Source organism: Ureibacillus sp. FSL K6-3587 (assembly GCF_038593165.1).
Lineage (GTDB): Bacteria > Bacillota > Bacilli > Bacillales_A > Planococcaceae > Ureibacillus > Ureibacillus suwonensis.
On the sequence record NZ_CP151969.1, the window covers coordinates 2018370 to 2479742 of the forward strand.

The following is a 461373-nucleotide window of genomic DNA, read 5'->3' on the forward strand; positions in this document are numbered from 1 at the left end:
ACAAGCTTATAAGCAGTTTTGTTCAACGATTTCTGATAATAAATTGCAAAAAATGGCGATTGAAGGTGTGGATTATAAGACGGGTTATGAAGAGTTATTGGATTTTAAAAAGAATATGATGATCCGAATCGAGCGGTCGACGAATTATGCCAATGAACATATACGGCAAAAAGATGAGGAATTGCAAGCATATATCAACCAAATCCATAACCATTTAAAAACAGTGGTAGAAGAGTTGAAACAAATTCCAAAACATACAAAAGTAAAAGAAGAGGATCAATGGAAAACGATTTATACTTTTACGATCCCTCGATGGGACGAAGAAGAAGGTAAGCAGCGGATCCGCGATTACATTGAGTGGATTATGCTTCAACTGGAGTCGGATCGTTATGTAAAAGAAAATGGCCTTCAGGATGAAACGAAAGTTCGGAATGACATTGAAATGTGGCTGCAAACCAAACAGCTTCTGCAAGTGGTGATGAAAAATGAAGGCATGAAAGTAAGTTGCCGTAAAGTGACAAACGAAAATAAAGTGTCGACAAGGTCCTATTCTTGGGAGCAGAGCAATGTATGGTCAGGCGGAGAAAAATGGAGCAAAAATATGACGTTGTTTTTGGGCTTGTTAAAATACGTCGCTGAAAAGAAACAGCATCAAAAAACAAACATGAAGCACAGCCGGGTGGTGATTTTGGACAATCCATTCGGCAAAGCATCGAGCGACCATGTGCTCAGTCCGGTTTTCTTTGTTGCGGAACAATTGGGATTTCAAATCATCGCATTGACTGCCCATGCGGAAGGGAAGTTTTTGCGAGATTATTTCCCTGTAATTTATAGCTGCAAACTCCGTGAAGCCAAACAAGCCAATAAACAAATCGTCGCAACGGAAAAATGGCTCCACCACGCATACTTCCGCGACCATGAACCGGAAGCGTTGGAAAGACTGACAGAAAAGGAACAAATGTCTTTGTTCTAGAAAACGTGGGTTTATTCAAAAAAGCGAATGAGAATGATGATTGGCTTTCTCATTCGCTCTTTTCTAATGCTTTGGCAATTTATTTTGCCAAGTTTGACTATTATCCTTGGCATTTTGGCTATTATCGAATCAACTTTGACTATTATCGCCGATTTTTGAAGTTGATTTTAATTTATTGGCTATTAAATTCATAAGTTTGACTATTATCTTCTAAAGAATGACTATTATGTTCAAAGAGTTGACTATTATCGATTATTTCGTAAACTTTTTTCGATTGATTGGCTATTATGTTCACAAATTTGACTATTAACATAAGCAGAATGACTATTATTGTGCCATCTTTGGCTAATATCCTGCTTGATTTATGCATGAATCAGCCACATCTTTTCTCTTCTCAAAGCTGTTGGATTCATGGTTGATAAAAAATAAAAATTTGCAATAACACACAATTTTACTATACTATGTATAGAAATTTCTAAACAGAAAAGGAAATGATTCATGAACGAACTAACGCCATTTCTCTATTTCGAATTTGCAAAATCGAATGGAATGATTGAGCCTATTGCTTTTCTTCATCCGGAAAAAATCATTTCTGCCAGCCAAATGCATGAAGTGTTAACTTGTCTTCAAGAAGTGCAAGAATGGGTAAAGAAAGGGTATTATGCGGCGGGGTTTTTATCTTATGAGAGCGCCCCGGCTTTCGACTCTTCATTAAAAACAAAGGCGGATTATCAGATGCCTTTGTTGTGGTTCGGCCTTTATAAAGAACCTACATATCAAGTGATGGCAAGCCAAGGTTTCCATTCATTGACGGAGTGGGAACCTGATACGAATGAATCGGAATATCGAGAAGCCATCCAATTTATTAAAAATTCCATTGCGAAGGGAATTACCTATCAAACGAATTATACAATTCGTTTACATGCACAATTTGAAGGTGATTCATTTGCATTATTCAATAAAATGAAAAAAGCTCAAGCGGCAAATTATTGCGCTTACATTCATACAGGCGAACATAGTATTCTATCAGCTTCTCCTGAATTGTTTTTCCATATTGAAGGGAACCACATTACAACTCGCCCAATGAAGGGGACAGTTAAAAGGGGAAAAACCTTTGAAGAAGATCAAGAAAAGGCAAAGTGGCTGTATCATTCCGAAAAAAACCGCGCAGAAAATGTAATGATTGTTGATTTATTGCGGAATGATTTGGGAGCCGTTGCGGAAACGGGTACGGTGAAAGTGGCCAAATTATTTGAAGTAGAACAGTATCCGACTGTTCATCAAATGACATCCACCGTAACTGCAAAGCTCAAAAAAGGCACAGAACTGGTGGATGTTCTAAGAGCCATCTTTCCATGCGGTTCCATTACAGGAGCTCCAAAAGCCAGCACAATGGAAATCATCTCAAAACTGGAAAAATCGCCTCGGGAAGTGTATTGCGGGGCTATTGGATACATCACGCCCGATCAGGAGGCCATTTTTAACGTGCCGATTCGGACGGTAATGATTGACCATAAGACAGGGAAAGCCATGTATGGTGTCGGAGGAGGCATCACTTGGGACTCCACCGCTGAAGACGAATTTCATGAAGTTCTTGCGAAATGCGCTTTTCTTAATAGGGAAGAAAAAGCGTTTCAGTTGCTGGAAAGTTTGCTGTTGGATGATGGAGAGTATTTTCTGTTAGACAAGCATCTCAACCGTTTGAAAAAATCGGCAACCTATTTTCAGTATGCTGTCAACATCGATGAAGTGGAAAAGAAGCTGAAGGAATTTGCCAACATGAATCCTTCGGGCCAATGGAAAGTGCGATTGCTTTTGGAGCAAGACGGTGCCTGTACTATTGAGGGGCAGCCGATTGTGAAAATGCAGTCTCCGAAAAAAGCGGCCCTTGCGAAAAGTCCCATCCATTCGGAACATTTGTTTTTATATCACAAAACGACGAACCGGGATATGTATGAGCAGTTCAAGCCGTCATCAGAAGGAATTTTTGATGTTCTTCTTTGGAATGAAAGAGGGGAATTGACAGAGTTCATCAACGGGAATGTCGTGTTGGAAATTGATGGGAAGCTGTGGACGCCGCCTGTCACAAGCGGGCTTCTTGCAGGCACTTTCCGTGAGCATTTGTTGAAAGCGGGGCAAATTGAGGAAAAAGTTTTAACGTTGGACGATTTGAAAAAGTGTTCGAAAATATGGTTCATCAATAGCGTAAGAAAATGGATCAAAGTGGAATTGGTGTAATGCAAATGGAGCTGTGCCGGAAAGTCGATTCAAAAGACTTTTCAGCACAGCTCTCCTATTTTCTGTCAAGTTTCACCCCAACGAGAGCTTATTCCAATCTTTAATCACTAAATCCTCTTTTGTATATTGCACCATGTTGCCGACAATCGGCATATGGATCCAGCCTTCCAGCACCGGTTTGCCGGAAGCTTCGGTCAAAGCGTGGGCATAGATCTTAGGTACGCGCTGCCAAAAGTTCTTCGCGGCCCGGGAATGTTTTATGGTCGATGATGACCCATCCGTCCGGCAGTTCAATTAAACAATCGATGACTCCTGAAGCCTTTTGATTAAGGACTGTCCGTTGACAATGATTTCTCCATCCTCTTCGCCAACCCAGACGGCCATCTGTTGCCATTTGTTCATTGAGCCAAGTTGCTTTTGAAAAATCGCGGGTTATAGTCCCGGGCACGGGTCATTCCCACATAGAGCAATCGCCCCGACTTTCCAAAACGAAAGCGGGGGATTCATTTATTCCTTCAAACTTTTCCCAAAGCCTTTCAAAAAGTGAAGGGCGAAGTGGAGGCCGCGGTTGACGTCCGAGTCGTTGAGCATTTTTAATACATCGAATACGCCGAGTTTTTCATCATTGTTCAATGCATTTTTCGCTTCATCTAAGCCATTGGTGAAACTATTCGCTAATGTTTTCGTTGCTTCCGGGTCGATGGTAGATAATGCACCAGCTGCATTCATCAAATGATTCATGAGATTTGTCGCTGGTTTTCTAGTCAGTTGGCCAAGGGCGATTTCCGCCACATCTTCCCGAGCTTCAAGGAGTTTTTCCGCTGCTTCTAGTGCACCCATTTCCTGAAGTTCATTTAAAATCGAAAAGAGTTGATGAATAGTTTCCTTATTTTCCGAAACGAGCTCTTTCAAGTTCTCCAAATTTTGTTCAACGATTTCTTCTTTTGTTACTGGCTGCTTTCGAATTGTTCGAATTGGTGAGGCCATGTTTTCCCTCCTTTTGCATTGCTTGTTTGTGATTGGACAGAACTGCTCTGCCCAATGCAATTTCCGATTGTGCAGAGCTGCTCTATTATTGCTTCTCCTAATTAGTCGTGATCGGCACGTAATCAGGGCGATTCCATTTTCGTTCCACTTCCACACCATTTTGCGGATTTCGTTTTTTCGTTCTTGGATTTGTTTTTGGAAGCGGGCGTTTTCCTTTATCTTTCAATACCTCTAGCCGCACTTTTGTTTGCTTGTAGGCAGGGGTTTTTGTGTTCACATCCGCTGCCGGACCCGTTAAGAAGTTGATGGCCGAATCTTTGCTTACAGAGTTCATTGGCAGGAAGAGTTCGTTTCCTTTCACCCGGTCTGTCACAAGGGCTTTGACTTTACATGCCCCATATGGAGATACAAGGCGCACGAACATGCCATCTTCAATGCCTCGCTCTTTTGCCAGCTCTGGCGATACTTCCACGAAGATTTCCGGCACTTTCGATTGAATGCCTGTGGATTTGTTCGTCAAATTGCCTTCGTGGAAATGTTCGAGCATCCGTCCATTATTGATGATGCAATCGAATTGTCCTTCATATTCCACTGGTTCTACCCAGTCGTCTAAAGCAAAACGGGCTTTTTTGTCCGGGAAGTTAAAGCCGTCCAAATAGAGTAAAGGCGTATCTTTACCATCGAGGCTGCCCCAGCAGAAGCTTCCCCAGCCTGCCAACACATCATAGTTGGCTTGGGAGAAGATGGGGGTGAGGCTTGCCATTTCATCAAAGATTTCACTAGGATGGCTGTAGTTCCAATCATAGCCTAAACGCTGCGCCACTAATTGAAGAATTTGCCAATCTGGTTTTGATTCCCCAAGAGGCGGCAATACTTGATACAACCGCTGCACGCGGCGTTCTGTATTCGTAAAAGTTCCTTCTTTTTCTAAGGAAGGAGAAGCCGGCAAAATGACATCCGCATATTGGGCAGTACGAGAGAAGAACACATCTTGTACGACAAAGAACTCCAATTTAGAAAGGACTTCATCTACATGATTGGCATTGCAGTCCACTAAAGTCATTTCTTCCCCGACTAAATACATTGCTTTCATTTTGCCTTCCATAATGGCATCAAGCATTTCCGGATTTGTGCGACCAGGTGTAGAAGGAATTTTGGTACCATAAACTTTTTCAAATTTTTCCCGGGCTTTTTCATCCGTTACCCTTTGATAGCCTGGCAGCATATTTGGCAATGAGCCCATATCGCAAGCCCCTTGCACATTATTGTGGCCGCGGAGAGGGAAAGCACCTGCCCCAGGACGTCGATAGTTTCCTGTTGCTAATAGAAGATTGGAAATAGCCGCAGAAGTATGGGAACCGCCTGTATTTTGGGTAACCCCCATTCCCCAAAGTACGCATGTGCCGTCTGCATCGCGAATCATTTCCGCCACTTGCATCAACGTTTCTTTCGGAATGCCTGTCACTTCTTCCGCATAGTCAAGGGTATATTTTTCAAGGAGTTGTTTATATTCCTTAAAGTTTAGGACATTTTCTTGGATAAAGGCTTCATCATGCCAACCTTGGTCAATGATGTATTTTGTGACGGCCATAATCCAAACTTGGTCTGTTCCTTGTTTCGGGCGGAGGAAAATATCTGCTCGTTCTGCCATTTCATTTTTGCGAAGATCAGCCACAATCAATTTTTGACCGTGCAATTTATGGGCGCGTTTAACTCGCGTTGCTAAAACCGGATGGCATTCTGCAGGATTAGCGCCAACGATGATGACAAGCCCTGATTTTTCGATGTCTTTGATGGTTCCAGAGTCACCGCCGAAACCTACCGTGCGGATCAGTCCGTCAGTTGCCGGCGATTGGCAATAGCGGGAGCAGTTATCCACATCGTTTGTTTGGAAAATTTGCCGAGCCATTTTTTGCACTAAGTAATTTTCTTCGTTTGTCGTTTTGGAAGAAGAGATAAAGCCGATTGAACCCGGACCATAAGTTTTGTGAATGCGGAGAAGGTTTTCTGCCACAAAGTCTAATGCTTCATCCCATGACACTTCCACAAATTCACCATTTTTCCGGACTAAAGGTTTTGTAAGCCGTTCTTTAGAGTTGACGAAATCCCAGCCGAATTTTCCTTTGATGCAAGTGGAAATGCCGTTGACTGGACCTTCAGAAGGCTGCACTTTCAAAATTTTTCGCCCTTTTGTCCATACTTCAAAGGAACAGCCGACGCCGCAGAAAGTGCAAACCGTTTTCGTTTTCTTGATGCGTTTTTTGCGCAAGGACGCTTCCATCTCGGAAATGGCGAAAATCGTGCTGTAATCCGGTTCCACTTCTTTCACTAAATCAATCATTGGATTTAAAATTTCTTTTTTCAGCCCTGTTAGAAATCCAGCTTCCCCAAGCATGGATTTTTCCATCAACGCATTGGTTGGGCAAACAGTCACACATTGTCCGCAGCTGACGCAGGAAGATTCATTGATTTTTACGCCATCATCCCAAATTACTAAAGGTCTTTCTGCTTCCCAGTTGATGGAGATTGTTTCATTTACCTGTAAGTTTTGGCAAACCTCCACACAGCGGCCACAGGCAATGCATTGGTTCGGGTCATAACGGTAGAAAGGATGGGACATATCGACTTCATCAGGATCCACTTTTGGACGATATGGATATTTTTGCGATTTGATGCCCATCATCATCGCTGTGTTGTGGAGAATACAGTCGCCATTGTTATTGTCGCAAACGGTGCAGTACAATAAGTGATTTTCAAGAATGCGGTCCATCGCTTCTTTTCGAGCAGCTCGCGCCCTATCTGAATCCAGCTTAACATTCATGCCATCTAAGGCTTTGGTGGAACAGGATCTAACAAGCTTTCCATCCACCTCCACAATGCATGTATCGCAAGTTTGAATTGGATCAACAATCGGCGCACGGCAAATTTGCGGGTGAGGGATGCTGTTTTGATTCAAAATATCCAAAATCGTTGCCCCTTCAGGAATATCATAAAGAGTGCCATTAATATTGATTTTTTCCAAATTGAGAACCCCCTTATCGTGAGCGAAAGATTTCTAGTTTTGACACCTGAAAAAATAAAAAATCCACCATGAAACGGCATGAATGTTCATGCTGCTTAGTCATGGTGGATTAAATTTTTAGCAAACTCTTACTAAAAATCCAATCTCAAACATTATCATTTGGAAAATATATTATGATTTTCATGCATAGGTTTTGACATATACATAAAAATCAAAATATATCCAATTCATCCACATTATCCTTTTTTATATCATAACGCGGAACGTTCAATTCAACAATAGAAAAGTAATTTCTTAATTTTCGAAAATATTTTCTCTTTTATTTTTCAGAATTTGTTATTATTATAATCAAACTCAACTTTCGCACACAGTAATATTTAAGCATTGCTTGATATAATTAGGTATAGTAACCAACCATTTATTCATTTGATTTTTAAAGATGTCCATGTTTAAAGAAACCTTGGATTCCGCCAAAGTTTGGAAAAGGTCAATAAGCGATTGAAGGGCAGTAATAAAATCTATGTCTTTTACATCTTCGCAAAGGATGTAAAAAAGGTTGCCAATCGTCTTAGGATCCTCCTCTTTTCGCATTTGCCAGGCAATGAGAATATATCGTGTAAAAACAATGGTTGTATGGCTAATTAACATGTCGTATGAACGACCCTGGAATTCTTTCCCTAAATTTAAAAAGGATTTATTGCATTTGAAGAAGACTTCAATGTCCCAACGCATGCCGTAAATACGAATGATCTCTTCATTTTCTAATGTTGTATCTGTGCTGAGAATAGCAAGCCATTCGCTCCGTTTATTACGGTTTCGTACAAATAGAATTTTTACTGGAATTCCATTGTCTAAAGTAGCATAAACGGATCCGAGAATGTCTTTTTTACCCATGTGCGTTTTTGCCAATTTGTAAAGTTGATTCAGTGTGAAACGTTCACCATTGTAAACGTATCGCTGCTTTAATTGCTTCACCATGCCAATGACAAATAACCCTTTGTTCGTAATCTTCTCAATTAAAGGCGCTTGTGTAAACCAGGAATCCATGAGAACATAGTCAGCTATAATCCCTTTTTCAAGCGCATGATCAAGTAAAGCTGAAGCCACGTCCGGTTTTGATTTCAGAGCTTCCTGGCGACGCTTATAGCCAGATGTTCGTTTATCAATATTGGTATTGATTTCTTGCAGGCGATTTTCCTTTTTCGGTGAACTTAGAAGAGCAAAATCAATAGGAATAAAAGTAAAACTATCGGTCCAGCCAAGGGTAAGCATTTGAAACCCTTTCAAGTACTGATGCGTAGAGTGATCAAAAACCTTAGCCAACAGTTCAACCGACTTACTACGGTTTCGTGAAAAGACAGAATCATCAATCACAAAAGCTGTGACACGATCTTTTGAAGTTAATGGTTGAAGCAGACGGATCATTTCACTGCTTAATGAAAGCAGAAACTTTCTCCAATGATAGGTTGGTGTATTTAAAAAGCGATAGACTGTATCCTTTCCGGGCAGATCCTGAGATCGTTTACTCATAAAAGCACGAAACCAGTTCTTATATTGGAAGACTAAAAGAAAAATCAGTTTGAAAACAGTAAGACAAGAATACCCGGAAAGTTTCGTAATATTCGCTTTTCTTATATGATATCCAATATTTAATTCGGAAAATCCTTGTTTAATTTCTTTTGGTAATTGCGCAAAGTAGTCTTTATTCGTTATCATAGTGGTGACACCTTTCTTTTGGATTTGGTTTCGTCACCAATATTTTACCAAAAGAATAGGTGTCTTTCTTTATGTTTTAAAAAATGTCAAATGATAATTTTGTACTTCCAAAACCCATTTACATCAAGCATTTAAACAAGATTTTGGACTGCGAAAGTTGAGTAATCAAATTATAAACGAGTTTCTAAATGTTGGAGGGTTCAACTTGTCTAAAAAGATACATGAATTTAATAATATCATCAGAAAACTGCGCAAAAATTTATTTGGAAAAGGGCCGGACCGCATTCATACGGTGTTTATTGATAATATCGTTGTATCGCTTTTATACGGTAATCTAACCCCAACAGAACGATTTATTGCCACAACGCCAGAAGGAGCCAAAATGGTGCATACCGCCCGCACAACGATGATTAAAGATTTATATGCCAAATCAACGCCGAAAGAAATGGAAGAATTGATGGGCTCTAAACTGCTCCATTTGTTTACCGACATCAAAATCGAGGAAGACTGTGCTGTTTCGGTCTTTATTTTTGAAGATCCAATTTCGGAATAAAGGAGAAAATCGATGAAAACTACGGTTACTCGGGAAATTATCCGAATTGAAAACGGCGAAAAACAACAAGTCACGGATTTAATTGTTTCGGAATATGCACTCACTGTAAAGGTCAACCAACAGGAAATCGTGACAATGGTTTGCACGCCGGAATATGTGGAAGATATGGTCATTGGTTATCTCGTTTCAGAGCGCATTCTTCATTACAAAGATATTGAGGATATTTGGCATCAGGAAGAAGAGGGCTTTGTGCATATTAAAGCAAGGAAAGTGAACCCTTTTGTCCAACAACTGCAAAATAAACGGTATTTGACTTCTTGCTGCGGGATGAGCCGGCAAGGATTTGTCTTTGCAAGCGATGCAATGGCTTCTAAAAATTTGGAAGATGTGAAACTTAGCATCGCTCCGGAAGATTGTTTTCGATTGATGAAGGAAATGCAAGATTCTGCGCAAGTTTTTAAACAGACGGGCGGCGTCCACAATGCCGCACTTTGCGATGTAAAAGGCATTGTCATCAGCCGCATGGATATCGGGCGACACAATGCCCTTGATAAAATATATGGCTATTGTTTGCGAAATAACATCTCGGTAAAAGATAAAATCATCGTTTTCAGCGGGCGCATTTCCTCCGAGATTTTAATGAAAGTGTCTAAAATCGGCTGTGCAATGGTTTTATCGAAATCCGCTCCTACAGAATTGGCCCTTAATTTAGCAGAACAGCTGGGCATCACAACGATCGGATTCATCCGCAATGAGTCGATGAATATTTACACCCATCCCGAACGAATCCGGCTAACGAAAGAAGGCGATTGACTATTACAATGCTACAAGACCAATTAAAAAGACCTTTGCGGGATTTGCGAATATCGGTGACAGACCGATGCAATTTCCGCTGCCAATATTGCATGCCTGCCGAAATTTTCGGCCCGGATTATCCTTTTTTGAAATCGGAGCAGCTGCTTACTTTTGATGAAATCGAACGGCTCGTCAAGATTTTTGTGTCGCTGGGTGTGAAAAAAATTCGGTTTACAGGGGGAGAGCCTTTGTTGCGCCCCCGTTTATCGGAATTGATAGAACGTATTGCCGCTATTAGTGGAGTGGAGGATTTGGCCCTTACAACGAACGGCAGCTTGTTGAAAAAGCATGCGGAGGATTTGGCAAAGGCGGGGCTGAAAAGAGTTTCAGTCAGCCTAGATTCGCTGGATGAAGGCCGTTTTTCGGAAATAAACGGCCATCGGGGCAGTGTGAAGGCTGTTTTAGAAGGCATTGAAAAAGCCCATGAAGCAGGCTTAAAAGTGAAAGTCAATATGGTGGTAAAAAGGGGAGCCAATGAGGAAGATATTGTCGCCATGGCAAAATTTTTCAAAGAGAGAAAGCAAATTCTCCGTTTTATTGAATATATGGATGTGGGCAACACCAATGGATGGAAATTGGATGAAGTTGTCACAAAACAAGAGATTCTTGAACAATTGAACGAGGTGTTTCCTTTAAAACCCATTAAGCCCAATTACCAAGGGGAAGTGGCAAAACGTTATCAGTATCAAGATGGAGATGGAGAAATCGGGGTCATTTCATCGGTTACAGAGCCTTTTTGCGCAACTTGTACCCGGGCTAGACTGTCGGCTGAAGGGAAATTGTATACTTGTTTATTTGCTTCAGCCGGCACGGATTTGCGGAGTTTGTTAAGGAATGGCGCGGATGATGAAACCATCCAGCATTGTGTAATTAACGTGTGGGAAAACCGGAAAGACCGCTACTCCGAAGAACGCAATCAATATACAAAGAACAAGCCGAAAGTGGAAATGTCCCATATCGGAGGATAAAAGAAAAAGCGGCATTCGCCGATTTATACATGATGAACGAACGTTCCGCTTTTTCCTCCTGATTTTTGGACAAGATAAATATCTTTAATGACCATCCTTTTATCAACAGCTTTGCACATATCGTAAAAAGTGAGGGCCGCCACACTTACAGCCGTTAACGCCTCCATTTCAACGCCGGTTTTTCCGGTGCATTTTACCGTTGCTTGGATATGCAATTCGTAGCCGCTTTCCGCTTTTGTATATTCAAATTCAAAATCAACGCCTTGCAACATGATTGGGTGACACATTGGAATAAGGTCCGGCGTTTTTTTCGCCCCCATAATGCCGGCAATTTGCGCCACTTGCAACGGGTCGCCTTTTTTGATTCCTCCCTTTTGTATGGCTTCATACAATTCATCGGATAAGGTAATTGTACCGCGTGCGATGGCTGTACGCTTTGTTACATCTTTTTCGGAAATATCGACCATTTTTGGCCGGCCTTCTTCATTCCAATGGGAAAAATTATTCATGGTTCTTCTCCTTTTTCTGAATTTCTAGTAAATCTTGTTGGGTATTGATATTGACGAATGTTGAGCAATCCTCATTAAATTCAACATAGCAAACCTTCAGTTCCATTAACAAGTCTTTCATGCTTCTTTTATGTTGTTGGATTATGGAATCGAGTATTGGCAAAGCGCTGCGCCGATAGATGGCAGCAAGGGGCTGGATTTTAGAATGTTGCTTTGGGACGATGGCTTCATAGCGGTCATCGATTTGGTTCAGCATCTTGCGGGTAAAATCTGCGTCTATAAAAGGCATATCGCTTGCCAGCACAACAAACCATTCTACATCAGGAAAATGTTGCATGACGTTTTGGAGGGCAAATAAAGGTCCTTGATGCAGTGTTGTTTCAATATGGAACACCACATTTTCTTCCGCAAAATTTGGCTGTAGTTCGGCATTGGTTGCGATGATGATAGGATGCAAAGAATTTCCTTGCAAAGCTTTTAAACTTTTTTTATATAAAGGTTCGCCTTCAAAGATTTCAAACATTTTTGGGCGGCCGAATCTCGATGATTGACCTCCTGCTAAGACAACCCCTGCCATGTTCATCGGCGGTTCAGCTCGCTCACAAAATGTTGAACCGTTGGGAGAATAAGTTTGGTCATGGCAAGCGTTACGGCATTTTGGGAGCCTGGCAATAAATAGATGGCTGTTTGATTTCTGCATCCGGCAGTAGCACGGCTAAACATCGCTTTTGGTCCGATTTCTTCATAGCTTAAGTAGCGGAACAATTCCCCAAAGCCAGTCATTTCTTTCTCCAAAAGTGGAACAATCGTTTCGTAAGTTTGGTCCCTTGGTGTAAAGCCGGTGCCCCCTGTCACGATAATGGCATTGATGCTTTCATGTTCGCACCAGTTTTGAATGTGGCTTGCGATTTCTGAAGGCTCATCTTTGACGATTTGGTAATCTGCAACGTGAAAAGAAGCCCCTTCAAGCAATGATTTGATTTTTTGCCCGCTAAAGTCATCGTCTTTTGTACGTGTGTCGCTTACCGTTAAGATAGCGGCATGGATAGGAATTTGTTTTGTAAGGTGCAATAGTAGCCCTCCTTTGGTACATTTCTATTTTTAGGAAATTATAGTTTATCATAATAGTTGAAGCAAATTTTTGTAAAGGAAAGATGCGGCATGATAAGTAATCGATATTCAAGACAACAATTATTTCGCCCCATTGGAGAAAAAGGACAGGAGATGCTGAAGCAAAAACACGTCCTGATTGTAGGCGTTGGTGCGTTGGGCAGTGCATCGGCTGAAGCCTTAGCAAGAGCCGGCGTCGGGAAACTTACCTTGGTGGACCGGGATTATGTGGAGTGGAGCAATTTGCAAAGGCAGCAATTGTATACGGAGCAGGATGCAGAGGAGAAACTGCCTAAAGCGATTGCAGCACAAAACCGGCTTCAAGCCATCAATTCAAGCATAGAAGTAAAAGGGTATGTATTTGACGCTTTCTCCGAACCATTTGCGGAACTCTTAAAAGATGTGGATGTAATTTTGGATGCAACGGATAATTTTGATGTCCGCTATTTAATCAATGACCTTTCCCAAAAATACTGCATTCCTTGGATTTATGGCTCCTGTGTGGGAAGCTATGGCGCCACTTATACCATCTTTCCTGGAAAAACCCCTTGCCTTCGCTGTTTACAAAAGGTCATTACGAATACGGGGCTCACTTGCGACACGGTTGGCATCATCAGCCCAGCGGTTCAAATCACCGCAGCCTATCAAGTGGCAGAGGCGTTGAAAATTTTAGTGGGTGATGAAGAGGCGCTGAGAAAGACGTATTTATTCTTTGATGTATGGAAAAATCAGCATTATGAAATCGATGTGGAAAAAATGCAGAATGAGGATTGTCCTTCATGCGGGATGCATCCGACGTTTCCGTTTTTATCCTATGAATCTCAGACGAAATTGGAAGTATTGTGCGGTCGGGATGCGGTGCAAATTCGTCCGGCAAGCCCAGTCGCTTATTCATTGGATGAGTTGTCGAAGCGCTTGAAAACCTTCGGAAAAGTTCAAAAAAATCCATTTTTAATTTCCTGCCAAATGGAAAATGTTCGAGTGGTCATTTTCAAAGATGGACGTGTTATGATTCATGGCATTCAAGAGATTGAAAAAGCGAAAAGCATTTATTATCGATTATTAGGGTAAAGAAGGTGTGTTGAGTTGTTGGAAAAAAGAAATCCCATTCCAGTAGGAGAAGCAGTTCGTCGGGTGATGGAATTTGCCTTTGAAGAGAAGAAAGAAGTTGTGCCTTTAACGAAAGCGCATGGCCGTTTTTTAGCGGAAGATATTGCGGCAGATATAGATGTTCCAGCCTTTGACCGCTCTCCTTATGACGGTTTTGCAATCCGTTCTATCGATAGTAAGGGTGCAAGCAGGGACAATCCCGTAATTTTTAAAGTCGTGGGGGAAATTGGTGCAGGATATGTCTTTGAGGGAACGGTGGGCAAGCAAGAAGCGGTAAGAATTATGACGGGCGCCCCAATTCCTAAAGGGTGCGATGCTGTGGTGATGCTAGAGTTGACCCAGGAATTTGAAGAAAATGGCCAAACTTTTATGTCCATTAAACGCTCTTTTGAAGCAGGAACGAATATTTCTTATCGCGGTGAGGAAGTTCGAGAGGGGGATGTACTTATCGAAAAAGGGGAGTTCATTAACCCTGGAGTGGTCGCGTTGCTTGCAACCTTTGGGGTGTCAGATGTGCCCGTTTTCCGAAAACCGGTTGTTGGCGTGATTGCAACAGGCAGCGAGCTGGTAGAGCCAGGGGAAGCCGTGCAGCCTGGAAAAATTCGCAACAGCAATGCTTATATGATGATGGCTCAAGTGGAGCGGGCAGGAGGTACGGCAAAGTATTTTGGCAAGTTGAAAGATGACCTTGAGGTATGTATTGATGCTGTTCAAAAAACGATGCAGGAAGTGGATGTATTAATCACTACTGGCGGTGTATCTGTCGGCGATTTTGACTATTTGCCTGCAATTTATGAAGCAATCGGCGCAAAAGTGTTGTTTAATAAAGTGGCGATGCGGCCGGGGAGCGTGACAACAGTGGCTGTGAAGGATGAGAAGCTATTGTTTGGGCTTTCCGGAAATCCATCCGCCTGCTACGTTGGATTTGAACTGTTCGTTCGTCCAATTCTTCGGAAAGCATTTGGCTCTAAACGCCCGCACCTAAAAAGAGCCCAGGCCATCTTAGGGGCGGACTTTCCAAAACCAAATCCTTTTACCCGTTTTGTGAGAGGAACAGCTTTTCATGAAAATGGGACATTAAAAGCCATTCCTTCCGGGTTTGATAAATCAAGTGCTGTTTCTTCTTTAGCAAAAGCCAATGCTTTCATTGTACTCCCAGGAGGTTCCCGGGGATATGAGAAGGGAATGCAGGTGGATGTATTGTTGCTTGATAATCAAGAAGGAAGTGAGTGGCCTTGGGACGATTTCGTAAAATCTTACAAATTGTAGGATATTCTGGCAGCGGAAAAACTACGTTGATAGAAAAACTGATTTTCCAAACAGCTGCTCAAGGTTTGCGCGTTGGTACTATTAAACATCACGGGCATGGCGGAATCCCAAAGGAATTCTCTAAAGACAGCGTTCGCCATGAACAAGCAGGAGCCTGTGTTGCAGCAGTGGAAGGGCAAGGCACATTGCGTTTAAGCATCCATCAGGAGAGCTGGACATTGGATGAAATGTTAGCCCTATATGATTTATTTAATCTTGACCGTATTTTGATAGAAGGCTATAAACAGGAACAATTCAGGAAAGTGGTCCTTTTGCGAAAACAAGAGGAGATGGAGCTGCTTGAAAAGTTGTCCAATATTTCATGCGTCATCCATTGGCCAACTTGTGTGATAGAGAAAAACATGGATTATCCTGTTTTCTCCATCGACGAAGAGGAGCAGTACATAAAATTTTTAATGGAAGAATGGAGGGGTAACCATGGCAACGTCATTGTTTGAAATTGTGGAACATCCCATTGATGTGGAAGCGGTCAGAAAGAAAGTGGTAGACCGCAATGCCGGCGCAATCACCTTATTTGTAGGAACGGTGCGTGAAATGACCAATGGGAAAAAGACGTTATTTTTGGAATATCAAGCCTATCCGGAAATGGCGGTAAAAATGTTTGAACAGATTGCAAAAGAAATTAAGGAACGCTGGCCAGAAGCGAAAATCGCCATTACCCATCGAGTGGGCCGGTTGGAAATTACAGAAATTGCGGTAGTCATTGCCGTATCTTCTCCTCATCGGAAAGCGGCTTATGAAGCGAATGAATATGCCATTGAGCGAATTAAACAAATTGTGCCAATCTGGAAAAAAGAGCATTGGGAAGACGGCAGCGAATGGATTGGCGATCAATTGGAAAATGTGCCATATGCGGAAGGAAAACCACTATTCTGAGAGGTGAACAAGGATGATTAAGGTATTGTTATTTGCCCATTTGCAAGAAGCCGTTGGACAATCAAAGGTCATGATAGAGTTAGATGGTTGCACAGTGCAAGAGGTAAAGAAATGGATGGAGAAGGAATATCCTCAACTTTCTTTGGAGCAAATGATGGCTGCAGTGAATGAAGAATTTGTCACAGATGATGCAGTCGTAAAAGATGGCGATACCCTTGCCTTCATTCCGCCGATTAGCGGAGGGTGAACTTGAAGCAAATAAAAAGGAGGCCTCTTAAATTTTAGAGCCTCCTTTTATTTTTCAATTGAACCACTAAAAGTAGCGCGAAGGAAAGCAGGAAGATGGATATGCACCACATCCAAGCCCAAGCCATATTGCCTGATTCGATGGCAATATAAATGGCGGTTGGGATAGTTTGCGTTTCTCCCGGAATATTTCCAGCAAACATCAACGTTGCCCCAAATTCCCCCAACGCCCGGGCAAAGCTTAATATGCTTCCGGAGATGAGCGATTTTGAAGCAAGGGGGATAGAAATATACAAGAAAATTCTCCATTCGCTTGCCCCGTCAATTCTTGCGGCATCTTCAATATCTTTGTCGATGGCTTCAAATCCTGCTTTTGCGGATTGATACATTAAAGGGAAAGCGACGACCACCGCTGCAATTACCGCTGCATACCAAGTGAAAATGACGGGCTGCTGAAATAACCACTCTAAAAATTGTCCCACTGGGCTGTTTTTCCCAAAAATCACAATAAGGAAAAAGCCGACAACGGTTGGAGGAAGCACCATCGGAAGCAGAAGAAACGTTTCTAGCAGAACTTTCCCTCTAAAATTTTTCCGCGAGAGCAACCTTCCGGCAATCGTTCCAAAGACGATTACAATCATTCCTGCAATGGCAGCCGTTTTAATAGATAGCCAAACCGGAGTCCAAAATTCTTTATTTAACAGTAAATCCATAGGCTTCAAACACCTTTATTGCATTTTCGCTTTGCAAATATTGATAAAAGGATTTGGCTGCATCATAATTTTGTGATTCCTTGATGACCCCAACAGGATACATTATTGGTGCATGGATGCTTTCATCTGCTGTTGCTGCAATTTTGACTTTATCGGAAACTAATGCATCCGTTTTATAAACAATGCCTGCATCCACATTACCTGTTTCCACATAGGACAACACTTGGCGGACATCTTTTGCATACACCAATTTGGATTCCACAGCTTCCCATAAATTCATCTGTTCAAGGGTTTCCTTTGCGTATTGGCCGGCTGGTACAGTTTCAGGCGTTCCAATGGACATTTTATGGATGTCTTCAGTTGCAAGATCTTCAAAAAGTTTTATGGAATGATTGTTAGTTGGAACAATTAATGCCAGTTCATTTCCAAGCAGGTTTGTCCCCTCTTCTATAATGCCTTTTTCAACAAGTTCGTCGTATGGCTCTATTGCCGCAGAGAAAAATAAATCTACAGGTGCCCCTTGAAGGATTTGCTGCTTAAGAGAACCAGAAGAGCCGTAATTGAAGGTTAAGGAAACATCCGGATGTTCCTTTTCGTAATGTTGTTTGATTTCCTCTAAAGCATCCTTTAAACTAGCTGCTGCGGATACCGTAAGTTTAACCTTTTCACTTTCTTGGTCGGAATTCGAACATGCTGCAAGAATGAAAGTACATAACAAAATTGCCGCGAGCATACACAATTTTTTCATCAACCATTACTCCTGTCTTTAAAAAATGCGATTTTTTGTATGGCTTTCAAAAAAGTGTAGTTTCTCTAAATCCATTGATAAGGTTAGAGGATGTCCAACTTGTATATTCGCTGTTGGTTTCAATCGGGCGGTGAAGGGCTGCCCATCCAATTCAAAGTGAACAAGAATTTCGGCACCTAAAGATTCAATGACTTCTGCTTTTGCATGGAAACTGATGCCCCTTTTTGGATTGAATGAAAAATCTTCAGGTCGAATTCCGATGATGATTTCTTGATAATTGTAATCTTCTAAAAGAGTCAATTGACTTTCTAATAGAGGAATGGAAAGGGAGCCAATTTGAATTTTTCCGTTATTTAAGATGCCATTGAAAAAGTTCATGCCTGGGGAGCCAATGAACCCTGCCACAAATACATTTTTTGGACGATTGTATACTTCCTGCGGTGTGCCGATTTGTTGGATAATTCCTTGATTCATGACGACAAGGCGCGTAGCCATCGTCATAGCTTCAGCTTGGTCATGGGTTACATAAAGGGTTGTTGTTTTTAGTTGTTGATGGAGTTGAATGAGTTCTTTTCGCATCTTAGTGCGAAGCTGAGCATCTAAGTTGGAAAGGGGTTCATCCATTAACAGCAGGTTGGCATCCCGGATGATGGCTCGTCCAATGGCAATGCGCTGCAGCTGCCCTCCTGACAGTTCTTTAGGTTTTCGTTTTAATAAATCTTCAATATGTAAAAGTTTGGCAATATTTTGGATGCGGCGTTCAATTTCCTCTTTTGGGGTTTTTCGGCTTTTTAATCCGAAGGCCAAATTGTGGTAGACGTTCATATGGGGATAAAGGGCAAAGTTTTGGAAAACGAAGGAAACATTGCGTTCTTTTGGTGAAAGATGATTGATGCACTGCCCATCCATGATAATTTGTCCGCGAGAATGCTCCTCCAACCCTGCAAGTAGTCGCAATAGAGTCGATTTACCGCAGCCAGAAGGACCAACAATCACAATAAATTCCTGATCTTGAATCTCCAAGTTGATATCCTTTATAGCATCGATTTGGTGATAGGCTTTGTGCAGATGCTCTAATTTTAACTTGACCATGTTACTCATCCTTTGGAGGTTGGAATGAATAGTTACAAAGATTGTATAATAATTAATGACGAATTTAAAGGAAAAAATTGTTAGTGTTTGTTTTATCCAAAGAAAGCGGATTTATGTAATGGTTTTTTCTGGGGCAATTTTGTTAATATAACTTTAGTAAAAAGAACGCAGGAGGAAATCCATGATTATACGGCCGAGACATTTAAACAAAGGAGATACAGTTGGAGTGATTGCCCTTAGCAATCCGATTGATGTAGAAAGTTTGCAAAATCCCTTATCGATCTTTCATGAAATGGGATTACATTACAAACTAGGACAAACCATCGGACTTTCTGGCAAGTATTTGGCAGGAACTGATGAAGAGCGAGTGCAGGATTTGCATCAAATGATTATCGATCCGGAAGTAAAGGCGATTTTTTGCGTGACAGACGGATATGGTGTTGCAAGAATTGCCGATCAAATTGACTATCCATTGCTTGCTGAGCATCCGAAAATTTTTTGGGGATGTTCAGATATCACGTTTTTACATATTGCCTTTCATAAATTTTCTAATGTGGTAACTTTCCACGGTCCTGCGCTTTCAAAGATTGCAGATGAACAATCGAAAAAAATGCTTTATCAATTATTTGCACCTTACGAAATTTTTTATGATGAAAGCCTTTCGCCGCTTGTGAGCATTGTTCCTGGCGCGGTTCGGGGAGAAATAATCGGCGGAAACTTGCGAAGAATCGTGGATACCCTTGGCACAAAGTTTGAAATTGATACGCTTGGCAAAATTTTGCTTTTGGAAGAAGCAAATTTGCAGATGGAAGAAATCGACCGTTTGCTGAATCAGTTGAGGCTTGCAGGGAAGTTAAAAGAGGCAAGCGGCTTTGCTATTGGAAGCGTTGGGAAAGAAGACATATTAGCCTTATTCAAGGAATATGTATCCCCATATAAAAAGCCAACAGTAGCGGGATTCAACATTGGGCATTCGACGCCAAACATCGGTATTCCACTAGGGGTTGAAGTGATTTTGGATGCCGATGAGAAATTGCTGCGGCTCTTGCCAGGCGTGGAATAAGCGTTAGAGGTGAGTTACATGGATTGGCTAAAAGTGCTGTCTTTAATTTGCATCGCACTCGGATTTATTATAGGTATTTACGGTTTGAAGAAAAGATCTATATGGACCATTATTTCAGGGATTTCCTTTTTACTAATTCCGATTTTCTTTTCATTTGGATGGTATGGATTTATTTTATTCTTTCCTCCGTTAGTGTTTGTTTTTTCCAATAACAAATCGAAAAAGTAGAATTGATGAGAAGGCTGGATAATCGCCAGTATCAGCCAAATAATCGCCAAAGCATAAGGGATAATCGCCACTTAGGGCAAGATAATCGCCGAACGAAAAAAATAGAGCTTTAGAAGAAATCGCCAATCGAAAAGCCTTGCCCAAATCAAAACCACCCGTGTGAACGGGTGGTTTGTTCTGCGGCTAGAAGCCTTTATTACTGGCCAACCCCTAAAGGGGCATCGAATGGTTCGCCAACTGCACTACTTTTCCAGCTGACCCTTAAAGGGTCTCTTTTATTTTTTCCTCGATTTTCTTTTTATCTCTTCACCTGTAAATGGATCAATAAATTCTTCCATACTGAGTTGATCCGCAATGATATCATCTTGTATTTGATTTCGAATATATTCTTCTATTACCTTTTTATTTCTGCCTACCGTATCCACATAAAATCCTCTACACCAAAATTTTCTGTTTCCATATCGATATTTTAAATGGGCATGTCGATCGAATATCATTAAACTACTTTTTCCTTTTAAATATCCCACGAATGATGAAACACTTAATTTCGGTGGAATACTAACCAACATATGTATGTGGTCTTTACATGCGGTAGCTTCAATAATTTCTACACCTTTTCTTTCACATAGTTGTCTTAATATTTGTCCTATATCTTTCTTTATCTTTCCATAGATTATCTGTCTTCTATATTTTGGTGCAAATACAATGTGATACTTACAATTCCATTTAGTATGTGCTAAACTATTTATGTCAGAAGACATAATAGGTCCCTCCTTGATACTAAAATTTGGTTGGCGAACCAAAATTTATTTTAGCATCAAGTGGGATCTTTTTTAATACCTCGCTATAAGCTATACGGAACCCCCTGCCTAGCAGGGGGTTTTCTTTTTTACAAAAAGAGGCTGGGACAAAACTAGCTTCTAGATAGGAAAAAGGAGAATTTGAGCCAACTCAAATTCTCCTTTTTCCATTTATCCCCATTATTTTTGGTTAGTTGATCTTTGTTGGCCGTGTATTTTCGTAAATTCACGGCCATTAAGGCAATGCCCATTTCATTTTCCACTTTCGATTTTCCTCGAACGGAAAATCGAGTGAAACGCAAATTAGCCTTCAAGAATCCAAAAACTGGTTCTACGTCTATTTTACGTTGACGGAAAATAGAACCAGCTTTTTCTTCTGAAAGCTTCGCTCTTACATATTCTTTTTGTTGTTCCCATTTTTCATTCACCATGACCTTTCGGTGATTGCCTTCCTTTGCTTTTGTGCATGATGAACGAAATGGACATCCTGAACAGTTTTCACATTCATAGATTTTCAATTCTCGTTTGAAACCAGTCTTATCTGTACGTACAGAACGATAACGGAAGGTTACTCGCTGCTGATTTGGACAAATGTAGGTATCACTTTCTTCGTCGTACATCCAATTGTCTGGATGAAATGGATTTTGTTTATATTTCTTCTTTTGTTCTTTCTCATACATGGTATATGGAATGAGTGCCTCACATTTTCGATTCGAAAGGATGTCTTCATAGTTTTGTTCACTACCATAACCAGCATCTGCGACAATATACTTTGGCAACGGAAAATAATCCTTTTCTATCTTATTCAAGAACGGAATTAATGTACGTGTATCAGTAGGATTTGGAAAGATGCTATAAGCTAGTGCGTATTGACCTTCTGTTGCGATTTGTACATTGTATCCAGCTTTCAATTGACCGTTTTTCATATAGTCGTCTTTCATTCGCATGAACGTTGCATCTTGATCTGTTTTGGAATAACTGTTCCGTTCCCCCAAGATGTCCAAGTCTTTTTGGTATTTTTGTTTTCGTAGAATGAAGTCTATTAATTGTTTGTACGCTTGTTTTGGATATTTTCGTTCGCTTCTTAATGCTTTTCGTTCTGTGGCATCGGGCGATGTTTCTATCTTTTGGTCATATTCCTTAATGACTTCATCGACTTGTTGCACCATTTGAGCGAGTTCTTCAACGGACAGTTCTCCCTCATTTTCCCGCTCCATTTCAGGGATGATTTCTTTTTCTAATAGTTCGTTGTATAACTGATTGGACTTTTCAATTAAGTTTTGGTTGTATTTTTCAATGGATTTCTTCCATACGAAAGTAAATTTATTGGCATTCGCTTCAATCTTCGTACCATCGATAAAAATGGCTTCTTGATCGATTAACTTTTCTTCCACCAGTTGGCAACGGAATTGGACAAAACATTGACGAATTAATTCTTTTACTTCCGGATGCACACGAAAACGATTGATCGTCCGATAACTTGGTTCATATCCTTGTGCCAACCACATCATTCGTATACTGTCCTTTAATAGCGCTTCAATTTTTCGACCTGAAAAGACAGACTGCGAATAGGCACACAAAATAATTTTTAGCATCATGCGTGGATGATAAGCAGGACAACCTGTATTTCGAAGAAACGGCTGGAAGGCTTCATCTGGAATACTTTCAACTAAATGGTGAATGTGGAAGGCAATATCATTTTCTTGTAATTTTATTTCTAAATCTAGAGGCAAAACTAATTGATTCATGTTATAATATTTGAACATAAGGACCCTTCTTTCTGTTAGGTTTTGTCTGCTAACTTAATTTTAACAGAAGAGGTCCTTATTTTTTATTGAAAAAATGAAAAACAGCCCATGAAATTTCATTCCAAAATTTCATGGGCTGTTTCCATTTTAGAGGGGGTTTTGTCCCAGCCTCATTGTTATAACGGCTGCACCAAAAAAAACTAGGTATCTTGTTTGACTTCCTTTGCGTTAGTTGGTCATTGGTTAAAAGTAATCAAGTGACCGGTCAACGGTAATCGGTTTACCAACTATCGATTCAAACACCATTGCAGCCGTTACACCCCGGGGAGGACTCTCACCGCCCCGAGGCATTAGAAATATTTAGAATCATCAAATTCAATATGAATTTCATAGTTTTTCGCGTTGATTAAATTTGAAAGGCGATGAGCTTCTTTTTCAAGCTGGATGGCCCGTTCCCGGTATTCTCGAGGTTCATACGTTGCAATTTGATAAAGCACCGTTCCTTCGCCAGTCGTTGTATAAATTTTTTCTTTCTCTGTATTCCCTAAATCTTTATACAAACTTGATTCTGCTCTCAGTTGTTTCGCCAATTCAATGGCCTCTACAATTGGCATTTTTTCCCCTTTGAACTCAATCGCATGGTCAATGTTTGCCCGATAGATGAGTCTATCCAATGTCCGCACATCTTTCCGTATTTCTGCGAGTTCCGCTTCAATTTCCGATAAAGTTCTGCCGGATTGTTTTGGAGTTTCTCCTTTTTCTACAATCACATGGGCGTTGTTGTGCATCTCATACACCAATTCTTGAATTTTTTTCGTTAAAATGGTTTTTAATTTAATGCCCTCTGCTAATGGAATCGTCTTCATTGTTTCACCTCAAATCGTAATGTTTGGATGTTCCTTGGTTAATACGGCAATGGTATAGTCGCCGCCTGCCACTTGGATAAACATTTTGCCGCAAGCATTAAGCAGTTCACGGCATTCTTTTTCCTCTATAGAAGGGCATAGATAAAAAATTTGCAATGCTTCCGTCGTTTCTTCCGTCACGCTAGTGCGGACCGAATCCACAAATGGGCTTCCAAAAGCTCCATGGTCATCTTTACTATATAAAATATTTTTTAATTTGTTATACCGGCCATTTAACCCTTCATATCCCGTGTCTTCCGTTCCTAAAGCAATTTCCACATCCCCTTGAAGGTGTTTTACATCATATATGCCGATGGGGATTTCATATTGCAATGAAAAGAAATTATTTAAATCCACGGCTAAATGAACAGGCGATAAATAGTTTTGCTTTGCTACTCGGCGCATTAAACTCTCTGCAGAATGGCGATAACGGTTCGGATCCGCACCAAAAGCTTTCCAAATACTTCGCCACTCTTTAATGCCAGGCCGTTCAGTGACAGGCGTTTCCTGCAGTTCAAAATATAAATTTTCCTGAAATAATTGGAAACGTCCTTTGATCATTTGAGGCGATGGTGAGACAACAATTTTGGTATAATGAATAATGCCGATTTTCAGATTCGGAATTTTAGAAAAGAGTCCTTGATTCACAGTAAGCTTCAACAACATTCACCTGCCAACAATTTGTAACCTTATTGTACCATAAATGTTTGAGGAAAGTAGTCGGATGTGTAATGGAGGGAGGTGCAAAATTGCGGCTCTTCCGGGCGGCAGTTTCGAGATGAACATTGAACAGTTAAAAAGTGATTTAATCGAATATGCGAAATCCATTGGGGTGGATAAAATCGGCTTTACCACTGCTTCTCCTTTTGAGGAAATGAAAAATCGGTTGATAAGGCAGCAGGCATTGAATTACCAGTCCGGTTTTGAAGAACGGGATGTTGAGAAGCGGACGGATCCAAAAAAGCTGTTGCCGGAAGGGGAAAGCATTATTGCCATTGCCCTCGCTTATCCATCCAAAATGAAAAATCCGCCGGCAGGGAAAAAAGGGGAACGGAGAGGCATCTTCGCCAGAGCTTCATGGGGATTGGATTATCATGTGGCGGTAAAAGAACGGCTCGATTTGATGGAACAATGGCTGCGGGAAAGAGTGCCGGATGTCTCCGTGAAATCGATGGTGGATACGGGGGAATTGGTTGACCGGGCAGTTGCGGAACGGGCAGGGATTGGTTGGAGCGGGAAAAACTGCTCAATCATCACGCCGGAGTTCGGTTCATATGTCTACTTGGGCGAAATGATTACCAATATTCCTTTTCCGCCGGATGCACCGATTGAAAATGAATGCGGTGATTGCCGGTTGTGCCTGGATATTTGCCCGACTGGCGCATTGGTGGAGGCAGGACGGTTAAATTCAAAGCGATGCATCGCCTTTCTTACGCAGACGAAAGATTATTTGCCGGATGAATTTCGCAGAGAAATCGGAAACCGGGTTTACGGCTGCGACACGTGCCAAACGGTTTGTCCAAAAAATAAAGGAAAGGCGAATTGGATTCATGAAGAATTTATGCCGGATCCTGAATTAGCAAAGCCGCTTCTTGTGCCGCTATTGAACCTTTCGAATAAAGAGTTCAAAAGGAAATTCGGCACGATGGCGGGCTCTTGGCGCGGGAAAAAGCCGATCCAGCGCAATGCCATTCTCGCCCTTGCCCATTTTAAGGAGCAATCGGCGGTTCCGGAATTGATTGAATTGTTGAAGAATGATGAACGGCCGGTGATTCGCGGAACTTCCGCATGGGCTCTTGGCGTCATTGGAGGGGAGCAGGCGAAAGAAGCATTGCTTGAAGCCCTTCAGCAGGAAAAGGATGAAGAGGTGCTCCGTGAAATCGGAAAGGGACTGGAATTATTGGGACGAGGCTAGTCCCTATGATTTAGTGAAGTATAATAGAAGGAAGTGTCTAGTTTTGCCACTACATATCGTATTATATCAACCAGAAATTCCAGCAAATACCGGAAACATTGCACGCACTTGTGCCGCAACGAACACAACGTTGCATTTAATTCGGCCGCTTGGTTTTTCGACGGAGGATAAAATGTTGAAACGGGCAGGGTTGGATTATTGGAAGCATGTGAATATCGTGTATCACGATTCCTTGGAAGATTTTCTTGAATATATGAAAGATGGAGAACTTTATTTGATTGAAACTTATAGCGATCGCCCTTATTCCGATTTTGATTTCAGCGACAAAGAGAAGGATATTTATTTCATGTTCGGAAAAGAAACGACCGGATTGCCAAAAGATTTTGCATATGAACACATCGACCGGGTGCTTCGAATTCCGCAAACGGATAAAGTGCGTTCCCTTAATTTATCGAATTCCGCGGCTATTATTATTTATGAAGCGCTGCGTCAACAAAATTTCCCGGGAATGGAATGAAAAATGGCGAAATGGGAGAACTGATGATTTTCCCATTTCGCTTTTTCTATGATGGGGTGTTTATTTTGCGGGGGTGTTGACTTGAGCGTATGTAGTGTCAGCTTGCCTGGAGTGGTAACTTGTACGGATGGGGTGTGATCTTGCTCGGATAGAGTGGGACTTGTGCGGATGGGGTGTTGACTTGCTCGGATAGAGTGGTGACTTGTACGGATAGAGTGGTGACTTGTGCGGATGGGGTGTGATCTTGCTCGGATAGAGAGTCAACTTGCTCGGATAAGGAGTTAGCTTGCTCGGATAGAGTGGTCACTTGCTCGGATAAGGAGTTAGCTTGCTCGGATAGAGTGGTCACTTGCTCGGATAAGGAGTTAGCTTGCTCGGATAGAGTGGTCACTTGCTCGGATAAGGAGTTAGCTTGCTCGGATAGAGTGGTCACTTGCTCGGATAAGGTGTGCCCTTGCTCAGATAAGGCTTCAACTTGCGCGTATATGCATCAAATAGTGGATATGGTGACTCCTTTAGTGCTCATAGGATATCATTTGGAGCGGATACCTCCTCCTTTAGTGCATATAGAGCAATAATTGGAGCGGATGGTGCCACTATTAGTGCGTATAGAGCAACAATTGGAGCGGATGGTGCCACTTTTAGTGCGTATAGAGCAACAATTGGAGCGGATACCTCCTCCTTTAGTGCATATAGAGCAACAATTGGAGCGGATGGTGCCACTTTTAGTGCGTATAGAGCAATAATTGGAGCGGATGGTGCCACTTTTAGTGCGTATAGAGCAATAATTGGAGCGGATGGTGCCACTTTTAGTGCGTATAGAGCAACAATTGGAGCGGATACCTCCTCCTTTAGTGCGTATAGAGCAATAATTGGAGCGGATGGTGCCACTTTTAGTGCGTATAGAGCAACAATTGGAGCGGATACCTCCTCCTTTAGTGCATATAGAGCAACAATTGGAGCGGAAGCAACTCCCTTTAGTGCATATAGATCAACAATTGGAGCGGAAGCAACTCCCTTTAGTGCGTATAGAGCAACAATTGGAGCGGATACCTCCTCCTTTAGTGCGTATAGAGCAATAATTGGAGCGGATGGTGCCACTTTTAGTGCGTATAGAGCAACAATTGGAGCGGATACCTCCTCCTTTAGTGCGTATAGAGCAACAATTGGAGCGGATGGTGCCACTTTTAGTGCGTATAGAGCAATAATTGGAGCGGATGGTGCCACTTTTAGTGCGTATAGAGCAATAATTGGAGCGGATACAGCTCCCTTTAGTGCATATAGAGCAACATTAGGAGCGAATACAACACCCTTTAGTGCGAATAGAACAACATTAGGAGCAGATGCCCTCTCCTTTAGTGCATATAGAGCAACAATTGGAGCGGAAGCAACTCCCTTTCGTGCATTTAGAGCAACAATTGGAGCGGATGATACCACTTTTAGTGCATATAAAGCAACATTAGAAGCGGATGCCCCCAACTTTCGTGCGTATAGTGCAACCATTACCTTCTTTGCACATCCCACCTTAATTAAAGTGAATCCCCTGCAAATATCTCTCCAAAAAACTCCATCCTTCATGAAAAAAAGTTCTATTCCTACGAATAGAACCCCATAAACATAATATCCATTTATTCCCCATCCAATGTAAAAACAATTCGAATGCCGGAAGGATCAACAGTGGAAAATGCCTGGCTTCCACCAAATTTCGGAGCCTCTTCAAATATCTCCACTACATGCCCCAGCTCTTTCAAATTCTTTTTCACTAACTCTGCTTTTTCCTCATTATCCATCACCAATGTATAGGACTTCAATCCAACACTGTTTTCCGGAGCAGGGGAGCCTCCCAAGCTTTCCCAAGTATTCAAACCGATATGATGATGATATTTTCCGGTTGAGATGAAAAGTGCCCGGCTTCCGTATCTTGTCACCACTTCAAACCCTAAAGCCTTCGTATAAAATGCTTCCGTTTTCCGCAAATCAGCGACGGATAAATGAATATGCCCCATCACCGTTCCTTCAGGCAATCCATTCCAAGTGCCATCTGCTATTGCTAGAAGAGAACGGAAATTCATCGGTTCCGTCGTCATATAAACCGTATTCCCATTCCAAATCCATTCCTCTTCCGGCCGGTCCGCATACACTTCAATGCCGTTTCCATCCGGATCGTACAAATAAATCGCTTCACTTACATGGTGGTCGCCTGCACCAATCGGAACATTCAGTTCGGAAATATGCTGGATGAAATTCCCTAAATCTTTCCGGGTAGGAAGCAGAATCGCAAAGTGGTAAAGGCCGGTTTGCCCCCTTTGCAAAGGCAATGCATCCTTCACTTCTTCGATGGATAAAATGCTCGTTTTTCCATCCGTTGTAAAGGCGGCCGTATGATCCGTCTGCCCCAAAACTTGAAATCCGATGACATTTTTATAATACTCCACGGAACGCTCCAAATTGGACACTTTTATTTGAACATGAGAAACATACGTGTTCGGTTTTTTATGAAAATGTGTTGTCATTTCCTATCTCCTACAGTTAATTATTTTCACAAACTTACTTTATGTAACTAAGTTTATTTTGATAAGCTGAAAATGTCAAGAAAATAAAAAGGCAATCCCGATTAATCAGGATTGCCTTTTTATGATAGCTCTAATAAGTAAGAGATTATTCTTCTTTATAATCTCCTTCACGGCCTGCTGTTAAAATCGCTGTGATAAATGATAGACATACAATAAGAATTAAAACAGTACCCATGGAAGTATACCTCCTAAGTAATTGATATCTCTAATTTAGTATAGCTGAATTAAATTAAGTTTACTATATCATTTTTTTTAACGTTTTGTTCACAATATCTAGTATCAACATAAGGAGGGATCATTGTGGAAAATCGGAATGAAATGCCTGAAAGCGGACATATGACAAATAATATGGAAGACTGCATCTGGTTGGGAAAACAGATGGATCGATTGAGGGACGGGGAGCAGCTGGAGGAGGATAATCGCATTCCGGATCCGATCCAATCGGATGTGGTCGACCATCCAAATAAAGATGAAAGATTGAAAAGGAGAAACTGAAAAAATTCAGAGGATGTCCACAAAGCATCGACTTTATGAACATCCTCTTCAATCCTTTACGCTTGCACTTTATAATCTTTTAATTCTTCGCGCAGTTTCGCTTTCAGGAATTTGCCGACTGAAGTTTTCGGAATTTCTTTTAAGAAGACCACATCATCCGGAATCCACCATTTTGCAAATTGGCCGCGCAAGTAATCAAGCAGTTCTTCTTTGGTCGCCTGTTTTCCTTCTTTTAAAACGACACATGCCAGTGGACGTTCCTGCCATTTTTCATGAGGAATGGCAATCACCGCCGCTTCCAACACCGCTTCATGGGTCATGAGGGCATTTTCCAAATCGACGGAAGATATCCATTCGCCGCCGCTCTTGATCAAATCTTTCGTACGGTCCGTAATTTTGATATAGCCTTCCGGTGTCACAACCGCGATGTCTCCTGTATAGAGCCAACCGTCGCGGAACGCTTCTTTTGTTCGTTCATCTTTGTAATATTCATGGGCAATCCAAGGACCACGAATGCGAAGTTCTCCCATCGTTTTTCCATCCCAAGGAACAACACCTTCATCATTGACAACTTCCGTATCAAGCAACGGAACAGTGAGCCCTTGCGTTGCGCGTATATCCAATTTTTGCTCCCTTGTCCAATCTTCCATTGCGGAAGTATAGTGGGAAAGGGATACAATCGGTGATGTTTCCGTCATACCGTAGCCGACGATGAACGGAACATTATATTTGTCTTCAAAGGCTTGAATGAGCCCTTTTGGTGAAGCGGAACCGCCGGAAACTATGCCTCTTAAAGAAGAAAGATCCCGAGGGTTTTTCTCCTGCTCCTGGAGAACGCCGAGCCAAATCGTTGGCACCCCTGCAGTCAATGTCACTTTTTCCTGTTCGATTAAATCAAGCAGTAAACTTGGGGTAAAATGTGGACCAGGCAAAACTTGTGTTGTACCGTAATTCACTGCGGCAAATGGCATTCCCCATGCATTCACATGGAACATTGGCACAACCGGCATGATGACATCTTTTTCACATATGCCCATGCTGTCCGCCAACCCGAGAATCAAACTATGAAGCACCAACCCGCGGTGCGTATACACAACCCCTTTTGGCATTCCGGTCGTTGCACTTGTATAACAAATGCCTGCCGGGGAATTTTCGTCTAAATTTTCAGGAAATTCAAATTCGTCCGCTTCCTCGATCAATTGCTCATACGAGTGCACATTAGGGAAAGAGGATTCAGGAACCGTTTTATCATCCTGCATGACGACAATATGTTTCACTGTCTTCAAATACGGAATGGCTTTCTCAAATAATGGGAACAGGTCCCCATCAACCAATAAAATTTCATCTTCGGCATGATTGATTACATAAATGATATGTTCCGGTGAAAGGCGGATGTTGATCATATGCAAGACGGCGCCAGCGCAAGGTACTGCAAAGTATGCTTCCAAATGACGGTGATGGTTCCATGCGAAAGAACCGACTTTCGTACCAGGTTTCATGCCCAGCTTTGTAAGAGCGCTTGCAAGTTTCCTCGTGCGTTTGACATATTCTTTGTAAGGAATACGGTGAATTGTGTCCGGGGCTGTACGGGAAATGATCAATTTCTCCGGATAGTAGCGCTCAGCCCGTTTTAAAAAACTTGTCAATAATAAAGGTGTGTCCATCATATAAACATACTCCCCCCTTTGTTTGATCCCTCTCAATTTATATATTTTGAGAAAGAAGATTTTATAACTTAAATTTACTACTTATTAAAGAATATTTTAACTTAAAAGAGAAAATATTGCTATTTTTTTTACGACATTTTCTATGATAAAAGATTCATATACTAATTCTAATAATTTCGATTGAAACGATATGATTTATTTCTTGAAAATTTTCAGTTTATAATAGTGTTAATGAATGTTGAAGGAGTGATTTTATGGCAATACCGACAAAAACATTGGCCAATGGGGTTGAGATGCCTTATTTGGGGTTGGGTGTTTATAAAATGGAAGACCGGGAAGAAGCGTTGAATGCGATTTCTAAAGCGTTGGAGCTGGGGTATCGGGCGATTGATACTGCCGCACTCTACAACAATGAAAGGGAAGTGGGGGAAGCCATCCGTGAAAGTGGCATTCCGCGGGAGGAAATTTTCGTGACAACGAAAGTATGGAATAGCGATCAAGGTTATGATGAAACCCTCCGCGCCTTTGAAACATCTTTGAAAAAATTGGGGTTGGATTATGTGGATCTTTATTTGACCCACTGGCCGGTGGAGGACAAATTTGTGGATACTTTCCGTGCCATCGAGCGGCTGTATGAGGAAAAGTTGATCCGCGTGCCAGGGGTATCCAACCACCATCAGCATCATTTGGAAAAACTCTTTGCATACGCGAATGTGAAGCCGATGGTGAATCAAGTGGAATGCCATCCATATTTGCAGCAGGATGAATTGAGAGCGTTTTGCGCAGAGCACAATATTGCGGTCACAGCATGGGCGCCGATTGGCAAAGGCCGCATTTTAAATGATGAAACGTTGGTGAAACTGGCGAATAAACACGGAAAAACTCCTGCACAAATTGTGTTGCGCTGGCACTATCAAAACGATACAATCACCATTCCAAAATCCGTAACGCCAAGCCGCATTGCGGAAAACATGCAAATATTCGATTTTGAACTATCGGATGAAGAGATGGCGGAAATTAAAGCGATGAATAAAAATGAACGCTTTGGCCAAAATCCGGACAATTTCCATTTTGATTTTTAGGCAAATTTTCGGCATTCTTGAAAGCAGAAGTACATCACGATCATTTGGTGATGTACTTTTTATTTAAAGGTACTGAAATGAACGGGATGGGATTCATGAAAGGGAAATTATTTAAGGGGATATTTTTTGGTTTTCTGATTGCCGGCTTATTGATTTGGATGGCCGTATCTACTTATCAGATTTAGAAGTATAGCTAATGATGAGGATTCTTCCCTTGATTTGGAGACGATAGAGGAACATTATTCCGTCATGCTGGATTTGAGCGATCCGGAAAGCAATATAGGAAAAGTTTTATATGATGATGGGGATCATCAAATTTATGTTTCTGGGGTTATTGTGGACAATCCCCTTCAAGAAAAAAAGGGATAAGAATCAAGCCTGACCCAAAAGGACAAATTGGTCAGGCCCTTTTTATGTTATTGCAGGGAACCAGCAGCGCCTTCCTGATCTTTTACAAGGATTTTTTTATTTAAAAACGGATGCTCAAATTCCAATTGAATGGCGTGAAGCTTGTAATTGCCCGTTTTCGATTTCCGGGCTCCATATAAAGTGTCCCCCACAATCGGGTGGCCGATATGCGCCATGTGCACCCGGATTTGATGGGTGCGTCCCGTCTCCAACTGCAAATGAACAATCGTTGAATGTGCTTTTCTCTCGACTACCTTAAAGTGAGTTACTGCATGTTGCCCGGATTTGGAAACGATTCGGCGGGTCGGATGATGCCGGTCTCTTCCGATGGGGGCATTGATGGTGCCGCTTTTTTCTTTGATTACCCCTTGAACTTCCGCTTCATAAGTCCGGATAATGGATTTTTCTTCAATCATGCGATCAAAAACGGATTTGGCAATCGGGTGCTTTGCTACAATGAGAAGCCCTTCTGTTCCTTGGTCAAGCCGATGAACATGCTCTGCATACACCACCCCCTTTTTCTTCATATAAGCCATGACATGATTCATGCAAGTATCTTTATCTTTTTCCCCATTCGGATGGGTGCTCATCCCTTTAGGTTTGGAAACAATCAAAATATGTTCGTCTTCGTACCGGATATTTACATTGCATTCCTTGGCAGGCGGATAATCCGATTTAGAAACATCCAATGAAAAATGGAGAATGGTCCCTTTGGCTAAAGGTTCGTTCCATTTCACCGATTCTCCGCCCGCATTTTTCACCGCTTTCGCCATCCTTAGTTCATGAACCAGTTTTTTGCCCAGCCGCCATTTTTCCCTCAACAGCGATTCTACCGTCAAACCATCTTGCGGAATTTCATATTGAAACTGCATTTCATTTCCTCCATAGAAAAATCGTGTCCGATAAGAACACGATTTCCAAATTCTTTATTTTAATACCACTTCTTTAAAGAATTGGCGAATGTTTTCATCAGGGTGTGCCCCCACCATACGGTTCACTTCTTTTCCATCTTTAAAGAAAATCAATGTCGGTGTTGCTTCCACATGATACTCGTCCCAACCTTCTTCATACTCCAAAATGTTTAGTTGGTCGATATGAACACCCATTTCCTCTGCAATCGGCATGAGCCGCGGCGTCATTTCTTTGCAGTGCGGACATTCAGGACTGAACAAGTAGGCAACAACCGGTTCACCTGATGCAATTTTTTCTCTTAAATCATCCGGTAAGATAATATTTTGATAATTTTCATCGTCCAATAAATCAATGGTGGATTGTCTCAAATTGTCCGTTCCGTATGGATTGTTTTCCAGCTTGCTTTTGTTTGATAAATTTGTTAAGACAATGATAATTCCGAATAAAATGACAACAACGGCAGCAATAATTCCTAGTTTTTTCAACTATTGATCCTCCTTCATCACTTTCAACATATAAAAGCTGGTGATCGCAATTAAAATAAAGGCAACCAACGCCAAAAACGGGATGGTGATAAAGCCGAGCCAGTTAATATATTCCCCTGTACATGGAACTCTTCCGCATGCTGGTGCGCTTTCAGCCAAAAAGTCCAATTTTTGGATTCCATAATGGTAAAGGGAAATCGCTCCGCCAATACAAGAAAATACGGCTGTTGTCACAGCGATGCGCGCATTTTTTTGGATATATGCCACAAGAGTAATGAGCACAATCGGATACATGAGGATCCGTTGATACCAGCAAAGTTCACATGGTTCATAACCGCGAACTTCCGAAAAATATAAAGAACCCAGTGTTGCTACCAATGATACTAACCATAAAAATAGCAAACTATTCTCCAATTTTTTTTTCATTTCAACTCTCCTACTAGATTGTTTTCCATGCAGTTTAGATTATAAATTGTTTTGACTTCGGAGTAAAATGAAATCATTTCGAATTCAAGAAAAATGAATCTCATTCAAAAGTCTGAGGGTGCAACAAATGCGAGAGAAGTAAGGGAGTGATATGATTACATTACAAAGTATTTGTCGAGGTGTGCCATGGCAGTGAATGACCATTCCAATATCACATTGTTAAAAGAGATTGCAGAATTGCTGAATGAGGAAACGGAATTAATCCCGATGCTGAGGGGTGCGCTGAGAAAGCTTTTGAACGGGACAAATTTCAGCACCGGCTGGATTTTCTTCATTGATGAAAAAGGGAAGATTGATCTTGTTGTTCATGAAAATTTGCCGGAGGGTTTGCGCCACAATAACTGCCAATATTTGAAAAAGGGCGGTTGCTGGTGCGTATCCCGATTCCGGCGTGACCAATTGAAAAAAGCGTCAAATATCATTGAATGCCAACGAATTGAAAATGCGATTGAAGCGAAGGTGGGGGATACGGCGGGAATCACCCATCACGCAACAGTGCCATTGCAATCAGGGAATGAACGGTTCGGCATATTAAATGTGGCCACTCCTTACACCGTTGAATATACCGAAGAAGAGTTGGAACTGCTGGAATCGGTGGCATTCCAAATCGGATCTGCCATCAAACGCATCTACTTGACGAAACAAGAGCAGGAAATGGCTTTGGTCCGGGAGCGGAATCGTTTGGCCCGCGATTTGCACGATTCTGTCAACCAGCTGTTGTTTTCCGTCACATTGACGGCCCGTGCAGGAGTGGAGATGACGGAGGATGAAGATATAAAAGAAACATTTAAAGAAATCCAGAATTTGACCCAATCCGCCTTGACGGAAATGCGGGCGCTCATTTGGCAATTGAGGCCACAAGGTTTGGAAAGCGGTTTGATTGATGCCATCAAAGCTTACGCGGAAATGTTAAAAATAAAGTTGACCATCAATGTTTCGGGCGTGATTCAATTTCCTTCGAGGGTGGAAGAAACGCTTTTCCGCATTGCCCAGGAAGCTTTGAATAATATCCGGAAACATGCAGGAGTGCAGGAAGCGACCATTTATCTGACGGTGACCAAAACGGACATCTTGCTGGTGATCAAAGATGAAGGCAGAGGTTTTAAAATCGATCAGGATGCCAAAATCCCTTCGATGGGTCTCCAATCGATACGGGATCGGGCCACTGCGCTTGGCGGAACGGCTGAATGGGTATCAGAAATCGGCAAAGGAACGGAATTGTTTGTCCGGTTGCCTTATTGAGGAGGGAAGTAGATGATACGTGTATTAATTGCGGATGACCATCATGTGGTCCGCAGGGGATTGCAGTTTTTCTTAAAAACCCAAAAAGATATTGAAGTCGTGGGGGAAGCGAAAAACGGGGTGGAAGCGGTTCAGCTCGTGGAACAATTGAAACCGGATATCGTTTTGATGGATTTGGTCATGCCGGAGATGGACGGAATCGAAGCGACGAAAAAAATCAAAGCCAGATGGCCGGAAGTGCAAATATTGATGTTGACAAGCTTCTCCGATAAAGATCACGTCGTTCCGGCCATTGAAGCGGGAGCGGCGGGATATCAATTGAAGGATATTGAACCGGATGATTTGGTCAATTCCATCCGGCAAGTGATGCGCGGGGAAAGCATCATGCATCCGGTGGCGACGACGCAGCTGGAGGAAACGTTGAAGGAAGAAGAAAATTTGCCGCACATCAAAAATCCGTTGACACCAAGGGAGAAAGATGTGCTGGCTGAACTGACGAAAGGCAAAAGCAATCGGGAAATTGCCGCATCCCTTTATGTGACCGAAAAGACGGTAAAAACCCATATTTCCAATATTTTCACAAAGCTGGAAGTGCAAGATCGGACGCAAGCCGCCTTGTATGCCGTTAAACATGGATTGACTGAAGGAAGCGGGAAGTAGTTTAGTGAAAAAAGAGCAAAATTAGGAACGATTTGGTTTCTAGTTTTGTTCTTTTTTTGTAAACAATGGGGGTAAACGCACGAAACAATGCAGTATCCGCACCAAATGGGGAGGTAACCGCACGAAAGGGAGCAGTATCCGCACCAAATGGGGAGGTAAACGTACGAAAGGGGGCAGTATCCGCACGAAAGGGAGTAGTATCCGCACCAAATGAGGAGGTAACCGTACGAAATAGAGCAGTATCCGCACGAAATGAGGAGGTAACCGTACGAAATAGAGCAGTATCCGCACGAAATGAGGGAGCAACCGCACGAAAGGGAGCAGTATCCGCACGAAATGAGGGAGCAACCGCACGAAAGGGAGCAGTATCCGCACCAAATGGGGAGGTAACCGCACGAAAGGGAGCAGTATCCGCACGAAATGAGGGAGCAACCGCACGAAATGGAGTAGTATCCGCACCAAATGGGGAGGTAACCGCACGAAAGGGAGCAGTATCCGCACCAAATGGGGAGGTAAACGTACGAAAGGGGGCAGTATCCGCACGAAATGGAGTAGTATCCGCACCAAATGGGGAGGTAACCGCACGAAAGGGAGCAGTATCCGCACCAAATGAGGAGGCAACCGCACGAAATGGAGTAGTATCCGCACCAAATGAGGAGGTAACCGTACGAAATAGAGCAGTATCCGCACGAAATGAGGGAGCAACCGCACGAAAGGGAGCAGTATCCGCACCAAATGAGGAGGCAACCGCACGAAATGGAGTAGTATCCGCACCAAATGAGGAGGCAACCGCACGAAATGGAGTAGTATCCGCACCAAATGAGGAGGCAACCGCACGAAAGGGAGTAGTATCCGCACCAAATGAGGAGGCAACCGCACGAAATGAGAAAGCAAACGCTCCAAACTTGGTTGTATCCATACTAAATGAAGGAGTAACCGGCCCCAAAAAAGTTTATATTTACACAAAAGGATATAAAAAGGTTGTTTAAAAACCGCAAGTATCGGCTTTAAACAACCTACTGCATCTTCTATTTTTTCTCATGAGGTTCAATATGTACAAGAACTGTACAATTAATATCAAATTTTTTAACTGTTTCTTCAATTTTTTCTGTAATGTGGTGGCTTTCCCATACATTCAAGTAAGGATTTACCGTAACAGTTACTTCGATGAATGTTGCATTTCCGTGCGTTCTTCCTTTGATATCCACTAAACTAATAACTCCATCCACATTTTTTATCAAGGTAGACAATGTTTCAATATCTTCTGTATCAAAGGCATCGGTCAAAGTTTGCACAGATTCCCAAAAGATTTCAACAGCGGTTTTTATAATTATAATTCCAATGATGAGGGCGGTAATCGTATCAAGGATTGAAAAACCGATGATTGCTGCGAAAATCCCGATGGCTGTTCCAACACTCACCAAGGCATCAGAACGATTATCAAAGGCGGCAGCTTTAAGTGCAGAACTCTTAATTTTTTTGGCAAGCGCTAAATTGTAACGGTAGACTACATACATGACAGAAGCGCAACCTAGGGCAACATAGATGGTTAAAGTGGATGGTGTTTCACGAACAGGGTTAAAAATGTTCATGATAGAATTAAAGATTACTTCTAAACCAACTGCCATCATAATGAAAGATGCGATTAAGGATGCAACCGTTTCTGCACGCAAATGACCGTATTGATGATTTTTATCCGGGGGGCGCTGGGAAATTTTCAGGCCAATTAAAATGGCAATCGATGAAATGATATCCGTTGAATTATTCAGTCCATCCGCTATTAGGGCTTCTGAATTTCCAACATATCCAATTATAAGTTTTGCCGCGCTAAGAAAAATGTATGTTCCAATGGAAAGCCAGGCGCCTTTTTCCCCTGCCCGTAAATTTGTATAAAGCTCCACTTTTTTTCCTCCCTGCAAAAGTTCCGAACATGACAAAACGACTTTCTTTTGCAAGAAAGTCGTTTTGATATCATCACGTTATTCGGCAATTGAATATAAATCTGTTTGTTGTTCTTCTGGCAATTTGATGACCTCAATGTATAAAATATGGTGACCATCCAATTCTTTGATTTTGAATTCGTAGCCATCATAAACAAAGCTGTCACCTTCAACGGCATCGTAGCGTTGAGTCCAGAACCAACCACCGATTGTATCAATATCTTCATCATCAATATGAATATTTAACATTTCATTGACGTCTTCAATTAGCATTTTTGCATCTATAATGTAATGGCCATCGCTGATTACTTGTACTTCAGGAATTTCATCTTCGTCGAATTCGTCTTGGATATCTCCGACGATTTCTTCGATGATGTCTTCGATGGTTACCAATCCGGAAGTACCTCCGTATTCATCCATTAAAATCGCCATGTGTATACGATCATGTTGCATTTTCAATAACAGGTCGCTGATTGGGACCGTTTCAATTACCCGAATGATTGGCTGCATATAATCCATAATGGGTTTGTCTGCATTTTTTGGATCTTTGATATATGCAGTTAATAGATGTTTCAAGTTCACTAATCCAAGCACGTGGTCTTTGTCGCCATCAATGACCGGATAGCGGGTGTATTGTTCCACTTCCATTACTTCGAATACTTCTTTTAAAGTTACGTCCTTTTCGATCGCTGTTATTTCTGTTCGCGGCACCATAATTTCTTTGGCTGTGCGGTCTGAGAATTCGAAAATACTGTTCATATATTCAAATTCCGAATATTTGATTTCACCGCTTTTGAAGCTGTCAGCCATGATCATACGAAGCTCTTCTTCCGTATGGGCCGAGTCGCTTTCATTGAAAGATTTCACGCCGAATAATCTTGCCAAACCACGGGCAGACATATTTAACAAGTGAATGAATGGGTACATCACTTTATAAAATGTATACAGCGCTCCTGAAAAATTAAGTGTCACCCATTCGGCCTTTGTAATCGCTAACGTTTTTGGCGCCAACTCACCGGCAACCACATGGAGATACGTTACGATACTGAAGGCGATAATGAATGATACAAACTCGGTTATAGGTCCTGATACGCCAATCCATTGGAATAATGGATGCAATAACATTTGTACGGTAGGTTCCCCTAACCAACCTAAACCTAATGAAGTAATGGTAATCCCTAATTGACATGCCGACAAATATTCATCGAGGTTGTCGAGCAACTTTTTCGCCTTGATGGCTTTTTTGTCGCCTTCTTCAACCAATTGATCGATACGTGTTGCCCGAACTTTGACAATCGCAAATTCGGTGGCAACGAAAAATCCTGAAAGTAAAATTAATAAGACAAAAATTGCTAACTTTATGGTCAGCCCTACTATGTCTCCGTCCAAATACTTTCCTCTTTCAACGCCCGAATGAGGGGTGAAACGAGGAGTACACCTCCTACAAAAAAATTGATTTCAATAAAATAATAATAGCGTATTTTTGTTGAAAATACAAATTATCGTCTCTGAAATTTTCAGAAGATTGTGAGCGATACTATTTATTATATTATGCGATTTTCTGCGGAATTTTAAATCCTCTGATGAAAGAATAATTTATCCTTATTATGGACCGATGTTTGAAAGGGCCTGAATGAAACAATATTGAATAATGATCGTATTAAACAGTATGGGCTAATATTTTTGTCCAAAAGTGGCATCTGCTATAATGAGAAATCATAGTTTGAAGAAAAGAGGATTTTAATGGAAGCAGTATTAGTCATACTATTCATGGCAATTGTCGGCGCAATCATCGGGAGTGCGACAAATTTTCTGGCAATCAAAATGATTTTTAGACCTTATAAACCAATGTATATCGGAAAATGGAAGTTGCCCTTCACGCCCGGCTTGATTCCGAAACGCAGGGGGGAACTTGCAAGGCAAATCGGAATCACGGTCAACGATTATTTATTGACGCCGGATGTCATCAAAAACAAATTGTTCTCTCCGGAAATCCGGTTTGCGATTTTGCAGTTTGCCCAAACCAAAGCGGAAGAAGCGATTTTTTTAAACAACAAAACATTGAAGGACTGGCTGGAACTGGCCGGATTCAAAGATGTGCCTGAAAAAGTCGAAGGGCGAGTGGATGAATTTATTGAAAAACAATTTGTTGCATTAAAACAAACCTTGTCCACAAAACCGATCGAAGAAATCGTGCCGGAAGACATCATGAAAACGGTGGATAAAAAAGTTCCGGAATTGGTGGATACTTTGCTGCTTAAAGGGGAAGATTATATTTTATCTTCCAGCGGAGAAATTACCATTAAAAATTTATTGAATGATTTTCTCGCATCCAAAGGAACGCTCGGCGGCATTTTCCAAATGTTTCTCAGCGATTCATCTTCCATTGTGGCAAAGATCCAGCATGAGCTTGTACGCATTCTCCGTTCATCGGAAACAAAACATTCAATTGTGAATATCATGAATGATGAATGGGAAAAAGTTAAAAAACGTCCTATCATGAATTACTTAAATGAGATACAATTAGAACCAATACTAATGAATATCCAATCCTACGCCAAAAAAGAATTGGCCATTGACGAGCGGTTGAATAAAACGATTCATTACTACTTCCCAAATGGACACGAATGGGTCAAGTATGAGATAATGCCTAAAGTTGTCGATAAAGCATTGGAAATCGCCGAATCCCACCTTGAAGATGTGCTGAAGCGATTAGATATAAAAGAAGTTGTCCGCGAACAGGTGGATTCTTTCCCAATCGAAAAATTGGAAGAGATTGTAGTGGGCATTGCAAGCCGCGAGTTGATGATGATCACCTTTTTAGGCGGATTTTTGGGTGGGTTGATTGGTATCGTGCAAGGCTTGATTGTACAATTGTTAAATTAAAATGAATAGGAATGATAAAATGAGCAATTTTTTGGAAACAATCCAACAGGTAGAAGCTTCCATCAGTCAAACGGAAGAATTTCAACAATTAAAAGGGGCGGTTGAAGTCGTTCGTAATGACGATGAAGCAAGAACAATTTTCACACAGTTCCGTGATGCCCAATTAAAATTGCAACAAATGCAAATGCAGGGGGAAGAATTGCAAGAGGAAGAATTATTCTATTTGCAAAAAGTGTTCCAACTTGCGGAAGCAAATCCTAAAATTACAGCGTTATTTGAAGCTGAAATGGCATTAAGCCGCCTGATTGATGAATTGAATCGTTCTTTAATCAAACCGATCCAATCCATTTACGAAGGGCTATAAGAAAGAACAGAATGGACCGCACGGAAAGGTGTGGTCTTTTTTATTGCCATAAAAAAACAGAAGTGAATGGATGGTCAATCAGGACGTTCACTGATAAAATTAAGTTCATCTGAGAGACAACATTAAAGGAAGAGGTATGGATGAAAAAAATTTTGGTTCATGAACGTTTTAAGCAAGATTGGATTCAAGTATTGACGCATATCGCGAACCTATTTTTCGAAGATAGTAAACTCTATGAATCGATAGAGGATCCGGATCTATCTGTTCATTTTCAATATAAACAGGAAAATAATTGTTATTCCACGGCGTGCCAATTAGAAGTGGACGGAAAAACGTTTTACAGTACATATTCCAAGCAATATGACAATGATGGAAATGACCGGGAGCAAAACATCCGCATGAAGCGGGCGTTGTCCCATGTATTGTTGGACGTTTTGGAGCAATATACGGGAATCACGCAACAGTGGGGGATTCTAACCGGCGTTCGGCCAACGAAACTTTATCATAAATTGAGAAAACAAGGCCTTGCCCGTGATGACATTAATGAAGTGCTCAAAAAAGATTTTCGCGTATCCGACGAAAAAATTTCTTTATTAAATTCCATAGTGGAGCGGCAACTTACAACCATTCCGGATTTGGATGAAATCGGAAAAGAAGTTTCTGTTTACATCGGCGTTCCTTTCTGCCCGACAAAATGCGCTTATTGCACCTTCCCTGCCTATGCCATCGCACCGAACCGGAAGACGGGAAGGGTGGCTTCTTTCCTTGATGCATTGCACATCGAGATGCGGGAAATTGGAAAATGGCTGAAGGAACATGATATGAAAGTGACTTCGATCTATTGGGGTGGCGGCACGCCGACATCCATTGAAGCGGAGGAGATGGATGCCCTTTACCAAACGATGTATGAATCCTTTCCGAATCCGGAAAACATCCGGGAAATTACGGTGGAAGCGGGCCGTCCTGATACGATTACGCCGGAGAAATTGGCCGTATTGAAAAAGTGGGGAATTGACCGCATTTCCGTCAATCCGCAAAGTTATACGGATGAAACATTGAAAGCGATCGGCCGCCATCATACAGTGCAGGAGACCATCGATAAATTTTGGCTCGCCCGCAATTCAGGCATGAACAATATCAATATGGATTTGATCATCGGGTTGCCAAATGAAGGGATAGAAGAATTCCGGCATTCCTTGAATGAAACGGAGAAGCTGATGCCGGAATCGTTGACGGTACATACTTTATCCTTTAAACGGGCTTCCGAAATGACAAAAAATAAGGATAAGTACAAAGTGGCGGACCGGGCGACGGTGGCACGGATGATGGAGATGGCCCAAGAGTGGACCCGCGCAAACGGCTACCATCCGTATTATTTGTACCGGCAGAAAAATATTTTAGGGAATTTGGAGAATGTCGGCTATTCAAAGCCTGGAGAGGAAAGCATCTACAATATCGTCATTATGGAAGAAGTGCAAACGATTGTGGGAATCGGATGCGGCGCCGCCTCCAAATTCGTTAATCCGGAAACCGGAGCAATTACCCAATACTACAATCCAAAGGAACCTTTCCAATATATTGCTTCTTTTGAAGGGGCTATCGAGAAAAAAATTGAGATGTTGGATCAGTTGTATGGGGTGGATTTGAAAAAATAACAGTTTGGCGATTAAGTTAATCCCTTTGGCGATAATGCAATGGGGAGTGGCGATTAACTGCCTGCTACTTGCGATTATCGCTATAATCAAGGGATGAAATTTCACGATTGGCGAATATGTTCACAATTTTGGCGATTAAAATTCCGAATCCGGCGATAATAGTCAACATTTTGGCAAATATCATTTTCACGACAATAAAATAAAATGGCTGGCAGAAATACGTTTAGCCAGCCATTTTTCTTTTTCAGTGCGGGAAAAGAATCTTAATGAGGAAATCACTCTATTTCCTTTACAACCGTTCCGGCAAAACGGTCCTGGGCAAGTCTCGAGCCGTCTTCCCCTTCGTAAGCTTCCCGGTCTTTCAAATAGGCAAAAGGTCCAAGCGTATCGCGATAAGCGCAGCGCTTTAGAATTTGTTTGCATGTCGGTGTTGAGCCGTCTTCACTTTCAAGCTTCAATCCCATCATTTTATAGCCGATCGTCTGGCCGCCGCATTTGAATTGGGCGTATTCCAATCCCCAAAATACGGCAGTCGGTGTCACCACATTATGTACAAATTCACTTTTCACCTTTTTCCGTAAAAAGTATTCAATGGTCAAGGAAAGGGCTGTGGAGATTCCCAAATCAATCGCGCAGGCTTTTAACCGTTTTTTTGTCAATTCTTTCATCATGCCACCTCATTTTTAGTTTCTGAAAATGTCCGCCATCTTCCAAAATGCCAAATAACGCCCACCAATTATCCGCGGGCGTTATTCACTTATGGATTAATTGTTGATAAACAATTCAAAGACGCTGCCATAGTCGTCATATGCATATTTTTTATTCATATTGGTCAACCAATCATTCGTAAATTCGGCGATCGCTTTGAAGGATTCTGCCGGAGAACCTTGCGCCATTCCGTGGGAAATGCTTTTTTGCGCATATTCCAAACTGTCTTGGGCAAATTTCATATATTTATCATTGGATTTCATGATGCGTTCCATTTCAACAAGCGCTTTGTACAAATCTTTGACCTTGTCCAATTCGTTTTTGCTGATATCGATGCTGAATGGTGTATTCCCAATTGTAAATTTGATCTCCACATCCAAATCGATGGTTCCTGCTGTTTCCAAAGAGACGTTGCTGATTGGGTTCCATTTGTATTCGTATCTTTTTAACGTGCGTTTTTTGCTGACAGCCGAATCGCCGTCCACATGAATCAACGCCAAATTCGTAAAGCAATATTCATCCGCTTTTGTTTTGATGAGAAAGTATATTTTTTCCCCGATTTCGTGCAACACATAATCATCTGAATCCGTTTTATCATAATCTTGCGGTTCGATCACTTTTCCGATATCGGATAACCCCAACGCGTCCGATGCGAATTTTTTTAACATGTAAATGGACTCCTTTCAAAAACAGTATTTGATATTAATACGAAAAGGGTTTCATAAAGTTTCATTTGATTTACTCACTGGATAGAATTGAAATATATGTTAGAATAGAAAATGTGACAAAAAACTAATAGGGGAAGTTGGAAATGGCAATTACTACAATCGTATTTGATTTAGATGACACGTTGCTTTGGGATAAAAAAAGCATCAAAACAGCTTTTGAAAAAACATGTGAATATGCCGCGACAAAATACGAACTCGATCCGGAACAATTGGAAGAAGCGGTTCGCGCAGAAGCAAGAAAGCTGTATGAATCCTATGAAATTTACGATTATACGGTATTGATTGGAATCAACCCTTTTGAAGGATTATGGGGGACATTTGACGATCCGACTGAATCTTTCCAAAAAATGAAAAACATTGTGCCGAACTATCGAAAAGATGCATGGACAAACGGTTTGAAGGCATTGGGCATCGATGATGAAGCCCTTGGTGCAGAGCTTGGAGAACGTTTTGTCGAAGAACGGAAGAAACATCCTTTTGTTTATGAGGATACTTATAAAGTGCTTGATGCGTTAAAAGGAAAATACCAATTGGTGCTTCTTACAAACGGTGCGCCAAGTTTGCAAAATCTGAAATTGACATTGACTCCGGAAATCCGCCCTTATTTTGACCATGTGATCATCTCCGGCGATTTCGGAAAAGGGAAACCGGATCCATCATTATTTGAATACATGATGAAAAAAGCGGGAATTACACCGGATGAAGGCATTATGGTTGGAGATAATTTGAATACGGACATTTTAGGTTCTTCCAGAGTAGGAATGAGAAATGTTTGGATCAACCGTGAAAATAAACCGAAAAATCCGGATATCGTGCCGACATACGAAGTGACTTCTTTGACGGAATTTTTGCAATTGCTCGAAAAAATCTCATAATGATTGAAAACAATGCGAGACGGAATTGGTCTCGCATTGTTTTATTCCAAATAATCGTATTTGCTTGCTTCTTCAATTTCACGTTTTGACATTGGGAAAGGAATTTCATCCTTCAGGGAAACATGGAAGGATTGAGGTTCATCGTTGTTGGCATATTCCTCGGGATCATCGTACAGTTCGTTGATATCTTCCGTATCCCCTTCCAAATCCGATGGGGTTTCCGAAGTTCCGTATTTCGCCACGATTTGGAAAGTATCCTCAAAATCTTGAATGTTCCCATCAGGCTCCCTTTCCACAAAGGAATTGTCCACTGGCGGAATCAGCAAGTCTTCTTCCACAGGCCGATCTGCCGGCACTTCTTTCGCCTCGGCATGTTCAATGCAGAAGGATGTATATGGAATAGCTGCCAGACGGTCATATGGAATAGGTTCTTTGCACACTTCACAAACTCCATATGTACCATTTTCGATTTTTTCCAAAGCAGCATTGATTTTCGATAATTCATCTTCCTGGTGGATTTTTAAGGAAAGGTCCTTTTCTCTTTCGAATAATTCCGTTGCCAGGTCGGCAGGATGGTTGTCGACGGTGGATAATTCATCCACAGAATCCCGGATGCCGCCGTTATCAAAAGGTTTTTCGTCGGCGGACAAATTTTTCGTTAATGCCTCTTTTTCTTCAATCAGCTGCTTTTTTAATTTGGCGATTTGTTTTTCCGTTAAAATGTTCATCACATCCTTTCGTTCATCCATAGTATGAGCAGAAAAATGAAAATTAAAGGGCGGGGAAAGTTTTCTTTGGACAATGAAACCGGGATGGCGGATGAGAGCATCAAGTAGTCAAGTCAACGAAAAAAGCAGGCAAAGGAACATGTCCTTTGCCTGCTCATAAAATATCAGGGCTTATAGAGTGATTGCTTTTACTTCATCAATATTTTCTAATGTTGCAACATATGCCAAATCTTCTGATGTCACTTCATTATCGATGGCAAGAATCATGACAGCGGAACCGCCGACACGTTCGCGTCCCACTTGCATTGTTGCGATGTTGATGTCTTTTTCGGCAAGTTTAGTGGCAACGCGGCCGATTGCCCCTGGTTTGTCGATGTTTTTGATGTATAATAAGTGGCCTTCAGGAACAACGTCCACTACAAAGTTTTCCACTTTTACGATACGGGCGCCAAGGCCATTTAACAATGTACCAGCCACAGAATGTGTTTCGTTTGCTGTTTTTACTTCAACTGTAATTAAGTTTGTGAAACCTTTGGCTGTTGTTGTTTTATTTTCGTTAATTTTCACGCCGACGCGTTCAGTCAAATAACGGGCATTGACGTCGTTCACGTTTTCGCCGTGAGTTTTCTTCAAGTAGCCTTTCAATGTATTCGCTGTTAATGGGCGTACATCGAAATTGGCGATTTCTCCAGCATAGTATAGGTTAATTTCTTTCAATGGCTCAGTTGTTACTTGAGATAAGAAAGAACCAAGTTTTTCAGCTAATTCAAAGAATGGTTCCACTTCAGCAAGCAATTCTTTTGGAATGGATGGCATGTTAACAGGGTTTGTCACAGTGCCAGTTTTGAAGTATTTGATAATGTCTTTTGATACGTCGATGGCAACAGATTCTTGCGCTTCTACTGTAGATGCACCCAAGTGTGGAGTTGCAATCACTTGAGGCAATGTGAGCAATTTATGGTCTGTTGCAGGTTCTTCAACGAATACGTCAAGTGCGGCACCTGCCACTTTTCCTTCCACGATGGCATCATATAAATCATCTTCGTTGATGATTCCACCGCGGGCGCAGTTGATGATGCGCACACCTGGTTTCATTAATGCGAATTTTTCTTTATTAATCAGATTTTTTGTTTCAGGCAATAGTGGTGTGTGCACTGTAATGAAGTCGGCTTCTTTGCAAATTTCATCGACAGTCGCTTTTGTAACGCCAAGTTCTTTTGCGCGTTCTTCAGTCAAGAATGGGTCATAGGCCATGACATTCATTCTTTGTCCTTTTGCTCTGAACGCCACTTCTGTTCCGATACGGCCAAAACCGATAACACCCAAAGTTTTGTTTTTCAATTCAACCCCAACATAAGACTTGCGGTCCCATTTACCATTTTTTAATGATAAATACGCTTGAGGGATATGGCGAGCAAGAGATGTCATCATCGCAATCGTATGTTCAGCGGCAGAGTTTGTATTTCCGTCTGGCGCGTTGACAACGATGATTCCGCGTTCAGTGGCAGCTTGCAAGTCGATGTTGTCCACCCCTACCCCTGCGCGGCCGATCAATTTTAATTTATCTGCAGCTTCAATCACTTCACGAGTCACTTTTGTCGCACTGCGCACGATCAAGGCATCCACGCCTTTGATTTTTTGGATCAATTCTTCTTGGGAGTTGCCAGTGTCAATGATGATTTCCAAGTTCAAATCTTTTTCTTCGCGCAATGGGAAAATACCGTCTTCGCTTAATGGGTCTGCAATAAACACTTTAATGACATCTGTAGCTGTTGTTTCTTTTGTTACCATTTGAAAAACTCCTTTTTTAATAATTATTTTCGAATGATGGGTGTAAATACAACGTCAAAATATCGAAAAATTAGAGGCAATTGAGTTAATAGTTTTCGATAAAAATACTCCTTTCATTCCGAAGTATATTAAAAAAAGCCTTCCACCCCCTACAAAGTAAGGGGCGAAAAGCTGGTTATCAACTTCACGCGGTACCACCCTTTTTCATTGCCGAAAATTGCAAAGATTCCGACAATCTCAAGTGATGCGTAACGTGCATAATCCGGAGATGACTTACTGAATTTCAGCCATTCTATTCAGGAGTGGAACTACTGACGCCAGAAACGCTGATTTGCACCGACCATCAGCTCTCTGAGGATTCTGAACGCAAGAGCATGTCTCCGTCATAATATTTTGACTCTTATTTCAATGTGTCTACATAATAAACTGAATTGTTCACTTTTGTCAACTCATTTCCTTAACAAAATGAAATATTTTTAATGAAAACGCTTTAATTTTACGTTTTTTAACGAACATTAATTAAAAAAATAAAAAATATTATTCGTGTTTTTGTTATTCCACATGTTTTTTCAAATATTCTTTGATTTGAGTTTCATGAAAGGAATTTTTTCCTTCAAGTAGAAGTTAATAGTGTATGAGAAAAATAAAGGGGTGGAGAAATTGGCTTACGAAACAATTGAATTGTCGGTAAATGACCGGTATGCGGTGCTCACTTTAAAGCGTCCGGAAGCGTTGAATGCCATGAATGAAGTGATGTTGAATGAGTTGGCAGACTGCTTTGAACGGCTTCAAGGGGAAAAAGGGATTCAAGTGTTGGTGATCAAAGGGGATGGACGTGCATTTTCATCCGGCGGCGACATCAAAATGATGCTGCAAAAGGATAAAATAGAGGATTTCCATGAAATCATGGATATCATTTCAAGAATGGCGACCGCTTATTATCAATTGCCGATGATTACGGTTGCCCAGGTGCATGGTGCTGCAGCAGGGCTCGGCTTCAGTCTTGCCATAGCATCCGATATTGTCATTGCGGAACAAAACAGCAAATTGGCAATGAATTTCATAGGAATCGGGTTGATCCCGGATGGCGGCGGTCATTTCTTCATGCAGGAACGCGTAGGTGTACCAAAGGCAAAGCAAATTATTTGGGAAGGCAAAATCATGAACGGGGAAGAAGCGCAGCAACTTGGACTCGTGGATGTCGTGGTGAAGGAAGGGGAGTCCGAACAATACGTTCAAGGTTTTGTGAAAAAGTTGCTATCCGCTCCAATTTTGGCGATGCTGGAGACGAAGCAAATTTATCATTCTGAACGGGTGGAAGAACTGAAAAAAGTGCTGTCAAAAGAATTGGTGGCACAAACAAAGATGAGACAAACGAAAGATCATCTGGAAGGCATCAAAGCTTTTGTAGAAAAACGAAGCCCGCAATTTATTGGCCAATAATGAAGAGAGGTTGACTCATGGTCAACCTCCTGCTTTATTATACATGGAATAAAATCACTTTTCCTTGGGAGTTTACGAGCCGATGGGTTTTATCTTGAACCCCTTTTTCCTCAATGCGTTTTTGCCCCTCGATTTTCGCTTGCTGTTCATTTTCGAATTCCCATACTTCATTGAATAAAATTTCCCCTGTTTTTTCAAAAGCCGTGAAATAAAAATTTGCCATTCTCATCCCATCCTTTATAGAATAGTCAATTTTATTATACAACATATGGAAAGAATGTCAGTAGATTCAGAATGAAGATTCAATCATCGAATCCCTTTGAAACAAATGGTACAATAAAGAAGGAACGATTGTTTCGAACGAATGAAAAGGGGATGTCTCTTATGCCAGGAATTACTCAACTTCAGCCTGGAGATGAAGTGAATCAATTTTTATTGATCAAACAAGCGACCAAAGGAATCACTACCGTCGGGAAGCCGTTCATGACCCTCATTCTCCAAGATAAAAGCGGCGATATCGAAGCGAAACTTTGGGATACGAATGAAGAACATGAAAAATTGTACCAGCCGCAAACCATTGTCAAAATCGGTGGGGAAATCCATGAATATCGGGGGAAAAACCAGCTTCGCATCAAGCAGATTCGCCCGGCCAGACCGGAAGACGGTGTTCAGATAAAAGATTTAATGCCTTCCGCCGCAACCCCAAAGGAAGAATTGTTTGAAGAATTGACCCAATATTTCTTTGAAATAAAAAATCCGAAAATTTCAAGAATCACCCGCTACTTGATGAAGAAATACCAATTGGAAATGTCGGTTTATCCTGCCGCCACCAAAAACCACCACGACTATGTTTCAGGGCTATTGGACCATGTGGTGCATATGTTGAGGCTGGGGAAAGCCCTTTGCGAACTATATCCGACTTTAAATAAAGATCTGATTTATGCGGGAATTATATTGCATGATTTGGGAAAAGTGAAGGAATTATCGGGCCCTGTTTCCACAACGTATACGGTTGAAGGGAATTTGTTGGGGCATATTACGATCATGGTCGATGAAATTGGGCAGGCAGCAAAAGAACTGGGGATTGAAGGAGAAGAAGTGATGGTATTGCAGCACATCGTGTTGGCCCATCACGGCAAGGAAGAATGGGGAAGTCCGAAAAAACCGATGATCCAAGAAGCGGAAATGTTGCATTATATTGATAATATTGATGCAAAAATGAATATGTTGACGAGAGCTTTGGGCAAAACGAAGCCCGGGGAATTTACGGAGCGCATTTTTGCATTGGATAATCGTTCCTTCTATAAGCCCAAATTTGAAGACTCTTGAGTATAAAAAGAGCGAACTTGGAAACAAAAGGTATTCCAATTCGCTTTTTCTTTTGGGCCGATTTGCATGCGGTTTTTCCGGCCATGGGTTCAAATTCTTCAGCGCAGTCGGTGAAGCATTGAAAGATTTGGCTTTAGGCAATCCGACAAAATGGATTTGTCGCCTTTCTCTTTACGACGGTTTATTTGAATATCGGAATTGCCTTCATATGGAGAGGAATCCGGTTACCGTGATTGGCAATCCCTTATAGGGGAAAGGTGTTGCGGCCAAAGAAATATTGCCACCACAAAAAAATGGTGCCGGTGTAATTACCGGCACCATTTTCAGCTGTCACAGCCTGTCCATCATATCCCGTTCTTATTTATCTTTTTCTTTGTCTTTGCTGTCTTTGTCGCTGTCAGTTCCTAAAATTTGAGAGAATGCGGATTTTAAATCTTCATCTTTGATATCGATATCCGCATCTTTGATTAATTCCTCTAATTTGGCATTGACGCCGCCTTTCATTTTGATTAAGTTTTGGCGGATTTCATCTTTTTTCTCTTCGTAAGTGCCATAGTTTTTCACTTCACGTTTATCCAATAATTGAATGATATGGTATCCGAACTCTGTTTTCACCGGTTCGCTGATTTCATTTACATCCAATGCATAAGCGGCATCGTTGAATTCTGTCACCATTGTGCCGACAGTAAACCAGCCTAAATCGCCGCCGTCTTGTGCGTTACCTGTATCCAATGAATATTCTTTCGCCAATTTTGCGAAGTCTTCACCTTTTTTGAGTTTATTAAGAACTTCTTTAGCAGTTTTTTCGTCTTCCACTAAAATATGGCGGGCATGTAATTCATATTTGCCTTGTTCATAATATTTTTTCATTTCTTCTTCTGAAATTTTGATGTCGTTTTCAGCTTTTTCTTGCACTAAAGTGTAGCGGATATTGGTTTTGAATTGTTCTTCCGTCATGTTTTGTTGTTTCAAGAAGTCATCGAAAGAGTCTCCGAGTTGGTCTTTATATTGTTTTAAACGTTCTTCCACTTCTTCATCCGACACTTTATATTTATTTTCCAGGATGTGTTCGACGACTACTTGTTCCAACAGCATGCTGCCTGCCATGTCTTTGATATCATTATAAAATTCATCTTTTGTAATATCGCCGTATTTTGTAGAAACAACGACTTCATCGTCTGAATTGCAAGCAGACAATGCAAAAACGGATGTGGCTAATGCGATTGCTAAAAATGTTTTTTTCATAAACTCACTTTCTCTCCCTGTATTTAATTTCCATTTGTAACTATAACATAAACGAATCAAAAACGAAATGGTTCCACTAATTATGTTTGCCCAGGTAACCCAACCTTGCCCGCATACTATAAGCAGTAGATAGGAAAGGAGGTGTCGTTATGGGTCAAAGCTATGGTGGTGGATATGGATATGGAGGTAGCTGGTTCGCGTTATTGGTTGTGTTGTTTATTTTATTAATCATTGTTGGTGCAGCTTTCGTGCACTAATATCAAAATTTGAGGCTGGGACATAACTAATAAAGTGAACGAGCTGCAAAAAAAATTTTTTGTAAAAAATTGATATCACAGAAAATTGATTGGAGTGACGGGGCGACTCCTGCGGGAACAGCCCGAGTCTCGAGACCCCGCAGGAGCGAAGGTTTGAGCTCCGAGGAGGCTCGAGCCGGGCCCGCGGAAAGCGTCCCCGGAACGGAAATCAATTTTCTTCAATTATCAAAAAAACACCATTTTTCTCCCGTGAGAAAATGGTGTTTTTTATCTTTTGTCCCAGCCTCTTGTTTATTTTTGCGGGAATGTATCAAAACCATCATTAAAATTTGATGGCAAAGTATACTTCAATATAAAAAGATATAAGTAAAATAGTGATTAAAATATTGATTGTGCTGAAAATCTTTGTCTGTTTTTCTTCAGGAATATCTTTTTGCATACATAATGTGTATGTCATCCGATTTATTTGAAATAAATAAAGTACCGAGAATAGCACTACAACTAACAGTAGCAAAGTTGTTCCTCCCCTCTATCACTTCACTTAAGAATATCAAAAAGTGTTGCCATTCTACAAGTAAGTTCACCATTCTTTAGCATTTAATTGTTAGAAGTTTTTGAAAAACTAGGAGGAACTAGAATTTCGTACCCCTTGGGCGTTTCCTCGATGACCGCGTTTTTTGGCGCGTTTACCAGGTGTATAAAATATAATATGTCGACCAGGCAGATGGAACAATGATATCCGAGCAATAAACACGCGTAATGGGAATAGTAAGGGAAGAGAACCGCCACGAGAATCAATATCATATTTAAAAGAACGAATGGGGTGATCAGAATAAACATATATCTATTTTTCGGTATCATTTTTTTAATTCGAAGGTGAACGATGGGAACAACTTTCAACTCAAGTTTCCATTTCAGTTTTACCGATTTTCGGTAGGAAAAGAGCGAATAGTAATGGATGAGTTTATGCAATGGATAAAGCAATAAAAGGACCAAAAGAAATAATGGAACATAGTGATCGTCATATTTTAAAGGCCGGTTGATGCCGACAAGAATGAATGAAAAGGAAAAAACAAGGATAAACACAATAATCATGTATAATACAATTCGTGGTACACGATATTCCCTTTTGATATTGATCGTTTTCCAACAATGCATAGTGTGGCTACCTCTCCATATAATTTCAAGAAAATTGTAAAACAAGTATGGTGTTTATGCTAATGATTTTTATCCCAAAAAAAGAAAAAAGAGTGTACCTGATACACTCCCCAAATCCCCAATTGCTTATTTGTTCACCATAATTTCATTCTTGAATACCACTTGATCTTTATCTTTTTCTTCAATGGATTCTTTAAAGTTTTTAAAGGATCTTTCAAATATTTCGATAAAATCTTCTCCGTAAATATTTCGGATGATGGCCATAACGTCTAAAAATTCTGGAAATCTTCCATACAATTCTTTTAATGCTAGAGAGCCTTCCAATATAGAGTGCTCTGTATCCAAGTAATGGTCATACATTTTGATGACAAGCTCTGCGCCTTTTGGAGTCAATTCAACGTACGTATTGCGTTTGTCATCATCGCGTTTCGAAAATTTAAGAAGCCCACGCTCTTCCAATTTCTTTGAGAAGTTGAAGGCCGTTGATACGTGCATGACCCCGAATCTGGCAACATCTGAAATGGAAGCGCCTTGTAAATGATAAGCAATCCATAAAATGTGATGCTCGTTAATGTTTAAATTGAACGGTTTGATCCATTGTTGCCAGTCTTTCTCAACTGCTTTCCACAAGGCTTTGGACAGTTGAGCGATTCGCTGACTATAAATCATGGCCTCTTTTAATGTGTAGGATTCCACAGTCATCGATTCACCTTCTTTTTGTAAGTTTTTAAAATATTATAGCAATAAAAGAAAAAAGTTTAAAGTTAAAAAAAATACATAAATGAAAAGTGATTAATAAATGTTATTTTTTGATAAAAATAATAAATAAATGAAATAAAAATTTGCGTTTTTGGTAAAAAAGAACTAAAAATCGGTTTTTTGAAATGATTTTATTCTTTTTTGAGTTGTGAAAATTTATTCTCGATTTCGTTGATGCTATTCTGTAACTTTTCTATTTCTTCTTTCAATTTTTCGGCATCCGGTTTGATTTCTTCACTGTAATTGGAAACGGAGGTTTTTAAGTCAAATAATATTTTTGGAATAGTAATTTTCGCTTCGTTGGATAATTTAGAGACCGCATTTTTCAAGTCATTGATTTGATAATTTAATTCGCTGATGGTCGTTTTTACATTCTTTGCCGCATATTTCATGTTTGCTCTCAATTGATTTCCGTTTTGTGGAGCAGTGAAAATGGCTGCAGTCAGTCCAGCGATCATTCCGGCGGACAGTCCGATGAAAAATGGTTTAGCACGCATGGTGAATCTCTCCTTCATTTTGTATTCAATAGTATGTAAAGAAAATGGTTGGATTATAAATTAATGTACTTAACCATATTAAACCAAAATCAAAGGAAATAAAAAAGCTATCTAAGTAAAACTTAGATAGCAAAGTTTTCATTATTTATTATGCTTGTGTAACGGAAGTTTCGAATTTGGAACGTTTTAACAGACCTGCCAATATCGGATAGATGATGCAGAACGCAACGATATTTGCGATTGTTGCAGGAATTACACCAGTAACAAACATGATTCCAAAGGCTGCCGGCATTTCTCCGACCAACAATAGAAGCATGGACAAGAAAACGGTTCCTGACAACAAAGTTCCTAATCCAATCAAAATGGCGTAAACAACAACGTTTTTCGCAAATTTATTGACCAAATAGAGTACGGCCAAGAAAACAAAACCTGTTACAACTTTATCGATCAGATTTGGAATGAGTGAACCCGGAATGGATGAGAATAATCCGGATAGAACTCCGGTAACGACTGTAAGAATAAATGTATCCCGGATGCTAGGGAATAAAATAATCCCCACAAACATCATCGTCAACATCATATCCGGCTTGATTCCACCGCCGATCGGAATAGGCGGCATCACCAAATAAAGAACAGTTCCAATACCAACTAAAAGAGCCATTAATACCAAATTTTTTGTTTTCATACACTTCTCTCCTCTGCTAAGCTGTGCTCAACTTCCCAACAGTCTCTATGCTGTCAGCGAAATCGTATAGTACGATTATTGTAATCTTAAAAGAAATAATTTTCAAGTATTTTTATAGGATGATTGTAATATTAAAAAAGACCGACTCGGGAGATGAGTCAGTCTGCCGGATTATTCATTTAAATTCGTTTTGATTTCTTCCGCAATCGCTTTTAATTGTTCAGGAGTGAACTCGCCGTTTTTTGCTTCCCATCTCACTTTTAAGCCGTCACTGTCATCATAGCGGGGGATGAAGTGCAAATGATAATGGAACACGGATTGTCCGGCAAAGGCGCCATTATTATTGATCGTGTTTAGACCTTGCGGATTGAAAGCTTTTTTAATGGCATTCGCGATTTTTGGTGCAGCCGCATATAAGTTTCTTGCCACATCTTCCGGCATTTCATACAGATCTTTTACGTGTTGTTTTGGGATAAGCAATGTATGTCCTTTTGTCAATGGGGCTACGTCCATGAAAGCCAATACATGTTCATCTTCATATACTTTATTGGATGGAATGGATCCATCAATGATTTTGCAGAAAATGCAGTCGCTCATTTCACCCAATCCTTTCTTACAAAATTTATCTACATTTTAACATATTTCATGAGATGAATACATTTTCTAATTTTGATACACTGTAGGAAGAATAGGAGTGTTGGCTATGTTGGAATTAAAGGATGTAACAGGTGGCTATACAAGAAAACCGGTCATCAAAGATTTAAACTTTTCCATTGGACAAGGTGAATTGGTTGGATTGATTGGATTGAACGGTGCAGGAAAAAGCACAACAATCAAACACATTATCGGAACCCTTATACCGCAAAAAGGGGAAATACGCTTGAATGGCGTGACATTGCAGGAAGATATTGAAAAATACCGTTCATCTTTTTCCTACATTCCGGAAACGCCTGTATTATACGAGGAATTGACATTGAAGGAACATTTGGAATTGACCGCCATGGCATACGGCATTGATGAGAAGACATTAAAGGAACGGTCCGGAAAATTGTTGGAAGAATTCCGGATGGAGAAGCGCCTGAACTGGTTCCCATCCCATTTCTCCAAGGGGATGAAGCAAAAAGTCATGATCATGTGCGCCTTTTTGGTCAACCCTTCCTTATATATTGTGGATGAACCGTTTATAGGGCTTGATCCATTGGCCATCCAATCTTTGCTTGACCAAATGTCGGAACGGAAACAGCAGGGGGCTTCCGTGTTGATGTCCACCCATGTATTATCGACTGCCGAAAAATATTGCGACCGCATCATTTTCCTTCACGAAGGCCGTGTTCGCGCCCAGGGGACGATGGATGATTTGAGAAAGGCTTTTGGCATGCCGAATGCCACTCTGGATGATTTGTATATTGCCATGACGAAGGAGCAGCACCATGAATAATTTGGCGGATGTTTGGTCAAAGCGGTTTGAACATTATCTTACGGAAATTCAGAAATATATGCGGTTTGTGTTCACTGGGCATTTGGCGATTGTGCTGGTGTTTGCCATTGGGGCGCTCGGGTATCAATACAGCGAATGGCTGCAAGTGGTGTCACCGGAATTTCCTGCAGAATGGCTCGTTGCCGGAGTTATCGGAATCGTTGTTGCTTTTTCCCGTCCCGTGACATTGCTCAGGGAGCCGGATCAGGTGTATTTGTTGCCATTGGAGAAGGAAATGCACCTCTATTTCCGGAAAGCCTTGAATTGGACATTCTGGTCCCAGGTGTTTTTGCCTGTGATCTGCTACATTGTTTCAATCCCTTTATTAAACGCGGTCACTGATTTGCCTGCATGGCGGACATGGTTGGGGCTATTGTTCATCATTGTCCTGAAATTTGTAAACGTTCAGTCGGAATTCCATTACCGCTTTGCGAATCGGGGGAATCATGTTGTCTTTGATCGCATTGCGCGGATGGCGGTATCCATTTTGGCGATCCAAGCCATTTTGTCCGTCTCATTTTGGTGGGCATTGATCTATTTGCTTTTGCTCGTTGTGTACAAATTTTCGCTGGCAAAGCGGGCAAAGGTCCAACCGATCCCGTACGAGCATTTGGTCAAACTGGAAGAAAACCGGATGATGGCATTTTACCGGTTTGCGAATTACTTTACGGATGTCCCGCATATCCGTGGCGCAGTGAAACGGAGAGCATGGCTGGACGCAATCTATAAATTCGTTCCATATAAAAAGGAAAATACGCAAAGTTATCTGGTATTCCGCACCTTTGTCAGAACCAACGACCATTTTTATTTATGGGTGCGTTTAACGCTCATTTCGGCAATCATTGCGCTGATGATTGATATTCCGGTTGTCTTATGGATTGTGGCAGGAGCGTTAAGTTTCGCCACGGTCATCCAGTTGAAATATGCACTGTTATCTTCAACCGATTTCCGTATGGACATGCTCTATCCGGTCAAAGACAATCAACGGAAGCAAGCGGTTCAGAAGCTGTTGCGCCTCTTTATGGTGATTCAAGCCATCATTGTGATGCTTTGCGCCATTGGACAACCGCTGTTCTTTATTCCGGCGATCATCGTGATCGGAATGAACGAATTGACTTTCCGATTGTCGAAGGATCCGGCGGTGCATGTTTAAGAATGAAGAATTTGGTTTTGATTGTTGGGCGGCTTAAGTTCCCGATTTTGGGACTTAAGCCGCTTTTGCATTTCATTGGATGGCTAAAAGGAAATGCCTCCATAAATGTGTCTTGCCTTTTCTTTCCACAATTGCATGCCAATGAATGAAAAATTCGGGAATCGATCAACCGAGTCTGTGCCCATTTGGAGCCTCCTGTAATTGTTCTAATAGAATGAAAGGACCCATAATTGTCCATCCATGTTAGAAATCTTAGAATATATGTATTTTTTTAGCATAAATTTTACTAACTTCTCTACTTAACAATTCAACGGGGAGGTATCCAATGGGCGGAAAAAATGATATGACAAAAGTTTGGATTGCCAGTTTGGTAGGGAGCTCCATTGAATGGTTCGACTACTTTCTTTATGGAACGGTAGCCGGACTTGTATTCTATCAAGTGTTCTTTGTTGCGGATGATCCGACGGTGGGGTTGTTGCTGTCTTATGCTTCTTTGGCTCTCGCGTTTTTTATTCGGCCGTTTGGAGGCATCCTTTTTGGGTATATTGGCGATAAGATCGGCAGAAAACGGACGCTTGTATTAACTTTGACCATCATGGGGGTTGCGACCGTATTGATGGGGTTGTTGCCCACATATCAGGCAATCGGCGTGGCTGCACCGATTATCCTGATCATTTTGCGGTTGGTACAAGGTTTGGGAATCGGCGGTGAGTGGGGAGGGGCAGTGCTGCTTGCCGTTGAATTTTCTCCAAAAGAAAAAAGGGGATTCTACGGTGCCTTCCCGCAAATGGGAGTCACAGTCGGGATGTTTTTAGGTTCGGGCGCATTATCGTTCATCACGTCCATCGTTTCTCCTGAAAGTTTTGTGGCATGGGGATGGCGGATTCCATTCATTTTGAGTGCAATTTTAGTGATTTTTGGTCTTTGGATCCGCAAAGGGCTGGATGAAACACCTTCATTCAAAAGAATTCAGGAAACCGGGGAAGTGACGAGACTTCCTTTTGTAGACATATTTAAAACCCAATGGAAAGAAGTGCTCATTGCGGTCGGAGGAAAAGTGGTTGAAACGGCGCCGTTTTACATCTTTTCTACATTCATTGTTTCGTATGGTACGAACAACCTTGGATTCAAAAGTTCCCAAGTGTTGATTTCCATCATGGTTTCCACCATTGTGACAACGATTCTCATGCCGTTTATGGGCAGGTTATCGGATAAAATTGGCCGCAAAAAGGTGTACATTGCCGGAGTGATCGGAATGATCCTATATGCTTTTCCGTATTTCTGGCTGCTCGAACAAAGAAATTTCGCCGCGCTCCTTATTGCAACGGTTTTGGGATTGGGGATAATCTGGGCTCCGATTACGGCGGTGCTCGGTACAATGTTTTCGGAAATATTTGATGCAAAAGTGCGCTACACAGGGGTATCATTGGGCTATCAAATCGGTGCGGCCGTTGCGGGAGGAACAGCTCCTTTGATTGCAACATGGCTGTTGGTCCAATTCAATGACTCTTATGTTCCCGTTGCGCTTTATATCGTTTTGACGGCCATCATCTCACTGATTGCGGTATTCACTGTCAAAGACAAGAGCAATCAAGAGTTGGATGAATTCAAAAACACGGAAGAAAGAACTTTGCAAAGAGTATAGAAAACGGAGAGGATAGCCATTGATTCTATTAAATGAAGAACAAATCAAACGTTTTTACAAAATGGAAGATGCCTTAAAAGATGTGGAACAAATGTTGATGGCAAAGCAAAAAGACAAAGTGCTTGCCCCGATTAGAACAGTGATTGATTTTCCTGAAAAGAATGCTTCTTCCCTTTATATGCCAAGTGCCGATTTGGAAGATCAAATTGCCGCAGTAAAAGTCGTCACGATTTTCCCGGACAATCCCGGGAAAGGCTTGCCGACAACCCAGGGCATCCTGCTTCTTTCAAGCACTGAAAACGGTGAGCACTTGGCGGTGATGAACGCTTCATATCTCACAAGTCTTCGCACTGGCGCGATGACAGGGCTTGCCACGATGAAACTGGCGAACATTGATGCAAAATCGCTGACGGTGATTGGCACGGGAAGAATGGCCTTTGAGCAAGTTCTCGGGGTACTTTCGGTAAGAAAAATCGAAAGCATTTATTTGTATAATCGAACGAAAGAAAAAGCGCATCGTTTCAAGCAACAATTGATTGATCATGGTGTCACTGCATTCTTGGAAGTGGTCGATGATGTGAATGAGGCCGTCAGTTCATCAGACATTGTTTGTTGTGCGACAAATGCAAAAAGCCCCGTGTTTGATGGAAACTATTTAAAACCCGGTGCCCACGTAAACGGGGTCGGCTCTTATTTGCCCCATATGCTGGAAGTCGATCGGACAACGATAAGAAAAGCTTCGAAAATTGTGGTGGATGATGTGGAAGGCGTCAAAGAAGAAGCGGGGGAATTGATTGATGCCCACAAAAGCGGGGAGTGGTCTTTTTCCAACTTGCATGGGGAACTTGCCCAGTTGGTGAGCGGAAAAATTGCACCGAGGGAACATGAGGAAGAAATCACTTTTTTCAAATCCGTCGGGGCTTCTTATTATGATCTTGCCGTTGCAAAGGGTGTGTACAAAAAAGCGGTTGAACTTCATCTTGGCATATCATTTGAGATGTAATTGAAAAATTTGCCCCAGGGCGGATGGAGGAAATTTTATAATTTTCTCATCCGCCCTTTTCATCCTTTGCCCGGGGGACAGATCAGCTTTCATTCTCTTCCCCTTCTTTTTGTTTCGCGCCGGAGTAAGTGGAGATGTACGTTGCTGCATTAAAGATATTGTCTTTTTTTACACCCACTGAAAAGTTTTCGAGTTCCTGGGCGATTGGGTCGTATTTTTTCCATATGTCATATGAGCGTTTATCTTTCCATTGAAGGAGAATAATATAGGTTTCCGATTTTTTCGGACGAAGCAGTCGCATGGCGGTCAACCCCGTTTGATCCTTCATTCCTTTCAAACGCTGAACGATGTTTTTTTCAAATACCGGGCGTCCTTCATCAGATACCGGAATATGGTAGAAAGTGAAGTAACCTGCCTGTTGCAGTTCGTTCATCCCATCCACAACTTCATATTTTCTGGGTGTTTGAAAAACGGTCTTGCCCGCTGTTTCATGAAGCAACAGGGTTTGGTTTGCGCCATACAAAATCAACATTTTTTCATGTTCATATTTTTTATGCAATTTTTCCATAAAAGTGGGAGTTCCGGTCGTCATGTAAAAATTCATTTTTGATTCCTCCTTGAATGAAAAAGAAAACTCCTGCTCAATTTTCTTTGCCTTAATTTTGTCAAATATTCAGTAAGAAAAATAGGCTATTAAAAGAACAATTTTATGACATTTGTCAGAGAAAACTATACAATGTTAAAGGAACAGTATATATTGAAGGGTATCAGTGATTTAGTAGATTATTTACAAGGTTATAGTTATTATAATTAATTGTAGCAATTTTTAGCGATGAAATTCCTTGTAAGATTGAAATCGATTTCATTGCACTTTTCGTCAACGATTATTTTTGAGGGGAAGGTTAATTGAACATGAGGCTAATTAATGACACTTTAATCAGAGCAGCAAGAGGAGAAAGAACGGAATATACTCCAGTATGGTACATGCGGCAAGCGGGGCGTTCCCAGCCGGAGTACCGGAAAATAAAAGAGAAATATTCGTTGGAAGAAATTACGAAGCAGCCGGAACTTTGCGCTTATGTGACAAGACTTCCTGTGGAACAATATAACGTGGATGCGGCAATTCTTTACAAAGACATTGTGACGCCTTTGCCTAGCATCGGTGTTGATGTGAAAATTCAAGCCGGCATTGGACCAGTGATCTCCAATCCGATCCGACGTGTGGAAGATGTGGAAAAGTTGGGCGAATTTTATCCAAAAGAGCATACACCATACGTGCTTGAAACAATCAGACTTTTAACGGAAGAACAGTTGGATGTGCCATTGATCGGATTTACCGGCGCTCCATTTACGTTGGCCAGCTATATGATTGAAGGCGGTCCATCGAAAAATTACAGCAAAACGAAATCTTTCATGGTTTCCGATCCAAAAGCATGGTTTAAATTGATGGATAAGCTGGCAGACATGATTATTGCGGATATTACTGCACAGGTGGAAGCAGGTGCGAGTGCCATTCAAGTGTTTGACTCCTGGGTTGGCGCGTTGAATGTTGAAGATTACCGGGTGTTTATCAAACCGGTGATGACACGGATTTTTGCGGAATTGAGAAATCAAAATGTCCCTGTGATCCTATTTGGTGTTGGCGCAAGCCATTTAATTTTGGAATGGAATGACTTGCCAATTGATGTGATCGGATTAGATTGGCGCATGCCGATCCGAAAAGCCCGTGAAATGGGAATCGAAAAAGCGGTTCAAGGAAACTTGGATCCTTCCATCCTATTGGGGGATTGGTCTGTCATTGAACGAAGAGCGAAAGATATTATCGATCAAGGATTGGAAGTGCCGGGACACATTTTCAACTTGGGTCACGGAGTATTCCCTGACGTCAATCCGGATGTATTAAAACGGTTAACGGCATTAATTCATGATTATAGTCGTGAACGAATTGCAAAACTAACGAATGAGTAACAAAAAAATTGTTTGAGGTGAAAACATTGAAACCAGTACACGGTCTGTTAGTGATGGCTTATGGAACGCCATACAAAGAAGAAGACATCGAAAGATATTACACACATATTCGTCATGGGAGAAGACCTTCTCAGGAACATATAGATGATTTGAAAGCGCGTTATAAAGCGATTGGTGGAATTTCTCCTCTTGCGGAAATGACCAAAAAACAGGCGGAGGCCCTTGTCAACCGTTTAAATGAAGTCCAGGATGAAGTGGAATATCAATTGTATATCGGATTAAAACATATTGAACCATTTATTGAAGATGCCGTTGAACAAATGGTGAAAGACGGAATACAAGAAGCGGTTTCCATTGTATTGGCACCTCACTTCTCGACTTTTTCCATTCAATCCTACAATGGAAGAGCGAAAGAAGCTGCCGAAAAATTGGGCGGCACTTTGAAAATCACTTCTGTGGAAGCATGGTATGATGAACCGAAATTCATCGACTATTGGGCAAAAGCGATTCTTGCAGAATTCGATAAAATGACTGAAGAAGAACGGGAAAAAGCTTGCGTGATTGTTTCAAACCACTCATTGCCTGAAAAGATCAAAAAATTGGGCGACCCGTATGAAGAACAATTAATTGAAACTGCCCGTTTGATTCAAGAAAAAACAGGTCTTCCAAATGTCGAAATCGGATGGCAATCAGCCGGGCAAACACCGGAACCATGGCTTGGACCGGATGTGCAGGATTTGACAAGAGAACTTTATGAGAAAAAAGGATACCGTTCATTTGTATATGCTCCGGTCGGATTTGTGACAGAGCATTTGGAAGTTTTATACGATAACGATATTGAATGTAAAGCTGTGTGCGATGAATTGGGAGCAGGCTACTATCGCCCACCAATGCCGAATACTCATCCATTGTTTATTGATGCGATGATTGATGCCATTTTTAAAAAGTTAGAGAAATGATAGAAAGTGATGATGAGGGTGACGAATCGAAAAAAAATTGCTGTCATTGGCGGTGGTATTACAGGGTTGACTGCAGCGTTTTATTTAGAAAAGTGTGCACGGGATCATCATTTGCCTTTAGATGTGGTGTTGATTGAATCTTCGTTAAGATTGGGCGGCAAAATCCAAACATTGCGAAAAGATGGATTTATTATCGAACGGGGTCCGGAATCTTTTATCGATCATGAAAACAGCATGGCGGAATTAGCAAAACATTTAGGAATAGAAGAGGCAGTAGTGAACAACAAAAAAGGTCAAACTTATGTGGCTGTCGGTGGACATCTGTACCCTATTCCAAATGGTATTTTGTTTGGAGGATCACCTATTGTCCCCTCATTATTGACAACCGGGATTGTATCATTAAGTGGAAAGTTTCGCGCTGCAGGAGATTTAGTATTACCTAAAACCAGGGAAGACAAGGATGAACCGATTGGGGACTTTTTCCGACGCCGCTTTGGAAAAGAAGTGGTAGAAAATTTGGTTGAACCGCTGCTTGCAGGAACTTTTGCCGGAGATATCGACCGGTTGAGCATCCAATCGATGTTTCCGGAAATTTACGAATTGGAAAAACAATATCGAAGCTTGATTTATGGAATGAAAAAGACGCACTTTTCCTTCTTAAGTAATCATATGAAAGGTTATCAAACTTTTAAAAACGGTTTGGAAACTTTAGTGGAAAAATTGGAAGAACAATTGCCGTCCAAAACGGTGTTAAAAGGTGTAAAAGTGGAATCCATCGATAAATTGCAGGATGGTACGTTCCAAATTTATTTCAATAATATTTCCCCGATCAAATGCCACGCGGTGATCGTGACGACTTCATTGAATGAAGCGAAAAATATGTTCAACCATTATGGCATTTTCGATGAAATTCAAGATATGAATTATGCGACAATCGCTACTGTAACGATGGCGTTTGAAAAGGTAAATTGCCAAAATTATGATGATGCGATCAGCTTCTATTTTGCACGGAACAACGATATTTCCATCACGACATGCACTTGGAGCAATCATAAATGGGAGAATGTGGCGCCTGAAGGATATGATTTGCTCAGAACGTATATTGGCCGTGTGGGGGACGAGGCCATCGTGGAATTGTCGGATGCGGACATTGAAAAAACGGTGCTTCATGACCTGGAAAAATCGCTAGGAATCAATCAAAAACCGGTGTTCACCATCGTTTCCCGCTGGAAGCAATCGATGCCTCAATACACAGTGGGTCATGAAAATCGTTTGGAAAAAATGAGGGAAATACTGAAAAAAGATTTCCCGCATGTGAAATTGGCTGGAAGTTCTTATGAAGGAATCAGTGTGCCGGATTGTGTGCTGCAGGGAAGACAGGCGGCGGAAGAAATAACGGCTGAATTGTTTCAGGAACAATTGGTTTAAGGGCGTTTTGATTCTTTATAATCGCCAGTTAACAAATTCATATTTCGGATCAATAGCTGCTTTCGATGGTCAATGCCACCTTCGAAGCAGCTTTTTTCGTAAAGGATGGAATTTAGTAAGAGGAGAGTTTATCCGAGCGAGAAGAAGGGTTACCCGAGCAAGAGGGATGCGTATCCGAGCAAGCCAAATGTTTATCCGAGCAAAAAGGACCATTCCAACACATAATATTTGCTCTAAGTAATATCAAGCATTACAAAATCAATGAAAAATCCCCTAACGATGTTTAAAAATTTGAAACGATTGTCAAATTTATTTCATCGAAACTTCACACTTTTTCACTACACTATAGAATTAGGGGTGATTGCTTGAAAAAATGGACAGCATTATTATTTTTATGCATTATTTGGATCTTGCAAGGCTGTAATGATGAGCATTTCACATCGATCAATCAGCATCAATCATTTGTTGCATCCGTAAATATACTGGAGCCTTCCATCGATTTTTTTGATTCGAAAGGGGAACGGATTGCCACATGGGAGTTCGATAAAGCGTATACGGGCGCAACGTTGATTCCTTACGATCGCATCGTGCTTTACGGGCATGAATTGAACGAAGTGGATATATATGAACTGTCCACCGGAAAATTGATACAATCCATAGAAACGGGTACCGGAACAACGAACGCCTATTACGATGAAGAAGAAAATGTGCTTTTCATTACAAATAGCAAAAAGAATACTGTTGCCAGTTTTAATGAACATGGCAAAAAGCTGGGGGAAATCCGCCTGAAAGATTACCCGATGTCAATGGATAGTCACCAAGGAAAGTTATATGTCGTCAACTACAAATCCCCTGTACTATCCGTTGTTGATATAAAATCCATGGTTCTCATTGATGAATGGCCAATCGATAAATCCTCGACCGGTCTATTGGTTGTGGAGGAAACCGATACACTTTGGGTAGGAGGGCATGGTGCCGGAAGCCATCCAAATCAGAAAGTGAAAGTGCTCGATTTGCAAACTGGCCAGTTGGTTCAGGAAATCCAAGCATCACATATGCCTGTCGGGTTTACAAAAAATGGAGAGGTCGTTTATATCACCAACCATGGTTCCAATGAATTGTACGCATGCGACGTGAATGGAAACGTGTTATGGAGCAAAGAAGTGGGGGCAAACCCGTTTTCTGTCGCTGCATTTAAAGATATGATTATTGTTGCTGGATTTGACGATAATCAAATCTATTTTCTGGAAGAAGATGGGAAAGTGTTACATAATAATCCGACCAAATCCGGGCCGTTCCAGTTGCTGGTAAGGGAGGTTTGAAAATGCCAACCGTATTGATCATAGACGATGAACAAGATATGAGAAATCTAATCGAATTGATGCTTTCAAAATCCGACTTTCAAACCATTGCAGTTGAAAGCGGTGCAGAAGCTTATCCGTTCATTGAAAGAAAAGAAGTGGATATCGTCCTTTTGGATGTCATGATGCCGAAAGAAGATGGTTTTACAGTATGCGAAAAGATCCGGAAAATCTCTTCTGTTCCAATCATTTTTTTGACCGCAAGAGATGACAATGAGGACAAAGTGAAAGGGTTGACCATCGGGGGCGATGATTACATCGTAAAACCTTTCACCTCCAGTGAATTGATTGCCAGAATACAAGCCGTTCTCAGAAGAACAGGAGTCAATAAGCAACAGTTCCTTGAACGGGGAGTCATCAAACTGGATGAAGCTTCCCGCAAAGTGTATGTAAACAATCAAAAAGTCACATTGACACTCAAGGAATTCGATTTGCTTCAACTATTTATGAAAAATCCAAACACCGTTTTTTCCCGCGAGCAATTGTTGGAGAAAATTTGGGAAATGGATTATGACGGCGGCACAAGAACGGTGGACACCCACATCAAAACATTGCGGCTAAAATTGGGGAAAATTTCGAAGGAGGCAAGCGACTACATCCAAACTGTTTGGGGGATTGGTTATCGCTTTGATCAAGTATGAGAAAGCTTTCAACGAAAATATGGGTATTAATAATCGTTTATCTGGTATTGACCATTGCATTTATGTACATTTTCGCGGATTTTCTATATGAAAAATTTTATGTGGAAGATACAAAAAGCGAAATGGTGGAAATCGGCGAAAACCTCCAATCCATGTATACCGGGGGAAAAGTGACCGATGGATATGTGGAAATGGTGGAGGAATTTAATCAGTATTCCACCTACAATGTGTTTGCTGTCCGCAACCCTCGTGAACTGAGCGCATGTGTTCCTTTCGAAATCGATTACAATACATTGATTGGTCCGGATGAGCGGCGGGTTTTGTTAAATGGTGAAAACGTGACAAAAATCGGCTATGAAGAGCGGTTCAACCGTGAAGTCGTATCGGTCATTTTGCCGCTTGTGGATCAAAACCGGTTGGAAGGAATTATCTATCTTTATTATCCTTTAGCAAAAATTACTGAATTAGCTAAAACGGAAGTGGCTATATTTATAGGTGGAGGGATTCTTTTTGCCCTTGTCATCGCCGTTTTTGTTTATCAGAGCCTGAAGCGGATCATGCGCCCGCTGAACGATTTGCAAAAAGCGGTAGAACAAATGACGGAAGGGGATTATAGCACGAGGGTAAAGGTTACATCAAAAGATGAAATCGGCATGCTGTCGGAAGCGTTTAACCACATGGCCGAATCCATTCAGCAGGAAGATGAAAAGCAAAAAACCTTCCTGGCGACCGTATCCCATGAATTGCGTACGCCGATCAGCTATATCAAAGGATACAGCGAGGCGATCCAAAATCAGCTTCTTGACGGGAAAGAGCGCGAGGAAGCGTTGGAGTTGATTCATCGGGAAGCGATCCGAATGGAACGGTTAACAAATGAATTGCTGCAACTAGTCCGGAAACAACAGGAAGAAATTGAGATGCTTCCAATCGTCCTTTCGGAAACCATCCGTGAATCGGTGAAACTGTTGGAAGGACAAGCGAACAAAAAGAATATTCGCATCGTGCAAAACTTGGATGAAAATTGTATTGTCCAAGGGGATGAAGAGAAGCTGAAACAGATTTTCATTAACGTGATTGAAAATGCCATTCGCTATTCGAATGAAAACGCGAAAATCACGGTTCACAGTTATCAATCAGATCATCGTGCAATCATTGAGATACAGGATGAAGGAATTGGTATTCCTGAAGAGGATCTCCCTCATATCACCGAAAGATTTTACCGGGTCAATAAGGCGAGAAGCCGCATAGACGGTGGAGCCGGTTTGGGATTATCAATCGTGAAACAGTTGGTGAAGCAGCACGATGGGGCACTTGCAATTAAGAGTGTTGTGGGTGAAGGAACGCTTGTTACCATATCATTACCTTTAATGGAGGAAGATTAACATGAAAAAATGGATTATTTCTTTGTTGGCTGTACCCATTTTGTTGGTTGGATGCAATACAAATGAGGAACAATCGGAAGTGGATACAAATGAGGAACCAGTTGACGTTTCCGCATTGGAAGTGAAAGTGGATATTTTGACTCCTGATGAAGTGAAAGTGGGCGAACCGGTGGAACTGGCTGCCCATGTGACACAGAACAATGAAAACGTGGAAGATGCGGATTCCGTGGAATTCGAAGTATGGGAATCCGGGTTGCGCGAACAAGGAGCCATGATTAAAGCGGAACATGCGGGAGATGGCGTGTATAAAGCCGAATTTACGTTCAACCATGATGGCGTGTATTATATGTATGCCCATACAACAGCAAGAGGCTTGCACGTGATGCCGAAAAAACAAATCGTTGCAGGAAATCCGGATATGAGCAAAGTGCTTCCGGAACAAGATACATCCAAAGAAGACACGGAACAAATGCAGCATGATCACAGTCAGGATGAACATGAAGATTCCCATGAAAACCATTAAGATGAAGAATAGTTTTAACTGGTTCAGATAATAAGAAAAGGCTGGAATGATATACACATCTGAAATGAAAAAGCCTGTGAAATTTTACATTTCGTAAAAATTTCACAGGTTATCTTTTTTGGAGATAATTTATGGAATAGAACCGAAACTGCGCGACCCCATACCCATCGATTCCTTTTTCGTTACGCTTCTTGATAAATTCTATACTGAATTTGATTCTAGAAAAATAATTGATGGAAAAAATTATGTGTTAAAGGATGGTATCATTGTTTTAGATGTCAGATCTTATCTTGCAGGCAGTGGTATAGCACCATTATCAATTACTTCCCGGTATGAAACAAAACCATTTTTAGGCAGTCCGAAAATATTGTCAGAACAAGTCATTATAAATGCAGGAAAAGATAAATGATTGTCAACTTATTAAGCAGTACAGACCATAAAAGTTTGTGCTGTTTCTTTTTTGTGAAATAAACATGAATCATGAATGACTGTTAAAATCAAAAGCTGAAAAAATAAACGGCTTAAGTTCTCCAAAATTGAAAACTTAAGCCGTCAAACATTTTACTATGACAAAAAACAGTGAATAAGTTTTTATATCTGCGACAGTTTGTTGAGCGATTTAATTTAATGTTAAGCGATTTAATATTAAGTTCATTTCATAGGTCAGGAGCGCATTACTGTTATATTATGCAACGATTATGATTAATGTGTGCTGCATTTGTCACATGTATTTGTGTAGCATTCACTTTGTTCTTCAATTTTTTCGCCGCATTTAACACAGATTTTTTCAGGCAAGTTTCTGAAGAACTCAACGATATTTTCTAACATGAGGGGACCTCCTTGTGGACTAACTGTTTTATAATACCTGTTTGTATTTGTAATTGTATTATAACAGTTTGGATTCGTCAATAGGAATTTGCCCATTTATAAAAGTAACCTGTGACATTTTTGTGAAATAATATGAGGAAATTAACAAAATGGAACGGAAAGAGGGCCATTAAATGACCGTAGCCCATTTTTTGATAAAATAGAATTAGATGTTTCCGTTAGGGGGGAAGGAGATTGGAAAGTACGCGAATTTATATCATAGAAGATGATTATAAAATCGCTTCGTTACTGGCTGAAATGTTAAAAAAATATCAATATGAAGTGGAAATCGTCAAAAACTTTGATGAGATTATAGAAGAATGCCTTGCATTTTCACCGCATCTCATATTGCTTGATATAAACCTGCCTTCTTATGATGGCTATTACTGGTGCAGACAATTGAGACAATATACAAAATGTCCGATCATCTTCATTTCTGCCCGTTCCGGGGAAATGGACCAGGTTTTCGCATTGGAGAATGGCGGCGATGATTTTATTACAAAACCATTCAACTATGAAATCGTATTGGCAAAAATCAAAAGCCACTTAAGAAGAACTTACGGGGAATATTCATCAAGACAAGAAGAACGGACTGTTCAATTGGGGCAATTGACGCTTTATTTGGAACGGATGGAGCTGCATGTAAAAAATGAGGAAATTCCATTACAAAAAAAGGAGTGTGCCATTTTAAACCTGCTCATGAGGGAGTCACCGAAAGTGGTGTCCAGAGAGAAATTGCTGGAAGAGCTATGGGATGACCAGGCCTTTGTTGATGAAAACACATTAAATGTAAACATGACCCGCGTCCGGAAAAAACTTGCCGAATATGGTGTCCAATCCGCCATTGAAACGGTTCGCGGCGCCGGTTATCGATTCGTTTTACATCCGGAGGAAAAATAGGTATGGGATTAAAACTATTCTTGAAAGAAAACATCTTCTTTATCATTTTCCAGTTGCTCGTCGATCTTTTTATTTTGTCGTTGTACTGGCTGGACGGCTTCCGTAATTTGGATACGGCTGTCTATTCCATCGTGATCAGCATGGTTCTGATTGTTTCCTTTCTTGCCGTACGTTATACGCTGCGGAGAAATTTTTTAAATAAAATATCCAATTTGCCTGTTTCGATGGATGATGCCCTTCAAAAAAATGCGAAAACAGCGGAGCACCTTCAAACAGAGGCATATTTGCAGGAATTGTATCGGCATTATCAACATGAAGTGCAAAACCTTTATGCAAAACAAAACAGACAGGAAAAGTTTTTGAATCAATGGATCCACCAAATGAAAACTCCCATTTCTGTTATAGAACTGTTGCTGCAGGAAGAGGAGATCGATAAATCGAGCATCCAGGAAGAAGTCGACCGGTTGAAACGGGGCATTGAAATGGTTTTGATGAGTGCCCGGATTGAAAAATTTGAAGAGGATATGCAGATTGAGCGGGTGAACTTAAAAGAGATTGTCACTGCAACAATCAACGACAATAAGCGTTTATTTATTACAAATCATGTATTCCCGATGATCGACATTGACGAAAACATAACCGTTGCAACGGATTCCAAATGGCTGAAGTTTATGCTCGGTCAATTCATTACGAACGCCGTGAAATATACCTTTGAACCAAATAAAAAAGTAAAAATTTATGTGGAAAAAGATGGGACAAAAACGGTTTTATGTGTGCAGGATGAAGGGATCGGCATTCCAAAATCCGATTTATCCCGGGTGACCAAACCGTTCTTTACTGGTGAAAATGGCCGGAGAACGGGGGAATCCACCGGTATGGGATTGTTTTTGGCGAAGGAAATTTGCGGGAAATTGGGCCATGAACTTGTGATTGAATCGGAAGTTGGAAAAGGAACAATCGTCAAAGTGGTTTTTTCATGAATGGAAGCAAGAATGATTGGAAGATTAATTGCTAAAAAGAGGGAACTTTTATGCCAATTTTACAAGTAGTGGATGTTACAAAAGTATATGAAGGAAAGGTTACGAACCGCGCATTGAATCAGTTGAGTTTTGATGTGGAAAAAGGCGAATTTCTGGCGGTCATGGGGCCCAGCGGAAGCGGGAAAACAACTTTGCTGAATATCATTTCAACGATTGATAAGCCGACATCGGGCGAAATCATTTTTAATGGCACAAAGCCGCATCTTTTTAACAAAACGGAGCTTGCTTATTTCCGCAGAAGGGAACTTGGATTTATCTTCCAGGATTTTAACCTGCTTCCGATGTTGACGGTCGAAGAAAATATCGTATTGCCCCTTACGCTGGACAATCAGCCTGTTGCATTGATGAAAGAGCGCGTAAAAGAGCTGACAGAAAAGTTGGGATTGTCCAGTGTCCTAAATAAAAGACCGGATGAATTATCCGGCGGCCAAGCACAACGGGTGGCGATTGCAAGAGCCCTCATTCATAAACCGTCCATTATTTTGGCCGATGAACCGACAGGGAATCTTGACTCCCACAACTCAAGAGAAGTGCTTGAACTGTTAAGCAAAATCAACAAAGAAAGAAATGCAACCATCATCATGGTCACCCATGACCCGATTGCCGCAAGTTTCTGTGACCGGGTGCTTTTTATCAAAGACGGTGAATATTTTAATGAAATTTACCGGGATGACCGAAGACAAACGTTTTTCCAACGCATACTAAACGTCTTGAGCCTGTTGGGGGGAAGAGTCGGTGACCTTTCATCAATTCGCTTACCGTAACGTGATCCGCAATTTCCGGATCTATGCGGCCTTTTTTATGGCCAGTTTCTTTTCCGTCTTTGTGTTTTTCATCTATTCGATGCTGATGTTTCATCCGGAAATCGACGACGGGTATTTGGGAAAAGTGCCGATTGGCGGGTTGGTATTTGCGGAAATGATTTTGGTTCTGTTTTCATGGTTCTTTATTTTTTATTCCATGAAAGCATTTTTGGAGTCGAGGGCGAAGGAGTTTGCCATTTTGCTCCATTTGGGCATGGAGAAACGGCAGCTCAGCAAGCTGATCTTTTTGGAAACGATGATTATCGGAAGTCTGTCCATTGCTTGCGGCATCTTGTTTGGCTACGCCTTTACGAAATTTTTCTTTATGATTGTCCGGGAAATTTTGATGCTGGAACAGCTGCCCCTATATTTGAAATGGGAGCCTTTCGTTTTGACGATCGCTGTATATTTCAGCGCCTTTGTCATCATCTCCATCATCAGTGTCAACTTTTCCCCGGAGAGAAAGATTATTGATTTATTGAAATGGTATCAATCTTCCAATATTGACGATCAATATTCCAAAAAGCGTGCCATTTTGGCAATCGTGTTATTGGGAATTTCATATGTTTTGGCGTTGCTTACGAATCGGGTGAACTTTTATCCATTTGTCGTATTATTGCCGATTCTCATCACGATTGGAACTTATTTGTTCTTCACAGATGCGATCCAATGGTTCGTCCGGTTTATGAAAAGCAGAAAAAACTTTTATTGGAAAAAATCGCGAATGTTGTCCATTGCGGAACATACGGTGATTTTGAAAAACAACGGGAAAGTGTATTTTGTGGTGACGATGGTTTCGGCAGCGGCTTTTCTATGCATCGGGCTGCTTGCGGCTTTGTCTTCCTACACGTCCCAATACGACAAATTCAATCCATTGGGGTTGATATACAAAGGGCATATCGATAATCCTTATGAAAAACAGCATATTACATCCATTGTGAACGAATTGGAAGAGAAAGGGCTATCCTATCATATGGCCCGTTTTGAAGTGAAAAAACAAACCTCTTCTTTTACGAATTACGAGGTGGAAGTGTTTAAAGAATCGGATATCAACAGTTTGCTGTTTTCCTATGGGTATCCGATGGTGCAGCTGGACAGTGGGGAAGGGATGTTTATTCCTTATTCGGAAGAATCGATTAAAAAACTGTCCAGAAGAACGGTGAATACCGTATTGAAGGAAAATGACCTGCCAATTACCATCGACCAGGTGTATCCAAAATTGATTTTTCCAAGTTCCATTGTCAGTCCAAACTCGATCATTATCAGCGATGAAGATTTTTCCCGCTTGAAAAATCCGTATAACGGCTATCCGCGGGTGGAGCCGGGATATCATTTGTTCGCTTTTGATATTCCCCAATGGCTGGAAGCGCAGGATGTGGGATTGTCCATCTATCAGCAGGTGTTGAAAGAATATAGCAAAAAACAGTATCAGCTGCCTTTTTATTTTGAAAATGCGGGGTTGAATTATTCCTATGTTTTATCGATGTATTCGCTGTTCACCCTGGCAGGTTTGTTGGTTGCCGGAGTGTTTTTGCTGGCGGCCGGAAGTTTCATCTATTTTAAAATTCATACAAATTTGGACTCGGAAAAACGGAAATTCGACGTGTTGAAGCGGATGGGCATAACCGACAGCGAAATTAAGAAACTCGTGACAACCCAATTATTCCCGCAGTTTTTCTTGCCCTGGGGAGTGGCGATGGTCCATAGTTTGTTCGCTTTCTTGGCTTTGCAAAACATTTTAAAAGACATTGCCAATATCTCGATCGTAAAGGAAATTATATTCGCTTTTTCTTTCCTGATTTTATTGCAAGTGATTTATTTCTACTTGATCCGCTGGCGATTTATTGCCCATGTGAAAAATTAAGCGATGGATTGCGGCAAGTTCGGTATGGCATTGAAACAACCTGCCAACCGCACCTATTGAGATGCGTGAGGCCGAAAAAGTTTGGAAATGGCCGATTGAAGGCCGGTTTCATAGAAAAGTGACAGAATAAAGGGAAAGCAGTACAATGAATTTATTGAAAACGCTATTTGAGAAAAGAGGGAAGTACGATGAAAAAAATGAATGTGGAAAGTTTCAATTTGGATCATACAAAAGTGAGTGCGCCATATGTGCGTTTAGCGGGCGTGATTGAAGGAAAAAATGGGGATGTGGTGCGGAAATACGATCTCCGTTTTAAACAGCCGAATAAAGATCACATGGAAATGCCGGCACTCCATTCCCTTGAACATTTAATGGCTGAAAATATCCGCAATCATACAAATCAAGTGGTGGATTTAAGTCCGATGGGATGCCAAACCGGATTTTACCTCACAATGATCAATCACGATAATTATGAAGAAGTGCTGGACATTTTGGAAAAAACCCTGAACGATGTGTTGAATGCGACAGAAGTTCCCGCATGTAATGAAGTGCAATGCGGCTGGGCGGCAAACCACAGCTTGGAAGGGGCAAAACAATTGGCCAAAGAAATGTTGGAAAAACGGAATGAATGGTCAAACATTTTTCAAGAAGAATAAACATTTCGGAAGTATCATCTTTTCGGATGATACTTTTTTTAAACCTAATAAGACCAATTTCCCTCGGATTTAACTGGTAAATTTTAGTACTTTGAAGTGATTTTATAATTTACTATAATTGGATATTATTGAAATAGTTACTAATTTTTTGAAGTGAAGTGAGGCCATCGATGTGGAAGTATTTGTAGGACGGCAGCCAATTTTTAATCGGAATGAAGAGGTCGTTGCTTATGAATTATTATATAGAAATAATGATGCCAACCGTTTTGAGAAAGTGGATTCAGATAGTGCAACCATGCAAGTATTGAAAAATTCAGTGTTTTCGATTGGCATGGAAGAACTGACGAATGGATTGCCCGGATTTGTGAATTTTACGGAAAGATTATTGATGAGTGACATTTTTGATATCATCGATCCTGCCACATTTGTCATTGAAATATTGGAAAATGTTCCGATTACACAAAAATTGATCGATCGGATTATCGAGTTGAAAAAACGGGGTTTTACGATTGTATTGGATGATTTTGTTTTGCAGCAAAATATAGAAGATTATAACCTCATGTTCCCGCACATCGACATTATCAAAATTGATTTTTTAAGCACTTCAAAAAATGAAAAATCGCTGATTGAAGAACGGGTAAGAAATCACTTTCCACGCATCCGGTTGTTGGCGGAGAAAGTCGAAAACCGCAGTCAATTTGAAGAAGCGAAGGCGGCAAATTATTCATTATTCCAAGGCTATTTTTTTGAGCAGCCACAGATTATCAAAACGACGGATATCCCATTAAACACCCTGAATTTTTTCCAATTGATGTGCATTTTGAAGAAAGAGAATCCTGACATCAAAGAACTTGCCGAAAAAATTGAACAAAATGTGACACTCACATATAAGTTGCTCCGGCTGATCAACAATATTTCCGGAAAGCAATTAAAAGTGCGTTCCATTCAGGAGGCCATCACGATGTTTGGCTGGATGGAGCTTAAAAAATTTCTGTATTTATTGGCCGTTCATGAAGAGCGGCTGGAAGAGACGTCGGATGTTGAAATCGAATTGATGAGAACTTCCATATTGCGTGCAAAAGCATGTGAAATGTTGGCAAGAAAAAAGAATAAAGAAAATTATCCGGAGTATTATTTTGTCGGCATGTTTTCACTGATTGATGCCATCTTGCACAGACCGATTCAAGCCATTGTACAACAATTGTCGTTTTCGAAAAAGGTCATTGAAACGATTTGCGGAAAGGAAACGGAAATGACAATTTATTTACAATTAAGCACGGCCCTTTCGAAACTTGATTTGGATCTGGCGGCGAAATTGGCAAAAGAATTGGGCATCGGAACGAAGGAATTATGGTATATATACAGAACCGCTTTAGATTATTCGAAAAAATCTTTTTGACGAACCGTTCAAAGTTGCGCGAATAGGATTCAATTCTTTGTCCACAATATTAATTACTGAACCTTCGAAGACAATTGAATAAGACAAAAATTATATCAAAATAATTTTATTCGTTTGTGAACGGTCTTTCACAAAGAATTCACAAAGATGAAACAATTGCCGAAAGCGTTGAAAATATTGGCTTTTGCCTTGTTTTCTAAGCTTTGGTGAAAAGACCAAATGTTTCTTTCTTCAATCATTTTGATATAATGAACTTGTATTGCAAATTTTTATTACTTGGAGGGGTTCAAGAAATGAAAAAAGCATGGTTAGCACTACTATTAGGGTCCGCGCTTGTACTTGGAGCTTGTGGTGGCGGAGACGACACTGCTGACGGAGGTTCAAACGGCGACACTACTGCAGATGCAAGCAAAGGCGAAGAGCTAGTTAAGAAAAACTGTACTTCTTGCCATGGTGAAAATTTGGAAGGTATGGGCAATACGCCTGCATTAAATGACGTTGGTTCAAGATTATCTGAAGAAGAAATCTTAGATGTCATCAACAACGGTAAAAATGCCATGCCTAAAGGTTTGCTTTCAGGTGAAGATGCTGAAGTTGCTGCTGCTTGGTTGGCACAACAAAAATAATGAAAAATTAAAAGCGTTTACATTGGAAAAAATTAGGGGGCGTTGCAAGTGCGTCTCCTTTTTTATTTTGGTTAAGTATACTATAATGCTAAAATAAATACATATGAGAAAAAAGGTGGGAGAGTGGAATGGCACAAGTTACAACAAAAGATGTAATGGAAAAATTTGATTTAAAGCTTGTCAGCGGTCATGAAGGGATCGGCCGGTATATTACAACAAGCGATATTTCAAGGCCTGGATTGGAGATGGCCGGGTATTTTACCCATTATCCTGCAGACCGCGTGCAGCTGATTGGAAGAACCGAGTTATCTTTTTTTGAAATGCTCCCTCCGGATTTAAAAAGAGAACGAATGATGAAATTGTGCTCACAGGAAACGCCGGCAATCATCATTTCAAGAAATATGGAAGTGCCGCAGGAATTGATCGATGCTTCCAATCACAACAATGTGCCTGTACTTGTCACTTCCATGAAAACGACAAGATTCTCGAGCAGGCTGACAAACTTTCTGGAAAGTAAACTGGCTCCATCTACGGCCATTCATGGCGTATTGGTGGATGTTTATGGAATCGGTGTATTGATTATCGGAAAAAGCGGTGTAGGGAAAAGTGAAACCGCTCTGGAGTTAATTAAGAAGGGCCATCGTTTGGTCGCGGACGATTGTGTGGAAATACGCCAGGAAGCCGAGAATTTATTGATTGGAAGTCCGCCGCCATTATTGGAGCATTTACTGGAAATTCGGGGAATCGGCATCATCAACATCATGACTTTGTTCGGCGCAAGCGCTGTTCGTCCATATAAACGCATTACATTGATCGTGGAGCTGGAAACCTGGGATCCAAATAAAACATACGACCGTTTGGGCCTGGATGAAGAAAAAATGAAAATCATTGATACGGAAATAACAAAATTGACGATTCCGGTACGGCCAGGACGAAATGTTTCCGTAATTATTGAAGTGGCAGCGATGAACTATCGTTTGAAAAAAATCGGCATCAATCCTGCATTGGAATTTTCTAGAAGGTTGGACGAGGTCATTGCAATGCATGATGAAATAGATGAATATTAATTATGGGAGATTATGGTGTTGGAAGGAGTTCATATGGATACGATTTTGTTAGCAATTGATCCGGTTGCCATAAGCATTGGTCCACTCACTGTCCGGTGGTATGGCATTATCATTGTCACAGGCATCATCCTCGGGTATATCGTTGCCCAGGCTGAGGGGAAAAAGCGCGGATTACCTGAAGATTTTTTCGGGGATTTGTTGTTGTGGGCGGTGCCGATTTCAATCCTTTGCGCCCGCCTCTACTATGTCATCATGAAATGGGATTATTACGGTGCAAACCCTGGGAAAATCATTGAAATCTGGAATGGCGGGATTGCCATCCACGGGGCATTGATTGGTGCGATCACGACCGCGTATATTTTCTGTCGTGTGAGAAAAGTGAGCTTTTTAAAGGTTGCGGATATTGCGGCTCCAAGCATATTGATTGGCCAAATCATCGGTCGCTGGGGAAATTTCATGAATCAGGAAGCTTATGGAGGTCCTGTATCCCGTGAGTTTCTTGAAAATTTATTTTTGCCGGATTGGCTGATAGAACAAATGTACATCCATGATTTGGGTACATATGTTCATCCGACTTTCCTCTATGAATCCGCATGGAATTTTGTCGGGCTCATCATTTTACTGTTGTTCAGAAAAGCCAATTTGCAACGTGGGGAAATTTTCTTCTCCTATTTAATTTGGTATTCCATTGGCCGGTTTTTTATCGAAGCTCTGCGAACAGACAGTTTGTATTTGGTTGGGGATTTGCGCTCAGCCCAAGTCGTTTCGATCACATTGATCATCGTCGGTTTTGTTTCGATATTCTATCGCCGGTGGAAAGTTCGGCCAGTCGTTCGTTATCTAGATAAATAGAAAGGAAAATGGGAAATGTCTACGTTAAAAAAGGGGTTCGTCGCAGGCGGCCAAACCGCTTGGTCATTAAGCAAAGTCATTTTTCCGATTACATTTATTGTTACGATTTTACAATTTACACCGGTTCTGCCTTGGCTTATCCATATCATTGAACCGTTGATGGGGATACTCGGATTGAGCGGGGAGGCGGCAATTCCGCTTGTTCTTGGAAATTTCCTGAACTTGTATGCAGCCATTGCGGGGATTTTGTCCGTTGATCTTACCGTAAAAGAAGTGTTTATTCTTGCGGTGATGCTTTCCTTCTCCCACAATATGTTTATCGAAACGGGCGTCGCCTTGAAAGTGGGGGTAAAGCTTTGGGTGGTACTCGCGGTGCGCTTTGGATTGGCGATCCTTTCCGCCATTGTGATCCGTTTTGTTTGGAACGGCGGTGGAGAGATGGCCCATTATGGATTGGTTCCTACCCAAACTCCGGATCCGAACGGCTGGGGGGAAATTTTATTTTTGGGACTTGAAAAAGCGTGTTACGGAATTTTGCAATTGTTGATCATTGTAATTCCTTTGATGATCATCGTGCAATTTTTGCGCGACTATCATTTCTTGGATAAATTATCGAATGCATTGGCTCCGGTGACGAAAGTGATTGGCGTAAAGCCAAACGCTGCCATGACATTGGTTGCCGGTTTAGTCATCGGCTTGGCTTACGGGGCAGGTGTGATGATTCAATCTGTCAAAGAGGATGGCGTGAGCAAAAAGGACGCCACGTTATGCTTCATCTTCTTGGTCGCTTGCCATGCGGTGATTGAGGATACGCTCATCTTCGCGCCGTTGGGGGTACCAATTTTATATTTGTTGTTGATTCGACTGATTACAGCATTTGTTTTGACAATCATTGTGGCTTATATTTGGAATAGGGCAGATCTGAAGGCATTAAACAAGGAAGTGGCACAAACAGAATGAAAGCTTTACTATTTGATTTCGATGGAACATTATTAAATACAAATGAATTAATTATCCGGACATTTATGCATGTATTAAACGACAAATTTCCTGGGCAATATTCGCCGCAAGATTGCATCAAATTCATTGGTCCGTCATTAAAAGAGACATTTGAACAAATTACGCCAAATGAAGTCGATGAAATGATCGCGAAATATCGCGAGTGGAACCATGCCTATCACGACCAATATGTGAAAGAATTTGACGGCGTGAATGAAACGTTGGAACAATTGAAACAGGAAGGACATAAATTAGCCATCGTTTCCACGAAAAAAAAGGAAACGATTGAACGTGGTCTCAAATTGATGAAAGCGGAGCATTATTTTGATTTTTGGATCGGCTTGGAAGATGTAAGCAAGGTAAAACCGGATCCGGAGCCGGTCTTGTTGGCATTGGACCGCTTGAAAGTGCCGAAAGAAAAAGCTTTAATGATCGGGGATAATTATCACGATATTTTGGCGGGAAAAAATGCGGGTGTTAAAACTGCCGGAGTGGCTTGGTCAATCAAAGGGGAGGATTATTTGAGACAGTTCCAGCCGGATTATATGTTGCATCACATGTCCGACTTACTAACGATCGTGAAGGGGTTGTAATATGCGGAGAACTGAAAGGTACCAGGTTCAAGGAGGCGCCAACTCTTTATGGCATGTTTATAAAACCGTATCCTTTTGGAAGGTTGTCAAATGCTTTATCTTTATTCAAATCGGCCGGATCACGCCATTTATGGGATTGAAAAATTGGATTTATCGCACCTTTTTGAAAATGAAAATCGGGAAGAAAACGTCCCTTGCATTGATGGTCATGCCTGATACGATGTTCCCGGAGCGCATAACCATCGGCGACAATACCATTATTGGGTACAATACGACGATTTTGGCTCATGAGTATTTGATCGATGAGTACCGCTTGGGTGATGTGAAAATCGGGAATGAAGTGATGGTTGGTGCAAATTCAACGATTTTGCCGGGAGTGGAAATCGGTGATGGCGCGATTGTTTCGGCAGCGACTTTGGTGAATAAAGATGTTCCTGCCGGAGCAATGGTGGGAGGAAACCCGATGCGCATCATTTACACGGCGGAAGAAATGGCGGAACGGAAAAAGAAAAGACAAATGAAGGGGGATGGGGCTGTATAGAAAGAAGTGCTTTCTAAACAGCCTTTTTTCGTATATTGGATGATTTGCGGATATCCTTCTTTCGTAAAGTCTAAAGTTTGCGACTGGCGGATAAGTTTGCGAACTTGGCGGATATGGCGCTGGAAACGGCGGATTCTTACGCAAGTTTGGCGGATATCCTTCTTTCGTAAAGCCAAATTGTTAGGCTTGGCGGATAAGTTCGTGAATTTGGCGGATATTAGGTTGGATATGGCGGATTCTTGCACAAGATTGGCGGATATCCTTCTTTCGTAAAGCCAAATTGTTAGGCTTGGCGGATAAGTTCGTGAATTTGGCGGATATTAGGTTGGATATGGCGGATTCTTGCACAAGATTGGCGGATATCCTTCTTTCGTAAAGCCAAAATTTTACGATTGGCGGATAAATTCACAAACTTGGCGGATATTAGGCTGGAAATGGCGGATTCTTACGCAAGTTTGGCGGATATCCGTCTTTCGTAAAGTCTAAAGTTTACGATTGGCGGATAAGTTCGCAAATTTGGCGGATATGGCGCTGGAAATGGCGGATTCTTGCGCAAGTTTGGCGGATATTCTTCTTTCGTAAAGCCAAAATTTTACGATTGGCGGATAAATTCACAAACTTGGCGGATATGGCGCTGGAAATGGCGGATTCTTACGCAAGTTTGGCGGATATCCGTCTTTCGTAAAGTCTAAAGTTTACGATTGGCGGATAAGTTCGCAAATTTGGCGGATATTAGGTTGGATATGGCGGATTCTTACGCAAGTTTGGCGGATATTCTTCTTTCGTAAAGCCAAAATTTTACGATTGGCGGATAAATTCACAAACTTGGCGGATATGGCGCTGGAAATGGCGGATTCTTACGAAAGATTGGCGGATATCCTTCTTTCGTAAAGCCAAAGTGTTAGGTTTGGCGGATAAGTTCGCGAACTTGGCGGGTATGGGGCTGGAAACGGCGGATTCTTGCGCAAGTTTGGCGGATATCCTTCTTTCGTAAAGTCAAATTGTTAGGCTTGGCGGATAAGTTCGTGAATTTGGCGGATATTAGGTTGGATATGGCGGATTCTTACGCAAGTTTGGCGGATATCCTTCTTTCGTAAAGTCTAAAGTTTACGATTGGCGGATAAGTTCGTGAATTTGGCGGATAAGTTCGTGAATTTGGCGGATATTAGGTTGGATATGGCGGATTCTTGCGCAAGTTTGGCGGATATTCTTCTTTCGTAAAGCCAAAATTTTACGATTGGCGGATAAATTCACAAACTTGGCGGATATTAGGCTGGAAATGGCGGATTCTTACGCAAGTTTGGCGGATATCCGTCTTTCGTAAAGTCTAAAGTTTACGATTGGCGGATAAGTTCGCAAATTTGGCGGATATGGCGCTGGAAATGGCGGATTCTTGCGCAAGTTTGGCGGATATTCTTCTTTCGTAAAGCCAAAATTTTACGATTGGCGGATAAATTCACAAACTTGGCGGATATGGCGCTGGAAATGGCGGATTCTTACGCAAGTTTGGCGGATATCCGTCTTTCGTAAAGTCTAAAGTTTACGATTGGCGGATAAGTTCGCAAATTTGGCGGATATTAGGTTGGATATGGCGGATTCTTACGCAAGTTTGGCGGATATTCTTCTTTCGTAAAGCCAAAATTTTACGATTGGCGGATAAATTCACAAACTTGGCGGATATGGCGCTGGAAATGGCGGATTCTTACGAAAGATTGGCGGATATCCTTCTTTCGTAAAGCCAAAGTGTTAGGTTTGGCGGATAAGTTCGCGAACTTGGCGGGTATGGGGCTGGAAACGGCGGATTCTTGCGCAAGTTTGGCGGATATCCTTCTTTCGTAAAGTCAAATTGTTAGGCTTGGCGGATAAGTTCGTGAATTTGGCGGATATTAGGTTGGATATGGCGGATTCTTACGCAAGATTGGCGGATATCCTTCTTTCGTAAAGTCTAAAGTTTACGATTGGCGGATAAGTTCGTGAATTTGGCGGATATTAGGTTGGATATGGCGGATTCTTGCGCAAGATTGGCGGATATCCTTCTTTCGTAAAGCCAAAATTTTACAATTGGCGGATAAATTCACAAACTTGGCGGATATTAGGCTGGAAATGGCGGATTCTTACGCAAGTTTGGCGGATATCCGTCTTTCGTAAAGTCTAAAGTTTACGATTGGCGGATAAGTTCGCAAATTTGGCGGATATGGCGCTGGAAATGGCGGATTCTTACGCAAGTTTGGCGGATATCCGTCTTTCGTAAAGCCAAAATTTTACGATTGGCGGATAAATTCACAAACTTGGCGGATATGGCGCTGGAAACGGCGGATTCTTACGCAAGTTTGGCGGATATCTAACTTTGAAAGAGGAAATTTTCATTGATCCAATCAAGCGAAAGATAAAAATTTCCTAAAAGCCCCTTTTATGAATTGACTATTTTTTAATAGTTCGATACAATGCTTTCATATACTAATTCTCTAACTCTCTAATACTCTAGCATACTAAAGTAAATGTAATAGGAAGTGTGTATATATGTCATCCATCAAAAAATTTGAAAAACCCCTTGGAATGAGAGATACATTCCCTCGAATTTATGAAAAAATGGAGAGGGCAAGGCAAATCGGGCGCCAAGTCTTTCGTTCAAGGGGATTTGATTTTATCGAAACGCCTACATTGGAATATTACGATACTGTCGGAAAAGCGTCCGCCATCTCTGATTCCTTCTTATTCAAATTGGTGGACAGCCAAGGAAATACCCTTGTTTTGCGTCCGGATATGACAACGCCGATTACAAGGGTGGCCACATCCAAATTGTTGAAAGAAAAAATACCGCTACGGCTTGCCTATTCAGCCAATGTGTTCCGCGCACAGCAAATGGAAGGCGGAAGACCGGCTGAATTCGGACAAATGGGCATTGAAATTATTGGAGATAAAACGGTTTTTGCTGATGCGGAAGTGATCATAACAGCGGTACAATTAATGAAAGAGTTGGGCATCGAGTCGTTCAAATTGACGATTGGGCATGCAGGCGTACTCCATGATATTTTGGACGATTATACAGATCATGATTATCAGCGGGAAATTTTGCGGAATTTGCTTGTGGAGCGCAATTATGTCGGATTCGAAGAGGCGGTGCATGAATTTGATTTGCCGGCAACGAAAGCCAATGCGTTGCTTGAGTTTATCAATGAAGCAACAAATCTGTCTTCCATTGAAGATATGGAAAAATACGTGCGCAAAAACGACGGTATCGAATATATGAAACAACTTTCCAAATTAATTGATGCATACGATCTTTCCCAATATGTGTCATTCGATTTTACCCTCTCAAGCCATATGAGCTATTACACGGGCATGCTGTTTGAAGTATTTGCATCGGGCAGCGGTTTCCCGTTAGGCAATGGCGGCCGTTATGACGGTTTGTTGCATTTGTTTGGAAGTGACGTGGGAGCCACTGGATTCAGCATCCGCATCGATCGGCTGCTTGAAGTGTTGCCGAAAGAAGAAGTGGAAGAAGAAACCGTCTGCATTTTATTTGATGACGAAGATTTTATCAAGGCATTGGATCTTGCATCCACATTAAGGGAACAGGGAGCCCGTGTAACGGTCCAATCCAAAAAAGGGTTAATGAATAAAGAAGCATTCACGAAACTGTTTAGTCGGGTTGTTGATTTGAGCCAGGAGGAAGCACAATGAGTAGCGAATTGACGATTGCCATGCCAAAAGGGCGGATTTTCGAAGAAGCATATCAAATGTTGATTGAAGCAGGATTCAAGCTGCCGGAAGAAGTGGAAATGTCGAGAAAATTGATGATTGAGATTCCGGAAGAAAATATCCGCTTTATTTTAGCGAAACCGATGGATGTGCCGGTTTATGTGGAACATGGGGTTGCGGATATCGGCATTGCGGGGAAAGATGTGTTAATGGAACAGCAGCGGAATGTCCATGAACTGTTGGATTTAAAAATTAGCAAATGCCATATTGCATCAGCGGGATTGCCGAATACGCAAATGGATGAAATCGCCCCGCGCATCGCAACAAAATATCCCAATATCGCGATGAATTATTATAAAGGCATTGGCGAGCAAGTGGAAATCATCGAATTGAACGGTTCCATCGAACTTGCGCCGATGATCGGCCTTGCAGATCGCATCGTGGATATCGTGTCAACCGGCAGAACGTTAAGGGAAAATGGGTTGGTGGAATATGAACATATCGCCGATGTATCATCCCGCCTAATTGCCAACCCGGTAAGTTATCGGATGAAAAATGAACGCATACAAGAAATCGTATCCCGATTGAAGAAAATTGTGAAGTAAAGGGAAGGTTGCCAAATGAAGATTTCCAAGTTAACCAAAAACATTTCTTTGAAAAGAGAGCTTGAGAACGGAAATGAAGAACAATTGAAAACCGTGCGCCAAGTAATCGCGGACGTTCGGGAAAATGGGGATGCAGCGATCCGCAAATATACGGAGATGTGGGACAAAGTCGTCCTCTCTGATTTCCGGGTGACAGAAGAAGAAATCAATGAAGCCCTTCAAAACTTCGACCCGCAATTGAAAAAGGACCTGGAAGAAGCGGCGGACAATATCCGCAAATATCATGAAGCGCAAAAGCGGGAAGGCTATACATTGCCTTTGGCTGACGGTTCGTACCTTGCCCAACGGATTGTTCCGTTGGATTCGGTGGGATTATACGTGCCGGGGGGATCTGCAGCCTATCCTTCTTCTGTATTGATGAACGTGATTCCTGCCCAAGTGGCCGGGGTGAAACGGATCGTGATCACCTCCCCTTGCGGCAAAGACGGAAAACTTCCTCCTGCCGTGCTTGTTTGCGCGAGCATTTTAGGGGTGGAGGAAATCTATAAAATCGGCGGCGCCCAAGCCATTGCCGCACTCGCCTATGGAACGGAATCCATCGCCTCTGTCGATAAAATCACAGGTCCCGGAAACATTTTTGTGGCCCTTGCGAAGCGAGAAGTATTCGGCCAAGTGGCGATTGATATGATTGCCGGACCAAGTGAAATTTGCATCCTTGCCGATGACTCCGCCTACCCTGATGAAATTGCGGCGGACTTATTGAGCCAAGCGGAGCACGACACGCGGGCTTGCGCGATTTTAATCACAACGAGCGAAAATTTGGCCAATGCGGTCAGCGAACAAGTGGAAGAGCAATTAAAACAACTTCCAAGAGAGAATATTGCGCGAGCGTCCATTGAAAACTTCGGCCACATTTATATTGCGGAAACAATGGATCAGGCGGTGGATGCGGTGAACACCCTTGCTCCTGAACACTTGGAGATTGTGACAGAAAATGCGGAAGAAGTGAGCAAAGGGATCCGCCATGCAGGAGCCATCTTCCTTGGACGGTACAGTTCGGAACCGGTGGGTGATTACTTTGCCGGCCCGAACCACGTACTCCCTACAAACAGCACGGCGCGTTTTGCCAGCGGATTAAATGTGGATGACTTTATTAAAAAGACAAACATCATTTATTATTCGGAAAAAACTTGGGAAGAGAATGCGCCGAAAATTGCGAGACTTGCCCGGATGGAAGGGTTGGAAGCCCATGCGAGAGCCGTGGAATCGCGCGGTTGGAAGAAAGGAGAATAATCAATGACGCAAGCCAAAAAACGATTTGCCCAAATCGAACGGACAACGAAAGAAACCCAAATCAAAGTGGAATTTTATCTGGATGGGGAAGGAAAAGCGGAAGTTGATACCGGTGTTCCTTTTATGGACCACATGCTTGATTTATTTATGAAGCACGGCTTGTTCGACGGTAAAATTGTGGCGAATGGGGATACGCATATCGATGATCACCATACGACGGAGGATCTCGGCATCGTTTTGGGACAAGCGGTGAAAGAAGCCCTTGGGGATAAACGGGGCATCCGGCGATACGGAAACGCCTTTGTGCCGATGGATGATGCTTTGGCCCAAGTGGTGGTGGATTGTTCCAACCGCCCGCACTTGGAATACCGTGTGACGCCGGAATTGAAACCAAAAGTGGGAACATTCGATACGGAATTGGTCCATGAATTTTTATGGAAGTTTGCTTTGGAAGCGAGAATGAACGTGCATGTGGTTGTCCCTTATGGCCACAATACGCACCATATCATTGAAGCCATTTTTAAAGCCCTTGCCCGCGCAATTGATGATGCGGTACAAAGCGATCCGCGGGTCAAAGGAGTACCTTCAACGAAAGGACTACTCGCATGAAAATAGGTGTTATCGATTACGGAATGGGAAATTTATTCAGCGTGACGCAAGCGCTAAAAAAATTAAATGCAGAAGTGATTCTGTCTTCCAAACCGGAAGAATTGAGAGAAGCCGATGCGCTCATTTTGCCTGGAGTAGGCGCTTTTCCGGATGCGATGAAACGATTGCAGGAAACCGGGCTTGACGGGTTTATCCGCAACGAAGTCAAAAATAATAAGCCCCTCCTTGGCATCTGTTTGGGAATGCAGCTTTTGTTTGAAGAAAGTGAAGAAGTTGCTCCGACCAATGGCTTTGGTTTCTTTGAAGGCAAAGTTGTCCGCTTTTCCGGTATTTCAGAAAAAGGTGAAAAATACCGGGTTCCCCATATGGGATGGAATTCATTGACATTCCATTCGGTTCCCGATTGGTTGAAAGGGGAACAATTGCCGGAGGACAAGCATGTTTATTTTGTCCATTCTTATTATGCAAACACCGACTCCCCTCAAGTGGTGGCTACTGCCGATTATTTTGGCGTTCAAGTTCCCGGCATTGTTCAAAACGGCAATGTTTGCGGCATGCAGTTCCATCCTGAAAAGTCAGGGGGATTCGGCGTGTATTTATTGAAAAAGTGGCTGCAAGGGGTGAAATAAATGTTGACGAAACGGATCATACCTTGTTTGGACGTAAAAGACGGAAGGGTCGTAAAAGGCATTCAGTTCGTAGGATTAAGGGATGCTGGTGACCCGGTGGAACTTGCAAAGTATTATGATGGGCAAAGAGCCGATGAGCTCGTATTTTTGGATATTTCCGCATCCTACGAAGGCCGGCAAACGATGGTGGATGTCGTGAGAAAAACAGCTACGGAAGTATCCATTCCTTTTACGGTGGGCGGCGGCATCCGCACATTGGATGATATGAAACGGATTTTGCGGGCAGGTGCGGATAAAGTATCCGTCAACACTTCCGCCATCGAAAGACCGGAATTGATCAAAGAAGGGGCGGATTTTTTCGGCTCCCAATGCATCGTAGTCGCGATTGATGCCCGTTACAGCGATGAAGATGGCACTTGGATGGTATATACCCATGGCGGCCGGAACAAAACGGATTGGACCGCTGTGGAGTGGGCAAAAAAAGCGGTGGAGCTTGGAGCTGGTGAAATTCTGCTCACAAGTATGAACAAAGATGGCGAAAAGTCCGGGTTCGACTTGGCTTTGACGAAAGCCGTACGAGATGCGGTGACAGTGCCGGTGATTGCAAGCGGCGGAGCAGGAAACAAGGAACATTTCCGCGAAGTGTTGCAAGATGTGGATGCGGATGCAGCCCTTGCAGCTTCCATTTTCCACTATAAAGAAACAAGCGTGCCTGAAGTGAAGGCGTACTTACGAGAAAAAGGAGTCTGTGTCAGATGATTGAAATAGAAAATTTGAAATTCGATGAAAAGGGATTAATTCCCGCCGTTGTGCAAGATGCACGTTCAAAACAAGTGTTGACCGTTGCTTATATGAATAAGGAATCCCTTCAAAAAACGATCGAAACTGGGGAAACGTGGTTCTATTCCCGTTCACGCGGTGAACTTTGGCACAAAGGAGAAACAAGCGGCAATACGCAAAAGGTCATCTCCATCACAACCGATTGCGATCAGGATGCGTTGGTGGTTGAGGTTGTTCCGGCAGGTCCCGCTTGCCATAAAGGGACAACTTCCTGCTTTACGGAAACCGTTGTTGAAAACGGACATGTCGGCAGTGTCGGCATCATTCCGGAATTGGTGGAAATCATCAAGAAACGGGAAGAAGAAATGCCTGAGGGTGCCTATACAACTTACTTATTCACTGAAGGAATCGATAAAATCTGCAAAAAAGTCGGTGAAGAGGCGACAGAAGTGGTCATCGGCGCAAAAAACCGCAATCCGGAAGAAGTGAAATGGGAAGCGGCCGATTTGATTTACCACTTGCTTGTACTATTGCAAGAGCAGAAAATCAGCGTGTATGATGTATTGGATGTGTTGGTGGAGCGCCATAAGCAAAAAAGGGCCAGCACAAAAAATACAAAATAAATTCAACAATCGAATAAGCATTTGAAATGACGATTGTTGGAAATGTGATATAATAAAGTGGATTAATAAAAGGAACGTTTCTAAAACGTTCCTTATTTATTGTCTTGGAGGTTCATTTTGGAAAAGAAACAACAAAAAGAGAACAATAACATCGTTTCGTTCATTCCAGATGGAGAATATTATTTCAACAAAGCAATCAAAGCCTTGGAAAAGGACCAAATGGATCGGGCGTACAAATATATGAAAAGAGCAGCGGAATTGAGCCCGGATGATGCGCATGTGTTAATGCATTACGGGCTGTTGGAAATGAACGCTCAAAATTTTGAAAAGGCTTATGAATTAATACACACCGCATATTGCATGGAACCGGACGAACCGGAACATGTTTATTATTTGGCAGAAGTATCAGGTTATTTGGGCTTGATGAATGATGCGAAAAAATATGCGGAAAAATATTTGGAACTTGAGCCTGATGGATATTACGCATGGGAAGCAAAAGAAATCATCGATTACGTCCATTTCGAGCAAAATGAAATTGACGATTTTGATGAAGAGGATTCATTTGAACAAATCATTATGCAAGAAAAAGCCCGCCGCTTGATGGAAGAAAAGCAATTCCATGAAGCGATTGAAGTGTTGGAAAATCTTGTTGATCAATATCCGGAACTTTGGCCAGCCTATAACAATTTATCTCTCGCTTATTTTTATGTAGGGGATTTGGAACAATCGAAAGCCATCCTGAATCATGTCCTCCGGGAAAATGTCGGAAATCTGCACGCGCTATGCAATTTAACGATCATCGCTTATTACGAAAAAGATGAACCGGCGCTTCATTATTTGGTGGACGTGTTGAAAAAGGTGCATCCTTTCGATTTTGACAGCCGATATAAACTGGGTGCCACGTTGGCGCTGATTGGCGAATATGATTTGGCATACAAATGGCTCCATAGCATGTCAAAGCGGATGATGCCGAATGATCCCGGTTTTTATTTTTGGTTAAGTCAAGCCGCATACTTCTCAAATCATGTGAAAGAAGCGGAAAGAGCCTGGGAAATGCTGACCCAGCTGGATCCTTCAAAAAACGGCATGGAACCGTGGAGACACATCAAAAGAAAAGAACTGTCCGAAATTCCGACACTCGATCAAAATCGGGACTACATTATCAAGAAAATCAGCAGCAATTATTCCGCCCACCGGATGTTCGGCTTTTTCCTGCTAGGCAAATCGGCATTTAAACAGGAGATCATCTCCCATCCGAAATTAATTGATTTATCCAAATATAACGGATTGGAAAAGCTTTGTTTAGCTTATGCATTGAATCATCAATTCAATATGAACAATAAAGTGGAAAAAAATTTTATCCGCCTGATCGCCGTTGCAGAGGAACTTTTCAACAATGTTGAAGCATTGACTCTCGAAATCCAGCATCTGTTCCAAATGTGGTTCGTACTCAGCGAGAAAGCGTTCTTGAACGGTTACGAATTCAAAAATGTGAAAGCCCTGACCGCCGCAGTGGAATATATGTATTATTCAACGGTCAGTTCAAAGAAAATCACGAAAAAACAATTTGCAAAAAAATATGGCATAACGGTCTCCACATTGACAAAGTATGTAGACCAATTACTGGAGTTTTTGCCATTTAATGAAGAATAGGCAAATTAATTGAAGTTTCATTTTGGTTTCACTACATTAAAGGTAGTTGGGAGGAATAGAAATGGCAGAAGAAAAAATTTATGACGTCATTATCATCGGTGCAGGGCCTGCAGGAATGACCGCAGCGGTATACACATCCCGCGCAAACCTTTCCACTCTGATGTTGGAACGCGGAATCCCCGGCGGACAAATGGCGAATACGGAGGAAATTGAAAACTATCCAGGTTTCGAATCCATTTTAGGTCCGGAATTGTCCACAAAAATGTTTGAACATGCGAAAAAATTCGGAGCGGAATATGCTTACGGCGACGTTTCCGAAGTGATTGACGGAGAAGAATTCAAAATCGTCAAAGCAGGTTCAAAAGAATATAAAACCCGTGCCATCATCATCGCGACAGGTGCCGAATATAAAAAATTGGGCGTTCCCGGCGAAAACGAACTTGGCGGACGCGGTGTAAGCTACTGTGCGGTTTGTGACGGAGCATTTTTCAAAGGAAAAGATCTGATCGTTGTCGGCGGCGGGGACTCAGCTGTCGAAGAAGGCGTTTATTTGACGCGCTTTGCAAATAAAGTGACCATTGTGCATCGCCGGGATAAATTGCGTGCCCAAAAAATCCTGCAAGATCGTGCATTCGCCAATGAAAAAGTGGACTTTATCTGGAACCACACAGTGAAGCAAATTAATGAAAAAGATGGAAAAGTGGGAAGTGTAACGCTGGTTTCAACAGTGGACGGTTCAGAAAAAGAGGTTCCATGCGACGGAGTCTTTGTTTACATCGGCATGTCGCCATTGACTGCACCTTTTAAAAATCTCGGCATTTTAAACGAGCAAGGGTATGTTGTAACGAACGATAAAATGGAAACATCTGTGAAAGGCATTTTTGCGGCAGGGGATGTGCGTGAAAAAACGTTGCGTCAAATCGTAACAGCAACAGGGGACGGAAGCATTGCAGCCCAAACTGCGCAACAATATGTGGAAGAACTGAAAGAAAAATTAGTAAAAAACGGGTAATGAGAAATTAACTTTATTGTAACTTTTTCCACCGTAAAAATGGGGTATAATAAAAATAGAATTTAACCCCCCTTTAGTTAGTTTTTAGTTGTTTCCATTTTTGGAAACAACTTTTTTTTTGAAGATTCTACGAAAAGCCTTCTAATCATAAATTCTAAATTATAGATTGTTTATTAAGGTATTGTTTTGTAACGGAATGAACAGTCACGGTATAATAAAAGTAGGAGTAACAAAGATTTGGGGTGTGGATTATGCAGAGAATTGCCAACTTATTAGCAATACAGGATGGACAAGTTCTTCTTCTGAAAAAACCCAGAAGAGGATGGTATGTAGCTCCCGGAGGAAAAATGGAGAGCGGAGAATCCATATTAGAAGCGGCGGTAAGGGAATTTCAAGAGGAGACGAATGTTACTCCTAAAAATGCCCATTTAAAAGGGGTATATACAATTGTCATCAAAGAAGACGACCAAGTCATCGATGAATGGATGCTATTTACCTTTGTCGCAACAGGTGTTGAAGGGACTCCTGACAAGGAAAACAGGGAAGGCATTTTGGAATGGCGCCCAATCGAAGACCTTCACCATCTTCCAATGGCGGAAGGTGATCGGAAAATCCTGTTGTTTAGTGCGTTAAATAAAGGAATTCAGTACGGAACTTGCGTATATACAAAAGATTACGAATTGATAGAGGCAAAATATCAGTCTTCGATGGAATTAATCGAAGGAGATGAAATTTATGGATGATAAAGATGGAAAAGAATATGAATATGAATTAGTGATCATCACAGGAATGTCCGGTGCCGGAAAAACAGTGGCAGTGCAAAGCTTTGAAGACATGGGCTATTATTGCATTGATAACTTGCCACCCAAATTGTTGACAACTTTTTTGGCGTTGATGAAACAATCGAAAAAAAGAATTTCAAAAATTGCCGCAGTCATGGACATGCGCGGCGGGGAATTCTTCAATTCCCTCATTGATGCCCTGGATGCGTTGGAAAAAGAAAAAAGCGTAAATACGCGGGTATTATTTTTGGATGCAGACGATCAGACGCTTGTCCGAAGATATAAGGAAACGAGACGGCAACATCCGTTGGCTCCCGGTGGGCTGCCTCTTGAAGGAATCAAAAAAGAAAGGGAAATGCTCTCAGAATTAAAAGGCAGAGCCCGTTACATTTACAATACATCAAAAATGAAACCGCGGGAGCTTCGTGAACGTATTACTGAAGAATTTTCCCTTTCGTCCAGTCCGAAATTTTCAATAAATGTTGTATCTTTTGGATATAAAAACGGGATTCCTATTGATGCGGACTTGGTTTTTGATGTAAGATTCTTAAATAATCCTTATTATGTTGAAGAATTGAGAAATAAAACGGGATTGGACCAGGAAGTTTACGATTATGTTTATAACACGGCTGAAACAAAAATTTTAATCAAGAAATTGGAAGACTTATTTGATTTCATCATTCCACAATATATCAAAGAAGGGAAACCGCAATTGGTGATCGCCTTTGGCTGCACAGGCGGCCAACATCGTTCGGTTACATTAACTGAATATTTTGGAAAATATTTTAGCAAGAAATATCATACGGAAGTAACCCACCGGGATATTCGTTCTTAAAGAGAGGATTGTTTGGATGGAAAAACTGAATATTGTAGTCATCGGAGGAGGGACCGGATTATCGACCATTTTACGGGGGTTGAAACTTTATCCCTTTCATATAACCGCCATTGTCACGGTGACCGATGATGGGGGATCTTCAGGGAGACTCAGGGATGATTATGACATTCCTCCTCCCGGGGATATCCGCAATGTCATTGCCGCTTTATCTGATACGGAGCCGTTGCTGGAACAAATGTTTCAATACCGCTTTTCAAATTCCCAGGACTTGGGCGGACATTCCTTGGGAAATTTGATGCTGACCGCATTAACCGACATCACCGGTGATTTTTTTAGTGCCATCATTGAGATGAGCAAAGTATTAAATGTGCATGGAAAGGTCATTCCATCCGCAAATGCAAAAGTCAATTTGCATGCAGAGTTGTTGGACGGCCGGATTATTCAGGGTGAATCGAAAATCCCATTGTCCAACAAGCGGATTAAACGCGTTTTTTTAGTACCGGAAGATGTGAAGCCCCTTCCTGAAGCAATCAATGCAATCAACAGCGCGGATGTCATATTGATCGGTCCAGGAAGTCTTTATACGAGTATCATTCCGAATTTATTGGTGAAAGAAATCGGAGAAACCATTGTCCGATCCAAAGCAAGAAAAATTTATATTTGCAACTTGATGACTCAACAAGGGGAAACCAATCAGTTTCAGGCGGCGGATCATGTGAAAGCGATTTATGACCATGTCGGCACACCTTTTTTGGATGCCATATTAGTCAACAGCAACGATTTGCCATCCCCCATTAAAGAAAACTATAAAGAACGAAACGCAGAACCGGTCAGAGTAAATGAAGAAGAATTAAAAAAACTGGGGTTAGAAATTATTAAAAAAAATATTGCCACAATAAAAAATGGTGCTGTTCGGCATGAGGGAAAAGCCATTGCGGAATGGCTGCTCGAATATTCATGAAAAAAAGCATGGTCAAGGATGAGAGGGGGGGCTTGAATGTCATTTGCATCGGAAACGAAGAAGGAATTGACTCAAATTGAGGCAAACGATCAATGTTTAAAGGCTGAGGTCTCTGCCATTATCCGAATGAATGGCACATTATCCTTTTCAAGCAAACAGCTGATCTTGGATGTGCAAACGGAGAATGCAGCCATTGCCAGAAGAATTTATACGATTATCAAGAAACTTTATCCATATAATGTTGAACTCTTGGTCCGCAAAAAAATGCGCTTGAAAAAGAATAATGTTTACATTTGCCGCATTCGTGAAGGTGCGCGCGAGATTTTGAACGATCTTGACATATTGCAGGGAGAATTCCAGTTAAATCATTCAATTTCCAACTCCTTATTAAAAACAAGCAATCAAAAAAGGGCATACTTGAGAGGCGCTTTTTTGGCGGGAGGATCTGTCAATAACCCTGAAACCTCTTCCTATCATTTGGAAATCTATTCAATGTACAAAGAACACAGTGAAGCATTGGCACATTTGATGAATGAGTTTAACTTGAATGCCAAAACCATCGAACGGAAAAAAGGGCATATCACTTATTTGAAAGAAGCGGAGAAAATTTCCGAATTTCTTGGCTTGACCGGCGCCTTCCAAGCGATGCTGAAATTTGAAGATGTCCGGATTCTTCGCGATATGCGGAACAGCGTCAACCGGATCGTCAATTGTGAAACGGCCAATTTGAATAAAACCATTGGCGCTGCCTTAAGACAAGTGGAAAATATTAAATTTATCGATCAAACCATCGGAATCGACCAACTGCCGGAAAAATTGCGGGAGGTGGCAAGACTCCGCATTGAACATCAAGATGTGACGTTGAAAGAATTGGGTGAGATGATTTCAACGGGGACAGTCAGCAAATCCGGAATCAACCATCGCTTGAGAAAAATTGATGAAATTGCCGAAAAGTTACGCCGAGGCGAAAAAGTGATAAAATAATTCAAAAGAATCGCATTGTTCTTTTCATATAATTTCGATAAGATAAATATAAAATGAGATGAACGGTTTAGAAAGGGTGTGGAAATAGAATGGTTGAAACCACAGTGGAGGTTAAGTTGAAAAACGGCTTGCAAGCTCGGCAAGCAGCATTATTTGTTCAAGAGGCAAACCGCTATAAATCCGATGTCTTTTTGCAAAAAGATGAGAAGAAAGTGAATGCAAAATCCATCATGGGAATCATGAGCTTGGCTATTGCAAGAGGGACATCGGTAACACTGATTGCAGAGGGCAATGATGAAAACGAGGCTATTGAAGGGTTATCATCATTTATTTCAAAAGAAGATTAATTTATTCATAATTTGAAAACGCTCGCAATTTTTCGAAGACTTTTTCGAGAATTGTGAGTTTTTTTATTTTCCGGCGCTTTAGAAGGGATCCATGCCGGGAAATCCTCCATTGCCTGATCGGGATATCCGCTAATCCTGTATAAGAATTCGCCATTCTTGAGCAAAAATCCTCTGGAATGGAGTACATAACCGCCAATGGAATTTGCCAAAATATAAAAAAGAGGTATCACCCGAATGGATGATACCTCTTTTCAAAAATTATTTTTCTTCGCTGGAAGAGATGATATGGTCGATCAAACCATAATCTTTGGCTTGTTGTGCGGTCATGAAGTTATCGCGGTCTGTATCTTGCGCGATTTTTTCGATTGGTTGGCCAGTATGATCAGCCAACAATTTGTTTAATTTGTCACGCAAGAAAAGAATGCGTTTTGCAGCAATTTCAATTTCAGTAGCTTGACCTTGGGCACCGCCTAGTGGTTGGTGAATCATCACTTCCGCGTTTGGCAATGCATAACGTTTTCCTTTTGCGCCTGCTGAAAGGAGGAAAGCACCCATCGATGCCGCCATACCGATACAGATTGTTTGTACATCCGGTTTAATGTATTGCATTGTGTCGTAGATGGCCATACCTGCAGTGATGGATCCACCTGGTGAGTTGATGTACAATGAAATATCTTTATCAGGATCTTCCGCAGTTAAGAACAATAATTGTGCTACAATAGAGTTTGCAACGTTATCATCAATTGGGCTGCCAAGTAAAATAATGCGGTCTTTCAATAAGCGGGAATAGATGTCATAAGCGCGCTCACCACGGCTTGTTTGTTCAATGACTGTAGGAACTAAATTCATTTTATGTCCTCCTTAAGCAATAATTGTTATTATGTTTCTACGTACCGAAACAGAAATAGTTTCAGCTTGTATGTTTATCATACACATAATAGTCAATAATGGTCAAATATTAAGTACAGCAATTCATGGAATTTACAAATATCCAGTTTCCTTTGCAATAAATAATTATTTCGTGTTTTAATGGTTGAATTGTTTGGCAGTCCTGTGTATAATATTAGAGTCGTAAGTAATCATATAATAAAACTGTGTTGCATATGTATTATTATATGAAAAATGATTAAAATTATGCAAATAATGGCAATACGTTCAATTTTTGTTGATTAATATGCCCTCGTGGTGTAATGGATAACACTCAAGATTCCGGTTCTTGCACTGGGGGTTCGATTCCCTCCGAGGGCGCTACAAAACATTAAATTCCTTGATACGACTGCTTTTGCAGTCGTTTTTCATTTTTTCGGGGACCTGAAAAAATGTTGCCCGGTTATTTTCATAGTAGTGTCACTTCATTGCGTGTCCCGGGATTTTTTTTGTCCTTTTGTATTTGAAATCCAAGCAATCCCATGTCAGTCCCAGTTCGGAGGACGTGCACCTTGGCAATCGCAACTAAAATGATGGGTCGGGAAAATATTTTGATTTCAGGTTTTTTTGATTTCATCCATCCATTTTAACCCCATCCAAGTTCAAGGGTTTTAATTCCCCGATTTTGCATCCATTTCCCCTTTGTTCATCCCAATGATCCGTCTTTGCTCGCATCCTGGAGGCACGATATACATGTGTCTTTTCCGGATCTTCGCAGTTGAGTGGTTTTACAAGTTCCACTTTCCATTTCATTTTGCAAATCTTCCATTTTCAAAAAACAGAAACGGCAGTGGGTCATGATAGTCAACAATTTATGAAGGAAACTAATTAGTCAATATTCTTTATTTTCCAATAAATAAGGAAATTACCTAAAAAGGAAAAAACATTTAAAATGCTAAAATTCTTCATCATTTTGACGATAAGATAAAGGGCCCATTCATCGAAAAAAAGAACGAGAATAATGTCGCGACTTTTCATCAGCGGTAGTAGGTCTTATTTCGTTTGATTCCAGCGACAGCTGTGGTTCAGCAATTGGATTGATTAGATGCCATATTGAATGTATACGGAACGAGAGGTAAAAGAGCGGACTGTCCATTTTATCTTATTTTTTCGTTAAAACATTTCAAATTTATGGAAAAGCAGAATCTCAACTTTAGGAAGGTGATTCAACATGATTCTCCTTGACGATCAAATCATTTCTCCTATTCTGGTCAAATCGTTGCAAGAACTGGATGTGCCAGTTTTCAAACAAAGTAACCGCCCGGAAATGCCGGATGCGCTACAGATAATGGATGCTGAGGGTTTTTTCTCTACCATCGATGAACATCAAAAGTTATTGACAAATTCGGAAAGCTGCTTGGCATTGCTTGAATCTTATGCTCCAAACATTGTTCAAAATCGTTGGGCAAAACAATTGAAAGATAAAGGAATGTTCCGTCAACTCCTTACTAAAATGTACCCTGATTATTTTTATAAGGTGGTAAACCTGGAGGAGCTTTATAAAATTCCGGTGGAGGAAATCCCTTTTCCCGTTGTAATTAAGCCGAGCAAAGGATATTCAAGCGTTGGAGTCTATAAAGTAAAAAGCGCGGAAGAATGGCGGGAAGCCTTACATAAGTTAAGTGTGGATATGCTTTTTATAAAAAACATGTATGACAATGAAGTGATTAACGGAGAGAGTATATTAATTGAACAATGGGTATTTGGAGAAGAATATGCTGTTGACAGTTATTATGATCAAGATGGCAATCCTGTGATTTTAAATATTTTTAAGCATGTGTTCAAAGACGAATATGATACGTCGGATCGAATCTACTATACGTCCAAACAAGTGATCGAAGAAATCTATGATGACCTGTTGACTTTTATGCATAAGTTTAGAGAAATCGTTCCGTTAAAAAATTTTCCGCTTCACTTTGAAGTGAGAAAACATAATCAAACGATTATTCCGATTGAAATGAATCCGCTCAGATTTGCCGGGGCCGGAACGACGGATCTCGGCTATCATGCTTATGGCTGCAATGTGTATAAACATTATTTTCAAGGAACCAGCCCGGACTGGGAAGCGGTGCTCCGCCAGATGGACCAAAGTTTGTACGGTTTCTTCTGTGCGGAAATTCCGATGGATCTTTCACAAAATCTGATAAAATCCATTGATCATCAGTCATTCAAAGAACAATTCAACCAGATTTTGGAATACCGAGAAATCCAAGCAACCAATGACAGAATGTTTGCCGTTGTGTTTTTCAAAAACGAAAAAATGGAAGAGCTTTATCAATTACTGCAAATGGATTTACGGCCATTTATTGCATTAAAGGAAATGGAGCATTCGAGGGAGAGATAAGGAATGAGAAATATAACTCGGAAGAAATCGATAAAAACCCAATTAATTGTCAGTTTCTTATTTTCGTTTCTTATATTTTCAATGATTCTTTTCGGGTTTGTTAAATATGTATCAGATTACATTATTCAAGAACATGTGATTCCACAATTTGATGAACTGTTAAAAGAAAATGGGCAATTATTGGCACAGTCGATTGATCCGGATTTAATCAAGAATACGATGGAATCCCCGGAAAAATACGGGATGCAGCTGAAGCGGAAATTAGATTCATTTTTTGAAGGGAAAAAGGGAATCGAATATGTATATGTATTGTCCAGAAAAAATGGAAAGGATGTCATTGTCGCTTTAAATGACAGTGACGATTTTATGGTTGAGTCTCCGTTTACGGGGGATCAAAAAACATCCTTTGAAGAAAAAGAGACGGTTCTGAGTCCGATTTACAGAGATAAATGGGGCGTTCATAAATCATTTTTCCTTCCTTTAGAGGATGATGGTGTGGAAGCCATTTTCGGAATCGATATGAGCGCGAAATTTATCGACCAGTTGGAAAATCGGATATTGACGATTTCAATAATTGTAACAGCTGTGATGATTATTATTGGAATCTTATTGGCTTTATTTATTGGAAATCGGATTTCTAAACCGCTTAATAGTTTGGTGCAATATGCGAAAACCTTTTCTACCGGAGATCTTAGCCAATCGATAAATATTAATCGCCAAGATGAAATAGGAATTTTGGCAAACAGCTTTGAAGAAATGAGAAAAAATTTGAGTGACATCATAGATAATGTAAAAGAGAAATCGGAAGGAATCCATCTTACCAGTCAAACTCTATTGGAGTCCTTTGAAGAATTGGATCAGGCTTCTAAGCAGATTGCGACAAGTACAGATGAAGAGGCGAAAGGGGCCGAAGAAAGAGCCAACCATATTGAACGGATTTCCAATATGATATCGGAAATATCCTCATCGATATCCAATGTAGATGAACAAACGAAGGTGATTAAAAACCTGACGGATCAAACGAGTCAGCAAGCGGAAAAAGGAAATGTCCAAGTTGAAATCATCACCGAACAAATGAACAAAATCAAACAAAATGGCATGGTAAGTAAAGAGAACTTGTCTAATCTGGGGAAAAAATTAGAACATATTAATGAAATTATTAAGATTATCCAGGAAATTTCATCACAAATCCATCTTCTTTCTTTAAATGCATCCATTGAAGCGGCACGTGCCGGAGAGGCGGGCAAAGGATTTTCGGTGGTTGCCCAGGAAGTCCAAAAACTTGCTAATCAAACGGATGGATCGATCAAAACCATATCGAAAGCGATCGTTGAAATTAATGAACAGGCGAATCTCGTGCTGAATTTGAACCAGCAAGATTATGAAGATATTGTAAAAGGTGTTGAGATTGTCGAGGATAATGGGCGATTATTCAATTCAATCTTTGAGTCAGTGGAGCAATTGGCAAAAGGAATTGATACGATAGTGAAAAGTACGGAAGATTTGGATCAAGCATCCGACAAAATTTTAATGTCCATTCAAGAAATTTCGGCCATTTCAGAACAGGGAGTGGCTGCGACTCAGGAAATTTCCGCTTCTGCCATCCAACAAAACAGCACGATCGAGTACTTGAAAGAACAAAATGCGGATTTAAAACTGTTGGCTGACAATCTTCAAGATATGATTAAGCGATTCAAGACAAGTGAAATGGAAACAAACTAAAATGAAATTTTATCAGAGGCCATGTAGCGGTGGAGATGCGCGTACTTCTGTTTGACTGGCTTGGCGTGGGTGGCCGCCAGTGATGGACAACAATCGAAGCCGGAAAACAATAGCAGGACAAGAACAGAAAAAATACTACTGATGATGTAAAAGTATTTTGAGGATGAATTTGGGCACGACATGACATTTGCGAAAAAAACATTTGATCATTCCAACTGTAGCTGTTTTTCCAAAAGAACAGGACCATAAAGCCTACCAGTTTCTGTAAGCTTTATTGTGATTGTGCTAAAAGAAGAGGCTGGGACAAAACCCACCTCTAAACAAAAAACCGTAGACACTAAAAAATGTCTGCGGTTTTTTTAGTGCGCCTGGCATGGGTGTAATCTATAGGGTGTAAGTCCCGAACTGTGAAGGCAGAAGTAACAGTTAGCTTAACGCAAGGGTGTCCGTGGTGACGCGGAATCTGAAGGAAGCGAGCGGCAAACTTCCGGTCTGAGGAACACGAACTTCATATAAGGCTAGGTATCATTGGATGAGTTTGCTAAACAAAACAAAGTCCTTTCTGCCAAAGGTGGTACAGAGTAAATGAAGCAGATAGATGGAAGGAAAGATTACATTCTTACCCGGGGAGGTCTGGCGGATATGTGAAATACTCTTCGTAACCTACTTAGTGATCAGTAGCTGAACCGTCAGAAGTCAGCAGAGGTCATAGTATTAGTTGGTTTAGAACTACTAAGAAGGACTGAACAATTAAGAGAGAATAGCCCTTGGCATTCAGTGAGTCATGATGAACACAGAAAACGTAGTACCTCACTTGAGGAAGGAAGCGGTGAATCCCGTGGGAGACCTCTTGGAGGGTGGAGTGACCACTGGCATAAAGAGAACAGCTATTCACGGAAGTTATGAAAACTTGCGTCAATTATCTTAATTGAACCGCCGTATACGGAACTGTACGTACGGTGGTGTGAGAGGACGGGAGTTAATCGCTCCCTCCTACTCGATTGCATCAAAAAAGGACACCTTTCTGATAAAATTTAAGTATCCTACCCCAAAAATTTTAATCGAAAGAAGTGTCCTTATGAAAGGTGAAGCATTGCATATGTTGCTTGTGGACTTGCGCAAAGTTTTTTAAGAACCTAATCAATTGAATTGTTGGGAAATTCATTTTTTGATTCTCAATTATTTTCTATAAAAAATTTTTGGGAATGAACGGAACGGGAATGAATTAAAATATAAAATATACATTTCCAAGTCATCGGGCAAATTTGCCGGGGCTGAAATTTTTGGGGCTCTAAAAAATTTTTTATGGCGCCGAATGATAAAAAAGTGGGGGAGGGTCTTCCCCACTCCAAACGGGTATGATATTTTTGTGATATTTTTTATGAATATTTGGTGGCCTCATTTAACAAATAACCATTTTTATCCATAAATGTAAGCCCTTTCTTTTTGAGGGAATTTACTGAATATTATATTATTTTATCGTGTAATCAATTTATTTGTTGTATAAATATTAGACGATTTATATAATTAAACATATCAGTGTCACATAATCATTTTTTTGTTGCTGCTGATGAAACGAGATAATGACCAAAGGAGGATAACGAGATGGTAAAAAGAAATCATGTATTTTTATTAATGTTGCTGATGGCGTTTGCTTTTGTATTGGCAGCCTGTGGAGCGGGAGACGAGAAATCTTCAGGTAATTCTGATAGTGGAGAATCCGGTTTGAAAGACAAAAAAATATTGGTGGGTACAGAAGCGACTTTCGCTCCTTTCGAATATATGGATGATAAAGGAAATATTGTAGGAATCGACAAAGATATTATTGATGCCATTTTCAATGAACTCGGCATGGATTATGAAATGCGCCATGTTGGTTGGGAAGCGGTATTCCAACAAGTGCAAAACGGCGAACTTGATATGGGTGCTTCCGGAATTACGATTACCAAAGAACGGAAAGAAACTTTCGACTTTACTGAACCATATTTCGAAGCGACACAAGTGATTGTGGTTACGGAAGATTCACCGATTGAATCGGCGAAAGATTTAGAAGGTAAAAAAGTTTCTGTACAAATCAACTCTACAGGCCATCAGGCGGCGAAAAAGCTATTAGGCGAAACGAACCCAAATATTTTAGCGTATGAAAACCTTCCATTAGCCATCCAAGAAGTAATTAATGGAACGGCTCAAGCAGCAATTGGTGATAACGCGGTAGTTTATGAATATTTAAAAAATAATCCGAATGCAAAATTAAAAGTCATCGAAGACGATGCGTTTGAAAAAGAATATTATGGTTTAATGGTGAAAAAAGGCAACAAAGAATTGCTTGATTTACTAAATGAAGGCTTACAAAAAATCAAAGAAAACGGTAAGTTGGCAGAAATTACAGGACAAGAACTTGAATAACAGTTTAGGGGGTGTTTCAGATGGAAATCCTGGATTTTCGCTGGGATATAATCTGGAACTACCGTGATTATTTCATACGGGGTATTTGGGTAACGTTGGCATTGACACTTTGTGGGTTTTTCGGAGGATTCATCTTTGGAGTTTTTCTTGGTCTCGGGAAAAACTCCAAAAGAAAATGGCTTTATTGGCCATGTAAGTTGTATATCGATTTATTCCGTGGAACCCCCCTCCTTGTTCAAATATTTATTATTCACTTGGCGGTGATTCCATCCATTTTTGGACATTCACTCGGATTTATGGTTTCCGGTATCGCCGCGCTTATATTGAATTGCGCGGCCTATGTAGCCGAAATTATTCGTGCCGGGATTCAATCCATTGATAAAGGCCAAATGGAAGCGGCAAGGTCCCTCGGTTTAAATCAATTCCAAGCGATGCGGAAAGTGATTCTGCCCCAAGCCTTTCGCAGAATGATTCCCCCTCTTGGAAATGAATTTATTACTCTCTTAAAAGATTCATCCTTGGTGACGGTGATTGCCGCCAATGATATTTTGTATGCGGCGAAAGTCGTTTCGGGAACGTATTTCCGTTTCTGGGAGCCATATCTCGCTGCGGCGGCTCTTTATTTAATCCTGACATTTATTGTATCGAAAATTGTTTCATTTATCGAAAAACGGTTCAGCATCGAATACAATCCGCGCAAAAATAAAAATGACGAAGGGCGGGTTGTTGCATGATCAAAATCGAAAATCTCCATAAAAACTTCGGTAATTTGCATGTTTTGAACGGTATCGATTATGAAATTCACGAAAAAGAAGTCGTTTGTGTGATTGGTCCTTCCGGTTCCGGAAAAAGTACATTTTTGCGCTGCATCAATCTTTTGGAAGAAATCTCAGATGGCGCAATTTATATCGACGGTGTGAAAGTGAATGATCCCAAAACGGATATCAACAAAATCCGTACAGAAGTGGGAATGGTGTTTCAACAATTCAACCTATTCCCGCATATGACCGTATTGGATAATATTACGATGGCACCGATGCTCATCCGGAAAATGAACAAAAAAGAGGCGGAGGCATTGGCCTTTGAATTGCTTCAAAAAGTCGGGCTTCGTGAAAAAGCTCACAATTATCCTCAGCAATTGTCCGGCGGTCAACAGCAACGGGTGGCCATTGCAAGAGCCCTTGCGATGAAACCGAAAGTCATGCTGTTTGATGAACCGACGTCCGCCCTTGACCCGGAAATGGTCAATGAAGTGTTGGACGTTATCAAGCAACTGGCTATAGAAGGTATGACGATGGTTGTCGTAACCCATGAAATGGGGTTTGCCCGTGAAGTGGCTGATCGGGTCATCTTTATGGACGGTGGAGTCATTGTGGAAGAAGGACCACCGGAACAGGTTTTTGGAAACCCGAAACACGAACGGACAAAAGCATTTTTAAGCAAAGTTTTATAATCATGAAAAAAAGGACATCCCTTCACGCGAAGAGATGTCCTTTTTCCTGTGGTTTAAAAGACGAAACTGAGCCGGGAGAGCCCTCCGCCTGATCAGTTCGGCATATCTTTTGCTTTTTCTGCTTGGCCGTACATATTTAACATTGTTTGCATATCTTGAGTTGAAAGCTGTGGAACTTGGTAATATCCTTTTTTGTTTTGGTAAAGGGACAATTCGTATGCCATTTCAATGCAGTTTGGAACGGAGTCTTGCAATACGCGGCGCACGACAGGGTTCGTCGCTTCCAAAGCGGCAGCCGTTTTTCCTGTTGCCAACACTTTATGCTGGCTTAACAAAAAGCTGGAGATGATGCCATCATCAATTTGGTTGGAAGCTGTGATCGGTTTTTTAGGCTGGGATGGCGTCAAGCCGTATTTTGAGTCATTGCCGATTTGCATGTTGTATTTGCGCGTAGGATGGCTTGGGTCTTGGCCGGTTTTAAAAGCTTCCAACGTGATATTGTATTCATCGAGCATAAATGCATATTGTCTGTCTAAAATATTGAGCAATTCAGGGTCTTGAACATGTGGACGCAAGATGACAAACGTGTTCAACGCACCAATGGAAGAACTTAATACTTCATGAACGTCTAATACCTCATGGGCGCCGTGATTCATGGACATGGGAATGTTTTCAGAAGTTCGTTGTTGGTTGATGAATTGATTTTCCATCGAATGTGTCTCCTCCTTTAATTTATTCTGTACACTCGTACATCACTATTTTGGCTACAAAATCATTTGATTATTCAAAACAGATTTGGGATAGTGAAAACAGAGAATGAAGAAAAGGGGGAGAAAATTGAAAGTTCGTTTCTTTAGCAGACCGAATTGTGCACTCTGTGAGGAAGGATTGACTATTTTAAAACTTGTCCAAGAAGATGCCGGTTTTGAAATCGAAATCATCAACATTGAAGAAGATGACGAAATCCATGAAAAATACATGCTGATGATTCCGGTTGTGGAGAAAGACGGAGAGATTATCCAGTATGGCCAATTAGATTACGTCACTTTATATGAAGCCTTCATGAATAAATCATAATTGATTTAGAAAATCATTATATTTGAATAAAAACATTTGTCACGGGAGAAGGGTTTATAAACGCTTGTTTTGAGGCAAAATGGTTGGAAAACGGCATAATGGAGGATACAGCAATGACAATTAAATTGGCGATTAATGGGTTTGGACGTATCGGACGTTTAGTGTTTCGCGAGGCGATGAAAACGGATCGTTTTGAAGTGGTTGCCGTCAATGATTTGGCGGATGCCAGCCAATTGGCCCATCTGTTAAAGTATGATTCCGTACATGGAATTTATGAAGCGGAAGTGCATCATGAAGAAAATGGGTTAATCGTCAATGGGAATCGAATACAAGTGCTTTCCGAGAAGGACCCTGAAAAATTGCCATGGGATAAATTGAATGTAGATATCGTTCTGGAATGCACAGGGTTATTCCGCACGTTGGAGTCCGTTTCCAAACACTTGGCTGCCGGCGCGAAGAAAGCGATTTTATCCGCTCCCGAAAAAGGGGATATGCCCACTTTTGTGATGGGGGTCAATCATGATCAATATAATCCGAAACAGCATCATGTGGTATCCAATGCATCCTGCACAACGAATTGTTTGGCGCCGGTAGCGAAAGTGCTTGATGAAAAATTTGGGATTCTTCGCGGCTTGATGACCACGATCCATTCCTATACAAATGATCAACGGCTATTGGATTTGCCTCATAAAGATGCGAGACGATCCCGTGCAGCCAATCTTTCCATGATTCCAACCACAACCGGGGCGGCCACGGCCGTTGCCAAAGTATTGCCGCAACTAAGAGGAAAATTGGACGGCTTTGCCATGCGTGTGCCGACGCCAAATGTATCCTGTGTGGATTTGGTGGCGGAACTCAAAACGAATGTGACCGCCGATATGGTCAACGCCGCTTTTCAAGAAGCTGCCAATGGAGAATTGAAAGGGATTTTGGATTACAGCGATTTGCCTCTCGTTTCCATCGACTACAATGGAAATCCCCATTCAGCGATTGTTGACGGCCTTTCAACGATGGTCTTGGATGAAAAGCTGATCAAAGTCGTTGCCTGGTATGATAATGAAGTGGGCTATTCCGCCCGGTTGATCGATTTGGCTTCATTCATGGCGGAACAAGGATTGGAGCAATAATCATTGTGTCATATTTCATTTTACAAATTATAAAAAGTGTAACATAATTATGATTTTCTGGTGAAAAAGTATAGCCTAAATAATGAGAACGATTTATAATAATGTAGGGTTAAAAGGAGTGGTGGAGGTAGCCCATCGCTTCTTCTTTTTTGCTAGTATAAAAACAGAAGTATGAATTTTTTACAGAATATTGTCGCTAGGAAGAATGACGACGGTATAACATAGGAGGTTACTTCATGTTTCTGAAAAAGACGATGAACGATGTGGACGTACAAGGGAAGAGAGTTTTTGTACGTGTGGATTTTAACGTGCCGATGGAAAACGGTGTCGTAGTAGATGACACAAGAATCCGGGCAGCGATTCCGACAATCCAGCAATTATCGGAAAAAGGGGCAAAAGTGATTTTGGCATCCCACTTAGGCCGTCCAAAAGGCAAAGTGAGAGATGACATGCGCTTGACAGCTGTAGGTGAACGTCTTTCCAAACTGATCAACAAACCGGTAAAAAAATTGGATGATTCAGTGGGCGCCGCAGTTGAAAAAGCTGTAAAAGAAATGAAAAATGGGGAAATCGTTTTACTTGAAAATGTCCGTTTCCATAAAGGTGAAGAAAAGAACGATGAGGAGTTGGCAAAACAATTTGCCAAATTGGCGGATCTATATGTGAACGACGCATTCGGTGCGGCTCATCGTGCGCACGCTTCTACGGAAGGGATTGCAAAATACATTCCGGCGGTGTCCGGTTTATTAATGGAAAAAGAATTGGAAGTATTGGGGAAAGCTTTGACAAATCCTGACCGTCCGTTCACAGCCATCATCGGCGGTGCAAAAGTGAAAGATAAAATCGGTGTCATTGAAAACCTGCTCGATAAAGTGGACAACTTGATTATCGGCGGCGGTCTTTCCTTTACATTCGTAAAAGCGCAAGGGTACGAAATTGGAAAATCTTTAGTAGAAGAGGATAAAATAGAATTAGCCCGCAACTTCATTGAAAAAGCGAAAGAAAAAGGCGTGAACTTGTATATGCCGATCGATGCGGTTGTGGCGAAAGAACTTTCTCCGGAAGCGGAAGCCAAAGTGGTGGACATTGATAAAATTCCGGCAGACTATATGGGACTTGACATTGGTCCAAAAACCGCTGATAAATATGCGGAAGTGATCAAAAATTCAAAATTGATCATTTGGAACGGACCAATGGGCGTGTTCGAAATCGACCAGTTCGCAAACGGAACAAGAAAAATTGCAGAAGCAATGGCTGAAACAGAAGGTTATACTATTATTGGAGGCGGCGATTCTGCTGCAGCGGTTGAAAAATTCGGTTTGGCGGACAAAATGGATCACATTTCGACAGGCGGAGGAGCTTCACTGGAGTTGATGGAAGGCAAAAACTTGCCTGGTATTGCGGCGTTGAACGACAAATAAGGAGAGAAATTGAATGCGTAAACCAATCATAGCTGCGAATTGGAAAATGTATAAAACGTTTGATGAAGCAGTGGATTTTGTGGAAGCAATCAAAGACAAAATCCCTTCTGCGGAAAAGGTCGATGCGGTTGTATGTGCCCCTGCTTTGTATCTGCCGACGTTGGTGGACTTGGCAAAAGATACAGAATTGGCAATCGGTGCACAAAACATGCATTATGAAGAAGAAGGGGCTTTTACAGGCGAAATCAGCCCGAAAATGCTCGAAGCGATTCAAGTGGACTATGTGATTATTGGGCATTCAGAACGCCGTGAATACTTCAATGAAACCGATGAAGCGGTGAACAAAAAAGTGAAAGCGGCTTTATCCCACGGAATTGTACCGATTGTTTGCTGTGGCGAAACATTGGAAGAACGGGAAGCCGGCCACACGGAAGAAAAAGTGGCGAATCAAGTGAAAGAAGCTTTAGCTGGATTAACGGAAGAAGAAGTGCAGCATATCGTGATCGCCTATGAACCAATTTGGGCAATTGGGACCGGGAAAACGGCTACTGCGGATGATGCGAATGCGGTCTGCGGCCATATCCGGAAAGTGGTGGAAGAACTATACGGAAAAGCGGCTGCTGAAAATATTCGCATTCAATATGGCGGCAGCGTAAAACCGGAAAATATTGAAGAATTATTGTCGAAAGAGCATATCGACGGCGCACTTGTCGGCGGTGCAAGCTTGCAAGTGGAATCTTATCTTAAATTATTGGAGGCGGGGGCAAATGCCTAGAAAGCCAGTTGCGTTAATTATCTTAGATGGCTTTGCATTACGTGATGAAACCTTTGGAAATGCAGTAGCACAAAGCAAAAAACCAAATTTTGACCGTTATTGGGAAACATATCCCCATGCGACACTTACTGCCTTTGGAGAAGCAGTAGGTCTCCCAGAAGGTCAAATGGGCAATTCTGAAGTAGGACATTTAAATATCGGTGCAGGACGCATTGTTTATCAAAGTTTGACACGAATCAATAAATCCATTCGTGAAGGACAATTTTTTGAAAACGAAAAATTGTTGGCGGCAATGGAGCATGTTAAGAAACACGGCTCCAAACTCCACATTATGGGATTATTATCTGACGGTGGGGTACATAGTCACTATAATCACTTATTTGCATTGTTGAAAATGGCGAAAGAAAACGGGCTTGACGAAGTGTATGTCCATGGATTTTTGGATGGACGCGACGTAGGTCCAAAAACAGCCCTTGGATATATCGAAGAAACAGAAAAACAAATGAAGGAAATCGGCGTAGGAAAATTCGCTTCCATTCATGGACGTTACTATGCAATGGACCGCGACAAACGTTGGAATCGGGTGGAACTCTCCTACAAAGCATTGGTGGATGGAGAAGGCAAAACGGCTCCAAACGCAAAAGCGGGTGTGGAAAAATCCTACAGCAACGATGTAACCGATGAATTCGTGATTCCATTTGTCATCATGGAAGATGGACAGCCGGTGGCAACGATCGATACAAACGATGCGGTGATTCATTTCAACTTCCGTCCGGACCGGGCAATCCAGCTTTCCATGGTCTTTACAAACGATAAATTTGATGCATTTACTTTATCCGATAAACACCCTCAAAACTTAAAATTCGTCACATTTACCGAATACAGCGATGAAGTATTTGCAGATGTGGTGTTTGAAAATGAAGATTTAGTGAATACAGTGGGGGAAGTGATCTCCAAACACGGCTTGACGCAACTCCGCATTGCGGAAACCGAAAAATATCCGCATGTGACGTATTTCATGAGCGGCGGCCGTGAAGAGAAATTCCCTGGCGAAGAAAGAATTTTGATTGCATCACCAAAAGTGGCCACTTATGACTTGAAACCGGAAATGAGCGCTTATGAAGTGACAGATGCGCTACTTACAGAATTGGAAGCCGATAAATTCGATGCGATCATTTTAAACTTCGCCAATCCGGATATGGTGGGCCACAGCGGCATGCTTGAGCCGACAATCAAAGCGATTGAAGCGGTGGATGAATGCTTGGGCCGTGTTGTGGATAAAATTTTGGAACTTGGCGGAGCGGCCATCATCACAGCAGACCATGGCAATTCCGATGAAGTGCTGACTTTGGAAGGCAAACCAATGACGGCCCATACAACAAATCCAGTGCCGGTCATAGTGACAAAACAAGGAATTACATTGAGAGAAAATGGAATTTTAGCTGATTTGGCACCAACCATGTTAAAATTATTAAATATTGAACAGCCTGAAGAAATGACAGGACAACCACTATTCTAATAATGGAAAAAGCATCTTAAAAAAATTTAATATAGAGGAGAATGGATATGCCATTTATTACACAAGTATATGCACGCGAAGTATTGGACTCTCGCGGTAACCCAACAGTAGAAGTGGAAGTTTTCACTGAATCCGGTGCCTTTGGACGGGCCATCGTTCCATCCGGTGCATCCACTGGTGAATATGAAGCAGTGGAATTGCGCGATGGCGACAAATCCCGCTTCTTAGGCAAAGGGGTACTGAAAGCGGTAGAAAACGTCAATACCATCATTGCGGATGCATTGGAAGGCAACTATTCCGTGTTGGATCAAGTGGAAATCGATAACGCATTGATTGAACTTGACGGCACTGAAAATAAAGGCAAGCTTGGCGCCAACGCGATTTTAGGCGTTTCCCTTGCTTGCGCACATGCTGCAGCAAATTACTTGGATATTCCTTTATATCAGTATCTTGGCGGCGTAAACGCAAAACAATTGCCTGTTCCAATGATGAACATTTTAAACGGCGGTGCACATGCGGATAACAACGTGGACATCCAAGAATTCATGATCATGCCTGTAGGAGCAGAATCTTTCCGTCATGCATTGCGCATGGGGGCAGAAATCTTCCATAATTTAAAAGCGGTATTGAAAGAAAAAGGCTACAACACAGCTGTTGGTGACGAAGGTGGTTTCGCGCCAAACTTAAAATCCAATGAAGAAGCGATCCAAGTGATTTTGGAAGCGATCGAACGCGCTGGATACAAACCAGGCGAAGAAGTGCGGCTTGCATTGGACGTTGCATCTTCTGAACTATATAACAAAGAAGATGGCAAATATCATCTTGCTGGTGAAGGCGTAGTAAAAACTTCTGAAGAAATGGTGGATTGGTACGAAGAATTAACTTCAAAATACCCAATCATTTCTATTGAAGACGGCTTGGATGAAAACGACTGGGAAGGCCATAAATTATTGACTGAGCGCATCGGCCATCGCGTGCAGCTTGTAGGTGACGACTTGTTCGTAACAAATACAAAACGACTTGCCCGCGGTATCGAACAAGGTGTAGGCAATGCCATCTTAATTAAAGTGAACCAAATCGGTACATTAACTGAAACTCTTGATGCGATTGAAATGGCAAAACGCGCCGGCTACACAGCCATCATTTCCCATCGCTCCGGCGAATCTGAAGACTCAACAATTGCGGATATTGCCGTAGCCACAAACGCTGGCCAAATCAAAACAGGCGCTCCTTCCCGCACAGACCGCGTCGCAAAATACAACCAATTATTGCGCATTGAAGACCAACTCGGCTCAACTGCTCAATATCTTGGAATTAAGTCTTTCTATAATTTGAAATAATTGAAGATGCCCAATTCCCTACTCGTGGGGATTGGGCTTTATTTTTTGAGAAATCTTCAAGGGGAATTCGATAATGCAAAAATGAACTGCTGGGAAAGGAAGAAATCCGCCGAAATTCGAAGGAAATTCGCCATTTTGAATCAAGAATCCGCCAATGCGAAAAAATAGGTCACTGTGAAGTAAGAAATCCGCCAAAAATGAAGAGAAATCCGCCGCTCTGAATCAAAAATCCGCCAAAGCAAGGAAGAAATCCGCCAACGCGAAAAAATAAGCCACAAAGAGGGGAGAAACCCGCCAAAACTTGAGAGGAATCCGCCATACTAAGATAAAAATCCGTCAAAGCAAGGAAGAAATCCGCCAACGCGAAAAAATAAGCCACTGAGAGCGAAGAAACCCGCCAAAACCCGAGAGGAATCCGCCATACTAAGATAAAAATCCGCCAAAGCAAGGAAGAAATTCGCCAGTGAGAAAAAATAAGCCACAAAGGGGGGAGAAATCCGCCAAAACCCGAGAGGAATCCGCCATACTAAGATAAAAATCCGCCAAAGCAAGGAAGAAATCCGCCAGAGCGAAATAATAAGCCACAAAGAAGGGGGAAATCCGCCAAAACTTGAGAGGAATCCGCCATACTAATAAAAAAATCCGCCAAAGTAATGACTAAATCCGCCAGAGCGAAATAATAAGCCACAAAGAGGGAAGAAATCCGCCAAAACTCGAGAGGAATCCGCCATACTAAGATAAAAATCCGCCAAAGCAAGGAAGAAATCCGCCAACGCGAAAAAATAAGCCACAAAGGGGGGGAGAAATCCGCCAAAACCCGAGAGGAATCCGCCATACTAAGATAAAAATCCGCCAAAGCAAGGAAGAAATCCGCCAGTGAGAAAAAATAAGCCACAAAGAGGGAAGAAATTCGCCAAAACCCGAGAGGAATCCGCCATACTAAGATAAAAATCCGCCAAAGCAAGGAAGAAATCCGCCAGAGCGAAATAATAAGCCACAAAGAAGGGGGAAATCCGCCAAAACTTGAGAGGAATCCGCCATACTAATAAAAAAATCCGCCAAAGTAATGACTAAATCCGCCAGAGCGAAATAATAAGCCACAAAGAGGGAAGAAATCCGCCAAAACTCGAGAGGAATCCGCCATACTAAGATAAAAATCCGCCAAAGCAAGGAAGAAATCCGCCAACGCGAAAAAATAAGCCACAAAGGGGGGGAGAAATCCGCCAAAACCCGAGAGGAATCCGCCATACTAAGATAAAAATCCGCCAAAGCAAGGAAGAAATCCGCCAGTGAGAAAAAATAAGCCACAAAGAGGGAAGAAATTCGCCAAAACCCGAGAGGAATCCGCCATACTAAGATAAAAATCCGCCAAAGCAAGGAAGAAATCCGCCAACGCGAAAAAATAAGCAACTGAGAGCGAAGAAATCCTCCACAACAAGGGCTTAATAAAAAGAAAAGGGCATTTCTGAATTTAGAAATGCGCCTAAAAACAATTCACCTACTTAATAAATTGTCAGGAATTATATAATATCTCCCCCTGTTATTTCCGACCGCTACAAGATTAAGTCTGGTCAATATTTTTTGTGCAGCATCTCCGGAATCCACATTAAAAAACTCCCTAAACTCCCGATTCGTAATCCGCTCGCTAATCAATAACCGATAGTCATCCAGTGCCCGCAGCAACGCATCCCTGCTTTCAAATCCGCATTTAGGGCAAGTCCAAATCCCTCTGCCGTAAGTCATCGCCACAGCATAATTGCATTTCTCGCAAAGCACGCCTTTTCGAATGCGATCCACGCTGATATTCAAATCAAAATTGCGGGATACAGCCCGCGACAAAAGCTGCTTTGCCAACTTGTCCAATTGGCCCGTTGTGAGCTGACTTTCATGCCGAACCAAACATTTTTTAATGAACGATCGCAAACCGCTTGCATGAAAGATTGGTGGGGACTTTGGGACATTTCCGATAATGGTGGCGGGATTGGCCATGACAACCGCCTTCTCAATCGGCAAAGAGAACTTCCATTTCGATAAAATCCGATGAAACAATTCTTCATGGCGATGCAGCTGATCAAAAGGATTCGTCAAAGTATCTTCTGTACCTGTGGGACGGGTGCGGATCAATTGATGCTTCTGTTCGTCATAATCAATCCGCCCAGCAATGTTCTTAACCTCCAAAATCAACAGAAAGTGCTTTGTCAGCAATAAAGTGTCAATCTGATGCGAGAAGCCGAATTCATTTTCAATTTCATAATTAAAAAACAAAAAATGCTCGTTCAAATAGGGCATTTCAAACCATTCCCGGTCCACCCGATGCTCCCCTTCGTGCCCGAACTTCAGCCGGGTCAAGTAGTCTTGGAAGTAGGAAAAGTCCCGATCGTTGGAATCCAACCTGCGCAAAAGCGCTTCTAAAATCAGAATGCTTTTCGGCGTTTTTCGATCCAGCAGAAGCAACACTTCACCTCCTTCAGCCAAATAATAAAACAATTGATAAAGAATTGGAATATTTTACCTGAAAATAAAATTTTGAGCGGAAAATCGACCCGAAAATCAAAATTTAAAAACAACAACAGCACTTTTTGTAAAGGGAATGCAATAAATATGCGCCATTTTGCACAAAAATAAAAAAGGCGCAACCTCACAAGTTACGCCTTGATTTACTAGAATAAAAATCAATCACCCTGCGCCACTTTCCGCTTGCTTGCCCTCTTCGCCCAATACGTTGCCAAAATTGGGCCGGAAATATTGTGCCAGAAGCTGAAGATGGCGCTTGGCACGGCAGAAACCGGATCGAAATGGGTTGCTGCCAAACTTGCACCCAATCCTGAGTTTTGCATACCCACTTCAATGGCCACCGCCTTTTTATCTTCATAATCCAAGCGAAACACTTTCGCTGCCAAATAGCCGATTGCATAACCCAATCCGTTATGTAAAATGACGATCGCCAAAATCAATAAACCAGATTCGATAATTTTATCACGGCTACCGCTAACGACGGCTGCAACAATTAATACAATCGCAGTAACGGAAATTGTTGGCAAAATATCGATACTTTTTTCAACAACCGGTTTAAAGAAGATTTGCGCAAGAATCCCTAAAACAATCGGAATCAACACGACTTTTACCACTGAAAGGAACATGGCCATGAAAGAAACCGGCAGCCATTCGCTCGCCAAAAAGTAAATCAATGCAGGTGTCACGATTGGGGCAAGCAATGTGGTACAGGAAGTAATGGTTACGGATAACGCCGTATTCCCTTTTGCCAAGAACGTCATGACGTTTGATGCCGTTCCCCCTGGACAGCAACCGACCAAAATCACGCCAACCGCAATTTCAGGTGGAAGCTGGAAAAGTTTCGCCAAGACAAAAGCAAGGAATGGCATGATGGTAAATTGTCCGATAATGCCGATGATAACCCCTTTAGGCTGCAATAAGACCAATTTAAAATCTTCCAATTTTAATGTCATCCCCATGCCGAACATGACAATTCCAAGCAATGTTGTGATCCATGGGGAAATCCAAGTGAAATATTCGGGAATCCACATGGCGAGACCCGCAGCCAATAATACCCATAATGCAAAAGTATCGCCTGCAAATTTCCCTATTTTTTGAAACGTGTTCATCCAAATCCCTCTCTTACTACCTAAAAATGTTGAGTGAAATATATTTTATGAAAATAGTAAAACAAAATCAATAAAATTCTGAAAAAATAGAACTTTTTGATTACATACAAGGAAGCATCCGGATAAAATAATATATATAAATAATATTTCATTTTTTTTACAAAGATTGTAACGGAAATGGGTTTTTGCTATACTAAAGGAAGTTATGGTTCAGGAGGTGGGACTATTGCATACTGTATTGTTGGTATTATTAATTCTTGTATCTCTTGCTTTAATCGCCGTGGTATTATTGCAATCTGGTAAAAGTGCAGGCTTATCAGGTGCCATCTCTGGTGGAGCTGAACAACTATTCGGTAAAACGAAAGCTAGAGGAATCGATTTGATTTTACATAGAACAACCATTGTTCTTGCGGTATTGTTTTTCATTTTAACATTGTTGGTTATCAAGTTTTAATGGATAAAATAAAAGTCTAACCAAGCATGGTTAGGCTTTTTCATTTATAATGGAGAGAGAAAATTTGTATATTCACGAAAATAATGGGCACAAAAATAAATGAAGGAATGTTGACATACAATTGTTGGAGGAACTTATGAAGAAAAAAGAGCAGCAACCATTCTTTTTCCCTGCAGGAAAGCGCGCGGTGCTCCTGCTTCACGGGTTTACCGGAAGTTCCGCGGATGTTCGGATGCTCGGCCGCTTTCTTGAAAAAAAAGGCTATACAAGTTATGCGCCCCATTACCGAGGCCATGGTGTACCGCCGGAAGAACTCATCAAAACAGGGCCGAAAGAATGGTGGGAAGATGTCGTAAAAGCTTATGAAACCTTGAAGGAAAAAGGATATGAGCAAATTGCGGTTGCCGGATTGTCCCTGGGAGGCGTTTTGTCATTAAAACTTGCCATGAACGTCCCTCTGAAAGGTGTCATTACGATGTGCTCCCCAATGACGATGAGAACGACGGACATGATGTTTAAAGGCGTCATCAAATATGCCAAAGAATATAAAAAATATGAAGGGAAATCGGAACAGCAAATCACCGAAGAAATCGAAGCGATCCGCCAAAAGGGCATGCCGGGTTTGGCGGATTTACAGCAGTTCGTCCAGGAAGTCCGAAACGATCTCGACTTAGTATATGCACCGATTCTCGTCATTCAATCAAGACATGATGAAATTATTGACCCGAATTCTGCTCATATTATCTATGAGAATGTGGAATCCTTGAATAAAAAACTGGTTTGGTTTGAAGAATCGGGTCATGTCATTACTTTGGACAAAGAAAAACAACAATTGCATGAAGTGATTTACGAATTTTTGGAAAGCCTGGACTGGGAAGATCAGTGAAGGTTTGAATAAAGGAGGGATTGTGATGGCACAACATACTGAGCTTGAGCAAAGAATTTTAAATTTAATGAAGGAAGAAGATTATAAGCCGCTTAAAGTGGATGAACTGGAAGAGGTGCTCGGCATTGAAACGGCCGATGAATTCAAAGAATTGGTCAAAGCCCTTGTCCGCATGGAAGATCAGGGGTACATCGTCCGTTCCCGTTCGAACCGCTACGGCTTGCCGGAACGGATGAACCTGCTCCGGGGAAAATTTATCGGCCACTCAAAGGGCTTTGGATTTGTCACACCAGAGGAAGAAGGGTTGGATGACATTTTCATCCCGCCGCACGAAGTCAATGGCGCATTGAACGGGGACATTGTTTTAGTGCGCGTATTGAAAGAATCTTCCGGCGAGAAGCGGGAAGGCACCATCATCAAAGTGGTGGAGCGTTCCAAAACAACCTTTGTCGGCACATACCAGGCCAATCGCGGCTTCGGCTTTGTCGTGCCGGACGATAAACGGTTGAACATGGATATTTTCGTTGCCAAGGAAGATTCGCTGGGCGCTGTGGACGGCCATAAAGTGGTTGTGGAAGTGACGAACTGGCCGAGCGAAATCAAATCGGCAACAGGCGTCATCATCAAAATTTTAGGGCATAAAAACGATCCGGGTGTGGATATTTTATCCATCATTTATCAACATGATATCCCGCCGGAATTTCCGGAAGAGGTGCTGAAAGAAGCGGCAAAAGTGCCGGATGTGATTGCGGAAGAAGATTTGGTGGGACGCCGGGATTTACGAAATGAAACGATTGTGACGATTGACGGCGCAGATGCGAAAGACTTGGACGATGCGGTGACGGTGACGAAAAATGAAGATGGCACATATAAATTGGGTGTTCACATTGCCGATGTAAGTTACTATGTGAAGGAAGGATCTTTGCTCGATAAAGAAGCCTATAAACGCGGAACGAGCGTTTACTTGGCGGACCGCGTGATTCCAATGATCCCCCACCGGTTATCAAACGGAATATGCTCTTTGAATCCCCAAGTGGACCGCTTGACGATTTCCTGTGAAATGATTATCGACCAAAACGGGAACGTCATTGAGCATGAAATCTTCCCGAGCGTGATCCGGACAACGGAACGGATGACCTATTCCGATGTATATAAAATATTGGAAGAGGAAAACGAAGCGCTCATTGAACGCTATAAACCGCTTGTTCCGATGTTCAAGGAAATGAAGGAATTGGCCCTCATTTTGCGCAAAAAACGCATGAACCGCGGCGCCATCGATTTTGACTTTGAAGAAGCGAAAATCGTGGTGAATGAAGAAGGGTGGCCAATCGACGTGGTGCTAAGGGAGCGCACGATTGCCGAACGCATCATCGAGGAATTCATGCTTTGCGCCAATGAAACGGTGGCGGAACATTTCCATTGGATGGAAGTGCCATTCCTTTACCGTATCCACGAAGATCCGAAACCGGAAAAATTGCAACGCTTCTTTGAATTCATTACTAACTTTGGGTTGATTGTGAAAGGGACAGGAAATTCCGTCCATCCGAAAGCCTTGCAGGAAATTCTTGAATCCATTAAAGGGTTGCCGGAAGAACCGGTCATCTCGACAATGCTCCTTCGTTCGTTGCAACAGGCGAGATATTATCCGGAATCCATTGGCCACTTCGGGTTATCAACGGACTTTTATACCCATTTCACTTCGCCGATCCGCCGTTATCCGGACTTGATTGTGCACCGGTTGATCCGTACTTATTTATTTGAAGGCGATGTTTCGAAACAGACGATTTTCAAATGGGCGCAAGTGATGGATGAAATCGCCGACCATACGTCTGAATGTGAACGGAGAGCGGTGGATGCCGAACGGGATGTGGAATCGCTGAAGAAAGCCCAATACATGTCCGACAAAATCGGCGAAGAATTTGTGGGCATTGTTTCTTCTGTAACGAACTTCGGCATTTTCGTCGAGCTGCCGAATACAATCGAAGGGCTCGTCCACATTACGAATTTGACCGATGACTACTATCACTTCGATGAACGCCAGATGATCATGGTCGGGGAATATACCGGACGCATCTTCCGCATTGGGGATGAAGTGAAGGTCCGGGTTGCCAATGTGAATTTGGACGAATCCTCCATCGACTTTGAAATTGTGGATATGGTCAAATCCTTCCACAAAGTTCGAAGAGAAGCGCCGAAAGTGATCCAGGCGGAACGGAAGCAAAGAAAACGGAAAGATAAAGAGGAAGAAGAGCGCGGCAGAAAAGGCAAGAAGAAAGAGAAATTTTACGAAGGCGTCGCCAAAAAAGGGAAAAAGAAGAAAAGAAAGTAGTCGATGAATCGACAAACAGCTGTCGAAGAATTATACTAGAGGCTGTTGTGAAAATACTTTAAAATGGAAATAAAGTATTTCATGCAGCCTTTTATTGTGTGTTTAGAGAGGTGTAAAAGATGCCAAAAGGAACAGGAAAAGTCATTGCCCAAAACAAAAAAGCGACCCATGATTATTTTATTGAAAAGACTTTTGAAGCCGGCATGGTGTTGCAAGGAACCGAAATCAAATCCATCCGTGCTGGCCGCGTGCAATTGAAAGATTCCTTCGTATTAATCCGGAACGGGGAAGCGTGGATCCACAACATGCACATCAGCCCTTATGAACAGGGAAACCGCTTCAACCATGATCCATTAAGGGTGCGGAAACTGCTTCTACATAAAAAGGAAATTGCCGAACTGGCCGGTGCGGTAAAACGGGACGGCTATACGATTGTACCGCTGAAAATCTATATCAAAGACGGTTACGCGAAATTGTTGATCGGCCTCGGAAAAGGGAAGAAAAAATATGATAAACGCGCCGATGAGCGGAAGAAAGAAGCAAAACGCGAAATGGAACGCGCATTGAAATTGAAAAACCAATAGGATTGATTCACGTCTTAATCAAAAAAGTGATATTTATCAAAGGAATATACTAAAAACTTGTTCCGGATACTTGCAAATAGTTTAGGATTAAAGTATAATGATAATCGAAGACAGCCAGTTTGGACGTTCTCAAATGACCGTAGTCCTTTTGTAGTATACTATGAAGGGGACGTTACGGATTCGACAGGAATGGTTCAAGCTTGAGCTGCGCGTCGGAGGGCTCGTCTCCGTGATCAACGGCAGTTAAAAATAACTGGCAACAAACAATCTTACGCTTTAGCTGCTTAATTTGCTAAGGCACTCTAATCAGCCATCGCCCATGTGGCTGCATTAGGGTTCATCTTGAGTGGGCTACGGCGAGTGCCTTGCTTGGGGCACTGGCAAGAGACTCAACAAGCTAGCGTGCAGGACGCCTGTTTGTCGGCAGAATGCAACGCGAAATCCCAATAGACAAACTACACGCGTAGATGCTTAAGTGTTGGAGTTTCTGGACGCGGGTTCGACTCCCGCCGTCTCCATACTGAAAACACTGCGAAATGCAGTTCTATTAACGCTTTGAAAGACTAGGGATATTGAACGGGAGTTGGCTCTTGTTCAATATCCCTTTTTTCATCCCTATGAAAGAAATGACATATTTTAGTTTATTCAAAGACCTTCTAATTTAAAGATTAGAAAGTTTTTTTTAAGGCTAATAGAAAAAGAAAACATGGTATTTTTATGGTTAGTGGTGATATAGTTACTATTATATGCCATCAACAATACTGTAAATGTCTTTCTAAAGAATTATAAATTGTAGTTCAATTGATAATCTATTAATTATGGCGTGATTATAACTTTCTATCTAAAAATTTTTAGTTTTTTGTGATATATTTTTTAGCTCATTATAATTCTTAAATAATTGAATTAATATATTAGGCATTGCGCCTTCATCTGAGTTGTTTTTGGCAAGTAGAAACATTTATTAGGGAGGTAACGTAATAAAATGTTAGAGCATGATAAAGACATAAAAGGTGAAGATTATCGTTTATTGATTGAAATAGCTTATGAGAAATGTGATAAATTTGCTTTTGTTATAAGGAAAGACATGATGTATGATGAAAAATTGGCGATGAAATATTACAACGAATTATTAAAAGATATTAAAAGTTCATTAATTGAAGTGAAAGAGGAATCTCAATGGGCAGTAAATATACTTTTAGAAGCAACAGCGTATATTTATTATTATGAGCTAAATGAACAGACAAAGCATTTTTTACAAACGAAAAGTAATTCTTTATTTGGGTGGATTAATGGGTTACCAGAAGATTTAATGTTTTATAATGGAGATAAAATTTGGCTTGCATGCAATTCACACGAAAGTTATTTTTATATTGACGAGGAAGACTCACAATCAAAAGTATTTGAAATCCTAAAAAAATTGTAAGCTATTGAACGCACGTGGCATCGCATTTGATATTGTAGAAATAATTAAAAATTGTAATCGTCGAATGGCTTTTATAATAATAGTCAAAAAAAATTTGAAACAAAACAAGGATGTTACTATAAAAGAGACAATGAAGCCTTTCTATGTAGTACGGATCCAAAAGAAACGATAGGAATGGCTAGACCAATTAAAATTGTTCAAAAAGCATCTACGTTACAATTTGATCAAATTATTTCAGATATCTACCAATTATCCTTTATGCACATTCATTGTTTAAATAAAACACGTTTACCTGCTACTGTACATTATGCTGATTTAAGCTCAACAGCCTATCAAAGAGGGCAAATCTCTCCAAGATTAACCAATGTAACGCATTTGCTGTTTGTGTAAGGAGTTAAAGGGGAATTTTGTTTATATCTTAAATTTACGCGAGGTGACCGGTGTGTATGGCAAAATAAAAGTGCAGAGCTTTGCAAAGGAAAAATGCAGAGTCCTGCACTAAATTTTTGTGCATAAACAAAAAAAGACTTGCCAGTCACCCCAAGTCCCACTACAGTAATTGTGTCAAGCAATTGGTAGTGGAGGTAAGAAAGGATGCTAGCAATGTCTGATATTAATTGTATCAAACATTTAAGAAATAACAAAGGTTTATCTATTTCAGAAATACAAAGAACAATGGGAATTAATTGGCGAACAGCTAAGAAGTATGCGGATGAAGATCAACTCCCTAAACAGAAATCATTTAAAAAGAAAGGGATGATGTATGAGGAAAAGTGGGGAGAAATTGTTTCAGATTGGCTTTTTGAGGATTTAAAGTTAAGGAAAAAATTAAGAAGAACAAAGAAACAAATATTTGAAGAACTAAAGGAAATGGGTTTCCAAGGTTCTTATCGTACTGTTTGTTACTTTATCTCTGAATGGATGAATACTCACCAAGAAGAAAAGGATAAAGGGTATGAAAGATTAGAACATCCTCCGGGTGAAGCTCAAGTAGACTTTGGAGTAATGGAAGCTGTACAAGATGGAGAAATTGTGGATATTCATGCTTTAGTTATGACGTTTCCTCATAGTAATGCTGGATTTGCAGTACCGTTACCAGCTGAAAATCAAGAATGCTTCTTACATGGTCTCAATATTCTTTTTAAACAGGTTGGGGGAGTACCTAAAAGGATAAGAATCGATAATTTGACCCCCGCTGTGAAGAAAAAAAGGACAAAAAATGAAGAAGCACAATTAACTGATGAATTTGTTCAATTTCAGAATTATTATGGCTTTGATGTGCAGGTATGCAATCCAAGAAGTGGCCATGAAAAAGGAAATGTTGAGAATAAAGTTGGATATATACGCTATAACTTTTTTACTTCAGCTCCAATAATGGACAGCTATGAGGGTTTAACGGATCAATTATTTCATAAATTAGAGGCGGACAGAAATAGAATTCATTATGCCAAAAACGTACGTATTGAGGACTTATGGCAGGAAGAACGGGATTATCTTCTAGCATTACCGGAAAAGCCCTATCCTGTATTTAAAGAGCATCTTGTTAAAGTAAACAAATATAATGAAGTGAAAGTGGATCAGACGTTGGTTCATGTCCCTAAGGGTGGCAACTATAGTCAATTACAAATGATATTAACATGGGATCAATTAAAGATTGTTTCACCTAATGGGGAGATATTATTGGATGACTATCGGCCATATATGAAAAAGCGAAAAGCATTACTGTAACCGTCAAGTAGAATTAAACAATTTTCCACAAATAATTTTAAACAGTTTTCTACAATTAAGATTCAACAGTTTGCTAAATTAAAATAATACCTTTCTGTATTTCATACGAATGCTATCCGTTTCGTTATCGAAAGTGATAATTTCACTCCTATGTAATAAACGGTCAAGTATAGCTGTTGTTAAAGTAGGATCACCAAGAAATTTTCCCCATTCTAGATGTAGTATAGATTTATGGACACAACTTGGTTAAGTCATTAATATTAAACTAACGAAAGGTTGTGTCCGAATCATGAGTCAAAAACGGTATAATCAAGAATTTAAACAAACAGTAGTTGAGCTTTATCGCTCAGGCACTCCAGTCAGTCAACTCTCTAGCGAATATGGTGTTTAATGGATTAAGCAACTCTCTCCAATTGAATGTGAACAGGAATTAACTTTGGCTGATATAGAAGCCATTCAAAAGGAAAATCTTCGATTAAAACAGGAGATCGAAATCTTAAAAAAGGCTATGACCATATTCGCGAGAAAATAGATGAGCAAGAACTGATTGACTTGATTACAAAAGAAAGCGAACATCATCCAATCCAAATGATGTGTCGTGTTTTAAAGATGCCTAAAAGTACGTATTATCAATCGTTTCACAAGAAGCCGAATAGCTATCATGTCGCCAACGAACAACTGCTTGAACGAATTCGAGCAATCCATAAAGAAAGTAAGGGTCGTTATGGGGCCCCTAAAATCTTTGAAATACTTAAAAAAGAAGGCTATACAGGCAGTATCAATCGAGTTCAACGTTTGATGAAACAAGCAGGCATCCAATCATGTATTGTAAAAAAATTCCGCCCAACACCAACACAAAAGCCCGTAGAAGAACGAGAAAATGTATTAAATCAAGATTTCACTACAACAACAATCAACGAAAAATGGGTAGCTGATATTACATATGTCCATACGCTTCGTGATGGTTGGTGTTATCTAGCGTCCGTTCTTGATTTACATACAAAAAAAGTGGTCGGATATAAATTCTCTCGTACCATGACATCAGAAATTGTGCTGGAAGCACTTCAGAATGCGATTCAAGATCAAAAGCCCGATCTTGGTCTTATCGTGCATACAGATTTAGGAACACAATATACAAGTGAAGCCTTTCAAAAACTACTAAAAAAACATGAAATGGTTCCGTCATTTAGTCGAAAAGGATGTCCATATGACAACGCTTGTATTGAATCTTTTCATGCCATATTGAAAAAAGAAGAAGTGTATCTAACCAAATACGAAAGCTTTGAGACAGCGAGAATTGCGTTATTTCAATTCATCGAAGGTTGGTATAATCGAAAACGAATTCATGGAAGCATTGGTTATTTGACACCGGATGAATACGAAAAAATGTGCCGAATAGCAGCGTAAAACATGGGGTACAGAACACTTTCCCCCTTCACATTTTTTGGCACAACAGCCATGGGTTTATTTCTCCACGTCCCAAGTAGATTGTCAAAGGCTCTTTTCACTTTGACAATCTACTTGGGATGTGGAACAATCCATGAATGGTTGTTGTGCAAAAAAACTTAATCTTTTTGTGTCCAAAAACTTGACGTAGATCCAACTAGTTCCAAAGAGCTATAATATAAGATAGGTAATATTACTTGGAAAATATAAAGAGATTAATAGCATTGAAGGATAAATATTACAAAATATAGTGGAGTTGAAATCAAAAGTGCATGCGTTTCCAACAGAAAAAGAAATCAGACAAACAGTCCATCTTCTTATAGATAAATATAAAGTTAATTTATCAATGTTAATTAATTTTATAGGTAAAGAAAATTATAAACAGTTGACCCTTATGTTAGAAGATTTAGAAGAAGGAGAAATGGATGAATATCAACTCGCAAGAACAGTTATTGTTAATAAAGGACCTTATTTATTTGCGGGTAGTCATCAAGCTGTACGAGAATTAAGATCACATTTACTTAGACAGTTAGATGACGATACCGTAATTAATTTGTATACCCGAAATCCGATTTCGGGTAAAAATATAAAATCTCCATCATATATGTATAATTCTTTAGCAAATAAGAAATGGACAATGGGAGGACGTTGGCCAAAAGATTTTATAAAGACATTAGGATTCCCATTAGTTTTTTCTGGCATTTCTATACCAAAAGACCATTCCACGGACGCTTTTCAGGATATTGAACCAAGAAAAGTGTTACCTCCACTAGTTTCATATCAAGAAGAATTAAAGAACAAAATGCTAGAAGTCTTAAACCTAGAACAAAATAAAACTCGCTGCATGGTTACTTTACCTACAGGTGGTGGGAAAACAAGAGTAGCGGTTGAGAGTTTTATAGATTGGATGCAACCAAGATTTTCAGAAGGAAAATACTTAATTTGGATTGCACAAAGCGAAGAACTTTGCGAACAAGCAATTGCTTGTATTACTGATCTTTGGCAGAATCGAGAGTTCCCTGAAGCGCTACGTGTCTACCGATTTTTTGGTGGTAAGCAAATTAGTGTTGAAAATTTAATCGGTGGTGTAGTTGTAGCCAGTATTCAACAACTTTATATAAGAATTAAATCTAAAGATTCAGCATTAGACGAGATTTTAGAAAACTGTGGTGCAATGATTATAGACGAAGCTCACCATGCCACAACAAAAAGTTATAAATCTTTATTTAAGCGTGCAAGACAATTAGTAGGCGATGAATTATTTCCAATTTGTGGATTAACTGCAACGCCAGGAAGAAGTAATGATGAAACGATGAAGTTGGTCGATGAATTTGATGCTTACTTAATCCATCCTACACTCCCAAATATAGAAAAATATCAAAAAAATCCACTACTTTATTTTCGTGAAGAAGGTTATTTAGCTGAACCAATCTTTCTATTGAGTAAGGATGGAGAAACTGTTGAAGTACCTGATGAGTATATTGATAATGAAACAGATGATATTAATAGCGAGTATTTAAAAGTTTTAGCTGAAGATCGTGAGAGAAACTTTCATATTATTGAGTATATGCTTACCATCCCTACTGGAACATCAACACTAGTTTATGCATGTACTGTTGAGCATGCTGAGTTCTTATCGATGATGATGAATTCTTTAGGAAGAAAATCTGCAGTTATTTCAGCAGAAACGCCGAAACAAATTCGTCGGATTCATATAGCTGCATTTAAACGAGGAGAAATCGAATTTTTATTTAACTATGGCGTTTTAACTACTGGGTTTGATGCACCGAAAACTGACCACTTAATCATTTGCAGACCGACATCAAGTCAAATATTGTATGAACAAATGGTTGGGCGAGGATTAAGAGGGCCAAAATTTGGTGGCACAGAACAATGTAAAATCATAGATTTTTCCCAGAATATAACACGACATGGTAAACCGTTAGCATATGCAAGGTTTATTAAAGATTGGGAAGTTCAACAAGTAAAGAGTTTTAAGGAAGATGAGGTTATTGTATGAAACCAGGTGCTGAAAAACTTTTAAATTATTTAAAAAACAAATCAAATTATACGATGTCAGTCAATGAATGTAAAAAGATAAGTCCCCGTTGGACCGTAAATACATTGAAAAGAATTATAGCCGATTATCCAGGTGTTTTTCAACTAGCCAATGATGAGGTGAGGCTAATTATGAAAAAAACAATTGATTTAGAAGATTATAGGAAAACAAGAACTAGAATTGTAAATGACTTAGAAAAATTTTTAGTAGGCCCATTAGAAGAAGATGAAATTCTAGGTGAAAAGAAACGTCCAATGAATTTATATTTAACCGGTAAACTTGTACCATTTGGTTCTTCTTCGGATGTTGTACCTGAAGATGAATTTGATATACAGACGAATCAGCTTGCTGAAGATGAAAAGGTAGATGAATACTTATCAAAACGAGATATATTTAGAGCTTCAACAATGGGGTTCAGTTTCAAACTTAAAGAACTATGTCCCATCTATATACAAGCTAATTGGGCAATGTATGAGGGAAAAAACCACACGCGCTCTCCACATGAAGAAGTGTGGGAAATCGAATTAAAAGCAAATGAAACGAAAATTCTCGAAAATAATAAAACAGATTCAGACCCTGCTCGCGTAAAATATACTGTTTTGGAGCGGGATGGTTTATATCACGTGAGCATATTTTTATATAATTCATACGAAAGAGAAGATACTTTTCCGAAACAAGATGAAATTATGTTTCAAACAAAGCTTAAGGTTCGTTTTCCAAAATATCATTTAGCTTATTTCACATCAAAAGCCGACCGATTTAATGTACAAAATGAATTATTGTATCGAGACTTTTATGAACTAGCAATTGGTCATGGGGTCGGGGTGGATTGGAATATTGAATCAGGGCAAGTTACGATTGAATCTACATGGCTTCCTTTTTATGAACTCCCAAATGTAGAGCATCGAACAATTGAAGGACATTCGTTTTCAATGTTGGAGTTAAGTAAACAAACTGCAGAGCAATTAAATGAGACATTATCTATAATTCCAATTGAATACCGAAAATGGCTAAACGAGCAAAAAGAAGCTATTCAAGATTTAGAGTCTCCTCTTAAAAAAGAAGCGGAAAAAAACATAACAAAAGTAGAGAAAATCATTTCCAGGGTTGAAGAAGGTATCGAAATCATTTCCCAATCGGACGATGGTATTGAAAAGAAAGCATTTCAATTTGCTAACCGTTGTATGATGTTACAACGAGCTCAGACAAAGGTTGCTTTGGAATATCGTTCATCAGGAAACCGCATAAAGCCAAATTATGATGGTAAATGGCGTTTATTCCAAATTATTTTCTTACTTATGAGTATTCCAGGAATAACGAATCCACGCCATCCTGACCGAGATTTAGTGGATTTGATTTGGTTCCCAACCGGTGGTGGAAAAACTGAAGCCTACCTTGGAGTGGCTGCTTTTACGATGGCTTACCGTCGCTTATCAGCAAAAGACATTTTAAATGTAGATGAATATGCTGGTGTTACGGTATTTATGCGCTATACGTTACGTCTTTTAACAACGCAACAATTCCAGCGTGCAGCAGCTTTAGTTTGTGCTGCAGAATATATTCGTGCAGAAGAACCGTTTAATTATGGTGAAATCCCATTTAGTATAGGACTGTGGATCGGTAGTGATTCATCACCGAATACATATGAAGATGCATGTGAAAAAATAGCAGAAATCAAAGAAGGGAAAGAAATTCAGAAAGGGAACCCAATGCAACTATTACATTGTCCTTGGTGTGGAACCGAACTAACTCCAGATGATTATGAAATCACTAAGAATAGTCAAAAGATCTCCTGTCATAATCCGCAATGTGAATTTTATGGTAATGAAGGTTTGCCTGTCTATACCGTTGATGAAGCAATATACGAACATGTTCCAACAATAATAATTGGAACGGTTGATAAAATTGCACAAATTGCATGGAAAAATAATATGTATGAACTATTTGGTATGAAAAACTATTATCATCCAGAAAAAGGATTTATATATGATGAAAAGGAAAGAAAACGAGGTTGGGAGAAAATTAATCGACTACTTCCGCCAGAATTAATCATTCAAGATGAACTTCATCTAATTTCTGGACCGCTCGGTTCTTTAACAGGTTTATATGAAGTAGCGGTTGATTTGCTTTGTACAAGAGATGATGGCATTGGTCCAAAAATTATCGCATCAACGGCTACTATTAGTGGTGCTGATGAACAAATTAGAGGACTATATGGCCGTGATGTTTGTCAATTCCCACTAGCAGTACAAAAGGCAAATGACAATTTTGTCTCCTATCAAGTTAGTACGGATGAAAAACCAGGTCGTTTATACCTGGGGATATGTGCACCGGGTGTAAGTGGAAAGATTCAATCCATTCAAACGTATGCAGCTTTATTAACAGTGACAAGAACCCTACAAGATGAAAATGTCGATCCGTATTGGACAATAATAGGTTATTTTAATACGGTAAAAGAATTATCAGGTATGCTAACAACTTTCAAAGATGAAGTGCCAATAAGATTAGATGTGCTCGACCCAGATCAAAAGTTTTCTCATGAATTACACGTAGAAGAACTAACAAGTCGTAAAAAGGCAAAAGAAATTCCAGAGATTCTAGACCAAATGGAAAAAACAAAAGAAGATGCTGGTGTATTAGATGCTGTTCTTGCAACCAATATGATTTCAGTTGGAGTGGATATTGATCGTCTAGGTGTCATGGTCGTTCATGGACAGCCAAAGACAACTTCCGAATATATTCAAGCAACAAGTAGAGTTGGTCGACAATTTCCAGGGCTTGTATTAACGATTTTTAATTCAATGCGTTCACGGGATCTCTCTCATTATGAACGGTTTAAGTCTTATCATCAAACCTATTACCGAAATGTTGAGGCAACGAGTGTTACGCCTTTTTCTGTTGGTAGTCGCAAGAAAGGATTAACAGGAGCCTTTATCGGTTTTCTAAGACAATCAATACCAGAAATAAGTAATGAAAATAGTGCTAATCAATTTCAAATAACAACAGAAGTACAAAAATTAAAAGAGGAATTTCTAGAGCGAATTGCTAAAACAAATAAATGGGATATAAATGAAGCGGATCAGATTCTAACCGACTATTTAGAATGGTGGGAACAGATGGCAAATAAATATGCTGATAAATTAAGTTATCGTAAAAGCCAATATGCAAAAAATCATCTACTTAGACAATTTACTGAAAAGGCAAAAACCCCAGAAGCAAAACCAGCAATGAATACATTACGTAATGTTGAAGGTGAAATTACTGTGGAAGAGATGTGGTTAAAAGATGAGTAAAGAAATGGGAACTTTACGTCCATCACAATTAATTTATTATTATGGACCTGGTGCTATAGTTGATATGATGGACCAAAGTGTAATGATAATGGCTGCTGATTTATGGAATACTTGGAATGCACCAACAATAAAAGATCCAAGAATAAATAAGTTACTTGATGTAAAAGAGATAAAAATTTTAAATGATATGCCTGATAAAATTAAAATTAGAGCAGTTCCATTTCCAAAATGGAAAATCTGTCCCAAATGTGGTATGATGACCAATTTTGATAGTAAACATTGTTATTTTTGCAAAAAAAATGGTGAAGAAGTTGAACTATACCCAAGCCGTTTTGTTGTGGCTTGTAAAAATGGACATATATCCGATTTTCCATATATAGAATGGGTCCATCAACATAAAGAAGAAGTTTGTGAAAAACCAATATTAAAATTTATCCGTGAAGGAAGTAGTGGTTCGCTATCTGATTTATACGTGAGATGTGTAAAATGCAATGCTCGTCAATCGTTAGCCAATATTATGAAAAAAGGGATATTAAAGTCGATTCTCCCCCAATGTACAGGAGAGATGCCTTGGATTAATGAAAAAGCATCATGTACTGAAACAATGGACACATATTTACGTGGTGGCTCAAATATATATTCACCTGCTGTTGCAAGTTTTCTCAGAATACCACTGAGTGAACAAATTCAAGACCCATTAATAAAAAAAGTAAATGATAGTAAAACACTACTTCAAAAAGCTTTGGAATTAAATAATGAAGACTTTTTCACACAATCTTTAAGTATGCTCGGGATAAATGAATCTGAAAAAGAAAGAGTGAAACAAATTTTATTAGGAGATTATGGCGGAGAAGTGAGCTATGAATCAATCCGAAAGCAAGAATGGAATACGTTAATCCTTGATAAAGTTGATGATAGCCATGACACAGGTTATAAATCGACTTCAGTTGATATTCATGAAAAAATGCAATCTTATTTCTCGGCAATTCATAAAGTCGAGTCATTACCAGAAATACAGGTTTTACGTGGATTTACCCGATTGGATTATATCGATCGATTTGATACAAAACAAACAGACCATCTTGTATCAATTATGAAAGAAGATGATACTGGTTGGCTGCCAGGTGTACAAAACAATGGTGAAGGCATATTCTTTAAGTTTAATGAATTTAAGTTAAAAGATTGGGAACAAAATACGAATCATGGTGATTTTACAGATGAAGTTATTCAAAAATTTAACCATCAAAGGGAACAATTAGGGTTTTCACCGTTAGAAATTAAAAGTAGGCATATACTCTTACATACCTTTAGTCATGCAATGATTAAAGAATTAGCCGCCCATTCTGGCTATGCAACAACATCTCTTCGTGAACGAATCTATTGTAGTGATAACATGTACGGTGTACTAATTTATACGGCTTCTGGTGATTCAGAAGGAAGTCTTGGTGGGTTAATTGAATTAGCCGAACCTGATAAACTTTACCCAATTTTTATTCGAGCCATAGAAGGTATGATATATTGTTCATCTGATCCGAATTGCTCAGAAGGAAACTTTAAATATAAAACCACAGCGAATGGTGCTGCGTGTCATTCATGTTCGTTCATTTCAGAAACATCATGCGAATGGGGGAATCAGTTGTTAGATCGTCGTTTACTACTTAATATTAATCCTGGTGAAACCGTTGGATTCTTTACGATTTAAAGTTTGTTTCTGTTATTTTGATAATTATTAAAGTATATTACTATATAGATATAGTATTTGAAGAGGGGAAGTTACTAAGTTTAAACTTCAAATAGTGTAGAAAAGGATGTTTCACGTGTGGAGGGAATCGTTAAATAAAGATTTACAGGAAATGGAAAATTGGTATTATAAACTGATTATTATTTGTAAATCGGATGACACAGTTGATTTTTCATTTCCGGAAAAATCATTTAAAAAAATTAATGTCAATCTTCTAGTGAGTGAAGGGTTATTACCAGTATCTAAAGAACTATATCCTTTAGTTGTAGATGACATCTTTATGAATACATTAAATGATCGTAATTGTATTTATTATTTACAACATATCAACATTCTGTTTGATCCACAATTGAAAATTCATCCCATTCGACTGCTCGAAAACTTAAGTAAAACCTATAAATTGGTTGTTGAATGGCCTGGGATTTTTCATAATGACAAGCTTATTTATGCAAAATATGGGCACCCGGAATACTTTACGTGTTCAGACTATGAAGGGAAAATTTATTGTATTTAAAAGGAGGGGTTCACATGCTTCGTTATAAGGATTTAATTTCATTTACACCCATTAACGATGTAGTTGTGTTAAAAAGTGCAGATAAAGAAGATCAAGCCATTGACTTAGTTAAAAATTATGTCATTTCTGACCATATGGCTGATAAGTTAGTTAATGATATTTTCGAAAATCTTCAGTTTGAACGTCCAGTAAATAACAAAGGAATGTTAATCGTCGGGAACTACGGTTCTGGTAAATCCCACTTAATGGGAGTTGTCTCGACAATTGCAGAATTACCTGGTTCAAGCCAATACATACGTCATCCGCAAGTAGCTGAAAAAGCAAAAGAAATCGAAGGTAAATTTAAAGTGATTCGTGCTGAATTTGGTGCTGTAACAATGCCTTTACGTGAAATTATTTGCCGTGAATTATCAGAAGGATTAGCAAAAATAGGCATTGACTATACTTTCCCAGCAGCTGATCAAGTTACGAATAATAAAGATATGCTCTTTGAAATGATGGAACTTTTCCATGAAAAATATCCAGATCAAGGTTTGCTCCTTGTCATTGATGAGTTATTGGATTATTTAAGAGGACGCAATGAACAGGAACTTACTCTAGACCTTGGATTTTTAAGAGAAGTAGGAGAAGTATGTAACCATTCTCGTTTTCGTTTTATTTCTGGTGTCCAAGAAATGCTATTTGAAAACCCTCGATTTAATTTCGTAGCGGATTCATTACGTCGAGTTAAAGAACGGTTTAGAGAAACAAGAATTGTCCGTGAAGATATTGCTTTTGTTGTATCTGAACGCTTACTTAAGAAAGACGATGAACAAAAAGCATTGATTCGGGAACATTTAAGCAAGTTTACGAAGCTTTATAATGGCCTTACTGAAAATATGGAAACATATGTTAATATGTTCCCAATTCATCCTTCTTATTTAGAAATGTTTGAACAAGTGAATATAGGTGAAAAACGCGTTGCATTAACAACAATCAGTGATGAAATTAAAAAGCTATTAGACGAAGAAGTTCCTGAAAATGCTACTGGTATGATTTCATACGATAGCTATTGGAATTATATTGAAGCAAATTCTTCTTTCAGGTCCGATGATCGGGTAAAGCAAGTTTTAGATATTGTAAATACGTTAAGAGGAATAATACGTAATAATGTTAATCCTAGATATAAAGATATGACTAATCAAATTGTGAATGCTTTAGCTATTTATCGTTTAACAACTGATGATTTAAAAACCCCGATTGGTCTGGCTTCTGAAACATTACGTGATACATTGTTTATAAGCAATTCTAGTCTGTTAGATTTTGATGATGATGCAGCTGAATTTTTACAAACAAGAATTGATGCTGCGATGAAAAATCTACGTGAGGAAGCAAGTTTCCAATACGTTTCTTTAAATAAAGAAAACGGACAATACTATATTAATATTGATAAAACCATTAATGTTGAAGAATTAATTAATCAAAGAGGAGAAACTTTAAGTGACTCCACATTAGATAGCTATTACTTTGATATATTAAAAAAAGCAACGATGGTTTCAGACAACACGTATGTGCATGGTTACAAAATTTGGCTACACGAGCTCCCATGGTCGGATCGCCGGATTAAACGTCAAGGTTATTTATTCTTTGGTGCACCAAATGAACGTTCAACCGCTCAACCTGAAAGAGACTTTTATATTTATATACTTCAGCCATTTGATGAGCCCAAATTTACAGATGAGGAAAGACCAGATGAAGTCTTTTTCCGTTTAAAAGATAAAGATGAACAATTCGTCACACTTCTTCGACTATATGGTGGTGCAGTTGAACTATACAATGACACATCTACAAGTAAAAATTTATATCAACCTAAAATTCACGAGTATCAAAAGAAACTCGTGAAATGGTTACGTGAGCGGTTTGTTGACGCCTTTGAAGTTACTTATAAAGGCAAAAGTGAACCGGTTATCGACCATCATTTATTCCTAACACAAGAAACTGACACATTATTAGATTTAATTGACAATGTTGCGGAAGGTTTACTTTCACAGCATTTTGAAGAGAAGTATAGTGATTATCCATCGTTTAGAAAGCTTGAGCACTCTTATTTAACTAGAGAGAACCTACCGACTTATGTGAAAGATGCACTAACTTATATCAATGGTAAGGAAAATAAAACAGGGAAAGCAATTTTAGAAGGATTAGTATTACTTGATGATTCAGGGAAAGTCTCAACAAGAAAATCAGGATATGCAAAATGGGTACTAGATTTGTTAGGCACTAAGGAAAGAGGACAAGTATTAAATCAAAATGAATTAATCGAAGTAATTAATACAGTCCAGGGTTCAGAAGATATACGCTTAACAAGAGAATTTTCAATGGAGCCTGAACTATTAGTTGTCATACTTGCTGCCTTAATTCAAAATGGTGAGATTGTTGTAACTATTGAAGGTAAACAATATGAAGCGATGAATTTGCATGAATTCGTCCAATTGCCAATAGAGACCTTAACGCATTTTAGTCATATTAAAGAGCCAAGTAATTTACCTGTTAAGGAAATTCAAGCTTTAGTTGAAATGTTTGATGCTCCAAAAGTAGATTTTTCAAATCCAGATTCGATTGATTTATCAATTCGACAAATAATTTCAAAAGCAAAAGAGGCAACTGATCGAACTGTGGAAATGATTGCACGAATAAGTGATGGATTTCAAAAATGGGACGGTCCGCTATTTGACCAAGAAGAGAAAACGGAAATTCATGAAAGGCTACAAAGTTTGAATGAATTTTTACAAGGATTGCATGTATATAATACGCGGGCAAAAATGAAAAATTTGAAGAACAAATATGACTATGACCGGATCGAACAGGAACAAAATCACCTGAAACTCCTCGACAAGCTCGAGAAGTTACAAAGAAAAGTCATCGAGTTTAGAAAAGATGCGGATTACTTAATTAAAGCTAAATTAGTAGGTTCACCTAGTCCAGAATGGGCAGACTATGTCGATATGGCTTTAGAAAATTTAGGGACAGTGCTAAAAAACGATGAAAACTGTTCAGCTGAACTGGAAGAAATAAATCGCTTAAAAAGAGAATATATTGAATTTTACTTTGCCCAACATCAGAAAAATCGGTTAAACGCTACTGAAAATCGTCAAAAGACCGACTTGTTAAGAGATCCTCGTTATGAAGCTCTTAATGTGTTAACAAGTAAAATTGACCTATTTAGAAATAATGAACAATTTGAAGAATGGAAACAAAAAGTTCAATCATTAAAGGAATGTTACCATCTAACAACTGAAAAATTGGAGCATAATCCAGAATGTACGAATTGTCATTTTAATCCACGGGAAGAATTTAGTGGGAAGAAATACTCCATTAGTGAATTAGAGGAACAACTAGATGCTTTATTAACTTCATTAACGGACATCTTATTGACAAACTTTAATGATCCAGAAGTAAAAGATAGTATTATTTTACTTGATGATCAACATAAAGCCTTAATTGATGGTTTTATTACGAACAGAGAATTTCAATTACCAATTTCCTTAGAATTAATTAATGCGATTAATTTAGTGTTAAAAGGGATTCATAATGAAGTGATTGAAATCGATAAGATTGTCCAAGCTTTAGGGGATGGTAACCCAATTACAGTACAACAAGCGAAAACAAATATTGAACAACTGTTAAGGGAAATTGTCGGTAGCAATGATGCTAACCGCATTCGATTAACAGTAAAGACAAGGTAGGAGGAAATAAACATGACGGATGAAACAAAACAACTGTCATTAAATATCGAACAGCCTCAAACAGACAACGGTCCCGTTGTCTGTTTAGGCATGACTTTTAAAAATGATGACGAACGAAGAGAGTATTTTCGTAATGAACTACGTAAGAAACTTCCAGAATTAAAGAAAATTGAAGGCTTTCCAATTGCAGATGATGAAGACATTATTGCTTTATCCGATCCACCATACTATACAGCTTGTCCAAACCCTTGGATTAATGATTTTATTGAGGAATGGGAGAAGGAAAAAGTTACGAGATACGGTAGAGATTCAGAAGAAGAATATCATAGTGAGCCGTTTGCATCCGACGTAAGTGAAGGTAAAAATGATCCTATTTATAATGCTCATTTTTACCATACTAAAGTCCCATATAAAGCTATTATGAAATATATATTACACTATACAAAACCAGGTGATATTATTTTTGATGGATTTTGTGGTTCTGGCATGGCTGGAGTGGCTGCACAAATGTGTCAATATGCAGAAGAGATAATACCTGGGATTGACAAGCAAAAAGTTGGGACAAGAAATAGCATATTATCTGACTTATCTCCCTTCGCTACATTTATTGCTAAAAACAACAATATGATTGGAAAGTTTAACGAAATAAAGGACGTTATAGAAAATATTATTAAGGAAATTGAAATTGAAAGTAATCATTTACTTGAGACAAACCATAATGGTTGGGAAAGAGGAACAAAAGAGGAGGAGAAGAGAAAAAATCTCCAAAACTATAACCGTGAATTAAAAGGGAGAATTAATTATACAGTTTGGTCTGATGTTTTTATATGTGAAAATTGTGCAGAAGAATTGGTCTATTGGAAGCTTGTCTTTAACGGCCCACGCAAACCTTTAAAGAAGGAACTCATTTGTCATCATTGTGGTGCAATTCTAAATAAGAATAAAATGAAGAGAAAATATGAACAAAGATATATTTCTCAGACAAATGAAATACTTGAAGTGGCTAAACAAGTACCAGTATTAATTAATTATTCTTATAACGGTAAAAGATTTGAAAAATATCCAGATGATGAAGATTTTAAAAGAATTTCAGAATTAAAAGATAAAACATATAAATTGTCATTTGATATTAAGGAAATTCCAGAAGGATTTAATACAAATCAGCCCAAAAAATCCCATGGTCTTAAATACAATTTTCAATTTCTAAGTGATCTGAATCTATACTTTTTTAATGAATTATACTTGAAAATAAATAATTCAGGATTAGATGGTCATGATAAACACTTTATTCAGTATTTAGTAACTGCATCTTTGCAAAGAACGATTAAATTGAATCGTTATATGCCTAACCATGATCGTCATGTAGGTCCGTTGTCAGGGACGTTATATATATCACAACTAACTGCTGAAATACCACTTATTACATATATTAAGGATAAATGGAAAGAAATTGAAAAAACTGGTAGGTTAATAAATAATAGTAACAGTAATTTGGTTACAACACAAAGTTCTGGAAAATTAATACAGATTCCCGATAACTCAATAGACTATATTTTTACCGATCCCCCATTTGGTGAAAATCTCAATTATTCTGAACTGAATTTTATTTACGAGTCATTCTTAGGAGTAATAACAAATAATAATGAAGAAGCAATAATTAATGATTTTCAAAATAAAAGTTTGTATGAATATCAAAAGTTAATGGAAAAATGTTTTAAGCAAATGTATCGAATATTAAAACCAGGTCGCTGGATAACTGTTGAATTTAATAATTCTAAAAGTTCAGTTTGGAATTCTATCCAAGATGCTTTAACTAAATCTGGTTTTATCATTGCAGATGTGCGTATCTTAGACAAAGTAAAAGGTACTACAAAACAAATGTCTTATATGAATACGGCTAAACAGGATTTAGTTATATCAGCATATAAACCTTTTACAAATAATATTTTAAAAATAAAACAATCAGATTCTGTAGAATCTGCATGGCTATTCGTTGAACAACATTTACAGCAGTTACCTGTATTTGAAAAAGAGGATAACAAAGCTCAGATTATTGCTGAAAGGACACCCAGATTTTTATATGATAGGATGGTCGCTTTTCATGTTCAAAACGGTCTACCTGTACCTTTATCATCTCCAGAGTTTCAATCGGGTGTTGCAAAGCGTTTTCCTATGAGAGATGGCATGGTATTTTTAGAGAACCAAGTTGCTGAATATGATAAAAAGCGTATATCAGTTAAAGAATTCACACAATTAAGTTTATTTGTTTCAGACGAAAACAGCGCAATTGAATGGATTCGTCAGCAACTCATGAATAAACCACAAACTCGTCAAGACTTACACCCTGAATTTATGAAGCAAATTCAACATCTTGCAAAACACGAAGAACTACCTGAACTTGATGACTTATTAGAACAAAACTTCCTTCGGTACGATGGTGAAGGTCAGGTTCCAAACCAAATTCTTACTTATTTAAGAAGGAATTATAAGGATTTACGTGGCCTAGAACCAACAGATTCCAGTGTTGTAGAAAAAGCCTTGCATCGTTGGTATGTGCCTGATCCAAATAAACAATCTGATTTAGAAAAACTACGTGAAAAGGCTCTATTACGAGAATTCAATGACTATGTAAAAGAACTTGAAGGAAGTAAAAAGAAATTAAGAACGTTCCGAACTGAAGCCGTACGCGCTGGATTTAAGAATGCATATAAAGAAAAAGATTTTGAAACAATTGTAAAAGTCGGCGATCGAATACCTGAGAAAGTAATTCAAGAAGACGACAAACTCTTTATGTTTTATGAAAATGCAAAAATAAGATTAGGTTTATAAAGGTGAGCGAAATGACGAGTTGGCGGGATGTCATTTTATCAAAATTTAAAAATCAGACTGATTCGATGATATTTGTAAAAGATTTAGATTCTTTATTAAATGATGAAGTTATCTTAAATGAATTATCCAATCTTGGCTATGAAGTTGTGCGCTATGAAGATAGTGTGTTGTTCTATTATTTATATGAACAACAATATCGTCAAAAAAATGTAAAGTTACTCGTTTATGTAAATGATGATATCCCGTTTCCTTACAAATTTGAACAAAGATCATTAATCGTATCATTGAAAATTCAGACATTATTTTCGAAGTTTTCCGCGAAAATAATGAGGCAAATTGACCGTTCAGATTTCGATGGATTCTACAAATTACAATCGAATGTTGATCAAGTATTAAATGAAAAAGAAACACTGGAATTTCTTATAAAAAGATATTATAAAATTCCTTATGATATCATTGATAATGAAGCAGGATTATATCATGTCCTGCTTCAACTACATTTAAATAAACAAGAATTACCAGAAATTGTCGAAGAATTTCTTGTTAAAAAATGGGAAACATTATTTTCATTAAGTCATCTTCCAGTTGGAAAACTTGTTACGTCTACTTCCTTTTTCTTTCATCATTTGCAAGAAAAATGGACTGAATTAATCAACGAATTAACAGAAAAAACGCCACTTCAAGTCCGTGAAGTTTTAAGTGAACATCCTTTTGAACACCCAATTGTTCGAAGAATGATGGATGATTTGTTTGATGATGGTTATTTGAATAAGGTAAAAGGGGACCCAAGTAAGTTTCCATCCTGGATGCAACCAGGTATTGAAAATGAAGAAACCAAGGTTGATATCAAAGAAAGGATTTCCAATCTCCATGAACAGACAATGCTATCATTATATGAAGTGGAAAATTATAAAGATTGGATTGACTTAATAGATAAACTATCTGAATATAAAAACGAAGTAATTAAAAGTAATAAAAACAATATAGGAAAATTTAATCAACTACTAACAGATGTTAATTCCAAGTTTGAAAACTGGATGATGAAAAAATATCACGCATTAACAAGTCTTGCACCTTATCCAAAACCGAAAATGGTACATCACATCCCACACTATTTAAGTAAAGTAAGTCAAGGTAATGATAAAATCGCTTTATTAGTGTTGGATGGAATGAACTATATACAATGGCGATTTATCGCTGAATATATGGAAAATAATGGTTTTATTTTAAATGAAACTGGGATTTTTGCCTGGGTTCCTACATTAACGTCCGTGTCTAGACAAGCCATTTTTTCAGGGAAAATTCCCCTGGCCTTCAGTCAAACAATTGGAACGACAAATGCGGAAGAAAGACTTTGGAAAAAGTTTTGGGAAGAGCATGGAGTTCTTAAGCAATATGTCACTTACCAAAAAGGACTGGGCAGTGAAATATATGAAAAGAGCAATATTAAGGGACTAAACCGAAATTCTACGCGAATTTATGGTGCAGTTGTTGATATCATTGATCAATTTACACATAATGCCGTTTTAGGTGAGAAGAGTATTTATTCGAATTTGAAGATATGGTTGGATTCGGGATATTTGGTACAATTAATAACAGATTTACTAAATCATCAATATAATGTATATATTACGTCAGACCATGGAAATACCAATGCTGAGGGTATTGGCCGTGTTAATGAAGGAGTATTGGTCGACCAAAAAGGTGAACGTGTACGGATTTATAGTGAAGAAACTCTTTATAAACATTCAGCAGAGCAAATACCATCTCTGAAATGGTCAAATATTGGTTTGCCAAGTAATTATCATGTACTATTGTCGCCATATGGGAAAGCTTTTGTAACGAAAGGTAAGAAAATTGTTACTCATGGTGGGATTAGTATCGAAGAAGTGATTGTTCCTTTTGTGAAAGTAGAAAGATAAAGGAAGTCGATTGTCATGACAAAACCTGTAGGGTTTGATCAAAAACTGTTATTACATCAACTAGATTATGCAGCGATACAATCCAAACAGTATCAACGTAGTGAAATGTATGATGTTTTAGATGGTTATATGCGGAACGATATTAAAGGAGCAAAGTCACGGAAAAATGCTATAACCATGCTTATGAAAATATGGTATTTATTAGATGATGAGTTATTACTTATTAAAGATGAAATTTTAAAGGAATTTCATCAATTTACGGAAGATGAGAGATTATTTGTTCATTGGGGATTAACTTGTGTTGCATATCCATTTTTTCGTGATATAGCAAATGAGTTTGGACGTCACTTTCAATTACAAGAAGAAGTTTCTAGCAAAACTATATTAAAAAGAATTAAAGATTTATATGGCGATAAACGGCGAGTCGAAGTTGGAACAAGTGCCGTTTTAACAACGATGAAGTCATGGGGAGTAATTGTTCCAACTGAAAAAACATTTTACAAAGAAAATGACAAAATACAGATTACCAATTCCCTTTTGCAAACATTTTTAATTAAAGTCTTATTAAAATCTCTAGGAAATAAGGCGTTATATATTGATTTAGTTGAAAATCATCCGTTATTTTTCCCGTTCCAATACAATTTAAATTTATTTGAGCTAAGAGAAAGAGAAGAGTTTTCTTTTTATTATGAGGGATTGAATAATTTAGTTGTTGAGAAAGCGGAGTAAAACCTTATTCGTTTGGATAAGGTTTTTTCCTTATGGAGGTTGTGTTCGTGTTGATAAGTGGTGAAGTCGTTACAAGTTCGTATTTTCCAGAGCCCGTTGAAATCAAAAAATGTGAACCTTATGAAAACTATTATTTTCTGGAAGCGGTAGGAAAAGAGACAAATCATTATTATGAACTTATGGTTGAAAAGGATAAATTAGAATATTTTCAAAAGATAAAGAAAGAAAATGTTTTAAATGTTGAGGATGTACAAAAGTATATTCAATACGTCCTTCTACAAAACGAGTTAAAGTATTCAGAATCGAGAGCACTAGGAAACAGGCAAATACTTCCGTTACCACATCAGATTGAAGCTGTGTATAGTCGGATGCTTCAATCACCTCATGTACGCTTTCTACTGGCGGATGACCCTGGTGCTGGAAAAACCATTATGTCTGGTATGTTAATTAAGGAATTATTGCTCCGAATGGATGTTGACCGTGTACTCATTCTTGTTCCACCCCTCGTGCTGAAACAATGGCAAACGGAGCTTTCAGAAAAATTCAGTTTAGATTTTCAAATAATCAATCGCCAAACGTTAAATGAATATGGAAATAAAAATCCGTTTGTTGAAAAAAAGCTTATTTTAGCATCAATGTATTGGGTTGCTCGTGAAGATGTACAACCATTAATTAAAGAAGCTCAATTTGATTTAATAACAGTGGATGAAGCACATAAAATGGCTGCATATTCCTATGGTACAAAAAAGAAAAAAGTGCATCGTACCAAATTGTATCAACTTGGGGAAGCAATCTTACATAAGGCAAGACATGCGTTATTGCTTACTGCAACACCCCACAAAGGAGATTCTGAAAATTTTCGTCTATTATTAAAATTATTAGATGAAGATGTATTTGCAAGTAGTTCACTGAATGAAAGTTTAAAAGAAAAAGCAAATCCTTTTATGATTCGACGATTAAAGGAGAATATGATTAATTTTGACGGAACACCCATTTTTCCAAAACGGACATCAATTACTGTAAGCTTTGATTTAACTGAAGGAGAATTAGAACTTTATGAGTCTGTTACTCAATATGTAAAGGAATATTTTAATAAAGCGATGGATAAAGGTAGTCAAAGTACAGCGTTTGCGATGATGTTATTGCAAAAACGACTCAGTTCATCCATCGAAGCTATCTATCTATCTTTAAAACGAAGATATGCGCGATTAGTAAAATTATACAAACAGACCGAAAAAGAGAGACAAAAGTTCCTTCGACAAATAAAAAGACTTGAAGTAAATCATATAGAAGAGGAGTCACTGGAGGAACAAGAAAAAATTGAAAAGCAACTTGAACAGTCTGTTGCGGATCTAGATTTGAAAGAATTGAAGCGTGAAATCTTAGTCTTACAAGGTTTAATTAAAAAGGCAGAACATATACGTTTATATACTGTTGAGAAAAAGTTCCAAGAACTTGAGGAAACGTTATTCGGTTTGGATGGTATTTTGAAGAAAAACGAAAAAATTATTATATTTACAGAATTTGTCGATACATTGAATTATTTAGAAGAAAAGTTATTAAATCGTGTGCCGAAAGTCGCCAAAATAATAGGTAGTTTATCGATGGAGGAACGAAGAAAACAAGTCGAATTGTTTCGAAACGAATGCCAAATCATGTTGGCTACTGATGCAGGTGGAGAGTCTATCAACCTTCAGTTTTGTAATCAAATGATAAACTTTGATATTCCTTGGAATCCGAATAGATTGGAACAAAGAATGGGACGAATTCACCGGATTGGACAAAAAAATGAAGTATTTGTATTTAATCTCGTTGCGAAAAATACTAGGGAAGGTCATGTTTTAATTCGCCTCCTAAATAAGATGGAACAAATGCAGGAGGATTTAGGTTCGGATGCTGTTTATAACTTTGTTGGTGATGTTCTAGAAGATGAATATGATAGCCTTGCCGATCTGATGCAGCAGGTTATTGTGGAAAGAGAAAATCTTGATGATTTAATTGATAAAATGGATCAAACATTGACTGATGAACATCAAAAGTTAATTCAAATAGTTAAAGAAGAAAGTATGCAAGGTGAAGAGATTGATTTATCATCATTACGAAGAAAGAAAAACTCTATCGTATTAGAAAGAATTCCAGTTAGAGCCTATGCCGATTTTACGAATTATATTTTACGAAAGCGAAGGGTGCGAGTGTCAAAATCACAAAATAATCGAGTTATGCGTATTGAGAGTTTACCTAGGTTTATTCGAGAAGAATTACCTGAGCAAGAAGAAAAGAACAGTTTAGGGCGTTATCGGTATACTAATTCTGTGAAAATGGAGAATGAGGAAATTCCACTTTTTACTGAGAATCATCCACTTTTTCCAGTTGCTTTATCTTTAATGAAAAATGAATTCGAAGGTCAAAATTGGGAACATTACGTTGTTTCGGCCCGAATCCCTGAACAACTATACGTAGAGATATATGCCATAACAATTATAGATGGAACTGGAAAAATTCTAGAAAATCGTTATATTCATATGGCAAAAAGAGAAAATGGTGATGTAATAGAGCTTGACCATAATTGGATTTTCTTAAATGAATTTGATCACGGTCAATTTGAAGTGAAAAAGAAAAAAGAGAGTCAATTGTTTAATCATGTTGTTGAACAAGCTGTTCAATTGCGTGATGATGTTTCAAGAAAAAGAACTAAACAATTAAACAAATTACAGTCATTTATTGAAAAATCATTTAGCCAACAATACAGGGAAACATTTGAAAAGCTAAAAACATATCAAGAAGAAAATATAGATAATCGAAATAGCGCATTAATTAACCAAATGAATGCAAAACTTAATGACTTGGATATGAAACGACAAAACAGGATTCTAGGAATTGAGCGAGAGAAAAATATTGCGATGATACCTCCTAAAAAAGTCATTTCCCTTGATGTTTTACCTCAAGGAAAAACAAAACGTGTAATAGCTTCTGATTATTATGATGCTGTCCTTCAATACGAAAAAGCAAACGGCCGTTTGAATGTAAAGCAACATCAAAACTTAGGTCTGATTGACTTTTCCAGCGAACGATTTAATGGAGAAGAGCGGTTTATAATACTTGTCAATGACTTGAATGCTCTTTTCTCAGATGAAGAGCTGGAGGATTTAGAGGATATAAAAGATAAGGTTTATGTTTATTTGGTTGAGCAGAAAAAAATAAAAAATGAAGTAAAGCTAAGTTCATTAAATTAAAGAAAAGAGAGGCTGGGACAAAACTAGCTTCTAGATAGGAAAAAGGAGAATTTGAGCCAACTCAAATTCTCCTTTTTCCATTTATCCCCATTATTTTTGGTTAGTTGATCTTTGTTGGCCGTGTATTTTCGTAAATTCACGGCCATTAAGGCAATGCCCATTTCATTTTCCACTTTCGATTTTCCTCGAACGGAAAATCGAGTGAAACGCAAATTAGCCTTCAAGAATCCAAAAACTGGTTCTACGTCTATTTTACGTTGACGGAAAATAGAACCAGCTTTTTCTTCTGAAAGCTTCGCTCTTACATATTCTTTTTGTTGTTCCCATTTTTCATTCACCATGACCTTTCGGTGATTGCCTTCCTTTGCTTTTGTGCATGATGAACGAAATGGACATCCTGAACAGTTTTCACATTCATAGATTTTCAATTCTCGTTTGAAACCAGTCTTATCTGTACGTACAGAACGATAACGGAAGGTTACTCGCTGCTGATTTGGACAAATGTAGGTATCACTTTCTTCGTCGTACATCCAATTGTCTGGATGAAATGGATTTTGTTTATATTTCTTCTTTTGTTCTTTCTCATACATGGTATATGGAATAAGTGCCTCACATTTTCGATTCGAAAGGATGTCCTCATAGTTCTGTTCACTACCATAACCAGCATCTGCGACAATATATTTTGGCAATGGAAAATAATGCTTCTCAATCTCATTCAAGAACGGAATCAATGTACGTGTATCAGTAGGATTTGGAAAGATGCTATAAGCTAGTGCGTATTGACCTTCTGTTGCGATTTGTACATTGTATCCAGCTTTCAATTGACCGTTTTTCATATAGTCGTCTTTCATTCGCATGAACGTTGCATCTTGATCTGTTTTGGAATAACTGTTCCGTTCCCCCAAGATGTCCAAGTCTTTTTGGTATTTTTGTTTTCGTAGAATGAAGTCTATTAATTGTTTGTACGCTTGTTTTGGATATTTTCGTTCGCTTCTTAATGCTTTTCGTTCTGTGGCATCGGGCGATGTTTCTATCTTTTGGTCATATTCCTTAATGACTTCATCGACTTGTTGCACCATTTGAGCGAGTTCTTCAACGGACAGTTCTCCCTCATTTTCCCGCTCCATTTCAGGGATGATTTCTTTTTCTAATAGTTCGTTGTATAACTGATTGGACTTTTCAATTAAGTTTTGGTTGTATTTTTCAATGGATTTCTTCCATACAAAAGTAAATTTATTGGCATTCGCTTCAATCTTCGTACCATCGATAAAAATGGCTTCTTGATCGATTAACTTTTCTTCCACCAGTTGGCAACGGAATTGGACAAAACATTGACGAATTAATTCTTTTACTTCCGGATGCACACGAAAACGATTGATCGTCCGATAACTTGGTTCATATCCTTGTGCCAACCACATCATTCGTATACTGTCCTTTAATAGCGCTTCAATTTTTCGACCTGAAAAGACAGACTGCGAATAGGCACACAAAATAATTTTTAGCATCATGCGTGGATGATAAGCAGGACAACCTGTATTTCGAAGAAACGGCTGGAAGGCTTCATCTGGAATACTTTCAACTAAATGGTGAATGTGGAAGGCAATATCATTTTCTTGTAATTTTATTTCTAAATCTAGAGGCAAAACTAATTGATTCATGTTATAATATTTGAACATAAGGACCCTTCTTTCTGTTAGGTTTTGTCTGCTAACTTAATTTTAACAGAAGAGGTCCTTATTTTTTATTGAAAAAATGAAAAACAGCCCATGAAATTTCATTCCAAAATTTCATGGGCTGTTTCCATTTTAGAGGGGGTTTTGTCCCAGCCTCGTTTCTTACGATCAGTCAAGTATATTTTATTAATTTGTATATGTTTTTATTTTAGTTGTAGTGGTGAGGGGGTACCCCCTCACCACTACAACTAAAATTTGGCATGCCAAAAAGACCTAACGATTTTTAATTTTTTCGAAAGGTCATTTATGGTATAGTGTAGTTAATCGATTATTTAACTTAAGGCAGTTTCATAATCGTATAAAATGCCATGTGTCAGTAACTGAAACGTCACTTTTAAAAATTTATTGATACAGGCGATAATCGCAACCTTATGAGGCTTTCTCTGAGGTTGTGTTTTTAATTTATAATAGTAATCTACAAAATGATTCGGTTTATCTTTCTTCTTCATAATCATGGCACACACCATAAAATATAAAAGCTTTCGCAAGTGTTTGTTACCTCTTTTATTAATACGATCATGATACTGTGTATTCCCCGATTGATAGCGCATAATATCAATTCCCGCATAAGCATTCAATTGTTTAGCATTTTGAAAGCGACGAATATCACCCATTTCCCCAATTAATCTACAAGCAGTAGAATCACCGATACCAGGGATGGAACGTAAAACCATATACTCTTTTCGATCTTTTGATAAAGTAATCATTTGTTGGACAAGTGCTTCTTTTTTATCCTTTAATTCTGCTATTCGATTTGCGTAATCACGGACTTGTTCACATCGCACATCGGTAGATCTAATCGCTGGATAACTATTTTGAGCAGCTTCTAATAAAGCAATTGCTTTTTTCTCTGCACGTTCTAAAGAAAGGTTCTTTCTTGTATTCGCTTTTAGGCGATTCTTTATGACAGTTTTAGAGTGAGCTAAAACAAGTGTTGGGTGAGGGTATAGTTGTACTATATTTAAAAATAGTGCAGAATTTGGTGTCAGTATTTTTTCTAATTCTGGAAAACTCAATTGTAAAATGGAATGCATACGATTTTTTAATAAAATCATTTCTTCATCAATTTCATCATAATAACGTGTCAATGCACGCATCTGCTCATAATAATCATCTTGGATATAGGTTGGTTCTCTCTCCATTTTAAAATGTGTTTTTGCTAATTCATGAGCATCGCTTATATCGGTTTTATGTCGACGCATCTTCGCCATTTGTAAGTTCGCTTCAAGGGGATTCATCCGACAATATGCATAACCGTAATCTTTTAAAAATGCTTCAATCGGTTTTGAATAAACACCTGTTGCTTCAAATACAATGTCTGGTGCTTGGTCATCCAGTGATGTAATATCTACTATTCGCTTATGCAATTGTTCAAAATCTCTTCGTGTATGATTGATTTCACCTTCATATTTGCACTGACGATAACTATCATAGATCGTTACTGTACTCTTTCCTTTACTAACATCTAAACCAATAACATGTTTCATTCCATTACTCCTTCTTTGCCAATTCATAGAAGTCTTCACATGACCTTATCGATTCCACTTTCTTATACACGATCTCTATGGACCCAACATACTAAACTGATTCGCATAAGGGTGTGAAGTTAGCCAGTTTTTAATACGGATTCAAAGATCCCTGAGACTGGTCGACTTTTCTTCACTTCTACTATAAAAAATAGTAGCACAAACCTTGGCCTAGGTCTGTACTACTAATGTTAGTATGTTTTTGATGTGATTTTTTCAAATTTTAAAGAAAGTTGAATCAATTTCATAAATCGTAAGCCCGAATTCAAATGACGCATTGAAAAACTTAAAACAGGGATTAAAAAAGCGTACCTATTAGTACGCATGACAAATAGCCCTACAATCTTGAATTTTTTCAGATTGAGGGCTATTTTGCTATTGCACATGATTCACGTATATTTTTAGACCAAGGCAAGTAGCGATCGATTATTTCTGGTTGCTGATGGATTGGGAGGTTTGGGAGTTCTGTCAATACTTTGACCAAGTATTGATAGAAATCAATTCCATTAGCTTTTGTCGTTTCAGCTAAACTCAAACAAACGGCATTGGCATCAGCTCCCAATTCACTCACAGAGAAAAGCCAGTTCTTCCGACCAATCACACTCGGACGAATCGCATTTTCTGCTGGGTTATTGTCAATCGCAATTCGACCGTCATATAGAAATGCTTTTAGACCTTCGGCATGTTTCAAGGTATAGTTTGCCGCTTCCGCAAGGGCACTTTTGCCGTAAAAAGGAGATTCATCTACCCATTGTAAGAATTCTTCCACAATCGGTTTGGAATATTTTTTTCGTGCTTTTCGACGTTTGCTTGGTGAAAGTTTCTTAAACTTTCGTTCCAATTCGTAGAGTCGATTACAATATTCTACACCTTTTTCGGCGTTTTTACTGTTGGCTTTTAGCCATTTTCTACGCACATGTGCCCAACAATTGGCGAATGTGACGTTAGGTAAACCAGCGTATGCAGAATATCCGTCACAAATGATGGTTCCCTTGAACTTTTCCACGAAGTCTTTTAAAACTTCCCGACTTCGCGATAACGCACTATGAAACATGACGATGGTCGGCCCTTGAGAAGCAACGCTTCGGAATACCCAGTTATAAGCATTAGACTGAGCCGACTTTCCATCCGAACGGTTGAGTATTTGAGCGTATGTTTCATCAATATGAAGAATTGATTTTTTCATAAGGAGCTCTTTCATACGATGGTAGATTGGATGAAGCCAATCCTCCGCGATTCGAATCACCCAGTTCGATAAATTTTTATCGTTTGTAAGGAGACCATAATGGTTCCATTCCTTTACCTGGCGATATAAAGGTAAATATTGAACAAACTTATCGTAGATGATTTTTGCCAAGACCGTTGGTCCAGCAATACTTCGTTGAATCGCTGGTTGTGGTGCTTTGCCTCGTTTGATTTGTGAATTTTTGCTGAGATCTTTTTTACAATTCCTGCACTCATAAGCGTGTTCGATATGTCGAACACGCTTCACAATAGCCGGTATAAATTTTGCTTCCTCACGAACAATCGTGCTGCCGATCTCTGTCATCTGAGATTGACAACACTCGCATTGTAAGTTTTCAGGGTGATGATGAATTTCTTCAATTTCTAAACCATCCACGAAGAAATCGTTTCGTTTCTTTTTATGTATTTTACGAACAACTGTATAGGTAACAGTGTCCGTGCTTTGTTCTTCTGTGTGCTCAGGTTCGTTAAAAAAAGAGTCATCATCAAATAAAGAACATTGTCCATCTGGAGCTTGGTACTTTGATTTTTCTGATTTTGAGCCATAAAGAAGCTTTGTTAAATAGCGAACTTGTTGTGACAACGATTCAATTTGTTTCAACAGTTCTTCATTTCTCTTATTGGATTGCGCGAGTTGTTCTTCTAATAATTGAATTAATTTTTCATTCGAATCATTGCTCACATCATTCACCACATTTCCGTCCAAATTCAATAATGTCTTGATTATATCACTAGTAATCATTGGTTAAAAGACACCTTTTTTAGATTTTTGTATGGCTTTCGGTTGATGAATTGTGAGTCCTTCAAGTAACCAACGAAGTTGTTGTTGCGTGAGCCGACGAACTTCATTTTTATTTCGTGGCCATTGGAGTTTGCCATTATCCAATCGTTTATAAAGCATAGCGAAGCCATCTCCATCAAAGTATAAACATTTATAACGATCTTTCCTTCGACCGCAAAACAAGAAGATTGCCTCGCTGTATGGATCGAGTTCGAATGAATCCTGAATTAGCGTTGCTAGACCGTCGATTCCTTTTCGCATATCTGTATGACCGCAAATGATATAGATATTTTTGCATTTTGTAAAATCATGAATCATTTCGATTCAACTCCCTGATAACCGCTTGAAGTAATTGAGGTTTGACACCGGGGTAGAAGGAGATTTTACACTGATTGGATTGAATGACGCATATTGGTCTGAGTGGACCACGACTTGCTGGGGATGGAGTTGGATCAGATTTGGACTCTAATTTTACAGGCACGATATTGAGTTTTTCCGTTGTCAAAAAAAGAACACCTCCTCTGTAATTGTTACTTTCATCTTACAGGGAGGTGTCATTGATTTATAGGCGTTGTTTGATTTCGGGCTTACCATAAATCATAGTTTTTCTGAAGTATAGAGTACCCCTATACTAAAAACTTCGTTTTTTTTTTAATTATGCAACTTGGTTTTGTTGCTGTAATAAAGCATTGATTCGATCAACTGCTAGTTTGCAGGTATTATAAATTAACGTCACCAGATTGAAATGCATTTTTGCTTTCTTTTCTGTACGATGACGGACATTGTTTAATTGAAAGTATTCCTTTAAATAAGCGTTAACGCGTTCGACTGCTGTTTATGGCAAACTAAAAATGGCTCTTACGCAATTTTGGTGAAGGCCTATAATTTTACTTTTATAGTATAATAAAAGAAAAGGTGTGATGAATGATGAATCGTCAAATCCATTGGTCTTCACCGGATCCTTTCCTAGAAGTTCTGGATATTCAAGAAGAACCATCCTCCATTACCTTTATTGTTCGAAGCACTCATGAATCCTGCCCTTGTCCTCATTGCCAAGTGCCTTCCACACGTCCACACAGCCGATATACACGCATGATTCAAGATTTGCCGATTGCCGGAAAAGCTGTTTCCATCCTGCTTATCACAAGAAAATGGTTTTGCGACCAACCCAATTGCACCCAAAAAATTTTTACTGAACGGTATGATTGGATTTCCAAAAATGGACGCCGAACTTTACGGTCCGAAGAAGTATTACGTAAAATCGCGTTTTCCACCAGCTGCCTCAATGGCGAAAAAGTAGCGAAAGCCCTGTCCCTCCCTGTCAGCCATGACGTATTGCTCTCCCTTATTCGGAAAACGGAGATTCATCAAGAGGTGTCCCCCTTTTATCGGAATCGATGACTTTGCTTTTCGGAAAGGACACAGCTATGGCACGATCATTTGTGATCTGAGCACGCACAAGCCTGTTGCATTACTTCCGGAACGTTATCCGGAAACCATATCAGAATGGCTAAAAAATCATCAAAACATCCAAGTTGTCAGTCGTGATGGCTATCAGGCTTTTCGGAAAGGGATTCAGAACGCTTCGCAAAGTATTTTGCAAGTATATGACCGATGGCATTTTGTCCGGGCGGTAAAGAAGCAGATCGATGCTTGCCTCACCTCGATTCTTCCTTCCGTCATCACGTTGGAAAAAGAAGAAACGGACCAACAAACCTTTCCGCATGAAACCAAACTGCAAAGGAGACAAAAAGAAAGAGCCGAAAAGAAATGGATGATGATCAAAAGCATTCAACAGGAATACAAAAAAGGAAAGAAAAAAGTGGAGTTGGCCAGAGAATTTCATATGGATCCCCGAACCATTTCAAAATATCTCAACATAACCGAGATGCCGGTTCAAGTAAAAAGAAAGCGAAAACGGCAAACCGATGGTTTTGAGCAATACATTCAGCAACTCGAACAAGAGGGCAAGACCATCCGTGAAATTGATGCGCAACTTCGTAAATATGGATATACGGGGACACTTTCAGGTGTCCGCGTTGCAGTCGAAAGCATACGAAAAGAAAGAAAACGGCAGGGGATTAAGGAATCTTCCGTTCGAATTTCCAGACGGCAAATGATTTCATATGTTTGGAAACGAAAATCTAGACTTTTAGAAAAGGAACTGCAACTTCTTGAACAATCCTTTAAGATGTACCCATCCCTTCATTCTTTCCACCAAATGGTTCAAACATTTAGAGAAGCATTTGATGAACGGAACTATCCGGCATTTTTCAAATGGTTGGAAAAACAATTGTCTTCTCCAAACAATCATTTATATGATTGTGCACTTCGACTCCGTAGGGATTTACAGTCGATTAAGCTGGCATTTAGTACTTCCTACAGTAACGGAGTTGTGGAAGGCCATGTTCACCGATTGAAGCTGATGAAACGAATCATGTATGACCGGGCAAAGCTGGAGTTACTTGAAAAACGAGTGTTATATCATTTATAAAATGTTATTTTAAAAATTAATAAAGAGATGAAGGACTGTACATATATGGTTTCACCAAAAGAACGTAAGAGCCATTTTTAGTTTGCCATAAACAGCTGCACCTACACTTATTTCAAGGCATTTACCGTTTTCGTGATGCACTGCCACCAAAAAAAGCCCAAGGGGAATGGACATCCCCTTGAGCCTAAAAATATATTTTATCAATTTTCACCACTTCTTCTACACAAACCGGGCATCTTTACAGTTGCGCCTGGTGTACCCATTTATTCACTTGTTCATCCGTACCGTAAACAAAATGATTTGGCAATGGCTCATGCATTTTAGCTGTATCCGGTGTTTCTTCATGGACATAAGGAATTCGTTTCCGTTTTCTTTCCAAAATCGGATCTGGAAGAGGAACAGCGGATAATAATGATTTTGTATATGGATGAATTGGGTTGTTGTAAATTTCGTCTGCATCGCCCAACTCCACAATTTTTCCGCGATACATCACCGCAATCCGGTCACTGATATATTTGACCATCGATAAATCATGGGCAATAAATAAATAAGTCAAATTTCGTTCCTTTTGCAGATCTTTTAGCAAATTGACTACTTGCGCTTGAATGGAAACGTCGAGAGCGGAAATCGGCTCATCGGCGATAATGAAGCTTGGATCTAAACTTAACGCTCTAGCAATTCCGATTCGTTGTCTTTGGCCGCCGGAAAATTCATGGGGATACCGTGTCATATGTTCACGATTTAAACCGACCGCTTCCAACAACGAGATGATTTTTGCTTGGCGTTCGTTTTTATTTCTATACATGCCGTGGATATCAAATCCTTCGCTGATGATTTCACCAGCTGTCATCCGCGGGTTCAATGAAGCATATGGATCTTGGAAAATCATTTGCATTTCCCGCTTTAATTGCTTCTGATCTTTTTTTGATTTGACTTGATGAATATTTTTTCCTTTGAAAATCACTTCGCCGCCCGTTATGTCATAAAGACCGATAATGGAACGGCCTGTCGTCGATTTGCCGGAACCGGATTCACCCACAAGGCCCAACGTTTCCCCTTCAAAAATATGAAAACTGATTCCGTCCACCGCTTTGATAGGATTGGAAGGAGAGCCGAAATATTGAGACAAATTTTTTACTTCCAGTAATTTATGATTGCTATTCACCTAATTCAGCCTCCTTCTTATATCTTTCCATTCTTCTCACGATTGGTTCAGGAACATCGATTTTCGGAGCATATTCATGCAATAACCATGTTTTTGCATAATGTGTATCGGATACTTTAAACATTGGCGGTTCTTTTTCAAAATCGATGGCCAATGCATATTTGTTCCGGGGTGCAAAGGCATCTCCTATCGGCGGATTTGTCAAATCCGGCGGAGAACCTGGAATCGCATATAATTTTTCATCACTTTTGTTATTTAAATCAGGCATGGAGCCAAGCAGTCCCCATGTGTACGGATGTTTGGGGTTGTAGAAAATATCGTTGACCGTTCCGTATTCCACAATTTGCCCTGCGTACATGACCGCCACACGATCGGCGACATTTGCAACAACCCCCAAATCATGGGTGATAAAAATAATGGATGTTTTCCGTTTCTTTTGAAGTTCCTTCAACAATTCCAATATTTGCGCCTGGATGGTCACGTCAAGGGCTGTTGTCGGTTCATCGGCAATCAATAGTTTCGGATCAGCCGCAAGCGCAATGGCGATGACGACGCGCTGGCGCATTCCGCCACTGAATTCATGGGGAAATTGGTTGAAGCGTTTTTCCGGCATTGGAATACCGACTTGGCGAAGGAGCTCAATCGCTCTTTCTTGCGCCTCATGTTTTGAAACCTTTTTATGTTTTAATATCACTTCCATTATTTGTTTTCCAACACGGATTGTAGGGTTTAAAGCGGTCATTGGGTCCTGGAAAATCATCGCGATCTCATTTCCGCGGATTTTGGACATTTCTTTATCTGAAAGAGGGATCAAATCTTTTCCTTCGAATAAGATATGACCATCCGCATATATTCCCGGCGGCTGCGGAATCAATTTCATAATGGCGTTACTGGTCACACTTTTTCCCGAACCGGATTCGCCCACAATCGCCAATGTTTCGCCTTCGTATAATGTAAAATCAACGCCCCTTACTGCTTGTACAAGTCCTGCGTATGTTTTGAAGTTTATTTTTAAATTCTTTACTTCCAACAATGGTTTTTTCATTTTTCCACCCCTTTCTACTTGCGTAATTTCGGATCAAGTGCATCGCGCAAACCATCACCAATGGCATTGAAAGCAAAAATGGTCAAGGAAATGAAGAAGGCAGGGAAGAATAAACGCCAAGGGGCCACCCTTAAACCGCCCATCCCTTCAGATGCCATTGTTCCCCAGCTCGCCACCGGTTGTGTTACGCCCAAACCTAAAAAGCTTAAAAAGGATTCAGTGAAGATGGCTGTCGGAATTGTCAATGTCATTGTTACAAGAATCGCACCTAATGCGTTCGGTATGATGTGGCGCTTGATTAAATGGCTGGTGCTTGCGCCAAGGGTTCTTGAAGCCAGAACGAATTCGCGGTTTTTAATGGACAACACTTCACCGCGGACAATTCGCGCCATATTGACCCAACCTGTAATCGATAAGGCGATAATCATCGGAAGGAGACCTTGTTCCATCACAACAAGTAAAATGATGACAACCAAAAGGTAAGGAATGGCGGATAAAATATCCACAAAACGCATCATAATATCATCCACACGTCCGCCAATCAGGCCTGAAATGCTTCCCCATAAAACACCGATGATTAAATCGATGATGGCAGCCGTAATCCCGATGAATAATGAAATGCGGGCTCCATACCATACACGGACAAAAACATCCCGCCCTAAATCATCGGTGCCAAACCAATGGTCTTTTGAAGGCGCTTGATTATAAATGCCTAATTGATCGCGATAACTGTATTGTGAAAGTTCAGGGACCAATGCCGCAAACAATGCGATGATGAACAGAATGATGACCCCTGAAACCGCCAATTTGTTTTGTTTAAAGCGGAGGAATACCTCTTTCCAGAAAGATACAGACTTCTTTGTCATTTTATCGCTTTCTTCCAACCGCGGTCCGACTACTGTAAACATTTCCGGAGTTAAATTGTCAATCGTTTCATGCTGTTTTGTCATTATTTCTTTGCTCCTCCTTTCAACTTAATGCGCGGGTCAATGAAAGTGTATAAGATGTCCACTAATAACACGGCGAACATTAAAATAATTGCATAGAATACAGTTGTTCCCATGATTACGGTATAATCACGGTTTGTGATGCTTTGAACGAAATGTCTGCCCAAACCAGGAATGGCAAAAATTTGTTCAATGACAAAGCTTCCTGTTACAACACCGGCTGTCAAAGGCCCTAAATAGGTAATAACAGGCATTAACGCATTGCGCAATGTATGCTTAAAGGTGATTGTCCATTTGCCAAGCCCTTTGGCACGGGCCAACTTCACATATTCGCTATTGTTTTCTTCCAACATGCTGGAACGGACCAATTTTGCGATATACCCCGCATGTGTCAAAGCGATCGCCAACGCTGGCAGAACTGAATATTTAAAGCCGTTCCACCCGGCAACAGGGAATAGGCCCAATTTTAAAGAGATGAAGTATTGCATTAATCCGGCCATAACGAATGAGGGGATTGAAATGCCCAAAACCGCGATGGTCGTTGCAAAATAATCAATAAATTTGTTGTGGTAAAGGGCTGCAATGATACCAAGCAAAACGCCTATTCCAACCGCTAAAAACATGGCTTCAAGTCCAAGGGATAACGATACAGGGAATCCGTCCGCAATGATATCGTTTGTGGAGCGGTTTTTATATTTCATCGACTCTCCGAAATCAAATGTGAGGGTATTGAACAAATAATCCTTATATTGGATATACCAAGGATTATCGAGTCCATATTTCGCTTTTAAATTGGCTTCGATTTCAGGCGGAAAATTCCTTTCACTTGCAAAAGGATTACCAGGTGCCGCCTTCATCAAGAAAAAGGTTGCGGTGATGATGATAAATAACGCAATCAAAATATGAATGATTCTTTTGATAATGTACTTCAGCAAAGTGTTCCCTCCTTTATCTAAAAATTCTGTACACGCCCAAAAAATAGTGAAAGGCTGCTTCTGATCAATAAAATCGATTTCAGCAGCCTTTGCAACTATTTAACCTAATTTTACAGGGACAAATTAATTTTCAATATCAACATATTTCAAATAAATGTTGCCCAATTTATCCGGTTTCATGTTTTTCACATGGTCTTTTGAAACGTACAGACTAGTGTAGTAGTAAATTGGTGCAACCGGCATTTCTTCCATGATGATTGCTTCCGCTTGTTTTAACATTTCAAAACGTTTTTCTTCATCCGTTTGTTTGTTCGCTTCTCTTAAAAGTTTTGTGTATTCTGGATTTTCCCAACCTGTATCGTTGTTGCCGTTATCAGCAGAATCATATTGCTCTAAGAATGTGTAAGCATCGTTGTAGTCTGCAATCCAACCCAAACGGCCAACTTGGTAATCCAATTTTGTCAGTTTGTCCAAGTAAACTTGCCACTCGGAGTTGTCAAGTGTTGCATTGATGCCCAAGTTTTTGCGCCAATTTTCTTGAATGAATTGGGCAATGGATGCATGGGCTTCACTCGTATTAAATGAAATTGTGATGTTGATATCTTCCGGTTTGCTGATTCCTAGCTCTTTCATACCTTGTTCAAGGGCTTTTTTCGCTTCTTCCACATCATTGTCCTTGATGTAGCCGCGATCTTCTTCAAAACCTTGAATCGAAATAAACACTTTTTAATTATCTGAAAAAAACGGAAATAATAATTTTTTCTAAAAATATATTAATTTCTACTATTATAATTGTATCTATTACTATTAAATTAATAACAATTGCCAGCGTATTGAAAGATTCATCACGATATAAAGGTATTTTGGTATAATGAATAAACATGTTGATATTGGAAGTATAGGTAAAAAAAGGGAGTGTTAGGTCCTCCCATACTGAATCGGATTGGGGGAAGTTTTGAAAGGGTTGCGCAAATGGTGCGGCTGGGGCAATCTCCGGAACCCAATGGATTTGCCCCAGAACGATCATGATTACGGTTCAATAAGGCGATCGATGGCTGAGATTAATTGCTGAGGTATGCGCGTTACTTTTTTCTTTTCTAAATCAAAGAAGCAGCCTTTCTGTATGCCTTTGCAGTACAGCTTGTCCCCGCTCTTGATTTCAAATGCCATCTCCCAGCTGGAATTCCCCGATTCAACCAACCAGCATCGCCCGATTGGTTTATCAAAAATCGTGAGCGGTTTGCGGTAGTCGACTTCCGTGCGCATCAAAATCGGTGTAATGTTCGATTTCATCATTTCTGTCAAGGAATACGTCGCATTTAAAAATTCCATTCGTAAATCTTCAAACCACCGCACGTACACAAGATTACTCACAATTCCCATTGCATCAATATCATAAGCTTGTATTGGCAATTCCATTTGAATGACCAGCTTGCGATTTTGCATTTTCCATCACCTCAATATATTTGAAGAAGTTTAATAATCGTCAGCAGCTTTGAACAGAAACGTGAATCAATCAATTCTGATTAAAATAATGCCGACTAATATTTTGGTTTGATGTAATCATACCACTTTTGTTAATAAAATTCAGATACCATTTTCTATTTTCTTAAGAAATTTCAACTTCTTCAATAGGTTCCAATTTGTCAATTTGTTGACAATGAAGCCATCATTGAAAATGAAAAAAGAAGGGAGCATCATTTCCCCCCTTCTTATATATAAAATATGTGCATTATTTTTTTCTCAATAAGTAATCTCCAATCGGTAAAAGAAGAACGATAAATACAACAGACACAACAATCAAAGCTTGGATGATGCCAATACCAATTTGATCAAACATTTTTCTTTTTCCTCCTTTCAATTCCAAACCTATGTTACCTTAAATAATACTATTTTTCCAATTTTTTTGTTGGAAACCAGTTGTGTTGAAAAAACCTATTTATACTATCATAACATGTAAAAACAGCAAGAATAAAGTTGAATGTGAAATGTGGTAATAGTGGGAATAATCAAAAAAATGAATACAAAAGCAAATAAATATTAACTTATAATGGTAAATTTAGTAAAAAATCAATAATTTACCAATTTATGAATTGGTGGTAATATAAAGGTGGGAGGTGAAATTTCACTTACTATCAAACAAAGGAGGGAGTATGAGAAATTTCCAGAATCGAAAACGCGATCTTCCATCTATTAAATCAAGAGTATTTTTCCAATCTGGAAAGGGAAAAATTAAAATTTGGAATTCAACTCATTCTTTCTGAACTCTACAAAATCATCTTAATCTATTCTTTGGCTTATTTATTAGACTGCATTGTTCCTACATTGATTGCTCATATTAGCTTCTTTCTGTTAAGGCAGGTTTGTTTTGGATATCACTTCAGCAATTTGTATGTGTGCATTGGTACAAGCATCATTACATTTCCAATCGCGGTCAAATTGATTGCCAGTTATTATAATATGATTTCCGGCACTCTCTTATACATCATCTTTGGAGTTTCATTAATACTCATTTATATGCTTGCACCAAAAGGCACAGAAAAACATCCGCTTATTAATCAAAATCATAAAAAATATTTGCGGAAAAAAATGATGTTCCGCGTATTCCTAATATTCGGAATATTTTGCATTGTGAATTTTGATGTGAAGGTTTTTATTGCTTATGGGGTATTGGTGGAAACTATTATGCTAATAGCACAATCAATCAAGGGGGAATTTTATTATGAAATGGATGAGTGTTAAAAATGTATTGGCAAAAATTGCTGCATTTGTAGTGGTATTCGGAGGAATAGCGACTACAAATGGATGTACGACATTATTCCATGAGAAAAAAGTGCCAAATGAGTTATTACAAAATAATCTGTTTGCTTCAAAAAAATAATGCATTTTGTAAGAAAGTTCCGACTTCCATGATCCCGTCGGAACTTTTCTTTTATGTCAAGACAACTGTACCTTGTTACAGGTGAATTGTATTATTAAAATAAAATATAGGAATACCCATTTTATTTCCACAATACACCACGAGACAACCAACATCACTCTATTAATTAAGCTGGGAGAAAAATATGAAAATCTTGTTTATAACGATTGAGCTTTTCTTGATTTTTTGGGCAATCATGTACACAGCGCAAATCAAATTAAACTTTAAATCGATTTTCGGTTTCATTTTATTCATTTTTGGACCTACCAGCCTCGCTTTTTTATGGATGGGACAATGGCAAGGGATTGTTTATTTCATTATCAGTTCCTTCGTTTATCTTTATGTGCTTTCGAGGGATTATATAGTGCTGGTACACCTTTGCTTTTTCATCATTTTCGGCATTCTGGTGGACAATCTCACCCAATATGTTTTGCTTCCTTTTACCTTTGATTTCTTGCCGGGAGTTCTGGAACATTATTGCCTTTTCATTTTGATATATATTTTATGTATTCTGATTTACCGATATTTTTACAATAAGGTCATTGCATACGTCCCGGAAATGAAAAGCGCTTACATATTCATTCTTTTTGTGCTGATCGTAACGATGGCCACCTTTTATATAAATATTTATTTGACGGAATATTTATCAAAGGATACCATTTTGGTTTTTAATCTCATTATTCAAATTATTTACTTTGCCATCATGCTGTTTATACTTTCTTTGACGATTTTCAACATCAAAAAGCAACATTACATTAATAAAATTGAATTTGAAAATGCCCAGTTTGAGAACTATATGAAGTCGTTGGAAGTAATCAATAATGATATGCAAAAATTCCGTCATGATTACCTCAATATACTCGTTACAATGCAAGGTTACATAGAAGTCAATGATTTTGAAGGATTGAAAAAATATTTTAAAAAGCATATATTTTCGACCGAGGAGAACACGTTAAAGAGGAATCAGCTGTTGGCTTCTTTATCAAAGTTGAAAATAACCGGTATTAAAGGGCTCATTTTATCAAAAGTGATGCAGGCCGAAAATGAAAACATCTCAGTCAATATCGAAATATCGGATAAAATTGAAGATATTCATATGAATATGATTGATTTGGCGCGAATTCTGGGAATCTTTTTGGATAACGCCATTGAAGCGACTGCGGATTCCAAGTCGGAAAAAAGTATTGATATCGCTTTTTATAAAACAAACAGCGATTCCGTGATGATCATTATTGAAAATACTTTCAATGGAGATTTGGTGAATGTGGAGGAAATCTATAAAGAAGGCTTCTCCACAAAAGGGCAAAACCGCGGAAAAGGGTTAAGCAATGTAAAATGTATTTTGAATCATTATCCCAATGCCCATTTAAACACTTCCATTCATGAAAATTCCTTTACACAAGTTCTGGAAATTAAAAATCATGGATATGATTGCCCAGAGAGGAAATCAACCAGTGAGTGATACTTCAATGAATGAACCTTGATAGGCGTGAAGCCTTTCGAGGTTTTTTTGTGGGGATTTAAAAGTTTTCAGTGATTTACCGGATATCTCTGAAAATCCAACTGAACAAGAATTAGATAGCTATTATCGTGAAATATTAAAACGAGTGCAATTTGATTATGAGGGACCAGAAAACCTGATTAATCGACTCAAATTTGAAACATTTGGTAATCCCCAAGTTACGGATTCCCGCTACCAATTCAAAGAGAATTTAAATGTGTTATTTATCATTGACGCATCGGGAAGTATGGCACAAACCATCAATGGGAAAGCAAAAATGGCTTCAGCCAAAGACTCTATTTTAGCTTTTGTAGAAAAACTGCCGCAAAATGCGAAAGTTGGCATTCGAGTTTATGGCCATAAAGGAAGTGGCTCTGATTCGGATAAGAAATTATCCTGCAGCAGCAGTGAACTGATGTATTCCATTTCCAATTATAATCCTGAACAGTTCAAAGCAGCGCTTAATCAATTTTCTCCAAGCGGCTGGACGCCAATCGGACTGGCATTGCGTGAAGCCAAAAAGGATTTGGCTGCCTTTGACGGTGAAAACAATACCAATATTGTGTACTTGGTCAGTGATGGAATCGAAACATGTGAAGACGAGCCGATAGAAGCGGCCAAAGAGTTATACAACTTCAATATTACCCCTATTATAAATGTGATTGGATTTGATGTGGATAATGAAGGGCAACAACAGTTGAAACAATTGGCTTCCGAAGTGAATGGAATCTATGGCACAGTAACAAGTGAAAGTGAATTGCAAAAGGAACTGGAAAAACTGAATAATTTGGCAGAACAATGGGGGAAATGGTTGAAGCAGGGAAAACAACAATATGAAAGAAATTATATTAAAAATAACTTGGAAATTTTTGTTTATATAACGAAGGAAGAAAGTAAAGGAGTACAAGAGAGAGAAAAAATATATTTCATTTTAACAAAATTGCACGAAGAAAAAGTATTTAATAATGAAACCTACGAATATTTAATAAATAAAAATAGTAAATATCATAAATGGATTGATAATGAGATTAAAAATTTCAATAAAGAATTAAAGGCAATCAATGAACAAAATTATAAAGAAGCCCTTGAACAGTTAGAAGAAAAATATGTCACCAATACCCAAATAAGTAGATAGATGAGTGATTCAATGAGAAGTGAGTGCGAAGCAGACCACTCACAGTAGAACAATTGGAGAAAAATATCTTTCCAATGGCCAACAGTAGGAAATGAATCCGCCAAAACAGTGGAGAAATCAAGAAAAAAATGAGGCTGCCGGGAAACTTGGCAGCCTCATGGCATTATGTGGTTTTTTTGGGCCAAACCAGGCCGATGATGACCCCGACGATTGCCGGCAACATCCAGCCAAGGCCGATGTTGTAAAGCGGCAAATAATTGGAGTAGAAAGATTTGATCGAATCGAATAAGGACAAGCTTGCACCTGGCAAACTCGAAACCAATGTGCTGTATCCGTCAAAGAAACTGACGCAGAATGTGAAGACCATCGCGGAAGCATAAACGCTCCGCTTATTTCCATATAAATGGGAAAATAAAGTCAATAGTATGAGCACGATTGCCAAAGGATAAAGCAACATTAATACAGGGATGGCGAATTGAATGATGTTGTTCAATCCAAAGTTGGCGATGGTGAATGAAACAAGGCACAGAATCAATACGAACCATTTGTAACTGACTTTCGGGAACACTTGATTGAAAAACTCACTGCAAGATGTAATGAGCCCGATACTTGTTTTTAAACAAGCTAGCACAATGATGATGGCAAGCAGGATGGCCCCATAGTCGCCAAAATAATGCTGGGCGACGGCTGCAAAAATTTGACCTCCATTTTCGAAGGTACCAATGGCGGATACGCTGGATGCCCCCATATAAGTGATGAGCCCATAGATGAGCGCCATTAGCGCCATGGCAAAAACGCCGGCTTTCAAAGTGGATACGGCAATTTCCTTTTTATCGGTAATCCCCTGTCCCTTGATGGCATTGATGACAACAATTCCGAATGCCAAGGATGCGAGGAGATCCATTGTGTTATACCCTTCTTTAAAACCGGTAATAAATGCAAGGTCCCCATAATCTCCGTCAGGGTTCTGGAATGTCCCCATCGGTTTGATTATGGCGATCACAATTAAAATGAAAAGGAACAATAAAAATGCAGGGGTTAAATATTTCCCGATATAGTCCACGATTTTGGCGGGATTCAAAGAGAAATAATAAACGATCGCAAAAAACACAAAACTGAAAATACCTAAAAATAATGTGCTGTATTCAGGATTGATGTACGGTTCGAAACCTACCACAAAAGGCACTGTGGCCGTCCGTGGAATTGCAAAAAACGGCCCGATCGTCAAGTAGAGGGCGATGGCAAATGCAACGCCGAATATTGGGTGAACCCGTCCGGCCAGTTCAAGCAAACTGTTGCTTCCGGACAAACCGAATGCGACAATTCCCAAGAAAGGCAGTCCGATGGCGGTAATGAGAAATCCGATCAAAGCCGGCCAAAAGTTCGTACCGGCAAGTTGTCCCATTTGGATTGGAAAAATTAAATTCCCCGCACCAAAAAACATGCCGAACAGCATGGTACCAATGATGGCATAGGTAGTAAATGAACTTGACTTTTTCATAATCATGCTCCTTCTCAGATGAATCTCCATCATTTTATCAACTATCGAAAAAGGAATCTATGAATATTAAGAAAGTAGGAAAATAAGGAATTTTCACTCTAATAATTAAATTGTTAATTTTTTTATAAATTTAACGATATAAAAGAGTAGATATCCGCTGTTATAAAAAGATATAAAAACTAAAAATTCTGAATTATACAAATTTTATATTTACAAGAACGCTTGTTCGTGTTAATTTATTTTTGAAAATGTTGAAGAGGGGTTGTTCTTATGGAATATAAGGATGAAGATCAAAACGATTTTGAGAGCGGTTCCGGCGACGAAAACCAAAAAGAAAGGAATTCGTTCAAACCTTTTTTCTGGGGGGAACAAACAGACGTCATTTTTGAGGAATTTAGAAGCACTTATATCCGGATTGATACTTCAATCGAAACAAATCCTGAATTGCAATTGATCAACGGATGGTCAAACATCATTTCAATCAATGAAGGGGCACAAATCATCGGATATCTCCACTTCAAAATTTATAATTCGTATTTCATAAGACCGTCTGAAATGTTATCGGTCGCAAACAGTTTTTCAAGTGAAGAATATTTTATCATGTCCTCATTCATGAAACATTTTCAAAAAGAAATGAAAGAATGTTATTTAAAGCTTCTTGTAGTGAGTGAGATATCTTTGAATGATGATTATTTGAATAAAGGGCTGGAAATGAAAGTATTGATCGAGTTGATCAGTTTGTGCCGCATTTTGGAAGTGGATTATATTCTATTGAAGCCTTATTCCACATTCGAAGAAAAATTTGGCAGTGCAATAAGGAAAAATAAAAAACAGGCGGTAAAATTGGCGGTTCTTCGCAATAAACTCGTTTTTGATGTCTATTATTTTGAAGAGGATCAACCGGTGATTGTACTGGATATTCGACATATATGACATAGATGAATAATAATTTTAATACATAACCGGCATCATGTTCCCCTGGCTCAGGGAGGCATGGTGCTTTTATTTTGGGAAGTTTTTCGCACAAAATCATGGGGTAAAATTTTATCACGGAATTGGAATTTGTGATTGACAAACATTTATACAAAATATATATTTACATTGCGAATGATAATTATTATCAATAATAAAATATGGGGTGTAAAATATGAATCTTAAACGTTATCTTTCTGTTTTATCATTAACTTTCATATTTTTATTGGTCTTGGCGGGTTGTTCCGGTCAATCCGATGACAAAGATTCAAAAGAAGCTGAATCAAATGCGGAAAAAAATGAAAACCGTTCCGAATATCCAATTGTCATAAAACATGCCTTTGGTGAAACGGTGATTGAAGAGAAACCGGAACGCGTTGTAACAATTTCCTGGGCAAACCATGATGTGGCTTTGGCTTTGGGGGTTGTGCCGGTTGGATTCTCGGCCGCCAACTACGGCGTACAAGATGACAGCGGAATGCTTCCGTGGACAAAAGAGAAATTGAAAGAACTTGGTGTTGAAAATCCGAATATTTTCCAAGATACAGACGGTCTGGATTTCGAAGCGATTGCAGATGCTGAACCGGATGTAATCCTTGCCGCCTATTCCGGTATTACACAGGAAGAATATGATCTTTTAAGCCAAATCGCTCCGGTTGTGGCTTATCCGGAAACTCCATGGGTGATTTCTTGGAGAGACCAAATTTTATATAATGCCAAAGGAATGGGGATGGAAGAAGAAGGAAAGCAACTGATTAAGGACACTGAAAACTTAATTCAAGAGAAAGCGGGCGAACATCCTGAAATCAAAGGGAAAAAAGCCGCTTTTGCTTCCATCAGCGCAGCCGATTTATCCAAATTCTACATTTATACAACTCAAGACCCTCGCGGTGAATTTCTTGAGGAATTGGGAATGCAATATCCTGAAAGCTTAATCGAAACATTTGGGGATCAGGACAGTTTCTATATTGAAATGAGTGCGGAAAACGCGGATGCATTAAATGATTTGGACATCATCGTGACATACGGGGATGACAATACTTTAAAAGCGCTACAAAATGATCCGATTTTAGGCAAAGTGCCTGCCATTCAAAAAGGGGCCGTTGTAGTCATTGGCGATAATACGCCACTTGCGGCGGCGGGAAATCCGAATCCGCTATCCATTGCGTACACCATCGATGAATACTTGGGCTTACTTTCTGAAGCGGCCAAAAAGCTGAATTAATATGAAAACGACTGCCTATAAAGAGAACAAGCAAACCCTCATCCCGAAAAGATTTGCAGCATTACTCATGGTGCTCGTATTATTGCTTGGTGTTTGCATCATCGCTTCGTTGCTGTTTGGTTCAAGGGCCATCGGTTTGGCGGATATCATGGACGGGTTATTTCATTCCAATGTCGATACCCACGAAGCCAATGTTGTGCGGCAAAGGGTGGTTCGCACGATGTTCAGCATCATGTGCGGTGTGGCTCTAGGGGTTTCCGGCGCTTTGATGCAATCAGTGACCCGCAATCCGATTGCAGACCCAAGCATTCTGGGAGTGAATACGGGAGCCGCCCTTTTTGTCGTAACCGGGATTGCATTTTTCCATATCACTTCTGCCGGTCAATATATTTGGTTTGCCATTGTCGGAGCAATGATAACAGCCGTATTCGTTTATTCGGTCGGTTCGATGGGAAGCGGTGGCGCGACGCCGTTGAAACTTGTATTGGCCGGGGCCGCGACAAGTGCCGTATTGTCATCGCTTGTCTCGGCCATTATGATTCCCCGCAACAACGTCATGGATCAATTCCGTTTTTGGCAAGTAGGCAGCGTAGGATCCGGCACGTGGGATTCCATTATGATTTTTCTTCCATTTCTAATTGTAGGTCTCCTGATTGCATTGATGACAGCGCCGGCTTTAAATGCAATGCTTTTGGGGGATGAGGTTGCCAAAAGTTTGGGTGTACGGATTGGGTTTATTCGGCTCCTTGCCGCATTTGGCGGAGTGCTGTTATGTGGTGCCGCAACCGCGCTTGCAGGCCCGATCGGGTTCGTCGGCTTGCTCGCAACCCATGTCATTCGATTAATCATTGGACCGGATATGCGATATGTCATCCCGATGTCCGCCTTGACAGGAGCGATCATTTTGACATTTTCCGATGTTATCGGCAGGATCCTGGGAAGTCCGGGGGAATTGGAAGTCGGAGTGGTGACGGCCTTTATCGGTGCCCCCATTTTAATCTTTATCACAATGAAAGCGAAAGTTCGTGAAATATGATGAATGAGACATTGCAGTTAATTCGGACAGCTCGATCAAGAAGGTTTCGCCGTTTTGTGCTTTTGACATCCTTGCTTTGCCTGATCTCCTTTGCTTTGTGCGCCTTGATGCTGATGCTGGGCAACACGATTTATCCCGTCCAAGATGTCATCCGGGTGCTTCTTGGGGAACAAGTCAAGGGAGCATCTTTTGCTGTTGGAACGATCCGATTGCCACGGATGGTGGCAGGACTGTTTGCGGGGTTTGCCTTTGGAGCAGGCGGTTATGTGTTTCAAACGATGCTCCGCAACCCGCTCGCCAATCCGAATGTCATTGGGATTACAACAGGTTCGAGTGCCGCCGCCGTTTTTTGTATCGTCATCCTCCATGCGAGTTTGGCAATGACATCCGTTGCTGCCGTTATCGGCGGTTTAGGTACGGTTTTGGTGATCTATTTGTTGGCGAAAGGAAGTTCTTTTTCCATCGGACGATTGATTTTAATCGGCATTGGCATTCAGGCGATGCTCAATTCCGTCATTTCTTATTTATTGTTGATTGGAAGCCGGAATGATTTGCCAACCGCATTGCGTTGGTTGAGCGGAAGCTTAAATGGTTTAAAAATGGAAACCCTTTTTCCTTTAATCGTGACCGTTGTACTTTTTACTCCCATTCTGCTCTTATACGGCAAACAACTGGAAATGTTGGAATTGGGCGACCAAACCGCTACATCTCTAGGCGTGAACGTGAACATGACCAGAATCATGCTCATGATCAGTTCCGTTTTGATGATTGCCATCGCTACCGCAACGACAGGACCGATCGCCTTTGTGTCCTTCCTTGCGGGACCGATCGCCAATCGGATTATGGGTTCGGGCTATTCCAACATAATTCCTGCCGGGCTCGTTGGTGTCATTTTGGTGCTGGCCGGAGATTTGATTGGCCAACATGCCTTTGAAGCGAGATATCCTGTAGGGGTGATCACCGGCGTGCTTGGAGCGCCTTACTTGCTCTATTTATTAGTCCGTTTGAATCGAAAGGGTGGTTTTTAATGAATCCTGCACACGTGCTGACAGCAAAAAATTTATATGCGGGCTACGATAAAAAGACGGTTTTGCAAGATGTTACCATTACCATTCCAAGCAATAAAATCAGTGTGATTATCGGAGGGAATGGTTGCGGCAAATCCACATTGCTCAAGACGATGGCAAGGTTAATCAAGCCTGCAAGCGGCCAGGTCATGTTGGATGGGAAACCGATTCATCAAATTCCAACGAAACAATTGGCTCGTGTGTTAGGGTATTTGCCTCAATCACCCATTGTTCCTGAAGGGATCACTGTGGTTGATTTGGTAGGCCGGGGAAGATTTCCGCATCATTCGTTTTTAAAAGGCTGGACGAGCAAAGATGATGAAGCGGTCAGCGAAGCGATGGAAATCATGAACATTACGGATTTGGCGGATCGATATATCGATGAGCTGTCAGGCGGCCAAAGACAGCGGGTATGGATCGCAATGGCCCTAGCTCAACAGACGGATATCCTGTTTTTGGATGAACCAACCACCTATCTGGATATCACCTATCAGGTGGAAATATTGGATATGTTGACAGATTTGAACCGGAAACGGGGCACAACCATCGTATTGGTGCTGCATGATATCAATTTATCCGCCCGATATGCGGATCATATTTTTGCCTTCCAGCAAGGAAAGCTGGTGGCGGAAGGAACTCCGTCAGAAGTGATCAATAGCCAATTAATTAAAGATGTTTTTGGACTTGATTGCACAGTGATTCAAGATCCGGTTTCATTATCCCCATCCATTGTGCCAATTGGCAGATATCATAATCATTTGGAAAATTCCCGTTTTGAATGCCGTCTGGAAAAGTGCTGACTTTCCGGCGGCTATTTTGCCGTTTGGCGCAGGAAAATCTAATAAAGGCTTGTACCAAGTCCTTCAAAAGCGCGGCAGGTGAATCAGTCAGCAATCGTAAAAAAACACCATGTTGAAAACTCTTCATTTGATTGTCAGTTATTAGAAACACATTTTCAAAAATGTTATGTTAATAATATAAGTAGCAAATAGATGTAGGAGGTACCAATGATGGAATTTTTTGAAGCAGTAAAAAATCGCCGGTCCATTCGTGCATTGGAAGATGAAGCGGTTGTACCTGATGAAGAAGTGGTTGAAATTGTCAAATCAGCTTTGAATCATACACCGACTGCATTCAATGGGCAAGAAACCCGTGTAGCCATTTTGTTTGGAGAACATCATAAACAACTTTGGGACGACGCGGAGAAAATTGCCCGCGATAAAAATCCGGTAGATTTTGAACGGACACAACAAAGAATTCAAGGTTTCCGTAATGGTCATGGAACTGTTTTATTCTTCCAAGACCGGGAAGTCATTGAAGGTTTGCAAAATAAAATGCCCCATCTCCGTGATGCGCTTGAAGCATGGGCCCATCAAAACCAAGGCATGCTTCAATACGTCATCTGGACGGGATTAGAGGAGGTCGGTTATGCCGCATCCCTTCAACATATAGACATCGATATACGTCCAGAGTGGAACATTCCTGAAAATTGGAAGATTATTGCGCAAATGCCTGTCGGTAAACAAGCGCAGCCGGCGATCGAAAAAGAGATTATCCCGGTGGAGAAAAAACTTGTTGTCCTTAAATAAGTTCCCATCCATCAAACGGACTTCGAGGAAAAGTGAAGGATTCTTTGGATCAAGAAATGATGATGAGCTTGCGAAATAAGTCAAGGACTTGTTTTGCAAGCTTTTTTAATAATAAGGAAACCTCTTTTCTTTCTGTTTTTCAATTTCCTTTGTCAAATATTGAATTTGCCTTTCGAGTTCCTTGATTCTTTCTTCGTACGGGTTTTGGTATGGCGGTTGTGTGGGTTGTTGGGCAGGCTGTGGGGTACGTTGTTGGCGCTGAAGTTGTTCAATCTCCAGGATTGCTGAATAAGTTGAAATCAATGCCCCGATGATTTGAATAATATTGCCGAACACTGCTAATTTTGCAAGACTGATATCGGAAGAGTCATTGCTGGTGCTGTTTTGTGCTGACTGATTTTCTTGTTCAAGTTGAAAAAATGGGTAAAATTCATTGACCATCCTCCAGCTCCCCCGATCCAATTATCTTTTGTATTATATGTTTTTGATAATAAAAAAGTAACTGAATGAAAATTCACGGATGAAGATGGGGAATAGTTCCAATCCTTCTATTGGGGGAAAAAACAAGGTGTCCTGATCCAGAAGTATTGGACACCTTGTTTTATCAATTTAAATGGCCATTCTTCGGCGAATTCCTCATGCACTAATGAGATGTTTTTTAAACGTTCAACAGCTCCTGCTGTTTTTCCGTAAGCTCGATTTCAAAACCCAAGTCTTCCAGCATTTGATAGTCCTGGTTTGATTCTTGTCCTTCCGTTGTCAAATAGTCGCCGACGAAAATGCTGTTTGCCGCGTATAATCCCAACGGCTGCAAAGAACGGAGATTCACTTCTCGCCCGCCGGAAATGCGGATTTCTTTTGTCGGGTTCATGTAGCGGAATAAGGCAAGGACTTTCAGACAATAGCGCGGATTCAGCTCATTTGTCCCTTCCAGTTTCGTGCCCTCGATCGCATGCAAAAAGTTGACCGGAATGGAATCTGCATCAAGCGCCCGCAAAGCCCGGGCGATATCAATCACATCCTGTTTTGTTTCTTTCATGCCGATGATGGCGCCGGAACAAGGGGAAAGGCCGTGCTTTTTCACGATATCAATTGTATTCACCCGGTCTTGGTACGTATGGGTTGTCGTGATGAATGAGTGATGTCTTTCGGATGTATTGATATTGTGGTTGTAACGGTCCACACCCGCTTCTTTCAGCTGCTGTGCTTGTTCTTCTTTTAAGATCCCCAAACAGGCGCATACTTTTAATCCGTATTTTTCTTTGATTTCTTTCACGGCTTCACTGACCACGTTCACATCTTTCCGGGTCGGACCTCGGCCGCTTGCCACGATGCAATAGGTGCCAATTTTATTTTCGAAAGCGATTCTTGCCCCTTCCAAAATTTCCTCTTTTGTGATGAAAGGATATTTTGTGATCGGAGCAGAGGATTTCGAAGATTGGGCACAATAACCGCAATCTTCGGGGCAGTAGCCGCTTTTTGCATTCATGATCATGTTCAGTTTCACTTTTTTCCCGAAGTAGTGTTTCCGGATTGTAAATGCTCCATGCAATAATGGAAGGAGTTCATCATCCTCCGCGTTTAAAATCGCCATCGCTTCTTCATTTGAAAGTTCTTTTCCGTCAATGACTTCTTGGGCTAGAGTTTGCCAATTCATTTTGTTGCCTCCAATACATTGATTAGTCTTTTATTTAAAATGAAGTAAATCCGTCTTGCAAAAAGTCCAGTGACCATCGCCAATACAATGTCAACACCTACCGTGCTTAAAAAGGCGGTTACAAATACGGTTGATGCGCTTGTCGGCATATCAAGCCAGAAATTTAATGCCAAGTAAACGTAAGGGGCACCAATTGCGTAAATCACGAATGTGCCTGCCAAATTCGCCATGACAAATCGTAAACGGGAAGGTTCTTCTCCTCCGCGTTCAATAATGTATCCGATCACAAAAGCGCCTAAAGCAAAACCGGCCAAATATCCGAAAGTGGGCTGCAATACATATGTCAGCCCGCCCCCTTTTGTAAAGACAGGGAGTCCTGCCAAACCTACCAAGATATAAACCAATTGGCTCTGCAAACCTCTTTTGCTTCCTAAAATCGATCCTGCCAAAAATACGATGACAATTTGCAGTGTAAACGGCACAATCGGCAACGGTATCTTGATGAATGCCCCAATTGCTGTAAGCGCCGCAAATATTGCAACGAGTGTAAGGGAATAAATTTGCGAATTTCTCATCGAATTCCCACCTTTCTCTCTTTGAAAAATTCCATGATTTCCTGTTTTGCCGTTTCCACCATCCATTCAATTTCTTCTTCGGAAATGACGTATGGAGGCATGAAATATAAGATGTTGCCAAGGGGTCTGAGCAAAATTCCTTTTTTTAATGCCCTTTTGTATATTTGATAGCCAATACGCTCTTCTTCAGGGAGTGGCGCTTTTGACTTTTTATCGGCAACCAGTTCAATGGCTCCGACAAATCCCGTTTGACGATATTCCCCAACGGTTGGAAGTGAATCGAAGGCTTCATGCGCCAGTTGGTTTAATAATTTTGCTTTGTCCGCAATTTTTTCTAATACCTTCTCTTCTTCAAAGATGGCGAGGACTTCCTTGGCTGCACGCAATGCCAGGGGATTTCCCGTGTAGCTATGGGAATGTAAGAAAGCTTTCATCGTGCCGTAATCGTCATAAAAGGCGTAATAGATTTTGTTTGTCGTCAACACTGCCGAAAGAGGCAAGTAACCGCCAGTAATGCCCTTGGATAAACAGAGGAAATCCGGAGTAATGTCCGCTTGTTCGCACGCAAATAACGTGCCTGTTCTTCCAAAGCCGACCGCGATTTCATCTGCAATGAGATGCACATCATACTGGTCACACAATGCTCTTAATTTTTTTAAGAAAACAGGGGGATACATGTTCATGCCGCCTGCTATTTGGATTAACGGTTCGATGATGGCGGCGGAAAGGGTGTCCGCATGTTTTTCGAACTGTTCTTCAACAAACAGGGCACAAGGAGCATCACATGTGCCTGGATTTTCATTAAATGGACAGCGGTAACAATTCGGTCCTTCTGCACGGACGACATTCAAAAGAAGGGGTGTAAATACTTTGTTGTACAAGTCGACTGCCCCGACAGATAATGCTCCGAGTGTTTCCCCATGATAGGCATTGGTAAAAGTCAAGAACCGTTGTTTATTCGGTTGGCCGGTTTGGACTCTATATTGAAAACTCATTTTCAATGCAATTTCGATGGCGGCTGAACCGTTATCGGCGAAAAATACTTTTTCCAAGCCATCCGGTGTTTTGTCCACCAGCTTTTTTGCCACGTGGATGGCCGGTTCATGGGTAAAGTTTGCAAAGATGACATGTTCCAATTTTTTTGCCTGATCAGCGATTGCCTTGCTGATGCGCGGATTGGCATGTCCAAACAAGTTGACCCACCAGGAGGAAACCGCATCCAAATAACGGTTTCCTTGCTTATCGTACAGCCAGACTCCTTCGCCCCGCTCAATGACGATAGGAGGGAAAGATTCATAGTCTTTCATTTGGGAGCAAGGATGCCAAATATGTTTTAGATCAAGGTCTTGAAGTTCCAAGTAATTCAACCGTAATCAGCCTTTCAAAAATCGTTTCTCCGTCAAAGCTTTCAATCGTCCGGTTTCCCTCGACAATGACTATTGGCTTGTCAGGAATGAACCGGCGCAAAGTTTGGACGTTATTTTGTTCAATGGGACTATTTTTATATTGGTTGATGACGATGCCAAGCACTTCTATTCCTCTTGTATTTAGAGCATCAAGAGATAATAATGTGTGATTGATCATGCCAAGTTTTGAGGGTGTCACCAATACAACCGGCAGTTTTGAGCGTTGAATGATATCCAACAAAGTCAATGCAGTATGGGGTTGCAAAGGTACAAACAGCCCTCCAGCCCCTTCGCAAATCACAGCGTCATATTCTTTTGTTAAATGGCTTATTTTATTCAGTATTTGTGCCCCACTGATCCATTCCCCCTCCAGCTCGGCGGCATAATGGGGAGAGGCGGGAACAGGGAAAGAATATGAATTGATTGATTCGGGAGATAAAGGATGCAAACTATAATTTAAGTAAGTAGACGTATCGTAATAGTAGGTTATATCCCCCTTTTTTACCGCTCCCGTTTGTACGGGCTTATAGGGTACAACTTTTAACCCTTTTCTTTGCAAATACCGCATAATCAATGTTGTGATGAAAGTTTTCCCTACATCGGTGTCTGTTCCTGCAACCCAAAAATGGTTCAACTTATCACCTTCTTAGCTGTTGTGATTTTATGTTAACTTAGTTATTTATTAAGTTAACACATTTTCTTTTTCCAGTAAATATTTTTTTGGAATTTTGTATAAATTGAATCAATTTCATAAATCATAGTTTTTCTGAAGTATAGAGTACCCCTATACTAAAAACTTTGTTTTTTTTAAATTATGCAACTTGGTTTTGTTGCTGTAATAAAGCATTGATTCGATCAACAGCTAGTTTGCAGGTATTATAAATTAACGTCACCAGATTGAAATGCATTTTTGCTTTCTTTCCTGTACGATGACGGACATTGTTTAATTGAAAGTATTCCTTTAAATAAGCGTTAACGCGTTCGACTGCTGTACGTTCTTGATAAAGCTGTTTCCATCGTTCTGTCCCACGTGCTGGATAGGTAAATTTACGGATATCTATATCACATTTGATTTTGAAAACTTTTTGGCAAAGGGTGTCTTCTCGTAATGGGCAAGTTGCACATTCCTTTGGACGTGTGAATTTTAATGTATTGTACTTAGCGTCAAAGCTGTCATATTGGTAACTATGTTCACGCACACAGGTTGGACGAAAATGTTCATCGAATCCTATATATTCTCCTTCTCGGCGAACGTTGTAAGGAATCACGACTCGCATGGACTGTGATACGGCTTGACGGTAAATAGGTTCAACATCATAACCAGCATCAAATATAGCGATTGTAAATTGACCGTTTCCTAAGTGATGAAGTTTTTTCAATAATGGAATCGCAGCTTTACAATCACTTAAATTACCTGAGGACATCAAACGAGTGATGATATATTGACTTTTCGTCGAAACAGCTAAATGTGCTTTATAACCAAACCAGAATGTATTTTTTCCTTTACTATTCTTTTTCACACCCCATTTTGGCTCAATCGGTACATCCTTCCAAAGGGTTTCTAATGGGATATCCAGCTGTTCTTTCAGTTCTTTTTCATAGGTTGATTGATTTCCTTTTTTCTCTACTTGTTCGGCTAACCAAACAGCTCGTTCAGCTTTCGTTTTACGACCACGTTTTTTAGGAGTTTTAGGTGCTTTCTTTTCTGATGGTGTGAAAGCATCACGAGCTTCAAAGTGACTCGCATCGATGGCGACATGTTCATCATTTAGAAAGCCTTCCAACATCGCTGTTTTGATGAGTGTATCGTTCATTTTATCTAGCACATCTGATTCACTAATGACTTGAATCATGCGTGAATAAGAGCTTTCAGATGGTACGACATCAGACACAAGGAATCCACAGTCGAAACGAAATAAAGGATCATGAACCAAACGTTTGACTAAATCCTTGATAGTTGGAATACGTTCGACAATACGTATAATCAGCGATTGAATCATTGCACCATAATTCAATTCACGTGGTGCACCTTTCAATGTCTTTTTAGAAAACAATTGAAATATAGGCTGAATGTCGATAGCACTAAAAATGGCTTCATAACGATGGGAACTTTCCATTTCTAATAATTGATGGATGTCAAAAAGAGAAATTTGTTTTACAATAGTCATAGGGTACTCACCTCTTTCGTATGGTTTGTTTGGTTACCTACCATTATAACGAAATTTGGGGAGGTACCCATTTTTTATTGTCTTGAATCCCTTGAAAATCAAGGGGTGAGAATTATGAAATTAACTCAATTAGGTAATTGGTTTTGGAATGGTGAGACTATTTGGAGGATTTATTCAATGAAGGCCGATGTTGGAATTCTTTTAGTATAAAAATCAAATGTGATTTTTGTAGAGTTGTGTTAAAATTCTTTATTATTACAAAATTTGTATATTTTTTTAAGAAATAATGTTGTTCGAAGCTTGAATAGTTGATAGGAGTGTAAAACATGATTGGCACAATCGTTAATACCGTTTGTATTCTGGTGGGCAGCTTGGTAGGCAGCATATTGAAAAAGGGGATTAAAGAGGAATACCAAACGGCGTTATTTACCGCAATGGGATTTGCGGCTACAGCATTGGGCGTAAATGCCATTGTTCAAAATATGCCCAATAGTGAATACCCGGTATTATTTATCGTGAGTTTATCGATCGGCGGGTTGGTGGGAACAATCATCGATTTTGACGGGAAATTCAAAAAAGTCGTTGATCGTTTTTCAAAAACGGATTTAAGCAAGGGATTATCTACGGCAATTTTGCTGTTTTGTATTGGCACTTTATCGATATTAGGGCCTGTGGAAAGCGCGCTTCATCAAAATCATACATATTTATTTACCAATGCAACCCTGGATTTGGTGACATCAATGGCATTGGCTGCCACTTACGGCATCGGCATCGCATTTGCAGCGGTAGTATTGTTTTGCTGGCAGGGGGCTATTTATCTAAGCGCAACCTATATCGCTCCTTTTTTGACAAATGAATTGATGACGGAAGTTTCCATTGTGGGCGGCATATTGATCTTAAGTTCAGGATTGTCGATTTTGGGAATCAAGGACAGCAAGTCGTTGAACATGCTGCCGGCGCTATTTGTACCGGTGCTTTGGTTTCTCATTCTGGCGGTGTTTAAATGAAAGTTGGAGTAAAAAAGAGGAAAGATATGACCAGTTCAGGAGGATCAGGTATGGATGACCGTTTGCAAGAACAAATGCATGAACGAATGAATAGAAAGCCGATGAAGCTTGCGGCCATTTTGGGGGCATTGGGGGCTTTTGCTCCGTTGTCCATAGATATGTATTTACCGGCACTCCCGCATATTGCAAAAGAACTTCATACAAGCCAATCAATTGTGCAGTTGAGTTTAACTTTTTTCTTATTCGGACTTGTATTGGGCCAATTGATGGTGGGCCCGATCAGTGATGCAAAGGGACGGCGGAAACCGTTGTTGTTTGGGCTTTTGGTTTATGCTGTGTGTTCATTGTTGTGTATTTTTGCTCCAACCATTGAACTATTTATTGTTTTGAGATTTTTGCAGGGAGTATCTGGTGCAAGCGGTATTGTGCTGTCCCGCGCCATTTTGAGGGATGTTTTTTCCGGAAAAAAATTGACGAAGGTTTTTGCTATGCTGGCTTTGGTGCAAGGTGCTGCTCCGGTATTGGCTCCGGTGCTTGGGGGCATTATATTGCTTTTCGCTCCTTGGAAAGGGGTATTTCTATTCTTGGCGGTTGTCGGGTTGGTCATGTTCTTCATTGTTCTGTTTTATTTGCCGGAATCATTGGATGTTCGTATGCGGAGCAAGGGAAGCATTAAAGAAACGTTCATCACCTTCAAAAAATTGTTTCTGGACCGCAGCTTTATCGGATATGCATTAGTGATCGCCTTTTTGTTTACCATGATGTTTGCGTATATTTCGGGTTCTTCCTTTGTATTCCAAGAGATGTATGGACTTTCCGCGCAGCTTTATAGTTTGATTTTTGCCGTGAATGGCATTGGCATTGTTCTGTGCAGCCAATTGACCGGGCGGTTAGTGGGGATTGTGAGCGAAAAGAAGTTGTTGGTTACCGGAATCGGACTGTCCTTTGTCGGAACGGCTGTTTTATTGGTGCTGCTTCTATTGAAGGCAAAGATTTATTTCATTTTGCCGCCATTATTTTTGGCGATTGCCAGCATGGGAATGGTCAATACATCCGGACAATCATTGGCTTTGCAAAATCAGGGGAAAGTGGCCGGAAGTGCTTCCGCTTTGCTGGGAGTATTGCAATACGCGATTGCGGGATCCTTTGCGCCTCTGACAGGATTGGGAAATGATCCATCTGTATCGATGGGGATTGTAATGATGATTGGAAGTGTTTTCGCCATTCTTTCTTATCTTTTCCTGATCAGGAAGAATCAAGTGGTAACTGATAAATAGGGAAGTGGCATCCGCAGCAATATGGGGTGATTTGCACTAAATGAGTGGCCAAGTGCACCAAATGCGGGGGTATACGCACTAAATGAGTGGCCAAGTGCACCAAATGGGGAAGTATACGCACTAAATGAGTGGCCAAGTGCACCAAATGGGGAAGTATACGCACTAAATGAGTGGCCAAGTGCACCAAGTGCGGGGGTATACGCACTAAATGAGTGGCTAAGTGCACCAAATGCGGGGGTATACGCACTAAATGAGTGGCCAAGTGCACCAAATGGGGAAGTATACGCACTAAATGAGTGGCCAAGTGCACCAAATGGGGAAGTATACGCACTAAATGAGTGGCCAAGTGCACCAAGTGCGGGGGTATACGCACTAAATGAGTGGCTAAGTGCACCAAATGCGGGGGTATACGCACTAAATGAGTGGCCAAGTGCACCAAATGGGGAAGTATACGCACTAAATGAGTGGCCAAGTGCACCAAATGGGGAAGTATACGCACTAAATGAGTGGCCAAGTGCACCAAGTGCGGGGGTATACGCACTAAATGAGTGGCTAAGTGCACCAAATGCGGGGGTATACGCACTAAATGAGTGGCCAAGTGCACCAAATGGGGAAGTATACGCACTAAATGAGTGGCCAAGTGCACCAAATGGGGAAGTATACGCACTAAATGAGTGGCCAAGTGCACCAAGTGCGGGGGTATACGCACTAAATGAGTGGCTAAGTGCACCAAATGCGGGGGTATACGCACTAAATGAGTGGCCAAGTGCACCAAATGGGGAAGTATACGCACTAAATGAGTGGCCAAGTGCACCAAATGGGGAAGTATACGCACTAAATGAGTGGCCAAGTGCACCAAGTGCGGGGGTATACGCACTAAATGAGTGGCTAAGTGCACCAAATGCGGGGGTATACGCACTAAATGAGTGGCCAAGTGCACCAAATGGGGAAGTATACGCACTAAATGAGTGGCCAAGTGCACCAAATGGGGAAGTATACGCACTAAATGAGTGGCCAAGTGCACCAAGTGCGGGGGTATACGCACTAAATGAGTGGCTAAGTGCACCAAATGCGGGGGTATACGCACTAAATGAGTGGCCAAGTGCACCAAATGGGGAAGTATACGCACTAAATGAGTGGCCAAGTGCACCAAATGGGGAAGTATACGCACTAAATAGGGAAAACATCCACATCAAATAAGTCTACATACCCACTAAATGCGAACTTTGCTCTATCCATTGGAATACGATCCACCCCATAATAATCAAAAAAGCACAAACCTTGCCCTGGTTTGTGCTAAAAATTTATTCCGTTACGATGACGCTTTTAGGAAACGTTGCAAAATATGGGGAGTTTCCTTGTCTGAAGAAGACAAACAAATACGTGTCGCTTTCAACAATCTTTCCAATTTGATACGCTTCGTAGTCAAGGTTGAATGGAACGATGAGGGAATGTTTCACCAGTTCCTTTTCATTCACTTTCATTTGAACGAATTCTTCCCCTGCGATTTCCGGTGTTTCAATCAACTTTTTATTGATGGCCTTTAATTCCTCTTTTGGAATCCGCTCATCCCACCAAAGTTTCCGGGGATGGAACTGCTGTTTTGATAAGAAGTCCAGCTTCATTAAACTGTGGACAATCCCTAAGTTCACATTTGGCAAAGTGCGCAAAAATTCATCCAATCTTGTAAACAAATCTTCCAATTGATGGCCAATTCTGGACCAGCCTTTTTCTTCCCAGAACGTACCGAAATTTTGGAAGAAGTCGAAAGGTGTTTCAAAAACTTCCGTTACTAAATATTCAACCGTGCCGTCCATGCGATGGGCGTTCCAATATTTTTCCAGCACGTCTTCCGCTTGCTTGATGCGGATGATGTCATCAAAGCTCAACACGTTGTTCGATAAAATTTCATAAGGTGCAATATCCACGTATGTATACCCGAATTTTTCCGATTCAATTCGCAATCCCGTGCCCCTCAATAATTTCAGGAAGCCCAGCTGCAATTCTTCGGGACGCATCTCGAACACATCGTTGAATGTTTTGCGGAAACTTTCGTAGTCCTCTTCCGGAAGGCCGGCAATCAAATCCAAATGCTGGTCGATTTTTCCTCCTTCCTTCACCATTGTGACCGTTCTTTTCAGTTTTTCGAAGTTTTGCTTCCGTTTTACCAGCTCATTCGTTAAATCGTTCGTTGATTGAACCCCGATTTCAAAACGGAACAATCCCGCCGGTGCATGGTCGTTTAAAAATTGAATGACTTCCGGCCGCATGATGTCTGCCGTGATTTCAAATTGGAACACCACGCCAGGTACATGTTCGTCGATCAAAAATTGGAACATGTCCATCGCATAGCGGCGGCTGATATTGAACGTGCGGTCTACGAATTTGATGGTTTTTGCCCCGTTCGCCATCAAATAACGGATGTCCTCTTTGATTTTTTCCCGGTCAAAATAACGGACACCGATTTCAATGGATGATAAGCAAAATTGGCAAGAAAACGGACAGCCGCGGCTCGTTTCAATATACTGGATCCGCTTTGAAATAGAATCCCGGTCTTCTTCAAAACGGAAGGGGCTCGGCAATTCCCGCAGATCGATTTTTGGGGGCTGTGGATGGATGTTCATCTTGCCATCTTTCAAATAGGCAATGCCGGGCACTTCCTCCAAAGGAATTTCTTCATGAACATAACGAAGCAGTTGTTTGAAGGAATATTCCCCTTCGCCCATGATGATGAAATCGACAAGCCCATCCAACCGGCGCAGCCAATAATGCACGTCATAGGACACTTCCGGACCGCCCAACACAATTTTTGTTTTGGGGCTCACGGCGCGCAGCATTTGAATGACTTTGATCGTTTCTTCAATGTTCCAAATATAGCAGCTGAAACCGACCAAATCCGGTTTCCGTTGATACAACTCGGTCACAATATTCAACGCCGGTTCCTTTATCGTAAACTCGACAATCTCCGGATCAAACTCCGGCCGGGCATATGCTTTCAAATAGCGGATGGCCAAGTTCGTATGAATGTATTTGGCGTTCAATGTTGTCAGTAAAATATTCATCAGTCGAACTCCTTTAAAACGATTAATCAACACACTTCAATCTATCACATCTATTATACACATAAATCGCGGACGTTCTCCTAAGAATAAAAAGTCACGAAAAAATAATTTTGACAGGATGCTTTTCAAAATAGGATGGATCTTCCTTAGAAGAGATGTGTATTTCCATTTCCAGATCATTTTTGAATTCGGGAAATTCAATCTCATCGGCTTGCTGTATGATTAATCTTGCATTTGCGGCTTTTTGGGGGGAGATTTCCTGATGCATTTCATAGATGGTTTCATCTACCATGCGTTCATCCACCGATAATCTTTGAGCGGAGATGATGATTGCATCTTTGCGTTTATTCAGTATATCAAAAGTGATGGTGACCGTTGTCTTTGATTGATTTTTATTTTTCTTCATATTTAATACCGTTATTTTTACATGTTCATTGTCGGCCACCAGCTGCCGGATTTCTCTTTCTTTGTCCTCATCCCTTTCGTTTTTCCCCAGGTTCGATTGTGAAGGGACACCGCAGGCAAAAAGAATGAAAACAAGAAACAACAAATAAAATCGATGCAAGTTTTTCATAAATGTCACCTTTAATCATCATGAATTGGTTGAAAATAGATCAAATGTTAGTATGAAAATCTCTGTTCCCATTTATACATGACGGTTGATTCATCCAATGAATCGTTTTTTTAGAGATTATCGTGATAATGCGTTCTTAAATTGTCTGAAAAACCATGAAAATTTCCCGCAATTCTGTAGTATAATTGAATAAAATGTAAATTGTGAGAAAGATTTCAGAAAAGGTTCACCTTCTCTTGAATGGAATAAAGAGGTGTATAGATGGATAAAGTATTTGCCATTGGAGATATACATGGAAGTTATCAATTGCTTGACAAAGTATTGGATTATTGGAATCCCAATGAAGAATTGCTAATTTTCTTAGGGGACTATATTGACCGTGGGAAAGACAGTTTGCAAGTATTGCGGAAAGTGATCGAGCTGTCGAAAGAATACAAAGTGATTACGTTAAGCGGGAATCATGAACAGATTTTTTTGAATTGGTTGAAAAAGCCGAAAGTGATGTCGGAATTTTATTTTGACCAAAAAGTTGGCGGGGCAAGCACCATTGAAAGTTTCTTCTCTGCCATGCCACACCAACCATCAATGGAAGATTTGAGCGTTGAACAAATGGTGGAAATCTTAAAAACGAATTTTGCGGATGAAATCGAGTTTCTTAAAAACCTTCGTTTGTACTATTATTGGAGACCATATGTTTTTGTCCATGCGGGGATCAATGCCGGTGTCGATGATTTTTTGGAAACGGGTTCGGATGAATTTCTCTGGATCCGGGAAGAATTTACGAAAGTGCCCCACCAGGCGAAAGAAATCGTCGTCTTTGGCCATACACCCACAATCTTTTTAAATGAAGACGGCTCAAGCAAAGTTTGGATTTCCCCTTGCCGAAAAAAAATCGGCATTGATGGCGGCGGAGAGATTTATAAAGATGGAAACATCCATGGAGTTCGTTTCCAAAGAAATTCCTCAGAAATCGAAGTGTATTCCGCCAACGGAAAGGGAATTACCACAAGCCATTTTACATTGTAACAGGGAATTTTCAAAAAGTGGAATGGAACAGGATTCCAGGATTCACCTATTAGTGAATCCTTTTTTTGAATATCGATAAAAATTAATTTATTGTTAATATAAGAAGGCCCAGGAATGACCATTACGGAATGGAAGCCATACTAAGATTAATGGAGATTCAATGGAAGTGGTGAAGTGAATGAGTGCAATCAATGCGATATTGCAAATCCTGTTTGTTTCAATCATTATCTTTTTTATCAGCGGAAGGCTCATTGGTTCCAATGTGAACCTGTTTCGGAGAGTGTTGTCTGTCATCATCAGTGTCTCATTCACTACCTTTGTATTTTGGTATACGTACATAAGGGAAAATCCAAAATATGAAGATGGCGTTGTCAGCGTCGCGACTTTGTTATGGATTGGCAGCATGCTATTAATTTCCATGCTGATTTATTTGTTTTTTGAACTCTTTGATCCGATTGCACTGGATGAAAGTGCCGGACGGTATGCGGAGAAAAAGACGATTTTCAGGAAAGTGATCAATTATTGGCGATATCAAAAACGTTTGCGCACAGTGGTAAAAGCGGCGGTGACCAACGGAATCACGAGAACGGTCAAATATGCAAGAAACAGAGATACGGACAAGCAATTGGCGATTGCTTTAAGGGCAACCCTTGAAGAGAGCGGCGGCATTTTCATCAAATTCGGACAAGTGTTATCCACCCGGAAAGAATTGTTTTCCCCGGTCTTTACAGAAGAATTGAAAAAACTGCAACAAAAAGTTTCACCTATGACCTATGATGAGGTAACAGCGATTTTAAAAGAAAATTATTCCCGGGATGTGGATGAAATTTTTTCTTTTTTTGAAGAAAAGCCATTGGCGGCGGCTTCCATTGGTCAAGTCCATCGTGCCGTGCTGAGAGACACCCATGAGGAAGTGGTGGTGAAGCTTTTGCGCCCGCAAGTGAAGACCATTATGCGGGAAGATTTGGGCATTCTGTTGGAATTTGCCGATTGGATCACCGCCAAATCCCAATGGGCGGAGAGCATGGGATTCAAAGCATTGGCAGAAGGTTTTGCCAATTCAATGAAGGAAGAAACGGACTTTTCCATCGAAGCGCGCAATATGATTCAAATCCGCAATATATTGAAGAATAGCAAACTGAATGTAAAAATTCCAAGGGTTTATGAACAATACAGCAATGAAAATATTCTTGTGATGGAATATGTGAAGGGCGTAAGCATTGCTGAACTGGATAAAATAGAAGATCAATATTACATTGACCGGAGTGAGTTGGCGAGAAAACTCATTTGCTCCTATTTGGAACAGGCGCTGGTCTCCGGAATCTTCCATGCCGATCCGCATCCTGGAAATATTGCGGTGAACCCGGAAACGGGGGAACTCATTCTGATGGATTTCGGGGCGGTTTGCCGATTGTCGGGTCAACAGCTGGAGGGCTTGAAACTGTTTTTCATCGGAATTCAACAGAGCGATCCTTCCATTTTATATGATGCGATTTCACTGTTGATTAAAAATAAAGATGAGATTGATCGGCAAGAATTGGAACAGGCAATCGGCCAAATATTATTGAAAATTTCTTTTGTCAATAAAGTTCCGACAGATGAGACGATTTATTCCATTTTTACAGTAATCAGGGAAGCGGGACTGCAATTTTATTCCCAAGTCAGCCTTGCGCTAAGGGTAATTGTGACATTGGATGGAACCTTGAATATGATAGATTCCAATATCAACATTTTCGAAGAAGCGAGAGAATTTACGAACGATTACATGAAAGCTTCGATCAGAAAGCCGTTCAAAGAGCCGGTTGAAACGATGGAAAAACTGCAGGAAGAACTTGCGTTATTAATCCCGAACTTGCGAAAAATCCCAAGGCGATTTGATCAGTTGGTCCGAAAAATTGAAGATGGAAAGGTCACCTTGCACCATGACATCTTCTCGGATAAAACGAATGCCAAGTTCGTCACTCAACTGTTTTCGAAATTCGTATTATTGATGGTTGGAATTACGTTCGGCATCATTTCCACTGCGCTGCTTGCGATTTCCCAATTTATCGAAACGGTGTATGCCATTTATTTAAATACTGCGGCTTATCTCGGATTGTTTTTATGTTCCATTTTGCTTGTCCGATTGTCCATTCAAGCCATACGGGATATGAAAAAGAGGGATTGATGAATGCACTTTTCCCGGTTGTACGCGGGAAAGGTGCTTTTATTTTGGCTGCGGATTCCAATTACAGATGGCCGGCAGTTTGCTATAATGGTTGGAGTAGAAAGTGGGGATAAAGAAATGAAACTTCAACCGCATCTTTTAGTGATTGACGGAATGGCCCTATTATTCCGTTCTTTTTATGCCACAAGCGTGATGGGGCATTATCAATATTTGCCGGACGGCAGAGCTTCCAACGGTGTGCAGGGATTTGCAAGGCATGTGTTGACCGCCCAATCGATTGTAAAGCCGAGCCATCTTGCCATTTGCTGGGATATGGGGACCCAAACTTTTCGCAATGAGTTGTTTCGTGAATATAAGTCCAATCGAAGCGCTCCACCGGAAGAGATGATTCCCCAGTTTGATATGGCGAAGGAAGTTTCCGAATGGATTGGCTGGAAGAATATCGGCGAAATTGGAATGGAAGCGGATGATTGCATCGGATCCATCGTAGAGAAGTGGAAAGAAGAAGCGAAGATCACCATCATAAGCGGGGACAGGGATTTGTTGCAATTGTTGAACCCTGCCACGGAAATAGCGTTTACCAAAAAAGGCTATTCAGAGTACGATGTCTATACAGTGGAACGATTTAAATCGGAGTATGCGATAGAACCCCATCAGTTTGTGGATGTAAAAGCATTTATGGGGGATTCGAGCGACGGTTATCCGGGTGTCAAAGGAATCGGACCGAAAACGGCACTCCAACTTATCCAAAAATACGGCTCCGTTGATGGAGTTTTAAAAAATTTGGAAGAATTAAAACCAGGCCAACGAAACAAAATCGCCGAGAATATGGAAATGTTGAAACTGTCTTATCAATTGGCATCGATCAACAAAAATGTTTCGATCAAAGCGAGTTTGGATGAATTGACTGTCCCAAATTACAAAGCGGAAACCTTCGAGCATTTGGCAAGCAAAGGATTTACATCCATTGCGAAACATGCCCATTCCTTAATGCCGATTGTTTAAAATATCCATGGACACAAACGGAGGGATCAGTTTGTGTCCTGTTTTATTTTCGGTTCAATTTTCACAAAGCTGAGCACTTTGCTGTTTTTGGAATAAGGAACCTTTCGGATCTGACTATCCCGATTCACGCCACCATTGTCATGGACTATTAAAATTAATTCCCCGTCATCGATTTCGTACCCAATCAGAGGAACCCAATGATACTTGAAAGAAGGCTTTGAATTCCATTGAAAGGTGAAATATTTATCGAACTTTGCTGCTGCCGGTCTGCCTTCATCAATTTGCCGCAAAGCTTCTTTTAAAGAACATTTTTGTACAATCCATTCAGGACCCAAATATCTTTGCAAGTTTTTGATGAGCCTCCAACGAAACAGCCCGATCTTCGTTGTCCCCAGCAAGGAGTAAAGATCATTTACATTTTTGGCATAGTCTATTCCCAATAAATATTTTAAAATCACATAAATTGTTGTCGGACCACAGGCAGAGTTCCGGTAGGATGGAAGGATTTCTTTATGATACTGTGAATGGCCTTGAACATTCAGAATTCTTCTTTTCATCTAGCAACACCCGATTTCTGTTTACAAAAATTGTAGAATAATGGAGGAGAATTAGTATGAATTTCTTATTTACATAAATAGGTTAATAAGATTAAATATGGTATAATCTACTTATTTTTCTGAATCTTCTCATATTAGATGGATAAGAAAGGATGGATTATGACTGAAAATCGATGTCCTGTTTATTAGCTAGATTATTTCCACGGAAATGTTTTTGTCGAAAAAACACCAATTATGACCACAACATATGGGAGGGGACGATGTGATCCAAGCGAACTACAATACGCACAGAGTTCATAAAATCAATGTGGTATTGACGATCATTTTGGTCTTTTTGATTTGTGCATCCCATGTCAATGAAAAAGGGCTTGAAGGAAGCAAATTATATGTCATGGCAGGAACACTGATTCTGTTAGTGTCGATTCTTTTGTATTTTTTGCCGATCAATAAATATATAAAAGGTTTATTAATTTCATTAATTCCAAGTATAGTGATTATTACACTTTTTTTAATGGATGGATTTACTTTAGGAAAACATTATATCATTATTCTGTCCATTGCAATGGTCACAATGTATTTTAAAAAAGAACTGATCATTGCATTAGGTATATTTTTGGATATAGCCTATCTTTCAATCTATATTTTGTATCCGGAAAAATTGATAGGCGCAAACAATAATTTCGTCGTCATCTTTTTTGTAATGAATGCCATTGTTGTGCTGCTTTATTTATTGACTCGATGGGGCAGGCAGCTCATTGAAGATGCCTATCAAAAGGAATTTGAAGCGAAGGAACTGGTAAGCAAGTTGAAGGAAACCTTTTCATCAGTGGAACAGGCATCCGATTTGCTTGATGAACATATTACGAAGTTTTACAGCGACATTAAAAGCATTTATAAATCGAGCAAGGATATTGTGCAATCCGCTGAACAAGTTGGAACCGGCATTCAGGAAGAGGCGGGCAGCGTGTCAGTCATCAATGATTCGATGGGACAGTCGGTTGAAAAAATGGATCAGATTGTCACTGTGGCGGAAGAGATTATGAAGAAATCGGAAAACATGAACAACAAAGTGCGGGAAGGCTGGAACAAAATCAATCAAGTGACAGACTACATGGATTCTGTCGGTACAACCATCAGCAATACGACCATAACCGTCTCCGATTTGCAGGAAAGTTTGGAAAGAGTGAACACGCTCCTTGGCAGCATTAAAGAAATAGCAGATCAAACCAATCTGTTGGCGCTCAACGCAGCCATCGAGTCCGCCCGGGCAGGGGAGCATGGGAAGGGATTTGCGGTTGTGGCGGAAGAAGTGAGAAAGCTGGCCGAACAAAGCGCACGGATTACAGAAAGTATTCAAGTGGTGACGGTGGAATTGTTCACTAAATCCAAAGAAGCGCAGGAAAAATCCGCCCAAGGGGAAATGGCGATCACAGAGGGAAGAAGATTATTGAAAGAGATTGCCGTTTACTTCGATGAAATCAAGGATACTTTTACAGATATTTACGATTCATTGTTAGAGGAACGGGCAGAAATCGAACATGCCAAAAACAATTTCTTTACCATTCAAAATCAAATTGAAACTGTAACCGCCATCTCTGAGGAAAATGCGGCAGCCACTGAAGAAATCATTTCAACTTTGGAAAATGAACATGAATTGCTGGCTTCAATTAATAAGTCCATTGCCGAAATTCATGAACTGAGCAAAAAACTGAGGAAAATGACAAAAAGTTAAAAAGGATGGAAGGGGCCGTCTGAATCGTCATTTTGAGACGGCCCCTTTGCATTCCGCTGAAGTTATATCGAGTGGAAAACTTTTTATCGGCGGTCGGGGAAACAAAGAATGAGATTTTAAGAAAGGGTGTCAGCAAAGTTGGATTTTCGGACACCCTTTTTAATATGCAGGTGAAAAGGATTGGCAGGCGTTCGTTTTTTTATATTGCCTTGCAAATTCTCTCCATTCTTCTGTTGTTAGTATTGGGAAAGTAATGTGCTGATACTGAACATTCTTGCAAAATCTTAACATTTTTGAGTATATTTTTCTTTAAGGTAAAATTTCAGTTAAATATTCGTTATAATATTACACAAGTGCGTGCATCTTTTTTTCATTACACCAAGATTCTAAATATCCCCACAAAATTAATTCTCTAACAATTAGGAGGAAATCTATGAATTTTATTCGGTCAATTACTGATAAAGTTTCGACAAAAAAAGGCGCTTGGATCACGGTTGTCATCTGGCTGATCGTCATGATTGCCATCAGCGCCGGACCAAGACTCAGTGAGTATAAGACTACCAACTTCCAGGCTTTGCCGGATGATGCTCCATCCATTATCGCCCAAAATAAGTTGGACGAATATTTCCCTGACGAACAAGGGACTCCGGGAATCTATGTGTTCCATAAACCTGATGGGGAAATAACAGCCGATGAAGTCGGAAAAATTATTGATGGCATCAAAGAGGCCGATATTGATGGAATCGAAGCAATAGTTGATATCACTGCAATGCCTCCCCAAGCTTTAACGGCTTTTATGTCGGAAGATAAGACCACAATGATTGTTCCGATGAACTTGGAGAAGGATTTGGGAAGTTCCCAGTATGCGGAAATTAATGATAAAGCGACTGAAGTGGGGACGGAAATCGCGGAAGATTTAGGTGTTGAATTCTATATTACCGGACCTGCAGGGATTTCCGGGGATACAGTAAAATTGTTCGAATCTGCGGACTTAAAACTTTTATTTGCAACGATTCTTATTATCTTGGTTTTATTGATCGTGATTTATCGTTCACCGCTACTTGCGCTGATTCCTTTGCTTGCCACGGTTGTTGTGTATCAAGTGGTGAATCAGACAGTGGCGCTATTGGGTGCCGCAGGACTTGAAATCAACAACTCGACAACATCCATCATGAGCATCCTGTTGTTTGCGGCGCTGATTGACTATTCATTATTCGTATTCTCCCGCTATCGGGAAGAACTGAACCATCATGAAGATAAGTTCGAAGCAATGAAAATCGCCATGCGTTCTACTGCAACGCCGGTGTTATTTGCCGCAAGTACGGTGCTTGCCGCAATGATCATCCTGATTTTCGCCCATTTCCGCGAATATCAAAACTTTGCGCCAATCTTTGCAACGGCCATGATCATTATTATGATTGCGGCCATCACCCTTGTACCGGCTTTATTTGCGTTGTTTGGCCGCAAAGCATTCTGGCCGAAAGTTCCGAAATTCGGTGAAGCCAGTGAAGTAAAACATGGCATTTGGGGACCGATTGCGAAGTTTGTCACAACAAAACCGGTATTGGTTGGCGCGACAGTCATTTTGTTCTTGATCATCACAGGGTTGAACGTCTTTAATATTAAATACGAATTTAACATGGTCAAAAATTTCCCTGAAGACTTGCCTTCCCGTGTCGGTTTTGAAATCGTGGAAGAGAAGTTCAATAAAGGGGATTTGGCTCAAACGACCGTACTGGTGACAGGGGAAGATTTAACCTTTGAAGATGTTCAGGAAATCGCCCAGGATTTTTCCGGGAATGAAATGATCGGCTCTGCAAGGGCTTCCGGTGTAACGGATGATGGAAAGTACGGAAAAATCACCATTTCTTTAAACGAAGATCCATACAGTGTGGAAGCGATTGATTTCATTAAGGAATTCCGCGAAGAACATGCGACCTATCAATTAGCCAATGATAAAGAAGTGGAATTGGAATATGCAGGTACGACAGCCAAATTGGTTGATGAAGAAGATGTCAACAACCGGGATATCAAAGTCATCTTCAGTTTGGAAACTTTGTTGATTCTTGTCTTGCTATTGTTCCTGACACGTTCTCTCAAAATGCCGATTTATATGATGGCTACGATTCTGATTTCCTATGCCTCTGCATTAGGTTTGGGATTATTCCTTTTGGATGTGTTATTCGGATATGATGCGGTGTCTACACGGGCTCCGGTATATGCATTCATCTTCCTGGTGGCATTGGGAATCGACTACAATATCATCATGGTGAGCCGCTTCCTGGAAGAGCGGAAATTTGAATCGGTGAAAAACGCATTGGAAATCGCCGTCCGCAATACAGGCGGTGTGATTTCATCCGCCGGTGTCATCCTGGCAGCGACGTTCGCGGCGTTGACGACAATGCCGGTCATCGACTTGTTTGTATTTGGATTCATCGTGGCAGTCGGTATCATCATCGATACGTTCCTTGTTCGGGGAATGTTATTGCCGACACTCATTTTGTTCTTTGAAAAGGATAAAAAGGAAGCGTAAATATTTAGGGAGGCTGGGACATAACTAATAAAGTGAACGAGCTGCAAAAAAATTTTTTGTAAAAAATTGATATCACAGAAAATTGATTGGAGTGACGGGGCGACTCCTGCGGGAACAGCCCGAGTCTCGAGACCCCGCAGGAGCGAAGGTTTGAGCTCCGAGGAGGCTCGAGCCGGGCCCGCGGAAAGCGTCCCCGGAACGGAAATCAATTTTCTTCAATTATCAAAAAAACACCATTTTTCTCCCGTGAGAAAATGGTGTTTTTTATCTTTTGTCCCAGCCTCTTTTTTATTGAATCGGCATTTATGGCTTCCTCCCTTTTTCATAATTTCAATCCACCAACTGGCAGATTGCCCTGGTGAAAAGGGGGATGATAGACTAGCAATCTTCCATTTCGTTATTTAAATAAATTGGAAAACTATTTATAATAGAATTAACTTTAAACCATGGAGTTGTGAAAAAGGGGGATGGTTTACTTGTTCAGCAACTTGAAGTATCCGATCATTCAGGCGCCCATGGCAGGGGGGATTGCAACGGTCGATTTGGCACTCGCCGTTTCAAAGAATGGTGGCCTCGGATTTCTGGCTGCCGGTTATAAAACACCGGAAGCGATCGAAGAAGAAATCTATAAGTGCAAAGAATCCGGATTGCCATTTGGGGTGAACCTATTTGTTCCACAAAATGATCCGATTGATGAATCATTGTATTCGTATAAGGAGCGGCTCGAAGAAGATTTCCAAGTCCCATTGGCCATTCCGGAACCCAATGATGACTATTGGACGGAAAAACTGGAGTTGGTAAAGAAATATAAAGTGCCTTATGTTTCCTTTACATTCGGTTGTCCATCCAGGGAGATCATTGAACAACTCAAGGAAAATGGCAGTGCAGCAATTGTAACGGTGACGAATTTGGAAGAAGCGAAAATGGCTATGGGGAACGGAGCGGATGCCATTTGCCTACAAGGAGCGGATGCTGGAGGTCACCGGGCAACCTTCCAAAATGTGGACGAAGATTCCAATGTGCCATTAACGGAACTAATTGCCATCATTCGAAGGGAAATTCCACTCCCTATGATTGCGGCAGGCGGAATCATGAATGGGAAGGACATTCATCTGGCATTAAGTGCAGGGGCTGATGCCGTGCAACTTGGAACAGCTTTCCTATGTACGGAAGAGAGCGGAGCCAACCCGATTTATAAACAGGCGTTGAAGTCGGGCGAGTTTAAGGAAACGGCTTTAACAAGAACTTTTTCCGGAAGACTTGCGCGGGGATTGAAAAATGAATTTATGGTGAAGTATGAAAGCATTGCACCCCGCTGTTATCCCGCCGTCAATGCATTGACTCAGCCGATTCGCTCAAAAGCATTGAAAGATGGAAATCCTCAAGCCATGTCACTTTGGGCAAGCACGCGTTTTAAAGAGATTCAACAAGGCACGGTGAAGGATGTATTCGAAAAACTCATCAGGGAGCTGGAGCGGTGTCAATCGTGAACTTTTCAAACATAGGGGAAAGTGTATTTCACATATATTGTTGAAAATCTGTTATATCCAGGGGGCTGCGAATGGAAAAAGTGATGCGTTATGGTTGGAAAATTCTTTGGATCATTGGTCTTTTGATTTTGGCCATCATCAGCATTGACTTGAAACAGGAAATCGAAGAGGGCACCAACTATCGGATCGAAGGATATTTATGGTATATTTTTTTCATTCATTTTGTTTGGGGGATCTATTTGTCGTTAATCTCGATTAAACGATGGAAAATCCAATTCAACTTTCCATTGTTTATCGGCGCATTTCTTCCTTGTCTTATTGTCTCGCTAATAATCCCCATTTCTTCTATAACATCGGGGACTGTGCCCTTTGGTCCATGGTTCGTTAAAGTCCACTCTACCGGTTTAGTTGAAATGGCGGCAGGTTTCACATTGATCCTAAGCATTTTTCATGGAACGAAAGAGGAAAAACCATATTGAAAAAATGAAGGACATAACTTTGAGGGTTAAAGTTATGTCCTAAATATTGCGATTAAACGGTTTGCGCATCCAAAAATTGCGTTACATCTTCCGGAGTTTTGGCGTTTGCACTGTGAAGGTGGGCAAGTTTTTCCCCGTTTTTATAAATCAGTAAACTTGGAATTCCCAATACTTGATATTTCTCAGCCAGTTCCGGGAAATGATCGCGGTTGATTTCATACCATTCATATTGGCTGTACTTCTCAATAATTGGATCGATGAACATGTTCATGCGTGTGCAATCAGGGCACCAAGTAGCATAAAATTTTACGATGACTGGTTGATCTTTACCAATAATTTCATTAAATTGTTCTACAGACGTAATTTCTTTCACCATTTTCGCCTCCTCACCTAGTAGTTTACACATTTTGGCGAAAGTCGGAAAGAAATATGTTCCGGACAAAAATGCAAAACTATTAAAACATCAACAAATTTTTCGAAAATTAAAATAAAAGGATTGCGAAATTTCGAAAAATCATCTACACTAAATACAGGAATAGCTACTTTATGTATTTTTTTGAACTTGAAATGAATAGTCATTCATTTTGTTGTAAAATGGACATCTTTTTTCAACTTGTTGAATAAACTAAAAAGGAACAAAGGGGTATAGGAGCGCAAAATGAATGATTGTTCATTCAAAACAGAAAAAGGGGGAATTGGTTGTGACGTACAAGATTGAAAAAGTAGCAGTTATTGGATCCGGCGTCATGGGGTCCGGCATTGCAGCACATTTAGTAAATATCGGCATACCAACATATATGTTAGATATTGTCCCAAAAGAACTGACAAAAGAAGAGGAATCAAAAGGATTAACGCTTGAGCATCCGGCAGTGAGAAACCGCATTGTGAACAATGCAGTGCAAAAATTATTGAAACAAAAACCGGCACCGCTTACATCTCCTAAAAATTTGGCTTTATTGACTGTCGGGAACTTGGAAGATGATTTGGACAAGTTAAAAGAAGTGGATTGGATTATTGAAGTCGTTGTTGAAAATCTAGAAGTGAAAAGAAATCTATTTGAAAAAATCGAGCAGGTCAGAAAACCCGGAACCATCGTCAGCTCCAATACTTCCGGAATCAGCGTAAATAAAATGGTGGAAGGGCGTTCGGAAGAATTTAAGAACCATTTCTTAGGAACACACTTCTTCAACCCGCCACGCTATTTGAAATTGCTAGAAATCATTCCGACAGAACATACATCGCCGGAAGTGTTGTCTTTCATGAAAACCTTTGCGGAAGATGTTCTTGGCAAAGGTGTCGTAATCGGCAAAGATACGCCTAACTTTGTTGCCAACCGCATCGGAACATACGGGTTGCACATTACGCTCCATGAAATGTTGAAACGCGGCTATTCAGTGGGTGAGGTGGACTCTGTAACAGGTCCGCTGATTGGAAGACCGAAATCCGCCACATTCCGCACGCTAGATGTGGTCGGATTGGATACATTCATTCACGTGGCAAAAACGGTGTATGACCAAACAACCGGCGAAGAGCAAAAGGTGTTCGAAGTCCCTGAAATCATTCATAAATTGGTGGAAAGAGGGGCGCTCGGTGCAAAATCAGGTCAGGGCTTCTATGTGAAGAAAGGCAAAGAGATTTACGAAATTGATCCAAATACCCTTGAATATGTGCCGCAAAAGAAATTGCAAGCTCCTTCCATTGAACTGGCGAAACAAACAAAAGGCTTGGATAACCGCTTAAAAACATTGGTATATGCAAATGACCGCGCAGGAGAACTGTTATGGAACATCTTTGCGCCAACATTGATTTACTCTGCGGAACTGAACGGCATCATCGCGGACAATATTGTGGAAATCGATAACGCGATGAAATGGGGATTCGGTTGGAGCCAAGGACCGTTCGAAATGTGGGATGCAATCGGCGTGGAAAAATCCGTGAAGCGGATGGAAGAAGAAGGCCGTACGATTCCTTCCTTCGTGAAAAAGCTGTTGGAAAAAGGCTATGAATCTTTCTATAAAGAAATAGACGGTCAATTGGCATTCTTCAACGGCGAAGAATATGAAGTGATTCCGGTCAATGAAAAAGCGATCGACTTAAAACGTTACAAGAAAAAACACGGTGTCCTTAAATCCAATTCCGGTGCCAGCTTGATCGATATCGGTGACGGCATTTTGCTTCTTGAGTTCCATTCAAAATCCAATGCGATTGGACTCGATATCATTCAAATGATCAACTATGCGATTGATGAAGTGGAAGCGAATTACAAAGGGCTTGTCATCGGAAACCAAGGCAAGAACTTCTGTGTAGGGGCAAACCTTGGCATGATTTTAATGGAAGCCCAAGACGACAACATTTTTGAATTGGATTATGTGGTACGAGCATTCCAAAAAACGATGCGCCGCATTAAATATTCGAAAAAACCGGTTGTGGCGGCTCCATTCGGCATGACGCTCGGCGGAGGAGCGGAAGTGTGCTTGCCGGCAGCGCGCATCCAAGCTTCCATGGAAACATACATGGGACTTGTGGAAGTCGGCGTTGGACTCATTCCTGGCGGCGGAGGAAACTTGGCGCTTTATGAAAAAACGCTGGAAAATCTTCCGAATGGTGTGGAAATTGATTTACAAGCCGTTGCCAATAAAGTGTTTGAAACAATTGCGATGGCCAAAGTATCCACTTCCGCGGAAGAAGCCCGTGAAAACAATTTCTTAAACAAACAGGATGGCATTTCCGTAAATCCGGATCACTTGATTTACGATGCAAAACAAGTGGCGCTTCAATTATACGAATCCGGCTACAAACCGCCGGTGAAAAAGAAAATCAAAGTGGCAGGTGCACCTGGTTATGCAACGTTGCTACTTGCGGCACAAAACTTGCACACAGGCGGCTACATTTCCGATCACGATCTGAAAATTGCAAAGAAACTTGCATTTGTGATTGCTGGCGGCCTTGTGCCATACGGAACAGAAGTGCCTGAAGAATACTTGTTGAACTTGGAACGTCAAGCATTCCTGGAGCTCGTTGCCGATCAAAAATCACAACAACGGATGCAGCATATGCTCGTGACTGGAAAACCGTTGCGTAACTAATATAGAACGAACAAAGGGGGAGTTAACATGCGCGAAGCAGTAATCGTGTCAGGTGCGAGAACGCCAATCGGAAAAGCGAAAAAAGGATCGCTTGCCCAAATGCGACCTGATGATTTTGGCGCAATCGTTGTAAAAGAAGCAATTAAACGTGCAGGATATGAAGGAGAAATAGATGATTTAATTTTAGGTTGTGCCATGCCTGAAGCGGAGCAAGGCATGAATGTGGCAAGAAATATCGGGGCATTGGCGGGGCTTCCGGATACAACGCCGGCCATTACCATCAACCGTTTCTGTTCATCCGGACTACAATCCATTGCGTATGCGGCTGAACGGATCATGCTCGGCCACGCCAAGGCGATTGTAGCAGGCGGTGTGGAGTCCATGAGCATGGTGCCGATGATGGGGAACGTGATCCGGCCGAATCCGAAACTCGCTGAAGAGGCGCCACAATATTACATGAGCATGGGACATACGGCGGAAGAAGTGGCAAAACGCTATGGTGTGAGCCGTGAAGATCAGGATGAATTTGCAGTCCGTTCCCACGAATTGGCTTATAAAGCGATTCAGGAAGGTAAGTTCAACGATGAAATTGTCCCGATCGATGTGGTACAGCATTATGTGGACGAAAATAACACGTTGAAAGAAAAACGCTTCACGTTCTCGATGGATGAAGGGGTGCGCCCAGGAACGACGAAAGAAGTGTTGGCGAAATTGCGTCCAGCCTTCAGTGTAAATGGAACTGTGACTGCCGGCAATGCTTCCCAAACATCTGACGGGGCTGCAGCAGTTCTTGTGATGGACCGGGAAGAAGCCGAAAAACAAGGATTAAAACCAATGGCAAAATTCTTGAGTTTTGCGGTCGGGGGCGTTCCACCTGAAGTAATGGGGATCGGCCCAATTGAAGCGGTACCGAAAGCTTTGAAACTTGCGGGATTAAAACTGGAAGATATCGACTTATGGGAGCTCAATGAAGCATTTGCTTCCCAATCGATTCAGGTGATTCGCCACCTCGGTTTAGACCTGAATAAAGTGAATGTCAACGGCGGCGCGATTGCACTTGGACATCCGCTTGGCGCCACAGGAGCCGTTTTGACGTTGAAATTGATTCATGAATTAAGAAGACAAGGCAAGAAATATGGCGTTGTCACAATGTGTATCGGTGGCGGTATGGGAGCTGCCGGCGTATTTGAAGTATTATATTGATCCGTTCAATAGATTAATAAATGATAGGGAGGAATTGACATGGTTCAAACAACGGATTTTGTAAAAGGCGGAAGCTTCTTAATTGAAGATGTGGATTTAGAGAAAGTGTTCACACCGGAAGATTTTTCGGATGAACATTTAATGATCGCCAAAACGACTGAAGAATACGTAGAAAATGAAGTATTGCCGGTATTTGATAAATTGGAGAACCATGAATTTGAATATTCGGTTGAATTAATGAAAAAAGCAGGGGAACTGGGACTCCTTTCCGCAGACATCCCGGAAGAATATGGCGGCCTTGGCTTGGATAAAATCACTTCCGCGCTGATCGGTGAAAAAATGTCCCGCGCCGGCGGTTTCAGCTTGACGCACGGTGCCCATGTAGGAATCGGTTCATTGCCAATCGTTTTATTCGGAAATGAAGAGCAAAAGAAAAAATATTTGCCAAAACTTGCGACAGGCGAATGGATTGCCGCTTATGCGCTGACTGAGCCAGGTTCCGGTTCCGATGCGTTAGGGGCAAAAACAACTGCAAAATTGAACGAAGCAGGAACCCACTATATTCTGAATGGTGAAAAACAATGGATTACAAACTCCGGCTTTGCTGATGTATTCGTTGTATATGCGAAAGTGGACGGCGAACATTTCACTGCATTCATCGTTGAACGCTCATTCCCTGGAGTATCTGTTGGTCCGGAAGAAAAGAAAATGGGGATCAAATCTTCATCCACCCGCACATTGATTTTGGAAGATGTGCCGGTTCCGGTGGAAAATGTATTATTTGAAATTGGCCGAGGCCATGTCGTAGCGTTCAATATTTTGAATATCGGCCGCTATAAGTTGGGGATTGGTACGGTTGGAGCTTCCAAAAGAGCGTTGGAGCTTGCCATCCAATATACAAATCAACGGAAGCAGTTCAATACCCCAATTTCAAGCTTCAACTTGACGAAAGAAAAACTTGCGACTATGGCATCCCAGCTTTATGCTTCCGAGTCGCTCAACTACCGTACAGTCGGCTATTTCGAAGATCGTTTCAGCAAGCTTACAGAAGAGGAAACAAAAGACGGCAAAGCGGTGGCAAAAGCCGTTGCGGAATATGCGATTGAATGCTCCATCGCGAAAGTGTTCGGTTCTGAAACATTGGATTACATTGCGGATGAAGCGGTTCAATTGCATGGCGGATATGGTTTCATGTCTGAATATGAAGTGGAACGCATTTACCGCGACTCCCGCATCAACCGTATTTTCGAAGGGACGAATGAAATCAACCGCTTGATTGTGCCAGGCACATTCATGAAGAAGGCACTCAAAGGGGAACTTCCTTTATTGCAAGTGGCTCAAAACTTGCAAGAAGAGCTACTCATGCTCATGCCGGAAGAAGTGGGCGATGAACCATTGGCGCAAGAAAGATATCTTGTGAAAAATGCGAAGAAAATCGGAATCCTCGCTGCCGGTGTAGCCGCACAACGTTTCGGCACAAAACTTGAGCAAGAGCAGGAAGTGCTTGTGAACATTGCCAATATCGCCAACCTGGTATATGCAATGGAATCCACAGTGTTGCGTACAGCAAAGGCCATTGAGAAAAGCGGACTTGAAAAAGCGAAACAAAAATTATTGTATACACAAATTTTCTGCCAAGAAGCCTTTGCGGAAATTGAAAAAGAAGCAAAAGAAATCATCATCGCTTCCGTTGAAGGTGACAATGCGCGCATCACGCTTTCCGCTTTACGCAAGTTGACTCGCCACAACCCTTACAACTTGATCTTGAAAAAACGTGAAGCTGCTGATCGCCTCATCGCAGCGGAAAAATATATCGTTTAATCGATCAAAAAATGTCCGAAAGCCAATCATAACGGCATTCGGACATTTTTTTATCATCCGTGAAAGTCCGCTAGTCTGAAATGGTGTTAAATAAAGAAAAAGAGCGGAATGAGTTTGAACATTTCTCCAACCGCTCTTTTTTCATCAATTATTGGTTTTCAAAATATAAATAAAGCCCCAGAAGAATTAATAGAGTAACGATGACGGCGATTGTCACCTTAATAGGAGATACAGGGTACTTGCCGCCCACTTTGCCGGTTTGTCCGTTGACCATAAATTGATAGGTTTTGTCCCGATAACGGAAGGTGGATAGCCATAGCGGCAGCATGAGATATTTATATGTAATATCCGAATGGACGGTTGAAAATCTTAAATTTTTCACCACATCGGCATGATGTTTCCACAAAATATGGTGGGTAATTTGGGTTTCAAGATAATCGTGTATTTCTTCCTTTGCGATTTGCCATCCTTCATCAAGGCCGATGCTGTAGCGTTCGGCCGCAAACCCTTGCAAATAATCTTTATTATAGGACCTTGCCTGTTTCAATTGAAAAGGTTCCACTTTGTTTAAGATGAAAGGGTCATAACGTTTGGAAGCGAGCACGAGATGGTCGTCGATAAATTCTTGATAAAATCCCCTTGTGCGATACCAATCCGTGACGGTTTGCGGTTTCCCGTCTTTATCATAAACCGTTCTTCTTCGTCCGTAAGAGGCAGTGTATTGGGAAGCCGTTTTTGTATCAAAGGTCCAATACGGCAAGTAAATGCCCGTAAATGCTTCCGCCTTTGCCGATTTTCTTGCTTCATTCGGAGCGAACCAGCGCCCTTTGATCCACTTCTGAAAATTTTCATTGGCCTGCTCTTTCGTAATTTGAAATGGAATGATGCCATTTGGTGCAATCGTATTTTCAGAATCGATTTCCATCACATGATTGGAACCGCAATAAGGGCAGACGTTTGCGACTTCCAATGCATCGTATACCAATTCCGCGGCACAGGCGTCACAAACGACCAACTTTTTCTCTTCACCCCACTGGAAACTGCTTCTTGCTTCCGCTTCATGGAAATCCAGCTCCTGCACTTCCTCGTCCACTTGCATATCCGCATCCGGAATATGCTCTTCATGGTGGCAATACGGGCATACCAAGCTGCCGGTTCCGGGATGAAATTTGATAGAGGCTCCGCAAGATGGACATTTCGCATCATACTCATCGACTTCGATGATTCGCTTTTCCTCGTTGCTCATGCTGGTCCCCCTTATTTGCGATCATTCTCATCAATGATATCTCCACATTCCGGGCAGAACTTTGGCGTGAAGGACGGGTCTTCCGGTTGCCAGCCGCATTTGTCGCATGTCAGCTTGAAATCAGCCGGCTTCGGTGCACCGCATTCATGGCAGAACTTGCCTTTGTTTTCCGTGCCGCATTGGCAAATCCAAGTGTGGGAAGACGGCCGCTTGTTCCCGCATTCCGTGCAGAAATTTCCTTGATTTTGAGCCCCGCAAGCACATTGCCAAACCGCGTTTTGTGACTGGACATGAGCAGGTTGTTGTTTTGCCCCCATTTCCAATAAATCTTTCGAGTTTATTCCCCCTGCCTGTTGTGCCATTTGCATGCCGGCAAATCCGACGAAAGCTCCACCCTCATTTTCCGCCGCTTTTCTCATCGCTTCACTTTGGGCATCAATCATCGTCGCACCAGCCATGGATGGATTGCGGAACACGGCGCTTCTTTGCAGTTGTTTGATCATGTTTTCATCTTCTTCCGAAGCATTGACCGCATTGATGCCGAATGAAACGATTTCGATGCCCCTTTGCTTTCTCCATTTATCCGATAACACTTCATTCAGTGCTTGGGCGATCTCCATCGTGTGTTGGGGAAGTTCGCTGTAGCGTACGCCCATCGCCGAAATTTTTGCAAAGGCCGGTTGCAATGCCGTCAACAATTCCGACCGCAGCTGGCCATCGATTTCAGCCCGTTTATATTCTTCTTGCACATTTCCGGAAACGTTCGTATAAAAAAGAATCGGGTCCACAATTTTATAGGAATATTCTCCATGGCAACGAATGGAGATGTCGATATCCAGCCCGATGTTCCGGTCGATGATGCGGAAAGGAATCGGTGTAGGCGTTCCATATTTATTTCCTGTGATTTCTTTCATATTAAAGAAATAAATCCGCTGATCTTTTCCAGGTTCGCCGCCGAAACTGAAACGCTTTCCGAGGGATTCGAAACTTGCCTGGACAGATTCGTTCAAGTCCCCATAAAAAATGCTCGGTTCCGTTGAAAAATCGTATACGTATTCCCCCGGTTCAGAGCAGAATTCCACGATTTTTCCCTGGTCGACAATAATCATGCTTTGCCCTTCGTTGATGGCAATGATGGAACCGTTGCTGATGATATTGTCGCTTCCTTTTCGATTAAAGCCCCGTTTGCCTCCGCGTTTTTTTCCTTTTGTTATTAATACGTCCGCCGGGATGGAGTCGCAATAAAAATACTCTCTCCATTGATCCGCAAGCACCCCGGCCAAAGCGCCAACCCCCGCTTTCAATAAGCCCATCACATTCCCTCCAATCTACTAATTGCCATATAATTCATTCTACTTCGAATCCCATTCGAATGCATTATAATTTCATGAAAATTCTGCTTGAACACATGATTTGAATCATGCATGATAAAAATAAGAGAAGTTAGAAATATTATGAATACAAGGAGAAAAAAGAGATGACGTTGAAATTTATCCATTATCCAAAATGCACAACTTGCAAAAAAGCGCAAAAATGGTTGGACGAAAATGGAATAAACTATGAAGCCATTCATATTGTAGAACAAACTCCTACGAAGGAAGAATTAAAATCCTATTGGGAAAAAAGCGGACTGCCTCTGAAAAAGTTTTTTAACACATCCGGACAAAAGTATAGATCCCTTGGTTTAAAGGATAAACTAAATGCGATGTCCGAAGAGGAACAGCTGGAATTGCTTGCCTCTGATGGAATGTTGATCAAGCGTCCAATCGTGACGGATGGGGAAAAAGTCACTCTTGGATTCAAAGAGGAAGAGTTTGAAAAGACATGGAAGTAATCCACTGAAATGGCTTGTTTTTGCTATGGAAATATGTCAAACTGGTTAAAAGATTACATATGATGGAGGTTAAAGTATGACAGTACCTAAGGAATTACGTTATACTTCAGAGCATGAATGGGTAAAAGTGGAAGATGGTAAAGTGCGTGTTGGAATCACTGATTTCGCGCAATCTGAACTTGGCGATATTGTGTTCGTGGAACTTCCGCAAGTGGGTGACGAAATTCAAATGAACGAGCCGTTTGGAAGCGTTGAATCCGTAAAAACGGTTTCTGAATTATATGCACCGGTTTCCGGCAAAGTTGTTGAAGTGAATACTGAACTGGAAGACAGCCCGGAACTTGTGAATGAATCACCATATGAAAAAGCTTGGATGATTGTCGTTGAACCTTCAGATGCTTCCCAAATCGATCAATTATTGACTGCGGAACAATACGAAGAAATCATTTCGGAATAGTATGTGAAAAACGCCAGTGAAAGAACTGGCGTTTTTTTTAAAACAAAATATAATAAATAAACAACCTTTTTATTTTATTTTTGTTTCTTCGGTTTTTATTATAGTACTTGGGGTGATCAACATGCATTATGAAAAATGTATTATTGTTGAAGGTCGTTCGGATATGATGAAATTGGCCCCCATATTTGCGGAAGAGGTGAAAATCGTCTGTACAAATGGAACCATCAGCGAAGATGCGTTGCTGGAACTCCTTGAGCCTTATGAGGAATGCGAACTATATACATTTTTTGATGCGGATCAATCGGGCGATAAATTAAGAAAATTGATGAAGCGGATCTATTCTGAGGCTACCCATCTCAACGTTCCGAAGACTTATATGGAAGTGGCGAATGCCCCAAGAAAAGTATTGGCACAATTACTGAAGGAAGCGAAATTTTCAGTACACAAAGAATATTTAGTATAGGAAATGATCGAAATGGAAGAATGGACAATTGAAACTTGGAAAGAGAAAGCAAAAAATCATGAAGTAACGGCTTTATATTTATACACACCCTTTTGCGGAACATGCAAAGTGGCATCAAAAATGTTGGAAGTCGTCGAAGTGTTGCTGCCACAGATTCCCATTGGCAAAGCGAATATCAATTTTCTGGAGGATTTCGCTTTTGAACAGCAAATCGAAAGCGTGCCTTGTCTTTTGATTACGAAGAATGGAAAAGAGCATGAAAAAGTTTATGCCTTTGAATCCGTACAAAACTTATATGAAAAGTTGAGATTATAGTTGACATATGATAGATTACATGGTACATTGGTTCCATAATTAAATAGAAAACTCTTATTAAGAGTGGTGGAGGGAAGTGCCCTATGAAACCCGGCAACCATCATATTTTTGATATGATAAGGTGCCAAATCACGCAAAGTATTTATTACTTTGAAAGATAAGAGGAAGTTTTACAAATTCTTCTGGGTTGTTCAACTTCCCTTCTACTTATCAAAGTAGGAGGTTTTTTTATTGAAATTTCCTCTTTTTACATTGCTAAAGTAATAGAATAAAAACTGTAAAATTCACAGATGCAGTATTAAAACTTTATTGCGGTTTGTCAAAGGAGTACTCATATGATTGAAGTAAAAGATGTCACAAAAATATTTAAAACGAAAGATGGAGAATTAACCGCAGTTGATCATGTCAGTTTATCCGTTCAAAAAGGTGAAATTTTCGGAATCATCGGATATAGCGGTGCCGGAAAAAGTACATTGATCCGCCTTTTGAATGGACTTGAAAAACCAACAAGCGGTTCAGTCACTGTGAATGGTCTTGAGATATCATCGATAAAAGGAAAAGAGTTGCGCAAAGCGCGCCAAAAAATCAGTATGATTTTCCAACATTTCAATCTATTGTGGTCGAGAACGGTTGCGGAAAATATCGCATTCCCTCTGGAAATCGCCGGTGTTCCAAAGGCGCAACGGGACAAGAAAGTTCAAGAATTGATCGAACTTGTGGGGCTGGGCGGAAGAGCGGATGCTTATCCTTCCCAGCTTTCCGGGGGACAAAAGCAGCGTGTGGGGATTGCGAGAGCGTTGGCAAACAATCCGGAAGTGCTGCTCTGCGATGAAGCGACGAGCGCATTGGACCCGGAAACAACCGATTCGATTTTGAGTCTGTTGCAAGATATTAATCAGCGCCTCGGATTAACGATTGTGTTGATTACCCATGAAATGCATGTCATCCGCAAAATTTGCCATCGGGTGGCGGTAATGCAAGCCGGGCGCATAGTTGAACAAGGGGACGTACTTGAGGTGTTCCGAAATCCTCAAGCGGATATTACGAAAAACTTTGTGATGCAAGTGTCCGATTCAAGAGAATCCAAAGAAGCGATTGAGCATATTTTGAAAAATTACCCAACAGGGAAATTGGTGAAATTGATTTTTGTAGGAAATACATCCGATCAACCGGTTATTTCTTACTTGATCAAAGAATTCCAAATTGATGTTAATATCCTTTACGGCAATATATCCGAAACTGCCAATGGCCCTTATGGAACATTGATCGTCCAACTTGACGGAGATAAGGAAAAAGTGGAAAAGGCGTTGGAAAAATTGCAGACGATGAACATTAAAACGGAGGTGATTTCCAATGATTGAAACTTTATTTCCAAATGTAAAGTGGGACCTCATGTGGCAAGCTACTTATGACACGGTCTACATGACGGTTGTCTCAACGGCGGTCACCTTCGTTCTTGGATTATTGATCGGTATTTTGCTTTTTTTAACTAGTCCCCATCAATTGTGGGCGAACAAAGTGGTTCATTTCTTGACGGGATCCCTTGTCAACATCTTCCGTTCGATTCCGTTTATCATATTGATCATTTTGTTGATTCCATTTACGAAGTTTTTACTTGGAACAATCCGTGGAGTGAATGCCGCTTTGCCGGCGCTGATTATCGGTTCTGCGCCATTCTATGCCCGTCTCGTTTTAATCGCATTCAGAGAAGTGGATAAAGGGGTCATTGAAGCGGCAAGATCAATGGGCGCCAATACATTTCAGATTATTTGGAAAGTGTTGATTCCGGAATCCAAACCTGCCCTCATTTCCGGCATTACGGTAACGGCTGTTGCCCTTGTCGGCTATACGGCAATGGCGGGAATCATCGGTGCCGGCGGTCTGGGTAACTTGGCGTTTTTGGAAGGTTTCCAAAGAACCCGGGAAGATGTCACGTTAATGTCAACGATTTTTATTTTGGTCATTGTATTCATCATACAATGGATTGGCGATACTATTACTGCCAAAACGGACAAGCGTTAGTTGGGTGATTTGGCGAAAGCCGTTCACATAAAAAAATTGAAGGAGAAGGAGAAAGAGGCATGAAGAAATTATTATCATTTTTGCTTTTATCCGTTCTTGTACTCGCACTAGCAGCATGCGGTACGAAAGACGATGCAAATTCTTCGTCTGATGAAGGAACAAAAGACGACGAAACAAAAGAAAAAGTAACATTAAAAGTGGGTGCTTCCCATACACCGCATGCGGAGATTTTGAAAAAAGCCAAACCTATTTTGGAAAAAGAAGGAATTGAACTGGAAATTGAAGAATATCAAGACTATGTATTGCCAAACGAAGATTTGAACAATGGCGACCTTGATGCAAACTACTTCCAACACATTCCGTATCTTGAACAAAAAGTGGCCGAAGAAGGTTATGATCTAGTCAATGCTGGCGGTATCCACATCGAACCGATCGGCATCTACTCCAAAAAATATAAATCTTTAGATGAACTGCCTGATGGTGCGACAATCCTGATTTCAAACTCAATTCCTGACCATGGCCGCATTTTATCATTGCTTGAAGCGCAAGGTTTAATCAAATTAAAAGACGGCATTGATAAAACAAAAGCCACATTGGATGATATTGTAGAAAATCCGAAAAACTTGAAAATTGAAGCAACTGACGCTCCTGAAATGATGGTTACATATTATGAAAACGAAGAAGGAGACGCAGTTGTCATCAACTCCAACTTTGCGATTGACGCAGGCATCAACCCTGTAAAAGATTCCATCGCCATTGAAGGTTCAGAATCACCTTATGTAAACATAATTGCTGTACGTTCCGGCGATGAAAACCGCGAAGAAATCAAAAAATTGGTAGAAGTATTGCGCTCCAAAGAAATCCAAGACTTCATTCTTGAAGAATGGGGCGGCTCAGTAGTACCAGTAAGCGAATAATTTAGCGGTAAAAAACCTCCTAATCGGGATGATTAGGAGGTTTTTTCTAATTTAAAAGGCTATTGGAATTGATTCAATCTGGAGAAGAATGAATTGACGAATTTGATAAATACTTGTTCAGAAGGAGCCAATTCCCGGTTCGCCGGATAAATGATTCCTACGTTGCGTGTGATGTTTGGGTTATCAATTTTCATTTTGATCGTTAAACGCGGGGTTGAATCATAGAAGGAGCTTTCAGGAAGCAATGTGACGCCAATGCCTGCTGCCACCATCCCTTTCAAAGCGTCCATATCTTCCCCTTCCGAAGTGACTTTAGGAAGAAAACCAGCCGATTTGCATGCATCGACCACGACTTTATGTAGAATGTATCCTTCCGGGAAAAGAACAAAATTGTCATTCCGCAGTTCATCCAAATGGATTTTATCCCGTTTCGCCAGCCGATGATTGGCGGGAAGCAGGGCGCAAATATTTTCGTTGAACAAAATCATTGAATTGATGCTTTCATCTTTTCGGGGTACCGGGCCAAGAAAGGCAAGATTCAACTCCCGATTTTTCACCGCTTCGATCAAGTATCGGTAAGAACCCTGACGCAAGTGGAAATTGACATCAGGATAGTCTTTTTTAAAGGCGGAAATGACTGTCGGAAGAACGTAACTTGCTAAACTGGTAGGGAACCCGATTTTAATGGAGCCCCTTTCAGGATCCAAATATTCCTCCACTTGCTTGACCGCATAATCGATGGCATTGAGTGCGGTAATGGCATGCTCCAAAAAGATTTTGCCGATCGGTGTCAATTTCACATTCCGCCCGACCCGTTCAAAAAGTGGTGTGCCAAGCTCTTCTTCTAAATTTGCTATTTGTCTGCTCACAGCAGATTGAGCTACATGAAGGTGTTCAGCAGCGTCTGAAATATGTTCCCGCTCTGCCACTTCAACAAAATAGCGCAATTGACGTAATTCCAGAGTACTCCCTCCTAATCATCTAAAAAACAGATGAGTCTATATATGATATATATGTATTTTTTATATTAAAAGAAAATTATATAAATGTAAACGATGGAAAGTAATGATGAACCTTTAAAATGAAAGGGGCCGGAAGCGCTTATTTGAATTTTTTCTTCCTACTTTATAAATTTATTAAATAACAATTATTAAAAAAATGATTCCTATTCCTGCCATTGAAAGGATATGCAAGAAGAAAGTATATTGGAATATTTTCTTAATATTCACTCATTATTAATTGTTCTCAATTAGTCGGGGTTTATTGAAAATGAACATGCCTACTTATTACAAAAACGATCACTGAAAAAACTGAATTGGGAATTGTAAACACTAATATTGGTGAGGTTTTTGCTGATTTATGGGAATAAAAGTTTAAAACTTTTGCATGCCCCCTTGATTTAGGTTAAGATTAGAATGATAATAAATTAGTAATGGTACTGCCAACCATAACAAAAATGGAGGTATATAGATGTCAACTTTAACAATTAAAGATCTTCATGTATCAATCGAAGGAAAAGAAATTTTAAAAGGTGTAAACCTGACAATCAATACAAATGAAGTACATGCAATCATGGGGCCAAACGGTACAGGAAAATCCACATTGGCTTCAGCGATCATGGGTCATCCTAAATATGAGGTTACTCAAGGAACAATTGAAATAGATGGACAAAATGTATTGGAAATGGAAGTGGACGAGCGGGCTAAAGCGGGGCTTTTCCTTGCCATGCAGTATCCATCCGAAATTTCAGGTGTTACCAATGCCGACTTCATCCGTTCAGCCATTAATGCCCGCCGCGGGGAAGGCAATGAAATTTCAATCATGAAATTTATCCGTGAATTGGATAAAACAATGGAATTCCTGGAAATGGATCCTGAAATGGCTCAACGTTATTTGAACGAAGGTTTCTCCGGTGGGGAAAAGAAACGTAACGAAATTCTTCAAATGATGATGCTGAAACCTAAATTCGCCATTTTGGACGAAATCGACTCCGGTCTTGATATCGACGCTTTGAAAGTCGTTTCCAAAGGCGTTAACGAAATGCGTGGCGAAGATTTTGGCTGCTTGGTGATCACCCACTATCAGCGCTTATTGAACTACATCACTCCAGATTATGTTCATGTTATGATGCAAGGCAAAATCGTGAAATCCGGCGGACCTGAGCTGGCTAAGAAATTGGAAGCGGAAGGTTATGAATGGGTCAAAAAAGAGTTGGGAATTGAAGATACAGACGCAGTAACTGAAAAAGAAGCTTAATTAGGAGGACGATGAAAGATGACGGTTGAAACAAAATTGGCGTTATCAGCTAGCGAAGTCCGCTCGTTCTCTGAATCAAACAACGAACCGAAATGGTTTACTGATTTACGTGCGGCTGCCCTTGAAAAAGCTGTTGATTTACCAATGCCGAAACCAGATAAAACAAATATTGAAAAGTGGGATTTCATCAATTTCCCAAAACATACGGTGAAAAGTGAACTTTTTGCCATTGAAGAATTGCCGGAAGAAGTAAAGGAATTAATCGATGTTGAACAGCAAGAAAATCTCTATGTTCAACGAAACAACACGCCGGTCATTTTAAAACTTTCAGATGAACTTAAATCCCAAGGCGTTATATTCACAGATTTCCTGACAGCTGTGCGCGAACATGGGGATTTGGTTCAAAAATATTTTATGACGACAGCTGTCAAATTGGATGAACATAAATTATCCGCTTATCATGCGGCTTTGGTGAATGGTGGAGTGTTCTTATACGTTCCGCAAAATGTTGTCATCGAAAAACCGATTCAAGTGGTATTCCTGAACGATGATGAAGAAGCTTCATTATTTAATCATGTGTTGATCGTAGCGGATAAAAATTCGTCCGTCACATACGTGGAAAACTACTTATCGACAGTAGAAAAGGCAAAAGGCCAAGCCAACTTGATCGAAGAAGTCATCGCATTGGATAATGCACAAGTTACTTTCGGTGCAGTCGATGTCCTTGCCGATGGATTTACAACTTATGTAAACCGCCGTGCCCATTTAAACCGTGATGCAAAAATCGATTGGGCATTGGGCTTAATGAACAACTCGGATACAATTTCCGAGAACATTACCCACCTTGTTGGCGACGGCTCCCATGCGGATACAAAAACAGTAGTGGTGGGAACAGGAAGCCAAAAGCAAAACTTTACAACGGAAGTTCGCCACTGGGGCAAAAACTCGGAAGGCTTTATTTTGACTCACGGTGTAATGAAAGATGCGGCTCAAAGCATCTTTAACGGCATCGGTAAAATTGAACATGGTGCATCCAAATCCAACGCTCAGCAAGAATCCCGCGTATTAATGCTTTCAAGCAAAGCCCGCGGGGATGCCAACCCGATTTTATTAATCGATGAAAATGATGTTATGGCTGGACATGCAGCTTCTGTGGGACGGGTGGATCCGACCCAGCTTTATTACATGATGAGCCGTGGCATTTCGAAAGAAGAAGCGGAGCGCTTGATCATCCATGGTTTCCTTGCGCCGGTTGTAAACTCATTGCCAATTGAAGGAGTAAAAAATCAGTTAACGAAAGTTATTGAAGGGAAAGTTCGTAAATGAATGAATTTCGAAAAGATTTTCCTATATTGAATCAAGAAGTAAACGGGCATCCGCTCGTTTACCTTGACAGCGCCGCAACATCTCAAAAGCCTGTGCAAGTTTTGGACGTCGTTCGCAAATATTATGATTTTGACAATGCCAATGTGCACCGCGGAGTTCACACGCTTGGAAATCGTGCAACGGATGCGTATGAAGGGGCCCGGGAAAAAATCCGCAAATTCATCAATGCCAGATCAACAAAAGAAATCATTTACACAAGAGGCACAACGACTTCCTTGAATACAGTTGCGAGTGCTTATGGAAGACAAAATGTAGAGGAAGGCGATGAAATCGTCATCACTTATATGGAACACCATTCAAACTTGATTCCATGGCAGCAACTCGCAAAAGAAAAAAAGGCGGTATTAAAATATATCGATTTGGAAGAAGACGGAACGATTTCATTGGATACAGTGAGAAAAACGATCACACCGAAAACGAAAATTGTGGCAATGACAATGGCTTCCAACGTATTGGGTACCATCAACCCGGTAAAAGAAGTTGCTGCCATTGCCCATGAAAATGGTGCGATCATGGTGGTGGATGCAGCCCAGGCAGCGCCGCATATGCCGATTGACGTACAAGATATCGATTGCGACTTTTTGGCCTTTTCCGGTCATAAAATGTGCGGTCCTACAGGAATCGGTGTCCTTTACGGCAAACAAGAACTTTTGGAAAAAACGGAGCCGATTGAATTTGGCGGCGAAATGATTGATTTCGTTGATTTATATGATTCCACATGGAAAGAGCTTCCTTGGAAGTTCGAAGGCGGTACGCCAAACATCGCCGGCGCCATTGGTTTAGGGGCTGCAATCGATTATTTGACGAATATTGGAATGGAACGGATTCGACAACATGAACATGAATTGGTAGCATATGCTTTATCTGAAATGGAGAAAATTGAAGGGATCCAAATTTATGGTCCGAAAGATCCGAATAAACGTTGCGGTCTGATTACATTCAATTTAGATGGCGTGCATCCTCACGATCTTGCAACGGTTCTCGATATGAGAGGAATTGCCATCCGTGCAGGACATCACTGTGCACAACCGTTGATGAAATGGTTGAAAGTTTCTGCAACGGCACGGGCAAGCTTCTATCTCTATAACAACAAAGAAGATATCGATGCGCTCGTTGAAGGATTGCTCGCAGCGAAGGAGTATTTTAACAATGTCTTTGAATAATTTAGATCAACTATATCGTGCGGTCATCATGGAGCATTATAAAAAACCGCGAAATAAAGGCCACTTGGATGAAAATAACGTAACCGTTGATATGAATAACCCAACTTGCGGTGACCGTATCCATTTAACATTAAAAATCAACGACGGTATTGTGGAAGATGCCAAATTTGATGGCGAGGGTTGTTCCATTTCCATGTCATCCGCTTCCATGATGACGGAAATCATCAAAGGAAAAAAAGTGGAAGAAGCACTCAAACTGGCAGAGATTTTTTCAAAAATGATGCTAGGCCAGGAAATTGATGAAGAGACGTTGGAAGAAATGGGGGATATTGCTGCACTTCAAGGTGTATCCAAATTCCCTGCCCGCATTAAATGTGCGACTCTTGCCTGGAAAGCGATGGAAAAAGGAGTAAGCCAAGAGTTAAAATAATTTGAACGGAGGAGAGAACATGGCAAAAAATGTGCCTGATATTGGCGATTACAAATACGGTTTCCGTGACAAGGACGTTTCTGTATTCCGTTCAAAACGTGGATTAACCGAAGAAATCGTCCGTGAAATTTCAACAATGAAAAATGAACCTGAATGGATGCTCGAGGCCCGTTTAAAAGCCCTTGATATATTCTATTCAAAACCAATGCCGCAATGGGGTGGCGACTTATCCGAATTAAACTTCGATGAAATCACTTACTATGTAAAACCGACGGAAGCGACTCAACGTTCCTGGGATGAAGTGCCTGAAGAAATCAAAAGAACGTTCGACCGTTTAGGTATTCCGGAAGCGGAACAAAAATATTTGGCCGGCGTTTCCGCCCAATACGAATCAGAAGTGGTTTACCACAACATGAAAAAAGAACTTGAAGAAAAAGGAATCATCTTCAAAGATACAGACTCCGCTTTGAAAGAAAACGAAGAGCTGTTCAAAAAGTATTGGGGAACAGTGGTGCCGGCTTCCGACAACAAATTTGCCGCTTTGAATACAGCTGTTTGGTCCGGTGGTTCATTCATCTACGTTCCACCTGGCGTGAAAGTGGAAACTCCGCTTCAAGCATACTTCCGGATCAACTCTGAAAATATGGGGCAATTCGAACGTACGTTAATCATTGTGGACGAAGGGGCTTCCGTACATTATGTGGAAGGATGTACAGCACCTGTTTACACTACAAGCTCCCTTCACTCTGCGGTGGTTGAAATCATCGTGAAGAAAGATGCTTACTGCCGTTATACGACAATCCAAAACTGGTCCAACAACGTGTACAACCTGGTGACAAAACGTACGGTTGTGGAAGCGAACGGTACAATGGAATGGATTGACGGCAACATCGGTTCCAAACTCACAATGAAATATCCTGCATGTATTTTGAAAGGTGAAGGAGCCCGCGGTATGACGTTATCCATCGCATTGGCGGGTAAAGGTCAGCACCAAGACGCCGGTGCAAAAATGATCCACTTGGCACCGAATACGTCATCCACAATCGTGTCCAAATCCATTTCAAAACAAGGCGGTAAAGTAACATACCGCGGTATTGTCCGCTTCGGTCCGAAAGCAAGCGGCGCCCGTGCGAATATCGAGTGTGACACATTGATTTTGGATAATGAATCGACTTCCGATACAATTCCATACAACGAAATATTGAATGATAATGTGTCCCTTGAGCACGAAGCGAAAGTATCCAAAGTATCCGAAGAACAATTATTCTACTTGATGAGCCGCGGCATTTCTGAACAGGAAGCGACAGAAATGATCGTTATGGGCTTCATTGAACCATTCACTCGCGAACTTCCAATGGAATACGCAGTAGAGATGAACCGCTTGATCAAGTTCGAAATGGAAGGTTCTATCGGATAAGGCTTATTTTATAAGGGTTTTTCAGTTTAGAGGGGTACACACCCACGAACAACTACAAAAAATTCATTTTAAATACCGCTGATATAAATCCAAAGCGTCATCTTCCATTTTCTTGGTGACGTGTAGGCATATATCAGCGGTTGTTTTTTGCTTGCATGATAATTTTTCCTATTGTAATCTTGCTTGTTTGGTTATTATTTGCATTTTTTGAATGAGGCAAGTCATATCCTTACACGTCTTCCCGTTTGGAATCCAAAATTATCCACAGTACGTTTAATTAATTTAAAAAAATATCATATTTAAACAAATTGCAGGGTTCTTTTTTACTGAGGAATTATGATAATATGTAGTAATAAATGTAATAAAAGTAATGGAGTGGAAAAATGGAGAGGACACTTATCAAGTCATCAATTTATGGACTAGTGTTTGGACTGGCTTTTTCTATTCTCTTCTTCGATTATAAAGTGGTAAAAGATTTGGGCAATGGAAATTACGTGACCGAATATAAGCCTGTACTTGATTATATCATTTCAATCTTACGTTGCGGCATAATCGGGATGTTTCTGGGACTGTTCGTTGGTTGGCTGCGTGGAAAGAAAACCAATGCACAGCCGGCAAAAACGTATTATTTTCCAGTCTTTCTAGCAGTGTTTTTACTTTCAATGATTGGATTCATTATACTCAATTTATATAGATGAAATATATTGTGTATGTTTTACAAATAAAAACAGGGCAAAAGGTGCCCTGTTTTTTATATGATGGGAGTTTTCTATGAAGGTTTATGGCGGACTGAAAGCTATTTGATATATCCTTTTTCAAGTAAAAATTCAATCAATTGATTTTTGCATTCCTCAATGGAATATTTTTCGCTGTCCACGACGATTTCCGGATTGTCCGGCGCTTCATAAGGGGCGCTGATGCCCGTAAAGTTTGGAATTTCATTATTTCGGGCTTTTTTGTACAACCCTTTCGGATCTCTGCGTTCACATTCTTCAATGGAACATTGTACATACACTTCGATGAATTCATCTGCTTCCACAAGGGATCGGACTGAAGCCCGGTCTTCTTTATAAGGTGAAATGAAAGCCGTCAACACGATTTGTCCGCTTTCTACAAAGAGTTTGGATACTTCGCCAATGCGGCGGATGTTTTCCTTTCTGGATTGTTCGTCAAAGCCCAAATCTTTGTTCAGACCGTGGCGGATGTTGTCGCCATCGAGGACAAAGGCTTGATTTCCCCGGTCAAACAATTCCTTTGCCAATGCATTCGCAATGGAGGATTTTCCGGATGCGGATAATCCCGTGAACCATAGGATGAAACTGTGATGACCATTTTTCTTGCGATAATCCGCTTTTGTGATGGATGTATCATGCCATACGATGTTAGAACTCATTGTAACAACTCCTTATGAATGAACTTCTTCCCGAAGCCCGCGGATTAAGACTTCTACCACTTCTTTGCGGCTGAATGTGCTTGGCGGAACTTCCCCGTTGCGCAACATTTCGCGCACTTTCGTTCCGGATAAAATGATGCGGGTGGATGCATCGTGCGGGCATGTTTTCGTTGTGGCCATTCCGTCGCAAGCTGTGCAATAGAAGCTGTGTTCAAATTTAAGCGGCGTGATGCCGATTTCTTCCGGTTTGAATTGGTCAAAAATCTTTTGGGCGTCGTATGTGCCGTAATAGTTTCCCACACCGGCATGATCGCGGCCGACAATGAAGTGCGTGCAGCCGTAGTTTTTGCGCACCAATGCGTGGAAAATCGCTTCCCTTGGTCCGGCGTAGCGCATCGCTGCAAGGAATACGCCTAACTGCACCCGATCTTTCGGATAGTAATTTTCAAGCAATACTCCGTAGCTTTCCATGCGGATTTTTGCCGGAATATCATCCGATTTTGTTTCTCCCACTAAAGGATTGAGGAATAGCCCGTCAACGATTTCCAAAGCCACTTTTTGGATGTATTCATGGGCGCGGTGTACCGGGTTTCGTGTTTGGAAACCAACGACCGTTTTCCATCCTTTTTTCTCAAATAATTCCCGAGTTTCAACCGGGTCGTAAGTGTAGTCGGGGAATTGTTTTTTCGTTCTTTTTACAAGGGTGATTTTCCCGCCGACATACACATTTGGACGGTCAAACAATTTTTTCACGCCAGGATGGTTTAAATCATCTGTTCCATACACATTTTTGGCTTCAACGGTTTTATCCGGTTTGTAAATATCTTGAATTTCGATGATTCCGTATACTTCTCCATCAAAGACTAACTTGGCTTTGTCGCCAACTTTTAATGTGCTAGCCAATTCTTCTGTTACCGGAAGCGTAATGGGAATGCTCCAAACAATCCCGTTTGCCAAACGCATATTTTCTACTACGCTTTTATAATCTTCTTCGGATAAGAAGCCGTCGATTGGGCTATAAGCACCGACTCCGATCAACTCCAAATCACTGATCGCAATCCCATCAAGGGGAATTTCTTTTTGCAGATGTTCATAGGGCTCATTTGGGTCGTAGGCGTTCACCAATACGCCGCCATGGGGTTGAATGGTTGTCATTTTTCATTCCTCCTAATCAACATGTAATCCACATTCTGTTTTATTGAAACCTGCCCATCTGCCGGAACGCAAATCATCCAATGTATAAGCCGGTTTTGTGCAGTGGGCGCATCCGATGCTGGGGTAACCTTGGTCATGGAGCGGGTTGTAATCCAACTGATGTTTGCTTACATAACGCCACACATCTTTCCAAGTCCAATGAATCAACGGACAGATTTTAACGGATTGGAACTTATTATCTTTGTTCAGGAAGTTCACATGTTTTCTAGTTTCCGATTGTTCCCGGCGCAATCCGGAAATCCATGCTTTCGCACCGGTCAAAGTTTCCCGGAGAGGGATGATTTTCCGGATTTCGCAACACTTGTTTGGGTCTTTTTTCCAGAGTTCATCTCCATACAATTTTGCTTGTTCTTCCAATGAAATGGCTGGTTTTTTAAGTATGATGTTTAACGATGGATATCTTTTCTTCACCTTTTCAATGGTTTCATAGGTTTCTTTGAAATGAACCTCCGTATCTAAAAAGACGATTTGTGCATCAGCCTTCACCTTTGAAATCAGGTCAATGAGCACAATCCCCTCGATACCAAAACTGCATGCGTAAATAACATCTTCACCATATTGGTCATAGGCCCACCGAAGGACATTCAAAGCGCCCTTGTATGTTTCATCCACTTCGAAATCGATGGGCGGATCTTGCCAAGTTTGATAAGTCAGCATGTACTTCCTCCTTTCAATAAAAAAGGAGGCGTTTTAATGTAATAAAAAATTTCAAAAACCTTACATTAAAACGCCTCTAGTTTTCTAGTCAGCGTATGATATTAAATTGATTAAAAATAAAATGTAATTTAAAGTATACTATTTTACTTGGAGAAATCAATATTAAAATGGCAATTTATAAATATTTTAAAAACCATGTTGACTTATCGGAAAAATTTGATTATTGTATGAAACAAAGAATACGACAAGAAAGCGCAACTGATCAGACAAACTGAAGGTTGCCTGCATGCCCTCTTTGATGGGGCTTGTAGGCAGCCTTCTTTTATTTTTTAAAAAGAAAAGGAGAGATGAAAACATGAAAAAGAAAAGGAGATTACTATTATTAATTGGAATCATTTCACTTTTATTAGTATTGTCAGCTTGCGGCAGAAAAGGGGCAAGCGGCGATGAAACTTCCAATAGCGCAAGCGGAAACAACACTACCGCTTCCAAGGAACCTGTTGAACTATTAAATGTTTCCTATGACCCGACACGGGAATTATATGAAGAATTCAACAAAGCCTTTGCAGCCCATTGGAAAGAAGAAACCGGCCAGGAAGTGAAAATCCAGCAATCCCACGGCGGATCTGGAAAACAAGCGAGATCTGTCATTGATGGAATTGAAGCGGATGTTGTCACACTGGCATTGGCTTATGACATTGATGAAATTGCCTTGACACGCCAATTATTGAACGAAGATTGGCAAAAAGAGTTTGAAAACAATTCTTCGCCATACACTTCAACCATTGTCTTTTTAGTTCGCAAAGGGAATCCGAAAAATATCAAAGATTGGGATGACTTGACAAAAGAAGGTGTGTCCGTCATCACACCTAACCCGAAAACAAGCGGTGGTGCACGCTGGAATTACTTGGCGGCATGGGCATTTGCCAGCAGAAAATATAACGGCGATGAAGCAAAAATCAAACAATTTATGAAAGATTTATATAGCAATGTGGAAGTGTTGGATTCAGGCGCGCGCGGATCTACAACAACATTTGTGGAACGCGGCATTGGTGACGTGTTGATTGCATGGGAAAACGAAGCATATCTGTCTTTAAAAGAATTTGGGGAAGATGAATTTGAAATTGTCACACCTTCTTTAAGTATTTTGGCTGAACCTCCAGTGGCCATTGTGGACAAAATCGTTGATAAAAAAGGTACACGCAAAGTGGCGAAAGCATACTTGAAATATTTATACAGCGAAGAAGGCCAAGAAATTGCAGCGAAAAACTTCTATCGTCCACGCGATGAAAAAGTGTTGGAAAAATATAAAGATCAATTCCAAGATCTGGAGTTGGTCACTGTAGAAGAATTCGGCGGCTGGCAGGAAGCTCAAAAAACGCATTTTGCTGACGGCGGAACATTTGATGAAATTTATCAATAATGGCTAACTTGAACTGTTTGAATTGAACAGCTTTTCGGTTGGGATTTAATGAATCAGCATAAAGGGGGTCGACAGCGCCATTCCTTTATGCTGAATCTTCATAATGGAGTGATTTATGTGGAATTCACGTTGAAAAGGAAGAAAAGGGGCACAATCATCCCTGGATTTTCTCTGACCCTCGGATATACAATGCTCTATTTGAGCATGATTGTTTTGCTCCCATTATCAATGATTGTAATAAATACGCTTTCGATGAGTTGGAGCGAATTTTACGAAACCATCACCCATCCCCGGGCAGTGGCTTCTTATAAATTGAGTTTTGGCAGTGCTTTGGCTGCCGGGATGGTCAATGTGATTTTCGGGACGATTATTGCATGGGTGCTTACCCGATATGATTTTCCGGGAAAGAAAATCATCGATGGGCTTGTAGATTTGCCTTTTGCGTTGCCAACTGCGGTTGCAGGGATCGCGTTGACGGCACTTTATGCCCCAAGCGGATGGATTGGACAATTTTTTGATTTTAAAATTGCGTATACGCCGCTTGGCATTGTCATTGCCCTCACATTTATCGGGTTGCCATTTGTTGTCCGGACAGTTCAACCGGTCTTGCAAAATCTGAGCAGAGAGGTGGAGGAAGCATCTGCAAGCCTCGGTGCGAACCGGTTCCAAACCTTTGTGAAAGTGATTTTGCCTGAACTGTATCCGGCCATGATCACAGGATTTGCTTTGGCCTTTTCAAGAGCGATTGGTGAATATGGTTCGGTTGTATTTATTGCGGGGAATATGCCAATGAAAACGGAAATCACACCGCTCATTATCATGACAAAACTTGAACAATACGACTACGTTGGAGCTACCGCCATCGCTGTTGTCATGCTTGTCGGTTCATTTGTCGCACTACTGATCATTAATCTCATCCAATGGAGAATGAACCGGAAATTCAATTACTAGGAAGGAGGGCATTTTATGACAAAACCCTTGGATGTCAACCGGGAAATACCCATTGTGAAAAAAGCGGTGAGTCCATATCCATTGAAGGAATCGGCTATTGTGAAATGGTCGCTGATCGCCATTTCATTACTGTATATCAGCCTTTTTTTAATTCTTCCATTGATTTCGATTTTTGTGACCGCATTTGAAAAAGGCTGGGAAACTTATGTAGCTTCCATCGTCCATCCGGATGCGCTGGCAGCGATTAAATTGACCATTACAGTGGCGCTCATTGTCGTTCCATTGAACGCAATTTTTGGCATTGCCGCTGCATGGGCGATCACGAAATTTTCCTTCAAGGGAAAAAATCTTTTAATTACACTCATTGATATGCCCTTTGCCGTTTCCCCCGTCATTGCAGGGCTGATTTTTATTTTGCTATTTGGGGCGCAAGGATTGTTCGGTGATTGGCTGTTTGAACATGATATTAAAATCGTCTTTGCGTTGCCGGGGATTATCCTTGCCACATTGTTTGTCACATTCCCTTTCGTTGCAAGGGAGTTGATTCCTCTCATGCAAACACAAGGGATTACGGAAGAAGAAGCTTCCATTTCATTGGGCGCAAGCGGATGGAAAACTTTCCTCCATGTCACATTGCCGAACATTAAATGGGGATTATTGTACGGCCTGATTTTATGTAATGCCCGTGCCATCGGAGAGTTCGGCGCTGTTTCAGTCGTATCGGGGCATATTCGTGGACAGACGAATACGATGCCGTTACATATCGAAATTTTATATAACGAATACCAGTTTACCGCCGCTTTTGCCGTAGCTTCTTTAATGTCAATTTTAGCGATCATCACGATTATCATTAAAAACATCGTTTCATGGAAAGCGAAAGATATATAGGGGGATTCTTATGGGGATTCAAATCAAAAATGTATCAAAAGCCTTTGGTTCCTTTCAGGCTTTGAAAGATATTTCAATTGATATCAAATCGGGGGAATTGATTGCATTACTGGGCCCATCCGGATCCGGGAAAACGACGCTGTTGCGCATTCTTGCAGGACTGGAGGGGCTGGATGAAGGAACAATTTTATTCGATGGGGAGAACATTACCGATGTCAGCCCGAAAGAGCGGAAAGTGGGCTTTGTGTTTCAACATTACGCTTTGTTCCGGCACATGACGGTATTTGAAAATGTGGCTTACGGGTTAAAAGTCCGTCCAAGAAAGACACGTCCCTCAAAACAGGAAATCAAGAGAAAAGTCAATGAGTTGTTGAAACTGGTGAAACTGGAAAATTTCCATGATCGCTACCCTTCCCAACTTTCAGGTGGTCAACGTCAAAGAGTCGCATTGGCAAGAGCTCTTGCGGTGGAACCGAAAGTGCTATTGCTTGATGAACCGTTTGGCGCGTTGGATGCAAAGGTGCGGAAGGAGCTGCGCAGATGGCTGCGTCAGTTGCACAATGAGTTTCATGTGACAAGCATTTTTGTTACCCATGATCAGGAAGAAGCGCTGGATGTGGCGGACCGCATCATCGTGATGAACAACGGGAAAATCGAACAAATCGGCACTCCGGATGAAGTGTATGAAAATCCGAAAAGTCCGTTTGTATATGATTTCTTGGGAAATGTGAACATCTTCAGAGGCCGTTTGCACAATGGAAAGTTGAGACAAGGCCAATTTGAAATTAACGCTCCCCATTATTTGGATTCACATGATGAAGCCGTTGGATACGTTCGTCCTCACGACATCCAAATCGAGAAGGAAAAAGTGGATAATGAAACCGTTGCAGCGAAAATCACTTTTATCCACATTGTTGGACCAACCGCACGAATCGAATTGAAAAGGGAAGATAACGGAGAATATTTGGAGGCGGAATTGCCGAAGGAACAATATAAAAACTTGAATATTCAAAAAGGCGATGTTGTATATGTCCGGCCAAAACAATTGAAAGTGTTCATACCGGAAGATTTTTCTATTTAGCTTTATATCAAACCATTGAAGGAAGCGGTGAAAATGAATCGAGCAAATCAAACGATCCGAAATGAAAGAGATCAACAGTTGGTAGAGTATGCGGAACGTGTCGCCGAGCAGATTGGCGAAACTGCGGGGCAATATGATGAAACGGGGGAGTTTCCCTTTGAACATTTTGAGATTTTGAAAAAAGAAGGCTATTTGAAATTGGTCATTCCAAAAGAATATGGCGGCGATGAATTATCTTTATACGAGATATTACTCGTTCAAGAACGGTTGGCAAAAGCGTCCGGTTCCACAGCTCTTGCAGTAGGCTGGCATCTGATGACATTTTTTAGCCTGCGATATTTTAGACCGTGGAAAGAAGAAATTTTTGCTAAATTGTGCAGAGCGGCAGTGGAAGAAGGTCTGGTCTTGAATGTCTATGCCACTGAAAGGGCGGCTGGAAATATTGTCAGAGGATCAAACCCATCGACCATCGCAAGGAAGGTGCAAGGCGGATATGTCATTAATGGTAGAAAGGCATTTGCTACCCTTGCGCCGATAGTAAAACATTTTACGGTCCTGGCATATGTGGAAGAAGAAGATAAAGTCGCCGAATTTTTAATCGAAAAAAATGACTCCGTGGAAATCATTGATACGTGGAATGTTCTTGGCATGAGAGGAACCGGAAGCATGGATATCCAGTTAAATAATGTTTTTGTTCCGGATGAAGCCTTGCTTGCATATTCGGAAAAGGGAAAACCGAACCGTTTCATTGGTTATAGCAGCGCATACACATTGCAATTGCCTGCGATTTATTTGGGAATTGCAACCGCGGCAAGAGATTTCATCTTAAAATATGTCCATGAAAAATATTCTCCCAGTTTAGGGGGATATATCTTTGAAGCGCCCCATGTCCAACAAAAAATAGGGGAAATTGAAGCGCTGATTGCAGCTTCAAGGTTCATTTTATATAGTATCGCAGAAAAGTGGGACAAAAATGAGCACCTCCGGGATCAGCTAAGCAATGAAGTCGCCATCACCAAATATACGGTATGCAATCATGCCAAAAAAATAGTGGAGTTGGCCATGCAAATTGCGGGAGGACATTCATTGTCCAAAGACATTCCTCTGGAAAGATATTTCAGAGATGTTCAGTGCGGGGCCTTCAATCCGCCATTGGATGATATGGTGATCAGGCAAATTGCGAACGCAGCAATCCAGGATTACCAAAATTCAAATAAAACAAAGGAATTGGTATAAAGGAGAATGATAGATGACAAATCAAAAACGTATGCTTTTAGGATCATTTTTTCAAACCTTTCTAGGACATCATTTGGCTGCATGGCGATATCCTGAAACAAAAACGGAAGAGGTGACAAGCCTTTCTCTTTATAAGGAAATCGCAGAGCTTTCTGAAAAAGGAAAATTCGATATTATCTTTTTGGCCGATGTATTGGCGCATAATGAAGAAGATATTGCCTATACGCCTCAAATCCGGTTGGAAGCAACAACAATGATGGCTTCGCTCGCTTCAATTACAAAAAATATTGGATTAGTAGCGACATTATCCACTACGTTTACCCACCCTTTTAATGTGGCAAGACAGTTCGCTACGATTGATCATATGAGCGGCGGCCGGGCGGCATGGAACATCGTGACGACCGCCCATGATCATGAAGCGGCAAATTTCGGATTGGAAGAACAATTGGATCATTCCATTCGGTATGAACGGGCCGATGAGTTTGTCGAAGTGACGAAAAAGTTATGGGACAGTTGGGAAAAAGATACCCTTTTATTTGACCGGGAAAATGGCATTTTTTTGGATGAAAAGAAAATTCACCCAATCTATCATGAAGGAAAGTATTTTAAAGTGAGGGGTCCTATTAATATTCCAAGACCGCCGCAAGGGTATCCACTTTTGGTAACAGCCAGCGCTTCTGACAAAGGCCGGGAATTCGCCGTTAAGCATGCGGATATTTTATTTACTCTTGCACCTTCCACTGTGGAGGAAGGAAAAGCGGTTTATCGAACTATTAAACAGAAAGTGGCAGCTTACGGACGCAATCCGGAGCATTTCAAAATTATGCCGGGAATCGTTCCGTTTGTTGGAAAAACCGAGAAAGAAGCAATCGAAAAGTTCGAGCATTTCCAGGAACTGATTCTTCCACAGTTGGGGATTGGCTGGTTATCCCGGTATGTTGACCATGACTTATCCCAATATTCACCTGATGATCCGATGCCGGAATTAAAAGAGGTGGACCAGGTGAATGGGGAAAAAGGAAGATTTAAATTATTATCCGATTTGGCAAGGGAAAGAAATTATACCATTAAAGAATTGGCCCGTTATTTCGTAGCGACGCAAGGCCATTTGTTTGTAGTCGGTTCAGGGGAACAAGTTGCGGATACACTAAGCGACTGGTACTTGAATGGGGCTGCGGACGGCTTCAATATCAAATTCCCTTATTTCCCTGGAGGCATAAAAGATTTTGTGGACTATGCAATTCCGGTTTTACAAGAGCGGGGGCTCGTCCAAACGGAGTATGCGGACGGGACTTTACGGGAAAAATTGGGATTGGATTATCCGAGTCTATCAACAGTAAACGTATAAATTTTTTATAAAACCTACTATTTCTATTTAATTAGTTTAATAAGTGGGAAGGGGGTATACAGTTCGTGCAAGTATTGGAAGAAACGAAGAAACCCGATCAAATATTAGCGCCCATTAAAATTGAAGTAAAGAATGTAAATTTTGGTTATGGGGAAACAGAAATATTAAAAGATATCAATTTGCAAGTAAGAGAAGGGGAATTCATTGTATTGATGGGGCCGAGCGGTTCAGGAAAGAGCACCTTTCTGCGATTGCTTTCCAATCTCGAAAAACCGAAATCCGGTGAGATTTTAATTGATAATCAGAATTTGGCGAAAGAAATGCCTGATTTGGCGGTCGTATTCCAGGACTATTCCCTTTTCCCCTGGCTGACGGCCGAGGAAAATATTGTGCTCGCTTTAAAGAAGAAGTGGAAAGGAAAAAAATCGAAAAAAGAACTGTTTGAATTGGCGGAGCAGTATTTGGCCTTGGTTCAGTTGGGGCATGCAGCCAAGAAATATCCGGGTGAAATGTCCGGGGGGATGCGGCAGCGGGCGGCCATAGCAAGGGCATTATCCATGGGGGCGGATTTGCTGGTGATGGATGAACCTTTTGGTGCGTTGGACCCCATTACAAGAATTCAGTTGCAAGAACTTGTTTTACAAATTAACCAAACGCAAAAGAAAACTGTTATTTTTGTAACCCATGACGCGGAAGAAGCCATTATGTTGGCGGATCGGATTGTCATGTTTTCACCTGGCCCTCCAGGTAAGATTTTGGAGTGTATCGATGTTCCATTCGAAAAACCGAGAAAACGGGACGAGCTATTTGAAAGTACCGAATTTACCGAATTCCGCGATCATTTATTAAATGTAATGAATAAAGGAATCTTTGAAAAATTGAGTCAAAGTGAAGTGGTAAAGGATGGAGGAGGAATCTAAATGAAATCCCATTATAGGCAATTCCTGTTAATAGTGATAGTATTTACATTCTCAGTAATTTTGGCAGCATGCGGATCCAAACAAAATGCAAATGAAACGGAAAGCACAACAGGCAGCAAAGATGATAAACAATACCACTTAAAAGTCGGATATTTAAAAATGAATGGAGCTCCATTAGCGGACATTGCCATTCATGAAGGATTTTTTGAAGAAGAGAATTTGGAAGTTGAGCTGGTTCCATTCAATGCTTCGACAGACGGCATCAATTCATTGCAAACAAATAAAATTGATATTGGTTTAACCTTTGGAACAACGACTCCATTAGCATTTATCGCAAAAGGGGCGGACTTGAACATTATCGGAGGTCATATGGAGGGAGGACATCCCGTTTATGTACCGAAAGAAGATGCCGATCAATATAAAACGTTTGCCGATTTCAAAGGAAAAACGATTGGTACAGTCAGACTCAGCGTACCGGATATTATATTTAAAAATGCTTTATTAAATGCCGGTTTGGATATTGAAAAAGACGTGAAGTTTGTTGAATTTAAATCAAATGCCAATCTGATTGAAGCGGCAGCTGCCCGTAAAGTGGATGCGGCATTTTCACTTTCCGGATTTTTAACGCAAGCAACGGAAGCGGGTTTGGTACCTTTTGCGTGGAGCAATGATGTACAGCCTGGACATGTATGCTGCCGGGTAGTGACGCACGGGGATTACACAGAAGATCAACAAATCGCATTCAAAAAATTCTTAAAAGGATTAATCAAAGCGGAACGAGTAAAGCTGGAAAATCCGCAAATTGCCGTGGAGGCTTCCAAAGAACGCTTTAATTTGCCGGATGAACAAGTGAATGAAATTGTCAACGAAGAACACTTAATCAACTCGGCGGATCCCCATAAGCATCAGGTGGAAGAATTGTGGAAACAAATGAAAGGTCTCGGCTACATTGAAGGCGAAGCCCAAAATATCGATTTGAATAAACATTTTAATCTGAAATTCTATGAGGAAGCCTTGGAGGAATTAATCGCGGAAAATCCGGATGATGAATATTATCAACAAGTGTTGGAACGTTATAAACAACAAAATTTATGATAATGGGGTGGATTGATGAAAAGACACCTAAAACATTACTCGATTACGCTGGCCATTTTTCTGGCATTAATTTTGATATGGGTATATATGACAGGATTCAGCAATTTGCTAAATCCTGTCATATTTCCTCCAATTACAGCGATTGCGGGCGCTTTTGCGGATGCCTTTGATGAGATGGTGAAAGGATTCGCGAGCTCCATGGGGCTGTTGGTGCCCGCCCTCGCTTTGGCATTGATTTTAGGAATCGGTGGAGGAGTCTTTTTCGGACTCCGGCCCAATGCCCGGGAAATCTTTTCACCTTTCTTCCATATTTTAAGCCCCCTTCCGCCAACGTTGTTTATTCCATACGCCATCGCATTATTGCCGACGTTTAAAACGGCTTCCATCGCGATTTTGTTTATAGGGGCGTTCTGGCCGATATTTCTCGGAACCATCCAGGGAGTCGTGCTTATTGATAAACATTATTGGGATAACGCGAAGATGATCGGATTGAAAGGGAAAGATTTCATTTGGAAATTTGTTTTGCCGGCAAGCGCCCCATATATTTTAAGCAGTACAGGAACGGCGCTCACATTGTCTTTTATCGTTTTGATCATGGCGGAAATGTTTGGCGCCCAATCAGGAATGGGGCATTTTGTATTGTACTATACAGACTTTTCCCAATATGATTATGTGTTGGCGGGCATTATATTTAATGCGGTCATTATTCTGACGATTATTCTTGCATTTGAAAAAATAAAGAAGCGGATTTTATTCTGGATGAATTTCAAAAGCGAGTAATCGTTTTTGAATGGAGTAAGTTAAACTGAAGATCCCTATTTCTTGCTTCGGAATAGGGATTTTTAATAAAGTCATCAAATTTGGGAAAGGCGAGTTACTACATGTTGGAGTGAAGCGGATGGCCAAATCGATCAAGAGTGGATTGAAAAAGTCGGGTTATTTAATTCCATTAGTTCTGATCAGTTATTTTGTGTATATTCATTTTTTTCATGATGCGGAAAACAATCAGACGAAAGGCGCAGCCATAGCACCCGAATTCACATTAAAAGACCTCGATGGGAATATCCACAGCCTTTCAGATTATTCAGGAAGCGGAGTGGTCGTCAATTTTTGGGCCACTTATTGCCCTCCATGTCAAAAGGAAATGCCAACGATTGAAAAAGCATATCAAGAATTTCAAGATCAAGGCATTGAAGTGCTGGCTATTAATGTTGGAGAACCTGCGCTTTTCGTCCATTCATTTATCTCCAAAAATAATGTAAGTTTTCCAATTTTATTGGATCGTGACGAACAAGTGTCCAAAACATATGGGGTATTAAATTTGCCAATTACATTATTTATTAAAGATGGAGAAATCATGGAAGAAATCAATGGAGAATTGACGGAACAAACATTGCGAGACAATATGGAGAAAATGATAACCAAGTAAAATAAAAGAAATGGGGATTTATTGTCCCTGCTTAAACATTGGATATCAAATGCGGAAAATTTTTTATTTTAAAAACCTATAAAACACACTTGACTACTCGGAAATTATGTATTATATTGTAAAAAATGAATCATTTAGTCCGACTAGATATACTAGAGGCCGTCTAAATAGTAACCACTATTTAGGGGGCTTAATTTTTTAACATCTTCAATGGAGGGTGCAAATGAACGCATTAAGTCATCCAAGGGAAAGATTTATCGTTGGCCAAGTGAAAAAAGGAAAGCAACTTGGAAAACAATTGGGTTTTCCAACGGCGAACTTAAATACATTAGGAGAAATAAAGTTGGAGGGGGGTGTCTATGGAGTCTTCATATACATTGAAAAAAGAAAATATGCAGGAATCATGAACATTGGCACTCGCCCGACATTTAATGATGGAAATCATCAAACGGTAGAAGTCCACATTTTTGATTTTCATGAAAATTTATATGGCAAATATCTCACGGTGGAACCCGCCTTTTTTGTCAGAAAGGAAAAAAAGTTTAATGGCATCGAAGAATTGAGCGGTCAAATTGAAAAGGATGTATTATATGCTCGTTCCCAATTTCAATCATTCAATGGGGAGGGTGGTGGCCATGAAAAAATACAACGAACTACTGCATTTGCCTGATTTACAGTTTTCCCAATATTGTGAACAGCAATTTTCCGTTAATAAAGGAATTTATAATACAATCGATCAATGGTTTTATCGAAAAGGCATCATCAATATTTTGGCAAGAAGAGAAAAAATTTTGCTGTTCATGCTTTATAGCTGTTCAACCAAAGAAAAGGTCAAATTTGGACCGGGTGGTTTGACGAAAGCTTTAGAAGATTTTTGGCAACATCAGCGTTTTACGAACAAATTATACACGCTTAATACTTAGTATTTTTATAAGATATATAAGATAAAAACCGGTAGGAAAAAAAGGATTATCGGGTTATCCACATTTAGAAGAAGCTTGCACGACTGCAGAACGTTTATTTCTTAAACGGCTTGCAAAGAGAAGGAAAATAGGTGGCATCGCACTTTCTTTGGCCCCCATGGAGGAGACATTCAAACATCTGCAGTCAATGTTGATTGAGATTTCATTTTAGGAGGAATTGATTATGGTGAAAAAAGCAGTGATTATTAATGGCAGCAATAAAAAGTCATCCCGTTTGACAGGAATTCATGAGTATGTGGAAAATTATCTGACGAAAGGGAATATTCAAACAAACTCCATTTATGTTCATGAATTGCCGGCGCAAGATTTAATTCTTATCAATTTTGCAAGTGAAGAAATTCAAAAAGCCAACAAACTTGTTGAAGAAGCTGATATTGTCGTTATTTTAACACCGATCTTTAAAGCTTCTTATACAGGAATCTTAAAAACATATTTGGATTTGATTCCGCAAAATGGATTGGAAAATAAAACGGTGATCCCAATTGCAATAGGCGGTTCCTTTGGCCATTTGCTTTCCATTGAATATGCGTTAAAACCGGTCATTTCTGTTCTTGGCGCAACTGAAATATTGAAATCCGTATTTGTATTGGATCAGCAAGTGGAACGATTGGATAACGGTAAATATCAAATCGCTGATGAAGCCATTCGCCGCTTGGATGACCAATTGCAGAAAGTTACGGATCGGGCCCTCATTACTCAATAATTTTATGAGTAGTGTAAAATTCGTAATATATTGCCAGGATCGCATTTTGTGTCTTCAACCCTTTTATGACAAATACTCTTACATCCCCTTTTTTTCAGGAAAAGTTCGGTTACGTATCGCGTAATCGAACTTTTTTGTATAATCGTTTATACTTTTTTATATATGTAAAAATGAGATAAAATGGAGAGGAAGAAATGATTAAAATTGGTCTTACTGGATGGGGGGACCATCCTTCCCTTTATCGGGAAAATTCCGCGAAGAAAGATAAACTCTTTGATTATAGCGGCCATTTTCCAATCGTTGAGGTCGATACATCCTTCTATGCCATTCCATCGGTGAAAAACGTTGAAAAATGGGTGGAAGAAACGCCGGAAAATTTTCAATTTATCGTCAAGGCGTATCAAGGGATGACCGGCCATAAGAGAGATGAGCTTCCTTATCAGGACCAAAGGGAAATGTTTGAAGCATTCCGACAGTGTGCCAATGCTTTTCAAAAGTTCAATAAATTGGGGATGATCCTTGCCCAATTTCCGCCATGGTTTGATTGCACTTCTCAAAATGTAAAGTATCTTTTGTATATAAAAAAGCAATTGGAGGAGTTCCCAATCGCCATTGAATTCCGCAATCAGACCTGGTTTCAGCAGGGCAGGGAAGAGGCGACGATCCAATTTTTGAGGGAGAATGGCTTCATCCATACCGTCTGCGATGAACCGCAGGCAGGTATCGGTTCGGTGCCGTTTGTTCCGAAAGCGACGAACAAGAAAGCATTGGTGCGTCTTCACGGGAGAAATGTTTTTGGATGGAGAAATAATGGTGCACCCAACTGGAGAGAAGTACGCTTTCTATATGACTATAGCAAAGCGGAATTGGAAGAATTGGCAAAATCCATTAGAGAATTGGAAGCGGATGCGGAAGAAGTGTACGTGCTGTTTAACAACAATTCCGGACACCATGCCGCAAATAACGCCAAATCGCTTCAGGAAATATTAAAGATAGAATATGAGGGGCTTGCACCGAAACAATTAAATCTTTTCGAAGGGGAATTTTAATGGAATATTTGCTTCTCGCAGTCATTGCGCTTTGTGCCGGAATACTGGGATCGCTTGTCGGATTGGGTGGGGGAGTCATTCTGATCCCGGCAACGTTGTATTTCGGAATCAATTTGAATTTTTTCCCGGACATTACGCCACAGCGGGTTGTCGGTTTATCCGTCATAATGATGATTTTTATCGGGTTATCATCAACGATTTCCTACATGAGATCAAAGCAGGTGGATTTCGTCAGCGGATTGATTTTTTTTATCGGAAGCGCGCCCGGGGCGGTTTTGGGGGCATGGTTGAACAAGGGGTTGAATATTGATTCATTTAATCTGTATTTCGGTATTTTATTGATCGTTTTGTCAGCGATATTATTTGTTCGGGACAAATTGAAACCGATCCACTGGTTTCTTGAACACGGGTTAAAAAGAAGTTTTACCGATCGCCAAGGGCAAACTTTTGAATACGGATACCCGATATGGTTTGCATTTGTCTTTTCTTTTTTTGTCGGAATGATTTCGGGTTTATTCGGCATTGGCGGGGGATCATTAATGGTTCCGGCAATGGTGATGTTGTTCCGTTTCCCGCCGCATGTTGCAGTCGCAACGTCCATGTTTATGGTGTTTTTGACATCCATTGTTAATTCCTTGAGCCATATTTATTTGGGGAATGTTCCATGGCATTATACCGTTCCTGTCATTATCGGAGCTTATGTCGGAGCCAAATTGGGATCGGCTTTAAACAAACGGCTGAAATCAAAAACGGTTGTGCTTGTGTTGCAAATCGTTATGGTGTTGATCGGCGTCCGTTCTATAATAGAAGGGCTAGTTTAATGTTGAGAGATGGTGAGCAGTTTGCTTGAAACGATTCATTTTTATCATACCAATGACATACATAGCCATTTCGAATATTGGCTGCGTTCACAATATTTCATTCGCAACGAGCGTCTTGCTTATGCCGAAAAAGGGGAGCCCAGTTTTTTATTCGATATTGGCGACCATTTGGACCGTTCCAATATTTATACGGAAGCGACGCTCGGTACGGGGAATGTAAAGTTATTGAATGAAGCCGGGTATGATGTGGTGACGATCGGCAATAATGAAGGGATCACATTGGCTTTTGAGGAGCTTTATCATCTATATGATGAAGCGGATTTCGAGGTGGTCGTTGCCAATTTGCAGGCGGCAAACCGGGAGAATCCCAAGTGGCTGAAACCTTATACCATTTTAAGGACGAAATACGGTACAAAAATTGGCGTGATTGGTGCCACAGCTTTTTATGAATTATTTTATCGAGAGCTTCATTGGGATATTACGGAGCCGAGAAATGAGATTAAAGCGGTTGCCAAAGAATTGAGAAAAGAAGTGGATATTCTGTTGTGCCTGTCCCATTTGGGGATTACGGAAGATGAATTATTGGCTCAGGAATGCCCCGAATTGGATGTGATTTTTGGCGCCCACACCCATCATTTTTTGGAAGAAGGAAAATGGGTGAATGGAGTATTGCTCACAGGCTGCGGAAAATTCGGGGCCTATACTGGGCATTTAATGATCCAATTTGATCATGAACGGAAAAAAATCATCCGCAAAGAAGAAATGGTGATTGATAATGCGTTGTTGCCGGAAATCGAGGGGGAATTGGAGTTTCTTGAACAGTTGGCCAAGACGGGAAAAGAGTTGATGGACGAAACCATTTTCCAATCGGCGAAAAGTTATAATAAGGAATGGTTCCATCATTCCCAGATTTCCAGGCTTTTTGCGAAAGCGGTATTGGAACATACGGGTGCCGATTGTGCGATGTTCAACGCGGGCATCTTTTTGGATGGCTTGAAAAAAGGGAATGTGAGCAAATATGATATTCACCGGATTTTGCCTCATCCAATCAATTTGTGTGTGGTGGAATTGACAGGCCGTCAGCTGAAAGAAGTGTATCTGCAGGCGAAAAATGAAGAGTGGTCGCAGCTTGAACTGAAGGGGCTGGGCTTTAGAGGATTAATTTTCGGCAAGATTTTGACCTATGAATTTTCGGTCAATCAAAATCGCGAATTGATCGTACGTGGGGAAATTTGCGATTTGAATAAAACTTATCAATTGGCGACCCTTGATATGTTCACCTTTGGCTATTTCTTCCCTAATTTCAAATATGCAAAAAAGAAATATTATTTGCCTTACTTTCTGAGGGATGTGCTCATCGAGTATTGCAAACGGCATCTCTAAAGAAATTGGCGTTCCGATGTTTGGATCATATAATGTTTTGTTCAAAGAGCGCAAAGAATGGGTGTTTGAATAGTCATCTTCTCCTGGTCATAAAATTTGCTAGGAGGAGATTTTTTGTTTTCACGAAGACCTCGCAGAATGATGTTCAGGGCGCCGAAAAGAAGGAAAAGATCGAACCGTTTCGCTCTATTTCTGATGAGTTTTGTTCTCACGTTGGTATTATTTTTATATTTTTTAAATTCCCGTTTAATGCCTATATACTTGGATTATGCTGAAGTGCAGACGAGGAAGATCGCTTCCCATGTCGTCAGCAAAGCGATTAATGCCAGAACATCGAGCGTGTTGGACATCAACGAGATTATAGAAGATTTGCCGACCGAATCCGATTATATGCTGACGACAAAATTCAATACCGAAATCATCAACCAGGTCCGTGCGGAAACGACCACCCTCGTGAAAGAACATCTTGAAATGGCGGAAAAGGGAGACTTATCCCAACTTCCCGACTTGGATAATGTGGAATATGATGTGGATGAAATTCAAAAAGGGGATGGAATCGTATTCCTTGTGCCGATCGCCCAGGCATTGAATTTGCCTCTTTTGGGCAACTTGGGGCCAAAAGTGCCTATCCGATTCCATATCATTGGAAATGTGGCAAGCGATGTTTCCACTAAGATTACAGAGTTCGGAATTAATAATGCGCTTGTAGAAATCAGCATTAATTTTAAAGTGAATGTTCAAATCATTGTTCCATTCGCCAGCAAAACGACAACGGTGGAACAATCCATCCCGGTGGCCATTGGATTGACGAGAAGCCAAGTGCCGAATATTTATACAAACGGTGGAGATGGGGCGCAACCTTCTGTAGAAGTGCCGGTTCCATATGAATAATAAGAATTTTTTCTCGGACTTGCGATATTGTCAGTTGTTGCAAAACCATTATCATGTTATATTGACAAGTAGTAGGTAAAACCATTTTTTCTTCATGGATAGGGGCTGATACAAAGTGAGCGGAAAAGAAATTTTGAGAAAACCCGAATGGTTGAAAATAAAGCTTAATACGAATGAAGAATATAGAGATTTAAAAAAGTTGATGCGGGAAAAAAACTTGCATACCGTTTGTGAAGAAGCCCGCTGCCCCAACATTCATGAATGTTGGGGAGAAAGAAGGACGGCTACGATGATGATCCTGGGTTCTGTTTGCACCCGCGCCTGCCGATTCTGTGCGGTGAAGACGGGGCTTCCTACAGAGCTGGATTTGGAAGAGCCGGAACGTGTGGCTGATTCCGTGAAAATTATGAACTTAAAACACGTGGTGATTACAATGGTGGCCCGGGACGATCTGAAAGACGGCGGGGCCGGCATCATGGCCGAAACGATTCGTGCGATTCGCCGCAAATCGCCACAAACATCCATTGAAGTACTTCCTTCCGATTTAGGCGGAAAGGAAGAGAATTTGCAAATCCTTATGGAAGCAAGACCAGATATATTGAACCATAATATTGAAACAGTCAGAAGACTTACCCCACGGGTGCGTGCCCGCGCCACGTATGACCGTTCGCTGGAATTTTTGCGCAGAGCGAAAGAAATGCAACCGGATATCCCGACAAAATCTTCCTTAATGATCGGTCTCGGTGAAACGTGGGATGAAATTTTGGAAGTTATGGATGATTTGCGGGCGAACAATGTGGATATCATGACGATCGGCCAATATTTGCAGCCGACGAAAAAACATTTGCCTGTAAAAAAATACTATACGCCATTGGAATTCGGAAAGCTCCGAAAAATAGCCATGGAAAAAGGCTTCAAACATTGCGAAGCGGGTCCATTGGTTCGAAGCAGTTATCATGCGGATGAACAAGTGAATGAAGCAACGAAAACTCGACAACTCCAAGCCGAAATGTAAGCGTCTTGGAATTGGAGGTGTATGGATGATAGTGGTCGATGGGATTGCTTATGAATTGATCGAGAATTATCGTGACGGATTCCAAGGGGAAGCCTTCGTGAACCGTTATACGGATGTATTGGCAAAGTACGATTATATTGTCGGCGATTGGGGATATGGCCAGTTAAGACTGAAGGGGTTTTTTGATGACCGCAATCAAAAATCCACTTATGACAATAAAATAAGCACTGTGCAAGATTATTTATTCGAGTATTGCAATTTTGGCTGTGCTTATTTCATTTTGAAGAAAATTGGCCGTGTGCCGCAAGAGAAGCATGTATCAGCTCCAAATGGACATTCTTACGATAAGCGATCATAAAACCAACAGGCCATCTCCAAATCGGGAGATGGCCTGTTTATTATGATAATAATTCCATTAAATATTCTCTCAAGTCTTCAGCTTCTTCTTCCGTTTTATTAAAAACATATTCCAAATAGCCGGGCTCTTCCAAATCGTCGGGTCCGATGATGGCAAAGCGGCTGGATTGCATATCCAAAACGAGCACTTTTCCATAGAATTTTGTGGATTGGACAATGGCCAAATCATAGCGCAAACTTCTGCCGGTAAAGCTGACGAACCGTGTTTTTGTATCTTCCACATCATCATATAAGAAAAAACGTTCCATCGCAGTTTTGTTCTCCTTCCAATACTACACAATATGTTACTATAGAAACGAGACATCAATCAACTTTTCGAATTGGAGGCATTTGTCATGTATTTCGTAGACCGAAAAAAAATCACAAGCACATTAAAATATTTGGATGAAATCATCTCCATTTTTGAACAAAAGCAGGACTGGCTAAAAGATGATATAACAAAATTGGCGTTGGAGCGCATCGCCCATAATGCCATCGAATCGGTTATCGATGTCGGAAACTTGATGATCGACGGATTTATCATGAGAGATCCGGGAAGCTATGATGATATCATTGACATTTTAATCGATGAGAAAGTGATCGCCGCAGAGAAAGAAAAACCGTTCAAAGAGTTGATCAGTTTGCGCAAAAACCTCGTCCGTGAATTTATACAAGTGGATATTGAGAAAGTGTACGAGGTATTGAAAAATACAGTGCCGTATTTAAAAACTTTTTCAGGGGAAGTCACTCAATATTTGGAAAATGAACTGGGACCCGTTTCGGCATTCTTACCGGAGGATCATGAATGAAACGGTATCGGGCTTTCTGTTTTGATTTGGATGGCACCATTTACCGTGGCAAGAAAGCCATCCCGAGTGCGGTAGATTTTATTCATCAATTACAAAAAAAGCGGTTGGACGTCTTTTTTGTAACGAATAACTCTTCGAAAACGCCGTCCCAAATTAAAGAAACGCTCCGGCAATTCGGGGTGGATGCTTCAGAAAAACAAATCTATTCAAGCGCCTTAGTGACCGCCAAATATGTGAGGGAACATTTCGGGCAGGCGAAAGTGTTTGTCATTGGACAGGATGGCATCCGCCATGCCTTCAAGCAGCAGAATATTGCGGTGGTGGAAGAGCAACCCGATGTGGTGGTGATGGGCATTGACCGGGAAATTACTTATGACAAGCTGACCAAGGCTTGTCTTGCGGTACAAAATGGAGCCGCATTAATTGGGACAAATGAGGATATCCGGTTTCCGACGGAGGAAGGATTCCACCCTGGAAACGGATCGTTTGTCAAGCTTGTCAGCCAAGTGTGCAATGTGGAGCCGGTTTTTATGGGGAAGCCGTCGCCGGTGATGCTCGACATGATCCGGCAGGAATACGGGTATGCGAAAGAAGAGATGCTGATGATTGGAGACAATTACGATACGGATATTTTATGCGGAATCCGTTTCGGTTGTGATACCGTCCATGTCAATACCGGGGTTGTGAGAACGGAGACCGTGAAAGAAAAAGAGCTGCAACCGACTTATGTTGTAGACGATTTAAGCGGTTTGGAGATTTAGAAAAACATAAAGGGGCTGTCCATTTTCAAAACAGCCCCCCATTTATTGCATTAAAAAAGCGGATTTTCTTCAATATGTTGATATATTTTTTTGGTCAATTCTTCAGGTGTATCAGCTTCGACTATATCTCCATTCACGAGCGCATACAATTTTTCGGCGCATCGTGAACAATAACTTAAGCAACCATATTCAAGCACATCGATATTCGGATCGTTTTCCAAAACATCATAAGTTTCTTGCGATCCCATGGCCAAGTTGGAAATGCAAAATTCAACCAGCGGATTCACTTCTGTTCACCTCACTCAAAGAAATCCTACTCTGAATTTTCTTATTCGTCAATAAAATCAGATTTTGTGAAATCATTCACAAAAAATATTGTGAAACTCCTCACAATGTTATATACTATTGGTTGTGTAGAAAATGTGAACTTTTTGGACAAAATAAATTAGGGGAGTTTTCTATGAAAAGACTTGTTTTATTGGGCGGCGGTTATGGAAATATGCGCATTTTGTTGCGTTTATTGCCTAACCAATTTCCAGAGGATACAATGATCATTTTAGTGGACCGTAACCCGTTCCATAGTTTGAAAACCGAGTTTTACGCACTTGCAGCAGGAACAACAACGGATAAAAAAGTGCGTGTGAATTTCCCGGAGCATGAACGATTGGAAAAAGTGTATGGAGAAGTTACTAAAATCGATCGCAAAGAGAAAAAAGTCTATTTGGAAGACGGCAGAGAAATACCGTATGATGATTTAGTCATTGGGCTTGGATGTGAGGACGATTATCACGGTGTACCAGGTGCGGAGGAAAACACATTAAGCATCCAAACAATTGCAAACTCTCGCAAAACCTTTGAAATGTTATGCGGACTCCCTCCCGGTTCGGTGGTGGCCATTGTAGGAGCAGGTTTGAGCGGAATCGAAATTGCAAGCGAATTGAGGGAGAGCCGTTCCGATTTGCAAATCAAATTGTTTGACCGTTCAAAACGCATTTTGCGCGATTTTCCTGAAAAATTGAGCAAATATGTAAAAGAGTGGTTTGAAGATAATAATGTGGAAATCATTCCGGAATCGAATATCACCAAAGTGGAACCTGGAAAATTGTACAATCACGATGAAGTGATTGAAGCGGATGCGATTGTTTGGACAGCTGGTGTGCGCCCAGTGAAAATTGTCCGGGAAATGGATGCTCAAAAAGACAAAAAAGGCCGTCCACTTGTCAACCAATATTTCCAATTGGTTGATGATGAACATGTCTATGTTGTCGGAGATTGTGCATCATCCGATTTGCCTGCGAGTGCGCAGCTGGCGGAAGAACAAGCTGAACGGGTTTCCCAGGTGTTGAAATTGCGATGGAAAGGCGAAAAATTGCCGGAAAAAATGCCGGAAATCAAATTAAAAGGTTTTATGGGTTCATTAGGGAAAAAACAAGGGTTTGTATATATTGCCGATAAAACAATGACCGGCAGAATCGCCCGCCTATTGAAGTCTGGTTTGCTTTGGATGTATAAACGCCAAAACGATAACTGATTGCAAAAATTCGCAAGTACTTAAGGGTGCTTGCGAATTTTTGGCTGTTTGGATGCCGGTTATTCAGCGGGTACGAAACCCAATTTTTCAAGTGCCTTGAATACAGGCTTTATTTGGATATATCCTTCCCCGACCACTTCATCATTAATGAGGACAAGGGGATAAAAAAATTCATCATTATGAATGCGCTCAGCGTATTCCTGATCCCGTTTGTCCGTCAATGGCTGATTGATGTCAATGTAGCGGATTTTAAAAGGCTGATCCGGAAATTTACGGCTGATGGCGGCTTCCAACCATTCATAAGTATCTTTGGAAGAAGGGGCATTGACGCAGCTGGCGCAAATTTGGTCTGCGCCGTAAACTTCTATTATAGGTATTTGATTCTTCATTTTATAACCCCTTTCAGAGCGATTTATAATGGATTTTTTCTCTTGTTCACATTATAATGATTTTAATGAAAGGAGTCGAGAAAGATGACAAATGCTGAACAATTTGAACAAGTAAAAGAAGTTTTAGATAAATTGCGCCCGTTCTTACTTCGTGATGGAGGCGACTGCGAGCTCATCGATGTGGAAGACGGCGTAGTAAAATTGCGTTTGCTGGGTGCATGCGGTTCATGCCCAAGCTCCACAATCACGTTAAAAGCCGGCATCGAACGCGCATTATTGGAAGAAGTGCCCGGCATTGTAGAAGTAGAACAAGTTTTCTAATTGAAAAATCAGATTCCTTAATTGATAACGGTGTACCCGCTCGTTTGCAGGGGTACGCCGTTTTGTCTTTTTGTTTATTGAAATGGATTGCATAGTAAGGATCTGATAAGGAATTATATTAATTAATATGAAAGCAGTTTGTTTGTCATAAAAAGGATTTCACTGTTATTATATTGTTTAAGGAAGGTGATTCGGATGACTGCGGAAAAAAGAGTAATTGAATTGACTGAAGCAGCTGCCTATCGCATCAAAGAGATGGCAAAGCATAACGAAGAGGAAGGTGCTTATTTGCGCCTGGCTATCCATGGCGGAGGATGCAGCGGCCTTACGTATGGCATGAATTTTGATCAGAATATCAATGAAGACGATTATACCGATGAACAACATGGCATTAAAATTTTGGTTTCACAGCAGGATGCACCCATTTTGATGGGCACAAAAATCGATTATAAACAATCTTTGATGGGCGGAGGATTCACGATCGACAATCCGAACGCCATCGCTTCCTGCGGCTGCGGTTCATCTTTCAGAACGGCGAAAGTGGCCGGCACGCCGGAAGAATGTTAAAGAAAGATTGCATGGTTGCGGCAATACAGCATGTACACAAAAGAATATAACCACCCTGATTTGGGCAGAAAGGGTAAGAGATTTTGGCCTCTTTGATTTGTATGTTACGGACTGCAAATTAAAGAGGTTTTTTGTTGCGGTTTTATGACTGCCGTATAATTCCAACGTAGGGCTTGCCTTACTTTAAATAAATGAAGGAATCCGTTATATACTAAAATAAACTGAATTGAAGAGGTGGAATGTATGGGTTTGTTTGACGGATTAATGGGCAATGCGTCGGAAGTGGATGTTGAGAAAATCAATGAAGAATTAAAGGAAATCTTGACATCATCGGAAAAAGTGGAGCATGCATATAAAGTGATCAGGGACATGTTTGTTTTTACAAATAAACGGTTGATCCTCATCGATAAACAGGGAATGACGGGAAAGAAAGTGGAGTACCATTCCATACCTTATAAAAGTATCGTGCATTTTTCAGTGGAAAATGCGGGAACTTTTGATTTGGATGCGGAATTGAAAATATGGTTATCCGGAAGGGAACTGCCGATTGAAAAAACTTTTAATCGAACGGCAAATATTTATAATGTTCAACGGGTTTTGGCGGAGTATGTACTGAAATAAAGGTTGGTTCTTGAAAAGGCTGTCTCCAATGGCGGCCTTCTTTTATTGTTTTTCATACTTTGGGGAATCGGTTCATCACTTCAATATGTTCAAAAACTTTTGGAAATTGTAATATAGTGGGTAGTAGACAAAGGGGGATTACATATGAAAAAAAATCGGGGAAATGTATGGTTAGGAGCTGGGGCGGTCGTCGTCAACTCCGAAGGGAAATGGCTTGTGGTAAAAAAGAAGTATAGCGGATTAAAAGGCGTTTGGTCCATTCCTGCAGGCTTTGTCCAAATCGGTGAAACGGCCGATGAAGCGGCTCTCAGAGAAGTGAAAGAAGAGACTGGGATCGACTGCATTGTCACCGGAATGGTCGGATTCCGCACCGGGGTCATCCGCGGGGAAGTAAGCGACAATATGGCCATTTTTGCCTGCAAGCCCATCAATGATAATCAGCCGATCCGCATCCAGGAAGAAGAATTATTCGAAGCGAAATGGCTTTCGGTGAACGAATTATTGACTTGCGGAGAATCTTCCGTCATGTTGCAAAGCATGGCAAGCGATTCATTGATCCACTATCAACTTTCCAAGAATGATGGCATTAATCCGGGCGATTGGTTTCAATATACGTCCTATCGGGTGTTTTTTAATAAATAAATATATTTGGGAAAATGAAAACATACAATCATAAAAAAGTGATACAAGGGGGAATCAAAAAGGAAAAACGTAGGGGTTTGTAAATAGGAATTTTTCAGGGGATTCACGCTAAAAAAAATTTAATCACAAGGTGATGGGGGAAATTTATGAATGGGCTTTCCATTGTCATCGGCGCCATTTGTGTGCTTGTCATCGGCTACCGTTTATACGGGTATTTCTTTACAAAAAAAGTGTTGTTGATCAATGATAAAAAGCCGACACCCGCCCATGAATTAAACGACGGAAAAGATTACGTGCCAACGAACAAATGGGTGGCTTTCGGGCATCACTTTGCGGCGATTGCCGCAGCCGGCCCGCTGGTGGGTCCTGTGCTTGCCGCCCAATTCGGTTATCTGCCTGGGCTGTTATGGCTATTAATTGGAGCGGTTATTGGCGGCGCTGTGCATGATGCGGTGGTGTTATTCGCTTCAATGCGGAAAAAAGGGAAATCGCTTTCAGAGGTGATGAAGGAAGAGCTCGGGCCTGTGGCAGGATTTTGTACAGGTCTTGCCATGTTATTCATTATTACCATCACGATGGCCGGCCTTTCCATGGTTGTTTTAGGTGCGTTGGAACGGAATCCATGGGGAACTTTCGCGGTGGCCATTACAATTCCGATTGCCATGCTGGTCGGAATCGCCTATAAGAAAACAGGAAATTTGATTGCCACATCTGCCATCGGATTTATTTTATTGGTGATCGGCGTTTTTGTGGGTCCATATATCCAAGGAACGGTTCTTGGGGAATGGCTGACATTGGATCGCCAAACTTTGGCCATTATTTTACCGATTTATGCGTTTTTTGCTGCAGCGTTGCCGGTTTGGTTTTTGCTTGCGCCAAGGGATTATTTGTCCAGCTTCATGAAAATTGGAGTGTTCATAGCGCTGATTATCGGAGTATTTTTCGTGAATCCTGTCATTCAATTCCCGGTGGTGACTGAGTTTATTCATGGCGGTGGGCCAATCATTGCCGGTCCGGTATGGCCTTTCGTATCCATTACCATTGCTTGTGGAGCCATTTCCGGTTTCCATGCATTTATCGGATCCGGAACGACACCGAAGATGTTGGATAAATGGGAAGATATCCGGGTTGTGGGATTTGGTGCGATGCTGGTGGAAAGTTTGGTGGGGGTCATGGCGCTCGTTGCCGCCACTTCCTTGCATCCTGCTGATTATTTCGCCATCAATGCAGCACCGGCCGTATTTGCCACATTAGGGATGGAAGTTGTCAACCTGCCGCAATTGTCCCAAGCGATTGGCATCGACTTGGAAGGAAGAACAGGCGGTGCAGTGTCCCTTGCCGTAGGGATGACGCAAATCTTTACGGGTGTTCCATGGTTTACGCATTTGAGCGGCTATTTCTATCAATTTGTCATTATGTTTGAAGCGGTGTTCATCTTGACTGCCATTGATGCAGGTACCCGTGTTGCCCGCTACTTGATTCAAGATTTCTTGGGTGACGCGATCAAACCATTAAAACGCACGGACTGGTGGCCGGGTACAATCTTTGCGAGTGCATTGGCTTGCTTCATGTGGGGGTATTTGTTGTACACCGGAGAAATTGGTCCGATCTGGACGCTCTTCGGTGTCTCCAATCAGTTGATGGCTTCCATCGGGCTGGTGCTCGGCGCAACGGTCATCTTAAAAATTGCAACGAAGCGAATTTATGTATTAACTTGCATCATTCCTCTGGTATACCTTTATATTTCAGTCAATGTTGCCGGGATCTGGATGATTAAAAACGTGTACTGGAATTCCGCTTCAGCAGGCTATTCCGTATTGAATGGAGTATTGTCCGTCATCATGTTGATCTTAGGTGTTGTCATCGTTATTACAGCCTTGAAATCATGGGTGAAGTTATGGAACAGTCCGAGATTTGTGAAAGGAAAAGCCATAGGGGCAGTATAAAAAATGAAAGGAAGCTGGGACAACACCCTCTTCCAATGAGAAAGAGGCTGGGACAAAACCCCCTCTAAAATGGAAACAGCTCATGAAATTTTGGAATGAAATTTCATGAGCTGTTCTTCATTTTTTCAATAAAAAATAAGGACCTCTTCTGTTAAAATTAAGTTACCACCAAAACTAACAGAAAGAAGGGTCCTTATGTTTAAATATTATAACATGAATCAATTAGTTTTACCTCTAGATTTAGAAATAAAATTACAAGAAAATGATATTGCCTTCCATATTCACCATTTAGTTGAAAGTATTCCAGATGAAGCCTTCCAGCCGTTTCTTCGAAATACAGGTTGTCCTGCTTATCATCCACGCATGATGCTAAAAATTATTTTGTGTGCCTATTCGCAGTCTGTCTTTTCAGGTCGAAAAATGGAAGCGCTATTAAAGGACAGTATACGAATGATGTGGTTGGCACAAGGATATGAACCAAGTTATCGGACGATCAATCGTTTTCGTGTGCATCCGGAAGTAAAAGAATTAATTCGTCAATGTTTTGTCCAATTCCGTTGCCAACTGGTGGAAGAAAAATTAATTGATCAAGAAGCAATTTTCATTGACGGTACAAAGATTGAAGCGAATGCCAACCGATTTACTTTTGTGTGGAAAAAATCCATTGAAAAATACAACAAAAGCTTAATTGAAAAATCCAATCAGCTCTACAACGAACTGTTAGAGAAGGAAATCATCCCTGAAATGGAGCGGGAAAGTGATGGGGAATTGTCCGTAGAAGAACTCGCTCAAATGGTGCAACAAGTCGATGAAGTGATTACGGAATATGACCAAAAGATAGAAGCATCGCCCGATGCCACAGAACGAAAAGCATTAAGAAGCGAACGGAAATATCCGAAGCGAGTGTACAAACAGTTGATTGACTTGATTTTACGTAAACAAAAGTATCAAAAAGACTTCGAAATCTTGGGTGAACGGAATAGTTATTCCAAAACAGACTTAGATGCGACGTTCATGCGAATGAAAGACGACTATATGAAAAACGGTCAATTGAAAGCTGGATACAATGTACAAATCGCAACAGAAGGTCAATACGCACTAGCTTATAGCATCTTTCCAAATCCTACTGATACACGTACATTAATTCCGTTCTTGAATAAGATAGAAAAGGATTATTTTCCGTTGCCAAAGTATATTGTCGCAGATGCTGGTTATGGTAGTGAACAAAACTATGAAGACATCCTTTCGAATCGAAAATGTGAGGCACTCATTCCATATACCATGTATGAGAAAGAACAAAAGAAGAAATATAAACAAAATCCATTTCATCCAGACAATTGGATGTACGACGAAGAAAGTGATACCTACATTTGTCCAAATCAGCAGCGAGTAACCTTCCGTTATCGTTCTGTACGTACAGATAAGACTGGTTTCAAACGAGAATTGAAAATCTATGAATGTGAAAACTGTTCAGGATGTCCATTTCGTTCATCATGCACAAAAGCAAAGGAAGGCAATCACCGAAAGGTCATGGTGAATGAAAAATGGGAACAACAAAAAGAATATGTAAGAGCGAAGCTTTCAGAAGAAAAAGCTGGTTCTATTTTCCGTCAACGTAAAATAGACGTAGAACCAGTTTTTGGATTCTTGAAGGCTAATTTGCGTTTCACTCGATTTTCCGTTCGAGGAAAATCGAAAGTGGAAAATGAAATGGGCATTGCCTTAATGGCCGTGAATTTACGAAAATACACGGCCAACAAAGATCAACTAACCAAAAATAATGGGGATAAATGGAAAAAGGAGAATTTGAGTTGGCTCAAATTCTCCTTTTTCCTATCTAGAAGCTAGTTTTGTCCCAGCCTCTTTTTATCTTGAAGTTCGTTATGCACTAGCCTTGTTTTGACTATCGATTTCCATCCAATAATATATCATGTGTTCGGACGGCTTCTTCCACTTCTCCAAATGACCAATGGTTTTTCGGTACATCCACAAATGTCGGAGTTTCCACATTCGTCAATGGTCCGCGTTTGAAAAGAAGGTTTATGATTTTCACCGTTTGCGCCCGTGTCAATTCCTGGTTCGGCTTGAACGTAAGGTCTTCATAACCGGTCATAATGCCGGCAGCTTTGGCAAAGTTGATCGCCTCAAATGCCCAGTGCTTGCTTGTTACATCTTTGAAACCGGCTTCTTGACTGACATTCAATTTTCCGCAGTAATCACATAGTTATGAATTGGATTGTCGATATGGCCATCGGCGAGATCATCGGCAGTTACCTTTGTTATCCAAGATGAATATGAAAAATACAAATTTCCTATGGAATCAAATGCAATATCTGAAACAGAATACGGCATTGTTCCTATTTCATGCACCTTTGGGCTTGTAACGGGAATTGGAAAGTCATTGAAATCCTTTTTCGAAATGGTATATAACTTTTTTAAAACATAGTCTCCAAAATAGAAATCGCCCGTTATTGGATGGAAAGCAAGTCCATACAGAAACACTCCTCCTGTAATGACTTCCGTGGAAATTTCGGCAGGATTTCCAATCCCTTCACTAAAATCAGTACTGGAAATTTTATAAATTTTATCAATCGGATAACCTATGTAAGCAAATGTGTAATAAAAATTGCCCTCCGAATCAAAATCCAAAGAATATGGTTCGCCATTATTAAAATTTATTACATCCGTTATGGTTCCATCATCAGAAATTTTACTGATTTTACTGTCGACGAAATTTGCAACATAGATGTATCCATCATGATAGGACAATCCAGAAGCATTTGTATTGGCCGAGGTAAATGCAAATGTTTGTTGGGCACCTATGGGCAAAATCATTGCGAAAATGGCCATTGTAATCAAAAATATCCTTCGCATCCTGAGTTTCACTTTCATACTAAATTCCTCCTGCTATTGGTATTTTCTTAATTATATTATAGGATTAAGGTTCTATAGAAATGTTTTTTTTGATAGGATAAAATTCCCTTTTAAAAAGAAAACAGCCTATGAAATTTTGTAAAATTTCATGGCTGTACGAATTTGAAACAAGTAAAATGTCCCGGCTTCTCACTTATAAGTTAGTAAATATTTTTATAATCTTTGCTCCTGCGGTCGTCACATCAAATGTTACCCTGCCGCAATTCATCTGCGGCTAAGCGTGTGCGACAGCCGAAAAGGGAACGCCTCAAAAATGACTTTTCAGACGCTCCTTTTCTCATTTTTGTTTCCATTTTTCCATTTGAAAGGACAACCCAATTAGGTTAAACTAATGGAAGGAAAATGGAGGTAAACATATATGGGTGGCTCAGTTTCGATTGTACAATTAATCATCTCTGTCGTATTATTTTTTGTCATGTTTTTTGGAATCGGTTTCTTATTGAACATGTTACTTCGCATGACGTGGCTGATGACGATCATCTATCCGGTTGTCGTTATCTTTATCATTGATGAAGTCAGCTTTTTGGATTATATATTTAAACCGGGTCATGCATGGCCGGCTTTATGGGATAAAATTTTATCTCTTCAGGTTGTGGATATTGCCATTCTGTCTGGAGGATTTGCCGGAACCATCGTCGCCGGCATCGTCATGATTATTTTAAGGAAAAGCGGATATCGAATGTTTTAAAAGGATCTATCCAAAAGTGCCAACTTTTGGATAGATCCTTTTTATTGGATGAAAGTATAAAAAATGACGGAAATAATGATGCCGGTAAGTGCGCCGGATAATACTTCATTCGGTTTATGGCCCAACAAAGTTTTCAGTTCTTCCTGTTTTTCATTTTCATCTTTTTCCGTCCAATGTTTCATTTCATGAAAAAATGTTGTCAGTTCTTGCCGGATTTTATTCAACATGGCTGCATGCTGCCCTGCCTGATAACGGACACCGCTCGCGTCATACATGACGATTCCGGCGAACAAGGCGGCAACGGCAAAAACCGGTGAGTCAAAACCTGTTTCGTAACCAACGGCTGTAGCGAGACTCGTCACAGCGGCGGAATGGGAGCTGGGCATGCCGCCGGTGGAAGTGAGCAGCGACCAGTTGATTTCTTTTGTAAATAAAAAATGGATGGGTACTTTAATGAATTGCGCGAAAAAAATTGAGAACAGCGCCAGGAGTAATGGAGCATTATGAAAAATGGCCAAATTGCAAAAACCCTTTCTTTATTGTCTTACAAACAGTATAGCATAATGCTTATTCAAACATTTAAGTATATGCATGAAAAAGATTAGTGTGAATGGAAAGATTGATGTTTCAAGTGGTGTTCGGACGATTTTATTATTGGATATCGGTTTTGGATTTGTCATATTATGTATATAAATAAATAATCAATAAAGGGCTGTGGAAGAGGATGAGGGAAGAAAAAAAAGAAAAAATCGTTAAAATTCTGGAAAAAAAGCTGAAATCCACTTCAAGACAACTTGTTCAATTTGATTCGGAAGATGAAACGCTGCAATATATAACAAATGCTTTCAGAGAAAAACTGTCAGCGGACTTTGTCGGGATTGTTTTCAAAACGGGAGAACAGTTGATTGTGAAAGCATGGAGCGGGACAAAAAGTTCGATTGCCGGCCATTTTCCATTACCTGTGGACCAGTGTTCCCCCAATTTATTTTTGTCCAGTTTAACCCATGAGCAATTGAGTCTGGAAAAAAATTGCGAGTTTACGAGACTGCTTCACAAGGAGAAGGTCCAAACTTGGTTTACTTTCCCGCTGAAAAATGAATTGAATCTTTTTGGATTTTGTATCATTGGTTATTTGCAAAGAGTCATTTTATATGAAGAAATGGAAAGTGTATTTGACGATTTTGGAAAGGATTTAGCCATTGCTGTATTGTTTCAAAGGGAAAAACAACATAAACAAAAGCTTCAGAGTTTATTAATTTATCAGCAAGCGATGGTGAAAGAAACGATTCACGGCAATTCGATCGATGAAATCACCACGATGTTGAGTCAGACATTGGAGAAATCTGTCCTGTTGCTCGACCGGTTTTTGAGACCGATTTCGTATAAACTGTTACCTGACAAAGAAGGTTTATTGGATGAATACCTTGAGCTCGCCACCTATGAAATTGTTCAAAAAAGAACATCCAAAGCATGGATTCCCCATCCGGCCTTGGAAAAAACGTTGTTAATTTGGACCATTGATGTGGGTGGGGATTTATTTGGTTATTTGGTGTTGGATGCCACCAATATCAAAATGGATGATTATGTCCGTTTGGCCATTGACGTCGCCCGCAATATTTATTCCATTCAATTTATGAAACAAAAAATCATTCTTGATGCGAAAGAACAGGTCAGAGACAGTTTTATCAACAAATTATTGTCCAATCCAATCGACGAGATTGAAAATATCTTCCAATATGCCAATCTTTTTCATTGGGATATCAATCGTCCCCATTTTGTCGCCATCCTGTCATTAACCATCCAAGATCATCACCTGGATTTACTGGAACAGGAGTCGTACAAATCCGCCATATTGGAAAAAATCAAATTGAATCTATCAAACTACTATCCGGAAGTGATTGCTGTAAATAAAGAAGGCGATTTGATTCTAATTTCACCGGTTTCATCGATGGCTCATTCAATAAAATTATATTGGAATAAAATGTATGAAAATTTAAAAAAATGGGTGAGAAGCGATTGGAACAATGTTCAAGTCTTATTGGCCATCGGGGGAGTAACAGAGAAGATTGAAGATTATTCTGTTTCTTACATGCAAGCAAAAAAATGTCTGAATGTAGTGAAGTCGCGTTTTAAGGAAATGGGATTCGCCTTATTTGATGATTTGGGGGCCTATACTTTATTGCATGAAATCGATGGCCGGATGGTTGCCATCTTTGTTCAGGATCACATCGGTCCGTTATTGAATAGTGAAGGAAAAAACATGGATTTATTGAAAACCCTTCAAGTATATTTGTCGCATAATGGGAATATGACCGAAACGGCAAAAGAATTGTATATTCATCGAAGCACATTGCAATACCGCCTGGAAAAAATTGAGGATCTCTTACAAGTGGATTTGGATAATGCGGAACACCGATTTAATTTGAATATGGCGATTAAATTGTATGATTTATTCGGGAACGAATTGAAGCAGAACCTGTGAAGCCATTTCCACCCGCTCTTTGAACCATTGGGCAAAGGGCGGGTTTTTTTGTTCCGTATTCTATGAATCTTTCAGGCATTCTCCGCAAAAATGATGAAAATTCGTTGTATTCTTCCTACATTGTATAGGTACAGAAGAGATTAGAATTTTTATATATTTTAATCACAGAAAATTTTTAAAATTGAAAGGAGTATCACATATGGCGATAAAGACAGTTGGAGTGGTGGGAGCAGGAACGATGGGAAGCGGAATCGCCAACTTGATCGCAAGCAGCGGATTCCAGGTTTTCCTTCACGATGTAGATACAAAATTTTTGGAAAATGGGTTGGCGCGCATTGAGAAATTTATGAACAAAAGCGTTGAAAAAGGAAAAATCACGGAAAGCGAAAAAGCGGAAGTCATTGAACGGATCCATACAACGACGAATTTGGAAGATTTGCAAGAGGTCGATTTTGTCATCGAAGCCGTTGTTGAAGATTTGGACGTGAAAAAGGAAGTCTTTACAAAACTGGATCAAATTCTGCCGGAAGACGTCATCATTGCAACAAACACGTCCTCGATGTCCATTACGGTGCTTGCGGAAACAACAAAACGTCCGGAGAAAGTGGCCGGAATGCACTTTTTCAACCCGGCACAAATCATGAAGCTTGTGGAAGTTGTACGGGGATTAAAAACAAGTGATGAAACCGTTTCCAAAATCCAAGCTTTTGCAAGAGAATTGGGGAAAGAACCGATTGAAGTCAAAAAAGATGTGCCAGGATTTATTGTAAATCGCATTATGATTCCGCAGTTTATTGAAGCGATCCGGCTGCTCGAAGAAGGTGTCGCCACGGCGGAAGATATCGACAAAGCGGTTACCCTTGGCTTGAATTATCCGATGGGCCCATTTACATTGCAGGATTATGCGGGCGTGGATATCGGTTATTACGTAATGGAATATATGAAAAATGAACTGAATGATAATCGTTATGCACCTCCATTATTGCTGAAACAACTGGTGAGAGCAGGCAGATTAGGTAAAAAGACGGGAGCTGGTTTTTATGACTACAACAAATAAAACTGTTCAGGACTTGACGGCAAAGTATGAATTTTTGCTTTGTGAAATTGAGAATAAGGTTGCAATTGTAACCATTCACCGTCCACCTGTCAATCCCCTTAATACAGCTGTTTTTAAAGAACTTACCCAATTGATGACAGAGCTTGAAAACCGGGAAGACGTCCAAGTAATCGTCCTTACGGGAAGCGGTGAAAAGGCTTTCGTTGCCGGAGCGGACATCCGCGAAATGTTGGAATTGGAAGCCGTTGATATGCTGGAGATGAATCAAACTTCAAGAAAAGCTTTTTCAACGATTGAGAATTTAGCGAAGCCTGTCATTGCCGCCATCAACGGACTTGCCCTTGGAGGCGGATTGGAATTGGCATTGGCTTGCGATTTGCGGATTGCTTCAGAAAAGGCCAAATTCGCCTTTCCGGAAATCAATTTGGGCATTATCCCTGGTGGAGGCGGAACGCAAAGATTGCAACGGATTGTCGGACAAGGAATTGCGAAAGAATTGCTGTACTTTGGTGAAATGATTACGGCGGAACAAGCGCTTCAATGGCACATTGTGAACCGGGTGGTACCGGCGGAAAATCTTTTGTCAGAAGCCTGCGAATGGGCAAAGAAACTGGCCGAGAAACCGAGTGTAGCTTTAAGAATGTTGAAATTGGCGGTGAATTCCGGTTCCAATGTGGATTTGGAGTCCGGGCTTACAATTGAAATGACTTGCTTTGGCAATGCCTTTGCAACAGAGGATCGAAAAGAAGGAATGCAAGCATTTGTAGAAAAAAGAAAGCCGAATTTTACAGGGAGATGATTTTTGTGAAACAAGATATTGTCCTGTTGGAAGGTGCGCGTACCGCTTTGGCTGAATTTTGCGGTTCATTCCGGGAGGTTTCAGCGACGGATTTGGGGGCTTATGCCTCTATTGAAGCGATCAAAAGAGCAAAAATAACACCCGATGAAATTGATCATGTCGTATTCGGAAACGTTCAGCAATCAAGTAAAGATGCCCATTTTTTGGCCCGGCATGTCGGGTTGAAAGCGCAAGTGCCGATCGAAGTGCCGGCTGTTACCGTCAATCGATTATGCGGCACCGGCATCGAAGTGTTGTTGACTGCTGCCCGGTTCATTCAAACGGGGGAAGCGGAAGTGGTGCTGGCAGGCGGAGCGGAAAACATGAGCCAAGTTCCCCATGTCATCAGAGGAATGCGGTGGGGGACCAAATTAGGTTCACCGGTGATTGAAGATTGGTTGTGGGATGGACTTTATGACACGTATGGTCAATGTTCAATGGCCATCACGGCGGAGAATTTGGCGAAAAAATACGAAATCACGAGGGAACAAGTGGATTTGCATGCGCTTACAAGCCATGAAAGAGCCCTTTCCGCAATGGAAAAAGGATATTTTGAGAAAGAAATTGTTCCGGTGGAAATCAAGAAGAAAAAAGGGACGGTCATCATCGACAAAGATGAACATCCAAGAAAAACAAGTCTGGAAGAGCTGGGCAAATTGCCTCCAAGATTTTTGGAAGGAGGTGTAGTTACACCAGGCAATGCCAGTGGAATGAATGATGCGGGAGCCGCTGTGATCCTTGCTTCTTCGGAATATGCCGAAAAAAGAGGGTTGCAACCGATTGCGAGATTAGTATCGTGGGATGTTGTCGGTGTAGAGCCGAAGTATATGGGAATCGGGCCGGTACCTGCCATTCAAAATGCATTGAAAAAAGCGGGGCTGCAGCTGAAAGATCTGGATTTGATCGAAATTAATGAAGCCTTTTCAGCCCAATATTTGGCGTGTCAGAAGGAACTCGGATTTGACCCGGAAATCGGCAATGTAAATGGCGGTGCAGTTGCATTGGGACATCCATTGGCGGTTTCAGGGGTGAGAATATCGCTGACTTTGATTTACGAGTTGGCCAGAAGAGGAAAAAAATACGGTGCTTCTGCCGTTTGCATTGGTGGTGGACAGGGAATTGCGGCAATATGGGAGAGATTATAAAGGGGGATGAAGAATGACAGTTACTGTGTTTGGACTTCTTGAAAGGGCATCTCAAAATTATCCGGATAAAGAAGCGATCTTTGATGGAGCGAATCGCATCACGTATAAGCGATTAATGGAAGAAACTCAAAGTATAGCGGCCGCTTTGTCGCAAAAGGGTTATCAAAAAGGGGACCGGGTCATCGTTTCCCTTCCCAATTGGTATGAAGCCGTAGCCATCTATTTTGCGTTGGCGCAATTGGGCGTCATCTTGATTCCTTGCAACACAAGATACAGCAAAGAGGAGCTTGTCTACATTCTCGAAAATTCCGGCGCAAAAGGAATGTTTGTCGGAAAAGATTTCCAATATTTTGAGGACTTTAAAAATTATTTGCAATCAAGTGATTCTTCTTTGGAAGATATTTTCGCAGTGCGCTCGGAAATGTCTGAATTTTCTGGTTATCGGGATTTATTGGAGAAAGGCAAAGGCATTTCCGCATCTCCTGCACCAATCGATCCGGCAGATGATGTTTTTACAATCCTGTATACGTCCGGAACGACCGGCAAACCAAAAGGGGCTATGTTGACCCATGAAAATGTCATATATTCCGCCGAATTATCCGCCGATATGTTGAAATGTACAAAAGACGATGTATATCTCATTCCGGTGCCTATTTTCCATGTGTTCGGTTTGGTGCCGGGCATCCTGTCGGTGGTCAGCAAAGGTTCAAAGATGGTGTTTTTGGAAGAGTATAAAGCCATCGAAGCGTTAAAACGGATCGAGAGCGAAAAGGTGACGGTCCATCATGGAGTGCCGACAATGTTCATATTGGAACTGAACCATCCGGATTTTCAAAAGTTTGACTTGTCATCGTTAAGAACAGGAATCATCGCGGCTGCTCCATGTCCGGAAGAAATCGTCCGGAGAATTCGGACCGAAATGGGTTGTGACATTCAAGTTTCCTATGGACTTACAGAAACCTCCGCTCCGGTGACATTCACAAGCTTTGATGATGATGATTATTTGAAATCAACGACGGTAGGAAAATTTTTGCCGGGCTATGAAGGGAAAATTGTTGACGTACAAAGACAAAAAGTGGGAATCGGTGAAATTGGAGAAATCGCCGTCAAAGGAAAAGGCGTGATGAAAGGGTATTACAAGATGCCGGAATACACGCAGGCGGCATTTGACGAGGAAGGCTATTTTTATACGGGTGATTCCGGAACGATGGATGAACATGGTTATATCCGCATCGTTGGACGCAAGAAAGAACTGATTATCAGAGGCGGATATAATATTTACCCACGGGAGATTGAAGAACATTTCTATAAACATCCAAGTGTGCTGGAAGTGGCGATTATCGGTTTGCCTGACACGGTTTTAGGGGAAATCAGCTGCGCCGTGATTAAATTGAAACCGGGCCATGTGGAAGATGAACAATCGATGAAGGATTACATCAAAGACAAAGTGGCGGATTTCAAGGTGCCTGACCGTTTTGTTTTCGTTGATAAGCTGCCGATTACCGCCAGCGGAAAAATTATCAAACATGAACTGAAAAATATCATTACCGAGAAATTGAAAGCGACACTTCGTTAAGGGGATGTGCCAAATGCATAAGTATGAATTTAAAGTGCGCTGGGGGGACACGGATGCGGCAGGAATCGTTTTTACCCCCAACTTCTATAAGTGGATGGATGAAGCCACGCATGAATATCTTGCGGAACTTATAAAGCCGTCCAGCAGACTTTTTCAGGAAGATAAGCGGGCTTTGCCCATCCTTGAAGCCTTTTGCCAGTTCAAAAAACCGCTGCGATTTGAAGAACATGTGGTGATTGAAACGACCGTATTGGAAATCCATAATAAAACCTTCAAATTAAAACATGTGTTCAAAAGAGGAGACGAAATTGTAGCCCATGGTTATATGATCCGCGCATGGACGTCCTTTTCCGATACGCCAAAAGCGGAGCCGATCCCGAAAGAAGTGGTTGAAAAGCTGACATTGTCTCTTGAAAGAGAGGTTGTGGTACATGAATAGTTCAACGAAAAGTTTGCTGTCCTTTTTAAACAAAACGAGCCGTCCAGCTGATGTGTTTACAGTGGAAGAATTTACGGATGAACATCTCATGCTGAAAGAGACGGTAGAGAAATTTGTTGATCGGGAAGTATTTCCCGTACTCCATATGATTGAACAGAAACAATTTGATGAAACAAAGAGACTGATGTTGAAGGCGGGAGAACTTGGCCTCATTGCGGCTGATATTGCGGAAGAATACGGAGGATTGGAACTTGGCAAGGTGAGCGCGGCGATTATTGCCGAAGGGATGGCAAAGGCAAGATCGTTCAACATTACGTTCAGCGGCCAGACAGGAATAGGGGCGTTGCCGATTGCCCTGTTCGGGACACCGGAGCAAAAATCCCGTTATTTGCCTAAATTGCTTACAGGAGAGCATATCGCAGCCTATGCTTTGACGGAACCATCCGCCGGAACGGATGCATTGGGCATTAAAACATCTGCCACTTTATCTCCATGCGGCCGTTATTATATTTTGAATGGCGAAAAGCAATGGATTACGAATTCAGGATTTGCGGACATTTTTATCGTCTATGCAAAAGTGGACCATCAGCATTTCACCGCTTTTATTGTGGAAGCGGCCAGCGAAGGGCTGTCCACGGGTCCAGAGGAAAATAAAATGGGGTTGGACGGTTCATCCACCCGTTCGGTTATTTTGGATCAAGTCCATGTGCCGGTGGAAAATGTCATTGGTGAAATCGGCCGCGGACATATCATTGCATTCAATGTATTGAATTTCGGAAGACATAAAATTGCTTTGAGTTCGCTGGGCACGGCCAAACGGGCAATCGAATTGGCGATCGAATATGGAAATGTCCGTCAACAATTCAAGCAACCATTAACGAGTTTTCCTTTAATCAGAGAAAAGATTGCGGATATGGTTGCAGAGTCCATTGCGGTGGAAAGCGTTGTATACCGGACGGCCGGGGAAATGGAAGAATCCTTTTCAGAACCCTGTGATTCCATTGCCAAATTGGTAGGGAAATTTGCAGTCCATTGTTCCATTAATAAGGTGATGGCGACCGAAGCGGCGGGAAAAATTGTGGATGAAGCATTGCAAATCCATGGCGGCTATGGGTATATGCGGGAATATGAAATCGAACAATTGTATCGGGATGTCCGAATCAATCGCATCTTTGAAGGCACGAATGAAATCAATCGCATCTTGATTGCCAACCACATAATGAAAGCGTACGAACCGGTTGTGGAAGAAGAGCATGTGAGCGGTCCATTGGAGAAGGAATATCAAAAATTGAATCTTGCAAGGGTTATATTGAAAGAGTTGATTGAAAGCGCCCGCAAAAACAATTTGACAGATATGAATAAAGAACAGGAGCTGGCAGCTGCCATTGCGGATATGGCGATTGGGTTATACGCCATGGACAGTTTGTTGGCGAGAGCCCGAAAAACAAGCGGAGATCAAAAGATTGAAATCGCTGCAAAAGTTTACGTTCATAAAACATTGCAACAATTTATGAATCTGGCACTATATTTGAAGAATTATGCAGGGATTGGTGTGGAGGCCATTCAGAAAGCGCATCAGGCCATCATTGAAAGCGCTGACAATTTGATTGGCTTAAAGCGTCAATTAGCAGAAATCGTTATTTCATAGCGATTTCTGTCTGTTCGTGCGCCCGGCATGTACATGAACGATAGGGTGTAAGTCCCGAACCCCGAAGACAGAAGTAGAGGTTAGCCAAGAGCAAGGGTGTCCGTGGTGACGCGGAATCTGAAGGAAGCTGGAGGCAAAACACCGGTCCGAGGAACACGAACCTCATATAAGGCTAGGTATGATTGAGTGAGTTTGCGAAACAAAACAAAGCTCTTTCTGTCGAAGGTCATATCGAGTAAATGAGGCGGATAGATGGTGTGAAAGTGCATGTACTTACCCGGGGAGGTCTGGCGGATAGGTGAAGTACGCTTCATAACCTACTTAGTGATAAGTAGCTGAACCGTCAGAAGTCAGCAGAGGTCATAGTATTAGTTGGTCTAGAACAACTAAGAAGGACTGAACAATTAAGAGAGAATAGCCCTTGGCATTCAGTGAGTCATGATGAACACAGAAAACGTAGTACCTCACTTGAGGAAGGAAGCGGTGAATCCCGTGGGGGACCTCTTGGAGGGTGGAGTGACCACTGGCATAAAGAGAACAGCTATTCACGGAAGGAGAATAACGATGCTTTTGAATCAAATCCTGTCACGGGAGAACATGCTTCAAGCACTAAAACGTGTAGAACAGAATAAAGGAAGCCATGGAGTAGATATGATGCCCGTACAAAACTTACGACAGCACATAGTCGAAAACTGGCTATCTATTAAGGAGGCAATTCTCAAGGGAACTTATGAACCAATGCCAGTCCGCAGAGTCGAAATCCCGAAACCTGACGGCGGTGTTCGTTTACTAGGAATCCCTACCGTAACAGACCGTTTGATTCAACAAGCAATCGCCCAAGTACTTTCAAAAGTGTATGACCCTACATTCTCTGAAAACAGCTACGGATTTAGACCAAACCGAAGTGCCCATGATGCGGTGAGGAAAGCGAAAGAATATATAAGAGATGGACATCGATGGGTTGTAGATATGGACTTGGAGAAATTCTTTGATAAGGTCAACCATGACAGATTAATGGGTACACTCGCGAAGAGAATCCAAGATAAACCATTACTGAAATTGATTCGTAAGTATTTACAATCGGGAGTCATGATTAATGGTGTGGTGTCAAGCACATTAGAAGGAACTCCACAAGGAGGACCATTAAGTCCGCTACTATCTAACATTGTACTAGATGAACTAGATAAAGAATTGGAAAGAAGAGGACACAAATTCGTTCGATATGCGGATGACTGTAACATTTACGTGAAAAGTAAACGAGCAGGACTTCGCACAATGGCAAGCATTCAACGATTCATTGAAGGAAAACTACGACTGAAAGTAAATGAAAAGAAATCAGCGGTCGACCGTCCATGGAAACGTAAGTTTCTAGGATTTAGCTTTACCTATCATAAAGAGCCAAAGGTTCGTATCGCAAAAGAAAGCCTTAAACGAATGAAGAATAAAGTTCGTGAAATCACATCACGCAAGATGCCCTACCCGATGGAATACCGCATTCAGAAACTGAATCAATATCTAGTGGGATGGTGTGGATATTTTGCGTTAGCAGACACCAAATCTATATTCCTTGAATTAGATAAATGGATTCGTAGAAGACTTCGAATGTGTCTATGGAAGAACTGGAAGAAACCGAAAACAAAGATGCGCAACCTTATTCAACTTGGCGTACCACAATGGCAAGCGTATGAATGGGGAAATACTCGGAAGAGTTATTGGCGTATTTCAAATAGTCCAATATTACACAGAACCCTTGGTAACTCCTATTGGAGAAACCAAGGGCTGAAAAGTCTTGAAGCTCGTTATGAAAACTTGCGTCAATGATCTTAATTGAACCGCCGTATACGGAACCGTACGTACGGTGGTGTGAGAGGACGGGAGTTAATCGCTCCCTCCTACTCGATTTTATTTCTTTATTTATTCAATATACTCATTTTACTCTATTATCACAGTGTAAACAGGGGGATTGTAATTTGAAAGAACTTCAAATGATTGAAAAGACGACTGTTAAGAAGACGATGACTCGGATTTTGCCGTTTATTTTGCTTTTGTATATTGTTGCCCATTTGGACCGGGTGAATTTAAGCTATGCGGCTTTGGAAATGAACGCCGACTTGGCGCTGACTTCGGAAGTGTTTGGATTATTGTCGGGAATCTTCTTTATTGGCTATTTTATGTTTGAGATCCCGAGCAATATGATCATGAGCAAAATGGGGGCCAGACTATGGATTGCCCGCATTATGATCACTTGGGGAATCATTGTCATATTGACGGGATTTGTCCAAAATGCTGCCCACTTATATATTTTGCGCTTTATTTTAGGTATCGCGGAAGCGGGTTTTTTCCCGGGAGCCGTACTGTATTTGACATACTGGTTCCGTAAAAAAGAGCGTGGACGGGCAACGGCGATCTTGCTGTTGGCTTTGCCTATTGCGGGATTAATCGGCGCTCCCGTTTCGACATGGATCATTGATCATGTGTATTGGCTGGAGATGGCCGGTTGGCGATGGATGTTTATTTTGGAAGGGCTTCCGGCATTACTTCTCGGAATCGTGGTGCTGTTCTATTTGGTGAACCGGCCAAGTGAAGCCAAATGGCTGTCCCAGGAGGAAAAGGAATGGCTGGAATCAGAACTTCAAATGGAAAGAACGGAAAGCAATCACATCAATAAAAAATATGTTGGGGAAATGTTGAAAGATGCAACAGTTTGGAAATTGGCATTAATTTACTTTTCAAATTACACTTGCATGTTCGGATTGTCTTTTTGGTTGCCAACGATTCTGAAAAATTTATCCGCAGAGGGGACAACCAATGTATCCATTGGGTTGTTATCGATGATTCCTTCCTTCATGGGGATATTGGCCATTTTATTTGGCGGATGGAATTCCGACCGTACCGGAAAATATAAGGAACATCTTGTCGCCTCCTTCATAATTGCCTTTATCGGCTTTGCCTGTGCAAGTTTTATGAGCTCCCCGGGCTGGATGTTGGTTTGCTTGACCGTTGCTTCGTTCGGTCTGTATATATTTGCCGGATGCTTCTTTGCTTATGAAACCCACTTTTTCACAGAACGAACTGCACCAGTCGGCATCGCATTAGTCAATTCAATTGCGGCCCTTGGAGGTTTCTTGGGACCTTATATTTTAGGGGTGCTGAATGTAAAAAGCGGCATGCTTTTCCTGGTGGTACTGGGCATCGTTGGTACCGGATTGCTGATTACTTTAAAACAAAAAACTTCTGAAACCTTTATTTTTGAAGAAGAAAAATCATTGGAGAGTGTAGGGAAAAGTTGATATCAAATTCTTGTGATATGTTGCCACTTCCTTTTACAAAAATTAGGTTATACTAGTAAAAGGAAGTGGCTTTTTTATTTGAATTCCTTTAGAAAAGGATAGAACATGAACTCGGAGGTTCTTCAATATGATTTGTAAAGAGAAAAAAACATTTGATGAAATTACAACGGAATTATTAATTGTAGGTGTTCAAAAAAATTGTGAACATATCAAGGGATGGAAAGATTTCGTATCCTTTTACGGAGAGCAGGTGGAAAAATGGATCCGTTCCGGCGATATCGAAACGGAACGCAAAAAGTTGACGAGAATTCCGTATGTGGGATCCAATCAACATCTGCAACGGGTTTTGTTTGTCGGATTAGGGGATACGAAAACGTTGACGAGAAATGAATTGCGGGAAACTTTTGGACTGGTGGGGAAAAAACTTCGTGAGATGAAAGCGGACAACTTTACCCTTTGGTTGGAATCCTTTACCGCCGCCCCGATCAGTGAGAAGGATATTGCGTTTTTATTTGCGGAAGGAAGCGGCATGGGATTTTATCAAGTGCCTCATTATAAAACAACATGCAACGTTCCGGATGTTTATCTTGATGAAGTGCATTTTGTGACAAAAGAGGATTTTGAAGAAATTGCTGAAAGCTGCAAATTGGGCTACATTTATGCGGAAGCGGTGAATGAAGCAAGAACGTTGGTGAATTTGCCTCCGAATATTTTGAGGGCCACAGACTTGGCGGATTATGCGGTGAATTTGGCGCACCAATATGGCTTTGAAGTGGAAATTTTGAATAAAGCGCAATTGGAAGAGCTGGGAATGGGCGGCATCTTGGCGGTCAATAAGGGATCAACCAATGAACCCCGGATGATTACTTTAAAATATAAAGGAATGGAACAGTGGAAAAACGTCATCGGTTTGGTTGGAAAAGGGGTCACTTATGATACAGGCGGCTATTCCATCAAATCCAAAACCGGCATGGTCGGCATGAAAGGCGATATGGGCGGAGCTGCCGCTGTTCTTGGCGCCATGAAAATCATCGGTGAAACGAAGCCGAAAAAGAATGTGGTGGCCGTCATCGGGGCAACGGACAATATGATTTCAGGAGACGCGTTCAAGCCCGATGATGTGATTACCACTTATAGCGGAAAAACGGTGGAAATTAAAAATGCCGATGCGGAAGGCCGTCTCGTTTTGGCGGATGCGGTCACTTACGCCAAACAACATGGTGCGGATTACTTGATTGATGTGGCCACGTTGACCGGCGGAGTCATTACCGCTTTAGGCTACGATAAAACAGGTGCATTGACGAATCATGAAGGCTTTTTCGACAAGTTTATGGAAGCGAGCATCAAAACTGGTGAATTTGTTTGGGGCATGCCGTTGACGGAAAGGGATAAAAAACGCATCCGCGAGTCGCAATTGGCCGATTTGAACAATTCTCCGGGAAGCGATGGCCATATGATTTTTGCCGGCGGGTTTGTCGGGGAATTTGTAGATAATACGCCATGGATCCATTTGGATATTGCCGGAACATCCGATGCATCCAAGCCTTACGAATTGGGGCCAAAGGGCGGCACGGGCGTAATGGTTCGCACCCTTGCTGCATTTGTTGAAGATTTCGCATTTAAAATGGATTAGGCGATTAACATAAGTGAACCTCCTTTTCCCACATATGTTACTAGAGAAAAGGAGGTTTACTATGTCGAATTTCCGATATCACCATCGTCCAGTACCATATAACCGGGGTGGATTCAATTTTTTTAGCTATCCTTTTCTTGGCGGATTTTTAGGGGGATTATTAGGGAACGTGATTTATCCTCAAGGATATTATTATCCACCATATTATCCATATTATCCAATCTATCCTCCATTTTATCCACCATATGGCCGTTACTGATGGAGTGCGGACTTCCGCACTCTTTTTTCTTTTATTTACTTGATAGATCGGGAAATTTTGCTATGATAAGTTAGGAAAAATACAATTAACGGGGCAAATATGATGAAAAATCCGTACTTATATAGTTATTTACCATTATTCTCTATTCTGCTTTATAGTCTCTCATTCGGCATTTTTACGGTAGGCAAGTTGATCGGCCTTTTCCAATCCATCGGCTTATATGCCGGCATGCTGGAATTTTTCACCGATATGGAAATCCGGATGTTGTTGCTGTTCGTTTCATTCCTTTGTTTCTTCATGATGTTTTCAGCATTGAAATTGGTTGGGGAAACGATTCATGAGATCGCGATGCTATTGTTTTCGAACGATTCGGAAGGCCATTCTGTAAAGGGGGCAAGAGGGGGATATGTCATCTTCTTTTTCGGTGGCCTCTTGAGCACCGTTGCCATCCAATCCTATCTTGCATTGCTGATCATTTTTGCATTATCGCTATTTTGTTCTTTTGTCTATACAGTATATAAAATGAGCCAATATACTTCTTTGGCCGGCATGATTGGCCTCATCGTATTTGAAATTGTTTTTTGGGCGGTTTTTCTTGCGGCAGTCCTCTTTGTATGTCTAAAACTGTACAATGGGATTTTGGCGAGCTTGCCTTTTGCAAATTAGATTGGTACGGGCTGTCTTCAATGGGGCAGCCTTTTTTAGTTGCATAGATATCATTCCAAAGAAAATGGTTCAGTGCGGTTCATTCGAAAGTCAAACTTTCCAATTAATATTCTGACCGGCATAATCAAAAAAGAGCGGGAAAGAAACTCGCTCTTTTTTCATTGGTTCATAATGCGGTTGAAGATTTTGAAATGGATTTGCGCCTTTTCAAGCTGTTGCATCGATTTTGGCTGGTCATATCCGAGCCAGACGGCAGCGGTGTATTCGTTCGATAAGCCGGCCAGCCAAAAGTCCCGATAGTCATTGGTTGTTCCTGTTTTCGCACCAATATACGATGAATTTGCAAAAATTCCCTTTCCCGTTCCGCTTCTGACCACTTCGCCCAAAAGCATCCGCATATATTGGACCGTTTGTTCAGACCATATTTGTTTCCGTTCCGTTGGCCATTGATACAATATATTTCCATCCTGATCGGTCACTTTCCGTATGGCATGGGCTCTTGTGTAACTTCCGTCAATAAAACTTGTATACGCATCGGCCATCTCCAGGGCGGTTACCCCGTATGTGAGCCCTCCCAATGCGGCTGAATAATTTTTATCCTTTTCCTCAATGGACTCGAAACGGAATTGGTTCAAGTATTGAAAAGCCGTGTCGATTCCCACCTTGGTGAACAGCCTCAAAGCGGCTGTGTTTAAGCTGTATTTAAAGGCGGTCGCAATCGTCACATTGCCGTAGACTGCGCCCCCGTAGTTTTGCGGGCAGAAATTGCCGATGCAAATGTTTCCTCCACTTACTATGGATGAAGGGGAATAGTTTGCCGTTTCAAAAAGCGGCGCATATACGATTAATGGTTTAAAGGATGAACCCGGCTGTCTCGGTGCTTGATAAGCCCGATGGAAGTCGAATTTTTTATAATCCTTCCCACCATAAATACTTACAATTTCACGATTGCTATTATCAATGACGACAGCGCTTGCTTGCAAGTTGTTTTGGACCGACAAAAAAGAGTCGATGGCTTTCTCATCCCCGTCCTGCTTTTGAGGATTCAAAGCCGTATGTATAATGATGCCGGAATGAAGCAGTTCATTGATTCTTTCATCCAATTCCTTCTGGACCACTTTTTTTGCGTCCGGGGTAGCTTTCCGCAATCTGTCCGCATATCCTTCATTTTCCGCAATCAATTCTTTCAGTTCATGCAAGACGTAAGTGCTGTAAGCGGGGAACTTCTGGGTTTTCCTCTTGATATTCAGTCGAATCGGTTCGTTTTTATATGTATTCGCTTCATCGGCCGTGATGATATTTTCTTTGGCCAGCAAGTCAATCAATCGCTCTTGCCGCGCTTTTGTATTCCCGAAATTGGTCACCGGATCATAAAGGGATGGATTGTTCGGAATGGCCGAAATGAATGCAATTTCCGCCACGGACAAATCCTGCAAAGGCTTATTGAAATAGTACGTTGCCGCACCGCCGATTCCATACACTTGATTGGCAAAATACATTTCATTTAAATACATTTCTAAAATTTTGTCTTTGTCATACATCTTTTCTAATTCATAGGCATAAAAGATTTCCATTAATTTTCGTTCATAGGTTTTCTCTTCTGATAAATAAAGCGACCGGACAAGCTGCTGGGTAATGGTGCTGCCCCCTTGCCGGATGGAATTTTGTCCCGCATTGGCGATAACCGCCCTCATGATGGCGCTGAAGTCGAAGCCGATGTGCTGATAAAAATCCCGATCCTCGCTTAATATAAACAGTTGTTTGACGATTTCAGGCATCTCATTTAATGGAGTAGGGACCCTCCATTCGACGTAATCCTCATTAAAAAGACTTCCATTTCGGTCCAACATTCTAACGGGAAGCTGGGTTTGGGTTTCAGGAAGTTGGACTTGTTCTTCGATTTGCTGTTGTTGGGTTTTTGCCTGGTCCACTTCTTCCAATATTTTCTCCCCCAACAGATAGAGGAGAGGGAAGAAAGCGATAATGATAAGATAACCAAAAAATTGCTTCACGATGATTCCTCCTCGGCTCCTACAAGAAAGGATACCATAATTTCCAACAGAACAGTTCCGCTTTATTGCATGACACAAAAGTATTTCTCTTTGGGAAATTGTTAAAATAATAAGAGATGAAAGGGAAAATGCCAAATTAGCAGAAAAAATGATCGTTTTATGGTAAACTGATACGAGGAAAATGAAGTCATGACTTTGATTTTATTTATAAAGGAGAAGAAGAAATGTACCCACAATTAACGAAGGAATTAAACCCTGGAGAAATTTTGGTGGAAATGAAAACGACAATGGGCTCAATAAAAATAAAATTGTTCCCGGAACATGCGCCAAAAACAGTGGAAAACTTTTTGGGCCATGCCAAGTCGGGTTATTATGAAGGAATTATTTTCCATCGTGTCATTAAGGATTTTATGATCCAAGGCGGAGATCCAACCGGAACAGGAATGGGCGGGGAATCCATCTGGGGACAACCTTTTGAAGATGAATTCCATCCTGAATTGTTCAATTTGCGCGGAGCATTATCAATGGCCAATGCAGGACCAAACACGAACGGTTCACAGTTCTTTATCGTGCAAATGCCATATGTGCCGGCGGACATGGTTGCCCAAATGGAACAGGCCGGTTTCCCGAAAGAAATCATTGAGGAATACGCACGGGTTGGGGGTACCCCTTGGTTGGATTATAAACATACTGTATTCGGTCAAGTGGTGGAAGGCATGGATGTAGTGGACAAAATTGCGGAGGTGGAAACGGATTTCCGCGATAAACCGTTGGAAGATGTCAAAATTTTATCAATCACAGTGATCGAATAATATGACGGAAAGAAGTGATGAAGGTGAATCACCTTTTATTATACGGCGACTTTTTATATTTCCCGGAAGATAAAATGGCCTATATTCCGGCCGCGGTTGAAATGGTCTTTCTGTTCCTGCTCTGTTTTGCGGTTTTCTTTGCAGTGAAACAATTTTCAAAAAGACAGGAAATGAAAACGAAAGAGCTGGAAGAGCGGATTTTGAAAGAAAGAGAAAAAAATAAGGAAAATCATATAGAACTCAAATAATTTGAAAGGCTGTCCGTAAAACATTTCGGACAGCCTTTTCAAATTGCTCTATATTTAGGAAATATTCCAATGGTATGCAACAACAAGAAAATCTCCTTAATTTTCCAAACTCTTTTTTTGGTGGTATTTTATTAATGAAAAATTTAAAAATATTACATAGGAAATAGTTACAGCAACGGTTATTAAGATGAACCCTTTCCACCCCAGATGATGATAGACGGGAGCGACAAGAGTGCTTCCGGATGCAACCCCGATGTAATAAGCAACCAAATAAAGGCTTGATGCGCTTCCTTTCAAATGGGTCGCGGTTTTGCCCACACTTGCGGCAGTTAATGAATGGGCTGTGAAAAAGCCAAAACAAACCACACACAAACCAAACAATACGACAAAGAGAGAAGAATGCAATGTGCACAATACGCCGAAAGAAAGAAAGAAGATCGCAAAGGTCCGCACTTTTTCTAATGTGAATTTATTTGAGAGCCAGCTTGCAATCGGTGCTCCAATAATCCCGAAGGCATAGGCAAAATACAAAAAGGAAATGGAGTCCAGGGACATGGAAAAAGGCGGTTGTGCCAATTGGAACGGAAGGTACGTCCACGTTCCGGTAAATGTGATTTGCAATACGATTCCCAATCCAAATAACAGAAGTAAAATCGGGTTATTTAGATGATAACCGAAACCTTTCAAATCTTCCAAAAAACTTACTGCACTTGGGACGAAAAATTTCGATTTTGGCAAAGCGATGAGCACAAAAATAAACACGCAAATGCCAAAAATCATAATGATTGTAATGGCTGATTGCCAACTATAAGTTTCTGAAAGATACCCCGCAAGAAACCGTCCGATCATCCCGCCAAGCGCATTTGTAGAAATATAGATGGATGTGGCCAGATTCCGCACTTTCGATTCGATTTCCTCTCCGATATAGGCAAGGGATGCAGCCGGCACACCAGCCAAAGTGAATCCTTGGATAAACCGCAAAAGGGAGATCACCCAGTATTTTTCAACAAAAAGCATGACAAGAAATGGAAGAATCGATAAAAGGACGGAAAGTTTGATGAATACGACTCGTCCATTTCTGTCAGAAAAAAACCCTAAAACAATCAGCCCGAAAATCAGGGACAACGTTGCCAGTGACATGGTCAAGCTGGAGTACGTCACTGAAATGGAAAACTCTTTTTCGAATACAGGAATGAGCGGTTGAAAGGAATAAAAGCTTGCAAAAATGAAGGTTGATGCCAACCCGAGGCTTGCAACGATGCGCCAGTAGCCGGCCTCATTCAATTGATACCCCTTTGTTTCCATTTGTGAACACCCTCTTTTTATACTTCAACGGACACGGTCGAAAATGTGTGCCAAGTTTCCAATGTTATTTTCCGGTTCCGAATGGCAGCCATAGCGATAATTGAGGGAAGAGGATGACGACGATCAAGTATGCAATCATCAATACAATGAATGGAATTACGCCCCGAACGACTTCCCCCAATTTTTCCTTCGCAATACCCGCAACGACGAACAAGTTTAAACCAACTGGAGGTGTGATCATACCAAGTTCCAAGTTGATTACCATGATAATGGCGAAGTGATATAAATCGATACCGAAATGTTTTAATATCGGTAATAAAATCGGCAAAGTGATCAAAATAATCGATACCGCTTCCAAGAACATGCCCAAAATAAAGAACAGGAAGTTGACAATCAACATGAATACCCATTTGTTCATGTCGCTTTCCGCAATCCATTGACCGACTTTATGAGGGACTTGTTCGTTTGTCATATATAAACCGAATAATGAGGCAGCTCCGATAATAAGGAAAATCATCGCTGTTACGTTAATGGATTCAACCATCACATGGCGGAAATCTTTCCAGCTCAACTCACGGTAAATGAAAATAGAAACGATGAGTCCGTAAACGACCGCAATCACGGCAGATTCCGTTGGAGTGACAACTCCTTTGTAGATAGTGCCTAAAATTAATACCGGTAATAATGCACCCCAAATGGCTTTCAACGATTTTCTTCCGCGTTCTTCCCAAGTGGCTTTTTGGTCACCTTGATATCCTTGCTTTTTCGCATAAACGATGGCAGCGACAATCAGAACGGCAAGCAAGCCCAAACCAGGGATAACGCCAGCCATGAATAATTTTCCAATTGATTCCTCGGCGGTGATACCGTAGATAATGAGAGGGACGCTTGGAGGAATCAAAATACCGAGCGTTCCGCCGGCGGCAACCAATCCGTAAGCATATCTTTTATTATATCCTGCTGAGATGAGGGCGGGAATCATGATCGAACCAATGGCAGCGGCCGTTGCCGGAGATGAACCGGAAATGGCGGCGAAAATCCCGCAGGCCAGGATCGTTACAACGGATAATCCTCCTGGCAGATGCCCGACCCATGAACGCAATGCTTCAATCAAATATTTTGAAATTCCGCCGCGGGCCATAATGGCACCTGCAAGTACGAATCCGGGGATGGCCATCATTGGAAAGGAATCGAGTGCGGTAAACATCCGTTGAGGCATCATGTTCATATTAAAATCGGACATAAATAACATTAAAATGGTAGATAAGGCCAAACTGATTGCTATAGGAACCCGCAAGAATACTAATATAAAGAAACTAATTAAGAGGGTTAGCATATTCTTCATCCTTTCTACGCAGAATGTTTACCAACCGTTCGATAAATCGAAGCAAGAAAAGCACTCCTGAAATTGGTAGTATCAGGTAAACAATCCACATAGGGATGCCCACTTCAAGAGATACCATTCCAGAATTGAGTCGAGCAGAGACCAGATTCCATCCGTAATATGTATAAATCAGACAGAATATAATGCTCAACGCGGTTGCTACAAGATTGAGAATATATTTTCCGGCAGGGTTTAAACGGTCGTATAAAATATCCACTTGAATGTGCTGATTGTGTTTTAATGCCATACCGAAGCCCAGGAAAGTGCCCCAAATGATTGAATATCTTGCCACCTCTTCAACCCATGCCTGGGGATGGTTTAAAACATATCGCATAAATACTCCGTAGAAGATTAAGAGGACACCGGCGCCAAAAAAAAGACCCGAGAAGATTTCCTCAAACCAAGCCCAAATTTTCATTAACACTTTCAATTGTCTCAACTCCTTTATTTTAAAGTGAAAAAAGAGGGAGTGCCGAAATGCATCGACACTCGAATCGTTAGGGAAAAGATTGTGTTTCAGGGAATTTTTTATTCAGCTAAAGCCTTGATGCCATCAATTAATTCTTTTGTAATAACATCTTCGAATTTATCATAAACAGGTTGTAACGCTTCTTTAAGAGCTGCACGCTCTTCATCAGTCATTTCATATACTTCCACTGTGCCTAAGCTTTTGATTTTTTCGAAAGATTTTTGGTTTTCTTCAGCCGCCAAATCTTGAGCATATTTCGTAGCTTCAGCAAGCGCTTCTTCCACTTTTGCACGTAAATCTTCAGGCATTGATTCCCAGAAAGATTTGTTTACGAAAATCGCATAGTCAAGACGACCATGTTGTGTTGTAGATAAATATTTTTGAACTTCATAGAATTTCATTGTATCAAAGTTGTTGAATGGGTTTTCCGCGCCATCAACTGTTCCTTGTTGAAGAGCAGCGTAAGTTTCACCAAAGGCGATTGTCGCAGAACCTGCGCCTAATGCTTCAAATTGAGCTTCCAATACTTGTCCAGCTTGTGTACGGAATTTCAAACCTTTGAAATCTTCAGGTTTTACCAATGGATGTTTGTTGTTGGAGAAATGTTTGAATCCGTTTGGCCAGAATGCCATACCTTTAATATCGTTTGCTGCCAATTGATCTGAGTTGAATAAATCTTGAGCCAATTCTGAATCAAAGAATTTTTGAACATGTTCTTCACTTTCGAATAAATATGGCATATCTACATACTGCCAACGTGGGTCAAGTTTTACCATTTTTGTTACAGAAGGAGCGATCATATGTACGTTCCCTGATACTAATGCATCAAGTTCGTCTGCATCCCCGTATAATTGGGAAGCCGGATACACTTCAACCTTTACTTTACCTTCTGTTTTTTCATCCACTAATTGTGCAAAATAATCAGCAGCTTTACCTTTTACACTATCTTGAGCTGTTACGTGAGAGAACTTGATGACAAGCGGTTTGTCTGCAGTGTACTCATCACTAGATTTCTTGTCATCACTGCTGGAACTGTCGCCGCCACAGGCAGCAAGCGCAAGTGCCAACACCCCTAAAATCGTGGCTAATAGCCATTTCTTCATGATGTGAATCCCCCTTAAAAAGTTTGATAGTAATTTATTGTTAATAGAGCAAAAAGCTCTCTTTAACCTATTTGACATCTTTATATTTCGGAAGATTTTGAATATAGTAGTTTCCAAAATGCTGTTTATAGTAGTCATATACAGGAGAGAAACGTTTCTCCCAGTCTTTTTTCTCTTCTTCCGACAAATAATGGATTTGAATGCATCGGCAATCTTCAATTTCCTGCAGTTTTTGATCGTTCAATTCTTTTGCAATTTGCCATTGCCATTCTTGAACTTCTTCAAGAGTCTCTTTGATGAGTTCTTGATCTTCCGTTGATAATTTCTTCCAAAAATCATAATTGAAGAGCAGGAAATATCCTAAGTAACCGTGATCGGATATCGTCAAGTATTTTTGCAATGAATAGAAATTTTTGCTTGTGATGTTTGTCAATGTATTTTCTTGTCCTTCCACATCGCCTTTTTGCAGCGATTGAAAGACGGTGTTGAAATCGATTTTTCTTGGCAATGCATCAACAGTGCGATATTGTTCAGCCAAAATATCGCTTTGCATGATGCGCATTCGGATGCCTTTCAAATCTTTGTAATGTTCGATCGGCCGGGTGTCGTTGCTGATTTGTTTAAAACCGCTGTCCCATAAGCCGAGAACGATCAGATTATGTTGTTTCAACAGGTTCTTCAATTGATTTCCCGCCTTGCTTTCGGTGAACTCATGAACTTCCTCCATTGAATCAAAGGCGTAGGGAAGATCATAAACCGAAAGTTCAGGGACCAAGTCGGTCAGCTTTGAAATGGCAGGGGCAATCATTTGGATATTCCCGTTAAGGAGCGCATTCAATTCTTCCACATCTTTGTAAAGGGTTCCATTTGAGAAAACTTGAACTTCGATCCGGCCATTGGACCGTTCTTTAATGAGTTCGGCAAATTTACGGGCGGCCATTCCTTTCGGTGTATCCTCTCCGACAACATGGGAGAAACGGATGACAAGCCGCTCATCTTCACTCAGTTGCTCCAAATCTTCGGGATAATCATCATACTGAGTGCATGCAAGCGTTAGAAATGGAATCGCTAACAAAATACAATACATGAACACTTTTAATAAGTTTCTCATTCAAATCCTCTTTTCTAACGTTAATTTCATGTTAATTGAAAAATGAAAATTCTCAATATTATGGTGTTAATGAACATTTTGTTCTTTTTGGTATACAACAGTTATTCTGGAATAACGACTGTTATAATACATGTGCGGGTAAAAAAATAAGAGCATTTTGAGCTCTTATCAAAGAGAATAATATTTGGTTGGACGGCCGACTGTACCGTATTTTAAATCGATTTTCACTTCGCTGATACTTGCGAGATAGTCCAAATATTTTCTTACAGTGACCCTCGCCATGCCCGTAATTTGAGCCAACTGTTCAGCGGTCACCGGTTCGTTGATTTCCTTCAACTTGTCGGTGATTTGTTTCATCGTGATTTCATTAAGTCCTTTTGGAAGTTCCTTCTGTGTCTCAAAAGAAGTAGTGCCATAATATTCGTCAATGTCATCCTGTTTCAATTCGTCTTTCGTGGTCAATTTCTTTCGGGAGCGGGCGTAATTTTCCAATGCTTGTTGGAATCTCTCCAGGCGGAACGGTTTCACCAAATAATCGAAAGCTCCCAAACGCGTCAATTCTTGAACGGTTTTTGCATCTCGTGCTGCCGTAATCATAATGATGTCAACCGGGAGGCGTTCATTTCGAATTTTGTAAAATAGCTCCAGTCCGGAAATATCCGGCAAATACATATCCAAAAGGATTAAATCGGGCATTTTTTCCTTGATTTCCTGATAGGCTTGTTCACCTGATTGAGCTTCTCCGGCGAGGGAAAACCCCTTTGTTTTCATTAGAAAACTTTTGTTTACTTCGAGTACCATTGGATCATCTTCCACAATCAAGACCCGAATATCTTTCATTGTTCATTCCTCCCAACTTGTACAATCATCGTTGTTCCGACACCCACTTCCGAAAACACCTGAATCGTGCCATGATTTGATTCGACAATTTGTTTTACCAACGCCAATCCGATTCCATGGCCAGCTTTATTTTTCGTTGTAAAACCATAGTCAAAAATCCGCTCCACCGGTTTTTGAATTCCTGCTCCATTGTCCTGAACTTCGATATATAAGTAATGTTTGTCCCCTTGGATGAGGATATCCACAAACTTTTCTTCTTTTGATAGACAAGCTTCCATGGCATTATCCAGCAGATTTCCGATGATGGTGATCAAGTCGCCGCTGGAAAAACCGGTAACATAATCAAATAAGTAAGAATCGTCGCTTAAGGTGAGTTCCACCCCCAGCTCCTTCGCTCTTGAAAATTTGCCTATGAGCAATCCTTGAATGGAATAGTCTTGAATTTTGTCTTTAATTTTTTGGAAGACACTTTCTTCATCAGTAATTTCATCCAATATTAAACTGATGGCTTCCTCATTCCGGTTGAGTTGAATCAACCCCGCAATACTGTGCAGGCGGTTGAGAAATTCATGGTGTTGGGCTCGGAGGGTGTCAACAAGCGTTTTTACCCCAGTCAATTCTTCCGCTAATGTATGCGCTTCTTTCCGGTCAGTGATGACAATGAGGGAACCGGCGTTTTTATCATGAATTTTTAATGGGAAGATGCGGACCAGATACATCTGTTTAAACATTGACAGCGGCCGGTAACCATCCTGCTTTTCTATATGTTCTTCTCCTAACCAAGTATTCTGAAACACTTCTTTCAAAGTTCCTCTTTTTCCAAAAAAATGGGTATATTTTCTTGCCAAATGGTTCATATACGTAATATTGCCTTTGCCATCCGTGGCAAGAAGCCCGACGTCCATCGCCTGCATAATGGCGGAACGTTCCTCCACAATACGGGCAATTTCGGAAGGTTCCAGATTTAATGTTTGCCGTTTGATATGATTGGCGATCAATATGGATCCAACAAGACCGATCAATAATCCCCAAAATAAAGAGATGTATATATCTGATTGATACTCTTCGACTAAATGTTGCCACTTCGGAGTTATGATTCCGACGGTGATCACCCCGACTTGTCTTGTAGCCTCGGGATTCATGATCGGTACGAATGCGCGGATGGAAAAACCTTGTACCCCAAAAGCTTTTGATATGTACTCGTGTTGGGAATATGCCGCATTTTTCATTATTTCTTCGTTAATGGTTCCGATTCTGCTTTCCGATGGGTGGGAATAACGGACACCTTTCATATCGAAAATCACGATGTAGTCCACATCGGTTGCTAAACGGACCCGTTCCGCAATCGGCTGGATGACTTCAAATCCTTTTTCCGTCCCGACCGTTGTCTGAACTTCTTCCAATTGGGCGACGGTTCGGGCGATGGCGATTGCCCGTGATCCAAACTCTTTCTCAAAGGCGCCGGCAATATTGTGAATCATGATGGCCCCGCTTGTCATAATGGAAAACAGCACAATTACAAAAGAAAATAAGAACATTGTTGTACGAAGAGGCAATTTCTTTCTCATCACGTCTTTGATTGTAATAACCCCATTTTCAAGTAATTTTTGAATAATTAGAAATTCGTTTTTTTATCATTATAATATAAATGGAAGGTAGAACAATAGTAACATAATAATGGGAATAAAATGAAAACATCATTTTCTGCACAGAGAAAATGATGTTTTTTCTATTAAACGTTATATTAAGATAAAGCTTTTTTGAAACGTTCCACGCCTTCTTTGACTGTTTCAAACGGACATGCCAGGTTGATGCGGAGGTAACCGCGGCCTGCTTCGCTATATTTTGTTCCTGGCTCCAATGCCAGTTTCCCTTTATTTAAGAGACGATCCATCATTTCTTCTTCGGAAAGCCCTGTTCCACGATAGTCGATCCAAACGAGGTAAGAGGCTTGCGGGCGGATGACCCTAACGCCATCCAATTGATTTAATTCTTGTTCTAAGTATTGGATGTTTCTGGAAACGTATTGAATCATTTCATCCAGCCATTCTTCGCCTTTTTCATACACCGCTTGAACTCCCGCAGCGGCAAGGGCATTCCAATCATCCAACCCATGGGCCGCTTTGTTTCTGAGTATCGCATTTCTCAATTTTGGATTTTCCGCCACAATCATTGCCGCATGAAGCCCGGCCAGGTTGAAAGTTTTGGTTGGGGCAATGCAGGCAACAATTTTTGCCTGATCGGCACCTTCCACCGTCATTGTCGGGATGTGTTGGTGTCCGTCAAACACAATGTCTGCATGGATTTCATCGGAAATGAGCAGCACATCGTATTTGATGCATAGATAAACGAGTTTTTCCAGCGTCTCTTTTGACCAAACGACTCCTCCTGGATTATGAGGGCTGCATAACACATACGCTTTTACCCCTGATTTAAAGGCCTCTTCTAATTTATCAAAGTCATATTCGTAAATTTGGTCTTCGCTTTCCGTTAAATCGCATTCCACGACTTCCAGTTTCAGTCCTTTTGGAATGTTGAAGAACGGAGGATATACCGGAGTGGATATGCATACTTTATCTCCCGGTTCCGTGAAAGTTTCAAGAATAGTTGCAATTGCTGGAACGACCCCGCTGTGGAAAATCAACGCTTCTTTATTGATATGCCAATTGTGGCGGCGTTTGAACCATTGTTGAATGGCTTCTTTGCACGCATCGCTTATGTAGGAGTATCCAAAAATTGGATGATCCAATCGTTTTTTGATGGCGTCAATCGCCACTTGCGGAACGGCAAAGTCCATATCCGCCACCCACATTGGCAAAACATTGTCTATATCTTCCACAGCGTACTTTGCGCGATAGCGATCTTTAAATTTGTCCCATTTCAAACTGCTGGTATTTCTTCTTTCATATATTTCATCAAAGTTAAAAGTCACGATTACCACTCTTTCCTATTTAATTTTTATCTTTAAATATAATGATTATATGATATCATAAGAAGGAAAATATAGAATAATGCAAGGTGAAATTGTGGAGAACGTATTAATGAACAAAAAGGCCAAGCTCGCTTTAATGAAATGGGATCCTTTTCAAATTGGAGAAGATGCATATGAGCTTGAATCGAGCGATGTCATTCTTGCTTTGCAAGAAATCGATGATCCGACAGAGCTCGCACGGGTGATCCAAAAAGTGTACGAGCAATCCTTTGAAATCTGGATTCCTTTCGAAGATTGCGTTGAAATGGCATACCAATTGATAGCGATTAAATTTGAAGCTAAAAGTATTATATAAAAAAGTGTCTTTTGTTGTAAGAGACACTTTTAATTTTTTGTAATTTTTCAACTATTTTACAGATTCAGGAGCTCGTCAGGTATTGGGGAAATTTGGTTGAAACATATAAAGTTGGAAGTTTTTTTCAAAATAGGGTGATTCTTTGTTCCGTATACATTCATTATGTTATAATTTAACATGATATATATATGTAAGCGAAAGAAAGTAGGAACAAACATGAAAAAAAAATATAAAGTAGGTGACGTTGTAACGGGAAAGGTGACAGGGATTCAACCGTACGGAGCTTTTGTGGCATTGGATGAAGAAACGCAAGGTCTTGTACACATTTCTGAAATTACTTACGGTTACGTTCGGAACATAGAAGATTTTTTTAAAATTGGCGACGAAATTCAAGTGAAAATTCTTGATATAGATGAACGTAACGAAAAAATCAGCTTATCTACCCGTGCACTGCAAGACCCACCACAAAAGAAAGTGGAAAAGAATCCAAAGAAATCTTTACAGGAACGTTTAAATGAACAAGATGCAAATGGATTCCAAACATTGAAAGAAAAACTTCAAGATTGGATCGAAAGAGGACAATAAAAAAATCCCAAAAGCGATGGCGCTTTTGGGATTTTTTATTCTTTCATTTTTCTTAACCGGTATTGCAAGTTTTGCCTTGTCATGCCCAAGGCTTGGGCAGTTTTTGTAATATTGCCTTCGTTCATTTTTAATGCATGATGCAAATAATATTTTTCGGCCTCTTTCAAATATTCGTTTAATGGCAGCAATTCTTTGTTCGGCTGAAGGAGGAAAAAATCCGGTTTTTTGATTTTTTCATTTTGCTGCTGCAATTTAAATCGGAAATGAAGAGGCAGCATTTCATAGGTAACGTACTTTTCGTTTGTAATCATTGATGCGATTTCATCCAACAATAGTTCCAATTCTTTCAGATTTCCTGGCCAGTCGTATTCCAGAAACATTTCCATTACATCATCCGCAAGTCCCTGGATGTTTGAATTGAAACGTTCCCGGTGCCTTGAAAAGTAATCATCGACGAAAGGTTTAATGTCTTCTTTTCGTTCGCGTAATGCGGGTATAGAAATACTCATGGAAGCAAAATAATAATATAAGTCTTTGAGCAATTGTTTGTTGCTGATCAAATCAATCGGGTCTCCTCCCACACTGCCGATTAGCATATGTTTTTCCGGGGGCATCCCCTTTAACAGTTTCAGCAATTCCTTTTGATCTTCAAGGGTATAAAATTCGAGGCGCTCAAAGAAAAAGGTGTAAGATTTGTCCTGTTTTAAATATGTTTTTAATCTTTCGATTTGATTCGGCCTTCTGCTGAAAAGGGTGACAAACTCATCGTTTTTCGGCTGAAGTTCGTGATGGATTCCTTCCGCGATCAAATCCTTTCCTGTCCCGGATTCCCCGATCAGCAATACAGGGATTCGGGCACGGGCAGCTTTTTTGGCGTTTTCTTTCACGATTTGCATCGGTTCCGATATTGCTGTGATGACGTCAAAGGTCAATGGTTCTCCATATCTGCGCAGTGGCTGGTAAATCAATTTTTCCAGGGAGGTAATGTCCCGGGCGAATTCAATGGCTCCTATGAGTTTTTCACCGTCGAAAATCGGGTACGTATCATTAATAGTAGTAATTTCATGCCCATATCTGTTCCAATAGGTTTGTTTTACATTCATTTCCTTGATGCCGGTTTTTAAAACACGGAGCAGGGCACTGTCATTGGAGCGGAATGCAAAAAGTTCCAAAATGGAACGATCGGAAATATCTTCAATATCAAATCCTTCAATTTCTTTCATTTTTTGATTGTACAAAATTGTACGTCCTTCCGCGTCTACCGCATGAATGCCGACTGAAACATGTTCAACCGCGAATTCATATAGTTTTAGCAGCTGTTCATCATTGAAAGACATCGATAACACCTCAAAAAAATTTTTTACGATACTGTAATAAATATTGAAAAATGCAACAATATTTTGCATTATTATTATATACGGTTATTTAATTAGTGCAAATATTCTTTGCGCTATAAATTTTAAAGGAGGAGTAATAGTGATTCCCTACAAACATGAACCACTAACAGATTTTTCAATTGAAGAAAATCGCCAAAAGTATCTTGATGCTTTGAAAAAAGTGGAAAGTGAATTAGGTAAGGATTATCCTTTGATTGTTGGCGGAGAAAGAATAACAACGGAAGATAAAATCGTTTCTTATAATCCGGCAAATAAAACAGAAGTAGTTGGCCGCGTTTCAAAAGCGAATAAAGAAATCGCTGAAAAAGCGATGCAAATTGCGGATAAAACGTTCAATACTTGGAAAAAAGTCGATCCTGTAATCCGTGCGGAAGTTTTATTCAAAGCCGCAGCCATCGTACGTCGCCGTAAATTTGAACTGTCTGCATGGTTGACAAAAGAAGCGGCTAAGCCTTGGGTACAAGCGGATGCAGACATTGCAGAAGGTATCGATTTCTTGGAATACTATGGACGCCAAATGTTGGAGTTGGCTAAAGGAAAACCGGTGGAATCAGATCCGGGAACAATTAATAAATATGTATATATTCCATTAGGTGTCGGTGTTGTCATTTCACCATGGAACTTCCCGTTTGCCATCATGGTGGGAACAACAGTGGCAGCGATGGTTACCGGCAATACAGTGCTATTAAAACCGGCTTCCACAACGCCAATCATTGCTTATAAGTTTATGGAAATTCTTGAAGAAGCGGGTATGCCTCCAGGTGTCGTAAACTACATTCCGGGCCCTGGTTCAGAAGTGGGCGATTATTTGGTGGATCACCCTCGTACACGCTTCATCAGTTTTACAGGTTCCCGCGATGTGGGTATTCGCATCAACCAGCGCGCTGCAGCCGTTAATGAAGGCCAAATTTGGCTCAAACGCGTGATTGCGGAAATGGGCGGTAAAGATTCAATCGTTGTGGATGATGCGGAAAACGCGGATTTGGAATTGGCGGCACAATCCATCGTGGCGAGCGCTTTCGGATTCAGCGGCCAAAAATGTTCCGCATGCTCCCGCGCCATCATTGTAGGCGACGAAGCGTACAATAAAGTGGTTGAACGTGTTGCGGAATTGACAAATGAACTTATTGTGGGCGATCCTGCAAACGTGGAAACATATGTAAACCCTGTTATCGATGCAGGTGCATTCAAGAAAATCACTGAGTATATTGAAATCGGTAAAAAAGAAGGCCGCTTAGTTGCTGGCGGACAATATGATGATTCGAAAGGTTATTTCATCCATCCGACAGTATTTGCTGATGTGGATCCAAACGCTCGCATCATGCAGGAAGAAATCTTTGGTCCGGTTCTTGCAATGACGAAAGCGAAAGATTTTGATGAAGCGATTGAAATCGCAAACAACACGGTTTATGGATTGACAGGCGCTGTCATTTCAAATAATCGCTTCCATTTGCAAAAAGCTGCGGAAGACTTCCATGTAGGTAACTTGTATTTCAACCGTGGATGTACAGCAGCCATCGTCGGTTATCAGCCATTTGGAGGATTCAACATGTCAGGTACAGACTCCAAAGCCGGCGGTCCGGATTACTTGCTTCTTCATATGCAAGCCAAAACCCTTTCTGAAACATTGTAATAAAAACAACAAGAGGCTGGGACAAAACTAGCTTCAAAATAGGAAAAAGGAGAATTTGAGCCAACTCAAATTCTCCTTTTTCCATTTCTCTCCATTATTTTTGGTCAGTTGATCTTTGTTGGCCGTGTATTTCCGTAAATTCACGGCCATTAAGGCAATCCCCATTTCATTTTCCACCTTCGATTTTCCTCGGACGGAAAATCGAGTGAAACGCAAATTAGCCTTCAAGAATCCAAAAACTGGTTCTACGTCCATTTTACGTTGACGGAAAATAGAACCTGCTTTTTCTTCTGAAAGCTTCGCTCTTACATATTCTTTTTGTCGTTCCCATTTTTCATTCACCATGACCTTTCGGTGATTGCCTTCCTTTGCTTTTGTGCATGATGAACGAAATGGACATCCTGAACAGTTTTCACATTCATAGATTTTCAATTCTCGTTTGAAACCAGTCTTATCTGTACGTACAGAACGATAACGGAAGGTTACTCGCTGCTGATTTGGACAAATGTAGGTATCACTTTCTTCGTCGTACATCCAATTGTCTGGATGAAATGGATTTTGTTTATATTTCTTCTTTTGTTCTTTCTCATACATGGTATATGGAATGAGTGCCTCACATTTTCGATTCGAAAGGATGTCTTCATAGTTTTGTTCACTACCATAACCAGCATCTGCGACAATATACTTTGGCAACGGAAAATAATCCTTTTCTATCTTATTCAAGAACGGAATTAATGTACGTGTATCAGTAGGATTTGGAAAGATGCTATAAGCTAGTGCGTATTGACCTTCTGTTGCGATTTGTACATTGTATCCAGCTTTCAATTGACCGTTTTTCATATAGTCGTCTTTCATTCGCATGAACGTCGCATCTTGATCTGTTTTGGAATAACTGTTCCGTTCCCCCAAGATGTCCAAGTCTTTTTGGTATTTTTGTTTTCGTAGAATGAAGTCTATTAATTGTTTGTACGCTTGTTTTGGATATTTTCGTTCGCTTCTTAATGCTTTTCGTTCTGTGGCATCGGGCGATGTTTCTATCTTTTGGTCATATTCCTTAATGACTTCATCGACTTGTTGCACCATTTGAGCGAGTTCTTCTACGGACAATTCCCCATCACTTTCCCGCTCCATTTCAGGGATGATTTCCTTCTCTAACAGTTCGTTGTAGAGCTGATTGGATTTTTCAATTAAGCTTTTGTTGTATTTTTCAATGGATTTTTTCCACACAAAAGTAAATCGGTTGGCATTCGCTTCAATCTTTGTACCGTCAATGAAAATTGCTTCTTGATCAATTAATTTTTCTTCCACCAGTTGGCAACGGAATTGGACAAAACATTGACGAATTAATTCTTTTACTTCCGGATGCACACGAAAACGATTGATCGTCCGATAACTTGGTTCATATCCTTGTGCCAACCACATCATCCGAATACTGTCCTTTAAAAGGGCTTCAATTTTCCGACCTGAAAAGACTGATTGGGAATAAGCACACAAAATAATTTTTAGCATCATGCGTGGATGATAAGCAGGACAACCTGTATTTCGAAGAAACGGCTGAAAGGCTTCATCGGGGATACTTTCAACTAAATGGTGAATGTGGAAGGCAATATCATTTTCTTGTAATTTTATTTCTAAATCTAGAGGCAAAACTAATTGATTCATGTTATAATATTTGAACATAAGGACACTTCCTTTGATAAAATTTTTTGGGGTAGATACTTAAATTTTATCAGAAGATGTCCTTATTTTTATTAAAAAAATAGTAATAGCCCATGAAATTTCATTCCAAAATTTCATGGGCTGTTTCCATTTTAGAGGGGGTTTTGTCCCAGCCTCTTTATTTTTTTGAAAAATGTATTCTAAATGAAAAATAGGGTAAATAAATTAATGAATGACTTATATAATAAAATGGTTGTACCAATGGAAGGACATTATTAAAATGGGAATTGCCTAGTACCATTAACATGTTTTGTGACAAATATGTTAATATGAAAGTAAGGATTGTTCTTAAAAAAATAATAAATAATTGAGTTAAAAGAGGCGAGTAGGTATGGCTGAAAATGTTAATCTTCTAACTTCTACGCAGGAAGTGATTAAAGAGGCATTATACAGGCTTGGATATGATGAAGCGATGTATGAATTATTGAAAGAACCGCTTCGCGTGTTGAAGGTGCGCATCCCGGTAAAAATGGATGATGGGACAACAAAAGTATTTACCGGCTACCGCGCCCAACATTCCGATGCTGTGGGGCCAACAAAAGGGGGTATACGTTTCCATCCGGATGTAACTGAAGATGAAGTGAAAGCGCTTTCTATGTGGATGACATTAAAATGCGGGATTGTTGATTTGCCGTATGGCGGAGGAAAAGGCGGTATCGTTTGCGATCCTCGGCAAATGTCCATGGGGGAACTTGAACGATTGAGCCGCGGTTATGTCCGTGCAATCAGCCAAATTGTCGGTCCGACGAAGGATATCCCGGCTCCGGATGTATTTACGAATGCGCAAATCATGGCTTGGATGATGGACGAGTATAGCCGGATTGACGAATTCAATTCCCCTGGATTCATCACAGGAAAACCGATTGTTTTAGGTGGTTCACAAGGACGCGACCGGGCAACGGCAGAAGGGGTAACCATTGTCATTCAGGAAGCGGCGAAAAAGCGAGGAATTGATATCAAAGATGCCCGGGTAGTCATTCAAGGATTCGGAAATGCCGGCGGTTTCTTGGCGAAATTCATGAGCGACTTGGGTGCAAAAGTCATTGGGATTTCCGATGCTTACGGCGCCTTATACGATCCGGACGGTCTGGATATCGATCATCTGCTTGATCGCAGAGACAGCTTTGGTACCGTAACAACACTGTTTGAGAATACCATCACGAATAAAGAATTGCTGGAATTGGACTGCGACATACTTGTTCCGGCGGCAATCGAAAACCAAATTACCGCTGAAAATGCACCAAATATTAAAGCGAAAATTGTTGTGGAAGCGGCCAATGGTCCAACGACGACAGAAGCTACAAAAATCCTTACTGAACGCGGCATTTTATTGGTGCCGGATGTATTGGCATCCGCAGGCGGCGTAACTGTTTCCTACTTCGAATGGGTTCAAAATAACCAAGGCTACTATTGGTCCGCTGAAGAAGTGAAAGAAAAATTGCGCGAAAGAATGGTGAACGCCTTCGAAAATGTTTATCAAACAGCACAGAGCCGAAATATTGATATGCGGCTTGCCGCTTACATGGTTGGTGTTCGCCGCACAGCCGAAGCCTGCCGATTCCGCGGCTGGGTATAATGAACAATTGAATCGGAATCAGATGAGCTTCTAACAGTTTGTAACACCATTTTTCTTTGATGAAAAATGGTGTTATTCGCTTATTTTTGGTGGAATTTCAATTGATACTTTTGCAAAAAAGGAGAGAGGTTGGATGAACAGCTTTACGTTTAAAAATCCGGTTCGTTTATATTTTGGGAAAGGGGAGCTCCGCCAATTAAAAAAAGAGTTGCCGAGGTACGGACGAAATATCCTTTTGGTATATGGCGGCGGAAGCATAAAAAGAAATGGGATCTATGAGGAAGTCATTTCAATTTTGAATGAACTTGATTTAAACGTCTTTGAGTTAGGCGGTGTGGAACCAAATCCAAGAGTGGAAACAGCAAGGAAAGGCATCGAGATTTGCAAACGGGAATCCATCGATTTTGTCCTTGCAGTCGGCGGAGGTTCCGTCATTGATTGTTCGAAACTGATTGTCGCCGGAGCCAAGCTTGAGGAAGACCCGTGGAAAATCGTCACAAATCAAGTACCAGTGAAGGATGCATTGCCGCTGGGGACGGTGTTGACGCTGGCTGCAACCGGTTCGGAAATGAACGCCAATTCCGTTATTACGAATGGAGCAACAAAAGAAAAATACGGCTGGTCAAGCGGCAAGGTGTTTCCAAAATTCTCGATACTCGATCCAACTTATACAATGACGGTGCCGAAAGACCAAACGGTGTATGGCATTGTCGATATGATGTCCCATGTATTCGAACAATATTTCCATGATGCGGAAAATACATTAATCATGGACGAACTGTGTGAAGGGGTGCTCAGAACCGTAATTGAAACGGCACCGAAGTTGGTGGAGGATTTGGAAAACTATGAATTGCGGGAGACGATTTTGCTTTCCGGAACAATCGCCTTGAATGGAATGCTCTCAATGGGTTCGGAAGGGGATTGGGCAACCCATGAAATTGAACATGCTGTTTCAGCCGTTTATGATATTCCCCATGGCGGCGGACTTGCCATCCTGTTCCCGAACTGGATGAAACATGTCATGCATGTCAATCCCGCCCGTTTTGCCCGCCTTGCAACAAAAGTATTTCAGGTGGATCCTTCAAATAAATCTGATGAAGAAATTGCATTGGAAGGCATTGAGCGTCTGAAAGCATTTTGGACAACTCTAGGAGCCCCAAGCCGGTTGAAAGATTACGGCATTGATGATTCGAAGCTGGATGTTTTAGTGGGAAAAGCGATGGCGAACGGTCCGATTGGCACCTTTAAAGTGCTTGATGAAGAAGATGTCAGGGAAATTTTTAGAATGTCCCTATAAAATAGCGGCAGGCTGTCCGAAGGCGGAAAGTTTTCGGGACAGCCTTTTTGTGCGATAAAAATCCGATCCATCATGATGAGTCGACTTATTAATCTTGCCTTTTTATTCATTTGGCGAACCTTCTGAATTCAAATGATGGTTCCATTCGGAGATATCGTCATCTTTATCGAAGGAAAGGGTCACTTTTGTAACGCCTTTTTGGGCTAAAATTAATTCGACCAAGTGATCCCGGACTTGATCCAAATATTCAAGGGAGAGCTTCGGATCTGTCTCTGCGATGAGTTCTACATGAAGGAATTCCCCTTCTTTTACGACTTCGAGCCGTTCAATATCTTTCACATGGGGATCTTTCATCACCAAGTTTCCGATATGAATCAGCATCTCTTCGTCAGTTTCGCCGATCGCGCCGCGGGCATTATCAAGAAATACCTTTCCAACCACAAAGAACATCATCCCTCCGATGATTATGGATACTAAACCTTCCAATTCATGAAAGCCCGTGTAATAGGCGATAATGATGGCTAAAAATGCAAGCACATTACCTGAGGTTGCGACGGCATCTTCCATCCATACCAGTTTGGTCGCGGGTTTTGCCCGTTTTAGATATGCGACCGATTTTGGTATTGCTGTAAAGATCGACGCTGATTGTCCCACTTCATGTAAAATTTCCTTCGCCGCTTTTTGTAAAACAAAGCCTTCTAAAATCGTACCCAACAATAATACTCCAAGAGGAAGCAGGATTTCTCCCGATTGTTCGTTCGGATGCAAGAAATGATGCAATCCTTCTTTCACCGTTTCATATGAAAGAATGGCAACGACGATCACCGCTCCCAAACAAACGAGGTTTACGACCCGGCCAAATCCGTTTGGAAACTGTTTTGTCGGCGCTTTTTTCGATAAAGCCGAGCCGATAAAAACGAAAAATTGGTTTGCTGCATCTCCCAACGAGTGCATCATTTCCGCAAACATTGCTACATTTCCGGTAAAAAAATAAGCGACCCCTTTGATGCTTCCCAATAATAAATTGACAATAGCCGCAGATAATGACGGTTTATTTCCGTTTTTCAGTAGTTTGATAATTTCTTTCATTGATTTCCTCCGAATGTTTTATGATAAAATTTCAATTTCGATTTTTTGGATATAGGGCAGAGCCTGGAAGGTGTCAAAAACCGTATAAGTATTTTCCTTTAATAAAGTAGAAAAACGGATCACTACATCGTAATTAAGATTATCGCCTGTGATTCGAATATTATCAATAACCATTTCCTGATCTTCCATGAACTTCAATAAATCCTCGATATTTTCCTTTTTTGGAATGCGGGCTTTCAAGTAAAGTTCACGCATCCGGATGCGCTTTGGCCCAATTTTCATCAGGAACGGTGCAACCACTTTAATCCCGACAACAACGATTATTACCGTAGTTACCGCTTCTAAATAAAATCCTGCGCCAACAGCAATTCCAATTCCGGCTGCTCCCCAGATAATTGCCGCGGTTGTTAAACCGGTAATGCTGTCATTTCCTCTTCTTAATATCACACCAGCACCTAAAAAGCCGATACCGCTGACGATTTGGGCTGCGAGTCTAAGAGGGTCCATGGTGATGTTGATTTCATCCCGGGGAGGGGTGCTATATGCAGTATCAATCGAAATGATTGTTAATAAACAGCTGAAAGTGGAAATCACTAAACAGGTTTTTAATCCTACGGGCTTTTTCTTTAATTCTCTCTCGATTCCAATAATTAAACTTAATAGAGCGGCAATCGCCAATTTCAGAAGGTCTTCGTGCCGTATCACCATGCTTAAAGTATGCATTGTTCATTCCCCCTTTTTTATTGCACAGAATGGTGAACCATGTGAAAATAAAATAATGACAAAATGAATATCAGGAGAAAATTAAAATGGAAAAGCCACCTATCCACCCGTTTATCCCTATTATCATCGGTGTGATTTCAATATCATTTTCGGCGATTTTTGTTAAACTTGCAGAAGCCGAGTCGGGAGCAATCGCTTTTTACCGGATGCTTTTTTCTGTGTTGATCATCGCCCCGGCTTTTTTTAAAAATCATGTACATGAATTAAAAATGTTATATCAAAGAGACTGGTTGTTTTCAATCATTGCCGGCATTTTTTTGGCATTTCATTTCATTTTGTGGTTTGAATCATTGCGGTACACATCCGTTGCCAGTTCGACGGTTCTTGTTACGATGCAGCCGTTGTTTGCTTTTGCGGGAACCTATTTATTTTTCAAAGAGCGCCTCACCATGCAAGCCATTTTATCCGGAATTATCGCAATCTTGGGGAGCTTTTTAATCAGTTGGGGAGATTTTAATATCAGCGGCAGCGCCTTGTTTGGAGATCTGCTGGCACTTATTGCTTGCGTTTTGGTAACGGGATATTTTTTATTTGGACAAGAGGTAAGGAAAAGAATTTCTTTAATTACATATACGATGGTTGTGTACTCGATTAGTACAATATGTTTGTTTTTCTATGTATTATTGAAAGGGGAATCATTTGGACCATATCCTTTTTCGACATGGATTTGGTTTTTGCTCCTTGCAATTCTTCCGAATCTGTTGGGGCATTCATTATTTAACTGGTCCATCAAATGGGTCAGTGCCAATGTCATCTCAATCGCTATATTATTTGAACCTATAGGTGCGTCCATCTTGGCACTCTTTATTTTTGGAGAAAAATTGATTGCAACACAAATTATCGGTGGAATTATTGTTATTATTGGTATTATGTTGTTTGTGCTTGATATTAAGGCATTAAGAAATTTTTTCAGAAAAAGTAATTGACTTTTTCTGAAATCTAATTTACACTATAACATGTCCTTAACGGATATGAATTTTTTAATAACAGCTTAGAAAAAACTTGTTGACATCGAGAAATAAAAGTTTTATGATATAAAAGCTGTTTCAAAAATGAAAGTTTGATGAACCTTGAAAACTGAACACCGAAACGTTAATGTTATAAATTTTTCAATTCGTTGACCCTCGTTGACGGATTGGATACGGACAAAAGTTTGAGCTAATCAACTTTTCTTTTTATGGAGAGTTTGATCCTGGCTCAGGACGAACGCTGGCGGCGTGCCTAATACATGCAAGTCGAGCGAACCAATTAGAAAGCTTGCTTTTTAATTGGTTAGCGGCGGACGGGTGAGTAACACGTGGGTAACCTGCCCTATAGACCGGGATAACTCGCGGAAACGCGTGCTAATACCGGATAACACACCGAAGCGCATGCTTCGGGGTTGAAAGATGGTTCTGCTATCACTATAGGATGGGCCCGCGGCGCATTAGCTAGTTGGTGGGGTAACGGCCTACCAAGGCGACGATGCGTAGCCGACCTGAGAGGGTGATCGGCCACACTGGGACTGAGACACGGCCCAGACTCCTACGGGAGGCAGCAGTAGGGAATCTTCCACAATGGGCGAAAGCCTGATGGAGCAACGCCGCGTGAGCGAAGAAGGTCTTCGGATCGTAAAGCTCTGTTGTAAGGGAAGAACAAGCGCAGCAGTCACTGGCTGCGCCCTGACGGTACCTTACTAGAAAGCCACGGCTAACTACGTGCCAGCAGCCGCGGTAATACGTAGGTGGCAAGCGTTGTCCGGAATTATTGGGCGTAAAGCGCGCGCAGGCGGTCTCTTAAGTCTGATGTGAAAGCCCCCGGCTCAACCGGGGAGGGTCATTGGAAACTGGGAGACTTGAGTGCAGGAGAGGGAAGCGGAATTCCATGTGTAGCGGTGAAATGCGTAGAGATATGGAGGAACACCAGTGGCGAAGGCGGCTTCCTGGCCTGTAACTGACGCTGAGGCGCGAAAGCGTGGGGAGCAAACAGGATTAGATACCCTGGTAGTCCACGCCGTAAACGATGAGTGCTAGGTGTTAGGGGGTTTCCGCCCCTTAGTGCTGCAGCTAACGCATTAAGCACTCCGCCTGGGGAGTACGGTCGCAAGACTGAAACTCAAAGGAATTGACGGGGGCCCGCACAAGCGGTGGAGCATGTGGTTTAATTCGAAGCAACGCGAAGAACCTTACCAGGTCTTGACATCCCGCTGACCGCCATGGAGACATGGCCTTCCCTTCGGGGACAGCGGTGACAGGTGGTGCATGGTTGTCGTCAGCTCGTGTCGTGAGATGTTGGGTTAAGTCCCGCAACGAGCGCAACCCTTGTCCTTAGTTGCCATCATTCAGTTGGGCACTCTAAGGAGACTGCCGTACAAATACGGAGGAAGGTGGGGATGACGTCAAATCATCATGCCCCTTATGACCTGGGCTACACACGTGCTACAATGGGTGGTACAAAGGGCGGCAAACCCGCGAGGGGGAGCGAATCCCAAAAAGCCACTCTCAGTTCGGATTGCAGGCTGCAACTCGCCTGCATGAAGCCGGAATCGCTAGTAATCGCGGATCAGCATGCCGCGGTGAATACGTTCCCGGGCCTTGTACACACCGCCCGTCACACCACGAGAGTCTGTAACACCCGAAGTCGGTGAGGTAACCCTCCGGGAGCCAGCCGCCGAAGGTGGGACAGATGATTGGGGTGAAGTCGTAACAAGGTAGCCGTATCGGAAGGTGCGGCTGGATCACCTCCTTTCTAAGGATATAAACGGAAAACATTAACGTTTTGGGTTCAGTTTTGAAGGTTCATGCCTTCAATCAAGAGTTTTGTTCTTTGAAAACTGGATAAACGACATTGAAAGCAAGAAATTTACTGTAAGCTCTTAATTTTTAGGTTAAGTTAGTAAGGGCGCACGGTGGATGCCTTGGCACTAGGAGCCGATGAAGGACGGGACTAACACCGATATGCTTCGGGGAGCTGTAAGTAAGCTTTGATCCGGAGATTTCCGAATGGGGCAACCCACTGCTCGTAATGGAGCAGTATCTTAACGTGAATTCATAGCGTTAAGAGGGCACACCCAGGGAACTGAAACATCTAAGTACCTGGAGGAGAAGAAAGAAACATCGATTCCCTGAGTAGCGGCGAGCGAAACGGGAACAGCCCAAACCAAGAGGCTTGCCTCTTGGGGTTGTAGGACACTCTATACGGAGTTACAAAAGGATGGGTTAGACGAACCGTTCTGGAAAGGACGGCCGTAGAAGGTAACAGCCCTGTAGTCGAAAATCCATCCTCTCCAGAGTGGATCCTGAGTACGGCGGAACACGTGAAATTCCGTCGGAATCCGGGAGGACCATCTCCCAAGGCTAAATACTCCCTAGTGACCGATAGTGAACCAGTACCGTGAGGGAAAGGTGAAAAGCACCCCGGGAGGGGAGTGAAAGAGAACCTGAAACCGTGTGCCTACAAGTAGTCAGAGCCCGTTAACGGGTGATGGCGTGCCTTTTGTAGAATGAACCGGCGAGTTACGATTACGTGCAAGGTTAAGTCGAGGAGACGGAGCCGCAGCGAAAGCGAGTCTGAATAGGGCGAAAGAGTACGTGGTCGTAGACCCGAAACCAGGTGATCTACCCATGTCCAGGGTGAAGGTGAGGTAACACTCACTGGAGGCCCGAACCCACGCACGTTGAAAAGTGCGGGGATGAGGTGTGGGTAGCGGAGAAATTCCAATCGAACTTGGAGATAGCTGGTTCTCTCCGAAATAGCTTTAGGGCTAGCCTCGCGTAACGAATACTGGAGGTAGAGCACTGTTTGGACTAGGGGCCCACCTCGGGTTACCGAATTCAGACAAACTCCGAATGCCAGCTATTTAGACGCGGGAGTCAGACTACGAGTGATAAGATCCGTGGTCAAGAGGGAAACAGCCCAGACCACCAGCTAAGGTCCCAAAGTAACCGTTAAGTGGAAAAGGATGTGGCGTTGCTTAGACAACCAGGATGTTGGCTTAGAAGCAGCCATCATTTAAAGAGTGCGTAATAGCTCACTGGTCGAGTGACGCTGCGCCGAAAATGTATCGGGGCTAAACGGTTCACCGAAGCTGTGGATTCGTGCTTCGCACGAGTGGTAGGAGAGCGTTCTAAGTGCGCAGAAGTCAGACCGGAAGGACTGGTGGAGCGCTTAGAAGTGAGAATGCCGGTATGAGTAGCGAAAGATGGGTGAGAATCCCATCCACCGAATGACTAAGGTTTCCTGAGGAAGGCTCGTCCGCTCAGGGTTAGTCGGGACCTAAGCCGAGGCCGAAAGGCGTAGGCGATGGACAACAGGTTGATATTCCTGTACCACCTCCCCGCCGTTTGAGCAATGGGGGGACGCAGGAGGATAGGGAAAGCACGCCGTTGGTCGCGCGTGTCCAAGCCGCAAGGCGGGGAAGTAGGCAAATCCGCTTCCCGTAACGCCAAGCGGTGATGGGGAGCCTCTTTGGAGGCGAAGTTCCTGATTTCACACTGCCAAGAAAAGCCTCTAGCGAGGCGGGAGGTGCCCGTACCGCAAACCGACACAGGTAGTCGAGGAGAGAATCCTAAGGTGAGCGAGAGAACTCTCGTTAAGGAACTCGGCAAAATGACCCCGTAACTTCGGGAGAAGGGGTGCTCATTGGGGTGCAAGCCCCGATGAGCCGCAGTGAATAGGCCCAGGCGACTGTTTATCAAAAACACAGGTCTCTGCAAAACCGCAAGGTGACGTATAGGGGCTGACGCCTGCCCGGTGCTGGAAGGTTAAGAGGAGGAGTTAGCGCAAGCGAAGCTCCGAATTGAAGCCCCAGTAAACGGCGGCCGTAACTATAACGGTCCTAAGGTAGCGAAATTCCTTGTCGGGTAAGTTCCGACCCGCACGAAAGGCGTAACGATCTGGGCACTGTCTCAACGAGAGACTCGGTGAAATTATAGTACCTGTGAAGATGCAGGTTACCCGCGACAGGACGGAAAGACCCCGTGGAGCTTTACTGTAACCTGATATTGAATTTCGGTGCAACTTGTACAGGATAGGTAGGAGCCGTAGAAGGGGGAGCGCCAGCTTCCCTGGAGGCGCCCTTGGGATACTACCCTGGTTGTACTGAAATTCTAACCCGCAAGCCTGATCGGCTTGGGAGACAGTGTCAGGTGGACAGTTTGACTGGGGCGGTCGCCTCCCAAAAGGTAACGGAGGCGCCCAAAGGTTCCCTCAGAATGGTTGGAAATCATTCGCAGAGTGTAAAGGCATAAGGGAGCTTGACTGCGAGACCTACAAGTCGAGCAGGGTCGAAAGACGGGCTTAGTGATCCGGTGGTTCCGCATGGAAGGGCCATCGCTCAACGGATAAAAGCTACCCCGGGGATAACAGGCTTATCTCCCCCAAGAGTCCACATCGACGGGGAGGTTTGGCACCTCGATGTCGGCTCATCGCATCCTGGGGCTGTAGTCGGTCCCAAGGGTTGGGCTGTTCGCCCATTAAAGCGGTACGCGAGCTGGGTTCAGAACGTCGTGAGACAGTTCGGTCCCTATCCGTCGTGGGCGCAGGAAATTTGAGAGGAGCTGTCCTTAGTACGAGAGGACCGGGATGGACACACCGCTGGTGTACCAGTTGTCTTGCCAAAGGCACAGCTGGGTAGCTATGTGTGGACGGGATAAGTGCTGAAAGCATCTAAGCATGAAGCCCCCCTCAAGATGAGATTTCCCATTGCATAAGCAAGTAAGATCCCTCAAAGACGATGAGGTAGATAGGTCCGAGGTGGAAGCACGGTGACGTGTGGAGCTGACGGATACTAATCGATCGAGGACTTAACCAAAAGAAAAGCTTTCAATGCCGTTATCCAGTTTTGAGAGAACAAATGAAGGAGGATTAGCTCAGCTGGGAGAGCATCTGCCTTACAAGCAGAGGGTCGGCGGTTCGATCCCGTCATCCTCCACCATATATGCCGGTGTAGCTCAATTGGTAGAGCAACTGACTTGTAATCAGTGGGTTGAGGGTTCGATTCCTTTCGCCGGCACCATCATGAGCCATTAGCTCAGTGGTAGAGCATCTGACTTTTAATCAGAGGGTCGAAGGTTCGAGTCCTTCATGGCTCATCACATTATTATATTTGAATGGAACATTTGATTCAGCGGCTTATTTTTCGCGGAAGTAGTTCAGTGGTAGAACACCACCTTGCCAAGGTGGGGGTCGCGGGTTCGAACCCCGTCTTCCGCTCCAAAAAGCCGGGGTGGCGGAATAGGCAGACGCACAGGACTTAAAATCCTGCGGTAGGTGACTACCGTACCGGTTCGACTCCGGTCCTCGGCACCAACATGAAGATGAAGCGCCAGTAGCTCAATTGGATAGAGCGTCTGACTACGGATCAGAAGGTTGTGGGTTCGACTCCTGCCTGGCGCGCCATAAAAGAAAAGGGACCGGGAAGTAGCTCAGCTTGGTAGAGCACTTGGTTTGGGACCAAGGGGTCGCAGGTTCGAATCCTGTCTTCCCGACCATAGAAACGGGGCATTAGCTCAGCTGGGAGAGCGCCTGCTTTGCACGCAGGAGGTCAGCGGTTCGATCCCGCTATGCTCCACCATAACATATAAATCAATTGGCGGCGGTGTAGCTCAGCTGGCTAGAGCGTACGGTTCATACCCGTGAGGTCGGGGGTTCGATCCCCTCCACCGCCATCCCAAGGACCTTTAGCTCAGTTGGTTAGAGCAGACGGCTCATAACCGTCCGGTCGCAGGTTCGAGTCCTGCAAGGTCCACCAAAGGTTGAAAAGGAAACATGGAGGAATACCCAAGTCTGGCTGAAGGGGTCGGTCTTGAAAACCGAGAGGCGGGTCAAACCGCGCGGGGGTTCGAATCCCTCTTCCTCCACCATTAATATATAAAATTATCGCGGGGTAGAGCAGTCTGGTAGCTCGTCGGGCTCATAACCCGGAGGCCGCAGGTTCAAATCCTGCCCCCGCAACCAAACGGTTCCGTGGTGTAGTGGTTAACATGCCTGCCTGTCACGCAGGAGATCGCGGGTTCGAGTCCCGTCGGAACCGCCATATAAAGTGGTTCAGTAGCTCAGTCGGTAGAGCAAAGGACTGAAAATCCTTGTGTCGGCGGTTCGATTCCGTCCTGAACCACCATTTATATGCGGGTGTAGTTTAATGGTAAAACCTCAGCCTTCCAAGCTGATGTCGTGGGTTCGATTCCCATCACCCGCTCCAAACGAGGGCCTATAGCTCAGCTGGTTAGAGCGCACGCCTGATAAGCGTGAGGTCGATGGTTCAAGTCCATTTAGGCCCACCATAATATTCCGAAGTAGCTCAGTGGTAGAGCAATCGGCTGTTAACCGATTGGTCGTAGGTTCGAATCCTACCTTCGGAGCCATGACGGAGAAGTACTCAAGAGGCTGAAGAGGCGCCCCTGCTAAGGGTGTAGGTCGGGGTAACCCGGCGCGAGGGTTCAAATCCCTCCTTCTCCGCCATTCATACATGGCCCCTTGGTCAAGTGGTTAAGACACCGCCCTTTCACGGCGGTAACACGGGTTCGAATCCCGTAGGGGTCATAAAATTTTAATTAAAAAATAAAAAAATATATTGAAAACCTTAGCGTTTATGATAAAATAATTCTTGTCTTTGAAATAATAAGTCTAGTGACGATGGCAAAGAGGATACACCCGTTCCCATACCGAACACGGAAGTTAAGCTCTTTAGCGCCGATGGTAGTTGGGGGCTTCCCCCTGCGAGAGTAGGACGTCGCTAGGCTTAAATGGAGGATTAGCTCAGCTGGGAGAGCATCTGCCTTACAAGCAGAGGGTCGGCGGTTCGATCCCGTCATCCTCCACCATATATGCCGGCGTAGCTCAATTGGTAGAGCAACTGACTTGTAATCAGTGGGTTGAGGGTTCGATTCCTTTCGCCGGCACCATCGTGAGCCATTAGCTCAGTGGTAGAGCATCTGACTTTTAATCAGAGGGTCGAAGGTTCGAGTCCTTCATGGCTCACCATTTATTATGCGGGTGTGGCGGAACTGGCAGACGCACTAGACTTAGGATCTAGCGCCTTACGGCGTGGGGGTTCGACTCCCTTCACCCGCACCATATTTACATCATGCGGAAGTAGTTCAGTGGTAGAACACCACCTTGCCAAGGTGGGGGTCGCGGGTTCGAACCCCGTCTTCCGCTCCAAAAAGCCGGGGTGGCGGAATAGGCAGACGCACAGGACTTAAAATCCTGCGGTAGGTGACTACCGTACCGGTTCGACTCCGGTCCTCGGCACCAACATGAAGATGAAGCGCCAGTAGCTCAATTGGATAGAGCGTCTGACTACGGATCAGAAGGTTGTGGGTTCGACTCCTGCCTGGCGCGCCATAAAAGAAAAGGGACCGGGAAGTAGCTCAGCTTGGTAGAGCACTTGGTTTGGGACCAAGGGGTCGCAGGTTCGAATCCTGTCTTCCCGACCATAGAAACGGGGCATTAGCTCAGCTGGGAGAGCGCCTGCTTTGCACGCAGGAGGTCAGCGGTTCGATCCCGCTATGCTCCACCATAACATATAAATCAATTGGCGGCGGTGTAGCTCAGCTGGCTAGAGCGTACGGTTCATACCCGTGAGGTCGGGGGTTCGATCCCCTCCACCGCCATCCCAAGGACCTTTAGCTCAGTTGGTTAGAGCAGACGGCTCATAACCGTCCGGTCGCAGGTTCGAGTCCTGCAAGGTCCACCAAAGGTTGAAAAGGAAACATGGAGGAATACCCAAGTCTGGCTGAAGGGGTCGGTCTTGAAAACCGAGAGGCGGGTCAAACCGCGCGGGGGTTCGAATCCCTCTTCCTCCACCATTAATATATAAAATTATCGCGGGGTAGAGCAGTCTGGTAGCTCGTCGGGCTCATAACCCGGAGGCCGCAGGTTCAAATCCTGCCCCCGCAACCAAACGGTTCCGTGGTGTAGTGGTTAACATGCCTGCCTGTCACGCAGGAGATCGCGGGTTCGAGTCCCGTCGGAACCGCCATATAAAGTGGTTCAGTAGCTCAGTCGGTAGAGCAAAGGACTGAAAATCCTTGTGTCGGCGGTTCGATTCCGTCCTGAACCACCATTTATATGCGGGTGTAGTTTAATGGTAAAACCTCAGCCTTCCAAGCTGATGTCGTGGGTTCGATTCCCATCACCCGCTCCAAACGAGGGCCTATAGCTCAGCTGGTTAGAGCGCACGCCTGATAAGCATGAGGTCGATGGTTCAAGTCCATTTAGGCCCACCATAATATTCCGAAGTAGCTCAGTGGTAGAGCAATCGGCTGTTAACCGATTGGTCGTAGGTTCGAATCCTACCTTCGGAGCCATGACGGAGAAGTACTCAAGAGGCTGAAGAGGCGCCCCTGCTAAGGGTGTAGGTCGGGGTAACCCGGCGCGAGGGTTCAAATCCCTCCTTCTCCGCCATTCATACATGGCCCCTTGGTCAAGTGGTTAAGACACCGCCCTTTCACGGCGGTAACACGGGTTCGAATCCCGTAGGGGTCATAAAGCCCGGGACAACATTGGATTGTCCCGGGCTTTTATTGTAAAAAAGAAAACCCCCTGCTAGGCAGGGGGTTCCGTATAGCTTATAGCGAGGTATTAAAAAAGATCCCACTTGATGCTAAAATAAATTTTGGTTCGCCAACCAAATTTTAGTATCAAGGAGGGACCTATTATGTCTTCTGACATAAATAGTTTAGCACATACTAAATGGAATTGTAAGTATCACATTGTATTTGCGCCAAAATATAGAAGACAGATAATCTATGGAAAGATAAAGAGGTCCTTTGTCAAATAGTGTTGGTGAAAAAATTTTGTGACTTTCCTGGTATATGCAACCGCACAACTTAGAGGAACTTCGATTCCTCTAAGCTTTTTTCATTGTCATTAAATTTTGGGTGATCAGAATCCGAGTTTTAAAATGTCGGAAACAGCGATAGCCGAAAGAAATACGTTTTATCACCTTAATTTTGTTATTAATCCCTTCTAAAATACCGTTGTTATAATCGTATTTCATTGTATTCTCCACGTAATTTATGTATTTGTTTATGGTCTTGATGGCGGTTCTCATATAGCTGGAAACGCTGTTCCACTTATTCTTCAAGGTTTTTTTCAAGTGCTCAAAGTCTTTTGTTTTGATGTAATGTCGAACGTATTGGTATAACTCATAGGACTCCTTTAATTCAGAATCTAGGTTCATGATGTAGTGTAGAATATCCACCTCACACATGAGTTTTTTAAAGCAGCGATGATATGTATAGTTTTTATAATCGAGTTTTGTTTGATCTTTCAGAAGGAGTTTCCAGTATTTTTTCAACTTATTGTAATTCTTTTTATCCCGCTTCATGACGTTGATGCGGGTTTTATTTAAAGCTCTGCTAAATAGTTGGAGGATATGGAATTTGTCGATGATGATTTTCGCTTTAGGGAACACTTCGTGAATTAAGGAAATATAAGGACTATACATGTCGATGACAATCGTTTTTACCGCGTTTCTCGCCTTCTTGGAATACCGCAAGAAATACTCTTTGAGGACATGCAATCTCCGATCCTCTACGATATCCACAATCTCTCCCGTTTCAGCGTTGCAGAAAATAAAGGACATCGCTCCAGCTGCAGATTTAACGGATTTAAACTCGTCAAAACACAAATGCTTTGGAAGGTAATGAACATTCGGTTGATAGTAGCTATAAAAGCTATCAATGACACGACTGACAGTGGCATGAGAAACATGATGTTTCAAGGCAATATCTTTTTCGGAGATTTTATCTTTGGCGTCTAAAGCAATCGATACTTTGGTATGGTTGGAAATACAACAGTTTTTAGCCACAATGTCGGTTTGTAAAGTAAAAGTGGAATGGCAATGTTTACAGTAATAGCGTTGTTTACGGAGCTTCAAATACGTAGGATAACCGAAAACACTCGGCATTTTGATAAGGGTCGTTTTAAATCCGTGTTTAATGATTTGATCATCAAAGACATGGCCACAGGCATCACAAGCTTTAGGTTGATACGTTAACGTGCCATGAAAGACTTTCGCTTTTACGTGTTTGATTGTTTCGATAGAACAAAAATTTTCATCATCGAAGATGATATTTTTGTCTTTTATATTGAGTAGATTTCGTATAGAATGTTGGTGAGACATGTGACACAACTCCTTTGGGAAATGTGGTTTGGCGATTACATTTTACCAGAGTTTGTCACATGTCTCATTTTTTTGCGTAAAAAATTGGTGTTGGTTGTATCCACCAACACCAAATATTATAGAGCCGATAAAGAAAGATATAGGACAAATATTAAGACAACTATGTGAAAGAAAAGGTGTAGAAATTATTGAAGCTACCGCATGTAAAGACCACATACATATGTTGGTTAGTATTCCACCGAAATTAAGTGTTTCATCATTCGTGGGATATTTAAAAGGAAAAAGTAGTTTAATGATATTCGATCGACATGCCCATTTAAAATATCGATATGGAAACAGAAAATTTTGGTGTAGAGGATTTTATGTGGATACGGTAGGCAGAAATAAAAAGGTAATAGAAGAATATATTCGAAATCAAATACAAGATGATATCATTGCGGATCAACTCAGTATGGAAGAATTTATTGATCCATTTACAGGTGAAGAGATAAAAAGAAAATCGAGGAAAAAATAAAAGAGACCCTTTAAGGGTCAGCTGGAAAAGTAGTGCGGTTGGCGAACCATTCGATGCCCCTTTAGGGGTTGGCCAGTAATAAAGGCTTCTAGCCGCAGAACAAACCACCCGTTCACACGGGTGGTTTTGATTGTGACTATGAACTTCGTAGTGGAACTTTTGGTGAAATGCTATATACTATAATGACAGTAATTATTTTGGGGAGTAGAGAATTGAATGAAAATAATAGACTTACATTGTGATGTATTAACAAAATTAGCCCAATTTGAGAATGCCAATTTCCGCAATGATTCCAGAATCTATTCAAATTATGAAAGACTCAGAGAAGGCAATGTAAAAGTCCAAGTATTTGCCATTTTTATTCATCCAAGCATACCGAAAGAACAAAAATTCCAAGAAGTAATGCGCCAAATTGAGGCTTTCCATAAATTCGTTTTAAAAGAGCCGGGAATGGTTCATATTACAAATTGGAAACAAATTGATGATCTTGAAGATGGTCAAATTGGAGCCGTGTTAAGTTTAGAAGGCTGTGATGCCATCGATGATGATATGGAAAAGCTGAGAGTCATTTTAGACGCAGGGGTCAAAATTGTTGGATTGACGTGGAATTATGAAAATAAAGTAGGTTATGGGGCATCCGAAGATTCGACAAAAGGAATAAAACCTTTTGGGAAAAAAGTGATTGAACTGTTAAATGATCGGGATATTATCATTGATGTGGCCCATTTGAACGAAAGAGGATTTTATGATTTAATGCCGCTTGCCAAATATGTGATTGCCAGCCATTGCAACTCCCGGACACTTTGCGACCATCCGAGAAATTTAACGGATGAGCAGGTGAAAATGCTCGTTGAAAAAGGCGGGCGTATCCACGTTGTTTTCTATCCTCCGTTGATTGAGAAGGAAAAGGAAACAACAACGATCGAAAAATTAGTGGAGCATATAAAATATTTGTCAAATTTGGTTGGCGTGGAACATATCGGTTTTGGTTCCGACTTTGATGGCATGGATCCGTTATCCGTGAGCAATTTATCAAATGCTTCCGAATTTCCAAATATCATTAAAACTTTAAGAAATGAATTTACAAAAGAAGAAGTAAAACTATTTTCAGAAGATGGATTTTTAAATTATGTTAAGAAATTGGCATAAAGATTTGTCAATACAGGATGTTTTCCGTTTTACGTTGCCGAGAGTCTCCCTCCGGCAATTTTTTTGTTTAGGGGAATGAAAGAAACCTTTGGAGGAAAGATAAAAGTATTATAATTAATACATAAAAAATGATATGATAAAATAGATATTGCTTGTTCGGAAAGGCAATTAAAAAGTAGGAATAGAGAAGCAGAAAGTAAGATTCTGCTATTTTTATGGAAAAGAAATCGCTTTTTACGGAGGTTTTTTTCATGCAGCATAAGTGGTTAAAAACCACTGAAGTTGAAGTGGCATCAAACAAATTGTCTTTTTATATTGAAACGATTGAAGTGAATCAATTGTCTCCGTTGGCATTTTTTGCGGCGGGAGAAAAGAAATATAAAGGGGAAAGATTTTTTTGGCAAAATCGGGAGAAAACATTGACGATTGTAGGCCTTGGACAAGCAATCGCCTTTGAGAATAGATCAGGTCATCAGAGATTTGACGAGATCGAATATCAATGGAAAGAATTGACGAAAAATATTGTGATGGAAGAACAGGAGCCTCAACCAATACTGTTTGGCGGCTTTACCTTCGATCCTGAAAATAAGGAAAGCGGTGAATGGGACGGGTTCCCTCAAAGCTACTTTACGGTAGCCACTTTCCAGTTAATTAAACAGCATGAGAAAACATATGTCAGCATTCATTTGATTACGGATCAGCAAGATTCATCCAATCTTTTTGATGAATTGAGGGAAGAGCGGGATCGGTTGATTCATGCTGCCCAAGTGAAAGAATTGAAGACATATGATAAGCCGGAAATATTATCGGTTCATGAACGGAATAAAGAGGATTATTTTCAAGCCGTTGAAAGCGTTACGAATTTGATTCGCAATCAAGAAGCGGATAAAGTGGTCATTGCCCGTTCATTGGAATTGGAGTTTAAAGATTCCGTCTCCTCTCCCCAAGCCATTTATCAAATCATGAATGAGCAGCCGGAAAGTTTTTTGTTTGGCCTTGAACGCAAGAATCTGTTGTTTTTTGGCGCAACTCCGGAACGTTTAGTGAAAGTGGAAAATCAATATGCTTATTCTGCTTGTGTTGCCGGCTCCATCAGAAGGGGAACGACGGCAAAAGAAGATAAATGGTTGGGCGAACAATTGTTGAGTGATTCCAAAAATTTAATCGAGCATCAATATGTAGTCGATATGATTGAAAGCACCTTTAAGAAGCTTTGCGCCCAATATAAAGTGCCAAAGCGGCCAAAATTATTGAAAATCCGGGATATCCAACATTTATATACGCCTGTGGAAGGGAAATTATACCAAGATGCATCGATTTTGCAATTGGTGAAACATTTGCATCCGACACCTGCTTTGGGCGGGGCTCCAAGAAGCAAAGCGCTCCAGATGATCCGGGAATTTGAAAAAATGAACCGCGGCTTATACGCAGGGCCAATCGGATGGATGGATGCTGACGGAAATGGAGAATTTGTCGTTGCCATCCGATCCGCAGCGTTGATTGACAATAAAGCTTATTTATATGCAGGTGGCGGTATTGTCGCCGATTCCAATCCGATGACGGAATATGAAGAAACATTAGTGAAGTTTCGTCCGATGTTAAGGGCTCTAGGAGGGCAATTCAATGAGTGAACGTAAGATTTTGACCGACTATGTGTATCAAATTGTCGCTTCCCTTGTACAAAATGGGGTGGAAGATGCGGTGATCAGCCCTGGTTCACGTTCAACGCCGCTAGCCTATGCTTTTGCATCAACGAAAGAAATGAATGTTTACCGTCAAGTGGATGAACGATCCGCAGCGTTTTTCGCCTTGGGACTGGCAAAATCAAAAGCGAAACCGGTTGTATTGCTCTGTACTTCAGGCACTGCAGCCGCAAATTACTTCCCTGCCATCGTGGAAGCGAAATATGCCCGGGTTCCGCTCATTGTCATTACCGCCGATCGCCCCCATGAACTGCGGGAAGTCGGTGCTCCACAAGCGATTAATCAACTTGATTTATATGGCAAGCATGTCAAATGGTTTGCTGAATTCCCGATCCCTGATGATCATAGCCAAACATTGCCGTTTATCGAGCGGCATGTCACACGGGCTGTAGGGATTGCAAACACCCATCCGTTCGGTCCGGTACATATGAATGTTCCATTCCGGGAGCCGTTGCTCATCGATTTCCGGGACGAATTGCCGAAAAGCACGTTTTCCGCCCGTTACAATAGTTCCGTCACACCAAGCACGGAAGCGATGAATGCGCTATCATCGATCATTCGGGAAACAAAAAGGGGGATCATTGTCATCGGCGAACTGGCCCTTGGCACCCATCCAGCATATTTATGGTCGCTTATTCGAAAATTGAAATGGCCGGTTCTTGTGGAAAGTTTATCGAACATGCGGGGGAATGTTCCCGAAGATTGCATGGAGTATGTGATTGCAACCTATGATGCGCTTCTGAAAAGCGAAGAGTTTAAAAAGCGGGCGGGTTGTGATACGGTCATTCGTTTTGGCGCGCAGCCGGTATCAAAATTTTTGACGATCTTCTTGACTGAAATGCAGCCGGCAAATTATGTGGTGATTGATGAGGATCCGTTATTCAGGGATTCATCATCGGTTTCCACCCATTCCATCCATGCTTCCATCGGCAGTTGGCTGGAGGAGATGGAGGTCCATTCATCCATTGAGGAGGAATATCGCATTTTTTGGCAATCAGCGGAACGCATTGCAATGAAGCATATTCAAGCATATAGCGGGCAAGAAAAAGATGAAGGGGCATTCGTTCAATACTTGCTGGAACATTTGCCTGAAAAAAGTGATCTATTTGTCAGCAACAGTATGCCGGTCAGAGATATCGATACTTTTTTATTGCCCACGAAGAGGGATATACAAATATTTGCAAACCGTGGGGCAAACGGCATTGATGGGGTGATTTCCACCGCTTTCGGTTTCTCCAAGGGAAGGAGAGATCGGGAAACTTACTTGCTGATCGGCGATTTGGCGGCATTGCATGATATAAATGCATTTCTGTTAACCCGTTATCAGCCATGCAATATGACGGTCATTGTGTTGAATAATGATGGCGGCGGCATTTTCTCCTATTTATCCCAGGCAACGGTGAAAGAATATTACGAAGATCTTTTCGGAACTCCAACGGCTTTGCAGTTCCATGACGTGGCCCATATGTATGGGATGGACTATGTCATGATGAAAGAATTTGATGAGAGGGAAAAGCTCTTTGAAAAAAGCGGACGTCCTTTAAGATTGATTGAAATCATGACAAACCGGGGTGAAAATGTAGAAGCGCATCGGAGATTATGGCAACAAATACATTCGGAGTTGAAAGAATGGCTACTTTAATGGTTCGTGGAATTCAAGTGAATGTGGAAATTTGGTACGAGAAAGAGAAGGAAACAATCGTTTTATTGCACGGTTTTACCGGATCTACGAAAACATGGCACAGGGTCATCGAACACTTGCCAAGTTCAATAAAAATTGTGACGATTGATTTATTGGGGCATGGCAAAACGGAATCCCCAAAAGATCCATCCCGTTACACGATGATCGAGCAAGTGAAAGATTTGGAAGAAATCTTTCATCAACTCGATTTACATGATTTCACTTTATTGGGGTATTCGATGGGAGGGAGGGTTGCATTGTCATACGCGGCCCGTTTCCCTAAACGGATCAAACGGTTGATATTGGAAAGTGCATCACCGGGGCTCCGGACTGAAGAAGAGCAAGCTGCCAGAAGACAATCCGATGAATCATTGGCTGATGAAATTGAGGAAAAGGGAATCCATTGGTTCGTGGAAAAATGGGAGAATATCCCGCTTTTCGCTTCCCAAAAAACATTGCCCGCTGAAGTGCGGCAAGCCGTTCGTGAGGAGAGATTATCTCAATCGGAAACGGGGCTTGCCAACAGTTTGCGCGGAATGGGGACAGGGGCTCAAGCTTCCCTTTGGCGAAAATTGATCCGTCTCTCAATGCCTGTTTTCCTTATCACCGGCGAACTTGACCAAAAATTTGTTCACATCGCTGAACAGATGGTGGATCAGTTGCCAAATGCACAACATTTGATTGTTCCGAATGCCGGCCATTCAATTCATGTGGAAAATCCGGAACAATTTGCTACAATAATTAAGGGAGTTTTATAAAATTCGGGGAGGTTACTCAAATGGCTCGTGAGTGGAAAACGTTACATACTTACGAAGATATCAAGTATGAATATTACAATGGAATTGCAAAAATCACCATCAATCGTCCTGAAGTGCGCAATGCGTTTCGTCCCAAAACGGTAGAAGAGATGATTGATGCATTCTCCCGCGCCCGTGACGACTCCAATATCGGTGTCATTATCTTGACTGGTGAAGGAGATAAAGCTTTCTGTTCCGGCGGCGACCAAAAAGTGCGCGGCCATGGCGGTTATGTGGGCGATGACAATATCCCTCGCTTAAACGTGTTGGACTTGCAACGTCTAATCCGCGTCATTCCAAAACCGGTTATCGCGATGGTTGCTGGATATGCGATCGGCGGCGGACACGTATTGCATGTAGTATGCGATTTGACAATTGCTGCGGATAACGCCATTTTTGGACAAACTGGTCCGAAAGTCGGTTCCTTCGATGCGGGATACGGTTCCGGCTATTTGGCACGTATCGTTGGACATAAAAAAGCCCGCGAAATTTGGTATTTATGCCGTCAGTATAATGCGCAGGAAGCATTAGAAATGGGATTAGTAAACACAGTTGTACCTTTGGAACAATTGGAAGATGAAACGGTGAAATGGTGCGAAGAAATCCTTGAAAAATCACCAACGGCCATCCGTTTCTTAAAAGCCGCCATGAACGCGGATACCGACGGACTTGCCGGTCTTCAACAATTTGCAGGGGACGCAACGCTTTTATACTATACAACGGATGAAGCAAAAGAAGGCCGCGATGCGTTCAAAGAAAAACGCAAACCGGACTTCGGCAAATTCCCAAGATTCCCATGATTTCTCGAAGGCTGCATAGAGGTGTGAAATTAGGCTGTCTTGAAAGTGATTGCTTTCAGGGCAGTTTTTTCATTCACGGGAAAATGAAACACTACTGCGGCATCAGCGCTATTTTTTTAGTAAAATGAAGGGGAGAAATGGAGGAATTTTCATGTATCCTAATTGGATTTTGCAACGAGCGAACTTGACACCCAACCGGATCGGATTAACTTTTGAAGGAAAGCGATGGACGTTTGAAGAAATCAAGGAAATCTCCTTCGAACGCGCAAAGCAACTGGCTGCTTTGGGAATTGAAAAAGGAAGCCGCGTTGCCATACTTGGCGAAAACGATTCAAACACGATCTTTGTCATGTACGGATGCATGCATTTGCAATGTGAAATGGTGATATTAAACCGAAAATTATCGCAAAGCGAATTGGCGTATCAAATCGATGACGCACAGGTGACAAATGTGCTGGTGAATGACAACGATTTGGCTTTAATCCCCGAAAATGTAAATTTCCTGTTATTTTCGGAAATTGAAAATAGCGGTTGTGAGCCCATCGAAATAAGTAAAGAGTGGACGGTCGATCAAACAGTTTCCATCATGTACACCAGCGGTACGACCGGATTTCCGAAAGGCGTCCGGCAAACGGTGGAAAACCACCAATCCAATGCCCTCGCTTCCGTTTTAAATATCGGCCTTTCAGAAAAGGATGTATGGTTATGTGCTGTTCCGCTTTTTCATATCAGCGGATTTTCAATTTTGGTCCGTTCCTTATTGTATGGAAATGAAGTAAAGCTGTATCGCAAATTTGACAGCGAATCCATTGCAAAAGACATTGCTTACGGACGGATTACCCACATCTCCCTTGTGGCGGTCATGCTGGAACGAATTTTGTATGTTTTGGAACAACATGAAATGAAGGCTTCCCCATCCTTCAAATTGATTTTGGCCGGAGGAGGCCCTGTTCCAATCGATTATTTAAGACGGGCTGAGGAACGGGGAATGAAAGTGCTGCAGACTTATGGTATGACGGAGACTTCCTCCCAAACGGCCACTTTGCCAGCAGAGGACGCTTTACGAAAAATCGGTTCAGCCGGAAAGCCGTTGTTTTTCAATCAAATTAAAATCTTGGGAGCAGAAGGGCCATATCAGGAAGGGGAAATTTGCATCCGCGGTCCTCATGTGACACCGGGTTATGTAGGGCGGTTCGAAAATAAACCTTCCACTGAAGACGGCTGGCTGCATACAGGAGATATCGGCTATTTGGATGAAGAAGGGTACTTGTATGTTGTTGACCGCCGTTCAGACCTGATCATTTCAGGTGGGGAGAATATTTATCCTGCAGAAGTTGAAAATGTGTTGATGGGGCATCCTGCCGTCAAAGAAGCGGGGGTTTGCGGTGTGGAGGACGCCACTTGGGGACAAGTGCCGGTTGCCTTTGTCGTATTAAAACAAGCCGTTTCAACGGATGAAATCATCGACTATTGCCATGTCCATTTGGCAAAATATAAAGTGCCGAAACAAGTACACATCGTAGATTCATTGCCTCGAAACGCTTCGAATAAATTGATGCGGAGAAAATTGAAGGAATTATTGCCTTAAAGATAAAGAGCGAATGATTGGCGTCATCCGCTCTTTTTCCATTAATTCAATGCTTTTTCCAACGTCTGAAGGTTCTTTTCCATCAGAGTAAAATAATCTTCATTATTTTTGATATCTTCTTCCGTCAATACGCTCAAATTATGCAACATCAAGGATTCTGCCCCAATTTCTTTTTGAATAATGGATGTGAGCTTTGATGATACATTTTGTTCAAAGAGGATATAATGGATATCATATTGTTTGGCAAGGTCGACAATTTCCGCAAGTTCTTTCTGGGATGGTTCGTTTTGGGAATTCAACCCAGCTACTGGAATTTGGGTGAGTCCATAATTTCCGGCGATGTAGCCAAAGGATGCATGGGATACGAAGAAAGTTTTCTTGGAAGCATTGTCCGCAAGTGCTTTGAATTGTTGATCCAATTCATCCAATCGTTTGGCCAATTGCTCATAGTTTTTATTGAATGTATCTTCCTGTTCCGGAAGCTGTTTGACAAGTTCGTTTTTAATCGTTAATGCCAAATCTTTGGAAATCGTTGGTGAAAGCCAAACGTGCGGATCGATATCTCCGTGATGGTGATCATGCTCTTCCTCATGTTCGCTTGCTTCCTCATGGGAATGGCCAGTGGAAGTCTGCAAAACTTCTTCATCGATATTTTCTGCCACAGGAACAAATTTTACATGTTCATTGGCCAGCGTTTTTTTGGCATTTTCCACGAATCCTTCCAGACCTAATCCAATGTAGAAAAACAAGTCTGCATCTGCCAAAGCAATCATATCCTTCTGCGTAGGTTCGAAGGTATGTTCATTTGCGCCAGGAGGATAAATGGACGAAACGTTAACAAATTCCCCCCCTATTTGTTCTGAAAAATATTGTAGTGGATATACTGTTGTGTAGATGTCGATTTGGCCGCTTTCCTGCTGTTTTGGCTCATCACCGGAGCAAGCGGTCAACAGCAGCATCACCGCAAGCATTGAGAGGATAAAAAATTTTCGCATTTTATGACTCCTTTTCCTTAAATAGTAATGATTACGATTTATAAATTTCACGAAAACAATGATACCATGAACCGGGTCAAAAAGACAATAAGAAAAACCTTCGAAATTATTTTTTTTTCGAAGGCCATTTGTCAGGGACGGGATCAAAACCCCCGGGATGAAAAGCATGGCATTTCAATATGCGGATCGTGGTCAAAATGAATCCTTTAATGGCACCGTGTTTTTCAAAAGCTTCCAGTCCATATTGGGAACAAGTCGGGTAAAACCGGCACGTTGGGGGAGTCAGTGGAGAAATAAATTTTCTGTAAAAACGGATCAGCCAAATAAAAAGATGTTTCATTGTTTTGTTTGTTCATTCCTTACATTCGGTTCATGTTTCGTATCAACAGTCTGTTTCAAAGCGCCTTTTCTTTTGAAATGTATAAAAAGGGCAATTGCGCCAATCATGATGATGAAATAAATAATTCCAACAACGATTAAAATTCCGTTATCCAAAGTGATCACCTCTATTAACTGCCTATCAATATAAATCATAAATGAACAAACCGGATAAATCCAATGAAAATATCCATACTATCAGTTGAAGGACTTTTTTGAGAATTCAATTAATTGTAATGGTTTCTAAACACAGATTCCGTTATAATCAAATTAGGAATAAAAAATATGGTAATGAGGTGATATTATGGCAAATGATAAACTAATTGATCAATTAAATGAATTGGTATCCACTTACTCTGTGTTATATACAAAACTCCACAATTACCATTGGTATGTGACAGGGCCAAGTTTCTTTACTTTGCATGAAAAGTTTGAAGAATTATACAATGAAATCACAGCCAATTTGGATGAAGTGGCGGAACGGATTTTGACAAAAGGCGGTAAACCTGTCGCCACTATGAAAGAACATTTGGAATTATCGAGAGTGAAAGAAGCAAGCGGTTCAGAAAATGCGGAAGAAATGGTGCAGGCGATTATTGATGATTTCCAATCCACAATGAAATTGATCAAAGAAGCGATGGAAGAGGCGGCAAATCAAGGGGATGACCGTACGGAAGATATGTTGAACGCGACGTTCCAAAGCCTTGAAAAGCATGTTTGGATGTTGTCAGCGTTCTTGGGAAAATAAAAAGAAGTATTGACCTCAAAAGTTCCTTCATCGAACTTTTGGGGTTTTTTTATTGATTTTGTATAGCAGCGATTTTTTTCTCCATAATGAAAATAAGGAGGGTGATTTCTATCGAAAAGACAACGCTTTATGTGAATGTATTCAACCAATCGTACAACTATATTCCTACCGGGGAACCTTGCGAGTTTAAAATTGAATTGGAACCGGAAAAAGCTTTTATTTTTAAAAAGCTGTTCAATCAGTTGAATACGTTGGAATTCGACAATATGGTGAGGGCACACTTGCCGTATCTTCCGTATCATTTGGATGATGAAAATGATGAAATCGATAACCGATTGAAAAAAATTTATGCCTTAATCCACGAGTTTGGCGATGAAAAAGTGAGAGAATTCGTAGAACAATTGCCCTATTTCAGGAATTGAATAAACCACATCCCTTCGCTACACTATAGGTATGTATAGGAGTTGAAGGGATGTTTACTTTTTACGATTTAAACAATAATAAAGTGGAATTAAGTTTCGGTGGTCCTCCTTTTCCAATGGAACCCGGACATGTGCTGGTGCTTGTCCAAATGGATGGGAAATGGCTTTGTGCCATCAATGAAAAACGCGGTGTTGAGTTTCCGGGAGGCAAAGTGGAGCCTGGTGAAACGCTCGTGGAAGCAGCGAAGCGGGAAGTGTACGAAGAAACCCGCGTACATATAAAGGATTTGAAACTGTTTGCCCACTATACGGTTTATGCACAACCACCTTTTTGTAAAGCGGTTTTTACTGCAAAAGTGGAGAGAATCGACCCGTTTTTGAAACAATATGAAACAAGCGGACGGCTGTTTTTGAAGATGGAAGAAGCGTTGAATCATCCCGGCGCCAGTTTTTATATGAGGGATGCAGGAATGAAAAAGATGATGCAGGAAGTGAAGCGTTTTGAAAGAGAATGGCAGTATTGAATCGATCAGAAAATATCCTTCCCCCAATCCCCATGTGGAACTTGAGGAAATTGTTTATTGGTCGGATGGATTGCGGGTAAAAGGATTGCTTGCAAAGCCCATTGAAGAAGGTTCTTATGAAGGGCTGCTTTACTTGCGCGGCGGATTGCAGTCGGTGGGGATGGTAAGACCTGCCCGGATTGCCCAATTTGCATCCCATGGTTTTGTTGTATTTGCTCCTTATTACCGGGGAAATCGGGGGGGAGAAGGGAGGGACGAGTTTGGCGGCGATGACCGCTTGGACGCCCTTTATGGAATCAAAGTATTGAAGAATTTGGCCAATGTTGATTCTGTCCATCTTTTCGGCTTTTCCCGAGGGGGATTGATGGCATTATGGACGGCCATTTTAAGCAAAGATGTCCGTTCTGCCGTTACATGGTCGGGCGTATCCGACCTGGCAGCTCTTTATCATGAAAGGGTCGATTTAAGAAGGACGTTGAAGCGGCTGATTGGCGGATCCCCCAACAAGTATCCTGAAATATATGCGGAACGTTCTCCCGTATATGAAGTCGATCGCATTCAGGCACCGGTTCTCATTATTCATGGCACCGAAGATCAGAATGTAAGCATTGAGCAATCCTATAAATTGGAAAGGGCGTTGAAGGAAGCGGGAAAGCCATACGAGACTTGGTATATGGCAGGGTTGGCCCACCATTTTCCGCCCCATCTCAATCGGGAAACAGTGCAATCCATTTGCAAATGGATGATCGACAAGGGAAAGGACAATAAAAAGTAGGGATCAGAATTTTCCTTTTCGAAAATTTAAATATGAACAAAAGAAAAATGCTATTGGCCAATGCCAATAGCATTTTTTATCGGGAATTAAACTAATGGTCCACCTTTTTTCAAGATATCTTCCGGAACATTGTTAAACTTTTTGAAGTTTTCTTTGAACAAGTTTGCCAAATATTGGGCTTTCTCGTCATATGCCGCTTTATCTTCCCAAGCTTCACGAGGATCCAGCACTTCGCTAGGAACTCCTTCGATTTGTGTTGGAATGTGCAATCCAAAGATCGCATCTTGTTTCGTTTCTACATCATTTAGTTTTCCATCAATCGCAGCACGTACCATCGCGCGTGTATAAGAAAGTTTCATGCGGCTTCCAACACCGTATTCGCCGCCAGTCCAACCTGTGTTCACCAAGAATACTTGAACATCGTGCTTATCGATTTTTTCACCCAACATTTCAGCATATCTTGTCGCAGGAAGCGGCAAGAAAGGAGCACCGAAGCATGTTGAGAAAACTGGTTCTGGTGAAGTGACACCGCGTTCTGTACCAGCCAATTTGGAAGTGAATCCGCTTAAGAAGTGGTACATTGCTTGTTCTTTAGTCAATTTGCTGATTGGAGGAAGCACCCCAAAAGCATCCGCAGTCAAGAAAATGATCGTTTTTGGATGACCGGCAATTGATGGTGTCACGATATTTTCGATGTAATGGATTGGATATGCCGCTCTTGTATTTTCAGTTAAAGTATTATCATCGTAATCAGGCACGCGTGTAGCCGGATCGATTACAACGTTTTCCAATACAGTACCAAAGCGAATGGCATTATAAATTTCCGGTTCTTTTTCAGCAGATAGATTGATTGTTTTTGCGTAGCAACCGCCTTCGATATTGAATACGCCATTGTCAGACCAACCATGTTCATCATCACCAATCAATTTCCGGTTGCTGTCTGCGGAAAGCGTTGTTTTACCTGTACCGGATAAACCGAAGAATAATGCTACATCGCCGGCTTCACCAACGTTGGCTGAGCAGTGCATTGAAAGAATTCCTTTTTCAGGCAATAAATAGTTCATAATACTGAAGATGGATTTTTTCATCTCGCCGGCATATTCTGTGCCGCCAATCAGAATGATTTTCTTTTCGAAAGAAACGATGATGAATGCTTCAGAATTTGTTCCATCCACAGCTGGATCCGCTTTGAAACCAGGTGCTGAAACAATTGTGAAGTCAGCATCATGTGAAACCAATTCTTCTTGAGTTGGACGGATGAATAATTGATGGCAGAAAAGATTGTGCCAAGCGTATTCATTTACGACTTGAATTGCCAATTGCGAATCTTTATCCGCTCCGGCAAAGCCTTTGAATACGAATAGCTCATCTTTGTCTTTCAAGTAATTTAAAACTTTGATATACAAGTTATCAAACACTTCAGAAGAAATTGGTTGGTTTACGCTTCCCCAGTCGATTTTACCTTTGATGCTTTCTTCTTCGACGATAAATTTATCTTTTGGAGAACGTCCGGTATATTTTCCAGTTTCGGCAACAATGGCGCCATCAGTTGTGAGTCTCGCTTCCCCGCGAATAACCGCTTTTTCAACCAATTGCGGCACCGATAATTGGGTGTTTATATTTTTACCTTTTAATAATTCCTTCAGCTCATTTGCAACTTCTACTGAATTCATCGATTAAATACCATCCTTTTTTTATTTTTAGGGAAATTATTCTTTGTTATATAATACAAAAAATAGTATAACACATTGGGTGGAATAATCTATACTAATCCTTAAAATTTATTTATGAAATTTTTTGACTTCTCTTCCAACCTCCTTGAAGAAAATGGAATTATGAAAAGACAGTAGACAAATAAGAAAAAACATTTGACAATGCAGTATAGATTACGTAACATGTTGCATGAACGGATACTCTTATCCAGAGCTGGTGGAGGGTTAAGGCCCTATGAAACCCGGCAACCTGCATTATCTATATAATAATGCGTGGTGCTAACCTGATGCAAGGGATTCCCTTGAACGATAAGAGTGAAAGGTAGAGATTTCAGTTCCTTTCCTCATGCAGAAATGTGGATAGGAACTTTTTTTATTCAAATCAATCCGGCATATATTCAAGCTAAAATAGATTAGCGAGTTTTATACCTTTCATTATCCTCGTAATGTTCCTTACGGGCGGAAGTCGGAAAGGATCATGGATAATGAGTACCGTATCATAAAGAGCTTCGTCTCAACAATTTAGGAGGAAAATGAATGTCAAAACGTCGGCTGTTTACATCAGAAAGTGTAACGGAAGGGCATCCGGATAAAATTTGTGACCAAATCTCCGATGCCATTTTGGATGCGATACTTGCAGAAGATCCAAATGCAAGAGTTGCTTGCGAAACGATTGTAACAACGGGATTGGTCCTTGTTACAGGAGAAATTACAACAACAACATATGTAGATATTCAAAGCATTGTTCGTAATACGGTTGCGGAAATTGGATATACGCGAGGAAAATTTGGATTTGATGCGGAAAACTTGGCGGTGCTCACTGCAATTGGCGAACAATCACCGGACATTGCGGAAGGTGTGGACCGAGCATTGGAAGCCCGGGAAGGATACATGACGGATGAGGAGATTGAAGCGATCGGTGCTGGCGACCAAGGGTTGATTTTTGGATTTGCTTGCAATGAAACGCCTGAATTGATGCCTCTTCCGATCAGCTTGGCGCATCAACTTTCCAGAAGATTGACGGAAGTCCGCAAGTCGAAAGAAATCCCTTATTTGCGTCCGGACGGGAAAACGCAAGTGACGGTAGAATATGATGAAAACAACATTCCTCGCCGAATCGATACGATTGTTATTTCAACTCAGCATGATGAGGGCGTCACTCAAGAACAAATCAAAGAAGATATAATGGAAAAAGTGGTCAAAACCATCATTCCTGCAGAGTTGTTGGATGGGGATACAAAGTATTTCATCAACCCGACTGGCCGATTCGTAATTGGTGGACCTAAAGGGGATGCAGGGCTCACTGGCCGCAAAATCATTGTCGATACGTATGGAGGATACGCCCGTCACGGTGGGGGAGCATTCTCCGGCAAGGATCCGACAAAAGTGGATCGTTCCGCTGCCTATGCGGCTCGTTATGTAGCGAAAAACATCGTTGCATCCGGTCTCGCTGACCGTGTGGAAGTTCAGTTGGCTTATGCAATCGGTGTCGCCCGTCCTGTATCCATTTCCATCGATACATTCGGAACGGGAAAAGTGGCTGAAAACCAATTGGTTGAATGGGTAAATGAATTGTTCGATTTGCGTCCTGCAGGCATCATCAAAATGCTTGATCTGCGCAGACCGATTTACAAACAAACGGCTGCATACGGCCATTTTGGACGCACAGACATCGATTTGCCTTGGGAAAGAACGGACGTGGCGGAAAAATTACGCCAAAAAGCGGGAATATAATATAATATGAAATGCAGGCAAACAATATGCCTGCATTTTTCATTTATTTCTTTAATGATTGATAATATTTCCCTTTTTGAACGTATTCGTTAATGATGCGATCCATATCTTTCCGTTCCGCTTCGGTCACTTCCCGCACGACTTTTGCGGGATTCCCCATCGCAACGGAATTGGGCGGGATTTTTTTCCCTGGAGGCACTAAACTTCCAGCTGCAATAAGCGCCCCCTCGCCGATTTCCGCACCGTCCAAAACGATTGCCCCCATGCCGATTAATGCGCGTTTGCGGATAATGCAGCTATGTAGAGTCACCTGATGGCCGACGATGACCTCATCCTCAATAATGAGAGGGTTGTTCGGACTTTGATGCAAGCAGCTTAAATCCTGTATGCTGCAACGTTTGCCGATGATCGTTGGCGCCACATCCCCGCGGATGACCGTACCAAACCAAATGGTCGTATCTTCGTCAATGGTTACATCGCCGGTAATTGTCACATGCTCTGCAATATATGCGGAAGGATGGATTTTTGGTTCTTTGTCGTGATAAGGATAAATCATCGCAATGCTCCCCATTTCTAATGTATTATTTATGTATATTATCCTAACAAATAAGAAAATTTTTGAAAATAGAACGAACATCTTGTTGATGAAAGTTTTAGAGAAATAGGAGGACCGCTATGTGGAAGTGGGAAACGGATGTACAAGCGAAAGCGGTGGTTGTAATTGTACATAGCGCTTTTGAACACCATCGCTGGTACGCATGGTTGATTGAAAAATTGAGAACGGAAGGCTTTCATGTGGTAATGGGGGATTTGCCCGGCCATGAAGAAGGCTCGAGATATACAAGAGTACATGATGAATTGATTGATGAATATTTGCTTTTCATTAAACAATTGATGCAAAGTGCCCTTCAATATCAACTGCCGGTATTTGTCATTGGACATGGGTTGGGGGGGACACTGGCAATCCAATTTTTGCGGAAAACGAAATTGGAGTGCGCAGGGCTTATTCTGACCGCCCCATGGTTCCAATTGCAGAAACATTCAAATTTACTGGCTAGTGCTTTGGCAAGCATGAATTTGGCACCAAATAAAAAAATATCATTGGAATTAAATAAACGACTGTTGACCCGAAATCCGGAGGGGATTTTAGAAATGGAGGATGATGTGCCCTATCATTCCAATGTGACTGTACGATGGTACCGGGATATTCAGCAATTAATGAAAAATTTGGCCACTCAGCAGGAAAGAACATTGACGTTGCCGATTTTGCTGATTACGCCGAATCAGGATAAAGTGGCGGACTCGGAAGCGGCCAGAAAATGGTTGTTGTTGCAAAAAACCAGGGAATTTCAATACAAGGATTGGCCATATAGTTACCATAATATTTTCCATGACCTTGAACGGGAAGAAGTATTTTTATATGTTCGGGATTTTATCAATAATGTACTTCGATCCATCGGTTACATCGTTTAATCTATTTGATTTGTAATATTTTGATGAAAATTATTTTCAAAAAATGATATCAGAAATATTGATTGATATTATTAATTTTTGTAATATTAAAATATTCTTTCAGAAAATAGTAAAAATTATTCAATTTAATTTCAAAGGGGTGTGGGTATGGTAGAAAATGCTTTGAACTGGATTTATGATATCCTTTGGGGTCCTATCATGATTTATGGGATTTTGATCGTAGGACTTGTGTTTTCCATTTTGACCAGATTTGTTCAGATCCGAAAAATTAAAGAAATGTTTGTCCTGATGTTTAAAGGGCAAAAATCCGATGCCGGAATTTCATCATTCCAGGCATTGACGGTGGCTTTATCGGGACGTGTAGGCACAGGTAACATTATCGGTACTGCCAGTGCCATTGCCTTTGGTGGACCTGGTGCGGTATTTTGGATGTGGGTCACGGCCTTTATCGGTGCATCAACCGCTTATGTGGAATCGACACTCGCTCAAATATATAAAACAAAAAAATTGGGAATCTATCGCGGTGGGCCGGCGTATTACATGGAAAAAGGAACAGGACAGCGCTGGTTCGGAGTCGTGTTTGCGATTGCCGCCATTTTGGCGATGGCCATTTTGATGCCTGGGGTTCAATCCAATGCCATTGTCAGCGCAATGGATAATGCCTTTGACATCTCTCCATGGATTACCGGTTTAATTACGATTGTTTTATTGGGTTTCATAATTATCGGTGGGGTTAAACGGATTGCCAACGCCGCTCAAATCATCGTTCCGTTTATGGCGCTTGCCTATATTTTAGTAGCGTTCATCGTAATTATTATGAATATTTCCGAAGTGCCTGCAGTGTTCGGGTTGATTTTCCGCAGCGCTTTCAATGTGGATGCCACATTCGGTGGAATGATTGGTGCCGCCATCGCTTGGGGGGTAAAACGTGCGGTTTATTCCAATGAAGCCGGTCAAGGTACAGGACCTCACGCGGCGGCTGCAGCGGAAGTATCCCATCCGGTCAAACAAGGTTTGGTTCAGGCGGCATCCATTTATATTGATACATTGCTTGTATGTTCCGCGACGGCATTAATGATATTATTCATGGGCACATATAACACGAATGTGAATAGCGCTGATGGGGAATTGATTGTGGAACATGTGCCTGGCCATTCTTATACTGAATTTACTCAGCTTGCAGTAACCGGAGCGTTTCCGGGATTAAATAACTTCGGTTCTGCATTTGTTGCAATCGCATTGTTCTTCTTCGCTTTCACAACATTAATGGCATACTACTATATTGCAGAGACAAACGTCGCTTATCTATTCTCCGGCCGGACAGAAGGGGTTGTTACTTGGATTTTAAAATTTGTCCTTCTTGCATCCGCATTCTATGGCGCCGTAAGAACATCCGATTTGGCATGGCTCTTGGGGGACATCGGTCTTGGTTTGATGGTATGGACGAACGTAATCGGAATTATCATATTAGCGAAACCGACCTTTGTTGCCTTAAGAGATTATGAGCAACAAAGAAAAGCAGGAAAAGATCCGGTGTTTGATCCAATCAAGTTGGGAATCAAAAATGCAGATTTTTGGGTTGAGCGATTGAAACAAAATCAAAATAATGAAAAATAAATAAAATAACTGCCGACCTTTATTCAGGGTCCGGCAGTTTTTTCATTTTTTCCAAAGCGATGAGAAATGGAGGATCGTTTTTTTGATTAATAAATTCATAGCGGAGTACGTGAACATATTTTTGAGGCAGCTGACTCACATACTCGATGACCGCATCCCTTTCTTCTTTTCCGCCTTCATGTCCGTGATAAATCACCAAAACGATGATGCCGCCGATTTTTAATTTCGAAAGCAGCTGCTGAATGGCGGAGATGGTTGTTTCCCCTTTGGTGATGATGTCATGATTTCCTCCTGGCAAATAGCCCAAATTGAAAATGGCTCCGGCCACTTCTCCATGCACATATTTGGAAAGATGTTCATGTCCATCTAAAATGACGTGAGCCCTTTTTTCCAGTCCATGCTCTTTTAAACGCCCGATGGTTGCATCCACGGCTTGCTGCTGGATATCAAAGGCATAAACGGCACCGGAATCCCCCACCAGTTGTGCAAGAAACAGCGTGTCATGGCCATTTCCCGCAGTGGCATCAACGGCGGTATCCCCTTCAGTGATCACCGAGGAAAGCAATGTTTTTGCGTAAGGCAATACCCGCTCCAGCATTATCCGTTCACTTCCGCTTGATAATATTTTCCTTGCCAGGAATTTCTCCGCTCCAATTCCGCATCGATGCCGTTCAACACTTCCCATTTATTGACGCTCCACATCGGACCGATCATCAATTCGATCGGACCATCGCCGGTAATGCGGTGGACCACCATATTTGGAGGAAGAATTTCCAATTGATCTGCCACAAGTTTGATATATTCATCCCGTTCAAGGAAACGCAACATGCCCTTTTCGTACTGTTTGACCATCGGCGTGCCTTTTAACAGATGCAATAGATGGATTTTGATGCCCTGCACATCCAATTTTGCCACTTCCCGTGCGGTTTCCATCATCATATCGTAATCCTCGAGCGGCAGGCCGTTGATAATGTGGGTACAAACGCGAATGTTATGTTTGCGGAGTTTTTCCACCCCTTCAACATATGTTTGATAATCATGGGCGCGGTTGATTAAGTTGGCCGTTCTTTCGTGGACCGTCTGCAAGCCAAGCTCTACCCATAAAAAAGTTCTTTCATTCAGTTCTGCCAAATATTCCACAACATCATCCGGCAGGCAATCGGGGCGGGTGGCGATGCTCAAACCGATGACCCCTTCGCAATTCAGGGCCGCTTCAAATTTTTCTTTGATGACCGGAAGCGGAGCGTGGGTATTAGTGAAAGCCTGGAAATAGGCCATTGTTTTACCGTCTTTCCATTTATTTTGCATTTTCGCTTTAATTTTTTCGAATTGAACAGGAATCGGATCCACCCGGTCGCCGGCGAAATCCCCGCTGCCGGCCGCGCTGCAGAAAGTGCAGCCGCCAAAGGCGACGGTGCCGTCCCGATTCGGACAGTCGAAACCTGCATCCAACGCAACTTTATATACTTTTTGTCCGAACACGTCCCGCAAATAGCGATTCCATGTATAATAACGTTTCCCGTCGGAAGGGAATGGAAATTGTTGTTCTGTCAATGGTTTCACTCCTTACTGGTATTCACCGAAAGCTATAGTTGCTCAAACCGTAAAATTGCGTGGAATACCATAACACATTATAACACTGAAAAATCTGTGATGTAATCTGATTAGTCATACCGTGTACTTTATAATAATTTTCACAATATTGGATATAATAGGAAGTAAAAATGGCAAAAGGAGTATTCCAATTGATCTTACAAATTATTGGAGGCAAAAATTTTATTGGATTCATCCTTTTCTTTGTGCTCTATATTTTCAGCATGATTTTTGGCTTTTTTAAACATTCTTTGTTTTTTGCATTCAGCGTCATCGGATTGATAGGGGCAGTCATTTTCATTGTCCGGATCGTTTCCAATTTGCTGAAGGAAATCAGGAGGAGAAATACAGAATGATGTGTGGACTTAGAAAATGATGGTGGGGAGACTGGCGGTAAAGAAAAATTTAGTCTAAAATGTTTATTGGTCCGGCATTGTCATACTACAATAGGACTTGTATATTTTTAATATTTCCATTAAAATATATACATTGAAAATATGTCCGACTAGGAGAAGGAATAGTAGATTCTGAAGCTTTGCAGAGAGCTAGCGGCCGGTGGAAGCTAGTAAGCGGACGGATCGAACTCGCCTTTGAGTCTGTTTTAGCGAAGCAAGTAGTTAAAACCGTTCACCGCGTTAAGGTTATGAGCTGAGTGCATGTGTCACTAATTTGGGTGGTACCGCGGGAGTGAAAACTCTCGTCCCTTCTCTTCGGGTTGGGGCGAGTTTTTTTATTTTTCAAATATTCCGTTAATTCTGGCACTTTTTAGGATAATCTGGTAATACAAAATTCATTTTTATCAAAAAAGGCAGCAATACATTAAATCAAGGAGGATATACCCATGACTTACAATCATCGAGAGATTGAGAAAAAATGGCAGGAATATTGGGCGAAAAATAAAACGTTTAAAACATTAAACGATGATTCAAAACCGAAATTTTATGCATTGGATATGTTCCCTTATCCGTCAGGAGCAGGTCTTCATGTGGGACACCCGGAAGGTTATACGGCAACGGATATATTATCCCGCTTTAAACGCATGCAAGGCTACGATGTGCTTCATCCAATGGGATGGGATGCATTCGGTCTTCCAGCCGAACAATATGCGTTGGATACAGGAAACGACCCTGCAGAATTCACGGCAAAAAATATTGCGACATTTAAAAGACAAATTCAGGAACTTGGTTTTTCATATGACTGGGATCGGGAAATCAATACAACGGATCCGGAATATTACAAATGGACTCAATGGATTTTCATCCAATTATATAAACATGGTTTAGCGTATATTGACGAAGTGCCTGTGAACTGGTGTCCGGCCCTCGGTACCGTGCTTGCCAACGAAGAAGTGATCGACGGTAAATCCGAACGCGGCGGTCATCCTGTCATCCGCAAACCGATGAAACAATGGATGTTGAGAATAACGGCCTATGCAGACCGTTTATTGGAAGATTTGGATGAACTCGATTGGCCTGAAAGCATCAAAGAAATGCAACGAAATTGGATTGGCCGTTCGGAAGGTGCCGAAGTTACATTTACAGTGCAAGGGACGGACAAAACATTCCGCGTGTTCACAACCCGTCCGGATACCCTTTTCGGAGCAACTTACTGCGTTCTTGCACCGGAGCATGAATTGGTAAATGAAATCACAACTCCTGAACAAAAGGAACAAGTGGAAGCTTATCTTGCGCAAGTTCAAACAAAATCCGATTTGGAACGTACAGACTTGGCGAAAGAAAAAACAGGTGTATTCACTGGTGCGTATGCAATCAATCCTGTAAATGGAAAAGCCATTCCGATTTGGATTGCCGACTATGTGCTCGCTTCATACGGAACTGGTGCCATCATGGCGGTTCCTGCTCATGACCAACGCGACTATGAATTTGCGAAAAAATTCAATTTGCCGATCATTCCTGTTTTGGAAGGCGGAAATATTGAACAGGAAGCATTTACAGGAGATGGGCCACACATCAATTCCGATTTCTTGAACGGTTTAGGAAAAGAAGAGGCGATTAAGAAAGCCATTGAATGGTTGGAAGAAAAAGGCGTAGGTGAGAAAAAAGTTTCTTACCGTCTTCGAGACTGGTTATTCAGCCGCCAACGTTATTGGGGTGAACCAATTCCAGTCATCCACTGGGAAGATGGTACGATGACAACGGTACCAGAGGAAGAATTGCCGCTAAGATTGCCGAAAGCAAAAGATATCCGTCCGAGCGGAACTGGGGAATCCCCTCTTGCCAACATCGAAGAGTGGGTGAATGTGGTCGATCCGAAAACAGGAAAACGCGGCCGCCGGGAAACCAACACAATGCCTCAGTGGGCAGGCTCCAGCTGGTATTTCTTAAGATATATCGATCCGCACAACAAAGAAAAACTTGCGGACGAAGAATTGCTGAAACGCTGGTTGCCGGTGGATATTTACATTGGCGGGGCGGAACATGCCGTTCTTCACTTGTTATATGCCCGCTTCTGGCATAAATTCTTATATGACCTTGGGGTGGTGCCAACAAAAGAACCATTCCAAAAATTGTTCAACCAAGGCATGATTTTAGGTGAAAACAACGAAAAAATGTCCAAATCAAGAGGCAATGTGGTAAATCCGGACGATATTGTACGAAGCCATGGTGCGGATACATTGCGTTTATATGAAATGTTCATGGGACCTCTTGATGCTTCGGTTGCGTGGTCAACGAAAGGCCTTGATGGGGCGAGACGCTTCTTGGAGCGCGTATGGAGACTATTTGTTGCGGAGGATGGAAAACTTTCTAATAAAATCCAGGAATCCGATGATAAAACATTGGAAAAAGTATACCATCAAACGGTGAAAAAAGTGACGGAAGACTTCGATCACTTGCACTTCAATACAGCCATTTCCCAATTGATGGTGTTCATCAATGAATGTTACAAAGTCGAAGTGGTTCCAAAAGAATATGCGGAAGGCTTTGTAAAAATGCTTTATCCAATCACACCGCATTTCGGTGAAGAGCTTTGGTCAATTTTAGGTCATAATGAGACCATTACATATGAACCTTGGCCAACATACGATGAAGCGAAACTGGTTGATGATGAAGTGGAAGTCGTTGTTCAAGTCAACGGTAAAGTGCGTTCAAAAGTAACAGTGCCAAAAGATGCTGCAAAAGAACAATTGGAGCAAGTGGCAAAAGAAGATGAAAGAGTAAAAGAGCATATTGATGGGAAAGAAATTGTAAAAGTGATTGTGATTCCAGGAAAACTTGTGAATATTGTTGTCAAATAATTGAACATGACTCGAAAGGTGCCATACTTTTCGAGTCATGTTTTATTTTTCATGAATTCTTACTAAATTATCAGTTTTATGAAAAATTCTATTGACTTATGACATTATCAAACTTATTATTTATATCAAATTACTAAGAATTTGAAGTGCTGACTAGACAAACTAGAGGCCGTAATATTCCAGATGAAACATTCGTTGAATGTAGAGGAATATTGCGGCCTTTTCTGCTGCAAAGGGGTTGTGCACTGAGAAAACGGCATGGTGTGGCTCCGGTAACAATTCAGAATTAACGAATGTAATCAAATTTTATTAATTTTCTTTTTTTTACAAAAAGGTATTGAAAAAACAGGGAATCTTTTCGTAATATATAAAAAACACAAATACTAAGTTTACCAATAAGAATTCAATGTTTTAGTTTATATTGGCTGAAAGATTAATATAAAATGCGAGGGAATAAAATGGGAAAAGTATATATCGTAGGGGCTGGTCCTGGAAGCGTGGATTTGATTACGGTCAAAGGACTGAAATGTATTCAACAGGCGGATGTCATTTTATATGATCGCCTCGTATCAAAAGAGTTGCTCTCTTATGCAAAACCAAGTGCTGAACTTATTTTTGTAGGAAAATTACCAAAATTGCATCATGTGATCCAAGAAAGAATTAACAAATTACTGGTGCAGCATGCAAGAAAAGGAAAAATTGTAACAAGATTAAAAGGCGGCGATCCTTTCGTCTTTGGCCGTGGGGCGGAAGAAGCGGAAGTATTGAGGGATGCAGGCATTCCTTTTGAAATTGTGCCGGGCATCACTTCCGGAATTGCTGCACCCGCCTATGCAGGGATTCCCGTCACCCATCGGGAACTGGGCTCCAGTTTCGCCATCACCACCGGTCATTTGAAAGAGGGGAAAGACGAAGGGATCAATTGGAAGGGGTTGGCGGAATCCGTAGATACGTTGGCGATTTATATGGGAGTTGGGAATTTGCCATATATTACGGAACAATTAATGAAATATAAGCGAAATCCGACCACTCCTATCGCTTTAATTGAATGGGGCACTACCAACCATCAAAGAGTGGTGACCGGTACTTTAGAGACGATTGTAGAGATAGCTGAAAAAGAAAAAATCCAAAATCCCGCAATGATCATTGTGGGGGAAGTGGTAAAAATGCGTGAAAAAATTGCATGGTTTGAACAATATCAGCAGGCTTTGCGGGAGACGGTGTAATCAAACGGAGGGATGAAATTGCAGGCATTGTTGTATGTGGCTCATGGCAGCCGGGTAAAAGAAGGAAACTGGGAGGCGATCCGGTTCATTGAATCCGTGAAGCCCCATTTCAATGTGGAAATCCAGGAACATTGTTTTTTGGAACTGGCTGAACCATCCATTCTGCAAGGGGTTGAGCTTTGTGTTTCAAAAGGTGCCACAAGCATTGCAGTCATCCCAATTTTATTGCTTTCGGCAAATCATATTAAAGTCGATATCCCGCAGGAAATTGAAAAAGCCAAAGCATTATTCCCTAATGTTACATTCTCAATCGGAGAACCGCTTGGAGTTCATGAAAAGCTGATTCACAGTCTGCACAATCGGGTGTTGGAACAAGGACCAATGATTCCAAATGAAACCGACATTTTATTGATTGGACGAGGAAGCAGCGATCCAAGCGTACAAAGGGATTTAGGGCGCATTGCCAAGCTCCTTCAACGAACATACGATTACGCCAAAGTTGATACTTGCTTTCTGTATGGCAACGGCACATCCTTCGATGAAAAAATACTGACATTAAGTGAAAGCGAAAATCGGGTGTATATCATCCCGTATTTGCTGTTTACCGGGTTGTTGAAATTAAGTATCCAGAAAAAGGTTGCACAACAAGGGTTTTCTGAGCAAGTTGTGTTATGCGGCTGTTTAGGGTATGACGAAAACGTACGCCAAGTATTGATTGAGAGAATTGAAGAATCGTTATATTCATTTGTGGGGAGTGATTGAAATGGATAAAAAACAGCAAAATTTTGAAAAAGCGGTGGAAAGCTTGAAAAAAATGCTTAGCACAATGAGTTATGGCTCCATCACTTTAGTTGTGCAGGACAATTTTATTATTCAAATCGAAAAAAACGAAAAGATCCGATTAAAGTAAAGAAAATCATTTATTCGCAGAGGTGTGTAGTGTGTTAGAAGTCATCAATAGTCCTTTTAATGAAAAACAAGTGAAGCAGTTGAATGAATTATTGCCAACATTGACACCACAGCAAAAAATTTGGCTTACTGGATATTTAACTGCAACAACGGGCATTGCCGTTATCGATGCTCCTGTGGAAAAAATAGCATCACCATCCGTTGTACAGTCACCGTCACCGGCAAAAAAACATGTAACGATTCTTTATGCCAGTCAAACAGGGAATGCACAAAAACTCGCTGAAAAATATGGCAACCAGCTGCAGCAATTGGGCCTTGATGTCACGGTTTCTTCAATGAGCGATTTTAAAACAAACGCATTGAAAAAAGTTCAATATTTGCTCATTGTGGCAAGTACCCATGGCGAAGGGGAGCCGCCTGATAATGCGATTTCCTTCCACAACTTTTTGCACGGAAAGCGGGCTCCAAAACTGGATCATGTGACTTTTGCCGTTCTCTCTTTGGGAGACTCCAGCTATGAATATTTCTGCCAAACGGGAAAAGATTTCGATTTGCAGCTTGAAAAATTGGGAGCAAAGCGACTGGTGGAACGGGTGGACTGTGATCTTGACTATGCGGAACCGGCAGAAAAATGGTTTGAGGCTGTAAAAGATAAATTGCTGGGAGAAGCTGCCGCAGCTCCCGCCAATATTCAGGAAGCGGCCGCGACAACATTGCAGGAAGTGAAGGAGTATTCACGCAAAAACCCTTTCCATGCGGAAATCATTGAAAAAATCAACTTGAACGGGCGAGGTTCCAACAAGGAAACAATCCATTTGGAACTTTCGCTGGAGGATTCAGGAATAGTCTTTGAACCCGGGGATTGTCTGGCCATTATACCGTTCAACAATAAACATCTCGTTGATTCGTTAATTGCCTCATTAGGATTTGATCCAAGGGAGCAAGTTGTCGTAGATGAATCAACTCTTTCTTTGGAAGAAGCGTTATTGAATACATTGGAAATCACGCTGTTGACCAAACCGTTGATGAGAAAGCTTGCGGAATTTACAGAGAATGAAAAATTCCATGCTCTACTTGAAGACCCGGAAGCTTTAAAACAATACATTGAAGGCCGCGATCTGCTGGACGTTGCAACCCAATTCGGTCCATTCCAATGGGATGCCCAAACGTTCGTCAATTGCCTAAGAAAAATGCCCGCCCGCCAATACTCCATATCAAGCAGCTTATCGGCATATCCTGATGAAGCCCATGTGACAATCGGCGTTGTCCGTTATGAAGTGGACGGAAGGGAAAGACATGGGGTTTGCTCAACATATATCGCCGATCAGTTGGATGTGGGCGATCAAGTACAAGTGTATGTACAAAAAAATCCGAACTTCAAACTTCCGGACGATGAAACACCAATCATTATGATTGGACCAGGTACCGGTGTCGCTCCTTTCCGTGCTTTCGTTCAGGAGCGGGAAGAGCGGGGCGCTTCGGGCGAAAATTGGCTGTTCTTCGGGGATCAACATTTCATGACCGATTTCCTCTATCAAAAAGAATGGCTCGGTTGGTTGAAATCCGGAGTGCTTACGAAACTGGACGTCGCTTTTTCCCGGGATCAAGAGGAAAAAGTGTATGTGCAACATAAAATGCTGAAAAAAGCGAAAGAATTTTATGAATGGTTGGAAAAAGGCGCCGCCGTTTATGTCTGCGGAGACAAAGAAATGGCGAAAGATGTGCAGGAAGCCATCGTGCAAATCATCCAGGAACAAGGCAACAAATCCGAAGAAGAAGCACGGGAATATTTAGAAGAATTACGGAAACAAAAACGTTATCAGCGGGATGTTTACTAAGGAGGAAACATACGTGACGAAAAAAATTGTGTTACCACCGCAAGAGGGAAAACCAAGTGATGTGGAGGAAGTAAAGAAAGCGAGCAACTATTTGCGCGGAACATTGGCGGAATCCTTTCAAGATGAACTATCAGCCGCCATTCCTGATTGGGACAATAAATTATTAAAATTCCACGGAAGCTACATGCAAGACGATCGTGATGAGAGAGTGGAGAGGGAAAGAAAAAAATTGGAACCCGCCTATCAATTTATGGTGCGTCTACGTTTACCGGCCGGTGTCGCGAAACCTGCCCAATGGATCAAATTGGATGAATTGGCGGATCGATACGGCAACGGTTCATTAAGAATCACGACCCGTCAAACGATCCAATTCCACGGCATTTTAAAATGGAATATGAAAAAATATATGAAAGAATTAAACAGCGTTTTGATCGATACGATTGCCGCGTGCGGCGACGTGAACCGCAATGTGATGTGCAACGCCAATCCATATCAATCAAAATTGCATAAAGAAGTATCGGATTATGCAACGAAAATCAGTCAGCATCTCCTTCCAAGAACCAACGCTTATTATGAAATCTGGCTGGATCACGAGAAGGTTGTGGATACACAGGAAGAGCAGGAACCAATCTATGGTGCCCTTTACTTGCCGCGCAAATTCAAAATCGGCATTGCCGTACCGCCTGCCAATGATGTGGATGTATTCTCACAAGATATCGGTCTGATCGCCATCATCGAAAACGATGAATTGGTCGGCTTCAACGTGGCAATCGGCGGCGGAATGGGGATGACCCACGGCGATACGAGAACATATCCACAATTGGCGAGATTGGTAGGATTTGTGCCAAAAGATAAAATTGTGGACGTCTGCGAAAAAATTATGACCGTACAGCGTGACTATGGCAATCGTTCAGACCGCAAACAAGCCCGCTTCAAATATACAATCGACCGCCTTGGTTTGGAAAATGTGAAAAAAGAAATCGAAAAGCGGTTAGGTTATGAATTTGAAGAAGTGCGCGACTTCCATTTTGAACATACCGGCGACCGTTACGGCTGGGTGAAAGGGGATGACGGAAAATATCACTTCACCCTATTTATCCAGAACGGCCGGATCCGGGATTTCGAAGGTTACCCATTAAAAACCGCCCTTCGTGAAATCGCGCAAATCCATAAGGGCGAGTTCCGCTTTACCGGAAACCAAAATTTGATCATTGCCAATGTAAGTCCAAGAGCGAAGAAAAGCATTCAACAAATCATTGATAAATATCAATTGACGGAAAGCGAAAACTATTCGGCTCTCCGCCGGAATTCCATCGCTTGTGTCGCTCTGCCGACTTGCGGATTGGCCATGGCGGAGTCTGAGCGTTACTTGCCAACCCTCATCCAAAAAATCGAGCCGATGTTGAAGGAATTTGGCTTATATGATCAAGACATCGTCATCCGCATGTCAGGATGTCCGAATGGATGTTCAAGAGCGGCCATGGCGGAAATTGGATTCATTGGAAAAGGGCCAGGAAAATACAACTTGCATTTGGGAGGAAGTTTCGAAGGCACACGGCTCAGCAAAATGTATAAAGAAAACATCGGAGAAGAAGAAATATTAGCGACTTTAAGACCGATTTTTGCACATTATGCAAAAGAGCGGCTTGAAGGGGAACATTTCGGGGATTTCGTCATCCGTGCGGGCTATATTGAGGCTGTGACGGATGGAAGAGACTTCCACAAACAAAAATCAAACGTATAATCAACTTAATATCGCTTCTGCCATGTCATGAAAGGGATTCGATTTTCCTGCTTTTTGCGTCAATTCATGTATTCGCCATGTTGTTTATAAATAAAAACCCCTTGGAAATTGACATGGCGGAAGCTTTTTTAATGACTGCTTTCCTTTCCCGCATTCATTCCTGCAATACGGCCGGTCACAAGGGCGCTTGTGATGTTGAATCCCCCGGTGTAGCCGTGGATATCCAATATTTCACCGCAAAAATATAATCCTTTCTTTTTCTTGGAAGCCATTGTTTTAGGATCGATCTCCTTGATCGACACCCCGCCGCCAGTGACAAAGGCTTTTTCCAACGGCAGCGTCCCATGTACATCCATCGTAAAGGCAATCAATTCATGGGCCAGTTTTCGTAAATGTTCCTGGGAGACTTCCGCGCAAGGTTTGGATGGGTCTATTCCGCATCTCCCAAGTAAAAATAATAACCATCTTTCGGGCGCCAAAAGCTTGAATAAATTTTTCACCGATTTTTTCGGTTCTTTTTTTACGAGCTGGTTCAAATATTGGAAGCAGGTTTCTTCGTTGAATTCCGTCAATGTTTGGATACGGATTTGGACAGGCGCACCGCCATTTTTTTTCATTTCTTTTACGGCAAATTGGCTGCAACGCAATATGGCGGGCCCGCTTAGACCAAAATGGGTAAAGAGCATGTCCATTTGATGGGTTACAACCGGTTTTCCTTTTTTATTCAATACGGAAACCGCCACATCCCTTAATGCCAACCCTTGCAACTGTCGGGATTGAATAAACGGTTCTTTCGAGGTAATGGGAACTTCCGTTGGATACAGTTCCGTCACTGTATGGCCAGCCCGTTCAGCCCAAGCATAACCGTCCCCGGTGGATCCCGTTTGTGGCACCGCTTTTCCTCCAACCGCTAAAATAACCGTTTTACTGCGGATTTCAGAACCATCCTGAAGACGAACCCCCAACACTTTCTCATCATCCATCAACAATTTGCTCACCGCTGTTTGCAACCGGATTTCCACATTCAAACGTTTCAATTCTTTCGTCAAGGCATCCACCACATCCTGGGCGCGATTGGAAACCGGAAACATGCGTCCATGGTCTTCTTCCTTCAGAGGCACACCCAAACGTTCAAAAAACAGGATGATGTCTTCATTGTTGAAAATGGAAAAGGCGCTATAAAGGAATCGGCCATTGCCTGGTATATGTTTGATGATTTCATCCACCGGCAAACGGTTTGTCACATTGCAGCGGCCGCCTCCGGATATGGCAAGTTTTCTTCCGAGTTTGTTGCCTTTTTCGATCAACAATACGTTCTTCTTTTGTTCTCCCGCCGCAATGGCCGCCATGAGTCCGGACGGCCCTCCGCCGATCACTATGCAATCGTACATAATTGATTCTCTCTTTCGTCTAGTTTTATTCTGACCATATTATACACAGAAGAAGGGGGAAAGAAAAAATTCTTTCATTCAGGCAAAGGGATGCTTAAAAATTGAGAATCTAGAAAAACTGATTTCATAGGAAAATTGTATAGTTCTGTCCAGTTTAGTACAATTGAGAAGATTCATTGAATCTTGAAATGAATCGTTTTATAATCATAATTCGGTATGATTACGGAAAAATTTCTGATAAAATATTCTTGTTATGCAGAAAGTAGAGGCGAAAAAATATGTGTGGATTTATTGGATATATACATGGAACAGAAGAAATAGATCATCACGAAACAATTGAACGCATGATGGATACAATTATCCATAGGGGTCCGGACAGCGGCGGCAAGCACGTGGATGAGAAAGTGTCCCTTGGATTTCGCCGGTTAAGCATCATCGATTTGTCCGATGCGGCGAACCAACCTCTTTATAGCGAAGATGGAAGCATCGTGTTGGTTTTTAACGGGGAAATCTACAATTTCCAAGAGTTGCGGGAAACATTGATTGAAAAAGGATATAATTTTAAAACAAGATCCGACAGTGAAGTGCTCATTTATAGCTACATGGAATACGGAGAAGAATTTGTCAAACAATTGCGCGGCATGTTCGCTTTTTGCATTTGGGACAAGAACCGCAATCAAATGATGCTTGCCCGGGACGGTTTTGGAATCAAACCTTTATATTACACAAACCATACAAAAGACAATACATTCATTTTCGGATCCGAAATCAAATCTTTTTTACCTCACCCGGCTTTTATTAAAGAAATGAACAAAGATGCGTTGCGTCCGTATTTGACATTCCAATATTCCGCAATGGACGAAACGTTTTTTAAAGGCGTTTATAAATTGCGTCCGGCCCATTACATGATTATCCGGGACGGCAAAATTTCCAAAATGGAAAAGTATTGGGATAAAAAATATCATGCGAAAGACAACACCCTTGAATACTATGTGGAAGAAATCCGCAAAACGGTGAAAGAGTCCGTTGAAGCCCACAAAATCAGCGATGTAAAAGTCGGTTCTTTCTTATCGGGAGGAATTGACTCAAGCTATGTTACAGCCCTTTTGCGTCCAAACAACTCCTTCTCTGTCGGATTTAAAAACTATGAAAAAATGTTCAATGAAACGGATCATGCAAAAGAATTGTCCGACATTTTGAATATCGAAAATAAACGGACTTACGTAAGCGCCGATGAAGTGTTCGAAAAACTGCCTACGATTCAATGGCATATGGATGAACCCCAATCCAATCCATCATCCGTACCGCTTTATTTCTTATGCGAATTGGCGAGCAAAGATGTAACCGTTGTATTATCCGGTGAAGGGGCCGACGAAATTTTCGGCGGATATGAGTGGTATCAGCCTTCCAAACGGATGGAAGCCTATGAAAAAATTCCGTTCGGATTAAGAAAACTCATCGCAAGCATCGCAAAGAAACTGCCGAAAAATAAATATACAAACTTCCTTGTCAAAGGTGGACAAACGATCGAAGAACGCTTTATCGGCGAAGCGGTCGTATGGGATGAAGAAGATGCATTGAATGTATTGAAACCGGCTTACCGCAGCGGCCCAAGTGTGCATTCCATCACAAAACCGATTTATTCGGAAGTCCCTTATGAAGATGACGTGACAAAAATGCAATATTTGGATTTAAACCTATGGTTGCCAGGGGATATTCTATTAAAAGCGGACAAAATGAGCATGGCCCATTCCCTTGAATTGCGCGTGCCGTTTTTGGATAAAAAGGTGATGGAACTTGCCAAAAACATTCCGACACAATATCGCGTCAACGAAAAAGATACAAAATACGCATTGAGACTGGCTGCCCTTAAAGAGTTGCCTGAAGAATGGGCAAAACGGAAAAAACTTGGATTCCCTGTACCGATTCGCCATTGGCTTCGGGAAGAAAAGTATTATAATTTAGTAAAAGAAGCGTTCCAATCCGATTATGCGAAGGAATTTTTCAATACGGACCAATTGGTGAAGTATTTGGATGACCATTATCATCAACGGGCAAACTATGCAAGATACATCTGGACTGTATATGTGTTCCTTGTATGGTATAAACGTTTCTTCGTTGATATGAAATAATTCAAAAAAAGTGCCGGTTTTCAATGTTGTTGAAAACCGGTGCGATTCCACGGAAAAACCCGCAATGATTTTAAAAGGACTATCTCTGCATTTGGAGGTAGTGCTTATTTTTGTTGCACAAAATTTTAGAACCTATTTGTCCATCGAACCGTTCTTAAATGAAAAAATGCATATTCCAAAAAACTTAATAGAATGGATGAATTGAATGTCCTCTTTAATGAAAGGTACAGCGATTTTAACAATTGGAATGTTTTTATCCAAAGTCCTTGGATTAATCTATGTCTTTCCATTTTATGCGATCGTTGGAAGTGATAACGTCATTCTTTACCAATATGCATATATTCCTTATACCATCATGCTGTCACTGGCCATTTCCGGTGCACCTGTAGCGGTATCGAAGTTTGTATCGAAGTATAATTCCATGGGGGATTATGCGGCTGGAAGGAGATTGTTAAAATCAGGGCTCCTTACGATGCTGATCACAGGATTTTTGACCTTTTTACTCTTAAACTTGCTGGCGACACCGATCGCGGAAATCGTGATCCGAAGCAAAGATCAAGCCTTTTCCGTTGAACAGGTGGCTTCCGTCATTCGCTGGGTCAGCTATGCGCTGATTGTCGTTCCGTTTATGAGTTTATGGAGAGGTTTCTTCCAGGGGTACGGAATCATGGAACCTACCGCGTACTCCCAACTCGTGGAACAAATTGTGCGAATCGTCTTCCTGCTTGGCGCCTCCTTTACCGTGATGATCCTTTTAAAGGGCAGTGCCGAAACGGCGATTGCATTATCGGTATTCGCCGCCTTTATTGGAGCGGTTGGCGGGCTTCTCGTACTATATTATTTTTGGAAAAAATACCGCCCGCAAATGAATGAATTGCGAAGCCAAAGTAAAGGAAACTCTGACATCAAGTTGAGGGAAATCTATTGGGAAGTGATACAATATTCAATCCCGATGATTTTCGTCGGCATTGCGAATCCCTTGTTCCAACTGGTCGATATGTTGACTTTTAATAATGCCATGAAGAATATTGGCATGTCGGAAGTCTCAGACTTATATTTGAGCATGGTCAACTTTACGACCCACAAAGTGGTCATTATACCTGTCATGCTGGCAACCAGCTTATCTTTGGCCCTTGTTCCAACAATCACGAAATATTTTAACAACGGTGAATTTCAATCATTGAAAGAGGCGATGGATAAGTCGTATCAAATTTTATTTTTCATTACATTGCCTGCCGCGATTGGAATTACGTTATTGTCCCATGAAATTTATTTCCTTTTGTATGAGGAAAGTGAGATGGGGGCGAAGGTGCTCGCCCATTATGCGCCTGTAGCCGTTTTATTCGCATTATTCCAGGTAACGGCAGCGCTTCTTCAAGGAATCGATTATCAAAAATGGATTGTATTCAGTTTGTTGACAGGAATTCTTGTCAAGTTGATGCTCAATACACCGCTCATTGAAGCGATGCAGGCGAATGGTGCGATCCTTTCGACGGCGATCGGATATACGGTTTCAATCGTGATCAATCTCTTGGTTTTAAAGAAAGTGTTGAATTACAAATCGAAAATGGTGGTAAGACGCATTTTGCTGATCGTTATTTTGACGGCCATCATGTCCGCCGCCGTGTTGCTTGTCCATAAAGGACTTCTATTGTTGATCGGACCGGTGGAAAGCAAATTTTCCAGCCTGATTGTTGCATTGATTTGTGTTGGAGTCGGCGTATATGTATATGCCTTGATAAGTTTCAAAATCGGCCTTGCCCAAAAATTATTAGGAGGACGGATTTCCCGGATTGCAGGGAAATTCGGATTAAAGTAGGTGTCGTTGATTAAATGCGTTTAGATAAGCTACTCGCCAATTCGGGATACGGTTCCCGAAAAGAGGTAAAACAGTTGTTAAAAAAAGAACAGGTGACCGTGGACGGAAAAGTGGTGAAAGACCCGTCCATGCATGTCGACCCGGAGCGGCAGGAAATCCATGTATTCGGGGAAAGATTGGATTACAAAGAATTTATTTATATCATGCTGAATAAACCAAAAGGGGTCATTTCGGCAACGGAGGATCTGCGGGAAAGGACGGTCATTGATTTATTGAGTCCCCTCCTGAGACATTATCATCCTTTTCCTGTCGGCCGACTGGATAAAGATACCGTGGGGCTGTTGCTTTTAACGAACGACGGTGATCTGGCCCATCAACTGTTGTCACCCAAAAAACATGTCCCGAAAACTTACTATGCGAAGATTGATGGCAAAGTGACCGAAGAAGACGTAAAGGCCTTTGCAAGAGGAATCGTTCTGGATGATGGCACGATGACAAAGCCGGGAGAATTGAAGATCATTAAATACGGAGATACGTCAGAAATTGAATTGACGATTTATGAAGGAAAATTCCATCAAGTAAAGAGGATGTTCGAAGCGGTAAACAAAAAGGTGGTTTTTCTGAAACGGTTATCGATGGCAAACCTGGTGTTGGATCCAACATTAAAGTATGGAGAATATCGGGAGTTGTCCGATGAAGAATTGAAGGCATTGAAAGAATATGGTTCCAAAAAAGAGTGACCTCGTCATAAGGTCACTCGTTCACATTCTATATGCAAAGTCGGCATATGGTATTCAATCTATCTCTATGATGATAACTTCACTTTCTTCTTCGTCGTTGTCCATTTGCCTCTACTTGGGCTTTCCACCAAGTTGTTAAAGGCTAACACATTCAAATCTCTTTGAATGGTGCGAGGAGTGATGTTGAATTCTTCAACCAAATCCTGTGTAGTGACTGTACCATTCTCAAGAATGTACAAATACACGTCTTTAATGCGTGTCAGCATTCTGTCTGTCGCGGGTTTCATTTAAATGAACCACTCCTTCATCTTGATTCACATGGCAAAGACTAGCGGACGACTAACTATGAATGAGAGGTCTAAATTTCTGCCCTAGACATCCCCTTTATCAGAATTTTTTGTCAAAAAATTCTTTTGACAGACTCATTATAGCAATAAACTATTAATTTTTCCACAATTCTAAATGATAAAATTTCTGTTTATTATATAGGATACGTTCCCATAATGTCAACTATACATTTATATTTTTCAATTTTCTTTAAAGAAGATTGAATTGAAATTGCATGAAGAGGTGAAAAACATGAATTTTTTAGCTATGGCGGAAGAGAGAAAGAATGAATTGATTCAAGGGTTGAAACAACTGATTCAAATTGAAAGTGTATTGGACGAAGAGAACGCAAGGGAAGATGCCCCTTTTGGAGAAGGTCCGAAGAAAGCGCTGGAGTGGATGCTTTCGACAGCATCGAAGGATGGATTTCAAGTGAAAAATGTGGATCATTATGCCGGTCATATCGAAATGGGGGAAGGGGAAGACATCCTTGGCATCCTTTGTCATGTGGATGTGGTGCCTGCGGGAGGAAATTGGACATATCCTCCTTTTGAAGGAACAGTGAAGGACGGAAAGTTATATGGCCGCGGTGCCATTGATGATAAAGGGCCGACGATGGCTGCCTATCTTGCGATGAAAATGGTCAGAGATGCAGGCATTCCTCTTTCAAAACGGGTGCGCATGATCATCGGCACCGATGAAGAATCCGGCTTCCGATGCGTGGAACATTACTTTCAAAAAGAAGAAATGCCTGGCATCGGGTTCGCTCCGGATGCGGATTTTCCGCTGATCAATGCGGAAAAGGGGATTGCATTGCTTGAATTTTCCCAAACAAGCCCATTGTCCCAGGATGAACAGCTCCTTTCATTTAAAGCGGGAAACCGGAACAATATGGTTCCGGATTTTGCAGAAGCGGTATTAAAAAATGTTCCCTCCGGATTTGAGGAAAAGTTCCATCAATATTTTAGACAGTACGATGAAGAAGTGGCTTTCAATCGGGAGGGAGATAGGGTTATAATATCCGTAACAGGAAAATCTGCCCATGCAATGGAACCGGAAAAGGGAAAAAACGCGGCAGTCATCCTTGCCCAATTTTTGAATCTCCTCTTAACAACGGAGGCAAGCAAAGCGTTCGTTTCCTTTCTGGACGATGTTTTTAGCGATGTATATGGGAAAGCCCTAGGTCTTGATTATGCTGATGAAATGTCAGGACCAACGACATTGAATGCGGGAATTGTTACTTTCGATTTGGAAAACGGAGGAAACATCATTGTCAGCATGCGATACTCCGTGACCTATCCGTATGAAGAAAAAATGCGGATGGCCCAGGAGAATTTGGCGAAATATCCTTTTGCTTTAAATGTCGTGTCGAACTCGGAGCCCCATTACATTCCGGAAGACGATGAATTGATCCAAACATTGTTGAATGTTTATCGCCGTTATACAAATGATGACACAAAACCGTTATCAACCGGTGGAGGCACTTATGCCAGAGCGTTGAAAAAAGGGGTGGCATTCGGCAGTTTATTTCCTGGAGAACCAGATGTGGCTCATCAAAAAGATGAGTATGTTGTCATCGACAACTTGGTCAAAGCTGCTGCAATCTATGCAGAGGCCATTGTTGAATTAGCATGCAAAAAATGAAGGAAGTGGGAAAATGGGATTTACGTTGTGGAATGACAAAATAGTGAAAGACGAGGAAGTTATCATTGATAAAGAAGACCGAGGCTATCAGTTCGGTGACGGTGTCTATGAAGTTGTGAAAGTATACAACGGCGAAATGTTTACAGTAAACGAGCATATCGATCGGTTCTATTCTTCGGCAGAGAAGATCCGAATTTCGATACCATATACGAAAGAGCAGCTTCATCAATTATTGAAAGAATTAGTGGAAAAAAATGAATTGGGAACAGGACATATTTATTTTCAAATCACCCGGGGCGTTTCTCCGAGAACGCACCAATTTCCTGAAGGTAATGTAAAACCTGTTTTAATTGCATATACAAGAGAAAATCCTCGGCCATTGGAAAATCTCGAAAAAGGTGTAAAAGCGACTTTTGTGGAAGATATCCGCTGGCTGCGTTGCGATATAAAAACATTGAACTTGCTTGGAGCTGTACTGGCTAAACAAGAAGCCCATGAAAAAGGATGTTATGAGGCGATCTTGCACCGCAATAATACGGTGACAGAAGGTTCTTCCACTAATGTTTTTGGCGTAAAAGATGGGATTTTGTATACGCACCCTGCCAACAACCTTATTTTGAAAGGCATTACGCGGGATGTGGTAATCGCTTGTGCGGAAGAGATCAACATGACGGTAAAGGAAATTCCTTTTACAACGTATGAAGCGTTGAAAATGGATGAATTATTCGTTACAAGTACAACTTCAGAGATTACTCCGGTGATTGAAATAGACGGAAAGCCGATCAACGGAGGAAACGTGGGAGAATGGACCCGCAAATTGCAAAAACAATTTGAAACGAAGATTTCCAGTGCACTCCATATTTAATTGTGATTGCTGGATAGGATAAATTCTTTCTATTAAAAGTATCCTCTTCAAAAAAGAGGGTACTTTTTTGCTTGTGGAATGCTTTATCAAACCCGAATCTTCTCAAGGATGAGGAATTTTTTTATTTTTCAAAGATAACGGTCACTATGAATTTTTTGGACTGTCATGTAAAATGGATTGAAGAGAGTTAGTAGGAGAGTGTTTTCATTGGCTCAACTAATAAAACTGCAAGACTATATTTCAAGATATCAGATTGATATAACAAGATATCCTACCCAATACGTCCGTTTAAAAAGAACGCAGTGGGAAAAAGTGAAGCAGCAGTGGCTTACCGGGGAAGAACCGATCATTTGGAAGCATATCGAGGAAGAGGAAGAACAACCGAAACGCTTCTCCTTTATAAAAAAATGGCTGCACAAGAAACGGATGGAGGAAGAAGAGGATATCGAGTCCGTTGATGTATCCCATGAAGCGATGGAGGATCGGGAGGAGCATTTTGAAGCGGAATCCACTTTGTCCTTTGAGCCAAATATTGTTTATCAACCGGATAACCTCGAAGATTTAAAACGGATGTTTCTTGACCAGTTTTTCCATTTTCAATTAAAGTGGGCCAGTTCAACGTTATTGGAAAAATCTTATATCGATCCGCGCTTTTATCGGGACGGTTTTTTAAGAACGGTTCTCCAACGATTGCCGGATAATTATCTGGTATTTTATTATCCGATTATTAAAATAAAAAAGGCGCCTGTAGAGTTGGACGTCATCATTTTAACGCCGACCGAGTGTTTATGCATCACATTGGTGGAGCAGGAAGAGGATGCCGTGTATATTGGTGATGGCGACCGGTTTTGGACGAAAAAGATCGGAAAGAGAAATGAAAAAATATTGAATCCGATCATCCAACTCAATCGGATGGATGCCATTGTATCCCAGCTATTCAAAAATCATCAGGCGGATTTTCCGATTCGGAAAATCTTGTTGTCACGGACCGGTTATTTTGCGCAATCCATGTCTTTATTCAACGTGCAACTTGTCGATAAGCGCGGATATACCGAGTGGCTGCAACAGCTGAAATATTCACCGTCTCCTATTAAAAAGAAACAGATTGAGGCGGCTCAAGCCATTTTAAGCAATGTGGATACAACTTCCTATAGCCGGGCCATTTGGCAAGCTTCCAATCAGGAACCGGAAAGGGAAGATAACATCCGTCAATAAGACATGAAGGATAGGGAAAAGACTTCCCAAAAGAGGCTTATTACATAATTTAATCCTGATCTTATCAACAAATCCTGGATAATATAAAATAAGAAAACATCATAGAAAGTAGGGTATTGTCGTGAGAATGCGAAATAAACCTTGGGCTCGGGAATTTATTCAGCAACATCCCGAGGTGGTCATTCCAAATCCTGAAGATTATAAAGGGAAGTGGAGTGAGATTTTCGGAAATGATCATCCATTACATATCGAAGTGGGTTCAGGAAAAGGGCAATTTATCGTGGGTATGGCCCAAGCCAATCCGGATATCAACTATATTGGAATCGAATTATATGACAAAGTCATCGTAAAAGCATTGGAAAAAGCGTTGGAAGCGGGTTCGCCTCCAAACTTGCGCTTATTGAAAGTCAATGCTGAAGAGTTGGAGAAATTTTTCCAAAAAAATGATGTCCACCGTATCTATTTGAATTTTTCGGATCCTTGGCCAAAAAAACGCCATGCAAAGCGCAGATTAACCCACGAAAAATTTCTGAGCATTTATGAATCGATATTGGTGGATGAAGGCGAAATCCATTTTAAAACGGATAATCGCGGGCTATTTGAATTTTCATTGGTCTCCATGTCCCAATATGGCATGGTCTTAAAAGACGTATCTTTGGACTTGCATGCCAATGAACCGGAAGATAATATACGGACAGAATACGAAGAAAAGTTTTCGTCATTGGGGCAGCCGATTTACCGATTGGAATCGAAATTTGTGAAAAAATAAGGGGTTCAGTTGTTGAAACGTTCCATTGTCCAACAATGGCAGCTGTTTCAATCAATTGATATAGATATTTTAATTTTCATCAGGGGGGAGAAATGATGGACAAACTGCAATTTCATGATATGACGCTGACATGGCTGGATGGGGGCGTTACATCGCTGGATGGGGGTGCAATGTTTGGAGTGGTTCCAAAACCTTTATGGTCCAGGAAGTATCCTTCAAACGAGAAAAATCAAATCGAATTATCCTGTGAACCCATTCTCATTCAATATAATGGAAAAAATTATATGATTGACAGCGGAATTGGAAATAAATTAAATGAAAAGCAAATCCGCAACTATGGTGTGACCGAGTTGTCCAATATTGAGGAGAGCTTACAAAAATTAGGTTTGACAGTTGAAGATATTGATGGAATTTTGATGACCCATATGCACTTCGATCATGCCAGCGGATTGACAAAATATGAAGGTGAACAATTGGTTTCCACTTTCCCAAAAGCCAAAATTTACGTTTCCCAAATTGAATGGGATGAAATGCGCAATCCGAATATCCGTTCAAAAGCCACTTACTGGGTGGAAAATTGGGAGCCGATTCAAGATCAAGTGGTGACATTCAACGACTTTATCGAAATTGCTCCTGGGATTGAAATGATTCATACGGGCGGCCATAGTGACGGACATGCCATTGTGAAATTGAAACAAAAGGGCGAAACCCTCATTCATATGGCCGACATTATGCCAACCCATGCCCATCAAAATCCGTTATGGGTGATGGCTTATGATGATTACCCAATGACAAGCATCTTCGCAAAAGAGAAGATTTTAAAAGAAGCCTATACGGGCGGATATAAATTCATCTTCTATCACGATGCGTACTACCGCATGGTTCAGTGGGATGAAACGGGAAAAGAAATCATTGATTCCATGAAGCGCGGGAAAGAAGCGAAAATCCAATTCCAGACAAATAACTAAAAAAGATGGGATATTTCCCATCTTTTTTTATCAAGCTTTCTTCAATTCAACGATGACCCCTGAACGGGCATCGGCTGCAAATTCAAAGTTTTCCACTTCGCCCTCGACAACCCTTGAAATGCCGCCCCGATAAACCGGGATTGTCATAATTCCGTTATGGAAATTTTCAGGTTTCATATAAATCCATGAACCATCAATAGGGCTCTCTTTTCGAAATTCCTCTTTAATATTTTCCAAAATTTGATTTGGATTCATATAAGGCTGAATTCGTTCTGATGCTTCTTTTATGATGACCGCCGCAGCTAATCCAGTTGTTACTCCCAACATAAAATCACGTAAATTCATTTTCCAATTCCCTCCTCAGATACCATTGTACCATTAAATTTCTATTTGGGCCTTCTCAAAGCAGGATGAAACATTTTCCCGATTATATACTCATTTCTATAAAATAGTTTCAATTTCCTTTTTGTTTCCTTAAGTAAAAGATTAAATCTTTTTGCCCAGAATGAAAAAGCGGTTTGCAGTTCCAATGTTTTCCCGTGATTGTGCTAAAATAAAACAAGTATAACAAGAAGGAGTGTTCCATAGTGAATGAAGAAACTTTGCAATTATTTAAAACATTGACGGAACTCCCGGGAGCGCCTGGAAACGAGCATCAGGTGCGTGCGTTTATGCGCAAAGAACTGGAAAAATATGCGGATGAAATCGTGCAAGACAATTTGGGCGGAATCTTCGGATTGCGCAAGTCGGAAGAAACAAATGCGCCAAAAATCCTGGTGGCGGGCCATATGGATGAAGTGGGATTCATGGTCACTGGCATTACCGACAATGGCATGATCCGCTTTCAAACGTTGGGCGGATGGAATGCTCAAGTGTTGCTTGCTCAGCGGGTGAAAATTTATGCAAAAGAACGGGAAATCCCGGGTGTCATTGCATCGACGCCGCCGCATTTATTGACGGAAGAACAGCGGAAGAAGCCGGTCGATGTAAAAGATATGTTGATCGATGTCGGTGCGGACAATAAAGAAGATGCAATCAATATGGGCATTCGGCCTGGACAATCCATCATTCCCGTTTGTCCATTTACGGTGATGGCGAATCCGAAAAAAATTATGGCCAAGGCTTGGGATAACCGTTATGGTTGCGGACTTGCCATCGAACTTTTAAAAGAATTGAACGATGAAAAAGTGGTGAATCACCTTTATTCCGGCGCAAATGTCATGGAGGAAGTCGGTCTGCGCGGTGCCCAAGTATCCGCTCATATGATCCAACCGGATTTGTTCTTTGCATTGGATGCTTCTGCCGCCAATGATGTCACTGGCGATCGGAACGAATTTGGACAATTGGGGAAAGGGGTATTGTTGCGCATCTATGACCCAACGATGGTCACACATCGCTCATTGAGGGATTTCATTTTGGATACGGCAGAATCCAATCATATCCCTTACCAATACTTCGTTTCAAAAGGTGGAACGGATGCGGGAAGAGTTCATACGATGAACGGCGGCATACCAAGTGCGGTCATTGGCATATGTTCCCGCTATATCCATACATCCGCTTCCATCATCCATGTAGATGATTATTTGGCGGCAAAAGAGTTGCTTGTCAAGTTAATCCGATCTTTGGACCGGACAACGGTTGATACCATTCTCCAAAATCCGTAAGAGGTTTATATGAAGAAAAAATTACATTTCGTCGTTTCTTCGGGAAACGGCGATTTATTCTGTTACACAGATGTAATGAGAATGTAATGAAAATCTGCGAAAATTGGGAACATAATGATAGTAAAGTGAAATGAGGGAACAACATGAAAGTGGCAATCGGAACACTCAATCGTGCAAAGGCTTTAGCGGTGCAAAATGTAATCAATACATACTTTGACGATGTTGAATTTTTGGAAGTGGACGTCCCTTCAAACGTTTCAAATCAACCATTCTCTGACGAAGAAACGAGACAAGGTGCCATCAATCGTGCATTGAATGCGCTGGAAGCAACCGGGGCGGATTTGAATTTTGGCCTTGAAGGCGGAGTTCGGGAAATGGAAGGCATCATGTATTGCTGCAATTGGGGGGCGCTGGCATTAAAAAATGGCCAAGTGTTGACTGCGGCAGGAGCGCTGTTTATGTTACCGGAGGAAATTGCGGAGAAACTTAGGGACGGTAAAGAATTAGGGCCGGTCATGGATGAATATGCCAATGAAAAAGGTACCCGCCATCATAAAGGCGCCATCGGCATACTGACGGCAAACCTCATCAGCCGAACAGAAATGTTTGAACATATTGTGAAAATTTTGGTCGGACAGTACCTTTTTGCAAAAGAAAATAGGTAGTGACGACGCTTTCTGCTTTTTGTCTATTCATCTACTAATAGAATTTAAGATTGCGCTCGTATCGATATCCTACTAAAATATAGTTTGGTAAAGGATGTGAAAAAGAAATGAAGAAATGGTTATTATTAACCATTAGCGCCATGTTGTTGCTTGTGTTATCCGGATGTGGAAAGTCCGTGGAAGAGCAAATCAATATAGGGGTTGCTAGTGCACAAACCGTGTTTGAGGAATCTCCAAGGGAGCCGAATAAGAAAATTGGCCAAATCGATCTCTATCTACCATCAGGCTATAGCATCAAAGAAACCGATGACGTTAACAATTACGTTCTATCCAAAGGAAAAGACAAATATATTCTATTCGTAAATGTAAATGAAGAAGAAGATAGCAAACTTCATTATGAATTATTAAAAAACAGCATGTCCGACAAAATTGTAAAGGAACAACCCGTTGAATTGGACGGCGCTTTTGGATTTACAATGGTGCTCAATCATGGCGATGAACAATTTGAACTGATTGCCAGCAGCGGCGGAGTAAAAGTTTCTACCATCTCGAACGACCGGAAAATGGATGATAAGCTGGTAGAGATGATGATGATTGCCCGCTCTGTCGAAGTGGAGCGCTGAGAGGTTCATTTAATCGACTAGCAATCATTACTTCTGATACAATAGAAGCATGAAAATAAGACGGTTCACGTTGGGTGAGCCGTTTATTTGTGCATATAAGGAAGTGATGATTGTGAAGCCTGAACAGCTCGTCGAACTATTAAAAGAACGATTGGGTACGGAAAAATTTGATTTCTCATACAATCGCAAAGATGACAAATTGCGATTAGATCATAAAACACTGAAAAAAGGAATGGAAATCCATCTTCCGGGAATACTGGCGAAATACAATGAAAGACAGGAAAAAGCGTTGGAAGATGTGATATATACGATTGAACAGACCTTTGATGCGATGGAGAAGGAACGGAATGAAGACATCTTCAGCCTGACAAACATCTATCCGGTGATCCGTTCCACCTCTTTTCCATTGAAATCGAAAGAAGGGCACCCTTTTGTCGTTTCCGATCATACGGCAGAAACACGCATTTATTATGCGTTGGATTTAGGAACGACTTACAGGTTGATAGATGAATCCATGCTTCCGAAGTTAAATGCCACTGCCGATCAAATACGGGAAGTTGCCCGTTTTTCCGTGAAGAAGTTGCCGACGGATGTGAAGAAAGATGAAGTGGCAGGCAATATTTTTTATTTTGTCAATGAAAATGACGGTTATGATGCAAGCAGACTTTTGAATGAAGCCTTTATAAAAGAAATGAGAGAAAGAATTGAAGGAGATATGGCCATCTCCGTTCCCCATCAAGATGTGCTGATTATTGGAGATATCCGAAATGAAACCGGCTATGATGTGCTGGCTCAAATGACCATGCATTTCTTTTCCATCGGGCGTGTTCCCATTACATCATTATCCTTTGTATATGAAAATGGAGAATTGACGCCGATATTTATTCTGGCAAAAAATCGATGAAAAGGAGACGAAGAAGCAGAATGATTGCGGCATACAATAAAGAACATGTGGGAGATGTACTATTAGTTCAACTGACGACGGAAGATGTCATCGCACCGAAAGTGGAGCGTGTGGGAGATGTCGCTTTAATAAAAGAAAAAACAACGGGCGAAGTAAAAGGATTCAATTTGTTCAATGCGAGTAATTATGTTGAACTGAATGTAAACGGCAATGTGGAAGTGACTGAGGAACTCGTTCAGAAAATCCGGTCCGCATTAAAGGAAAACCATGTGGAATTGGCCATTGAAGTGGACTTTTCACCGAAATTTGTTGTCGGATACGTGGAAGAAAAAGAAAAACATCCGAATGCGGACAAATTAAGTGTATGCAAAGTCAATGTCGGCGATGAAGTGCTGCAAATTGTTTGCGGAGCGCCGAATGTGGAAGCGGGGCAAAAGGTCGTTGTTGCAAAAATAGGCGCGGTGATGCCATCCGGAATGGTCATCAAGCCTTCCCAACTTCGAGGCGTGGATTCTTACGGCATGATTTGTTCTGCGAGAGAATTGGCCATTCCGAACGCACCACAAGAAAAAGGCATTTTAGTGTTGGATGATGATGCCGAGGTCGGTTCCGCTTTTCAAATTCCTTCCAAATGATGAAAAATGGGGTTAGGACGTGGATGTCCTAGCCTTTTTTAATGGAATGTTATTGGAATGTAAAGATTTTGCAACACAACTTATGTTATTCTTTTAGGGCAATTAATATTCTGATGCATGAATCAGGTGGGAAATACATATATGAAAGATGATGCAAATCTATAAAGATTGTAGTTTCATGACCAATTATTATCATATAATTATAAAGAGGTTAACGTTAGAAAGAGTGATTACCGATGAAATGGCTCAAAAAGACATTGAATAAATGGTTTTTCCAAAATGACGAGATGATGGAAGAATATGAAGAATACGACCATCATGAGATAGAAGAAGAGTTGCAAGAACATACATACGAAAAAGAGCAGCAAAGACCAAAGTTTCGTTTTCCATTGATTCCGGATGAAGAGTTGCAGCGGCCAAAAAATGAATTTATCAATCAACCGATAGACACAAAGAACAATTTCCCTATAAACAATGGGCCCCAACAAGAGAAGGGTTCATTGATCTACGATGTGGAAGTATCAAGAATACACGAGTTATTGGAAATGCGCATACAAAATAAGAAAAAATCGGCCAGTTCGAAACATAAGGTCCCCCCTCGATACGCCGAGCGATTGTTGGAGAAGGAAAATAAACGGAAACCTGTACAGAAAAAGAAGGAGCAACCCGCAGAAAAAGAAAAAGTCCAAATGCCGTTCAATCGAAGAAGATTTATCCCAACCGATGTCCCTTCACCGGTTTATGGATTTCAAAAACCACAACCGATCAATGCCTTGCTGGCCAAGAAACGCGGAACCAATGAGCAGGAAAATCCTGATGGAAAAGAAGAAGTATCGGCGACGATTGAAAAAAGCCCGGGCACACTGGTTGTAGAGGAACTTGATAAACAGATTGAAAAAGTGAAGGAAGAAGTCGAACAAATCCTTCATCAAACGAAAGAAAGCATGTCGATTTCGATTGAAGAAGGTGAATTCACGGATGCCCCATCCGGCAATGTCGAAAAGGATTTCGTAGAAAATGGCGGAAGTGTGCCAATATTGGTGGAAACCCCAAATGAAGAAACAGTGAAGGCGGCGCAATTTTCGGATGAATGGCATGCCGCGGAAGAACATCATGATCGGGATTCCGAAACTATTGGATTGAATGATGTTCAAGAAGAAATTGACAACCCATTATATGAAGAAGAGGATGAAGAATATTCACCATCCGAAAGCGTTGGCGAATGGGACGTTCCACCGTTGCCAAATGAGCAGGTGCAACCAGATTTTCCGGTGGGAAGCGTTGTGGATGACGGGTTGGATCAACAGGAAGAGGCAGGGGTTGAACAAGAACAGCAAGAACAGCCGTCACCGGTTGAAGCAGATCCTCTGAACGAAAAAATGGATCCCCGAACGGAAGATTTTTCGACAGCATTAGAAGATGAAAGGTTCCATGTCTCTGACAATCGCGCTTCAGAAACAATGGGGGCAAAAACCGGGGGATTCTCCCACGGGGAAGCGACAGTTCATCTTTCTTCCAAAGAGGATTCCGATGAAGGAAGTCATCCCGCATCCCTGCAGGAATCTTCTGCGGCGAATGACAATCAAACGAGGAAAAAGCCGATACCGTTTAACGTGATCATGTTAAAGTCGGATAAAGAAAAATTGGCGAAAAGAATGCAATGGCAAACCGGGGAGAAAAACCAGCACAATCATAATGGATTGACGGAGAAAAAGGTTGAAATCGAGCTGAAAAACCACGAAAATACATTAGGGTCGGAAATAAAGGGTGAAAATGCAATCAACCCATTTGAACATTCGACTCAGGCCGATGATCAATCGGGAAGCGGGACCAACCGCCATGAAACATTGAACGAGCCGGCGGAAAGTAATGAATCCCATTACATCAAGCCGCTGCTCAGTTATTTGACACCTCCGGAAACATCGACGGAAGACTATGAATGGATGGAGAGTCAGGCGGAAAAACTTGTGGAAACTTTGTCCTATTTCCAAGTGAGCGCCAAAGTGGAATCGATTATGCAAGGCCCGGCGGTTACCCAGTTTGAAATTACAGTGGGGCATGGAACGAAAGTTAGCAAGATCCGCAATTTGGCGGATGACTTAAAGCTTGCCCTTGCTGCGAAAGATATCCGCATCCAGGCACCAATTCCGGGAAAAAACACCATCGGGATTGAGATACCAAATCGCATTTCCAGGGCGGTGCGATTATCGGAAGTGGCCAATAGCGAACAGTTCCTAAATTCGGATTCGCCATTGGAGGCTGCCCTAGGTTTAGATTTAACGGGGACGCCGGTGACAATCGATTTGCGCAAAATGCCCCATGGATTGATTGCCGGGGCAACCGGATCCGGAAAATCGGTGTGCATCAACTCCATTTTAGTGAGTCTTTTGTTGAAGGCTGAACCGAGTGAATTGCGATTGATGCTCATTGACCCAAAAGTGGTGGAATTGGCGCCGTATAATCATATTCCGCACCTTGTCAGCCCGGTGATTACCGATGTAAAAGCGGCTACCGCGGCGTTGAAGTGGGCGGTGGATGAGATGGAACGGAGATATCAATTGTTCGCCCATGCAGGTGTACGGGATTTGCCAAGATATAATAGACTGGTGGAACAAGAAGGAAAACTCCGTCTAAAACTGCCTTATATTTTAATTGTGATTGATGAATTGGCGGATTTGATGATGATGGCTCCGCATGATGTGGAAGAATCCATTTGCCGGATTGCCCAAAAGGCGAGGGCTTGCGGCATCCATTTGATTGTCGCTACACAACGTCCATCCGTTGACGTCATCACCGGTTTGATCAAATCGAATATTCCAACGCGCATTGCGTTTTCTGTATCTTCTCAAATCGACTCCCGCACGATTTTGGATAGCCAAGGCGCAGAAAGGTTGCTTGGGCGGGGCGACATGCTTTATTTAGGAAACGGGATGAGCGACCCGATCCGCTTGCAAGGCACTTTTGTGACGGATGATGAAATTGAAGCGATCATTCAACATGTGAAAGAGCAAGGGGAGCCTGATTATTTCTTTGAGCAAGAGGAACTCTTGAAAAAAGTGGAGATGGTGGAAGAGCAGGACGAATTGTTTGAAGACGTATGCCGGTTTGTATTTGAACAAGGTGCGGCATCCACCTCTTTAATTCAAAGAAAATATCACATCGGATACAATCGGGCGGCCCGATTGATAGAGATGCTTGAAAGCTATGGTTTTGTATCTGAACAAAAAGGGAGCAAGCCGAGGGAAGTTTACATTACCGAATCGGATTTGGCGGAGCTATTCGATTGATCGGAAATGCTTCCGCGGCAATACGAGGGGCTGGCCCCCTCTCATTTTTTTCGAACGAATAAATAAAACCGTGCTATAATGGTATAGGTTTTTGAATTACTAAAAATGTATAAACTAGACATAAACTTAATATTTATTCATTAGGGTTAATCCCTGGGAGGTTTTTGAACATGACAATTTATCATTTCACAGGCATAAAAGGTTCGGGAATGAGTTCACTTGCTCAAATATTGTTTGATTCCGGCGAAACGGTGCAAGGCTCGGATGTCGAAACGTATTACTTTACCGAACAGCCTTTAAGAGAAAGAAATATAAAAATCTTAAAATTCGATCCTGACAATATCCAGCCGGGAATGACCGTCATCGCAGGGAATGCCTTTCCTGACAGTCATCCGGAAATCGTTCGTGCAAAGGAACTGGGCGTTGATGTGATCCGTTATCATAAATTTTTAGGGGAATATATAAAGAAATTTACTTCGATTGCCATTACGGGCGCTCATGGAAAAACAACGACAACCGGCTTAATGAGCCATGTGATCGGCGGTTATAAGCCGACATCTTACTTGATCGGGGACGGTACAGGATTAGGAAAAAAAGATGCGTCATATTTTGTGATGGAAGCTTGTGAATATCGGCGCCACTTTCTTGCCTACCATCCAGATTATGCAATCATGACCAATATCGATTTTGATCATCCGGATTATTTCTCGGATATTGAAGATGTTTTTTCAGCTTTTCAAGAATTGGCACTTCAAGTGAAGAAAGCCATCATCGCTTGGGGCGACGATGAGCATTTGCAAAAAATTCAAGCCAATGTGCCGGTAATCTATTACGGGTTTGGAGATCGGAATGATTTCATAGCGAAAAATATTGAAAAAACAACAGAAGGGTCCAGTTTTGAAGTATATGTCCGCAATGAATATTATGATCGTTTCTTCATTCCATTGTTTGGAGACCATGCCATCCTGAATTCGTTGGCCGTCATCGCATTATGCCACTATGAAGGGGTTCCGGTAAACATCATCAAAGAACGCATGAAAACGTTCCATGGTGTAAAAAGACGTTTTACGGAGACGAAAATTGGCAATAATGTTCTTGTCGATGATTATGCGCACCATCCAACCGAAATTGTGGCAACGATTCAGTCAGCGAGACAAAAATATCCGGACCGGGAAATCGTGGCGATTTTCCAGCCTCACACATTCAGCAGAACGGAAGCATTTCTGCAGCAGTTTGCCGATAGTTTAAAAATGGCGGATTCTGTCTATTTATGTGATATATTCAGTTCAGCCCGTGAACATAACGGAAATTTATCGATAGAAGATTTGGCGGCGCTGATTGATGGAAGCGAAATCCTCCGTAATGAAGGAATTGAAAATTTGAAAAAACATTCTGATGCTGTCTTTCTTTTTATGGGAGCAGGGGATGTAAACAAATACCAAAAAGCATTTGAAGACATACTAAGAACGGGTGCATAGTCCTTTTGAAATGTGGCGAAAATATTTCAATACGGACAAAAAAGGAGCTGTAAAACGCTCCTTTTTTTAACAGTAGAAGGAGAAATAAAAATTTTGTCGAATAATATTAAAGAAGCTATCAATTTTGGGAGGTCTTCAGCATGGAAGTGATCTTATATATCTCGGCACTGGTTGCTGCAATTGCTTTCCTGGTACTTTGCATTAGCATAGGTGCTACATTATTTTCTTTAAAAGGAATATTGAAAAGTATTGCAGGAACGGTTGCGGGCATGGAGAAACAAATGGAGGGAATCACCCGCGAAACGACTTTTCTGTTGGAAAAGACCAATACTTTAGCTGCTGACATTGCGGAAAAATCAGAGAAACTGAACACTGTGGTGGATGCGGTTAAAAATATAGGAGTTTCCATCAATAATTTAAACAACTCCATCAACAAAATTACGGATTCCATTTCCAAAGAAGTGGACAAAAATGAAGAAAAAATTGCCCAGGTTGTTCAATGGAGCAATGTGGTGATGGATATCGCTGAAAGATGGAAACAACGAAAAGCCCAACCGGATGTGGTTGAAGCGGCGGATCAATCTGGTACGTCAGTGAAGCGCCGGAAATAAAAAAAAGGGGGAAGGCAAATGCCGGGGGATAAAACAAATTTCAACGAAGTGAAAGACCAACAAGCAGTACAAGAATCTCTTGTCCAGGAGACCAGAGAGGAGGAAACAATCAATATGAAAGATTTCGTCATCGGCGCACTCGTCGGAGGAATTGTAGGCGCAGCGGTCGGATTGTTACTGGCTCCGAAAACAGGGAAAGATTTGCGCAGTGATGTGTTAGAGCAAGCCAGCAATATTCGGCAAAAGGGGATCGTTCTGACATCCACTGCGAAAGAAAAAACCGCCCAACTGTCAAGCCAAATAAAAGAGCAGTCATCCCATTTAGTGGATAAAGTGAAATCGAAAAAAGACAAATCTCCTCAAGTGTTTGATGACGGTACGGTTTCATATGAGGAAAATCTGAATGATGCCTATGATGGCGCAGATATTTCGGAAGTGGCCCGTCCATCATCGATCTAAACGGATAAACAAAGAAAAGAGCAAATTGGGAAAACAGCGGGTTTTCCAATTTGCTCTTTTTGTTCTATAAGCGATAGATCATTTTCTCACTGCAGGATGTCCAATTAATCGAATCTCTAATATGTCCCCGCCAAAAATTTCTGTGTCGAAAGAAATCGGTTCGCCGTTTCGAAGGATTGAAAACTGCCCTTTGAAATCTTCAGGAATTTTCCAGTTTGAAAATTTGAATACATCTTGGAAAGTCCAAGGACTCGGGTCTTTTTCGATCACTTGCAACGAAGCGCCATTATATACCGTTGAGGTAGGTTGTACAATCAGTCCGTTCATGAGGACTTCATATCTGGTTTTTTTCAATTCCAATGGTTGATTTTGAAATGTTACAGTAATGGAGTCCTCCAAAGGGATATTCAATTGATCAAAAACAGCCTGAACGGTTGGAGGGGATGTCGGCGCTTGAATCGTTAAAACATCACCATCTTCAATCGGATAAGACAATTTTGCAGCCCGTCCATTTAAGAGAAAACTTGCAGTGTATTCAGGCATATACACCGGTTGACCGTCAACTTTGACGATGAAAGTTTGAGAATTAATAAGATCATGCCGATGGATATGCTCCAAGAAATCCTGGATGGTTTCAATCGGTTGGAAAAGAATTTGGTCCCGGTCTTTTAACTCTTTATCGAGGGATGATGGTTCCCCGTTTAATTTAACAATCGGTTCGACAAAATAAGTTTGTTCATTCAATTGGATTTTTTTCGTGGAAGCCTGGTCGATGATATCACGGATTGTCGCTTGTGCATTTTTTCCGTCTTCACCAGGGATGACGGTGATTTCATCGCCATCCTGGATCGGTGTTTTTGAGGAAGCTTCCTCGCCATTCACCAATATGGTTGCCGGACTTCCATGCTCTCCCGGAACAAATATATCTTGTCCATTAATGGTGATGGAAATGCCCTGTCCCGGTTTTCCGTATAAATGTTTTGCACTGATGTTTGCCGCCAGGAAGGCATCGCTTACCGTCATTTCTTTTGTTTCGAATAACCGGACAACCTGGTTGTTGACTGTGACAGACATATAGTGAATAGGATATTTTCTGGCGGCGATGGCAATGCCGATAGGTGTTACAAGGTCAGGTCTCGTTTCAATGGATTCATCTTTCGTTAAATTCTGGATGGCACTGATATCCCGTACCGCCACACGATTTTTTGGCAATTGCAATATATGGCAAAGTTCTTCCGGCAGTTTCGGCGTCAAGCTTCCTCCCCCAATGAGCATGACGGCTTTTGGGGGAACTTGATTGTTCAATTTCAAAATTTCATTACCGATGGCAGTCGCCAATTGTTTAATGGCCGGCTCAATGGTTTGGATCACTTCTTCGCTTGGGATTTCCTGTTCAAATCCCAAAATATCTTGAATGGTAACGGTTTCGTCCGTGTTCAATTTTCGTTTGACGGCTTCTGCAACAGGGAAGTCCAGCAAATATTGGTCACATAGACTTTCAGTGATTTCATCGCCCGCTGTCGGCACCATACCATAGGCAATGATCGTGTTGTTGTTTGTGATGGCGATGTCCGATGTACCTGCCCCTATATCGACCAACGCCACATTTAAGCGTCGCATTGTGGGAGGGATCAGGACATTGATTGCGGCAATGGGTTCCAAAGTCAAAGCTTCCATTTCCAAATCCGCTCTCTTTAATGCCGCCAACAATGACTCGATGACGATCCGGGGAAGGAAAGTGGCGATGACTTCGACCGCAGCTTCATTTCCCCGTTGATCCAAGAGGCTTCCGATTTCCTGTCCGTCAAGGATATAGTGCAGGACGGAATAACCTACACAATAATAATGGTTTGAGTCATTTTCCTGCTTCCCGAGTAGTTGGACTTGCGCTTGTTGCACGGCCTGCAATTCCAGACGATTGATATCTTCCTGCGTAAAAATGGGGCGGTTTGCGATATTCGTTGTCACGCGGGCCTGTTCGGTTTTCAACGCCCGTCCGGCAGCGGCCACATTGACTTTCGTCAAAGGGCCGTGTTTTTTTTCCAACTCATCTTTGATTTCTTTAATTAATTCCGCCACGTATAAAACATTATGTATTTGACCGTCAATCATCGCCCGTTCTTTATGTTCTTTCATCAGCATATCGACAACATGATAATGGTCGTTTTCTTCTTCCAAAATAATTCCGACGACCGACCGGGTTCCAATGTCCAAAGCGAATATTTTGGAACTCAATAAAACCACTTCCTTTCTAAAAATAGCTTCATATACTTTCACGAGTTGAAGCGCTAAATTAAAAGACGTGACATTCGGAATTTTCTTGATTATAATATGGATATTATCTTAAAATGTAACATACATTTCAGTCTTCTGAAAGTGTTGTATTTAAGTAGGGAGGAGTAGTAGGGATATGAGTGAACAAAAAAAATTAGAGGAACTTCGCAAGCAAATTGATGATCTGAACTTGGAAATTCTCCGATTGATCAACGAACGTGCCGAAATTGTAAATGAAATTGGGAAAATCAAAGAAAAACAAGGGGTCAACCGATACGATCCATTGCGTGAACGTCACATGTTGGATTTGTTGAGAAAGCATAACAAAGGTCCGTTAAATCAAATGACGGTTGATTATATTTTTAAAACAATCTTTAAAACCGCTTTGAAACAATTAGAAGCGGATACGAAAAAAGAATTGCTTGTTTCCCGTAAGAAAAAACCTGAAGATACGATTATTGAAATCAACGGCGAAAAAATCGGTGCAGGTGAGCCAACATTCATCTTTGGTCCATGTTCGGTGGAATCTTACGAACAAACAGCCCAAGTGGCCGCTTCCATCAAAGCGAAAGGATTGAAGTTCATCCGTGGCGGTGCTTACAAACCTCGTACATCACCTTACGATTTCCAAGGATTGGGCTTGGAAGGACTAAAAATTTTAAAACGCATTTCAGAAGAGTATGGTTTAGCCGTTGTTACTGAAATTGTGACACCTGGGCATATTGAAGAAGCGTTGGATTATGTGGATGTCATCCAAATCGGTGCCCGCAACATGCAAAACTTTGAATTGTTAAAAGCGGTCGGTGAAACAAATAAACCGGTATTACTAAAACGCGGTTTGGCAGCAACAATCGATGAGTTTATCCATGCAGCTGAATACATCATGTCCAAAGGCAATGAAAACATTATGCTTTGCGAACGCGGAATCCGCACATACGAAAGAGCTACACGCAACACATTGGACATTTCGGCAGTTCCTATTTTAAAACAAGAAACCCACTTGCCTGTATTTGTTGACGTAACGCATTCGACAGGCCGCCGTGACTTATTGTTGCCATGCGCAAAAGCAGCCATTGCAATTGGTGCAGATGGTGTGATGGCGGAAGTGCATCCGGATCCATCAGTCGCATTATCCGATTCCCAACAACAAATGGATTTGAAACAATTTGACGAGTTCTTCGAAGAGCTTCAAAAATTCATGAAACAGTACGAATACAAAGCATAATGATGCGGCTATCCAATCATCATGATTGGGTAGTTTTTCTTTTCGGCGGGGTAGTGATAATATCCTAATTATGAACAATAATTATTATATTTTTTTGAACTCCTCCTATGTATTGAAAAAATTAAGCAAAATATCGTATTATGAAGACAATAATAAATAAAAAGGGAGGGAATCCTTTGACTGTTACAATCTATGATGTTGCCCGTGAAGCGAATGTTTCCATGGCCACAGTATCCCGGGTAGTGAACGGCAGCCAAAATGTAAAGCCTTCTACCCGCAAAAAAGTGCTTGAAGTGATTGAACGGCTTGAATATCGTCCAAATGCAGTCGCCAGAGGACTCGCAAGCAAAAAAACAACGACAGTCGGTGTCATCATTCCTGATATTTCAAATAATATTTATGCGGAGGCTGCCCGCGGGATCGAAGATATTGCCACAATGTACCGCTACAATATCATTCTGGCGAATTCAGACCAAAAGGAAGAAAAAGAATTATCCCTGCTTGATACGATGTTAGGGAAACAAGTAGACGGCATCGTCATGATGAGCGATGCGGTAACACCAAAATTACTTCAGACAATGGAAAATTCTCCAGTACCAATCGTACTTGCCGGTTCCATCGATGAATCAAAAAAATTACCTTCAGTCAATATCGATTATTTCCAAGCCACTTATGAAGCGATAAAAATGTTAATAGACAACGGCCATAAGCGCATTGCCTTCATCAGCGGACCATTAAGTTATACAATCAATGCGAAATATAAACTTGAAGCTTATAAAAAAGCGTTGCAAGACGCCGGATTGGAAGTGGATGAAGCGTTGATTGTAGCCGAAGACGATTCGTATGATGGCGGCATGGAAGCGTGGAAAGAATTGAATGAAATCGAAAATCCTCCAACAGCTTACTTTGCCGGAAGCGATGAGTTGGCCATCGGAATCATCCATGCAGCACAGGATCATGGAATAAAAGTTCCGGAAGATATCGAAGTCATCAGCTTTGAAAACTCCAAATTGGCCCGCATGGTGAGACCTCAATTGACGAGTGTCGTACTTCCTTTATACGAAATTGGTGCGGTATCGATGAGATTATTGACAAAATTCCTGAACAAGGAAGAAGTGAAGGATCAGAACGTCATTTTGCCTTATCGTATTGAAAAGCGCGACTCCGTAAAAGTGAAATCAATGAAAAACAAATAAAAAGGTGTAGACAAAGTCTCTTGTGATTTTGTCTACACTTTTTCTTTATAGGCCGCTGTTTTTTTCAGAGCGGATAATATTTAAAGCTTTTGTGAGCATTTGCGCATTTTTTTCTTCAATTTCCGCTTTCCGTGGAATCGGTTCGAACAATGGGTTTGGATCTTCCCATGTCGGGATGAGCGGCACCGGTGCTTCTTTTTGCCATTTGTCCAACCATTCTTCGGGAAGCTTTCCTGTTGGAATCGGAAGATCATTCATCTCGAGCCAAATCATTGACCATGCTCTTGGCACAACCCGCCACATATCATATCCTCCGCCGCCGACAGCGATCCATCGTCCATCACAATATTCATGGGCCAATTCGTGGGCAAGTTTGGGGATTTCCCGATATATTTTCATGGAAGCGTTCAGATGGGTCAATGGATCAAAATAATGGGCATCCGCTCCATTTTGGGTAAAGAGTACATCCGGTTTAAAATAATCAATGACTTCTCTCAAGGCTTGTTCATAGATCAAGAGGAAACTGTCATCTTCCGTAAAGGCTTCCAGCGGGAAGTTGAAAGATGTTCCATAGCCTTGTCCATTTCCTCTTTCACTGATGTTTCCCGTGCCCGGAAAAAGATATCTACCGGTTTCGTGAATGGAGAAGGTGCAGACGCTTGGGTCATCATAAAAGGTCCATTGCACACCGTCGCCATGATGGGCATCGGTATCTACATAAAGGACGCGGGCATGGTATTTTTCCTGGATGTAACGGATCGCGATGGAACTATCGTTATAGATGCAAAATCCGCTTGCCCGTCCACGGAAACCATGATGCAACCCGCCGCCGAGATTTAAAGCATGTCTGCTTTTTCCCTGCATGACATAATCGACTGCTTGCAATGTGCCACCCACCAGCAAGCAGCTCGCTTCATGCATGTTGGGAAAAATCGGTGTATCTTCGGTTCCGATGCCGTATGGTTCCGTCTGTTCAGGGGTTAGAAGACCTTGTCCCGCTTTTTTTACGATGTCGATGTAACTTGGATCGTGGACCAATGCGATTTCCTCTTCCGTTGCAACCCTTGCCGGAACGATGTCTTCATCAGAAAGTGCGCCAATGTTTTTCAACAAATCCATTGTCAATATTAAGCGCTTATGATTAAATGGATGGCTTTCAGAAAATTTGTAGCTCAGTTGATCCGGTGAATATACAAATACTGCGTTTTTCATAAATTCACCCCTGGCAAATTGGGCCATAACACTTCAAAATCATTGTTGCGCAAATCTTTGATGATTGGCAATGGATTCATCATCCGGACACGGATCGAAATGATGCGGCTGTTTTCGTTTTCCGTATCAGGAAAGACGAGAATGCTCAATACATTGGCATGATGTTTTTTAAATAAAGTCAATACATCCGCCAATGTACCCACTTTATCTTTCAGCCGGATATCAATTTTGGAGGAAGGCTGATGTGCTCCGGTAAGTTCAATGTAAGCCGTCAACAAGTCGGTTGTTGTGACGATCCCGACCAGCTTCCCTCCGGATACGATTGGCAAACAGCTGATTTTTGATTCATAAAAGGTTAATGCAACATCCTCTACAAAATCCAAGGGATGGCCCACAATGATATCCTTCACCATAAATTGTTCGATCGGTGTATCGTAAATGGCGGAATTGTTTTCTTCTTTCAAACAGGAAGGCAATGCATTTTTCACGTCGTGGGAAGTGATAAGTCCCACGATATTCTCTTCCTCATCCACTATGGGAATGTGGCGGATATTTTTTTCTCTCATCAATTTCAGGGCATCATTTAAAGTATCCTTCGGTGTTAGCGTGTACACCTCTTTTTCCATGATTTGTTCGACGATCATGTGTTTGTCCCCCTTTTCAATACATGTACCGATATTTGAAACGCAACCTGTCAAAACGCGTGATGGTTTCATTATTCACACGTTCGCCGATGCGTACCATCAAACAATTGGCAGGGTGTGATGTAATTTCCGGATCATCGGTTGCGCAATATTCGAAACCGACCGTTTTCATCAGACCTTCCATCATTCGCCGATATTCCCATACATTCAGCCCGGTACCTTTCAAGTCCCAATGCCAATAATATTCCGTTGTAAAAATTAAATAATCTTCCATCTCATCCGCCATAAAAGAAACTTCCAACAACTTCTTTCCAACCCCGGTTCCACGATATGATGGTATCACTTCTATCGCGCCCAATTCCAGCACATTTTCTATTTTATCTTCCGACCATCTTTCCAGGGGGTCAGGATATAAATAAGTTACGTAGCCGATAATCGTATTATTATTGCGGGCGACAATAATTCTCCCTTCATCTAATCCGGCAATATCCACCAAAGCCTTTTTTTGCTGTTCTGGAGGACGGAAAGATGTTAAATTTTCATGAAATTCAAATTTTTCTAACATTTCAGGCGGCAATGGCCCTTCGACTGTCACAATGCCATGAGGCGTTTCCATATTTGCACAATGATAACTTTTTTTATGTAGCAATCAACTTCACCCCCGTTATCTATTAATTACATTATATGATAAAATACGCGTACAAAAGCAGAAATTTTACGAAAAACAAAGAAATTCATTAAATCTTAAAAATATTTTGCTAATTATAATAATTCATTGTAAAATGTAAAATATCATAGAAAGAAAGGGGATATTTAATGGGGATGAAAACGACTGAGAAATTAGCAGTTGTACCAGGGGATTATCATTTAAAGAATTATGAAGAAACTTACGCTAATTTCGACTGGAAGGAAGTTGAAAAGGCATTTACTTGGTATGAGACGGGGAAAGTAAATGCTGCTTATGAAGCGATCGATCGTCATGCCGAATCAGATCGAAAAGACAAAGTGGCTCTTTATTTTAGTAACGGGGATCGTAAAGAGTCATACACATTCGATGATATGAAGCGCATGACGAACAAAGCTGCCAATGTATTCAAACAATATGCAAATCTTGAAAAAGGGGATCGCTTATTTATCTTTATGCCAAGATCTCCGGAGTTGTACTTTGCGCTTTTGGGAGCATTGAAATGCGGTTTGATTGTAGGTCCGCTCTTTGAAGCATTCATGGAAGGAGCGGTGTATGACAGACTATCAAACAGTGAGGCAAAGGCGCTTGTAACTACACCTGAATTATTGAACCGGGTGCCGTTGGATCGTCTGCCTCATTTAGAAAAAGTGTTTATTGTCGGGGATCAAGTGGAAGAAAATGAGAAGATTGTAGATTTTAATAAAAGATTGGAAGAAGCATCCGGGGATTTCGACATCGTTTGGGTTGATCGGGAAGACGGAATGCTTTTACATTATACATCCGGATCAACGGGCGCTCCAAAAGGAGTATTGCATGTCCACAATGCAATGATTCAACACTATCAAACTGCCCGTTGGGTATTGGATTTGCATGATGATGACATTTACTGGTGTACAGCTGACCCAGGATGGGTAACAGGAACAGCTTACGGTATTTTCGGTCCATGGTTGAATGGAGTGACAAATGTCATTATCGGCGGACGTTTCAGTCCTGAAAGATGGTACGGTGCCATTGAAGAATATGGTGTTACCGTTTGGTATAGTGCACCAACTGCCTTCAGAATGTTGATGGGTGCCGGTACAGCGGTCTTAAAACAATTTGATTTGTCATCATTGCGACATGTACTGTCAGTAGGGGAACCTTTGAACCCTGAAGTAATTCGCTGGGGAATGAAAGAATTGGGACATCGTATTCACGATACTTGGTGGATGACAGAAACTGGTGGACACATGATTTGCAACTATCCTTGCATGGAAATCAAACCGGGTTCAATGGGTAAACCGATTCCTGGTGTTTATGCAACGATTGTTGATGATGAAGGAAATGAATTGCCACCATATACGATGGGGAATTTGGCGATCCGCAAAGGCTGGCCATCCATGATGAGGGCCATTTGGAAAAATCCGGAGCGATACCAACAATATTTCTTAAAAGATACTTGGTATGTTTCCGGAGATTCCGCATATAAAGATGAAGACGGATATTTCTGGTTCCAAGGTCGTGTTGACGATGTAATCATGACAGCCGGTGAACGGGTAGGTCCGTTTGAAGTGGAAAGCAAATTGATCGAACATCCGGATGTTGTCGAAGCGGGTGTTATCGGTAAACCGGATCCGGTTCGTGGCGAAATCATCAAAGCCTTTATTGTATTAAGACCTGGGGTAGAGCCGACAGAAGAATTAAAAGAAGATATTCGCCAATTTGTAAAAACTGGCTTAGCTGCCCATGCAGCACCTAGAGAAATTGAATTTAAGGATAAGCTTCCAAAAACACGAAGCGGTAAAATTATGCGCCGCGTGTTAAAAGCTTGGGAGTTGAATCTTCCAACCGGCGACTTATCCACAATGGAAGATGATTAATCTTACTCCATCCACCATGTGATTTGTTGAGCAAGATAATAATTATGCATCCACCGAAGGATAATTCATTTTTCAACAAATGAATATCCTTCGGTTTTTATTTAGTGAAAGTTTTAAAAAATATATAAACATACATTTGACTTTATATTTATACAAGTTTATACTAACAATATCTTACGGAAGAGGTGACTGCGTTGAAAGTTGGAATCATTGGAGCTACTGGATACGGTGGATTGGAATTGATCCGATTTTTACACAACCATCCAGAAGTAAAACAGATGGATTTATTTACGTCTTCTGATGAGGGAGTCATTTTTTCATCCAAATTTGGTCATTTATTGAATATACAAGATGTGCCCCTACAAAAAATAGATTATGAGACGTTGATGAACTATGATGTGGTGTTTACGAGCACGCCTAGTGGAGTGACAAGCAAGCTGTTGCCGCCGCTTGTGGGAAAAGGCCCGAAAATCATCGACTTATCCGGAGATTATCGGTTGAAAAATCTACAGGATTATGAAAAATGGTATAAAAAAGAGCCTGCTCCACAGGAAATAGTGGACAAAAGCGTCTATGGTTTGACGGAGTGGAATGAAGAGAATATTAAAGAAGCTCCGTTGATCGCGAACCCCGGATGTTACCCGACTGCAGTGTTATTATCCGTCCTTCCTTTAATCAAAGAAGGTTTAATCGATCCATCCTTTTTAGTAGTTGATGCAAAAAGCGGTGTTTCCGGTGCGGGAAACAAGCCGACAAAAATGACTCATTTCAGTGAAACAAATGAAAACTTCTCAATATATAAAATCAACGAACATCAACATATCCCTGAAATTGAGCAAGCCATTGAAATATTTACAAACGTGAAGGCGACAATCACTTTCAATACCCATCTTGTGCCGATGACAAGGGGAATTTTGGCCACTTCCTATGCACCGGTGGCAGATGGGGTGACAACGAAAGATTTGATTGAATGTTACCTGGAAACCTATAAACGCCATCCGTTCGTCCGCGTCATTACGGATGCGAATACGATCGGCACGAGCCGGGTAAAAGGTTCAAACTACTGTGATGTGTTCGCCAAAATTGATGAGCGGACAAATCGGGCTACAATCGTCAGTGTCATTGACAATTTAGTAAAAGGTGCGGCCGGCCAAGCGATTCAAAATATGAACGTTCAATTGGGCTATCCGCAGACGGTTGGGTTAGACGTTGTACCATTGTTTATTTAAATAGCGGTTACGGGAGAAATGGAGGATTTTAATGATGTCATCAATTGTAGAAATGAAATTATCGAGCAAGAATATTGTATCCCCGAAAGGATTTAAAGCTGCGGGAATCCACTGCGGCATCAAACATAAGAAAAAGGACTTGGCCGTTTTATACAGCGAAGTGCCTGCAAGTGTCGCCGGAGTTTTTACAACAAATAAAGTGCAAGCGGCTCCGATTAAAGTGACAAAAGAAGTGGTTTATGAAACGAAAAAAATGCAGGCGGTGATTGTAAACTCAGGAAACGCCAATGCTTGCACAGGAAAACAAGGGCTGCTTGATGCCTACGAAATGCAAAAATTGATTGCGGAAAAATTGGGCATCGACTCCAAACTTGTGGGCGTATCTTCAACAGGTGTCATTGGAGAACTGATGAAAATGGACCGCATCCGCGAAGGTGTAAAAAAGATTGAGCTCGGCAGCAAGCTTGAAAATGGGATTGATTTTGCCCAAGCGATTTTAACGACGGATACGGTGATGAAAAATACGACTTATTCCACAATCATCGATGGAAAAGAGGTCATCATTTCAGGAACGGCGAAAGGTTCAGGGATGATCGAACCGAATATGGCGACAATGCTTGCTTTTATTACGACGGACGCCAATATTGAATCCGATGTATTGCAAAAAGCATTGTCTGAAATTACAGATTTGACTTTCAATTGTATCACGGTTGATGGCGATACATCGACAAACGATATGGTATTGGTATTGGCGAATGGAATGGCGGGAAATAATCCGCTGACTCCGGAACATCCGGATTGGAACAATTTCTATAAAACATTGAAAATGGTTGCAGAAGACCTTGCTAAAGCAATTGCCCGCGACGGAGAAGGGGCAACGAAGCTCATCGAAGTGGAAGTGGAAGGGGCGGTTTCAGATGAAGAAGCCCGCAAAATTGCCAAAACGGTTGTAGGATCTCCTTTGGTTAAAACGGCGGTATTTGGTTGCGACGCCAACTGGGGCCGTATCATCGCCGCTGTCGGCTACAGCGGGGCTACGGTCGATCCTGAGAAAATCACCATCAAAATCGGCGATAAAACGATGGTTGAAAATGGTGAACCGATTCCATTTGATGAAGATGAATTGATCAAAATTTTAAAAGCCAATGAAGTAAAAATTCATGTTTCTTTGGCTCAAGGCGATGGTCACGGGTTTGCTTGGGGGTGCGATTTAACGTATGACTACGTCCAAATCAACGCAAGCTACCGCTCATAAGCGAATCGTCATCAAATTGGGGGGAAGTACATTAGAGGGCTTAAATGATGCGTTCTTTTCCAATTTTAAAACCCTCCAGGAAGAAGGGTATGAAGTGATCATTACCCACGGTGGAGGTCCCGCCATCAATCGGGAGCTGGAGAAGAGGGAAATCCCTACCGAAAAAATCAATGGCATCCGGGTGACGAACGAAGAGGCGATAGAAGTCGTTCAATCGACTTTGGTCGGCCTCGTGAATCCAAAGCTTGTCCATGATTTGAACCGGGCAGGCATCCATGCCATCGGTTTAAACGGGTTTGATATGAATCTTCTCCAATGTGAACTATTAGACTATGAAACTTATGGATATGTAGGAGAAATCAAAAAAATCAATACCCACATCATTGATATCCTCACCGCCAATCAGATTGTGCCGGTTGTCAGCTGCATTGGTGCTTCCGAAGAGGGGCAGGGGTTAAATATCAACGGTGATACGGTAGCAAGCGAAATTGCGTTAGCGGTAGGCGCTGAACGTCTGCTGTTGGTGACGGATGTATCCGGCATCCGGATTGGCGGTGAGTATCAAAAGCAAGCCACGCCTGAACAAATCCATCAATGGATTGAAGAAGGGGAGATTACAGGCGGTATGATACCGAAAGTGGAAGGCGCCATCCGGGTATTGAATGCCGGCATTCCTAAAGTGGAAATTGTTGACGATACGTTGACGGGTACGACAATAACAAGCAAGGAGTTAGTGAAATGAGTGCACTATTCAATACTTATGCAAGAAGACCAATCGCCCTTGTTGAAGGAAAAGGGACCATTGTAAAAGACCAAAACGGCAAAGAATATTTGGATTTTACGAGCGGAATTGCTGTTGTATCATTAGGGCATGCACATCCGGAACTTGTCAAAGCCCTTCAAGAACAAAGCGAAAAAATTTGGCATACGAGCAATTTATTCCAAGTTCCTGGTCAAGAAAAGCTCGCAGAATCATTGGTGAAAGATACGCATTTTTCTTACGCATTCTTCTGCAATAGCGGTGCGGAAGCAAACGAAGCGGCGATCAAGCTTGCCAGAAAACATACGGGAAAACATCATATCATCACCTTTAAACAATCCTTCCACGGCCGCACATTCGGTTCAATGAGTGCGACAGGGCAAGAAAAAATCCAAAAAGGCTTTGGGCCAATGTTGGAAAAATTCACGTACTTGCCATTCAATGATGTGGAAGCATTGAAAAATGCCGTTGACGATTCGGTGGCGGCCATCATGCTTGAAGTGATTCAAGGGGAAGGCGGCGTCAATCCGGTAACGGACGAGTTTGCAAAGGCCATTCAGGAAATTTGTGATAACAGCGATGTTTTATTAATTGTCGACGAAGTTCAAACGGGGATTGGAAGAACGGGAACCCGTTTTGCCTACGAACAGACGCCATTGAAACCGGATATTTTGTCCATGGCCAAAGGGCTTGGCGGCGGTTTCCCAATCGGCGGCATTTTAGGTACAAAAGAATTGTTTGACACGTTTGGTCCAGGATCCCACGGTACAACTTTTGGAGGAAATCCGTTGGGTGTCGCTGTTGCACAAAAAGTGATCGACATTGTGTTCCAAGATGAATTTTTGGCAGAAGTGAATAAGAAATCAGCCTATTTTGTTGAACAATTAAAAGCGGCATTCCCGCATGGCGAGTTTAAAGTTAAAGGGAAAGGGCTTCTTCTCGGATTGGAAAGTGAAAATGAAGTGGCGGAATACATCGGAAAATTGGAAGAAGCCGGATTGTTGGTTTGTCCTGCCGGCACGAATGTAATCCGATTGCTTCCACCGTTGACTGTAAGTTATGAAGAAATCGATGAAGCGGTTTCCATTTTGAAAAAAGTATTACTTGAGAAATAAAAATCAGCAGCACAGACGAAAAGTTTGTGCTGCTGATTTATTTATTGTCTATTTTGTTGATTCCGTTGGTTATTTGGCAGGTTGATTTGCGGATGATTTCCGTTATTTTCATCATCATTTTCATTTCCGTTATCAATCGGCATTTGATCATGATTTTCCGTTTCATCATCCACAGGATTTTCCTCTACAGTCCCATCTGTTTGAACCATCGATACGGAGGATTCCAATCCGGTAATATCGACAGCCGCGACGCCGAATTGGCCATTGCCGACAGCAATGCTCCGGTTTTCTCCGCTTCTAACTGAAGCAATCAGTTTTCTGCTTCCGCCTGTCAGGTCGTAAACCCGGTATCCGATCACATCATTGGAAGCGGAAGGGGACCAGGACAATACATTGCCATTGATTGTCACACTGACCGGCTGAGGAGCGGCTTGGTCAGGGGTAAATGTTTTCGTATTCGTTACTTTCAAAATTGACTCTCCTAAAAGTTTGTCCGGATTTCCTCCCAAGCGGCCAAGCATTTTGGATATAAAATCCTGGTTCAACGAAATGCCGCTTGCAGGATAAGTGAATTCTTGCGGTGTTGAATCCAATGCCAGATAGGTTTCGCCATTAATATTGACGGTTCTTGTTTCAGATGACACGAAACTGTTATCGATAGCAGACGGGACAAATCTTCGAATGAACAGGTCGCTGCGGACGAGTCCCGCATCGCTGCATGCCTTGGAAGGCGCCATCCCTGAAATGCCGCAGAATGATGCGTAAACGACATCTTTCGGTTTTTGGAACCGCTCTTTTGAAGCGATCAGATCCGGCTTCGCATCGTAAGCGGCATTCATCAAAGTCGCCCATAGCAAATTGATACGGACACTTGGTTGGAAATAAACATTATTAAATTGATAGAGCGTTCTGTGTTTATCGTAACCTAACCATACTCCCAACGAGATGTTCGGATTGTAGCCGACGAGCCATACGTCCCGGTATTTCTCGGATGTCCCGGTTTTTCCGGCGAAGTCCGATGAGAATTTTAATGAGGAGCGGGCTTTGGCTCCAGTACCGTATGCAAACACATCTCTCATCATATCCGTGATGATATAGGATGTTTCCGGAGAATACACTTGAACCGGCTCTGCTGCGTGTTGGTAGATGACATTGCCATCGACATCTTCAATTTTTTCAATCATATAAGCGTCAATAAATTTTCCGCCATTGGCAAAAGTGGCGTAAGCGTTCGTGTTTTCTTCCACGGTTGTACCGACATCGATCGCGCCTATTGCGGCCGCAAGGTTTTCAAAGTCGCCTTTTGTTAATTTCGAGAATCCCATTTTCGCCAAAAGTTCAGCCGGTCTTCTGTCAATGATTTGATCGTATAAGCGAATCGCTGTCAAGTTTTGGGAGTAAGCCAATGCTTCACGGGCCGGGATGATGCCCCGTTCTTCGTTAGGGATATAGTTTTTCGGCTTCCAACCTCTGTAATTAAATTTCACATCCACAACCGGGCTTCCTGCGCCGATTAATCCATACTCAATGGCAGGGCCATAAACGAGCAGCGGTTTCATCGTGGAACCGTTGGAACGGTAGGCTTGTGTCGCATGGTTCAACTCTGTTATTTCAAAGTCTCTGCCGCCAACAAAACTTAAAATCCTTCCCGTTTTATTTTCAATCAATATACTTCCCACTTGTACCGGATCCGGAACTTCCATTTCTTGATTTGTCTCCGGATCAATCACTTTTTTCGTAAACGTGTGTCCATAATATTTGAATTCTTTTGCCGCATTGTTCATTGCATCATACAAATTTTTATCGATTGTTGTATAAATGCGGTAGCCGCCGGAACGGATATCGCGGTCGGCAAGGATGATATATTTTTCATACAGGTTTTCTTCTTCGTCAAGTCGCTTAGGATCAATCCCGTCTTTTTCCGCCAAAATTCTTGCCATGATTTCTTTGGCCCGCCGCTCGATTTCGAAAGTCAAGTACGGATATTTGATCGTTGTGGATTCCGGTTCTTTGAAATCTTTTGTGATGTCGTATTCAAGGGCTTCTTCATATTCCGCTTCCGTAATATAGCCCGCTTGTTTCATCCGGTATAAAACGGTTTTCATCCGTTCGATTCCAGGCTGCAATCCTTCTTCACTTTTTAGCTGCCCCTTTTGAGTGAAAGGGGTATAAGAAAATGGCGCCTGGGGAATTCCTGCTATGTATGCAGCTTGCGGTAAATTTAATTCACTCGCACTGACCCCAAAAATTCCTTTAGCGGCCGTTTCCACTCCGGCAATATTACGGCCTGAAGAATTTCTTCCATAAGGGATGATGTTCAAATAAGCTTCCAAGATTTCATCCTTTGTCATAAAATGCTCGAGACGCAATGCAAGCAGCAATTCTCTCGCTTTCCGTTCATAGGATACTTCATTTGTCAATATTTGGTTTTTTATGAGCTGTTGCGTCAAAGTCGAACCGCCCGTTTGAGTGGATGAATTGGTGAAATCCTGGATCAATCCGCGGAGCACCGCTTTAGGAACAATCCCGTTATGATCGTAAAAATATTCGTCTTCCGTTGCAAGCACCGCTTTGATCAAAATGGGTGATACTTGATCAAGGGTTGTTTTTTCCCGTTCCAAATCGGTTCGGATTTTGCCTATGTAAACATTTCCCGCAAAATACATTTCGCTCGTTTCTTCATAGTTGTAGATCTGCTTCCTCATTTCCCCTTTTGTATAAAGAGGCTCGTCCTTCACCAAGGAAGCAAAATAACCTAATCCGATCGAAAAAACAAACACGGAGCCAATCAGAAAAATAATGAAAAAGACAAGTCCGAGATTCCAAATGACACCAAGGGTGATGCGCAATTTGCTTGTATTGTTTGATGTGGCGATTGTTTCGATTTTCTCATTAATGTATATTATTTTTTTTAATAACTGTTGAAACTTCTCTCTCACACACGTCCCCCCTAAAATCTTGTTTATTATAGCACAATTCCATATACTCAGAATATAGTTGTTGACAAAGAAAATTTAACGGGTATAATAATTCATGAAGCTTAACATGAATATATCTTTATGGTTTTCAAGCGTCGAAGAGATTGCAGTAGTGTTTTCATTCCCTGTTTTAGAGAGCTGGCGGTTGGTGCAAGCCAGTCATAATGAAAACATGAATTACGTTCTCGGAGCTTGGACGTTTTCCGCGATAAGGAACAACGAGTGGGAGATTTTCTCCAAGCCGGGTGGTACCACGTGATGAGCGTCCCTGCATGCATTGGTTGCATGCAGTTTTTTTATTGTGTTTTGCAATAGGTCTCTATCCACTATTTATCCCATTATTTTTGAATAATTACAATAAGCAGGAGGAATCAATTATGGCAAATGCTTTACTGGAAGATTTAAAGTGGCGCGGATTGATTTATCAGCAAACAGATGAAGAAGGATTGGAAAAGCTGCTAAATGAAGAAAAGATTTCATTGTATGTAGGGGTGGACCCAACAGCCGATTCCATGCATATCGGCCACATTGTGCCATTGCTGACATTGCGCAGATTCCAACAGGCGGGCCACAGACCGGTGCTGCTTGTCGGCGGGGCTACAGGAATGATCGGGGATCCATCCGGAAGATCCACAGAACGCAATTTGCTTTCGAAAGAACAGATTGAGAAAAATGTGGCCGGACTTAAAAAACAAATGGAGCGCATCTTTGAATTCGGAGATAAAGAAAACAGCGCGATTTTGGTCAACAACTATGACTGGATCAGCCAAATGAATGTCATTGACTTTTTGAGGGATTACGGGAAATTGATCAATATCAATTACATGTTGGCGAAGGATACAATCGCTTCCCGTCTCGAAACAGGAATTTCATTCACGGAATTCTCCTATACGTTATTGCAAGGCATCGACTTTAACCATTTATACGATCATTATGGTGTCCGTTTGCAAGTGGGCGGTTCCGACCAATGGGGCAACATTACGACTGGTCTTGAAATCATCCGGAAAACCCACGATGAAGAAGCGAAAGCCTATGGCATCACAATGCCGCTGATTACAAAAGCGGATGGTACGAAATTCGGAAAAACGGCAAGCGGCGCCGTATGGTTGGATCCTGAAAAAACAAGTCCATATGAGTTCTATCAATTCTGGATCAACACTGCCGATGCCGATGTGGTGAAATATCTGAAAATCTTTACGTTCTTGTGCAAAGAGGAAATTGAAGAACTTGCGTTGTCCGTGGAGAACGAGCCGCATTTACGCAAAGCGCAAAAAGTGTTGGCTGAAGAGATGACAAGACTCATTCACGGAGAAGAAGCCCTTGAAACGGCAAAACGCATTACAGAGGCTTTATTCTCCGGGGATTTAAAATCTTTGTCCGCCAGCGAAATGCGCGATGCCTTCAAAGATGTGCCGACTGCGGAAATGGCGAAGGAAGACAAAAATATTGTCGATGTATTGGTGGAAGCAAAAATCTCTCCATCCAAACGCCAGGCGAGGGAAGACGTTACAAATGGAGCCATCTCCATCAATGGGGATAAAGTGACGGATTTGAATTATGTTGTGAGCGGCAAAGACCGTTTGGACGATGAATTTACGATCATCCGCCGCGGGAAAAAGAAATATCATATGGTGAAATTTATTGGATAAATAAGAAGGTAGGAGTGAATGGGTTAAATTTCCATTCACTCTTTTTAATTAGTATCGGGAGCAGGGAAATCCGCTTCATTTAGTGCGTTTGTTATCCTGTTTGGTGCGGATGCAGCTTTATTTAGTGCGTTTGTTATCCTGTTTGGTGCGGATGCAGCTTCATTTAGTGCGTTTGTTATCCTGTTTGGTGCGGATGCAGCTTCATTTAGTGCGTTTGTTATCCTGTTTGGTGCGGATGCAGCTTCATTTAGTGCGTTTGTTATCCTGTTTGGTGCGGATGCAGCTTTATTTAGTGCATTTGCCACTCCGTTTGGTGCGGATGCAGCTTCATTTAGTGCGTTTGTTATCCTGTTTGGTGCGGATGCAGCTTTATTTAGTGCATTTGCCACTCCGTTTGGTGCGGATGCCACTTTATTTAGTGCATTTGCTAATCCATTTAGTGCGGATACAACCAGAATTAGTGCGTTTACCCAAAAATTTAAAACGATAAAAAAACCCTGGAACTTGTAGCAAGTCCCAGGGTTCTTTTGATAAAGCCGCTAAAATTAACGTGAGTAGAACTCAACGATAAGCGCTTCGTTGATTTCAGCCGGCAATTCGGAACGTTCTGGATAACGAACGTAAGTACCTTCTTTTTTCTCTGGATCGAAAGAAAGGTATTCTGGTACGAAGTTGTTTACTTCAATCGCTTCGTTCACGATTTGTAAGTTTTTAGATTTTTCACGAAGAGAAATCACTTGACCAGGTTTTACAGTGTAAGATGGAATATCAACACGTTGACCATCCACTGTCACGTGGCCATGGTTTACTAATTGACGAGCTGCACGGCGAGTACGGGCAAGACCTAGACGATATACTAGGTTGTCCAAGCGAGATTCAAGAAGGATCATGAAGTTTTCACCATGAACCCCTTTCATTTTACCCGCTTTTACGAACAAGTTTTTGAATTGGCGTTCGTTTAAGCCGTACATATGGCGAAGTTTTTGTTTTTCTTGAAGTTGTAGACCATATTCAGTCAATTTTTTGCGTTGAGTTGGTCCATGTTGACCTGGTGCGTAAGGACGTCTTGCTAATTCCTTACCAGTGCCGCTTAGTGAAATACCAAGACGACGGGAAATTTTCCATGTTGGTCCTGTATAACGAGACATTGTGTCTCCTCCTTTTGGTTTTTTTGTTGTAAAACAAAAACCAGTTGTACCCGAGCTTATGTGTATTTTATTTTCATGTATTTTCGCCCTAGCAGCCTTTAGGGTTACTCATACACCATCCAACAATCCAATGATTATTGGAGGAATAAAATACAGCCACAAGTTTATACAACTGCTGCTTTTATTTTACACGATGTCCATTGTATATGGTTTTTCTAGTGCCGTCAAGAGAAAAACATTAACAATGATGCGGTATTTCGCACTTTTATTTGGCTAAATTTTGTATCAGTAAATCTGGGTTTACCCGCTTGAAAATTGGTTGGCCGGGAAAGCGGAAAGAAATACTACGAGACTTTCATTAAATGTATCGGATTAACGTTTGGACAAATTTTTCCAATCCAAGTCGATCTTCCTGTTTGAAACGGTTTTTCAATGGGCTGTCAATATCAAGGACGCCAATAATTTCCCCATTTTTCACCAGTGGGATGACGATTTCTGAATTGCTGCGGGCATCGCAGGCGATGTGTCCAGGGAATTGGTGGACGTCATCGACCACGATGGTTTCCCCTTTTTCTACCGCGGTGCCGCAGACGCCAAGGCCCACCGGAATTCGCACACAGGCCGGCAATCCCTGGAATGGCCCAAGGACGAGTTCCCCGTTTTTCATTAAATAAAACCCGACCCAATTGATATCGGTTAAAAATTGGTTTAACAATGCACTGGCATTGCTTAAATTGGCGATCAAATCTTCTTCCCCTTCAAGCAGTGCCGCCAGCTGTTTGGACAACAGATTATATTGTTCTTCTAAAGTGCCTTTATATTCGATTCTCGTAAACATAAACGCCTCGCCTCCTGTTTATAGAAAAATTTTTTCATAATGTTGATGCAAATCATTGACACAATGGGCATCCGAACCGAACACAAGGGGAATTTCAATGGATTTTGCATATTCGATCATTGGAAATGGAGGGTACGGTTCCAAACAGAATTTTTTGCTCAACCCGGCACTATTGACATCCAATTCATAACCATATTCCTTCATTTTATTTAATATGGCAATGATCCGGCTTTCATCATCAATGGATTGCTTATGGAAATGCTGGAATTTATGGATGAGCGTTGGATGCCCGATTCTGCGCGGTTTGTATTGCCCGAGATCGGCTTCCATTGATTGGAGTACCGTATCATAATACAAGTCATAAACGGCTTGGACACTTCCCGCTTTTTCCGCAAATTTCATGAACTCCGTTTCTGAATAATCGATGCACACATATTCCTCATTCAATTTCAAAAAATGGACGGACAGGATCGCATCATCAAGATAAGGCCCAACCGTATTGAGGAACATTTTGGTTTCTTCTTCATAACCGACGATATAATCCACTTCCAAACCGATGTGAATGTTGATATCGTTTTTATAACGCCCCTTTAATTCAGACAAAGTTTCTATGTATGGGGATAATAATTCCGGTTTCATTCCACTGTCTTTTTCGGGAGTCGGGTCAATAAAATTTTCGGGCAACGGTGCATGTTCAGTGAATGTGATATCGGTGAATCGGTGTTGAATTGCTTTTTCAATATATTTTTCCAATGGGTCTTTTGTACCGTGAGGACAAAAGGGCGTATGGATATGGCCGTCTTTTTTCATTTTTTCAACCCCTTATCAAGAAGAAATGAATAACTTTTATTAAATACTTTATTTTTTCAAACAAAAGTTCAAAAACATGGTATATTATATAACATATAGCCAATTTGCGTGAGTGTGGAATAGGAGGCTTACGATGAAGTATATCATCTTTATCATCATCGTACTATTAGCGTTATTAATAGTCGGGCTTGTCATACGGAAAAAACATACTGCCGAGATCGAGCGGCTGGAAAAAAAGAAATTGCAAATTCAACATTATCCTATTTTTGAAGAGTTGACAAAAATAAAAAATTTAAATATGAACGGTCAGACGGAAGAATTATTTGAACGTTGGCGCAACAAGTGGACGGAAGTGGTGGACGTCGACATCATCAAAATTGATTCCATGCTGTTTGATGCGGAAGAATACATAGATCGGTTTAAATTCAAAAAAGCGTCGGTGGTTGAAAAAGACATCGAGGATTATTTAAATCGATGCGATCAAATCAAAAACGAAATTTTATCCGAATTGGACGAATTAATCGGCAGTGAAGAAAAGAACCGCATTGAAATGGAGCAATTGAAAGAACAATACCGTTCCGCCCGCAAGACTCTGCTTGCGCATCAATATTCTTTTGGTCCAGCATTGGCCAATTTAGAAAAAATGCTCGAAGAATTTCCTCAGAAATTTGAAGAATATGATAAGCTGACCGGAGAAGGAAATTATTTGAATGCCAGGGAGACGGTTCTTTACCTGAGTGAAAAGTCGAAGAAAATGAATGAGTTGATCAATGAAATTCCGGCACTGTTAACAGAGATTCAAACAAAAATCCCTGCTTCCATCCATGAGTTGAGAACCGGTCAACGGGAAATGGAAGAACAGTCCTATTACTTGCAGCATCTGGAATTAACTGAACACCTGGATCAAATTGAAGAAGAATTGAAGAAACTGGAAGAAGAATTGGCGAATTTGAACGTTACACATGTGGCGGAAAGAATCCAGGAAATCAATGATGAGATCGACAACTTCTATGATTTGCTTGAAAAAGAAGTATACGCTAAAGATTATGTGGACAAGAATTGTGACCTTGCATACAAAACATTGAACGAAGTATTGAAAGCAACAAGGGAAGTAAGTACGGAAGCGGAATATGTCCAAAACAGTTACCGTCTGCCAAAGGAAGAAGCGGAGATTCCGAAAATCGGCCTAAAACAGCTTGAAGTGATCCAAAAGCGGTTTGAAGTGCTTCTTTCCCGTGTGAGGGAAGAAAAGTCCGCATACTCCAGCCTGCAGGAAGAATTGATGGAAATCAGCAATGAAATTGAACGGATTCAGGAAGTGCAAGAAGAGTTTTCAAACCGGTTGAAGAATTTGCGCATTGATGAAAATAAAGCCCGAACAAAATTGAATTCATTGAAAAAAATGTTGCAGGAAACCGATCGGATGTTGCACAAGGCAAACATCCCCGGCATCCCGGAGGAAATGGATGCGCGTCTGGAAGAAGCGGAAGAGCAATTATTTGTTGTCATGCAAAGCCTCCAAGAAGTTCCATTAAATATGAATTTAGTCAACAGCAATTTGGATAAAGCGGAAAAATGTATCCAAAATGTGCAAAAACAAGCAAAAGAAATGATTGAAAACGTGATGTTGATTGAACGGATTATCCAGTACGGCAATCGTTACCGTTCCAATCCAAACGTTCATGAGTTATTGCTTCAGGCGGAAGAAGCGTTCCACAATTTCCGTTATATCAAAGCGTTGGAATTGGCGGCGGAAGCCGTGGAGCTTGCAGAACCGGGAGCGATTAAGCGCATCGAAGAACTTGTGCAAGAAGAAGTATTCGAAAAAACGAAACAATAATTTATGCAGAGATGCTGATTTAAGGGTATAATAGTATCAAAATGTTGTATCGTGGGAGATACCATTTTGCTATTAACTTTCGTTTTCAAGTACCTATTGTTCTTTTATTTTTCAATAGTCAGTATTAAAATGGTTGGTTGTCCGGAAAGTATTCGCTTTCTGTACAACCTTTTCTTTTGAAAATCCCGTATATAGAAGGTTGGTAATGATGATTTATTTTGATAACAGTGCAACAACACAACCCTACGAAGAAGTGTTACAAACATTTGTTGAAGTAAACAAAAACTATTATGCCAATCCGGCTTCCATCCATGCCTTTGGTGTGGAAGTCAATGAACTGTTGGAAGCGGCAAGAAACCAAATCGCAACTATTTTAAAAACAAAGCCCGAACATATTTTATTCACTTCCGGTGGTACAGAATCAAACAACTTTGCCATTTTTGGTGTCGCAAAGGCCAACAAGCATATCGGAAAACATATCATTACAACGGAAATTGAACATGCCTCCGTGCTTGAAGCCTATAAATCACTGGAAAATGAAGGGTATGAAGTGGATTATTTGTCGGTCGACAAACATGGGGTCATTTCCTTGGATGAATTGCGGGAAAAGCTCCGCAAAGATACGATGCTTGTGACGATGATGCATGTCAACAATGAGATGGGAGCCATTCAGCCGATTGAAGAAGCGGCAAAAATCATTCAACAACATTCCCGCGCCATCTTTCATGTGGATGCAGTGCAAAGTTTTGGAAAATTGAATGTCCAGTTCAATGGAGACGCCGGACCGGACATCATTACGGTTTCCGGCCATAAGATTCATGGTCTGAAAGGTACCGGGTTCATTGCGTTCAAGAGAAAATTGAATATCGCCCCTTTGATTGTCGGCGGTGGACAAGAATTTGGTTTGAGAAGCGGAACGGTGGCTGTCCCACAGGCAGTCGCATTGGCAAAAGCTTGCCGTATTGCCGTGGAACGTTTGCAAGAACATCAGGCGAAATTTACAAAATGGCGTGATGAACTCATTGATTATTTCACGACTTTCGGCAATCATATCTATATACTTTCCTCAAAAGAAGGCGCTCCTCATATTGTGTCCTTTAGCGTGAAGGATCTGAAGGGCGAAGTCATCATTAATGCGTTGCAAAAACGGGGAGTGATTGTTTCCACATCCAGCGCATGTTCGTCAAGACAAAAGAAAACAAGCCATGTGGTGGAAGCGTTAAAAGTGGATCCGCATTTTAAAGAAGGTGTCATTCGCATCAGTTTCGGAGCAAAAAATACGGATGAAGAAATCGAACAGTTTAAAGCCATTTTCAAAGAAGTTATGAAAGAACTAAAAGGAGTATAATACTATGCTTTGGAAAGAAATATTGATCAGATATGGTGAATTGACGACGAAGGGACGGAATCGGAAAGATTTTATCCAGCAATTGAAATATAACATCAAATACATCTCTTCCGATATCGGGCGCCTAATAATCCGGGCTGAACGGGACCGGATGTATATTGAACTGGATAATGAAGAGCAATTTGAAAAATTGATGGAAAAATTGCCACGGGTATTTGGAATTTCATCATTCAGCCCGGTTGCCATGTGCGAAAAAGAGATGGGCAGCATCCAACAACTTGCCCAAACAATCATGGACCGTTATAAAGATCGGGAAATCACTTTTAAAGTGGAAGTGCACCGTTCAGATAAATCTTTCCCTTATCAAACATATGATATACAGAAAGCGGTCGGGGGATATTTATTAAAAAACAATCCGAATTTATCGGTCAATGTTAAAAATCCGGATGTGGAACTTCGGGTTGAAATCCGAAAAGAAGCCGCTTATTTGATGTCCGAAGTGATTCATGGGGCGGGCGGAATGCCGGTGGGATCCAACGGAAAATCCCTATTGCTGCTTTCCGGCGGAATCGACAGCCCGGTGGCAGGTTATTTAATGATGAAACGCGGCGTAAGAATCGATGCGATTCACTTTTTCAGCCCGCCATATACAAGTGAACAATCGCTGCAGAAGGTAAAAGATTTGGCCAATGAATTGACGAAATTCGGTTCTTCCATCCATCTGCATGTCATTCCGTTTACAGAATTGCAAGTATTAATCAAAGATACAGTGCCTGCGGAAATGCTCATGACGACAACGCGCAGAATGATGATGAAAATTGCGGACCGGGTGCGTGAAGAAATTGGTGCGCTTGGACTGGTCACTGGCGAAAGTTTGGGACAAGTGGCAAGCCAGACGCTGGAAAGTTTGACGGCCATCAATGCGGTAACGAATACGCCGATTTTGCGTCCGTTGATTTCTTTCGACAAGCTTGAAATCATTGACATCGCTCAGCAAATCGGCACGTACGAAATATCCATCAAGCCGTATGAAGACTGCTGCACGGTCTTTACGCCAGCCAATCCGAAAACAAGACCAAAATTGGAGCGCGTCACTCATTTTGAATCCCAGGTGGACTTTGAAGAATATATTGAACGGGCTGTGAAGAATAGAGAAGTCTATATCTTCCCTGAAAAGCGTGTGAAAGAAAATAAATTTAAACATCTACTATAATCTCATTCTCTCCTTCAACCGGTAATAGTAGTACAATTTACCTCTCACCTTTTGTGTATTAAAAAATCATTCCGGCACATTCTAAATGCACAAGGAGGTGAGAGAGATGGCTACAAACAACTCTGGAGGCAGAAACAAATTATTAGTTCCTGGTGCAAACGCAGCTTTAGATCAAATGAAATATGAAATTGCACAAGAGTTTGGTGTTCAACTCGGACCTGAAGCTTCCGCTCGTGCGAACGGATCAGTCGGAGGAGAAATCACTAAACGTCTAGTGCAAATGGCTGAGTCACAATTACGTGGCACTCAACAATAAGTAATAGAGGGCTAGTAGCATAATGCTACTGGCCTTTTTTTATTATTCGTTTGTTTTTACTATTTTTATCTATTAAACAAAAGATTTGGCTCTATAATATTTGGTGTTGGTGAGTATAAACCAGCACCAATTTTTTTGAACAAAAAAAATGAGACAGTGACAAAACTCTGGTAAAATGTAATCGCCAAAACACATTTTCCAAAGGAGTTGTGTCACATGTCTCACCATCATTCTATACGAAACCTACTCAATATAAAAGATAAAAATATCACATTTGATGAAAATTTTTGTGCAGAAGAACTCATTAAAGGGGTCCAATCAAAAGTCTTTTATGGCCAATTAACTTACCAACCAAAAGCGTGCTATGCTTGTGGACATGTCTTTGATGATCAAATCATTAAACACGGTTTTAAAACGTCTCTCATTAAAATGCCTAGTGTTTCAGGTTTTCATACCTACTTAAAATTGCGTAAACAGCGTTATTTCTGTAAACATTGTCATTCCACGTTTACTTTAAAAACGAGCGTCGTGGCTAAAAACTGTTGTATTTCCAACAATACTAAAGTATCGATTGCTTTAAACGCCAAAGATAAAATATCCGAAAAAGATATTGCGATGAAACATAATGTTTCTCATGCCACTGTCAGTCGAGTCATTGACAGCTTTTATATCTACTATCAACCAAATGTTCACTACCTTCCAAAGCATTTGTGTTTTGATGAGTTTAAATCAGTGAAATCCGCAGCTGGAGCGATGTCCTTTATTTTCTGTGACTCTGAAACGGGGGAGATGGTGGATATCGTGGAGGACCGAAGATTACATGTCCTCAAAGAGTATTTCTTACGGTATTCCAAGAAGGCGAGAGATGCGGTAAAAACGATTGTCATCGATATGTACAGCCCTTATATTTCCTTAATCCAAGAAGTTTTCCCTAAAGCGGAAATCATACTCGACAAATTCCATATCCTCCAACTATTTAGCAGAGCTTTAAACAAAACGCGCATCAACGTCATGAATCGGGATAAAAAGAATTACAATAAATTGAAAAAATACTGGAAGCTCCTTCTGAAAGATCAAACAAAACTTGATTATAAGAACTATAAATATCATCGTTGCTTTAAAAAGCATATGTGTGAGGTGGAGATTCTCCACTATCTCATTGATTTAGATTCTGAATTAAAAGCGTCCTATGAGTTATACCAATACGTTCGCCATTGCATCAAAACCAAAGACTTTGAGCTCCTAAAGAAAACATTAGAGAATAAACAAAATATCGTTTCCAGCTATATGAAAACCGCCATCAAGACAATCAACAAATACATCAATTACATGGAGAATACGTTGAAATATGATTATAACAACGGCATTTTAGAGGGGATTAATAACAAAATCAAAGTGATTAAACGCATTTCTTTCGGTTATCGATCCTTCTATCACTTTAGAAACCGAATATTCATTACCCAAAACTTAGCGAAAATAAAAACAGCTTAGGGGAACCTCGAATTTCCCCTAAGCCATCCGATTACATATTACCAAATAATGTCACTAAAATTTATTCACCAACACCATTTGACAAAGAACCAAAGATTTTCTATTATGAAGAATATTTTGCTATTTTGTTCGTATATAATTATAATTAGGATAATATTTTCAATTTTTCAAATTAAGGGGGAATTTGCTTGAAGAGGGAAGATTTGATTGCACCAGAAAACTATAACATTGTGGATGAATTTGAAAAATGGGCAAAAGATGAGAGTAAATTGGCGTTATTGGTTCGCCATGAAGACGGCACCACTGAGCAGATCACCTTTGTTGAACTTTTAAAAAGAGCCAATAAAGTGGCGAATTTATTTAAAAGCCATGGCCTGGAAAAAGGCGATGTGATTCTTGTCATGGTTCCGCGTTCTGCTGAAGCCTACGCTACATACATCGGTGCATTAAAAGCAGGACTTTCAATCATTCCAAGCTCTGAAATGTTAAGAGCAAAAGATATCGACTATCGCATTGAACATTCCGGTGCGAAAGGGATTGTGGCCTTTTCCAATGAAATCGCTCAATTTGAAGACGTCAAATCCTTGGATGGATTGAAACTTTTCGTTTACGGGGAAGCGGAAGAACCTTGGATTCAAATTGAAAAAGCCGTTGAAAATTTATCGGATGAGTTTAATGAAGTACAAACAAAAAGCTCCGATATCGCTTTCTTATCTTACACAAGCGGAACAACCGGAAATCCGAAAGGTGTAATCCACACTCATAGTTGGGGTTACGCACATTTGCGGACAGCCGCTGAGCACTGGCTCGGTGTGAAAGAAAATGATGTGGCTTGGGCGACGGCAGCACCTGGCTGGCAAAAGTGGATTTGGAGCCCATTCCTGGCGATTTTGGGAAGCGGCGGCACAGCCTTCGTTTATACAGGAAAATTCGATCCAAAAACGTATCTGCAATTATTGCAAGATTATAAGGTCAATGTATTATGCTGTACGCCGACGGAATATCGTTTAATGGCAAAAGTGGACGGGCTGGAATCTTATGATTTGTCGAATTTAAAAAGTGCCGTTTCCGCAGGGGAGCCGTTAAACAGCGAAGTCATCAACAAATTCCTGAATGTATTTAATATTCAAGTCCGCGATGGATATGGACAAACTGAAAATACACTGCTCGTTGGTACTATGCTGGGCATGAAGCCGAAACCAGGTTCCATGGGCAAACCGACTCCGGGAAATGTGGTGGAAATTATCAATGAAAACGGGGAACCGGCAAAACCGGGAGAAGTTGGCGATATTGCCGTCCATTCATCCACTCCTGCCCTCTTCAAAGGTTATTACAAAGATCCAGAACGTACGCAAATGCAATTCCGCGGAGAATGGTTCCTGACAGGTGACCGGGCGTACAAAGATGAAGAAGGCTACTTCTGGTTTGAAGGACGCGGTGACGACATCATCATTTCCTCCGGCTACACAATCGGTCCTTTCGAAGTGGAAGATGCCCTTGTAAAACATCCAGCTGTAAAAGAATGTGCAGTTGTGGCAAGTCCTGACGAAATTCGCGGAAGTATTGTAAAGGCTTTCGTTGTATTGAAAGACCCAACATTAAAAAATAGTCCAACCCTTGTTCAGGAATTGCAAGAGCATGTGAAAAACATTACAGCCCCATATAAATATCCGAGAGCGATTGAATTCATTGATGAATTGCCTAAAACCACTTCCGGTAAAATTCGCAGAGTCGAATTGCGCCAAAGAGAATGGCAAAAACAAACAGCGAAATGATTCACACCTTCCCATTTCATAAATAAACCAATATTTCATAAAATATACAAATTTAAGGCATTCAGAGAAGATAATGGCTTTCTGAATGTCTTTTTTTCATGTAACCTTATATTAGTAAAGAAAATTTTATAATTTTTTGAAACAATTGGCTTTCCAAAACGTATGAAAGGTGAAGGAGGTTAAAAAATGAATGTAAAAAGATGGATTGCACTTATTTTTGCGGTTATTTTGCTGTTTGTTTCAATTGGAATCAATGCATTGATGTCGATTCTCAAGACGGATATTTTCAGCGGGTTTGATTCCTTGACAACAACAGAATTAACCGAAACGGTTGTCGAACCGGGATCTTTTGATGAACGAATCGCTTTGCTTTCAGTGGATGGAGTCATTCAGGATGTAGGCTCAAGCACGCCGTGGACAACTTTGGCATATGATCATCAAATGTTTTTGGCTTCATTGGATCAAATTTTGCAAGACGATACGGTAAAAGGTGTTGTATTGTATGTTAACTCGCCAGGTGGCGGGGTCATTGAATCCGCGGAGATTCATGATAAATTGGTGCAAATCAAAAAGGAAAAAGGTATTCCAATATATGTTTCAATGGGATCGATGGCTGCTTCAGGAGGTTATTACATTTCTGCCCCTGCGGACAAAATTTTTGCCCATCGTGAAACTGTCACAGGTTCCATCGGTGTCATTATGCAAAACTACAACTACTCAGAACTTGCCAAAAATTTAGGAGTCGAAATTGAAACTATCAAATCCGGCGCACATAAAGACATGTTCAGCGGCACAAGACCTTCCACCGAAGAAGAAAAAGCGATGCTTCAGGAAATGATCAATGAATCCTATGAAGCGTTTGTGGATGTAGTGGAACAAGGCAGAAACATGTCCGAAGCGGAAGTGAAAAAAGTGGCGGATGGACGGATTTTAAGCGGAAGCCAGGCGATGAGAGCCGGTTTGGTGGATGAGTTGGGCAATTTGGAAGATGTCATTCAAGCAATAAGAAAAGATCATAAACTGGAAGATGCGGAATTGTTTGAATACGAGTCCGGTTTTGGAACTTTTTCATCTTTGCTGGCATCGAAAATGGGTACAATCTTTGGCCCTTCAGCAGAAGAGAGACTATTGAAGAAATTGATGAGTTCTTATGAATCACCTCGATTGATGTATTTATATGGTCAAAATTAAGGAGGGCTGAAAATGACGGGTTATAATCCAGAAAATGAACGGAAAACTCCTGCCCAAGAAACGAATGACAATATTTCAGCGAATGAACAGGAACAGAATGATTCAATCTATGATAATGACCACGTTGAAACATCCTCAAATGAAGAAAATATGGGGGCTGCGGAAAGGGAAATAAATGAATCCGGCCAACCATTGGCGGAAAAAACCGCGGAAGAATCTGTTGCAGCGATCAATAACAATGAATTTTTAAGCGAAGGGAAGAAGGAAGAGGCCATTGAAACAAAAACCGTAAGAGAAACGGAAATTGTTGAAGAATATGAGGAAAAAACAGCCGGTTTTTGGATTCGGTTCTTGGCGTTCATAACAGACGGTCTCATCGTCAGTGCAATCGTATCCATATTGGTTAAACCAATCTTCTATTTTTTGGACTTGGATATGTCCACTTCCGATTGGTTTGCACCGTTTACGATTATTTCAGGAATTTTCTATTACGGTTACTTTATCATTATGACAAAGTTCTGGCAGCAAACGGTCGGCAAGATGATTTTCGGATTAAAAGTGAAATCGCTGAAAGAGGAAAAACTTTCATGGAGTACTGTATTGTTCCGGGAATTGGTGGCGCGCTTCATCAATAATACCGTTTGGTTATCTTATCTTGCAGTTGCGTTTACGCCGAAAAACCGGGGAATCCAGGACTATATTGCCGATACCATTGTGGTGCAGGAAAATGTGTATGTAAAAAATGAAAAGACTGTGATTAGAGAAAAGATCATTGAAATTGACGGCCATTCCAACCATCAGACAGCTTGATCAATCACCATTCAGCATCCATCGTTTCTTTGGATGCTGAATGGTTTTTTGATTTTCAAGTTAAGTTATTTGCTTAGTGGGGAAAGTGTTTAGTAAGATGAAATTAGTAGAAAAAAAGGAGGAATGTTCTAGTGGCTCAAGTAACATTTAAAAATAACCCGGTGACATTGTTGGGAAATGAAGTGAAAGTGGGTGACAAAGCGCCGGATTTCACAGTGCTTGCCAATGATTTATCACCTGTCACTTTAAAAGATTCAGAAGGGAAAATCCGCTTATTTGCGACAGTTCCATCTCTTGATACAGGCGTTTGTGATGCGGAAACCCGCCGTTTTAACGAAGAAGCGGCAAAATTGGGGGACGATGTCATCGTTTACACGGTGTCCGTCGACTTGCCTTTCGCTCAAAAACGCTGGTGCGGTGCAGCGGGCATCGATCGTGTAGTCACTGTATCCGACCACAAAGATCTTTCCTTTGGAAAAGCTTATGGTGTGGCGATTGAAGAATTGCGTCTTTTGGCCCGTGCAGTGTTTGTCGTTGATCGGGAAGGCATTGTACGTTATGTGGAATATGTTTCTGAAACAACGAACCATCCGGACTATGAAGCGGCTATTAAAGCTGTAAAAGAACTTCTTTAATGGTTTAGAAATCGTAACAAAAGGTTATTACTTGTAAGATATCTTTTATCCGGTTTTTCGGTTATTATTATATTGGGCTGATTATTGTAGACAAAGTCATCGCGGCTTTGTCTACACTCATTTTTTGTCCGTTTTACATATCGTCACACCAATTAGAACGGGATTTGTGAAAGGAAGAACAGAATGGAAAGAATTGAGCAAATATTTGCCTTTATAAATAAAAAGGCCGAGGAATTTGAACGTTCAAGCAAGTCAACTTATTTGGAGGGTGTGCTCACAACGCTCAGAGGAGTTTTGGATGGAGAGTTTCAATTTCCGGTTGAAGCGGCAACGAAGGAAGAAACCCGCAAAGCGATTCAGCTCGCCATATTGAAAGGCATGCGTGAATCATCGCAACCCAACCATCAGATGACACCGGATTCTTTGGGATTGTTGATCACTTACTTTGTCGAGCAATTCTATGAAGAAAAATTGGAAAATGGCATGATATCCATTCTTGACCCTGCATTAGGAACAGGAAATTTAATGTTTACCATCATGAATCAGTTGGACGGCAAAATTTTGGCTGCAGGGGTGGAAGTTGATGAATTGCTGATTCAATTGGCGAGTGAGATTGCTGAACTCATCGAGCAGCCGATTGAACTGTATCATCAAGATGCGCTAAGACCGTTGCTTATTGAACCGGCAGATCTCGTCGTTTGCGATTTGCCTGTCGGTTATTATCCAAACGATGAAGTGGCAAAAGACTACGAATTATGCGCAAAAAACGAGATGAGCTATGCCCATCATTTATATATTGAACAATCATTGCGATACACAAAAGAAGGCGGATATTTAATATTTTTGATACCAGCCACATTATTCGAGTCGGGACAGGCGGAAATGCTCCATAAGTTTTTGAAAAAGCATGCATGGATTCAGGCAGTGATTCAATTGCCGGAAAACATCTTCAAATCAAAACAGCATGAAAAGAGCCTTTTCATTTTGCAAAAGAAAAGCGATCAGTTGCGCCCTCCGAAAGAAGTGCTGCTTGCCAAAGTTCCGAATATGTCGAACAAACAGGCGCTTTCACTGTTCTTTGAAAAGATTCGAATGTGGAAAGAAAACAATTTGAGCAAGTAAGTACCCGATAACAGGTTTAGAATTTGCATAAATCCGGAAAAATATAGATGACTCCCATATAAAAAGGTGCTGCCTCGAATTGTAGGCGCACCTTTTTATTTACATCATTTTTTGTTTTTTGCAAATGCCAGTTGAAAGACGTTGACCACCGGTTTTCGGGACAGCAAATACACAATCAGAAGGCTTGATACAAAGAGTATCCAATACTGGCTTGTTTCGATAATGTATTGCTTGATGGGATGATCGTGGTAAATCCGGACGATCCCCATATGAAGCAGGTAGATGACCATGGTCGATTGGCCGATGGAAGTAAGAAAGCTTTGTTTTTTTGGCACCAAGGTCAAAAAGACGAAGGTGGCCAAAAACTGAACGCCGTAAGTGGCCAATCGCATGAGTGCCGAGTATTCAATTGTGTCCGCGATTTCTTCATATGGTCTTTTTCCCAATAGCCAAAATCGATAGTCGAGCGGGGCGTACCGGGCAATCAAGATGAACCCGACAATCGCAACAATGATGCCGAGAACCGTATTCATGCGGGATTTTAATCGGACAAAATGCTCCTCTTTTAAATGATAGCCGGCCAAGAAAAATGGAAAGAAGAAAAAGGTGCGGGACAGACTCAAAAATTCATCCACTTCTGTGTCGTACCCAATTAAAAGGGAAATGGCGATGGCCATCAGGAGCCCATATTTCAATTTGCCGAAAAAATACAGAAGTACATTCCAAAAGATCAAACTCATTAAAAACCAAAGTCCCCATCTCGGGATAAACAAACTATAACTGATGTCATCGTGAAAGATGAAGTCATAGTAAAGCGTATAGAACACTTGAAAGATTACATATGGAATGAGGAGTTTTTTTACAAGTTTTTTAAAATATCCCTGTTCATAAATTTTTTTTGCGAAATATCCTGAAATCAATATAAAAGCAGGCATATGAAAGGTATAAATGAATAAATAAACGTCGGCGATCAGTTCATCATGTTCGATAAATTCACTGCTCATATGGCCAAGGACCACAAGGATAATCAATAATGCCCTTGCGTTATCAAAATAAGGAATCCGTTTCAATTCAACCATTCTTTCTGTTTTTCATCATGATTAATTGTCAAATGTTATCAGCAATGTAGAATAGAATTGTGCTAATCTTGAAATCAACTTTTCTATAATGAATAAAAGACAGTAATAGTTTTAACACATTTCGACAGATATCGCCATCAGGAAAAGTTGATAAAAACGTAAAATTGTTGACAATTTGTATCGCCAGATTGCAGCAATAGGAAAGGTTGGAAACGAATGATTGGAAAAATGGCCACAAAAAAACTGCCCGGGAAGCTCGAGGCTTTCCAGACAGCCTTTTCCAAATATGAATATTAGTTTTCAGGAGTGCGGACAACTAGCACATCACATTTTGCGGAACGGACAATCGCTTCAGAAACTGAACCGATTAGGAAACGTTCAACTGCGTTCAAACCTGTTGCACCGCAGACAATCAAATCAGCATCAACTAATTTGGATAATTCCTTCGTAATGATTGTTTTTGGAGAACCATATTCTATGATTACGTTTACATTTTTTACGCCAGCTTCTTCTGCTTGCTTTTTATATCCTTCAAGCAATTCTTCGGAAAATGCCTGAGCCTTTTCGGCAATGGAACGATCGTATGCTTCAATTGCAGCAAATGAACGTGTGTCAATTACGTTTACCAAGTGCAATTTTGCATCGTCGTTTTGTTTAGCAAAATCAATCGCTTTTTTGAATGCATATTCTGCTTCTTTTGAACCATCCACAGCTACTACAATATTCTTATAATTTACCATAAGGCTTACCTCCTTTTACTATGTTATTATTATATCAAATTTTCAGATAATGGGAATAGAAATTAGAGAAAAATGTAAAAAAATTCACATATTATTCTAAAAATTGTCGTAAATTTTGTTGGAAATTTTAATTTTTTGTTAATCCGTTGTGAACTTCATTGAATTGCATTTCCCCCTTTTTGGGGGGATTTTTTTCATATTTTGATTCTATTTTTATTTCATAATTGTTAGAATAAAAAATGATGACAGAATTTTGAATTTTGCAGAAAAGGATGGGATCTTCGAGTGAAAATTGGTATTCCTAAAGAAATTAAGAACAATGAGAATCGTGTCGCAATGACGCCTGCGGGGGTCGTTACATTAACCAATGCAGGCCATGAAGTATATATTGAAACCGGTGCGGGTTTGGGTTCTTCTTTCACTGATGAGGATTATGCCGCTGCGGGAGCAAAAATTGTCAAAACCGCTGAAGAAGCATGGTCACAAGAGCTGATTTTGAAAGTGAAAGAGCCGATTAAAAGTGAATATCAATATTTTTATGAGGGACAAATCCTCTTCACTTATTTGCATTTGGCGCCTGAATATGAATTGACACAAGCATTGCTTGATCGAAAAGTGGTTGGAATTGCATACGAAACTGTGCAAATGCCTAATGGTTCCCTGCCTCTTTTGACGCCGATGAGCGAAGTGGCTGGGAAAATGAGTGTGCAAATCGGTGCGCATTTCCTGGAAAAATTGAATGGAGGCAATGGAATTTTATTAGGTGGGGTTTCAGGCGTTCCCCGTGGAAAAGTGACCATCATAGGCGGTGGGGTTGCCGGGACAAACGCCGCCCGCGTTGCCATTGGGATGGGAGCGGATGTGACAATGATCGATGTAAACCCTGACCGTTTACGTCAATTGGAGGATATTTTTGGCACTTCCGTTCAAACGTTGATGTCCAATCCATATAATATTGCCGAGTCCGTGAAAAATTCCGATTTGGTGATCAGCTCCGTATTAATTCCTGGAGCAAGAGCGCCGAAATTGGTGACAGAAGAAATGGTGAAGCAAATGAAGCCGGGCTCTGTAATTGTCGATATTGCCATCGACCAGGGAGGAAGCACGGAAATCACCGCAAACAACCCTACTTCCCATGACGAGCCGACCTTTGAAAAATATGGCGTGCTTCATTATGCGGTGCCGAATATTCCGGGAGCGGTACCGAGAACTTCCACTCTTGCCTTGACGAATGTCACAGTGCCATATGCGCTGCAAATTGCCAACAAAGGCTATAAACAAGCCTGCTTGGAAAATGAGGCGTTGAAAAAAGGAATCAACACTTTGAAAGGATATGTAGTATACAAGGCGGTTGCTGAGGCGCAACAGCGGGATTATGCATCTGTGGAAACATTGCTGAAAGAAGATTAAATCATTTCATTCACTACTTGGAATCTATTTTCCAAGTAGTTTTTTTATGCATTTGTAATATTTCAAAAATTCGGTTAATAGAATAAAAAATAGAAATTACATTACTTGCGTAGTGTAAATTTAATAGATTTCCAAATCAGGGGGGTCATGATGAAAAGATATCAACACTTCTTTTTGACAATGTTGGCAGCATTCTCGCTATTGGTTTTGGCTGCTTGCGGCAATTCGACAAGCGGCGGTGAAGAAAGCGATGCGACTGATGAAGGGCAAGCAACAGGTGGTGCAATCGAAGCGAAAATCGGGGTCATCTCCTATTTGTCCGGTGCCGGAGCCGCCTATGGAGAGGCGATAACACAAGGGTTGAAATTGGCGCAAAAAGAAATTAATGAGCAGGGCGAAGTCCATATTGATTTAGTGATAGAAGATTCGGCAGGAGAAGCGGAACAGGCGGTGAACGTTGGACAGAAATTGATGGCGGACGACTCCATTCTCGCGATTATTGGCCCAACGTTAAGCACGGAATTCTTTGCCGTTGCTCCGGAAGCGGATTTGAATGGAATTACGATTATGGGAACATCCACAACCGTTGATGGGATTCCTGAAATCGGCGATTACGTTTTCCGAAATGCCGTTCCTGAATCATTGGCGATACCAGCGGCCATTGAAAAAGCGGTGAAAAGAACAGGGGCAAAGAAAGTGGCCCTCATTTATGGAAACGATGATGCTTTAACAAAAGGCGGATTTGAAGTAATGAAAAGAAAAGCCGAAGAAATGGGATTAGAAATTACAACCATTGAAACATATCAAAAAGGGCAAAGTGATTATAAAGCGCAACTGACAAAGATCAAAAATTCAAATCCGGACCTGGTGTTGGCATCCTGTCTATATAATGAAGGGGCTGTCATTCTCGATCAGGCACGCAAAATGGGCATTTCCGTTCCGTTCGTTGGCGGAAACGGTTTCAATTCACCCCAAGTCATCGAGATTGCAGGTGACGCGGCAAATGGTTTAATCGTAGGAACACCTTACTTCGGAGATTCTGAAGATCCAAAAATCGTCGAATTCAACAAAAATTACGAAGCGGAATTCGGGAAAAAGCCGGACCAATTCGCTGCGCAAGCATATGATGCTCTCTACATCTATGCGGATGCCATCAAGAGAGCCGGCACTGGGGAGGACCGTGATGCTTTCCGCGATGCGTTGGCAGCGACAAAAGATTTTGATGGCATTTTAGGAAAATTCTCCTTCGACGACGTGGGTGACGTGGTGATGGACGTTACCGTAGTAGAAATAAAAGATGGGAAATTTGTAGAATTCGAGGAGTAACCTCGAATTCTGCTTTTCATGAAGGGTGATCGATTATGCTGATTGAACAGTTAATCAATGGCGTGACGTTAGGGAGCATTTATGCGATTGTCGCCCTCGGGTTTACGCTCGTTTTTGGCGTCCTGGGCATCATCAACATGGCCCATGGAGAAATTTTCATGGTGGGGGCATTTATCGGCGTATTGACGACAAGCGTACTGGGCTGGCCGCTGTGGCTTGCATTTCTTGCATCGATTGTCGTTACGGCCATTTTGGGATATTTCTTGGAAGTTTTCAGTTTGCGTCCGTTAAGAGGAAAAAAGGGCGTATCCCATTTGGCGCCATTAATCAGCACGATTGGGGTATCCATTTTCCTTGAAAATTTGTCCCATCATTTGTTTGGCGCCGGGAACAAACCTTTTCGCGCTGAATTTGCGGAGATCCGATTTGAAATCGGATCGGTGACGATTTATTTAGTGCAGATAACTATTTTTGTCATCTCGGTCATTTTAATGATTGGATTATCCATATGGCTATCGAAAACCAAAGCGGGAAAAGCGCTGAGAGCCACTGCGGAGAATATCGAAACGGCAAGCATTCTCGGCGTCGATACGAAAAAAATCATCACGTTGACGGTGATGATTGCTTCCGGTATGGGAGGCATCGCGGGAATTTTGGTCGGCATGGCTTTCAACTCTGTAAGTCCTCAGATGGGATTATCGATGGGGTTGAAAGGGCTTGCCATCATCATCTTAGGGGGAATGGGAAGCGTGAAAGGAGCGGTCGTTGGCGGCTTGATTCTCGGTTTGTCCGAAACATTCCTTGTTGCCTATGGTGATTCAGGATATCGGGATGCCATCGCCTTTATCATGATTATTCTCATTTTACTAATCCGTCCACAAGGAATATTCGGTTCCAAGGCGGCGGAGGGCAGGTGATAAGATGTTGGGAGAAGTGTTAAATCCATACTATTTGCAAGTGTTATGCTTCATTTTGATTAATATCATGTTGGCTTTAAGTGTGTATGTCCCATTGTCAAGCGGACAATTATCGTTGGGAAGCGCGGGATTTATGGGAATCGGTGCATACACATCCGCACTCCTGGCTATTCATTTTGAACTGCCCCTTTATATCACCATCCTGGTTGGCGCACTATTGGCAGGAGTGGTCGGCATCATTGTCGGAATCCCTTCATTAAGACTGACAGGGGTGTATTTGGCCATTGCCACATTAGGCTTTGGGGAAGTGATTCGCGTATTCTTTATCAATTGGGAGAACGTGACGAAAGGATCGGTCGGACTGACGGGAATCCCCCAATTGGGAAGATCTTTGTTGAACGTTGCGAAAGCGGCGGGGTTGGAACCCGGAGCATTCGGTTTGAGAAATAACCAATTTGTTTATTTGGCTCTTGCCATTTTGTTATTGATCATTGTGTCGGTTCTGTTGTGGTTTGTGATTCGCCAGAAAAATTCGAGAATTGGAAGGGCGTTTGCTTCCATCCAAATGGACGAGAAAGCCGCAGAATCGATGGGAATCAATATCACTTATTATAAAGTGCTGGCTTTTGCCCAGGGGGCTTTTATCGCAGGTCTTGCCGGAGCTCTTTTTGCCCATACCATCGGCTTTATTTCACCTGCCGATTTTTCGTACCATCGGGCAGTGGAAATTTTGATCTTTACGGTATTTGGCGGCAGTGAACTGGTCATCGGTTCCGTTTTTGGAGCGGTGATCTTGACATTGCTTCCTGAATTATTGCGTTCTGTCAGCGACTATCGTTACATTTTGTACGGGATTATGCTTGTGATTTTAATGGCCGTTCGCCCTCAAGGCATTTTGGATGTCCATTTATTACTCCGGATGAGAGGAAAAAGAATGAAAAGGGGGACTGGCTGATGGTCCTTGAAGTAAAAAATATCACAAAAAGTTTTGGCGGTATCACCGCATTAAAAAATATCTCTTTTTCCATACAACAAGGTGAAATTTACGGTTTAATCGGACCAAACGGAGCCGGTAAGACGACGATGTTCAATTGCATCACCAATCTGGTGGAACCGACTTCCGGAGAGATTTTTTTTAATGGAGAAAAGATTACGGGGTTGAAGCCTTATAAAATCACCGAGAAAGGTATTTGCAGGACATACCAAAACATCCGTTTGTTTCCTAAACTGACCGCATTGCAAAATGTGATGGTCGGCGGACATTCAAGAGTGAATTCAGGGGTTTTCCGGAGCGTTTTGCGGGTGAAATCACAGAAGAAAGAGGAACAAAGGCTGAAGGAAAAAGCGGAAGAATTGTTGGCGCTCGTCGGGCTGGAACAATGGAAGGATCAATTTGCGGAAAATCTGGCGTACGGTCAGCAAAGAAGGTTGGAGATAGCAAGGGCACTGGCGAGCAATCCAACACTATTATTGCTTGATGAACCGGCGGCCGGCATGAATGAAACCGAGACGGAAAGCCTCTTTGAGCTGATTAAAACCATCCAATCAATGGGCGTTACCGTTCTCATCATTGAACATGATATGTCCCTGGTGATGAGGTTATGCGATCGGATCACTGTTTTAAACTTTGGGGAGAAGTTGGCGGAAGGGAAGCCGGAAGAGATTCAAAATAATGAAGCGGTGATCGAGGCTTACCTCGGCAAAGAGGAGGAAGAGTCGATTGCTTAAGTTGACAAACATCGAAACCTATTATGGACAGATTCAGGCTTTAAAAGGAATCAATCTGGAAGTGGAGGAAGGGAAAATCGTCACCCTTCTTGGAGCGAATGGGGCCGGCAAATCGACGACGATGCGGACGATTGCAGGTCTGTTAAAACCAAAAAAAGGGACGGTGGAATTTTTAGGTCAAAATGTGACGGGATTGAAACCCCATCAACTCCTGAGAAAAGGAATCGCGCTCGTTCCCGAAGGACGCGCGATCTTATCAACAATGACCGTGCTGGAAAATCTTGAAATGGGCGCATATCATCGAAAAGATGGCAATGTAAAAGAGGACATCAAACAGGTGATGAAACGGTTTCCCATTTTGGAGGAACGCCAAACTCAATTGGCAGGCACGTTGTCTGGCGGCCAGCAGCAAATGCTGGCCATCGCCCGCGCATTGCTTTCAAAACCGAAGCTGTTGCTGCTGGATGAACCATCGATGGGGCTTGCTCCCATCATTGTTTCGGAAATCTTTCGCATCATTCAAGAGATTAAAGAGGAAGGAACAACCGTATTAGTGGTGGAACAAAATGCGAAACAAGCGTTGAAAATCGCGGATTATGGTTATGTCATGGAAACCGGAAAAATCATCATGGAAGGTTTCGCAAAAGATTTGCTCAAAGATGAGCGGATCGTTGAAGCGTATTTGGGGAAAAAGAAAACGACGGTATAAAAAATGGAGCTTCTCAAGTCTCAAGGAGAAAGAGAAGCTCCGTCACGTTATTGAAGGATAATCAATTCTTTTGGATATTTTGTCAATACTTCAACGCCGTTTTCCGTCACTACGACATCATCTTCGATACGGACTCCGGCAACTCCGGTTTTATAAATGCCAGGTTCAATTGTAAAGACCATTCCCGGCTTCAATTCCAACTCATTTGTTCCTGTTACGGATGGGAATTCATGAATTGAAATGCCGAGGCCGTGACCCAACCGGTGGGTATAATATTCGCCATATCCTTCCTGTGAAATTATGTCCCGGGAAATTCTGTCCAAATCCATGCAGCGAACGCCGGGTTTTACTGCTTTGATGGATTGTTCGTTCGAACGTTTCACGGTTTCGTAGATTTTCCGTTGTTCTTCCGTAATTTCCCCAAAAGCGACGGTGCGGGTAATGTCGGAACAGTATCCTTCATAGATGACACCTAAATCGAATAAAACGAAATCACCTTTTTGGATTTTCCGGTTGCCTGGCGTACCATGCGGGGATGCCGCCTTTGGTCCGGACAATACAGTCGTTTCAAAAGACATGGAGTATCCTTTTTCCTTGATGGCGCTTTCAATGATTTGGACGATTTCCAGTTCCGTGATCCCTTCTTTGATGGCTTTTACGCCAACATCTATCGCGTAATCCGCAAGCGCGGCAGCTTGTCTTAATTTTTCGAGTTCATCGGCATCTTTGATAACCCGTAATTGATTCATTTGCTCATCGATTGAAACAAAACTTGCATCTTGAATACACGATTGCAGCGATTCATAGCGATCGACTGTGAGATGTTCCTTTTCAATGGCGATCGTTGAAATGTTCTTTGTACGGGATTGGATTTCATTTGCCAATATGTTCCATGGCTGGTCCGTATCGCCATGACCAATCACATCAAATGGCCAACCGGAAGCTTTTGCATCCGGAATTTCCATTTTGGGGCAAATGATAAACGGGTCCATATCCTGAAAGATTGCAATACCGAGTAATCTCTCGTGGGGATTGCTCCGAAAACCGGAAAAATAAAAAACATTATCGGGATTTGTGATAAAAGCCAAATCAATATGCTGATCCTTCAAGTATGACTGGACCTTTTCAATTCTTTTCTTCATGAAAATTTCCTCCAACATTGTGTTAATAAACACGAATTTGAAATATTACAGTATTAGTATAGCAAAAAGAAGGAAAAAAGATGGATATGTAGAAATAATGAAGATGAATTTAATTTATTGGAGGGGGAATCTTAATGGAAATTTCTTACCATGGTCATTCTGTTGTAAAGATCAAAACGAATGATACCACGATCCTAATCGACCCGTTTATTACCGGAAACCCTTTGACAGATTTAAAAGCGGAAGAAGAAAAACCGGATGTTATTTTGCTTACACACGGTCATAACGATCATGTAGGGGATGCGATCGCCCTTGCAAAGGCGAACAATTCCCAAGTGGTGGCCTTGAATGAGCTTGCCGTATATCTGCAAAAAATAGGCGTGAATGCGCATCCGATGGGCGTTGGAGGGGCGTATCAGTTCCCGTTCGGTAAAGTGAAATATACCCTTGCTTTCCACGGTTCCACTTATGAAACGGAAACGGAAGTCGTCAATGCAGGAAACCCTGGCGGAATCTTGTTCTATGCGGAAGGTTTGACTATTTATCACGCAGGCGACACTGCGTTATTCGGTGATATGAAATTGATTGGCGACCGCAATGACATCGATGTCGCTTTCTTGCCAATCGGGGACAACTTCACAATGGGACCGGAAGACGCGGCATATGCGGTGGAATTGTTGAGACCGAAAACAGTCGTACCAATCCACTACAATACATTCCCGTTAATTAAACAAGATCCTAATGACTTTGCCAAATTGGTGAAAAACAGCAGAGTGCAAATTTTGGAGCCGGGGCAAAAGGTTGAATTGCCTTAAATATCAAAGCGGATGCTAAATCAATAGGACAAGAGAAAGCAGGTTATGGGGAATTTTCTTTTTTGAAAATATCCATGACGGCTTTCTCGATTTTTTTCTATACATAATTGAAAATATGGTACACTATGGGAGTAGAATGAAAGTACGATGAAAACAGGTGATATCGATGTCAACAAAACATGAAAAAATACTGCAATATATCGAGTCACTACCTATTGGCGAAAAAATTTCAGTCCGGCAAATTGCGAAAGAAATGCAGGTAAGCGAAGGCACGGCTTATCGGGCAATCAAAGAAGCGGAAAATCGAAGCTTGGTGAGTTCCATTGAACGTGTCGGAACAATCCGAATTGAAAAGAAAAAGAAAGAAAATATTGAACGCTTGACTTTCGCTGAAATCGTCAATATCGTGGACGGACAAGTGCTCGGTGGAAAAGCGGGGCTGCATAAAACATTGAATAAATTTGTCATTGGCGCAATGCAGCTGGAAGATATGATGCGCTATACCGATCCGGGAAGCCTTTTGATTGTCGGCAACCGTATCAAAGCCCATTACAACGCCTTAAAGACGGGAGCTGCCGTGTTGATCACGGGCGGTTTTGATACGACGGAAGAAAATAAAAGGCTTGCCGATGAATTGGAATTGCCGATCATTTCATCCAGTTATGATACATTTACCGTTGCAACAATGATTAACCGTGCCATTTATGACCAACTCATTAAAAAGGACATCTTGTTGATAGAAGACATTTATGTGAAGTTGGAAGATACGGCGAAACTCACGGTCGGTCAAACGGTGGCCGATTTCCACTCTTTGAATGCCCATACATCCCATGGCGCTTTTCCGGTTGTTGCAAAAAATAATAAATTAGTGGGAATTGTCACTGTGAAGGACGTATTCGGGAAAGACGGGAACGAATTGATTGAAAAAGTCATGACAAAACATCCGATTTCGGTTTCCATGAAAACCAGTGTCGCTTCGGCGGGTCACCGGATGGTTTGGGAAGGAATCGATCTGCTACCGGTGGTGGATGATGACGGATATTTGCAAGGCGTCATCAGCCGCCAGGACGTATTGAAAGCGTTGCAAACATCCCAACACCAACCGCAGCATGGCGAGACCATTGATGATATCGTCAAAGGCGAAATGAAAGTGCTGGGCGAAGAAGAGGTTGTCGTCGAGTTTACGGTGACTCCACAGATGACGAACCAATATGGTGCGGTATCTTATGGTGCCTTTACGACCCTGCTCACGGAAGTGGGATTGATTGCATTGAAAAGAAGAAAACGGGGAGATGCCGTGCTGGAGAATATTGCCACTTATTATATCAAGCCGATTCAGATGGATAGTGTGCTAAAGGTCGTTCCACATATATTGGATATGAGTAGAAAATTCGTGAAAATGGATTTTGATGTTTTTCATGAAGATTCACTCGTTGGGAAAGCGATGGCCACCTTCCAGTTGCTCGATCGTTAAACTGCATAAAAAAAGTTGTCCAAGCACGATTGGACAACTTTTTTCAAAGTTTATTTCTTACAATTACTGTTTGTTTAATTCATATTCCTGTTTGACAAATTTTCCTTCGTGTTTTGCACGTTTCAAATTGAAATAGGATTCCATTAATCCCACGATGACAAAAACTGCCCCGACAATATAACCTAACATTGAATCTTGTACCACGAAGGTGTTCAATCCAAAAAACACGACAAAAAGACCTAAAGCAACGCCTGCTTTTGCTTTATACCATTTTTTTTGGATCGGCAAAGTGGAACGGAATTGTTTCGTTTTATAGTAAAAATAAGCGGCGAATGAAGCAATAATAAGTGTGACCAATAAAGCATTCAGCATTTTCAGAACCTCCTAAACAAACTAAAATTATTGTAACGATTTTTTTAGAAAAATGCTAATATACTAATTAAAATTTTTATCATATTTTGGAGGGTCATAATTTGAAAAGACAAATCATCGACACAATTGAGCAATATGATACCATCATCATTCACAGGCATGTCCGTCCGGATCCGGATGCATACGGTTCCCAAATGGGGTTAAAAGCATTGATCCAAGACAATTATCCAAATAAAAAGGTATATGCTGTTGGCACCCATGATGAATTATTGTCTTATTTGGACCGTCCGGACAATATTCCGGATGAGGTATATAATGGGGCACTTGTCATAGTGACAGATACGGCAAATACAGAAAGAATTGATGATCAACGATTTTCCAAAGGAGACTTTCTTATAAAAATCGATCACCATCCCAATGATGATGCTTACGGCGATTTGTTGTGGGTTGACACCGCTTCCAGTTCCTGCAGTGAAATGATTTATGAATTGTATGAAGAAGGCCGGGTTTATAAAAATTGGAAAATGACAGAACAATCGGCGAGATTCCTTTTTGCGGGAATTGTTGGAGATACGGGCAGATTTTTATTTCCAAGCACCACAACAAGAACCTTTGAAATTGCGGGACAATTGATACAATATTCATTTGACCGCAATGAAATTTTCAATGGCATGTATGAGATGGAAGAGAATTTATTGAAATTGCAAGGATATGTGTATCAAAACTTCACAATGGATGAAAACGGAGCTGCTTTCATCAAGCTTCCGAAAGAACTGTTGAAAGAATTTGATGTCACTGTTTCCGAAACGTCCTCATTGGTGGGCTCCCTCAGCAATATCAAAGGGGTCCGTGCCTGGGCGATTTTCGTTGAAGAAGAAAATGAAATCCGTGTAAGATTGCGTTCCAAAGGGCCAATCATCAACGAGCTTGCAAAAAAATACCATGGAGGCGGACATCCTTTGGCATCCGGTGCGACCGCCTATTCATGGGAAGAAGTGGATCAAGTGATTGCAGACTTGAAACAGCTTTGCAAAGAGTATCAATAAAAGTTGGGAGGGATGCAGATGTCCGTTTATCCGCAAATACGAACAAGTGCAGATTTATTAAAAAGTACGATTCGTATGGAAGAACTCATCCCTTTTTTAGTTGAACAAAAGGCAGAAGCTTGTGCAATCGTCAATTCGAAATTGTACGGGCTTTTGCCTTTTTACCATGGATTAAAAAAGGCAGGGATTCATCCCGTCATTGGCCTGACCGCCAAAATACAATCCGGCCGCATCGTTCTGCCCCTTCTGATTTACGCACGGGACAACATCGGCTATAAAAATCTGTTAAAAATCTCAAGCAGCATTGCCATAAGAGATGATGAACATTTGCCGATCCAGTGGCTAAAAGGCTACTCGGAAGGCATTTGCATCGTCATTCCCGCCATCGATGATGATGGGGTTTGGTTGGAGAATGCCTCCATGATTGAATTGTTGAAGGGGATTTTCCACGGTCGGTTATGGTTGGGGATTTCAAGAATAGGCGGGGAAAAATCCGCATTTGAAAGCGAAGTCCTCCGTTTTAGTGAAACATTACATATTCCGATTCTGGCACTTCATGAATGTTTATATTTAAAGCGGGAAGATGCCTTCAGTTATCGGGTGGCCAGAAGCATCGATCTGGGTGTCAAACTGAGTGAACAATCATCTTTGAAAGAAGAAGGGCACCATTATACCCCAACCCGGGAAGAATGGATGAAATGGTTTCAAGACCGCAAAGAATGGTTGGAAGAAAGCAGAAAGATGCTTCTCGGATGCCAAGTGGAAATTGAGCAGAAAGGACATATCATGCCGAAATATCCTTTGCCGGAAGGACAAAGTGCCGAACAGGTGTTAAAAAGGCTTGCGTTAAAGGGCCTAAAAGAACGCTTAAAAACGGATTCCCCCAATGAAATTTACGTGAACCGATTGAATTATGAACTGGAAATCATATGTTCCATGGGCTTTTCGGATTATTTTTTGATTGTGGCGGATTTTATGAATTATGCCCGCAGACAACATATTTTAACAGGACCTGGAAGGGGTTCGTCCGCAGGCTCCCTGGTCGCTTATTCCCTGTACATCACCCAAGTGGATCCGATCCGATATGGATTGTTGTTTGAGCGGTTCTTGAATCCCGAGCGGGTGACCTTGCCGGATATCGATATAGACTTTCTCGATACGAGAAGGGAAGAAGTCATCGAATATGTGGCAAAAAAATATAGGGAAAAGCATGTGGCACAAATCATCACCTTCGGAACGCTGTCAGCAAAGGCCGTAGCCCGGGATGTTGCAAGAATGTTCAATTTCGAACCGGATACCCTTGAAATGATTTCCCGCTTTATTCCGAATAAGCCGGGCATCACATTGATGGAAGCATATAAGACGAATGAGGCTTTCAGAAATTGGGTCGGAGGGGAAGGAATCCGGAAACGCTGGTTTGAAACGGCGCTGAAATTGGAAGGCTTGCCCCGGAATGCTTCCACCCATGCGGCAGGAGTTGTGTTAAGCCCGGTTCCTTTGGTGGAGGTCGTTCCGATCGAAAAGGGGCATGACGGCATTTTTCTGACCCAATGGCCGATGCAGGAAGTGGAACAAATGGGCCTGCTAAAAATGGACTTTTTGGGATTGCGCAATTTAACGATGATTGAACAAATTCAAAAAATGATTTACTACACCCGAAATCGGCGTATCGATCTCAATGAGATTCCCCTTGATGACAAACAAACCTTTGAACTTTTGCAAAAAGGGGATACGTTGGGGATTTTCCAGCTGGAATCGGAAGGGATGAAAAATGCGCTGAAGGAAATTGTCCCTACCCAATTTTCCGATATTGTCGCGGTGAATGCCTTATACAGACCCGGACCAATGCAGTTTATACCGGTTTATGCGGCAAGAAAAAAGGGGCTTGAGCCTGTTATTATGCCCCATGCGGATTTGGAGCCGATCCTGAAAGAAACGTACGGCATCATTGTGTACCAGGAACAAATCATGCAAATTGCACACATTTTGGCGGGATTCTCCCTGGGACAGGCCGATTTGCTAAGAAGAGCGGTCAGCAAGAAAAAGCGGGAAGTGTTGGAAGAACAAAGAGTCGCTTTCGTCAATGGTGCCATTAACAAAGGATACGGCAAAGAAGTGGCGGAATCGATATATGAACAGATCGTCCGCTTTGCGGATTACGGATTTGCGAAAAGCCACGCAGTAGCTTATAGCATGATTTCCTATCAAATGGCCTACTTAAAAGCCCATTTTCCTTTGGAGTTTTACGCGGTGATGATGACTTTTGCAACGGGAAATCAAGATAAGTTGTTCTCCTTTATTGTGGAAGCGAGAAGCAAGGGCATAAACATTTTGCGTCCATCCCTCCATAAAAGCGGCAGAGTGTTTACCGTGGAAAACGGAAGCATCAGGTTCAGCTTATCAGCCATATCGGGCGTCTCCCAATCCTTTTTGCAAAAATTGATGGAGGTTCGAAAGGAGCAAGGCAAGTTTTCCGACCTGTTCGATTTGGCCGTTGCATTGAGCGGGAAATATTTCACGCGAAAATCCATCGAACCCTTGATCAAAGCGGGGGTGCTCGACGACTTCGGCAAAGACCGGGCAACGCTTCTAGCGACGATTGAAGCGGCGGAAAAACATGCTGGAATCGTCCGGCCGACAGAAGATGAGGATTTATTCACTTCGCAGGCTTCTTTGTTTGGAAAGCCGAAATATATGGAAGTTCCACCGGTTCCCAATAAAATGAAACTCCAATTTGAAAAGGAAGTATTAGGGTTTTATTTGACGGAACACCCGGTTGAAACCGTGCGCAAACGTCTGCATGTCGATACCAACATTCTTCAGTTGAAGCGGGCACCGCAGGACACTTATGTGAAATTTGCCGGAATGGTGGAATCCATTCGTCAACTCCGCACGAAAAACGGAGAATTGATGGCCTTTGTTCAAGTGCAGGATGAGTATGGTTCGATATCCACCACGATTTTTCCGAAACAATATAATGAATGCATGGGTTGGCTGAGAGAAGACCTGCTAGTCTATCTGGAAGGAAAAGTGCAATACCGTTTTAATCAGCCTCAAATTATCATAAAAATAATTAAATTGCTTCAATAACGAGAGAGTTTTTATCAGAAATCACAGAAACTGTGCGTTTTTGCACAGTTTTTTCTTTACAAAGGAGAAAACATTTTGTAAACTGGAACAAAAGTGGTCTGACCACTTTTTGTCGAAATGGTGAACTTCTCTGAACTATCCTTTCCAACGGGATCGGAATAAGGGGTTGTTAAAAAGATTAAAGTGAACATGAATGAGAAACAGGAGAACAAAAAAGTCTTTCTGGAAATTGTCAGCAAATTGAAAGACTTGATTATTAGGGAAAAACTGCAACCGGGTGACAAACTGCCTTCCGAGAGAGTTTTATCAGAGATGCTGGGTGTCGGCAGATCTTCGGTGAGGGAGGCGCTCCGCAGCTTGGAATTGCTGGGCATTATTGAAACCCGGCATGGTGGAGGCACTTTTTTGACCTCTTCGCAACAATACCGGCTTGTGGAATTATTGGCGACTTTTATTTTGCAAGAAAATCAATCGATACGTGATGTCCATAAAACCCGGGAAATTCATGAAAAAGAAGCGATACGCATCATTTGTGCAAATAAACGGTTAAGGGAACTCCCCGTTTGGGAAAGCTTATTTTTAAAAATTGAATTGGAAACGGAAGTCATTCGGGATCATATTTTGCGCGAATTATTGATCGCCTCTGAAAATCGTTTGGCTTTGCGCATATGGATTCAACTCGCCGCTTATAACGCAGGTGCATTAAAAAAAGTGACGACGGAGGAAGAAAAACCGATTTTGCAAAGATTGTTGACCTCATTGCGGCTCGGTTATGAAAAAGAAGCTTTAAAAGCATATACCGAATGGCTGGACTACTTAAAGCTCCGTGAAGAATAAAAATGATTACTAGGGGGAAAAAACGTGGCGATAAAAGATTTGCTATCTTTAAATCGTAAAAAATCGAAAGGGGCCATTTTAAATCCGAAAAAAGAAAGTTCATTTCCGGCGGATTTAATGACAAAATGCCCATCATGCCGAAAAATCTTTTTAACGAAAGAAGTGGAAACGAATTTTAAAGTATGCCCAAACTGCGACCATCATTTTAAAATGACGGCATGGGAACGGATCGACTCTTTTTTGGATGTGGAATCATTTACACCTTTTGATGAACATTTGCGCACGACGAATCCGCTGAATTTCCCTTCTTACATCGAAAAAGTGGAAGCGGATATGAGAAAAACGGGATTGTCCGAAGCGGTTTTAACCGGAAGCGGAACGTTGAAAGGGGAAAATGTGGTTGTAGCGGTGATGGATTCCCATTTCAGAATGGGTTCCATGGGTTCCGTTGTCGGTGAAAAAATTACGCGCGCAATCGAAAAAGCGACGGAAATGCAAGTGCCGTTCATCATTTTCACTGCAAGCGGCGGTGCACGGATGCAGGAAGGCGTCATCTCGTTAATGCAAATGGCAAAGACGAGCGTTGCATTAAAACGGCACAGCGATGAAGGGTTGCTCTTCATTTCCATCATGACGGACCCGACAACCGGTGGAGTGTCAGCAAGCTTTGCATCCCTCGGGGACATCAATATTGCCGAACCTAAAGCGCTCATCGGTTTTGCCGGGAGAAGGGTGATTGAACAAACGGTGAGGGAAAAGTTGCCTGATGATTTCCAAACGGCAGAATTTTTGCTCGCCCATGGCCAACTGGATGCCATTTTCCATCGCAAAGAAATGCGGGATAAAGTGGCGACGATTGTGAAATTGCACAAGAGGGGAGGAGTATCTCATGTCTAAACCTTTATCATTTGAAGAGCCGATCATTAAACTGAGAGAAAAAATAGATGAATTGAGGGAATTGGCCAAAACGGCGAATGTAGACATGTCCGATGAGATCCGGACATTGGAAGAACGGTTGCGCCAATTGGAAATCAAAATTTATTCGAATATGGAACCTTGGAATCGGGTGCAAGTGGCGAGACATCCGGAGCGGCCAACCACCCTTGATTATATTGAGAAAATATTTACAGATTTCATCGAATTGCATGGTGACCGATACTTTTCCGATGATGAAGCGATCGTCGGAGGAATCGCGTCCTTTGAAGGGCAGCCGGTGACCATTATTGGCCATCAGCGCGGAAAAGGAACGAAGGAAAATATTCGCCGGAATTTCGGTATGCCCCATCCGGAAGGGTACCGCAAAGCGCTACGTTTAATGAAACAAGCAGAAAAATTCAAACGCCCGATTATTTGCTTTATTGATACAAAAGGGGCTTATCCGGGAAAAGCGGCGGAAGAGCGCGGGCAAAGTGAGGCGATCGCCAAAAATTTATTTGAAATGGCCGGACTTAAGGTGCCTGTCATCAGCGTGGTCATTGGTGAAGGGGGAAGCGGCGGAGCTTTGGCATTGGGCGTGACAAACCGCATTTATATGCTGGAAAATTCCACATACTCCGTAATTTCTCCGGAAGGTGCCGCCTCCATATTATGGAAGGATGCAAGCCTTGCAAAACAAGCGGCGGAGGCAATGAAAATCACTGCCCAAGACTTGAAGGAAATGGGCATCATCGATGAAATCATTCCTGAAGTGCCTGGAGGGGCCCACCGCAATCCGGCTGAACAAGCAAACATATTAAAAGAATACTTGAAAAAAGGGCTGGACGAATTGACGGTCATGTCAGAAGAAGAAATTATCCAGGATCGCTATGATAAATTCCGTCAAATTGGGGACTATATTGAAGAAAATGTTCAATAATGTTTTCACCCTTTACAATGACAAAATCCAAATTTATCAGGATTTTGTCATTTTCATTTCCAAGGTTCGTTTATAATGGGAGTATAATAAAGTGATTGAATTTACTTGTTCCAAAGGAAATTTTTTATGATATTGTTAAACTTATTAAAGATTGGAGGGAGAAATATGAAACGGATTGGCGTATTGACGAGCGGCGGCGATGCACCTGGCATGAATGCGGCCATTCGTGCCGTCGTGCGAAAAGCGAACTACCATGATGTTGAGGTTTATGGAATCTATCATGGATACGAAGGCTTTATTCAAGGTAAAATGGAATTGTTGGATCTTGGTTCCGTTGGCGGAATTATTCAACGGGGGGGAACGAAACTTTTTTCATCCCGTTGCCCAAAATTTATGGAAGAAAAATACAGACTGCAGGGGATAGAAAAAATGAAAGAGGCGGGAATCGATGGGCTGATCGTGATCGGGGGAGACGGTTCCTACCGCGGGGCTTATGAATTAACGAAATTGGGCTTTAAATGCATCGGTGTACCTGCAACAATCGATAACGATATTCCGGGCACGGATTTTACCATTGGTTTCGATACGGCGTTAAATACGGTAGTCAATGCGATTGACAAAATCCGTGATACAGCCACAAGCCATGAGAATACCTTCATCATTGAGGTGATGGGAAGAGATGCCGGCGACCTTGCATTATGGTCAGGGCTTGCGGCTGGCGCAGAATCTGTTATTATACCGGAGGAACCCTTTGACTTGGATGATATCATTGCCCGCTTGAAACGGGGAGAAGCGCGCAAGAAAAAACACAGCATCATCATTGTTGCCGAAGGAGTCATGCCTGCCTCCCAACTGGCCGATATGATAAAAGAAAGAACCGGTATTGATATAAGAATTACCGTGTTGGGACATATTCAAAGGGGAGGCTCCCCAACAGCCTTTGACCGGGTCCTTGCGAGCCGGCTGGGCGCTTATGCGGTGGAGTTATTGTTGGAAGGCAAGACTTGCCGTGCAGTGGGTATAAAAAATCAAGAAGTTTATGATTATGATTTACAGGAGATTTTTACAACAAAGCATCAAGCGGATATAAGCTTATATACTTTATCAAAAGAACTTTCAATATAAATATATTTAAAAGATGGAGAGAATGGATATGAGAAAGACAAAAATTGTTTGTACCATTGGACCTGCAAGCGAATCTCCAGAAGTTCTTGAAGAACTGATGAAAGCAGGGATGAATGTAGCGAGATTGAACTTTTCCCATGGCACTCATGAGGAACATGCGATGCGCATTGCGACCATCCGGGATGTCGCCAACCGGTTAAATAAGATTGTCGGCATTTTGCTCGATACAAAAGGTCCGGAAATCCGGACACATGATATGAAAAACGGGGAAGTCCATTTGCAAACGGGACAAGTCATCGATATTTCGATGAAAGAAGTGCTCGGCGATGAAACATGTTTTTCGGTTACGTATGACCAATTGATATATGATGTGGATCAAAACGATATTATTTTATTGGATGACGGACTCATTCAGTTGCGGGTATTGGCGAAAGATTACGAGAAAGGATTAATTCATACAATCGTTGAAAATGCCGGCGTTTTGAAAAATAAAAAAGGTGTAAACGTCCCTGGAGTTTCCATCAAATTGCCTGGAATTACCGAAAAAGATGCGAAGGATATTCTATTCGGCATAGAACAAGGGGTCGATTTTATCGCCGCTTCCTTTGTCCGGACAGCGAAAGATGTGCTGGAAATCCGTGAATTGCTTGAACAAAATGGCGGTGGGCACATCCAAATCATCCCTAAAATCGAAAACCGTGAAGGCGTAGATAATATCGATGAAATTATTGAAGTTTCCGATGGATTGATGGTTGCCCGGGGAGACTTGGGGGTGGAAATTCCGGCAGAAGAAGTTCCGCTTGTTCAGAAAGCATTGATCAAAAAATGCAATCAATTGGGAAAACCCGTTATCACGGCAACCCAAATGCTTGACTCCATGCAGCGGAATCCGCGTCCAACCCGCGCGGAAGCAAGTGACGTCGCCAATGCCATTATGGATGGTACGGATGCGATCATGCTTTCCGGAGAAACGGCTGCAGGATTGTATCCGGTGGAATCGGTAAAAACGATGAACCGTATTGCGGAATTTACGGAAAACTCATTGGACTATCGCACCATCGTCCAAACAAGAAGCCGTGAAAAAGAAACGACAATGACAGAAGCCCTCTCCCAAGCCGTTTCATATACTTCCATCAATCTTGGGGTAAAAGCGGTACTTGCCCCGACAGCAAGCGGCGTTACAGCCAAATTGATCGCAAAATACCGCCCTGGCGTACCGATTATCGCCATTACGGATAGCCAGTCCACTGCGCAAAAATTAACACTGGTTTGGGGAGTATTACCAATTGTAACCCATAAAGCAAAAACAACGGATGAAATTTTGGAACTTGCCGTTGATGAAGCATTGAAACATGGTTATGTGGATCATGGTGATGTCGTGATCATTACAGCGGGCGTTCCAGTCGGCGAATCAGGTACGACAAACTTGATGAAAGTCCATGTGATCGGCGACCTGTTAGCCCGCGGACAAGGCATCGGCAAACAATCGGTCGTAGGCAAAGCGGTTGTTGTGAAAAATGCGGAAGAAGCGCAAGCCTACGATGTGGAAGGAAAAATTCTTGTAACGGTCGGAACGGATCGGGAAATGATGCCGGTGATTGAAAAATGTGTCGGCATCATCACCGAAGAGGGAGGCTTAACAAGCCATGCGGCCGTTGTCGGTCTCAGCTTGGGGATCCCTGTCATCGTGGGTGTGAAAGAAGCAACCTCACTCATCCGGCACGGACAGGAAATTACGATGGATGCGGAAACCGGCGTTATTTATAAAGGACATGCAAGCGTCTTGTAAGCATGATCAAATGAAAGGCTGTTTAAAAAGGAGCATACTTTTTAAACAGCCTCAATTTTCATCATGCGAAAATTTATTGAAACTTTTTTCCTATCTTTTTCGTATTTACTTTATGAGAAAAATGACTCTAATGGAGGGTATTCGTTGAGAAAAATCTTCTTCATCAGTATTTTGTTTGTTTTGTTTGAAATTGCCATGTTTATCATAGTCGGAAATTGGCTGGGTGTTTTAAGCACGTTACTGCTTATTATATTGGCAAGTTTAGTGGGAGTTGTGATTACGAAAAAACAAGGTTTAAAATCCCTTCAAAATCTCCGGGACAGCATTTACCGGGGAGAACCTCCTGGGCATGCGATGGTTGATGCATTTCTCATATTTTTGGGAGGCGTATTATTTATTTTGCCCGGCTTCATCTCTGATATTATCGCCTTTACGATGGTCCTTCCATGGACACGACAGTTGTACAAGCCGATGATCGTGGAATGGATCCGAAGAAAAATGGAAAACAATCAGGTCATCATTATCCAGCGTTAACACTTTGTTTAATTTTTACTGCAATCAATAACAAAAATGGACTCAGTATAATTCCATAGACGCCAAATAACAGAATGGAGGCAGCGCTGATGAAAAATGTGTGGACCGTCCGCAATTGAAAGGTGGACGCCCATAGCAATGATTCAGTCAGCTGCCTTGTAATTTGTATAAAAACATAGAGCAATAGCAATGCAAAACATAGAAACTTTTCTCCTGTTACAAAAAAGTAGATGGCGATCGGAATCAGAAATAAACCGATTCCGAAAAACGGCAGGACATCTGCAAAAGAAATCAAAAAGGCTTTGTTCACCGGTTTCTCAAATTGCAGCAATGCAAGTCCAATGCTGAGAAGAAAAAAAGTGATGATAAACAACTGGAAATTGACGTACAAGAAATAGCTGAATAGATTTGTAGCTTTTGTGAAATACTGTTTCCAACTGCTGCGATATGATTTCGGAACATAGATGAAAAACCAGTACCGGTCCCTTTTTGATTCAAACAGGGAAAAGTAGAAAGCTACCAGAAAAACAAAAATTTCAAATACATATTGAAAGATGTTCTGCAAATAGCCTGCCATGCCCATGATTGCCGTATCGATGTATGTCAGCGACTCGTTAAAGATATTTTCCAAAAGGAAAACATATTTGGAGTCAAAAAATTGTAGATCTTCCACTTGTTTTTTCACTTCAGGATAAATGGAGATAATGCTTTGAATTGTAATATAAAAGAAGGAATAAAATGATATGAAAATTAATATAGATATAATGATGGCACTTATAATATAAGGTAGTTTCAATCGCTGATTGCAAAAGTGAATAATGGGATATAATAAATATGCACAGAATATGGCCAACGAGATTGGCAATATGAGCCAAAGCAAAGCAAAATATAATATGAGGGCCAAAAATTGGACAATATTTTTGTTGTAATAGACAGAAAATTTATTCAATTGCAATTATCATCACCCCTGAATCCAGTGAATATAATCTCGTTGAAGAACAAAAATTCTCGAAAACGCAGATTTTTTATTCGGTTTACTTTTTTTTCTTTATTTTTGAAAAATTATTCACAAAGACGTCAAAATTTATTATAATATTCGTTGTAAGCGATTTAATAATAGGTTCATTTTGAGCGAAACGACCGTAAGTGTCATAAAAGAAAAAGAAAGCACTTACAATTAGAATTTGCATTCATTAAATATTTTAGAGAGGGAGCGATTTTTTATGACAGCAACACGCGGTTTAGAAGGTATTATTGCTGCTGAATCCAAAATTAGTTCAATAATCGATGATACACTTACATATGTAGGTTACAGCATCGATGACTTAGCGGAAAACTCTTCATTCGAAGAAGTTATTTATCTGTTATGGCACCAACGTCTACCAAAGAAAGAAGAGTTGGAAGAACTTAAACAACAACTTGCTGAAAATGCGGAAATTCCTCAACAAGTGATCGATTTATTCAAAGCGATGCCTATTGACAAAGTGCATCCAATGGCAGCATTGCGTACTGCTGTTTCTTTATTGAGCGCATATGATGACGAAGCTGATGTAATGAGCGATGAAGCAAACTACAGAAAAGCAATCCGCATCCAAGCTAAAATTGGTACAATCGTAGCTGCATTCTCTCGCATCCGCAGAGGTTTAGAGCCAGTTGCTCCAAAACTTGAATTAGGATATGCAGCAAACTTCTTATATATGTTGCATGGCAAAGAGCCAGATCCAATCGAAATCGAAGCTTTCAACAAAGCATTAGTATTGCATGCAGACCATGAATTGAACGCTTCTACATTCACTGCACGCGTTTGTGTAGCCACACTTTCCGATGTATATTCCGGAATCACTGCTGCAATCGGCGCATTAAAAGGGCCGCTTCACGGTGGAGCTAACGAACAAGTAATGAAAATGTTGACTGAAATCGGTTCAATCGAAAATGTAGAACCTTATATCATGAATAAATTAAACAACAAAGAAAAAATCATGGGCTTTGGTCACCGCGTATACCGCAAAGGAGACCCACGCGCGAAACATTTACGCGTTATGAGCGAAAAATTGACAAACCTAAAAGGCAAACCGGAATTATATGAAATGTCAGTGAAAATTCATGACATCGTTGTAGGTCAAAAAGGACTTCCAGCAAACGTTGACTTCTTCTCTGCATCAGTGTATGATTCACTTGATATCGAGCATGACCTATTCACACCAATCTTTGCAGTATCCCGTACATCAGGATGGCTTGCTCACATCCTTGAACAATATGCAAATAACCGCTTGATCCGTCCTCGTGCTGAATACGTGGGTCCTAAACATCAACAATATGTTCCAATCGAAGAAAGATAATTTTTAAATTGGAATGAAAAATTTTTAGAAAATATGCTAAAATACACTAGGACTGTGTTAGATCTAACACAGTCCTAGACTTATGAATATAGGAGGCAACATACATGACTAACGGTAAAATTGTGGTAGAAAATGGTAAATTAATTGTACCTAATAATCCAATCATTCCTTTCATCGAAGGAGACGGTACAGGTCCGGATATTTGGGCTGCTGCTGTTCGTGTGTTCGATGCGGCTGTAGAAAAAGCTTATAACGGAGAAAGAAAAATTCAATGGTTAGAAGTTCTTGCCGGTGAAAAAGCCTACAATCAAACTGGCGAATGGTTACCTCAAGAAACTTTAGATAAAATCAACGAATATTTAATCGCAATCAAAGGTCCTCTTACAACTCCAGTAGGTGGGGGAATTCGTTCTCTAAACGTAGCATTGCGCCAAGAATTAGACTTGTACGTATGCTTACGCCCTGTACGTTACTTCGACGGTGTTCCATCTCCTGTAAAACATCCTGAACATGTAGATATGGTCATTTTCCGTGAAAATACAGAAGACATCTATGCAGGTATTGAATACGAAGCACAATCTGAAGAAGCGAAAAAATTAATCAAATTTTTACAAGATGAATTCGGCGTTAAGAAAATCCGCTTCCCAGAAACTTCCGCAATCGGTATCAAACCGGTTTCCATCGAAGGTTCTGAACGCTTAATCCGCGCTGCAATCGAATATGCAATCCGCGAAGGCCGCAAATCTGTAACTTTAGTGCATAAAGGTAACATCATGAAATTCACTGAAGGCGGCTTCAAAAAATGGGGTTATGCATTAGCTGAACGCGAATTCGGCGATAAAGTATTCACATGGGATCAATATGACCGCATCAAAGCGGAAAAAGGTGTGGAAGCTGCCAACGAAGCGCAAGCTGAAGCAGAAGCAGCCGGCAAAATCATCGTTAAAGACACAATCGCTGATATCTTCTTACAACAAGTATTAACTCGTCCAAAAGAATTCGATGTAGTGGCTACAATGAACTTAAACGGTGACTACATTTCCGACGCATTGGCTGCACAAGTCGGCGGTATCGGTATCGCTCCAGGAGCAAACATCAACTATGTAACTGGCCATGCGATCTTCGAAGCAACTCACGGTACTGCTCCTAAATATGCAGGTTTAGATAAAGTGAACCCATCTTCAGTAATCCTTTCTGGTGTATTAATGTTTGAACACCTTGGATGGAAAGAAGCTGCTGACTTAATTACTAAATCCATCGAAAAAACAATCGCTTCTAAAGTCGTAACATACGACTTCGCACGTTTGATGGAAGGTGCGACAGAAGTGAAATGTTCTGAATTCGCAGATGCACTAATTAAAAATCTTTAATTTATAAAAGAAAAAGTTCATAAAAGTTTGAAGGATTTTCCAAAGCTTTTGTTGAATTCCAATAAACAAAGGGCCGTCTCAAGCGTTAAATTGGGACGACCCTTTTTGTATATACTTATATATAGAATTTATTTTGAATTGGGGGTAGTACATATGTCTTTGAAAAGAAAGAAAATTTCAGTGATTGGTGCAGGTTTTACAGGTTCAACCACCGCTTTTTTGTTGGCCCAAAAGGAATTGGGCGATGTGGTTTTGGTTGATATTCCTGAGGCTGAAAATCCAACGAAAGGCAAAGCTTTGGACATGTGGGAAGCGGCGCCGATTCAAGGCTTTGATTCATATGTCACCGGTACGTCAGATTATAAAGATACCGCTGATTCGGACTTGGTCATCATTACGGCAGGGGTTGCAAGAAAACCGGGAATGAGCCGGGATGATTTGGTTCAAATCAATCAAAAAGTCGTCAAATCTGTCACAAAAGAGATTATGAAACACTCATCAAATCCGACAATCATTGTATTAACGAATCCGGTCGATGCGATGACGTATGTTGCTTATAAAGAATCCGGCCTTCCGAAAAATAAAGTGCTGGGGCAATCGGGGGTATTGGATACAGCAAGATTTCGCGCTTTCGTCGCAGAGGAATTGAATGTATCCGTCAAAGATGTCTCCGGATTTGTATTAGGAGGGCACGGAGATACAATGGTTCCACTCACCCGCTATTCTTACGTCGGAGGGATTCCGGTTGAAACATTGATTCCAAAAGACCGGCTGGAACAAATTGTTCAAAGGACACGTGTCGGTGGCGGTGAAATTGTCAACTTATTGGGTAACGGTTCCGCCTATTACGCTCCCGCCGCGGCATTGGTGGAAATGGCGGAGGCCATCATCAAGGATCAGCGCCGCATTTTGCCTGCTGTTGCTTATTTGGAAGGAGAGTATGGTTTCGAGGGCATTTATTTGGGTGTGCCAACTCTGCTCGGCGCGAACGGGGTTGAGAAGATATTTGAATTGGATTTGACGGAAGATGAAAAAGCGGCGTTGAAAAAATCCGCCGAGTCGGTAAAAAGCCTCATGAGTGCCTTAAATTGATTCCTCTCTTTTATTGTGGCTATTTTCTGAAAAAATTGATACTATGAAATTGACGTCATTAATTTAGGAGGAATCATTCAATTGTTAAAAGGCACTAGAACCAAAATTGGCAAAAAAATCGATGAGATTGCAGTTGGCGAGAGGGTTCACTTGATAGAAACAATTGAAGACAAAGATTTACTTTTGTACTTGGGTTTGACAAATGACAATAATCCTTTGTATATCCAACACGACTACGCGAAAGAAACAGCTTTCAAAAAACCGATTGTCCCACCGATCATGTTGAATGGGATTGTGACAAGCGCGATTTCCAAGTATTTGCCCGGTCCAGGTTCGCATATTCGGGAGCAAAATTTAATATATTTAGAACCGGTATACCATTATGAAACCATCGAAATTTTATTGGAAGTTCAACATATCGATTATGAAAATAATTTAGTGAATATTCAAATCAATGGGATGAATAAAAACCACCAACATGTCATGCGAGGATTGGTAAAAGTAATGCCTCCAATAAAGTGAACAAATGATTGATTTGAAATGGGGGTTTCAAATCAAATAACAATCATGGAGGAAAAAATGACATCAAACAAGACAATTTTAGTTGTAGAAGATGAAGCATCCATTGCCACTTTGCTGAAATATAATTTGGAACGCGCCGGGTATGAAGTCCTGACAGCAAATGACGGGAAGGAAGGGTTTGAAAAAGCGCTCGATGAATCACCTGATTTGATCCTGTTGGATTTAATGTTGCCCTCGATGGACGGGATGGAAATTTGCAAAGAATTGAGAAGCCTGAAGAAAAATATTCCCATCATTATGTTGACGGCCCGCGGAGATGAATTTGACAAAGTGTTGGGACTGGAGTTGGGGGCGGATGACTATATGACAAAGCCGTTCAGTCCCAGAGAAGTCGTTGCACGGGTCAAAGCGGTTTTACGCCGGTTCCAGTCCGTCCAACCGGAACAGGAAAAGAAGAAGCATTATCAATTTGGAAAACTGGAAGTGTATCCTGAACGCTTTGAGGCTTTCTTAGACAACACGCCCCTTGATTTTACACCGAAGGAATTTGAATTGCTGGTGTATTTGATAGAAAACAAAAACCGGGTCTTAACCCGGGAACAATTGTTAAGCGCCGTATGGAATTACGATTTTGTCGGGGATACCCGGATTGTTGATGTGCATATCAGTCATTTGCGGGATAAGATCGAAGAAAATAGCCGGAAGCCGCGGTTTATCAAAACGATAAGAGGGATCGGTTATAAATTTGAGGAGCCTAAGCTATGAAATCACGAAATAATCGATTGTTTTTCATCTTCATTGCGCTGACTGGTTCTGTAATAGCTGTCCTTGGTATTGTACTGGGTCAGCTATTTCCTTTCTATATGGAAAGTTTTTTTTTAAAAAATGACATTCCTTTCACAGAGCAGCAAATTGAACAGCTCAAATACCAGTTGGCTTTTATTTTGGCGATTTTGCTGGTGTTTTCTTTTTTATTGATTGCTTATATTGCCAACCGGCTAATCAAGGAACTGCTGGATCCGATCGAGGATATTATTCATACTGCACGGGAATTGATCAAAGGAAATTATCGGGCAAGGGCTTATGCAAGCGGCACGGCAACCATAACCGAACTGAGAAAATCCATCAATATGCTTGCGCGCAATCTTCAGGAAATCGAAAAGATGAGAAAAGTGGAAAACGAGCGGCTGAAAACGTTGATTGAAAACATGGGGAGCGCCATTATGATGATTGACAGGGAAGGGACGGTTTCCATCGCCAATGCACAGTTTTTGGACGAATTTCAATTATCCTTGAATGAAGTGAAAGGCAGAAACTTTTTGACCCTTGATTTGCCAAAGGAGTTGGAATTATTTATTGACCATGTGTTTTTGACGGAGCTGCCTTATCGGAAACAGATTGAAATTGAAAGGAATAACGAAAAAATTTATAAACAGGTGTATGGGGCACCCGTGGTCGGCGAGCATGGGCGTTGGCTCGGAATTGTCATTGTCATGCATGATATCACTGAACTGATCCGTTTGGAGCAGATACGGAAAGATTTTGTTGCGAATGTATCCCACGAACTCCGGACACCGATCACTTCGATTAAAGGGTTTTCGGAAACGTTGTTGGATGGGGCTTTTGAAGATGAAAAAATGCTGTTGTCCTTTTTGGAAATCATATATCAAGAAAGCTACCGTCTCCAAATGTTGATCCAGGATTTATTGGAATTATCAAAAATTGAACAGCACGGTTTTATGGTGCAGTTGGCTCCGACCAGTCTGAAAGATGTGTTGATTCGGGCAGTGGAAGTCACAAGCCCGAAAATGGATGAAAAAAATATGGAATTTGATGTTGATATACAGCGGGATGTGAAAGTGCTCGGCGATGAAAACCGATTGATTCAAATTTTTACAAATTTGATCATGAACAGCATTACCTATTCCCCAAATGATACAGCCATTACTTTGCGCATTAAAGAAGATGAAAAATATGGGATCGTTGAAGTGGAAGATGAAGGGATAGGGATCGAGAAAAGTGAAATCCCACGCATCTTTGAACGGTTTTACCGGGTGGATAAAGCGCGGAGCAGAAATTCCGGCGGTACCGGGTTGGGGCTTGCGATTGTGAAGCATTTGGTGGAAGCGCACCGGGGAAAAATCGAAGTGGAAAGCGAAGTGGGCAAAGGAACTTGTATGCGGGTATTTATTCCTCTATACAAAGAAAATTAACAATCTCTTTACAATCATGATACGAAATCTTCATACTCGACGTGTAGAGTTTGAATCGAAACCCCCTTTTCAAATCGTCATTTTGTGATTTGAAAGTTGATCAAAAAAGCCGTCTGTCCAGGCGGCTTTTTTTGTTTGTGCGCCCGGCATGTACATGAACGATAGGGTGTAAGTCCCGAACCCCGAAGACAGAAGTAGAGGTTAGCTCAACGAAGGGTGTCCGTGGTGACGCGGAATCTGAAGGAAGCTGGAGGCAAAACACCGGTCCGAGGAACACGAACCTCATATAAGGCTAGGTATGATTGAGTGAGTTTGCAAAACAAAACAAAGCTCTTTCTGTCGAAGGTCATATCGAGTAGATGAGGCGGATAGATGGTGTGAAAGTGCATGTACTTACCCGGGGAGGTCTGGCGGATAGGTGAAGTACGCTTCATAACCTACTTAGTGATAAGTAGCTGAACCGTCAGAAGTCAGCAGAGGTCATAGTATTAGTTGGTCTAGAACAACTAAGAAGGACCGAACAATTAAGAGAGAATAGCCCTTGGCATTCAGTGAGTCATGATGAAACAGAAAACGTAGTACCTCACTTGAGGAAGGAAGCGGTGAATCCCGTGGGGGACCTCTTGGAGGGTGGAGTGACCACTGGCATAAAGAGAACAGCTATTCACGGAAGGAGAATAACGATGCTTTTGAATCAAATCCTGTCACGGGAGAACATGCTTCAAGCACTAAAACGTGTAGAACAGAATAAAGGAAGCCACGGAGTAGATATGATGCCCGTACAAAACCTACGACAGCACATAGTCGAAAACTGGCTATCTATTAAGGAGGCAATTCTCAAGGGAACTTATGAACCAATGCCAGTCCGCAGAGTCGAAATCCCGAAACCTGACGGCGGTGTTCGTTTACTAGGAATCCCTACCGTAACAGACCGTTTGATTCAACAAGCAATCGCCCAAGTACTTTCAAAAGTGTATGACCCTACATTCTCTGAAAACAGCTACGGATTTAGACCAAACCGAAGTGCCCATGATGCGGTGAAGAAAGCGAAAGAATATATAAGAGATGGACATCGATGGGTTGTAGATATGGACTTGGAGAAATTCTTTGATAAGGTCAACCATGACAGATTAATGGGTACACTCGCGAAGAGAATCCAAGATAAACCATTACTGAAATTGATTCGTAAGTATTTACAATCGGGAGTCATGATTAATGGTGTGGTGTCAAGCACATTAGAAGGAACTCCACAAGGAGGACCATTAAGTCCGCTACTATCTAACATTGTACTAGATGAACTAGATAAAGAATTGGAAAGAAGAGGACACAAATTCGTTCGATATGCGGATGACTGTAACATTTACGTGAAAAGTAAACGAGCAGGACTTCGCACAATGGCAAGCATTCAACGATTCATTGAAGGAAAACTACGACTGAAAGTAAATGAAAAGAAATCAGCGGTCGACCGTCCATGGAAACGTAAGTTTCTAGGATTTAGCTTTACCTATCATAAAGAGCCAAAGGTTCGTATCGCAAAAGAAAGCCTTAAACGAATGAAGAATAAAGTTCGTGAAATCACATCACGCAAGATGCCCTACCCGATGGAATACCGCATTCAGAAACTGAATCAATATCTAGTGGGATGGTGTGGATATTTTGCGTTAGCAGACACCAAATCTATATTCCTTGAATTAGATAAATGGATTCGTAGAAGACTTCGAATGTGTCTATGGAAGAACTGGAAGAAACCGAAAACAAAGACACGCAACCTTATTCAGCTTGGCGTACCACAATGGCAAGCGTATGAATGGGGAAATACTCGGAAGAGTTATTGGCGTATTTCAAATAGTCCAATATTACACAGAACCCTTGGTAACTCCTATTGGAGAAACCAAGGGTTGGAAAGTCTTGAAGCTCGTTATGAAAACTTGCGTCAATTATCTTAATTGAACCGCCGTATACGGAACCGTACGTACGGTGGTGTGAGAGGACGGGAGTTAATCGCTCCCTCCTACTCGATTGAAGTTTCCTGGGACTAAATGATTTTTTCTATCAATTTTTTTCATTTTTGTGAAACTTTAATGGCAAATGTAACGTAAATTAGCTAACGATTTCTTAAAAGAGAAAGAGAGGGAAAAGAGAATGAGCGTCAAAAGAGCATTGATGACAACCGGACTAACGATTCTCGCAATTATCGGACTTATTTGCATTTTTACTACTTGGTACACGGTGGATGAATCCGAACAGGCAGTTGTGATTACGTTTGGGCAAGCCACTGAAACCATTACAGATCCGGGTTTGCATTTCAAATTGCCTTGGCCGGTCCAAAAAGTTGAAGTTCTTTCAAAGGAAACGTACAGCCTTCAATTCGGGTATGAAACGACAAAAGACGGTGAAATCATCACGAAAGACAGTAAAACGAAAATGATTACCGGTGATGAAAACATTGTATTGACCGATTTGGTCGTGCAATACAAAATTTCCGATCCGGTGAAATATTTATTCCACTCGGAAAATCCGAAAGAGCTGTTGCACCATGCGACATCGAGCTCCATCCGTTCCATCATCGGAAGTTCAACGATTGATGAAGCATTAACGGATGGAAAATCAGAAATCGAACAAAAAGCGAGGGATTTATTAGTATCCTTAGTGGAAAATTATGATATTGGCGTGTCCATCCTGGCGGTGAAATTGCAGGATGTGGAACTGCCAAATGCGGAAGTTCGAGCCGCCTTCACGGCTGTGACGGATGCCCGTGAAACGAAAAATACAAAAATTAACGAGGCGAGAAAATACGAAAACCAAAAACTCAGTGAGGCCCAAGGGGAAAAAGATGCAATCATTTCCCGGGCCGAAGCGGAAAAAATCTCCCGCATCCAGCAAGCCGAAGGGGATGTGGCTGTTTTTAACAAGCTATACAGCGAATATGTCGGCAATCAAAAAATCACCCGCCAGCGTCTCATTTTGGAAACATTGGAAGAAGTGTTGCCTGGCGCAAAAATTTACATTATGAACGATGATGGGGAAACGTTGAAATATTTGCCGCTGCAGCCACAGCAACCGGCAACCCAAAGCACGGAAGAGAAGAGCAAAGAAGGGGACGGTAAACAATGAGCAACAACTATTATGACGGAGATTTAGAAAAATTTATCAAAAATCTTTTCGGAAATAAGAACAATAAAGAAAAGAAAAACGTCAAAGAAGCAAAAATCGTCAAAGAAAAGCCGCCGTTCAATCCGAAAAAATACGTGAAAACGGCAATCGTGCTTACCGCGATTGCAGCCGTCATCATTGTATTGCTTTCAAATATTTATATTGTAAAAGAGAATGAATATAGAATTGTCCGCCAATTCGGGGAAGTGGTGAAATATCAGGATAAGCCCGGCCTCTATGTGAAGATTCCGTTTATCCAAAGCGTGACGACATTGCCGAAAAATTTGATGGTCTACAACATGTCGGAAGAGGAAATCAATACGCTCGATAAAAAGCGCATCATCATAGACAACTATGCGGTATGGCGCGTGACGGATCCAAAGGCGTTGATTAAGAATGCAAGATCTTTGGTGAATGCGGAAGCCCGCATGGAAGAGTTCATTTATTCCGTATTGCGTACAGAGCTGGGCCAGATCAATTATGATGAAATCATCAATGATGAAAATTCCGGACGGGGCAGTCTATCGGAAAAAATCACAAATAATGTAAATGAATTATTGAAGAAAGACAATTATGGCATTGAAGTGGTGGACGTTCGCATCCGCCGTACAGACTTGCCGCAGGAAAACGAAGAATCCGTTTATAAGCGGATGATTTCAGACCGGGAATCCATCGCCCAAAAGTATTTATCGGAAGGGGACGCGGAGAAAAACCGGATTGAGGCCAACACCGACCGGCAAGTGCAGGAGTTGATTTCCACAGCCAAAAAAGATGCTGCAATGATTATTGCGGAAGGGGAAGCGGAAGCGGCAAGAATCTATAATGAAGCTTTCTCCAAAGATCCGGAATTCTATCAATTGTATCGCACATTGGAAACTTATAAGAAAACGATTGGCGATGATACAGTCATCATTATTCCGGCGGATTCTCCATATGCAAGAATTTTATCCGGTTATATTGATTAGTAAACTGCTTGAATGATGGAATATGCATGAAATTTTGCGTAAAAGGGCAAAGGGGAAACTTGTGTTTCTTCAATTGCCCTTTTTTTCGCATTTATTAAAAATACTTTGTTGGCAATTATTACAACTTTCTCATCCTATCAACCTCGTTATATAATACTATACAATAATAATATTAGAATCGAGGCGAAAGGATGCAGCGTTTAAATCAATGGATCCAAAATCTGTTGCTTGCATGTATAATGTCTTGCAGTATGACAGGGTTATATTCTTCGACTCCTTACGCATTTTTGAACATAAAGTTGTTCCAAATTCCTGTACTTTTTATCATCATTTTCATCCTTTCCATCTTTGTGGCGGAGGATCTCCGAAACAGTTTTAAAAAAGTGTTCCGTTATGAACAGCGGGAAAATAAACGATCCATCTGGCAAGTGGGTGTCGGGATGATTTTTTATTTTACCCAAGTGGGGATTGTGGAAGTGTTTTTCCGTCCGTGGATGGAACCGGAGTTGGGCGGGATGCCACTGTATCTTGTCATCGCCTTTTTAAACGCTTTCTTATTGACAATCATCTATGAAGAAATTTTTTATGAGGAGAAAATCAATCAGCCTCATTGATACGGGGCTATTTATAAATGTTTGGAAAAAAACACGTATTTGTCGTTTTTCGGCAGATACGTGTTTTATAATGGAATTAACTGTGTAAAAGTAATGGAAGATGATTTTTTCTCTGAAGGAGTGCTAATGAGTGGGAAAAGAAAAATTATTATTGCTAGACGGGAACAGCTTGGCATATAGAGCGTTTTTTGCGTTGCCGCTTTTATCGAATGACAGCGGAATTCATACAAATGCCGTTTACGGCTTTACGACGATGCTTCAAAAAATATTGGAAGAAGAAAAGCCGACGAAGATGCTCGTCGCCTTTGATGCGGGAAAAACGACATTCCGCCATGAAACCTTTGAAGAATATAAAGGCGGCCGCCTGAAAACGCCGCCGGAACTGTCGGAGCAATTCCCTTACTTGCAAAAGCTGATCGACGCATACCGCATTCCAAGATACGAATTGGAATTGTACGAAGCGGACGACATCATCGGAACCCTTGCCCGCCAAGCGGAAGAAAAAGATATCGATGTCATCATCGTCTCAGGGGATAAAGACTTGACGCAGCTGGCGACGGATAAAGTGAAGGTGTATGTGACGCGAAAAGGGATGACGGATATTGAACATTATACGCCGGAACATATTCAGGAAAAATACGGTTTATCCCCTGAACAGATCATCGATATGAAAGGGCTGATGGGGGATGCGTCCGACAATATTCCGGGTGTTCCGGGGATTGGTGAAAAGACCGCCATCAAATTGCTGAAAGAATATGGAACAATCGAAAATTTATATGAACATATCGATCAAATGAAACAGTCCAAGATGAAGGAGAAGCTCATCGAAAACGAAGAACAGGCGAAAATGAGCAAACAATTGGCGACCATCAACACCAATGCGCCAATCGAAATCCGTCTTGAGGATTTGGATTATCCAGGTCCGGATGAGGAAGCGGTGCTTGAAGTTTGGAAAGAGTTGCAGTTTAAATCCCTCCTCGAAAAAACGGATTTCCAAGCGGAAGAAAAGGAAACGGCTGAAATCGATTTTGACATTGTCCGTGACATCGCCGGGGATCTCTTCAGCGATGAAATGGCGGTACATGTGGAACTTGAGAATGAACAATATCATACTTGCAATATTTTAGGATTCGCCTTCACGGACGGAACAAAAACCTTTTTCGTTCCGACGGATGCATTGAAAGAAAATGATATATTGAAGGCTTATTTTGAAGATGGCACGAAGAAAAAATATATGTCGGATTTAAAGGCGGCCCAATGCATTTTGAAACGTCATGGCATCAATTTGCGGGGCGTGGAATTTGATTTCCTGCTTGCTTCTTACATCCTGAATCCTGCCATTTCAGGGGATGATGTGGCGACGCTGGCGAAGGAATTTGGCTACACCGATGTCCGTTCCAATGAAGCGGTATACGGAAAAGGGGCCAAATGGGCATTGCCGGAGGAAAAAGACCTTGCCGAACATGTTTGCCGCAAAGCCCTTGCCATTTGGCATTGCAAAGATCGGGTTACAAAAAAATTGAAGGAAAATGAGCAGTTTGACCTGTACCATGATTTGGAGCTTCCTTTGGCTGTCATTTTAGGGGAAATGGAAAGCCAAGGAATCAAAGTGGATATTTCCACTCTTGAAGAAATGGGGAAAGAATTGCAAGAAAAAATTGCGACGCTGGAAAAGGAAATTTATGAATTGGCGGGAGAAACATTCAATATCAATTCTCCAAAACAGTTAGGCGTTATTTTGTTTGAAAAATTGGGACTGCCGGTCATCAAGAAAACGAAAACAGGTTATTCCACTGCGGCGGATGTGCTTGAGAAACTGAAATACCAACATAAAATCGTCGAATTGATTTTGGAATACCGGACACTGGCGAAATTGAAGTCCACTTATATCGAGGGGTTAATCAAAGAAGTCCACCCGGAAGACGGAAAAGTTCATACCCGCTTTATGCAGGCATTGACGTCGACTGGGCGCCTTTCTTCAACAGATCCGAACTTGCAAAATATTCCGATCCGACTGGAAGAAGGAAGAAAAATCCGAAAGGCTTTTGTTCCTTCCCATGAAGGCTGGCTGCTCTTTGGTGCCGATTACTCCCAAATCGAGCTGCGTGTTCTTGCCCACATGTCCAAAGATAAACATTTGGTGGACGCTTTCAAACAAGGAATGGATATTCATACCCGGACGGCGATGGAAGTGTTCCATGTTTCCAAAGATGAAGTGACGCCAAATATGAGAAGGGCGGCAAAAGCGGTCAACTTCGGCATCATTTATGGAATCAGCGATTATGGACTTTCGCAAAACCTTGATATTTCCAGAAAAGAAGCGGGAGATTTTATAGAAAAATATTTCCAAAGTTTCCCTGGTGTCAAAGAATATATGGACAACATCGTGCAGGAAGCAAAATTGAAAGGATATGTAACAACCATCCTAAACCGCCGCAGATATTTGCCTGATATTACAAGCAAAAACTTCAATTTGAGAAGTTTTGCGGAACGTACGGCAATGAATACGCCGATTCAAGGAAGCGCCGCAGATATTATCAAAAAAGCGATGATTGACATCGATGCGAGATTGAAAGAAGAAGGTCTGCAGGCGAAACTCTTGCTGCAGGTGCATGACGAATTGATTTTTGAAGCGCCGAAAGAGGAAATTGAAAAGTTGGAAAAAATCGTGCCGGAAGTGATGGAAAGCGCCATCACCCTTGATGTACCATTAAAAGTGGATATTTCTTACGGCCCAACCTGGTACGACGCAAAATAATTAAGGAAGTGAAATCATGCCTGAATTACCGGAAGTGGAAGGGGTTGTTCGGGCGCTTTCCCCGAAAATCGAAGGAAAAACGATTGAAAATGTGGTGTTGTCAAAAACGGTTTATGCATCCCACCAACAAGGAAAGCAATGCATTGTCAAAAATATGGAGCCATCGGATTTTGAAAATGAAATGCGCGGCATGACGATCAAAAAGGTGAAACGGCGGGCCAAATATATTTTCTTTGATGTCGAAAAAAATGAACAGCCCTACCTTTTCGTCAATCATCTGGGAATGACCGGCGCCTGGTTCATCGTCGGCCAGGAGAATGAAATTTTGGAAGAAAAATTTCGCAACCATATTCACGCAAAGTTTTCATTATCCACTGGCGAGAAGCTCATCTTTTCCGATATACGCAGATTTGGTGAAATGCGGTTGTTAAAAACCATGGATGAGCATCCGCCGCTGCTATTAATGGCTCCGGAACCCTTTGAGGAACGTGCCTTGAATTACTTTTTGGAAAAATGTGAGCTTACGAAATATAAAAATAAGCCGATCAAGGAAGTCATTATGGATGGACAAGTGATTTCCGGCTGCGGCAATATTTATGCAACGGAAGCCCTTTTCCGGGTCGGCATCCATCCCGCAAGAAAGACGGGAAGAGTCAGCAAAAAGCGGAAAATCGAATTGTTTGAAGCCGTTCAAAAGGTATTGTTGGAAAGCATCGAAATGGGCGGTTCGACGATTTCCGATTATCGAAACATCAATGGAGAAGTCGGCGGGATGCAGCATCGTTTGAAAATGTATGGCAAAAAGGTTTGTCCAAACTGTTCTTCAAAAACAAAATCGATGACGATTGCCGGAAGAACGAGCGTTTATTGTCCAAAATGTCAACATTAGAAAGGTGTTTGCTATGATCATTGGTTTAACAGGAAGTATTGCAAGCGGAAAAAGTACCGTAAGTAATATGTTAAAAGAATATGGATTTCCAATCGTTGATGCGGATGTGGTGGCCCGGCAAGTGGTGGAACCAGGCAGCGAAACATTGAAAAAAATTGCAGAAGCCTTTGGGGAAGAAGTTTTGACGGAGAATGGGGAACTGGACCGGAAAAAATTAGGTTCCATTATTTTCAATGATGAAGAGAAACGGCAACTGTTGAATAGCATCATTCATCCGGCCATCCGGAAAGAAATGCTCCGTCAGCGGGATGAGTATCTTGAAAAAGGCGAAAAAACGGTGATTATGGATATTCCATTACTATTTGAAAGCAAGCTTCAACATTTTGTGGATAAAATTTTGGTCGTGTCCGTATCGGAAGATGTGCAATTGGAAAGATTAATGAAAAGAAATCAATTGACAGAAGAAGAGGCAAAAGCCCGCATACAGTCCCAATTGCCTTTGTCGGTGAAAGAGCAAGGGGCGGATGCGGTCATTAATAATAACGGTTCAATCGAGGAAACGCGGAAACAACTGGAGCAAATTTTAAAAGATTGGGACGTTCTTTAGCTGATTATTGAAAAAATATGCTCGTGATGTCAAAAAATTTTCAAGATTTTTGGAATGATTCTTGTTGAATTTAGCTGTTCGAATATGGAATATTGGTATAGGGTTTCTCCCCAAGTTTCGCAGTATGCTTCAACGGAGCCGGTTTTTTTCATTATTTTGAAAATAATATTTTTTTTAATCTTATAATTGTTGGTACACGATTATTAATAATGTGCTATACTAATTGAGAAAAAGTAAACATAATTGAAGTAAAATAGGAGGCTTATATATAATGACAGTTTCTATTGCAATAAACGGCTTTGGTCGAATTGGCCGTATGGTGTTCCGACAAGCAATTGTTCAAGACGATTTAAATATAGTAGCAGTCAATGCGAGCTATCCTGCCAAAACATTGGCACATATGGTGAAATATGATACAATTCATGGTCATTTCGATGGTACAGTGGAATATGAAGAAGATGCATTGATTGTAAATGGCAAGCGTGTGCAATTAGTGGCTGAACGCGATCCTGCAAAATTGCCTTGGAAAGAGCTTGGCGTAGACGTTGTAATTGAAGCGACAGGTAAATTTAACGATCGTGAAAAAGCGGCCCTTCACTTGGAAGCGGGAGCGAAAAAAGTGATTTTAACAGCGCCAGGGAAAAACGAAGATGTCACAATTGTGGTTGGTGTGAACGAAGACGCTTTAGATTTATCCAAACACGATATCATTTCAAATGCTTCTTGTACAACAAACTGCTTGGCTCCGGTTGTCAAAGTGTTGCATGAACAATTTGGAATTGAAAACGGTTTAATGACAACTGTTCACGCATATACAAACGATCAGAAAAACTTAGATAACATGCACAAAGATTTACGCCGTGCCCGCGCCTGCGGTCAAAGCATCATCCCGACAACAACTGGTGCGGCAAAAGCATTGGGCAAAGTAATTCCGGAATTGCAAGGAAAAATCCATGGTTTAGCCCTTCGTGTACCAACGCCAAACGTTTCTTTGGTGGACTTGGTTGTCGATTTGAAACAAGATGTAACGGCTGAGCAAGTAAATGAAGCCTTCAAAAAAGCCAGCGAAGGTCCGTTGAAAGGCATTTTGAATTACTGTGAAGAACCTCTTGTATCGGTAGATTTCAATACTACAACTTATTCATCAACAATTGATGCACAGTTAACAATGGTAATGGGTACAAGAAAAGTGAAAGTGATGGCTTGGTACGACAATGAATGGGGTTATTCTGCACGCGTTGTGGATTTGACTAGAAAAGTTGTCAAAGCATTGGAAACAGTAACAGCATAATATTATGTTTGGATCAGTGTAGACATTGTCTTCCGGACTTTGTCTACACTTTTTATTTTTTGCCCCCATATTATGGATGACTTGTCAAAACAAAATATTAGCAAAGCTGTTAATGAAATTCGGAATAAATCATCTCGATTTTTGGATGAAAGTATATTAAAATGATAGCCTATCTGATTGTTATCAAGTCACGTATATGGGAAAAGTGTCACATTCTTTGTTATCTGTTATAATATTCATTAAGAAACTAGACAGGGAGAATTAAAATTATGAGATGTCCAAGTTGTCACCATAACGGAACGCGTGTGGTAGATTCCAGACCCGTTGATGATAATAAAGAGATTCGTAGACGCAGGGAATGCGAATCTTGCGGTTACCGATTCACCACTTTTGAAAAAGTGGAGGAAACACCTTTGATTGTCGTAAAAAAAGATGGTTCCAGGGAAGAGTTCAGCCGTGAAAAAGTGTTGAGAGGATTGATCCGCGCCTGCGAAAAGCGCCCTGTGCCATTGGAACAACTTGAACAAATCGTTTATGATATCGAAAAAGAATTGAGAAGGATTGGAAATTCGGAAGTGAGTTCCGTGGATGTCGGCGAAATGGTCATGGACGAGCTTGCGAAAGTGGATGAAGTGGCCTATGTCCGTTTCGCTTCCGTTTACCGCCAATTTAAAGATATCAACGTATTTATGGATGAATTGACGGAATTGTTGAATCGCCAGTCCAAAAAGTGATAACGGGGGGAAGAATATATGGTTTACTTGTATAAAGAGTTGCAGCCCAAGGATTCTTTTGATATCCTTCTCCCTTCTTCTCTCTCTTCACATGACCGGCAGCTGTTGACCCTTTTTTATCAGCCCCTTACCGGTCCGGAGCCAATCAGTTTGTATTTGACTTTATGGGCGGAAGGGGAAGATCCTCACAGGGGATTATTAAACCACTACTACTTGATGAATGTGCTGAATATGCCGATCATGAGAGTGTTTCAAGCACGGATTTCCCTTGAAGCGATCGGACTCTTGAAGACATACCGGAAAGATGAAGGGGAAAATCGTTCGTTCATTTATGAATTGGCGCGCCCTTTGGATGCGGAACTATTTTTCCAAGACCCGCTTTTATCGATGTTTTTATTCAGCAGAATTGGCGAACAGGCTTACCGCAAACTGCGCAAACGGTTCATTAAGCGGATTGACAAGGACGCTTTCAAAGAGGTTTCAAGAACGTTTACAGATGTGTTCAAGCCGATTGATACGAATGTACCCCAGGAATTTATCGAGCCCGAGCTGAAATCCAACCAAATGAATTATCCTTTTTATTATGAACGGTTTGACTTCGATTTATTGCAAGCCGGATTATCGGAACAATTGATCCCTTCCCGCGTGTTTACGCCGGAAGTGAAGGAATGGATTGCAAAGCTTGCTTTCCTCTATCAGCTATCCCCGTTGGATATGCAAAAAATTGTGATATTGGCCATTGATGATGAAATGAACATTTCATTGGAAAGATTGAAGAAGGCGGCTGCCGATTATTATAAATTGACCATTTCCAAGGAAGTGCCGAAATTTGAAAAAAACTTTGAGTCGAAGCCGCAGGATGAACCGAATCAGTCGCTGACGAAAGAGCAGGAGCTGATCCATTATCTTGAGACGACTCCGCCGATTCAAGTGTTGCGGGATATCAATAACGGAAAAGAACCGTTGCCGTCTTCCGTCGAACTGGCTGAAGATTTAATCATGAAGCACGGCATGCCTATCGGGGTCGTCAATGTATTGCTCGAATATGTGATGCTCACTTTAGATATGAAATTGCCCCGCAAATATGTCGAACGGATCGCGGACCATTGGATGCGGAAAAATGTACGGACGGCGAAAGAAGCAATGGAACTTGCCCGCACGGAACGGGACCAATATATGCAATGGAAGCTTGAAAGCGAAGCGAAAAAATCCGCTTCATCAAACTACAAGAAACAGCCTTATAAAAATATAAGGGAAGAAAAGATTCCGGAATGGTTTTATAAACGGAATGAACCAAAGAAAGAGGAAAAAAAGGCATCAAACATCAATTTTGAAGAAGAGCGCAGAAAAATATTGCAAAAACTTGGAGTTGTAGACGGGTAGGTGACGAACAATCGAATCGATCAAAAAAGCTTTAGAAAAATTTCAAATTCCTTCCTTTCAAGAAAGGTATAATGCCATCCGCAATCAAATTTTGGAGCATCCGGATGTTCAAAAATTCTTGGCGGAACATGACGATGTGGTCAATAAAGAGATGGTGGAGCGCAGTTTGGCCAAACTGTATGAATATATCAGCCAATCCAGCGAATGTTGCAATTGCGGTTCTACGGAACAATGCACCAATTATTTAAAGGGATTTATTCCCAAATTGTACATTTCCCAAAATATGATTGATGTCGAGTATGAGCGCTGTAAGCAAAAGATTATTGAAGACGAGCGTAGAGAAATCGAATCGATGATTTCAAGCATGTATATGCCGAAAGACGTATTATCTGCCACATTGCAAGATTTATTGATTGACGATGAATCACGGGTAATTATTGCCAATTATGCCGCTGATTTCATCAATCATTACAAAAAGACAGGGGAATTGCCGAAAAAAGGATTTTATTTATATGGCGAATTCGGCGTTGGGAAATCCTTCGTATTGGGGGCCATCGCCAACGAGCTTGCCAGTTTGAGAGTTCCTTCTGTTCTCGTTTTTGTTCCGGAATTTTTGAGGGAGTTGAAGAATTCCATCCAGGATCAAACCCTCCAGGAAAAAATCGATTTTGTAAAGCAGGCTCCTGTACTGATGCTTGATGATATTGGTTCGGAGTCTTTATCCAGCTGGGCGAGGGATGAAATTTTAGGTCCCATTTTGCATTATCGGATGAGTGAACAGCTCCCAACCTTTATTACTTCCAATTTTAATTATAAACAATTGGAACTCCACCTGGCTGAGACTTCCCGCGGTGAGGTCGATGTCGTGAAAGCCGCCAGAATTATGGAGCGGATCAAAGCGGTGACGATTCCGATTGAAATGACTGGCGAAAACCGGAGACAATCCGAATGAAAGTCCATTTCGACAGTTGCATTTCGAATAAAGTCAGCGTATACTTTGATTGTGATAAATATTTCAGTGGCAGTGAAGAGGACATGAAGTTTGTGAAACGGCTTATAGAGAGGGAAACCTAGGCTGGAAGTTTCCTAGTACGACGCAACACTTTACTACCTCGGAGCTTCGGCGGGGAACAATCCGCTGACGGCTATCGGTACGTTACACCGACCCAGAGCTTCGTCTGAAATTGCTTTGATTTCGGAAGGAAGAAGGGTGGAACCACGAGCGATCGCGTCGTCCCTTTATCGGGATGGCGTTTTTTATTTGTGTCGTTCAACTATTTGAATTTGGATTCCAGCAAATGTAAAACATAATTTGAACGAATCAAACTACAGTAAAGGAGAATGAATATGGCTGAAGTGATTCAATTAACTTTTCCGGATGGTGCAGTAAAGGAGTTTTCCAAAGGCACAACGACTGAAGAAGTCGCAGCGTCCATCAGCCCGGGATTGCGCAAAAAAGCGTTGGCAGGGAAGGTCAATGGCAAATTGTTGGACTTAAAAACACCAATTGAAGAAGACGGTGCAATTGAAATCGTAACACCGGATCATGAAGATGCCCTTGACATTTTGCGCCATTCAACTGCCCACTTGACAGCGCAAGCGGTGAAACGTTTATTCCCTGGGGCGAAACTGGGGATTGGCCCTGTGATTGAAGGCGGATTCTATTATGACATCGATTCACCGACACCAATTACAGCGGAAGATCTTCCAAAAATCGAAAAAGAAATGAAAAAAATCATTTCAGAAAACCTTGAAATCATCCGCAAAAACGTCACTCGCGAAGAAGCTCGCCGCATTTACGAAGAAATTGGCGATGAATATAAATTAGAACTTTTGGATGCGATTCCGGAAGGGGAGCAAGTATCCATCTATTACCAAGGTGAATTTTTTGATCTTTGCCGTGGCGTACATGTTCCTTCCACTGGAAAATTAAAAGAATTCAAATTGCTTTCATTGGCAGGAGCTTATTGGCGTGGAGACTCCAACAACAAAATGCTTCAACGCATTTACGGTACAGCCTTCTTTACAAAAGAAGATTTGCAAAATCACTTAAAAATGCTGGAAGAAGCGAGAGAACGCGACCACCGCAAACTGGGGAAAGAGTTGGAACTGTTCACTTTATCCCCAACAGTGGGACAAGGCTTGCCATTATGGCTTCCAAACGGCGCCACTATCCGCCGCATTATCGAGCGCTATATTGTAGATAAAGAAATCAGCTTAGGATATAAACACGTTTACACACCAGTGTTAGGTTCAAAACGTTTATATGAAACTTCCGGCCACTGGGAGCACTATTCTGAAGACATGTTCCCGCCGATGGAAATGGATAATGAAACATTGGTGCTTCGTCCGATGAACTGTCCACACCATATGATGGTTTATAAAAGCGGCATGCACTCATACCGCGAGTTGCCAATCCGGATTGCCGAACTTGGCATGATGCACCGCTATGAAGCGTCCGGCGGTTTATCCGGCTTGCAGCGCGTGCGCGGCATGACTTTGAACGATGCCCATATTTTCGTTCGTCCGGACCAAATCAAAGATGAATTTAAACGGGTATTAAACTTGATTCTTGAAGTGTATAAAGACTTCGATATCAAAGATTATCGATTCCGTTTATCTTACCGGGACCCAGAAGATACAGAAAAATATTATGATGATGATGAAATGTGGGAACGCGCACAAAGCATGTTAAAAGAAGCGATGGATGATTTAGGACTAGAATATTTTGAAGCGGAAGGCGAAGCTGCTTTCTATGGTCCAAAACTTGACGTGCAAGTAAAAACAGCCATCGGCAAAGAAGAAACTCTATCTACTGTGCAGCTTGACTTCCTGCTTCCGGAACGCTTTGATTTAACATACATCGGCGAAGACGGGGAAAAACATCGTCCGGTTGTTATTCACCGCGGTGTCGTATCCACAATGGAACGCTTTGTTGCCTTTTTGATCGAAGAATACAAAGGGGCATTCCCAACATGGTTGGCGCCTGTTCAAGCGGTCGTGATCCCTGTATCCAACGAAGTGCATTTCGATTATGCAAAACAGGTGGAAGAAGAACTTCGCAAAGCGGGAATCCGTGTAGAACTTGATGTGCGTGAAGAAAAATTGGGTTATAAAATCCGTGAAGCGCAAATGAAGAAAATCCCGTACATGTTGGTATTGGGCGATAAAGAAGTGGAAGCCAATACGGTCAATGTCCGCCGTTACAGCTCCAAAGATTCAGAAACGGTGCCATTCGGACAATTCCTTGAAGACATCAAAAAGGATGCAAGAGTGTAAATTTCATTTTATTGGAACAGAGGATGCCCGTCAGCTGCTGTTTGGGCATCCTCTGTATCCAATTTGATTGATGTATGTCAGATATAAAAATAAAAAACTTGACATCTTAATAACAGGATGTTACGATAACAAAGGTTAAGAATACAAGATTGTGGTTGAAAGTAGAGGCTGCCCGCTTCTCACCTGTTCGACGCATCGAGCAGTTGACAGGTTCGAATCATCATGGAAAAATGAATACGCTCTTTTTTGCGTATTTTACGGCGGGCGGACATCTTCTGAAATGTCCGTCTTTTTTTATGGACATAACAGAACAACAGCAACGTTCAACCGGGATTTTCAACCGTGTATTCGCGACATAACCTTGGAGGTGGATTTTTATTAGCAAAGACATGTACGTAAACGAAGGGATACGTGCACGTGAACTTCGTGTAATTGATCAAAACGGTGAACAAGTAGGAATTATATCCCGTAACGAAGCGTTGGAAATGGCTGCTCGTGTAAACTTGGATCTAGTCCTCGTAGCACCGCAAGCGAAGCCACCTGTTGCTCGTATTATGGACTACGGCAAATATAAATTTGAGCAGCAAAAGAAAGAGCGCGAAATTCGTAAAAATCAGAAAGTCATTCATATGAAAGAGGTTCGTTTGAGCCCAACGATTGACGAACATGATTTCCAAACGAAACTTCGAAACGCAATCAAATTCCTTCAAAAGGGAGATAAAGTAAAATGTACATTGCGTTTCAAAGGACGTGCGATTACGCATACAGATATTGGACAACGGGTATTGGATCGTTTTGCTGAAGAATGTGCCGAATATGCAACGGTAGAACAAAAACCTAAATTGGAAGGCCGGAGCATGTTCTTAATTCTGGCCCCAAAAAGCGAAAAATAATGATTACGAAATAAGGTTTAGGAGGAACTACTATGCCAAAAATGAAAACTCACCGTGGCGCTGCTAAGCGTTTCAAAAGAACAGGTACAGGTAAATTTAAATTTGACCGTGCTTACGGAAGCCACTTATTTGCAAACAAAACAACAAAACAAAAACGCCAACTTCGCAAAGCGAAAGTGATGACATCAGGCGACTACAAACGCATCAAAACATTACTTGCATACAAAAAATAATGGAATTTTGAACGGATTATAAAATTTTCGAAAGAATAGCAGGAGGTAATTTCTATGCCACGCGTAAAAGGTGGAACAGTAACGCGCAGACGTCGTAAAAAAGTTTTAAAATTAGCAAAAGGTTATTTCGGTTCAAAACATACTTTATATAGAACAGCAAACCAAGCGGTAATGAAATCCGGTTTATATGCTTACCGTGACCGCCGTCAGAAAAAACGTGATTTCCGTAAATTATGGATTACACGTATCAATGCGGCAGCTCGCCAAAACGGTCTTTCTTACAGCCGCTTAATGTACGGTTTAAAACAAGCTGGTATCGAAGTGAACCGCAAAATGTTGGCTGATTTAGCGGTGAACGATGCGCAAGCTTTCGCTCAACTTGCGGAAGAAGCAAAAAAAGCAATCGCAAAATAATCATTGAAACAACTTAAAAGGAGGCTGGGACAAAACTAGCTTCAAAATAGGAAAAAGGAGAATTTGAGCCAACTCAAATTCTCCTTTTTCCATTTCTCTCCATTATTTTTGGTCAGTTGATCTTTGTTGGCCGTGTATTTCCGTAAATTCACGGCCATTAAGGCAATGCCCATTTCATTTTCCACTTTCGATTTTCCTCGAACGGAAAATCGAGTGAAACGCAAATTAGCCTTCAAGAATCCAAAAACTGGTTCTACGTCTATTTTACGTTGACGGAAAATAGAACCAGCTTTTTCTTCTGAAAGCTTCGCTCTTACATATTCTTTTTGTTGTTCCCATTTTTCATTCACCATGACCTTTCGGTGATTGCCTTCCTTTGCTTTTGTGCATGATGAACGAAATGGACATCCTGAACAGTTTTCACATTCATAGATTTTCAATTCTCGTTTGAAACCAGTCTTATCTGTACGTACAGAACGATAACGGAAGGTTACTCGCTGCTGATTTGGACAAATGTAGGTATCACTTTCTTCGTCGTACATCCAATTGTCTGGATGAAATGGATTTTGTTTATATTTCTTCTTTTGTTCTTTCTCATACATGGTATATGGAATGAGTGCCTCACATTTTCGATTCGAAAGGATGTCTTCATAGTTTTGTTCACTACCATAACCAGCATCTGCGACAATATACTTTGGCAACGGAAAATAATCCTTTTCTATCTTATTCAAGAACGGAATTAATGTACGTGTATCAGTAGGATTTGGAAAGATGCTATAAGCTAGTGCGTATTGACCTTCTGTTGCGATTTGTACGTTGTATCCAGCCTTCAATTGACCGTTTTTCATATAGTCGTCTTTCATTCGCATGAACGTCGCATCTAAGTCTGTTTTGGAATAACTATTCCGTTCACCCAAGATTTCGAAGTCTTTTTGATACTTTTGTTTACGTAAAATCAAGTCAATCAACTGTTTGTACACTCGCTTCGGATATTTCCGTTCGCTTCTTAATGCTTTTCGTTCTGTGGCATCGGGCGATGCTTCTATCTTTTGGTCATATTCCGTAATCACTTCATCGACTTGTTGCACCATTTGAGCGAGTTCTTCAACGGACAGTTCTCCCTCATTTTCCCGCTCCATTTCAGGGATGATTTCCTTCTCTAACAGTTCGTTGTAGAGCTGATTGGATTTTTCAATTAAGCTTTGGTTGTATTTTTCAATGGATTTCTTCCATACGAAAGTAAATTTATTGGCATTCGCTTCAATCTTCGTACCATCGATAAAAATGGCTTCTTGATCGATTAACTTTTCTTCCACCAGTTGGCAACGGAATTGGACAAAACATTGACGAATTAATTCTTTTACTTCCGGATGCACACGAAAACGATTGATCGTCCGATAACTTGGTTCATATCCTTGTGCCAACCACATCATTCGTATACTGTCCTTTAATAGCGCTTCAATTTTTCGACCTGAAAAGACAGACTGCGAATAGGCACACAAAATAATTTTTAGCATCATGCGTGGATGATAAGCAGGACAACCTGTATTTCGAAGAAACGGCTGGAAGGCTTCATCTGGAATACTTTCAACTAAATGGTGGATGTGGAAGGCAATATCATTTTCTTGTAATTTTATTTCTAAATCTAAAGGCAAAACTAATTGATTCATGTTATAATATTTAAACATAAGGACACTTCTTTCGTTAAAATTTTTGGGGTTGGATACTTAAATTTTAACAGAAGATGTCCTTATTTTTATTGAAAAAATGAAGAACAGCCCATGAAATTTTATTCCAAAATTTCATGGGCTGTTTCCATTTTAGAGGGGGTTTTGTCCCAACCTCTTTTTTCTTTTAAGGAGAAGGAAAATGAATGAAATCATTGCTGTGTACATAATCATCGTATCTGCGATTTGTTTTGCATTGATGGGAATTGATAAATCGAGGGCAAAACATGGGAAATGGCGGATTTCCGAAAAAACATTATTATCGGTGGCAATCATTGGCGGCGCTTGCGGTGGATTGATCGCAATGGTTTTATTCCGCCATAAAACGAGACATGCCATCTTTGCCTTTGGACTGCCATTGCTTGCTGCATTGCAAATTTTCTTCCTAATCTATCTCTATAAGTGAATTAGACAATACACTTTCACCAACGTTCAAGCGGCTTATGCTCTAAATATATTGTTCATAGAGCATAAGCCGCTTGAAGTCAATGCAGGAGCTTTTTTCAGAACGGATGGGCAGTTTATTCCTCTTCTTCCTTCATCAATTTTTCAATAGGATTTTTCCAATTGATTTTCGCTTTCGGATAATTCATTAAAATTTCTTTCTCCAAAAATTTGAAATCTTCTTTTGTCAAACCTTGGAGCTTTGCCGGATCATGCACCCAGACAAAAATGGATACCACTTCAAAGGCGTCATCGGTTGTCCCCAAATATTTTTCCCCTTCAAACAAAGCGCCTTTATAAGAAATAAAGAAGTTTTTTCTCACATTTTTTACATCATCATAAAAGTAGTATTGTCCCTTTTCATAGGCTTCATCCAATTTTCTTTTCGGATCTGTCAAATAGCGAAAAGCTTTATAAAATAAATAAATAATGACGATAAAGACAATAATACGCAAAAGAAGCGCCATAAAAAGTTCCCCCTTGTATAAAAGGTATCATATCCTATACGATTAAGGTAGAAAATTAGTTTCATTTTTTATAGAAAATGAGGGATAATATTCATGGAATTTCAAGAACTGTTTAACATGCAAGCACAATTGGATTCGTTTATTCAACAGAACCAGCACATCGACCGGGATGTATTTCTGGAAAAAGGGTTGGCGTTAACGATAGAACTTGCGGAGTTGGCAAATGAAACCCGCTGTTTTAAATATTGGAGCACAAAAGGTCCTTCCGAACGGGAAGTGTTGTTGGAAGAATTCGTGGATTCCATCCATTTTCTTCTTTCCTTAGGAAATGAAAAAGGATACCGGTTGAATGCGTGGCCGGAAATGAAGAAAAAGGAAAACCTGACGACATGGTTTTTGAAAACGCAAGAGGCGATTTTGTCGTTTATTCACGATCCGTCTGAGGATCATTATTTGAAAGTATGGGAATATTACAGTGTGCTCGCTTATAATTTAGGTTTTACATTGGATGATATCATTCAGGCATACATTGAGAAAAATGAGAAAAATTACGAGCGGCAACGCAATGGATATTAAGGAGGATCAATAAAAATGGATGAAACATTGCAAATGCTAAAGGATTTGACAGACGCAAACGGCATCGCAGGAAACGAGAAAGCGCCGAGAGAGGTCATGAAAAAATATATCGAGCCTTTTGCGGATAAAATCGAGTATGACAATTTGGGAAGTTTGATTGCGGAAAAACGGGGCGATGAAAAGGGTCCGAAAATTATGATTGCCGGCCACTTGGATGAAGTGGGTTTCATGGTGACACAAATTGATGACAAAGGCTTCATTAAATTCCAAACGGTCGGCGGTTGGTGGGCACACGTCATGCTTTCACAGCGGGTGACGATCACGACCCGTTCAGGTGAGGAAATCATCGGTGTCATCGGTTCAAAACCGCCTCATATTTTGCCGCAGGAACAACGCAAAAAAACCGTTGATATCAAAGATATGTTCATCGATGTGGGCGCCACTTCCAAAGAAGAGGCGGAAAGTTGGGGAATCCGCCCTGGTGATATGATTACGCCATATTTTGAATTCAATGTGATGAAAAATGAAAAAATGCTTCTTGCAAAAGCGTGGGACAACCGCATTGGCTGCGCCATTGCCATCGAAGTGTTGAAGCGGTTGAAAAACGAAAATCATCCAAACATTGTCTATGGTGTCGGCAATGTGCAAGAGGAAGTAGGATTAAGAGGTGCGAAAACGTCCACATTCAAAATTCAACCGGACATCGGTTTTGCGGTGGATGTAGGCATTGCAGGAGATACACCGGGCATCACTCCGAAAGAAGCGATGTCAAAACTTGGAGCAGGTCCGCAAATCATCATTTACGATGCTTCCATGGTTTCCCATAAAGGGCTTCGCGATTTCGTCATCGATGTGGCGGAAGAAAACAACATTCCGTATCAATTTGACGCGATGCCAGGCGGAGGAACAGATGCCGGTTCCATGCATTTGACAGGAAACGGTGTGCCAACCCTATCCATCACCATTGCTACCCGTTATATTCATTCCCATGCATCCATCCTGCATCGGGACGACTTTGAAAATGCGGTGAAATTGATGGTGGAAGTGGTGAAGCGGCTCGATTGGGATGCGGTGAATAAAATCAAGTATGAATGAGAGGGCTGAGTCCCTCTTTTTTTATTGCCAAAGTTATCTTTATGCAAACAATCTATCATTTTTGCCGAAAAGAATAGTAAAATGTTACGAATATTTATAACGGATGATTCATTAGATTTAAAATATAGGTGCATTTTTATTCATCGTTTTTGAATATTATTTTTAAATTTTTAATGCGAAAAAAATAATAAAAATACACTTGATTTTATAAATATACAATTGTATAATGGGTACATCTAACAAAGAAGGAGCGGAAATTCATTGATGAAATTGTTGGAAGAAGTGCAGCTAAAGCCCGTTTCAAGTTTAAAGGGCAAAGATTTGTTAACGCTGCTTGATTATACAAGTGAAGAAGTGCAAGAGTTGCTTAGCCTTGCAACAAAAATGAAAAAAGTAACGAAAAATGGCAAATGTCCAAAACTTTTAGATGGAAAAGTGCTTGGAATGATTTTCGAGAAAAACTCCACACGTACACGCATTTCCTTTGAAGTGGGAATGCATCAATTAGGCGGAAAAGCGATTTTCCTGCATGCAAGAGATATGCAGCTTGGCCGCGGTGAACCGATTTCAGATACAGGTCTTGTTTTATCCGGTTATTTAGATGGAGTTATGATCCGCGCCAATTCACATAAAATGGTAGAGGAATTAGCAGAGTATGCAACCATTCCAGTGATTAATGGATTAACAGATTTATATCATCCATGCCAAGCGTTGGCCGATCTTGAAACGATCATTGAAAATAAAGGAACATTTAAAGGATTAAAAACAGCTTATGTCGGCGATGGAAACAATGTTGCCCATTCACTTGTCGTGGCGGCTGCCCACGTTGGAATGGATATTGCGGTAGCCACTCCGAAAGGTTATGAGCCGGATGCTGAAATCATGAAAAAGGCTCAGGCGATTGCGGAGAAGAACGGCAGCACCATCACGATCACTAATGATCCGATAGAAGCTGTGAAAGACGCGGATGTAGTGTATACAGACGTATGGACTAGCATGGGTCAAGAAGAGGAAGCGGCTCAACGCTTAAAAGACTTCCAAGGCTATCAAATTAACGATGAATTGGTGGCTCATGCAAAACCTGATTTCATGTTCTTGCATTGCTTGCCAGCCCATCGTGAAGAAGAAGTGGCAACATCCGTAATCGACGGTCCAAACTCATACGTCTTCGAGCAAGCGGAAAACCGACTTCATGCACAGAAAGCAGTGCTTCTATCATTACTTGCATAATTAATGAGTAAGGACATCTAATATGCTCTGCCCCGAAAGCGTAAGCGGCAGGGGCAAGCGGAAAACCGACTTCATGCACAGAAAGCAGTGCTATTATCTTTACTTGCATAATGAAGTAAAAAAGGAAAATATATATGTTCTGCCCCGAAAGCGAAGCGGCAGGGGCAAGCGGAAAATAGATTATATGCGCAAAAAGCAGTTCTATTATCCTTACTAGCATAATTTAGAAGAAAAATAATCAATGCGCTCTGCCCCGAAAGCGAAGCGATAGGGGAAAGCGCAAAAGGCCTTTTTACAGGCATAGGTGAATTAAGTTTATATTCGATGCCGAGTTCAGGGTGGAATGAAGCATCGCTCATAATATAAAATCAAGGCAATCCAGGAGGCGCTGGATTGCCTTTTTTCATGCATGCCATTTTCATTTTTTCTTTAATTGGACTAACTGATAGACAACTGAATTAGTTCTCAAATCCTTCGTGCAAATATGGCCATAGTCTTTTGAATAATAATATTGGAAGCCGTCGGAACTGACAATTTCCATTAAATGATTAAAAGTGCCTGCAGGGGTCGTTACGGTTTCGGACATGCTTGTCACCGCATAGGTTACCGGTTTAAGCCCTTTCTTCATGGAAAATGACCAGCTTGTCCCGAGTTTTACGGGATATGGGATATGAAAGTCCGTCAATATTTCATCATTTGCCAGGAACCCTTTAAAAGTGAAACCGTCCTTGCCAATGCTGTTCACATATTGGATCCCCTGATTGTAATCATCGGAAACATACCACCAATCCCCTTGGACGTCCGATGACAAATATGTGAAGTATTCCCGGCTCGTATAACCTTCATACAATTCATATATGTATTGATAATTTTTATTGTAGCCAAACCCGCTTTTTACCGGTATAAAATCCGGTTCAAGAACACGGGACATGAAAGTGGAAAAATGGGCACGGGTAAGTGGTTGGGAAGGTTTAAAGGTGCCATCTTCGTATCCCGTTGTGATGTTATTGGCCGAAAGAGCGGCTATCGCTTGATAATGTTTATGGTTTTTCGGTACATCTTTAAATTGTTGGTTGCTGGAGCCTTTGAGAGAAAAGGCATTCACTAAAACTTGGGCCATTTCGCCGCGTGTGATGGGCTCAAATGGTCTGAAGTTCGTTCCTTTTGGGAAAATGCCTTCATCGACTGCCGCAGCAATCGCTTTGTACGTTTCCTGATCGACTTTCGTCAAATCCTTGAATCCCGGATTAGGCCGGTTGTTCAGATCCAGTTGCAAAGCTCTTGAAATCATTAATGCAACTTGGGAATTTGTCACGTTGTTTGAAGGCTTGAAAGTTTTGTCTGAATACCCCTTAATAATCCCTGTTTCCGCCAAAAAATTGATTTCCACCGCCGATGGATGGCTATCAGGCACATCCGTGAAAGTGGCGGCTTGTGCCACATTTCCTTTCATGAAAAAAAAAAAACAGATGAGCATACTATTGAACAAAACACGTTTCCAATTGAACGTTCTTCCCATTTTCTTTCCCTCCTTTAATCCTTTTCTTAGATGCGCAAATGGTGAACTTTTGCGGTTTCCATATTTGTAGTATAAACTTTCTCATTTTTTTGGTAAATGACGAAAAAGTTTCATTCCGTTATGATATAGATATAGAAATTACATGGTTTGTAAGTATATTCCACCATTTTGAGTGAACAGTGGGGTGTGAGTATGGGGGATTTGTTGATTGATTTACTTCATGAAAAATCCGTATTGTTGAAAAAAATAAAGGAAGAAAAATGGCAGGCCATCAGCGGCATTCATATCACCCATTCGGAGTTTTCCATTTTGGAGAAGGTGTACAAGAATCAACCGTTGATTTCCCATGTGGCGAAACAGGTTCCGTTTACAAGACAAGCAGTTCATAAATTTATCAAGCAATTGGAAGAAAAGGGATTGGTGGAAACAAAAAAATTCAATTTGCGGGATAAATCCATTGAACTGACCAAATTGGGGGAGGCGTGTTTTGAAAAACATCTCGCCTTGAAAAAAGAATTGGAAAATATGATCGAAGAAGAAATTGGGGAAATGAATGTAAAAAGGATCAAGGAAATCTTAAAGATGGAATGGGGAATATAAAAAGGGCTTGGAGAACGTTCTCCAGCCCTTAATGTTGAAACACTTTTGATAATGTTTCCGTAAATTTCGATTGTTCTTCTTCACTTGTATTTTGCCACCACTTTTCCAAAAAGACGCCAAGTCCTGGAAGAAGATGTTCATCGCCTCGGGCAATGGCATCTTGGATCGTTTCCCGGAATTCTTCCGGACTGTCCCCTTTGACATTGGAAGTAATGGCTGCTCTGATTTGAAAGTCCATACCATTCGCCTCCTCGAGTAGTAGTTTGTTTCCACTCGAAGAAATTATGCGCTGATTTTCTCAAAAACTTTCATCCGCTTATGCCAATTGCAACATGCGGTCCAACGCCAACAAGGCTTCTTTTGTCGTTTCAGGATCCACTTTGATGACATTTCCCTGTTCGCCATTGACGATGATTTCCAAAGCCCAAAGAAGATGCGGCAAGTCTATCCGGTTCATTGTCAAACATGGGCACATGTTTTCATTCAGGCAAATAATGTGTTTGTCCGGATGTTCCGCAATGATGCGTTTCACCAGGTTCATCTCAGTTCCAATGGCCCAGCTTGAGCCGGATGGAGCATTTTTGATTGTCTCCACAATATATTTTGTGGAACCAGAAAGGTCTGCCGCCTGCACCACTTCAAAGGAGCATTCAGGATGGACAATCACTTTCATATCCGGATAGTTTTCCCGGACTTCCCGGACATTTTCCACCGTAAATCCCTGGTGGACGGAGCAATAGCCATCCCATAAAATGACTTTAATGTCTTGCACATTTCCTTCATATTTCAGTTCGCCGGAAATGGGATTCCACACGGCCATCTGCTCCAGTGGAATGCCCAAATCATAGGCGGTATTTCTCCCCAAATGCTGATCCGGCAAGAAGAAAAGCCGTTCTTTTTGTGTAAAAGCCCATTCCACCATTTTTTTGGCATTGGACGATGTGACGCAAGCACCGCCATTGCGGCCGGTAAATGCTTTAATGGCAGCCGTTGAGTTGACGTAGGTTAAAGGAATGATGGTATCTCCGAAAATGGATGTCAGCTTTTCCCAAGCTTCTTCCGTTTGGTAAATATTGGCCATATCCGCCATGGAACAGCCGGCCCGCATATCCGGCAAGTAAACAATTTGCTCGTCCGTCGTTAACATGTCTGCGGTTTCCGCCATAAAGTGCACGCCGCAAAAGACAATATGTTTTGCCTGTTTATTTTTCGCCGCGGCTTGAGCCAATTGCAAGGAGTCTCCCGTTGCATCGGCGAATTGAATCACTTCATCTTTTTGATAATGGTGCGCAGGAAGAAATAATTCACTGCCCAATTGTTCCTTGATTTCCCGAACCCGATGCTCCATTTCCTCACGGGACATGTGACGATATTTTTCAGGTAACATACCGAATGTCGGAATTGTACAGATTGATGCCATTATTCAACGTCCTTTCTTTTCACTAATGCGCTGATATCAAAAGCTTTTACCGAATGGGTAAGGGAACCGAGGGAAATCCATTCCACGCCGGATTCCGCATAGCTTCGCAAGTTGTCCAACGTAATGCCGCCGGAAGCTTCCGTTGAAATATGCCGTGGTACAAGCGGAAGCCATGCCTTGATTTCTTCAGGGGTGCGATTATCGAACATGATGATGTCGGCACCGGCTTCAATGGCTTCAAGCAATTGTTCCTTCGTTTCAATTTCCACTTCGATTTTCACCGTATGGCCAATCCGCGATTTTGCCAGCTGGACCGCTTTGGTGATGCTCCCGGCGAGCGCGATATGATTGTCCTTCAGCATGATGCAATCATATAATCCGCTGCGATGGTTATAGGCACCGCCAGTCCGTACAGCGTATTTGTCCAGCATGCGGAGGCCTGGCACCGTCTTTCGGGTGTCACAGATTTTCGCGTTGGTTCCTTTCGTTAATTCAACGGCTTTTCTTGCGTTTGTTGCGATGCCGCTCATCCGTTGAATTAAATTTAAAATGACCCGTTCACCGCTCAAGAGGCTGCGCATTGAACCTTCGATGACCGCGATCCGATCACCTTTCTGAAGTTCGTCGCCATCCTCTTTCAGCAAGGTAATTTGAAGGGTTGGGTCGAGCACTTTGAAACCGGTTTGAATCACTTCCGCACCGCAAAAGACGCCTTCTTCCTTTGCGTAAAATGTAAATGAACCTTGATCTTTGGGTGAAAAAATCGTTTCACTGGAAAGATCGCCGTCACCGATATCTTCATTGAAAAACTGTTTCAACATTTCCTGCAATTTGATGTTGTTCATAAAGTCCGTCCCTCACATGATAGTTTCCTTGTTTAAAAACAATCCATTTATTGTTCCAATCTTCTTTCATCGAAGGGAAATCGCTGCGGATATGGGAACCGCGGGATTCTTCCCTGATTAATGCCCCTTGAACGATTAAAGAGGCGGTGATATGCATGAATAATTGTTCAATGGCCGATCTGTCCATTGCATCCAGATCAACGGCTGCAATGTCCCTGTAACTTGGCAGCTTTGCCAATAATTCCGAGAGGCCTTGTTTCTCCCTTACAATGCCTGCATTTCTGAACATCTCTTTTTGTAAAGTTTTTGGATCCATTAATGTTGGTAAATTCACCAATTTCTTTTCATTGGAAATACGCGTAAAGTTGTGTTGGCGTGTACCGTTGCAAAGCAGATTTTCCGCCATCAATTTTCCGAATGTGATACATTCAAGCAGTGAATTGCTGGCCAGGCGATTGGCTCCGTGCACCCCTGTACAAGCCGTTTCCCCGACGGCAAGAAGTCTGGGGATGCTCGTCCGGCCGTAAACGTCACTGATAATGCCCCCCATCAGGAAGTGGCTTCCAGGCGCGATGGGAATGCGTTGTTTCGATAAATCAATGCCTTGTTCTTTGCAAATGTTTGTGATTGTTGGAAACTTTTCTTCAAAGTGTTCTATATTTGATATGTCGATATAAACTTCCCGGCCTTTTGCACGATGTTTATACATTTCATAGGCGGTAACATGTCTTGGGGCCAAATCCCCCAATGGATGAACCCCTTCCATCAATCGATTTCCTTCTTCATCCGCAAAGAATCCGCCGGCGCCACGCACCGCTTCGGAGACAAGTCCATGGGTTTGGCCGTCCTTGTAGATTAAGCTTGGATGGAATTGAACAAATTCCATATCGGCGATTTCAGCTCCGGCGATGTATGAAAGGGCAATCCCGTCGCCAAAGCTGTCGGGGCAATTGGAAGTATATTCATACAATGCCCCTGCGCCGCCTGTTGCAATAATGACATAGGAGGCCAAATAGGTTGTCGTTTTTCCTTCTTTGGATTTTGTTTTGACACCGATACATTCGCTATCCTCATTCAATAACAGTTCATAAGCGAGTTCGTATTCATGGATTGTCACCTTTTCAGGCAATGAATCTAGCAAATAGTTTACGAGAGCTTGTCCTGTCGCATCTCCGCCGGCATGAATGATTCTCGGTCTGCTGTGGGCTCCTTCAAGCCCCAGGGAAATCGAACCGTCCAAAGCCCGATCCGCTTGAAAATTTTCTTTGATCAATTGATGAACCGTTTTCTTTCCTTCTTCCACCAATGTATGAACATTGTCTGGCTGATGGTGATAAACACCTGCTGAGAGCGTGTCTTGCACGTGCAATTGGATGCTGTCTTCATCACTTGTAACTGCAGCGATTCCTCCTTGGGCTTTGTATGAGCTGCCGTTTTTCAGATGGTTTTTTGTCACGATATCCACCTGAAATTTTTCTGCGAGGATTTTCGCTGTCTGAAGGGCGCTCGCACCGCTACCGATAATGACAATATCTGTCTTCCTCATCATGATTGCTACCTTCTTTACAGTTGTCTTGACACTTATATTTACATAAAATAAAGGATAAAACAAGCATTTGCACATAGAAAATTGGGTATGTAAAGTATGCTAATGGTTCATAATTTTTGCAGAAACGGGGAATAGTCATGATTTATTTGGATTATGCCGCAACAACGCCAATGCTGGATGTAAGCATAGAGGCATATGGCATTGCCGCAAAGGAAGTATACGGAAATACATCAAGTTTGCACGATGCGGGAGGAAAAGCAGCGTTCCTGTTGGAAAAATCGAGGGATGCCATCGCCGAAAAATTGGGCGTCAATCGGGATGGCGTCATTTTTACAGGAGGCGGAACGGAAGGCAATATTTTGGCGATTTTATCATTGGCCCGTGCAGGACAAGGAAAGCATGTCATCACTTCAAGCGCGGAACATACGAGCGTCCATGCGGCAATGAATACACTGGAGCGGGAAGGTTACGAAATTACGAGACTGCCGCTGACGGAACAGGGGACGATTGATGTGGATTTGCTGGAAAAAACGGTCCGTCCTGATACCGTCCTGATTTCCATTCAACACGTCAATTCGGAAATCGGCTCCATTCAACCAGTGGCGGAAATTGCAAAGGTTGCACAAAAATACAACATTCCCTATCATGTAGATTGTGTTCAATCTTTTTGCAAGTTGGATATAAAGTCATTTTCAAAACATGTGGATGCCATCACCGTGTCCGCCCATAAAATTGGTGGACCAAAAGGCTGCGGTGCGGTATATTTAAATCCGCGAAGAAGAATTTTGCCTCTTTTTCCAGGGGTAACCCATGAAAGAGGGTTGAGAGGCGGCACGGTGGATACGCCGGCCATTTTTGCTTTTGCAACAAGCGTGGAACATTATAAATATGATATAAATAAGTTTTGGAAATTGCGCCATCAATTGAAAGAAGCGATTCAAAAGACAAATTGTTACTTTATCGAATCGGACGAGGCCCATCAACTTCCGAGCATTTACGGTTTGTGCATGAAAGGGGCGGAAGGGCAATATGTGATGCTGCGCCTGAATGAAGAAGGGATCTGCATTTCCACGGGAAGTGCCTGCGACATCAACAGCAAATCCGGAACGAAGGCGATTCTTGCGATGGGTCGCAGTTTATCGGAAGCCCGCACATTTTTCCGCATCTCCTTTGGGATGGATACAACGGAAGAAGAAATTGAACAGCTCGGCAACGCATTAATCAAAATAGATCAGGAAATCAAAAACATGAAATAAAGGCGGTCTTTATTGGATGAAACGGATTGAATCGAAGCAGAATGCATTAGTGAAGCATTGGAAAAAACTTGTTTCCGCAAAAAAAGAACGGGATAAAACCGGAGAATATATAGTGGAAGGTTTTCATTTGACGGAAGAGGCTTTAAAAAACAAGGACCAAGTGATCCACATCATTAAACGGGAAGATGTTGAAATTCCCCGGGAATGGTCATTGGACGATGTCTACCTTGTGGAAGTGACGGATTCCGTTGCGAAGGAGATTGCCGAAACGGAAACTTCCCAAGGGATTTTCGCCCATTGTAAGCAGCGGGAGATTTCCGGATCTGAACAGGCAAAATGGAGCAAATTGCTGCTCGTTGACAGCGTGCAAGATCCAGGCAATATCGGCACCATGATCCGCACTGCGGATGCTTGTGGAATTGATGCGGTCATTTTAGGAAAAGGGTGTGCCGACTTATACAATCCAAAAACTTTGCGTTCAGCCCAAGGCTCCCATTTCCATCTGCCTGTCATAAGGGGAAATTTGGCGGAATGGATAGAAAAATTAAAAGAGCGCCATATTCCGGTTTTCGGTACGGCTCTTGAAAATGCGGTTGATTACAGAAAGCTGGATAAAACGGAAAGTTTTGCCTTGTTAGTGGGAAATGAAGGCAGCGGTGTTCATCAGGCGCTGTTGGAGAAAACGGATCAAAATGTGGTAATTCCGATTTTTGGACAAGCGGAATCATTGAACGTGGCTGTTGCAACCGGTATATTGTTGTATAAATTCATGGAATAACAATGGACGTGTATTTCTGTTTCCAGTCGGAGAAAAAGTGAACGTTATTTGATAGGCTGTTGTAATGGACGAATTATAGAGAGACAATGGAACTACTTGAAAGAACTGCCGATTTATCGTAGAATAAACTAAGATTTTTCCACATGAATCAAATATGGTCAAATGCGTTTGGAGCGGGAAGAGTAAATATTCACCAGCTGCATATCAGGGAGCATAAGTCCAGACTGAGAGCTTATGCATGCAGCGGAATATTGAAGTTCACCCCGCAAGCAGCATCCGGGACCAGAGAATTTTCTCTGTAAAGGATTGCCGGCCAATGCCGTTATGTCAATGAAGTGATTGCATTTTTGCAATAACTAGGGTGGTACCGCGAATGTTCCTCGTCCCTTGATTGGGGCGGGGTTTTTTTATTTGGGCAAACGTCAATTCTTTTACAAAACACGGCATCAAGTTCTTAAATAAAGGTCATATAAAAATCCGTCATTTTGGGATGAATCAAAAATTTTAAGGAGGTTACATGATGGAACAGCAACTCAAACAAATCGAGCAAGAAGCCATTGAACAAATTGCTGCTTGTACGAACCTGAAAGAATTGAATGATATTCGCGTAAAGTTCTTAGGAAAAAAAGGCTCCATCACGGAAGTGTTGAAAGGTATGGGGAAACTTTCCCCGGAAGAGCGTCCGAAAATCGGGGCGCTTGCCAATACGGTGCGTGAAAAGGTTACGCAAGAATTGGAACAGCGGGCAAAAGTTTTGGAAGAACAACAAATTCAAGAGCAGTTGGAAAAGGAATCAGTGGATGTAACGCTACCTGGACGCAAAGTTCGGGTTGGAAACAGACATCCTTTGACACGTGTCGTTGAAGAATTGGAAGATTTATTCATTTCCATGGGCTATGAAGTGGCGGAAGGTCCGGAAGTGGAAACGGACTATTTCAACTTCGAAGCGTTGAACTTGCCAAAGGGTCACCCTGCCCGCGATATGCAGGATACGTTCTATATTACGGAGGAAACGTTGCTCCGCACCCATACTTCTCCTGTGCAAGCAAGAACAATGCTTGCGAAACAGGGAAAACCGTTCCGCATTATCTGTCCTGGAAAAGTGTATCGCCGTGACACGGATGATGCCACTCACTCCCACCAATTTATGCAAATTGAAGGGCTTGTGGTCGGCGAAAATATCCGCATGAGCGATTTGAAAGGTACGCTGGATAAACTGGCGAAAAAAATGTTTGGCGAGGATCGGGAAATCCGCTTGCGTCCAAGTTTCTTCCCATTCACTGAACCATCCGTTGAAATGGATATTTCCTGCTTCCGCTGCGGAGGAAATGGATGCAATGTATGTAAACATACAGGATGGATCGAAATTTTGGGTGCCGGCATGGTTCATCCAAACGTGCTTGAAATGGGCGGTTATGATCCGAAAAAATTCTCCGGTTTTGCCTTTGGAATTGGTGTAGAGCGTATTGCAATGCTGAAGTACGGTGTGGAAGATATCCGAAACTTCTATATCGATGACATCCGATTCTTATCACAATTCCGACGTACAGAAGGGTAAGGGGGTAACAATATGTTAGTTTCATTAAAATGGTTGCAAGAATATGTCGATATACAAGGGTTAACTCCGGAAGAATTGGCGGAAAAAATCACGCGTGCCGGAATTGAAGTCGATTCCGTCATCGACCGTTCGCAAGGCATGACGAATATTGTGGTTGGTCATGTCCTTTCAAAAGAAAAACATCCGGATGCCGACAAATTGAGCGTTTGCCAAGTGGATGTCGGAACGGATGTAAGACAGATCATTTGCGGCGCGCCAAACGTGGCGGCAGGACAAAAAGTCATCGTGGCGTTGCCTGGCGCCAAACTTCCTGGAGGCATCAAAATTAAAAAAGCGAAAATGCGCGGCCAAGAATCGAACGGAATGATTTGCTCCTTGCAAGAGCTGGGCGTTGAAGGCCGTGTGGTGCCAAAAGCCTACGCTGACGGTATTTACGTTTTGCCGGAAGATGCTGTGCCCGGCGCGGATGCATTGGAAATCATCGGCTTAAGAGATACGGTGCTGGAGCTTGACTTGACACCAAACCGTTCCGATGCCCTTTCCATGCTTGGAGTCGCCTATGAAGTGGGGGCCATTTTGTCACAAGATGTGAAATTGCCCGAAATCCAATATGCAACTGCAAAGGAAAAAGCGGAAGATTATATTAAAGTGCGGGTGGATGCGACGAAAGAAAACCCATTATATGCTGCAAAAGTCATAAAAAATGTCAAAGTGGCGGAATCGCCATTATGGTTGCAGCACTATTTAATGGCTGCGGGCGTTCGTCCCCACAATAACGTTGTCGATATTACAAACTACGTATTGCTCGAATATGGCCAACCCCTTCACGCGTTTGACTACGATTCATTAGGAACAGGGGAAATCGTCGTCCGTTTGGCAAATGAAGGTGAAAAAATTGTCACTTTGGACGATCAGGAACGTACACTTCAAAGCCACCATTTGGTCATTACAAATGGAAAAGAACCGGTTGCCGTTGCAGGAGTGATGGGAGGAGCCAACTCAGAAGTGACGGAAAGCACGACAACGGTTGTTCTTGAAGCGGCTTATTTTGACGGTTTATCCGTTCGCCGCACATCCAAAGATCTGGGATTGCGTTCCGACTCATCCGTGCGTTTTGAAAAAGGCGTCGATCCGAACCGGGTTTTGGAAGCCCAAGAACGGGCAGCACAACTGATTTGCGCATTGGCTGGCGGAGAAGTGCTGGAAGGAACCGTGCTTGTGGATGAACTCGATAAAACGCCAGCGCGCATTGTCATTTCACCGGATGACATTAATACAAAATTGGGCATGAAAATTTCGCTGGAAGATATGATTTCCATCTTGGAACGATTAAAGTTCGATGTGGAAGCGAAACGGGGTTTATTGGTCATTGATGTGCCGACTCGCCGACAAGACATCAAAATTGAAGAGGATATTATTGAAGAAATTGCAAGACTCTATGGTTATGATGAAATTCCAATGACATTGCCTGAAGGGAAAACACAAGTGGGCGGTTTGACCCCTTATCAAGAAAAGCGCCGTATTGTCCGCAATTTCTTGGAGGGTGCCGGCCTCTATCAAGCGGTCACATATTCCTTGACTTCTGAAGAATGGTCCCAAAAGTTTGCGTTGAAAAAAGAAGAAACGACCAAATTGTTGATGCCGATGAGCGAAGACCGCACAACATTGCGCCAAAGCTTGATTCCTCATTTGTTGCAGGCGGCAAGCTACAACATGGCACGCCAAGCGGATTCCGCATGTTTATATGAAATCGGCTCTGTATTCCTTGGCAAAACAGAGGAAGGTTTGCCATTTGAAGAGGAGCATGCGGCCTTTGTCATCACCGGCAAATGGGTGGATGATGCATGGCTCGGAGATAAACGCAATGTTGATTTCTTTGTGGCAAAAGGCATTGTGGAAGGATTAATCGAAAAATTAGGTTTAACAGAACGCATTACCTATGAAAAAGGAACGATGGAAGGACTTCATCCAGGTCAAACGGCAAACATTTTACTGGACGGTGAACGGGTAGGAATTATCGGCGGCCTTCATCCGGCAGAACGAAAAGCATGGGATTTAAAAGAAACGTATGTAGCAGAGTTGAATTTACATGCTTTATTGCGTGCTGAAGCGAAAGGCGTTGAATACGAACCGGTTCCACGCTTCCCGATGGTGACGCGTGACATTGCTGTGGAAGTGGACAGAGCGGTTTCCGCCGGAGAACTTGAATCGATTATCCGCAAAGCGGGCACGAAGTTGTTAAAAGCGGTAAAAGTATTTGATGTATATGAAGGAGAGAATATCGAGGCAGGCAAAAAATCCGTCGCCTTCACATTGACATACTTCAATCCGGAAAGAACCCTTACGGATGAAGAAGTGGCAAATGCCCATGAAAAAGTGTGGAAAGCTTTGGAAGAAGCCGGTGCGACAATCCGATAAAACTTACACAAATTGTAACAAAGTGACATTCAAAGGCTGGAGCTGATTCCAGCCTTTTTTCTTTTATGGGCCGTTTGCCTGTGCTATGAGGGAACTGGTAAATTATTGTATAATTTTGTTAACCAAAGGTATAAGGAGTGAGAGGGCTTGAAAAAGATACGAAAAGCAATCATTCCGGCAGCGGGATTAGGAACCCGTTTTTTGCCTGTAACGAAAGCCATGCCGAAAGAGATGTTGCCGATTGTCGATAAACCGACCATTCAATATATCGTGGAAGAAGCCATCGCTTCGGGCATTGAAGATATTATGATCGTTACCGGTAAAGGAAAACGGGCGATCGAAGACCATTTTGACCATGCATTTGAATTGGAAGCGAATTTAATAGAAAAGAAGAAATTCGATCTGTTGGAAAAAGTGCGTGTCACATCAGACATCGATATTCACTATATCCGCCAAAAACAACCCCTGGGTCTGGGACATGCGGTTTGGTGTGCACGTAAATTTATTGGAGATGAACCTTTCGCTGTATTGCTCGGCGATGATATTGTCCAAAGCGAAGTTCCTTGTTTGAAGCAATTGATCGATCAATATGAGAAAACCTTTTCCAGCGTCATTGCGGTGATGGAAGTGCCCGAGAGTGAAATTCACCGGTACGGTGTCATCGATCCCGTTTCGACCGATTCCCCTTTGATGCAAGTCAAAAAATTTGTTGAAAAACCGGCGAAAGAACAAGCGCCTTCCAATTACGCGATTATCGGCCGTTACATTTTGACCCCTGAAATTTTCCGATTCTTGGAACAAAAGAAAGCGGGAATTGGCGGGGAAATTCAATTAACGGATGCAATTGAAGAATTGAATACGATTCAACGGGTGTTTGCGTACCGATTTGAAGGAAAACGCTATGATGTCGGCAATCCGCTGGGTTTTATCGAAACAACCATCGATTTTGCGCTCCAGCGGGAAGATTTGAGGGAGGAAGTGGGACGGTTCATAATCAAAAAGGCGCAAGAGCTTTCCGTACATGCAGCTTCAAATGAATAAATGGTTTTCTTTAACAGTATGATGAAACAGACGGTGCATGAAATTGTTTTCAATGATTGGCTAGTTCCTTATCAAATTTGAAGGAGAAATGAGGCAATTCCATTGAATACTTATTCAGTGCATACAAATTTATTGAATTGTATATTCGATGATATGGATATAGCTTCATATAAAGAGCGTGTGGAAAAAATCCATGATGAACTGGAAACTTCCAATGATATGACGGGATGGATCAATTATCCTTTGATGGATCATGAAGAACTCTTCAATTCAATTGAAAAGCTGAAAGATGAAATTTGCATGGAGGCGGATGTGTTCGTCGTCATCGGGATTGGAGGCTCTTTTTTAGGCGCCCGTGCGGTTCAGGAAGCATTAACCCCCTACTTTGGCGTTTTGGAAAAAGGAACGGAAGTCATTTATGTCGGCCATCATATGAGCGGTTCTTATTTGCAGCAATTAATTCATTACTTGGAAGGCAAAGAAATCTATATCAATGTCATTTCAAAATCCGGAAGCACAATGGAGACGACTTTAGCCTTCCGCGTGTTAAGACTGTACATGGAAAAACGGTATGGGGAAGAAGCGGCGGAACGGATTATTGTGACAACGGATCCGGAAAAAGGCATATTGAAAGCCATAGCGGACGAAGAGGGATATAAAAGATTTGCCGTCCCTCCGGATATCGGGGGCAGGTATTCCGTATTTACGCCTGTCGGACTTTTGCCGATTGCCGTGGCGGGCATCGATATCCGATCGTTTATGGATGGAGCCAAAAATGCCGCATTGGAATTGAAAAATGCCGATCTGACCCAAAATCACGCATACCAATACGCCGTCATAAGAAATAAGTTGTACAACGAAGGGTATTGCGTGGAACTGCTCGCCTCCTTCGAACCGTCATTAAAGAAATTCCATGAATGGTGGATGCAGCTGTTTGGGGAAAGCGAAGGGAAAGAAAAAAAGGGATTGTTCCCCGCTTGTGTGACCTACTCCACGGATTTGCATGCAATTGGGCAATTCATTCAGGAAGGAAGCCCGATTTTGTTTGAAACACTCCTTCATTTCAATCAAATTGAAGGCGATTACATCATTCCTTATGATCCGAGAAATGAGGAAGGTTTAAATTATTTGGCAGGCCGTTCTTTCAACGAAATCAATGCCACCTCAAAACAAGGCACAGCCCTTGCCCATGCAGAAGGCGGGGTGCCCGTCATACAACTGGAGATGGAGAAACTGGATGCTTATCACTTGGGATATTTGATGTATTTCTTTATGAAAGCATGTGCCATGAGCGCGAAGCTGATTGAAGTGAATCCCTTTGATCAGCCGGGGGTGGAGGCGTATAAAAGAAAAATGCTCGAGCTGTTAAAAAAGAAATAGAATGAATTATTCAGGAGGGGTTTGACCGGTTTCCCGGGCATGTTCCAACGCCGCCGGTTTTATGATGCCGTACAACGCGCCCAATACACCGCTGATCGTATGGATCAATCCAAAGGTGTAGATGTCGAAGTAAAGCCTGCTTGTTTCTTGATCCAGTTTCCAAATCGAACCATGGATGGAATTTTTGATGTCGAGAAAAAAGTATAGGAAAAATCCGGTGAGCAGAATCCCGCTGATAATGCCCAACCACTTGACGCTATTTTTGGCATTGCGGGCAGCGGTTAAAAAATAGCGGAAAGTGGCGAACAAGCTCAACAATACAAAAGGAAACAGGAAAATAAAGCCGATGAATCCCAGATTGCCGGATGCCCCTTTTGGCTGCACTTCAAACAGTTGATTGACAATTAGAAAGCCGAAAAAGGAAATGGCCAAACTGATAAGCCAACTTAAACGAATCACATTCATCATCCATTTCTTCAAGAAAGTTTTAAAGCTACAAATATTATAACGTATCCCAAAAAGGAAGCACGGTTTTAAAAAAAAAATCAAAAATCAAGGATTTTTCACCATTTTGTAGAATTATTAATGATGAAAATGAAAAAAGGGGATGAGGAAGTTGTTGACAAAAGAAGACACAGTGCTCGTATTGATTGACATTCAAGGGAAGCTGGCACGCATTGTGGACAAGAGCGAATTTGTGATCGACAATATCGCCAGAATGGTGCAAGGGGCGAAAGTGTTGGGGTTGCCCATCTTATGGCTTGAACAATATCCCAAAGGTTTAGGACCGACCGTTGAAGAAATTTCCCAATTTTTGACCGATGAAAAGCCGATTGAAAAAATCACCTTCAGCGCTTACGACACGCCGGAGTTTGTAAAAGCATTGGAAGCGACAGGCCGCAAAAAGGTATTGATTGCGGGAATTGAAGCCCATATTTGTGTATATCAGACGGCTGCCCATCTGCTTCAAAACGGTTATGAAGTCGAAGTGTTGGCGGATTGCGTGTCTTCCCGCACAGCTATAAATTCGCAAATTGGCCTTGAGAAAATGAAACAATGCGGCGCAAAACTTTCCAGCGTGGAAATGGCGTTATTTGAAATGCAACAAATTGCGAAAGGCGACGAATTTAAAGCCATCAGTAAAATTGTCAAATAATAAGGTGCGATAAGGGCTGTCCAGATGATCTGGGCGGCTTTTTTTATTGCCAATAACACAAAAAAAGAGCGGTTTTCGCTCTTTTTGGATGCAAGTATTCATAACAGGAGGTTGTTTCACATATAACTTATTCCTTTTCAAAAAATTGATCATGCCTTTCGCGAATGGACGGGTGTTCTTTCTTTTTTGGGAGATGAAACTCTTCTTCCATTCCAAATTCTTCAAGACTGGTTGAATGGTTGCCTACGGATTGCTTGCCACGTACAAATTCAAAGTGGCGCTTGTCATTCTCCAAATCCTTTCGATGATCCATGTTGCAAGTCTCTCCTTTCCATGTTCATTATGAGTATTTTTGGCGATGTTATGCATCGAGAATGGAAAGCGGTGTGGTGACAATTTTTCTTCGTCCATGAATGATGAAAGGGAAAAACCAAAGGTAAGCGAAAAATGAAGGAGTCATACAATTTTCATTGATCCGGCCTTTGAAACATTGAATCAAGAAAAAAGCAGCAGCAGCCGATACCGGAAAGGTTTTTCCGGAATTTTTTTCTTTTGATGCTTCTTTCCGGAATGGCCAATGCTGTTGGAAGCGTTTCTATTAACATTCCTAATGAACGGTTATAAATATCTTTTATAGAGAAATTTAGATTAAAAAAGGAATAACTTATGTATCAAGTCAATATAAATTTACTAAGTCAGTTGGAAAATATGCGAATTTGGGAGGCAGTACATTGTCAATGATGAATGGTCAATTACTGGAGTTAATTCATTCGATCGAAAAGTTGCCAAAATCTGTGCAAATCTCAACCTATTATTATTTGAGAAGAAATATTCAGGAAATGGACGATGAAGAATATTCTTTCATCAACCATCAACAGAAAAAGGAAGAATCATCCTGGGTGAATGCGTTCATGGAATACCATTTTGATTCCAAATAACTAAATTATCGATAGTAATTTATTCCTATTTCGAATATATTTCAAATATTTTACGAGACTTAAAGAGTAAAAGCCAGCTCTATCAACGGGTTCAAAGATTAATATTTCAAAGTAATAAAACTGTAATAATCCTTCCAGAAATTTTGTGATGAATTCATCGGAAATACCTTTTATGATGAATTTGCACAAAAGAAGAAAGGAAGGATGGAAATGATGAAAACGAAATTGAAAAAAGGCGCAGGCGCCCTCATTTTATCCATTGGATTATTATTGCCGGTAACGGCTTTCGCTGCCGGAACATATACAGTCGCATCAGGAGATTCTCTTTGGAAAATTGCAGTAAAAACACAAACAGGTGTACAAGAATTGATTAATGCGAATCCGCAATTGGAAAATCCGAATTTGATTTATCCGGGACAAAAAATCAATGTGCCGGAGAAGGAAGGCCAAGCTTATGAGGAAGAAGTGGTAAGATTGGTCAATGTGGAACGTGCCAAAGCAGGATTGCCTGCATTAAAATCCGATTGGGAATTGGCGAGAGTGGCGAAGCATAAATCCCAAGACATGCATGATAAAAAATATTTCGACCATACAAGCCCAACATACGGTTCGCCATTTACCATGATGACAAACTATGGAATCCAATATAAATCCGCCGGTGAAAATATTGCCATGGGCCAAAGCACGCCGGAACAAGTGGTGAAAGCTTGGATGAACTCACCGGGACACCGCGCAAACATCTTGAACAAAAACTATACGCATATCGGTGTGGGATATGTGAAAGACGGCCATTATTGGACACAAATGTTCATTCAAAAATAATGATGAAGCAAGAAGCGCACATTTCTTAAAGGAATGTGCGCTCAGACTGTCGACAAACCCCAACTCAAATGTTTCATTTGAGTTGGGGTTTGTCTTTTTTTTGCTCATCATTTTCTAAGATTCTTCTCTTATTTAGGCTGGACATGGTCTTTTCCATGTCCAGTTTGCCATTTTCTTTAAGTTCATGGCAGCGAAAGTAAGCATCGCCTGCATGGACAATTTTTCCAATCCTCGTAGAGTTGTCCATCGCATGCCATGCTTCTCTTTTCCATCGGCAAAGACCCGTTCAATCGTTTCTTTGCGCTTATCATATATATTTCTATTGATTTCTGTATGTCTTAAGTGGTCGACTTCTTCCACATAGTGCTCCCAAATGTAGCGATGAATAAATTTCGTGTGATCTTTACTTTGGGTACACTTTTCTAAGAACGGGCACGTTTTACATATTTCCGGATTAGAAGCGTACTGTCGATAACCTTCTCTTGTCGTGGTTCGGTATTCAAGAATTTGGTTGTTTGGGCAGATATAACAATCATAATGTTCATCGTATACATACTCATACTTTTTAAAGAAACCGTCTTTTGTTCTTGGTCTTGTATATGGCATAACGGGACGAATCTCTTTGTCCAACAGACTTTTCGCATTCGCTGGGGTTTTGTATCCGGCATCTACGGCTACTGCAGTTGGTTTGCCTACTTTTTCGATGACTTGTTCGAGTAATTGACCAAACACCTGACTATCATGAATATTCGCTCCCGTTACCTTGGTAGCTAAGACAAAGCCTTTTGCATCACAGGCGGTATGAAAAGAATAGGCAAACATCTTTTCCCGTTCATCTTTTACGTAATAGCCACTATCAGGATCGGTTGTACTGACCTTTATTTCCTTGGTTTCTTCATTCTCTTTCGGGGGAAAGGGCTTTTTTCCATGGTTTTCACGGTCTTGGTTAATCTCTAACTCTAATTGCGCTTGATAGCTTTTTGTTTCTGCCCGGACAATTTTCTTATCGAACTTCTTTTTATTGGCGCTCGCTTTGACATGTGTTGAATCAATAAAGGCAACAGATGCATCCACTAATCCTTTATTCATCGCTTCTTTTAAAATACGATAAAAAATCTGTTCAAATAAATCAGTACCTTGAAAACGACGAACATAATTCTTGCCGAACGTTGAAAAATGAGGAATTTTCTCTGTGAAACCATATCCTAAGAACCATCGATACGCCACGTTGGTTTCAATTTCTTTGATCGTTTGACGCATGGATCGAATACCAAATAAATACTGCACAAAGACCATTTTAATGAGCACAACAGGATCAATACTAGGCCTTCCGTTATCTAGGCAATAGGTATCTTTGACAAGATCGTAAATAAAATCAAAGTCTATGGCTTGTTCAATCTTCCTTACCAAATGATCTTCTGGAACCAATTGATCAAGAGCCACCATTTCCAATTGATTTCGATTATTGTCAGTACGCTTCGATAACATCCTAAATTTCCCCCGTTAACCAAGAATTCTATCCCTATTATACAAAAAAAGCCTGTAGATTTGGCCACTAGTTAGGGACTTTGTCTACAAGCTGAGAGGCTGGGACAAAACTAGCTTCAAAATAGGAAAAAGGAGAATTTGAGCCAACTCAAATTCTCCTTTTTCCATTTCTCTCCATTATTTTTGGTCAGTTGATCTTTGTTGGCCGTGTATTTCCGTAAATTCACGGCCATTAAGGCAATGCCCATTTCATTTTCCACTTTCGATTTTCCTCGAACGGAAAATCGAGTGAAACGCAAATTAGCCTTCAAGAATCCAAAAACTGGTTCTACGTCTATTTTACGTTGACGGAAAATAGAACCAGCTTTTTCTTCTGAAAGCTTCGCTCTTACATATTCTTTTTGTTGTTCCCATTTTTCATTCACCATGACCTTTCGGTGATTGCCTTCCTTTGCTTTTGTGCATGATGAACGAAATGGACATCCTGAACAGTTTTCACATTCATAGATTTTCAATTCTCGTTTGAAACCAGTCTTATCTGTACGTACAGAACGATAACGGAAGGTTACTCGCTGCTGATTTGGACAAATGTAGGTATCACTTTCTTCGTCGTACATCCAATTGTCTGGATGAAATGGATTTTGTTTATATTTCTTCTTTTGTTCTTTCTCATACATGGTATATGGAATGAGTGCCTCACATTTTCGATTCGAAAGGATGTCTTCATAGTTTTGTTCACTACCATAACCAGCATCTGCGACAATATACTTTGGCAACGGAAAATAATCCTTTTCTATCTTATTCAAGAACGGAATTAATGTACGTGTATCAGTAGGATTTGGAAAGATGCTATAAGCTAGTGCGTATTGACCTTCTGTTGCGATTTGTACGTTGTATCCAGCCTTCAATTGACCGTTTTTCATATAGTCGTCTTTCATTCGCATGAACGTCGCATCTAAGTCTGTTTTGGAATAACTATTCCGTTCACCCAAGATTTCGAAGTCTTTTTGATACTTTTGTTTACGTAAAATCAAGTCAATCAACTGTTTGTACACTCGCTTCGGATATTTCCGTTCGCTTCTTAATGCTTTTCGTTCTGTGGCATCGGGCGATGCTTCTATCTTTTGGTCATATTCCGTAATCACTTCATCGACTTGTTGCACCATTTGAGCGAGTTCTTCAACGGACAGTTCTCCCTCATTTTCCCGCTCCATTTCAGGGATGATTTCCTTCTCTAACAGTTCGTTGTAGAGCTGATTGGATTTTTCAATTAAGCTTTGGTTGTATTTTTCAATGGATTTCTTCCATACGAAAGTAAATTTATTGGCATTCGCTTCAATCTTTGTACCGTCAATGAAAATTGCTTCTTGATCAATTAATTTTTCTTCCACCAGTTGGCAACGGAATTGGACAAAACATTGACGAATTAATTCTTTTACTTCCGGATGCACACGAAAACGATTGATCGTCCGATAACTTGGTTCATAGCCTTGTGCCAACCACATCATCCGAATACTGTCCTTTAAAAGGGCTTCAATTTTCCGACCTGAAAAGACTGATTGGGAATAAGCACACAAAATAATTTTTAGCATCATGCGTGGATGATAAGCAGGACAACCTGTATTTCGAAGAAACGGCTGAAAGGCTTCATCGGGGATACTTTCAACTAAATGGTGAATGTGGAAGGCAATATCATTTTCTTGTAATTTTATTTCTAAATCTAGAGGCAAAACTAATTGATTCATGTTATAATATTTGAACATAAGGACACTTCCTTTGATAAAATTTTTTGGGGTAGATACTTAAATTTTATCAGAAGATGTCCTTATTTTTATTAAAAAAATAGTAATAGCCCATGAAATTTCATTCCAACATTTCATGGGCTGTTTCCATTTTAGAGGAGGGTTTTGTCCCAGCCTGTTTTTTTCTGCAACACGCTTTGCTTAATAAATGGGAATTGACTATAATTCAGTTTAAAGTGGTTTGCATATAAAGGTTATTCTAGTTCAAAGGAGATATTTTAAGTGAAGCCGATCAATTTATTTTCGCTGCTGAATGCGAAAGAGGATTTGGATGAAACAAACTTTATCCAGTATTTGGAACAGTTTGGCATCAACCCAAGATTAAGGACGAGCGAATTTCTTGATTTGCATGCGTTTGTGGAATCATTAAGAAAAGGGCACGAAACGGTTGAAATTTACAATGGTTATTATGTCGGCTATATGATTAAGCAAATCGGGAAAGAATTTGATTTATTAAGAATCGGGAAAGATTGCGTCATCAATATCGAGTTGAAACGGGAGGGGGATATCGGGAAAGTTACGAAGCAGCTGGTTCAAAACCGGCATTATTTAAATTTTTTGGATGTGGACGTTTACAATTTTACCTACATTTCTTCGACAAACCGATTATATCAGTTGAATGAACATAATCAGGTGGATGAAATCGAAATACATACTTTAATTGAAAAATTGCAACGGCAACAGCTTCGCGTCATCGAAAATTTGGATGATTTGTTTGATCCATCGAATTACTTGGTATCCCCCTTTAATGCAACGGAAGCATTTATGGAAGATAAATATTTTTTAAGTGCCCAGCAAAGTACATATAAAAGGGAAATCATAACATCGAAGCTGGTCGATCAATCCAAAGTCTTTGCCCTCCAAGGTGGTCCCGGAACCGGAAAATCATTGCTCACCTATGACATTGCGAAAGAGTATATAAGACAATCAAAAAATGTCATTATTTTCAACTGCGGCCGATTGAATGGCGGGCATATCAAGTTGATCCATGAATATCGGTGGCCGATCGTCCCCATCAGCAAGTTCCATGATGTCATCCATGATGAAAGCAATTTATCCAAATATGACTTGATCATTTTTGATGAGGCACAGCGGCTGTATCTTAAGAAGTTGCAGGAATTTATCCGACTCCTTGAAAAGTCGAAAACAAAATGCATTTTTTCTTATGATCCGAGCCAAGTGTTGACGGCTTTTGAAATGAAAAATAAAATACCGAAACTCATTGAAACGACATTGAAACCGGTGAAATACGAATTGACGGAAGTGGTCCGATACAATAAAGAAATCCATTCATTCATCAAAAAATTGTTTGATTTGTCATCACAGGTGCCGATGCAGCAATATTCCAATGTGAGCATCCAATATTTTTCCTCCGTCCAGGCTACGAAAAGCTACTTGAATTTTTTGCAGGAAGCCGGATGGAAAGTGATCGATTTCACTCCTTCCAGATACATAGATCCATCCAGAAACCATCCAATGGCGGTGACCACCGCGGATGTGATTGGGCAAGAGTTCGATCAAGTCGCGGCAGTGATTGATGAAACTTTTTACTATAAGCCGAATAACAGACTGGCGGCGAAAGTGGAGTGCAGGAAACCGTATTATCATCCGGCGAAAATGCTTTACCAAAACATCAGCAGAACAAGAAAGAAATTGCAGGTGGTCGTTGTCAATAACCTGGTTGTGATGGATCACATATTAAAAATCTTGAAGCATTAAATATACCATCCGATTTGGCATATACATAGAAGACAAAGAAAATGGCCGCCTCTTGGCTCGGCCATTTTCTCATTTGATGCGATTATCCTTTGCGCATCTTTTCATAAATCCTTTTCGCCTTTTCGGTATTGGAAAAATGCCATTTTGCGATGGAACGGAGGGTGTTTTCACCATGCTCCAACAAAATTTTTGCGGCCATTTCGTCCACCAGGTGGCCGGCTCCTTTTTGAAGGGGTAGTCCCACCATGGAAGACAACCGATCCATTTCCAGCAAAAATCCGTATCTTGCGATGATGGAAGCGGCGGCCACCGCTACATGAAGCTGTTCCGCTTTGGTTGAAAAAAGGACATTTTCCCGGACAATTTCTTTTTCGTTTTGGATATAGCCGTAATATGTTTCCCGTTCCGCAAATTGATCGATTAAGATATATTCGGGCTTTTCCGGGGAAATTTTTTGAAGCACATGCTTGATTGCTTGATTGTGCAACAGGGCTTTCATTTTTCCCTGGCTGAACCCGCGGCTTTGCAGCTCGTTATACTTGTCGTTGCGCAAAATCAACAGGCTATGGACACAGCTTTCGATAAGGTCCGGTGCAATTTCCCGTATTTTATCATCATTGAGTTGTTTTGAATCTTTGACGCCCAATTCTTTCACCAGTTCAATTTTTTCTTTGGGCACATAGACGCTGGCAACTGTCATCGGGCCGAAATAATCGCCCGTTCCGGTTTCATCGGAACCGATCACAGACATCCGGGAAAAGTTTTCCGGGAGCTGATCGCCTTTGATGCGGTTTGAATCTTGGACACCATTGCTTTCCGTCATGTCCCCAAACCGGCTTGCTTCCCGTTCTGCACCGGCCCCTTGAAACATCACTTTTCCGGAGTTGTAAACAGTGATCGCCGCATCGGGAAGTTTTGCGGCAAAGGCAACACCGGGGGCATTCCGCTCAATTTGGTATTTGAGATAATAAGCTTTTACTTCTTTACATTGTTCCGTTGTCAATTGCAAAACGATATTGGCCATAAAAGTATCCTTTCTCTGGAAAAATTTATATAGATTTTATCAAAATTTCTTCAATCTGATAAACCCTTACAACTCCATGTTGTATGTGACGGAATAAAGATGTTATGATTTATTTATTGAATCCGAAAAAATTTATATTTATATATAAAAGTGCTCCAATGCAAAGAATGATTCATCGAAATGCAAATCTGGGGGTGTCGAATTGGCTGAGCAAGAAAAAAATATACCGGAAAAAAATAAAATTGAAGTCAAAATCTATGGCTCTACATATAAATTGGTTGGCCCTGAATCAATCGGTCATCTGCGGTTGGTCGCTTCCATTGTGGACGATAAAATGCAAGAAATAAAATTACATAATCCATCCCTGAATACGACTCAATTGGCCGTATTAACCGCTGTCAATACGGTTCATGAATTATTAAAGTTAAAAGAAGAAGTTGAAAGATTAGAAGAAGAATTGAAAAAATTGAAGGGTTGAACTGCATGTTGGACATCATATTGCTCATTATTTTTGCGATTAGTTTGTTGATTGGAATAAAGCGCGGTTTTATCATGCAAGCCATTAACCTGGTCGGCTTTTTTGTCGCTTTAATTGTCGCTTATATTTACTATAAACCGCTGGCGGAAAAATTTGTATTATGGATTCCATATCCGGGAATCGAACCCGGTTCATCCTTGACATTGGTGCTCGATGCATTGGATGTGGATAAAACCTTTTATCGCATTATCGCTTTTGCCGTGATTTTCTTTGTTGTAAGACTTGCCATGCAAATTGTCGCTTCAATATTTGATTTTTTGGCCTTTTTGCCGGTATTAAAGTCGTTTAACCGGATCCTGGGCGCGTTGCTTTGCTTTGTGGAGTTTTATTTCATTCTGTTCATTTTATTGTATGTATTTGCTTTATTGCCGATTGATTCAGTACAAAAATACATGGGGAGCTCCATCATCGCCAATATCATGCTCGAGCATACACCAATCGTCACCCAATTGTTCCAGAAACTATGGTATAGTTATTTAGAAAATCAATAATCATCCATATGATTGTCAAAAGTATCTTCCATCTTCCACAATGGAGATACTTTTTTGCGGTTTACTAAAGAAAAAGGTGGGACACCGTTGAATAAAAAAACGATTATCCGAACGTTGGAAAAAATCGCATTGTATCTTGAATTGCAAGGGGAAAACCCTTTTAAAGTTTCCGCTTTCCGCAAAGCGGCGAATGCTTTGGAACTGGATGAAAGAAGCCTCGATGAAATTGACGACTTTACAAAAATCAAAGGGATTGGAAAAGGCACGGGGACAGTCATCGATGAACTGATCCAAACGGGGGAATCCCAAACATTAAAAGAGCTGGAACAACAAGTGCCAAAAGGGTTGATCCCGCTTTTGAAGATTCCTGGACTTGGCGGAAAGAAACTGGCCAAATTGTACCAGGAACTTGGCGTGGATAGCGCGGAATCATTAAAAGAAGCGTGTGAATTAAATAAAGTGCGCAATTTGCCGGGGTTTGGCCCGAAAACGGAAGAGAAAATCCTGAAAGAGCTTGAACAATTCGGGGAAAGGAAAGAAAGGCTTCCGATTTGGTATCTTGAAACCGTCGTGAAAGAAATCGAACAGCTTCTTTCCGCAATCGAAGAAGTTGAACGGTTCTCTGTTGCGGGAAGTTTCCGTCGTGTAAATGAAACGAGCAAAGATTTGGACTTTGTCATTGCGACGGAACAACCGGAAAAGGTGAGGGAACAGCTGTTAAACCGATTGGCCGTCAAAGAAATCGTTGGCAGCGGGGATACAAAAGTATCCGTCGTGATTGATTTGGACGAGCTTGTGAGTGTAGATTTCCGTTTAGTGGCAAAGGATGAATATATAACGACCCTTCATCATTTTACCGGTTCGAAAGATCATAATGTACGCATGCGGCAACTTGCGAAAGAACAGGGAAAGAAAATCAGCGAATATGGAGTGGAACAGCCCGATGGACAAGTGGTCACTTTCCGGTCGGAAGAAGAATTTTTTGCCCATTTTGGTCTTCCTTATATACCGCCAACTGTCCGCGAAACAGGACATGAATTGGATCGGTTAAAGGAACTGGAGGAATTGGTGACAATAGAAGATATTAAAGGGGATTTGCACATGCATACCACTTTCTCCGATGGAGCCAATTCCGTTTTTGAAATGGGTGAGGCGCTGATCCAAAAAGGGTATCAGTTTGGCGTCATTACTGACCATTCCCAATATTTGAAAGTGGCAAACGGGCTCACGCCGGAAAGACTGAAGAAACAGCGGGCTGAAATTGATGCGTTTAATGAAGCGCATCCGGGGTTTACATTGTTTGCCGGTACAGAAATGGATATTTTGCCGGATGGCACCCTGGATTATGATGACGATGTATTAAAAGAATTGGATTTTGTCATCGCCTCCATCCATACAAGTTTTTCCCAGCCGCAAGAAAAAATTATGGAACGTTTATTCAATGCCATAAAACATCCATATGTCCACATGATTGCGCATCCAACGGGAAGAATCATTGGCGAGCGGGAAGGTTATCGTCCCGATGTGCAACAATTGATTTATTGGGCGAAGGAATACGGGAAAATCCTGGAATTGAATGCCAGCCCGTACCGTCTCGATCTTTGCGTGGAGCATTTGAAACTCGCAATGGAACTTGGAGTGCCGATTGCGATCAATACCGATGCCCATGCCATTGAGCAATTGGAGTATATGGAGATCGGCACGAAATATGCCCAAAAGGCCTGGTTGAAAAAAGAGCTTGTTGTCAATACATGGAGCATCCAGGAGTTTAAAGCGTTTATTCGGAGAAATAAGTAATCAGTATGTTGACAGACAGGAGTGTTCAGAATGATTGCTGAACGAGCATTAAAAACCCTTGAATTTGATAAAGTGCGTGCCCAAGTGGCTGAATTTTGCACCTCTTCCCTTGGCAGAAGGCAAATTGAGCAATTGGTGCCGCAAACGGACTATGAAAAAGTGGCGGAGCTTTTGGAAGAAATGGATGAAGGGCTTGCTGTTTTGCGGGTGAAAGGGCATGTGCCGATGGGGGGCATTTTTGATATCCGTCCCCATTTAAAACGCGCTCAAATCGGCGCAATGCTCAGCGCGATGGAATTGATGGAAATCTCAAGCACCATACGGGCAAGCCGCATTTTGAGGAATTTTATTGAAGATATCGAAAATGATGGGGATATCCAGATCCCCCATTTCATCGAACGGAAAAATCAAATGCCGGTTTTGACCGCATTGCAGCATGAAATTGACGATTGCATCGATGAAAACGGGGCGGTGCTGGATTCTGCCAGCGCGGAGTTGAGATCCATCCGCCAGCAACTGCGCTCCGAAGAAGCCAAAGTGCGCCAAAAACTGGATAGCCTGGTGAGGGGACCGGGTGCCGCGAAAATGCTTTCCGATACCATTGTAACGATCCGAAATGACCGTTATGTCATCCCGGTGAAACAGGAATATCGAAGCCACTATGGCGGCATTGTCCATGATCAGTCTTCTTCCGGCCAGACATTGTTTATCGAGCCGGAATCCGTCGTGCAAATCAATAATGAAATACAGCGATTAAAGGTTCGGGAAAAAGCGGAAATCGAAAAAATCCTGCTCGCGCTCACGGCAAAAGTCCAAGAAGTGGTGAATGAACTGTTTGAACTTGTCAAAATATTGGGGGACATCGATGCCATTTTGGCAAAGGCAAAATACGGCACAAAAAACAAATGCGCGAAACCGGTTGTGAATAATGAAGGATATATACGTTTGATACAAGCGAGACATCCTTTGATCCCGATTGAAAAGGCAGTGCCAAATACAATTGAATTTGGACGGGATGTCACGGCCATTGTGATTACCGGACCAAACACCGGCGGGAAAACTGTCACTCTGAAAACGGTTGGACTGTGCACGCTGATGGCGCAGGCGGGATTACCGATACCGGCCGTCGATGGTTCTGAACTTTCCGTATTCCGTCAAGTGTTTGCGGATATTGGGGATGAACAATCCATTGAACAATCCCTTTCCACGTTTTCATCCCATATGGTGAACATTGTGGAAATTTTAAATCACTTTGATGAACATTCGTTAATCTTATTTGATGAATTGGGTGCAGGAACCGATCCGCAAGAAGGGGCAGCCCTTGCCATCTCCATCCTGGATGAAGTGGTGGGGCGTGGCGCCCGTGTCATGGCAACAACCCACTATCCGGAATTGAAAGCTTATGCCTACAACCGAAAAGGAGTTATGAATGCAAGTGTCGAATTTGATGTAGAGACGCTCAGCCCTACGTATCGGTTATTGATTGGCGTCCCTGGACGTTCCAACGCTTTTGAAATTTCGAAACGGCTCGGCTTAAAGGATTCCATCATTAATCAGGCCAAGTCTTTTACAGGCACCGACCGCCGCGAAGTGGAGTCGATGATCGCTTCATTGGAAGAAAGCAGACGTCGCGCGGAACAGGAAGCAGAGGAAGCGCATGAAATATTGGAAGAAGCGGAAGTATTGCATAAAGAGTTGGAAGAAAAGCTGAATGAATGGAATGAAAAGAAAGAAAGCCTGGAAGAAAAAGCGAAAGCGGAAGCGCGGAAAATCATAGAGGATGCCAAAAAAGAAGCGGAGAAAGTCATCAAAGAATTGCGGGAAATGCAGCAAAATGCGAGCCATGCCATCAAAGAGCATGAGCTCATCGAAGCGAAAAAACGGTTGGAAGAGGCTCTGCCGGAAGATAATCCAATATTGAAAAAACAGGCAAGAATCCGTGAACGGGCTCAGAACTTGCAGCCCGGCGATGAAGTAAAAGTGTTGAGTTTCGGCCAAAAAGGGACGCTGCTCGAAAAGGCATCCGATCATGAGTGGGTGGTGCAGATCGGCATGTTAAAAATGAAAATCGACGAATCGGATTTGGAATATGTGAAGCCGGAGAAAGAAAAACAAATGGTGACGCTGACGACAGTGAAAAATCGGAGCAATCATGTTAAATTGGAATTGGACTTGCGCGGAGAGCGGTTGGAAGATGCCATCTTGAAAACGGAAAAATATCTCGATGATGCCCTTCTCTCCAACTACAGCCGTGTCACAATCATTCATGGAAAAGGGACAGGGGCTCTGCGCCAAGGGATACACGAATATTTGAAAAAACATAAACGGGTGCGTTCATTCCGATATGGAGAAGCTGGCGAAGGTGGCTTGGGAGTCACAATCGTTGAATTAAAATAAGGGGGATGGTGAATGTGGGTTCAAATTTTTGGCGGCATCCTTTAATTGAAACGGCCGGTTATTTCAGTGTTGTCGTATTATGTTTGGTGGTCGCTATGGTGTTGTTTGAAGTAGTGACGAAATATAAAAACTGGGAAGAAATCAAGAAGGGAAATATTGCAGTCGCCCTTGCAACCGGAGGAAAAATTCTGGGGGTATGCAATATTTTCCGATATTCGATTGAGAGACATAACACATTTTTTGAAATGATCGGTTGGGGGTTATATGGGTTTGTTCTGTTGATCATCGCCTATTTTCTATTTGAATTTTTGACCCCCCAATTCAATGTGGACAAGGAAATTGAAGAAGATAACCGGTCTGTCGGATTGATTTCGTTCACCATTTCGCTTGGTCTTTCCTTTGTCATCGGCGCCAGCATCATTTAGGGAGGTTCCAATGGAAAAACTAGCAAAAATACTCATTGCCGTAGCCGTCATTTTTGTCATCATAGGAATTTATTATTTAATTTCTTTATAATGATTGTTATTAAATTTCTAATTCTGGTAGAAACGCTGTTCTGCGTTTCTACTATTTTTTTGCTGTTTTTATGCATGTATTTATTATATAAGAATAATAAAACGGTTTATTTTTCGACAATATTCAACATAGAAAATGTTATTAAAATTATTGAATGAAAAAGAAAATAGTAGAATAAATGAGAAAAAGTTTATAATCTCAAAAAAATAGTTTGAAAGAAGAATCTTTTTCCATTATAATAAGTATAACAATTGTAAGAAAATTTTCACTTTTCCATGAAGGGGGATGTGTCGATGTCTGACAAAGTGTGGCTTAAACATTATCCTGCTGATATACCACATACATTGGAGTATGAAGAAATTCCCGTTCAAACATTTCTGACGCGGGCCTACGAAAAAAATCCAAAAAAAGTTGCAATCCATTTTATGGGAAGGGAATTGGATTATCAGGAACTGTATGAATCGGCACTAAAATTCGCCAACTACCTGCGTTCGATAGGGGTTGAAAAGGGAGACCGGGTGGCAATTATGTTGCCGAACTGTCCGCAAGCGGTGATTGGCTATTATGGCGTCTTATATGCAGGGGGAATTGTTGTTCAAACGAATCCGCTTTATACGGAAAGGGAATTGGAATATCAGATGCAGGATTCGGAAGCGAAAGTGATTTTGGCATTGGATATTTTATATCCGAGAATCATGAAAGTGAAAAATCAGACCAAAATTGAAAACGTTATCATTACCGGTATCAAGGATTACCTACCTTTTCCGAAAAATCTTGTCTATCCGTTCATTCAAAAGAAACAATATGGGTTCAGCGTCAAAGTGGAGCATCAAGGACATACGCACTTATTTACTGAAATCATGCGAATTGAAGAACCGGCTCCGATCGATGTGCCTTTCGATTTTGAGGAGGATTTGGCGCTTCTTCAATATACCGGTGGAACGACCGGCGTGCCAAAAGGGGTTATGTTGACCCATAAAAACTTGATTGCCAATGCAATGATGTGTGACGCATGGCTATACAAATGTGAAGAAGGGAAAGAAACGGTACTGGGATTGCTTCCGTTTTTCCATGTTTATGGTATGACGACGGTGCTGATTTTGACCATCATGAAAGGAAACAAGATGGTCCTGCTTCCGAAATTTGATGTCGAGCAAGTATTAAAAACCATTGATAAGCAAAAACCTACCCTATTCCCGGGAGCTCCGACGATGTATATCGGGCTGTTAAACCATCCGGATCTGAAAAAATACGACTTATCTTCCATTAACGCATGTATCAGCGGTTCTGCTCCTCTACCTGTGGAAGTGCAGGAAAAGTTTGAAGAAGTGACGGGCGGAAAACTTGTCGAAGGATACGGTTTGACAGAAACATCACCGGTGACCCATGCAAACTTTATTTGGGATAAACGGGTGGTTGGATCCATCGGCGTACCTTGGCCGGACACGGATGCGGTGATCATGAACCCGGAAGAAAACAAAATTTTGCCGCCGGGGGAAATAGGGGAAATCGCAATTCGGGGTCCGCAAGTCATGAAAGGCTATTGGAAACGTCCGGAAGAAACCGCAAAGTCTTTCGCAGACGGTTGGTTCTTGACGGGGGATTTGGGCTATATGGATGAAGAAGGTTTCTTCTATGTAGTGGACCGCAAAAAAGACATCATTATTGCGGGCGGATATAACATTTATCCACGGGAAGTGGAAGAAGTATTATATGAACATGAAGCTGTTCAGGAATGTGTTGTTGTAGGGGTGCCGGATCCGTACAGGGGAGAAACGGTGAAAGCATATATTGTATTAAAAGAAGGAAAAACGGTGTCGAAAGATGAATTAAATAAACATTGCCGTCAAAACTTAGCCGCCTATAAAGTGCCGCGCATTTATGAATTCAGGGATTCCCTGCCGAAAACTGCGGTGGGCAAGATTTTAAGACGGACATTGGTTGAAGAGGAGAAGAAAAAACAACAGGCAAAAGAGCTTCAGGCAAATTAATTTTTATTGACAGAAAGTTCATGAAATTATAATATGAAAATATGAATGAATAATCATTCATATTTTCGTATTTTTTTGGTGGTGAACTTCATGAACCGAGATAAACCGAAATATATGCAAATCATTGATGCTGCGGTTATTGCAATTGCCGAAAATGGTTACCATCAAACGCAAATTTCGAAAATTGCGAAACAAGCAGGTGTCGCAGACGGGACTATTTACCTGTATTTCAAAAATAAAGAGGATATTTTGATTTCTCTGTTTAAAGAGAAAATGAGCGTTTTTATTGATAATTTGAAAGACATCATAAAAACGGAATCCAGCGCTACTGAAAAACTGTCAAAAATGATAGATAACCATTTCAACGTCCTTGCCAATGATCATCATCTTGCCACAGTCACCCAATTGGAATTGCGCCAGTCGAATAAGGAACTAAGATTAAAAATTAATGCCATTTTAAAAGAATATTTGAACCTTCTCGATAATATATTGATAGAAGGCATGATGAATGGCGAGTTCAATCCGGCGATGGATGTGAGGGTGGCAAGGCAAATGGTATTCGGTACCATTGATGAAACCATCACATCCTGGGTGATGAATGAATTTAGATACAACCTCTTGGATAATGCATCAAAAGTTAAGCATTTGTTGTTGAATGGAATAAAAAATAAATAAAGGAGTGTCACCATGGAATTTCTAAGCTGGAAAGCAGAAGACGGAGTAGCGATTGTAACGATTAATCGCCCACCCGCAAATGCGCTTGCACAACAATTGATTCGTGAATTGGACGAATTGTTGAATGAAATTGAGCAAAATGACGATGTACGCGCCGTTTTGCTTCATGGCGAAGGGCGTTTCTTCTCGGCGGGAGCTGATATTAAAGAATTTACAGAGTTATCTTCCCCTGACCAGGCAGTAAAACTTGCCGAAAATGGACAAGGGGTGTTCAATCGCCTAGAATCTTTCCCGAAACCGGTGATTGCGGCAATTCATGGGGCTGCTTTAGGCGGCGGACTGGAACTTGCGATGAGCTGCCATATCCGCTATGTTGCCGAAGATGCGAAGTTGGGTCTTCCTGAACTGAACCTTGGCATTATTCCTGGATTTGGCGGAACTCAAAGACTGCCGCGTTATGTTGGAGCTGCAAAAGCGGCGGAAATGATT

417 protein-coding genes, 40 tRNA genes, 3 rRNA genes, 1 other RNA gene, 7 pseudogenes, 2 riboswitches and 3 other annotated features (2 of these 473 running past the window's edge) are annotated in these 461373 nt (G+C 41.4%); of the genes and pseudogenes, 340 read left to right on the forward strand and 128 right to left on the reverse strand.

Translation table 11 applies throughout. The features are described from left to right. A protein-coding gene (locus tag NSS77_RS09980) for a hypothetical protein (RefSeq protein ID WP_342468618.1) crosses the window boundary here: on the forward strand, positions 1 to 973 show its end. The gene continues 3446 nt to the left of window position 1, outside the view; 973 of the gene's 4419 nt are visible here — the last part of the coding sequence; its start codon lies off the left edge, out of view; it ends in the stop codon at positions 971 to 973. Positions 974 to 1471: 498 nt separating this feature from the next. Then, positions 1472 to 3211: an aminodeoxychorismate synthase component I gene (gene pabB, locus NSS77_RS09985; RefSeq protein ID WP_342468619.1), complete on the forward strand. Its 1740-nt coding sequence runs from the start codon at positions 1472 to 1474 to the stop codon at positions 3209 to 3211. 72 nt (positions 3212 to 3283) lie between these two features. On the opposite strand, the gene NSS77_RS09990 is transcribed toward pabB, so the two are convergent. The 5 genes from NSS77_RS09990 to NSS77_RS10010 form a co-directional block, all read right to left on the reverse strand. Continuing rightward, positions 3284 to 3409, reverse strand: a complete 126-nt coding sequence (locus tag NSS77_RS09990) for a hypothetical protein (RefSeq protein WP_342468620.1) — start codon at positions 3407 to 3409, stop codon at positions 3284 to 3286. 16 nt (positions 3410 to 3425) lie between these two features. Then, complete coding sequence (locus tag NSS77_RS09995) at positions 3426 to 3659, reverse strand: hypothetical protein (protein ID WP_342468621.1); 234 nt, start codon at positions 3657 to 3659, stop codon at positions 3426 to 3428. Between the two features lie 59 nt (positions 3660 to 3718). Then, positions 3719 to 4198, reverse strand: a complete 480-nt coding sequence (locus NSS77_RS10000) for a DUF1641 domain-containing protein (protein WP_342468622.1) — start codon at positions 4196 to 4198, stop codon at positions 3719 to 3721. A gap of 97 nt (positions 4199 to 4295) precedes the next feature. Beyond that, positions 4296 to 7220, reverse strand: a complete 2925-nt coding sequence (gene fdhF, locus NSS77_RS10005) for a formate dehydrogenase subunit alpha (protein ID WP_342468623.1) — start codon at positions 7218 to 7220, stop codon at positions 4296 to 4298. Positions 7221 to 7574: 354 nt separating this feature from the next. Then, on the reverse strand, positions 7575 to 8936 hold the full coding sequence (locus NSS77_RS10010) for a transposase (protein WP_342468410.1): 1362 nt from the start codon (positions 8934 to 8936) through the stop codon (positions 7575 to 7577). Between the two features lie 205 nt (positions 8937 to 9141). Here NSS77_RS10010 and NSS77_RS10015 point away from each other — a divergent pair, with 205 nt between their 5' ends. From NSS77_RS10015 to moaA, 3 genes are read left to right on the forward strand one after another with little or no spacing between them, the layout of a single operon-like run. Next, positions 9142 to 9489 (forward strand): DUF2294 domain-containing protein, encoded by a 348-nt coding sequence (locus tag NSS77_RS10015; protein WP_208650554.1) that lies wholly within the window; start codon positions 9142 to 9144, stop codon positions 9487 to 9489. 12 nt (positions 9490 to 9501) lie between these two features. Next, entirely contained in the window at positions 9502 to 10302 is an 801-nt protein-coding gene (fdhD, locus tag NSS77_RS10020) for a formate dehydrogenase accessory sulfurtransferase FdhD (protein WP_342468624.1), read from the forward strand. An 8-nt stretch (positions 10303 to 10310) separates the two neighbouring features. After that, a complete protein-coding gene (moaA, locus tag NSS77_RS10025; RefSeq protein ID WP_342468625.1) occupies positions 10311 to 11312 on the forward strand; it encodes a GTP 3',8-cyclase MoaA in 1002 nt (333 codons plus the stop codon). Between the two features lie 23 nt (positions 11313 to 11335). Here moaA and moaC read toward each other — a convergent pair whose 3' ends face one another. The 3 genes from moaC to NSS77_RS10040 are packed head-to-tail and all read right to left on the reverse strand — an operon-like array spanning position 11336 to position 12892. Then, entirely contained in the window at positions 11336 to 11821 is a 486-nt protein-coding gene (gene moaC, locus NSS77_RS10030; protein WP_342468626.1) for a cyclic pyranopterin monophosphate synthase MoaC, read from the reverse strand. After that, positions 11814 to 12404: a molybdenum cofactor guanylyltransferase gene (locus NSS77_RS10035; protein ID WP_342468627.1), complete on the reverse strand. Its 591-nt coding sequence runs from the start codon at positions 12402 to 12404 to the stop codon at positions 11814 to 11816. Before NSS77_RS10035 ends, moaC begins: the two co-directional genes overlap by 8 nt. Further along, a complete protein-coding gene (locus tag NSS77_RS10040) occupies positions 12401 to 12892 on the reverse strand; it encodes a MogA/MoaB family molybdenum cofactor biosynthesis protein (protein WP_342468628.1) in 492 nt (163 codons plus the stop codon). Before NSS77_RS10040 ends, NSS77_RS10035 begins: the two co-directional genes overlap by 4 nt. Positions 12893 to 12985: 93 nt before the next feature. On the opposite strand from NSS77_RS10040, the gene NSS77_RS10045 reads away from it, so the two are divergent. The 5 genes from NSS77_RS10045 to moaD are packed head-to-tail and all read left to right on the forward strand — an operon-like array spanning position 12986 to position 16493. Beyond that, entirely contained in the window at positions 12986 to 14002 is a 1017-nt protein-coding gene (locus NSS77_RS10045) for a MoeB/ThiF family adenylyltransferase (RefSeq protein ID WP_342471252.1), read from the forward strand. A gap of 15 nt (positions 14003 to 14017) precedes the next feature. Beyond that, on the forward strand, positions 14018 to 15310 hold the full coding sequence (gene glp, locus NSS77_RS10050) for a gephyrin-like molybdotransferase Glp (protein WP_342468629.1): 1293 nt from the start codon (positions 14018 to 14020) through the stop codon (positions 15308 to 15310). Then, positions 15271 to 15807, forward strand: coding sequence for a molybdopterin-guanine dinucleotide biosynthesis protein B (mobB, locus tag NSS77_RS10055; protein WP_342468630.1), 537 nt, complete (start codon positions 15271 to 15273; stop codon positions 15805 to 15807). Before glp ends, mobB begins: the two co-directional genes overlap by 40 nt. Continuing rightward, complete coding sequence (locus tag NSS77_RS10060; RefSeq protein WP_342468631.1) at positions 15788 to 16246, forward strand: molybdenum cofactor biosynthesis protein MoaE; 459 nt, start codon at positions 15788 to 15790, stop codon at positions 16244 to 16246. The genes mobB and NSS77_RS10060 overlap by 20 nt, the downstream gene beginning before the upstream one ends. 13 nt (positions 16247 to 16259) lie before the next feature. Further along, positions 16260 to 16493, forward strand: a complete 234-nt coding sequence (moaD, locus tag NSS77_RS10065) for a molybdopterin converting factor subunit 1 (RefSeq protein WP_342468632.1) — start codon at positions 16260 to 16262, stop codon at positions 16491 to 16493. 34 nt (positions 16494 to 16527) lie between these two features. Here the strand turns inward: moaD and modB are convergent, their stop codons facing one another. The 3 genes from modB to ugpC are packed head-to-tail and all read right to left on the reverse strand — an operon-like array spanning position 16528 to position 19045. Next, positions 16528 to 17205, reverse strand: a complete 678-nt coding sequence (gene modB, locus NSS77_RS10070) for a molybdate ABC transporter permease subunit (protein ID WP_096552042.1) — start codon at positions 17203 to 17205, stop codon at positions 16528 to 16530. Beyond that, positions 17186 to 17953, reverse strand: coding sequence for a molybdate ABC transporter substrate-binding protein (gene modA, locus NSS77_RS10075; protein ID WP_342468633.1), 768 nt, complete (start codon positions 17951 to 17953; stop codon positions 17186 to 17188). The genes modB and modA overlap by 20 nt, the downstream gene beginning before the upstream one ends. Positions 17954 to 17971: 18 nt before the next feature. Next, a complete protein-coding gene (gene ugpC, locus NSS77_RS10080) occupies positions 17972 to 19045 on the reverse strand; it encodes a sn-glycerol-3-phosphate ABC transporter ATP-binding protein UgpC (RefSeq protein ID WP_342468634.1) in 1074 nt (357 codons plus the stop codon). A gap of 181 nt (positions 19046 to 19226) precedes the next feature. Between ugpC and NSS77_RS10085 the strand changes: the two genes are divergently transcribed. Beyond that, a complete protein-coding gene (locus NSS77_RS10085) occupies positions 19227 to 20108 on the forward strand; it encodes an LD-carboxypeptidase (RefSeq protein ID WP_342468635.1) in 882 nt (293 codons plus the stop codon). Positions 20109 to 20611: 503 nt separating this feature from the next. Here the strand turns inward: NSS77_RS10085 and tnpA (NSS77_RS10090) are convergent. The 4 genes from tnpA (NSS77_RS10090) to NSS77_RS10105 form a co-directional block, all read right to left on the reverse strand. Then, positions 20612 to 21097: an IS200/IS605 family transposase gene (gene tnpA / locus NSS77_RS10090; RefSeq protein WP_340433309.1), complete on the reverse strand. Its 486-nt coding sequence runs from the start codon at positions 21095 to 21097 to the stop codon at positions 20612 to 20614. Between the two features lie 152 nt (positions 21098 to 21249). Beyond that, positions 21250 to 22902 carry an IS1182 family transposase gene (locus NSS77_RS10095; protein WP_342468636.1) on the reverse strand — a complete coding sequence of 551 codons (1653 nt, stop codon included), beginning with the start codon at positions 22900 to 22902 and terminating at the stop codon, positions 21250 to 21252. Positions 22903 to 23234: 332 nt separating this feature from the next. Next, a complete protein-coding gene (locus NSS77_RS10100; RefSeq protein WP_342468637.1) occupies positions 23235 to 23750 on the reverse strand; it encodes a hypothetical protein in 516 nt (171 codons plus the stop codon). A gap of 9 nt (positions 23751 to 23759) precedes the next feature. Continuing rightward, complete coding sequence (locus NSS77_RS10105) at positions 23760 to 24449, reverse strand: phenylalanine--tRNA ligase beta subunit-related protein (RefSeq protein ID WP_342468638.1); 690 nt, start codon at positions 24447 to 24449, stop codon at positions 23760 to 23762. Positions 24450 to 24567: 118 nt separating this feature from the next. Between NSS77_RS10105 and queG the strand changes: the two genes are divergently transcribed. Then, positions 24568 to 25704: a tRNA epoxyqueuosine(34) reductase QueG gene (queG, locus tag NSS77_RS10110; protein ID WP_342468639.1), complete on the forward strand. Its 1137-nt coding sequence runs from the start codon at positions 24568 to 24570 to the stop codon at positions 25702 to 25704. Positions 25705 to 25747: 43 nt separating this feature from the next. Further along, positions 25748 to 26221 carry a tRNA (uridine(34)/cytosine(34)/5-carboxymethylaminomethyluridine(34)-2'-O)-methyltransferase TrmL gene (trmL, locus tag NSS77_RS10115; protein WP_342468640.1) on the forward strand — a complete coding sequence of 158 codons (474 nt, stop codon included), beginning with the start codon at positions 25748 to 25750 and terminating at the stop codon, positions 26219 to 26221. Positions 26222 to 26743: 522 nt separating this feature from the next. Here the strand turns inward: trmL and NSS77_RS10120 are convergent. Both NSS77_RS10120 and NSS77_RS10125 read right to left on the reverse strand, forming a co-directional pair. Further along, positions 26744 to 27799 carry a hypothetical protein gene (locus tag NSS77_RS10120; protein ID WP_342468641.1) on the reverse strand — a complete coding sequence of 352 codons (1056 nt, stop codon included), beginning with the start codon at positions 27797 to 27799 and terminating at the stop codon, positions 26744 to 26746. A gap of 50 nt (positions 27800 to 27849) precedes the next feature. Then, a complete protein-coding gene (locus NSS77_RS10125; protein WP_342468642.1) occupies positions 27850 to 28734 on the reverse strand; it encodes a VOC family protein in 885 nt (294 codons plus the stop codon). 360 nt (positions 28735 to 29094) lie between these two features. On the opposite strand from NSS77_RS10125, the gene NSS77_RS10130 reads away from it, so the two are divergent. Beyond that, positions 29095 to 29289, forward strand: coding sequence for a hypothetical protein (locus NSS77_RS10130; protein ID WP_342468643.1), 195 nt, complete (start codon positions 29095 to 29097; stop codon positions 29287 to 29289). Positions 29290 to 29345: 56 nt separating this feature from the next. Here the strand turns inward: NSS77_RS10130 and NSS77_RS10135 are convergent, their stop codons facing one another. Then, positions 29346 to 30956: a long-chain fatty acid--CoA ligase gene (locus NSS77_RS10135; RefSeq protein WP_342468644.1), complete on the reverse strand. Its 1611-nt coding sequence runs from the start codon at positions 30954 to 30956 to the stop codon at positions 29346 to 29348. Between the two features lie 254 nt (positions 30957 to 31210). Between NSS77_RS10135 and NSS77_RS10140 the strand changes: the two genes are divergently transcribed. After that, the gene (locus tag NSS77_RS10140; RefSeq protein ID WP_342468645.1) at positions 31211 to 32038 is read left to right on the forward strand and encodes an aldo/keto reductase; all 828 of its coding nucleotides are present in this window, start codon (positions 31211 to 31213) and stop codon (positions 32036 to 32038) included. A 219-nt stretch (positions 32039 to 32257) separates the two neighbouring features. After that, positions 32258 to 32407, forward strand: a complete 150-nt coding sequence (locus NSS77_RS10145) for a hypothetical protein (protein ID WP_342468646.1) — start codon at positions 32258 to 32260, stop codon at positions 32405 to 32407. A gap of 47 nt (positions 32408 to 32454) precedes the next feature. Here NSS77_RS10145 and NSS77_RS10150 read toward each other — a convergent pair whose 3' ends face one another. Genes NSS77_RS10150 through NSS77_RS10160 form a run of 3 tightly spaced genes read right to left on the reverse strand, consistent with a single transcriptional unit; the run spans position 32455 to position 34269 of the window. Next, positions 32455 to 33318 (reverse strand): RluA family pseudouridine synthase, encoded by an 864-nt coding sequence (locus NSS77_RS10150; RefSeq protein WP_342468647.1) that lies wholly within the window; start codon positions 33316 to 33318, stop codon positions 32455 to 32457. 54 nt (positions 33319 to 33372) lie between these two features. Continuing rightward, positions 33373 to 33843 (reverse strand): thioredoxin family protein, encoded by a 471-nt coding sequence (locus tag NSS77_RS10155; RefSeq protein WP_342468648.1) that lies wholly within the window; start codon positions 33841 to 33843, stop codon positions 33373 to 33375. Then, entirely contained in the window at positions 33844 to 34269 is a 426-nt protein-coding gene (locus tag NSS77_RS10160) for a disulfide oxidoreductase (protein ID WP_342468649.1), read from the reverse strand. Positions 34270 to 34455: 186 nt separating this feature from the next. On the opposite strand from NSS77_RS10160, the gene NSS77_RS10165 reads away from it, so the two are divergent. From NSS77_RS10165 to NSS77_RS10175, 3 genes are all read left to right on the forward strand, one after another. Continuing rightward, positions 34456 to 35571, forward strand: coding sequence for a GAF domain-containing sensor histidine kinase (locus NSS77_RS10165; RefSeq protein WP_342468650.1), 1116 nt, complete (start codon positions 34456 to 34458; stop codon positions 35569 to 35571). Positions 35572 to 35583: 12 nt separating this feature from the next. Continuing rightward, a complete protein-coding gene (locus tag NSS77_RS10170) occupies positions 35584 to 36231 on the forward strand; it encodes a response regulator transcription factor (protein WP_342468651.1) in 648 nt (215 codons plus the stop codon). Between the two features lie 65 nt (positions 36232 to 36296). Then, the gene (locus tag NSS77_RS10175) at positions 36297 to 37220 is read left to right on the forward strand and encodes a hypothetical protein (RefSeq protein WP_342468652.1); all 924 of its coding nucleotides are present in this window, start codon (positions 36297 to 36299) and stop codon (positions 37218 to 37220) included. Positions 37221 to 37259: 39 nt separating this feature from the next. On the opposite strand, the gene NSS77_RS10180 is transcribed toward NSS77_RS10175, so the two are convergent. Both NSS77_RS10180 and NSS77_RS10185 read right to left on the reverse strand, forming a co-directional pair. Continuing rightward, positions 37260 to 38132 carry a cation diffusion facilitator family transporter gene (locus tag NSS77_RS10180; RefSeq protein WP_342468653.1) on the reverse strand — a complete coding sequence of 291 codons (873 nt, stop codon included), beginning with the start codon at positions 38130 to 38132 and terminating at the stop codon, positions 37260 to 37262. 78 nt (positions 38133 to 38210) lie between these two features. After that, complete coding sequence (locus tag NSS77_RS10185; RefSeq protein WP_342468654.1) at positions 38211 to 39560, reverse strand: hemolysin family protein; 1350 nt, start codon at positions 39558 to 39560, stop codon at positions 38211 to 38213. 354 nt (positions 39561 to 39914) lie between these two features. Between NSS77_RS10185 and NSS77_RS10190 the strand changes: the two genes are divergently transcribed. The 3 genes from NSS77_RS10190 to NSS77_RS10200 all read left to right on the forward strand — a co-directional run bounded on the left by NSS77_RS10190 (position 39915) and on the right by NSS77_RS10200 (position 43076). Further along, the gene (locus tag NSS77_RS10190) at positions 39915 to 41057 is read left to right on the forward strand and encodes a DUF445 family protein (protein WP_342468655.1); all 1143 of its coding nucleotides are present in this window, start codon (positions 39915 to 39917) and stop codon (positions 41055 to 41057) included. A 19-nt stretch (positions 41058 to 41076) separates the two neighbouring features. Further along, positions 41077 to 41421, forward strand: a complete 345-nt coding sequence (locus NSS77_RS10195) for a YlbF family regulator (RefSeq protein WP_342468656.1) — start codon at positions 41077 to 41079, stop codon at positions 41419 to 41421. 140 nt (positions 41422 to 41561) lie between these two features. Beyond that, positions 41562 to 43076, forward strand: a complete 1515-nt coding sequence (locus NSS77_RS10200) for a coproporphyrinogen III oxidase (protein WP_342468657.1) — start codon at positions 41562 to 41564, stop codon at positions 43074 to 43076. Positions 43077 to 43351: 275 nt separating this feature from the next. On the opposite strand, the gene NSS77_RS10205 is transcribed toward NSS77_RS10200, so the two are convergent. Beyond that, positions 43352 to 43744, reverse strand: a complete 393-nt coding sequence (locus NSS77_RS10205; protein WP_342468658.1) for an RDD family protein — start codon at positions 43742 to 43744, stop codon at positions 43352 to 43354. Between the two features lie 96 nt (positions 43745 to 43840). Further along, a complete protein-coding gene (locus NSS77_RS10210) occupies positions 43841 to 44452 on the reverse strand; it encodes a PH domain-containing protein (RefSeq protein WP_342468659.1) in 612 nt (203 codons plus the stop codon). A 143-nt stretch (positions 44453 to 44595) separates the two neighbouring features. On the opposite strand from NSS77_RS10210, the gene NSS77_RS10215 reads away from it, so the two are divergent. After that, positions 44596 to 45387: an HAD family hydrolase gene (locus NSS77_RS10215; RefSeq protein WP_342468660.1), complete on the forward strand. Its 792-nt coding sequence runs from the start codon at positions 44596 to 44598 to the stop codon at positions 45385 to 45387. Between the two features lie 41 nt (positions 45388 to 45428). Here NSS77_RS10215 and NSS77_RS10220 read toward each other — a convergent pair whose 3' ends face one another. After that, positions 45429 to 46115, reverse strand: a complete 687-nt coding sequence (locus NSS77_RS10220) for a TraR/DksA C4-type zinc finger protein (protein ID WP_342471253.1) — start codon at positions 46113 to 46115, stop codon at positions 45429 to 45431. A gap of 171 nt (positions 46116 to 46286) precedes the next feature. Further along, entirely contained in the window at positions 46287 to 47906 is a 1620-nt protein-coding gene (gene serA / locus NSS77_RS10225; protein WP_342468661.1) for a phosphoglycerate dehydrogenase, read from the reverse strand. Between the two features lie 660 nt (positions 47907 to 48566). On the opposite strand from serA, the gene NSS77_RS10230 reads away from it, so the two are divergent. Further along, positions 48567 to 49349 (forward strand): enoyl-CoA hydratase, encoded by a 783-nt coding sequence (locus NSS77_RS10230; protein WP_342468662.1) that lies wholly within the window; start codon positions 48567 to 48569, stop codon positions 49347 to 49349. Between the two features lie 37 nt (positions 49350 to 49386). Here the strand turns inward: NSS77_RS10230 and NSS77_RS10235 are convergent, their stop codons facing one another. Next, the gene (locus NSS77_RS10235; protein WP_342468663.1) at positions 49387 to 49572 is read right to left on the reverse strand and encodes a YhzD family protein; all 186 of its coding nucleotides are present in this window, start codon (positions 49570 to 49572) and stop codon (positions 49387 to 49389) included. 161 nt (positions 49573 to 49733) lie between these two features. Here NSS77_RS10235 and yhaM point away from each other — a divergent pair, with 161 nt between their 5' ends. Next, entirely contained in the window at positions 49734 to 50678 is a 945-nt protein-coding gene (yhaM, locus tag NSS77_RS10240; protein ID WP_342468664.1) for a 3'-5' exoribonuclease YhaM, read from the forward strand. Between the two features lie 357 nt (positions 50679 to 51035). On the opposite strand, the gene NSS77_RS10245 is transcribed toward yhaM, so the two are convergent. After that, on the reverse strand, positions 51036 to 51923 hold the full coding sequence (locus NSS77_RS10245) for a peptidylprolyl isomerase (protein WP_342468665.1): 888 nt from the start codon (positions 51921 to 51923) through the stop codon (positions 51036 to 51038). Positions 51924 to 52072: 149 nt separating this feature from the next. On the opposite strand from NSS77_RS10245, the gene NSS77_RS10250 reads away from it, so the two are divergent. After that, entirely contained in the window at positions 52073 to 52180 is a 108-nt protein-coding gene (locus NSS77_RS10250; protein ID WP_342468666.1) for a YjcZ family sporulation protein, read from the forward strand. Between the two features lie 104 nt (positions 52181 to 52284). Beyond that, positions 52285 to 52506: pseudogene (locus NSS77_RS10255) on the forward strand (hypothetical protein); the annotation flags it as partial. On the opposite strand, the gene NSS77_RS10260 reads toward NSS77_RS10255, so the two are convergent. The 6 genes from NSS77_RS10260 to NSS77_RS10285 all read right to left on the reverse strand — a co-directional run bounded on the left by NSS77_RS10260 (position 52503) and on the right by NSS77_RS10285 (position 55876). Next, positions 52503 to 52694 (reverse strand): hypothetical protein, encoded by a 192-nt coding sequence (locus NSS77_RS10260; RefSeq protein WP_342468667.1) that lies wholly within the window; start codon positions 52692 to 52694, stop codon positions 52503 to 52505. The pseudogene NSS77_RS10255 and the gene NSS77_RS10260 sit on opposite strands and share 4 nt — an antisense overlap. Before the next feature lie 83 nt (positions 52695 to 52777). Further along, positions 52778 to 53338, reverse strand: coding sequence for a DUF3267 domain-containing protein (locus tag NSS77_RS10265; protein WP_342468668.1), 561 nt, complete (start codon positions 53336 to 53338; stop codon positions 52778 to 52780). A gap of 126 nt (positions 53339 to 53464) precedes the next feature. After that, complete coding sequence (locus tag NSS77_RS10270; protein ID WP_342468669.1) at positions 53465 to 54040, reverse strand: HTH-type transcriptional regulator Hpr; 576 nt, start codon at positions 54038 to 54040, stop codon at positions 53465 to 53467. A gap of 188 nt (positions 54041 to 54228) precedes the next feature. Then, a complete protein-coding gene (locus tag NSS77_RS10275) occupies positions 54229 to 54594 on the reverse strand; it encodes a YtxH domain-containing protein (RefSeq protein ID WP_342468670.1) in 366 nt (121 codons plus the stop codon). 148 nt (positions 54595 to 54742) lie between these two features. Next, positions 54743 to 55279, reverse strand: coding sequence for a tryptophan transporter (locus NSS77_RS10280; protein ID WP_342468671.1), 537 nt, complete (start codon positions 55277 to 55279; stop codon positions 54743 to 54745). 171 nt (positions 55280 to 55450) lie between these two features. Then, positions 55451 to 55876: an HIT family protein gene (locus NSS77_RS10285; protein WP_342468672.1), complete on the reverse strand. Its 426-nt coding sequence runs from the start codon at positions 55874 to 55876 to the stop codon at positions 55451 to 55453. Positions 55877 to 55976: 100 nt separating this feature from the next. On the opposite strand from NSS77_RS10285, the gene NSS77_RS10290 reads away from it, so the two are divergent. The 4 genes from NSS77_RS10290 (at position 55977) to NSS77_RS10305 (ending at position 60557) form a co-directional block, all read left to right on the forward strand. Next, positions 55977 to 56717, forward strand: coding sequence for an ABC transporter ATP-binding protein (locus NSS77_RS10290; RefSeq protein WP_342471254.1), 741 nt, complete (start codon positions 55977 to 55979; stop codon positions 56715 to 56717). After that, positions 56710 to 57909, forward strand: a complete 1200-nt coding sequence (locus NSS77_RS10295) for an ABC transporter permease (RefSeq protein ID WP_342468673.1) — start codon at positions 56710 to 56712, stop codon at positions 57907 to 57909. The genes NSS77_RS10290 and NSS77_RS10295 overlap by 8 nt, the downstream gene beginning before the upstream one ends. A 325-nt stretch (positions 57910 to 58234) precedes the next feature. After that, a complete protein-coding gene (locus NSS77_RS10300) occupies positions 58235 to 59554 on the forward strand; it encodes an MFS transporter (RefSeq protein ID WP_342468674.1) in 1320 nt (439 codons plus the stop codon). 19 nt (positions 59555 to 59573) lie between these two features. Next, a complete protein-coding gene (locus NSS77_RS10305; RefSeq protein ID WP_342468675.1) occupies positions 59574 to 60557 on the forward strand; it encodes an ornithine cyclodeaminase family protein in 984 nt (327 codons plus the stop codon). A gap of 82 nt (positions 60558 to 60639) precedes the next feature. Here NSS77_RS10305 and NSS77_RS10310 read toward each other — a convergent pair whose 3' ends face one another. Next, positions 60640 to 61161: an antibiotic biosynthesis monooxygenase gene (locus tag NSS77_RS10310; RefSeq protein WP_342468676.1), complete on the reverse strand. Its 522-nt coding sequence runs from the start codon at positions 61159 to 61161 to the stop codon at positions 60640 to 60642. Positions 61162 to 61469: 308 nt separating this feature from the next. Between NSS77_RS10310 and hemE the strand changes: the two genes are divergently transcribed. The 8 genes from hemE (at position 61470) to NSS77_RS10350 (ending at position 69228) form a co-directional block, all read left to right on the forward strand. After that, a complete protein-coding gene (gene hemE, locus NSS77_RS10315; protein ID WP_342471255.1) occupies positions 61470 to 62525 on the forward strand; it encodes a uroporphyrinogen decarboxylase in 1056 nt (351 codons plus the stop codon). 26 nt (positions 62526 to 62551) lie between these two features. Next, on the forward strand, positions 62552 to 63484 hold the full coding sequence (gene hemH / locus NSS77_RS10320; protein WP_342468677.1) for a ferrochelatase: 933 nt from the start codon (positions 62552 to 62554) through the stop codon (positions 63482 to 63484). Positions 63485 to 63496: 12 nt separating this feature from the next. Beyond that, the gene (gene hemY / locus NSS77_RS10325; protein WP_342471256.1) at positions 63497 to 64912 is read left to right on the forward strand and encodes a protoporphyrinogen oxidase; all 1416 of its coding nucleotides are present in this window, start codon (positions 63497 to 63499) and stop codon (positions 64910 to 64912) included. A gap of 365 nt (positions 64913 to 65277) precedes the next feature. Then, entirely contained in the window at positions 65278 to 66234 is a 957-nt protein-coding gene (locus NSS77_RS10330) for a PQQ-binding-like beta-propeller repeat protein (protein WP_342468678.1), read from the forward strand. Between the two features lie 2 nt (positions 66235 to 66236). Continuing rightward, positions 66237 to 66914, forward strand: coding sequence for a response regulator transcription factor (locus tag NSS77_RS10335; protein WP_342468679.1), 678 nt, complete (start codon positions 66237 to 66239; stop codon positions 66912 to 66914). Positions 66915 to 67015: 101 nt separating this feature from the next. Continuing rightward, positions 67016 to 68296 (forward strand): HAMP domain-containing sensor histidine kinase, encoded by a 1281-nt coding sequence (locus NSS77_RS10340; RefSeq protein ID WP_342468680.1) that lies wholly within the window; start codon positions 67016 to 67018, stop codon positions 68294 to 68296. Position 68297: 1 nt separating this feature from the next. Further along, the gene (locus NSS77_RS10345; protein ID WP_342468681.1) at positions 68298 to 68819 is read left to right on the forward strand and encodes a FixH family protein; all 522 of its coding nucleotides are present in this window, start codon (positions 68298 to 68300) and stop codon (positions 68817 to 68819) included. 118 nt (positions 68820 to 68937) lie between these two features. Beyond that, positions 68938 to 69228, forward strand: coding sequence for a hypothetical protein (locus tag NSS77_RS10350; RefSeq protein WP_342468682.1), 291 nt, complete (start codon positions 68938 to 68940; stop codon positions 69226 to 69228). Between the two features lie 293 nt (positions 69229 to 69521). Here the strand turns inward: NSS77_RS10350 and yhfH are convergent, their stop codons facing one another. Next, positions 69522 to 69647, reverse strand: coding sequence for a protein YhfH (gene yhfH, locus NSS77_RS10355; RefSeq protein ID WP_342468683.1), 126 nt, complete (start codon positions 69645 to 69647; stop codon positions 69522 to 69524). 234 nt (positions 69648 to 69881) lie between these two features. On the opposite strand from yhfH, the gene NSS77_RS10360 reads away from it, so the two are divergent. The 26 genes from NSS77_RS10360 to NSS77_RS10485 all read left to right on the forward strand — a co-directional run bounded on the left by NSS77_RS10360 (position 69882) and on the right by NSS77_RS10485 (position 95841). After that, on the forward strand, positions 69882 to 70586 hold the full coding sequence (locus tag NSS77_RS10360) for a response regulator transcription factor (protein WP_342468684.1): 705 nt from the start codon (positions 69882 to 69884) through the stop codon (positions 70584 to 70586). Positions 70587 to 70588: 2 nt separating this feature from the next. Further along, positions 70589 to 71566 carry a sensor histidine kinase gene (locus tag NSS77_RS10365; protein ID WP_342468685.1) on the forward strand — a complete coding sequence of 326 codons (978 nt, stop codon included), beginning with the start codon at positions 70589 to 70591 and terminating at the stop codon, positions 71564 to 71566. A gap of 50 nt (positions 71567 to 71616) precedes the next feature. After that, entirely contained in the window at positions 71617 to 72390 is a 774-nt protein-coding gene (locus tag NSS77_RS10370) for an ABC transporter ATP-binding protein (protein ID WP_342468686.1), read from the forward strand. Further along, complete coding sequence (locus tag NSS77_RS10375) at positions 72362 to 74293, forward strand: ABC transporter permease (protein WP_342468687.1); 1932 nt, start codon at positions 72362 to 72364, stop codon at positions 74291 to 74293. The genes NSS77_RS10370 and NSS77_RS10375 overlap by 29 nt, the downstream gene beginning before the upstream one ends. A 188-nt stretch (positions 74294 to 74481) precedes the next feature. Then, positions 74482 to 74949, forward strand: a complete 468-nt coding sequence (locus NSS77_RS10380) for an S-ribosylhomocysteine lyase (RefSeq protein ID WP_342468688.1) — start codon at positions 74482 to 74484, stop codon at positions 74947 to 74949. 172 nt (positions 74950 to 75121) lie between these two features. Then, entirely contained in the window at positions 75122 to 76348 is a 1227-nt protein-coding gene (locus NSS77_RS10385) for an EAL domain-containing protein (protein WP_342468689.1), read from the forward strand. A gap of 293 nt (positions 76349 to 76641) precedes the next feature. Then, a complete protein-coding gene (gene cccB, locus NSS77_RS10390) occupies positions 76642 to 76974 on the forward strand; it encodes a cytochrome c551 (RefSeq protein ID WP_342468690.1) in 333 nt (110 codons plus the stop codon). Between the two features lie 128 nt (positions 76975 to 77102). Beyond that, positions 77103 to 78041, forward strand: coding sequence for an HPr(Ser) kinase/phosphatase (hprK, locus tag NSS77_RS10395; protein WP_342468691.1), 939 nt, complete (start codon positions 77103 to 77105; stop codon positions 78039 to 78041). A 33-nt stretch (positions 78042 to 78074) separates the two neighbouring features. Next, complete coding sequence (lgt, locus tag NSS77_RS10400; protein ID WP_342468692.1) at positions 78075 to 78893, forward strand: prolipoprotein diacylglyceryl transferase; 819 nt, start codon at positions 78075 to 78077, stop codon at positions 78891 to 78893. Positions 78894 to 78908: 15 nt separating this feature from the next. Continuing rightward, the gene (locus NSS77_RS10405; protein WP_342468693.1) at positions 78909 to 79853 is read left to right on the forward strand and encodes a nucleoside recognition domain-containing protein; all 945 of its coding nucleotides are present in this window, start codon (positions 78909 to 78911) and stop codon (positions 79851 to 79853) included. Beyond that, a complete protein-coding gene (gene ppaX / locus NSS77_RS10410; protein WP_342468694.1) occupies positions 79850 to 80485 on the forward strand; it encodes a pyrophosphatase PpaX in 636 nt (211 codons plus the stop codon). Before NSS77_RS10405 ends, ppaX begins: the two co-directional genes overlap by 4 nt. Before the next feature lies 1 nt (position 80486). Then, entirely contained in the window at positions 80487 to 81026 is a 540-nt protein-coding gene (locus tag NSS77_RS10415) for an acyltransferase (protein WP_342468695.1), read from the forward strand. Positions 81027 to 83546: 2520 nt separating this feature from the next. Further along, positions 83547 to 84710: an ATP phosphoribosyltransferase regulatory subunit gene (locus NSS77_RS10420; RefSeq protein WP_342468696.1), complete on the forward strand. Its 1164-nt coding sequence runs from the start codon at positions 83547 to 83549 to the stop codon at positions 84708 to 84710. Continuing rightward, positions 84707 to 85333 carry an ATP phosphoribosyltransferase gene (hisG, locus tag NSS77_RS10425; RefSeq protein ID WP_342468697.1) on the forward strand — a complete coding sequence of 209 codons (627 nt, stop codon included), beginning with the start codon at positions 84707 to 84709 and terminating at the stop codon, positions 85331 to 85333. Before NSS77_RS10420 ends, hisG begins: the two co-directional genes overlap by 4 nt. A 15-nt stretch (positions 85334 to 85348) precedes the next feature. Continuing rightward, positions 85349 to 86626, forward strand: a complete 1278-nt coding sequence (gene hisD, locus NSS77_RS10430; RefSeq protein WP_342468698.1) for a histidinol dehydrogenase — start codon at positions 85349 to 85351, stop codon at positions 86624 to 86626. Positions 86627 to 86629: 3 nt separating this feature from the next. Further along, positions 86630 to 87235 (forward strand): imidazoleglycerol-phosphate dehydratase HisB, encoded by a 606-nt coding sequence (gene hisB, locus NSS77_RS10435; protein ID WP_342468699.1) that lies wholly within the window; start codon positions 86630 to 86632, stop codon positions 87233 to 87235. Beyond that, on the forward strand, positions 87232 to 87864 hold the full coding sequence (gene hisH, locus NSS77_RS10440) for an imidazole glycerol phosphate synthase subunit HisH (RefSeq protein ID WP_342468700.1): 633 nt from the start codon (positions 87232 to 87234) through the stop codon (positions 87862 to 87864). The genes hisB and hisH overlap by 4 nt, the downstream gene beginning before the upstream one ends. Continuing rightward, entirely contained in the window at positions 87865 to 88623 is a 759-nt protein-coding gene (gene hisF / locus NSS77_RS10445; protein WP_342468701.1) for an imidazole glycerol phosphate synthase subunit HisF, read from the forward strand. Then, a complete protein-coding gene (gene hisIE, locus NSS77_RS10450; protein ID WP_342468702.1) occupies positions 88620 to 89267 on the forward strand; it encodes a bifunctional phosphoribosyl-AMP cyclohydrolase/phosphoribosyl-ATP diphosphatase HisIE in 648 nt (215 codons plus the stop codon). Before hisF ends, hisIE begins: the two co-directional genes overlap by 4 nt. Before the next feature lie 117 nt (positions 89268 to 89384). Next, positions 89385 to 90920 (forward strand): tetratricopeptide repeat protein, encoded by a 1536-nt coding sequence (locus tag NSS77_RS10455; RefSeq protein ID WP_342468703.1) that lies wholly within the window; start codon positions 89385 to 89387, stop codon positions 90918 to 90920. A 61-nt stretch (positions 90921 to 90981) separates the two neighbouring features. After that, entirely contained in the window at positions 90982 to 91932 is a 951-nt protein-coding gene (trxB, locus tag NSS77_RS10460; protein ID WP_342468704.1) for a thioredoxin-disulfide reductase, read from the forward strand. A 251-nt stretch (positions 91933 to 92183) separates the two neighbouring features. After that, positions 92184 to 92675, forward strand: coding sequence for an 8-oxo-dGTP diphosphatase (locus NSS77_RS10465; RefSeq protein WP_342468705.1), 492 nt, complete (start codon positions 92184 to 92186; stop codon positions 92673 to 92675). Then, complete coding sequence (gene rapZ, locus NSS77_RS10470) at positions 92668 to 93549, forward strand: RNase adapter RapZ (protein WP_342468706.1); 882 nt, start codon at positions 92668 to 92670, stop codon at positions 93547 to 93549. The genes NSS77_RS10465 and rapZ overlap by 8 nt, the downstream gene beginning before the upstream one ends. A 16-nt stretch (positions 93550 to 93565) precedes the next feature. Then, entirely contained in the window at positions 93566 to 94510 is a 945-nt protein-coding gene (locus NSS77_RS10475; protein WP_342468707.1) for a YvcK family protein, read from the forward strand. A gap of 36 nt (positions 94511 to 94546) precedes the next feature. Next, a complete protein-coding gene (gene whiA / locus NSS77_RS10480; protein WP_342468708.1) occupies positions 94547 to 95494 on the forward strand; it encodes a DNA-binding protein WhiA in 948 nt (315 codons plus the stop codon). A gap of 89 nt (positions 95495 to 95583) precedes the next feature. Beyond that, positions 95584 to 95841: an HPr family phosphocarrier protein gene (locus NSS77_RS10485; protein WP_342468709.1), complete on the forward strand. Its 258-nt coding sequence runs from the start codon at positions 95584 to 95586 to the stop codon at positions 95839 to 95841. 258 nt (positions 95842 to 96099) lie between these two features. Here the strand turns inward: NSS77_RS10485 and clpP are convergent, their stop codons facing one another. Next, positions 96100 to 96690, reverse strand: coding sequence for an ATP-dependent Clp endopeptidase proteolytic subunit ClpP (clpP, locus tag NSS77_RS10490; protein WP_342468710.1), 591 nt, complete (start codon positions 96688 to 96690; stop codon positions 96100 to 96102). Between the two features lie 327 nt (positions 96691 to 97017). On the opposite strand from clpP, the gene NSS77_RS10495 reads away from it, so the two are divergent. From NSS77_RS10495 to NSS77_RS10525, 7 genes are all read left to right on the forward strand, one after another. After that, positions 97018 to 97089: transfer RNA gene (locus NSS77_RS10495), tRNA-Arg, on the forward strand. Positions 97090 to 97939: 850 nt separating this feature from the next. Beyond that, positions 97940 to 99112, forward strand: a complete 1173-nt coding sequence (locus tag NSS77_RS10500; protein ID WP_342468711.1) for an ATP-grasp domain-containing protein — start codon at positions 97940 to 97942, stop codon at positions 99110 to 99112. 3 nt (positions 99113 to 99115) lie between these two features. Beyond that, positions 99116 to 100834 (forward strand): methyl-accepting chemotaxis protein, encoded by a 1719-nt coding sequence (locus NSS77_RS10505; protein ID WP_342468712.1) that lies wholly within the window; start codon positions 99116 to 99118, stop codon positions 100832 to 100834. A 784-nt stretch (positions 100835 to 101618) separates the two neighbouring features. Continuing rightward, positions 101619 to 101762: a hypothetical protein gene (locus NSS77_RS10510; RefSeq protein ID WP_172597784.1), complete on the forward strand. Its 144-nt coding sequence runs from the start codon at positions 101619 to 101621 to the stop codon at positions 101760 to 101762. 677 nt (positions 101763 to 102439) lie between these two features. Beyond that, entirely contained in the window at positions 102440 to 103240 is an 801-nt protein-coding gene (locus tag NSS77_RS10515; protein WP_342468713.1) for a basic amino acid ABC transporter substrate-binding protein, read from the forward strand. Positions 103241 to 103260: 20 nt separating this feature from the next. After that, on the forward strand, positions 103261 to 103974 hold the full coding sequence (locus NSS77_RS10520; protein WP_342468714.1) for an amino acid ABC transporter permease: 714 nt from the start codon (positions 103261 to 103263) through the stop codon (positions 103972 to 103974). Beyond that, entirely contained in the window at positions 103971 to 104693 is a 723-nt protein-coding gene (locus NSS77_RS10525; protein ID WP_342468715.1) for an amino acid ABC transporter ATP-binding protein, read from the forward strand. Before NSS77_RS10520 ends, NSS77_RS10525 begins: the two co-directional genes overlap by 4 nt. A gap of 92 nt (positions 104694 to 104785) precedes the next feature. Here the strand turns inward: NSS77_RS10525 and NSS77_RS10530 are convergent, their stop codons facing one another. Beyond that, the gene (locus NSS77_RS10530; RefSeq protein ID WP_342468716.1) at positions 104786 to 105403 is read right to left on the reverse strand and encodes a spore coat protein; all 618 of its coding nucleotides are present in this window, start codon (positions 105401 to 105403) and stop codon (positions 104786 to 104788) included. A gap of 127 nt (positions 105404 to 105530) precedes the next feature. Here NSS77_RS10530 and NSS77_RS10535 point away from each other — a divergent pair, with 127 nt between their 5' ends. The 6 genes from NSS77_RS10535 to eno all read left to right on the forward strand — a co-directional run bounded on the left by NSS77_RS10535 (position 105531) and on the right by eno (position 111952). Beyond that, on the forward strand, positions 105531 to 105770 hold the full coding sequence (locus NSS77_RS10535) for a glutaredoxin family protein (protein WP_342468717.1): 240 nt from the start codon (positions 105531 to 105533) through the stop codon (positions 105768 to 105770). Between the two features lie 113 nt (positions 105771 to 105883). After that, the gene (gene gap / locus NSS77_RS10540) at positions 105884 to 106897 is read left to right on the forward strand and encodes a type I glyceraldehyde-3-phosphate dehydrogenase (protein WP_342468718.1); all 1014 of its coding nucleotides are present in this window, start codon (positions 105884 to 105886) and stop codon (positions 106895 to 106897) included. Positions 106898 to 107133: 236 nt separating this feature from the next. Next, on the forward strand, positions 107134 to 108318 hold the full coding sequence (locus tag NSS77_RS10545; protein WP_342468719.1) for a phosphoglycerate kinase: 1185 nt from the start codon (positions 107134 to 107136) through the stop codon (positions 108316 to 108318). 13 nt (positions 108319 to 108331) lie between these two features. Next, positions 108332 to 109093 (forward strand): triose-phosphate isomerase, encoded by a 762-nt coding sequence (gene tpiA, locus NSS77_RS10550; RefSeq protein WP_342468720.1) that lies wholly within the window; start codon positions 108332 to 108334, stop codon positions 109091 to 109093. Beyond that, entirely contained in the window at positions 109086 to 110612 is a 1527-nt protein-coding gene (gene gpmI / locus NSS77_RS10555) for a 2,3-bisphosphoglycerate-independent phosphoglycerate mutase (protein WP_342468721.1), read from the forward strand. The genes tpiA and gpmI overlap by 8 nt, the downstream gene beginning before the upstream one ends. 47 nt (positions 110613 to 110659) lie before the next feature. Beyond that, positions 110660 to 111952: a phosphopyruvate hydratase gene (eno, locus tag NSS77_RS10560; RefSeq protein ID WP_342468722.1), complete on the forward strand. Its 1293-nt coding sequence runs from the start codon at positions 110660 to 110662 to the stop codon at positions 111950 to 111952. Positions 111953 to 112478: 526 nt separating this feature from the next. On the opposite strand, the gene NSS77_RS10565 is transcribed toward eno, so the two are convergent. The 4 genes from NSS77_RS10565 to NSS77_RS10580 form a co-directional block, all read right to left on the reverse strand. Next, positions 112479 to 112916 carry a hypothetical protein gene (locus NSS77_RS10565; RefSeq protein WP_342468723.1) on the reverse strand — a complete coding sequence of 146 codons (438 nt, stop codon included), beginning with the start codon at positions 112914 to 112916 and terminating at the stop codon, positions 112479 to 112481. Next, a complete protein-coding gene (locus tag NSS77_RS10570; protein ID WP_342468723.1) occupies positions 112892 to 113329 on the reverse strand; it encodes a hypothetical protein in 438 nt (145 codons plus the stop codon). The genes NSS77_RS10565 and NSS77_RS10570 overlap by 25 nt, the downstream gene beginning before the upstream one ends. A 117-nt stretch (positions 113330 to 113446) precedes the next feature. Beyond that, positions 113447 to 114406 carry a nuclease-related domain-containing protein gene (locus NSS77_RS10575; RefSeq protein ID WP_342468724.1) on the reverse strand — a complete coding sequence of 320 codons (960 nt, stop codon included), beginning with the start codon at positions 114404 to 114406 and terminating at the stop codon, positions 113447 to 113449. 218 nt (positions 114407 to 114624) lie between these two features. Continuing rightward, on the reverse strand, positions 114625 to 115575 hold the full coding sequence (locus NSS77_RS10580; protein WP_342468725.1) for a bile acid:sodium symporter family protein: 951 nt from the start codon (positions 115573 to 115575) through the stop codon (positions 114625 to 114627). Positions 115576 to 115801: 226 nt separating this feature from the next. On the opposite strand from NSS77_RS10580, the gene secG reads away from it, so the two are divergent. The 8 genes from secG to istA all read left to right on the forward strand — a co-directional run bounded on the left by secG (position 115802) and on the right by istA (position 122979). Next, a complete protein-coding gene (gene secG, locus NSS77_RS10585) occupies positions 115802 to 116029 on the forward strand; it encodes a preprotein translocase subunit SecG (protein WP_342468726.1) in 228 nt (75 codons plus the stop codon). Between the two features lie 136 nt (positions 116030 to 116165). Further along, on the forward strand, positions 116166 to 116915 hold the full coding sequence (locus NSS77_RS10590) for a carboxylesterase (protein ID WP_342468727.1): 750 nt from the start codon (positions 116166 to 116168) through the stop codon (positions 116913 to 116915). A 25-nt stretch (positions 116916 to 116940) separates the two neighbouring features. Continuing rightward, positions 116941 to 119244: a ribonuclease R gene (rnr, locus tag NSS77_RS10595; protein WP_342468728.1), complete on the forward strand. Its 2304-nt coding sequence runs from the start codon at positions 116941 to 116943 to the stop codon at positions 119242 to 119244. A gap of 119 nt (positions 119245 to 119363) precedes the next feature. Continuing rightward, positions 119364 to 119828 (forward strand): SsrA-binding protein SmpB, encoded by a 465-nt coding sequence (gene smpB / locus NSS77_RS10600; RefSeq protein ID WP_342468729.1) that lies wholly within the window; start codon positions 119364 to 119366, stop codon positions 119826 to 119828. 165 nt (positions 119829 to 119993) lie between these two features. After that, positions 119994 to 120349, forward strand: a transfer-messenger RNA (tmRNA) gene (ssrA, locus tag NSS77_RS10605). Between the two features lie 461 nt (positions 120350 to 120810). After that, positions 120811 to 121251 carry a stage III sporulation protein AH gene (locus tag NSS77_RS10610; protein WP_141603387.1) on the forward strand — a complete coding sequence of 147 codons (441 nt, stop codon included), beginning with the start codon at positions 120811 to 120813 and terminating at the stop codon, positions 121249 to 121251. A 174-nt stretch (positions 121252 to 121425) separates the two neighbouring features. Further along, positions 121426 to 121641 carry a Piwi domain-containing protein gene (locus NSS77_RS10615; protein ID WP_246045921.1) on the forward strand — a complete coding sequence of 72 codons (216 nt, stop codon included), beginning with the start codon at positions 121426 to 121428 and terminating at the stop codon, positions 121639 to 121641. 204 nt (positions 121642 to 121845) lie between these two features. Continuing rightward, positions 121846 to 122979: an IS21 family transposase gene (gene istA / locus NSS77_RS10620; protein WP_342468730.1), complete on the forward strand. Its 1134-nt coding sequence runs from the start codon at positions 121846 to 121848 to the stop codon at positions 122977 to 122979. 78 nt (positions 122980 to 123057) lie between these two features. Here istA and NSS77_RS10625 read toward each other — a convergent pair. Then, positions 123058 to 123192 (reverse strand): annotated as a pseudogene (locus NSS77_RS10625) (ATP-binding protein); the annotation flags it as partial. Between the two features lie 76 nt (positions 123193 to 123268). On the opposite strand from NSS77_RS10625, the pseudogene NSS77_RS10630 reads away from it, so the two are divergent. The 10 genes and pseudogenes from NSS77_RS10630 (at position 123269) to NSS77_RS10675 (ending at position 144470) form a co-directional block, all read left to right on the forward strand. Then, positions 123269 to 124386, forward strand: a pseudogene (locus NSS77_RS10630) (IS3 family transposase). Positions 124387 to 124693: 307 nt separating this feature from the next. Then, positions 124694 to 126445, forward strand: a complete 1752-nt coding sequence (locus tag NSS77_RS10635; protein WP_342468731.1) for a DEAD/DEAH box helicase — start codon at positions 124694 to 124696, stop codon at positions 126443 to 126445. Continuing rightward, positions 126442 to 129777: a DISARM system helicase DrmA gene (gene drmA / locus NSS77_RS10640; protein WP_342468732.1), complete on the forward strand. Its 3336-nt coding sequence runs from the start codon at positions 126442 to 126444 to the stop codon at positions 129775 to 129777. The genes NSS77_RS10635 and drmA overlap by 4 nt, the downstream gene beginning before the upstream one ends. After that, on the forward strand, positions 129770 to 131479 hold the full coding sequence (locus tag NSS77_RS10645) for a DUF1998 domain-containing protein (RefSeq protein WP_342468733.1): 1710 nt from the start codon (positions 129770 to 129772) through the stop codon (positions 131477 to 131479). Before drmA ends, NSS77_RS10645 begins: the two co-directional genes overlap by 8 nt. A gap of 115 nt (positions 131480 to 131594) precedes the next feature. Next, complete coding sequence (gene brxF / locus NSS77_RS10650; protein ID WP_328188658.1) at positions 131595 to 132032, forward strand: BREX-3 system P-loop-containing protein BrxF; 438 nt, start codon at positions 131595 to 131597, stop codon at positions 132030 to 132032. A 14-nt stretch (positions 132033 to 132046) separates the two neighbouring features. Continuing rightward, entirely contained in the window at positions 132047 to 135757 is a 3711-nt protein-coding gene (locus tag NSS77_RS10655; protein ID WP_342468734.1) for a DUF6079 family protein, read from the forward strand. Positions 135758 to 135769: 12 nt separating this feature from the next. Next, positions 135770 to 138586 carry a DNA methyltransferase gene (locus NSS77_RS10660; protein ID WP_342468735.1) on the forward strand — a complete coding sequence of 939 codons (2817 nt, stop codon included), beginning with the start codon at positions 135770 to 135772 and terminating at the stop codon, positions 138584 to 138586. A gap of 11 nt (positions 138587 to 138597) precedes the next feature. Next, positions 138598 to 140508, forward strand: a complete 1911-nt coding sequence (gene pglZ, locus NSS77_RS10665; protein ID WP_342468736.1) for a BREX-3 system phosphatase PglZ — start codon at positions 138598 to 138600, stop codon at positions 140506 to 140508. Positions 140509 to 140523: 15 nt separating this feature from the next. After that, positions 140524 to 141237: a hypothetical protein gene (locus NSS77_RS10670; protein ID WP_342468737.1), complete on the forward strand. Its 714-nt coding sequence runs from the start codon at positions 140524 to 140526 to the stop codon at positions 141235 to 141237. Between the two features lie 47 nt (positions 141238 to 141284). After that, positions 141285 to 144470, forward strand: a complete 3186-nt coding sequence (locus NSS77_RS10675) for a helicase-related protein (protein WP_342468738.1) — start codon at positions 141285 to 141287, stop codon at positions 144468 to 144470. 23 nt (positions 144471 to 144493) lie between these two features. On the opposite strand, the gene NSS77_RS10680 is transcribed toward NSS77_RS10675, so the two are convergent. The 5 genes and pseudogenes from NSS77_RS10680 to NSS77_RS10700 form a co-directional block, all read right to left on the reverse strand. Then, the gene (locus NSS77_RS10680; RefSeq protein ID WP_342468739.1) at positions 144494 to 146146 is read right to left on the reverse strand and encodes an IS1182 family transposase; all 1653 of its coding nucleotides are present in this window, start codon (positions 146144 to 146146) and stop codon (positions 144494 to 144496) included. A gap of 329 nt (positions 146147 to 146475) precedes the next feature. Beyond that, positions 146476 to 147690, reverse strand: a complete 1215-nt coding sequence (locus NSS77_RS10685; RefSeq protein WP_342468740.1) for an IS110 family transposase — start codon at positions 147688 to 147690, stop codon at positions 146476 to 146478. A gap of 406 nt (positions 147691 to 148096) precedes the next feature. Next, complete coding sequence (locus NSS77_RS10690) at positions 148097 to 149716, reverse strand: IS66 family transposase (RefSeq protein ID WP_211358719.1); 1620 nt, start codon at positions 149714 to 149716, stop codon at positions 148097 to 148099. A 3-nt stretch (positions 149717 to 149719) separates the two neighbouring features. Beyond that, complete coding sequence (tnpB, locus tag NSS77_RS10695) at positions 149720 to 150073, reverse strand: IS66 family insertion sequence element accessory protein TnpB (protein WP_141603390.1); 354 nt, start codon at positions 150071 to 150073, stop codon at positions 149720 to 149722. Positions 150074 to 150410: 337 nt separating this feature from the next. Next, positions 150411 to 150590, reverse strand: a pseudogene (locus NSS77_RS10700) (IS5/IS1182 family transposase); the annotation flags it as partial. 89 nt (positions 150591 to 150679) lie between these two features. On the opposite strand from NSS77_RS10700, the gene NSS77_RS10705 reads away from it, so the two are divergent. Continuing rightward, the gene (locus NSS77_RS10705) at positions 150680 to 151156 is read left to right on the forward strand and encodes a transposase family protein (protein WP_340714495.1); all 477 of its coding nucleotides are present in this window, start codon (positions 150680 to 150682) and stop codon (positions 151154 to 151156) included. Next, on the forward strand, positions 151083 to 152249 hold the full coding sequence (locus tag NSS77_RS10710) for a transposase (protein ID WP_342468741.1): 1167 nt from the start codon (positions 151083 to 151085) through the stop codon (positions 152247 to 152249). The genes NSS77_RS10705 and NSS77_RS10710 overlap by 74 nt, the downstream gene beginning before the upstream one ends. A gap of 238 nt (positions 152250 to 152487) precedes the next feature. Here NSS77_RS10710 and NSS77_RS10715 read toward each other — a convergent pair whose 3' ends face one another. The 6 genes and pseudogenes from NSS77_RS10715 to NSS77_RS10740 all read right to left on the reverse strand — a co-directional run bounded on the left by NSS77_RS10715 (position 152488) and on the right by NSS77_RS10740 (position 157787). Then, positions 152488 to 153414, reverse strand: a complete 927-nt coding sequence (locus NSS77_RS10715; protein ID WP_342468742.1) for an ATP-binding cassette domain-containing protein — start codon at positions 153412 to 153414, stop codon at positions 152488 to 152490. Further along, positions 153407 to 154459, reverse strand: coding sequence for an ABC transporter ATP-binding protein (locus NSS77_RS10720; protein ID WP_342468743.1), 1053 nt, complete (start codon positions 154457 to 154459; stop codon positions 153407 to 153409). The genes NSS77_RS10715 and NSS77_RS10720 overlap by 8 nt, the downstream gene beginning before the upstream one ends. Before the next feature lie 14 nt (positions 154460 to 154473). Continuing rightward, complete coding sequence (locus tag NSS77_RS10725; protein WP_342468744.1) at positions 154474 to 155409, reverse strand: ABC transporter permease; 936 nt, start codon at positions 155407 to 155409, stop codon at positions 154474 to 154476. Further along, on the reverse strand, positions 155409 to 156341 hold the full coding sequence (locus tag NSS77_RS10730; RefSeq protein WP_342468745.1) for an ABC transporter permease: 933 nt from the start codon (positions 156339 to 156341) through the stop codon (positions 155409 to 155411). Before NSS77_RS10730 ends, NSS77_RS10725 begins: the two co-directional genes overlap by 1 nt. 123 nt (positions 156342 to 156464) lie before the next feature. Further along, a pseudogene (locus tag NSS77_RS10735) lies at positions 156465 to 157055 on the reverse strand (ABC transporter substrate-binding protein); the annotation flags it as partial. Positions 157056 to 157370: 315 nt separating this feature from the next. Next, on the reverse strand, positions 157371 to 157787 hold the full coding sequence (locus NSS77_RS10740; protein ID WP_342468746.1) for a thioesterase family protein: 417 nt from the start codon (positions 157785 to 157787) through the stop codon (positions 157371 to 157373). 1276 nt (positions 157788 to 159063) lie between these two features. Between NSS77_RS10740 and NSS77_RS10745 the strand changes: the two genes are divergently transcribed. The 3 genes from NSS77_RS10745 to NSS77_RS10755 all read left to right on the forward strand — a co-directional run bounded on the left by NSS77_RS10745 (position 159064) and on the right by NSS77_RS10755 (position 161897). After that, on the forward strand, positions 159064 to 159222 hold the full coding sequence (locus tag NSS77_RS10745; protein WP_342468747.1) for a cyclic lactone autoinducer peptide: 159 nt from the start codon (positions 159064 to 159066) through the stop codon (positions 159220 to 159222). Between the two features lie 184 nt (positions 159223 to 159406). Next, positions 159407 to 160723 (forward strand): GHKL domain-containing protein, encoded by a 1317-nt coding sequence (locus NSS77_RS10750; RefSeq protein WP_342468748.1) that lies wholly within the window; start codon positions 159407 to 159409, stop codon positions 160721 to 160723. Positions 160724 to 160979: 256 nt separating this feature from the next. After that, positions 160980 to 161897, forward strand: coding sequence for a VWA domain-containing protein (locus NSS77_RS10755; RefSeq protein WP_342468749.1), 918 nt, complete (start codon positions 160980 to 160982; stop codon positions 161895 to 161897). 163 nt (positions 161898 to 162060) lie between these two features. Here the strand turns inward: NSS77_RS10755 and brnQ are convergent, their stop codons facing one another. Beyond that, a complete protein-coding gene (gene brnQ / locus NSS77_RS10760) occupies positions 162061 to 163398 on the reverse strand; it encodes a branched-chain amino acid transport system II carrier protein (RefSeq protein WP_342468750.1) in 1338 nt (445 codons plus the stop codon). Between the two features lie 270 nt (positions 163399 to 163668). On the opposite strand from brnQ, the gene NSS77_RS10765 reads away from it, so the two are divergent. The 6 genes from NSS77_RS10765 to NSS77_RS10790 all read left to right on the forward strand — a co-directional run bounded on the left by NSS77_RS10765 (position 163669) and on the right by NSS77_RS10790 (position 169287). Further along, on the forward strand, positions 163669 to 164331 hold the full coding sequence (locus tag NSS77_RS10765) for a hypothetical protein (RefSeq protein ID WP_342468751.1): 663 nt from the start codon (positions 163669 to 163671) through the stop codon (positions 164329 to 164331). 214 nt (positions 164332 to 164545) lie between these two features. After that, positions 164546 to 165595, forward strand: coding sequence for an iron-siderophore ABC transporter substrate-binding protein (locus tag NSS77_RS10770; protein WP_342468752.1), 1050 nt, complete (start codon positions 164546 to 164548; stop codon positions 165593 to 165595). Position 165596: 1 nt separating this feature from the next. After that, the gene (locus NSS77_RS10775; protein ID WP_342468753.1) at positions 165597 to 166631 is read left to right on the forward strand and encodes an iron ABC transporter permease; all 1035 of its coding nucleotides are present in this window, start codon (positions 165597 to 165599) and stop codon (positions 166629 to 166631) included. Next, positions 166628 to 167659 (forward strand): iron chelate uptake ABC transporter family permease subunit, encoded by a 1032-nt coding sequence (locus NSS77_RS10780; protein WP_342468754.1) that lies wholly within the window; start codon positions 166628 to 166630, stop codon positions 167657 to 167659. The genes NSS77_RS10775 and NSS77_RS10780 overlap by 4 nt, the downstream gene beginning before the upstream one ends. Further along, positions 167659 to 168498 (forward strand): ABC transporter ATP-binding protein, encoded by an 840-nt coding sequence (locus tag NSS77_RS10785; protein WP_342468755.1) that lies wholly within the window; start codon positions 167659 to 167661, stop codon positions 168496 to 168498. Before NSS77_RS10780 ends, NSS77_RS10785 begins: the two co-directional genes overlap by 1 nt. 207 nt (positions 168499 to 168705) lie before the next feature. Beyond that, positions 168706 to 169287 (forward strand): nitroreductase family protein, encoded by a 582-nt coding sequence (locus NSS77_RS10790; RefSeq protein ID WP_342468756.1) that lies wholly within the window; start codon positions 168706 to 168708, stop codon positions 169285 to 169287. Between the two features lie 105 nt (positions 169288 to 169392). Here the strand turns inward: NSS77_RS10790 and NSS77_RS10795 are convergent, their stop codons facing one another. The 6 genes from NSS77_RS10795 to NSS77_RS10820 all read right to left on the reverse strand — a co-directional run bounded on the left by NSS77_RS10795 (position 169393) and on the right by NSS77_RS10820 (position 175093). Further along, entirely contained in the window at positions 169393 to 169728 is a 336-nt protein-coding gene (locus NSS77_RS10795) for a hypothetical protein (RefSeq protein ID WP_342468757.1), read from the reverse strand. 217 nt (positions 169729 to 169945) lie between these two features. Then, the gene (gene bioB / locus NSS77_RS10800; protein WP_342468758.1) at positions 169946 to 170944 is read right to left on the reverse strand and encodes a biotin synthase BioB; all 999 of its coding nucleotides are present in this window, start codon (positions 170942 to 170944) and stop codon (positions 169946 to 169948) included. Further along, positions 170941 to 171519: a biotin transporter BioY gene (locus tag NSS77_RS10805; protein WP_342468759.1), complete on the reverse strand. Its 579-nt coding sequence runs from the start codon at positions 171517 to 171519 to the stop codon at positions 170941 to 170943. The genes bioB and NSS77_RS10805 overlap by 4 nt, the downstream gene beginning before the upstream one ends. Beyond that, positions 171516 to 172886, reverse strand: a complete 1371-nt coding sequence (gene bioA / locus NSS77_RS10810; RefSeq protein ID WP_342468760.1) for an adenosylmethionine--8-amino-7-oxononanoate transaminase — start codon at positions 172884 to 172886, stop codon at positions 171516 to 171518. The genes NSS77_RS10805 and bioA overlap by 4 nt, the downstream gene beginning before the upstream one ends. Continuing rightward, positions 172858 to 173559, reverse strand: a complete 702-nt coding sequence (bioD, locus tag NSS77_RS10815; protein WP_342468761.1) for a dethiobiotin synthase — start codon at positions 173557 to 173559, stop codon at positions 172858 to 172860. The genes bioA and bioD overlap by 29 nt, the downstream gene beginning before the upstream one ends. A gap of 178 nt (positions 173560 to 173737) precedes the next feature. Further along, the gene (locus NSS77_RS10820) at positions 173738 to 175093 is read right to left on the reverse strand and encodes a transposase (protein ID WP_342468762.1); all 1356 of its coding nucleotides are present in this window, start codon (positions 175091 to 175093) and stop codon (positions 173738 to 173740) included. 326 nt (positions 175094 to 175419) lie between these two features. Here NSS77_RS10820 and NSS77_RS10825 point away from each other — a divergent pair, with 326 nt between their 5' ends. After that, positions 175420 to 176100 carry a DUF554 domain-containing protein gene (locus tag NSS77_RS10825; protein WP_342468763.1) on the forward strand — a complete coding sequence of 227 codons (681 nt, stop codon included), beginning with the start codon at positions 175420 to 175422 and terminating at the stop codon, positions 176098 to 176100. Between the two features lie 50 nt (positions 176101 to 176150). Continuing rightward, entirely contained in the window at positions 176151 to 177377 is a 1227-nt protein-coding gene (locus NSS77_RS10830; RefSeq protein ID WP_342468764.1) for a multidrug effflux MFS transporter, read from the forward strand. A 1304-nt stretch (positions 177378 to 178681) separates the two neighbouring features. Here the strand turns inward: NSS77_RS10830 and NSS77_RS10835 are convergent. Then, entirely contained in the window at positions 178682 to 180439 is a 1758-nt protein-coding gene (locus NSS77_RS10835; RefSeq protein ID WP_342468765.1) for a B12-binding domain-containing radical SAM protein, read from the reverse strand. 94 nt (positions 180440 to 180533) lie between these two features. Then, positions 180534 to 181013, reverse strand: a complete 480-nt coding sequence (locus NSS77_RS10840; protein WP_342468766.1) for a hypothetical protein — start codon at positions 181011 to 181013, stop codon at positions 180534 to 180536. 261 nt (positions 181014 to 181274) lie between these two features. Here NSS77_RS10840 and NSS77_RS10845 point away from each other — a divergent pair, with 261 nt between their 5' ends. The 3 genes from NSS77_RS10845 to NSS77_RS10855 all read left to right on the forward strand — a co-directional run bounded on the left by NSS77_RS10845 (position 181275) and on the right by NSS77_RS10855 (position 185211). Beyond that, positions 181275 to 182039: a metallophosphoesterase gene (locus NSS77_RS10845; RefSeq protein WP_342468767.1), complete on the forward strand. Its 765-nt coding sequence runs from the start codon at positions 181275 to 181277 to the stop codon at positions 182037 to 182039. Between the two features lie 178 nt (positions 182040 to 182217). Next, the gene (locus tag NSS77_RS10850; protein WP_342468768.1) at positions 182218 to 184206 is read left to right on the forward strand and encodes an AarF/UbiB family protein; all 1989 of its coding nucleotides are present in this window, start codon (positions 182218 to 182220) and stop codon (positions 184204 to 184206) included. Positions 184207 to 184323: 117 nt separating this feature from the next. Further along, complete coding sequence (locus tag NSS77_RS10855; protein ID WP_342468769.1) at positions 184324 to 185211, forward strand: 5'-3' exonuclease; 888 nt, start codon at positions 184324 to 184326, stop codon at positions 185209 to 185211. 26 nt (positions 185212 to 185237) lie between these two features. Here NSS77_RS10855 and NSS77_RS10860 read toward each other — a convergent pair whose 3' ends face one another. Beyond that, entirely contained in the window at positions 185238 to 185768 is a 531-nt protein-coding gene (locus NSS77_RS10860; RefSeq protein ID WP_342468770.1) for a C39 family peptidase, read from the reverse strand. 262 nt (positions 185769 to 186030) lie between these two features. On the opposite strand from NSS77_RS10860, the gene NSS77_RS10865 reads away from it, so the two are divergent. The 4 genes from NSS77_RS10865 (at position 186031) to NSS77_RS10880 (ending at position 192002) form a co-directional block, all read left to right on the forward strand. Continuing rightward, on the forward strand, positions 186031 to 187500 hold the full coding sequence (locus NSS77_RS10865; protein ID WP_342468771.1) for a methyl-accepting chemotaxis protein: 1470 nt from the start codon (positions 186031 to 186033) through the stop codon (positions 187498 to 187500). A 433-nt stretch (positions 187501 to 187933) separates the two neighbouring features. Continuing rightward, on the forward strand, positions 187934 to 190033 hold the full coding sequence (locus NSS77_RS10870) for an MMPL family transporter (RefSeq protein ID WP_342468772.1): 2100 nt from the start codon (positions 187934 to 187936) through the stop codon (positions 190031 to 190033). A gap of 476 nt (positions 190034 to 190509) precedes the next feature. Further along, a complete protein-coding gene (locus NSS77_RS10875) occupies positions 190510 to 191523 on the forward strand; it encodes a nitronate monooxygenase (RefSeq protein ID WP_342468773.1) in 1014 nt (337 codons plus the stop codon). Positions 191524 to 191594: 71 nt separating this feature from the next. Then, positions 191595 to 192002: a hypothetical protein gene (locus NSS77_RS10880; RefSeq protein WP_342468774.1), complete on the forward strand. Its 408-nt coding sequence runs from the start codon at positions 191595 to 191597 to the stop codon at positions 192000 to 192002. A 52-nt stretch (positions 192003 to 192054) separates the two neighbouring features. On the opposite strand, the gene NSS77_RS10885 is transcribed toward NSS77_RS10880, so the two are convergent. Beyond that, complete coding sequence (locus NSS77_RS10885) at positions 192055 to 192408, reverse strand: thioredoxin family protein (protein WP_342468775.1); 354 nt, start codon at positions 192406 to 192408, stop codon at positions 192055 to 192057. A gap of 295 nt (positions 192409 to 192703) precedes the next feature. Here NSS77_RS10885 and NSS77_RS10890 point away from each other — a divergent pair, with 295 nt between their 5' ends. The 3 genes from NSS77_RS10890 to NSS77_RS10900 are packed head-to-tail and all read left to right on the forward strand — an operon-like array spanning position 192704 to position 198112. Then, positions 192704 to 195088 (forward strand): 3-hydroxyacyl-CoA dehydrogenase NAD-binding domain-containing protein, encoded by a 2385-nt coding sequence (locus NSS77_RS10890; protein ID WP_342471257.1) that lies wholly within the window; start codon positions 192704 to 192706, stop codon positions 195086 to 195088. Between the two features lie 27 nt (positions 195089 to 195115). Then, complete coding sequence (locus NSS77_RS10895) at positions 195116 to 196291, forward strand: acetyl-CoA C-acetyltransferase (RefSeq protein WP_342468776.1); 1176 nt, start codon at positions 195116 to 195118, stop codon at positions 196289 to 196291. 39 nt (positions 196292 to 196330) lie between these two features. Then, on the forward strand, positions 196331 to 198112 hold the full coding sequence (locus NSS77_RS10900) for an acyl-CoA dehydrogenase family protein (protein WP_342468777.1): 1782 nt from the start codon (positions 196331 to 196333) through the stop codon (positions 198110 to 198112). Positions 198113 to 198260: 148 nt separating this feature from the next. On the opposite strand, the gene NSS77_RS10905 is transcribed toward NSS77_RS10900, so the two are convergent. Continuing rightward, on the reverse strand, positions 198261 to 199358 hold the full coding sequence (locus NSS77_RS10905; RefSeq protein WP_342468778.1) for a hypothetical protein: 1098 nt from the start codon (positions 199356 to 199358) through the stop codon (positions 198261 to 198263). Positions 199359 to 199369: 11 nt separating this feature from the next. Continuing rightward, complete coding sequence (locus tag NSS77_RS10910) at positions 199370 to 200671, reverse strand: SPFH domain-containing protein (RefSeq protein ID WP_342468779.1); 1302 nt, start codon at positions 200669 to 200671, stop codon at positions 199370 to 199372. A 164-nt stretch (positions 200672 to 200835) separates the two neighbouring features. On the opposite strand from NSS77_RS10910, the gene NSS77_RS10915 reads away from it, so the two are divergent. From NSS77_RS10915 to NSS77_RS10945, 7 genes are all read left to right on the forward strand, one after another. Continuing rightward, positions 200836 to 201192, forward strand: coding sequence for an arsenate reductase family protein (locus NSS77_RS10915; RefSeq protein WP_342468780.1), 357 nt, complete (start codon positions 200836 to 200838; stop codon positions 201190 to 201192). A 76-nt stretch (positions 201193 to 201268) separates the two neighbouring features. After that, positions 201269 to 201649 carry a glycine cleavage system protein GcvH gene (gcvH, locus tag NSS77_RS10920; protein ID WP_342468781.1) on the forward strand — a complete coding sequence of 127 codons (381 nt, stop codon included), beginning with the start codon at positions 201269 to 201271 and terminating at the stop codon, positions 201647 to 201649. A 121-nt stretch (positions 201650 to 201770) separates the two neighbouring features. Further along, positions 201771 to 202112 carry a toprim domain-containing protein gene (locus NSS77_RS10925; RefSeq protein WP_342468782.1) on the forward strand — a complete coding sequence of 114 codons (342 nt, stop codon included), beginning with the start codon at positions 201771 to 201773 and terminating at the stop codon, positions 202110 to 202112. A 12-nt stretch (positions 202113 to 202124) separates the two neighbouring features. Next, positions 202125 to 202427 carry a thioredoxin family protein gene (locus tag NSS77_RS10930; RefSeq protein ID WP_342468783.1) on the forward strand — a complete coding sequence of 101 codons (303 nt, stop codon included), beginning with the start codon at positions 202125 to 202127 and terminating at the stop codon, positions 202425 to 202427. A 51-nt stretch (positions 202428 to 202478) separates the two neighbouring features. Beyond that, positions 202479 to 202591, forward strand: a riboswitch (SAM riboswitch). A 171-nt stretch (positions 202592 to 202762) separates the two neighbouring features. Next, complete coding sequence (locus NSS77_RS10935; RefSeq protein ID WP_342468784.1) at positions 202763 to 203788, forward strand: methionine ABC transporter ATP-binding protein; 1026 nt, start codon at positions 202763 to 202765, stop codon at positions 203786 to 203788. After that, entirely contained in the window at positions 203781 to 204449 is a 669-nt protein-coding gene (locus NSS77_RS10940) for a methionine ABC transporter permease (protein ID WP_342468785.1), read from the forward strand. Before NSS77_RS10935 ends, NSS77_RS10940 begins: the two co-directional genes overlap by 8 nt. A gap of 59 nt (positions 204450 to 204508) precedes the next feature. Next, entirely contained in the window at positions 204509 to 205366 is an 858-nt protein-coding gene (locus NSS77_RS10945) for a MetQ/NlpA family ABC transporter substrate-binding protein (protein WP_342468786.1), read from the forward strand. Positions 205367 to 205425: 59 nt separating this feature from the next. Here the strand turns inward: NSS77_RS10945 and NSS77_RS10950 are convergent, their stop codons facing one another. Then, positions 205426 to 206328: a LysR family transcriptional regulator gene (locus NSS77_RS10950; RefSeq protein WP_342471258.1), complete on the reverse strand. Its 903-nt coding sequence runs from the start codon at positions 206326 to 206328 to the stop codon at positions 205426 to 205428. 508 nt (positions 206329 to 206836) lie between these two features. Between NSS77_RS10950 and sufC the strand changes: the two genes are divergently transcribed. The 6 genes from sufC to NSS77_RS10980 all read left to right on the forward strand — a co-directional run bounded on the left by sufC (position 206837) and on the right by NSS77_RS10980 (position 212716). Then, on the forward strand, positions 206837 to 207622 hold the full coding sequence (sufC, locus tag NSS77_RS10955; RefSeq protein WP_342468787.1) for a Fe-S cluster assembly ATPase SufC: 786 nt from the start codon (positions 206837 to 206839) through the stop codon (positions 207620 to 207622). Between the two features lie 18 nt (positions 207623 to 207640). Beyond that, on the forward strand, positions 207641 to 208948 hold the full coding sequence (sufD, locus tag NSS77_RS10960; protein ID WP_342468788.1) for a Fe-S cluster assembly protein SufD: 1308 nt from the start codon (positions 207641 to 207643) through the stop codon (positions 208946 to 208948). Further along, entirely contained in the window at positions 208945 to 210171 is a 1227-nt protein-coding gene (locus NSS77_RS10965; protein WP_342468789.1) for a cysteine desulfurase, read from the forward strand. The genes sufD and NSS77_RS10965 overlap by 4 nt, the downstream gene beginning before the upstream one ends. Continuing rightward, positions 210158 to 210601 carry a Fe-S cluster assembly sulfur transfer protein SufU gene (sufU, locus tag NSS77_RS10970; protein WP_342468790.1) on the forward strand — a complete coding sequence of 148 codons (444 nt, stop codon included), beginning with the start codon at positions 210158 to 210160 and terminating at the stop codon, positions 210599 to 210601. Before NSS77_RS10965 ends, sufU begins: the two co-directional genes overlap by 14 nt. Positions 210602 to 210620: 19 nt before the next feature. Further along, a complete protein-coding gene (gene sufB / locus NSS77_RS10975; RefSeq protein WP_342468791.1) occupies positions 210621 to 212018 on the forward strand; it encodes a Fe-S cluster assembly protein SufB in 1398 nt (465 codons plus the stop codon). A 383-nt stretch (positions 212019 to 212401) separates the two neighbouring features. Next, positions 212402 to 212716: a hypothetical protein gene (locus NSS77_RS10980; RefSeq protein WP_342468792.1), complete on the forward strand. Its 315-nt coding sequence runs from the start codon at positions 212402 to 212404 to the stop codon at positions 212714 to 212716. Between the two features lie 98 nt (positions 212717 to 212814). Here NSS77_RS10980 and cysC read toward each other — a convergent pair whose 3' ends face one another. From cysC to NSS77_RS10995, 3 genes are read right to left on the reverse strand one after another with little or no spacing between them, the layout of a single operon-like run. Next, positions 212815 to 213411: an adenylyl-sulfate kinase gene (gene cysC / locus NSS77_RS10985; RefSeq protein WP_342468793.1), complete on the reverse strand. Its 597-nt coding sequence runs from the start codon at positions 213409 to 213411 to the stop codon at positions 212815 to 212817. A gap of 12 nt (positions 213412 to 213423) precedes the next feature. Continuing rightward, entirely contained in the window at positions 213424 to 214566 is a 1143-nt protein-coding gene (sat, locus tag NSS77_RS10990; RefSeq protein WP_342468794.1) for a sulfate adenylyltransferase, read from the reverse strand. A gap of 12 nt (positions 214567 to 214578) precedes the next feature. Then, positions 214579 to 215283 (reverse strand): phosphoadenylyl-sulfate reductase, encoded by a 705-nt coding sequence (locus NSS77_RS10995; protein ID WP_342468795.1) that lies wholly within the window; start codon positions 215281 to 215283, stop codon positions 214579 to 214581. Positions 215284 to 215638: 355 nt separating this feature from the next. Between NSS77_RS10995 and NSS77_RS11000 the strand changes: the two genes are divergently transcribed. The 19 genes from NSS77_RS11000 (at position 215639) to NSS77_RS11090 (ending at position 232857) form a co-directional block, all read left to right on the forward strand. Then, entirely contained in the window at positions 215639 to 216706 is a 1068-nt protein-coding gene (locus NSS77_RS11000; RefSeq protein ID WP_342468796.1) for a sulfate ABC transporter substrate-binding protein, read from the forward strand. Between the two features lie 87 nt (positions 216707 to 216793). After that, positions 216794 to 217657, forward strand: a complete 864-nt coding sequence (gene cysT / locus NSS77_RS11005; protein WP_342471259.1) for a sulfate ABC transporter permease subunit CysT — start codon at positions 216794 to 216796, stop codon at positions 217655 to 217657. Between the two features lie 15 nt (positions 217658 to 217672). Beyond that, complete coding sequence (cysW, locus tag NSS77_RS11010; protein ID WP_342468797.1) at positions 217673 to 218545, forward strand: sulfate ABC transporter permease subunit CysW; 873 nt, start codon at positions 217673 to 217675, stop codon at positions 218543 to 218545. A gap of 10 nt (positions 218546 to 218555) precedes the next feature. Then, entirely contained in the window at positions 218556 to 219626 is a 1071-nt protein-coding gene (locus NSS77_RS11015) for a sulfate/molybdate ABC transporter ATP-binding protein (protein ID WP_342468798.1), read from the forward strand. 33 nt (positions 219627 to 219659) lie between these two features. Further along, entirely contained in the window at positions 219660 to 220862 is a 1203-nt protein-coding gene (locus NSS77_RS11020) for an acyl-CoA dehydrogenase family protein (protein WP_342468799.1), read from the forward strand. A 13-nt stretch (positions 220863 to 220875) separates the two neighbouring features. Continuing rightward, positions 220876 to 222210: an LLM class flavin-dependent oxidoreductase gene (locus NSS77_RS11025; protein WP_342468800.1), complete on the forward strand. Its 1335-nt coding sequence runs from the start codon at positions 220876 to 220878 to the stop codon at positions 222208 to 222210. A gap of 65 nt (positions 222211 to 222275) precedes the next feature. Continuing rightward, the gene (locus NSS77_RS11030) at positions 222276 to 223130 is read left to right on the forward strand and encodes an ABC transporter ATP-binding protein (RefSeq protein ID WP_342468801.1); all 855 of its coding nucleotides are present in this window, start codon (positions 222276 to 222278) and stop codon (positions 223128 to 223130) included. Continuing rightward, positions 223131 to 224225, forward strand: coding sequence for an ABC transporter substrate-binding protein (locus NSS77_RS11035; protein ID WP_342468802.1), 1095 nt, complete (start codon positions 223131 to 223133; stop codon positions 224223 to 224225). It begins immediately after the preceding gene. A 15-nt stretch (positions 224226 to 224240) separates the two neighbouring features. Then, positions 224241 to 225005, forward strand: a complete 765-nt coding sequence (locus NSS77_RS11040) for an ABC transporter permease subunit (RefSeq protein ID WP_342468803.1) — start codon at positions 224241 to 224243, stop codon at positions 225003 to 225005. Positions 225006 to 225123: 118 nt separating this feature from the next. Next, positions 225124 to 225654 carry a thiol-disulfide oxidoreductase ResA gene (resA, locus tag NSS77_RS11045; RefSeq protein WP_342468804.1) on the forward strand — a complete coding sequence of 177 codons (531 nt, stop codon included), beginning with the start codon at positions 225124 to 225126 and terminating at the stop codon, positions 225652 to 225654. Between the two features lie 223 nt (positions 225655 to 225877). Next, positions 225878 to 226324, forward strand: coding sequence for a riboflavin kinase (locus NSS77_RS11050; RefSeq protein ID WP_342468805.1), 447 nt, complete (start codon positions 225878 to 225880; stop codon positions 226322 to 226324). Next, the gene (locus NSS77_RS11055; RefSeq protein WP_342468806.1) at positions 226290 to 226577 is read left to right on the forward strand and encodes a hypothetical protein; all 288 of its coding nucleotides are present in this window, start codon (positions 226290 to 226292) and stop codon (positions 226575 to 226577) included. The genes NSS77_RS11050 and NSS77_RS11055 overlap by 35 nt, the downstream gene beginning before the upstream one ends. A gap of 223 nt (positions 226578 to 226800) precedes the next feature. Beyond that, positions 226801 to 227340 carry an NADPH-dependent FMN reductase gene (gene ssuE, locus NSS77_RS11060; RefSeq protein WP_342468807.1) on the forward strand — a complete coding sequence of 180 codons (540 nt, stop codon included), beginning with the start codon at positions 226801 to 226803 and terminating at the stop codon, positions 227338 to 227340. 194 nt (positions 227341 to 227534) lie between these two features. After that, a complete protein-coding gene (locus NSS77_RS11065; RefSeq protein ID WP_342468808.1) occupies positions 227535 to 228389 on the forward strand; it encodes a DUF72 domain-containing protein in 855 nt (284 codons plus the stop codon). Beyond that, positions 228389 to 229210 (forward strand): sulfite exporter TauE/SafE family protein, encoded by an 822-nt coding sequence (locus NSS77_RS11070; RefSeq protein WP_342468809.1) that lies wholly within the window; start codon positions 228389 to 228391, stop codon positions 229208 to 229210. The genes NSS77_RS11065 and NSS77_RS11070 overlap by 1 nt, the downstream gene beginning before the upstream one ends. A 21-nt stretch (positions 229211 to 229231) precedes the next feature. Next, entirely contained in the window at positions 229232 to 230593 is a 1362-nt protein-coding gene (locus NSS77_RS11075) for a bifunctional UDP-sugar hydrolase/5'-nucleotidase (protein WP_342468810.1), read from the forward strand. Positions 230594 to 230707: 114 nt separating this feature from the next. Then, positions 230708 to 231484 (forward strand): sporulation protein YunB, encoded by a 777-nt coding sequence (yunB, locus tag NSS77_RS11080; RefSeq protein ID WP_342468811.1) that lies wholly within the window; start codon positions 230708 to 230710, stop codon positions 231482 to 231484. 115 nt (positions 231485 to 231599) lie between these two features. Beyond that, positions 231600 to 232499, forward strand: a complete 900-nt coding sequence (gene lipA, locus NSS77_RS11085; protein WP_342468812.1) for a lipoyl synthase — start codon at positions 231600 to 231602, stop codon at positions 232497 to 232499. A 25-nt stretch (positions 232500 to 232524) separates the two neighbouring features. After that, complete coding sequence (locus tag NSS77_RS11090) at positions 232525 to 232857, forward strand: YutD-like domain-containing protein (protein WP_342468813.1); 333 nt, start codon at positions 232525 to 232527, stop codon at positions 232855 to 232857. A gap of 40 nt (positions 232858 to 232897) precedes the next feature. On the opposite strand, the gene NSS77_RS11095 is transcribed toward NSS77_RS11090, so the two are convergent. Next, the gene (locus NSS77_RS11095; protein ID WP_342468814.1) at positions 232898 to 233164 is read right to left on the reverse strand and encodes a DUF3055 domain-containing protein; all 267 of its coding nucleotides are present in this window, start codon (positions 233162 to 233164) and stop codon (positions 232898 to 232900) included. A gap of 87 nt (positions 233165 to 233251) precedes the next feature. On the opposite strand from NSS77_RS11095, the gene NSS77_RS11100 reads away from it, so the two are divergent. After that, positions 233252 to 233704: a DUF86 domain-containing protein gene (locus NSS77_RS11100; protein ID WP_342468815.1), complete on the forward strand. Its 453-nt coding sequence runs from the start codon at positions 233252 to 233254 to the stop codon at positions 233702 to 233704. Continuing rightward, positions 233701 to 234465, forward strand: a complete 765-nt coding sequence (locus tag NSS77_RS11105; protein WP_342468816.1) for a TIGR01457 family HAD-type hydrolase — start codon at positions 233701 to 233703, stop codon at positions 234463 to 234465. Before NSS77_RS11100 ends, NSS77_RS11105 begins: the two co-directional genes overlap by 4 nt. A gap of 50 nt (positions 234466 to 234515) precedes the next feature. Here the strand turns inward: NSS77_RS11105 and NSS77_RS11110 are convergent, their stop codons facing one another. Continuing rightward, positions 234516 to 234752 (reverse strand): YuzB family protein, encoded by a 237-nt coding sequence (locus NSS77_RS11110; RefSeq protein ID WP_342468817.1) that lies wholly within the window; start codon positions 234750 to 234752, stop codon positions 234516 to 234518. A gap of 173 nt (positions 234753 to 234925) precedes the next feature. Here NSS77_RS11110 and NSS77_RS11115 point away from each other — a divergent pair, with 173 nt between their 5' ends. Beyond that, on the forward strand, positions 234926 to 235996 hold the full coding sequence (locus tag NSS77_RS11115) for an NAD(P)/FAD-dependent oxidoreductase (RefSeq protein WP_342468818.1): 1071 nt from the start codon (positions 234926 to 234928) through the stop codon (positions 235994 to 235996). Between the two features lie 59 nt (positions 235997 to 236055). On the opposite strand, the gene NSS77_RS11120 is transcribed toward NSS77_RS11115, so the two are convergent. Then, positions 236056 to 236385 (reverse strand): YuzD family protein, encoded by a 330-nt coding sequence (locus NSS77_RS11120; protein ID WP_342468819.1) that lies wholly within the window; start codon positions 236383 to 236385, stop codon positions 236056 to 236058. A gap of 84 nt (positions 236386 to 236469) precedes the next feature. On the opposite strand from NSS77_RS11120, the gene NSS77_RS11125 reads away from it, so the two are divergent. From NSS77_RS11125 to NSS77_RS11150, 6 genes are all read left to right on the forward strand, one after another. Next, on the forward strand, positions 236470 to 236706 hold the full coding sequence (locus tag NSS77_RS11125; RefSeq protein WP_141602719.1) for a NifU family protein: 237 nt from the start codon (positions 236470 to 236472) through the stop codon (positions 236704 to 236706). Between the two features lie 195 nt (positions 236707 to 236901). Further along, the gene (locus NSS77_RS11130; RefSeq protein ID WP_342468820.1) at positions 236902 to 237273 is read left to right on the forward strand and encodes an iron-sulfur cluster assembly accessory protein; all 372 of its coding nucleotides are present in this window, start codon (positions 236902 to 236904) and stop codon (positions 237271 to 237273) included. Positions 237274 to 237516: 243 nt separating this feature from the next. Further along, entirely contained in the window at positions 237517 to 237894 is a 378-nt protein-coding gene (locus NSS77_RS11135) for a PH domain-containing protein (RefSeq protein WP_342468821.1), read from the forward strand. Positions 237895 to 238038: 144 nt separating this feature from the next. Next, complete coding sequence (locus tag NSS77_RS11140; RefSeq protein WP_342468822.1) at positions 238039 to 238536, forward strand: NUDIX hydrolase; 498 nt, start codon at positions 238039 to 238041, stop codon at positions 238534 to 238536. 146 nt (positions 238537 to 238682) lie between these two features. Continuing rightward, complete coding sequence (locus NSS77_RS11145; RefSeq protein WP_342468823.1) at positions 238683 to 240482, forward strand: carbon starvation protein A; 1800 nt, start codon at positions 238683 to 238685, stop codon at positions 240480 to 240482. 195 nt (positions 240483 to 240677) lie between these two features. Next, complete coding sequence (locus NSS77_RS11150; protein WP_342468824.1) at positions 240678 to 242330, forward strand: IS1182 family transposase; 1653 nt, start codon at positions 240678 to 240680, stop codon at positions 242328 to 242330. Between the two features lie 55 nt (positions 242331 to 242385). Here the strand turns inward: NSS77_RS11150 and NSS77_RS11155 are convergent, their stop codons facing one another. Together NSS77_RS11155 and NSS77_RS11160 are read right to left on the reverse strand one after the other, a co-directional pair. Beyond that, on the reverse strand, positions 242386 to 242685 hold the full coding sequence (locus NSS77_RS11155) for an S-layer homology domain-containing protein (protein ID WP_342468825.1): 300 nt from the start codon (positions 242683 to 242685) through the stop codon (positions 242386 to 242388). Further along, entirely contained in the window at positions 242682 to 243374 is a 693-nt protein-coding gene (locus NSS77_RS11160; protein WP_342468826.1) for a hypothetical protein, read from the reverse strand. Before NSS77_RS11160 ends, NSS77_RS11155 begins: the two co-directional genes overlap by 4 nt. Before the next feature lie 400 nt (positions 243375 to 243774). On the opposite strand from NSS77_RS11160, the gene NSS77_RS11165 reads away from it, so the two are divergent. Next, positions 243775 to 244104 (forward strand): YuiB family protein, encoded by a 330-nt coding sequence (locus NSS77_RS11165; protein WP_342468827.1) that lies wholly within the window; start codon positions 243775 to 243777, stop codon positions 244102 to 244104. A gap of 41 nt (positions 244105 to 244145) precedes the next feature. Here NSS77_RS11165 and NSS77_RS11170 read toward each other — a convergent pair whose 3' ends face one another. Then, positions 244146 to 244622 (reverse strand): divergent PAP2 family protein, encoded by a 477-nt coding sequence (locus NSS77_RS11170; RefSeq protein ID WP_342468828.1) that lies wholly within the window; start codon positions 244620 to 244622, stop codon positions 244146 to 244148. A gap of 206 nt (positions 244623 to 244828) precedes the next feature. On the opposite strand from NSS77_RS11170, the gene NSS77_RS11175 reads away from it, so the two are divergent. The 11 genes from NSS77_RS11175 (at position 244829) to NSS77_RS11225 (ending at position 259137) form a co-directional block, all read left to right on the forward strand. Beyond that, entirely contained in the window at positions 244829 to 246586 is a 1758-nt protein-coding gene (locus tag NSS77_RS11175) for a helix-turn-helix domain-containing protein (protein WP_342468829.1), read from the forward strand. A 199-nt stretch (positions 246587 to 246785) separates the two neighbouring features. Next, positions 246786 to 247643 (forward strand): 3-hydroxyacyl-CoA dehydrogenase family protein, encoded by an 858-nt coding sequence (locus NSS77_RS11180; protein WP_342468830.1) that lies wholly within the window; start codon positions 246786 to 246788, stop codon positions 247641 to 247643. Further along, on the forward strand, positions 247627 to 248442 hold the full coding sequence (locus NSS77_RS11185; RefSeq protein WP_342468831.1) for an enoyl-CoA hydratase-related protein: 816 nt from the start codon (positions 247627 to 247629) through the stop codon (positions 248440 to 248442). Before NSS77_RS11180 ends, NSS77_RS11185 begins: the two co-directional genes overlap by 17 nt. Beyond that, positions 248439 to 249626: an acetyl-CoA C-acetyltransferase gene (locus tag NSS77_RS11190; protein ID WP_342468832.1), complete on the forward strand. Its 1188-nt coding sequence runs from the start codon at positions 248439 to 248441 to the stop codon at positions 249624 to 249626. Before NSS77_RS11185 ends, NSS77_RS11190 begins: the two co-directional genes overlap by 4 nt. 13 nt (positions 249627 to 249639) lie before the next feature. Next, positions 249640 to 251202 (forward strand): AMP-binding protein, encoded by a 1563-nt coding sequence (locus NSS77_RS11195; protein ID WP_342468833.1) that lies wholly within the window; start codon positions 249640 to 249642, stop codon positions 251200 to 251202. Positions 251203 to 251215: 13 nt separating this feature from the next. Then, entirely contained in the window at positions 251216 to 251641 is a 426-nt protein-coding gene (locus tag NSS77_RS11200; protein ID WP_342468834.1) for a thioesterase family protein, read from the forward strand. After that, a complete protein-coding gene (locus NSS77_RS11205) occupies positions 251634 to 253289 on the forward strand; it encodes an acyl-CoA dehydrogenase family protein (protein WP_342468835.1) in 1656 nt (551 codons plus the stop codon). The genes NSS77_RS11200 and NSS77_RS11205 overlap by 8 nt, the downstream gene beginning before the upstream one ends. A 564-nt stretch (positions 253290 to 253853) precedes the next feature. Continuing rightward, positions 253854 to 255110 carry a group II intron reverse transcriptase/maturase gene (ltrA, locus tag NSS77_RS11210; RefSeq protein WP_342471261.1) on the forward strand — a complete coding sequence of 419 codons (1257 nt, stop codon included), beginning with the start codon at positions 253854 to 253856 and terminating at the stop codon, positions 255108 to 255110. 149 nt (positions 255111 to 255259) lie between these two features. Continuing rightward, a complete protein-coding gene (locus tag NSS77_RS11215) occupies positions 255260 to 256579 on the forward strand; it encodes an MFS transporter (RefSeq protein WP_342468836.1) in 1320 nt (439 codons plus the stop codon). Positions 256580 to 256706: 127 nt separating this feature from the next. Next, positions 256707 to 258212, forward strand: coding sequence for a leucyl aminopeptidase (locus NSS77_RS11220; RefSeq protein ID WP_342468837.1), 1506 nt, complete (start codon positions 256707 to 256709; stop codon positions 258210 to 258212). Between the two features lie 358 nt (positions 258213 to 258570). Continuing rightward, positions 258571 to 259137, forward strand: coding sequence for a DUF5366 family protein (locus NSS77_RS11225; protein WP_342468838.1), 567 nt, complete (start codon positions 258571 to 258573; stop codon positions 259135 to 259137). Between the two features lie 158 nt (positions 259138 to 259295). Here NSS77_RS11225 and NSS77_RS11230 read toward each other — a convergent pair whose 3' ends face one another. After that, positions 259296 to 261149, reverse strand: a complete 1854-nt coding sequence (locus tag NSS77_RS11230; protein ID WP_342468839.1) for a transglycosylase domain-containing protein — start codon at positions 261147 to 261149, stop codon at positions 259296 to 259298. A 224-nt stretch (positions 261150 to 261373) separates the two neighbouring features. Here NSS77_RS11230 and NSS77_RS11235 point away from each other — a divergent pair, with 224 nt between their 5' ends. Further along, positions 261374 to 261961, forward strand: a complete 588-nt coding sequence (locus NSS77_RS11235; RefSeq protein ID WP_342468840.1) for a peptidylprolyl isomerase — start codon at positions 261374 to 261376, stop codon at positions 261959 to 261961. A gap of 23 nt (positions 261962 to 261984) precedes the next feature. After that, positions 261985 to 262209 carry a hypothetical protein gene (locus tag NSS77_RS11240; RefSeq protein WP_342468841.1) on the forward strand — a complete coding sequence of 75 codons (225 nt, stop codon included), beginning with the start codon at positions 261985 to 261987 and terminating at the stop codon, positions 262207 to 262209. A gap of 96 nt (positions 262210 to 262305) precedes the next feature. Here the strand turns inward: NSS77_RS11240 and NSS77_RS11245 are convergent, their stop codons facing one another. The 8 genes from NSS77_RS11245 to NSS77_RS11280 form a co-directional block, all read right to left on the reverse strand. Beyond that, entirely contained in the window at positions 262306 to 263514 is a 1209-nt protein-coding gene (locus tag NSS77_RS11245) for an MFS transporter (RefSeq protein ID WP_342468842.1), read from the reverse strand. 64 nt (positions 263515 to 263578) lie between these two features. Beyond that, entirely contained in the window at positions 263579 to 264850 is a 1272-nt protein-coding gene (locus NSS77_RS11250) for a TRAP transporter large permease subunit (RefSeq protein WP_342468843.1), read from the reverse strand. Next, positions 264831 to 265322 carry a TRAP transporter small permease gene (locus tag NSS77_RS11255; protein WP_342471262.1) on the reverse strand — a complete coding sequence of 164 codons (492 nt, stop codon included), beginning with the start codon at positions 265320 to 265322 and terminating at the stop codon, positions 264831 to 264833. Before NSS77_RS11255 ends, NSS77_RS11250 begins: the two co-directional genes overlap by 20 nt. A gap of 104 nt (positions 265323 to 265426) precedes the next feature. Next, positions 265427 to 266470, reverse strand: coding sequence for a DctP family TRAP transporter solute-binding subunit (locus NSS77_RS11260; protein WP_342468844.1), 1044 nt, complete (start codon positions 266468 to 266470; stop codon positions 265427 to 265429). A gap of 67 nt (positions 266471 to 266537) precedes the next feature. Beyond that, positions 266538 to 267581, reverse strand: a complete 1044-nt coding sequence (locus tag NSS77_RS11265; protein ID WP_342468845.1) for a DctP family TRAP transporter solute-binding subunit — start codon at positions 267579 to 267581, stop codon at positions 266538 to 266540. A gap of 168 nt (positions 267582 to 267749) precedes the next feature. Further along, positions 267750 to 268421, reverse strand: a complete 672-nt coding sequence (locus NSS77_RS11270; RefSeq protein WP_342468846.1) for a response regulator — start codon at positions 268419 to 268421, stop codon at positions 267750 to 267752. Beyond that, entirely contained in the window at positions 268418 to 269977 is a 1560-nt protein-coding gene (locus NSS77_RS11275) for a sensor histidine kinase (RefSeq protein WP_342468847.1), read from the reverse strand. The genes NSS77_RS11270 and NSS77_RS11275 overlap by 4 nt, the downstream gene beginning before the upstream one ends. A gap of 188 nt (positions 269978 to 270165) precedes the next feature. Further along, positions 270166 to 271353 carry a MalY/PatB family protein gene (locus tag NSS77_RS11280; protein ID WP_342468848.1) on the reverse strand — a complete coding sequence of 396 codons (1188 nt, stop codon included), beginning with the start codon at positions 271351 to 271353 and terminating at the stop codon, positions 270166 to 270168. Positions 271354 to 271447: 94 nt separating this feature from the next. Between NSS77_RS11280 and NSS77_RS11285 the strand changes: the two genes are divergently transcribed. Both NSS77_RS11285 and yugI read left to right on the forward strand, forming a co-directional pair. Beyond that, complete coding sequence (locus NSS77_RS11285; RefSeq protein ID WP_342471263.1) at positions 271448 to 271708, forward strand: DUF1871 family protein; 261 nt, start codon at positions 271448 to 271450, stop codon at positions 271706 to 271708. Positions 271709 to 271924: 216 nt separating this feature from the next. Next, a complete protein-coding gene (gene yugI, locus NSS77_RS11290; protein ID WP_342468849.1) occupies positions 271925 to 272293 on the forward strand; it encodes a S1 domain-containing post-transcriptional regulator GSP13 in 369 nt (122 codons plus the stop codon). A gap of 35 nt (positions 272294 to 272328) precedes the next feature. Here yugI and NSS77_RS11295 read toward each other — a convergent pair whose 3' ends face one another. Continuing rightward, on the reverse strand, positions 272329 to 273630 hold the full coding sequence (locus NSS77_RS11295; RefSeq protein ID WP_342468850.1) for a PAS domain S-box protein: 1302 nt from the start codon (positions 273628 to 273630) through the stop codon (positions 272329 to 272331). Positions 273631 to 273766: 136 nt separating this feature from the next. On the opposite strand from NSS77_RS11295, the gene pruA reads away from it, so the two are divergent. Next, a complete protein-coding gene (gene pruA / locus NSS77_RS11300; protein WP_342471264.1) occupies positions 273767 to 275323 on the forward strand; it encodes an L-glutamate gamma-semialdehyde dehydrogenase in 1557 nt (518 codons plus the stop codon). 33 nt (positions 275324 to 275356) lie between these two features. On the opposite strand, the gene NSS77_RS11305 is transcribed toward pruA, so the two are convergent. Next, positions 275357 to 277003, reverse strand: a complete 1647-nt coding sequence (locus tag NSS77_RS11305) for an IS1182 family transposase (RefSeq protein ID WP_342468490.1) — start codon at positions 277001 to 277003, stop codon at positions 275357 to 275359. A gap of 370 nt (positions 277004 to 277373) precedes the next feature. Here NSS77_RS11305 and NSS77_RS11310 point away from each other — a divergent pair, with 370 nt between their 5' ends. After that, complete coding sequence (locus tag NSS77_RS11310; protein WP_342468851.1) at positions 277374 to 278618, forward strand: Glu/Leu/Phe/Val dehydrogenase; 1245 nt, start codon at positions 277374 to 277376, stop codon at positions 278616 to 278618. Positions 278619 to 278751: 133 nt separating this feature from the next. Continuing rightward, a complete protein-coding gene (locus NSS77_RS11315; RefSeq protein ID WP_342468852.1) occupies positions 278752 to 279915 on the forward strand; it encodes an iron-containing alcohol dehydrogenase in 1164 nt (387 codons plus the stop codon). Between the two features lie 102 nt (positions 279916 to 280017). Here the strand turns inward: NSS77_RS11315 and NSS77_RS11320 are convergent, their stop codons facing one another. Both NSS77_RS11320 and NSS77_RS11325 read right to left on the reverse strand, forming a co-directional pair. Continuing rightward, positions 280018 to 281004 (reverse strand): cation diffusion facilitator family transporter, encoded by a 987-nt coding sequence (locus NSS77_RS11320; protein ID WP_342468853.1) that lies wholly within the window; start codon positions 281002 to 281004, stop codon positions 280018 to 280020. An 18-nt stretch (positions 281005 to 281022) separates the two neighbouring features. Further along, entirely contained in the window at positions 281023 to 281727 is a 705-nt protein-coding gene (locus NSS77_RS11325; protein WP_342468854.1) for an MgtC/SapB family protein, read from the reverse strand. An 86-nt stretch (positions 281728 to 281813) separates the two neighbouring features. Here NSS77_RS11325 and NSS77_RS11330 point away from each other — a divergent pair, with 86 nt between their 5' ends. The 44 genes and pseudogenes from NSS77_RS11330 to NSS77_RS11545 all read left to right on the forward strand — a co-directional run. Then, on the forward strand, positions 281814 to 282713 hold the full coding sequence (locus NSS77_RS11330) for a DMT family transporter (RefSeq protein WP_342468855.1): 900 nt from the start codon (positions 281814 to 281816) through the stop codon (positions 282711 to 282713). 248 nt (positions 282714 to 282961) lie between these two features. After that, a 16S ribosomal RNA gene (locus NSS77_RS11335) occupies positions 282962 to 284514 on the forward strand. 137 nt (positions 284515 to 284651) lie between these two features. Next, positions 284652 to 287578 (forward strand): 23S ribosomal RNA (locus NSS77_RS11340). A gap of 47 nt (positions 287579 to 287625) precedes the next feature. Beyond that, positions 287626 to 287701, forward strand: a tRNA-Val gene (locus NSS77_RS11345). Between the two features lie 5 nt (positions 287702 to 287706). Beyond that, positions 287707 to 287782, forward strand: a tRNA-Thr gene (locus NSS77_RS11350). A 4-nt stretch (positions 287783 to 287786) separates the two neighbouring features. Beyond that, positions 287787 to 287858: transfer RNA gene (locus NSS77_RS11355), tRNA-Lys, on the forward strand. A 49-nt stretch (positions 287859 to 287907) separates the two neighbouring features. Then, positions 287908 to 287982 (forward strand) — tRNA-Gly (locus tag NSS77_RS11360). Positions 287983 to 287986: 4 nt separating this feature from the next. Then, positions 287987 to 288075, forward strand: a tRNA-Leu gene (locus NSS77_RS11365). Positions 288076 to 288088: 13 nt separating this feature from the next. Beyond that, positions 288089 to 288165: transfer RNA gene (locus NSS77_RS11370), tRNA-Arg, on the forward strand. A gap of 15 nt (positions 288166 to 288180) precedes the next feature. Further along, positions 288181 to 288257, forward strand: a tRNA-Pro gene (locus tag NSS77_RS11375). A gap of 7 nt (positions 288258 to 288264) precedes the next feature. Beyond that, positions 288265 to 288340: transfer RNA gene (locus tag NSS77_RS11380), tRNA-Ala, on the forward strand. Between the two features lie 20 nt (positions 288341 to 288360). Next, positions 288361 to 288434 (forward strand) — tRNA-Met (locus NSS77_RS11385). Between the two features lie 6 nt (positions 288435 to 288440). Next, positions 288441 to 288517 (forward strand) — tRNA-Ile (locus NSS77_RS11390). A gap of 19 nt (positions 288518 to 288536) precedes the next feature. Continuing rightward, a tRNA-Ser gene (locus tag NSS77_RS11395) sits at positions 288537 to 288629 on the forward strand. Positions 288630 to 288646: 17 nt separating this feature from the next. Further along, a tRNA-Met gene (locus NSS77_RS11400) sits at positions 288647 to 288723 on the forward strand. A gap of 3 nt (positions 288724 to 288726) precedes the next feature. Beyond that, positions 288727 to 288802 (forward strand) — tRNA-Asp (locus NSS77_RS11405). Between the two features lie 8 nt (positions 288803 to 288810). Beyond that, a tRNA-Phe gene (locus NSS77_RS11410) sits at positions 288811 to 288886 on the forward strand. A gap of 7 nt (positions 288887 to 288893) precedes the next feature. Further along, a tRNA-Gly gene (locus NSS77_RS11415) sits at positions 288894 to 288967 on the forward strand. A gap of 5 nt (positions 288968 to 288972) precedes the next feature. Next, a tRNA-Ile gene (locus NSS77_RS11420) sits at positions 288973 to 289049 on the forward strand. A 6-nt stretch (positions 289050 to 289055) separates the two neighbouring features. Continuing rightward, positions 289056 to 289130: transfer RNA gene (locus tag NSS77_RS11425), tRNA-Asn, on the forward strand. Between the two features lie 4 nt (positions 289131 to 289134). Continuing rightward, positions 289135 to 289227 (forward strand) — tRNA-Ser (locus NSS77_RS11430). A gap of 9 nt (positions 289228 to 289236) precedes the next feature. Further along, positions 289237 to 289308, forward strand: a tRNA-Glu gene (locus NSS77_RS11435). An 83-nt stretch (positions 289309 to 289391) separates the two neighbouring features. Beyond that, positions 289392 to 289507, forward strand: a 5S ribosomal RNA gene (gene rrf, locus NSS77_RS11440). The 16S, 23S and 5S rRNA genes sit together here with 39 tRNA genes alongside, the layout of an rRNA operon. A 6-nt stretch (positions 289508 to 289513) precedes the next feature. Beyond that, positions 289514 to 289589 (forward strand) — tRNA-Val (locus NSS77_RS11445). A gap of 5 nt (positions 289590 to 289594) precedes the next feature. Beyond that, positions 289595 to 289670, forward strand: a tRNA-Thr gene (locus NSS77_RS11450). 4 nt (positions 289671 to 289674) lie between these two features. Then, a tRNA-Lys gene (locus NSS77_RS11455) sits at positions 289675 to 289749 on the forward strand. 8 nt (positions 289750 to 289757) lie between these two features. After that, a tRNA-Leu gene (locus tag NSS77_RS11460) sits at positions 289758 to 289842 on the forward strand. A 12-nt stretch (positions 289843 to 289854) separates the two neighbouring features. Further along, positions 289855 to 289929, forward strand: a tRNA-Gly gene (locus tag NSS77_RS11465). A gap of 4 nt (positions 289930 to 289933) precedes the next feature. After that, positions 289934 to 290022: transfer RNA gene (locus NSS77_RS11470), tRNA-Leu, on the forward strand. Positions 290023 to 290035: 13 nt separating this feature from the next. After that, positions 290036 to 290112, forward strand: a tRNA-Arg gene (locus NSS77_RS11475). A 15-nt stretch (positions 290113 to 290127) separates the two neighbouring features. Continuing rightward, positions 290128 to 290204: transfer RNA gene (locus NSS77_RS11480), tRNA-Pro, on the forward strand. Positions 290205 to 290211: 7 nt separating this feature from the next. Continuing rightward, a tRNA-Ala gene (locus tag NSS77_RS11485) sits at positions 290212 to 290287 on the forward strand. Positions 290288 to 290307: 20 nt separating this feature from the next. Next, positions 290308 to 290381 (forward strand) — tRNA-Met (locus NSS77_RS11490). Between the two features lie 6 nt (positions 290382 to 290387). Beyond that, a tRNA-Ile gene (locus NSS77_RS11495) sits at positions 290388 to 290464 on the forward strand. 19 nt (positions 290465 to 290483) lie between these two features. Further along, positions 290484 to 290576, forward strand: a tRNA-Ser gene (locus NSS77_RS11500). A 17-nt stretch (positions 290577 to 290593) separates the two neighbouring features. Then, positions 290594 to 290670: transfer RNA gene (locus tag NSS77_RS11505), tRNA-Met, on the forward strand. Positions 290671 to 290673: 3 nt separating this feature from the next. After that, positions 290674 to 290749 (forward strand) — tRNA-Asp (locus tag NSS77_RS11510). Positions 290750 to 290757: 8 nt separating this feature from the next. Next, a tRNA-Phe gene (locus NSS77_RS11515) sits at positions 290758 to 290833 on the forward strand. Between the two features lie 7 nt (positions 290834 to 290840). Continuing rightward, a tRNA-Gly gene (locus NSS77_RS11520) sits at positions 290841 to 290914 on the forward strand. Between the two features lie 5 nt (positions 290915 to 290919). Continuing rightward, a tRNA-Ile gene (locus NSS77_RS11525) sits at positions 290920 to 290996 on the forward strand. Between the two features lie 6 nt (positions 290997 to 291002). Then, positions 291003 to 291077: transfer RNA gene (locus tag NSS77_RS11530), tRNA-Asn, on the forward strand. Between the two features lie 4 nt (positions 291078 to 291081). Further along, positions 291082 to 291174, forward strand: a tRNA-Ser gene (locus tag NSS77_RS11535). Positions 291175 to 291183: 9 nt separating this feature from the next. After that, positions 291184 to 291255: transfer RNA gene (locus NSS77_RS11540), tRNA-Glu, on the forward strand. Positions 291256 to 291427: 172 nt separating this feature from the next. Continuing rightward, positions 291428 to 291535, forward strand: a pseudogene (locus NSS77_RS11545) (transposase); the annotation flags it as partial. An 84-nt stretch (positions 291536 to 291619) separates the two neighbouring features. Here NSS77_RS11545 and NSS77_RS11550 read toward each other — a convergent pair. Beyond that, a complete protein-coding gene (locus NSS77_RS11550) occupies positions 291620 to 292897 on the reverse strand; it encodes an ISL3 family transposase (RefSeq protein WP_342468856.1) in 1278 nt (425 codons plus the stop codon). Positions 292898 to 293024: 127 nt separating this feature from the next. On the opposite strand from NSS77_RS11550, the pseudogene tnpA (NSS77_RS11555) reads away from it, so the two are divergent. The 7 genes and pseudogenes from tnpA (NSS77_RS11555) to NSS77_RS11585 form a co-directional block, all read left to right on the forward strand. Next, positions 293025 to 293411, forward strand: a pseudogene (gene tnpA / locus NSS77_RS11555) (IS200/IS605 family transposase); the annotation flags it as partial. 216 nt (positions 293412 to 293627) lie between these two features. Then, a complete protein-coding gene (locus NSS77_RS11560; RefSeq protein ID WP_342468857.1) occupies positions 293628 to 294560 on the forward strand; it encodes a dipeptidase in 933 nt (310 codons plus the stop codon). Between the two features lie 251 nt (positions 294561 to 294811). Continuing rightward, entirely contained in the window at positions 294812 to 296191 is a 1380-nt protein-coding gene (locus NSS77_RS11565) for an isochorismate synthase (protein ID WP_342468858.1), read from the forward strand. Next, a complete protein-coding gene (gene menD, locus NSS77_RS11570; RefSeq protein WP_342468859.1) occupies positions 296184 to 297905 on the forward strand; it encodes a 2-succinyl-5-enolpyruvyl-6-hydroxy-3-cyclohexene-1-carboxylic-acid synthase in 1722 nt (573 codons plus the stop codon). The genes NSS77_RS11565 and menD overlap by 8 nt, the downstream gene beginning before the upstream one ends. Next, positions 297893 to 298702 carry a 2-succinyl-6-hydroxy-2,4-cyclohexadiene-1-carboxylate synthase gene (menH, locus tag NSS77_RS11575; protein ID WP_342468860.1) on the forward strand — a complete coding sequence of 270 codons (810 nt, stop codon included), beginning with the start codon at positions 297893 to 297895 and terminating at the stop codon, positions 298700 to 298702. Before menD ends, menH begins: the two co-directional genes overlap by 13 nt. Positions 298703 to 298722: 20 nt before the next feature. Beyond that, a complete protein-coding gene (menB, locus tag NSS77_RS11580; protein WP_342468861.1) occupies positions 298723 to 299541 on the forward strand; it encodes a 1,4-dihydroxy-2-naphthoyl-CoA synthase in 819 nt (272 codons plus the stop codon). Between the two features lie 151 nt (positions 299542 to 299692). Further along, positions 299693 to 301129 carry an o-succinylbenzoate--CoA ligase gene (locus tag NSS77_RS11585; RefSeq protein WP_342468862.1) on the forward strand — a complete coding sequence of 479 codons (1437 nt, stop codon included), beginning with the start codon at positions 299693 to 299695 and terminating at the stop codon, positions 301127 to 301129. A gap of 41 nt (positions 301130 to 301170) precedes the next feature. Here NSS77_RS11585 and NSS77_RS11590 read toward each other — a convergent pair whose 3' ends face one another. The 3 genes from NSS77_RS11590 to NSS77_RS11600 all read right to left on the reverse strand — a co-directional run bounded on the left by NSS77_RS11590 (position 301171) and on the right by NSS77_RS11600 (position 302619). After that, a complete protein-coding gene (locus tag NSS77_RS11590; RefSeq protein ID WP_342468863.1) occupies positions 301171 to 302124 on the reverse strand; it encodes a zinc ABC transporter substrate-binding protein in 954 nt (317 codons plus the stop codon). 106 nt (positions 302125 to 302230) lie between these two features. Next, entirely contained in the window at positions 302231 to 302464 is a 234-nt protein-coding gene (yidD, locus tag NSS77_RS11595) for a membrane protein insertion efficiency factor YidD (RefSeq protein WP_342468864.1), read from the reverse strand. Beyond that, positions 302461 to 302619: a hypothetical protein gene (locus NSS77_RS11600; RefSeq protein ID WP_342468865.1), complete on the reverse strand. Its 159-nt coding sequence runs from the start codon at positions 302617 to 302619 to the stop codon at positions 302461 to 302463. Before NSS77_RS11600 ends, yidD begins: the two co-directional genes overlap by 4 nt. A 187-nt stretch (positions 302620 to 302806) precedes the next feature. Between NSS77_RS11600 and NSS77_RS11605 the strand changes: the two genes are divergently transcribed. The 4 genes from NSS77_RS11605 (at position 302807) to NSS77_RS11620 (ending at position 304971) form a co-directional block, all read left to right on the forward strand. Next, complete coding sequence (locus tag NSS77_RS11605) at positions 302807 to 303250, forward strand: Dps family protein (RefSeq protein ID WP_342468866.1); 444 nt, start codon at positions 302807 to 302809, stop codon at positions 303248 to 303250. 101 nt (positions 303251 to 303351) lie between these two features. Then, positions 303352 to 303672 carry a transposase gene (locus tag NSS77_RS11610; protein WP_342468867.1) on the forward strand — a complete coding sequence of 107 codons (321 nt, stop codon included), beginning with the start codon at positions 303352 to 303354 and terminating at the stop codon, positions 303670 to 303672. Between the two features lie 50 nt (positions 303673 to 303722). Next, on the forward strand, positions 303723 to 304196 hold the full coding sequence (locus NSS77_RS11615) for an NUDIX domain-containing protein (protein WP_342468868.1): 474 nt from the start codon (positions 303723 to 303725) through the stop codon (positions 304194 to 304196). Continuing rightward, positions 304174 to 304971: a prolyl oligopeptidase family serine peptidase gene (locus NSS77_RS11620; protein WP_342468869.1), complete on the forward strand. Its 798-nt coding sequence runs from the start codon at positions 304174 to 304176 to the stop codon at positions 304969 to 304971. The genes NSS77_RS11615 and NSS77_RS11620 overlap by 23 nt, the downstream gene beginning before the upstream one ends. Positions 304972 to 305057: 86 nt before the next feature. On the opposite strand, the gene pckA is transcribed toward NSS77_RS11620, so the two are convergent. Beyond that, entirely contained in the window at positions 305058 to 306644 is a 1587-nt protein-coding gene (gene pckA, locus NSS77_RS11625; protein WP_342468870.1) for a phosphoenolpyruvate carboxykinase (ATP), read from the reverse strand. A gap of 240 nt (positions 306645 to 306884) precedes the next feature. Beyond that, positions 306885 to 306999, forward strand: a riboswitch (SAM riboswitch). 221 nt (positions 307000 to 307220) lie between these two features. On the opposite strand from pckA, the gene metK reads away from it, so the two are divergent. After that, on the forward strand, positions 307221 to 308417 hold the full coding sequence (gene metK / locus NSS77_RS11630; protein WP_342468871.1) for a methionine adenosyltransferase: 1197 nt from the start codon (positions 307221 to 307223) through the stop codon (positions 308415 to 308417). 43 nt (positions 308418 to 308460) lie between these two features. On the opposite strand, the gene NSS77_RS11635 is transcribed toward metK, so the two are convergent. Continuing rightward, positions 308461 to 308973 carry a gamma carbonic anhydrase family protein gene (locus NSS77_RS11635; protein WP_342468872.1) on the reverse strand — a complete coding sequence of 171 codons (513 nt, stop codon included), beginning with the start codon at positions 308971 to 308973 and terminating at the stop codon, positions 308461 to 308463. A gap of 119 nt (positions 308974 to 309092) precedes the next feature. Here NSS77_RS11635 and NSS77_RS11640 point away from each other — a divergent pair, with 119 nt between their 5' ends. After that, positions 309093 to 309890 carry an alpha/beta hydrolase gene (locus tag NSS77_RS11640; protein ID WP_342468873.1) on the forward strand — a complete coding sequence of 266 codons (798 nt, stop codon included), beginning with the start codon at positions 309093 to 309095 and terminating at the stop codon, positions 309888 to 309890. Positions 309891 to 310037: 147 nt separating this feature from the next. Beyond that, entirely contained in the window at positions 310038 to 311507 is a 1470-nt protein-coding gene (locus NSS77_RS11645; protein WP_342468874.1) for an alanine/glycine:cation symporter family protein, read from the forward strand. Positions 311508 to 311526: 19 nt separating this feature from the next. On the opposite strand, the gene NSS77_RS11650 is transcribed toward NSS77_RS11645, so the two are convergent. Together NSS77_RS11650 and NSS77_RS11655 are read right to left on the reverse strand one after the other, a co-directional pair. Next, positions 311527 to 312108 carry a class I SAM-dependent methyltransferase gene (locus NSS77_RS11650; RefSeq protein WP_342471265.1) on the reverse strand — a complete coding sequence of 194 codons (582 nt, stop codon included), beginning with the start codon at positions 312106 to 312108 and terminating at the stop codon, positions 311527 to 311529. Continuing rightward, positions 312105 to 313061: a TIGR01212 family radical SAM protein gene (locus NSS77_RS11655; RefSeq protein ID WP_342468875.1), complete on the reverse strand. Its 957-nt coding sequence runs from the start codon at positions 313059 to 313061 to the stop codon at positions 312105 to 312107. The genes NSS77_RS11650 and NSS77_RS11655 overlap by 4 nt, the downstream gene beginning before the upstream one ends. Positions 313062 to 313231: 170 nt before the next feature. Between NSS77_RS11655 and NSS77_RS11660 the strand changes: the two genes are divergently transcribed. From NSS77_RS11660 to cysI, 7 genes are all read left to right on the forward strand, one after another. Further along, positions 313232 to 313456: a hypothetical protein gene (locus NSS77_RS11660; protein ID WP_342468876.1), complete on the forward strand. Its 225-nt coding sequence runs from the start codon at positions 313232 to 313234 to the stop codon at positions 313454 to 313456. Positions 313457 to 313598: 142 nt separating this feature from the next. Next, positions 313599 to 313808: a binding site (T-box leader), on the forward strand. Positions 313809 to 313941: 133 nt separating this feature from the next. Next, entirely contained in the window at positions 313942 to 316356 is a 2415-nt protein-coding gene (gene leuS, locus NSS77_RS11665; RefSeq protein WP_342468877.1) for a leucine--tRNA ligase, read from the forward strand. A gap of 458 nt (positions 316357 to 316814) precedes the next feature. Beyond that, a complete protein-coding gene (cobA, locus tag NSS77_RS11670; protein WP_342468878.1) occupies positions 316815 to 317582 on the forward strand; it encodes a uroporphyrinogen-III C-methyltransferase in 768 nt (255 codons plus the stop codon). A 12-nt stretch (positions 317583 to 317594) separates the two neighbouring features. Then, on the forward strand, positions 317595 to 318344 hold the full coding sequence (locus NSS77_RS11675) for a sirohydrochlorin chelatase (RefSeq protein WP_342468879.1): 750 nt from the start codon (positions 317595 to 317597) through the stop codon (positions 318342 to 318344). A 1-nt stretch (position 318345) separates the two neighbouring features. Continuing rightward, the gene (locus NSS77_RS11680) at positions 318346 to 318492 is read left to right on the forward strand and encodes a YezD family protein (protein WP_342468880.1); all 147 of its coding nucleotides are present in this window, start codon (positions 318346 to 318348) and stop codon (positions 318490 to 318492) included. 31 nt (positions 318493 to 318523) lie between these two features. Then, positions 318524 to 320329: an assimilatory sulfite reductase (NADPH) flavoprotein subunit gene (locus NSS77_RS11685; RefSeq protein WP_342468881.1), complete on the forward strand. Its 1806-nt coding sequence runs from the start codon at positions 318524 to 318526 to the stop codon at positions 320327 to 320329. Positions 320330 to 320342: 13 nt separating this feature from the next. Continuing rightward, positions 320343 to 322073 carry an assimilatory sulfite reductase (NADPH) hemoprotein subunit gene (cysI, locus tag NSS77_RS11690; protein WP_342468882.1) on the forward strand — a complete coding sequence of 577 codons (1731 nt, stop codon included), beginning with the start codon at positions 320343 to 320345 and terminating at the stop codon, positions 322071 to 322073. A 128-nt stretch (positions 322074 to 322201) separates the two neighbouring features. Here cysI and NSS77_RS11695 read toward each other — a convergent pair whose 3' ends face one another. After that, positions 322202 to 323464 (reverse strand): NAD(P)/FAD-dependent oxidoreductase, encoded by a 1263-nt coding sequence (locus tag NSS77_RS11695; RefSeq protein ID WP_342468883.1) that lies wholly within the window; start codon positions 323462 to 323464, stop codon positions 322202 to 322204. Positions 323465 to 323742: 278 nt separating this feature from the next. Between NSS77_RS11695 and asnB the strand changes: the two genes are divergently transcribed. The 3 genes from asnB (at position 323743) to NSS77_RS11710 (ending at position 328155) form a co-directional block, all read left to right on the forward strand. Beyond that, positions 323743 to 325596 (forward strand): asparagine synthase (glutamine-hydrolyzing), encoded by a 1854-nt coding sequence (asnB, locus tag NSS77_RS11700; RefSeq protein WP_342468884.1) that lies wholly within the window; start codon positions 323743 to 323745, stop codon positions 325594 to 325596. 205 nt (positions 325597 to 325801) lie between these two features. After that, positions 325802 to 327415, forward strand: a complete 1614-nt coding sequence (locus NSS77_RS11705; RefSeq protein WP_342468885.1) for a polysaccharide biosynthesis protein — start codon at positions 325802 to 325804, stop codon at positions 327413 to 327415. A 14-nt stretch (positions 327416 to 327429) separates the two neighbouring features. Further along, positions 327430 to 328155 (forward strand): pseudouridine synthase, encoded by a 726-nt coding sequence (locus tag NSS77_RS11710; protein ID WP_342468886.1) that lies wholly within the window; start codon positions 327430 to 327432, stop codon positions 328153 to 328155. A gap of 65 nt (positions 328156 to 328220) precedes the next feature. Here NSS77_RS11710 and NSS77_RS11715 read toward each other — a convergent pair whose 3' ends face one another. After that, on the reverse strand, positions 328221 to 328442 hold the full coding sequence (locus NSS77_RS11715) for a DeoR family transcriptional regulator (protein ID WP_342468887.1): 222 nt from the start codon (positions 328440 to 328442) through the stop codon (positions 328221 to 328223). Between the two features lie 292 nt (positions 328443 to 328734). Between NSS77_RS11715 and pepV the strand changes: the two genes are divergently transcribed. From pepV to NSS77_RS11740, 5 genes are all read left to right on the forward strand, one after another. Next, a complete protein-coding gene (gene pepV / locus NSS77_RS11720) occupies positions 328735 to 330126 on the forward strand; it encodes a dipeptidase PepV (protein WP_342468888.1) in 1392 nt (463 codons plus the stop codon). Between the two features lie 13 nt (positions 330127 to 330139). Further along, positions 330140 to 330991, forward strand: coding sequence for a D-amino-acid transaminase (dat, locus tag NSS77_RS11725; protein ID WP_342468889.1), 852 nt, complete (start codon positions 330140 to 330142; stop codon positions 330989 to 330991). Between the two features lie 207 nt (positions 330992 to 331198). Beyond that, positions 331199 to 332206: a nuclease-related domain-containing protein gene (locus NSS77_RS11730; protein WP_342468890.1), complete on the forward strand. Its 1008-nt coding sequence runs from the start codon at positions 331199 to 331201 to the stop codon at positions 332204 to 332206. A 121-nt stretch (positions 332207 to 332327) separates the two neighbouring features. Further along, complete coding sequence (gene trmB / locus NSS77_RS11735) at positions 332328 to 332975, forward strand: tRNA (guanosine(46)-N7)-methyltransferase TrmB (protein WP_342468891.1); 648 nt, start codon at positions 332328 to 332330, stop codon at positions 332973 to 332975. Between the two features lie 95 nt (positions 332976 to 333070). Then, the gene (locus NSS77_RS11740) at positions 333071 to 333943 is read left to right on the forward strand and encodes an MBL fold metallo-hydrolase (protein WP_342471267.1); all 873 of its coding nucleotides are present in this window, start codon (positions 333071 to 333073) and stop codon (positions 333941 to 333943) included. Positions 333944 to 333973: 30 nt separating this feature from the next. Here NSS77_RS11740 and NSS77_RS11745 read toward each other — a convergent pair whose 3' ends face one another. Continuing rightward, complete coding sequence (locus NSS77_RS11745) at positions 333974 to 334288, reverse strand: hypothetical protein (protein WP_342468892.1); 315 nt, start codon at positions 334286 to 334288, stop codon at positions 333974 to 333976. A 242-nt stretch (positions 334289 to 334530) separates the two neighbouring features. Here NSS77_RS11745 and NSS77_RS11750 point away from each other — a divergent pair, with 242 nt between their 5' ends. The 9 genes from NSS77_RS11750 (at position 334531) to NSS77_RS11790 (ending at position 344269) form a co-directional block, all read left to right on the forward strand. After that, complete coding sequence (locus NSS77_RS11750) at positions 334531 to 335607, forward strand: M42 family metallopeptidase (RefSeq protein WP_342468893.1); 1077 nt, start codon at positions 334531 to 334533, stop codon at positions 335605 to 335607. Between the two features lie 143 nt (positions 335608 to 335750). After that, a complete protein-coding gene (locus NSS77_RS11755; protein WP_342468894.1) occupies positions 335751 to 336272 on the forward strand; it encodes a DUF84 family protein in 522 nt (173 codons plus the stop codon). Positions 336273 to 336379: 107 nt separating this feature from the next. After that, positions 336380 to 336895, forward strand: a complete 516-nt coding sequence (locus NSS77_RS11760; protein ID WP_342468895.1) for a hypothetical protein — start codon at positions 336380 to 336382, stop codon at positions 336893 to 336895. A 112-nt stretch (positions 336896 to 337007) separates the two neighbouring features. Further along, positions 337008 to 337799 (forward strand): DUF1444 domain-containing protein, encoded by a 792-nt coding sequence (locus tag NSS77_RS11765; RefSeq protein WP_342471268.1) that lies wholly within the window; start codon positions 337008 to 337010, stop codon positions 337797 to 337799. A 20-nt stretch (positions 337800 to 337819) separates the two neighbouring features. Continuing rightward, on the forward strand, positions 337820 to 338434 hold the full coding sequence (ytpR, locus tag NSS77_RS11770) for a YtpR family tRNA-binding protein (protein ID WP_342468896.1): 615 nt from the start codon (positions 337820 to 337822) through the stop codon (positions 338432 to 338434). A gap of 236 nt (positions 338435 to 338670) precedes the next feature. Continuing rightward, the gene (locus NSS77_RS11775; protein ID WP_342468897.1) at positions 338671 to 341721 is read left to right on the forward strand and encodes a DNA translocase FtsK; all 3051 of its coding nucleotides are present in this window, start codon (positions 338671 to 338673) and stop codon (positions 341719 to 341721) included. A gap of 170 nt (positions 341722 to 341891) precedes the next feature. Continuing rightward, positions 341892 to 343199 carry a UDP-N-acetylmuramate--L-alanine ligase gene (gene murC / locus NSS77_RS11780; RefSeq protein ID WP_342468898.1) on the forward strand — a complete coding sequence of 436 codons (1308 nt, stop codon included), beginning with the start codon at positions 341892 to 341894 and terminating at the stop codon, positions 343197 to 343199. A 140-nt stretch (positions 343200 to 343339) separates the two neighbouring features. Then, a complete protein-coding gene (locus NSS77_RS11785) occupies positions 343340 to 343810 on the forward strand; it encodes a DUF948 domain-containing protein (RefSeq protein WP_342468899.1) in 471 nt (156 codons plus the stop codon). A gap of 18 nt (positions 343811 to 343828) precedes the next feature. Continuing rightward, positions 343829 to 344269 (forward strand): YtxH domain-containing protein, encoded by a 441-nt coding sequence (locus tag NSS77_RS11790; protein ID WP_342468900.1) that lies wholly within the window; start codon positions 343829 to 343831, stop codon positions 344267 to 344269. A gap of 78 nt (positions 344270 to 344347) precedes the next feature. Here NSS77_RS11790 and pilM read toward each other — a convergent pair whose 3' ends face one another. Continuing rightward, on the reverse strand, positions 344348 to 346504 hold the full coding sequence (pilM, locus tag NSS77_RS11795; RefSeq protein ID WP_342468901.1) for a pilus assembly protein PilM: 2157 nt from the start codon (positions 346502 to 346504) through the stop codon (positions 344348 to 344350). A gap of 175 nt (positions 346505 to 346679) precedes the next feature. Here pilM and NSS77_RS11800 point away from each other — a divergent pair, with 175 nt between their 5' ends. Continuing rightward, positions 346680 to 347768: a bifunctional 3-deoxy-7-phosphoheptulonate synthase/chorismate mutase gene (locus NSS77_RS11800; RefSeq protein ID WP_342468902.1), complete on the forward strand. Its 1089-nt coding sequence runs from the start codon at positions 346680 to 346682 to the stop codon at positions 347766 to 347768. Between the two features lie 176 nt (positions 347769 to 347944). After that, positions 347945 to 348964 (forward strand): catabolite control protein A, encoded by a 1020-nt coding sequence (ccpA, locus tag NSS77_RS11805; RefSeq protein WP_342468903.1) that lies wholly within the window; start codon positions 347945 to 347947, stop codon positions 348962 to 348964. Positions 348965 to 349009: 45 nt separating this feature from the next. Here the strand turns inward: ccpA and NSS77_RS11810 are convergent, their stop codons facing one another. Genes NSS77_RS11810 through NSS77_RS11820 form a run of 3 tightly spaced genes read right to left on the reverse strand, consistent with a single transcriptional unit; the run spans position 349010 to position 351469 of the window. Then, a complete protein-coding gene (locus tag NSS77_RS11810; protein ID WP_342468904.1) occupies positions 349010 to 350176 on the reverse strand; it encodes an acetoin utilization protein AcuC in 1167 nt (388 codons plus the stop codon). Further along, entirely contained in the window at positions 350173 to 350820 is a 648-nt protein-coding gene (locus NSS77_RS11815) for an acetoin utilization AcuB family protein (RefSeq protein WP_342468905.1), read from the reverse strand. Before NSS77_RS11815 ends, NSS77_RS11810 begins: the two co-directional genes overlap by 4 nt. 16 nt (positions 350821 to 350836) lie before the next feature. Then, the gene (locus NSS77_RS11820; RefSeq protein ID WP_342468906.1) at positions 350837 to 351469 is read right to left on the reverse strand and encodes a GNAT family N-acetyltransferase; all 633 of its coding nucleotides are present in this window, start codon (positions 351467 to 351469) and stop codon (positions 350837 to 350839) included. Positions 351470 to 351642: 173 nt separating this feature from the next. On the opposite strand from NSS77_RS11820, the gene acsA reads away from it, so the two are divergent. The 5 genes from acsA (at position 351643) to NSS77_RS11845 (ending at position 357726) form a co-directional block, all read left to right on the forward strand. Next, entirely contained in the window at positions 351643 to 353367 is a 1725-nt protein-coding gene (gene acsA, locus NSS77_RS11825; RefSeq protein WP_342471269.1) for an acetate--CoA ligase, read from the forward strand. A gap of 194 nt (positions 353368 to 353561) precedes the next feature. Then, complete coding sequence (gene argC / locus NSS77_RS11830) at positions 353562 to 354596, forward strand: N-acetyl-gamma-glutamyl-phosphate reductase (RefSeq protein ID WP_342468907.1); 1035 nt, start codon at positions 353562 to 353564, stop codon at positions 354594 to 354596. Positions 354597 to 354630: 34 nt separating this feature from the next. Continuing rightward, a complete protein-coding gene (gene argJ / locus NSS77_RS11835; protein ID WP_342468908.1) occupies positions 354631 to 355851 on the forward strand; it encodes a bifunctional ornithine acetyltransferase/N-acetylglutamate synthase in 1221 nt (406 codons plus the stop codon). After that, positions 355814 to 356593 (forward strand): acetylglutamate kinase, encoded by a 780-nt coding sequence (gene argB, locus NSS77_RS11840; RefSeq protein ID WP_342468909.1) that lies wholly within the window; start codon positions 355814 to 355816, stop codon positions 356591 to 356593. Before argJ ends, argB begins: the two co-directional genes overlap by 38 nt. Next, positions 356590 to 357726 carry an acetylornithine transaminase gene (locus NSS77_RS11845; RefSeq protein ID WP_342468910.1) on the forward strand — a complete coding sequence of 379 codons (1137 nt, stop codon included), beginning with the start codon at positions 356590 to 356592 and terminating at the stop codon, positions 357724 to 357726. The genes argB and NSS77_RS11845 overlap by 4 nt, the downstream gene beginning before the upstream one ends. 41 nt (positions 357727 to 357767) lie before the next feature. On the opposite strand, the gene NSS77_RS11850 is transcribed toward NSS77_RS11845, so the two are convergent. Then, a complete protein-coding gene (locus tag NSS77_RS11850; protein ID WP_342468911.1) occupies positions 357768 to 360665 on the reverse strand; it encodes a transglycosylase domain-containing protein in 2898 nt (965 codons plus the stop codon). Between the two features lie 416 nt (positions 360666 to 361081). Between NSS77_RS11850 and tyrS the strand changes: the two genes are divergently transcribed. Next, positions 361082 to 362353 (forward strand): tyrosine--tRNA ligase, encoded by a 1272-nt coding sequence (gene tyrS / locus NSS77_RS11855; RefSeq protein ID WP_342468912.1) that lies wholly within the window; start codon positions 361082 to 361084, stop codon positions 362351 to 362353. A gap of 44 nt (positions 362354 to 362397) precedes the next feature. Here the strand turns inward: tyrS and NSS77_RS11860 are convergent, their stop codons facing one another. The 4 genes from NSS77_RS11860 to hisJ all read right to left on the reverse strand — a co-directional run bounded on the left by NSS77_RS11860 (position 362398) and on the right by hisJ (position 365149). Beyond that, entirely contained in the window at positions 362398 to 362763 is a 366-nt protein-coding gene (locus NSS77_RS11860; protein ID WP_342468913.1) for a hypothetical protein, read from the reverse strand. 135 nt (positions 362764 to 362898) lie between these two features. After that, positions 362899 to 363501: a 30S ribosomal protein S4 gene (rpsD, locus tag NSS77_RS11865; RefSeq protein ID WP_342468914.1), complete on the reverse strand. Its 603-nt coding sequence runs from the start codon at positions 363499 to 363501 to the stop codon at positions 362899 to 362901. Between the two features lie 358 nt (positions 363502 to 363859). Next, a complete protein-coding gene (locus NSS77_RS11870; RefSeq protein ID WP_342468915.1) occupies positions 363860 to 364339 on the reverse strand; it encodes a GAF domain-containing protein in 480 nt (159 codons plus the stop codon). Positions 364340 to 364357: 18 nt separating this feature from the next. Further along, positions 364358 to 365149, reverse strand: a complete 792-nt coding sequence (hisJ, locus tag NSS77_RS11875; protein WP_342468916.1) for a histidinol-phosphatase HisJ — start codon at positions 365147 to 365149, stop codon at positions 364358 to 364360. 133 nt (positions 365150 to 365282) lie between these two features. On the opposite strand from hisJ, the gene ezrA reads away from it, so the two are divergent. From ezrA to NSS77_RS11925, 10 genes are all read left to right on the forward strand, one after another. Then, complete coding sequence (gene ezrA / locus NSS77_RS11880; protein WP_342468917.1) at positions 365283 to 366989, forward strand: septation ring formation regulator EzrA; 1707 nt, start codon at positions 365283 to 365285, stop codon at positions 366987 to 366989. Between the two features lie 208 nt (positions 366990 to 367197). Further along, positions 367198 to 368337: a cysteine desulfurase family protein gene (locus tag NSS77_RS11885; RefSeq protein ID WP_342471270.1), complete on the forward strand. Its 1140-nt coding sequence runs from the start codon at positions 367198 to 367200 to the stop codon at positions 368335 to 368337. A 4-nt stretch (positions 368338 to 368341) separates the two neighbouring features. Next, positions 368342 to 369550, forward strand: a complete 1209-nt coding sequence (gene thiI, locus NSS77_RS11890; protein WP_342468918.1) for a tRNA uracil 4-sulfurtransferase ThiI — start codon at positions 368342 to 368344, stop codon at positions 369548 to 369550. A gap of 106 nt (positions 369551 to 369656) precedes the next feature. After that, a complete protein-coding gene (locus tag NSS77_RS11895; protein ID WP_342468919.1) occupies positions 369657 to 369866 on the forward strand; it encodes an alpha/beta-type small acid-soluble spore protein in 210 nt (69 codons plus the stop codon). 216 nt (positions 369867 to 370082) lie between these two features. After that, positions 370083 to 371357 (forward strand): ISL3 family transposase, encoded by a 1275-nt coding sequence (locus NSS77_RS11900; protein WP_342468920.1) that lies wholly within the window; start codon positions 370083 to 370085, stop codon positions 371355 to 371357. Positions 371358 to 371545: 188 nt separating this feature from the next. Further along, positions 371546 to 373132: an acyl--CoA ligase gene (locus NSS77_RS11905; RefSeq protein WP_342468921.1), complete on the forward strand. Its 1587-nt coding sequence runs from the start codon at positions 371546 to 371548 to the stop codon at positions 373130 to 373132. A 186-nt stretch (positions 373133 to 373318) separates the two neighbouring features. After that, positions 373319 to 374323: a signal peptide peptidase SppA gene (gene sppA, locus NSS77_RS11910; protein ID WP_342468922.1), complete on the forward strand. Its 1005-nt coding sequence runs from the start codon at positions 373319 to 373321 to the stop codon at positions 374321 to 374323. Positions 374324 to 374335: 12 nt separating this feature from the next. Then, a complete protein-coding gene (locus NSS77_RS11915; protein WP_342468923.1) occupies positions 374336 to 375133 on the forward strand; it encodes an RDD family protein in 798 nt (265 codons plus the stop codon). Positions 375134 to 375264: 131 nt separating this feature from the next. After that, positions 375265 to 375768: a thiol peroxidase gene (gene tpx / locus NSS77_RS11920; protein WP_342468924.1), complete on the forward strand. Its 504-nt coding sequence runs from the start codon at positions 375265 to 375267 to the stop codon at positions 375766 to 375768. Between the two features lie 183 nt (positions 375769 to 375951). After that, positions 375952 to 376890, forward strand: a complete 939-nt coding sequence (locus NSS77_RS11925) for a class I SAM-dependent methyltransferase (protein WP_342468925.1) — start codon at positions 375952 to 375954, stop codon at positions 376888 to 376890. A 104-nt stretch (positions 376891 to 376994) separates the two neighbouring features. Here the strand turns inward: NSS77_RS11925 and NSS77_RS11930 are convergent, their stop codons facing one another. Continuing rightward, complete coding sequence (locus NSS77_RS11930; protein WP_342468926.1) at positions 376995 to 377969, reverse strand: acyltransferase family protein; 975 nt, start codon at positions 377967 to 377969, stop codon at positions 376995 to 376997. A gap of 293 nt (positions 377970 to 378262) precedes the next feature. Next, positions 378263 to 378709 carry a universal stress protein gene (locus NSS77_RS11935; protein WP_342468927.1) on the reverse strand — a complete coding sequence of 149 codons (447 nt, stop codon included), beginning with the start codon at positions 378707 to 378709 and terminating at the stop codon, positions 378263 to 378265. A 285-nt stretch (positions 378710 to 378994) separates the two neighbouring features. Here NSS77_RS11935 and ald point away from each other — a divergent pair, with 285 nt between their 5' ends. The 6 genes from ald to NSS77_RS11965 all read left to right on the forward strand — a co-directional run bounded on the left by ald (position 378995) and on the right by NSS77_RS11965 (position 384799). After that, positions 378995 to 380119 (forward strand): alanine dehydrogenase, encoded by a 1125-nt coding sequence (gene ald, locus NSS77_RS11940; protein WP_342468928.1) that lies wholly within the window; start codon positions 378995 to 378997, stop codon positions 380117 to 380119. A gap of 150 nt (positions 380120 to 380269) precedes the next feature. After that, positions 380270 to 381445, forward strand: a complete 1176-nt coding sequence (locus NSS77_RS11945; protein ID WP_342468929.1) for an ABC transporter substrate-binding protein — start codon at positions 380270 to 380272, stop codon at positions 381443 to 381445. A gap of 35 nt (positions 381446 to 381480) precedes the next feature. Further along, the gene (locus NSS77_RS11950; RefSeq protein WP_342468930.1) at positions 381481 to 382362 is read left to right on the forward strand and encodes a branched-chain amino acid ABC transporter permease; all 882 of its coding nucleotides are present in this window, start codon (positions 381481 to 381483) and stop codon (positions 382360 to 382362) included. Positions 382363 to 382366: 4 nt separating this feature from the next. Next, the gene (locus NSS77_RS11955; protein ID WP_342468931.1) at positions 382367 to 383317 is read left to right on the forward strand and encodes a branched-chain amino acid ABC transporter permease; all 951 of its coding nucleotides are present in this window, start codon (positions 382367 to 382369) and stop codon (positions 383315 to 383317) included. Then, on the forward strand, positions 383317 to 384090 hold the full coding sequence (locus NSS77_RS11960) for an ABC transporter ATP-binding protein (RefSeq protein WP_342468932.1): 774 nt from the start codon (positions 383317 to 383319) through the stop codon (positions 384088 to 384090). The genes NSS77_RS11955 and NSS77_RS11960 overlap by 1 nt, the downstream gene beginning before the upstream one ends. Continuing rightward, positions 384083 to 384799: an ABC transporter ATP-binding protein gene (locus tag NSS77_RS11965; protein ID WP_342468933.1), complete on the forward strand. Its 717-nt coding sequence runs from the start codon at positions 384083 to 384085 to the stop codon at positions 384797 to 384799. The genes NSS77_RS11960 and NSS77_RS11965 overlap by 8 nt, the downstream gene beginning before the upstream one ends. A 47-nt stretch (positions 384800 to 384846) precedes the next feature. Here the strand turns inward: NSS77_RS11965 and NSS77_RS11970 are convergent, their stop codons facing one another. Continuing rightward, positions 384847 to 385941 (reverse strand): Xaa-Pro peptidase family protein, encoded by a 1095-nt coding sequence (locus NSS77_RS11970; RefSeq protein ID WP_342468934.1) that lies wholly within the window; start codon positions 385939 to 385941, stop codon positions 384847 to 384849. A 134-nt stretch (positions 385942 to 386075) separates the two neighbouring features. Between NSS77_RS11970 and NSS77_RS11975 the strand changes: the two genes are divergently transcribed. Next, positions 386076 to 386756, forward strand: a complete 681-nt coding sequence (locus tag NSS77_RS11975; RefSeq protein WP_342468935.1) for a metal-dependent hydrolase — start codon at positions 386076 to 386078, stop codon at positions 386754 to 386756. Between the two features lie 166 nt (positions 386757 to 386922). Continuing rightward, entirely contained in the window at positions 386923 to 388230 is a 1308-nt protein-coding gene (locus NSS77_RS11980; RefSeq protein ID WP_342468936.1) for a DRTGG domain-containing protein, read from the forward strand. Positions 388231 to 388293: 63 nt separating this feature from the next. Here NSS77_RS11980 and NSS77_RS11985 read toward each other — a convergent pair whose 3' ends face one another. After that, on the reverse strand, positions 388294 to 388602 hold the full coding sequence (locus tag NSS77_RS11985) for a YtpI family protein (protein ID WP_342468937.1): 309 nt from the start codon (positions 388600 to 388602) through the stop codon (positions 388294 to 388296). 101 nt (positions 388603 to 388703) lie between these two features. On the opposite strand from NSS77_RS11985, the gene NSS77_RS11990 reads away from it, so the two are divergent. The 8 genes from NSS77_RS11990 (at position 388704) to NSS77_RS12025 (ending at position 398878) form a co-directional block, all read left to right on the forward strand. Continuing rightward, complete coding sequence (locus NSS77_RS11990; protein ID WP_342468938.1) at positions 388704 to 389648, forward strand: bifunctional oligoribonuclease/PAP phosphatase NrnA; 945 nt, start codon at positions 388704 to 388706, stop codon at positions 389646 to 389648. An 18-nt stretch (positions 389649 to 389666) separates the two neighbouring features. Then, entirely contained in the window at positions 389667 to 392738 is a 3072-nt protein-coding gene (gene dnaE, locus NSS77_RS11995; protein WP_342468939.1) for a DNA polymerase III subunit alpha, read from the forward strand. Positions 392739 to 392927: 189 nt separating this feature from the next. Continuing rightward, positions 392928 to 393575: a GntR family transcriptional regulator gene (locus NSS77_RS12000; RefSeq protein ID WP_342468940.1), complete on the forward strand. Its 648-nt coding sequence runs from the start codon at positions 392928 to 392930 to the stop codon at positions 393573 to 393575. 24 nt (positions 393576 to 393599) lie between these two features. Continuing rightward, positions 393600 to 394472 (forward strand): acetyl-CoA carboxylase, carboxyltransferase subunit beta, encoded by an 873-nt coding sequence (accD, locus tag NSS77_RS12005; protein ID WP_342468941.1) that lies wholly within the window; start codon positions 393600 to 393602, stop codon positions 394470 to 394472. After that, entirely contained in the window at positions 394465 to 395430 is a 966-nt protein-coding gene (accA, locus tag NSS77_RS12010; RefSeq protein ID WP_342468942.1) for an acetyl-CoA carboxylase carboxyl transferase subunit alpha, read from the forward strand. Before accD ends, accA begins: the two co-directional genes overlap by 8 nt. Before the next feature lie 165 nt (positions 395431 to 395595). Further along, entirely contained in the window at positions 395596 to 396555 is a 960-nt protein-coding gene (gene pfkA / locus NSS77_RS12015) for a 6-phosphofructokinase (RefSeq protein ID WP_342468943.1), read from the forward strand. A gap of 28 nt (positions 396556 to 396583) precedes the next feature. After that, the gene (pyk, locus tag NSS77_RS12020) at positions 396584 to 398344 is read left to right on the forward strand and encodes a pyruvate kinase (RefSeq protein WP_342468944.1); all 1761 of its coding nucleotides are present in this window, start codon (positions 396584 to 396586) and stop codon (positions 398342 to 398344) included. A 144-nt stretch (positions 398345 to 398488) separates the two neighbouring features. Next, the gene (locus NSS77_RS12025; protein WP_342468945.1) at positions 398489 to 398878 is read left to right on the forward strand and encodes an FxsA family protein; all 390 of its coding nucleotides are present in this window, start codon (positions 398489 to 398491) and stop codon (positions 398876 to 398878) included. On the opposite strand, the gene NSS77_RS12030 is transcribed toward NSS77_RS12025, so the two are convergent. Beyond that, complete coding sequence (locus tag NSS77_RS12030) at positions 398865 to 399833, reverse strand: AI-2E family transporter (protein ID WP_342468946.1); 969 nt, start codon at positions 399831 to 399833, stop codon at positions 398865 to 398867. The two genes, NSS77_RS12025 and NSS77_RS12030, sit on opposite strands and share 14 nt — an antisense overlap. Before the next feature lie 268 nt (positions 399834 to 400101). Here NSS77_RS12030 and citZ point away from each other — a divergent pair, with 268 nt between their 5' ends. The 22 genes from citZ to rplT all read left to right on the forward strand — a co-directional run bounded on the left by citZ (position 400102) and on the right by rplT (position 423627). Further along, complete coding sequence (gene citZ, locus NSS77_RS12035) at positions 400102 to 401217, forward strand: citrate synthase (protein WP_342468947.1); 1116 nt, start codon at positions 400102 to 400104, stop codon at positions 401215 to 401217. 104 nt (positions 401218 to 401321) lie between these two features. After that, positions 401322 to 402587 (forward strand): NADP-dependent isocitrate dehydrogenase, encoded by a 1266-nt coding sequence (icd, locus tag NSS77_RS12040; RefSeq protein ID WP_342468948.1) that lies wholly within the window; start codon positions 401322 to 401324, stop codon positions 402585 to 402587. Positions 402588 to 402740: 153 nt separating this feature from the next. Continuing rightward, a complete protein-coding gene (mdh, locus tag NSS77_RS12045) occupies positions 402741 to 403679 on the forward strand; it encodes a malate dehydrogenase (protein WP_342468949.1) in 939 nt (312 codons plus the stop codon). 81 nt (positions 403680 to 403760) lie between these two features. Continuing rightward, positions 403761 to 404201 carry a MaoC/PaaZ C-terminal domain-containing protein gene (locus NSS77_RS12050; protein ID WP_342468950.1) on the forward strand — a complete coding sequence of 147 codons (441 nt, stop codon included), beginning with the start codon at positions 403761 to 403763 and terminating at the stop codon, positions 404199 to 404201. 57 nt (positions 404202 to 404258) lie between these two features. Beyond that, entirely contained in the window at positions 404259 to 404966 is a 708-nt protein-coding gene (locus NSS77_RS12055) for a response regulator transcription factor (protein ID WP_342468951.1), read from the forward strand. Then, complete coding sequence (locus NSS77_RS12060; RefSeq protein WP_342468952.1) at positions 404963 to 406414, forward strand: ATP-binding protein; 1452 nt, start codon at positions 404963 to 404965, stop codon at positions 406412 to 406414. Before NSS77_RS12055 ends, NSS77_RS12060 begins: the two co-directional genes overlap by 4 nt. Positions 406415 to 407097: 683 nt before the next feature. Further along, the gene (gene ltrA, locus NSS77_RS12065) at positions 407098 to 408360 is read left to right on the forward strand and encodes a group II intron reverse transcriptase/maturase (RefSeq protein WP_342471271.1); all 1263 of its coding nucleotides are present in this window, start codon (positions 407098 to 407100) and stop codon (positions 408358 to 408360) included. Positions 408361 to 408556: 196 nt separating this feature from the next. Then, on the forward strand, positions 408557 to 409528 hold the full coding sequence (gene hflK / locus NSS77_RS12070; protein WP_342468953.1) for an FtsH protease activity modulator HflK: 972 nt from the start codon (positions 408557 to 408559) through the stop codon (positions 409526 to 409528). Further along, positions 409525 to 410532, forward strand: a complete 1008-nt coding sequence (locus NSS77_RS12075; RefSeq protein ID WP_342468954.1) for a protease modulator HflC — start codon at positions 409525 to 409527, stop codon at positions 410530 to 410532. The genes hflK and NSS77_RS12075 overlap by 4 nt, the downstream gene beginning before the upstream one ends. A gap of 191 nt (positions 410533 to 410723) precedes the next feature. Further along, positions 410724 to 411146: a DNA polymerase I gene (locus tag NSS77_RS12080; protein WP_342468955.1), complete on the forward strand. Its 423-nt coding sequence runs from the start codon at positions 410724 to 410726 to the stop codon at positions 411144 to 411146. Between the two features lie 130 nt (positions 411147 to 411276). Next, positions 411277 to 413904 (forward strand): DNA polymerase I, encoded by a 2628-nt coding sequence (gene polA, locus NSS77_RS12085; RefSeq protein ID WP_342468956.1) that lies wholly within the window; start codon positions 411277 to 411279, stop codon positions 413902 to 413904. 16 nt (positions 413905 to 413920) lie between these two features. Further along, positions 413921 to 414793, forward strand: a complete 873-nt coding sequence (gene mutM / locus NSS77_RS12090) for a bifunctional DNA-formamidopyrimidine glycosylase/DNA-(apurinic or apyrimidinic site) lyase (protein ID WP_342468957.1) — start codon at positions 413921 to 413923, stop codon at positions 414791 to 414793. A 13-nt stretch (positions 414794 to 414806) separates the two neighbouring features. Next, the gene (gene coaE / locus NSS77_RS12095) at positions 414807 to 415400 is read left to right on the forward strand and encodes a dephospho-CoA kinase (RefSeq protein ID WP_342468958.1); all 594 of its coding nucleotides are present in this window, start codon (positions 414807 to 414809) and stop codon (positions 415398 to 415400) included. A gap of 271 nt (positions 415401 to 415671) precedes the next feature. After that, a complete protein-coding gene (locus NSS77_RS12100; RefSeq protein ID WP_342468959.1) occupies positions 415672 to 416691 on the forward strand; it encodes a glyceraldehyde-3-phosphate dehydrogenase in 1020 nt (339 codons plus the stop codon). Between the two features lie 269 nt (positions 416692 to 416960). Beyond that, the gene (gene nrdR / locus NSS77_RS12105; protein ID WP_342468960.1) at positions 416961 to 417425 is read left to right on the forward strand and encodes a transcriptional regulator NrdR; all 465 of its coding nucleotides are present in this window, start codon (positions 416961 to 416963) and stop codon (positions 417423 to 417425) included. An 18-nt stretch (positions 417426 to 417443) separates the two neighbouring features. Next, positions 417444 to 418808: a DnaD domain protein gene (locus tag NSS77_RS12110; protein WP_342468961.1), complete on the forward strand. Its 1365-nt coding sequence runs from the start codon at positions 417444 to 417446 to the stop codon at positions 418806 to 418808. A gap of 19 nt (positions 418809 to 418827) precedes the next feature. Next, positions 418828 to 419760, forward strand: coding sequence for a primosomal protein DnaI (gene dnaI, locus NSS77_RS12115; RefSeq protein ID WP_342471272.1), 933 nt, complete (start codon positions 418828 to 418830; stop codon positions 419758 to 419760). 395 nt (positions 419761 to 420155) lie between these two features. Then, a complete protein-coding gene (thrS, locus tag NSS77_RS12120) occupies positions 420156 to 422087 on the forward strand; it encodes a threonine--tRNA ligase (protein ID WP_342468962.1) in 1932 nt (643 codons plus the stop codon). Between the two features lie 149 nt (positions 422088 to 422236). Further along, positions 422237 to 422446 (forward strand): hypothetical protein, encoded by a 210-nt coding sequence (locus NSS77_RS12125; RefSeq protein ID WP_342468963.1) that lies wholly within the window; start codon positions 422237 to 422239, stop codon positions 422444 to 422446. Further along, positions 422241 to 422389, forward strand: a sequence feature (ribosomal protein L20 leader region). Its footprint overlaps the gene before it by 149 nt. 30 nt (positions 422447 to 422476) lie before the next feature. After that, complete coding sequence (gene infC / locus NSS77_RS12130) at positions 422477 to 422980, forward strand: translation initiation factor IF-3 (RefSeq protein WP_342468964.1); 504 nt, start codon at positions 422477 to 422479, stop codon at positions 422978 to 422980. 32 nt (positions 422981 to 423012) lie between these two features. Then, complete coding sequence (gene rpmI / locus NSS77_RS12135) at positions 423013 to 423213, forward strand: 50S ribosomal protein L35 (RefSeq protein WP_342468965.1); 201 nt, start codon at positions 423013 to 423015, stop codon at positions 423211 to 423213. Positions 423214 to 423267: 54 nt separating this feature from the next. Further along, positions 423268 to 423627, forward strand: coding sequence for a 50S ribosomal protein L20 (gene rplT / locus NSS77_RS12140; protein WP_342468966.1), 360 nt, complete (start codon positions 423268 to 423270; stop codon positions 423625 to 423627). 41 nt (positions 423628 to 423668) lie between these two features. On the opposite strand, the gene NSS77_RS12145 is transcribed toward rplT, so the two are convergent. Beyond that, positions 423669 to 425315, reverse strand: coding sequence for an IS1182 family transposase (locus tag NSS77_RS12145; RefSeq protein ID WP_342468967.1), 1647 nt, complete (start codon positions 425313 to 425315; stop codon positions 423669 to 423671). 181 nt (positions 425316 to 425496) lie between these two features. Here NSS77_RS12145 and NSS77_RS12150 point away from each other — a divergent pair, with 181 nt between their 5' ends. Continuing rightward, positions 425497 to 425760, forward strand: a complete 264-nt coding sequence (locus tag NSS77_RS12150) for a DUF1294 domain-containing protein (RefSeq protein WP_342468968.1) — start codon at positions 425497 to 425499, stop codon at positions 425758 to 425760. A 115-nt stretch (positions 425761 to 425875) separates the two neighbouring features. Here the strand turns inward: NSS77_RS12150 and NSS77_RS12155 are convergent, their stop codons facing one another. Continuing rightward, positions 425876 to 426265, reverse strand: coding sequence for a sigma-w pathway protein ysdB (locus tag NSS77_RS12155; protein WP_342468969.1), 390 nt, complete (start codon positions 426263 to 426265; stop codon positions 425876 to 425878). Positions 426266 to 426358: 93 nt separating this feature from the next. Between NSS77_RS12155 and NSS77_RS12160 the strand changes: the two genes are divergently transcribed. The 3 genes from NSS77_RS12160 (at position 426359) to argF (ending at position 429166) form a co-directional block, all read left to right on the forward strand. Further along, positions 426359 to 426841 carry a dUTP diphosphatase gene (locus NSS77_RS12160; protein WP_342468970.1) on the forward strand — a complete coding sequence of 161 codons (483 nt, stop codon included), beginning with the start codon at positions 426359 to 426361 and terminating at the stop codon, positions 426839 to 426841. A gap of 15 nt (positions 426842 to 426856) precedes the next feature. Beyond that, positions 426857 to 427936 (forward strand): M42 family metallopeptidase, encoded by a 1080-nt coding sequence (locus NSS77_RS12165; RefSeq protein ID WP_342468971.1) that lies wholly within the window; start codon positions 426857 to 426859, stop codon positions 427934 to 427936. 264 nt (positions 427937 to 428200) lie between these two features. Then, a complete protein-coding gene (argF, locus tag NSS77_RS12170; protein WP_342471273.1) occupies positions 428201 to 429166 on the forward strand; it encodes an ornithine carbamoyltransferase in 966 nt (321 codons plus the stop codon). A gap of 418 nt (positions 429167 to 429584) precedes the next feature. Here the strand turns inward: argF and NSS77_RS12175 are convergent, their stop codons facing one another. After that, on the reverse strand, positions 429585 to 430685 hold the full coding sequence (locus tag NSS77_RS12175) for an S-layer homology domain-containing protein (protein ID WP_342468972.1): 1101 nt from the start codon (positions 430683 to 430685) through the stop codon (positions 429585 to 429587). 192 nt (positions 430686 to 430877) lie between these two features. Here NSS77_RS12175 and NSS77_RS12180 point away from each other — a divergent pair, with 192 nt between their 5' ends. Then, complete coding sequence (locus NSS77_RS12180) at positions 430878 to 431285, forward strand: MarR family transcriptional regulator (protein ID WP_342468973.1); 408 nt, start codon at positions 430878 to 430880, stop codon at positions 431283 to 431285. Between the two features lie 28 nt (positions 431286 to 431313). Here the strand turns inward: NSS77_RS12180 and sspI are convergent, their stop codons facing one another. The 4 genes from sspI to nadB form a co-directional block, all read right to left on the reverse strand. Beyond that, complete coding sequence (sspI, locus tag NSS77_RS12185; protein ID WP_342468974.1) at positions 431314 to 431523, reverse strand: small acid-soluble spore protein SspI; 210 nt, start codon at positions 431521 to 431523, stop codon at positions 431314 to 431316. Positions 431524 to 431601: 78 nt separating this feature from the next. Further along, entirely contained in the window at positions 431602 to 432705 is a 1104-nt protein-coding gene (nadA, locus tag NSS77_RS12190) for a quinolinate synthase NadA (protein ID WP_342468975.1), read from the reverse strand. Then, positions 432705 to 433550: a carboxylating nicotinate-nucleotide diphosphorylase gene (gene nadC / locus NSS77_RS12195; RefSeq protein WP_342468976.1), complete on the reverse strand. Its 846-nt coding sequence runs from the start codon at positions 433548 to 433550 to the stop codon at positions 432705 to 432707. The genes nadA and nadC overlap by 1 nt, the downstream gene beginning before the upstream one ends. After that, positions 433504 to 435099: an L-aspartate oxidase gene (gene nadB, locus NSS77_RS12200; protein WP_342468977.1), complete on the reverse strand. Its 1596-nt coding sequence runs from the start codon at positions 435097 to 435099 to the stop codon at positions 433504 to 433506. The genes nadC and nadB overlap by 47 nt, the downstream gene beginning before the upstream one ends. Positions 435100 to 435236: 137 nt before the next feature. Here nadB and NSS77_RS12205 point away from each other — a divergent pair, with 137 nt between their 5' ends. From NSS77_RS12205 to NSS77_RS12230, 6 genes are all read left to right on the forward strand, one after another. Beyond that, a complete protein-coding gene (locus NSS77_RS12205) occupies positions 435237 to 436355 on the forward strand; it encodes an IscS subfamily cysteine desulfurase (RefSeq protein ID WP_342468978.1) in 1119 nt (372 codons plus the stop codon). 16 nt (positions 436356 to 436371) lie between these two features. Then, positions 436372 to 437133 carry an RNA methyltransferase gene (locus NSS77_RS12210; RefSeq protein ID WP_342468979.1) on the forward strand — a complete coding sequence of 254 codons (762 nt, stop codon included), beginning with the start codon at positions 436372 to 436374 and terminating at the stop codon, positions 437131 to 437133. 158 nt (positions 437134 to 437291) lie between these two features. After that, positions 437292 to 437524 (forward strand) — a binding site (T-box leader). Positions 437525 to 437653: 129 nt separating this feature from the next. Beyond that, positions 437654 to 438691, forward strand: coding sequence for a phenylalanine--tRNA ligase subunit alpha (gene pheS, locus NSS77_RS12215; protein ID WP_342468980.1), 1038 nt, complete (start codon positions 437654 to 437656; stop codon positions 438689 to 438691). Between the two features lie 12 nt (positions 438692 to 438703). Further along, positions 438704 to 441109 (forward strand): phenylalanine--tRNA ligase subunit beta, encoded by a 2406-nt coding sequence (gene pheT, locus NSS77_RS12220; RefSeq protein WP_342468981.1) that lies wholly within the window; start codon positions 438704 to 438706, stop codon positions 441107 to 441109. Between the two features lie 147 nt (positions 441110 to 441256). Continuing rightward, a complete protein-coding gene (gene galU, locus NSS77_RS12225; RefSeq protein WP_342468982.1) occupies positions 441257 to 442150 on the forward strand; it encodes a UTP--glucose-1-phosphate uridylyltransferase GalU in 894 nt (297 codons plus the stop codon). Between the two features lie 102 nt (positions 442151 to 442252). Next, positions 442253 to 443530: a glucose-6-phosphate isomerase gene (locus NSS77_RS12230; protein WP_342468983.1), complete on the forward strand. Its 1278-nt coding sequence runs from the start codon at positions 442253 to 442255 to the stop codon at positions 443528 to 443530. 6 nt (positions 443531 to 443536) lie between these two features. Here NSS77_RS12230 and NSS77_RS12235 read toward each other — a convergent pair whose 3' ends face one another. Next, entirely contained in the window at positions 443537 to 443998 is a 462-nt protein-coding gene (locus tag NSS77_RS12235) for a hypothetical protein (protein ID WP_342468984.1), read from the reverse strand. Positions 443999 to 444137: 139 nt separating this feature from the next. Here NSS77_RS12235 and NSS77_RS12240 point away from each other — a divergent pair, with 139 nt between their 5' ends. Next, a complete protein-coding gene (locus tag NSS77_RS12240; RefSeq protein WP_342468985.1) occupies positions 444138 to 444686 on the forward strand; it encodes a hydrolase in 549 nt (182 codons plus the stop codon). Between the two features lie 127 nt (positions 444687 to 444813). Here NSS77_RS12240 and NSS77_RS12245 read toward each other — a convergent pair whose 3' ends face one another. Beyond that, positions 444814 to 444999: a hypothetical protein gene (locus NSS77_RS12245; RefSeq protein ID WP_342468986.1), complete on the reverse strand. Its 186-nt coding sequence runs from the start codon at positions 444997 to 444999 to the stop codon at positions 444814 to 444816. 418 nt (positions 445000 to 445417) lie between these two features. Between NSS77_RS12245 and NSS77_RS12250 the strand changes: the two genes are divergently transcribed. Next, complete coding sequence (locus NSS77_RS12250; RefSeq protein ID WP_342468987.1) at positions 445418 to 445624, forward strand: hypothetical protein; 207 nt, start codon at positions 445418 to 445420, stop codon at positions 445622 to 445624. Between the two features lie 213 nt (positions 445625 to 445837). Next, complete coding sequence (gene safA, locus NSS77_RS12255) at positions 445838 to 446446, forward strand: SafA/ExsA family spore coat assembly protein (RefSeq protein WP_342471274.1); 609 nt, start codon at positions 445838 to 445840, stop codon at positions 446444 to 446446. A 132-nt stretch (positions 446447 to 446578) separates the two neighbouring features. Here safA and NSS77_RS12260 read toward each other — a convergent pair whose 3' ends face one another. Both NSS77_RS12260 and NSS77_RS12265 read right to left on the reverse strand, forming a co-directional pair. Then, positions 446579 to 447934, reverse strand: a complete 1356-nt coding sequence (locus NSS77_RS12260) for an IS1182 family transposase (RefSeq protein WP_342468988.1) — start codon at positions 447932 to 447934, stop codon at positions 446579 to 446581. A gap of 116 nt (positions 447935 to 448050) precedes the next feature. Then, positions 448051 to 449697 (reverse strand): IS1182 family transposase, encoded by a 1647-nt coding sequence (locus NSS77_RS12265; protein WP_342468967.1) that lies wholly within the window; start codon positions 449695 to 449697, stop codon positions 448051 to 448053. A gap of 261 nt (positions 449698 to 449958) precedes the next feature. Between NSS77_RS12265 and NSS77_RS12270 the strand changes: the two genes are divergently transcribed. Next, positions 449959 to 451455, forward strand: coding sequence for a DNA/RNA helicase domain-containing protein (locus tag NSS77_RS12270; protein WP_342468989.1), 1497 nt, complete (start codon positions 449959 to 449961; stop codon positions 451453 to 451455). 82 nt (positions 451456 to 451537) lie between these two features. On the opposite strand, the gene rnhC is transcribed toward NSS77_RS12270, so the two are convergent. Next, entirely contained in the window at positions 451538 to 452479 is a 942-nt protein-coding gene (gene rnhC, locus NSS77_RS12275; RefSeq protein WP_342468990.1) for a ribonuclease HIII, read from the reverse strand. A gap of 202 nt (positions 452480 to 452681) precedes the next feature. Here rnhC and zapA point away from each other — a divergent pair, with 202 nt between their 5' ends. From zapA to NSS77_RS12315, 8 genes are all read left to right on the forward strand, one after another. Further along, positions 452682 to 452957 (forward strand): cell division protein ZapA, encoded by a 276-nt coding sequence (gene zapA / locus NSS77_RS12280; RefSeq protein ID WP_342468991.1) that lies wholly within the window; start codon positions 452682 to 452684, stop codon positions 452955 to 452957. Between the two features lie 5 nt (positions 452958 to 452962). Then, complete coding sequence (locus NSS77_RS12285; RefSeq protein WP_342468992.1) at positions 452963 to 453508, forward strand: CvpA family protein; 546 nt, start codon at positions 452963 to 452965, stop codon at positions 453506 to 453508. Positions 453509 to 453595: 87 nt separating this feature from the next. Then, positions 453596 to 455305: a DNA polymerase/3'-5' exonuclease PolX gene (gene polX / locus NSS77_RS12290; RefSeq protein WP_342468993.1), complete on the forward strand. Its 1710-nt coding sequence runs from the start codon at positions 453596 to 453598 to the stop codon at positions 455303 to 455305. A gap of 30 nt (positions 455306 to 455335) precedes the next feature. Continuing rightward, on the forward strand, positions 455336 to 457702 hold the full coding sequence (locus NSS77_RS12295) for an endonuclease MutS2 (RefSeq protein WP_342468994.1): 2367 nt from the start codon (positions 455336 to 455338) through the stop codon (positions 457700 to 457702). A gap of 5 nt (positions 457703 to 457707) precedes the next feature. After that, positions 457708 to 458127, forward strand: a complete 420-nt coding sequence (locus tag NSS77_RS12300; protein ID WP_342468995.1) for a DUF350 domain-containing protein — start codon at positions 457708 to 457710, stop codon at positions 458125 to 458127. A gap of 384 nt (positions 458128 to 458511) precedes the next feature. Next, positions 458512 to 460209, forward strand: coding sequence for a long-chain-fatty-acid--CoA ligase (locus NSS77_RS12305; RefSeq protein ID WP_342468996.1), 1698 nt, complete (start codon positions 458512 to 458514; stop codon positions 460207 to 460209). Positions 460210 to 460299: 90 nt separating this feature from the next. Beyond that, complete coding sequence (locus tag NSS77_RS12310; RefSeq protein ID WP_342468997.1) at positions 460300 to 460884, forward strand: TetR/AcrR family transcriptional regulator; 585 nt, start codon at positions 460300 to 460302, stop codon at positions 460882 to 460884. A gap of 12 nt (positions 460885 to 460896) precedes the next feature. After that, positions 460897 to 461373, forward strand: the 5' portion of a protein-coding gene (locus NSS77_RS12315; RefSeq protein WP_342468998.1) for an enoyl-CoA hydratase. Its footprint extends 294 nt past the window's final position; only the first 477 of its 771 coding nucleotides appear in the window; the start codon lies at positions 460897 to 460899; its stop codon lies off the right edge, out of view.

What these genes read in the sequence shown, in the direction of transcription:
- NSS77_RS10405 (WP_342468693.1), top strand. Translation starts at nt 78,909, where the DNA reads ATGTCTACGTTAAAAAAGGGGTTCGTCGCAGGCGGCCAAACCGCTTGG.
- yidD (WP_342468864.1), bottom strand. Translation starts at nt 302,464, where the DNA reads ATGAAACATCTTTTTATTTGGCTGATCCGTTTTTACAGAAAATTTATT.
- NSS77_RS10965 (WP_342468789.1), top strand. Translation starts at nt 208,945, where the DNA reads ATGAATGAATTTCGAAAAGATTTTCCTATATTGAATCAAGAAGTAAAC.
- NSS77_RS10780 (WP_342468754.1), top strand. Translation starts at nt 166,628, where the DNA reads ATGATGAATGAGACATTGCAGTTAATTCGGACAGCTCGATCAAGAAGG.
- dnaE (WP_342468939.1), top strand. Translation starts at nt 389,667, where the DNA reads ATGTCCGTTTATCCGCAAATACGAACAAGTGCAGATTTATTAAAAAGT.
- ltrA (WP_342471261.1), top strand. Translation starts at nt 253,854, where the DNA reads ATGCTTTTGAATCAAATCCTGTCACGGGAGAACATGCTTCAAGCACTA.
- pabB (WP_342468619.1), top strand. Translation starts at nt 1,472, where the DNA reads ATGAACGAACTAACGCCATTTCTCTATTTCGAATTTGCAAAATCGAAT.
- NSS77_RS11195 (WP_342468833.1), top strand. Translation starts at nt 249,640, where the DNA reads ATGACAGTTACTGTGTTTGGACTTCTTGAAAGGGCATCTCAAAATTAT.
- NSS77_RS11870 (WP_342468915.1), bottom strand. Translation starts at nt 364,339, where the DNA reads ATGTTTACGAGAATCGAATATAAAGGCACTTTAGAAGAACAATATAAT.
- NSS77_RS10615 (WP_246045921.1), top strand. Translation starts at nt 121,426, where the DNA reads ATGGCTAGACCAATTAAAATTGTTCAAAAAGCATCTACGTTACAATTT.
- NSS77_RS10850 (WP_342468768.1), top strand. Translation starts at nt 182,218, where the DNA reads ATGAGTGCAATCAATGCGATATTGCAAATCCTGTTTGTTTCAATCATT.
- NSS77_RS12210 (WP_342468979.1), top strand. Translation starts at nt 436,372, where the DNA reads ATGAAACGGATTGAATCGAAGCAGAATGCATTAGTGAAGCATTGGAAA.
- trxB (WP_342468704.1), top strand. Translation starts at nt 90,982, where the DNA reads ATGGCAGAAGAAAAAATTTATGACGTCATTATCATCGGTGCAGGGCCT.
- NSS77_RS11785 (WP_342468899.1), top strand. Translation starts at nt 343,340, where the DNA reads ATGGAAGTGATCTTATATATCTCGGCACTGGTTGCTGCAATTGCTTTC.
- NSS77_RS11745 (WP_342468892.1), bottom strand. Translation starts at nt 334,288, where the DNA reads ATGAATTTACGTGATTTTATGTTGGGAGTAACAACTGGATTAGCTGCG.
- NSS77_RS11605 (WP_342468866.1), top strand. Translation starts at nt 302,807, where the DNA reads ATGGCAAATGATAAACTAATTGATCAATTAAATGAATTGGTATCCACT.
- NSS77_RS10805 (WP_342468759.1), bottom strand. Translation starts at nt 171,519, where the DNA reads ATGAGAAATTCGCAAATTTATTCCCTTACACTCGTTGCAATATTTGCG.
- NSS77_RS11120 (WP_342468819.1), bottom strand. Translation starts at nt 236,385, where the DNA reads ATGAAGAATCAAATACCTATAATAGAAGTTTACGGCGCAGACCAAATT.
- NSS77_RS11190 (WP_342468832.1), top strand. Translation starts at nt 248,439, where the DNA reads ATGATTTTTGTGAAACAAGATATTGTCCTGTTGGAAGGTGCGCGTACC.
- moaD (WP_342468632.1), top strand. Translation starts at nt 16,260, where the DNA reads ATGATTAAGGTATTGTTATTTGCCCATTTGCAAGAAGCCGTTGGACAA.
- sufD (WP_342468788.1), top strand. Translation starts at nt 207,641, where the DNA reads ATGACGGTTGAAACAAAATTGGCGTTATCAGCTAGCGAAGTCCGCTCG.
- NSS77_RS10190 (WP_342468655.1), top strand. Translation starts at nt 39,915, where the DNA reads ATGGAAGCAGTATTAGTCATACTATTCATGGCAATTGTCGGCGCAATC.
- menD (WP_342468859.1), top strand. Translation starts at nt 296,184, where the DNA reads ATGAGTGAACGTAAGATTTTGACCGACTATGTGTATCAAATTGTCGCT.
- cccB (WP_342468690.1), top strand. Translation starts at nt 76,642, where the DNA reads ATGAAAAAAGCATGGTTAGCACTACTATTAGGGTCCGCGCTTGTACTT.
- NSS77_RS10655 (WP_342468734.1), top strand. Translation starts at nt 132,047, where the DNA reads ATGCTTCGTTATAAGGATTTAATTTCATTTACACCCATTAACGATGTA.
- NSS77_RS11310 (WP_342468851.1), top strand. Translation starts at nt 277,374, where the DNA reads ATGGCTGAAAATGTTAATCTTCTAACTTCTACGCAGGAAGTGATTAAA.
- NSS77_RS11975 (WP_342468935.1), top strand. Translation starts at nt 386,076, where the DNA reads ATGGAAATTTCTTACCATGGTCATTCTGTTGTAAAGATCAAAACGAAT.
- NSS77_RS10940 (WP_342468785.1), top strand. Translation starts at nt 203,781, where the DNA reads ATGATTGAAACTTTATTTCCAAATGTAAAGTGGGACCTCATGTGGCAA.
- NSS77_RS12055 (WP_342468951.1), top strand. Translation starts at nt 404,259, where the DNA reads ATGACATCAAACAAGACAATTTTAGTTGTAGAAGATGAAGCATCCATT.
- NSS77_RS10645 (WP_342468733.1), top strand. Translation starts at nt 129,770, where the DNA reads ATGAGTAAAGAAATGGGAACTTTACGTCCATCACAATTAATTTATTAT.
- NSS77_RS10740 (WP_342468746.1), bottom strand. Translation starts at nt 157,787, where the DNA reads ATGCAAAATCGCAAGCTGGTCATTCAAATGGAATTGCCAATACAAGCT.
- NSS77_RS10710 (WP_342468741.1), top strand. Translation starts at nt 151,083, where the DNA reads ATGACGTATTGCTCTCCCTTATTCGGAAAACGGAGATTCATCAAGAGG.
- NSS77_RS11065 (WP_342468808.1), top strand. Translation starts at nt 227,535, where the DNA reads ATGATTAAAATTGGTCTTACTGGATGGGGGGACCATCCTTCCCTTTAT.
- NSS77_RS10500 (WP_342468711.1), top strand. Translation starts at nt 97,940, where the DNA reads ATGATTCTCCTTGACGATCAAATCATTTCTCCTATTCTGGTCAAATCG.
- NSS77_RS10705 (WP_340714495.1), top strand. Translation starts at nt 150,680, where the DNA reads ATGATGAATCGTCAAATCCATTGGTCTTCACCGGATCCTTTCCTAGAA.
- NSS77_RS10150 (WP_342468647.1), bottom strand. Translation starts at nt 33,318, where the DNA reads ATGCAGTTTCAATATGAAATTCCGCAAGATGGTTTGACGGTAGAATCG.
- NSS77_RS10215 (WP_342468660.1), top strand. Translation starts at nt 44,596, where the DNA reads ATGGCAATTACTACAATCGTATTTGATTTAGATGACACGTTGCTTTGG.
- NSS77_RS12245 (WP_342468986.1), bottom strand. Translation starts at nt 444,999, where the DNA reads ATGGATCATCGAAAGGATTTGGAGAATGACAAGCGCCACTTTGAATTT.
- NSS77_RS10745 (WP_342468747.1), top strand. Translation starts at nt 159,064, where the DNA reads ATGAAATGGATGAGTGTTAAAAATGTATTGGCAAAAATTGCTGCATTT.
- NSS77_RS10915 (WP_342468780.1), top strand. Translation starts at nt 200,836, where the DNA reads ATGACGTTGAAATTTATCCATTATCCAAAATGCACAACTTGCAAAAAA.
- tnpA (WP_340433309.1), bottom strand. Translation starts at nt 21,097, where the DNA reads ATGTCTTCTGACATAAATAGTTTAGCACATACTAAATGGAATTGTAAG.
- NSS77_RS11755 (WP_342468894.1), top strand. Translation starts at nt 335,751, where the DNA reads ATGAAAGTGGCAATCGGAACACTCAATCGTGCAAAGGCTTTAGCGGTG.
- NSS77_RS10100 (WP_342468637.1), bottom strand. Translation starts at nt 23,750, where the DNA reads ATGAAGACGATTCCATTAGCAGAGGGCATTAAATTAAAAACCATTTTA.
- NSS77_RS12300 (WP_342468995.1), top strand. Translation starts at nt 457,708, where the DNA reads ATGGTGAATGTGGGTTCAAATTTTTGGCGGCATCCTTTAATTGAAACG.
- NSS77_RS10465 (WP_342468705.1), top strand. Translation starts at nt 92,184, where the DNA reads ATGCAGAGAATTGCCAACTTATTAGCAATACAGGATGGACAAGTTCTT.
- hisD (WP_342468698.1), top strand. Translation starts at nt 85,349, where the DNA reads ATGAAGATTTCCAAGTTAACCAAAAACATTTCTTTGAAAAGAGAGCTT.
- NSS77_RS11640 (WP_342468873.1), top strand. Translation starts at nt 309,093, where the DNA reads ATGTGGAAGTGGGAAACGGATGTACAAGCGAAAGCGGTGGTTGTAATT.
- rapZ (WP_342468706.1), top strand. Translation starts at nt 92,668, where the DNA reads ATGGATGATAAAGATGGAAAAGAATATGAATATGAATTAGTGATCATC.
- NSS77_RS12285 (WP_342468992.1), top strand. Translation starts at nt 452,963, where the DNA reads ATGTTGGACATCATATTGCTCATTATTTTTGCGATTAGTTTGTTGATT.
- NSS77_RS10770 (WP_342468752.1), top strand. Translation starts at nt 164,546, where the DNA reads ATGAATCTTAAACGTTATCTTTCTGTTTTATCATTAACTTTCATATTT.
- NSS77_RS11715 (WP_342468887.1), bottom strand. Translation starts at nt 328,442, where the DNA reads ATGAAACCCGCGACAGACAGAATGCTGACACGCATTAAAGACGTGTAT.
- NSS77_RS11955 (WP_342468931.1), top strand. Translation starts at nt 382,367, where the DNA reads ATGTTGGGAGAAGTGTTAAATCCATACTATTTGCAAGTGTTATGCTTC.
- bioB (WP_342468758.1), bottom strand. Translation starts at nt 170,944, where the DNA reads ATGAATTGGCAAACTCTAGCCCAAGAAGTCATTGACGGAAAAGAACTT.
- nadB (WP_342468977.1), bottom strand. Translation starts at nt 435,099, where the DNA reads ATGATGAGGAAGACAGATATTGTCATTATCGGTAGCGGTGCGAGCGCC.
- NSS77_RS11225 (WP_342468838.1), top strand. Translation starts at nt 258,571, where the DNA reads ATGATGAAAAATCCGTACTTATATAGTTATTTACCATTATTCTCTATT.
- modB (WP_096552042.1), bottom strand. Translation starts at nt 17,205, where the DNA reads ATGGATTTACTGTTAAATAAAGAATTTTGGACTCCGGTTTGGCTATCT.
- NSS77_RS11235 (WP_342468840.1), top strand. Translation starts at nt 261,374, where the DNA reads ATGTACCCACAATTAACGAAGGAATTAAACCCTGGAGAAATTTTGGTG.
- infC (WP_342468964.1), top strand. Translation starts at nt 422,477, where the DNA reads ATGTACGTAAACGAAGGGATACGTGCACGTGAACTTCGTGTAATTGAT.
- NSS77_RS10135 (WP_342468644.1), bottom strand. Translation starts at nt 30,956, where the DNA reads ATGATGGACACACCTTTATTATTGACAAGTTTTTTAAAACGGGCTGAG.
- NSS77_RS10275 (WP_342468670.1), bottom strand. Translation starts at nt 54,594, where the DNA reads ATGCGTGCTAAACCATTTTTCATCGGACTGTCCGCCGGAATGATCGCT.
- leuS (WP_342468877.1), top strand. Translation starts at nt 313,942, where the DNA reads ATGACTTACAATCATCGAGAGATTGAGAAAAAATGGCAGGAATATTGG.
- sat (WP_342468794.1), bottom strand. Translation starts at nt 214,566, where the DNA reads ATGACAACCATTCAACCCCATGGCGGCGTATTGGTGAACGCCTACGAC.
- NSS77_RS11800 (WP_342468902.1), top strand. Translation starts at nt 346,680, where the DNA reads ATGAGTGAACAAAAAAAATTAGAGGAACTTCGCAAGCAAATTGATGAT.
- lgt (WP_342468692.1), top strand. Translation starts at nt 78,075, where the DNA reads ATGGATACGATTTTGTTAGCAATTGATCCGGTTGCCATAAGCATTGGT.
- pglZ (WP_342468736.1), top strand. Translation starts at nt 138,598, where the DNA reads ATGACGAGTTGGCGGGATGTCATTTTATCAAAATTTAAAAATCAGACT.
- NSS77_RS10765 (WP_342468751.1), top strand. Translation starts at nt 163,669, where the DNA reads ATGGAATATAAGGATGAAGATCAAAACGATTTTGAGAGCGGTTCCGGC.
- hisG (WP_342468697.1), top strand. Translation starts at nt 84,707, where the DNA reads ATGAGTAGCGAATTGACGATTGCCATGCCAAAAGGGCGGATTTTCGAA.
- NSS77_RS11985 (WP_342468937.1), bottom strand. Translation starts at nt 388,602, where the DNA reads ATGCTGAATGCTTTATTGGTCACACTTATTATTGCTTCATTCGCCGCT.
- NSS77_RS11330 (WP_342468855.1), top strand. Translation starts at nt 281,814, where the DNA reads ATGGAAAAGCCACCTATCCACCCGTTTATCCCTATTATCATCGGTGTG.
- NSS77_RS10525 (WP_342468715.1), top strand. Translation starts at nt 103,971, where the DNA reads ATGATCAAAATCGAAAATCTCCATAAAAACTTCGGTAATTTGCATGTT.
- NSS77_RS11250 (WP_342468843.1), bottom strand. Translation starts at nt 264,850, where the DNA reads ATGCTAACCCTCTTAATTAGTTTCTTTATATTAGTATTCTTGCGGGTT.
- NSS77_RS11565 (WP_342468858.1), top strand. Translation starts at nt 294,812, where the DNA reads ATGCAGCATAAGTGGTTAAAAACCACTGAAGTTGAAGTGGCATCAAAC.
- moaA (WP_342468625.1), top strand. Translation starts at nt 10,311, where the DNA reads ATGCTACAAGACCAATTAAAAAGACCTTTGCGGGATTTGCGAATATCG.
- NSS77_RS11305 (WP_342468490.1), bottom strand. Translation starts at nt 277,003, where the DNA reads ATGTTCAAATATTATAACATGAATCAATTAGTTTTGCCTCTAGATTTA.
- NSS77_RS11160 (WP_342468826.1), bottom strand. Translation starts at nt 243,374, where the DNA reads ATGAAAGTGAAACTCAGGATGCGAAGGATATTTTTGATTACAATGGCC.
- NSS77_RS11635 (WP_342468872.1), bottom strand. Translation starts at nt 308,973, where the DNA reads ATGATTTATCCTTATCACGACAAAGAACCAAAAATCCATCCTTCCGCA.
- menB (WP_342468861.1), top strand. Translation starts at nt 298,723, where the DNA reads ATGGCTCGTGAGTGGAAAACGTTACATACTTACGAAGATATCAAGTAT.
- NSS77_RS10925 (WP_342468782.1), top strand. Translation starts at nt 201,771, where the DNA reads ATGCATTATGAAAAATGTATTATTGTTGAAGGTCGTTCGGATATGATG.
- mdh (WP_342468949.1), top strand. Translation starts at nt 402,741, where the DNA reads ATGTCTTTGAAAAGAAAGAAAATTTCAGTGATTGGTGCAGGTTTTACA.
- NSS77_RS12180 (WP_342468973.1), top strand. Translation starts at nt 430,878, where the DNA reads ATGGGGGATTTGTTGATTGATTTACTTCATGAAAAATCCGTATTGTTG.
- cysC (WP_342468793.1), bottom strand. Translation starts at nt 213,411, where the DNA reads ATGAGTTCTAACATCGTATGGCATGATACATCCATCACAAAAGCGGAT.
- drmA (WP_342468732.1), top strand. Translation starts at nt 126,442, where the DNA reads ATGAAACCAGGTGCTGAAAAACTTTTAAATTATTTAAAAAACAAATCA.
- rplT (WP_342468966.1), top strand. Translation starts at nt 423,268, where the DNA reads ATGCCACGCGTAAAAGGTGGAACAGTAACGCGCAGACGTCGTAAAAAA.
- NSS77_RS10300 (WP_342468674.1), top strand. Translation starts at nt 58,235, where the DNA reads ATGGGCGGAAAAAATGATATGACAAAAGTTTGGATTGCCAGTTTGGTA.
- NSS77_RS12175 (WP_342468972.1), bottom strand. Translation starts at nt 430,685, where the DNA reads ATGGGAAGAACGTTCAATTGGAAACGTGTTTTGTTCAATAGTATGCTC.
- NSS77_RS12000 (WP_342468940.1), top strand. Translation starts at nt 392,928, where the DNA reads ATGAATGAGAAACAGGAGAACAAAAAAGTCTTTCTGGAAATTGTCAGC.
- thiI (WP_342468918.1), top strand. Translation starts at nt 368,342, where the DNA reads ATGCTTTGGAAAGAAATATTGATCAGATATGGTGAATTGACGACGAAG.
- NSS77_RS10035 (WP_342468627.1), bottom strand. Translation starts at nt 12,404, where the DNA reads ATGAACATGGCAGGGGTTGTCTTAGCAGGAGGTCAATCATCGAGATTC.
- yhfH (WP_342468683.1), bottom strand. Translation starts at nt 69,647, where the DNA reads ATGTTAGAAAATATCGTTGAGTTCTTCAGAAACTTGCCTGAAAAAATC.
- NSS77_RS10335 (WP_342468679.1), top strand. Translation starts at nt 66,237, where the DNA reads ATGCCAACCGTATTGATCATAGACGATGAACAAGATATGAGAAATCTA.
- NSS77_RS10210 (WP_342468659.1), bottom strand. Translation starts at nt 44,452, where the DNA reads ATGTTAAAAAAATTCGCATCGGACGCGTTGGGGTTATCCGATATCGGA.
- NSS77_RS11320 (WP_342468853.1), bottom strand. Translation starts at nt 281,004, where the DNA reads ATGAAAGAAATTATCAAACTACTGAAAAACGGAAATAAACCGTCATTA.
- NSS77_RS11025 (WP_342468800.1), top strand. Translation starts at nt 220,876, where the DNA reads ATGACAAATCAAAAACGTATGCTTTTAGGATCATTTTTTCAAACCTTT.
- NSS77_RS10690 (WP_211358719.1), bottom strand. Translation starts at nt 149,716, where the DNA reads ATGATTACTAGTGATATAATCAAGACATTATTGAATTTGGACGGAAAT.
- NSS77_RS12240 (WP_342468985.1), top strand. Translation starts at nt 444,138, where the DNA reads ATGAGGAAGTTGTTGACAAAAGAAGACACAGTGCTCGTATTGATTGAC.
- NSS77_RS11900 (WP_342468920.1), top strand. Translation starts at nt 370,083, where the DNA reads ATGTCTCACCATCATTCTATACGAAACCTACTCAATATAAAAGATAAA.
- NSS77_RS11945 (WP_342468929.1), top strand. Translation starts at nt 380,270, where the DNA reads ATGAAAAGATATCAACACTTCTTTTTGACAATGTTGGCAGCATTCTCG.
- NSS77_RS10900 (WP_342468777.1), top strand. Translation starts at nt 196,331, where the DNA reads ATGGTTCAAACAACGGATTTTGTAAAAGGCGGAAGCTTCTTAATTGAA.
- NSS77_RS10485 (WP_342468709.1), top strand. Translation starts at nt 95,584, where the DNA reads ATGGTTGAAACCACAGTGGAGGTTAAGTTGAAAAACGGCTTGCAAGCT.
- NSS77_RS10235 (WP_342468663.1), bottom strand. Translation starts at nt 49,572, where the DNA reads ATGGCAAATTTTTATTTCACGGCTTTTGAAAAAACAGGGGAAATTTTA.
- NSS77_RS11970 (WP_342468934.1), bottom strand. Translation starts at nt 385,941, where the DNA reads ATGAAGAAAAGAATTGAAAAGGTCCAGTCATACTTGAAGGATCAGCAT.
- NSS77_RS10775 (WP_342468753.1), top strand. Translation starts at nt 165,597, where the DNA reads ATGAAAACGACTGCCTATAAAGAGAACAAGCAAACCCTCATCCCGAAA.
- NSS77_RS10610 (WP_141603387.1), top strand. Translation starts at nt 120,811, where the DNA reads ATGTTAGAGCATGATAAAGACATAAAAGGTGAAGATTATCGTTTATTG.
- NSS77_RS12310 (WP_342468997.1), top strand. Translation starts at nt 460,300, where the DNA reads ATGAACCGAGATAAACCGAAATATATGCAAATCATTGATGCTGCGGTT.
- NSS77_RS12155 (WP_342468969.1), bottom strand. Translation starts at nt 426,265, where the DNA reads ATGGCGCTTCTTTTGCGTATTATTGTCTTTATCGTCATTATTTATTTA.
- NSS77_RS10380 (WP_342468688.1), top strand. Translation starts at nt 74,482, where the DNA reads ATGAAAAAAATGAATGTGGAAAGTTTCAATTTGGATCATACAAAAGTG.
- NSS77_RS10200 (WP_342468657.1), top strand. Translation starts at nt 41,562, where the DNA reads ATGAAAAAAATTTTGGTTCATGAACGTTTTAAGCAAGATTGGATTCAA.
- NSS77_RS12110 (WP_342468961.1), top strand. Translation starts at nt 417,444, where the DNA reads ATGGTTTACTTGTATAAAGAGTTGCAGCCCAAGGATTCTTTTGATATC.
- NSS77_RS11845 (WP_342468910.1), top strand. Translation starts at nt 356,590, where the DNA reads ATGAGTGCACTATTCAATACTTATGCAAGAAGACCAATCGCCCTTGTT.
- nrdR (WP_342468960.1), top strand. Translation starts at nt 416,961, where the DNA reads ATGAGATGTCCAAGTTGTCACCATAACGGAACGCGTGTGGTAGATTCC.
- pyk (WP_342468944.1), top strand. Translation starts at nt 396,584, where the DNA reads ATGAGAAAGACAAAAATTGTTTGTACCATTGGACCTGCAAGCGAATCT.
- NSS77_RS10220 (WP_342471253.1), bottom strand. Translation starts at nt 46,115, where the DNA reads ATGAACATTTTAACGGAAAAACAAATCGCCAAATTAAAAAAGCAGCTG.
- NSS77_RS10680 (WP_342468739.1), bottom strand. Translation starts at nt 146,146, where the DNA reads ATGTTCAAATATTATAACATGAATCAATTAGTTTTGCCTCTAGATTTA.
- NSS77_RS10250 (WP_342468666.1), top strand. Translation starts at nt 52,073, where the DNA reads ATGGGTCAAAGCTATGGTGGTGGATATGGATATGGAGGTAGCTGGTTC.
- NSS77_RS10085 (WP_342468635.1), top strand. Translation starts at nt 19,227, where the DNA reads ATGATTATACGGCCGAGACATTTAAACAAAGGAGATACAGTTGGAGTG.
- NSS77_RS10825 (WP_342468763.1), top strand. Translation starts at nt 175,420, where the DNA reads ATGATTGGCACAATCGTTAATACCGTTTGTATTCTGGTGGGCAGCTTG.
- NSS77_RS10245 (WP_342468665.1), bottom strand. Translation starts at nt 51,923, where the DNA reads ATGAAAAAAACATTTTTAGCAATCGCATTAGCCACATCCGTTTTTGCA.
- hemE (WP_342471255.1), top strand. Translation starts at nt 61,470, where the DNA reads ATGAGGCTAATTAATGACACTTTAATCAGAGCAGCAAGAGGAGAAAGA.
- nadA (WP_342468975.1), bottom strand. Translation starts at nt 432,705, where the DNA reads ATGGCATCAATCTGTACAATTCCGACATTCGGTATGTTACCTGAAAAA.
- NSS77_RS11125 (WP_141602719.1), top strand. Translation starts at nt 236,470, where the DNA reads ATGACAAATGCTGAACAATTTGAACAAGTAAAAGAAGTTTTAGATAAA.
- NSS77_RS10905 (WP_342468778.1), bottom strand. Translation starts at nt 199,358, where the DNA reads ATGAGCAACGAGGAAAAGCGAATCATCGAAGTCGATGAGTATGATGCG.
- tnpB (WP_141603390.1), bottom strand. Translation starts at nt 150,073, where the DNA reads ATGATTCATGATTTTACAAAATGCAAAAATATCTATATCATTTGCGGT.
- NSS77_RS10345 (WP_342468681.1), top strand. Translation starts at nt 68,298, where the DNA reads ATGAAAAAATGGATTATTTCTTTGTTGGCTGTACCCATTTTGTTGGTT.
- cysT (WP_342471259.1), top strand. Translation starts at nt 216,794, where the DNA reads ATGCTGAATCTTCATAATGGAGTGATTTATGTGGAATTCACGTTGAAA.
- NSS77_RS11925 (WP_342468925.1), top strand. Translation starts at nt 375,952, where the DNA reads ATGGAAAGAATTGAGCAAATATTTGCCTTTATAAATAAAAAGGCCGAG.
- NSS77_RS10750 (WP_342468748.1), top strand. Translation starts at nt 159,407, where the DNA reads ATGAAAATCTTGTTTATAACGATTGAGCTTTTCTTGATTTTTTGGGCA.
- NSS77_RS10845 (WP_342468767.1), top strand. Translation starts at nt 181,275, where the DNA reads ATGGATAAAGTATTTGCCATTGGAGATATACATGGAAGTTATCAATTG.
- pheS (WP_342468980.1), top strand. Translation starts at nt 437,654, where the DNA reads ATGGAACAGCAACTCAAACAAATCGAGCAAGAAGCCATTGAACAAATT.
- NSS77_RS12060 (WP_342468952.1), top strand. Translation starts at nt 404,963, where the DNA reads ATGAAATCACGAAATAATCGATTGTTTTTCATCTTCATTGCGCTGACT.
- NSS77_RS10660 (WP_342468735.1), top strand. Translation starts at nt 135,770, where the DNA reads ATGACGGATGAAACAAAACAACTGTCATTAAATATCGAACAGCCTCAA.
- NSS77_RS11705 (WP_342468885.1), top strand. Translation starts at nt 325,802, where the DNA reads ATGTCCTCTTTAATGAAAGGTACAGCGATTTTAACAATTGGAATGTTT.
- NSS77_RS10415 (WP_342468695.1), top strand. Translation starts at nt 80,487, where the DNA reads ATGCGGAGAACTGAAAGGTACCAGGTTCAAGGAGGCGCCAACTCTTTA.
- NSS77_RS12160 (WP_342468970.1), top strand. Translation starts at nt 426,359, where the DNA reads ATGGAATTTCAAGAACTGTTTAACATGCAAGCACAATTGGATTCGTTT.
- accA (WP_342468942.1), top strand. Translation starts at nt 394,465, where the DNA reads ATGTCTAAACCTTTATCATTTGAAGAGCCGATCATTAAACTGAGAGAA.
- ssuE (WP_342468807.1), top strand. Translation starts at nt 226,801, where the DNA reads ATGGTGAAAAAAGCAGTGATTATTAATGGCAGCAATAAAAAGTCATCC.
- sspI (WP_342468974.1), bottom strand. Translation starts at nt 431,523, where the DNA reads ATGGACTTTCAAATCAGAGCAGCCATTACTTCCAATGTCAAAGGGGAC.
- argB (WP_342468909.1), top strand. Translation starts at nt 355,814, where the DNA reads ATGACTACGTCCAAATCAACGCAAGCTACCGCTCATAAGCGAATCGTC.
- NSS77_RS11960 (WP_342468932.1), top strand. Translation starts at nt 383,317, where the DNA reads ATGGTCCTTGAAGTAAAAAATATCACAAAAAGTTTTGGCGGTATCACC.
- NSS77_RS11070 (WP_342468809.1), top strand. Translation starts at nt 228,389, where the DNA reads ATGGAATATTTGCTTCTCGCAGTCATTGCGCTTTGTGCCGGAATACTG.
- NSS77_RS11000 (WP_342468796.1), top strand. Translation starts at nt 215,639, where the DNA reads ATGAAAAAGAAAAGGAGATTACTATTATTAATTGGAATCATTTCACTT.
- NSS77_RS11135 (WP_342468821.1), top strand. Translation starts at nt 237,517, where the DNA reads ATGGGTTTGTTTGACGGATTAATGGGCAATGCGTCGGAAGTGGATGTT.
- NSS77_RS10885 (WP_342468775.1), bottom strand. Translation starts at nt 192,408, where the DNA reads ATGTGTAAACTACTAGGTGAGGAGGCGAAAATGGTGAAAGAAATTACG.
- NSS77_RS11115 (WP_342468818.1), top strand. Translation starts at nt 234,926, where the DNA reads ATGAAAAGACTTGTTTTATTGGGCGGCGGTTATGGAAATATGCGCATT.
- NSS77_RS11150 (WP_342468824.1), top strand. Translation starts at nt 240,678, where the DNA reads ATGTTTAAATATTATAACATGAATCAATTAGTTTTACCTCTAGATTTA.
- NSS77_RS11245 (WP_342468842.1), bottom strand. Translation starts at nt 263,514, where the DNA reads ATGGAAACAAAGGGGTATCAATTGAATGAGGCCGGCTACTGGCGCATC.
- ugpC (WP_342468634.1), bottom strand. Translation starts at nt 19,045, where the DNA reads ATGGTCAAGTTAAAATTAGAGCATCTGCACAAAGCCTATCACCAAATC.
- dat (WP_342468889.1), top strand. Translation starts at nt 330,140, where the DNA reads ATGGGATTTACGTTGTGGAATGACAAAATAGTGAAAGACGAGGAAGTT.
- pckA (WP_342468870.1), bottom strand. Translation starts at nt 306,644, where the DNA reads ATGAATTCAGTAGAAGTTGCAAATGAGCTGAAGGAATTATTAAAAGGT.
- NSS77_RS11930 (WP_342468926.1), bottom strand. Translation starts at nt 377,969, where the DNA reads ATGGTTGAATTGAAACGGATTCCTTATTTTGATAACGCAAGGGCATTA.
- ezrA (WP_342468917.1), top strand. Translation starts at nt 365,283, where the DNA reads ATGAAGTATATCATCTTTATCATCATCGTACTATTAGCGTTATTAATA.
- NSS77_RS11675 (WP_342468879.1), top strand. Translation starts at nt 317,595, where the DNA reads ATGAAATTGCAGGCATTGTTGTATGTGGCTCATGGCAGCCGGGTAAAA.
- NSS77_RS10530 (WP_342468716.1), bottom strand. Translation starts at nt 105,403, where the DNA reads ATGGAAAATCAATTCATCAACCAACAACGAACTTCTGAAAACATTCCC.
- NSS77_RS11220 (WP_342468837.1), top strand. Translation starts at nt 256,707, where the DNA reads ATGATTTGTAAAGAGAAAAAAACATTTGATGAAATTACAACGGAATTA.
- NSS77_RS10095 (WP_342468636.1), bottom strand. Translation starts at nt 22,902, where the DNA reads ATGTTCAAATATTATAACATGAATCAATTAGTTTTGCCTCTAGATTTA.
- NSS77_RS10175 (WP_342468652.1), top strand. Translation starts at nt 36,297, where the DNA reads ATGGGGGTAAACGCACGAAACAATGCAGTATCCGCACCAAATGGGGAG.
- NSS77_RS12205 (WP_342468978.1), top strand. Translation starts at nt 435,237, where the DNA reads ATGATTTATTTGGATTATGCCGCAACAACGCCAATGCTGGATGTAAGC.
- NSS77_RS10880 (WP_342468774.1), top strand. Translation starts at nt 191,595, where the DNA reads ATGGAAAAAGTGATGCGTTATGGTTGGAAAATTCTTTGGATCATTGGT.
- NSS77_RS10980 (WP_342468792.1), top strand. Translation starts at nt 212,402, where the DNA reads ATGGAGAGGACACTTATCAAGTCATCAATTTATGGACTAGTGTTTGGA.
- rpmI (WP_342468965.1), top strand. Translation starts at nt 423,013, where the DNA reads ATGCCAAAAATGAAAACTCACCGTGGCGCTGCTAAGCGTTTCAAAAGA.
- NSS77_RS10010 (WP_342468410.1), bottom strand. Translation starts at nt 8,936, where the DNA reads ATGATAACGAATAAAGACTACTTTGCGCAATTACCAAAAGAAATTAAA.
- NSS77_RS10060 (WP_342468631.1), top strand. Translation starts at nt 15,788, where the DNA reads ATGGCAACGTCATTGTTTGAAATTGTGGAACATCCCATTGATGTGGAA.
- gpmI (WP_342468721.1), top strand. Translation starts at nt 109,086, where the DNA reads ATGCCTAGAAAGCCAGTTGCGTTAATTATCTTAGATGGCTTTGCATTA.
- NSS77_RS11270 (WP_342468846.1), bottom strand. Translation starts at nt 268,421, where the DNA reads ATGAAAGATATTCGGGTCTTGATTGTGGAAGATGATCCAATGGTACTC.
- tyrS (WP_342468912.1), top strand. Translation starts at nt 361,082, where the DNA reads ATGGCAAATGCTTTACTGGAAGATTTAAAGTGGCGCGGATTGATTTAT.
- NSS77_RS11560 (WP_342468857.1), top strand. Translation starts at nt 293,628, where the DNA reads ATGAAAATAATAGACTTACATTGTGATGTATTAACAAAATTAGCCCAA.
- NSS77_RS10580 (WP_342468725.1), bottom strand. Translation starts at nt 115,575, where the DNA reads ATGAACACGTTTCAAAAAATAGGGAAATTTGCAGGCGATACTTTTGCA.
- fdhD (WP_342468624.1), top strand. Translation starts at nt 9,502, where the DNA reads ATGAAAACTACGGTTACTCGGGAAATTATCCGAATTGAAAACGGCGAA.
- NSS77_RS11055 (WP_342468806.1), top strand. Translation starts at nt 226,290, where the DNA reads ATGAAAAAATACAACGAACTACTGCATTTGCCTGATTTACAGTTTTCC.
- icd (WP_342468948.1), top strand. Translation starts at nt 401,322, where the DNA reads ATGACTAACGGTAAAATTGTGGTAGAAAATGGTAAATTAATTGTACCT.
- pheT (WP_342468981.1), top strand. Translation starts at nt 438,704, where the DNA reads ATGTTAGTTTCATTAAAATGGTTGCAAGAATATGTCGATATACAAGGG.
- NSS77_RS10840 (WP_342468766.1), bottom strand. Translation starts at nt 181,013, where the DNA reads ATGAAAAACTTGCATCGATTTTATTTGTTGTTTCTTGTTTTCATTCTT.
- NSS77_RS10545 (WP_342468719.1), top strand. Translation starts at nt 107,134, where the DNA reads ATGTTTCTGAAAAAGACGATGAACGATGTGGACGTACAAGGGAAGAGA.
- NSS77_RS10475 (WP_342468707.1), top strand. Translation starts at nt 93,566, where the DNA reads ATGGAAAAACTGAATATTGTAGTCATCGGAGGAGGGACCGGATTATCG.
- NSS77_RS11015 (WP_342468798.1), top strand. Translation starts at nt 218,556, where the DNA reads ATGGGGATTCAAATCAAAAATGTATCAAAAGCCTTTGGTTCCTTTCAG.
- NSS77_RS11035 (WP_342468802.1), top strand. Translation starts at nt 223,131, where the DNA reads ATGAAATCCCATTATAGGCAATTCCTGTTAATAGTGATAGTATTTACA.
- NSS77_RS10720 (WP_342468743.1), bottom strand. Translation starts at nt 154,459, where the DNA reads ATGAAAAAACCATTGTTGGAAGTAAAGAATTTAAAAATAAACTTCAAA.
- NSS77_RS11265 (WP_342468845.1), bottom strand. Translation starts at nt 267,581, where the DNA reads ATGAGAAACTTATTAAAAGTGTTCATGTATTGTATTTTGTTAGCGATT.
- NSS77_RS11980 (WP_342468936.1), top strand. Translation starts at nt 386,923, where the DNA reads ATGTCAACAAAACATGAAAAAATACTGCAATATATCGAGTCACTACCT.
- ltrA (WP_342471271.1), top strand. Translation starts at nt 407,098, where the DNA reads ATGCTTTTGAATCAAATCCTGTCACGGGAGAACATGCTTCAAGCACTA.
- NSS77_RS10285 (WP_342468672.1), bottom strand. Translation starts at nt 55,876, where the DNA reads ATGAGCGACTGCATTTTCTGCAAAATCATTGATGGATCCATTCCATCC.
- NSS77_RS11680 (WP_342468880.1), top strand. Translation starts at nt 318,346, where the DNA reads ATGGATAAAAAACAGCAAAATTTTGAAAAAGCGGTGGAAAGCTTGAAA.
- NSS77_RS10170 (WP_342468651.1), top strand. Translation starts at nt 35,584, where the DNA reads ATGATACGTGTATTAATTGCGGATGACCATCATGTGGTCCGCAGGGGA.
- argF (WP_342471273.1), top strand. Translation starts at nt 428,201, where the DNA reads ATGAAATTGTTGGAAGAAGTGCAGCTAAAGCCCGTTTCAAGTTTAAAG.
- NSS77_RS11645 (WP_342468874.1), top strand. Translation starts at nt 310,038, where the DNA reads ATGGTAGAAAATGCTTTGAACTGGATTTATGATATCCTTTGGGGTCCT.
- NSS77_RS12305 (WP_342468996.1), top strand. Translation starts at nt 458,512, where the DNA reads ATGTCTGACAAAGTGTGGCTTAAACATTATCCTGCTGATATACCACAT.
- NSS77_RS11040 (WP_342468803.1), top strand. Translation starts at nt 224,241, where the DNA reads ATGAAAAGACACCTAAAACATTACTCGATTACGCTGGCCATTTTTCTG.
- hisH (WP_342468700.1), top strand. Translation starts at nt 87,232, where the DNA reads ATGAAAATAGGTGTTATCGATTACGGAATGGGAAATTTATTCAGCGTG.
- thrS (WP_342468962.1), top strand. Translation starts at nt 420,156, where the DNA reads ATGGCTGAAGTGATTCAATTAACTTTTCCGGATGGTGCAGTAAAGGAG.
- NSS77_RS11810 (WP_342468904.1), bottom strand. Translation starts at nt 350,176, where the DNA reads ATGAAAAACGCAGTATTTGTATATTCACCGGATCAACTGAGCTACAAA.
- clpP (WP_342468710.1), bottom strand. Translation starts at nt 96,690, where the DNA reads ATGAATTTAGTTCCTACAGTCATTGAACAAACAAGCCGTGGTGAGCGC.
- NSS77_RS11585 (WP_342468862.1), top strand. Translation starts at nt 299,693, where the DNA reads ATGTATCCTAATTGGATTTTGCAACGAGCGAACTTGACACCCAACCGG.
- nadC (WP_342468976.1), bottom strand. Translation starts at nt 433,550, where the DNA reads ATGAACAACATCAAATTGCAGGAAATGTTGAAACAGTTTTTCAATGAA.
- tpiA (WP_342468720.1), top strand. Translation starts at nt 108,332, where the DNA reads ATGCGTAAACCAATCATAGCTGCGAATTGGAAAATGTATAAAACGTTT.
- NSS77_RS10140 (WP_342468645.1), top strand. Translation starts at nt 31,211, where the DNA reads ATGGCAATACCGACAAAAACATTGGCCAATGGGGTTGAGATGCCTTAT.
- NSS77_RS12145 (WP_342468967.1), bottom strand. Translation starts at nt 425,315, where the DNA reads ATGTTTAAATATTATAACATGAATCAATTAGTTTTGCCTTTAGATTTA.
- NSS77_RS11180 (WP_342468830.1), top strand. Translation starts at nt 246,786, where the DNA reads ATGGCGATAAAGACAGTTGGAGTGGTGGGAGCAGGAACGATGGGAAGC.
- hisF (WP_342468701.1), top strand. Translation starts at nt 87,865, where the DNA reads ATGTTGACGAAACGGATCATACCTTGTTTGGACGTAAAAGACGGAAGG.
- citZ (WP_342468947.1), top strand. Translation starts at nt 400,102, where the DNA reads ATGACAGCAACACGCGGTTTAGAAGGTATTATTGCTGCTGAATCCAAA.
- NSS77_RS10365 (WP_342468685.1), top strand. Translation starts at nt 70,589, where the DNA reads ATGGGATTAAAACTATTCTTGAAAGAAAACATCTTCTTTATCATTTTC.
- hisIE (WP_342468702.1), top strand. Translation starts at nt 88,620, where the DNA reads ATGATTGAAATAGAAAATTTGAAATTCGATGAAAAGGGATTAATTCCC.
- ytpR (WP_342468896.1), top strand. Translation starts at nt 337,820, where the DNA reads ATGATTGCGGCATACAATAAAGAACATGTGGGAGATGTACTATTAGTT.
- NSS77_RS10860 (WP_342468770.1), bottom strand. Translation starts at nt 185,768, where the DNA reads ATGAAAAGAAGAATTCTGAATGTTCAAGGCCATTCACAGTATCATAAA.
- NSS77_RS11760 (WP_342468895.1), top strand. Translation starts at nt 336,380, where the DNA reads ATGAAGAAATGGTTATTATTAACCATTAGCGCCATGTTGTTGCTTGTG.
- NSS77_RS11590 (WP_342468863.1), bottom strand. Translation starts at nt 302,124, where the DNA reads ATGCGAAAATTTTTTATCCTCTCAATGCTTGCGGTGATGCTGCTGTTG.
- NSS77_RS11695 (WP_342468883.1), bottom strand. Translation starts at nt 323,464, where the DNA reads ATGTACGATTGCATAGTGATCGGCGGAGGGCCGTCCGGACTCATGGCG.
- pepV (WP_342468888.1), top strand. Translation starts at nt 328,735, where the DNA reads ATGAATTTTTTAGCTATGGCGGAAGAGAGAAAGAATGAATTGATTCAA.
- hisB (WP_342468699.1), top strand. Translation starts at nt 86,630, where the DNA reads ATGACGCAAGCCAAAAAACGATTTGCCCAAATCGAACGGACAACGAAA.
- NSS77_RS10835 (WP_342468765.1), bottom strand. Translation starts at nt 180,439, where the DNA reads ATGAATATTTTACTGACAACATTGAACGCCAAATACATTCATACGAAC.
- pfkA (WP_342468943.1), top strand. Translation starts at nt 395,596, where the DNA reads ATGAAACGGATTGGCGTATTGACGAGCGGCGGCGATGCACCTGGCATG.
- NSS77_RS12100 (WP_342468959.1), top strand. Translation starts at nt 415,672, where the DNA reads ATGACAGTTTCTATTGCAATAAACGGCTTTGGTCGAATTGGCCGTATG.
- NSS77_RS10590 (WP_342468727.1), top strand. Translation starts at nt 116,166, where the DNA reads ATGAAGAAAAAAGAGCAGCAACCATTCTTTTTCCCTGCAGGAAAGCGC.
- NSS77_RS12075 (WP_342468954.1), top strand. Translation starts at nt 409,525, where the DNA reads ATGAGCAACAACTATTATGACGGAGATTTAGAAAAATTTATCAAAAAT.
- NSS77_RS11615 (WP_342468868.1), top strand. Translation starts at nt 303,723, where the DNA reads ATGTTTACTTTTTACGATTTAAACAATAATAAAGTGGAATTAAGTTTC.
- NSS77_RS10685 (WP_342468740.1), bottom strand. Translation starts at nt 147,690, where the DNA reads ATGAAACATGTTATTGGTTTAGATGTTAGTAAAGGAAAGAGTACAGTA.
- hisJ (WP_342468916.1), bottom strand. Translation starts at nt 365,149, where the DNA reads ATGAAAAAAGACGGCCATATCCATACGCCCTTTTGTCCTCACGGTACA.
- cysW (WP_342468797.1), top strand. Translation starts at nt 217,673, where the DNA reads ATGACAAAACCCTTGGATGTCAACCGGGAAATACCCATTGTGAAAAAA.
- NSS77_RS11140 (WP_342468822.1), top strand. Translation starts at nt 238,039, where the DNA reads ATGAAAAAAAATCGGGGAAATGTATGGTTAGGAGCTGGGGCGGTCGTC.
- NSS77_RS10505 (WP_342468712.1), top strand. Translation starts at nt 99,116, where the DNA reads ATGAGAAATATAACTCGGAAGAAATCGATAAAAACCCAATTAATTGTC.
- NSS77_RS10995 (WP_342468795.1), bottom strand. Translation starts at nt 215,283, where the DNA reads ATGCTGACTTATCAAACTTGGCAAGATCCGCCCATCGATTTCGAAGTG.
- gap (WP_342468718.1), top strand. Translation starts at nt 105,884, where the DNA reads ATGACAATTAAATTGGCGATTAATGGGTTTGGACGTATCGGACGTTTA.
- NSS77_RS10830 (WP_342468764.1), top strand. Translation starts at nt 176,151, where the DNA reads ATGGATGACCGTTTGCAAGAACAAATGCATGAACGAATGAATAGAAAG.
- brnQ (WP_342468750.1), bottom strand. Translation starts at nt 163,398, where the DNA reads ATGAAAAAGTCAAGTTCATTTACTACCTATGCCATCATTGGTACCATG.
- NSS77_RS10295 (WP_342468673.1), top strand. Translation starts at nt 56,710, where the DNA reads ATGAATAATTTGGCGGATGTTTGGTCAAAGCGGTTTGAACATTATCTT.
- NSS77_RS11090 (WP_342468813.1), top strand. Translation starts at nt 232,525, where the DNA reads ATGATAGTGGTCGATGGGATTGCTTATGAATTGATCGAGAATTATCGT.
- NSS77_RS10895 (WP_342468776.1), top strand. Translation starts at nt 195,116, where the DNA reads ATGCGCGAAGCAGTAATCGTGTCAGGTGCGAGAACGCCAATCGGAAAA.
- NSS77_RS10160 (WP_342468649.1), bottom strand. Translation starts at nt 34,269, where the DNA reads ATGAAAAAAAAATTGGAGAATAGTTTGCTATTTTTATGGTTAGTATCA.
- NSS77_RS12150 (WP_342468968.1), top strand. Translation starts at nt 425,497, where the DNA reads ATGAATGAAATCATTGCTGTGTACATAATCATCGTATCTGCGATTTGT.
- NSS77_RS11205 (WP_342468835.1), top strand. Translation starts at nt 251,634, where the DNA reads ATGAATAGTTCAACGAAAAGTTTGCTGTCCTTTTTAAACAAAACGAGC.
- mutM (WP_342468957.1), top strand. Translation starts at nt 413,921, where the DNA reads ATGCCTGAATTACCGGAAGTGGAAGGGGTTGTTCGGGCGCTTTCCCCG.
- acsA (WP_342471269.1), top strand. Translation starts at nt 351,643, where the DNA reads ATGAAAACGACTGAGAAATTAGCAGTTGTACCAGGGGATTATCATTTA.
- NSS77_RS10205 (WP_342468658.1), bottom strand. Translation starts at nt 43,744, where the DNA reads ATGAAAGAATTGACAAAAAAACGGTTAAAAGCCTGCGCGATTGATTTG.
- NSS77_RS10795 (WP_342468757.1), bottom strand. Translation starts at nt 169,728, where the DNA reads ATGGTCAATGAATTTTACCCATTTTTTCAACTTGAACAAGAAAATCAG.
- argJ (WP_342468908.1), top strand. Translation starts at nt 354,631, where the DNA reads ATGTCATCAATTGTAGAAATGAAATTATCGAGCAAGAATATTGTATCC.
- gcvH (WP_342468781.1), top strand. Translation starts at nt 201,269, where the DNA reads ATGACAGTACCTAAGGAATTACGTTATACTTCAGAGCATGAATGGGTA.
- NSS77_RS12165 (WP_342468971.1), top strand. Translation starts at nt 426,857, where the DNA reads ATGGATGAAACATTGCAAATGCTAAAGGATTTGACAGACGCAAACGGC.
- ppaX (WP_342468694.1), top strand. Translation starts at nt 79,850, where the DNA reads ATGAAAGCTTTACTATTTGATTTCGATGGAACATTATTAAATACAAAT.
- NSS77_RS10870 (WP_342468772.1), top strand. Translation starts at nt 187,934, where the DNA reads ATGAATTTTATTCGGTCAATTACTGATAAAGTTTCGACAAAAAAAGGC.
- hprK (WP_342468691.1), top strand. Translation starts at nt 77,103, where the DNA reads ATGGCACAAGTTACAACAAAAGATGTAATGGAAAAATTTGATTTAAAG.
- serA (WP_342468661.1), bottom strand. Translation starts at nt 47,906, where the DNA reads ATGGTAACAAAAGAAACAACAGCTACAGATGTCATTAAAGTGTTTATT.
- NSS77_RS10000 (WP_342468622.1), bottom strand. Translation starts at nt 4,198, where the DNA reads ATGGCCTCACCAATTCGAACAATTCGAAAGCAGCCAGTAACAAAAGAA.
- NSS77_RS11325 (WP_342468854.1), bottom strand. Translation starts at nt 281,727, where the DNA reads ATGCATACTTTAAGCATGGTGATACGGCACGAAGACCTTCTGAAATTG.
- NSS77_RS10520 (WP_342468714.1), top strand. Translation starts at nt 103,261, where the DNA reads ATGGAAATCCTGGATTTTCGCTGGGATATAATCTGGAACTACCGTGAT.
- metK (WP_342468871.1), top strand. Translation starts at nt 307,221, where the DNA reads ATGTCAAAACGTCGGCTGTTTACATCAGAAAGTGTAACGGAAGGGCAT.
- NSS77_RS11935 (WP_342468927.1), bottom strand. Translation starts at nt 378,709, where the DNA reads ATGGTAAATTATAAGAATATTGTAGTAGCTGTGGATGGTTCAAAAGAA.
- NSS77_RS11095 (WP_342468814.1), bottom strand. Translation starts at nt 233,164, where the DNA reads ATGGAACGTTTTTTCTTATATGATGATGTGGAAGATACAAAAACACGG.
- NSS77_RS10265 (WP_342468668.1), bottom strand. Translation starts at nt 53,338, where the DNA reads ATGCATTGTTGGAAAACGATCAATATCAAAAGGGAATATCGTGTACCA.
- NSS77_RS10195 (WP_342468656.1), top strand. Translation starts at nt 41,077, where the DNA reads ATGAGCAATTTTTTGGAAACAATCCAACAGGTAGAAGCTTCCATCAGT.
- rnr (WP_342468728.1), top strand. Translation starts at nt 116,941, where the DNA reads ATGGCACAACATACTGAGCTTGAGCAAAGAATTTTAAATTTAATGAAG.
- NSS77_RS10125 (WP_342468642.1), bottom strand. Translation starts at nt 28,734, where the DNA reads ATGACAACACATTTTCATAAAAAACCGAACACGTATGTTTCTCATGTT.
- NSS77_RS11915 (WP_342468923.1), top strand. Translation starts at nt 374,336, where the DNA reads ATGACGGGTTATAATCCAGAAAATGAACGGAAAACTCCTGCCCAAGAA.
- NSS77_RS11200 (WP_342468834.1), top strand. Translation starts at nt 251,216, where the DNA reads ATGCATAAGTATGAATTTAAAGTGCGCTGGGGGGACACGGATGCGGCA.
- NSS77_RS12260 (WP_342468988.1), bottom strand. Translation starts at nt 447,934, where the DNA reads ATGTTATCGAAGCGTACTGACAATAATCGAAATCAATTGGAAATGGTG.
- NSS77_RS10935 (WP_342468784.1), top strand. Translation starts at nt 202,763, where the DNA reads ATGATTGAAGTAAAAGATGTCACAAAAATATTTAAAACGAAAGATGGA.
- NSS77_RS10515 (WP_342468713.1), top strand. Translation starts at nt 102,440, where the DNA reads ATGGTAAAAAGAAATCATGTATTTTTATTAATGTTGCTGATGGCGTTT.
- NSS77_RS12235 (WP_342468984.1), bottom strand. Translation starts at nt 443,998, where the DNA reads ATGATGAATGTGATTCGTTTAAGTTGGCTTATCAGTTTGGCCATTTCC.
- NSS77_RS11550 (WP_342468856.1), bottom strand. Translation starts at nt 292,897, where the DNA reads ATGTCTCACCAACATTCTATACGAAATCTACTCAATATAAAAGACAAA.
- NSS77_RS12295 (WP_342468994.1), top strand. Translation starts at nt 455,336, where the DNA reads ATGATTGCTGAACGAGCATTAAAAACCCTTGAATTTGATAAAGTGCGT.
- NSS77_RS10120 (WP_342468641.1), bottom strand. Translation starts at nt 27,799, where the DNA reads ATGAAGGATGGAGTTTTTTGGAGAGATATTTGCAGGGGATTCACTTTA.
- queG (WP_342468639.1), top strand. Translation starts at nt 24,568, where the DNA reads ATGAACATTGAACAGTTAAAAAGTGATTTAATCGAATATGCGAAATCC.
- rnhC (WP_342468990.1), bottom strand. Translation starts at nt 452,479, where the DNA reads ATGGCCAATATCGTTTTGCAATTGACAACGGAACAATGTAAAGAAGTA.
- hemY (WP_342471256.1), top strand. Translation starts at nt 63,497, where the DNA reads ATGAGGGTGACGAATCGAAAAAAAATTGCTGTCATTGGCGGTGGTATT.
- murC (WP_342468898.1), top strand. Translation starts at nt 341,892, where the DNA reads ATGACAATTTATCATTTCACAGGCATAAAAGGTTCGGGAATGAGTTCA.
- NSS77_RS10310 (WP_342468676.1), bottom strand. Translation starts at nt 61,161, where the DNA reads ATGAATTTTTACATGACGACCGGAACTCCCACTTTTATGGAAAAATTG.
- rpsD (WP_342468914.1), bottom strand. Translation starts at nt 363,501, where the DNA reads ATGTCTCGTTATACAGGACCAACATGGAAAATTTCCCGTCGTCTTGGT.
- sppA (WP_342468922.1), top strand. Translation starts at nt 373,319, where the DNA reads ATGAATGTAAAAAGATGGATTGCACTTATTTTTGCGGTTATTTTGCTG.
- NSS77_RS11740 (WP_342471267.1), top strand. Translation starts at nt 333,071, where the DNA reads ATGGACAAACTGCAATTTCATGATATGACGCTGACATGGCTGGATGGG.
- NSS77_RS11775 (WP_342468897.1), top strand. Translation starts at nt 338,671, where the DNA reads ATGAAATGGCTCAAAAAGACATTGAATAAATGGTTTTTCCAAAATGAC.
- hflK (WP_342468953.1), top strand. Translation starts at nt 408,557, where the DNA reads ATGAGCGTCAAAAGAGCATTGATGACAACCGGACTAACGATTCTCGCA.
- NSS77_RS11105 (WP_342468816.1), top strand. Translation starts at nt 233,701, where the DNA reads ATGAAACGGTATCGGGCTTTCTGTTTTGATTTGGATGGCACCATTTAC.
- NSS77_RS10945 (WP_342468786.1), top strand. Translation starts at nt 204,509, where the DNA reads ATGAAGAAATTATTATCATTTTTGCTTTTATCCGTTCTTGTACTCGCA.
- NSS77_RS10670 (WP_342468737.1), top strand. Translation starts at nt 140,524, where the DNA reads ATGACAAAACCTGTAGGGTTTGATCAAAAACTGTTATTACATCAACTA.
- resA (WP_342468804.1), top strand. Translation starts at nt 225,124, where the DNA reads ATGGCCAAATCGATCAAGAGTGGATTGAAAAAGTCGGGTTATTTAATT.
- NSS77_RS11885 (WP_342471270.1), top strand. Translation starts at nt 367,198, where the DNA reads ATGATTTATTTTGATAACAGTGCAACAACACAACCCTACGAAGAAGTG.
- NSS77_RS11815 (WP_342468905.1), bottom strand. Translation starts at nt 350,820, where the DNA reads ATGATCGTCGAACAAATCATGGAAAAAGAGGTGTACACGCTAACACCG.
- NSS77_RS11165 (WP_342468827.1), top strand. Translation starts at nt 243,775, where the DNA reads ATGGGTGGCTCAGTTTCGATTGTACAATTAATCATCTCTGTCGTATTA.
- NSS77_RS11295 (WP_342468850.1), bottom strand. Translation starts at nt 273,630, where the DNA reads ATGTCTTTCAATGATGAACAGCTGCTAAAACTATATGAATTCGCGGTT.
- whiA (WP_342468708.1), top strand. Translation starts at nt 94,547, where the DNA reads ATGTCATTTGCATCGGAAACGAAGAAGGAATTGACTCAAATTGAGGCA.
- NSS77_RS11175 (WP_342468829.1), top strand. Translation starts at nt 244,829, where the DNA reads ATGAGGGAAGAAAAAAAAGAAAAAATCGTTAAAATTCTGGAAAAAAAG.
- modA (WP_342468633.1), bottom strand. Translation starts at nt 17,953, where the DNA reads ATGAAAAAATTGTGTATGCTCGCGGCAATTTTGTTATGTACTTTCATT.
- NSS77_RS10855 (WP_342468769.1), top strand. Translation starts at nt 184,324, where the DNA reads ATGAAACTTCAACCGCATCTTTTAGTGATTGACGGAATGGCCCTATTA.
- NSS77_RS11260 (WP_342468844.1), bottom strand. Translation starts at nt 266,470, where the DNA reads ATGAAGAAATGGCTATTAGCCACGATTTTAGGGGTGTTGGCACTTGCG.
- eno (WP_342468722.1), top strand. Translation starts at nt 110,660, where the DNA reads ATGCCATTTATTACACAAGTATATGCACGCGAAGTATTGGACTCTCGC.
- safA (WP_342471274.1), top strand. Translation starts at nt 445,838, where the DNA reads ATGAAAACGAAATTGAAAAAAGGCGCAGGCGCCCTCATTTTATCCATT.
- NSS77_RS11185 (WP_342468831.1), top strand. Translation starts at nt 247,627, where the DNA reads ATGACTACAACAAATAAAACTGTTCAGGACTTGACGGCAAAGTATGAA.
- sufB (WP_342468791.1), top strand. Translation starts at nt 210,621, where the DNA reads ATGGCAAAAAATGTGCCTGATATTGGCGATTACAAATACGGTTTCCGT.
- NSS77_RS11710 (WP_342468886.1), top strand. Translation starts at nt 327,430, where the DNA reads ATGCGTTTAGATAAGCTACTCGCCAATTCGGGATACGGTTCCCGAAAA.
- NSS77_RS11050 (WP_342468805.1), top strand. Translation starts at nt 225,878, where the DNA reads ATGAACGCATTAAGTCATCCAAGGGAAAGATTTATCGTTGGCCAAGTG.
- NSS77_RS12265 (WP_342468967.1), bottom strand. Translation starts at nt 449,697, where the DNA reads ATGTTCAAATATTATAACATGAATCAATTAGTTTTGCCTCTAGATTTA.
- NSS77_RS10370 (WP_342468686.1), top strand. Translation starts at nt 71,617, where the DNA reads ATGCCAATTTTACAAGTAGTGGATGTTACAAAAGTATATGAAGGAAAG.
- NSS77_RS11790 (WP_342468900.1), top strand. Translation starts at nt 343,829, where the DNA reads ATGCCGGGGGATAAAACAAATTTCAACGAAGTGAAAGACCAACAAGCA.
- NSS77_RS10725 (WP_342468744.1), bottom strand. Translation starts at nt 155,409, where the DNA reads ATGACAAAACAGCATGAAACGATTGACAATTTAACTCCGGAAATGTTT.
- NSS77_RS11130 (WP_342468820.1), top strand. Translation starts at nt 236,902, where the DNA reads ATGACTGCGGAAAAAAGAGTAATTGAATTGACTGAAGCAGCTGCCTAT.
- yhaM (WP_342468664.1), top strand. Translation starts at nt 49,734, where the DNA reads ATGCCAGGAATTACTCAACTTCAGCCTGGAGATGAAGTGAATCAATTT.
- sufC (WP_342468787.1), top strand. Translation starts at nt 206,837, where the DNA reads ATGTCAACTTTAACAATTAAAGATCTTCATGTATCAATCGAAGGAAAA.
- NSS77_RS10930 (WP_342468783.1), top strand. Translation starts at nt 202,125, where the DNA reads ATGGAAGAATGGACAATTGAAACTTGGAAAGAGAAAGCAAAAAATCAT.
- yugI (WP_342468849.1), top strand. Translation starts at nt 271,925, where the DNA reads ATGAAAAAAAAATATAAAGTAGGTGACGTTGTAACGGGAAAGGTGACA.
- istA (WP_342468730.1), top strand. Translation starts at nt 121,846, where the DNA reads ATGCTAGCAATGTCTGATATTAATTGTATCAAACATTTAAGAAATAAC.
- NSS77_RS10510 (WP_172597784.1), top strand. Translation starts at nt 101,619, where the DNA reads ATGATGAACACAGAAAACGTAGTACCTCACTTGAGGAAGGAAGCGGTG.
- NSS77_RS11950 (WP_342468930.1), top strand. Translation starts at nt 381,481, where the DNA reads ATGCTGATTGAACAGTTAATCAATGGCGTGACGTTAGGGAGCATTTAT.
- cobA (WP_342468878.1), top strand. Translation starts at nt 316,815, where the DNA reads ATGGGAAAAGTATATATCGTAGGGGCTGGTCCTGGAAGCGTGGATTTG.
- NSS77_RS11020 (WP_342468799.1), top strand. Translation starts at nt 219,660, where the DNA reads ATGAATCGAGCAAATCAAACGATCCGAAATGAAAGAGATCAACAGTTG.
- NSS77_RS10820 (WP_342468762.1), bottom strand. Translation starts at nt 175,093, where the DNA reads ATGACTATTGTAAAACAAATTTCTCTTTTTGACATCCATCAATTATTA.
- NSS77_RS10790 (WP_342468756.1), top strand. Translation starts at nt 168,706, where the DNA reads ATGATGGAATTTTTTGAAGCAGTAAAAAATCGCCGGTCCATTCGTGCA.
- asnB (WP_342468884.1), top strand. Translation starts at nt 323,743, where the DNA reads ATGTGTGGATTTATTGGATATATACATGGAACAGAAGAAATAGATCAT.
- NSS77_RS12080 (WP_342468955.1), top strand. Translation starts at nt 410,724, where the DNA reads ATGCAGCGTTTAAATCAATGGATCCAAAATCTGTTGCTTGCATGTATA.
- NSS77_RS10785 (WP_342468755.1), top strand. Translation starts at nt 167,659, where the DNA reads ATGAATCCTGCACACGTGCTGACAGCAAAAAATTTATATGCGGGCTAC.
- NSS77_RS11895 (WP_342468919.1), top strand. Translation starts at nt 369,657, where the DNA reads ATGGCTACAAACAACTCTGGAGGCAGAAACAAATTATTAGTTCCTGGT.
- NSS77_RS11315 (WP_342468852.1), top strand. Translation starts at nt 278,752, where the DNA reads ATGAACAGCTTTACGTTTAAAAATCCGGTTCGTTTATATTTTGGGAAA.
- menH (WP_342468860.1), top strand. Translation starts at nt 297,893, where the DNA reads ATGGCTACTTTAATGGTTCGTGGAATTCAAGTGAATGTGGAAATTTGG.
- NSS77_RS10165 (WP_342468650.1), top strand. Translation starts at nt 34,456, where the DNA reads ATGGCAGTGAATGACCATTCCAATATCACATTGTTAAAAGAGATTGCA.
- sufU (WP_342468790.1), top strand. Translation starts at nt 210,158, where the DNA reads ATGTCTTTGAATAATTTAGATCAACTATATCGTGCGGTCATCATGGAG.
- NSS77_RS11145 (WP_342468823.1), top strand. Translation starts at nt 238,683, where the DNA reads ATGAATGGGCTTTCCATTGTCATCGGCGCCATTTGTGTGCTTGTCATC.
- NSS77_RS10420 (WP_342468696.1), top strand. Translation starts at nt 83,547, where the DNA reads ATGTCATCCATCAAAAAATTTGAAAAACCCCTTGGAATGAGAGATACA.
- coaE (WP_342468958.1), top strand. Translation starts at nt 414,807, where the DNA reads ATGATCATTGGTTTAACAGGAAGTATTGCAAGCGGAAAAAGTACCGTA.
- moaC (WP_342468626.1), bottom strand. Translation starts at nt 11,821, where the DNA reads ATGAATAATTTTTCCCATTGGAATGAAGAAGGCCGGCCAAAAATGGTC.
- NSS77_RS10280 (WP_342468671.1), bottom strand. Translation starts at nt 55,279, where the DNA reads ATGAAAACAAAAAATTTGGTATTAATGGCTCTTTTAGTTGGTATTGGA.
- NSS77_RS11660 (WP_342468876.1), top strand. Translation starts at nt 313,232, where the DNA reads ATGGCAAAAGGAGTATTCCAATTGATCTTACAAATTATTGGAGGCAAA.
- NSS77_RS10270 (WP_342468669.1), bottom strand. Translation starts at nt 54,040, where the DNA reads ATGACTGTGGAATCCTACACATTAAAAGAGGCCATGATTTATAGTCAG.
- smpB (WP_342468729.1), top strand. Translation starts at nt 119,364, where the DNA reads ATGCCAAAAGGAACAGGAAAAGTCATTGCCCAAAACAAAAAAGCGACC.
- NSS77_RS10910 (WP_342468779.1), bottom strand. Translation starts at nt 200,671, where the DNA reads ATGGGCTTATTGAAAGCGGGGGTTGGCGCTTTGGCCGGGGTGCTTGCG.
- NSS77_RS11100 (WP_342468815.1), top strand. Translation starts at nt 233,252, where the DNA reads ATGTATTTCGTAGACCGAAAAAAAATCACAAGCACATTAAAATATTTG.